Raw genomic sequence first — 461,373 nt, 5'->3', positions numbered from 1 at the left:
ACACCGAACCGGGCATTTCCCTATGATAGAACAGCCTAAGCAATTTAACCAGTTACTTAACAAAGCACTTGTAAAAATTAAAGCGCAGTATGCTGGTAAAGCTGAATAAGGTTGCCACAGCCACCTGGGTAAAATTTCAAGGGATGTTCCAGGTCAGTAACTGTGATGCTGGTAAGTTTTATTTTATCATGATTAATGCTGCTCAACAAAGTTTTTTAAAGCTGTATTTACAAGATAGTTCCAGCCCCCTTCAAAATTGGCTTTGGCAAATTGTGGCTGCTGAGGAAAGGTGTCCAAACCTTCATGTGTTATTTTAACATTGGTCTGGCTGCCTTGTTCTGTTAATTCCCAGGTTACATAAGAAATGCCGTCATAACCTTCATAACGCCAGCTGTGCTTTAGTTTTTGCTGTGGGATAACCTCTATGACCTTGCATTTGTGCAGATAACTTTCACCCTCGGTACCTTTGCCTGCAAATTCAAACTCGAAACCAATAACCGGCTCAAATTCTGCAATATCGAAATACCATTGCTTCATTTGCGTATTGTCTGTTAAAGCCTTCCAAATAATTTCAACAGGTGCATTTAACAGGCTTTCTACTACAACTGGCTGATCACTCATATAAAATTGATAATTAACTAAATATAGGAAATCAGATTTTAACTCTTCAATCTTACTTATTATCAGCACCGCTTGGATCTATCCCAAGCTCTGTCAGGTCCTCTCTGTCAAAATCATGGCTAAAGATGAAGCATAAAGAAACTAAACCCTGATCACCACCTGCCGGAATTGTAGTTTCGAGCCTCCAGCCTAAGTCAGTCATGTAATTTAATGCTTGAGCGTAATTTTCAAATTTAGGTGGAGTGAGCATTTTCTTTGTTAGAGAAGCACTTTTAAATGGCGATAGTAAAGAATCCCGGGAATTAGTTGAAATCTTTTTTTGTCCAAACATAATAGCATTCTTAGTCCAGCCCCAGTTAAGCTGCGCATAGCGTTTGATTTTTACCTGGGCATGTAAGGCACTTATCGCTATCAGTTGCATAGCGATAAAAAGGGTTAAGGTTATTTTTTTCATAGCACGGTTAAGTTACCTTAAATAACATGCTTTTACAATAACCTAAAACTTAGGAAGATGCAGATTTTGAAAGAAAAAATCTGCCAGTTAGTAAGGGAGGGTATTTAAAATAATAGAGAGATTATTTCTACTAATTAACGATGCAGAAATAGTTTGGAACTGTAGCAAGACTGACGGCTATCTTGCTACAGTTTTCATGTTTGATGCCATGGCAATATCTTCAAACCACCAGTAGTCATGGGTATTCATCACCTGCTCAGGGCGCCCGCCATAGATTTGAGCCATATCGTTATTTGATATTACGTCTAAAGACTTCTCGTCGATTTTTGCAGTGAATAAGGCCGCTAACTTTTTAAGATTTTTCATTTTGCTAAGTTTTACTTTCTTTTTTCTTATTCAAAGAAAGCTAAAGAAATCCTGCTTACTTAACTTTTTAGACGAAGTGTGGTATTTTTTCGACTAATTAAAACACGCCGCAGATGAAGTGTTTTTGAGGATATGAGGAGGTATAAAACAAAAAAAGCTCCTCGTTCAGGAGCTTTTTAATACGTTCAGTTAATATTTAAAAGTCGATGTAAAAGCGTTTTATCGTTTAATAACACACGGGCCTCACCTGTAAAGGTCACATTTAAATCTTTATTGTTATTAAGCTCTAAATAAATGTCATGCTTTGCATGATTGGCAATAGGTGAAATACTTATAATTTTTGCATTATATTTTCTGTCCCCTAATTCATTAATATTAATATAGGCGGGCTGTTTAATTTTCAAACGAGCATAAGCTTTGTTAGTAATCAACCCGTGTGCGATATAATTAGTATTAACAGGTTGCACATACAATACGATTTGCTGAGGGTCAATACTTGTTTTAACAGGCGAAATAATGTTGTTTAAAGTTACATGGCCAGCCACTTCAGCATTGCTTACCCAGTTGTTTTTCCAATTTTTAATATCTATTAATATTCTGTCGACCTGATCGAAACTGCCGCTTATTAATAAAGAATAAGCATTTTGAAATGCCCCTAATTTGCGGCTATCTAAATGGTTGAGTTCGCTTAAAAACCTGGCTTTATTAACCGGCTGGTTTAGTGTATTATGGTATTTTATTAAAACGTTCTCAAGTTTAGTTAATGAGTTATAGCTGGTGTAATATTTATCATACCATACTATTAGTGGCTGGCCCTGTTTTACAGATGCGTTGTTACGGATCAAAAAGGTATCAATACCATAGTTTACCTGCAATGGTTTTATTACAGATGCAGATGTTACAGATGAGAAATCAACCGGGATTTTTACAACATCCGGGTAATTGAAAAAATAGGAAAAGCAAAGTATGGAAGCAATAATTAAAAGTATAATGATATTACCCCATTTTAGGCCCCAACCAGGGGCCGAAACCATGATCTCAGCTACTTCTTCATGATGATAATTGTTTTCAGGCATAATCTAATTATACGTTTATAACCTTATTCTTTTTAATGGCCTGTTCAGAAAGGTAGTACTTATATAAAATAGTATATAATACTAACTCATGCTGCCTTTGCCTGGAAAGGAAAAAGCGGTTAAGATACATGTGTACATAGCTTGATAATGCTGTAAACCCTGCTGTATTAAAAAGGAGGTCATTATCAAAAGTACTTATGATGTTGCTGACGGTATCTTGAGCAGACGCACTTCTTTGTTTAAACTCTGCTGTAGCTTCTGTTATTTCATTCAGCATGTCATCATCAGGGTTTAAAAAGCTTCGTAGTTGCCTGCTATGCTTTCTGTATTTTTCATTCAGCTCTACAGTTAAAGCCTTGTCTCCGTTAAATTCTTTAAAAAAGGCGTCTGAAAGTGTTTCGAGAAAATGGCACTTATCTTTTATAGACAGGCCAAAGTCATTAAGTATTTCATCGAGCCCGCGTGCTGCCAGCAACCATCTGTAGGTTTCGCCTATGTCTCCTTCTATCATGTTAAGGATATTGGATATCGCAACACTGTCATAATGAAACCAATCTTCAGAGCTTTCTATATTATCTGCTCCGTAGCGTTCAATCTCACGCACATAGGTATCTAACTGTATTTTGTGTATGGTGCCGTTTTCAATTTCTTCTTCGATCAATTCATACAGACCCGTTATTATGCGGTTTATTTCAAGTTTATTTTTTTCATGGACTTTTAACCTCAGCCTGATGTGATGATGTGGATCTGTATAGCGGATAAAGAACCATTTATCAATGATTTTTTCGTCACTGAGATATTTGATGTAAGGGCATAGGGTTTCAATAAAAACCTTTTCGACCGACTTTGTTCCGCCGTAAATTTTAAAATAGATCCATTCGCTGCCCGGAATAAAAGTGCGTTTAACTGTAGTAAACCTGGCAGGAGCAGCAGCGGTCTGTATAACCGTAGCGCTTTTATTTGAAATTGGCAAGATAACTTCGTTAGCAAACCCATGCCTTCCGTTGTTAATAAAACAGTTTTCCTCGTCAAATAAAAATTCTGATAGCTTAACAACTCCTTTTTTTGTCAGGGTTTGATGTAGAATTTTTTTACCAATTTCATTTGACGTATCTATCAGTAACTCATTGTCGTATTCGGCTACACAAACAAACCTGGGCACCTCTATTTCTTTCAGGTAAGCATCAATTAGGGCAAGGTCTTTTTCTGTGGTTTTGCCAAAGCCATCTAAAGCCAGCTTATTAATGCGCCAGCTTGCTTTGTTAATAATGATGTTTTTATATTCTACCCTGGGTAAAAACCGCGAGTCACTTAAATTAGCCCAGTCCCAGTAAATGCTATGATATAAACCGTCTTTCTGCAAATCACATAGAAAACGGTATACAGGCAAGCCTGTCATATAATTATGTGCGGTAGATAATCGCGGAATTATAACTTTATTAAGCCTTTTACTGCGTAGAATCACTTTGCCATTTTTTACTGACACCATCAGATCCTGTACATTAATCTGATCTTCGGTACTTTTGGCTGACTTTCCTAAAAACGGGATTTCATATTTTCTGAGGTTTGGCCGCATCAGGATATTACCGGTTCTTGATTCGGGCAGGTGCACAATTTCTGCATATACATAATTGTCGTTGTCTGCTTCATCGGTAGCTATTGTTTCCAGTAGGTTTTTGTAAAGTTTTTCGTCGCCATGACAAAATCTGCCCAAAATATTAGCTCCGGATGGGCCAGAGCATGTTGTTAAATGAAATTTGTAATTATTGTTATCCAGCTCATGTGCTGATGCCGCTATTAACGAGCCAAAAGCATATAAACTTGTCGGAATAGATTTTTCAATTTCGGGTTGTACGTCCAGTTGTTTAAGGTCATCGTCTGTTAACTGCACTACTTTCGACCGGCTATCTGCTGCTTGCTTAAATAGTTTATTAACCATTAAATTATAAGCAGACCAGGTAGTGTTACGCGCCTGTTTACGCGCTTTAGGTGACACCCCCTCAAGAAGGGGCAAATGATCTGATTTTTTTCCTGCTCCATAGCCCACCCCCGACTCAGAATCAAGCGCCTGAAGCAATGGTACTTCTTTCTCTTCATAGCGTTCTATAAAACTTGTTTTAAAAGTTTCCAGATCGCTAAAAACTCCTTTGGACGAGATGCGGTATAAATTACTTATTTGTTCTGCAATGTTATTTGCAACAGTACCACTAATTTGATTGTTAGCGTGCTCATAAAACAGATCTGTTTGGATCAGATCTTTAGATTGGCATTTTACAAATTTGTTATTAATAATTTGGTGCACCTGCTCAAAGGCGCTCACACCACCTTGCTTAAGCAGGCTGCTTATTTGTTTAAGATCTGAAATGATGCTGTCTGGTGCTTTTTGGTCAAGCAGCACAATCAGCCTTTCAAAATAAATATCGCCCGTTACGGTAGGTTCAAGTTCACTTATTAAAAGCTGTGAATCAATAAGCTCATTCAAAAAGGCTTCTGCATCAGCTGGTTCTACTTCTGGTGCAGCGTTAAATAGAATGGTTAAAAGTGACTTATAACTGGTGCCATTTTCGGCAGCCTTTACAAGCAGGTCAAGATAATCGCTTTTCTTTACTGAAGTTAAATTATAATGCCGCCTTTTATTTTCTACCTTATATTCAATGTATCTGTATGTATCCGCTTTATCGTATAAACTACTGTTTACGTAAAATAAAATATTCTCTTTAACAGCAGGTATTTGTTGAAGATAGTTAACCAGCTCATTCACATAGTTCATATCCAAACGCGAATGCTTCCGGTGTTTTTCGTCAGCATAGTTAATATTTGTTTCTTCACCCACTATACCGGTAGAGCAACCTGCAAATAAACCGTACGGGGTACAGCGGGTGCTCATCCTTGATAAGTATTTGTAAAGTGTTATAACCAACTTTTGGCCTGCAATTCCATCATTTATGGCTTTACACAATTCGCCGTATAACTCTGGAGAAGCCGTGTAAATGGCTTCCATAAAAAGCGGGTCGTTTTTGTAGCGGTTTAATAAATGATGCTCAAATGCTTTAATATCAGTGTTTACCAGTTCATTAATCGAAAAAAAAGTTTCTACAGGCATTAACGGCCGTCTTAACAAATAATAATTGGCTGGTTGCAGTTTAATTTGGCTGTTCATAAATGATAAGATTGGTTGCAGGATAAAACTTTTATTAAAATAAGAATTTACTGATAAATATTAAAGCACAGATAATGAGCATCTACATAAATTAATTTTCCTCAGGATCCTGTTTAGGAACTGTCAGGCAAGATTCTGTAAGGTGAATACATGACATTACAGGGCATGAGCATTTATTTGGATCGGTTTCTTTATTTATGCCGCCATGTATGTTTCCAAGTTGATGCTCATTAAGCTTTGCAATAGTTTCTTTCTCAAAAGAAAGCGACTGTAGATGTATGCGTTTCTTTTTCATGTTGGTTATTTATTTAATTCAGTGTTTTCATGCGCGCCACCGTTAGCTTTACAGTTATCAGGGTTACAGGTAAATATATTACATGACGATGCACCGGTAGTGTTGGGCGCATCGGCTCCTCCGGCAATTTCAGCTAATTGTGCCTCGTTTAGTTTTAAAATAGTTTCCTTGTTGAGGCTGAAAAGGCGTTTAATTTTTGAATTCTGTTTTTTCATAATCTTTTAAAATTTGGAACCGTACAGCATTTGCCATACGGTTCCGGGGATAAGTTTTGATTAACCTTTGTTGCAAGAACAAGCCTGGCAAGAGTTAATATCAATTAGATCTGCTGCAAATTCTTGCGCAACAGGCTGCTGAGGTGTCTGGTTGTTACAAGTGTTTGTAGTACCACCGCCTGCTACTTCGTTTAATTGATTTTCATCAAGTTTCGAAATGGTTTCTTTGTCTAATGACAGAGATTTGCTTACTTTAATTGGTTTCTTTTTCATTTTTAAGTGTGTTAGTAGTTAATTTTAATTACAAGAACATGCATGACATGATGGAAGGGCAAGGTTTGCTTCAAATGCCTGCGCCGGAGGTGGGGTACCATTACAGGTATCTGTGTTGCCGCCGCCGGCAATCTCATTTAACTGGTCATCGTTAAGTTTCTGGATAGTCTCTTTGTCCAGCAATAATGATTTGGTGATTTTTACAGGTTTCTTTTTCATTACAATAAGGTTTGGTTTTAAGTAGTGTAAAAGATGGACCCGGAAATCATTGAAGCTGCCAGGCCATCAGGGCCATGCTTTAGCCGTTACAAGAACAAGCTTGGCATGATTTAACGTCAATCAAATTAAATTCGGCTGCAGGTTGTGCAGGCTGATTGTTACAGGTATTGGTAGTGCCACCACCTGCTACTTCATTTAATTGATTTTCATCAAGTTTTGAAATGGTTTCTTTGTCTAATGACAGCGATTTGCTTACTTTGATAGGTTTCTTTTTCATGTGATTTGGTTTTAGTGGAAATAAAACTATAGTACAATGGCCGTTGACTATCAGTTTTATTTACCGTTACAAGAACATGCCTGACATGAATTGATGTCAATAAGTGCTGCTGCTTCTTCAAATTGTTGAGCCGGTTGATTTCCGTTACAAGTGTTGGTTGTACCACCGCCTGCAACCTCATTCAGCTGATTTTCATCAAGCTTGGCAACGGTCTCTTTGTCTAATGAAAGCGATTTGGTCACCTTAATTGGTTTCTTTTTCATTTGGTTTTCGATTTTTGTTTGTTAATAATTATTTAGTTATTCATGAATACATGACCTATAATGCCAGTTGTTTACCTGGCATGCAGCAGATGTTTTGCCATGATAACGGCAAATAATAAGACGGTTATTTCTCATCAATCCACCAGTAATTTGCTGGCTGCTGATTAGGGTTGCTGCTACTAACCAGTGCTGCCATTTCAAAAGGAGAAAGCGCATTTACTAAAGCTGAATGCTGTGGCTGGATCTTTTTAAAAAGCGTTTTAAAAATTGCTTTCATAACTGTTGCGTTTATAATCTTTTACACAAAGGAGCATGAAAGCGTAAGCCAACAGAAATAATTTAGATTAATGCGATACCTAATTAGACATGCTGTTGAAACACATCGACCAAGTAAAATTTTTCCTGACAGAAACAAGCCTTTATAAATTTCAAAAGGCATTTAACCTGTTATTTCTTCATTTTGGCGAATTTTCAAAAAACGGCTTTTCATTCATCTAAAGAATCAAAGCATTCGTCGAATTAATTTCATAAGATCTGGGTACAGGGGTTATTTCGCAATAAATAACTCATGCTATGCGGAACACAATACTTAAAATATTAATTGCAGTTGTTTTGCCTTTTACATCTGCTATGGCCCAAAAAAGCGGAACTGTAACCGGGCATTTATTTGACGGCCAGCAAAAACCTGTAGAATTTGCCAGTGTGCATTTATTAGCTGCAAAAGATTCGGCCATGGTTACCGGTACGATGAGCGAGATAAATACCGGGGCATTTACTTTTAAGAATATTGCACCGGGTAATTATATTGTCAGGGTAAGTTACATCGGCTATGACAGGCAATTCAAAAACATAGCCTTGCAGCAAGGCGAAACTTTAAATATTGATATAAAACTTAATGCAAGTGTAAAAGCACTTGCAGGTGTGGTGATATCAGGTAAAAGGCCATTAATAGAAGCAAAAAGCGACCGCATTGTATTTAATATTAGTAATACCGTGTTTGGTAGTGGTTATGATGCCATACAATTGCTTGAAAAAGCGCCAGGCATATATGTTAACCCTCAAAGTGAAAGCATTTCATTAAACGGCAAGCAGGGTACTACAGTAATGGTAGACGGCAAGAAAACTTACCTTGCAGGCTCAGATCTGGCGGCCTTTCTAAAAAGCTTTCAAAGCAATACCATTGACAAAATTGAAATAATATCTAATCCCGGTGCAAAGTACGATGCCCAGGGCGGCGGCGGTATTATCAACATCATTACAAAAAAGGCCAGCCTCGATGGTACTACTGGTACCATTAATGCAGGTGTTGCAGTGGGTCAATCAAAAAGAACCAATGAGGGCTTCAGCATTAATCACAAAAGCGGCAAAGTAATTATATATGGAGGTTACAATTTCTCTTATCGCAACTCCAGGTCAAAAGAGCAGCTTGAACTTGATTATTTGAATCCTCAAAATGCTAATGAGGTTACCAATATCCATAATTCATACACCTACAGCCCATATAAAACATATGCACATAATTATCGTGTAGGGCTTGATTTTAATGCATCGCCTAAAACAGCTTTCAATATCTTATTTACCGGCTTCAATTTTAAAAAGAACCTGTATGCGTATAGTAACACAAATATTTTGCAGGCAGCTAATGTTGTCGATTCTGTGCTGAACAATAATACATTTACTAAAGACAATAAGCATCAATACAGCGGTAATTTAAGTTTTAAACACAGTATTGATTCTACTAAGATCATCACTGCTGAGGTTAACTACTCTGCTTACAACTCTTCGCAGTTTAACAATATTGAGAACACGTACACTATTCCCGGAAGTGCCGTCCCCATCGGTGGGCTTGATCTGCGTAACAACCTGCCTACAAAAATCAATATCTGGGTGGCTAAAACAGATTACGAACAATCATTAGGTAAAGGCAAACTGGAAGCCGGATTGAAATTCAGTACGGTTAATACAGACAATAATGCACAATACGAGCTTTTTAACAACAATCAATGGGTTAATGACCCTACAAGAAGTAATTATTTTAAATATAAAGAATCAATAAGTGCAGGCTATGCTGTTTACAGCAACAAGTTAGGCACTTACGAATATAAGCTTGGCCTACGTGGCGAGCTGACAAATTCTGACGGTAACCTGGTCACTACACAAAATGTTGTAAAACGCCAGTATTTTAATCTGTTCCCTTCGCTGATACTTAGCAAGGACATTAATAAAGATAACTCACTTAATTTATCGTACAGCCGCAGGATCAACCGCCCCAGCTATCAGGATCTTAACCCGTTCATATACTTCATGGATATCTATACCTACAGCCAGGGAAATCCATTTCTTAAACCAGAATACACAAATACAATAGACCTTACATACACTTTAAAGAATACTTACGTAGCCTCAGCCGGTTATTCTGTTACATCAAGCACCATCAATTATGTTACGCAAAGGGAAACAGATGATTCGCGCATAACACGTATCAGTGCCCAGAACCTTAAAAACTTATACCAGTATTATATAAATTTCACCATACCTATAGAAGTAGCTAAATGGCTTTCTATTTATAACAACATTAATATATCTCACCTCGAGTACCAGAAAAATGATGTGAGCCAGATAACCAATTCGGGTTTTTACGGTGTATATGGTATCAGTAATTATTTCAAACTTCCTGATCATTGGCAGCCGCAATTATCTGGTTATTTCCAATCGTCAATGCCAAGTGGTATCTATCATTACAGTCCGCAGTATCAGGTTACTTTAGGCCTGCAAAAAAGTTTTGACAAAGGCCCAACATTAAGGCTTACCTACAATGACGTATTTAAATCGGCACGTGCAAAATCAGTGGCAGTGCTTCCAGACCTTATAACGCGTGACGTATACCGTTGGGATTCAAATTTTTTACAGTTTTCAATCAGCTATCCCTTTGGATCTAAAAAAATTAAACCATCAAACAAAAATTCAGCAGGAGATGAGCAAAGTAGAATTAAATAGTGAAACAGCACTTCTGGTAACAGGTGCTGATATTGACAAGCTGCATGAAATTGCTTCATATCTTGAAGATCATATTACTGCACTTCCTTTATCACCCGGAGTTACTAATGGCAAATGCGGCGCAGCACTGTTCTTTTATAATTATGCTACATGGGTAAATGAAGACCCTAAATACATCAACCTATGCGAAAGTATCCTGCTTGGGGCTATAAAAGATCTGTATGCACATAAAATAAACGGCGCTTTATACTACAATGATATTGCTGAATTAGGGATGTTTATTACACATCTTCAAAATGAAGGGTTCCTGGACCATAGCTTTGATGAAGTGCTCAGGCAAATTGATTTAAAGGCAATCAATGGTGCAAATAAATTATGTGCTGAACAAAATTTCGACAGATTTACAGGTTTCCTTACACTTGCCTACTATTTCCTGCAACGCAATAGTTCAGCATATACCGAAGTAAGGGAGGCTATTCAGCACATTATCGATACCTTATTAAGCTCTGCTCAGCATACCGGCAGTGGCAGCACCTATTGGGTGTCGAAACTTTTTAATAAAAGCAATATATACCTGGGATGGAGCCACGGTGTGGCCTCCGTAATTCTGCTGCTGACAGAAATTGTTGATAGTAATTCAGATTACAGAATAACTGAAATAAAGGATTGCATAAATGCAGCCTGCCAGTATCTTATTGATCATAAAAATGAAAAAAGCGATAGCTGTTTTCCAGACATTGTTGGTGAAGAAAAAGCCAATAGCCCGCTAAACTTATGCTATGGCGACCTGGGTATTGGTTATGCGCTTTTAAAAGCAGGAAAAAGTTTAAATAATGAGCTTTTATATGAACAAGGTTTAAACAGCCTACGTCACTCGGCTTTAAGGCGGTCTTTATCAACCTGTAACATACATGATGCTTCTGTTATTTACGGGACATCGGGCCTTATTACCCTGTTTAGCAACTTGTATCAGGAATATCAGCTTGAAGATTTCGCCATTGCTGCAGATTATTGGTATTCGGTAATGCAGGTACAGCTACAGCAGCCCGGAAAACCTGCCGGTTATTCGGGTTACTACAACCAGGGTAACCCACATGTAAACTTTACGCTTTATGAAGGCCTGTCAGGGCTTGGGCTTAGCCTGATGGCATTACAGGCAGGCACAAAAGATCTGATCAAATTTATCGGCTATTAAAAACTAAACCATCATGATTGAAGAACAAATTGAAAGCAAGCTTATAGAGCAGATTAAAACAGGCGAGCATGTAATTGCGTCATTGCCGTTCAAAGGCAATTCGTTGTTTTCGGGCAAGTTGGGGCGTATTCTATACCTGGCATATAATTATAAGCTGCTTGGGAATGAAGAAAATATTGAAACTGCGGTCACCTATCTTGATGAATTGTTCGACTATTTTAAAAGCGGCTCACCCGAGGCGATACTTGAAATACCATGGGTACTCCCCTCTTTGTGCAGGGTTATAATGACCTTAAATCAGGATAATATCATAGATATAGAATTGCAGGATGATGAGTTTTTTGTTTTCGACGAGATGGTATATAAGAGCGCTAAAACTTATTTGGCAAATAATAATATTGATTTTTTATATGGTGCTGCTGGTGCCTTAAGTTATCTGGTAAACCGTATTGATTATAATGGCAAAATAAAAGATTACATAACGGATGCTTTTGAAAGCTTAATGCTTTTAAAGATGGAGGATGAACATGGGGTCAGGTTCTTCAATTCACACATCTCCAAGCAAAACCGCTCAGCAGATATTGATCTTGGAGTTGCACATGGGCAAAGCGGCCTGATACTGGTATTGCTGGATATTTACAAAGCAGGCATTTTACAACCGGAAATACGCGGACTGATAATCGGTATGCTTAAGTATATACTTGGTTTAGAACGTAAGCCCGAAAGGGCCGATGGCGTATATTCTTACTTCCCTGTAACCATTGATGAAAACTTTGCCAGAACAGCCCCCGAGAACATCAAAAAATATAATGACAGGATGGGCTGGTGCTATGGCGACTTAAATATTGCATTAGTGTTTTACCGTTGTGCAGATGTTCTTAATATGCCTGAACTGCTTATTAAAGCAGATACGTTAGGCAGGGATACCTGTACACGCCTTACAGAAGAAGAATCAGGCATAGAGAATGCCCATTTATGCCACGGATCGGCAAGTATGGTATTAATGTATAACGCACTTTACCGTGAACAGCCCTTGCCTGAATATATGGATACTAAAAACTTCTGGATGGAATATACCCATAATTACATACAGAACGAACTAAAAGATCCTGAAAGTAACGGGCGTGCCGAGCAATTATTAATGGGTATACCTGGTGTAATGCTGGTGCTGATTAATGAAGCGCTTGGAGGGAATCAGAAATGGCAAAGCATATTCTTAATGTAACTAAATAAACCTTAATTATGGAAAAGCTAAAAATAGGGTTAATTGATTTTGGTATCAGAACCGCAAAGCTTAACAGCCTTTTAAAAGTTAATGATTTGATTAATTATGCCTATCAGGCAGATGAGTTGGGCTATTCAAGGTTTTGGCTGGGCGAGCATCACATCCCCGACCCTACCCATACCTGGAATGACCCTACTATATTGATACCTATACTTGCTTCCATGACATCAAAGATACGTATAGGCACGGCTGGAATATTATTAAGTATACATCAGCCATATCACGTAGCATGTAACTTTAAAATGCTTACCAACCTGTTTCCTAACCGCATTGATCTTGGCTTGGCAAATGGCGGAGTAATGTCGTCCGTCGCTCAATTGGCTACAGGCATAGAAGGGCTGAATATGCCCGAAGCCTTCAAAAACAATCTGGATAAATTTTTCTATATCATTAATAACGAAAGTGAAGTTCTTCAAATAGGCACAGTTGTGTCACCATATAAAGGCGTTAACCCAGACGTTTGGTCGCTAAGTACAGGTATGGGTAAGAGCATCGATAGAGCTTTGGAGCATGGCACTAATCTTTCAAGGTCCATCTTTCATACCAATGCTGACATGGAGGCTCACAAGGATAAATTAGCGGAGTTTAAAGAAGCATTTTATAATAAGCACAATCGTTATCCGAAAGTAAATCTTGTAGTTTCAGGTATCTGCCACAAAACCACCGCTAAGGCAAAAAGAGCGGTAGGCCCGCTGCGCGATGGTTTCGGGTATAATATTACAGGGACACCTGCACAGTTTCATGAAGCCTTTTTAGCCTTCAGCGAAAAGTATGGTGTTGATGAAATCATTTTCATGAATGCTGCAAAAGAACCTAAAGACAGGCTTATGGGCATTGAGCTTATAGCACAGGAGTTTTCATTGCCCGATTCTGCTAAAGTGCGCAGAGTAAAACAAACAGCAGCTTAGTATACACGATCTAAAACAATAACTATCATGGCATCTTTCCCATACTATCGTCAGCTTGAATCAATGGACTGTGGGCCCACTTGTTTAAAGATGATCTCCAAGTATTATGGAAAACGCTTTAGCCTTGATACACTACGGCAAAAAACCAAACATAGCCGTAACGGTGTTTCTTTGTTGGGTATAAGCCAGGCTGCTGAACAGATCGGGTTTCGTACAGTTGGCGCAAGGGTAAATTATGAGGATCTTAAAGAAAGTATCCATTTACCGTGTATAGCCCATTGGGACCAAAATCACTTTATTGTCGTATATAAAATTAAAAAGGATAGGGTTTTTGTAGCAGACCCGGGCAAGTCGTTGCTTTCTTATCCCAAAAAAGAGTTTCTGCAAAAATGGGCATTTAATGCTGCTGAAAAAAAGCAGGATGGTATAGTATTATTGATTGAGCCTACCCCAAATTTTTATACCGAAGAAGAGGAGCAGGACACCTCTATTAAAGCGACAAAAATACTGAGGTATCTCAGAGGCTATAAAAAACTGTTTATACAATTACTGATTGGTCTTTTAGCAGCAGCCCTGCTGCAAACGATATTTCCGTTTTTAACACAGTCAATTGTTGATATAGGTATCAATAACAACAATATCAATTTCATAAATATGATATTGCTGGGGCAGTTGATGCTTTCGCTCGGGCAAACTACCATTGAGCTGATACGCGGATGGATATTACTTCACATTAGTACGCGTATCAGTATTTCCATTCTTTCAGATTTTTTAACCAAACTGCTCAGGTTACCTCTGTCATTTTTTGATACCAAAATTACCGGTGACATTATGCAGCGGATAAGTGATCAGAAAAGAGTAGAAACATTTTTAACAAGTACGTTCCTTAATACTGTTTTCTCATTTATAACGCTCATTGTATTCGGATCAGTGCTGGTATCTTATAGTCAAAGTATCTTTTTGATTTTCTTAGGGGGGAGCTTAACCTATTTTACATGGGTTTATCTCTTTCTTAAATTCCGCAAGAAATTAGATTATAAGCGGTTTGAAATATCTGCAGCCAATCAAAATAATATTATTCAGTTAATGAGTGGTATCCATGAAATTAAAATGAATGATTGCGGAACACAAAAGCTTTGGGAATGGGAGCGTATACAGGCTCAGCTGTTTAAATTTAACACCAAAAGCTTATCACTAAGCCAGTACCAGCAAGTGGGTGCAGTATTTATCAATCAAACTAAAAATATCCTTATTGTATTTTTAGCTGCCAAGCTGGTAATTTCCGGAAACCTGACACTTGGTTCCATGCTGGCCATACAATTTATTGTTGGCCAGTTAAATTCGCCGGTTGAACAGTTTATACAGTTTTTACAAAGTGCGCAGGATGCAAAAATAAGTGTCGACCGTCTGAATGATGTGCATGAAGTATCAGATGAAGAGCCAGATGACCGGCAGTTTATTAAGCGCCTCCCTCCTGACAAGTCTATCCGTTTAAGCAACATTACGTTTACTTATCCGGGGGCTGGTAACCATCCGGTATTAAAAGGTATTGATTTATATATTCCCGAAGGAAAAATAACTGCTATTGTTGGCGACAGTGGCAGCGGTAAAACAACTATTCTGAAATTATTATTAAAAATATATAACCCTGATAGTGGCACATTGCAAATGGGCGAAACAGATTATAGCACCATATCACATGCGGCCTTAAGAAAAGAATGCGGAGTGGTAATGCAAGATGGGTTTATATTTTCAGATACTATTGCTAACAATATCATGGTGAGTAACGAGATATTTAACTCGGCCAACCTGTTACACGCCATAAAAACTGCTAATATCGACCAGTTTATTAAACAATCGCCGCTGGGGTTAAATACAAAGATCGGTGCAGAAGGCAATGGGCTAAGCCAGGGCCAAAAACAGCGCATACTTATTGCAAGGGCTATATATAAGGATCCTCATTATATGTTTTTTGATGAAGCCACCAATGCTCTTGATGCAAATAATGAAACGAAAATCATGCATAATCTTAACCAGGCCTTTAAAGGGCGTACGGTGGTGGTGGTAGCGCACAGGCTAAGCACGGTTAAAAATGCCGATCAGATCATTGTTTTAAAATCCGGGCAGATTGTTGAGCAGGGAAAACATGAAGACCTGGTAAATACCCGCGGATTTTATTATGAGCTTATAAAAAACCAGCTTGAACTTGGTAACTAATAATTAATACACGTATTTGTGGTTAAAACAAATTTCACTATCTTACAAATTATAATAATAAGGCATATACAATAAGCAAACTATTGAATGTCAAAACAAACTAACCAAATCACAGCAATACTTTCTGGCACAAACAGCCGCCGTTCCACTACCGTTATAATTCATATTGCGTTTTGGTTGCTCATTTTTAAATGGTTTCTGTTTCAGGCGCAATGGGTCACGGGCGATAGCCACCCTACTGCTACATACCTCATCGGATTACAAAAGTACATCATCATATTAGCCTGCTTTTATGGCGTTTCATTTGCCTTAAAAACTAAGCAGGATGCCATTCATACAGCTTTTTATGTAAGCCTGATACTCCTATTTACACTAACTATATATGGTATAAGCGCATATTACCTATATAATTATATCAACCACACACAGGATATGCCTCCCTATTACCGGCGGTTTGTAAAAAACATATCGCAATATGGTGCCTGGACATTTGTAAAAGATTACAATGTATTATATTTTCATTTCGAGCAGCTGGGCTTAGCTTTATTTCCAGCTTTAACGATTAAAATATTCAGGGTTGCTTTTAAATCGAGGTTAGAGAAGCTTAAACTTGAAAAGGATAATCTTACGCTCGAACTCAATTTTTTGCGCTCGCAGATTAATCCGCACTTTTTGTTTAATACACTAAACAGCGTATATTCTTTAATTGAAGACAAGGACGAAACAGCTGCATCAATGGTCTTTGCGCTTTCAAGTATGATGCGTTATGCACTTTATGATTCAAATGCCTCGGAAATTGATGCCAGTAAAGAATTGTATTTCATAAAAAACTATATTGATATCCAGAACATCAGGCACAGTAACAGGCTGTCAATAGAATTAAATATAGCCGATGATCTGGATGTGGTTAAAGTACCTTCGTTATTGCTGATCAATTTTGTTGAAAATGCCTTTAAGCATGGCGTTGATAAAATGGTAAAAGATTCGTGGATTAAGATTAATGCATGGATAGATGATACAAAAGCATTTTGTTTTGAAGTAACTAATCTAAAGCCAGCAGCTAATTTAAGAAAGTCAGTAGGGGGTATTGGTGTATCTAATACCAGGAGAAGGTTGGACTTACTATACCCCAACCGCCATACGCTTGAAATATCAGAAGATGAGAAAATATATAACGTACTGTTGAAAATTTGGTAAATATGGAAAGTAGCATATCATGTGTTGTAATTGATGACGAGCCATTAGCACAGGATCTGATTGAAAAATATATAGGCAGAATTTCATCGCTTAACCTGTTGGCCAAATGTGAAAATGCAATTGATGCAATTGAAAGAGTTTCTGTTTTAAAACCTGATCTTATATTTCTGGATGTTAATATGCCCGAAATGACCGGTATCGAGTTTATTAAAACCTTCAGTTCTTATAAACCTTTAATTGTACTTACAACTGCATATCCCGAGTATGCTGTTGATGGTTACGAACTTGATGTGCTTGATTTTATTTTAAAGCCAATAACATTTGAACGTTTTGTAAAAGCTATAAATAAAGTTAAAGATAAACTGGCGCGAAGCACCGAACATTTATTGCCTGCGAATGACCCTGCCTTGACTACTGAATTAAACAAGCCAGTATCTGGCGAAGCAGAAATTAAAAACAGGCAGATCCTTTTTAAGGAGAATAAAAAGTTTGTAAATGTTTCTATAGATGAAATCCATTTTGTTGAGGGTATGAAGGATTACCTGAAGATACATACCTCATCAAAAGTGCTTATAACCCACATGACCATGACTAAAATAGAAGAGATGTTACCTCAGAGAGAATTTCTAAGGGTAAACAGATCATTCATTGTCAGAAAATCATCTGTAAAATCTATCAACGGCAATACCATAGAGCTGATAACCAATGAAGAAGTGCCCATTGGTATCAGGTACCGCGAAGCTATAAAGGGCCTTGCAGAAGGCGGAGCCTTATAAACAGCTGCTCAGTATTTAATTGGTCGAAATTTGACTTTAATTGGTCGAATTAAATTGTGACGATAATCATGTTTTTGTTCTTTTAATAAACCAAAAACAAAAGACATGAAAACCTTAAACCCTAACCCAAAATCATTACTTAAATTAAAGAAAGAAACAGTGTCAAGGTTATCTGTAAATAATGCAGATGGTATGGACTTTCCTACCGGCACATTTCCTACAACATCACAACTTTGCTTTAGCCTGGCCAGATTGGCAGAAAGAAATTAATAATTAAGTCAGGTACATTACAAAATATTTTGATGGCAAATGCAGCTGTTTATACATGCGGAATTGTTGAAGATGAAGAGCTGGCGTATGAACTGCTTAGTAAATTTATTCGGCGGGCAGATACTCTTAAAGTATTATGGAGAGAAACTTCTTCAAAAAACTTATCAGCTAAATCGCATTGTAAAGTTGATATCGTATTTCTTGACCTTTTGGATAGCCCCTTATCAAATGTTGCAGAAATTGACCAATGTATCAGTCAATACGGAAATATCATTATTACTACTGCACATACAGAGGTTTATATTAAAAGCTTAGGAATAAAATATGTAGCCGTATTAAACAAGCCGTTTTCTTATCAAATATTTGAAAATGTAGTTCATGAAGCATTAAGTAAAATATCCTACTAAATACTTATCACAACAAAACTAACAACTGACCTTGTTATACCTGCATACAGAAAGTCATAGTACTTTCTTATGCAGGTTTTTATTTAAAAACCTTTTTAACCCCTTATACATTTAACTCTTTTTAACAATTTCTTAATTAAATCGCTATTTTCTTATCATATCATAACACAACATTTGTTGCAGTTATGGTTATACAAATAGACGATATTAAACAAGGCGATCACGACTGTTTTAAGAAGGTCTATTACCTGTACCATACCAGGCTTTATAATTACATCTACAACAAAACGCAGATACCTTTCCTGGCAGAAGATATTGTGCAATCGGCCTTTGTAAAATTCTGGGAAAACCGCGCAAAAATTTCTGACGATCACAGCATTGAGGTACAGCTTTTTCAGATTGCCAAAATGTTGCTGATTGACGAATACCGCCGGGGTAACACAAAGGATAAATACATCCAATGGGTTAGCGGTTTACATACCGGCCATATTGATAATGACCCTTTTGTTGCTAAGGACACATTGCGCAATGTAATAGCCGCGATGGAAAAGCTGCCCCCGGTACGTAAAAAGGTATTTAAATTGAGCCGGATAGATAATTACACCTATAAACAAATCTCTTCCACATTAGGCTTATCCACAAAAACGGTAGAGAACCACATCTCAAAAGCTATTAAGCAATTGCGCACTGCATTAGGCTAATCCGGCTTTCTTCATCAATCCGTTATATACTTTTCTTAAACTTACCGTTAAACTTTAGTTGGCATTAGGGGTAACCCGTGTCTGGTACGTAATATGGGCATGAATATAACCGAAGACCTGATCAATCGGTACCTGCAGTTTAAATGCAGCGAAGAAGAGCGTTTATTCTTGAATAAATATTTTGAAGCGCATCCGCAGGAATTGGAAAAATACCTGGACGAATCAGCTTTTTTAAACAACCCAGATACTAAACCGCTTGACTCAGATACTACAGAAAAAATGCTTCGCGCAATTGAGCGGAAAATTAACCGGGATAAAGATTAGCTGATTTCATTCTCCTTATTTTAAACACACTCTTCGTGTTTACTTATTACTTTTTTAAAAAAAATTCACATCCTTTACCAACATCTATTGTTTAGCCGCCCGGCTTAACTAAAATTTAACACACTTTCTGAATAAAAGCACCTCTGGTTACATTAAAACGAGGCCTTACAACAGTTTGCCTTGTTTGTTTTCTTCATCTCTATTAAATAATCATTAAGGATAGGGGTAGCCCGCCGCCAAACCGTAATTGTAGTAAATGAGCATCATTAACTATCAAGAAACTTTAAATCCAACAACAATTAACACGTATTATTCATGAAAAAAATGTACTCCTTTTTTTTAAGGCCATTTTACAGCATTGCAGCTATTCCGCTTACGGCATTGGCACTAATGCAAAGCCCGGCAACTTACGCCCAGAGCCGGACGATAAAAGGTATGGTTACTGACGAAACCAACGCACCGCTTCCTGGCGTAACGGTAACTATTAAAGGCACCTCAACCGGTACTGTTACCAAGCCAGATGGTAGTTTCAGCATCCAGGCAAACGCTGGCAGCGTGCTTCGCTTTACATTTATTGGCGCAAATGCAGTTGAAAAACCGGTTGACGGCAACAGCATGATGAACGTAAAGCTGATAACAACAGCTAAAGCCTTAAAGGATGTTGTTGTTATTGGTTATGGTACAGCCAGCAAAAAAGACGTTACCGGATCAATCACCTCGCTTAAATCCGAAGACTTTAATCAGGGTGTGATCACTACGCCTGCAGAATTGCTTCAGGGTAAAGTTGCCGGTTTAAACGTAACACAAAGCGGCGACCCTAACCAGAAACCTGCGGTAATTCTGCGTGGCCCATCAACTTTCAGAACAGGTAACGGAGCCCAAGAGCCATTCTACGTAATTGATGGTGTACCAGGTGCTTCTATTGATGTGCTTGCTCCTGCTGATATTGAAAGCATCGACGTATTGAAGGATGCGGCATCTACCGCCATTTATGGTTCAAGAGCGGCTAACGGTGTAATTATCGTTACTACCAAGAGAGCCAAACTTGGCCAGGCCCGTTTAGATTACAGCGCTTACGGCAGCATCAATAAAGTTTCTAAGCAGATAGATATGCTTACTGCACCCGAGTTGCGTAAATATTTGGCAGACAATGGACAGAAACCATTGGCAAACCCGATAGATGACGATGGGTCTGACACCAAATGGCAAAACCTGATTGAGCGTACCGGTTATTCACAAAACCACAACTTATCTTACGGCGGTGCAGGCAAAAGCTCTGATTATGGCGCAAGCGTAAACTACTTTAAAAATAATGGCATCTTAAAACGTACTGATTTAGAGCGCATCATCATCCGTGGTTATATAAATCAGCGCTTCTTTAACGACAGGTTGAAACTGAGCCTGAACGTGACCGACAGCAAAAGCAACTCTGACGACATTTACCAAAGCAACGTGTTGCCGGCTATGCTGTTCTATTTACCAACGGTATCGCCTTTCAACCCTGACGGCAGCTATAAAGAGAACTATACCCGTACAGGTAGCGGCACTTTAAACCCGCTTTCGTTACTGAACAATAACACCATTCAGCAGAAGAACGAAAAAACACTGATCAACGGTATTGCCGAGGTGAATATCATCGATGGCCTGAAGTTTACCTTAAGCGGATCAACCCAACGCGACCAGAATAACTATGGCAGCTATATCAATAGCCAGTCTGGCCTTGCAGTAGGCCTGAACGGTGTGGCCAGACGTTCATCCTATCTGAACACTAACGACGTATTGGAGTCATACTTCAACTATGACCGTACTTTCGGCCAGCATAATATTAAGTTGTTAGCAGGTTACTCATACCAGCAGAACCGCGTGAACGATGGTTTTGGTGTGCAGACACAGAACTTTTCTAATGATGCCATTACTTATAACAACTTGTACCTTTCTAACCCTTCGTCGGTTTCACAGATCGCTTTTGATAACAACCCGATCTCTATTCTGCGCCTGATTTCTTACTACGGACGTGTTCAGTACCAGTTTGCAGACCGTTACCTTTTACAAGGCTCGTTACGCCGCGACGGTTCTTCTGCGTTTGGTATCAACAACCGCTGGGGCTTATTCCCTGCCATTTCAGGTGCATGGAGAATCAGCAGCGAAGAATTTATGCGCAACATTCCAACCATCAGCGATTTGAAACTGAGAGTAGGTTATGGCCAATCTGGTAATAGTACCGGTTTCTCTGCCTACTCAGCACTGGTGGTTTATGGTACCCAAAGCAGCAGCAAATTCTACTACAACGGTAACATCGTAAACGCCATTGGCCCGATACAGAATGAAAACCCTGATCTGAAATGGGAAAGCACAGCCACAACTAATATCGGTTTGGATTTCGGTTTGTTCCAGAACAGGTTAACAGGTTCGGTAGATTATTATATCAAGAAAACATCTGACCTGATCTATGATACTCCTGTTTCTTTAACGCAATATGTTTATCCGTCTTTAACTGTAAATGCTGGTAATGTTAAAAATACCGGCATTGAGGTGGTGTTGAATGCTACTGCCGTTAAAACAAAAGACTTTAGCTGGAAAACATCCTTCAACGTTTCGCACAACACAAACGTAGTAGAAAGCCTTTCAAGTAACCTGCCTATCATTTATACAGCACAATTAGGAGGAAAAGGGCAATCGGGTAATTCCAGCCAGATCATTCAGGCAGGCTTGCCTGTAGGCGCTTTTTACCTGTGGCACTACATGGGCAAAAACGCAAACGGCGTAAGTACTTATCAAAATGCAGCGGGCAATACTATTGCCACCCAGCCGCTTACTACAGACCAGTTTTATGCAGGCAGCGCCCAGCCGAAAATGATCTACGGTTGGTCAAACAGTTTCTATTACAAAAACTTCGACCTTAACTTCCTGGTAAGAGGTGTTTATGGTAACAAGATATTGAATGCTACACTGGCTTCATTAAATAACCCAGCCGATGCCAAACTTCAGAATATCCCGCGCTATACTTTAGGTGAATCATTTAAAGACATCAACGCTTACCTGATATCAGACCGTTACCTGGAAAGCGGCTCTTACCTGCGATTGGATAATGCAACCCTTGGCTATACCATCAAAACAAACATCAGCGCAATTAAAAGGCTGAGACTGTACCTGTCTGGCAATAACCTATTTGTAATTACTAAATACAAAGGCATAGACCCTGAGATTAACATGGGCGGCTTGACCCCGGGTATCGACAACAATAACTATTATCCAAAAACCCGTACTTACATTTTTGGCATAAACGCTTCATTCTAATTCAATTCGACATACACGATGAAAAAGATACTTTCTATTATAGCTGGGGTTGCTGCGGTAGCATCTTTCAGCGCCTGTACTAAACTTGATGTACCGGTAGAATCGCAATACGTAAAATCAAATTTCCCAACTACGGCATCAGATTATAATGCCCTTTTGGGTACCATGTACTCTAACTTATCTTCCAGCTATGCGGTAAATTACTGGCGTATGCAGGAACTATCTACCGATGAAGCCATCATCCCTGCGCGTGATGGTAACTTCGACGACGGCGGCCAGTACCGCCAGTTACATTATCATAGCTGGACCTTTGACCACCCAAACGTAATTGGTGTATGGCAATGGGGGTTCAGCGGTATCAACACCTGTAACCGTTTACTAAGCGTGGTAAGCACATCTCCATCTTCAGATGCTACTAAAAAATCCGCTATAGCAGAGATCCGTGCCATGCGTGCTTTATACTACTACTTTATGATGGATTTGTATGGTAACGTGCCAATCATCACCAGCTTTCCGGTAAGTACGCCACCTGCTACGCAGCAGCGTGCCAAGGTTTTCAGTTTTATTGAAAGCGAACTGAAAGATGTATTACAAACCCTGCCTTCAAAAACCAGTAATGCTTCAACCAATACGCTGCAATATGGCAGGCCAACCAAAGGCATGGTTTTCGCACTGTTGGCTAAAATGTACCTTAATTCTGAAGTTTATACCGGCGCAGCCCGTTACCAGGATGTAGTTAGCATGTGCGACAGTGTGCAGAATAATAAGAACTATTCGCTTGATGCCCGTTACCGCGATATCTTTTTACCGAACAACGGCCCGCAGATCAACGAAACTATTTTTGCTATTCCTTATGACCAGCAGATTCCAGGTAACCAGTTTACCCGTTTTGGTTTCTTCTTTTACCTGGCACAAGCTTATGGCATGAACGTGAACCTGAGTATTGCCATGAGCACTACGCCTGAGTTTTACAAGCGCTTTAATGTTCCGAATGACTTCCGTACCAAAACCTGGTTAGTTGGCCCGCAATATTACCCTGATGGTAACGGCGGCTTCACTAATCAACCCGTTTATTATCCGGGCACCACTACACAAGTAGTGATTACGCCGGATCTGGTACTGGTACCCGGCAAACCAATGGACTTAGGTAACACTATTGCCAGCCAGGCCGAAGGTGTACGTTCAATCAAATACTACCCAGACCCTACCATCATCCAGTCTACCCGTTTAAATGGTAATGATGTACCGGTATTCCGTCTTGCCGATGTTTACCTGATGAAAGCAGAGGCTGAGTTACGTGGAGCAAGCGTTTCAACTGTAAACGGCGAAGTACAAACGCCGCTTTTACTGGTGAACAAATTGCGTACCCGCGCCGGTGCAGATGCGGCTACGTCAGTTGATCTGCAAGGTTTACTGGACGAACGCGCCAGGGAGCTTTCATGGGAAGGATGGCGCCGGAATGATCTGATCCGTTTCGGCCAGTTTGAGGTAGAGTACAAATTACCGAATGACGTGCTGACCATGAACAAAGACCTTACCCGCAGGTTGTATCCAGTTCCTTCAACCGAGCTAAAAACAAATCCTAACCTGGTTCAAAATCCGGGCTATTAATAATAAATTACAGCGGCAGAGCAATCTGCCGCTTTTTAGTTTTATACGATGATATTAAAATCTCTTACGGCCACAATTTTGCTTGCAGCGGCAACGGTATCGTTACAGCAGGACATCAACGACACACCTATTAACCATCTTCAGGTGATAGGGTCGCACAATAGCTATAAGCAGGCTATTGATACAACACTGTACAAACTGATGCTTGCCAAAAACCCCGATGTTGCCGGGCTGGATTATGAGCACATTCCATTAGCCGATCAACTGGATATGGGCTTGCGCAACCTTGAAATTGATATTTACGCAGATACTAAAGGTGGGAAGTATGCACACCCCAAGGGCCTGGAAATTGTACCCGGCCAGGCGCCTTATGATGTTAATCATGAAATGGAAGCGCCCGGCTTTAAGGTTTTCCATGTAATTGATTATGATTACAGAAGCAGCTGCCCAACGCTGAAAGACGCGCTTACACAATTAAAAAAATGGTCGGACGCGCACCCGGACCACACGCCTGTTTTTATAACGCTTGAGCCCAAAGACGGTGGGTCAAAAGACCAGCGCATTAAGCCTGAGCCTTTTACAGCACAGCGCTTTGCCGAAGTTGACAGGGATATGCTAAGCTACCTTGGCAAAGAGCACCTGATCACCCCCGATGATGTAAGAGGTAATTACAAAACGCTGAATGATGCGGTAGAACATGGCAACTGGCCGCTTTTGAAAGCAGCAAGAGGCAAGTTTCTTTTTATTCTGGACGACAGAAAGCGTAAGCGGAATATTTACATGTCAGGGCATCCGTCTCTAAAAGGCCGTGTTATATTTGCAAATGCAGAGCCTGGTACAGCAGAGGCGGCATTTATGATCAGGAATGATCCGCACGATCCGGAAATTCCGCAACTGGTAAAAAGAGGCTATATCATCCGCACACGTGCCGACCATGACACTCAACAAGCAAGGAATAATGACTATAGCGATTTCGAAGCGGCAATGAAGTCTGGCGCGCAGGTTATTACGACAGACTACTACCTGAAAAGCACACATTTTAAATCAGACTACGTTGTGAGTTTCCCGGATGGTGAAAAGTATTTCCGTACCGATCCAATTTTCAACCACTTATCAAACTAACTATCATCAATGATCAGTAACCAACTGAAACATAAGGCTTCAAAAAACGGCAAACTGCTCTTCTTTGCATCGGCTTTGCTGGCTTCATTTTCTGCCCATGCACAACAAGAGCATATTAATCCCTGGACTCAGAAAGAGATCACCACCATACAACCTGTAGCCGACCTTGACAAAGGCACCTGGTTAAAAGGCGACTTGCATGTGCATTCGAGGCACAGTAAGGAATCTACTAATAACTCGGTCGGTAAGATCATTAAATTCTGCGAAACCAACGGAATAGATTACGTATGCATCACCGACCATGACAACCATGTTAACGGCGATGTAATGCACAATACCTGGGCCGACCCTGATTTTAAATCTAAATCTGTAGTATTACTTTATGGTGCAGAATGGACCACTGTACGCGGGCACGGTAATGTATTTTCGGCCAAGCCTTATGACCACCAGCGATTATTCGATGTACGTGATCAGCGTGATGTGGTGATTGGGGCAGTTAAAAAAGGACTCAATGTTCACTTGTCGGCCAATCATCCAAGTGGTAAAGATCATTTCGGTTATTCTTATGACCTGGTACAATCTATCGAAGTATGGAATTCTGCTATCTGGTCTAAAAATGCCAACGCTATCATGATCTGGGATGATATGCTGTCATCAGGCAGAAAACTAACAGGCCGTGGCGGCAGCGATGCACATCATGGCGTACCGCAGGGAGACGAAAAGCCAAGCAAAAGCACATTTGAGGCTACTGCAAATTATGTAGGCACACCTACTACCTGGGTGTTTGCCACCTCGCGCTCACCACAAGCCATTGTTGATGCACTAACCAACGGCCGTGTATCAGTAAGCGCTAATCCGTACAGCCCACGTGTGGAGTTTTATGCCGACACCAACGAAGATGGCAAACCTGACATGATGATGGGCGATAATATAAAAGCCACGGGTAAAGCCGTAAAGTTTCGCGTAGAATTGAAAGGAAAAACCTTTACCGACTCAACTTATACTGTTAAGGTGGTAAAAAATGGCGGAGATTTTAACACCTACAAAATAACAGGAAAAGATCCCAAGGTGGAATTTACAGATACGCCTGATCTTACCGGCCGTACCTATTATCGTGTAACTGTTGAAGGCAAACCAGCAGATTATCCGCAGGTACCAACATCAGTAAAGCTTACCGGTAACATGGTAGCTTTATCAAATCCTATTTATTTCAACTTCGATCCGGAGTTTTAAAGTACTATCCCCATTAAAAAAAGAAAGCAGGCTTAGGGCCTGCTTTCTTTTTTTCGCCTGATCAATCGTCATCATCAACCAGGTCTGCCTTTCCGGCAAATTTCTTTGGATATTCTTTACCCTTTTTACTGTAATGCCATAAGATTCGGTTCAGTACATCGTCATTACCCCCGTCAACGTGATTGTACTCCGGCCGTAGCGATTGTTGCGCATAATAGCGGTCCTTCCCTTTTAATGAAGACAAGGTAGGGTTCATTTCGTCCAGCTTTATTTTATTAGACACAGCCGTATATACGTATGAAGATGGTTTATTATCAAAACAACTGAACATGGGTAGTGCCGTAGCATCCATCAGGTTCATTGGTGGTATGCCTAAGATCTGCTCAATGGAGCGTACCATACATGTTTGGTTATAATTTACAGACACCGCCCTTTGCATCCTGCTGTAAGGGCTTACCACAAAACCTGTGGTACGGTAGGCGGAAACATGGTCCCAACCAGCCTGCGAATCATCTTCGGTAACAAAGATCACCGTGTTTTTCCAGAAACGGCTTTTGCTTACCGCTTCAATAATCCGCCCCACTGCTAAGTCGTTATCGGCTACCATTGCCCGTGGCGTAGGCATGCCAGGACGAGTGCCGGTAGTATGATCTGTTGATAAAGCCATTACCGATAAGTTATAGAACTGGTCGCCGGGCTTATTTTCAATTTCTTTAAGCTCTTTGATAAAGGCATCGGCGCGTATCTGATCGGTAATTTTAAGATAGTCTGAAGCCGGATAAGTTTGCGAAAGCATTGGCCTTACGCGTGCTATGGTACTAACGTTGGTGAATATCAAAGGCTTGCCTGCCTTGTAGTTGTTATAGATATCTGTCCAGGTTAATTTGGTATCAATATTTGGTAATGATGCTTCGCCGAAAATTCTTACACTTTTACCGTGGTCAGCGGCATTGTTCCAGATAAATCCCTTTTTGCTGTAAACCATAGCATCAGTTTGCACGTGCGGATAACTACGGAACCAGGCACGTACATTCTTCTCTATGTAATCAGTTACCATACCTGCATCAGTCCACTGGTGTCCTTCTGCCGAGCATTTACCCGAAGCATAATAATTGTCAAGCGTAACAAAGCTACGCGCTAACTGGTGCTGGTTAGGGGTTACGCTGTCACCAAAAACGCACAATTCTTTACGCCCGTTACCTAATGGCAGGTCGCCTAAAACCTGGTCGTAAGTACGGTTCTCTTTGATAATGTAAATCACATGCCTAAATACCGAAGGCTCGCCAATACGCTCGGGCATTGGCCTTGCCGGTTGATTAGGTCGTGGCGTAAGCCTGGCCAGTTCCGTACGGAAATTAAGCATCAGGTCTTTTACCTTGTTTGTGTAATTAGCCAGCGTTGCAGCATCCGGAAGGTTAATAATAGAAACTGTAGCTTTTTGATGGTGCGAGTTATAGGCATCATCCGGGAAATCGGTGGCTTCGCCCTTACCGCCCTTCATCTCTTTGGTATTTACTCTGGCACCCTCGCCTTCCAGGTTAGCCACAAATAAATGCCCTTCATCAATGGCCAAACCACCGGGATAAGCCTCTGTAGGGATATAACCGGATACATTGCTTTTTACGCCTTGTTTACCTAAGTTAATTACAGCGACGGCGTTGTCCATGCCATTAGCCACATATAAAGTTTCGTCATTGGGGCTAATCGCTAAAGCATTCGGCGAATCGCCGATAAAGCCTTGTTTCCCGGCGTTGATCTTAACTGATATATCTTCTGTCTTTTTCAGCGATGCAACATTAATAACCGATACGGCATCGCTGTTGCTGTTAGCTACATAAAGATTGTTGCCGCTATGGCTGGCGATAATATCATTCGGGTGCAGGCCAACAGGGATACTTTTGATCTGCTTACCATCAGCCAGGTTAAATACCGCTACAGAGCCTTCGCGTGTGGCACCGGTCACAGGGTCGGTATAAACTTTCCCGTAAGGCACACCCGCCACTTCGGCTTTTGATTTGTCGGATGGCATGTCGCCGCCCCAATTGGTTACAAAAGCTTTACCGTTAACAATGGTTAAACCGTATGGAGCAACACCGGTTGGTGCTGCCCAAACTGTTGTTTTGGTAGCGATGTCTGTTTTAACTAAAGTATTATTGCCGTTTAATACAACGTACAGGTAATATTTGCCGTTTTCCTGGTTAACTGCCACCTCGTTAGGCAAAGCAAGCGGAGCCGGGGCTTCGGGTGTAAATGTAAAAGTGTCTTTTATGCTTATTTTATTTCCGTCCCAAATGGCATCCAACACAATAGACTTGCCGATGTCGCCGCTTGCAGCACTCCAGAAAATACGCACCTGCCCGTTAATCTGAGCTACTTCAATACCCGAGTAAGTGCTCATCATACCCCGGTAGGCATTGTCATTTGGGTATGTCCAGCGGCTTACCAGTTTCTTTTGATCTTTATCGATGATGGCAATTCCGTAACGATCTTCAATTGCAATAAGATTAGTGCCGGGGATCTGTTTCAGGTCAAGGCTGTGGTTCTCTAACTCAGGGCTGCCATAGGTAATCAGTTCGCCTGCGGGTTGAATGATGCGGTTGTAAGGCATCATTACCGGCAATACTTTTCTGTTTAAGGTACTATCGTCATAAGCCGAATGATGTTTCAACTGCTCAGCAGAACCATTTTTTTTGTCTGAACCGAAAAATGAATGGCAGGATGAGAAAGAAAGGTATGCTACAGCAAGTAACGGGAGGAATTTATATTTATTAGACATGGCCGCAATTAATTTGCAAAACTACAGGTTATATCGCCATTAAAGTTAAGCTTGTATTAAATTACACAGAATAGTGCAAAGAGTGAAATCTGTAATTTCTTAATTACATTTATACTTGCCAGCTAAATCCCTGCTATGAATGAAAGAGAATGACATAAAGCGAATTTCCCGGCTGACTGCAATAGTAACCCAATTGCAAACTAAGCGGTTAATTACAGCTTCGGAACTGGCAGTAAAATTCAATGTAAGCATCAGAACCATATACCGGGATGTAAAAGCATTGGAGCAGGCAGGCATCCCCATTTTTGTTAACGAAGGCAAAGGTTACAGCCTGATGGATGGCTACCGCCTGCCACCGGTAACATTTACCGAGGGCGAGGCAAATGCCTTAATAACTGCCGAACAAATACTGTTAAAGAGTACCGATTCGTCATTAAGTAAAGAATACGCAGCGGCTGTAAGTAAGGTGAAATCAGTGATGCAATACCCGGCTAAGGAGAAAGCGGAGCTGCTATCTAACAGAATTGCGATCAGTCCGGCTATAGCCGGCAATAATGCAAGCAGCTCATTAGCGCTGATTCAAAATGCGCTTACCTCATTCAGGGTGTTGAAGATAACCTATCATGCTGAGCATAGTAACGAAGAAACATTGCGAAGCGTAGAGCCTTTTGCTTTATACTACAGTCAGCAAGAGAATTGGCTGCTGATTGCCTATTGCAGGTTAAGGCAGAATTTCAGGATGTTTCGCCTGGATAAGATTTTGAAATTATTGGTGCTCGACGAGCATTTTAAACCGCATCAACTAAACCTGGCAGATTATCTGGCTCAAAAAGAAAAAAACTTTACCACCCCTGACATACCCTTGTCATAAGCCTATTTCATCTTTGCCTCAATTTAAAAAGACAAAGATGAACATCGTATCAATCAGGATTATTACAGCTGATGTAGAAAAGCTGTTGAAGTTTTATGAACAAATAACAGGTTTAACCGCGGTAAGATACACCGAAGATTTTGCTGAATTACAAACGCCATCAGCAACGCTGGCAATTGGCAGTACCAAAACGCTTCAATTATTTGGTGGCAGCCATGTTGCCGAAGCAGGTTTAAACCGCACAGCTATCATTGAATTTCTGGTAGCAAATGTAGATAGCGAATACAAAAGATTGGAAGATGTAATAGCTGCCAGCATTGTACAACAGCCAACAACCATGCCTTGGGGTAACAGGTCATTGTTATTCCGCGACCCGGACGGAAACCTTGTAAATTTCTTTACACCTGTTACCGAAGCAGCTGTTCAGAAATTTGAAAGATTTGTTAAGTAAAGTATCCAAATTCGGCTACAACAACAATTGATTAGGCTACAGGTGGGCAATTGGTAAGCGCTACGTTTGTATGATAAAAATTACCAATATGAAAATAGTAGTAACCGGCTCATTGGGCAATATCAGCAAACCGCTAACCACCGAGCTTATCCAAAAAGGGCACCAGGTAACCGTAATCAGCAGCAGTAATGATCGTAAGGCCGCTATTGAAGCATTAGGCGCAAGGGCAGCCATCGGCACTATGGAGGACGCAGATTTCCTGGCGCAAACCTTTACAGGTGCCGACATTGTCTATGTGATGGAAACATTAAAAAGCGATGCTTTTTTTGATCATTCGCTTGATGTTATTGAGGCGACCACGCAAATCGGCAGAAACTACAAAGAAGCCATTGAGCGTTCTGGAGTGAAAAAGATCGTCCACCTGAGCAGTATCGGTGCAGACAAAGGCCCAGGCCTGTTGCGGTTCCATTACAATGTGGAGAACATATTGAGGGAATTACCTGAAGATGTTTCTATTAAATTTATGCGACCGGTTGGGTTTTATTATGTGCTGTACCAGTTCATCCCGATGATTAAGCAACAAGGCGCTATCTTCTCTAATAACAGCCTTACCCGCAAAACGCCTTGGGTATCACCTTTGGATATTGCAGCAGTGATAGCCGAAGAAATAGAGAAGCCGTTTGAGGGTAGAACCATCCGTTATATCGCCAGCGACGAAATATCCGGAGCTGATATTGCCAGGACTTTAGGCGAAGCCATCGGTAAACCTGACTTACAATGGGTAGAGATCAGCGACGAACAAATGGTGGACGGTTTACTGGCAGCAGGCATGGCCCCACAAACTGCAAAGGGTTATGTTGAAATGAATATACCCGTACGCGATGGTACTTTGTACGATGACTTCTATCAGCATAAACCAGTATTGGGTAAGGTAAAACTGACCGACTTTGCCAAAGACTTTGCCGCGGCCTATCAACAAAATCAGTAAATTGCATTATGCCTGCATCTGTGCCATTTAAAGTTAAAAGTATATCGCAATTGCACGAGCTTCGTGGTTTGCCCAGGCCGCAGCATCCGCTCATCAGTGTGATTGACCTACAGGATGTAAAACTGCCCGAAGAACCTGTGAAGCAAACGGCTGTGCTCGACTTTTACAGTATTTCTGTAAAACAGGGCACCAGGCTAAAATACAAGTACGGGCAGCAGCAATATGACTTTGATGAAGGGGTAATGTTTTTTACGGCCCCGGGTCAAGTTATTGGTATAGAATCAGACAAAGATGCAACACATACAGGATGGGTATTATTTATCCATCCTGACTTTTTGTGGAACACCGCATTGGCCAAAACTATTAAGAAATTTGAGTTTTTTGATTATGCCGTAAATGAAGCGCTTTTTCTTTCCGAAAAGGAAGAGCGAATCCTTAACGGGCTTTTAAGCCTGATTAAACAGGAGTATTCTTCTAACGTTGATAAGTTTAGCCAGGATATCATTATTTCGCAGATAGAGGTAATGCTCAATTATGCCGAACGCTTTTATCACCGTCAGTTTATTACCCGTCGGGCGGCTAATCACCAGATATTAGATAAGCTTGAACAATGGCTTGACGACTATTTTGCAAATGAAAAGCAGGTCACCGACGGTTTACCGGCAGTGCAGGATATAGCCGATGCGCTAAATATGTCGCCAACTTATCTTGGGGCCATGCTGAAAGCACTTACCGGCTTAAGCACACAGCAGCACATACACGAAAAGCTGATTGAAAAGGCAAAAGAAAAACTATCAACTACCAGCTTAACCGTAAGCGAAGTTGCGTACCAATTGGGTTTTGAGCATTCGCAATCTTTTAATAAGCTGTTTAAGGCAAAAACCAATCAATCTCCTTTAGAATTCAGGAAAGCTTTTAATTGAGGTATTGCTTACAACTATATTTTAGTCCAGGTCGTCCCTTCTTTGCTGTCCTTAAGCTGTATGCCCACTTTTTGCAGTCCGTCGCGGATTTTGTCAGACGTTGCATAATCACGGTTAGCCTTAGCCTCACTGCGCAGGTTCACAATAAAATCCACAACACGTGGCAGCTCATCATTGGCAGCTTGCTCATTTTTTAGGCCGAGAATGTCAATCACGAAATCATTCATCAAAGCTTTCAGTTCGGCAATATTCTTCTCGTCGATTACCATTTTACCATCATGCACCGAGTTGATGATGCGGGTAGCTTCAAATAATTCTGCAATCAGAACAGGGCTGTTAAAATCATCATTTAATGCTTCATAGCAACGGTTACGTATCGGCTCAATCTCAACTTCAGTTTTATTGCCGGCTTTTAAACCATCAAGCAGGTTAAAGGCATTCATTAAACGTTTGAAACCTTTTTCTGATGCCTCCATTGCCTCATTGCTAAAATCAAGCGTGCTGCGGTAATGCGCCTGCAACATAAAGAAACGAACTGTCATAGGGCTGTAAGCCTTATTCAGAATCTTATTGTTGCCGCTAAACAATTCATGAGGTAAAAAACTATTACCTAATGACTTCGACATTTTTTGGCCGTTAACGGTAAGCATATTAGTATGCACCCAGTAACGCGCAGGGTTAGTATGGCAGCAAGCTTCGTTTTGTGCTATTTCGTTGGTGTGGTGCGTAGGTATTAAATCCATACCTCCACCATGAATATCAAACTGGTCGCCAAGATATTTACGGCTCATGGCAGAGCATTCCAGGTGCCAGCCCGGGAAGCCTATGCTCCATGGAGAAGTCCATTTCATCAGGTGCTCAGGCTTGGCTTTTATCCAAAGCGCAAAGTCGAGTTTGCCGCGCTTGTCTTCCTGCCCGCCCAAAGTACGGGTGTTATTCAGCAGGTCGTCAAGGTTACGGCCGCTTAATACACCATAGTTGTGCTTCTGATTATATTTCTCAACATCAAAATAAATGGAACCATCAACCTCATAAGCATACCCCTCAGCAATTATTGATTTTACCAGTTCTATTTGCTCTATGATATGGCCTGTAGCAGTTGGCTCAATGCTTGGCGGCAGGATATTTAAAACCTGCATTACCTCGTGAAAACCTACCGTGTATTTCTGCACAATTTCCATAGGCTCCAGCTTGGCAAGCTTTGCCTTTTTAGAGATTTTGTCCTCACCCTCGTCCGCATCACTTTCCAGGTGGCCGGCATCGGTTATGTTACGCACATAGCGCACCTTATAGCCCAAGTGTGAAAGGTAACGGAAAATAAGGTCGAAAGATATATAAGTACGGGCATTGCCCATGTGTGCATCGCTGTATACAGTAGGGCCGCAAACATACATGCCCACATGCGGGGCGTTAAGCGGCTTAAACTCTTCTTTTTGGCGTGTTAAAGTATTGTAAACAAATAAACTTTGTTTCATGTTGGCAAACTTACGATTTTTCGGTGTGAGATACTGTTGCAGCCGTCGTTACTGTGTAAATTACTTCAACAGCAAATCGCTGTATACGGGGTAATGGTCTGATAGTTTTCTTTCAATCACCTGGTAATTACGCACACTAAACTGTTTGGTTGTGAAGATATAATCAATTTGATAATTTGGGAAATCGCCGTTGTAAGTTTTTCCCAAGCCACTGCCTTTTTCAAAAAAAGCATTTTTCATCCCGGTGCCGATGGTATGTACCGCGTATGATGATGGGGTATCGTTAAAATCGCCTGAAATAATATATGGATAAGGGCATTTTGCGGCATGTGCCTTTATAATAGCCACTTGCTTGCTGCGCTTGATAAAGGCCTGTTTAAGCTTACCTGCTATACGGCGGTATGAGTGCATATCTGTTTTGCCTTTAGGCACGTTGTCCATCGACTGGTAGTCTTCCTGGTCAAAACCAATAGACTTTAAATGGATGCTGTAAAAGCGGAAGGTATCGCGTTTGTTAACAAGGTCTGTAAAGAGGCATTGGTTGCCATTGCCGGGATCCGAAAGCCAGATCAGCCCCTGGTTAATAATCTTGTATTTAGTGAAGATAGCCATGCCCGCGGCATCATAAGGCGTATTGTAGTTTACGGCCTCAAAATACATGTTGGCATGCAGAAAGTATTTGATGGAATCGCGCATGGCATATTCGCCGCGGAACTTGGTATAAAACTCCTGTATACCTAAAATATCTGGTTGATACTGGCTGATAATATCTAAAATTTCATGCTTGGTTGATACATCATTTCTGGCGCCGAAACGCTTAAAATTATGCACATTATAAGTCATTACCCTTATGGCCTGCGGCGAAATTTTTTGCTTATAGGTCCGCGCCTCGTTAAAGCCAATGGTATTTTGTAAAGGTTTTAAACCTACTAAGATGGCCACAACCGATAATAGTGCATACCAACGCCTGCTTATCGCCCAAAACACGATAAAGATGAGATTTGCTAATAATAAAGGCGGATAACCCAATCCCAGGAAAGGGATGATCCATGTTTTAACAGGATTAGTAACCGGCGCCAGGTAGCTTAACAGCAGCGCCACAACCAAAAGAAAATTAATGAATAAAAGTATCTTAGTGAAAAAGCCAGGGCCTTCTTTAGGTTTCATTTAATCTTTATTGCTTGCCCTGAAAAGGATCTCTTTTTCGTTTTTATTCAAACTGTCATAACCAGACTGTGATATTTTATCCAGTATACGGTCTATCTCTTCTTGAGCAGGGTAGTTATTTGCGTTTCTGCCGGCCGAGCGTTGATAGCCTGTATTATGGCTTACCACCTTAATTTTAGGATTAGGTTTGAATAAATTTGTAAAGCCTTCACCGAGATAATTTCCGCGTTGCAGCTGCTTCACATAAATAAAGCCCATTAAAGCGCCTCCAAGGTGTGCAATTTCGCCACCGGCATTTGGGCCTGCAATGCTTAAAAAGTCGAACAGTACATAGAATAATGCTACCCACTTTAGTTTTACCGGGCCTAAAAACATCAGGAATATGGTATAGTTAGGCAGCAGGGTAGCGGTGGCAATCACTATAGCCATCACACTTGCCGATGCACCTGCAACGGTTGTCAATGGCAATAATTCTGATTGTGAAAAAGCAGGAACAAGGTTAAACGCCGTTACAAACAATAAAGCCCCTAACAAACCACCCATTATGTATAAGCCAACTGTGCGTTTGGTACCCAGGTATTCTTCAAACAATTGCCCCATCCAGTACAGCCAAAGCATATTGAACAGGATGTGAAATATACCCTGGTGCATAAACATATACGTAATTGGCGTCCAGAAACGTGTGATTAATTTGGGCAGGTATGCTGGCATGGCCAGATATTCCTGTGCATAGCTTACAATTACGCTTGGGCGGCCAAGGCCGGTTACAAACAACTGCTCAAAAATGCCTGGCACATAAACCAGCACAAATACGGCAACGTTTATGGCTATTAGCACATTAAGTTTACTGCCAGAGTACAGCAACTTGTATTTAATGTTTTGCCAGGTGGTGTTCATGATCCTTTAAAATGTCTTTATACGGTAGGTACTGTGTATATAACTTACATATCTTAAAAAAAATTGTTTGGCCTTTGCACCCGCCAAAGCTTAATTAATATAAAGCCGATAATAGCCCCTCCTAAATGTGCAAAATGTGCTACCGAATCGCCTGTAAACTGACTGATGCCCAAGCCTATTTCAATAACGATATATACGGGTATAATGTATTTCGCTTTAACCGGAACCGGGATAAAAAGTATCATCAGTTCGGCATTAGGAAATAGCATTCCAAAGGCAACCAGCAAGCCGAATATGGCACCTGAGGCACCCACCATTGGCCCGAAATAAATCTCCTGTAATTTTTTCATGCCTGCTGCATCCACAGGGATGTCTTTATGCAGGTCGAGCATAATGTGGCCTGTTAATGCATAAACCTCGTAAGCCTGCACGATCATTTGCAGGGCAATAGCGCCCAGGCCGCAGATAAAGTAAAACTGAAAGAATTTCTTAGAGCCCAGCGCATATTCTATCACCATGCCAAATGAATACAGCGCAAACATATTAAATATGATATGTGCCCAACCGCCATGGAAAAACATGTAGGTGACCAACTGCCAGGGTTTAAACAGCGGCGAGTTAAAATAAAACACGCCCAGGTTCTGGATGAAATTTTTATCATAAAAATCTTCGCTGAATACGATGTATGGTAAAAAGCAAATGACATTTAAGATCAGCAGGTTTTTAACTACCGGCGGAATGTTGGCTAATGGGTTTTGCCTGTATGCACTCATAAATTGTTAAAGCTGTTGTGGTTATTTTTCAAACCGTTCGGCTAATTCGTTTAATGTAAAAGTACTGATCACCGGTTTGCCGTTCAACGCCTGGTTGGGCATTTCGCATGCAAAAAGCTGATCTATCAGCAGGTTCATTTCATCTAATGATAAATTAGTGCCTGCTTTTGTTGCTGCATTACGCGCTAATGTACGTGCAAGGTTGTCGCGCTTGTCTAACTTTAAAATGGCTGTATTGTTTTTAAAGCCTTCCAGTAAACTTTCCAGTAATTCGCGCTCGCTGTTATGGTTAATATCAGCGGGCACACCATCCACCACTACGGTATTAGGGCCAAACTCGCGAATATCAAAGCCCAATGCACGTATATCGGGCAGTAATTCTTTCAATAACTCAAAATCGCTGCCGTTTAGTGTAACCGTCTCCGGAAATAAACTTTGCTGACTTAATCCCGAATGGTTTTGCAGTTGCTGTAAAAAACGCTCGTACAAAATGCGCTCATGTGCCGACTGCTGGTTAATGAGCATAAAGCCGGATTTGATCTGCGACAGGATGTATTTATTATGGATCTGGAACAACTGGCGTTCGCTGGTTTTGGTTACCTGCTCGTCGTCGAGTGTAATGTTAGGTTGCTCCATTTCCATGGCATGCTGCTCCAGCCGCTCCTTTTTACTGATCTGATACAGCGTTTGCCAGTTATCAGGTATGGCAGAACGTTCGCGGTAACCGCTTTCATTCATATAGCTGCGGCTGCTGCCGCCCCCGGCAGATTTACCTGCGGAGGCAGGTTCACTAAACGGGTTAAAGTTAGGATTGAATGTTACAGTTGGCGGCACGATCTGATCAAGCGGTTTAGGCGTAATCAAATGCTCAATGCTGTTTTCCTGGTCAAAATCAAGCGTTGGGGTAATATTGTATTTACCCAGAGAACGTTTAACCGCCGAACGGATGATCGCATAAATGGCTTTCTCGTCCTGGTACTTGATCTCGGTTTTTGTAGGATGCACGTTAATATCAATCTTCGAAGGATCGATCTCGATAAAAAGTACATACAGCGGGAAGCTATCTTCGGGCAATAACTGCTCATATGCTGTAAGCACAGCATGGTTAAGGTAGTTATCCTTTATAAAGCGATTATTTACGAAGAAGAACTGCTCGCCCCTTGTTTTACGGGCAAACTCGGGCTTGCCCACAAAGCCATGCAGTTTGATAATGGTGGTATCCTCTTCAACAGGCACCAGGCGTTGGTTGTAGTTATTACCCAGCAAATGCACAATGCGCTGTTTTAGCGTGGTAGATGGCAGGTGATAAACCTCTTGTCCCTCGTGATGCAGGGTGAAAAATATTTTAGGGTTTGCCAATGCCACGCGCTGAAATTCATCAAGGATGTGGCGCATCTCCACCGGGTTGCTTTTTAAAAAGTTACGACGGGCAGGCGTATTATAAAACAGGTTTTTAACCGATATTGAGGTGCCGGCAGGTGAAGCACAGGGTTCCTGCTTAACAACTTCAGATCCTTCAATATCAATACAGGTACCCAGCTCATCTTCGTGGCGGCGGGTTTTCATTTCTACCTGCGCAATAGCCGCAATGGAGGCCATAGCCTCGCCCCTGAAACCCATCGTGCGAATAGCAAACAGGTCTTCGGCCTTGCGTATTTTTGATGTAGCATGGCGTTCAAAGCACATACGTGCATCAGTTACGCTCATACCACAGCCATTATCTATGATCTGGATCAATGACTTTCCTGCGTCTTTAAGTATCAGCTGTATCTTATCGGCACCGGCATCTATCGCATTTTCAACCAGTTCTTTTACCGCCGATGCAGGTCGCTGCACCACTTCTCCGGCTGCTATCTGGTTAGCAACGGCGTCTGGTAAAAGCTGTATGATGTCAAACATTTAATATATTCCCTTCAATTTCGTTTCCGGATGCTAAATTAAATATTTGAACCCATAACTTTAGCGTTTCATAGTTGTATATAGCTTTAAACCATTTGTACTTTAGCGCCTATGTTTGCCGTACTTAAAAAAAATACTTCACTACTAATATTGGCTGCGCTACTTGCTGCCTGCCAGCAAAAAAAAGAATATAACGCCGATCTGCTTGTAAAAAACGCACTTGTATATACAGTCGACAGTAACTTTACCACTGCCAATGCCTTTGTAGTAACTAACGGAAAAATAGCAGCCGTAGGCAAACTGGATACACTTGAAAAAAAGTATCTCGCCAAAGAGGTTATTGATGCAGGCGGCAACCCTGTTTATCCCGGCTTTATAGATGCACATACGCATTTTTACGAGTACGGCATGACATTGCAGGAGGTGAATCTTACCGGCACCCAAAGCTGGAACGAGATCATCGACTCGACCATTGTATTCAGTAAACGCAATACCGAAGGCTGGATTATAGGGCACGGATGGGACCAAAACGACTGGAAAGAAAAACAATATCCTGATAAGGCAAAATTAGACTCTTTATTCCCGGTGAGGCCAGTACTGCTATCGCGCATAGACGGGCATGCCGCTATTGCCAACCAGGCCGCTTTGAACATTGCAGGTATAAAACCCGGACAAACCATCAACGGCGGCCAGATTGAGACCATTAAAGGTAAACTTACCGGTATATTAGTTGACAATGCCGTTCAGTTGGTTGAACACAAAATACCGGAACCTACCGAGGCGATGGTTGACCAGGCTTTTGTTGATGCACAGCGCAACTGCTTCGCTGTTGGCCTTACCACGGTTGACGATTGCGGCCTGCCTTATACTATGGTGAATACCATTGCGCAGCTACAACATAAAGGCTCATTGAAGATGCGCATGTATGTGATGCTTTCAGACAATCCGGCCAGTTTTGAGTATTTGTTTAAACGCGGTGCGTTTAAAACCCCACGTCTAAATGTACGTGCATTTAAAGTTTATGCCGATGGCGCATTGGGTTCACGCGGGGCATGTTTGCTGCAACCTTACAGCGACCGTAAGGACTGGAAAGGATTTTTGCGCAGCAAGCCCGAACATTTCCAGGAGATTGCCGATAAACTGGCATCAAAAGGATTTCAGATGTGTACACATGCCATTGGCGATTCTGCAAACAGGCTGATGCTGAAAATTTATGCTTCTGCGCTTAAAGGCAAAAACGACCGCCGCTGGAGAATTGAACACGCACAAATTGTAGCGCCTGAAGACGTAAAGCTTTTCGGCGAAAACAGCATCATCCCTTCTGTACAGCCAACACATGCCACATCTGACATGTACTGGGCCGGGCAGCGTTTAGGTGCAACGCGCTTGAAAACGGCTTACGCCTATAAAACATTGCTTAAACAAAACGGCTGGCTACCGTTAGGAACTGACTTTCCGGTAGAGAACATTAACCCGATATACACGTTCTATGCTGCAACCGAACGCAAGGATTTAAAAGGCTTTCCGGCTAATGGCTTCCAGAAAGAAAATGCTTTAAACCGTATAGAGGCTTTGCGCGGCATGACCATCTGGGCAGCTAAGGCCAATTTTGAGGAAAAGGAAAAAGGAAGTATTGAACCGGGCAAGTATGCAGATTTTGTGATACTTGACAAGGATATTATGAAGGTAAAAGGCAATGCTTTGCCTAATGTGAAGGTGTTAAAAACATATATTAATGGTGAAAAGGTTTATGAAAAAAAATAGGCAGCAGATTGTGCTGTTTTTGTTAGGTGCTATTCTTGGTGTACAATCGGCCTGTGCACAACAACCAGTAAGTTTAACCAGTCAGCAATTCTTAACTGAGAAAAAAGCCGCCGAAAAATCTACCGTTCTGTTAAATAATGAAATGCAGGTGATCCCGCTTAAAAAGCTTGAGGATGCAAAAGTGGCTGCCGTACATTTCAAATATTCTTACTCGGCAGCATTTGATAGCCTGCTGAATAAATACACACACGTAGAACTTATCAACGCCAATAGTTATAAAGGGGACCAGATCGCCAATCTGTCCCAGGACCTAAAGCTTTATAACACCGTTGTTTTCGAACTTACTGAAAACGACATGGGCAACACAGCCCTACTTGATTTCATCAGGTCGAGCCAGCAGCTTAAAAACGTAATCATAGCTTACTACGGCGCCGGGCGCGCACTGTCGGCATTAAATGATATTACTGCGCCGATCATCTGGTCTGAACAGGCATCGTACATGACAGCCATGTACGTTCCGCAGGTAATTTTCGGTGGTATAGCAGCTACTGAGAAACTGCCTAAAAGCTTTTCGGCAAAATACTCAAAAGGTGCAGGCTTCAATACCGAGAAGATTCGCCTTCAGTATACCATACCAGAAGAGGCCGGTATTAACTCAAATAACCTGAATAACAGCATTGACCTTATTGCGCAGGAAGCCATCAGGCAGCATGCCACGCCGGGATGCGTTGTGCTGGTTGCCAGGGATGGTAAGGTGATCTTTAATAAGGCTTACGGTTATCATACTTATGATACCACCGGTTTGCCTGATAAGATTACCGACATATTCGATATGGCATCGGTTACCAAGGTTTCGGCTACTACGCCAGAGGTAATGAAGTTGTATGATGAAGGTCGTATCAACCTCGACTCCACCATGAGCACTTACCTGCCGGCAGCACTTAATACTAATAAACGTGATATACACGTACGCGAACTGATGCTGCACCAGGCAGGCCTGATACCTTATATTCCTTTTTATGAAAAGCTGCGTCCCGAAGACCACAGCAGTGACTCATCGGCAGCTTACCCAACTAAAGTAGCCGACGGCTATTACCTGCGTAAAGATTATTACAAGGATGTAATGCTGCCGCAAATGCTTAACTCGGCCCTACGTACACGCGGGCAGTATGTATATAGTGACCTGAGCATGTATTTTATGAAAGAGATTGTGGAAGCCATCACAGCCACACCGCTTAATGTATATACACAGCAGAACTTTTACAACCCGTTGGGTATGCAAACAGCTGGCTTTTTACCACGCAACAGGTTTAAACCAGATCAGATCATCCCGACTGAGGACGATACCTATTTCAGACACAGCTTACTGATTGGTTATGTGCATGACCAGGGTGCAGGTATGGTAGGCGGCGTGTCTGGCCATGCCGGTTTCTTTGCCAGTGCAAATGATGAGGCCATATTATTCGAGATGTATAGGAATAAAGGCAGTTATGGTGGCGTGCAATACATTAAGCCTGAAACTGTGGAAATGTTCACCTCAAGGCAGTCGAACGTGAGCCGCCGTGGATTAGGTTTTGACGGCTGGGGGCCACTTGCAGATAGCCATTATCCATCGCACGAAGCTAACCCGGGCACCTTTGGGCATACCGGCTATACAGGTACCTGCGTTTGGGTTGACCCGAAAGAGAAACTGGTTTATGTTTTCCTTTCTAACAGGGTTAATCCGAAAGTATCTGATAAGCTGGGCAGCCTTAACATCCGTCCCCGCATTATGGATGCCATTTATGATGCGATTAACAAAGGGATGTAATTATTATTACACCATTAGCATAGCGCCACAAATTTTTGTGGCGTTTTTTGTTTCATTTCATTTTCATTAGTTTAGTCTTAACAATCAACTAAAACATGAAATCTCATCACTTTTTAATTTTAGCTGTGCTCGCCTTCTCAGCCTGCAAACAGCATAAATCTGCAAGGCAGCAAAAAGACGAACAATCGCCTATTGTAGGTACCTGGCAATTAGTATCAGATAAGATCATCACTAAAGGCGACACCGCTGTTGCTTATCCGGGGAAAGGCGCACCTACAGAAATGATCAAGATGTATAACGAAACGCACTTTGCTTTCTTTAACCACGACCTAAGCCACGGCAAGCAAAAAACGCCATTGTATGACTCTGGTGCCGGAACGTTTAAATTAACCGGCAATGACTATTCTGAACATCTTGAATACTGTAACGAGCGCGAATGGGAAAACCATGATTTTAAGTTTAAGCTAACAGTACACAGCGATACACTTGTGCAAAAAGGCATTGAGCGGATAGACAGCTTGAATATCAATCGCGAAATCATTGAAACCTATGTCAGGAAAAGCAACTAAATCTTTATCATAACTACGTTACGCTTCATCGCCCTTTTAAAACTTTTTGCTCTACTGCTGTGTTTTCATATTAGTTAATTTATAAGAACAATGGCAAAAAAGGGATCAAAGGTTGAAAGACGGGAAGTAAACTCGTCGCAGCCATATGAAGTTAAATACCTGGCCGAAAAGCTGGGTGTCAGTTCGCAGGCTATTACAGGTGCCAAACGTGCAACCGGCTCAAATGACAGGGCCGAAATTGAAAAATACATCAAGAATAAAAAGAAATGAGCAACAAGCCCCTTTACGGGGCTTTGCTGTTATATAGCCCATGATTGTAACAGGCTTATGCCACAAACTTTACATCTGTATAACACTTTTGCAGTAAATTGCTGTTAACATTGCAATGAATTAGTGAGGCTTAATTAACCTTGTCTTTTCACAACTTAATAAAAAGGATTTAATGAAAATCGGAATAGTTTGCTACCCAACATTTGGCGGCAGCGGTGTTGTAGCTACAGAACTTGGCAAGGCATTGGCCAATCGCGGCCACCAGGTGCATTTTGTCACTTATAATCAGCCGGCCCGCCTCGATCTGTTTTCCGAAAACCTTTTTTACCACGAAGTTGCCGTAAGTAAATACCCATTGTTTGATTTTCCGCCTTATGAACTTGCCCTTGCCAGCCGTCTGGTTGATGTAGTGCGGTTTGAAAAGCTGGATGTACTGCACGTACACTATGCTATTCCGCATGCTTCGGCGGCATTTATGGCTAAACAAATACTGGCTACCTATGGCATCAGCATCCCGGTGGTTACCACTTTACACGGTACCGATATTACTTTAGTGGGTAATGACCGCACATACAAACCGGTGGTTGAATTCTCCATTAATAAAAGTGATGGTGTAACATCTGTCTCGGAGCATTTGAAACAGGATACTTACCGCTTTTTTGATATTCAAAAAGACATAAGGGTAATTACCAACTTTATTGATCTGAGCCGTTTCAGCCTTAAACCTAAAGACCACTTTAAAAAGGCAATAGCACCAGAGGGTGAAAAGATACTTATACATACCTCCAATTTCCGGAAGGTAAAACGTGCGCAGGATGTGATCCGCATTTTTGCTAAGGTATTGGAGTCTATCCCATCAAAATTACTGATGGTGGGCGACGGACAAGACCGCCCCGAATGTGAGCAACTGGCCCGCGACCTTAACGTTACTAATAGCGTTCGTTTTTTGGGAAAACAGGATGCCGTTGAAGAGATCCTTTCCGTATCGGATCTGTTCCTGATGCCTTCTCAATCTGAAAGTTTTGGTCTGGCTGCCCTTGAAGCGATGGCTTGCAAAGTGCCTGTCATCAGCTCAAACGCCGGAGGTTTGCCCGAGTTAAATATCGAAGGCGTTACCGGTTTTCTGTGTGACGTGGCTGATGTTGATGGCATGGCAAAGCGTGCCATTTATATGCTGCAAGACGAGGAACGGTTGGCTACCTTTAAAGAGAATGCATTGGCCCATGCCCGCACCTTCGAACTGTCAAACATATTACCGCAGTATGAGCAGATGTACCACGAAGTGATCAGCAATTTAAAACCTGTAACAACGGCTCCGTAATCGGCTATAAAACTTTTTTGGCAGGATTTGTGTTTGCTTTGTTGTAAAACTCGAATCTATTATGAAAACTTCATTGAAAGTGTTATGCGCCTTAATGGTGTGTACCTTATTATTTGCCAATTGCTCAAGTACCCGTAATGCAGCTAACGGTACTGTAAACGTTTCTCGCGGAAAATTTACCGGCACATGGACAGTAACTAATGTTAACTATGAAAACCTTGTTGAAGGTTCGGTTCAGTCTGTTTTTGACCAGGCGCCACCAGCAGCTTTTATCAACAGCACATGGCAGTTAACCAACAGCGGCAATGGTATGTATACGCTTAGCAATGGTACTTCGCAAAGCATCTACTGGTCTGTTAACAACAATGACCCATCAGGACAGATGTTTCAGTTTAAAAAGATCTATCAGGGTGATAAACCTAAAAACGTAGCAGAAGGCTACCAGTTATATGTAGCCTCAAATGATGGCAATACCATGGTACTTAAAACGCCTGTTAGCTTAGGCACCGGTACCGGATATGTGGTTTATACCTTCGCTAAAAAATAAGAAAAGCCCTTTAAGGGCTTTTCTTATTTAATGTCAGTTCTATTGATTATTGAGCTGATGTAAACTTCAGGCAAACCGGGTTGCCAATATCAACTCTTGTAGCGGTTAATGTTAATTTACCGGTAGATTGATTAATCTTATAAACCACGATATTATCTGAATCCTGGTTGGCAACCAATAAGAAATTACCGGTAGGGTCAATCGCAAAATCACGTGGATTATTGCCCAATGAAGAAACCCTGTCTACGTAAGTTAGCATACCGCTTTCTTTGTTGATCGAATAAATTACAATATCATCAGCTGCGCCTCTGTTCGAAGCATAAAGAAAACGGCCATCTGGCGATATTTTAATGGCAGCAGCTCCGGTATCTCCGCTAAAGCCGTCAGGCAGCATGGTAACCGATTGTATTTGTTTAAGCTTGCCATCATCATATTTATAACTATATATCTGCGATCCCATTTCTGTAACCAGATAAACAAACTTACGGTCGTTTGAGAAAACAAAATGGCGCGGGCCATGGCCACCCATCACTGTTGCTGCATTTTGCGGCAACAATTGCAATGGTTTTTCAGCATTCGCTTTGTAGCGGGCAACATTCACCTTATCAATACCCAGATCAGTATACAAAACAAACTTTTCATCGGGAGTGAATGCACCCATGTGTACGTGTGCTTTTTCCTGACGGGACGCATTAGGGCCCTTGCCTTCATCCTGAAGGTTTTGTGATACTGCGGAAACTGATCCATCTTTATTTACAGGCAGCACGGTTAAGTTTCCGCTTGAGTAATTAGCTACCAGCAGGTTTTTCTTTGCTTTGTCAACAGCTATATAGCATGGATCTGCCCCTTGTGATGATTGCTTATTGATAAAAGTTAAGACACCTGTGTTGGCATCAAACTTAAACGCACTTACGCCGCCATCTTTACCATCTTCGTTAACGGCATAAACAAATTTATTGTCATTGCTTACTGTAACATAAGATGGATTACTTGTTGGCACCTGGCTTAAGTAAGCTAATTTGCCTGTTTCAGTATAAAAACGGTACACCTGTATACCCTGGCTTTTGCCTTTAGTATAAGTACCTATTACAAGGTCATATGTAGAGGGGGCCTTCTTCTGGGCTAACAGCATTGCCGGTGCAAGTATCATAGCAAGTACAGTAAGTTTTTTCATTATGGTATCAATTAATAAACGCAATGTAGCGAAACTTGTTAGAAATATAAATACGCAATTTGTTGGCTATTTGTCGCAAAAAACAGCATTTACATGGGCTTTTTACTGGTTGTATCTTCCGGCAGTGGCGCGGTTGAAGGCTTCGGCTGAATAATTACATTCTGTATCACCCTCCTGCCATTCTGCTGTGTTGCAGGCTGCTTTTGTGCAGGTGTAACAACGGCCGGTTTACTGCCACTTTGCGCAGCGGTAGAGTCCTTTGATGCGGATCCAGGCTTGGTATTTACTTTTACGCCTACAGAATCCTGCGCGGCCGGTACAGGCTTGGCTTTGATATTAGTACCAACCGAATCCTTGGAAGCAGGTACATTGCCCGCTGGCTTGGTCACGGGCTTGCCTTTTCCTGTATTGCCCGGCACTAATTTCGGCGCCGATATATTATGCTTATACTTATGTTCCTTGTCAAGCTCTGGTATCAGTTGCTCTTTTGACTCGGGCCTGTCATGCGGTTTCCAGATGAAGCCTTTGAGTATCTGCTCGTCTTCCTTAAACTTATTTAACGGGCCGTCGCGATGCTCCGGCTTGCCCGAAAATTTCAGGTTTTGCAGTTCGTTATTTTTAAAGTTGGCGCGTATCAGGCTGGATAACGAACGCTGCATATCTGTCACCGCACCTAAACTGTCCCGCTGAAAATAGATACTCTCAGCATTGCCCGATACAAACATCCGGCTCAGTTTATTATCAGCAAAATAGCCCTTCATCTTCTTACCGGCTATCTGGTTAAAATGCGTAGTGTCGTCTTTCTCCGTATTCACAATAAACGACGAAGGATAGATGTCCATATTATCCAGCTTTTTATTCTTCATCTGCAATAAAATGGTATCGCCCGACATTTGCGAACCCTGCGACCACAACATAGGATGATCAAAACATCGGATGGTGGAGTCACTTGAACTGTAGAATATTGAATCGGCCTTTGCCTGCAGATCTGACTTGTAGATCTTGGCGTTATAATGCCCGATCAGAATACGCACATGTGTGGTATCGCTCAGTTTGTATGTGTGCAACAAATTAACCGAATCGGTTTTAGCTATCGTTGGCTTGCGTTTCAGGGAATCGGCTGCCGTCTTTTTGCCGTTGGCGACTGCAACTTTGGTATTTTTCGGGGCCGCTTTTGGTGCAGGCTTACCAAAAAATTCGCGATGCCTGAAACTGGTATCCGATGGTATTTTAGGAGTAATTGCCGTTAAAAATTTCGATGGATTCTTCAACGCCCTCGCCGTAGCCAACGCTTTACGCGCAGCTGCAGAGGTATCATTAAGCATGCGAACCCTCTCCTGCAGCGTCTTTAGTTCTTTATAGGTCAGCGTCCGCGTTTCCAGCGTGTCGGCAACCATATAAATGGTATCGCGCTTTATTTTTGCGGTGTCTTTTACGGCTAATGGCTTATCTCCAGATTTTGCTTTGAGCGCCGGTTTCTTATTATTTGTTTTAGCCTGCTGCTTTGCAGAATCGGCTGCTGTAACCACAGGTGTTGTCGCAACTTTAGGTTTATCAGCCGGTGTTTCTTGTTTAAGTTCGGTGGTTAAAGCTTTGGTATTGGGAGCTGGCTTTAAAACAGGCTGTTGCTTGTTTTTAACTTCCTTTTTGTCTTTAGTAGCTTTTTTAACGGTATCCGTTTTAGTGGTGTCTTTCTCTTCTGTAATAATAGTTACCCAGGGATTGCGTGTTACTACCGCACGCTGGTCGGCATTTGTAAACGTGCCGATCTGGCCATGCAATGTTATTTTCTGCTCATTATCGTTAAACACTACGTTTTTAATAGCCCGGCCAAAACCTTTCAGCCTGTCGTAAAAAAGGCTGTCCCCTTTTAACGATTTTGTTTCCTGGGTATACAGGTTCTTTTTACCGAAATAAGCCTGTTCTGTTATCGTATTGTAGTTTCCGTTCTCTGTATAAAGCGTATCCTTTTTCTTGCCATAAATATGTGTCGGACCATAAAAATAGGCGATCCTGCTGCCGGTATTGTACCGAAGCGTATCTGTCTTGATCAGCGCATCAACCGTAGTTAAGGTGACATTATAACGGAAATAAGAATCGCGGCTGAAGGCAAAGTAATAGCCGTTGGTACTGGTCAAGGTATTGTCCTTATTTACCAGTTTACCACCGCCGGTATATGTACCAATACGTGTAGCGGTATTATAGGTAAGATAATTGGTGGTAAGCGTGGCATCTTTATCCACCATTTTCACATTGTCGGTCAGTATTGCAATGTGCGTATTTTCATTATAATTCAATTTATCTGAATAGATATTCAGCGTATCACCCTGGTTGATGTTAACATGGCCGTAGGCTTCAAACGTGTTTCGTTGCGGATAAATGTAGGCACTGTCTGACCGCAGGGTAGAAAACTCCTGCTTAAAAACACCGTTGTATACTTTTATAACGTCCTCGCCATTGCGTTTTATCCCCTGGCTCCGGTCTGAGCGGACCAGGTTAATTACGGATTTCTTTTTCTGCTGCTGACTAAAAGCCAGTAATCCGGTGAAAAGCAATAAACAAGTGAACAGATATTTTACCACAGTACAAAATTAGTTTTTTGGTTGCGCTTATTAAATTAATTTTGAGCATGCTACCATTAGCAAGGTTTAATGCCTTTATACAGCAACACCAGCTTTTTGACAAGCAAAGTACAATACTTGCCGCAGTAAGTGGTGGTGTCGACTCTGTTTTGATGGCTACCTTGTTGCATGCCTGCGGTTACAACTTTGCCATAGCACACTGCAATTTTATGTTACGCGGCGATGAAGCTTTGCGCGACCAGCAATTTTGCAAGAATCTGGCTGATGAGTATGGCGTGCCATTTTACACTACAAACTTCGATACAACTAAATACGCTACAGAACATAAGTTATCTATACAGATGGCGGCGCGAAACCTGCGTTACCAGTGGTTTGAACAATTAAGGCAGCAGCATAGTTATGATGTTATTACGTTAGCGCATCATCAGAACGATACAATAGAAACAATATTGCTGAACCTTACCCGTGGTACAGGTATTGCAGGTTTGCATGGCATTAAACCCCGTAACAGTAATTTGGTACGGCCGATGCTTGGCTTTACGCGCGAGGAAATAGCACAGGCTGTAGCAGATGAAAAACTCAGCTTTGTTGAAGACAGCTCTAATTCGTCGGTTAAATACGCGCGTAACAAGATCAGGCACGATGTGATTCCAAAGCTAAAAGAGCTTAACCCTAATCTTGAAAATACCTTCCAGGAGCATTTGCAGCATTTTGCCGAGCTTGAACAACTGTTTGAAGCCAAGTTGGAAGAAATACGCAAAACGGCATTTACTTATCACAAAGGTGAGGTGCATATACCGATTAATGCGCTTAAAGCATTGTCGCCCATGCATTTGCTCCTGAATGGTTTGTTAAAACCTTTTGGATTTAATGATACAACCACAAATGATGTTATTGCAAGCCTCGATAAGCATTCGGGCCGAAGGTTTGAAGCCCCGCTTTGGCTGTTAATCCTGGATAGAGAAAAGCTGATCATTTCTCCTAAAGGGAAAAATACGGCAAGCGAAGTCTTTATTAATGAAAATGATACGGATGTTGCATTTGGCATCTACAAATTCAATATATCTAAAGCAGAACTGCCTTACGAGATTAAGCGTGAACCTATGGTAGCGGCAGTTGATGCCGGGCTTTTGGTTTATCCCTTAGTGTTGCGTACATGGCAGCCCGGCAGTTATTTTTACCCTTTAGGCATGAAGGCAAGAAAAAAGCTGAGCGACTTTTTCATCAGTCTTAAAACGCCCCTACACAGTAAAAGCGAGATCCCTTTATTAGTTAATGGCAATGGCGATATTATATGGGTTGCTGGCCTGCGGATCGACAACAGGTATAAAATAACAGCCGAAACTAAAAAAATAGCTATCTTCGAATTAACTGAAAGCGCATGACAGATAAACCCGCATTTACCGAAAAGCAATACTTGGGCCGCGAATGGATACCGATAACCATACGGTTGGTATTGGCTTTGATATGCTTTGCGGTTTATTTTTTCACTGATGAACGCGAAAATAACGGCGACCTGCTTGCTGTAGTTGGGTTTGCCATCATCATCATTTCTATCATTCTTGGCTTTTTGCTGCACTTTCGTACGCGGGTAATTAACAAAAGCATTTTACTGGATGGTTTGTGGACCACCCGCCTGGTTAAGATAGACCTTAACAGCATTGTTAAAGCCGAAAAAGGCACTTACAGCCGCTACCTTTTTAACAACCCGGTTTACAACCTTCATAAAAAAGGCACTATCCGTTTTTATACCGCAGGTAATGATGCCGTACATCTTACTGATCGCGACGGACTGGTTTATATCATCGGTTCGCAACACTTAAATGAACTGATGCGTGCCATACAAGAAGAAATGAAAAAGTAGGAAACTGCACCGTGATCAATTTTAAACGTACCGACCATATCCATATTTGTGTGCCTGCCGAAAGACTGGAAGAGGCACGCTTGTTTTATACTGATGTAATCGGGCTTCGGCAAATAGAACGTGCTGTGGAACTAACAGACGAAGGTTTATGGTTTCAGGCCGGGGATATTGAGTTGCATATTGGCGTTGAAGCACACAGGTTTGATACCATGCGCCACACCGCTTTTGAAGTAACCGACCTTGATGCGGCCCGCAAGCACCTGGAAAAACACGGCGTAAAATTTAAAGAGCAGAGAAAGATTGCCAACCGCAACCGCTTTGCTTTTATTGATCCCTTCGGCAACCAGATGGAGTTACTGGAATATCACTCGTAATTAAGCTCTTTAACCGGATCCCAAAATACTTTTTTGAAATTTTGCACCTTGAGGTTCTTTACCTCTATGCCTTCTTCTTCAAGGAGCTGTTGCCTTTTATCTGCCGATGATGGATCGCCGGTTAAATGGCCGCTGCTGTTTACAACGCGGTAATAAGGCACAGGCGGATTAGCTTTGCCACATTCCCCCATAGCATGGCCCACCATGCGCGACAAATTACCCACGCCAAGTACCTTTGCAATGGCACCATAAGATGTTACCCTGCCTTTGGGTATCTGGCGGGTAACTTCCCAAACATGCTCAAAAAAGTTTTCATCTTTCATGTATCAGACAAATGAAAACTTAAGATAGTTAATATTTTTAGCGCTTTGTAAGTATTTTTTCTCGTAGTAAGTCTTGATCGACAATACTTCGTTCAGATGCTCAGAGTTGTAAACATCCTCTGTGCGTACATGCAGTTTCAAGCCTCCGGCATCAATTACCCCGGCAGTATATTCGTGCAGGCCATCGTTATCGGTTTTTAAGTTAATGTAGCCGCCTTCTTTCAAGATCAGCTTATATTTATCCAGAAAGCGTGGTGCGGTAAGCCGTTTCTTTTCACGGCTGATCTGCGGTTGCGGGTCTGGAAATGTGATCCATATTTCGTCAACCTCGTGATCACCGAAATAATCAGTAATGTTCTCGATCTGTATACGCAGAAAGCCTACGTTTTTGATACCTTCTTCAACAGCGGTTTTAGCACCGCGCCAAATCCGGTTGCCTTTATAATCTATACCGATAAAGTTTTTGTCCGGAAACATTTTGGCCAGATTCACCGTGTATTCGCCTTTTCCACAAGCCAGTTCCAGTACAACCGGGTTATCATTTTTAAAAAACTCCTTAGCCCAATTACCTTTAAAAGGTTTACCGGCTTCAAGCTCCACTACATTGTCGAAAGTTGCTATCTCAGCAAATCGCTTTAACTTATCTTTTCCCACTTAAAAAATTAAAATGCAAAAGTAAGTAAATGATTTGTAGGCTGTATAAAGAAACAGCCCGGACTTGCCGGGCTGCTGCTATTATTCGTTCGGATTGCCTTCGGGATCATGTTCCCGCTTCAGCTGATCTAAAGACAGATTGGTTGTACCTCCCATATTCTCTTCCATTTCGGCGCTGTCGCCTTGCGTAGTCAGCGGGCGTTGTGCCGTTCCTTCTGCATGCTCGTAGCCTTCACCTTTTTGCCCATTAGCTGCATCTTCACTTTCATCAGCATGGCGTGATATTAATGATTCTTCATATTGCAACTCATTAAGTTCGGCTGCATCTGCACTACCTGCTTCTGGCCTTAAATCGTCATTATCATTCAAATAACCGTCCTGGTTATCCGAAGCGTTATCGTTAGGTTCCCACATATTTGTATATATTGATCTATAAACAATGTCCAAACCGGATAAATGTTTGTTATATTTAGTTGAAAAAATTTATGATGCAGATGGCGTTTATTAAGCATATAGCACCCCTTAAGTATATAACTACAGCTATTTGTGTTGCTGCAATCAGCCTTTCTGCATGTGGTAAAAAAGATGATCAGGTAGAAGAAACCAGTAAAAAAGTTGTTCCTGATTTTAACAAAACCTACACTTTTGATACCAACCCGTCATGGGTACAGGAATTTAACAGCAATGGCAAGCCTGATGCCAGCCAATGGGGCTACGATGTTGGCGGAAGCGGCTGGGGAAACAACGAACTTGAATATTATACCAACGGCAGTAACGTAACAATGTCGGGCGGTAACCTGGTCATTACTGCGCGTAAGCAAAGCATGGGCGGTATGAAGTATACTTCGGCCAGGCTATTTTCAAAAGGGAACGGCAATTTCTTATATGGACGTTTTGTGGTAGCCGCTAAAGTGCCGGCTGGCTTAGGCACATGGCCTGCCATATGGTTTTTACCAACTGATAAACTTTACGGCGACTGGCCAAATTCCGGAGAGATTGATTTGATGGAGCACGTGGGCTATGATCCTATTAATTTTTATTTTACCGTACACACAAGTGTGTACAACCATACGCTTGGTACACAGAAAGGAAGCAATATGAGCTTCACTAACGCTACCACCGAATATCATGTTTTCCGGTTAGACTGGACACCTACATCTATTACCGGTTATATCGATGACCAGCAGATCTATACTTTTATCAATGACGGAAAGAATAACAGCCAAACCTGGCCCTTTGATCAAAAGTTTCACCTGATGCTTAACTTGGCAATCGGCGGCGATTGGGGCGGCGCGCAGGGTGTTGATGACAGCGCCTTTCCGCAGTCAATGTTTATCGACTATATCAGGTACTATCCTGTCAATAATATTTAAGTGTCATGTTAAAGTAGGCTTAATTATTTTTTAAGGTATAATTAAACTATTTGCGTTCGTTATAGTCTTAATAATAAACAGTTATTAATTCTGTTTGATAGGAACTAAATTATGAAACGCATATATCAATTATTATCCCTGACAGTTATCAGCGGGCTGTTAACTGTTACTTCTTTCGATACCGCAAATGCTCAACGCAGGGGCGGCGGAGGAGGTGGCGGCGGCGGAAGCGCCATGCGCGGTGGTGGTGGAGGCGGTGGTTTCCACGGTGGTGGTGGTTTTTCAGGTGGCCGTTCAGGCGGTAACTTTGGAGGCGCTCCACGTATGGGCGGCTTTAATGGCGGCGGAGGCCGTGTAATGTCAGCACCCCGTTCAAACTTTGGCATAAGCCCTCGTAATGGCGGCTTCAATGGCCGTGCAGGTATTGCCCCACGCAGCAACTTCGGTTATCGCGGTGGTATTGGCGGCGGCAGGCCGGGTTTTGGTACAGGTATGGCTTATCGTACCCGTCCGGGTTATTATCGCCCGGGTATGGGATTCCGTCCGGGATCACGCGGCTATTATGGCGGCAGGGCATATTTCCGTCCATGGAGAGGTGGCTACTACTATCACGGCGGTTTTTATGGCCGTTACTATGCTCCTCGTTTAGGATTTTCTATCGGTGTGCTGCCTTATGGATACATTCCATTCTGGTGGGGATCTGATCAATATTTCTATAGCGGCGGTTATTTCTATAACTATGATAACGATCAATATACCGTGGTTGAACCGCCACTGGGTGCCGAAATTGCACAACTGCCTTCAGGTGCACAATCAATAGTGATAGACGGGCAGCAATATTATGAGCTTAACGGTGTATATTATTTGCCGGTAACTAAAGATGATGGTAGCCTGGTATATCAAATTGCCGGTAAAGACGGTCAGTTAAGCACAGGTGCCGCCGACCCATATGCTACTGACGATTCTGGTTATTATCCTGATCAGGGCCAGGGCCAGCAACAAATGCAACAAGATCAAGGTAACATATTACAACCCGGAGAAGTTGTACAGGCATTGCCTCCTAATTGCAGAAAAGTAAAGATCGACGGTGAAAAATATTATGTTGACCCGGCAGGAATTTACTATCACGAAGAACGCGACCAAAATGGCCAGAAAGTATATCGTGTAACAGACGTTGGCCAGGATAACTATTAAAGGAATTTATTTTCCGTTTCAAAGGGGTAAAGGCTTAGGCTTTTGCCCTTTTTTATTTTATAGCTCACCGGCAAATAGTCTGATTCAATATAATATATTTATGATTTACGCTGAGATCATGAAGTTACCTGTTATATCCTTCCTGTTGATTCTGAACTGCATGGCCGTTCTGGGCAAAAATAAAGCAGCAATACAAACTTATCCGGCAAATGACCAGCGCATACAATACGTAGGGCGCATAGACTTTCGTAACCCAACGAAACCCCGTTTTTGGTCGCCGGGCGTATACATTATTGCAAGGTTTAAAGGGACAAGCTGTGAGGTAATGCTAAACGACCAGGAGCTATACGGAACAACGCATAATTATATTGAAATTGCTATTGATGACCAGAAGCCATTTCGGGTTCAAACCACCGGAAAAGAGAATATTATAAAAGCTGCCAGTAACTTGCCTGACGGTGAACATACCATTACCATTTGCAAAGACACTGAAGCCGGGATTGGTTATCTTGAATTTACCGGGATAAGATGCGAACAACTGCTAACACCAACCAAAGCACCGGTTCGCAAAATTGAATACCTAGGCGATTCTATTACCTGTGGCAGTGCAATGGATCTGTCCGTTCCATGTGGTACAGGGCAATGGTATGATCAAAACAACGCCTACATGAGTTATGGCGCTGCTACGGCGCGTAATCTTGGCGCACAGTATCATCTGTCATCAGTATCTGGCATTGGCCTTATCCATAGTTGCTGCGACATGAAAATCACCATGCCACAGGTATTTGATAAAACAGATATGCGTGCCGACTCATTGCAGTGGGATTTTTACCGGTACCAGCCCGATGTGGTAACCGTTTGCCTGGGTCAAAATGATGGCGTGCAGGATTCAACCGCGTTTTGCAGCGCTTACGTAAACTTCATAAAAGCACTTCGCGGCCATTACCCTAAAGCAGAAATTGTTTGTCTGAGCAGCCCCATGGCAGATGCAGCCCTGCTACCGGTTCTTAAAAAATATATAATTGCAGTAAATAGCTACATCAACAAATCGGGCGATAAAAAAGTGAGCCATTACTTTTTTAGTAAACGCTACACAAGTGGTTGCGGTACACACCCGGATATGGCTGAGCATCAATTGCTGGCAACCGAACTTACAGATTACATACGCCAGTTAAAGCATTGGTAACTATTTCACATTTCTGAAAACAGGTTGCAATTAATAAGGTAGTTTATATAAAGACTTATTATTATGGAACAACAACATAACCACCAGCAGCTTATTCAAACACTGCTCGACTGTGTTTTAGCTTGCGAAAACTGCGCTACCAGCTGTTTAGGAGAAGATGATGTAAAGTCAATGGCGCAATGTATACGCCTCGACCGCGACTGTGCTGATATCTGCAGCCAGGCGGCAAGATTATTACAGCGCAATTCGGTAATTGCACACCAGTACCTTGTTATCTGCGAGGAAATATGCAGGCTTTGCGCTGACGAATGCGGCAAACATGACATGGAACATTGCCAGCGTTGCGCAGAAGCATGCCGCAAATGTGCAGAGGCATGCCACGCGCATCATGAACCGGTAACGCAAGACTAATCACATTGTTAAACAATTATTGTAAAAGCTGGTATCATACATATCAGCTTTTTATTTTATAACACCTTATGAAAGCATTGATCTTAAACTGCACCCTTAAACCTTCGCCGCTGCAATCAAACACCGAAGCTTTAGCAACCGAAGTGATGGACGAACTGCAACGGCTTGGAGCCGATGTAAAAATGATACGCATTGTTGACCATGACGTGCATACCGGCCCCAAATCTGATATGGGCAACGGCGATGCATGGCCAGATATACTTAAAGAGATATTGGCGAGTGATATTTTAGTTATGGCCAGCCCTACGTGGATGGCCAGCATGTCGAGCATTGCCATGCGTGTATTGGAGCGTTTGAATGGCACTTATAATATGCAGGATGATAAAGGCTATCCGGTAACGTTTAACAAAGTGGCAGGCTTTGTAGTAACAGGAGATGAAGATGGTGCAAGGCACGTAGTGGTTGAAATGGCCGGTGCATTAATGGATGTTGGCTTCACTATAGCGCCACAAAGCTACACCTATTGGAACAATGGTCCTGGTCCGGGTACATCCTATTTAAAAACTGATTTCAGGAAAGAGTGGTCGGTAAAAACGGCAAAGTCAGCAGCGGCTAATCTGGTTGCAGTTGCAAAGGCATTGAGAGCAACCCCGATTAATTCCGGAAGTTAAAAATAACGAAAGCCGGCACTGCTTTCTACGCTTAAATTACCTGTAAAGGTTTTTGTTTTCAATAAATTTTAAAACAGTGTCTGGAACAAAATACTGCACGTTCTTTTTTGCAGCAATTGATTTCCGGATAAATGTTGCCGACAGCTCCATAAGGGGTGTCATGGTGATCGTAACAGATGGATGGTTGGCCAGTTCGGCGTTTTCATACCCGGGGCGCGGATAAACAAAAATGCGGTAATCGCGCAGTATCAGTTTAGAGTTTTTCCATTTATGCAATGACACAAGATTGTCTGAACCCATAATCAGTGCAAACTCATGCTGCGGGTATTTCTCTTTAAGTAAAGTGAGCGTGTCAATGGTGTAAGAAGGCTGCGGCATTTTAAGCTCCACATCACTTACCTCTATATTTTGCGCGTTATCGGTAGCCAGGCGGGCCATCTCCAGCCGGTCATAAGTATTAATCAGATCCCCGTATTTTTTAAATGGGTTTTGTGGAGATACAACCAGCCATACTTTATCCAGTTCTGTATGATTGGCCATATAGTTTGCTATAATCAAGTGGCCAATATGTATAGGATTAAAAGAACCAAATAGTAAACCGATCTTCATTTCACAAACTTATAACACAACGTTTACCCTAATTTATTGAAAAAAAATCAATAAAAACAAAAAATACTTGCGATATTTTTAAATTAAGCGCTTATAAAATTCCGTACCAGCGATTCAGCTTCTGCACAGGCAACATCCAGATCGTAATTTTTTAAGATCACATCAAACTTAGGAGCATAGTTAAGTTCCTTCTCCGCCTTTTCAAACCGCTCAGATAATTTTTGAGGACTATCTGTACCGCGCCCTGTTAATCGTTCTTTTAAAACCTCTAATGATGGCGGTTGCACAAATATCGCCAATGCCTGATCCTGGTATTTACGTTTAAGGTGTAATCCGCCTTCTACGTCAATATCAAAAATCACGGTTTTACCCGTAGCCCAAATGCGTTCAATTTCTTCGCGCAGGGTGCCGTAAAATGTACCGGTGTATACTTCCTCAAACTCTACAAACTGCTTTTTTGCAATACGGTGCAGAAACTCCTCCTTGCTGATGAAATAGTAATCCTTACCATTTACTTCATCGCCGCGTGCCTCACGTGTAGTAGCCGAGATAGAAAATTCAAGTTCGGGCATTTTGCCCAGCAAATGATGTACAATTGTTGTTTTACCGGCTCCCGACGGTGCAGAAAATATAACCAGTTTGCCTTCGGTCATTTGTTATTACTTGTTTGGGGTTATTGAGTCATTAGCTAATGTGTACTAATACTGAGTAACACAGTAACTCGATAACTATTATAACACGTTTAATAATTGCTCTTTGATCTTTTCAAGCTCTTCTTTCATACCTACTACCAATTTTTGTATAGCGGCATCATTTGCTTTTGAGCCGAGGGTGTTTATTTCTCGCCCAATTTCCTGCGATATAAATCCAAGCTTTTTACCATTAGCGTCGTCACTTTTCAGCGTTTCTAAAAAGTAATCGCAATGGCTTTTTAAGCGCACCTTTTCTTCAGTAATATCCAGCTTGTCAATATAATAGATCAACTCCTGCTCAAGCCTGTTCTGATCTACATTTTCACGCCCTACAGCCTCAGCCAAATAATTATCTAAACGCTCGCGAACAATGGCTACACGTTTAGGCTCTTCGTTAACTACCAGTTCAAGGTTATTCAGTATGATAGCAATACGGTTTTTAAGCTCCTGCTCCAATACGTTGCCCTCATCCACCCTGAATTTTTGAAATGCTGCCAATGCCTGTTTAAAGGTGCTTTCTGCCTGTTTCCATTCGTCTTCAGACAGGGTATCTTCATCAAATTTCACTACTTCGGGCAAGCCTAAAGCCAATTGCAGCAGATTATTTGCCGGCTCGTTTAAAGCCTCACTTGCTGCTTTTAACTGGTTGTAATAATGCTTTAGCAGTTCGGTATTGATACCGGCCGCTTTATTTTGCGCATCGGCATATTCAATATTGATGCTCAGATTTACCTTACCACGTTCTATCTGCTTGTTGCATTCGGTACGCAACTGAAATTCTTTATCAGACAAAGCTTTAGGCATGCGCAGCGACAGCTCGAGAAACTTGCTGTTCAGAGATTTGATCTCTACCGTATATTTGGTGCTGCCAGAGTCGGTTACAGCAATGCCGTACCCTGTCATTGACTTTAACATGTGCAAAGATAAGTTTTTTTGTGATTTATTGGACTGGCAGAATTGAGCTACGCATTAAAGTGATTTGTAAATCACTCTATTACATATGCAGGGTCTTCCACAATATTAACATCGATTATATCTTCGGCATTTTTCAGTAAGCGTCTGCAATCACCGCTCAGGTGTTTAAGGTGCAGGGTTTTGCCTGCTTTATGATACCGTTCGGTAAGTTTGTTCAAAGCTTCAATTGCCGACATATCAGCTACGCGGCTGTCTTTAAAATCAATAATTACCTGTTCCGGATCATTTGTTACATCAAATTTTTCGTTAAATGCCGTTACCGAACCGAAAAAGAGCGGGCCATATATTTCATAATGCTTTGTACCTTTTTCGTCGAGATACTTACGTGCCCTGATGCGCTTAGCACTTTCCCATGCAAACACCAATGCCGAAATAATAACACCAATAAGTACAGCAAGTGCAAGGTTATGCAGCCATACGGTAATTACAGCCACCAATATGCCTACAAAAATATCCTGCTTAGGCATTTTGTTAATGATACGAAAACTAACCCACTCAAAAGTACCTACGGCTACCATAATCATTACACCTGTTAATGCAGCCATAGGCACACGTTCAATAACAGGGGCACCTGCCAGTATAATTAACAAAATAGTTAACGCAGCTATAATACCCGACAGCCTTGCTCTTGCACCGGCAGAAAGATTGACCAGTGTTTGCGCAATCATGGGGCAGCCGCCCATGCCGAAGAAAAACCCGTTCAGCATGTTTGCGCTGCCCTGCGCTATACACTCGCGGTTACTATTGCCTTTGGTACCTGTCATCTCGTCAACCAGATTTAAAGTAAGCAGGCCTTCTGTTAAGCCTACGCATGACATAATTAGCGCATAAGGAAGCACGATCTGCAATGTATTTAAATTAAACGGCACCTGCGGTACATGGAAAGGGGGCAAACTGCCGCTTACCGCAGCAATGTCTCTTACCACTTTAGTAGGAATGCCAAACCCCAGTACCAATGCAAAAACCACAATTATTGCCACCAACGATGGCGGGATTGCCTTTGTTATTTTAGGCAGCAGCAGAATAATGGCTATTGTTAAAGCCACAAGTGCGCCCATTATAAACAATGGCTGCCCGGTAAGCCATTGCTCTTGCCCGTCAACTACGTGTTTAAATTGTTCTAACTGGGCCATAAAAATGATAACGGCAAGTCCGTTTACAAAGCCATACATTACAGGCTGCGGTACCAGTCTTATAAATTTCCCCAGTTTGAAAACCCCGATCAATATCTGGATAACACCCGCTAAAGCTACTGCTGCAAACACATATTCGATCCCGTTAGATTTCATAAGTGCTATTAAAACCACTACGGTAGCGCCCGCCCCGCCTGATACCAGGCCCGGCCTGCCGCCAAAAATTGCGGTAACTAAACCCATAATAAGGGCAGCATATAAACCCACCAGCGGCGGAAAACCGGCAAGTATGGCAAAAGATAATGATTCAGGGATCATGGTCATGGCTACGGTTAGCCCTGCCAGGATTTCGTTTTTATAATTAATTTTTTGTGAAAAGTCAAAAAGACGCAAATAAGGCTTCATCCTCAGTTAATAGAAAAATAAACAGATAAGTGAAATATGGTAAAGAAATGGCCTGCACAATCAGGCATTAGGACGTGGAGTATTCACATATCACAAAGATAAAAACTTTAACTTAAAGGCAACGACCGATATAGCTTTACGGAGTGTTTAACACTTTTTCACATTTACCAAACGTTGTTATATGTATATTTACCAAGGGTATGCTCAAAAACTTTTTTTCTAAATACGTGCTGCTGGCTATGCTGTTTATGCCTTTGCTTACAAAAGCACAGCAGGCTGAATATGTACGTGGCATCTTGTTTAAAAAAGGAATGCTGGAGAAGATTGCGGCTGCAACCATCACCAACCTAAAGACCAACGAGAGCTGCAAAAGTAATTTCTACGGAGAATTTATCATCAAAGCAAGTATTGGCGACACTATCCTTGTAGAGAAAGAGGGCTTTACACCCTATAAGCAAGGTGTCGACAGCTACAGCCCCTTATATATCACTTTATTGCCAAGTATTACCCTGGATCAGGTTACCATACAGGGGCAAACCAAAAAGCAGGAACTTAACGGGGTAATTACGGACTACCGCAAGAAGGGTATATATTTTGATGGCGATCCACCGGTATTGGCACGCATTTTTAACCCGCTTACCACCTTGCACGAGTTATTTGGCAAGGATGCCAAAAATGAAAAGCGTTTTATAAAATATGCCAAACGCGAGCAGGAAGCCACCGAGGTTGACCGCAGGTATACGCCCGAACTGGTATCGAAAACTACAGGTTTAACCGGTGATGATCTTAAACATTTTATGGAAAACTATCGGCCATCATATGATGATCTGAAGAAATGGGCTGATTATGATATTATCGCCTATATTAAAAAATCATATGAAACATTTAAGAAGGTCGGTTACCAGGCACCTGTAGATATATTCCATTCAAAGCCATGATCAATAAAGAACTTATTAAACAAGCCCGCGAGCGATTACCTGATCCGAAAGAAGTTGAAGGTAACTATATCGATATTGAATTAGCTAACGATTCTGGTCAAAAATGGGTGGTAAGTTTTACTAAAGCTATTTCAGACGGAGAAGTAGTTTGGATGGATTTGCCCGAAGCGCGATAAAAATACTTTTATATCCCTAAAGCTTCGCAGGCTTTTTCTGCGGCCAGTTTCTCGGCAAGCTTTTTACTGAATTCTTTACCGGTACCCATAATATCGCCGTCAATGTTTACACAAATCGTAAACAATTTGCTGCTTTCGCCATCCTGATTAGTGATATGCTCAAAAAGAATATCTTTGCCGTGGCGCTGGCACCATTCAATCAGCTTGCTCTTAAAATTAGTTTCGGTTTGCTCTAATGTATGGATATCAATGTGCGGCTTAATGATGTGATTGATCAGAAAGTTTTTGGTAAAATCATATCCCTTATCCAGGTATACAGCACCTACCAAAGCTTCAAAAGCATCGCCTAAAAGTGATCCCTGGCGGGTATTACTGATCATGCGGCTATCGTACTCCACCAGTTTTTCAAACCCCAGTTTACGCCCCAGCTGATTAAGGTTAACACGATTAACTATTTTTGAACGCAGCTCGGTTAAAAAGCCTTCGTCTTTGTAGGGGTACAATTTAAAAAGCACCTCGGCAACAACGCTGCCTAACACGGCATCGCCTAAAAATTCAAGCCTTTCATTACTGTTTTTAACACCCTTCTTTACACTTTGCGCAACCGACTTATGCCGAAATGCTAACCGGTATAAAGACAAATTGCCCGGCACAAAGCCGAGCAAATTTTTTAATGTTTTTACGTATTTCCTGCTTGGTGATAAGTAAAGCTTATAAAACCGTCTTACTGGCATTCAAACACACTTAATCTTGGTATTTTTTAAATATCACAGAAGCATTATGCCCACCAAAACCAAAGCCATTGCTTTGTGCAGCGCGCACAACACGTTTTTGCGCCTGGTTAAAGGTAAAGTTAATACGATTGTCAAATGCCGGATCATCAGTAAAGTGGTTGATGGTTGGCGGAATGATATCATTTTTAACAGCAAGGATGGCCGCAATAGCTTCAACCGCACCGGCAGCACCTAAAAGGTGACCGGTCATTGATTTGGTCGAGCTGATATTAATGCGGTAAACATCATCACCGTAAGCATCTGTTATAGCTTTAACTTCCTGTGGGTCGCCGATAGGCGTTGACGTACCGTGTACGTTAACGTAATCAATATCTGCAGGTGTCATATTAGCATCTTCAAGGGCAGCTTTCATTACCAGGGCAGCACCTAAGCCTTCGGGATGCGGAGCTGTCATGTGATAAGCATCGGCACTCATGCCACCGCCTACCATTTCAGCATAAATTTTTGCACCACGTGCTTTGGCATGCTCCAGCTCTTCCAGTATAATGGTACCTGCACCTTCACCGGCAACAAAACCGTCGCGGTCAAGATCAAACGGGCGCGATGCCGTTGCAGGGTCATCATTGCGGGTAGAAAGCGCATGCATGGCGTTAAAACCGCCAATACCGGCCTCATTAATAATCGCCTCTGAACCGCCTGTGATAAACATGTTCGCTTTGCCTAAACGGATGTAGTTAAAGGCGTCAATAAGCGAATTGTTTGATGATGCGCAGGCAGATACAGTGGTAAAGTTCGGTCCGCGTAAGCCGTATTTGATGGAGATATGGCCCGGGGCGATATCAGCAATCATTTTAGGGATAAAGAAAGGATTAAACCGCGGCGAACCGTCACCTTTAGCAAAATTCACTACTTCGTCCAGAAAGGTTTTTAAGCCGCCGATACCCGAACCCCAGATCACACCGATACGATTGGTATCTAAGGTGTCAAAATTCAGTTCGGCATCTTTAACAGCTTCTTCTGTTGAAAACAGTGCATAATGCACAAAAGGATCCAGCTTCCGGGCATCTTTACGGCCCAGAAACGCATCGGCATCAAAATTCTTTACCTCGCAGGCAAACTTGGTTTTGAAATGGGTTGTATCAAAACTTTTGATAAAGGCAGCCCCACTCACTCCATTGATCAACCCGCTCCAGTATTCTGCAACGGTGTTTCCAATTGGAGTAAGTGCGCCAAGCCCGGTTACTACAACTCTTTTAAACTCCATTTAAACGTAGTAAGGGAGCTTATTTAACGTTTTTTTCAAGGTAAGCGATAGCCTGGCCAACAGTACCAATAGTCTCAGCCTGATCGTCAGGAATAGCCACGTTAAATTCTTTTTCAAACTCCATGATTAATTCCACGGTGTCTAACGAGTCTGCACCAAGGTCGTTGGTGAAGCTTGCTTCTGGTGTTACTTCACTTTCGTCAACACCTAATTTTTCTACGATAATAGCTTTTACTCTTGAAGCGATATCAGACATGGTCTTTGATGTTTAATTGATTAATAAATTTTCTGTGCAAAGAAAAGTAAATTCCTTTAAATATCAAATCTAAAATCTTTACAGTAAAAAATAACAAATGTTTACGCTAAGTGTTTCAAATCAGTAGCTTTACCTTCTTATAATAATGCAACTAACTTTGAACAAGCGCGTATTAAAGTTTGAGATCGACCTTGATTTTGTACTTATAGCTGTTACATCTTCCTTAAAAGATTACCGTATTTGCTACTATATAAACAAGCAGTTGCGGTTTAATTTTGTACGCCAGCCAGACCTTGAGGTTGATATACATCATAACGATGACCCGGCACGGTTTTCGGTCTTTAATCATTACTGGGAGGCCAGCGAAACCGACTTTTACTTTATTGCCAACAAAGGATCAGATGGATTATTAATACCAGAAATGCGTGAAGTAGATTATTTTTTAATGATAAAGAACTACATTGACCCACAGGATCTGGAAGATATTATCTCTATGTTAAATAAAATACCTGATATAGTAGCCGCTGTAAAGATTGATCCTAAAAAAATAAAATCACGCGAAAATCTCTTATTTTAGCGCGGTTTTTCAAAAGCGTCAATCGGACACTATTTGCAACATACTTGATACAATTAACATTATAAATTAGAAAGTCAGACCCGATTAATATATGAAACTATCTAACAACAGAACTAAAATTGTGGCTACAATGGGCCCAGCCTCGGCCAAGAGGGATGTGTTATTAGCCATGATCCAGGCGGGCGTAAACGTGTGCCGCTTAAATTTTTCGCACGGTAAGCCCGAAGATCATCAGAAAGTGATCGATCTGATCCGCGATATTAACCAGCAATACAAGCTTAATGTTGGCATCCTGGCCGATTTACAAGGCCCTAAAATCCGCATTGGCCTGGTTAAAGATGGCGGTGTACATTTAGTAAATGGCAAACAGGTTAAAATTACAACCAATGAGTGCATCGGCGACGACGAGCAGATATATATTACTTACGAGTCGTTCCCTCAGGATGTTAAAGCTGGTGAAACCATATTGCTTGACGACGGTAAACTACAGCTTAAAGTAGTTGAAACCAACAGAAAAGATACTGTTATCTGCGAAGTACTGCATGGTGGCATCTTAACTTCACGCAAGGGTGTTAACCTTCCTAATACTAAGGTGTCTATCCCAAGCTTAACTGAAGAAGACATCGAAAACCTTGAATTTGCTTTACAAAGCGATGTAGAGTGGATAGGCTTATCATTTGTACGTAACGCACAGGATATTATTGACCTTAAACGCATCATTGCCCGCAATAATAAATCGGCACGCGTAATTGCCAAGATCGAAAAACCGGAAGCTATTGACAACATAGACGCTATTATTGCCGAAACAGACGGTGTAATGGTTGCCCGCGGTGACCTTGGTGTTGAGATGCCGCTTGAAGAAGTGCCTTTGTTGCAAAAAATGATTGCACGTAAATGCCGTGCGGCTTCAAAACCGGTAATTGTTGCTACCCAGATGCTGGAGTCAATGATCACTACGCCACGCCCGACACGTGCCGAGGTTAACGACGTTGCCAACTCTGTTTTAGACGGTGCCGACGCGGTGATGCTAAGCGGTGAAACTTCTGTAGGCGAATTCCCGCTGATTGTTATTGAAACGATGGCTAAAATCGTTCGTAACGTTGAAGAACTTGGCTATCCGTTTTATGCAAACAAAGACAGTGTTGAAAACCCTGCTTCGCCAAATTATTTAAGCGATGCGCTTTGCGGTTCTGCTGTTTATTTAGCAGAGCATACCAATGCTTCGGCTATTGTTTCCATGACAACTTCGGGCTATACGGCGTTCGAGATTTCGAGCCACCGCCCTAAAGCCAATACTTACATTTTTACATCAAACCAGCACCTGCTTAATACATTAAGCTTGCTTTGGGGTGTAAAGGCCTTTTACTATGACGGTTTAGAAAGTACTGATAAATCAATTAATGATGTAAACAGCATACTTAAAACTGAAAACCTGGTTGAAACCGGCGATGTGGTAATTAATACTGCAGCGGTGCCTATCAAAGCACAAGGCAAAACCAACATGCTAAAAGTTACTGTTGTAGAATAACAACAAACTTAATGATACAGAAAAGGGAATAATCAAATGATTATTCCCTTTTTATTTAATTCCTTTTTTGATGTCCGGCTATATAATAAATGCGGATATCGTATATCCCACCGGATTTAGTTGTACCTACCTTTAGTAGATCTTTGCTTTGCAAACTTTACCCTGAAGCTTACCCAATTTTGCAAAACGGAAATCCCAATAAATTCTTAGATAACTCATGACTTTTTGCTTTTGTTTAACGTTTATTTGATAAACATTTAATGTTATAGTTTAACTACTTTAATACATTTTACAATATACGTGCCTAAACAGACCCGCAAGTTAAGAAAAAAAACCTTAAAAACTCCAATATCAATAGTTTTCCACACCCTTAATGCCCTGTAAAAGAGCCAAATAAATTCACAACCGCATTGTAGTGGCTGTTTTGTAAAAGACCTGTTGAAAACTACGGATTGTACAAGGATTTGCGATAGATAAATTTGAGTTAAAACGCCTGAACCTTATGGTTATCTTATTTTAACAAATATTTAACAAAATGGGCAAGAGTACTTCTAAAAAACCAGGAGGCCAGAAAGGGCTTAAGTTAGACAGATATTTCACCAGGGAGGGTGTAAATGTTTATGATTTGTTTAAATATGAAAAACGATCGTCGGTGATACGTAATCCGTCGGGCGATGCCGTATTTGAAATGAATGATGTTGAAGTACCGGCCGGATGGTCGCAGGTGGCTACAGATATCCTTGCTCAAAAATATTTTCGCAAAGCCGGCGTGCCTCAACCCGATGGCAGCTTAGGTTCAGAGAAAAGCATCAAACAGGTTGCACACCGTATGGCCCACTGCTGGAAAGATTGGGGTATGCGTTACGGTTACTTTGCTTCCCCCCAGGATGCACAGGTATTTTACGATGAAATAGTTTACACGATAGTTGGACAGTTGGCCGCACCAAATTCGCCACAATGGTTCAATACCGGCTTGCATACATCTTACGGTATCACAGGTAAACCACAGGGGCATTATTACGTTGACCCGATTACTGAAAAATTGACTAAGTCGACTTCGGCTTACGAACGCCCGCAGCCGCATGCCTGTTTTATATTATCTGTTGATGACGACCTGGTGAACGAAGGCGGCATTATGGACCTTTGGGTACGCGAGGCACGTATATTCAAATACGGCTCAGGAGTAGGCACCAACTTTTCGCGCATCCGTGGCGAAAACGAAAAACTATCCGGCGGCGGTTACTCATCAGGCTTAATGTCGTTCCTGAAAATTGGCGACCGTGCAGCGGGTGCCATCAAATCAGGCGGAACAACACGCCGTGCAGCCAAAATGGTTTGCCTTGACCTGGACCATCCGGAAATTGAAGGCTTTGTAAACTGGAAGGTAGAAGAAGAGAAAAAAGTAGCAGCATTGATTGCAGCCGGTTATTCATCAGATTATGAAGGTGAAGCCTACCGTACCGTATCAGGTCAAAACTCCAACAACTCTGTCCGTATTCCTAACAGCTTTTTCAAAGCTTTAAACAGCGGATCAAACTGGGATTTGATTGGCCGTTTGAACAATAAAACAGTAAAGTCGATCTCTGCACAAAAACTTTGGGACGACATCGCTTTTGCTGCCTGGGCTTGTGCTGATCCGGGTGTGCAGTTTGACAGCACTATCAACGAGTGGCATACCTGCCCTGAAGGTGGGCGCATCAATGCATCGAACCCATGTTCAGAATACATGTTTTTGGATAACACCGCATGTAACCTGGCATCCATTAACCTGGCGCATTATTTTGATAAACATACCCGCCAGTTTGATGTGAAAGGCTTTGAACATAGCTGCCGCGTGTGGACCATCGTATTGGAAATTTCTGTACTGATGGCACAGTTCCCTTCTAAAGAGGTGGCCGAACTATCATACGACTACCGTACCCTTGGTTTAGGTTATGCCAACCTGGGTTCGGCCTTAATGGTTAACGGTATTCCATACGATAGTGATAAAGCACGTGCTATTGGCGGCGCTATTACCGCTATTATGACCGGTACTGCTTATGCTACCTCGGCCGAGATGGCGCGCGAGCTTGGCTCATTCCGCCGTTTCAAAGAAAACCGTGAACACATGATGCGTGTAATGCGTAACCACCGCTACGCGGCCTACAATTCGACAGAGAACTATGAAGGCTTAGAAATTTTGCCTCCGGGTATAGACCAGCGCAACTGCCCCGACTATTTGCTATCAGCTGCCTGCAATGCTTGGGATAAGGCTGTGGAAATGGGTGAAAAACATGGCTACCGCAATGCACAAACAACCGTTATTGCACCAACCGGCACCATTGGCCTGGTAATGGACTGCGATACAACGGGCATAGAGCCAGACTTTGCCCTGGTGAAATTTAAAAAGCTATCAGGCGGTGGTTACTTCAAGATCATCAACCAGGCCGTTCCTGAAGCTTTAAGAAACTTAGGTTACCAGGAGCATGAAATTACTGCCATAGTAAATTATGCCAAAGGTGCTGCTACTATTAAGGGCGCACCGCACATCAACCCCGAAAGCTTAAAAGCAAAAGGCTTTACAGATGATGAGATTGAGAAACTTGATAAAGCCGTAGTTTCTGCTTTTGAAATTGGCTTCGCCTTCAACGTATGGACATTAGGCGAAGATGCCTTGAAGAGATTAGGCTTCACTACCGAAACCTACAATTCCATGAGCTTTAATCTGTTGCGGGCCTTAGGTTTTAACAGCAAACAAATAGCCGAAGCCAATGAATACGTTTGCGGTACTATGACCATTGAAGGCGCGCCTTACCTTAAACAGGAGCACTATGAGATATTCGATTGCGCCAATAAATGCGGCGCCAAAGGCGAACGCTATATCCATGCACATGGCCATATTAAAATGATGGCTGCCGCACAGCCTTTCCTTTCAGGAGCCATATCTAAAACCATCAATTTACCTAATGAGGCTAAGGTTGATGAGATTAAAGATTGCTATGAATTATCATGGAAGCTTGGATTAAAAGCTAACGCACTTTATCGCGATGGCTGTAAATTATCGCAACCGTTATCTACCAAATCCGATGTAAAAGAAGAAGATGATAAACTGGAAGCTGTTGAAGAGGTTTTAGGTAAAGCTGCCGAATTAAAGCTAAGCGACCTTACACAGGAGCAGGTACTGGAAGCGGCAATGGCCATCATCGAGAAATCAAAAGATACCGGCTTTATGCGCAAACTGAGCCGTGTGGTGCAAAAGAAAACCTTACCGGCCAAACGCCGCGGTTTTACCCAAAAAGCAAGCATAGACGGGCAAACTGTTTTTGTACGCACCGGCGAATATGAAGATGGCACTTTAGGGGAAATCTTTGTGGATATGCACAAAGAGGGTGCTACCTTCCGTTCATTAATGAACTGCTTCGCCATAGCAGTATCCGTGGGCTTGCAGTACGGAGTGCCGCTGGAAGAATATGTAGACAAGTTTACCTTTACCCGCTTTGAACCTGCAGGTATGGTAATGGGACATGCTAATATCAAAAGCGCAACATCTATTATAGATTACATCTTCCGGATGCTGGGTTATGAATACCAGAACCGTACCGACCTGGTACATGTAATTACAGAACAAAATGCAGTGGTGGGTAACCCACAGTTAGAGGATAATGATTTTAACCCCGACCAAAGTAATATTTATACACCTGCGCCTATTGCAGCCACATCAGAAAGCGGCGCTAAAAAACAACTTAGTGTTGATTTAAGTATGGGTGTGCAAAGCGATGCCCCTGCATGTAATACCTGCGGACACACTACTGTGCGTAGCGGCACCTGTTATAAATGCTTAAACTGCGGTAACTCTATGGGTTGTAGTTAATCAATTAGCCCCTGCAAGCAAAGCTGCAGCTTTGCATAATATAGTTAATTTGATGTGAGTCCTGCCATTGACCCGGCAGGACTTTTTTATTTCAAACCGAGTATCTATAATTATTTCTTAATGTATAGATAAATTTTATAGTCGTATTTTTGCATCAAATTTTAGTTCATGACGATTGTACAACTCGAATATATTGTAGCCGTTGATACCTACCGCAGTTTTGTAGCCGCAGCAGAAAAATGCTTTGTTACTCAGCCTACCTTAAGTATGCAGATACAAAAGCTGGAAGATACACTTGGTGTTAAAATATTCGACCGCAGCAAACAACCGGTCATACCTACAGAAATAGGCAATGATATTATTGCACAGGCACGGGTGCTTTTAGCAGAGCATCAGAAAATTAAAGAGATCATTACCGACCGGCAAAAAGAATTATCCGGTGAACTGAAAATCGGTATTATACCTACCGTAGCGCCTTATATCTTGCCCCGTATCATTACAACCTTTATCGAAAAGTATCCGCAGGTGAAACTGATTGTGTGGGAACAGACCACAGCGCAGATCATTCAGCAACTTAAACTGGGAATGATAGATTGCGGTATATTATCTACCCCTTTGCATGAGCCCATGCTGACTGAAACGCCTTTGTTTTATGAAAACTTTGTGGCTTATGTATCTAAAAACAGCAGGCTTTCTAAAAAGAAAAGCATAGTATCAGAAGACATAGACTTAGAAGAATTATGGGTATTGAATGAGGGACATTGTATGCGCGACCAGGTGCTTAACATTTGCCAGCGCCGTAAAAGCACAAAAGGCTTCCAGCATTTTGAATACAATACAGGTAGTATAGAAACTCTTAAAAGAATGGTTGATCAAAACAGTGGCTCTACTATTTTACCCGAACTCGCCATTACTGAACTCACTGATAAACAACTGGATAAGGTACGTTATTTTAAATCGCCTGAGCCCGCCCGGGAAATCAGTATAGTCACTCAAAAGAACTTTGTGAAACGCCGTATGATCGAAGCTTTGAAAGCGGAGATCCTTGATTTTATCCCCAAGCGTTTAAAGAACAAGAAAAAGAAGGAAGTAATAGAGATTTAACAAATTATTTATAATTAGTCTAAATTATTTGGATCGTAATGACAATGCGGTTACTTTTGTCGCATTGTTTATAATTAGTCTAAATAATGACAACACAACGACTCCAACCACTTTACATCTTTTTATCAATAATCCTTTTGGGATTTAGCTTTCATACAGCCTATGCGCAAACAGGTACTATCAGAGGTACGGTAACTACCGCAGATGGCCAGCCAGCCGAAGCAGTAACCGTAGGTATCATGAACTCTTCTATTGGTACTATTACCAACGAAGCAGGCCGCTATCAGTTAAATAAGGTAAAATCCGGTACTTATACTTTGCGTGTTTCAGCCGTAGGCTTACAAACAGAAGAACAATCCGTAACGGTAACTAAAGGCATTGTTACCATCAACTTTATGCTTAAAGAGAGCGCCAACGCTTTAAAAGAAGTTTCCATCTCTGACAGAAAACGCAAATACAAAGTTGACGAACCGTCGCCAACCTTGCGCCTTAATGAGCCGTTAGTACAAATCCCTCAGAATATCCAGGTAGTAACTGCAGATCAGATTAAAGATCAGCAGATCTACAACATGCTGGAAGGTGCTTCGCGTAACGTAAGCGGTTTAACCATGCAGGAGCATTGGGGGAACTATGCACGTGTTAATGCACGAGGCGACAGGCTTGCACCTTTCAGAAACGGCGTAAACCTGGAAGCAAGCTGGGGGCCGCTCAATGAAGATATGGCTTTTGTTGATCGTATAGAATACGTAAAAGGCCCGGCAGGTTTTATGTTAGCTAACGGCAATCCATCGGGTTTTTATAATGTGGTGACTAAAAAGCCCACAGGCGTAAACCGCCAATCTTTTGACTTTAGCGCAGGTAGTTTTAACAACTACCGTGCAACCGCAGACCTGGATGGTTTGTTAACTAAAGATGGCAAATTACAATACCGCTTAAATTTAATGGGTCAGCTTGCAGAGTCATACAGGCCGTATGATTTTACAAATCACTTTGGTGTTGCCCCGGTTTTGCGTTATAAATTTGACAACAAAAACACCCTGACTGCTGAGTATACTTACCAGTTTCAGCGGATGAACGCTTTTGGTACTGCATACCTGTTCTCTACAAAAGGCTATGCATCATTACCACGTGACTTTACCAATGCGCCGGCAAACAGCCCTGCAACTAACATTTACGACCAAAGTGCCTTTTTAACTTACGAACATAAGTTTAGCGACAAATGGAAATTTACCGCGCAAGGTTCTTACTTTAACTATAAACAAGTTGGCTACAGCTATTGGATCAATAGCATACTTGACAATGGAGATGTAAACCGCAGTCTTGGATTATGGGACGCCAGCAACCGCATTAAAAACCTGCAGGCATTTTTTAACGGCGAAGTACAAACCGGCTGGTTAAAGCACCGCATTTTAGGTGGTGTTGACCTCGGTGATAAATATTACATTGCAGATTACAGCCGTTCAGTATCACTTGACCCTACAACTCCCTTCAATATTTTCAACCCGGATAATAGTGCTGTAAACTGGCCTGCATTTGACCGCAGCCAGCCACTTAGCCAACGTGGCATTGGTACTGCAACTTCGCAAAAATATCAATCGGTTTATGTGCAGGACGAATTAGGCTTTTTTGATCAAAAGCTTCGCTTAACATTAGCAGGCAGGTTTACCCATGCCACGGTAGTTGATCCTTATGCTGGAACGAGCGCAAGCAGAAAAGTAACGCCACGTATTGGTGTTAGTTATTCAATTGATCCTAATACTTCACTTTACGGTGTGTTTGATCAGGCATTTATCCCACAAACAGGTAATATTTTTGGTGGTGGCTCTGTAAAACCTATCACCGGCAATAACCTTGAAGGTGGTATTAAACGCGATTGGTTCGATGGAAAATGGAGCACTTCCGTTTCTGTGTATCGCATTCTTAAAAACAACCAGTTGGTTGCCGACCCAGACAGGCCTAACACACCATACGTAGTGCAATTAGGCCAAACTAAAACTCACGGTGTTGAATTTGATGCACGTGGTGAGATTGTTAATGGGTTAAGTTTAATGGCTAACTACGCATATACCAATTCAGAGATTTCAAAAGATACAGATCCAAATAATGTTGGTAACCCTGTACCTGGCTTTGCTAAGCATGTAACCAATACATGGTTAACGTATCGTATACAACACGGAGAGCTCAAAGGGCTTGGTTTTTCAGCAGGTTATCAGTGGCAACTACACCGCTTACCGTGGAGCTTAGGTTCTGGTACTGCTGATCTGCCAAACTACTTCCGTACAGATGCCGGTGCATCATACCAATGGAAGAAATTTAATCTTTCGGTTGTAGTGAATAACGTATTTAATAAATACCTGTACTCTGGCGGCCACGAAGATTACTTAAACCCTGAAGGCAAAACTGTTTATACCTGGCAGGCAGAAGCGCCGCGTAACATACGTGCAAGCATTGGCTACAGGTTTTAATACTTGGCATGACGAAGTTTAAAAAGACCATATTATTTATACATCGCTGGCTCGGATTTATTTCCGGGCTGGTGGTGTTTATTGTAAGTATTACTGGTTGTATATTCTGCTTTCAGGATGAGATACAGGATGCTTTGCATAGCTACCGCCACGTTGAGGTGCAAAATAAAGCGTATGTAAATCCGTCGGTTTTAAAAGAAACCGCAAAAAAAGCTTTTCCGGGTGCGGCAGTAAACTATGTTTATTATTACGGTAAAGATCGCCCTGCCGGTGCGTTAGCTAATGTCCCTAAAAAAGGCTACTATTCTGTTTTTATAGATCCTTATAATGGTAAGGTTTTGCATACAGAATTAATGCAAAGCAACTTTTTTGTAGTAGTAGAATACATTCACTTATACCTGCTATTGCCGCCTAAAATCGGCGGAATGATTGTTGGCGTTTCTGTGATTATATTCGTGGTACTGATGATTACTGGTATCATTCTATGGTGGCCTAAACGGAAGTCAGACCGTAAACGCAGCTTTAATATTAAATGGAACGGCCGCTGGCGCCGTGTTAATTATGACCTGCACAATGTGCTTGGTTTTTATGCCACTGCCATTGCCATTGTACTGGCTGTAACAGGTTTATCCATTTCTTTTGAATGGGTTAGGAAGGGCATCTATTCGGCCGGAAATTTAGGCAAGACCTATGCTAATGAAACCAATTATCCAAAATCAGACTCGTTGCAAAAAGCACACGCCGTAAACTTCCCGGTAATTGACAAAGCATTGCTTTATGCTCAGCAGCAATCGCCTAATGCCGAAATGTATCTGATCAGCGACGATGAATCAGCAGCCGGAGCAATTGGCGTAACGGCTTACAAAAAGTCTATGCGCTACGGCAATTCGGATAGTTATGAATTTGACCGTTATACAGGCAAGCTGCTAAGATCTCTGCCTAATACGAAGAAAAGCCTAGGTTTAAAACTTAATGACCTCAACTACGATATCCACGTTGGGCAGGCATTGGGACTTACCGGAAAGATCATTGCTTTTATGGCCAGCCTAATCTGCGCCAGTTTGCCGGTGACAGGTTTTATCATTTGGTTAGGCAAACGCAAAAAGCCTAAAACGCAAAAAAGTAAAGCACGTAACAACGCGTAAAGCAAGGGTTTCTGTTGCTGATTAATAAAGCTGATCACAATGACGTACTATAAAACTATTGTCTTTGCGAGGAGGCACGACGAAGCAATCCCTATCTTTACCAAACGAACTTATTAGCGATAATTGCTAATCAACCGATCAGGGCACCTTTTATCAATCCTTATATTCAATTACCACATCATCAGTAACCGGGTGACCGGTACAGGTAAGGATATAACCGTTGCTGATGTCATCCGGTGTCAGCACTTCGTTTTTAATGATTTCAACTTTACCGCTTGTGCATTTGGTAAAACATGCTGAACACATCCCACTACGGCAGCTATAAGGCAGTGATATCTTGTTTTGCAGTGCAGCTTGCAATATCGATTGGTTTTCGCCAACGATGATATCATGCCAATCTCCCTTGTATTTAATTCGGATTTCCCTCGGTGGAAAATTTGTGACCGGACTGGTAACCGGCACCGTTTCCAGCACAAAGTTTTCGCGCTTTATGCGGTCGTCATGCACACCAAGGTAATGTAAACTCATCCTTACCATACGCATGTACGCAAACGGCCCGCAGATGTAAAAGAGTGAATCGTTTGAATCTACGCTAAATTGATTGATCAGTTTTTCTACAACTGCATTGTTAAGGCGCCTACCTTCATCACTGATAAGACAATGTACTGCCAAATTTTTATTTGTAGCAGATAGATTATCTAGTTCTGTTTTAAAGATCACACCATCAGCCGATTGGTTACTATAAACTAAAAAGAATTGCTTATCAGGATACCTGTTCAAGGCATACTTAATTTGCGCATAAACAGGCACAATGCCACTACCCGCAGCAAAGAAAATCAGCTGTTTTTGTTTCAAGTCTGCTGGCAATACAAAGCGCCCGGCAGGTGGAATAGCGTTAAGCGTATCTCCGACTTTTACATGAGTGAGCAGGAATCTGGAAATTTCGCCATTTGGTATCCGCTTCACTGTAATGCTCAGTAAGTCATCATCAGGTGAAGAACTCAGCGAGTAAGAACGGGTTATTTCCTCGTTATGATGGCTAAACACCAGTGTTAAAAATTGCCCGGCCTCGTAACTGATTTTATCACCCGAAGCTTCGCGCAGAAAGAATGTAGACGTGTCAGCAGTCTCTTTCTTTATATCTTCAACAATAAGCTTTAAGGTATCCATCAGTTGGTTAACACCAGCTTGCCAAACTGCGACGAATCTTTCATCTTATCAAAAGCTTTTTGCGCATCTGCCATGGCAAATACCTCATCAACAACGGGTACGATCTGCTTGTCGCTAATCAACTTAAGCATGGCTTCAAACTCCTGCGGAGTTCCCATTGTGGTACCCAAAAGCTCCAGCTGTTTCCAAAATAGCGGACGGGCATTAAATGCCGGAATATTGCCTGCTGTTCCGCCAAAGGTTACAATACGGGCACCTGGATTACACAGATCAATGATTTTTGTAAACTCATTACCCAAAGCACTATCAATTACTACATCAAACCCGACTGCAAGGTGCTTTAACTCCTCTGCCCAGTCCTGCGCTTTATAATTTACACCTGCTGCCGCACCTAAGTGGCGGGCACGGTCAATTTTATCACCACTACCTGATGTTACAAAAACTTTGCACCCTGCAGAAACCGCCCATTGCAAGGCAAAAGTGCCTGTGCCCGATCCTACACCAACAATTAGCACTTTATCACCCGCCTTTGCCCGGCCTTTGGTAAATAAGGCACGATAGGCTGTTAAACCCGCCAAAGGAATAGCAGCTGCCTGTTCCCAATTTAAATGTGCCGGTTTGTGATGCAAATACTCTGCTTTTACCTTTACGTATTCGGCAAGGGTGCCATAATCAGGCAAGCCTAATATTTTAAAGTCCTCAGACTTTACCTCATTGCTTTCGCCCCAATTGTTGCTTGGATTAATTATCACCTCCTGATTAAGCCAGTGTTTATCGGTTTCATCGGCAACGTCAACTACAATACCTGCACCATCAGACCCTAATACCGAAGGATACCTGATCCCCGCGTACTGCCCTATAGTGATCCAGTAATCGCGACGATTTAATGCTGCAGCCTTTACCTGCACCAACACCTCACCAGCCTCTAATACAGGCTTATCAATCTCTTTATATACAACAGGCCTTTCGGCGCTTTCCAAAACAACTGCTTTCATAAAATAAACAAACTAATTACCCCTGAACTTTGATATCAGCCAAAAGATCAGGAATACGACAACAAGCACTACAATAACGCCTACATATACACCTGCCTTAAAAATATCACCTATAACACGGCAGCTCTCTAATGTGGTTAATAAAAGTAATAAGGATGGAAGAAATAGCTTTTTCATGATCTGTTTTTTTATCAGTATAAAAAGTAAAACCACACAATTGTTTAGCAAGTAAAGTAAATATTGGCAGCAAAGTCTGAAAAACTTGGCAATAAAAAAAGGCCACTACAAGTGCAGCGGCCTTTTAAAATATTCTACGCCTTCCCTAAAGGGGAGGATTTAGTTACGCGATTGCCTTTTTGTATAATTCGGCAACGTGATTCCAGTTGATCACATTCCAGATCGCAGCCAGATAATCCGGACGGCGGTTCTGATATTTTAAATAATAAGCGTGCTCCCAAACGTCGATACCGAAGATTGGTGTACCTTTTACTTCAGCGATATCCATTAAAGGGCTATCCTGATTTGGAGTAGAAGTAACCGCTAATTTTTTCTCAGGAGTAACAATTAACCAAGCCCAGCCAGAACCAAAACGGGTAGCACCAGCTTCATTCACTTTAGTTTTGAAATCAGCAAATGAACCGAAAGTACTGTTAATTGCTTGCGCTAATTCGCCTGTAGGCTCACCACCACCGTTTGGTGATAATAAAGTCCAGAATAAAGTGTGGTTATAGTGGCCACCACCGTTATTACGTACAGCGGCAGGAAATTTTGAAATATTTTTTACGATTTCTTCGATGCTGCTGTTCGCCTCTGGCTTGCCCTCTAAAGCTTTGTTAAGGTTAGTAACATAAGCCTGATGATGTTTACCATGGTGAATCTCCATAGTCATTTTATCAATGTGTGGTTCCAAAGCGTCTGTTGCGTATGGTAGCGCCGGTAATTCGAATGCCATAATACTTTATTTTAAGGTTAAAGAATGTATTACAAATATAAAGCCCACTATTAAATATTTGTTCTGCTAATGTCAATATTTATTACCAGTAACATTTAATATGAGCTCAACGCTTTTTAGCGCGTTTATTTTTGAAAAAATCGCGAACCAGTTGTGAACATTCGTTCTCACGTATGCCACCGGTTACCATAGTTTTAGGGTGGGTGATTTTCTGATTAAGCCTGCCGAAACCAAGCTTGGTATCATAAGCACCAAATACAATCTTTCCAATCTGAAACCAGTATGACGCCCCTGCACACATAACGCAGGGTTCCATAGTAACATACAAGGTACAATCGGGCAGGTATTTACCGCCCATATAATTGGCAGCAGCGGTTAAGGCCTGCATTTCGGCATGGGCAGATACATCGTTCAACCGCTCTGTAAGGTTATGCCCGCGCCCGATGATCTGGCCTTTGCAAACCACAACAGCGCCAATAGGTATCTCATCTTCGGCAAGAGCCTGCCTGGCTTCGTACAACGCCTGATCCATAAAAAACTCATCCGGCGAAAGTGTGGCCTCATCATCGAAGGTGATATACCGCATATTAATCTGCTTTTATAAAAATGTGTTTTAAATGCCGCTCGGTAAAGTAGATCACCACAAATGGAATGGTAAATGCCGAAAGCAATACCGTTACCATTTGAATAATGCCAAGCGCCTGGTCATCAATATCAGTCATGTATAAACCTGCCGATAGTAATAACCCGGTGATAAATGCTGTAAGCCCTATTTTAACAAGTAAGTTAGCGCTATACAAGTTACCCTCGTCCCAGTTTTGCTGGTTTTGCATAGAAAGCGCCGTACGGTATCCGTACAGGCTGTTAATGCTTTTAGGAGGGAATTTTTTCTGAACACAGCCGATTGCAATCATAATTAACCCAATCAGCTGCGGACCTAAAATCCACAACATATTAAATCAATTTGCTCCCGTTTGGCACTGGCTTGTCAATTGCCGATAACACGATGTCACCATTTTCATCGGCTAAACCTGTAACCAAAAATTCTGACATAAAATTTGCGATCTGTTTTTTGGGAAAGTTAACTACAGCTAAGATCTGGCGGCCTATCAGCTCCTCTTTAGTGTAATGTTTGGTGATCTGCGCGCTCGACCATTTAATGCCATGCGAGCCAAAATCTACCTTTACCTTAAACGCTGGTTTGCGTGCTTCAGGAAAATCATGCGCTTCTAAAATAGTACCGGCACACAATTCAACTTTCTCAAAATCGCTCCAGGAGATAGTTTCCATGGCGGCAAAGATAAAATTTTTTCAGTTTCCTGTTATCCGTTGTCTGTGTCGGAAATTAATCGAGTATCTGGTTATTGACAGATACTGGTAACTGATAACAGACAACTGACAACCAAATCTTATCTTTGCGTTATGATCGATGTTATCCTTAAAAAAGGAAAAGAAAAGGCAGTAATGCAACGCCATCCCTGGTTATTTTCAGGTGCGGTTGAGCGCGTAAAGGGCAAACCTGCCAATGGCGATGTGGTGCGCCTGGTTGATGCACAAGGCAAATTTTTAGCTTATGGCTTTTACAACAGCCAATCGCGGGTGGCATTAAGACTGTTAGAGTGGAACGAGGATGTGCAGATCAACGATGACTGGTTCCGTAAAAAGATTGGCGTTGCCGTTAACGGCCGTGCGAACATTTTAGCTGACGGCAATACCAACACCTGCCGTTTAATTTTTAGCGAGGCTGACTACCTGCCGGGACTGATTGTTGACAAATATGCTGATTACCTGTCGTTACAGATCCTTACTTCAGGTATTGAAAATAATAAAGCTGTGATTATTGATGAACTGCAAAAGCTGCTTAAGCCGAAAGGTATTTTTGATAAAAGTGATGCAGGTTCCCGCGAACATGAGGGACTGGAAACAACCAGCGGTGTTTTAGCAGGCAGCCCACCGCCAGAGTTGGTTGAAGTAAAAGAAAACGGCCTTACTTATGGTATTAATATAGCCGAAGGGCAAAAATCCGGTTTTTACTGCGACCAGCGCGATAACCGCCGCATCGTAGCAGAACATACTGCTGGCAAAAAGGTTCTCGACTGCTTTTCTTATACCGGTGGTTTTACTTTAAATAGCTTAAGATTCGGGGCGGCTAATGTGACCAGCGTTGATAGCTCGGCTCTGGCTATTGATACCCTGAAAAAGAATATTGAACTAAATAAACTTGATGCAGCTAAACACTCGGCGATACAGTCGGACGTAAATAAGCAACTACGCAAATTTAAAGAAGAAGGTGAAAAGTTTGATGTGATTGTACTCGACCCGCCGAAATATGCACCTTCACGCTCTGCCTTAGACCGCGCCTCGAGGGCTTATAAAGACCTTAACCGTATTGCTATGTTGTTACTGAATAGCGGTGGTTTACTGGCCACCTATTCATGTTCGGGCGCTATGGATATTGATACCTTTAAGCAGGTATTGGCCTGGGCAGCACTTGATGCAGGTAAAGAAGTTCAGTTTATTTACCAGTTCTGCCAGCCCGAAGATCACCCGGTGCGGGCTTCATTCCCGGAAGGAGAATATTTAAAAGGTTTGCTTTGCCGTGTGATATAAATAATATCACTCATTTGCATATCATATAGTATTAACACGCAAAACCCCGTCTCTCGCAGACAGGGTCAATGCATTAAACAAACTAATTAAACGCAATATTTTAATAACGGCAATACAACCATAATATTATTCAATACTGTATTATCTACACTTAAAATAAAAAGAGCCTCGGTACAGAGGCTCTTTTTATTTAGTCGAATTTTACGCTGCCAAAAGTTGATTTAACCGTAATTACCTTGTCTGCATCGCCTTTACCTAATTTCCCTTTGTAGGTTTTAATTGTGCTATAGTGCCTTTTGTCGTCATCAGATGAAGTAGTGATCACTAACGGTACATTACCATGATCGAAGTTGCCATACTTAACGGTTACATCAAAGTCGGCGTTAGGATTATTACCCAAACCAATTTTAACAGAAGAGTAGTTGGTAGTCACCGAAAGGCTCTTCACATTTTTATCTACATCGGCAACCTGCACAGTACCGCTAAATTTAGCATTGATACTACCAGACGTCCTGATCTTGCCAATTTTTGCAGAGCCATAGCTAATATCGGCGTTTAACTTATCACTCTCGCCAATCACCAGGTTGCCATAAGCTACATTTACGTCACTGCCTACAATATTATCTATACGTGCGCTGCCATACTTTACCGTAATTGTATTATCAGGATTACTTAAGCCCTTTGCTAAAAGGCTGCCGTATGAGTTATTAATAACTACCTTACCTGTCAGATCAGGAAGCTCCGTACTTCCATATTTATTGGTAATATCTATCGAAGTTTTAGCAGGCATATATATGGTGTAGTTTACTTCTATCTTGCGCACATGGCCACGGCCGCCGTTTATCCAAGTACCCCAGTTATTATTATCATCGTTATCAATGGTAGTTTTAAATGATACTACCGAATTGCTTTTTGAATCGCCAATGCTTACGCGGTCAAGCAGCTTTTGTGCGGCATCATCATCGTCAGCATCTGCTTTGATCTGTATATCAACCTTAACTTCGTTCTTGTTCCAGGTATTTACAGTAACCTTACCGAATTTATTTTCGATCTGGATCTTATCATCGCGGTCTACACTGTAGCTTTTCGAATAGTTTTTGATCTTTTCTTTCGCATCACCGCTTTGCAGTTTCTTTTTAACATAGTCGTCGCCGTAATCATTGTAAGCAAATGTCCTGCTTATACTATTTGACAGGGTAACACCTAAACCTTTGCTAAAGCCCGACACGCTGTCGGCAAATACATAAGTTTTATTAGAAAAACCCTTTAAGCTCTCACGTAGCTTTTCTGAGTTTTTACGATAGATCTCTGCATTCTTCCTATACTGCTCCGAGCGTATTTTGCTCATCTGCTTTTGCAGATCCTGCATCTGATCCTGCAGTTTGCGCAGCTTTTTCTGATAAGTAGTATCCTCTACATTTAATGTACTTGTTGTGTAAGTGAAATCATCGGCTGAGTATGACAAGTCAGGAGTGAGTGTCAATGCCTGCTGCCCAAACACATTGATGGCAGTAGCCATAAAGGTGATGTAGAGCAGCATACTTTTAAATACTTTTATTTTCATTGTCTTGATTTTTTTGCTGGTTAAACTGTTCTATAATCTGTAATTGCTGATTTAAAACCTCGCTTTGCACCTGCAAGTTCCGGATCATTGCACGTAAAACACGTTCCTGGTTAGGGCTGGTTTTTAACTCATTAGTAAGCTTTTTATAGGTAGAGTCCATTTTAGCAAGGTCGATGCTGAACTCCTGGTATAGTTGCGGGTCTGTTTTGGCAACGTTCAGCAGCTCGTGGCGTTTCTCTTTCACAAGCGAAGCATAGTGTTTTTGCTGCTGCGCATACTCGGGGTTGATAGCTGCCAGATCTACACCACCTGTACGCTTTTCATTTCTCAAATAAACCACAAAGCCAATCCCCATTACCATGATAATCATGGCCGCCAACCGAAGTACAAACCCTAATGAAAATGTCTTTACTTCGCGCTTTTTAGGCATCTCCTTAAAAGACAGTTGCTTTTCTATATTATCCCATAACGCTGCTCTTGGCGTTAAATCATCAAACTCTTCGCGGTTATCGTGTATGAAATCTTCTAATCGCTTGCTCATGCTACTTTTCCTTTCTGCTTTAAAATTTCACTCAATTTTCTTTTTGCTCTCAAAAACTGGGTTCTTGATGTATTTTCGTTAATATGTAATATGTGCGCTATCTCTTCGTGGTCGTAACCTTCCAGCAGGTATAAAGACAGTACCACCCTATAGCCTTCGGGCAACTCTTGTATGGCTTGTTTAACCTGGGCCACTTGGTATTGCATATCCTCATCATCGTATTCTGATTCGTCAGCAATATTGTCTATTTCGCCTTCGCCTATTTCTACAAGCTGCAGCTTGCGTTTGCGTAAAAGGTTGATAGACCGGTGTACCACAATTTGTTTAAGCCACAGGCCAAAGGTTGTTTCCTGCCTGAAATCTTTGAGCTTGGCAAAAGCATCTACGAATGCCTCCTGCAATACATCTTCGGCCTCCTCAACATTGCCTACAATACGGTAGGCCACATTAAGCATAGCTTTGGCGTATAAACGATACAGCTCGTAGCAGGCTTTTTTGCTTCCCTGCTTACACTCAGCCACCAGGCTATAATGTTTGTCTATATAAACTGCTTCCAACTGTGATTAGCTTTCAAACTAAAAGACACAGCGTTTTTTCAAACGTTGCACAGAAAGCTAAAAAAATTAAAGGGATTTAAGAAATTGATTTACAGCAGCAACGGCATTACTGTAACGTTCGTCGCCAGTGCCTGAAACAACGGTGTAATTTGCATCAAGGGTTTGCAATTCGTTATGCCATACCTGCATAAAATGTTCGCGCATATCGGGGAAATCGCGCAAAGGATCATCTTCCCAGGGCAGGTCGATATCCAATAATAAATAAAGATCATAAGGATGCTTAGGCAGTTCGTCCAAAACCTCCTGCGGAGATTTACCGAAAAGCTGGTCGCTCCATATTTTAATAGTAATAAAGGTAGTATCGCAAATAATTAAGCCATTCTTAGCTTTTGGCAGCATTTCCTTTTCAAGCTCAAGCTGTCCGTAAAACATATTGACCTCATCCTGCCAGGTATAATCGCCATTAAGGTTTTCGCAGTATCCACGTGCAAATTCGGGCACCCATACGGTCCCGAAATGATTGGCAAGGTACGCAGACATAGTTGACTTGCCTGTCGATTCGGGCCCTACTACCGCTATCTTAATTATGTTTTCGTTTAATGCCATTACAACACCTTGTTAGATTGCGCATAATATTCTTTACGCCAATCCAGGTAACCTTTGGCTGCAATGATAGCAAATACCGCATACATAAATGCGGTAGCATGTAAATCTTTTACAATATAAACGCCTACATATATAATATCCACAAACACCCAGATAAGCCAGTTTTGTAAAACTTTACGGGCAAGATAAATCTGTGCAATGATACTACACATGGTACAAAAGCTATCTAAATAAGGATAAGCAGCAGGTTTGTAATGAAGAATGGGGGAAAGACTGACTAAAGTAAATCCTAAGAGAGGCGTACAAACAGCTACAATAATTACAGAAATTAACCATTGCCTTGTACTCATGGAAATAACCGGGACTTTTATTTCAGCAGCGGGTCGCTTGCTCCAGTAATACCAGCCATAAATATTTACACCTAACAGGTACACCTGCAAGCCCATATCGGCATACAGCTGTGTGTTAAAATAAATATAGATGTACAGTATGACATTGATTATTGCGAAAGGCCAGTTCCAGATATTATTGATGGCGGCAAGGTAAACGCAAAGTAAACCGGCTATTACACCAATTAATTCTACCCAGCTTTGCTGATGCCACCAATCTAAAAAAACATGAAACATAGAACGGGCAAATTAGCAAAAGTGCAGATGAATTCATTTAAAAACATCTGCACTTTTAACTTGCTAATATTCAGATCTTATTTTACCAGATCTTCACACGCTTATCCGGGTCGATGTACATTTTATCACCTTTTTTAATACCAAAGGCTTCATAAAATTCGGGCACATCACCAAACGGACCGTTTACACGTAAGAAGCCTGGGGCATGCTCATTAGTAAGCACCTGATTCATTAAGGTTTCTTTACGTTCCTGGCCTAACCAGCCAAGTGCATAACCTAAAAAGAAGCGTTGCAGTGGGGTTAAACCATTAATTTTTTTGCCTTCTTTATATTGGTCGGTCTTTTTAAATGCATCTACACCAATGGCAATACCGCCTAAGTCGGCAATGTTTTCGCCCTGAGTAGCCTTACCATTTACATGCAGGCCATAAACGGTATAACCGTTAAACTGGTTAATTAATTTTTGTGCACGCTGGGTAAATTTGGCTGAGTCTTGTGCTGTCCACCAAGGCTTAAGGTTTCCTTTAGCATCAAACTGACGGCCCTGGTCATCAAAACCATGTGTCATTTCGTGACCGATGGTTGAAGCAGCAGCGTAACCGTATACAACAGCATCATCAACATCTTCATCCTTAACACCCGGAATCATGAACTGGGCAGCAGGCAATACAATCTCGTTGTTTGATGGATTGTAGTACGCATTGTAAGTCTGTGGCGTCATATCCCACTCGGTACGGTCAACCGGTTTGCCTAATTTATCAGCTTCGCGTTTATGCCAGAAGATGTTGGCATTGATAATATTTTGCACGTAAGGTCCACGCACAATTTCAAGCGATGAAAAATCTTTCCATTTATCCGGATAGCCAACTTTAGGGTTGATCTTTGAAAGTTTATCCAGCGCTTTTTTCTTGGTTTCGGCGCTCATCCAGTCAAGTTTGTCAATATGATCTTTAAAGCTCCCTTTCATGGCCTCAACCAGTTTTACATAGCGCTCCTTGGTTTTTTCAGGGAAGTATTCCTTAACAAACAGCTGTCCTAAAACTTCGCCCATTAAACTATTTTCAGCATCAAGCACCTTTTTCCAGCGCTGCAGCTGTTGCTTACGGCCTGATAATACAGTGCCATAAAAACGGAAAGCCTCGTCGTTAAACGCCTTTGAAAGGTCATTGCTGAATTCATTGATCAGGTTTTTACGCAGGTAAAGCTTCCAGTCGGCAATACTATAAGTGGTTAGTGCCTTGCTTACCGCATGGTAATATTCTGGCTGGCCAACAATAACGCTATCCACGTTTTTGTAATCCATTTTATCAAAAAGGTCTTTCCAGTTAATTTGCGGCACAAGCTTGCTTAATCCGGCAACCGGCATTTTGTGATAATTTTTGTAAGGATCGCGCAGGTCTTCCAGCTTTCTTGAACTATCGGCCAAAAACTTTTCTAAAGCATAAACTTTCTTTGCAGCATCAGTTGCGGCGGCAGCATCAAGGCCCGAAAGTTTAAAGAGTGTAGGTAAGTGATTTTGCTGATAATCGTTACGTACTTTAACGCTTTGCTCGTCGGTGTTAAAGTAGTAGTCGCGGTTTGGTAAACCAATACCAGACTGAAACAGGTTCATCATCATTTTCTCACTGTTCTTTTCATCCTGGCCAACGTAAGCGCCGATAGGCTGCGTTACACCGATCACTTCAAAATGTGCAAAGGCATTTAATAAAGACGGTATATCCTTTACCGAATCTATTTTGGCCAGCTCTGCTTTCAGCGGCGACAGGCCTTCTTTTTCAATCGTAACGGTATCCATACCGCTGTAATAAAAATCGCCGATCTTTTGCGAACTGCTGCCTTTTGGCGCATGTTGCTTCAGCGCATCCTCATTAATTTTTCTGAGGCGTTCGCGCAGTTCTTCAGTAACCAGGTTACCAATACCCCAGCTTGAGTAAGCAGCAGGGATAGGGTTCTTTTTCAACCATCCGCCATTGGCATACTTAAAAAAGTCTTCGCCGGGCTTAACAGTGGTATCCATGTTTTTGTAAATAGCATCGTGCGCAGCATAATCTACGCTTGATGAACCATTTTTGCAGGCAGTGAAAAGCACAGCTGTGCCAACAGTACATACGGCAATGGTAAGGAGTGTTCTTTTATGCATAGGGTTGTATTAAATTTCGTACAATAAAAAGACGGTGCTGTACAGAATAAAGGAATTGTTTTAAATTATGTACAGTTAATTATGAGGCAAATTAATATATTCCTTGAAAAAAACCGGATAATGAAACATCAAAATAGTAGCAGATTTTGCGTAAAGTATCCAATCGTATATCTATTTTACCCGATTCTAAGCGTGCAATATTAATGTTGGTTTCGCTAAAAAAGCGCTCCTGGGTGACTTGGTTTTGCCTCCTTAACCGCTTAATTTGAAGTGCGACTTTCTTTTTAAACGCCTCTTCTGAGTTATTAAGATACTCAAAATCAGTTAATAACATATTTTATAGATAAATGAAGATGTAAAACTTTGGTAATACTTATTAACGTAGCGCTTAATAAGTTACTATTTCTGATAAAGAAAATTTAAGGAAGGCCAGTTAGTTCACAAACATAACAAATTATGACGTATAAGTAAGTAGCTTGTTAAAATTGTGGCTTTACATTTGTAATACTCTTCACGACTCTGCATTTATCTGTGAATAACATAAAAACAACATCTACCTATAAAAAACTTTGTTTTTGAATTCTCAGACGCCCAAGCTGAGGTTTTTTGTTCTTTGTTTTGGGTTTAATCAATAGTTTAAATTAATTAGGGGAAAGGGAGCTTGCAAAAGCTCTCTTTTTTTGTTTATACATTTTTACTATGCAAGCATAGTATTATATTTGGCTAAACACAACCAATTATGAACTTTGAATTTACCGAAGAACAATTAATGATACGCCAGGCTGCACGCGACTTTGCCCAGAACGTGTTAAAGCCAGGCGTAATAGAACGCGACGAACACCAAAAATTTCCGGCAGAAGAAATAAAGCAGTTAGGCGAACTTGGCTTCTTAGGCATGATGGTATCTCTGCAGTACGGCGGCGGCGGCATGGATGCGATATCTTATGTACTGGCAATGGAAGAGCTATCGAAAGTTGATGCCTCTGCCTCTGTAGTTGTTTCGGTAAATAATTCATTAGTATGCTACGGACTTGAGCAATATGGAACGGAACAACAGAAAGAAAAATATCTTGTGCCTTTAGCCAAAGGCGAAAAGATCGGCGCATTCTGTTTATCTGAGCCAGAAGCCGGTTCTGACGCGACATCGCAACATACTACCGCCATTGACATGGGCGACCATTACCTGCTTAATGGCACCAAGAACTGGATCACAAACGGCGGTTCTGCTTCTACCTATATTGTAATTGCCCAAACAGATACTGCTAAAGAGCATAAGGGTATCAATGCTTTTATTGTTGAAAAAGGCATGCCCGGTTTTACAGTAGGCCCAAAAGAAAATAAAATGGGCATCCGCGGATCAGACACCCATTCATTAATGTTCAGCGATGTTAAAGTGCCTAAAGAGAACCGCATTGGCGAGGATGGCTTTGGCTTCAGCTTCGCGATGAAAACGCTTGAAGGTGGCCGCATAGGTATTGCTGCACAAGCTTTAGGTATTGCTGCGGGCGCCTATGAACTGGCTTTGCAATATTCGAAAGAGCGTAAAACATTTGGCAAACCGATAGCCGAACATCAGGCCATTCAATTTAAACTCGCCGATATGGCCACCGAAATTGAGGCCGCACGCCTGCTATGCCTGCGCGCCGCATGGCTTAAAGACCATCATCAGCCGTATGGAACCGCCGCTGCAATGGCGAAGGTGTTTGCATCAGAAACTGCGATGAAGGTTGCTACCGAGGCTGTACAGATACACGGCGGTTATGGTTTTGTGAAAGAATTTCATGTAGAGCGAATGATGCGCGATGCCAAGATCACACAGATATATGAAGGCACTTCGGAAATTCAACGCATTGTAATTTCGCGCGATATTCTGAAATAATACTGTTACCATAGCCTACCTTTGTTAAAAACGACTAATTTAGTAGGCTATGAAATTTAAAAGCTTAATACTACTTACCGGGTTGCTTATAACCGGCCATAGCTTTGCACAAAATAAATTGAGCAATGGCATGTGGCGTGGTGTATTGCACCAGGGAAATAACGAGTTGCCCTTTAACTTTACCGTTAAGGATACCGCAGGGCACAAGCAAATTGCCATTATAAACGGCAACGAGCACTTTAAGGTAAACGATGTAAAAGTTAAAGGCGACTCGGTGTTTATACAAATGCCGCTTTTTGATTCTGAGTTTAAGCTGGCGTTTGAAGGCAAAGGCTTAAAAGGTAGCTGGATCAAGCACCTTGGCGAACGCGATGCTGCTACTCCGTTTACTGCTGAACCGGGTGTGAGCTATCGTTTTAAAGCAACTGAAGCTCCTAAATATAATGTTGGTGGAAGATGGTCTGCCATTATAGGTATTGATCACCCCGACACTACTGTTGCAGAATTTAAACAAACGGGAGCAAAGGTTACAGGTACGTTTTTAACTACCACCGGCGATTACCGCTTTTTAGAAGGCACAGTTGATGGCGACAAACTTTACCTATCGTGCTTTGATGGTGGGCACGCCTTTTTATTTACTGCCACATTAAAGGATGACCATACTTTAACCGATGGTCTATTCGGCCGTACACCGTGGCATGCTGTAAAAGACGAGAATGCAAAACTGCCAGATGCGTATACACTTACCGCCTTAAAGCCAGGTTACGAAAAGCTGGATTTTTCATTTCCTGATCTTAACGGCAAAAAGATATCGCTAAGTGACAGCCGCTTTAAAAACAAAGTGGTGATTATTGAAATAATGGGATCATGGTGTCCTAACTGTATGGACCAAACCGCTTACCTGGTGCAGTATTATAAAAAATACCATCCAAAAGGTGTTGAGGTAGTTGATCTGGCTTATGAGCGTACCACAGATTTTAATAAATCAAAAGCATCGTTACTAAAAGAGAAAGAACACTTTAACATTCCTTATCCGATACTGGTAACGGGATATTCAAGCAAACCTGCTGAAGTTTCTAAAAGCCTGCCAGCAATCGCTAACTTTTTCTCGTTCCCTACCACATTAATTATTGACAAGAAAGGCAATGTACGCAAGATATATACCGGCTTTAGCGGCCCCGGCACAGGCGAACATTATACAGAGTTTGTAAATCAGTTTGAGAAAATAACTGATGATCTGTTAGCTGAAAAGTAATCTATTAAAACGTGATATAACAAAAGGGGCCTTGCAAATTGCAAGGCCCCTTTTGTTTATGCCTTTTGTGCTGCGGCTATCAGGTCGTCAATATCCGGCACTTTTTCGTAAGCCTTAACCAGGTGACCGCTCTTATTGTATATCGCAATAAATGGCGTTGTTTTCACATGGAAATATTGCTGCATTTCGTAAGTGTAACCTTCTGTACCTACAGTAATATTTGGATAAGCCTTTAAGCCAAAACTTTTATAAAAATCCTTTACCATTACATAAGGTGTAAAAGTGATCATTACAATCTGAACGTTGCTTATTTTATTAAGCTTCGGTTTCATTTCATACATCAGGTGTTGGCAGTGGCCGCAGTCTGGCGAAAAATAAATGATCATCACCGGCTTGTTCTTTTTCAAGTTGGATGATGTCATCTTAACGCTATCCTGGTTCACAATATGGTACATGGGCAGGTTCTCAATACCTTTATCCTGCGCACGGATACAACTGGCCAATATCACCAGTACAAATAAGCTAAGTAGTTTTTTCATTCGGTCAATCATAATATCAGGCCTCCAGCATTTCCATTTGCCAGGCAATCTGCTCTTCGGTTATTGGGAATAACGCATCATGCCTTATGGTGTTGTAGGCTGCATCAAATATATCATTATAATTACCTTTTAAAGAAGGCACATAGCTGATTTCTTTCTGATTATCCACACCCATTATTACCAGTTTACCTTCGCTGCCTGCTGCTTCAACGCCATAATTTTCATCTGTTGGCAGCATGCCGCTGTCTAACTGTTTTTCCTGCGTATCGTGCTGACCTTTGATATAACTACCTACTGTTCCGTGTACAATATATGCCGGTGATGGCTCCGCAACAAGCAGACTTGCCGTTAGAAACACATTTAATCCGTTAGGATAATTTAGCTGGTAACTAAAGTAATCATCCACCTGCGAGTTTGGCCTATGGGTAGAGGTCACCTTATTAAAGCTTAAAGGTTTGCCAAATAAGGCTATTGCCTGGTCAAGCAAATGCGGCCCTAAATCATAAGTAAGCCCATTTGCTACATAACCGCTGCTTTCTTTAAATACCTTCTGGCCAATGGGCAGTCGGTAACGGTCATACCTGAAATGTACTTCTATCAACTCACCAAGGCGGCCGCTTTCAATTATTTCGCGTACCGACCTGAACCCGCTATCATAACGGCGATTTTGATAGATCATCAGCTTTTTGCCGGTTTCCCTACTTAAATCAAATAATGCCTTTACCTGCTCGGCTGTTGGTGCAGCAGGCTTTTCCAGCAGGACATGCTTGCCGGCTTCCAGGGCTTCTTTGGTTAATTGATAATGAGTATGGTTAGGCGTATTGATAACCACCAGTTCAATCTCCGGATCATTCAGCAATTCGAAACTATGGTTATAGCTTACAATATCAGGATAGCGCTGCGCCGCCTTTTTTTCGTGGCGTTCAACAACGGCCTTCAATTTAAAATGTGGATTAGTACTAAGGAAGGGAGCATGAAATATTCTTCCGGACATGCCGTAGGCTAAAAGCCCGGCGGTTATGGTATCACTCATAGGTATCAATTTTGCAGATTTGACGCTAATCTGCTACTTTAAATAACAAATCAGCTAACCGACAAATTAACAAATTACTTCATACTATCGTGAATTTTTTGAATGTGATCCAGGTGCTTTTGCAATACCGGTAGTGTTTTAGAAGCAAAGGCTTTGATATCAGGATCTTTCGCACTTTTCATCTCATCACTAAATAATTTGATGTCCTTTTTATGATCATCGATCATGGCATCAACATAAGCCTTGTCAAAATCTTTTCCTGATTTCTGTACAAGGTCGTCTTTCACTTTTTGCTCATCTTCACCCGGAACGCTTGGTAATGATATGTTCTTCAGTTTTGCCAGTTCCATCAGCTCGTTATTTGCCGCAGTGTGATCATCCACCATCATGGTACCAAATTCTTTTACCTGTGCGTTGGTTGCTTTTGTCTGCGCCAGCTTACCTAATTCTACTTCAGCTAAACCACCGCTTGCTGCTTCAACAGCAAAGTTAGAGTCGTCGGTATTAACCGCCAGCCTTGAAGTAGTTGAGGTATCCTTAGCGTTATTTGCACTATCGGCATTAGCCGTACTATCGTTTTTTGCACCGTTGTTGCAAGCCTGCAAGGCAAACATGCCTAAAGCAATTGCACATACACTTAAATTTTTCATAAGTTAAATATTTATAGTAATTATTAAATTCAACAGCTACCGTTTTCAATAGTTTTAACTATTAAAAGAAGCAGGTAATACTTCTTTGTAAGCCCTGTGCCATAAAACAGGCTATAATTAACTACGCCGATAGCATTACTGTACTTTTGCTTAACAAAACATATGGAAACTAAAAAATTAAAACTGAGTGTACTGGATCAGTCGCCTGTGCGAAAAGGCGTAAGCGCCGAGCAGGCTGTACAGGAAACCATTGCATTAGCAAAATATACCGACGAGTTAGGCTATCACCGCTATTGGGTGGCTGAACATCATAACACCAGCAGCCTTGCAGGCTCTACACCCGAGGTGCTTTTGGGTAATCTGGCAGCGCAAACCAAGAATATACGTATAGGGTCAGGCGGCGTAATGATGCCTAATCATAGTGCATTAAAGGTTGCTGAGAATTTCAGGATGTTGGAAGCCCTGGCCCCCGGCCGTATTGACTTAGGTATGGGCCGTGCGCCTGGTACTGACCGCTTAACTGCTTCGGTTCTTAACCCAGCGAACAAGTTTAGCGAAAAAGATTTTGTGGAGCAGTTATATGATCTGCAAAACTATTTTCATGATAGTAACGAGCCGGGCACCATTAATGAAAAAGTGAAAGCTATCCCGATGGTGAAAACTGTACCGCATATGTGGCTATTAAGCAGCAGCGGCCAAAGCGGAATATTTGCTGCACACTTTGGCATGGGCTTTTCCTTTGCGCATTTTATTAATCCTTATGGCGGCCCTGAGGCTGTAAAAGTTTACAGGGAAAGGTTTAAGCCCTCAGAAGATCTTAAACAGCCACTTGTTAACATGGCTATTTTTGCGTTTTGCTCTGAAGATGAAGAAAAGATCCATCAGCATCAGGCATTGATGGACTATCGCTTTTTAAGCCTGGAAAAGGGCATGGGATTGGTCCCTGTTTCTTATGATGACATTAAGGAGGTGACCTATAATCTGGTTGAGCAAGAACGTGTGCGTTACAACAGGAAAAGAGTAATTGCAGGTAATCCTGAACAGATGAAAGCAAAAATAGAACAGCTTGCTGCGGATTATGATGTGGATGAAATAGTTTTAGTTACCATCACAGAATCTTTTGAGGATCGTTTACTGTCATACAAGTTGTTAAACGACGTTTTATTAACCTAAAAATAAATAATGTTCAGTCTGGTTAATTATTGGCATAGGTATTGTAAAATCACACATGAATTTAAATATCTATCTTATGGAAACCTTAGAAAAAACAGTAGAAACATTAAACGATTTAATAGAGATCAATAACTCACGTACTGAGGGTTTTGAAAAAGCAATTGCTGACCTTGGAGAAGGCGATGCAGATTTAAAATCACTGTTTCAGGAATATGCACAACAAAGCCGTAAAAATACGCAGGAATTAACTGCAGCTATCGCAGCTACAGGCCATGATTACGAAAAAGGCGGCACAGCAAGCGGCGCAATTCACCGTGCATGGATTGATGTAAAAGCTTTATTTACCGGCAATGATCGTGCAGCTATATTATCAGAATGTGAGCGCGGCGAGGATGCTATTAAAAAAGCATACGAAACTGCCTTAACCGAAGGTGAACTTGCAGGTGAGGCTTCAACCATCGTATCAAGCCAGGCACAGGATATCCGTGCAGCACATGACCGTATCAAATTATTACGCGATAGCGCTAAATAATTATAATTAATCGATTATGGCAAAGCCGGTTACATAAGTGACCGGCTTTGTTTTTTATTAACTGTTTAATAATATAATATTGATTGTCAAACCTTACAACTCCGTAGCAGTACAAATTTTAAAACCGTACCTTTGCGCAATTATAAATTCAAAACCACGTTTTAATTAAGTGTATATTTTAATATTCTTTCTCGCCCATTGGTTCCTGTCGTTGTTCTTTCAAACATTCTTTTTGCACCGCTACGCGTCGCATAAAATGTTTACTACCAACAAGTTTTTTGAGCGGACGTTCCACGTCATGACCTTCATTTGCCAGGGATCATCATTTCTAAACCCGCGTGCCTATGCAATTATGCACCGTGAGCACCATGCCTACAGCGATACCGAAAAAGACCCGCATTCACCACACTTCTTTAAGGATGTGATACAGATGATGTGGCATACGGTACAAAGTTTCCGCGAGCACGAGCGTCGCTTAAAAGAGCCGGAAGCACGTTTCAAAGGCAATTATCCTGAATGGCACCTGCTTGATTATTACGGATCAACATTTGCATCGCGCATTATATGGGGCTTGCTTTATATTGCCTTTTATGTAGCCTTTGCTACACAATGGTGGATGTACCTGCTATTACCTATTCATTTTATGATGGGCCCTATCCACGGTGCAATTGTAAACTGGTGCGGTCATAAATACGGCTATGCTAACTTTGACAACAACGACAAATCAAAAAATACTACTCCGTTTGACTTTCTGATGCTTGGCGAATTATTTCAGAATAATCACCACAAGCACCCTAATAAAGCTAACTTTGCTACACGTTGGTTCGAGTTTGACCCTGTATACCCTGTGATGAAAGTGATGCACTGGGCACGCATTATTAAACTGCGCAAACCAACTTTAGCTTAGTACTTTAAATAACCAATACATCATGAGCACATCACTGCTTGCCCAAACCTTAAAGGGTTCTGAGATCATCAAGATCGGCAATGAGATTAACGAGTTAAAAAGACAAGGCCAAAAAATTGCCAATCTTACCATCGGCGATTTTGATGCAAACATTTATCCAATACCTGCCGAACTAAAGCAGGGCATTATTGATGCCTATAACGATAACCAGACCAACTATCCGCCGGCTGATGGTGTTGCCACTCTGCGTCAGGAAGTGTCTGCTTTTTTAGAAAAAAGTTTTGGGCTTGATTACCCGGCAAGTGATATTCTAATTGCCAGCGGATCCCGCCCATTGATATACTCTACTTTCTTAGCACTGATTGATAAAGGCGACAAAGTAGTGTACCCTGTACCGTCATGGAACAACAACCACTATTGTCATTTGCTTGGCGCCGAAGAAGTGCAGGTAGTAACCAAAGCAGAGCATAATTTTATGCCTACAGCTGATGATCTGCGCCCGCATTTAAAAGGCGCTACCTTGCTGGCACTATGCTCGCCGCTTAACCCTACCGGCACCATGTTCGATAAAAAGGACCTGGAAGAAATTTGCGACCTGGTAATTGCAGAAAATGAATCGCGCGGTGCAGGCGAGAAGCCATTGTACATTATGTACGATCAGATCTATTCTCAGCTTACATTTAATAAAGAGCATGTTAACCCGGTTAGCCTTCACCCTGAGCTGAAAGATTACACCATTTATATCGACGGTATTTCTAAATGCCTTGCCGCAACGGGCGTACGTGTAGGCTGGGGATTTGGACCATCAAAAATTATTGGCCAAATGCGTTCTATAGTTGGCCACATGGGCGCATGGGCACCAAAAGCAGAGCAAGTTGCCACTGCAGAATACATTAAAGATGAAGCGCCGCTTAATGAATACTTAGGCAATTTTAAAAACCGCATACAAAGCAGCTTAAATACGCTTTACCAGGGCTTTCAACAATTAAAGTCAGAAGGCTTTAACGTTGATGCCATTGAACCAATGGGTGCTATTTACTTAACTGTAAAAGTTGACTATGCCGGTAAAACTACGCCTACCGGTGAGGTTTTAAATTCGTCAGCTGATATCAACTTTTACCTTATCAAAGAAGCCAAGGTAGCCTTAGTGCCGTTTTCGGCTTTCGGTACGGATGATTCGTCAGTTTGGTTCAGGGCTTCTGTTGGCACCTGCACTCTGGAAGATATACAGGAAATGATACCACGTATCAGGCAAGCATTAAGCAACCTTAAATAAACAAAATAGCCGGCTAAATTTAGCCGGCTATTTTGTTATGTATCTCTCGCATCTCAGATACCCATTATCTGATAAACCTCTTTTACAAAACGGTCGATGTCGCTGCTTCGCCTTAAGGTTGCCACTGTAAGCATTTGCTGATATCCTTTTTTATCAGGCATATCAAAATACATTTTCACCTCGGTAGAGGTATATACAAAATTAACTGAACGGCGAAGTGTTTGTATACCCGTAAAAGCACTCATTGGATATTCTCGGTTCCAATAACTAACAGGCCCTGTCCTTGACACAGTCTGTGCTACCGGGTCAAAACTTATTTTAGTAAAGGCGGCGTATATAAACACAAATCCGAGCAAAATCATAACTGCTACAATAATTATCTGCGGGATAGTGCCATCATACGTATCCAGGCGCATAAAGTAAACTCCCCCGGCAAAACACAACAAGCTAAACAACAGCGCTCCTATTTTTCTATTCTTAACGTTATAGACACCTGCTTCTTCAGTAAAAAACTTGTAAGAGGTAATCCTTTCAGCAACATAATCGGCTGGTGTTGTGTATTGGCTCAGGTAACCATGTATAATCGGGACAACTTCTTCTACAAAAGCAATGGCATTAGGGTCGTTATTTTTTGTATAACCCGAAGACACGATGATCCCTTTTCCATATCTCGCATCTTTCTTGAACAAACGGTAATTGTAACTTCCTCCAGCAATATTTACCAGGTTTATGCCTTCCAGTTTTTCAAAAGGGATTATCCTGGTTGGTAAAAATCCAAATAACATTTTGCGCATCCTTCCCTTACTGCTATCAAACTCCAGGTAGGTATTGCCAAACAGCCAAAATAACACGACCATTAGTAATATGAGGAACACTAAAGGTAAAGAATTACCAATGGTGGCGCTTCTTTGATAATGGAAATAAAGAAATAATAGCCCTGAAGATAGAATGGCGATAATAATTGTAAATACATAGAACACACCATAAGGATAAACCGTAACACGGTCACTATCAATTTTCCAGCGTGTTTTTGAGTATTTCTGCGATGACATAAGTTTCAAGTTTAGTTCGGTTAACCAACAATTTAACTTAAATGCAGTTTGAAATACTGTAAAAAAGAACAGCCCAGGCATAAATGCCCAGGCTGTAACTATTCTCTGGTGAGATTTTATTTATTGCGGATGGATTACATCATGCCGCCCATGCCACCCATTGGAGGGGCACCAGCGCCTGCAGGAGCATCTTCCGGATCGTCAGCTAATACACACTCAGTTGTTAACAACATGGCTGCAATTGAAGCTGCATTTTCTAAAGCTACGCGTGATACTTTAGTAGGGTCGATAACACCAGCACCGATTAGGTTTTCATAGTTACCTGTACGTGCGTTGTAACCAAAATCAGCAGTACCTTCTTTAACTTTTTGTACTACGATAGAACCTTCGATACCTGCGTTTTCGCAGATCTGGCGAAGTGGCTCTTCGATAGCACGACGGATGATCTGGATACCAGTGTTTTCGTCTTCGTTCTCGCCTTTGATGCTTGATAAAGCTTCAACCGCACGGATGAAAGCAACACCACCACCAGCTACGATACCTTCTTCAACAGCGGCACGTGTAGCGTGTAAAGCGTCGTCAACACGGTCTTTTTTCTCTTTCATTTCAACTTCGGTAGCAGCACCTACATAAAGTACAGCCACACCACCTGCTAACTTAGCTAAACGCTCTTGAAGTTTTTCGCGGTCGTAATCGGAAGTTGTAGTTTCGATTTGCGCTTTGATCTGGTTAACACGAGCTTTAATCTCGTCGGCAGAACCAGCACCGTTGATCACGGTGGTATTGTCTTTATCAACAATTACTTTCTCAGCAGTACCTAAGTAAGAAAGGTCAGCGTTTTCTAACTTATAACCTCTTTCTTCAGAGATCACAGTACCACCTGTAAGGATAGCGATATCCTCTAACATTGCTTTACGACGATCGCCGAAACCTGGTGCTTTAACAGCAGCAACTTTCAGTGAACCACGGATTTTGTTAACTACTAATGTAGCTAATGCTTCACCGTCTAAATCTTCAGCAATAATTAATAATGGTTTGCCTGTTTGTACTTGTTTTTCAAGGATTGGAAGCAACTCTTTCATTGAAGAGATCTTTTTGTCATAGATCAGGATGTATGGGTTATCCAGATCAGCTTCCATTTTATCAGCATTGGTTACGAAGTATGGAGAAAGGTAACCACGGTCAAACTGCATACCTTCTACAGTTTTAACTTCAGTTTCAGTACCTTTTGCTTCTTCTACGGTAATTACACCGTCTTTACCAACTTTACCCATTGCATCAGCAATTAATGAACCGATAACTTCGTCGTTATTGGCAGAAATTGATGCAACTTGTTTGATCTTGTTGTTGTCTTCGCCTACAGTTTGAGATTGCTCCTGTAAGTTTTTAACAACCACGCTAACTGCTTTGTCAATACCGCGTTTTAAATCCATTGGATTTGCACCGGCAGCAACGTTTTTAATACCAGCAGTTACAATAGCCTGTGCCAATACAGTAGCAGTAGTAGTACCGTCACCTGCAATATCAGCAGTTTTTGATGCCACTTCTTTCACCATTTGTGCACCCATGTTTTCTAAAGCATCTTTTAATTCGATTTCTTTAGCAACAGTAACACCATCTTTAGTGATGGCTGGTGAACCAAATTTTTTATCGATAATTACGTTACGTCCTTTAGGACCTAAAGTTACCTTAACCGCATTTGCTAAGATATCAACGCCACGTTTCAGTGCGTCACGTGCTTCCACGTTGTATTTAACTTGTTTTGCCATTTTCTTTGTTGAATTTTGATTGAATGAATTTTGAATTAGTGAATGATTCTAAAAGTCATTGAATTAACTTCTGCCATTCCGTCCTTCTATCATTATTATAATACCGCGTAAATATCAGATTCGCGCATAATCAGGAACTCTTTACCTTCAAAGGTAATTTCAGTACCTGCATATTTGCCATATAAAACAGTATCACCAGCTTTTACAGTGGGCTTTTTACCATCGCCATCTTCTTCTGAAACTGATACTACTGTTCCTTTCTGCGGTTTCTCTTTTGCAGTGTCAGGAATAATGATACCTGATGCAGTTTTCTCCTCGGCTGCGGCAGCTTCAACAACAACTCTGTTGGCTGTACCGGCAATAGGTTTAATGTTTATTGACATAGCTCTATTAAAAATTTAGTTTTATGATTCCGGTAACAATGCAACAGCAATTATGCCAAGCCTTAGTTTTGTCACCTTCACTGTACAATTGGCAGTCAATTAATATTAACTTAACATTAACCGGCGTACAGGCAATGTAATTAAAATGTCATCGTGTCAGCCGATTGAAAAAATTACAGCGCAGCTTGGCATACCGGTTTATAGCCAAATAAAAAAGGCTTTCCCGAATGAGAAAGCCTTTTCAAATATGTTATACCTTTTTATTTCTTGGTGCTGTCTGTAGCTTTTGGCGTAAGCTGCATAGTTGGTGCAGGTGCTGCGCCTACAGGTGCGCTTGGTTTAGAAGCTTTATCAATTTGGTTTTGGTATTCGCTTGAAGCGCCGCCACCGCCTTTAACAGTTCCGCTTTTTACAACAACGTTGATAGCCAGTGATAATACCATTAAAGCAATTGCTAATACCCAGGTACCTTTTTCAAGGATGTCACCGGTTTTTTGTACGCCCATCAATTGTGACGACGATGAAAAGTTTGAAGATAAGCCACCGCCTTTAGGGTTTTGGATCAATACGATGAATCCTAACAGGATACATACAATGATGGCTAAGATCAATAGAATAAAATACATTTTATGATTTAGTTAATTTTGTTTTCTAACAATTCAATCTGACTTGCAAAGTAACTACTTTTTTCCGGAAATCTCACTATTAACTTTTTATATGTTGCTATGGCCTTATGAAATAGCATTTGGTCAATATATATCCGGGCTAAAGTTTCGGTTACCAGCTCGTCGCGGTCTTCTGCGCTGGTGCGGGCCTTGTTTTCATTATCCAGCTTATCACTGCTGGGCGGCTTAATCTGCGGCTCTTCTTTTATAAAACGGTTAATGATTTGCTCTTCTTTCTTTTTCGGCTCGGGCTGCTGCTGCGCGGATGAGCCGGCCTTAGCGAAATGGTTTACAGGCTGCACATAGGGCTGATAGATGCCGGCGTGTTCACGACGTGTTTTATCAAGCCACCACATAAAGCTGTAGGGCATATTATCGTCGTGGTACTTGGATACAATATGCGGTTCCTCCGGCTGAACAGGCTTAGGTTCGGCTTTTGGAGCGACAGGTTCTTCCTTTAACGAATTTCTGAACGCAAAATAATCAGACGTAACTATATTGGAAGCAATAAGATCGTCAAACTCTTCAACCGGAGAACTATGTACCGGTATATCATTCACAGTCGCAGCAGTATCAGGGTCTGGTATATGCGCTGCAAAAACAGGCTCTTCCTCTGGCTCCGGTACTATATATGGAATCTCCTCTTCAATAATCGCTTCATCGTTTTGCTGTTCCGATAACTGCTCCGCAGTTACAAAATGGATTTGTTCAGCATCTTCCTTTTGCACATCTGCCGGCACACCATTGCTTTCGGCCTGTACCGGCCTATGCGCTTCTGCTACATTAGCTTCGGGCTGTTTACCTACAGGTATAAATGCCGGAATAATAGTAGCCGCCGATTTAGCTGTTGATGGCACCGGATTGATAAAGAAATCATCAATACTTGTGATCTCGTCGTAAACCTCATCTTCTATTTCAGTTTCTGAGGCAGGCTTAACCGTTTGGTAGTCTATTGTTTCTACTTTTACCGGCTCTGGTTCAACAACATTATTTTGATGAACATCTTTTTCGTTTTCCGGCTGTTGCACCGGCTGTTCATACGCCGGTTTTATTTCTTCTGACTGCAGCTGTACTGGTATGGTATGCGCTGTTTGTGTTATAGGATAATCAAAGTCCGGATGCATTTCCTCACTGATATCTTCAGTTTCCACCGATTCAGGATATTGCAGCTGTTCTACCGGATTAGTATACTCCTCAACTTTTTCTTCAGCCGGCTCAACGTGCTGAACAGGCTCGCCTGCTAAAGGATCCGCAGGTTCATCGTATGATACAACAGGAGCAATAACCGGTTCCTGATGTGGCTTTTTCTCCTGTATCTCCTGCAGACGCTGATCTACTTCGTCATATTTAAGCGTTTGCCAGGTGTTTACGGTGTCAGCTTCAGGCAATGGCACTACGGGCTCTTGTGCTCGGGGCTGTTCTGTATATATAGGTTCGGGGACTTGAAAAACTTCCGGTTCGTGTTCTGTTTCAGCAACCGTATAATCCCGGTAACGGTCGTGGTAATTAACAGAAGGCTGTTCTGATTCTGCTGAAGTATTATCCGTAACCGCAGCCGCTTCTTCATTTACTACCAGAGGAGTTAGTTCAGTCGTTGGCGTGGCTATTGTCTCGTTCAGGGTAACTTCTGCCGGACTTTCGGCAGGCGCATCATCAATTACAGGTTCGGTATAATGCGTTGTGGCTATTTCCGGCTCGTTTAAATGAGCAGGCTCCGGGCTTTGCTGGTCTTCTAAATCATCATAGATCGACCATTCCGTTTCAGAGCCAAACTTGCGCTTGTTAATTTCTGCCCGTGCAAGGTCTTCAATTGTTGGTTCATAACCCGAAAACTCCTGGGTAAGCAAAGGATCAAGCGGTGGCGCCTGTTCAGATTGCAGCGTGTCCAAGTTAATGATTTGCTCAGGCTTTACTTCAGCAAGCGGCTCGCGTCCATTCACCAGTTTGAAAAGCGAAAGGCTGTTATAATAAACTGCTGCACTTTTAATAAAGGCCTCATTGCCTGAGCGGGCAATAAGCATATGCAGCAAACCGCTTTGCGGATTATAATTTACCAGGTTTTGCAGGTCGTATAAATGCAGGCGTTTTTCGGCCGGATTGGCTAAAACGCTCCATAATGCTTCCGCCTGACGGTCTTTTTCCTGCTGCTCCATGTGGTTGAAAGTACAAATTGCTTACCAATTATTAAAGGCACGATTAAAAATATCGTCTATCAGTTTACGGTTTATAATGGCTATCAGTGCTTGTTCTTTGTTGCCGATATCGCCATTAAAATCGGTATATTCACTAAACTGCTGGTCAAAGTCAATCTTTTTATCCTCTTTGTTCGAGGTGTTGGTGCTGAACTTTACACTAACAGTGATGGTTAAACGGCTGGCGCTTGCAATAGGCGGGGCACTGTTGGTGGTAGGCGCCTGTACAGATACGGGCGCAATGCTGTAACCGATAATATTACCGGTCATCATGGCATCAGCCTCGCCCCTTACAATGCTTAACCTGGTTTGCGAGCGGACGCGGTCTTTCAGGCTTTCTGTAAACTGCTGGCTAAGGTTAGCCACCACCATTGGCGCATTATTTTCAAAAAAACCGATATTTATCGTTTTTAAACTTAAGGGTATAGAGTTGGTATCAAGCCTGTAGCTGCATGATTGTGTAATGCAGACCAGCATGGCAACCGCTGCATAAATAAAGAGCTTTCGCTTTAGCATCTTATAAATTTAATTCTTTAATCTTTCTGTATAATGTACGCTCTGATATGCCCAGCTCGTTAGCAGCAAGCTTACGTTTGCCTTTATGCTTTTTTAAAGCTTTGCGTATCAGGTCAGATTCTTTTTCAATTAACGATAACGATTCTTCCACCTCCTCATCATGCGGTGTAATATTAAAAGGATCTTTTGTGTTGTTATTTACAGTAACGGGCTGCTGTATAGTTAATTGTGTCTCCTGATGGGGTATTTCAATATCGCGGTAAAGCTGGCTGATAGCCTGTGTGTTATTATACGTTGGTGATACGCCGCCATGCTCTATAATTTCTGCTACAAGCTTTTTAAGCTCTACCATATCCCGTTTCATATCGAAAAGCACCTTGTAAAGCAGATCGCGTTCTGAAAAATCTTCTTTGGGCTGATTGTCGAGGCGCATTGGTAAGTTTGATCTGCCAGATTCGGCCGGGATATAATTCAGCAGCATTTGAGCCGTAATGGTACGGTCGCGCTCCAGTACGGCTAACTGCTCGGCCATATTTTTAAGCTGGCGTACATTGCCCGGCCACGAGTAGTTTATGAGTACCTGCTGCGCGCCTTCATCCAACTGAATTGGCGGGGTGCGGTATTTATCTGTAAAATCAGAAGCAAACTTGCGAAACAACAGATAGATATCCTCTTTACGGTCGCGCAGAGGCGGTATACGTAACGGAACGGTATTTAAACGATAATATAAATCCTCGCGAAATTTACCTGCTTTTACGGCATCATACACATCAACGTTTGTTGCTGCAATAACGCGCACATTGGTTTTCTCTACCTTTGATGACCCTACCCTGATAAACTGGCCCGACTCCAGCACCCGCAACAGCCTTGCCTGTGTACCCAGCGGCATTTCCCCAATTTCATCTAAAAATATAGTACCACCGTTAACTGTTTCAAAGTAACCTTTACGCTCGCCTACTGCACCGGTATAAGCACCTTTTTCGTGTCCGAAAAGTTCAGAGTCTATCGTGCCTTCAGGAATAGCGCCACAGTTTACAGCAATAAAGGGCCCATGTTTGCGTGGACTTAACTGATGTATAATATGTGAAAAAGCCTCTTTACCACTACCGCTCTCACCGGTTATCAGCACCGAAATATCAGTCGGCGCAACCTGGCTGGCAATAGTAATGGCACGGTTAAGCAACGGTGAACTACCGATGATACCAAAGCGTTGTTTTATTTCTTGTACGTCCATTATGCAGATGCAGAATTAAGAAGCGAGAGACCAGAACAAGAGACAAGATTAAGATATAACAGCTTTATTAATTACGTGTTCCCGAAATGCAAAAATCATTTTTTGAACTTCATCAAATAATTGTAAGCAGTTATCTAATTTGTCACTGTGCCCGTAGCCCCTTCTTCTACAAATTAAAAGTTGTGTCTCTAACTCATATGATGAACTTAAAGACGTTGACAAAAACTCAGCATTATGAGTGTTTGTGCGTTTTCCAGATCCTTCGGCAATATTCGAAGCTATTGAAACCGAACAGCGATTAATCTGATCAATCAAATTAAATCTTTCGTCGGCTGGTAAGTCCTTGCAATAGCTATATGTTAAATCTGTAAGATACATCGCCTTTTGCCATACTTTCAAGTTCTTAAAATTATGCTTTATTAAAGGTCTTGTTTCTCGGCTCTTGTTTCTTGTATCTAAAAACTATTCAACAATTCTACCCAGTAGCGTTGCTGTTGTGCAACGGTCTGCCAATACATTTACATATTGGCCTGGTTTAAAGCGTTCGTCTACCGGAAAAATCACCATTGAATTTTCGTCGCTTCGGCCGCAGTAGTCGTTGGTCGATTTTTTTGAGTAGCCTTCAATCAACACTTTCTGTACGGTGCCTACTTTTTCCAATAATCGTAAATGCGCATGCTCACGTTGTTTAGCAATTACTTCGTTCAGGCGGCGCGCTTTTACGTCTTCCGGAATATCGTCGGCATAGCGTTTTGCAGCTAATGTACCCGGGCGTTCAGAATACATAAACATGTAAGCAAAATCATACTTCACATAATCCATCATGCTCAGGGTTTCGGCATGCTCTTCTTCGGTCTCGGTACAAAATCCGGTAATTATATCGGTAGATATAGCGCAACCCGGCAAAATATGCCTGATGGCATCGATCCTGTTCATATACCACTCGCGGGTATAAGTACGGTTCATGATGTCCAGTACCCGGGTATTACCTGATTGTACCGGCAGGTGAATATATTTACAAATGTTGTCGTACCTTTTCATGGTGTACAACACTTCGTCAGTAATATCTTTCGGATGCGAAGTAGAGAAACGTACGCGCAGATCAGGATGGATCTGTGCTACCATTTCGAGCAGATTGGCGAAGTTGACGACCCCTCCTAAATCCTCCCCGAGGGGGAGGACTTTTGATTGTCCTGGTTGTTCACCAAGCTCCTTCTCCTCCGGAGAGGGCTGGGGAGAGGTAGGTTTCCACTTATATGAATCAACATTCTGGCCTAATAAAGTTACTTCGCGGTAACCTGCATTAAACAGATCTGTACATTCTTTAACGATGGAGTGTGCGTCACGGCTACGCTCGCGACCACGGGTAAATGGCACCACGCAGAATGAACACATGTTATCGCAGCCACGCATAATGGATACAAAGGCGTTGATGCCATTTGTATTTAACCGTACGGGATTAATATCTGCATAAGTTTCCTCGCGCGATAGCAATACGTTAACCGAACGTTGGCCGCCATCGGCCTGTTCAATCAGGTTAGGTAAATCACGGTAAGCATCTGGACCTACCACAATATCTACCAGTTTTTCTTCTTCTAAAAATTTCGCTTTAAGGCGCTCGGCCATGCAGCCCAGTACACCTACTACCATGCCGGGGTTGCGTTGCTTGGCAACCTTAAACTCTTTCAGCCGGTTACGAACGCGCACTTCTGCGTTCTCACGGATAGAGCAGGTATTAATAAAAATTGCATCAGCAATTGTAAAATCGTTAGTGGTTTCGAAACCCTTATCTAATAAAATAGACGCAACAATCTCGCTGTCAGAGAAATTCATGGCGCAGCCATAACTCTCAATATATAGCTTACGTCCGCTTTTATCAGCCTTGGTTTCCAGCATTAAAGCCTCGCCCTGCCTGCTCTCATCATGCGCTTTATCCGGAACAACAAAATCCATCATTGTATAAAATAAAATGTTTGCAAAAATAAATAAAATATTCTGAACAAATGACAGTTTGTCAGCTTTTAACAAAATGGTTGTTTATTATAACAACTACAGTTTGCATCATAAACTTTTACTATTTTAAGCCTGTTAATTAATATATGTATCAAAAATCAATTCAATAACCGATTTACTGATGGCAGTAAATTTTTTAAAAAGCCGCTGGCAAAAAATAATTGCTGCTGTATTGCTTGGTTTAATTGGGCTGATCTTGATAGCAGCCTTTATTGCCAACAGGTACTGGCAGCCCATTTTATCAGAAAAAATTAAAAAATCTGTTTTAAAAGGCAGCAAAGGACTATACCATATTGATTATGATGATGTGCATCTCCACATTTTGCAGGGGCGGGTGGTGTTTTATAATGTAAAATTGATCCCTGATACAAACGTTTACAAGCAGCTGCGTGCTAATCACCTGGCACCCGATAATATTTATGAAATCCATGCTAAAAAGTTACTGCTAAAGCATGTGCACCCTTTCCAGCTATATTTTAAGCACCAACTTAACATAGGCGACTTAGTGTTAAGTGCACCGGATCTGCGGATAGCACATAACATGGACCCAAAGAAAGATACCACCAATAAAAAGCACCAAACGCTTTATCAGCAAATTTCAAAGTCGCTTAAAATGCTAAGGTTTGGCAGTGTGATGTTCAATGATGTATCGCTGAGGTATGAGAACTATAAAAATGGGAAAATAGCCGTATCTAAATTTAAAGAGCTAAACCTTACTGCAACAGATCTGCTCATTGATTCGGCAACGCAATTTGATAAAAGCCGTTTTCTTTTTTGCCGGGATGTTACCGCCGAGCTTTATAATTACAGCGGCTATCCGCTTAACGGTGTATATAGCTATAAAGTTAAGGAGATAAAGTTTTCAACGTTCACCTCGAAATTAAATATAAACGGAATAACCTTAACACCAACTGCTGCACCTTTTGATTTTTTCAGGAAGGCAAAAAAAGACCGCTTTACCATCAGGCTTGATTCTGTGCAGATCAACAATTTTGATTATAACATCTACAGCAAGTCAAACACGTTCAGGGCATCCAGCATTGATTTAAGTAACGGAAACTTTATCGTATTCAGCAATCCGCTTTTCGATCCCAAAAAGCTGACTACCGACAAGCGGCAGAGTTTCCCGAATGCAGCTATTTATCTGATACCGTCAAAATTTAAGGTAGATACCATAAAGATCAAAAACATCAATGTAGAGTACCAGGAATACAACAAGAAAACCAAACGAATCGGGCATGTTGATTTTACTAATACACATGGTCGGTTTTACAATATCAGCAATGATTCGACAGCACTGCTGAAGAATAATACAGCCAGGGTAAAGCTGAACACTACCTTTATGAAAGAGGCACCGCTTGAGGTAAATTTCAGCTTTAACCTTACTGATAAAACTCGTCCGTTCAGTTTTAATGGCACCATGGGTGCGATGGATTTGTCGGATATTAACCCGGCAAGTGTTCCCCTTGCATCGGTAGCGGTAAAATCGGGTTATTTAAACCGCCTCGACTTTAGTTTTGACGGCAGCCTTAAAGGCACAAAGGGCAAGGTAAATATGCTTTATAACAAGCTTGTTGTGCAGGTGCTTAAAGCTGATACCGTAAAAGACAAAATGAAACGCAACCTTTTGGCAACTTTGTATGCCAATGCAATCATGATCAGCCATAATAACCCGGATAATCCCGGCGATGCCCCACGCATTGGCTATGTGAATTTTAAACGCCCTTTTTATTTCCCGTTCTTTAAAACAGTTTGGAACTCATTATTTAACGGGCTAAAGCCTTGTGCCGGGTTGGATGCCAAAAAACAGGAGCAAACCAAAGTAAAAATGGCCGAGCACGAACGCAATAAGGTAGAGAAACAAAAGAAAAAAACCGAACGTAAGCGTAAGCGCCTTTTGAAAAAATTATCGAAGGAGCGAAAAAAGCGGTTAGAACAGTTAAGAGCCGCCGCCTGAAACAATAAATTTAACTTGCTGTTAAATTCAGAAACTAAATAACTGAATTATGAGCAACGCATCGCAAACAACACACGATCATAAAAAGATACAGCAGTGGGCTGAATCGCACGGTGGCGTGCCTTCAAAAATTAAGGATACCGGCAAGGCCGATAATTCTGGCGTGTTAAGAATTCACTTTCCAGAGCACAGCAAAAGCGACGAGTTTGAAGAAATTAGCTGGGACGATTTCTTTGAGAATTTTGACAAGCATAAACTCGATCTGCTATATGAAGACAGCAACAAAAGCACTTTCCACAAGTTTATCGAGCGGAAGTAACTGATCAGATTATAAAAGCCGCTTATATAAAGGCGGTTTTTTTATGCAATAAGTTTTTGATGATGCAACGTTTGGCCGTAAACTACTGTCTACTCCTTAAACAATCAGAGTATGAAAAGACTTGCCTTTACATTAATTGCTGCTTTCACTTTAGCCGCAACTACAATAACATCATCAGCACAAAGCAAAGAAGAATCGCGCACGGTATCAGATTTTAATAGTGTTGCTGCTGCCGGCCCATTTAATGTCCACATTAAACTTGGCAATACCGAAAGCCTTACCATTAACGCCGACCAGCGTTTGCTGGATAAAATTGAAACGTTTGTAGAAAACGGCGGTTCACTACAGATCAAGATCAAAAAATCAGAATGGAAACTTTTTCAGGATGTTCAGAAGATCGATGTCTACATTACTGCCAAATCATTAAAGACATTAGTTAACAGCGGATCGGGCACTATGACGGTTGACGGATTAATTAATGCTGATAGCTTTACTACTGTAATGAGTGGTTCTGGCAGCATCAGCGCTTCTGCAAAAGCAAATGAATTTCATGCGGTAATCAGCGGATCAGGTAGTGTAAAGATAGATGGCAGCGCATCAAAGGTAGATGCCATGATCAGCGGATCAGGTCAATTACAAGCCAAAAATTTTAGCACCTCTACTGCAAAATTTACCATTACCGGTTCGGGAGAAGCTTACATTCATGCAGATAAAGAAATACACTCGAGCCTTATTGGTTCTGGCAGCGTGTTTTACACAGGTAATGCACAAATCAGTACCAGCAAAATAGGCTCAGGCAAGGTTACAAAAGTAGACTGATCTATTATTGACAAAATCACTTTTTGAGGCATCCTTTAGGGATGCCTTTTTTATTGTAGCAACAATTTTAAGTTAATACCAAAGTTGGTAAAAGCCGTGTTAAACGCCTGCGATGTGTATGGCTTAGTAATATTACTATCGTAGAAAAGGCTAAGGTTAAAGCGTTGGTTTATCACATAGTCAATAGATGGCCTTAGCGTAATATTTTTTGCACCTGATGATATTTCGGCCTGCTGTACATCGGCACGGTAAATAAGGGTAACATTATCCCGTACGGCTACATCCAGCTTAAAGTTCATATCGTTTTTAAGCAGGGTGTTGTTAAACAAACCAAAAGGGAACTTGAAGTTACGGGTGTGGTAACCAAAGCCAAACACCAGGATATTTTCATTTTGCTGCGCCAGCTGGCTGTTCAGCAAGCTAAGGCTTAAAGTACGGCTTCTGCGATACTCAAAGGTAGAGGTTACGCTGTTTCTGAAACGTACATCGATACCAATAAGCGGCACAAACTGCTCAAACAGCGTTACCTGCGAAAACTGGTAAAACGGCAGGAAGTCATTATTGGCATCTCGGGTAAAGGATGAGCCGTTTACATCCCTGTATTGGATCAAAGTATTATAACTGTTAACTGTATAGGTAGACCGGTAGCCGTGGCGTAAGTCGAACGAGTCAAACAAATCGGCGAAGAATGGCAACCTGCTTAAACCATTATAAGTGATCTGCCAGTTAGGGATAGGGATATTTGGGAAATTATTAAGGCTTACACTTGATGCGTTTTTACCTGAATATGCGGCAAGGAATGCCGGTATCAGTACATTTTGCTGATTAGACCCATAACCATCGGCATAGCCATCAGTTACAGAGCCGGTAGAGTTAGGGTTTTGGCGGCCTAAGCGCTGCGATATGATAGTACGGTTATTTAGAAATTGCTGAAATACACCTGATGTATTATTAATTCCTGTAGCTTTAGAAAAAGCAGTTGCCAACGAAAAATAAGAAACACTATAATCACCGGAAGTTACCGCACCTAAATTACTAAAGCCTACACCTGGCAGGTATTTAAAATTAGTTTGGTAGTTTCGGTCTTGCGTACGTAATGCCATTAACTCGATACGCAGGTCATGGAATGGCTCCAGCACTGCCCTGAAATTGAGGTTCTCGTTCAAGGTTTTATAATACAGCTGGTTTTGTAATGTATCAGTAGTGATCCAGCCATTGGCAACTGCCTTGGCGCGTATGTCTGCCTGGCTGCCCAACAAGAAACCCAGCCCCGGTGCGTTATAACTGAAATCCTGACCAAAGTAATTGGTGCGGGGCAGGTACCCCGGCAGGAAGGTACCTTCGGTACGCGTATAAGTACCACTGATATTTTTGATACTGGTGAGCAGGCTTACCCAAACCGAACCACCGCCCTGCTTATTATTGTCTTTACGGATGCTGCTGAATTTGTTGTACAGCGTCAGCATATTAAGGGTTGGATTTAACTGTATCGTCCGCGAGTTTTGAATGGTATTACCAACGTTGTAATCAGCTTGGTTAAGCGCAAACTCGGGCTGACTTTGCCAGTTAAAGTTAGTACTGTATCGCGCCACCACATTCATAAAATCAAACCCCGGAATTTTATTCAGCGGTACGTTATAGTTAAAGTTAAGCGTGTGGTTGTAATTTGTGGTACGGCCCAGCTTTAACAAGTTATCCCATAGGGTATCGCGTTTTAACCCGTTCACACGCCCGGCAGGCTCGTCAACCACGGCAAGGTTAGTTGCGTCGATATCCATTTGCAGGTTTTTGGTCAGGTTCCAGCCAATACCATAAACACGGGTGATCAGGAAATTTTTGTTGAACGTTGTCGGGATAGGGATATAGTTATTCGGGTCGTTGTTACGCAGTGTATTTTCAGAGTAAAAACGATCGAACGTAATGTTAAAGTTCAACCGGGTTGGCAGTACGCTAAAGTTAAAGTCCCTGAATAGGGTCATCCAGTTTTTCTTAAATGTTTTCTGGAAAGGGCTGTAATATTTAGGCTGATTACTGTAGTTATAAGCCAGTGCAGCGCGATAGGTTTTTTGCAGGTCGCTCTGCGTTATAAAGTCGTGGTGCTCGTATTCGCTGTAGGCATACGTTAGGTTAAAGTTTTCTATATCCCAAACATGATTAGGCGCGGCAGCGGTAGTTTTTACCTTATGTATATTAGTAAAGTTAATGCTCTTGCGCATGGTATAATCCACGCTTACATTTTTAATGGAGTCCCGGGCTTTAGCATCAGGTGCAGCAGCCAGTGTTTTCTTCAATTCAATATCCGGTTGTGCGGGGTCAAATTGCGGCATACTGGTTTGGTTAGATACATCCACAAACATGGGTATATGGATGCCCTTCTTATCCGGGAACAACTTACCCAGCTCCACATTTGCGGCTACGTCATAAGCCTGGTTATCGCTACGGCTGCGCTGGCTTACACTTTGATCAATGGCACCAAAGCCAACAGTGCTTTTGCTGCCTGCAATGGTTACATCGGCAAAGTCGGCCAGTTTTGCATTAAGGCGTGCAGTGGCTGCCCAACCGCCGCGTTGGTCAAAATCGGTAAGGCGTAATTCGTTAAACCAAACAATGGCGCTCTTATCCATACCATCATCGGTAGTACTGCCATTTTTATACGGGTTGCGCACACCTAACATAATAGCACGCAGGCGGCTAAGATCAGGCTGGCCTTTAATGGTCACCTTGTTCTTTCCGTCCATATAAACAAACGGCGTGGTAAGCGGCCATGGCTGCCCGTTAAGCCTTGCATTGTTACGCGCCAGCTTAGCATTGGTTAATACATCGAGCGCTAAATCGAGCTCGTTGGCGGCAGGCCAAATCGCATCCGGGTCGCGGGTACTTTGCGGGGTGACCTTTAGCGGGATCTCGTACTCGTAATAGTTATCCTGGTAATCTACTCCCAAACGTATAAATGCGCTGATGTCATTGTCCCTTAACAATTGCCCCTCAGCGTGGATAAACATATTGATATGCTTATATGAGCGCAGGTCATTGTAAAAAGTTCGGTAAGCGGCACGTGAATAACCATCGCGCAGGTTGTTTACCGTTACCGAAAGTGATTGCTCATTTAAGCGGGTATCGGTACGCAGGTTATTGTAATCGCGCTGGCGCGTAATACCCGGCGGAACGACATAAGGTATCGGCGTGCGGTTACCGTTCTCCTCAATATTTACAGTACTTACATCAAGGCTTGAATTATCAAGCGGCGGATTAACCAGCGCAGGATCGGCTATTACTTTAGTAGTACTGTTTTCTGTATTATAATTACGCCACTCGCCTCGTTCCAGTTGTAAACTTGCCATACGCAATACTGCAGTATCGGCAAAATTGGTCATGAACATCCGGATAAAGCGGATGGCCTTAAAGTCTTCAATATTACCAACTTTTGACTGATACGATGTAATAGGGATACGGAACTGATACCAGTTTACAGCGGCAGTGGTACCATCCTGTAGTTTCACCTGCGAAGTGATCTTATCGGTAATAAAGTTTTGGCCAACGATCAAATCCTGCGGGCGCATAGACACCTTGTACTCAAAGTACTGGTCGGCCTGGCTCATGGTATTGTCGCGGTTGATGTCCTCACCGTCTGGCAGCGAAGTAGAAGCAGACGTTTCGATACCTAATTCCGCTTTCGACTGCTCGGCGGTTTTAGAGTTACCCTCGGTATTATTATAGCGGCTGTAACGTTGTAAAATGCCTGCATTTGCCTGATCAAGCGCAGGGCCCTGGTAATACTGATAGTTATCTGATGATGGGTCGGTACTAACAGCGGCGGCAGCCTGTGCACTTAGCTGTGCTTTCATTTGCTGCACGTACTGACCAAACTTCTTTTGCTCATCAACGTCGTTCAAGCCGTCCAAACCAACGTCCTGCAAACGGCGGGCATCGGGGTTATTGTCAAAAGCGTTGATAACCGGCTGCAATTTCGGCACACGCCCCCAACTGGTTTCGTCAACCTTGCTCAGATCACCATCGGCAGGTAAGCCGTTTTCCAAACTCTTACGCCCGTCTTTCAAAATATCCTCAGAAATACTACCTAAGTTGAAATAAAGATCACCACCCGGAGAATTCGGTTTATAAATGAACGGATCCATCACCCAGAAGGAAATGAACTCTACGTTTAGCGACTCAAAGTCGTTGGTTTCCAGTTTACGGAACATCCCACCCCAGCGCGAACGCGGGTTTTGCAAAGTACCATTAGGGTTTATACCGGTTATTGAATAGTTGTAAGGGCCACGCGTATTGGGATAAAAGGCAAGGTCAAGGGTTGGCAGTATCAGTGGCTGGCCAGTTACCGATTGCTTGTAAGGGAATACCTCAGTTTGCAATACCTGCCTTACATAATGATTGGACAACTCTGCCCTAACATTTGATTTTAATACCGCGCTGGTGTTGGTATAAAATATCGGGTCGATGTTATAAAAGGCTAACCGTGCCCGGTTGTAACCATAAGCCAGGTTATCAAATAACTGCGATTCGGGGAACATTTGCGGCGTACCCGAAAGCTGCCATGCAATAGCGCTTTTTAAGTCAATAATAGATCGGCTGTTTTCAAAGTCGTCGAGATAAGCGGTCCCTTTTTTGGAACCTGCAAAATTTAAAGCACTCGGGCTACCTGGCAGTAATTGTGCAAACTCGCCGTTGAACGTTACTGTTGATGGCACTTTGGTGGTAATCAGCGGCAGCTTATCTACCAGCCTTGTTAACAACCTCGAATTGGAACTATAATTGGCATCAAAACCATAAATAGTATTGGAAATGGATTCCTCTCCTATAATTTCTTTTTGGGTAATGGGCTGCTCGGTAAGGTGCATAATGGTAGCGCCTAAGCCGAGGTTCTGGTTTACCCGGTAATCTAACCGGGAACCATAGAGCGATTTTTGCTGTACCCCGAATAGTTCATTATTCTCAATACGGACATTGATAGGTTGTCCCGATGATAGCAATGCCTGGTTAATAATCCGGATACGGCCAATATTGTAATCAATGGTATAGTCGGTACCCTCAACCATTTTAAGGCTACCCGCTGTTACCACTACCGAACCCTGCGGGATGTTAGTCGCATTTAACTGGTACTCGGACCCGCCCTGCGATGAATAAGTACCTTTAATGAGGTACCTGTTCAGCTGCGGGAAGAACTGCTGGGCAATGGTTTTGGTAGAATCATATAAAGGCTGATAGGTGTACCTGCCGATCAAATCCGTTTCGCCAGGGGCAAAGCGGCTGGCCAGATCCGAACCAAATGGCTCAACAACCGGGAACATCACCCGCCCGTTCTGTGAATCGATAGTGATGCCTTCTAAAAAGTCGAAATAACCGTCGGGTTGTTTGTCGTTTTGAGCGTTCAGATTATCCAGGTCGGTCAGCTGTAACCAGAGCTTGCTTTTTGTACGCGTACCCTCGTCCATAATTGGCTTCTCGATACCTGATTTTTCATCAAGGCGGGTAATCTGCATCCTGAAGTTTGATGGGCTGATCTGGTAAGCACCTAACGAATAGATGTTTTTCATCATCAGGTCCCAGGTTGGCAAATTGGTTTTCAGCAATTCGTTCTTCAGCAATTTTACATACAGTACCTTGGGGTTATTCGGATCAACCGGAACATCTGTAGAAAACTCACCCACCTGGTACTCTTGTCCATTGTATGTATAACGATAGGCCACCGCTAAAACTTCGTCATTATTTAACGGATAATTTAACGAGATATAACCTAACTGCGGGTGCAGGGTAAATTCTTTATCAGTCAGCTTACGGGCATAAGTAAGTTTAGCGTAGTTATCTGTTGCGCCGGTCGACTGGAAATAAACAGCGATATCATTAGAATTGGTCAGCCTTGCATTTTGCGGAAGGTTGCGCAATAAGTCGTTTGACTGCTGCGGAAAGTTAGGATTGTTAGGTACCCCTGCAGGCAAGCCTGTGCCCCCTGCGGCATGTACTAAAGCAGTATTATATGGCCTGTTTTCGGCTAAGTCCAGAAACGCTAAGATATCGCGTGAGTCTTGCGTGGTGTTACTCCGGTTAGTTGTCCAAACCTCAATTTTTGTAATGGTAAAACTTGAATTGATGATCGGGATATTTGCCAGCGCCTTGTTGTAGTTATTCCTGAAAAACTGTGAGAGGAAATAGTGCTTGTTTGCTTCGTAATCTGCCGGCGTTAACCTGAATTCGCCTTGCTGCTGCCCGTTAGTAATGGTAATGGTTTTCGACTCGGACCGCTGCTGAGAAAAAATACTGGTTACATCCAGTTTACCGAATTTCAACTTGGTTTTAACACCGAATAATGCCTGGCTACCTGTAATCAGCGAAGTGTTAAGCGGCATGCTTACCGTACCGGCTTCAATTTTTTGAATGATCTCGTCAGGGTGACCGGTATAATCCAGCTTTACCTGGTTTTCAAACTGAAACTGAGCGTCAGTATTGTAATTGGTTGCAATTTTCAACTTATCGCCAATATTACCGATGATATTCATCTGTATCTTCTGATCGAAGTTAAAGTTGAACACGCTACGCTGCTTGGTATTGTAAAGCGGGTTTTGGTTGCTGTTGACCTGACCTGCAAAAATCATTTCGGCCGAACCCTGCGGACGGATATCAATAGTAGAACTCCCGAAAATCTGTTCAAAGGTTTTGCTTCTTACACTGATCTGCGGAATAAATCCCGGTTGTTGCGATTCGTAAGCATATGCATCAGATAACTGCTGGAAGTATTGACGCTGATTTTGATGCTCGAGTAAGGTAAGGTATTGGGCAAACGTTAAATATTGCGGCGGCCTGTAATACAGGTTGCCCACCTTTTCGGTAAGGATATATAAATTGGTAGCAGGATCATACGTAATGGTACGCACCAGATTTGGCGGATCAGGTGTAAGTACACCTTCGCGCAGGCGTTGATTTCGGGAACCAGCAGGGCGAACCTGCTTTTGTGCAGCAATAGAATCCTTTTTTGCCTGGCTGTATTGGGCAAAAGCAGTACCGTATCCGCTAAAAGCAGCAAATAAAATTAACGCAAGTAATTTTAGCGTGTAAGGTTTAATCAAGCGTTTAGTAAATATTTACGATACTATAAACTTTTTAAGGCTGCTTTTATCAGCTGTTCAACATTCAAGCTCTCCGGCTGCCTTTTAATTTCATTATCCAGCACCTTTTCGGCAACGTTACGGGCAAAACCCAGCATTACCAATGCGGTTAAGGCTTCATCTTTAACTGTATGGTTAAGCGGCACTGCAATAAGTGTCTCGTAACCTTCTTTCTTTAATTTATCCTGCAACTCAAGCACCAGCCGCTGAGCCGATTTGGGCCCTATACCCTTTATGCGTTGTATAGTTGGCACATGGCCTTTAACAATTGCATCCTGTATTTCTTCAGGGGTTATGGACGACAGCATCATGCGGGCCGTATTGGGGCCAATGCCCGAAACAGATATCAGATGTAAAAAAAGACGCCGTTCGCCTTCATCAGCAAAGCCATAAAGCGTGTGGGCATCTTCTTTTACATGCAACCAGGTGTATAATTTATATTTTAAAGCATCGCCAAGTTTACTATAGGTATTCACAGAGATATTGATGTGATAACCTATCCCGCCTACATCTATTACTGCATAAGCGGGCGATTTAAACGCTAATTTGCCTTCAATATAATCAAACATCTGCCTGTACTTCTTTCTACGAAATTTTTTTAACCGGGTTACTTATTTTGCTCTCCTTTTTGTTGTGCGTCCAGAACAGCGATGGTGACCATGTTTACGATCTCGCGTACAGAACTGCCCAATTGTAGTACGTGTACAGGTTTATTAAGCCCAAGCAAAATGGGGCCAACAGCCTCAGCTCCACCTAATTCCTGCAATAGCTTATAAGCTACGTTACCCGATTCCAGATTAGGGAAAATCAATGTATTGGCCGGTTTGCCATTAAGCGTTGCAAACGGAAAATTATCGGCAAGCAGTTCAGCATTAATAGCAAAGTTAGCCTGCATTTCACCATCTACCACCATATCCGGATAGCGCTCATGCAGAATGCGTACCGCCTCGCGTGATTTCTCAGGAATTGGCCCATCATTAGAGCCAAAGTTTGAATATGATAAATGGGCAATGCGTGGCTGTATATTAAACTGGCGTACAGATTTTTCAACCAGTACGGTGATATCTACCAGCTCTTCAACAGTGGGGTTTACATTTACGGTAGTATCACCAAAGAACACAGGACCCTTTTGTGTAATCATCATATACATACCGGCAACACGGCTTACGCCAGGCTCAGTACCTATGATCTGCAATGCCGGTTTTATAGTACTTACATAGCTTTTAGTTAAACCGGAAATCAAAGCATCGGCCTCGCCAAACTGTACCATTGATGCGCCATAGTAGTTACGGTCTGTCAACAGTTTTTTAGCTTCGTATAACGTAATGCCGCGGCGCTGTCTTTTTTCATACAGGTACTGGGCATACTCATCTGCATGCGGGCAATCCTCATTTCGCGGATCGATGATACGCACATCACCAAGTTCAAGTTCTGTTTCTTCGATGATCTGCTTTATACGTTCTTTATTCCCTAACAATATCGGTGTGGCAATGCCTTCATCTTTTACAATCTGGGCAGCACGTAATATCTTGTAATTATCTGCTTCTGCAAAAACAACACGTTTAGGGCTTTGCTTGGCTTTTAAAGAAATGCTGCGCAGCAGGCGGTCGTCCTTACCGATACGGTTTTGCAATTCTTCCGCGTAAGCATTCCAGTCTGTAATTTGTTTACGGGCCACGCCAGAGTCAACGGCTGCTTTGGCCACCGCCATTGATACCTCTACAATAAGGCGCTGATCCATCGGCTTCGGAATAATATAATCGCGGCCGAATTTCAGATTTTTGGTATTATAGGCCAGGTTAACCGCTTCCGGTACGGGCTTTTTAGCAAGCTCGGCAATGGCATGCGCTGCCGCCTGCTTCATTTCTTCGTTAATGGCTGTTGCCCTCACATCAAGCGCACCACGGAAAATGTAAGGGAAACCCAGTACATTGTTTACCTGGTTCGGAAAATCTGAACGCCCGGTAGCCATAATAATGTCCTCGCGGGTATTTACTGCGGTTTCATAATCAATCTCCGGGGTAGGGTTAGCCATTGCAAATACAATAGGATTTTCGGCCATGCTTAAAAGCATTGCCGGAGTTACCACATTACCTGCTGAAAGACCGATGAAAACATCAGCGTTTTTCATGGCGTCAGAAAGCGTAACCACATCTGCACGGTCAGTGGCAAACATCATCCTGGTTTCGTCAAGATCGGTACGACTGTTATTAAGAACGCCATTGATGTCGAACATCACCAGGTTTTCCTTTTTAACCCCCAGTGAAAGGTACATTTTTGAACAGGAAACAGCAGCGGCACCGGCACCGTTAACCACCATTTTTATCTGGCTAAGATCTTTACCCTGTATTTCGCAGGCGTTGATAAGCGCTGCACCCGAAATGATAGCGGTACCATGCTGGTCGTCATGCATTACAGGGATATTCATCTCCGCTTTAAGGCGGCGTTCTATTTCAAAGCAGGTAGGTGCAGAGATATCCTCCAGGTTTACACCACCGAAGGTGGGTTCAAGCGCCTTCACGATGTTGACAAATTCATCTACATTCTGAGTGTTCAACTCCAGGTCGAACACATCGATATCGGCATATATTTTAAAAAGCAGGCCCTTACCTTCCATCACAGGCTTGCTGGCTTCGGGGCCAATGTTGCCCAGGCCAAGCACGGCAGTGCCATTACTGATTACAGCTACCAGGTTACCCTTTGCTGTATATTTATAAACATCGTCGGTATTTTCGGCAATTTTCAGACATGGTTCTGCAACGCCGGGCGAATAAGCCATGGTAAGGTCGCGTTGCGAATTGGTAGGTTTTGTTGGAACTACCTGAATTTTTCCCGGACGGCCCTTAGCATGATAGTTAAGCGCATCCAGCTTACGGTTAGTAGTATTCATTCTTCTCAAGTCAAAGGACAAAATTACAATTCTTTTTTACTCGAAAAGGAATGTTTGCCTTGTTTTCAACAAGATGGCAAATAATTGTTTGCTAACAAAATTAAGCTTTTACATACCTGCCGCAATAGCCGTGCGGGCAGCGGTTACATTTTCAGGAGCGCTTACTTTAAGTACCTGCCCCGGAGTGGCACGGTTACCTGTAATGTGGTTCCATACTTTAAGATCACTCACCTCAACTCCAAACCTGTCTGCAATACCGGCAAGGGTTTCGCCCTTTTTAACGGTATGGTATGATGGCATGCGTTGTGCCGGGCCAGCATCAGGATCAATGGTATTCACCACCGGCTGGGCAGCAACGGTAAGGGTAGTGCCATTTAATGCATCATATAAAGCACTGTATTTTTCTTTCGCTATTTGCGGGATGATCAATCTGCGCGGAACAGCTGGCGTGCCATTTACCACAAGGCGCAGATAAGATGGGTTAAGAATAGACAGCTGCGCCAGATCAACATTGATCACACGTGAAATATTATCAAGCGATACAAACTTGTTTACCATAACGGTATCAGTCTGCATAGGCAAAGTGCAGGTTTGCGGCGTGATCTTATGCTGATCAAAATAATTCATGACATAAGCTACGGCAATATAAGCAGGCACATATCCGCGGGTTTCAACCGGAAGATATGGGCGGATTGACCAATAATCTGTAGCGTTTGCTTTTTCAATAGCCCGCTCTACGCTCCCTTTACCGCAGTTATACGCAGCAATGGCCAACAGCCAGTCGCCAAACTCTTGGTAGGCATCTTTTAAATAGGCAGCGGCGGCGTAGCTTGCCTGTACAGGGTCGCGGCGTTCATCAACATAATTATTAATGTTTAAGCCATACGTGCGGCCCGTGGTAGACATAAACTGCCATAAACCTGCTGCACCAACACGTGAAGTCGCATTCGGATTTAGCGCAGATTCTACAATTGAAAGAAATTCAATTTCCTTTGGGATACCTGCATCGGCAAAAGCTTTTTCGTAAATAGGAAAATAATACTTAGCCAGGCCAATGATACGGCCCATTTCATCGCGGCGGTTAGGACTGGTATAATTGTCTATATAGCTTTGTACAAATTCGTTATAATCCAGAGGTACATCTTTTTGAATTGCCGTTAAGCGGCCTTTCATAAAAGAACCCGGATAGTTATTATTTAGCTGGGTTGGCGTTGCAATTACCGGTACCTGAATAGTATCGCTGCGAAAGCGACTGACCTGGTAAGCTTTGTTAGTGTTAGCAGAATCTGAAGAAGCGATGTGCTCGGATGCACCAAGCGCCATATTCGACATCAAAACACAAGCAGCAATAGTAAAAAATCTCAACATTTAAATAAAGGGTTTAATACTTTGTGTGCTTAGGTTAAAGCAATGACACTAAATTAAATATATTAACTTAAATCTAAAAATGTTTTAGAAAAATTTAACAAACCCTGTTCGTTACGCCTTTTGGTTGTTAATTGTAATCCAAACGGCAAATTGCCAGCATTATTTTTAACCGGAAGTGAAATTGCCGGAAGCCCTGAAAGTGATGCCTGCACTGTAAAAATATCAGCCAGGTATGATACCAATGGGTCACGTTCTTCCTGTGCTATTTTAGGTGGCAGTTCTGGACTGGTGGGAGTAAGGATAAAATCAAATCGCTCCAATATCTCACAGGTTTTTTCTCTGATCAGCCTGCGCATTTTCTGCGCTTTGGTGTAATATGCATCGTAATAACCGGCGCTTAATATAAATGTACCCAGCATAATACGGCGTTTTACTTCTTTACCAAACCCTTCAGAGCGTGAGCGTTTATAGGTAGTGGTCAGGTCGACCGCATTAGGGCTGCGGTAACCATAATGCACACCATCATAACGGGCTAAATTTGACGAAGCCTCTGCCATAGTAAGGATATAGTAAGTTGGCACTACGTAATCCAGGTATTCAAATGATACCGGCTCAACCGTATGGCCTGCCTGTTTTAATTTTTCAATGGCATTTAGCAAGCCTTCCTTTATTTCGGGGTCTAAACCCGGGCGTTCAAGCGCTTCTTTAAGGTAAGCGATCTTTTGAGGAGCTTCTACTTTCTTTAGCTCTGCGCTTAACGATGCCGGCTTGGCCTGCATAAGTGTGCTGTCGTATTCATCCGGGCCGGCCATTACTTCTGTTAGCAGGGCAGCGTCTTCTACCGAACGTGTAATGGTACCAACCTGGTCAAATGATGATGCATAAGCAATAATACCGTGACGTGATATGGTACCGTAGGTAGGTTTAAAGCCAACAGCATTACAAAAAGAAGCAGGCTGGCGGATAGAACCGCCCGTATCTGTACCTATTGAAGCATGACACATACCCGCCTGTACACTTACCGCTGAACCACCAGACGAGCCACCCGGAACGCGGGTTTCGTCGGCAAAATTTTTAACGGGGCCGTAATATGAATTTTCATTAGCTGCACCCATGGCAAACTCGTCACAGTTGCAGCTGCCGATAATAATGGCGTCTTCGGCAAGCAGGCGTTCCACTATCGTGGACGAATAAATTGCTGTATAATTATTAAGGATCTTAGAAGCGGCGGTTACCTTGTGGCCTTTGTAAAGGATATTATCCTTCATGCTGATCACCATACCGGCAAGCCGGCCTGCGTTGCCACTTTTAATCTTTGCATCAACAGCTTTAGCCTGTGCAATTGCTTCAGTCTCGAAAACTTCCACAAATGCATTAAGGTGTGCATTTGCTTTAATTTTTTGCAGATAATTATTTACCAGTTCTTCTGCAGTGGTAGCGCCTGAAAACAATGCTTCTTTAAGCCCACTGTATGAAGGATAAGTTATAGCCATGGGCTAAAAATAAAAAAACTTATCAGTTGAAAGTAAATTTCAACCGATAAGTTTACTAATTCGGTATAATAAGGAGGTTTTGTTAAACCTAACGCTTATGCGTTGGTTTTTTCGCCGGTTCTGTTTTCAGTACCTTCTCCGTTTTGTGCGTCTTTAAATTCTTTCACGCCTTTGCCTAAACCTTTCATTAGTTCAGGAATTTTCTTTCCGCCAAACAGAATTAAAATTGCGATGATGATCAGAATAATTTCTGGTGCGCCTAATCCACCCATGATGATTTGATTTATGTGTTTATGTAATTCTTTTAACTCAACTGTTGTTTATCCTCAGCCTTTGTTTCTGCATGTACGTCAGAAACCGCTGTATGGTTCTCATTATTTTCTACATGTGCTTCGTTGCTTATCAAATGAGAAACATCAGCATGGCTGGTTTCATGTTCAATAACCGGAGCTATACCTGTATAATTTGTACCGCTTAATGGTGCCGTATTAGCAACAATTGGTTCAGGCGTTTCGGCTACAACTGGTGCAACAGGCTCGTCTTTCTCTTCAAGTGTATTAATCTGATTCTGAATTTCGCGTTTAACACCTTCAGATGCATCTTTAAAATCACGGATACCCTTACCAAGACCTCTTGCCAGCTGAGGTAGTTTTTCGCCACCAAAAAGCAACAAAGCCACAAACAGGATGAGGATCATCTCTGGGGTACCAATATTCAGGAATAATAAAACCGGGTGAAACATACTATGAATGATTTACAAATATAGACAATTATTATATTACAAAGTTTAACTAAATTATTGAGGCGCAAGCCATAACTTAGGATTTACAGCCGTTTGGCCTTTATATAATTCAAAGTGAACCTGTGTTTCGCCGGTGGCTGCATCTGTAGCAACGGTACCTACCGATTGCTTAATGCCCACTTTTTCTCCTTTAGAAACACTGACAGATCTTAGGTTTGCATAGGCGGTAAAATATTCGCCGTGTCTTACTACAACGAGATAAGTACCACTAATATTGTTCACGCTTGTAACTTCTCCTGAAAATACGGTACGAACGGCTGCACCACTGCCCGTGCGGATATCAATACCGGGGTTATCTGTTTTGATACCTTCGATATACGTCATACCGAACTCCTGGGTTATAATGCCATTTGCAACCGGCCACGGCAGGCGTCCTTTGTTACCTAAAAAGTCGTTTGAAAGTTTTGCAGCTTCTGGTGTCGCGTTAAGCAATTCGCTATTGGTAGATTTTGCAGGAGCAGCTTTTGGGGCTACAGGAGCAGCATTACCTGCGGCTGCGGCTTTCGCTCTTTCAGCAGCAAGGCGAGCTGCAGCTGCGCGTGCTTCGGCCTCCGCCCTTCGGCGGGCTTCTTCCACCTCGCGGCGTATAGCCACCTGTATCTGCCGTTCAATCTGGGCTTTTTGCCTTTGCGCAGCTTTAAGTTGTTGCTTAAGTTCGCCTTGTTGCTTAGATAAGGTACTGATAACAACCACCTGGTCATTTTTTTCTTTACCCAGTTTTTCTTTTTCTTTTTCCTGATCCTTTAACAGATTGGCCTGCTCATTCTTAGTGCGGTCAAGCTGGGTGATCTTGTGATTCAGTTCGTGCTGGGTGCCTTGTATAGATGCCGCCTGGCGCTCGCGGTAGGCACCAAACTGCTGCAAATATTTCAGCCTTTTATAAGCCTGATTAAAATCCTTTGCGGCAAAAACAAACATCAATTTACTGTATGCGCTTTGATTATGATAAGCAAACACAATCATGGCGGCATACTCCTTTTTCAACTGATCCAGCTGGCCTTGTAAGGTATGCACCGTATTGGTGTTCTCGTTGATCTGATTGCCCAGTAAACGTACTTCAGAGTTTAAAGTGTTGATCTTGTCCTCTCGTACAGAAATCTGCGCTTTAAGCAGATTTAACTGTTTAAGATTGGTTTTCTTGTTTTTTAAGGTTTCCTGGTATTCGTCGTTTAGTTGCTCCAGTTCCTGGTTCAGTTTATCCCGGCGTTTTTTCAATTCCGCGCTGCTTTGCGAAAACGCATTAAGGGCTGTAAGCGCAAGGGTGCAGAAAAGTAGGTATCTTAAAACTTTCATTAATTCAAAAGTACAATTTTAATTTACCTGTGAAAAACGGGATGGTATGCTAAACGGAAAATCAAGCGGCTGATCAAACTCTGTTTTTGAGTATTTCAGGTCTGCCTGTATCGTTTTGTTTTTCACTGTTGATGAAAAAGCAATCTCTGATGGAATGACCCTGCCATCCGCCTGTACAAATGCACTGTTATCGATATGCAACGACTGGCCTGCTGACTGGTTACTTAAATCTGTACTGGTCACTTTTAAATCAGGACCAATAATCAGCTTGTACAGTAAATCCTGTAATTGGCCGTCGATAACTACATTTCCGTTTGATGGCTCCAGTTTACCATTTTCATTCAGCAACTCCGGAATAGCATTACCAACCAGCAATGATTCAACTGTTTTGTAATTTACCTGCCTGCTGGCGTAAGTATAAATATAGCTGAAAGGCTTTTTGATATATACGCTTTGCAGTTTATTGATCACCAGGATACTGTCCGGAGTAATTAAAGCACGGGCAACCTCTATACCTATAACCGCTGTAATGGAAACCCAGATCTTCTGATTTTTCTGAATGCGGATATTCATGGTAACGTCATTACTGTTGCCATTTACATTTAGCTTAGTTTTGGCCTTGCCAGAGAAAGTAGTAAAGCTGACCTGTTTGCTTTTTATCGCATTGATCTTATTCTTTACAGCCGAAGCGGCATTGTCGGTACGTACAGCCGATGAATCTGCCTGGCGTTTTACCAGTTGTTTTTTTGAATGGCAGCTTGCCAGTATAATAATACCGCTTAAAAGCAGTAAACTATTCGATATACTTTTTTTCATTTATTTTTCGTTCTAAAACAGAAGATTGGTTACCGTACGATTTTGATTTTTTCCAGTTTTGTACGGCTGCCTCTACATTACCTAAATAAAACATAATATCTCCGTAATGTTCTGTTTGCACTGCACTATGATCTTTATCATTAACCAGTGCCTTTTCCATCCACACTTTTGCCTCTGCGTATTTCTTTTGCTTAAAAAGGATCCATGCATAAGTATCCTCAAATGATGCGGTAGCAGGCTGTAACTCGTTTGACCTTTTAGACATCTGCTCGGCCTTATCCAGGTTAACACCTCTTACAGACAGGTAGTAAGCATAATTGTTCAGCGTATAGGCATTATCCGGATTGTAGCTTAAAGATTTATCGTAAGCATCATCAGATGCCTTGAAATCTTTCATATCATGGTAGCAATCGCCAATGCCAGAATAGCATTGCGATAGCAGCTCTTTGTCCTGTGTTTCTAATGACGCTGCATTTTGAAGGTAACCCAGCGCTTTGGTAAAGTTCTTTTTCTGAGCATAGGCCACACCGACAAGGTAATTCATCCATGCCTGGTTAGGGAACAGCGTTAAAGCATTTTCACCATCCTTTATGGCCCCGTCAAAATCACTTTCGCCCATATCAATCCGTACCAGTTGCTCATGCACGGCATATATTTTATCATTAAGGGCAATGGATTTTTGATACTGGGCTTTAGCTTCTTTAAACTTCTGATTTTGCAGCAGCATGTCACCATAAATGGCATAGCCTCGTGCTTCGGTTGGGTGTGTGGCAACTAATAGCCGGCTCAATTCAAGCGCGCTTGCTTTTGCATTGGGATCAGGAAACTTTGGCAGGTATCCCATTATGATACGCACTTTTTGATCAAACTGCAAATCGGGTATAGCAAATGCGATCTTAAGCTCGTTAAAGCTGGCTTCGTAGTTTTTTATGTTGCGGTAAATATCAGCCAGCATTAAATGTATGCCGCCATTTTGAGGGTCAAGCTTAGCCGCCTTGTTAAAGGCGTTCAAAGCATCTTCATTTAAGCCATTTGAATTATAAACCTCGCCCAGCATCAGGTAGTATTTGATGTTGTTAGGGTTTTCAACAATGGCCTGTTTAAGCGCCGAAGTAACTTTGTCTATTTTACCCTGCGCCAGGTATACGCGCTGCCTGCGGGCAATAAGATCATCGGTAACGCCGGTTATTCTTTCTACACTATCATAAACAGCTAAGGCCTCGTCATACTTTTTTTCAATAACAAGTCCATTAGCTTTATCAAAATAATAGTCGGGGTTATCTGGCTGTAGCCTGATGAGTTGCGAAAACACGCTATCAAGACGCGGCAGGTTATTGCTTTTTTCATAAATACCTGCAAGGGCAACCCAGTACCAAACGTTATCAGGCTGAATAGTAGTAGCCGTCTCAAGCAGTTGTTGTGCAGTGGCATTATCATTGGCTATCCTTTTAAGTCCTGCCAGCTCATACATGGCCGCTGCATTATTGGGATCTATCTGTAAAACACGGGTAAGTATTTCTGTAGCCTGCGAAAAATTCTCGATGGTTTTTTCGCGCATGGCCGAAAAGTAAAGCTGGCGTACCATCAGGCTGTCTGTTGATGACAGCGCCCTGGCTTTTGGAGCGGACATGACGTTAGCTTCCGTATTGGTTTGTGCATAAACCAGCGCGGGCAATAAGGCCATGCCTGCCAATGTCAGCTTTAATTTCATTAATTAATTCACTCCTGTATGCCCGTATCCGCCGGCACCACGTACCGTTTCATTTAAGGTTTCCGTTTCTTCCCAGGCAATCTTCTCGTGCTTTGAAATAATCATCTGGGCAATACGGTCGCCGTTGTTTATTTCAAAAGTTTCAGTTGAAAGGTTAACCAGCAGCACCTTAATTTCTCCGCGGTAATCGGCATCAATTGTTCCGGGCGAATTAAGTACCGTAATACCATGTTTAAAAGCTAATCCGCTGCGAGGGCGAATTTGCGCTTCATAGCTTTCAGGTAGTTCGATATGTAAACCTGTTGGTACAAGTTTACGCTCCATTGGCTGTAAAGTTACAGGCGCTTCCAGGTCGGCACGAAGATCCATACCGGCAGAATGGACGGTTTCGTAACCCGGCAGCTGGTTTTTAGATTTATTAATTACCCGGACGATCATTTATTTTTTAAGTAAAGCTATTAATTCTTTTCTTTCTAAGTACAAAGCGGTGCCTGCAAATGCTATTAACAACGCATTCCCAATAAAGATGTTACGATGAAAAACACTGAACGACAGGAACACAAGTACAAGCGATGCAATGATATACGCTAAATTCTTCTTTAAATTGTAAGGGATAGGGTAGTTTTTTTGCCCCCAGACGTATGATAATACCATCATGATGGTGTAGGCAGCAAATGATGCCCAAGCCGATGCCATGTAACTGTATTTGGGAATAAATAACACATTTAAAACAATAGTGGCAATAGCGCCTATACCTGATATATACAGGCCGTATTTGGTTTGATCTGACAGCTTATACCAAACTGAAAGATTCATATAAATACCAAGACTTACATAACCAAACACAAGCGGCGGCACTACAGGCAAGCCCACCCAGTAATTTTTATTAGGTATAAAATATTTGAGTATCTCAATATTAGCGACAATGCCAAGGAAAATCACACACACCGTTATTACAAAGTAATCCATAATGCGGGCGTAGGTATTACCTGCATTTTTATTCTTGGCGTGACTAAAAAAGAAAGGCTCGGCCCCTAAACGGAAGGCCTGTACAAAAATGCTGAGGAACAGTGATATTTTAGCGCAACCGCCATAAATACCCACTTCTGTTAAGCCTACTTTTTCGGGCAGTAGTTTACCCAAAAGCAGCTTATCAAGGTTCTCATTAACAATAAACGATAGGTTAGCTATTAGTACCGGCCAGCTATAACTGTACATACTGGCCAGCATAGGTATATCCAGTTTAAAGCGTACCTTAATCAGCTCAGGCAGCAATAATAAAAAGGTGAGTATACTGGCTAACAGGTTTGAAAGAAAAACGTATCCCACCCAGCCTTTTGTATACCATGTATTAATCCATTCGGTACCTGCAAGATGATGTGCAGTCCAATAAGGCAGGCCCCAGATGAAAATAAGGTTCAAAGTGATGAATAAGATGATGTTGATAAACTTGATCAGTCCATACCGACCAGGGCGGCCTTCTGCGCGGATCTTTGCAAATGGGATAACACACCAGGCATCAATCACTAAAATGGCTATAAAGTAATCAACGTAGGTTACAAAATCGCTGTAACTGGTATCGGTAACTTTTGCATGCAAATGCTGCACTTTATGGGCGCTGCTTACATTAATAAAATCAACAATATGAGGAATAAAAGGTATAGTGATCAGCAGAAAAATGATCGTGATTGCAAAAATAGAGGCAAAAGCATTATTGTAAACCTTTTGCTTGTTTTCAGGGTGCTTGTTCAGGTACCTGAAAAAGGTAGTCTCCATACCAAATGCCATTACTGCATTTAATATAGATACATAACTGAACATGGTGGTAAGGATACCATATGCACCGGGAGCATAAGCCCTGGTATACACCGGTGTCAGAAAGAAATTCAGTACCCTTGAGGCTATAGTGCTTAGGCCGTAAACGGCTGTTTGTCCGGCAAATTTTTTAGCTGTTGACAATAGCGTAATAGTTTAAACTGCAATAATTTATTGCAATGATTTTTTTAAAACCTCAAAATTACGATAGTTTTTCAGTTCGCCCTCATGGGTTAGCACCTCGCTGACACGGGCAGCATCAGGGCCTTCATTGCACCAGTCAATAAACATATCCATAAACTGTCCATCTGCTTCGGCCTCAATAAACACATCGCCATCAGGCATGTTGGTGATATAGCCTTTAACGCCTAACTGATCGGCAACGGCTTTTGTAGACGCCCTGAAAGAAACGCCCTGCACCTTTCCTTTTATTGTAATATCGAGATGTTTTATCATAGCTTACAAAGGTAGTATTTATAAGCTACGTAAAGCTGCGGTTAGGCTAATCTTACTACTTTACTTTCCGGCGTAAGTTTCAGGCCATCCAGGTTAGTGATCAGGTTAAGCCCTGGCTTTTTCCCAACCTCAAGCGAACCCTTTTCGTCATCTATTCCTAAATAACGTGCGCCATTTATGGTCCCCCATTCCAATAGTTTATCAATACCAATTGATGGGAAATGCTGTTGAAGTGTTTTCATTTCAGACAGGATACACAATTTATGATTTGATGCCAGGCTATCGGTACCTAATGTAATATCATACCCTTGTTCAATAAACAGGTCGACCTTGGGTAAGCGGCCTTCAATATACATATTGGCATTAGGGCAAAAGCACCAGTATATATCCCTGTCAAAACGTTTAATAAAGTAAATATCCTTAAGGTTAGTAAACGTATTATGTACAAATAGTATCCGTTGTTTATTACTTAACAGGGGCACTATGCTCTGCAAAGAATTACGAGCATGCGGCTTAAAGTAAGTGATATCTATACCAAATCCTTCGTAAAGGTCCAGGAAACGACCGGTTTTATACCTGTAAAATTTATTTTCATCTTCGCACTCCTGGTTGTGTATACTTAACAGATTATCTCCCCGGTCAGAATAATCACGTATCAGCCTGAACAGCTCTTTTGATACAGAATAAGGCGCATGCGGCACCACAGAACATGGCTGCGGCTTAAACTGCTTTAATAAGTTTAATGCATTTTCAAAAACATCGCCTGCTCTTTCGGGCAAAAAACTAAAAGCTTCAACAAAGCTGTGGTAATATACTTTGCTTTTAGATTTTAAATCGGCGGTAATATGGCTGTTAACAATGTCGGCCACGGCAACTATGCCGTTTTCATACATTTCGGCATCAGCTTTTAAAGCTGCATCTGCAATATCTTCAGGATCTGAGTTTCGTAAAGATTGTATATTCTGTATAAACTCAATTAATCCGCAGCCAACCGGTATCTTATCTATTAAATGAGATAGTTCAACATGGCAGTGGGTGTTTATGAAACCGGGGCATAAGATACCAGTAAGCTGCTCAACAGGGGCATCAGCATGGGGCGGTTGGTTACTTACTGCAATAATTTGTCCTGTATCATCAATAGTAACTACACCATTTTTTATCGGATCGGCATTAATAGTAAAAACGTAATCGGCTCTGTAACTTTTCATCTAAATTAACTTACAATATCATCTCAAACCCAATAAATCATTCCAATCATATACTGCAATAATTAAAACACTACAATTAACTTAGAGTTGTTGTTTTTTAATTTTTACATTCAAAAGATGCGCTTCAAATCAGGTATTTATCAAATTATGTACCTTTGTAATATATGAACCGTAATACTGGTAAAACAGACATCAGAAGTTTAAACCTTGCCGAACTGCAACAAGTGTTTGTTGCTATGGGCGAGAAAAACTTTAGAGCAACCCAGGTTTATGAATGGCTTTGGAAAAAATCATGTTTTTCTTTTCAGGACATGAGCAATATTTCAAAAGAACTTCGTAATAAACTGGAGGCAAATTTTACCATTAATCATGTAAAAATCAACAACTCCCAGTTTAGTGCTGATAAAACTATAAAAAATTCTTTTATTTTACACGATACACACTTAATTGAGGGTGTTTTAATTCCGTCTGATGACCGCATGACCGCCTGCGTATCATCACAGGTGGGTTGTAGTTTAACCTGTAAATTTTGCGCAACCGGGTATATGGAGCGTAAGCGCAACCTTAACCCTGATGAAATTTACGACCAGGTGGTATTAATAGACAAACAGGCGCGCGAAAACTACAACATACCGCTTACCAACATTGTATACATGGGTATGGGCGAACCTTTACTTAATTATGCCAATGTACTAAAATCAATAGAGCGCATTACAGCAGAGGATGGCCTTAACATGGCAGCCAAACGCATTACAGTATCTACGGCTGGCATCGCTAAAATGATTAAAAAGCTGGGCGACGAACAGGTGAAGTTTAACCTGGCACTTTCATTACACGCAGCAAATGATAAAAAGCGTAATGAAATTATGCCCATCAATGAGCAAAATTCATTGAAGGCGCTTGCCGAAGCTTTAAAATACTACTACACTAAAACAAAAAATCCGGTTACGTACGAGTACATCGTATTTAATAATTTTAATGACGAGCTGGAAGATGCCGCCGAACTGGCGCGTTTTTGCAAGCACCTGCCCTGCAAGGTAAATATTATTGAGTATAACCCTATCAGCTTTGCTGATTTTTTAAATGCCGGCGAAGATAAAATTGATGCATTTGCCGCTTATCTGCGTAAGCAGGGCATTATTACTAATGTAAGACGCAGCCGCGGTAAAGATATTGATGCGGCATGCGGCCAGCTGGCAATCAAAGAGAAAGCTGCGGCAAATATTTCATAATAAGATTTTTTTGTATCTTATGCGAAATGAATATCAGTCATACTTACCTTGGCGATTTTCTTTCGCTTATTTTTCCGCAGTTATGCAATAGCTGTAAACGCAACTTAATGCGTCAGGAAAAGCTGATCTGCACTGAATGTATTTATAATTTGCCATACACCGACTTTGATAAAAACCCGCAAAATGCAGCTGCACAGCAATTTTGGGGCAAGGTTGATGTGGAGGCCGTTTATGCTTTGCTTTATTTCAATAAAGGCACTAACGTACAACGCCTGCTGCATAATTTAAAATACCGTAACATACCGCAAATTGGCAATTTACTGGGCAGCATGGCTGGCAGCCGCTTACAAAGCAGTGAAAAGTTTAATACGGTTGACCTTATTATTCCTGTACCGTTGCATCCATCGCGTTTCAGAAGGCGCGGATATAATCAAAGCACCCGTTTTGCAGCCGGCCTGGCCGAAAAGCTGAATGCGTCTGTTTCTGAAAAATACCTGCTGCGCGCCAAGGCAACGGCAACTCAAACAAAAAAATCGAGGTTTTCGAGATTTGAAAATATGCAATCTGCTTTTACGGTAAAAAATCCGGATGCATTAATAGGAAAACATATTTTACTGGTTGATGATATCATGACTACCGGCTCAACATTAGAAGCGTGCGCCCAAACACTGCTAAGCATTGCCGGTGTTAAACTCAGTATTGCTGCAATTGCCTATGCAGAATAAGTAATTTATATATGTGATAAATATCATATAATACCTATTTGCAAAACTTTATATTGCACAGGTCGTTATTTACACCAAATAATCTGTTAATTAACATAATAGGTATGAAAATCCGTTTATTAGTACCGGTATTGCTTGTTGTTGCAATAGCCGGGCAAAGCTGCGTTAGCAGTAAAAAGTACAAAGAGTTAGATGCTAATTACACCCAATTGCAAAACAGCACCAATGATCTGAGTATGAAATACCAGAATAGCGAGCGTGCTTTGGCAGTTGCCAACAGCCAGATTAAAAGCCTTGATGACCGCCTTACACAGGAAAGGGCAAATTCTGCGGCTTTAAAAGATGCGCTTGATAAGTGTTTGAACGCCAGCAGCCAGGGTAATGTTAACATTTCTAAACTGGTTGATGAGATCAACCGGTCAAATTCGTACATTAAAGAATTGATAGCTGCTAAAAATAAAAGCGATTCGCTTAATATGGTGCTAACCAATAACCTTACCCGATCATTAAGCCAAAGCGAAATGCAGGATGTGAACGTACAGGTACTTAAAGGCGTAGTATATATTTCACTTGCTGATAACATGCTTTACAAATCGGGCAGTTATGAAGTATCTGACCGTGCAGGTGAAACTTTAAGCAAAATTGCCAAGATCATAAAAGATTACAGCACCTATGATGTACTGATTGAAGGTAATACAGATAATGTGCCTATTACGCAGAAAAACATTCGCAACAACTGGGACCTGAGTGCACTGCGTGCATCATCAGTTGTGCAGAGCTTGCAAAACAATTATGGAGTTGATCCGAAACGTTTAACCGCAGGTGGCCGTGGCGAATATAACCCGATAGCCAGCAATGATACTCCTGCCGGAAAAGCGCAGAACCGCCGTACACAAATTATTATCACACCTAAGTTAGATCAGTTTATGGAACTGATTGGCAAAGCTCCGGCCGAGCAGCCAAAACAATAATAAGTTGTGATGATATAGACAAAAGCAAAGGGGGCATTAAAAAACAATGCCCCCTTTGCTTTAAATAAGGATTTTAAAAAAATCTGAAAATATTTTCTAAAAGTTGAAACTTATTACCCAACTGCTCCCGTATAAGTACATGGAGCGTTTATTAGATAGTTAAAGCAGGGATCATCGCAATGAGGGTCTCTGCTTTCTTTTTTTACTGCTTCTGATATTTGCTCAGCTTATCAAAAAGCGCTTTAGGGTCAAAGGGTTTTAATACATAATCATTCATACCTGCCCGCCCTATTTGATCCATCTGGTTATTTAGCATTGATGCCGTTAACGCTATAATAGGCAGGTTTTGATAATAATTACCCTGATTGCTTCTTATTTTTTGCGCAGCTTCCAGCCCACCCATAACCGGCATATGAATGTCCATTAATACCACATCATAATTTTTATTGGTATCAATTTTATCAATGGCTTCCGCGCCATTTTCGGCAAAATCAGCCGTGGCGCCCCATTTTTTTAATACCTTATTAATTAATAAGCGGTTGATCTGGTTATCGTCAACCACTAATGCATGCAAATTTAATCCTGTTTCCACCTGGTAGTTATTATTAATGCCGTTCTCTTCAACTTTCGGAAATGTAATGGTAAACCAAAAAGTTGAGCCTTTGCCCGGTACGCTGTCTATATTTATGCGCGAATCATGCAGCTCAATCAGCCGCTTGGTAATAGCCAGGCCCAAACCTGTACCGCCGTACTTGCGTGTAATGTCAGCCTCGGCCTGCTTGAACGATTCAAATATAGTGCTTTGTTTGTCCTTTGCGATGCCTATGCCCGTATCTGTTATTGCAAATCTGATACGTACATCTTTTTGTGACTGTTCAATTACTTTAATATCAACCGTTACGCCACCTTCTTCAGTAAACTTTACAGCATTGCTAATAAGGTTCATCAGTATCTGCGTAAGGCGTGTTTTATCGCCAACGATCAGTTGAGGAACGTCCGCGTCAATATGCTCTTTGAGATAAATCGTTTTATTGCCGGTGCGGTATTGCATAGAAGCAATGACACTGCCAATTAAATCGCGTAAGTTGATATTAGCCTTCTCAAGCTCCACATTTCCGGTCTCTATTTTAGCAAAATCAAGCACATCGTTAATGAGCGTTAAAAGGTTTTCGGCTGAGAATTTAAGGATTTTAAGATTTTCGTCCTGCGCGTCATTTGTTTTTTCATCAATCAGCAAATGCGAAATGCCGATAACAGCATTTAAAGGCGTACGTATCTCATGGCTCATTACAGATATGAACATATCTTTAGCCCGGCTAAGCTGCAACGCTTCTTCCTTAGCAGAGATCAGTTCAATCTCGGTTTTCTTCTTGGCAGAAATATCTATGATTACTTCAATGTATTTATCAACTTTACCTTCGGCATCCAGTATTACAGAATTGATTACTGATACCCATAGTGGTTTCCCGTCTTTGCGGTAAACAAGCAGATCCACATCAAAAGACTGTTTATTACGCGACAGTTGACGCGATTTTTCGATTATACTTACATCCGTAAGCTCGCCTTTCAGTACATCGCCCAGGTGTTTACCATAAACATCATCGCAGTTATAACCGGTAATTTTTTCAAATGCCTGGTTTACCCATTCCACTTCGCCTTCACCGTTATTTATGACTACGCCGCTGGTTGTATTGCTTGCCACGAGCGATAGTGTGGTAAGTTGCTGTTCTGCCAGTTTCCGCTCGGTAATATCTACAGCTACCATAATCTGGCGTTCCAACTGCCCGGTTTCATTAAAATATGGACTGTTAGACAGGAACACCCACACCGGTGTACCATCCTTTTTATAAAGATTTACCTCAATTTCGTAAGGCCTGTTATTCTCACGGGCCTGGATAGCAGCCTGTAAAATTTTAGTGTCGGTTTGCGGCCCAACAAGTTTATCGCTAAAAGTTTCACCGCGCATTTCTTCAAGTGAATAACCGGTAATTGTCTCAAGCGCCTCATTCATCCATACAATGCGCATATCCTTATCACGAATGAGGATACCGCTCGGTGAGCGCCGTGCAGCTGATGACAGGATCTCGACATCCTGTTCGATCCGCTTACGTTCGGTTATGTCAATAACTACCCTTATCTGTTTATCTACATTACCATCAGCATCGCGTACAATGGAGTTAATAATAGATACCCATATCGGAGTACCGTCTTTACGGTGCATTTGCAATTCAACTTCGTAAGATCGCTTGTATTTAATATCTTCATCAAGCTTCTCTTCAAGTGTCTTATTAGCAACTTTCCCTTTTAAAATATCGCGCAAGCGCTGATTATAAACATCCGTAAGCGAATAGCCGGTAATATCTTTAAAGCCGCTGTTTGCCCAAACCACCTTATCATCGCTGTTGCTGATAACGATGCCATTGTTCACTTTACTTGCTGCCAATGAAAGCATTTCAAGCTCTTCGCCAATACGTTTGTTTTCGGTAATGTCGCGTCCGCTGGCATACCATTTTTCACCATGTGCCACAACACTCCAGCTAACAAAGCGCACATCGCTGTGATCGGGCAATGTAATAGGCGTTTCAATCTGGAAAGAACGGTTATACCTGCTGGCATCGCTGCGCATCAGTTTTAAGATCTCTACACGCTTTTCATCAGGGAAATACTTCCAGATGGGCTGCCCGATAGCCTGTTGCGGCTGATAACCCAGGATACCTGTAACAGCCTTGTTAATAAATAAGATGTTAAGGTCTTTATCGGTGATGCAGTGTATCTCCGGCGAACTGTTAAACAGGTTATAGAATTCTTTATGCCACTGAAGCGTAGCCTCCAGCTCCTTTTTCTGCTTGCGTATGGTAAGGTGCGATATCACCTCTTCTGCTAAAGTAGTCAGTGCATCCCGCTGACTATTGTTCAGCGTTTTAGGCTTGGTATCAAATACACACAGCGAACCTAAATGGTGGCCTTCCGGATCAATAAGCGGTGCGCTTGCATAAAACCTGATGTTAGGCTCATCGATAACAATCTGGCTTCCTGAAAATATGTTGTGTTTGGTAGTGTCTGGTACTTCAACCAATATGTCAGACATAATGGTAAAGCGGCAAAAGGAATCGGCACGGGGGATAGCATCAACATCCAATCCTTGTTTTGACTTGAACCATTGCCTGTCCCGGTCAATGAAACTGATAAAAGCCAATGGTACTTCGCATATATAGGATGCCAGGCGCACAATGGCGTCATACTGCTTTTCGGGCAGGGTGTCCAATATGTCATACGAGTTCAGGGCTTCTAATCGTTCTTTCTCATTGGCCGGTACAGGATTATGTTCAACCATATCTTACTACACTATCTTATTACTTATATAGGGGGAACTTTTCAGTCAGAGCGTGTACGCTTTTACGTATCTTTCTGATAGAATGTTCACTTTCATGATTTTTAATCACGGCATCTATCATGCCAACGATCTCTTCCATGTGCTTTTCTTTGAAACCCCTTGTAGTAATAGCAGCAGTACCCACACGTATACCCGATGTAACAAAAGGTGATTTGTCATCAAAAGGCACCATATTTTTATTAACAGTAATGTCAGCCGTAACAAGTGCATTTTCGGCAGCTTTACCTGTAATGTTTTTATTGCGAAGGTCAATCAGCATCAAATGGTTATCGGTTCCGCCGGATATGATGTTATAATTCAGGCTGGTCAATGCATCGGCCATGGCGGCAGCATTCTTTTTAACCTGCAAAATGTATTTCATATAATCTTCGCTTAAAGCTTCGCCGTATGCAACAGCTTTTGCAGCAATGATATGCTCAAGCGGGCCGCCTTGTGTGCCTGGGAAAACGGCCATATCCAGCAGGTTTGACATTAAACGGATCTCGCCTTTCGGTGTTTTATGGCCCCAGGGGTTTTCGAAATCTTTACCCAGCATAATCATACCACCACGCGGGCCGCGTAATGTTTTATGTGTAGTTGTGCTTACGATATGACAGTGCGGAAGCGGGTCATTTAGCAAGCCCCTGGCAATAAGGCCTGATGGGTGCGAAATATCGGCAAGTACCAAAGCGCCAATCTCGTCGGCCACCTGGCGGATAAAAGCGTAATCCCAATCGCGCGAATATGCCGATGCACCGCAAATGATCATTTTAGGGCGTTCTCGTAAAGCGGTTTCACGCAGGCTTTCATAATCGATAAGGCCGGTATCCTGTTTTACACCATAGAAAAATGGCTGGTACAGTTTCCCTGAAAAGTTAACTGGCGAACCATGCGTTAAGTGCCCGCCGTGTGAAAGGTCGAACCCTAAGATTTTATCTCCTGGCTGCAGGCAAGCCAGCATAACAGCAGCATTGGCCTGTGCGCCAGAGTGTGGTTGTACGTTAACCCATTCGGCGTTAAAAAGCTCTTTGGCACGCTCAATGGCAATGGTTTCAATTTCGTCAACTACTTCGCAGCCGCCATAATAACGCTTGCCAGGTAAACCTTCGGCATATTTGTTAGTGGCAACAGAACCAGCGGCTTCCATAACCTGTTTGCTCACAAAGTTTTCAGAAGCAATCAGTTCAATGCCTTTTTCCTGGCGGTCCTGCTCTTCTTCAAGCAGTTTAAAAATCAATTTGTCTCTTTTCATAAAAAGTTAAAAAAACAGTGTATTAGTTCAAGTCGGTTTGTGGTATGGCCGAAACCCAAAAATTGTTGTAGCCCGTACCGATCTGAATTTCAATTAACTGTTGTTGCAGCATCTCTAATAAAGCTAAGAAATTATACACAAAGTGTACTTTATTCTCAGACATTTTTGTGATGGCGGCAAACTCCAGCCTTTTGTTGATATTTAGCAGGTCGGCAATGGCCAGCTTTTGCTTTTCTATTGTATAAGGATACTGTACTACGGTGTGTTTTACCGGCTCGGTACGGGTTTGCCAGCGGCGCAGCATACGGTCATAAACCAGCATTAGCTTATACAGGCTGATACTGCTTAGCTCCTCGCCGGGCAGCGGCACTTCTTCAACCTGCTGCAGGTCTGCGGCAATGTTACCCCGCTTCTCCTGTTTAAGCCTTTCTTCTTCCATTGGCCGCATTTCTTCGCAAACCAGTTTAAATTTCTTGTATTCGATCAGCTTACGTACCAGATCCTCTTTGGGGTCAATCTCAGTGCCGGTTTCGGCATCATAACGCGGCAGCAGCATTTTAGCTTTAATACGCATCAGGGTAGCAGCAACAAAAATAAATTCGCTGGCCACTTCCATATTAAGGCTGCTCATGTGCTGTATATAGTTCAGAAAATCATCGGTTATGCGTGCTATCGGGATGTCCTGGATGTCAAGTTCATCGCGCTCAATAAAAAACAGCAGAAGATCAAAGGGCCCCTCAAATTGCGGTAATCTTATTTCAAACTGATCTTCGCTCATAAAGCGCTCAAAAATAAGCTATTCTGCGCAAAATCGGAACGAATAAAATTGCAAACATTTATATGTTATTATTTGTCGATATTTGTACACAAAAATAGCTTACTTTGTAAGTTATATTACTTAATAATTTGATGCAAGTTCCTGCCGGAGATTTACTACAAAAAATCAATTCGCCCTCTGATTTAAAGCAATTTAGCGAAGAAGAGCTTGAGCAGGTGTGCCAGCAGCTGCGCCAGTATATTATTGATGTTGTATCAGTAAATGGCGGCCACTTTGCTGCCAGCCTTGGTGTTGTTGAACTGACGGTAGCCCTGCATTATGTGCTTAACACGCCTTACGATCAGTTAGTATGGGATGTTGGCCACCAGGCATATGGGCATAAAATATTAACAGGCCGCCGCGATAATTTCCATACCAACCGTGTTTATGGCGGTATAAGCGGTTTCCCGAAACGCAGCGAAAGCGAGTACGATACCTTTGGTGTCGGCCACTCGTCAACTTCAATTTCTGCTGCTTTGGGTATGGCTGTTGCATCGCACTATAAAGGCGAGAACGACCGCCAGCACGTAGCCGTTATCGGCGATGGCGCCATGACAGCGGGTATGGCCTTTGAAGCGCTTAACCATGCAGGTATCGAGAACACTAATATTTTAGTGATCCTGAACGACAACTGCATGTCGATTGACCCTAACGTGGGTGCGCTTAAAGAATATTTAACAGATATTACCACCTCTAAACCATACAACCGGTTTAGGGATGATATAGCTTATGTATTAGGAAAACTATCACAGGTTGGCCCTGATGCATTTAAGATTGCCAAGAAACTGGAAAAAAGCATTAAAGGAACACTGCTTAAACAAAGCAATTTCTTTGAGGCGCTTAAGTTCCGTTATTTTGGCCCCACCGACGGCCATGATGTTAAACATTTGGTAAAAGTATTGCGCGACCTGCGCGATATCCCCGGGCCTAAAATTTTGCATTGCGTTACCGTAAAAGGCAAAGGATATGCACTGGCCGAAAAAGATCAGACCAAATGGCATGCCCCTGGATTATTTGACAAGATCACCGGCGAAATCAAGAAAGCAAAATATGACAAGCCTCAGCCGCCTAAATACCAAGATGTGTTTGGCCATACTATTATTGAGCTTGCCGAGCAGAATAAAAAAATAATGGGTATTACCCCGGCCATGCCTTCGGGCTCATCATTAAACCTGATGATGAAGGCCATGCCCGACCGTGCTTTTGACGTAGGTATTGCCGAACAGCATGCAGTTACTTTTAGCGCTGGTTTAGCTACGCAGGGTTTAGTGCCGTTCTGTAATATCTACTCCAGCTTTATGCAGCGGGCTTATGATCAGGTGGTGCATGATGTTGCCATACAAAAGCTTAACGTGGTATTTTGCCTTGACCGTGCCGGTATTGCCGGTGCAGACGGGCCAACACACCACGGCGCTTATGACCTGGCTTATATGCGTTGCATACCAAACTTGGTAGTTTCTTCGCCAATGAATGAGGAGGAACTGCGCAACCTGATGTATACTGCACAATTAGACAATGCAGGCCCTTTTATTATCCGCTACCCGCGTGGTAATGGTGTAATGGTTGACTGGAAACGTCCGTTTAAGGCAATACCCGTTGGTAAAGGCCGTAAAATATGTGATGGTGAAGATGTAGCCATTTTAACAATAGGCCACATTGGCAACGAAGCCGTTAAAGCAATAGCATCATTAAATGCAGAAGGTTTTTATCCTGCACAATATGATATGCGTTTTGTGAAACCTTTGGATGAAGCCCTGTTGCATGAAGTATTCCAGAAATACAGCAATGTAATCACCGTTGAAGATGGCTGCCTTGAAGGCGGTATGGGTAGCGCCATTTTAGAATTTATGGCCGATCATCAATACAAAGCGAACGTTATCAGGCTGGGCATACCTGATAAAATTATTGAGCACGGCGAACAAAACGAGCTTTGGGCCGAGTGTGGTTATGATGCTACAGCTATTGTAAAAACGGTACAAGGTTTAGGGTTAAACCAGAAACAACATACGATTGCTTCTTAACTGATTAAGTAAAATACTTTAAACAAGAAAGGCTCTGCAAATTGCAGAGCCTTTCCTGTTAGATCTTATTAGACTTTAGTTGATCGTAACTTTACGGATACGATTGTTGTTGTAATCTGAAACGAAAATACCGCCGGCCTTAGTTACAGCAATACCCGAAACTAAGTTAAACTGGGCTGCAACCCCGGTGCCATCGGCAAAGCCAGTTACGCCCGAAGTACCGGCAAGTGTATTAATTAAATTGTTGCTGGTATTAAATTGCAACACGCGGCCTAAGTTATCAGCTACATACAAATTATCGCTGCTGTCAAAAGCAATAGCTTCGGGACGGCCAAGGATTACTGTTTGTAGCGGATATCCAATGTAAGTTGTTACGGTTCCGTCTGATACGTTTACTTTACGTATTGATGAGTTAAATTTATCAGCGACATAGAGGTTGCCTTTAGAATCAAACGCTAAACCGCTTGGCTGATTAAAGTAAGCACTTGTTCCAACGGCATTGACATACCCATATGTACCATAACCCGCAAGCGTGCTTACTACACCGGCAGCCGTAATTTTACGGATGAGGTGATTATTGCAATCTGCCACATAAATATTCCCTGAAGCATCAATAGCTATACCTTTAGGTGAGTTGAAAGATGCATTTAACGGCGAAGATGAGTTTGAATTTCCAGGTAAGCCGTTACCTGCAAAGGTAGTAGCCACCCCTGCTGGGGTAATTTTGATGACCAGGTTATTGCCCTGATCGGTAACGAAAAGATTGCCTTGCGCATCAATAGCAATGCTGTTAGGGCTGTAAAACTCTGCTGTTGTAGCATTGCCATCTACGTGGCCTAAGGTACCATTGCCACAGAAGGTTGACACCGTACCATTAGCCGTGATTTTACGAATAACGTGGTTATATTGATCTGCTACATATAAGTTGCCCTGTGCATCTGCTGCCATCCCTTGCGGGTTCCATAATTGAGCAGAGGTACCTGTACCATCAACCAGCCCTTGCGAGCCATTGCCTGCAAAAGTACTTACTGTAATATTTGGCGGGTTATCATTAGCCGGGGTAGTAAACTTCACTACATCGCCGTAACCAGTACCATATTTGTTAGTAGCATACGCACGAACATAATAGGTTTTACCTGCCACCAGGTTTTTAAGCCTGCTGGTAACCGCTAATGATTTTACCGTATCTGATGTGGTAGCGTCTGAAATGCTTGGCGACTGTGAGCTTGAGCTATAACAAACACCTACTGCCGAAGGGATATCATCGCCCTGATCGGTTACATAACCGCCGGTGATGGCGGTGGTGGTAGTTACCTGGGCTACACCGATGTTTGTTAACACGGTTGGTGCAGTACGTGATTCTGATGAATCTTTATTACAACCGAATTGAGTGACTACAGCTGCAACAAACAAAGTTTTGAGTGCGCTTTTTAAAAGTAAATTTCTATTCACCTGATATTAACTAATTACAATACTAAATACGAAAAGAATGTGGCAAACGCTACAGCTTACCTATGCGACAAAGCTAACTTATTGTGTTGGTTTATGCATATTTAAACACGCCACTTTAACTATATTTTAACATTTTTATTGTTACTGCATCAGCATCGTTACTTTTTTGAATGCTTTTAACAAACATCTTAAACGAAACAGCTAATAAGATGTTAATAGAAGCATGAAACGATTTGCCCCTTTAAAAATAGTTTTATTACTGATAGCGTGCTTTAATATTGCTACTGCACAAAAGCACACACCACTACCACACGGAATGCTGTTTGGCAGCAGTCCATCGAATATAAACGTAATGCCCGCTTCAAAAATAGAATCGTTTATGGGGAAGCGCACACGTACCAATGCCGTAATAACGGGGAAAGTAATCAAGGTTACAAAACCTAAAGGCGGTTGGTTTATTATTGATGCCGGGCAAGGCAAAACCATTGAGGCACATTTTAAAAATTACAATATCACTTTACCTATTGATTTAAAAGGCCGGGAAGTTATTGTAGACGGCATAGCCGAAAAGATTTTTGTTGCCGATGATATGCAGCACCTGGCGGGCGAATCATCTTCGCAAATGAAAAGCCAGCACAGCGCAAAACCCAACCCTAAGCAGAAGATCACTTTTGAAGTGAAGGGTTTGATGGTAAACAAATAAGAAATTAGGCAGATTCGCGCATTAACTCCACTTCGGCAACAGGACTGAACAGATACACCCGGCGGGTGGCAATTTCAACGCATTTGAAACGCTTGCGTAATTGTTCGCCTTTTTTAAATACCCTGCCATCCTTTAGTTTAAATACAGCGTTTTGCGGCAATTTCTCCACGGTGAGAATATCTTCTTTAGGCGCATCGTACTTGCGCAACGAGCGGTATAAGTTAAGATCCGAGCAACTGGAAGCAGCCGGATTATCCAGATAATTGGATATGGCCTGTTTAACATCAGCCGGAAAAACCTGCTGATCAAAGAAAGGCTGCATCATTTTTTTAAAGTTCTGCTTCCATTCTGTACCATGTGGTTTTGCTTTGTGCTTATGCTCGTTCCAGGTATGCAGGTGAGCAAACTCGTGCACAGTAGTCACCAGAAAAGCATAGGGATTAAGATCAAAATTGACAGATATGCGGTGACCCTTACCTGCATGCGGCGGGCGGTAATCGCCAAACTTGGTGTTTCGCCCCCTCGATATCTTAAACTCACATTTAAAGTAATCAATCCAGCGGCCAATCAGCGGGGCAGCGGCTGGAGGCATATAGCGTTCTAAAACTTTTACTTTATTATCCAACGGGAACCTCTACTCAAAGATAAGTAATTGTTGAAGAGATGTACAAGTATGCAATTGTTGTTTATAAGCTTTATCCTTAATATACTTCTTTTTGCAGCGCATCTCTTCATAAATACAAAAAGCGGCTTATGGCCGCTTTCTACTTTATATTATTTTTGCTTATGCTGTAAAAGCTTGTAAAGCAATTTTGATCCGATTAATGGTCTCCTGCTTGCCAAGCAAAGCAGCTATGTCAAACACATGAGGGCCAAATTTACCGCCCACCAGCATAATGCGGAACGGTAGCATCACATCGCCAATTTTAAAACCCCGTTGTTCTGTTAGCGCCTTAAATGTAGTTTCCAATTCAGCAGGTTCCCATGTAGCAGATGCTTCAAATACACTCACCAGTTCATTAAAGAAATCGGTTTTGGCATCAGTCCATTTTGGTTTTATCGCATTCAAATCATATTCGCCCGGTACCTGGAAAAAGTAACCAGCCTGCTGATAAAAATCAGGCAGTAAAGTCACACGGTCTTTGATCAGGTCTATAACCTTTAACAAAAACTTATCTTCCGCAATGGTTAATCCTTTATCCTGTAAAACGGCTTCAACATGAGGTTTCAAACTTTCAGCACTGCTGCGTTTAATCCACTCGGCATTGTACCATTTCGCTTTTTCAAAATCAAACTTAGCGCCGGCCTTGCTGATACGTTCTATGGAGAATTTCTCGATCAGTTCATCCAGGCTAAAAATTTCCTGATCGGTACCATCATTCCAGCCCAGCATGGCCAGCAGGTTTAGAAACGCTTCAGGTAAAAATCCAAGTTCTTTAAATCCAGGTGTAAGTTCGCCCGTTTTAGGGTCTGTCCAGTTCATGGCATAAACCGGGAAACCAAGTCTTGCGCCGTCGCGCTTGCTCAATTTACCGTGCCCGTCTGGTTTTAATATCAATGGTAAGTGCGCCCACTGCGGCATCTGTTCTTTCCAACCCAGGTATTCCCAAAGTAGTAAATGCACCGGTGCAGATGGCAGCCATTCTTCACCTCGGAAAGCATGGGTAATCTTCATCAGAAAATCGTCGACCACTACGGCCAAATGATAGGTTGGCATACCGTCGGCTTTAAGCAATACCTTATCATCAACAAGGTTGGTGTCAAAGCTAACATGGCCGCGTATCATGTCATTAAAGTTCACCGTTTCTTCAACGGGCATTTTAATGCGGACCACATGCGGTTCGCCTTTATCTAAAAGCGCATCCACCTCATGCTCACTTAATGATAACGAATTGCGCATTTCATTTCGGTAAGTGTGCCCGTATTGAAAGTTAGGGATGTCCTTACGTTTTTGTTCAAGCTCGGCAGGCGTATCAAAAGCATAGTAAGCATGTCCTTGTGCTACCAGCCTTTCGGCATATTCGCGGTACAGCGCCTTGCGTTCGCTTTGGCGATAGGGTGCAAACGGGCCGCCAACAACAGGGCTTTCATCCGGGTGAAGGCCGCACCATTTGAGGCAATCTAAGATATACTCTTCGGCACCTTCTACATAACGGTTTTGGTCTGTATCCTCGATACGTAAAACAAAACTGCCTTTATGGTGCTTTGCAAAAAGATAATTAAATAATACCGTACGCACACCGCCAAGATGCAGTCCGCCGGTAGGGCTTGGTGCAAAACGCACCCTTACTTGCTGATTACTCATACGGATGCAAAGATAGGTAAATGTGCAGATGTGTTGATAAGCAGAACTATAAATGCGCAGTTACCTCATAAAATTTTGACTTTGTAAATAGTAAATTAATAAATCACACGTTTATAGCTTTCGGATCAAGAATTTGCCCACATCCGTACTATTTCCGTTATTTGACCACAGCAATGAGAGTTAGCCCTTACGAACAACCGCGCATCTGGAAATACCTGTTACTGGCATTTGCTGTAGTAATAGCCAGCGGATCATTGCTGTACACCAATTATCTGGTAAAGAACATAGCCCAGTCTGAACGTACGCGCGCCCAGGTATGGGCCATGAGTATCAAGCAGTTGCTATCGTCAGACGATAATGATTCATATACTTATCCTTCGGCTGTACGCGATAGCCTGACTGTGCCCGCCATTGTAGTTGACGAAAAAGAGGACATCAAATTTGTTAAGGGGCTTGATTCTACAAAAACGTATATACCTATGGTAGCTTCGCCGGGTATCAAGATTACTCAAAAATACGACCCTGAATATTTTAAGAAGCAGCTAACCTCGATGAAAGGCCAGCACGCACCTATTAAGATAAGCATTTTCGGTAAAAAGTACTGGTTAGTATATTATAAAGATTCGGTACTGCTTACCCAGTTACGGGTGTTCCCTTACATACAGCTTTCTGTAATTGCTATTTTCCTGCTGGTGGCCTATACGGCATTTAGTTCTTCGCGTAAATCAGAACAGAACCAGGTTTGGGTGGGCCTTGCTAAAGAGACCGCGCACCAGTTAGGTACACCAATATCATCTCTTATGGCGTGGATTGAGCTGATGAAAGAAAAGTTCAACGCAGAAAAAGATCCGCTTATTGCCGAGATGGAAAATGATGTGCGCCGTTTAGAAATCGTTGCCGACCGCTTTTCTAAGATCGGTTCACGCCCGGTACTGGAAACTCACTCTGTTTATGACGTGGTAAAAGACTTTGTAGACTATTTCAGGGTAAGGGTAAGTAATAAAATCAATTTTGAAGTAGCCGGAAGTCCTTCTTTAAAAGCCGGTTTAAACATTCCTTTGTTTGATTGGGTACTTGAAAATCTACTAAAAAACGCGGTTAACGCTATTGAAGGGCCGGGCAGCATTAAGGTAAGCGTGTTTGGCAGCAAAACCAAGAACCAGGTAATTATAGACGTTACCGATACCGGCAAAGGCATACCGAAAAGAAAGTTTGAAACCGTGTTCCGCCCCGGATATACTACCCGTAAACGCGGATGGGGCTTAGGTTTGTCGTTAACCAAACGTATGGTTGAAAACTACCATAACGGGAGCATCTTTGTAAAAGATTCTGAATTAGGAAAAGGCACTACTTTCCGTATCATTTTAAAAGCTGTCCAGCAAGAGTCGCTGGTTGAGGCAGAGGCGTAATAGGGCGGGAAACTTCAAACTTTGCGTTTTAATAACAACCATGCCCAGAAAAAAAAGCCCTATACCTGTTAATAACTTCGGTGATGTATCCGGTGAAGGCTTGAGTATTGAAAGGCTGGCTTTGGAAAGCCTTCCCCCTATGGAAGATTGGGGACAGCCGGAGCGCCATGACCGCCATTCTTTTTTCTTGCTCGAAAAAGGAAGTATCATCATGGAGATTGATTTTGAACGGTACAGGATCCAGTCACCTGCCGTAATTTATATGCACCCCGATCAGGTACACCAGATCATCAATTTTGAAAGACTGAGCGTGATTGCCTGGGCTATCACCAATGAAATGCTTGATCCTAATTATCCTGCATTGCTGGAAGACATCAGCCCCGCAGCGCCGGTTATGCTAAATGCCGAAACATTTGATTTATTGAGCCAGGCAAGCGCACTTTGTATCAAAATAGCCGAAAAGAAAAGAAATACTGTTTACGATAGCGTATTTAAAGCGCATTTAAATGCACTGGCAGGTCTGGTCATAGCAATTTACACTGCAGAAACTCCATCAACTGAAAAGTTAACCCGGCCCGAATTTGTAACCAAAGCATTCAGGAAAGAGCTGGCACAACATTTTACCAGGATCAAAAGCCCGGCAGAATATGCGGAAAAATTAAATCTGTCTGCAACGTATCTTAACGAATGCGTAAAGTCAGTAACCGGCCAACCTGTATCTTACCATATACAGCATCGCGTAATATTGGAAGCTAAACGTTTGCTCTATCATTCCGATCAGTCGCTGAAAGAGGTCGCAGCAGCATTAGGTTATGATGATTATCCTTATTTTTCCAGGCTATTTACCAAGGTTGCAGGCTTGGCACCATTAACCTTTCGACGTAAAAACCGCAATTAGTCCAAGTCTTGCGCTGTTACTGCCTATTTAGCCCAAGCAGTACACGTTTTCTTTGTCTTTAGAAAACGTATCATAAATGAAAACAACAGCTCATAAAACAGTATTAATATCCGGCGCCAGTTTTGCCGGGCTATGTACCGCCTACTGGATGAACAAATTTGGTTACCGGGTGACTATTGTTGAAATAGCCAGCGACCTTAAAAAAGGCGGCACCCCTGTAAATATTTTAGAAAACACCATCGGCATTATAGAACGCATGGGGCTGTTGGAACAAATTGTGGCGAACAGCCTTAAGATGGAATCTTTATCATTTAAGAATAAAGACGACGTAACTGAAAGGCTGGAACAACACGAAAAAACGCAGGTAGAACGCGGTAGAATAGAATATGAAGTAGAACGTGACTTTCTGCTGTACCTGCTTTACGACTTGGTTAAAGATTACACCACGTTTGTTTTTGGCGACAGTATTACCGAAATGAAAGAATCTGACGACCATGTACATGTCTGCTTTCAAAAAGGGCAACCGCAAGCTTTTGACCTGGTCTTCGGCTGCGATGGCATTCATTCCGCAGTAAGAAAGCTTTGGTTTGGCCACGAAGTTGAATTTTCTAAATTCCTTAATGCTTATTTTTCTATAAGCATCGTAGATCAACTGCTGATTCCGGAAAACACCACGCAGATGTATAGCGAGCCGGGCAAAACCATCATGCTGAATGCTTACAACAGCAAAACCGACATCTGCTTTGCTTTTTATTCAGAGCAGGAAATTCCTTATGATTATCGTAACGAACAACAGATGCGGAACATTATCATGAATCAGTTTCAAGGCACAGGCTGGCGCACATCAGAACTACTGGAAGAGGTAAAAAAGCACCCCAATTTTTACTTTGACAAGCTCTGCCAAATCAAAATGCCGTCATGGACAAAAGGCAGGGTTGCCCTTGTGGGTGATGCCGGCTATTGCGCCTCTCCTGCGGCAGGCAGGGGTGGATCACTGGCCATAGATGGAGCAGCGGCATTGGCAGATGCTTTCGAGAAATGCAATGGCGATTACAAGCTGGCATTTAAAAAATATGATAATGACTTCCGCCCTTTTGTTGAGGAGATACAGACGGAGGTGGTAAATTTTGGATTGGATGTATTTCTTCCGAAAACTGACGAAGCTATCCGAAAAAGAAACAAAGAAGGATTTGGATTTTAAAAACAGGAAAGGGTTTATAAAATAAAAAGCCGCCCAGACTTGCTCCGGGCGACTTTCAACCTAAACCTTATCACAATTAAACTGGTAAGTTTACCAGTTCATCTAAACATTTACAATTACCGTACCAAAAAATTGATGTCAACTTAAAGTTGTACTAATGCGTAATATGTATTAAATTTAGATTATCGCGTCATGACTGTGTGTCAAAGTGACATTGTGATAGTGGACTATTGTCCACAACATATAACACTTTTGTATACTGATGTCTACACTTATCAATTTTGGGCATGCCTGTTACGCCTTAAATAAGCATCGAAAAAGAACAAACCAACAATTACATCAAAAAAGATAAAGCCTTTAAGTAACGGCCCTTTTAATGATGGTGAAATTTTCGGCACTTTTAAATCAGGGACTTTGATATTCACAACATTGTCTGTAGCATGTGAGCTCCAATCTACACTGAACATGGCATATAACACCAACGCGGCAATGATAAAAACAAATATGCCTGTAATGCCCCTGATGATGTTTTTGTTAATGCCAGCCTTTAACGGAACGCTTGCCTCTTGTGTACGGATGGTTTCCATTACATTGTAAGTGAATGCCATGGAAGGCTCTTCAAGCTCCATGTTACTAAACTCCAGGTTTAAATTAACCAGCTCCTGATACTTTCTTTTATAAAGTCCATCGGTTTCAATAAGCCGTTCAATTTCCTGCTGCTCTTGTAGCGAGCAGGTACCATCAATATAATTCCAAAGTTTTTCCTCTACGCTGTTCATAACAGTTCCTTTACTTCGTTTTGTAAAAGGCGTTCAAGCTTGTCTTTCAAACGTTGCCTTGCCCTAAACAGTTTTACCTTAACCGTATTTGCTTCCATACCTAAAGTTTCGGCTATTTCTTCCAGGGATTGTTCGCCCTGGTAAAATAAGGTAATTATTGCCGCATCATCGGGCAGTAACTGGCCTATAGCCTGGTTCAGGTAAAAAGACCTTGATTTTTTTTCAGCATAATTATTTTCAAAGCTTCCATGCTGATTCTCTAACTGGATGTAAACATTCTCATCATCTATTGACGATGTGTCCACCCGTTTTTTTCTCAGAAACGTCATGGCGGTAGTATATACAATACTATATAGCCATGTACTAAACTTTGATTGCTGCTGAAAAGTACCTAATGCCCTGTAAGCCTTTATAAAACAATCCTGCGCAATTTCTTCGGCGTCTTCGCGGTTTTTGGCAAAACGCATGGCCAGCGTAAAAATATACCGCTGATGCCGCTTCACCAAATCAGCGTAAGCTGCCTGGTTACCCGAAAGGGTTTGCTCAATTAGTTCTATATCCGAAAGCTTGCTTTGCATTTATAACCACTCTGACGCCGGCATAAAACATCAGGTTACACCTTAATTCAATTATTCTTTAAAATCAACATTAAGGCGTGTACAAATAAATTTAAATAAAAAAGTGTAACAGGGTGTAACCTGTTTAAAAGCAGTGTGGTCATAGCTTACAAATACACCCCGGTGGTACATGTAACAAACAAAATTTATTAACTTTAAAATATTAGTATTATGCACGGTCCAGAAGTTTTAATCCCGATTTTAATTTGCTTAGGCTTTTTCTTAAGCGTTTTCGGCATCATTTATTTATACCGCCGCGAACGCATGGCCATGATAGAACGTGGTATGGATCCACGCCGCTACAAACAACAGCCACAACCTTATCAAAATTTAAAATGGGGTTTGCTATTAATAGGTGCGGGGCTTGGTTTATTCATCTCCTTTATTTTAGATCGCACTGTGTTTAAAGAAAGCATGGATGATAACGAAGCTATCTATTTTTCACTGATTGCTATTTTTGGCGGCTTAGGTTTATTTATCTCTTACCTTGTTGAAAAGAAAGAGTGGGATAAATCAGGAACCACTATAAGTAACGAATAATTCTCACACTTGGCTCCTCAGTCGCTCGGCTCCTGCCGAGCGACTGTAAACGACCATCATATTAGCTTGGTTAATATATAGGCAATCAGACTATCTTATTTTCAATATCTTGCCACCGCCTAATTATTTTGCTGATGGAAGATCTGTATCCAATTTTAGCCGGATACGCGCCTGGGTTACGGGATTGTATATTAAAGAAACTCGCCGAGATAAGATCATATGAAGATGATATACCTGCCGTAATTATTGTACATGACCTGCAACAGGAAAGGGTGATCTATATGTCTAAAAGAGGGTTAGATCTCCTTAAAATACCGTTAGAGGAAATATGCCTGCCACATGCAGAATATGTAGCAAAATACTTTAACCCGGAAGATGCGCCGCATTCATTCCCTAAGCTGATGAGCCTGGCAGTAAAAAATGAAAAGGATGAATTGATTTCCTATTTTCAACAGGTACGGCCTTCGGCAGAACACGAATGGAGCTGGTACTTAACAAGTGTTAAAATACTGATGAACGCCCCTTACAATAAGCCGCTTTTAGCTATTGCGCTTGCCCTGCCGTTTGATTCTGCATGCCATATCTCTACTAAAATGGAGCGCCTCATACAGGAAAATAATTTCCTGCGCAGCCATCACCACATCTTTACGGCTTTAGGGCGCCGCGAAAAAGAAATATTAAAGCTGATGGCACTTGGCCATAACTCACGCGAAATAGCAGCACAGTTATTTATTACCGAAAAAACGGTGCTTACCCACCGCCGCAACATTAAAAACAAGCTAAATGCAAAATCAAACTATGACCTTACACGCTTTGCTCAGGCCTTTGACCTGATTTAAAAAGACATATTTGGCTTTGTATTTGACCATTGTATTACCAAAAGCAATACACGGTTGTGAAAGCCCAAGTAAATAATGATGATCAAATACCGCTAACAGGCAAGCATTGCACACCACCGCTTGTATTTACCAATGTTATAACCCGGCCTTACTTTGTAATCTATCTCATCCTTATTATTGCAGTAATTCCAGCTATTCTGTTTTATGTCTTTGTTGCAAGCAGGCTATTTTGGCATGGTTCGCTGCCGCTTTCATTTGCCTTTCTTGTATTATGTATGATGTTGATCGTTAAACTTTTTCAAAAAAAGATCACTATCTACTTCGATTCCAAATCCATGTATGTAGCAGAAAATAATCAACCTTTTAGGCGCATTTTAAAAAGAGATATTGCCGGTATTTATAGTTTTGATTATGAACTAAAACCAAGGTCGCACATTTCAATTGTTATTAAATTAAAAAATGGAAAGCAATTATCCCTTACAGATGGCAACCTGTTTGAAAGGAAGGATGAAAACAAAGCTTTAATGCTTAAACAGTTTATTAAGGCGGCTCAGAAAAGGCTTAACCTCGCACCTGACGGTAAAAACAAATGGCGATCTGTGCAAGGTGTAGGTGCCTGTTGGTATGCACCCAAAGTAAGCCCTGTTACGAAATCATAACCTCATTATGGACAATACTATTGAAACTTTGCCCGCGCAGATTGTAATCAAATTTTCCAAATGGAAACTAGTGCGGTTTATTGCCATGATATTTCTTTTTTTAGGAGGTGTAATGCTACTAATAAAAGCTGATGATATTATAAAATATATCATGGCCATTTTTACAATTGCTATAAGCGCATTAACACTTTACGCCGAATATCCAATGATTTTAATCCTGCAAAAGCCGCATCTAATTATTGGCAAAACCGGCATAGAGACTTCTGACGGCGAAAATTATCCTTGGAAAGACATTGTTAATGAAAAGATAACCGCAATAGGTAATGCTAAACCCACCTATTATTTTTATTTTGAAGCAAAAGATGTAAGACGAACTGTCAAGTTACAAGATTTAAACTTATCGCCTGGCCAGATAATAGAATGGGTTAAAAAATACAGGCAGGCATTTTACAATGCCTGAATTAAAAAAGCCTGTTTTTATAATTAAAGATATCTTTCCTTTAGCAACTGCAGGTGATATAACTCGTGCCCTGCAAGCATGTAAAGCAAAGCACGAACCGTTACGGTATATCCGTTTACATAACCGGTTATTGCAATCTGCGCATCGCTTAACGCATTGATAAAATACAGATTCGACTCACGTACCGATCTGAACTCATCAGCAAGGCTATGCATTGTACGGTTGCTCAAATCTACGGCAGCTACATAATCATTTTGCTCAAAGCCGGGTAACTCTTTTTCCTCACCGCGCGAAAAGCAATAAGCGCGGTAAGCAAACACACGTTCGGTATCAATCATGTGCCCAAGCACCTGTTTAATTGTCCATTTACTTTCAGCGTAGCGGTGCTCGGCCTTATCGGCATCAAGGCTGCAAAAAAACTGGTGAGTAGAATCTTTTAGTGTATTCAGCAATGCCAGGATATCATCGTGCTGACTGGCCAGCCTTACATAGGGCGCTGAAAAAGCAGCATATTCATTAGGTTGTGGTGCAGTAATCATCATCAATCGCTTATCTCAAATATGCAGATTTTATAGCATGATTTTAACATGATGTAAATAAAAAGAGCATTACAGGCTCTGATCTTTTACAGAATATAAAATGTTGGTTCTTCTGGTCCCTCCAGTTCTTTTGCCGGCTCTACTTTATCATCTTTGGCAAGCATTTGTTTTAAATCCTGCTCTATCTTACGGCTAATGGTAGTAGTGGGAGTATCGGTAGGTTTATTCTCAAACGGATCTTGCAGGTGGATAGCCATTTTTTCTATCAGGAAAAAAGAGCATGAAATTGCCACCACCAACGGGATCTGAAAAATACCTACATGTTCAATTAAACCAAAAGGCAGAATCAACACAAAAAGCAACACCACCAGGTGGATATAAAAACTATAGGTTACCGGGAAAACCGTATTTTTAATTCTTTCGCAAGCGCCCATGGCATTGGAGAAACGCGTAAGTGTATCATCCATTGCTACCTGCTGAAACTCATTAATCCATTTGTTGCGCAGCAATGTGCGAAGATCATTTCCGTGTTGTTCCATCAAAGCCAGCGGAATGTGCATAGCATTTCCCACTACGTTACGCTCTTCTTCAGATATGTATTTGTCAAGGCACTGGCTGGCATCCTGTTTACGTAAATGGCAACTGAGGCTATAGTTCCAGATGATCTGCCGTTTAATCATCCTTTCCTTTATCAGCAGTTTTTCCTGATTACCATCAGATGTATCAATAAATGTCAGCACCTGCCTTGCAAAAGAGCGCGAATCATTGACAATGGCTCCCCACAACGACCGTGCTTCCCACCAGCGGTCATAAGCCTGGTTTGACCGGAATGCCAGCAGTAATGAAATAATAGTACCTAATATACCGGGTATGGCCAGTGGTATAGAAAAATTTGAAAAGCCGAGTTGTGTATGTTCAAAATATACGGCTATAGAGTATATGGTGAGCAGGATCAGTTCCAGCTTAATTTTACCAAACACATAACTTAGCGGAATATTCTTTTTTAATAACATACGATCGTTTTTGTTTAATTGTTGAACAACCGCTGATTTTTCACGTTTGCAAGTTGCCCCTTACAGCATATCACATGCCTCAATGATAACATCGTACCACGCATTTGTTTTTATTTTTTGATAAACGGCATTTTATAAATGATAATATTGTTTAATGAACCGGAAAAAATTTATTGCTGCAATGGCTGGTGCCGGGGCAGTATTAACTGCGCTCAACAGCCCGGCTGCTGTGATTACGGATTTAAACAAACCTAAACGCAAAATACCGCCTTATCTAAAACCAAGTGATAAAATTGGCATTACCAGCCCGGCAGGATTTATTACCCTCGAAGAGATTAAACCAGCAGTGCAATTAATGGAAAGCTGGGGCTTTAAAACGGTAATTGGGAACACTATCGGTAAAAAGGATTACACCTATGGCGGTACTGATGATGAGCGTTTAACCGATTTGCAACAGATGCTGGATGATACTGAAATTAAAGCTATAATGTGCGCAAGGGGCGGTTACGGAGTTGTAAGAATAATTGACCGCCTTAACTTTAACCAGTTTCACAGACATCCTAAGTGGATCATCGGCTTTAGTGATATTACAGCGCTGCATTGCCATATCAACCGCAATTTTGGTATAGCAACCCTTCACTCTAAAATGTGTAATAGCTTTCCGGATAATTGGCCTGAAGCAGAACCTATACAGGTGAGCACTATTGAATCAATTAAGCAAGCATTAATAGGTGAGCAATTAAAATATACCGCACCAACATCTGCATATAACCGCGTCGGTGAAACCAACGGAAGATTAATTGGGGGTAACTTAACCATGATCACAACACTTGCCGGCACAATTTCGGATATCGACACCCAGGGGAAAATCTTATTTGTGGAAGATACCGGCGAATATCTTTACAATATTGACCGCATGTTTTGGAACCTGAAGCGAACCGGAAAGCTAAACAAACTTGCGGGCCTGATCATAGGCGGCTTTAAGGTTAAACCAGACGATCCGGGCGAAGAGTTTGGCAAAACGGTTTATGAGATCGTAAATGATAAAGTAAAAGAATACAACTATCCTGTTTGCTTTGACTTCCCGGTAGGGCACCAGCGTAACAACTTTGCTTTAAAATGCGGTGTAATGCATCAACTACAGGTAAGCGCTGATGGCAGCGTATTAACAAGTATGTATTAACTGTATGCCTGTTTAAAAGCAACCATTACAGCCAGAAAAGTATCACGGTCAAGATCTATTTCACCGGGCCTGTCTGGCCGCACGGGTTTTCCTTTGCGTATTTCAACCGGAAAAAGATTAATAAAACCTTCAAGCGAAATTTCATAGTGCAGCCATTCGGTGCGTTTATAAATGTCGGCAAGTTTCATTTCAAAAAGCCTTTGCGCGTACTGATCCATCTGTTGCAAAGATAACGTTTTGCAGGGCGCAATTGTGTCGCGCTACCGTACAAAACGAAACACACAAACCGATGTTAGTTAAAAACTTATTGTATTTTAGTCGCTTTATGCCCGAACGTAATAAAATATATTTCGCATCAGATTTTCATTTAGGTATTGGTTCGCCAGAGTTACAGCGAGAACGCGAGCAACGCATTGTGCGTTGGCTGGAAAGTATAAAGCATGATGCCGCTGAATTATACCTGGTAGGCGATATATTCGATTTTTGGTTTGAATACAGTACCGTAGTCCCTAAAGGTTATATCCGTTTCCTGGGTAAACTGGCCGAGCTGACAGATTTGGGCGTTAAGCTTACCATGTTTAAAGGCAACCATGATATGTGGATGTTCGGCTATTTTCAACGTGAATTTGGCGCCACCATTATCAGCAATGAACTGGTTATTGAACGTAATGGCAAAAAGTTTTATCTGCACCATGGAGATGGCCTTGGCCCCGGCGACCGTAATTATAAGATCCTTAAAAAGTTTTTCCGTAGCAGGCTTTGCCAGTGGCTGTTTGAGCGCGTACACCCCAACTTTGGTGTTGGTGTAGCCAACCGGTGGTCGCAGCACAGTAAAGACGTAAACATTACAAAAGAACAGCGCAAAATTGACGAACAGGAATGGCTGGTCATCTTTAGCAGGGAAGTATTAAAAACACAGTATTACGACTACCTGATTTTTGGTCACAGGCACAAGGCAATGGAAATAAAGCTTGGTGACAAAAGTCGCTACATTAACCTTGGCGAGTGGATTGCAGCTTACACCTATGCCGTTTTTGACGGACATGATGTAAAGCTTTGTGCTTTTGAGCAACCGGAACAAACCTTTTAATTTTACCCTAAGTTTACCGGATGGTGCTATCCATCAGTTTAATATGTAAGCTAAAGTGCTTACCTTTGCACTTCTTTTGGCATATATTGCCACCTATAAAATATGTTAGATAAATTAGAAGCAATTAAAGACCGCTGGGAAATAGTTGAAGGTGAGTTGAGCAGCCCTACTGCCATGACCGATATGAAACGATTTGCCCAGTTGAGTAAAGAATATAAGGATCTTACCGTCATTGTTGAAGAATATAAGGTTTACAAAAACATTATGAGCAACATTGACGCTAACCGCGAGATCTTATCCACTGAGAAGGATGAGGAATTTAGAGAGATGGCTAAAGCCGAGCTTGATGAACTGTTGGCGCAGCGGGAAGAAAAGGAAGAGTATATACGCCTTATGCTGATACCTAAAGACCCTGAAGATGCTAAAAATGCCATTGTAGAGATACGTGGCGGTACAGGCGGTGATGAAGCAGCCTTGTTTGCAGGCGACCTTTACCGTATGTATATGCGCTACTGCGAGCGCAGGGGCTGGCGTACAGAGCTTGTAGATTACACAGAGGGCACATCTGGTGGTTACAAGGAGATTGTATTCAACGTACTTGCTGAAGACGCCTACGGCACTTTAAAATACGAATCGGGCGTACACCGTGTGCAGCGTGTGCCTGATACCGAAACCCAGGGCCGCGTACATACCTCAGCTGCAACAGTGGTGGTATTACCGGAAGTAGATGAGTTTGATATTGAGTTGCACAACAGCGATATCCGTAAGGATTTGTTTTGTGCTTCGGGTCCGGGCGGACAGTCGGTAAACACCACCTACTCAGCTGTGCGTTTAACCCACATTCCAACCGGTATTGTGGCCCAGTGCCAGGATCAGAAATCTCAGCTGAAGAACTACGACAAGGCATTACAGGTACTTCGGTCGCGCGTTTACGAGATGGAGTTGCAAAAACACCTCGAAGAAACCTCGAAAAAAAGAAAAACGATGGTTTCTACCGGCGACCGTTCTGCAAAGGTACGCACTTACAATTATCCGCAGGGCCGTGTTACCGAGCACCGTATTGGCCTGACTATCTACAATTTACCTGACGTAATGAATGGTAACATACAGGAAATTTTAGAGGCATTACAATTTGCTGAAAATGCAGAAAAGCTGAAAGAAGGGAGCGTAGCATAATTTTTTTCACTTTTTTTTGGGACTTATAAAATCAGTTCCTATATTTGCAGTCCCAAACGGGAGGAGTGGTAGTTCAGCTGGTTAGAATACATGCCTGTCACGCATGGGGTCGCGGGTTCGAGTCCCGTCCATTCCGCTAAATATGTTAGCAAAACTATCAAAAAGGCCTTTAATCGATGATTAAGGGCCTTTTTCGTTTTGACATCTATCAAGTACTTTACTAAAACTCGCATTAAAACACATAATTCTATTGAGTCATTCATTGAGTACTTTGAAAATAAAAAAAAGACTCAATGGAAAAGATTTAACGAGTTGTAAATGAGCATGTCCAGCGCGTGGACATCTTGTTTGGATGACACTCTAAACCGACATTTGTTTAACCTTTAAATGTTAGTTTATGTTAGAAAAAAGCTTCGGACTTCTTTTTTATCTCAAAAAGTCCAAAAATCAAAAAAAAGGCCCTGTTTACATTTACCTCAAAATTACGGTAGATGGAAAACCAGTAGAACTGTCCTCGAAAAGGAAATGGGAACCAGCTAAATGGAATTCATCTGCTGGGAGAGCTTCAGGTACAAAAGAGGATGCAAAGGAATTAAATTATTTCCTTGACACTCTGGAATTACAGATTTTTCAAGCCAAAAGATCAATTATTGAGGCTGATGGGGTAGTATCGGCCCAAGCCATTAAAGATATCCTTACCGGCAATGTTGAAAGCAGGAAAAGGATATTAGAGGTGTTCAGCGAACACAATGCACAAATGAAAGCTTTGCAGGGGATTGACTTTGCCCCAAGTACGATGCAACGCTACAATATTTCCTATAAGCACACCAGAGACTTCATCAAATGGAAGTATGGAGCCGATGACAGGGATATCCGGGATCTCGATCATGAGTTCATCTCTCAATACGCCTTCTGGCTCAAAACCGTCAGAAATTGCGATCATAATACAACGATGAAATATCTGGTTAATTTTAAAAAGATCGTGCTCATCTGTGTAAAAAACAAATGGCTTCCAGGAGACCCATTCTCAAATTTCAAGTTGACCAGGAAGCAAGTTGAGAGAACAGCGTTAACTGACGAAGAATTACAAAAAATTGCTGGGAAGGATTTTGACAATGACAGGTTGAATAATGTTAGGGATATATTCCTTTTCAGTTGCTATACCGGATTAGCTTATGTGGATGTCAAGAATTTGAAGCGGGTGGATATCCAAAAGGGAGTAGATGGAGAACAGTGGATCTTTATTAATAGACAAAAAACGAATGCCTTATCAAAAATTCCTCTTCTGAAAGAGGCTAATCAGATCATTAGAAAATATGATCGTCATCCTAAGTGTGTTGTGACAGGCGAAGTTTTACCAGTGTTAACTAATCAAAAGATGAATGCTTATTTGAAAGAAATCGCAGATTGCTGTAATATTAAATTGGAGCTTACTTACCATATCGCAAGGCATACCTTCGCAACTACCGTCACCTTAAATAATGGCGTACCAATAGAAACGGTGTCCAAAATGTTGGGCCATGCAACCATCAAGCAAACTCAGCATTACGCAAAGACACTTGATTTTAAAGTTAGTGAAGACATGAATAAGCTGAAGAAAAGATTGGTTAAAAAAGAACTGGTTTCAGTATAAATGGAAAAAGCCTAAGGTCTTAATGAGCTTAGGCTTTTTTATTCACATGGCGGCCTACCAGGGTGACGGAAGGGGCTATATTTTGTTTACAATAATTTGAATAATGGTACCTTCGTAACAGTCATACGTTGGATGATAGATGATATAGCCGAAGTCCTTTAATTGGGTGATACATTTGTGGTAGGTTGTGATACTACGGAAGTGGGCTTTTGCCATCAAAATTTTACGAGACACCCTAACTTGTGTTTTAAAATTAGTTTGCTGCCATAAAATTAGTAGAGTAGCGTACAGACTAATATGCCACACAGTTAAGCGTGAATCTCCGGTCATCTTATTGTATAGATCTGAAATTATGTCCGGCCTTGAAATCATTTGTCGATCTTTCCATTTACCATGTTTTGAATGTCGCGAAGACTATAAAAATGGATACCACCTACTTTTTGTGATTTAAGCTTTCCGGTGATCCTTAAGTTTTGAATCGTTCCTGTCGAAATCTTGAGTAATTTACGCACATCAGCACATCTGAGCCACTCGATGGTTTCGGATTTTTCGCCGTTGCTCAATAATTCCCGTATGTCATTCAACAGTGTTTGCCGAAATGCGTCGAGGTCATCTTTAGTGATTATTTCAATTGCCATATTTATTGATTCTGATGTAGAAAAGCTTGCAATGTCTTTTCATGTTTATTATTTAATTAGCTATGGAGGCATGACTAAACCAGTTAATCATAGATAGTTGTTTAATCCTTTGCTTGCTGAAAATAATTGCGCCATGTTTCGATATTGAGTTCGATACCTTCATTGAGTTGTTCAAATACTTTTAGCATAATTTCGTCATCAACCCCTATGATCCGGATTCGGTCTGAAGGCGGCCCTTCAAGTCCGAATTCGATATGCGAAATATGAAACATGGTGAGCAGTCGGCTATGCCTAATTTCCAAGCCCTTGAGCTGCCAGAGGGGACGGCTATCAACTGTTTTGAAAATAACGCCCCTGCTAATGACCAGCATATCATGAGTAAAGAAATACTGAATGGCTGTAAGGGTGAATAGCCGCCAACTCAGAAGGGCCGACAGCGCAAGTAAGGCCATGTACCATAAAAAATTCAGTCCGGAAGCCATAAAGCCGGCGAAAATGGTCAGCGCCACATAGGGTGCCAATTGCAGATAAATGTATTTGATCGAGTGCTGGAATGAAATCAGTGTCATAAGTTTTGATGTTTTAATTGTTCAAGAAATGTATTAAAGCCCCTCGGCTTGATGGTTCGGATTCCGGAACGAACGCCCAGAAGCGTTTCGAAAGCGTTTAGGCTTAATTCGGAAGCGTTAAAAGTTTGTCCGCTGATATCAAATAATTCCTCTCCACAATAAAATATAGGTGCGCCTCTGTTCCGGAGCGATGTTGACACCTTGATATCTGTTAATCTGCCGAGGATGTCCCGGCCAAATAACAGAGCGACTTTGCTTGACGAAACCTGCAAGCCGTTAAAGTAGTTACCTATAGCTATAAATTGCAGCTGTCCGAAAACGGGGTATGCATGACTGTAACAACTTAAAAAAGCGATGCATTCCATTGCGGAATGGCTGATAAAGACATGCGGGCCGTTCCCCGCGTTCCAGGGTATAACAGTCGACGGCACCTGGTGAAAGGAAAGGCTGAAATGTTCGGCTTCCTCACCAAAGGGAAACAATAGGCTGCCGTCCGGTAACAACTGATAAAAAGGTTCAAAAAAAAGCCGGACGTTCTTGGGAACGCCCAGCTTTGCAAACAGTACAGCCATCAGCGAGTTGAACGTCTTTTATGATCCCTCTCTTTCGCTTTTTCGGACAGATCTAGTTTTGGCACCAGTTCCTCTTCCTGCTGCTGCTTCATTTGTTCAACAGTGTCCTTGTATTCCTGGCTTTGTTCAGTCGATTTCTCATCTTGTTTTTGACCGATAATCGCTTTAATGCCATGGAATAGCAGGTAAGAAATGCCACCGTCAAATATGATAGATGCGATTAGGGCGATACGGTTCGAGCGGATTCCTTCCCGGGTAGTTGCCGTGTATTTTACTTTGGTACCATCCGGGATCTCTACTTCCTCGCCTCGTTTGAATTTAGCTTTCTGCTCAGGAGTAAGAGCTTGACCATTAATTTCGTCCGGGGCTTCGACTTTCTCTTCATCAGTTTCCAGAAACTGGTTGGTTTCCCTGTCAAATTCAATCAACACTCTTTTCCTCTGACCATTACTGTCTACAATGTCCTTTTCCAGACTTAATTGGTCACCCGTCTCCAATGCCCAGGATTCATCCTCAGTCAGGTAGGTCGGGGCCGCGCTGCGCAGGTAGGTCGGATGAACCAGCAATTCCGGTTTTCCATCGGCACCGGTGATCAACGATAGTTTGGCATTCAAGGAAGCGATCTTTATACCCGCGAATTCCAGATTTTCCAAGCGGATAAGCTGGGTACGGCGGCCGGATAACAGGGCATTCAGGTCGGCCTCTTCTAAAAGTGCACGGCCATCCGATACCAACCCAACTGATCCGAGGTCATGCAAAGGGAGATCCGCCTCATTGAAAATTTCAGTATTCATCGTTTTCTTCCCGTCTTTTTAGTTTCCCCTGCTTCTTCGCTCAGATCCAATGCCGGTTCATCATCCTGTTCCTGATTATAATTCAGCACGTTATCTTGCTCATTTTCCAGTTCGTCAGCATGCTCATATTCCATGCTGTTGTCCCTTTCTTCTTCCCGGTCGAAATCCTGTTCCTCCTCCGGTGATTTGTCAACGGATCGTTGTTGTTTTAGAGCTTCTATTTTGGCAGTTAACAGTGAGGCATATATGCCATCTCCCGGGCTGGCCTTAAAACGATTGCCGGTTGATTTATCCATGACCTGCAGGTCCTTTCCTCGCAGTTTGCCCATGACCTCGTATTGTTTTTCGTTGTAGTCGATCACATCGCCTACGATAAGGATACGTTCCTGCCTTGCGGCCTGACGCTGCTCGGGTGAATTAATTAGGCCATGCAGGTAATCGGTCATATACTGCGCAGCGTTTGCGGCGGCCTCCAGCTCGTCAGGTGCCGTTGACGCCGTCATGTAGACATCTTCATAGTTTATTTGCGGTGCCAGAGCGGCCTTCACACCAATCTCATTGCCAGTGAATAAGGCAGCCAGGGCCGGCCGCGCCTGTTCCGCTGCAGAGACATCCATCGGGTCATATAAGCCCTTTTCGTGTCCTGCGAACTTTACGACTTCGTACAACAGGGCAGCATGATGTTCCTGCGGGGTGCCGAAAGCGTCCTGTTCCGGCATATAGATAATGCGGTCTACCGGATCATATCCCGGTTCACCGGTGGTTGCTTCCACTTTAGCATTAGTCAGTTCCACCAGTTTGGCCAGGGCTTCGACGGGATCAGGCCTTGAGGCGTTGCGGCGTTCTTCAAATTCCCTTAATGGCGGAATGCCTTCAATCTGACTGGCGTTGAACACGTAGGCCTCTGTTTCTACCGGGTTGGCCAGTTTGATCAGTTCTGTCTTTGGATTTCTGCGGATGTTCAGCTGCGGCCGGCCATCCTCATTTAAAAGCTGTACTCGGTCGGTGGTTTTCAGGAAGCTGATTAAAGTTCCCTTTGAACCGGTTTCTACCTTCCAGCCATTTTTGTTTGAAGCCTGTTTCAGCGTCATCCAGCGTGGGTCCTGTTGGCCCTGCATGGCCAGCCAAAGGGCATTCATCCCACGATAGCTTTTGCCGGTGGTGGGATTTAATGGCATCATAATACTGGGAAGATCGAATGGGCTCTGCCTGTCGTTCATTTTTTCGATTAGGCGATCTGCGATCTGTTGATTTGATTGTTTACTCATTACGTATTTATTGATGTTTTGCATAAGACTTGTTCGGGCAAAAGTGTCCGACAATAGCTGACCAGCACAATTACTGGTCTGTCAGGTAACCGGTCTGCCGGTTCAGCTTTTTCCGTAAAAAATATGATTAAGGAATCTCCAGGGATTTAGCCAGCGATTATTATAGGTAAGGGCGAAATGTAAATGTTCCCCGGATACTACGCCGGTTGCTCCGGTAACGCCGATCGGGTCCCCTGCATTTACGGTGTCTCCCGGTAGGACAAGCCATTGCGACAAATGTCCATAAAGGCTGTTCAGGGTACTTCCATGATCGACACGTACGAATAAACCCAGCGTACGGCTGTACCTGCAGGTTTGTACCACCCCGTCAAGAATGGAAAACACCGTGTCGTGCCGTGCGGCAAGGTCAATGCCTGCATGCAGTTTGATCCGATGATAAACCGGGTGAATCCGGTAACCGAATGATGAGGTCAGGCGGACCTGCCGGAGCGGCAGGCTGCACAGCAATAACATCCCCCACAGTTTAACGGCCATAACTTTGCGTATTGCTTTGTTCTTTTTCGGCTGTAATGCCAGCATCTAGGCCGAGTTTACTTTTTACGGTTTCCATGGCAAGACTATGCACACCAGGGTTTTCTACGGCAAGCTGCATGGCTTCTTTAATGCCTTTTGACGTGCCGTTGTTCAGCAGCATACCGATCCGGTGAAGGGCTTTAAAATCCGGGATCGCAAGATTCGTCGTATTGACCAGGAGTTCCTGATAAATGTCTCCGGGCTTTTTGAAAACCAGCAAAGCATTACTGCTATAGAGCGCACGTTCGTTCTTGCCGAAGGTGACGTAGATGTCGTCCTTCTCCGGTTCGGCAAACATGATCATGCCCATTTGACCTTGTTTGTTAACCGGGTCATCCGTTAATTCGGGGTGTACCAGCACCAGGGTGCCGGTTAGATCGTCTGATTGGTTCATTTTCTGTTATTTTTAACTTGCTCTTTCATAGAAGCTTTAGGGGTGTCCACTTTGGGTGGCTGATGTTTCTGCACGATGGCGGCGATCTCCCTGTTAATCCGCTTAAAATTTTCGGTAAGTACCGCTTCTTTCGCGTCGCCGAAATCATAATAAACCGGCAGCGACTTGTATCCCGATTCCTCCTTTTTAAGCTGATCCAGGTTCAGGTTGACCTTGCAATTGATGGCCGAAGACTCATACTGGCCAGTATAGGCTTCTTTTGCATCGGTGGCGATCACGCCGACCAGTTCCCCGGCATTCAGGGTGGCGATTTTTCCGGCCGGCACGAGGGTTTCCAGCTTTTCATTAAGGGATGTGGATGTTTTATTTCGGTCAATCGAAAGACCTTCGCTGATCTGTTTATTACGGCCCAGCAACTTTTCGAGCCAGTCCAGTGTTTCCTTGCTGCGCACCGCTCCGGACAGGACATTTCCGGTCACCGAGGTGATGGTGGCGGCGGTATCTTTGCCATATTGCTGCTGAAATTGCGGCAGTTCCTGTAAACCCATGAGTACGGCAACCTTGTTGGAACGTGCCGTGGCGATAAGGTTTTCGATCTTGTGCACAAAAAGCGTCGGCAATTCGTCGATGATCAGCGCCGAGGGTTTATTGCCCTTGCTGTTGATCAATTTGGTCAACCGGTTAATGATCACCGAATAGCAGGCAGAGTTGATATTTTGCGTAGCCGGATCATTCGCCAATACGAGCATGGCCGGATGTGACTTGTCCGATATTTTCAGGTCAAAATCGTCCCCGCTAAACACCCAGTAGGTTTCTTTCGTGGCCAGCCGGGATAAAAAAATCTTCAGTGTGCCGACCTGACCCTCTAATTGGTCAAAGGCCTTGTTCTTAAACGCCGAGACAAAGGGTGATAAAAGGGAGGCGAGTTCGGTTTGTTTAAACAAGGTCTGGAATATTTCCTCATAGCTGCGGTTCAGTAATGCCAGCACATGTGGGAACGAAGAGTATTTACCATCCTCGTAACGGCTCTGGAAATAGATGCAGGCAGAAAGAAAATTGATCGCGGATTGGGTAAAGAACTGGTCGGAGCCGCCGGACTTGTCACCCTTTTTCATGGCCTCTACCAGCGCTTCGGCAGTTTCCCCAGCGTCCGCCAATGTCCGAATATATTCCTTTTTCCAGGGGTTGATGCGCCGGCTTTTTTCCACTTCGTTCAAGTTGACTACGTGAAAATCATAGCCGGCCAATTTTCCCTGCTGTTTCGCCAGCAGGTAATGATAGTAGGCGATTTGCCCGAGGTCGGGAAACTTGAAATCGTATAATGCCAGGCAAAACCCCTTGGCCGTGAGTTGTCGGATAAAGGGGTTGACGATGGAAAAACTCTTACCGGATCCCGGGGTCCCGATCAAAAGCGTTGCCCGAAATGGGTTCGTCAGGTTGATCCAGCCATTCCGTACTTTTCGTTTGTAATAAAACAGCATCGGAATATTGACCGAATAATCCGTCGTCACCAATTTTTCCGGTTGCTGGAAGCTCTCGCCCTCAACGTTCCAGACGTCTTTACCCAATCCGGAGCGGATGAGCTTAGAAATATTGTCCATGGCGATACTGGTCAGCAATGCCCCGGCGACGGATAGCAACATATAGGCCAAGTCGGTCGAACGTGTATAGGCAAAGAGTAAAGGGCTGTCGCGCCCGTAACAAAACAGGCTCCCGAAAAACAGCATCAATCCCAAAGTGAGCGGGTAAACAATATGTTTTTTAGGTTCGAGGTCGACCTCCTTTTTTGCTACCGTTCCGATACTCACCAGGCAGATCAGGCCTAAGACGACCAGCTTGCTATAGATCAGGTTTGCATAAAATGGCAGCAGGCTGATCCGGTACAATGCATGGTGGAAAATTCCCCAGAACGGCGCCCGGATGTAAACGAAAATGGCCGCTTCTATGGCGACCATCACATAGATTAAACACTGTAAGAAGCCATGCAACTTCTGTTGTTCCCGCGTTTCCTCCATAAAGCAATTCAATGGGTTGGGCAACCGGCTGATCGAAAGGCCGGTTGTGGGTTGTAGTGCCGCTGTGGGAGAGCTGTTATTTAACAAACCTTTCCACGCTGGCAATGGTGTCATGGATGGCACCGCCATGGCTGAACACGGCCACCTTTTCCACTTTGAAAAGTCTGCTTTGGCCCATGACGACCGAATGATAGCCGAAGGTGATGACCAGGCCGCCCGGTTTCAGGCAGCGGGGTATGGCATCTTTTATTCTCCTGAACGGGCTGCAGACGATGCCTTTATAAAGCTCCATGCTTTTTCGCAGTGCATAGGGCGGATCCAGCAGGATCGTTCCGAAGGGTTCGCCCTGCCAGGTTTCCAGGAAAGCTGCCCCGTCGAGGTGGAAATTTGCCGGCATTTCCGGATCGAGGTCATTGCGTACCTCTTCCAGCCCCAGCAATGTCGGTCCCGCGAACAGATTCAGTACGCGGCCTTCACACTGTGCTTCCACCCAGCGGCGGACCGGCCGCACAGAAAAGGTGTATCGGTGCAGGGGGCAACGGTAATGTTCCAGAATCATCCTTTATCTCCCGATGGCCCTCCGGGGCTCGTTCTCCTGTTCTGAATCCAATGATAGGATATTATCCTCGCCCTGAATTTCGTCGATCTCGTCGCTTTCAGATCCTTCCACGACCTTCATTTGGTTTTCCCGGATGGTTCCTGCGATTTTCTCCTGTAGCGTTGCAGCTTCCGCTTTCAGGTCCGCCATTTCCTGTTCTTTATCAAACTCCCTGCTCATGATCCCCTTCAATACGGGCACTTCTTTGTCCAGCGTGGTTACCTCTTTTTCATATTTTTCTTTTAGCGCTACCACCCGGTCTATGGCGCTGATATAGTACCGTGCCGCGAGTTTCGGGTTATCCACGTTAGGCAGGCCGCCGTTGTATAGGTATTTAATGCCCGATCGTGGGCCCTCGGCATAAAGCGAATTGGAATATTTGTACTCCATCAGGCCATTTGTTTCATAACCCTCACGCTGTTGACGGATGTACAAATCAAATCCATACAATGAACCGACCTGTTTATCCTCGGATTCCCCTTTGGCGGGTTTCCAGTTCCGGTAAAGTTCAATGATATGCTTACCGATAATTTCCGGATCGGAAGATTCCAAACCGGTCATGCGGATGGGGTTATGTTTTGTCCCTTCCTCATCATGGGTGAGCAATTTTTTATAATCGCTTTCATCCAGTGCCAGTTTTTCGAGGGTCACCAGTGTTTTACTGCGTTCCTCTTCAACAACCTCAAGACGTACCCGCGCCCGGGAAACCTCCTTGTAGTGTGATGAACGCGAACCTTCCAATGCGGCTATCTTCTTATCGACCCGCGTTTTGTCGAGCAATGAGGTATCGCCGGAAAGGATGGCGATGTATTCCGCAAAACCCATCCCGCTCTGTTCATCCAGGGCGCCTTCATCGATGGAACGGACACTGATCTGGCTGTTTTTGATTTGATCGATAAACCGTTGTTTGGTTTGCAAAAGGTTAAACTTGTAGTTGTCCAGTGATTTTTCCGTGGCGTAAACAAACCTGGGCACCTTGTTATCAAAATATTCTTTGGCCAGCCAGTTGCCCTTGCGGCTAAACCTGCCGCCGCGCTGGTTTAGGTCTGATGGCCGCCAGGGGATGTCCAGGTCGTGGAGCGCCACGCCGCGTTCCTGCACGTTGGTGCCGGTTCCCAGCTTTTCGGTACTGCCAAGCATCACGCGGATATAACCGGCGTTCATCAGGCGGAACATTTCTGGCCTTCGCTTATCCGGCCAGTCATGGATAAAGGAGATCTGACCGGCCGGAATACCAAAATCCTGTACCAGTTTATTTTTCAGCGCATCATAAATATTAAACTCGTCGCTCTTCGGCGTGCCGATATCGCAGAACACCAGTTGGGTACCCCGGTGTTCCTTGCTGAGTTCATAATATTCGGCCACTTTCCGCGCGCAGGTGTTTACTTTGTTATCCGGGTGATCACTGTACAGATCCGCATCGATCAGGCGCATATCCGTCGCCATTTTCTTGGCGTAGTTGGTGGCGATCAGCATCCTGGCCTTGTCTTCTTCCTCGGTCAGCGGTTCGCGCCCGATCAGCGTGGCATCACCTGTGGCAGCAAAATCCATCAGGCGGCGTATAAAATCCTCCTGCTCCGGTGTCGGCTTGATGTTCACCAGCTGCTCATCGAGTTCCGGTTTATCCAGGTTGATCTGTTCCGCAGTCTTATAATCGGTGATCTCGTTATAGAACAGCGCCAGTTCCGGCACTTTTACGAAATGACGGAACCGTTCCTTCTGGATAATTTCATTGGTCACCGAAAATTCAAAGTCTACCGTTTTGCGGGCATATACCGCCGCCCAGCCGTCGAAGTTTTCGATTTGCTGTCTTTGCAGTTCACGTGGCCGCAGATACTTGAAGATCAGGTACATCTCCGTCAGGCTATTGGAAATGGGTGTTCCAGATAAAAAGGTTACACAAAGATCGGCGTCGAACTTTTTCTGTAAAGAGCGTACGGCGAAAAGCATATTCAGCGCCCGTTGGCTACCCTGCGGGTTACCCAGGCCTGCCACCCGGTTATGCCGGGTGGTAAAGGTTAGGTTCTTGAATTTGTGGCTTTCATCCACGAAGAGGTGGTCTATGCCCATTTCCTGGAAGGTGATCCCACTGTCCTTCTTGTTTTCGATGTCGAAAACAATTTGTGCGAGTGATGCCCGTAAATTCGCCTGTCGCACCCGCAGTCCCTTCAGCATTTTGCGGGTGATCTGGGCACCCAGGTTTTCCAGGGTTTGCAGGTCACGCACGACATTGTCCAGTTCTTCCTGCAAGATCTCGCGCTGGATTTCGGGATCCTGCGGGATCTTGCCAAACTGTTCGTGGGTCATGATGACACAGTCCCAATTGTTATTCTTGATCTGGAGGAAGAGCTGCTGGCGTTTGCCCGGCGTAAAATCATCTTCCGTGGGTGCCAGTATGCGCGCATTAGGATAAGCACGGCGAAATGTATCAGCAATCTGGATGACATTGGCTTTCAGCGCCAGAATAGAGGGCTTAGAAACAATCCCCAACCTTTTCATCTCGACTGCCGCTACGATCATGGTCAGCGTTTTACCTAAACCCACCTCATGATCAATCAGCGCACCCCGGTTTTGAATGATGCGCCAGGCGGCATTCCGCTGGGAATCGTACAAGGCGGGAACCCCGGCACCTTTAAGGTCAAGCCCCGGAAAGGTCAGGTGGCTGCCATCGTATTGCCGTAGCGCATAACAATTAAAGATGGTGTTGTAGCGCTTTTCCAGGAACAATTTTTCTTCGGCCGGCAGTTCCTTCAGCCAGCCAACAAATCGTTCACGGATAAGCTCGATCTTTTGATGTGCTGCCTGGGTAGCCTCATTGTCCGGTATCCGGACTTCGTCACCGTCACGTTCAACTTTATAGGTAAAAAAGGGGTTCGTGTTTTCCAGCGCATGCTCCAGGAGCGTGTGTCCTTTCATTTTCTGGCCCGATTTGGGGCTCACGGCAAATTCCCCATCGGTGATGGCGTTCCCTCCTGAATAGCCCACCTTGAATGTATCGGCGGAAGCGAAATACTCTACCTCTGTATTGATCTCAAAAAGCCTGGTGGCAAAACGCTGGTAGTAATCGGCCGGTATCCAGCGTTCACCCAGGTTGAAGTCCAACTCCAGTAATTCGTATGGTATCGTTTCAGGCTGCGCTCGCTGAATGGCCGCCAGGCTGCGGGCGATCTGCAAATGGTCGGGATTCTCTTTAATAGCGATCTCCGCCTCGGCTAATTTCTGAACAACGTTGCCAGACAGGTAACGGTCGGTGGTTTCCCAATCCTGTTTCCCCGGGTTATAAATGATCTGCTTTTCCAAACCGGCAATCACGTCCTGTTCCGAAAGCCCGGTTACCCCTGAAATATAATTGAGGTCTACAAAACCCTTATCGTTCAGGCAGCGCGCCAACGCTTCGGCAGGATCGTCGGTCTTTAAGGCCTCCTGTCGTGGGAATACCGGCCCGTTCAAAATGTCTGATTTGACAAAGCGCCCTTCTTCCTTTTTTTCAAGAGAGTAAAGAACGGTGAAGCCGAAGGCAGGATCATTCAGCATCCGTGATCGGTTGAATGTCCTGTTCAGCTCCCCGTAAGTTTCCGTAAAGGCCTGGTAGTTTTGATTCAGGGTCGCCCGTAGCGCAGGCTGCTCCATCAGGGTTGTTGATTCCGTGTTGAACAACTCTATATATGCGTCGCGAACCTTAATATAGGCCCGATAAAAAGCCCGCTGGTCCTGTTCTTCAAACGGGAAAAATTCAGCTTCCGTTTCTCCGGGTGTTCCGATCAGGCCGGCCTTGTCGCCATGCATAACCAGGGTATCCTTGACATAGAATGGTTTCAGGTTCCGGAAGCCTTTTGGCCGTTCAGGTACCAGGCCAAAGGCGGGTTCCAGGCTTTTGTCCCCTTCGTAAACGTAGTCATACCCGAAACCCTTGAGTTTTGCAGAAAGCGCTTTGAGCTCATCCGTCAGGACATTTCCGGTCAGCCATTTGGCGGATACCTTTAATTCTGCAACATTGGCAAATAGTTTATACAGGTACCGCCCGGTAGATTTGGCCCGTGCGGTCAGCATTACCACGCTATCATGTTCAGGGCGTTCCGTTGTACGGATCGTGCTGATGATGCGGGCGGATGAAGTATCCACGCTCTCGTTGTCCATATCGGATAAATAAGCCTGCGCCTTCCCGGCGGGCTGCGGGGTTGCATCGAAGAGCCCTAACTGGGCAACCACTTTAGTTTCCTTGGGTAACGGAATTTCTAGGAAGGTGAGCTGCTTTGTAGTATCTGTCTTTACCGATTCGTTGCGCCTGTCCAGCTCACCTTTTTCAAAGGCCAGTTGTTGCTGCAGTGTTTCAAAACGGGCCCGGTCAAAGCGGGCGTCCAGGTCATTCGCCAATTGCTCCACCATTGCCGGGAACAGGTCCTCCATATTCCCGTTATGCCAGATCACCCGGGCCGGTTTGCCGTATTGGTTGGTGCCTTCGATGACTTCATCTGCCATGATCAGTTCATGGTGACGATGAACGTAGGCGTTGAGCGGATAGTTGCCGTTCTCCCCGGTTTGCTCGACCGTTTCTAACAGTTGTTCTTCGGCTTCCGAAAAACTATTTTTATGGTCGTTCTTCTGGACCAGCAAGAGATGGGTCGGTACTTCCACATTGGCGTTATCCTTCATCAGGTTATCCGGCAACACCAGCAGGCTGATAAAATCTGCCGAGGTGAACAGGTGCTTGCGGGCCATGTCATTACCAGGGGTGTTCAGGAAAGCATCGGTCGTTAAAAACGCCAATAAACCACCGTGTCCTATTTTGTCCAGGCTTTTTGCAAAGAAATAATTGTGAATACGGTCTGTAATGCTGTTGTTTTTAAATGCAGGGTCGAAAACTGAAATATTTCCAAAAGGTATATTGGATGCGATCAGGTCAAAGCGGCCCTTTTCCGAGGCGTCCGTTTCCTCAAAGCCTTTTACCTGTACGTCTATCGGTAGCAGCATTTCAGAGCATATCGCCGCAAGCACCTTGCCGGTCAGCAGATCCTTTTCTACAGCCGTCACGTTCTGCAGTTCCGGTAAAAGACGGGCTGCTTCTGTAACAAATATTCCTGCCCCTGCGCTTGGTTCATACAGATGCTTCGGTGACAATCCCTGATCGCCCAACGCCGTATAGATGGCACGGGGCAGCAGGTCAGGAGTATAATAGGCTGTGAGCGAGCTGTCCTGCAAATCATCCAATGCACGTTTATAAGCATAACTGCTTAACTTTTCCTTTAGCAGGGCGTGCAGCTCCATAACCTGGGGGTACAAACGGAGATCGGCTTGCGAGGCATTCATTTTAATCCATTCGTCCTGTTCTCCTGCCGGATAGAGTACGGCTTTTAAACCGCCAAAACCTGAATAGGTCTTCAAGGTCGAAACTTCCTCAGCCATCAGTTTACGCTTACCGTCCCAGTCCAGTGCTATGCGAAGCGCGGCAATATTGGCCGCCAGTTTTTCGCGTGGATTATAGGCCATCGGCGCCCCCTTCCTGGAGATAGTCGTCTATGGCGGTGATCACCGCATAGCGAAGTAAGCGGCTGTCATCAGCTTCCGGCCAGCCAAACTCCTGCAAGGTCGTCTCACAAAATGCACAGATATTGAGCAGCTCGTATCGAATGATACCGGCTTCATGAAAACGCAGCCAGTGTCTGCGAAAATCCTGTTCCAATACATCCTCCAGAAAATCGAGCGGCGAAGGCGGCAAAGCAGCGGATAGTGCTTCGATATCGTCAAAACCGTCCAGGTATTTCTCTAAGTCATTCCCATCCTGCAACCGGATATACAAGGCAGGGTCAAGCCGCACCAGCGCATTGGCCAGGCGATTAATGGTTTCTGCCATAAGTTTGAATTGATTAATTCATTCCCTTATTTTGGAAGGACATCGGCACGGAGCAGGTCCCTGTAACCGGCTTTCAGGGTTAGCGTACGCCCTGACAGCTGCTTTTCGCTCAGGCTGATAGTAAACACCTTATTGCCGGGGAATGTCAGTTTTTTAAACACGAAAATGTTCCGGTAATATTTATTGAAGGCCGGAATATCCTGCAGGACATACAATGGCGTAATGGCTACGGACTGAACGGTACTGGCCTTGGTGACTTTTTTATCCTCCATACTGAAATGCAGCTGGTCAATAGTATAGGGCAACTTCGTTTGATTACGATATCCTAAGTCCAGAAAGATATAATCGCCAAGCGTGTAAATGTGAAATAGTGCGCCCTCCAGCCCGAAGGCCTTCGCTTTTTCAATGGGATGGCCAGGCCGCATCGCCAGAAGCCGCAGGGCGTTCGCTTTGAGTTCCGGCTGTGAAAGACCGATCTCAGGATTATCCAGCGGGCGGCAATCAGCGGGTTCAATAGCGATCTCTGTTTGTACGGTGCCGTCCTGATCATCCCGGCAGGGAACTACCCGGTACTGGGCGATAAACTTTTCACCGGTTATGGTAATCACCGCGTCGTTAAAGCGGGAAACAGAATCACGGACGTGGATACGCAAAACGTTGGGTACCGGCAGGTCGCCTGAAATGTCTTTAACCGAAATATCCACGAAACGGATCGGTTCGGGGGATACGAAATGAACGGATATGTTTGTCGGAAGATACACGACCGGCAGGTCGCGTTTATTGAGTTGGGCAAAACCTTGCCCTACTGTCGCTATGATTGCGGCAAGCAATAACAAATATTTTTTCATGTTAACGGGTATTTTGAATGGTTTGCGGGTCGAGCAGGTACACATAGGTACCGTATTTGATCTTTGCTTTGTTTTTGCGGATGGCGCCCGCAATGGCTGATGAAGTAGACTGGAATACCTTGTCCATGGAACTCATCAGCAGTTGGTTCCCGGCGCTTCCGGATTCTATGCTCACACCCTGCATCGTGTTACCGCTCAGATCCTTGGTGAAATCACGAAATGCAGATGCGGGAACATACAGCCCTAAAATTCCGTCCTGGTCGTAGACCGAAAGTTTGACCGGAAGGATCTGGCCGCCGGATAGTACGGAACTGATCACGAATGTGACTCGTTGCTGTGTAAAGCCATTGACAAGCCCATAGAGCAGGGTTCCTTTGGGGATCAGGTTTTTGCCTGCCCAGATATCTTCCAGCAGGCGCAGCCTGATACGGGAACCGGCATAAGCAGTCAGTTCCTCGTCGATCATGGCCGAGATCAGCTCACTGTGCGCCTCCGGTTTAATGGTATTAAAATCAGTGCCGGTCGCCTGTGCTTTGCGAACTTCCAAAGCCGTCGGCTGGTTGGCCAGTGCTTTGGCTTTAGCCTGTTGTTGCTGCCGTTCGGCTTTTTGCGCGGGGTCATTGGCCTTTTGCATGCTGTCGACATAGGCCATTTGCTGTTTAAAAACAGTCATGGGGTCTTTATCTGCGATAACATGGTTAGTCGGACTCCCGGCGGCTGCCCGGGCTTTCCGCTGTGCGGCAAGGGCATTCAGGGCAGCGGTCACCTGCCTGTCCTGAGTAGAAGCGCCCTTGCTGGCAGGAGGCACAATCATCCCGGAACTGAAACGCGCTTTCATGGCGCGGTCTATGGAATCCATTTGCGCCCGCTGGCGGTCAGCATAGTTCCCTGATAATTTCGTGGTTGCTAATTGATCGGTAGTCACGGGCGTTACAGCGGTAAGGCCATCGCTTTCTTTATAAGTATTCCGGAAAGCATCCAGCTTATCAGAAAGGGCAGTTTTCCTGACATGGGCAGAAACGTTGCCCACATCACTTTGTATCGCTGCAATTTGTTTGACCGGCCCTTTGTCTTTGGCTTTTCCGTGATAGACATAGAAGAAAAGGCATAGAAAGGGCAGGAATATCAGCGGCAGGATATAACGCGGTTGTTTGAAGTTGATCTTCATAATTAATGTTCAATTTGATGTTGCAAATGCTGCAAGGTGTCAAGTGCATGTTCGAGCCAAATGCTGTCGGCATGATTCAGTCGGCCTTTCGCCAGTGTAGATTCTACCCGTCCTTTAAGGGCCAGTGTCTGTTTTAAAGCAGATCCCGCTTCCAGTATCCTGTTAAAGCCGTCATCCAGGGGATGTTGGCTTTTCAACTTGTTCGGCTGCTGGTCCTGCATCGCAGGACGGGCAGCCGAACTTTTACCCGGGTGTCGAAAAACGGTAAAGGATAAGGCGCAGGAAAACAGCAGGAGGCCGATCATTGCGCCAAAGATCACGCGGGGATGGTTAAGGCATATACTTCCGAACCGCTGCCCTGCTTTTTCAAAATATCCGCTGAACTCCTGATGCAGGGCTTTCCAAAGGGTATCCTCAGGGTCCCGGTTAGAATGAATTCTTTTGAACATCGGAGAGGTCTTTATTTTCCAGGGTCTTCCACCCGGTGATGAGGACACCGTGAGGGTTATTATCGCTGCGGGGTATATCCTTTAGGTAACCCTCGGTCACCAGGGAGCGCGTCAGCGTCGAGCTGCGCCTGTCGATTTTTAATTTGCCGTAATAGCGGAAATAATGTCGCGGCATGTCCAGCAGTATGGAATCCGTTTGCAGGGTGAGCACCGAACTGGAGGATAAAATGGAGGTAAAGAAACCTTTTTCCTTGAGGTCGTCATATTCCCTTGCGCCGGATTCGTCGATCAGGTACATGGCCTTTTTCAGTTGGTATTCGATATATTTATCATCCGGTGTCAGCGAAAAGAACAGGGTATGAAACAGGTCAACATGTGCGCGGTATTCGGCCGGCCGGTTAACCTGCATATCGGTTTGCTTGGCGAGGATCGGGACATTATTGTCCAGGATGTAAACGCTTTGGCGGGCGTTGGCCACCTGCCGGTAGGCAAATACGGATACAATGCCGCTGATGACGACCGAAGTAACGAGGCTGCCGATGGCGATCACCGTAGCCAGCCGGATTTTGGCTTCGATATTTTTGATGAGCATGAATAAATCCGATTTTACAGCATAGCGCCGCCGGCTTTACGTGCGGCCATGACCACCATAGAAGCATTGCGGCCAAATGCTGAAGAAGCTGAGGAAATCCCTGACGTGGAGATGATCCAGGTTGAGATCGATGGTACCGTGAACATACAAACGGCGCCGATAAAGAATACAACGATTACTTCACCAAAGGAAAGAATACCGTTGCCGGAGAATACCGCGAACTTTTCCATCAGGCCGCTGGCACCGGGCCGGAGGAGCTCCTGGTACTTGCTGATCTCGGATGAAAGCGCGTATTTTTGCATTAGGGCGCAGAGATACATCACCAGGTAAGCGATACCGGTATATAAGTTTACCGAGACAAACCGGGCGACCCAGGTAGAAAAGCTGTCCCGGAAGGCAGGAAGGATACTGACCGCAACGGCAAAGGGCCCGAGGATGATGAGTATACTCGAATAAATGATCTGTATCATGAGTAGGCTAAGCACCCGGCGCCTTGCCATATCGCTATGGTAGGTTTCCAAATACTCGCCCCCGAACCGGACTTACACCTTTCAGCGTATCCGGCTCTCCATTAAAGAGTCAGTCTATCTCACCTGCGTGTGTTTTAACATGACAATTTTTACAAAGGGCAATTGTTTTTCTACGTCTTGCTGTCATAACCTTTTCGACATGTGATTTGCCTTTAAGGTCTTTAAGTTTTCTGACGTGATGCATTTCCAAGGCTTCCTCTGAGCCACATAGTTCACATTTTTCGGCTTTAAGCCTGTCTATCAAACTGTTCTTAGAATGATAAACTGTAGAACTTGTGTCTAATTGCGCATTTGTTACAGGCTTTTTTCTTGAAAAGCTCTCGTTGTAGAATGACTGACTGCCAATTCCCTTTTTAATTGCATAGTGAATTGTGAATACACCGTCTCGCTCGTATTTGCCTGCAATCTTGGCTACGCTGCTTCGATATTTTGCCGCAAACGTTTTATACATACTATATTTCATAATATGCGCGAACGAATGCAATAGCGAGCTGTTATTAGCTATGGCATAGTAATTATGGAATCCCCTTATGGTGTAATTAAACGTTTGAAGGATTTCAAGGTCGTCGTTATGAAGACTTTTACTGTGCTCTCGTGCTTTCCACACCTCTTTTCCGTTGTTCTTTCTGATTTCCAGAACTCCAAAATCGAGTAGCTTACTTTTGATGGTGTTCATAGGAAGTTTGAGGTAGACCTTTTTATTATATGTTCTTACCAACTCCCCATCACAATTTCGCTTTGCGAGATTTGACTTGTTTACCGTTATTTCATATCCGAGAAACTTTGCGGGCTTTTCTGTGTGCGTAATAAGGGTTTTTTCGTCAGATAATTCAAGTTCCAGTTTGGTTCTCAGAAAAGTTCTGATGTCCTCCTTGATTCTATTACTATCTTCTTTACTACCGATTACACCTACGAGAAAGTCGTCTGCATATCTCACATACTTCATTCGCTTGTAACTATTATCCATTTCGTTACAAGCAGGCATAGTAAACCTCTGTTTGTCAATGGCTTTGACCTTCTTGATTAACTCAAGGCGTTCATTGCTATCTTCTACAACTTTGAGTTTTCGCATTACCACAAGCTTTCTGCTATCCAGCGTTTTTCGAAAACTGGTAGGTTTTTTAACCCGCCCTTTGTAAAAGTTTTGGGCATATTCCATCATATATCTGTCTAATTTATCCAGATAGATGTTTGCCAAAATAGGACTTACAATACCACCTTGCGGAGTGCCGCTGTAAGTACTGTGAAAAGTCCATTCTTCAACATAACCTGCTTTGAGGAATTTCCTGATTAAGCGTAGGAAACGGTCGTCTGAAATTCGTTCCTTGAGGATATTTATTATAACCTCATGGTCGATATTATCAAAGAAGCCTTTAATATCTCCTTCGATAAACCATTTCGCTCCGGTAAATGTCTGTTGAATCTTAGTTAATGCCGTGTGGCAGCTACGTTTGGGTCTGAAGCCATGAGAACAATCTAAAAACCGTCCTTCATAAATAGCCTCTAACATCATTCGTACTACCTCTTGCACCAATTTGTCGTCAAAAGATGGAATACCTAATGGGCGCATTTTTCCGTTTTTCTTCGGAATGTACACCCTTCTTGCAGGTTGGGGTTGGTAGGTTTCTGACCTTAGCAATTCAATTAACTGCTTGATACGGTCAAGGCTCATTTCGTCTATTGTTTTTCCGTCGGAACCCTCTGTCATGTTGCCCTCTTTCGCATAGATGCGTTGATAGGCAATGAAGAACATTTCTTCGTTAAACAATAACCTATAGAGCCTTTCATACCTATAGTCCACTTGCGGTCCATGCTTAGATAGACCGTTTAATACGTTCGATGAATTTCTCATAATGTCTCACACATTGTTCATTTTAATTGTATTAAACCTTTAACTGCTTCCCTTCGCCATGTACAAGGCTTTCCCTTGCTCGGACTACTACGGAAGCTCCGTTACCATATCGGATATTCAAAAGCCTGCGCTTTATAGCCGCGCCAGCGGCGTTCCGAGTTAGGTAATCCCCGTTTGCTATGTAATAACATGGCTTGATAGATTGTCGGATATGGTTTCCATCCTTTCCCATTTACTATGGTTGCGTTACGATTTATTCCTGCTTCTTCTACTCATTTTCTGTAGTGAAGTATCGTAATATGACGAGTTTAGTTATCTTACGTCAAAGCTCCTACAACTGCCACTCGGATTGCCATTCAATCAATACGGACTTTATCCTCATATCTATCTTTTCATCTCGCCATTCAGTCGCAGAATGATAACTTTCTGACTTATGACTTTTCCGACATGCTACACTCCCTGATCGATTTCTCTCAACAGATAAGTCGGATGATGACAGGCGTTTAGAATACTTGCCTGATGTCTTGCCAAAGACATATTTAATACATAACCTCGACGGGCGCACAGATGATATAGGTCGCTATTCGGAGTATCCAGATCCCAGTCAGTTCCAGGATCTGCGTCATCAACAACTGGATGCTGATCTGCAGCCTTGCTTTCAGTTCCATCAGGGGAGCGACAACAGTAGAAATTCCTTCCTTGACTGTCGATGTCACCGCATCCCAAGCCTGGCCATACCAGGTATCCGATTCTTTAGCCGCCACTTCGGTTTGTGCCTGGAAAGTATACAGGGAGTCGGCCACCTGTTTCATGAGATCGGCCCGCTGAAAACGAAGCTGATTCACATTATTTTGTTCGGAGGCGAACATCTGCTCGGTTTCGCTGGCTACCAGATCGGTCGGAAAAGCCACCATTTTAGCGAAACCGCCCCACCAGAGGATCACCATCGCGAGGCCGAAGGGCCTTAGCAGCGGCATGACTTCCAGTTTTTTATCGCCCGCCATCATCTCATAGCTCTTGATCGCAAAATAAATGATCATAAAAATGGCTGATAAGGCCTTCGCATCGTTAATGAACAGGTCGAAGTTCGACCAGATGGACTCTTTGAGGGCGCCTAAAAAGGTCATCATCCCTGATTCGTAAACGCCGTCACCCTGCAGAAATTCCAGGGACTTTTCGTAGCTGCTGTCCTGTGCGAAACAGCAAATACTGAGCACGCAGAGGATTGCGAGCAATACTATTCTCTTTTTCATCAGTACTTCCTTTCTGCTACAACCTGTTTGGCCAGTTGCACATCACTGGCCGGGGTCCAGCCCGTGGTGATCACCGGCATAGTTTTAGCCTTTGCCTGCTGGTTGACCATAGTGATATTATGCTGTGCGGTGGCCACACGCGTTGCCCAGGTTGCCGCCAGGGTGCGGTATTCTTTCAGGTAGCGGTAGTAGGCCATAATGCGGGAGCCCCTGTCCATATCCGTCGAACGGGCAGCATTGATGCGCTCTTTGAGCATGGCCAGTTCACTTTCATACCAGGGCAGTAATCCTTCGGAAACCACGGCGGTTCGCACTGGTGCGGGTAATGGCGCCAATAGGGATGCATCCGAATAATTCAGTACAGGCGCCAGCGCCTGGCTATAATAAAGCAACCACAAGGGATCGGCATCAGAAAGCAGGCCGGATTGTTCGGCGATAGCTGTCAATGCCGTATTCCGGACGGTATCAGCATTCAGTTTATAGCTGTTGTCTACCGAATTCATGGTGCCGACCAGCGCCAGCCGCTGTGTCTGAGGCCCGGTGTCCGACAGCGGACGCAGGTCTGTTTTGTGATAATTCGGTTCGAATAGCCCCCAGGTGAGCCAGTAATAAGGGTTGAGGCTCAGAAAACCTGCCTTCGGGGTGAATTTATTCTGGTCCCATTGCAGGTAGACCATGCGTTCTTCCTGGTAACGGACGCTCTGATCAGCTACCTCCCTTTGTGCACAGGCGCGCAGGGCCAAGAGCGGAAACAGGATGATTAATATTATCAATTTCATTTGTTTAAGAATTTGGCGTTTTGAATGATCTGCGCCGCAAAGACGCGATCCTTGTTGATGTAGGCGTCAAAGGGGTTCAGCGTCCGAAGGACGCCGCGCTCCCTGGCCCAAAACATCGATTTCCAGGTGCTATAGGCCATTCCGTCCAGGATTTGAAGTTGCTGGACGACCTTGCGGAGTAGCTGGTCGCGGCCGTTGAAATCAGCCAGTACGTTTCCATCGGACTTGAGGATGAAGGCCGATATATCACTGACCATGGCCGTTGCCCTCGGGCCGAATTCATTTTGAATTTTTAGCGTGACCAGCAAGAGCAAGGGGTCGTCTTTAGCCAGGGTCAGGCTCTCGTTCAGATAATAAATGATATCCGCTGTGGTCCGGCTGATCTGTCTGGCCATCAGGCCATCCTTCAAAGCCGAGTTCACATTAGCCAGCGCATTATAGATCAGCGTTTGAGCGGCCACCACGGAGGATACATTGGTATTCACGGTATTGACGTTATCGTTGATCTTTTTAAGGTAGTCCTGGTGGGTTCCTTCCGCCGCCATCCGCACTGCCTGATTTTCTTCTACGGCGACCAAATGCTGAACGTCAATCACCATTTCCTGTGAAAGAGCAGCAAACCGGAAGCATATGCAGAAAAGCAACAAACCTATCTTTTTCATCGCTTTAAATATTTCGCATTGCTTAAAATGCTGCTGATCATGTGCTGATCCTCGTAAACGAAGTCGTCAAAGGGGTTCAGGTGGTGCAGCAAGGAAGCTACTGTACCAAATTGTACGTTGCGGACGAGGCGGTTACTCATATCCTCGATGTTGCTCAGTTCCGTGATAACGTAATCAAACAGGAGCTTTCGGTCGGAAGCCTTCATCTGGTTGACATCCCCGATTGAAATGATCAGCCCGGCGAGATAGCGGATGAGCATTTCGGAATGTTCGGCGAAATCTATTTCCGTCTGGTAGGCCAAAGCGATGATCGCGGGATTTTTTTGGGCCAGCTGGTAGAGCTGTGACTGTGAGCGGGTAATGCTGTTGACCATGGGCTCCGCCTCGATACCGATATTAGCCGCGGAGATCGCTGTCCCTAATATGGAGTAGCGGTTTTGTAGGGTACGGTACATGTCTTTGATTTTACCGAGGAGAGTCTTATTGGCTGTCTCGGTCGAGGTGACGGTGGCCTGTTTGTCCCGCGCGCCTGTCTGCAGGCTATGCTCGGATTTAGAATAGGAAACTAATTGCAGAAGCTCCGGTATATCCAGCACTTTACCCTGCCCGTAGGAAAAGGCGGTTAAAAAGAGTCCAAAAAGCGTCAGGAGCAGATGTTTACTGATCATAAATTTAAGGGTTAAAATTCGGGATGGTCGCCGTACAGGCCCGGCCTGCCAGCTGAACTGGCGTTATCCGTGCTTTGGCCATGGCAAATCGGGCAGCGGAAGAGCGGCAGATTTACCTGTGAAGGTATTTGGCCTCACTGACTACTGAATTCGCTATACGTATATCTTCGTTCTGCCAGGTTGCCCAAGGATTTAGCGAAGCCCAGATGCTCCGCAACTGGGCCCAGTACATCGCCCGCTGCATTCCGTAGGCCAGTCCGCGCAGGACATGCATTTCGGTGACAATATGATTGAGCAGTTTGCTGCGCTCGGAACTGTCCATGAGGTTGTCGCTGCCGCCTTTCAAAACAAAAGCAGAAACATCCGTTGCGAGGGCGACCGCCCGTTTTTCGAAATCCTGGGCGCCTTGTTGTGCAAACAGCAGCAACACCGGGTTACCTCGGGCAGTCTGAACCGCTTTCTGCACATCGGTGACGATGTCCGAACCGGTTTCGGCGATATCCTTGACCGAATACAGGTTATTAATCACGGAGGCTACCTCGGATAAACCTGTATATATTTTGTTCTGCAAATTATTGACGATCGTGAGCTGACCGGTTACGGCAAGCTGCGCTGTCTGTATCGCCGTTAATTTATTGTTGGTCGTATTCAGCTGGCTGTTGATCACGGCGCTGTTGGCCAGCATGGCGCCCGAAGTGACCGGGTCGACGACAAGTTCCTGGGCCTGCAAGGCTGCGGACAGCAGCAGGCCGGCTATTAGAATCAGGAAGGTTTTCATTTTGATAGGATTAAAGGTTTGTTATGCCGGTTGATCTGCTGAATAAAATCACCTGCGGGGAGTCCGCTGCGTTCCATATCTGTGAGAAAAGCATCCAGCGCCAGCGGATAAGTGCCGTAGTACTGCACATAAACCTGTACAGCATTCTTTTCCGGCTTTTCAGTAGTGTATACGTAATACTGGTGGCGGCTCACCTCAACGCCGTAGACCTCGCCGGTGGAACCACGGCGGATGTAGACCTCGTTAAAGCGGGCGCGGCCGTCGCGGTTATCCAGTTGATTAATCGTAAAGATCTTGCGCTGTTCGGTCGCTGAGATAGAGAGTACTTTGGCAATCTCGCCATAGTTATCCCGGAATTTTCGCTGATCAAGGAGGATTACGGTATCCGAGTTGTTGATGATACTGTCTTTGACCACCGGATTACTGATGATATCGGAAAGCTCCTGCGTTACCTCGATCACTTCGCCCCAGAACTTGCGCACCGTTTTGTTTAGGTACAATAAAAAAGTACTCATGATCGGTGACATCAATGCGCGCCAAGCCTCTTCCAGAATCAGCGCCTTTCGCTGGTTTTTACGGTTGCGCATCTTTTGAATGAACACATCCATGATGATGAGCGTGACGATGGGCAGCAATACGAGATTATCCTGTAAGGCGTCAATTTCGTAGACGACAAACCGTTCATTCAACAGTGACTGGTCACCTGCTTCATTGAGGATGCTATCATATTCGCCCCCGACATAGAATTTTTTGAGTACGTAACGAAACTCGTCCAGATCGAAGGGAATCCGTTCCTCGGTCTTGATCGCGGGTACCTTTTTCAGCGCAAAATCATAGAAGGCATTGAACGAGAGTCCGATGTCCGAGCCTTCGGCGAAAGCAGCGGCATAATAGGCGCTTACCGTAGCTGTCAGCACGTCCCGTTCGATGGTCGAAACGGAACCACCGGCACCCTTCCAGAGTAAGGCGATCAGGGTAACGAGGTTATCCTTTTTTTCCAGGCTATACTCATCTTCGGTAATGAGGAAGGGGTTCATGGTAATAGGCCGCTCATCCGACCAGGTAATGTATTTTCCGCCGTAATAGGCACATAATCCGGAATAGGAATGCCCGACATCCACGATCACGACGTCCATGTTAAATAACAGGTATTGCTCCACTAAGGAGTTCATAAAGAACGATTTGCCGGAACCGCTTGGGCCTAAAACAAACTTGTTCCTGTTGTTGATCCGCCCGGTACGCATGGGCAGGTCAGCCGGGTCAATGGCCACGGGGATTCCCTGCCGGTCAGTCAGGCGGATGCGGAACGATGATGGTTCGTCATCCATGGGCCGCTCCTTAAAGAACAGGCAGAGCGCCGCATCGCTGGTGGTCAGGAACCAATCATAATTCTTCAATTCGAGCCCGTTTCCCGGCATGGCCGCGCGGAAGAGTTCCAGCTGGTTGTAGGCGTTCTGATTAGGAATAATGCCGAGCTGAAACAAGGCGCTTTCCACATAATTGACCGATTTTTGAATATCAGCGGCCGGGGCCGCAATGATGATGCTGTAATGCACATTGACAAGCAGCTGATTATTGCGGGCAACGTCTTTCAGCAGCAGATCGATATCTTCCACACACAGCCCGTTGGCCGGATCAGGAATCCCGGAATGGCGTTTGCGCTTGACCTCCAGTTTATTCAGGGTGGCCTGCTGTGCCGGTATCTCGATGACCTGGTTATAAACGATGGCCTCGAAAGCCGGTACCTGATACAAAAAGGATAACATGTCCACGGGAAAGCCGCGTACGGCTTCGTTCTCATTCAGTTCGGTAAAGGTTCCCAGTTCTCCGGGCATATCCACGTTATCACTGTTCACCAGGGGAATGCAGCGTACCGAGCGGCCGCCCATGCGGATCTCGGTATCATTCGGCTTGAAATTGTTCAGGGCGAACGAACCCTTTCCGAAGCGCATGGCCAGTATCCGCCGGACCAGTTCGGTGATCTGCTTTTCGGATAATATAGCGGGCGCGCATTTGGCAGCTTTCAGGACGTCGGTTACCTTATGTACGGCGGTCCGGAAGTCACGCAGCTGTTTGGGGTCGTAAACATAAAATCTGCCTTTTTTCACCTGCCGGGTGATGGTCAGGTAAGTATCGATCCGCAGGGCTGCCCGGCCCTTAAAATGGGCATTGAATTTTTGCTGCAGGTATTCCGGTGCTGGCGGAAGATCGAAGGGTGTCTTGTGCAGGATATCCTGTTTCTGAAGCAGGTGACCGTCGCCGAGTATTTTTATGATGCCGGTGAGCAGGTTCTGAAATTCGTCGTAATCCGCGGCGGCGGCCGAATACTGCACGACTGGGTTTTTCATGGCGATGACTACGGAGAATTCACCGCTAGAGCCGTATAAGATATCGAAATCGTCACCGGCGTCAACGCCGATATAGGGCGTGTCAAACTTCCGGGTGTTCATAAATAAAAGGGGTAACGATGTAGATCCCGTTATGCCGGGTTTTGTTATGGAGGCCTTTTTTTTGCCGCGAAGCGATGTAAAGCAGGCCGCCCACGATACAGCCGATCAGGACTACCATGCCCAGCCACATATTGATCACGGCCATGGTCACTGAACCCAGGACAAGGCCCGAGAGCACTGCGCCGATGCCCCAATAGATGAATTTTCCGCGAAAGCCCTTATAAATAAGGGGCCGCTGGAGCCCCTTATATACAGCGAATTTTCGCGCCGTCATAAACCGAAAAAGGCTTTGATGATCAGCGACGAGAGAACGAGAAATAAACAGGAACCACCCCAACCCATCAATTCCTTGTTGATATCCTGATCCCCTGAATTCCACTTCGAGTAGACACGAATACCGCCGACGATGCCGACGATACCACCGATAACCAATGTAATATCGGTTACCGGGTCGATATAGGTTTTCAATGTGGATGTTGCGGTAGTTAACCCGTTAACGCCGCTTTGGGCAAATACGAAAATAGGGCTGACGATAAGCGCCAGTACCCAGGCCAGCTTGCGCTGGATGTTTTTAAGCATGAAAAAAGCATAAAAGAGTTTTTTGAAGCCGGCTTAAAGCGATCGTGCGGCTGACATGGAAAAATGGCTGGTTTTAGATACCGAAAACCGCCTGGAGAAACGCGCCGAGTAAAACCATAAACAAGGCGGAAAAGAACCAGGCGGTCACTTCGGCTGTGAAGCGCTCGCGGCCCATCTGTAGGTTGTGGTAGATACGCACTGCACCAATGATGCCCAGGATGGCGGCCACGACGAGCGAAAGATCACGCGCCGAAAAGAACGATTGTGTGAGGTCCGAACGGGCCTCCTGCATTTCGGTAATACCGGGTTGGGCAAAAGCAGCTGCCGGTAAAAGCAGGACAAATGCCAGCAGTTTTTTCATTTAAAAAGTAACCGACTGGTTGTAGGCTATCAGCTCTAATCTGGCCAGCTGAAAGAGGTCTTTAACAGGTACGCCGCCGTAAGCTGAGGCTGCAACCTCTGTAGTGGATTTCTTTGGCGTTGCCGTACTTTTGTCCTCGGGTGCTGCCGGTGCGACTTGCCGTGGTGTTACGGTTTCCTCAAAATGCAGTTCCGGCCCCGTTTCTATTTCGGCGGTCTTTGTTCCGCGAAGCAGGTCCCAGGCGATATTGAGCACATAATAGCACGCATAAAGTCCGGTTAACCAGGAAATGAATTTGATCCAGGTCATAGGGTCATGTTTTGAATAAATTGTTTAATGATCGCTTTGAGTTCGGGGTTTCCCTCGAATAGCTGTTTGACGGCAAAGGCCACCAGGCGGGTGACATCGACACCTGTCGCCATCTTAAAGTGGTTCAGCGTCTGCACCGTTTTTTCATCGAACCTGACGTGGACGAGGCTCTTATGATTGGAGTTGTCATAGGCACGGATCAACTGTAACAGCTTCGCTTCTTCAGCTTTAAGTTTTTTAACCTTTGGCGTTTGGGGTTGTTCCTGTGTTTCCGGCGGCGGCTGAGCGATACGGTTGCGTATTTCATCTGCGAGTGAGGTAATCTTTGTCATGATATTACGTCTTGATGTTTACCCCTGATATTTCCGCAACGACCGCATAGACCTGGTCGAACACGGGGATAACGATCGGTATAACGGGCAAGGGGGTCATGAAAGTGGTTACCCTTTGAAAGTCGATCCTGTCCGGGATAATAGCGGCCATGGTGCCCAGTTTTGACAACTGCTTGTTCACTTCCTGCATCGTTTCGTAGCGAACGTTTGCTTTTACCCGGTTCGGGATAAAGATGATCGGTATCCCGGGGTTGATCTTGCGCAGTACGATAGCGAAGAGCACGGTGGAGTCAAAGCTGAACTCGTCATAGGAAAATGGGCAGATCAGGAGATCTGCCGAACCGAAGATCGGCAATAACCCATCGTCGTCCAGCTTGCCGGGCAGGTCGATCATCACTACTTCGTCAGGCGATTGCATGATCGCGCTCTGCAATACCGGGTAATGCGCCAGTTGTGCGGCGACGACATCATAGGGCGGCTTGTTTTCCAGGACCTTTGCCTTTTCAAACTTTTGGGCAATAGACTGCTGGTAATCCATATCAATGAGCGTTGCCTTCTGGTGTTTCACCATGGTCAGGTAGTTGGCGAGTAAAAGCGCGACGGTGCTCTTTCCGCATCCGCCTTTTTGGTTGCCGATAAGAATGTTCATGAAATTTTGGTTTTAAAATTTTCGCGGTATGTTACCTGAAAGCATAGTTAAGAAATCGCCATGCCCAGTTAACGGGTGTTGGTGCGCGCCTTCTTCTGCCTGCGCCGGCGGGGCCCGTTGATTTGCTGATCGTCCACATCGTTCGCCAGGTAGGGCCGGAAATAAATCGGTTGTGAAGGAGTCGGAGGTCTGTACCGCGGCCCTTCCACGTTTTCTTTTACTGCTGAGACCGCACCGAATGCGGGGCCAATCAGTTCGGAGAGTTTGAGTACCTCGCTGCCTTTAAACACCCGCTGCTGCGTGTGATCAATGATGGTATAACCATAAGGCGGCTTGTCGCCTGAAGCGTGAAAGATCAGATCGATACCGAATTTTCCCTTGAGAAAGTCACCAAGGTCAGAGCGGTAGGCGTTGCCCGGTGAGGTTCTGCCCCCTGAAAGATTCACGGTCGTGCGTTCGGGAACCGCGTTATAAACGGCCTGGTATTTACGAAAGATCGCTTTTAATTGTACAGCGTGTTGTTTATCGGGCCTATGGTACGCGATACTTTCGTCCATGCGCTGGCCGCTAATCGCAAATAGCCGGCGGCCGAATTTATGGAGCAAAAGCTGGTCGTCTTTTTCCCGGATACCATAACCCATTTCCTCGAGTAACAACAACACCTGCGCTTTGGTAGCGCACTGGTATTGCAAAGCTTTAGCGGCATCTAACTGTGCCTGGTGCGCTTCGTCCTTTTGGAGGAGCTGGTTAAGCCCGGCTATGGCGCGACGGTGTTCAAATGCGCTGTCTATCTTTTTGCCTTTACGGCTGACGCGCGAGCTGACCATATGAACATGCGACTGATCGGTATCCCGGTGGTGGATCAGGATGTAAGGCTGATCCCGGTATCCCATCTTGTCAAGCCATTGACCGGCGAGTTTCGCTAGTTTGTCCTTATCAAAAGTGTCGTCTGGCGCGGAAATCATGGCGTGAAATTGCGGTAGCCGGACATTTCGGTTCAGGGCCGATTGTGCTTCCAGGTAATTCCGGTAATCTTCCGGCCGCACCTCGTTCAGCTGCCGCAATGCGCCGAAACCGGATACCTTCATCAGGGTGGCCTGTCCTTTGGCGATCTTATCAAAGTTATAGGTGACGGCTTTAAAGGAGGCGCTCGCACGGAATATTTTAACGATCATAGAACAGGATAGCCGGTGATCCGGGTAACAGCAGCACAAGCGAGCCCAGTAAAAGGCTATCGGCGAAGCATGCTAACAAAGCAGCCATAGACCAGGGTAACGCTGTAACCGCTGAACAATCCAACAATTCATCAACCGAACAGGCGACCATTGTAGCTCAACATCAAAATAACAAGCGAACTATCGAACAAAAAACAGCCGAACTATTGAACAAGCTAACCCGATTTCAAAAGATCAGTAAAACACCCTAATCAGGTAACCGCAGAACCGGCGAGCCATATAACTGCCGCGCAGTTGAACGATAGCACAAGCCAACAGCATAACCGTACAGCAACAGAGCAGGCGAACACCACAACAGGTCAACAGCAGCGCACCGTATCAAGCGATCAAAGCAACCGTATAGCGGTATAACACCGCAGCCGTGTAACTGCGTATCGGGGTTGCAACCGATCATGGGCTCAGGCACCTGATCATTTTGCGGAACAGCAAAGCCAGTTCCATTTGCTCATTTTCATGCCGGCGCAGCAGCCGGGTGTATTCGTCAATAACCGGGGGCGACAAAAGCCCCCGTTTTTGGAGACGGTTAGCATAGCGCGCAAGCTGGTTAATATTATTCCCGCTCCGGGACAATTCCAGGCTGATGGCATCCAGGAGGTTCATCAGTTCCCCGGCGTTTACCGCTAATCCCTTACCCTCATGCAGCAATTTCCGCCTCACCAATTCGGTTTTCTTCAAGCCCAGTTGTTTTTCCAACTGCTCTACCTGGCGGTACTCAGCCTCGGTAAAGCGCACATCGATTTTAAAGGATCGTTTGCCTTCCACTACTGGCGGCCTGCCGCCCTTGTTCCTGGTCATCAATAAAGAAATTGAGTTGCGAAATTTCTTCCCCCGGCATCAGCCGGGCAAGATTCTTTTTGGGAGACCGGAAAAACCAGCGGGGTTTCCGTCGGACAAAAAGACATCTTGCAGGGTAAAAAACAAGAAGGCCCATGCCTTATTAAAATGGCGCCTTTTGCATAAAAAGGGTCATTAACGCTCAAAAGGAACCTCGATATTTTTGAAAAGGTCTTTGGGTTTTTGGGATTCACTTTCGGCTCGTACTTCGGTACGCCGCTTTTCATTATAGTCATGGTGACCGCTGAAAGCCGGTGTGCCATCGGTGGCATAAGGCAGTTCCGTGATGAACTGGCGCAATGACTGATGCCCTTCCGGACTGTGGTCAAAATAAACGGTCAATGCAGGGTACCGCATGGCCACCTTGATGGCAGCGGGCAGCAGGGTATACCGGTTAACCATCAATGCGCTGTCGGCACTTTCAGGATGGTCGTGCTTCCAGCTTAGGTAGTCGAAAATTCCCTTAAAAACACACAATCGACGGTTGTCTCCGTGCAGCAGGGTCAGCCCTTTGTTTCCGAGGCAACCCTTAAAATACTTGTTACGCACTTGCCAGCCGCCAGACTCATTGCAATGGCCCGCGGCACAATAGATGATGGGTTCCTCTTTCTTATCGACCCTGCGGTAGTGAACCTCCTGCAGGATTCCCTGTGCCTCTTCCCAGATGCCGCGCCTCTCCAGGAATTGCCGGATTGCGGGAGTTTGTCCAAGCGGGCAGATTGTGTCGATCCGGAAATAAGGCAGTTTCAAGCTTATCCGGCGTCTTTTGCCGACCTGTTCGACGGCAGGAACTGTAGCGGGTACGGCCTGATGCATGACTTCGCATAGCTTGCCGCAGACCTCCCGGGTAGCCAGGCCGGGCCAGAAGGCCATACCGAGATCAATCACATTGCCGCCTTTACCGGTTCCTTTGTCATACCAAACGCCGAGGGTGTCGTTTACACACAGGGAAAGTTTTTTTCCGTCCTGGCGAAGGACGCTACGATATACGGATTCCGTTCCGGATTTGTGGACGGGCTGGTGGCCAAGCTTGGCAAGTAACGCGGTGATTGATACCTGTTCGCGGATGACCGCAGGGTTGATTGTCGATTCCATCTGAATTTATATTAAAGTTGGCGCCAGATTTCCAGGCTTCTGACGATAGCCTCTATTCTATACCGTCTATACGCTAGTCAAGACTTTGATTGGCGATTACTTCGAATGCTCAGTTCAACTTTGGCCAGCAATTACTCGACGGTTTGCCGGCCATATCTCCGGCTAGCTATTTCCTTTCTTCAGGTAAGTCGACAGTTTGCCGTTGCGTGTCAGTGCGTAGACCCGAGTTCGGCGGCCTCACGGACAATCGTCCGCAGTGTATTGTGGTAAGGGAATTTTCAATAAGTGGTGAAATAAAAAGGGGGCCACCAGGGCCCCCTCAAGACAAATTCAGGACATACTTACGTCATATTCTACAATACGGGCCTTTCAGCCTGCCCGGGCGCTTTTAGCATGTTGCGACTTTACGCTCACCTTCGCCCGATTTCCGCTTTTCAGGCGGATAATGTTTCGTCCCCAAATGTCAAATAACGTCCGTTACCTTTTCTGCCACGGGCAGGTAGGTCAGCCGGTTCCTGGCACCACTGATGGCCTCCGATTGAGTGCGGCTGATTGTCTTTCCATGAGGGGTTATGAGCCCTTCGACGATCCAGCGGTCTACACAGGTGCGACCCGTATCGCCGGTAGGCTTCTGACTTGCTGAGCGTTTCAGGGAGCAGGCGTTCCATCGCCAGTATCTCATTCGCACCGGCGACCGAAACCACTGTAAACAATCCGATCAGTTCGTCTGGTTTAATAGCCTCTTGATGACAGTACAAAGGTTGCCGGACGAGTAAATTTTATTTCAAGAGGCACGACAGGGGGCACCAACTATTTTTAAAGTCATAATCATAAATTACTGGTTATCAAAGTATAAAAAATGGCATGCCGCTGACCTGACTGGCGCTAATGATTAACAACGGCCATTTAGCTTATTAATTTACAGCAACTTTATAATGGATTTGACGGGGGAATAGCCAAGTGACATTGTAGACAACTTAAAAAATCACGATATGCTACTGTAAAGAAATTCGCGATTAAAAATGGCAATTGTTGAAATATATTATTTAGAATTAGTTTAAATAAACTTATAATTGTAGCAAATTTCAATTATGAGGCCAAAACTACTTTCACTGCTTACAGCAATCAGCGTTCTGATGCTATCCAATATTACTTATAGTCAAAACGTTAAAATAAAAGGGATTACAAAAGACTCTTTATCGGCAGTTCCATACGCGACAGTTCAAATTAATCAGCTAAAAACTTCTGGAGATGCAAAAGGGAGGTTCGAAGTTTTTTTACCCGTCGGCCAGCCGCTACAGATCAAAGCATCTGCTACAGGTTATGAAACTTTATCAATAACGCTAACACCGCTAATGAAAGATACGGTTATCACACTCATACTTAAAAAATCTGAGCTGGCTTTGGGTGAGGTGGTCATTTCTGCAACCAGAAAACCTGAAAGTCCTAAGAACATTGTTTCATCAGTGAGTATAGTTTCTAAAAAGAAACTGGAAACCGAGATAGCCGTAAATCCGGACCTGACCAGCATTTTAGCTAACCAGGTACCAGGATTTGCCCCAAGTGCCCAGTCAGGTAGCAACGTTGGACAAAACCTTCGCGGAAGGCCTATGCTGGTGATGATAGACGGCGTAAGCCAGTCATCACCGCTTAGAAATGCGGAGGTTGATCTCCGCTCCATCGACCCCTCGGTTCTTCAACAAATTGAGGTTGTTAAGGGTGCTACAGCCATTTACGGGAATGGTGCAGCGGGTGGATTAGTAAATTATGTGACACTTGTGCCGGATACGGCTAAAGCATTCGCGGGTAAAACCGATATTTTTCTGAATGGATCTTTGGTCAAACTGCGGAATTCGGTAGGTGGCCGTATCAGCCAGATGTTTTACGGAAAGGTCAATAAGTTTGATTACGTAGTTAGCGGTGTGGCTGAACAAACCGGCGAATACAAAGATGCAAAAGGAGATGTGGTTGGCCCTAACTACAGCCTTGGTGAAACAGACACCTACAACGCTTTTGCAAAAATAGGTTTTGAACCGACCAAAAATCAGCGGCTGCAGTTGGTTTACAATTATTATAGCAGTTTGCAAAACAGCAACTTTACCCTGGTAAACGGAAACCTTGCAACCGGCCAAAAGGCTACAGGCGTACTGGGAAAACCGCTTGGTATCCCAACCGGAGCGAAATACAACCACAACGTGCATTTCTCTTACAAAGTGGACAACCTGTTCCTGAAAACCAGTTTAACCGCCGACGCTTACTACGAAAAGCGTGAAGACGTGTTCTATGTTTCACTCGGACGATTCGATGGTGGAGATGGCCAGTCTTTGGCGCACAACGATAAAAAGGGTATCCGGTTATTCTTGCAAACACCACTGGTGAAAAACAATACGATCAATGCTAACCTGTCTTACGGAATTGATGTTTTAAAGGACAAGACATCGCAGCCTTTGGTTGATGGGCGTGTATGGGTTCCTACAATGGACATGACCAACCTGGCACCATTTGCCCAGGCCGATCTAACACTTGTACGTGATCTGGTATTGAAGACCGGTTTCCGTTTCGAGCGTGTCAACATAGACGTAGACGATTACCGTACGCTAAGGATTACGAATGCGACAGGTGCAACGGTTACGCCATCCTTTGATGTAGCCGGTGGGGCGCTAAAATATAATACAGGCTTGTTTAACGCAGGCTTGAAATACAACCGTTATGAATTATTTAGCCCTTTTGTAAGCTTCTCACAGGGATTTTCAGTAATGGATATTGGCCTGGCCTTGCGTGATGCTAAGGTAAACAGCATTGACAAGATCAACACTGACGCAGTAAAAGTAAACAATTATGAGGCTGGTTTTGAAAGTCGCTATAAAGGACTTAATTTTTCAGCTTCCGCCTACAGAAGTACTTCAAAATTGGGTATTGAAGTAGTCTATGACCCGGCTACCGCCTTGTTTAATACAAACCGCAGTCCGGAGATGATATATGGCTTTGAGTTGGCCGCATCCTACCTGTTAAACCGGGAGTTCACTGTTGCAGGAAGTTACAGTTACACAGAAGGTAAACGCGACGTAAACGGTAATGGGAAATACAATGACCCTGAAGATGCGTATCTCAACGGTAGAAGGATTTCTGCTCCTAAAATTACCGGGAGTGTCACTTATTCACCGCTACAAGTGATGGATTTTACACTGAACTATACCGGTATCGGAAACCGAGACAGGTTTATAAAGAACAGTACCGGGGTCTATAATGGAAATGAAGGTGCGGTAAAAGCATATAATTTATTCAACCTGATTGCCGCATTACGCGTTAATAAAAGCACACAGGTTAGCCTGGGTGTAGAAAACCTATTCAACGAAGACTATTTCCCTGCGCGTGCACAATGGTTCATGCAGCCGGGTTTTTATTCAAAAGGGAGAGGAAGAGCAGTCAATTTTGGCATTTCGGTTAGATATTAAGAAAGTACGGTATGCCCATACATTGCTGCCGCTAAACGTATTCTAATGAGTGGTGCCGAAAAGCTTAACTACTTGAACTTTTTTGTCTAAATGGGTCATTAAATGAACGCATCATCATTTTCTATCCATAACCATCTTTTGTTTATTAACAATTCAGTAAAAGCTTTATTTGGCCATACCTTTTAAAATAAGTCCGTATTGATAAAGCAAATTGTAGAGGTCAAAAAATTTATCTTCCTCCGTTTCGCTGAGCGAAGTATTGGAGAAGAAGATCACCGCAACTTCTTTATTCAGATCTGACAACATAAAAGTTCGCACTCCGGGATCTGATCCGTTGTGACCTATTCGTTTACCGCCCATTTTGGTTGCCCAAAATATTCCGGAGTTAAGTTTCCCGGGATCGACATTTTCAGGCTTGTTAGTTTGATCAAACTGGAACTTTAGCATTTCCTGCGCCGACTGTTTATTCAAAATCTTCCGGTTGCCATAAGTTCCGTCATTCAGCAAACAGATAAAAAACTTCGCCAGATCGTCCACCGACGTACGTACGCCTCCATCAGGATAAGTCGTGCAGCCATATAAAGGGATATTTTCAATTATGCTGCCCTTCTTATCATAGAGTTTTGCATGGTTGGCCAAATCAGTTTCAGACAGAAACCAACTGCTGTGCTGCATGCTCAAAGGTTTAAAAATATATTTCCTGCTGTATTCGTTTAATTTCTCACCTGTTTTGAGCTCTACAATATAACCGGCAAGGGCTGCTCCGATATTGGAGTAATCCCGGTAAGTACCTGGTTTATGGTCAAGAAAATTTTCTTTAGCATAATATCTGCCACCGGGTACGAAATAATTTTTTAGAAAATCACCCAAGGGTTCCGGCGAATCTTTACCGGGAAAATAAAGGCTGTCTGTGTAAAAAGGATAACGGTCTGCCAAGCCAGACGTGTGTGTGGCTAATTGTCTAAGGGTGACCATATCATTGGGGTGATACGGATTAACCAATTTAAAAGGCAGGTACCGGTTAATATCCTCGTCAAGATTTAACTTACCCTGTTCTACGGCTTTCATCAGGCATGCGCCCGTAATTGTTTTACTGACCGATGCGATATTCATAACCGTCGATGTAGTGAATGGTCGCTTATTTTCCCTGTCTGCAAAACCGTAGGCATTTTCCCACGCCAGCTTTTTGTTAACGATGATGGCAGCACTTATACCCACCATATCGTTTTTTTTCATCATTTGGGTAATAGCGCTATCTATGTCCAGTTTATTACTAATACTCCCGGAGCTTTGGGCTTTTGCTGGTAAAACCCCAACCAGTAAAAGAAAACATATAGTGATCGTCAATCTTGCGTTCATTCGATAATATTAATTAATATATTGTGAATATCTGATTATAGAAATAAAGCAAGTGATAACGGGGTGGCAAATTGAAAGAATTTCGTCATTTTTTTGATTTTACGCATGTGACGCATTATGAGGTGAGCTGGTTACATTATCAAAACGGTTTACTGCGCAGTGAGGACGATTGCCGATGTTTTTGATTTTATCAGGGGTACCTATTGTCGAAACTTATCTTTGGTAACCACGTTTTCGACAAGTGTTGATTTTTTATCTTATCCAACCCACCTTTTTTTTCCATTCCTCAACGTCTCGTTTTCGCTTTTCCAGGTCTTTTGGCGGCAATTGGTTTTCTTCCTTAGTGCGCTTTCTGATCATTGCGATCTGGTCTTCCAGTGTATTAAGCCCGATAGCCTTTCTTCTTTGATTCACCCTGGTTAAATCATCAAAGGGATTGGGAGTTAATTCACCGTTTTCATCCCAGTCAAATTGAGTGCCATACAGTTGAGGCTGTTCCTCAAATACAGCTATCCGATCAGAGAGGTAAGCTAAGTTTATTGGGGCTGCTTTGTTTTCATCGACAGCTTTTTGCAGCAGTTCCCTGCATTTTCTCATAAAGGCAGGCTGTCCAATGGCATGTTGTATCACCAGCCAGGCAGCTTCGCTTGCTTCCTTACCTACTTTGTCCTCCGTCGGGTAACCGATCTGGTCTATAAGGTCATTCAATATTTTCGCATTGCAATTATGCAATTCTTCCATCGCGGAGTCATAGCCATCAGAAAGCTTGCCCTTCCTGATGAGCTTATTCCTAAGGTTTAAATCCGTATCTTTCAGATCCGTGATGATATGGGCAATATGCTCAGCATTCATGATGGTATGGTTTAGTGCCTGGATACATACACAATAATTTACTCATCAACATTTTTAAGTTGTGCGACTATTTCTACTTCTAATTTGGAATCAGGCTCAATACAAGCGGCTCACCTGCAACCAGGTCGCCGCCGGAAAGTCGCCTTTGTAAAAAGCCTTTCTTGCATTGTTGTATTTTTTCATGGTCTCGATGTCGGTCGTGTACAGCGTTTCTTTTACTACATCTTTTGGGGTTGCTCCGAAGGCCTGAAGGCTCGTCTCCAATGATTGATAAACTCCAGCTACACCTTTAAGACTTAAGTCGGCAGTCGGTATCCCGGAAATATAAAGGGTATTACCCGTTTTGACAACCTGGGCGTACCCTACACTTTCATTTTGCTTTTGCCCATTTTTCCAGTGCCACTTTTCTTTAGTGGTAACTTTTGTTTTATGATGCAGTCGCTCCGGTTGATCTTTTGAATGGGTACTGTTTTTACAACCAGTATTAGCGAATATCAATAAAGTAAAACTCGTTAGAAGGGTAATCAATTTAGTCATAGAAAAGCGTTATGATGATATAATTACAAAAGCTGATTGTAGTTAACAAAACGAACCCAAAATCATTGGATGTCTGTAGTATCCAATTGATTTATAGTCACCAAATTAAGGCTTTCTTATCATTGTTCTTTGCGCCTCTTCAACTGTTAGTGTTTTATCCCAATAGACCTCTGAACGATATGATTTTTTTACGGCTTGAAGGTATTCATCCATTGGTTGCAGTCCCATTGTCTTACGCCGTTCATCTAAACCGGCCGGCTCATCCACTGGCCATACCTTAATTATTGTTCCGATGGTGAGCGTCTGTGTTCCGTATAGTTGTTTTTGCCCGTTTCTAAGTAAAATTCTATCCTGCAAGGTCGCCAGGTCACTTTTGGGCACAATGCCCAATTCAGCCTGCTGTTTGACCAGTGGAAGGTATTTGTTGGCATAATCAATTTCGCCATGATCGATCACCAGGAAAATGGTATGATTATTTGCTGCGGAAAGGCCGTTCGGCCAGCCGCAACTATCCAGCAGCCCGGCAACAAACTGCTGATTTTCTTTGTCCGTCTTTTTCATCTGCAAGGCCAATGCCTTGGTTTTTTCCGGGTTATTTTCGGCGTAAATTTTAATGAATTCTTTTCGGCTGTTCTGGTCAATATCGCGGATGGCTTTTAGTTTGATGTTCAATTGGGCGGAATCGGCGCAGGAGATCGTTTGTGCAACAGCTGAGCCCGTTCCTAAGATGGTAAGTAGTAAGAGTGATAAGACTTATTCATGATAATTGTTTTTTTCAGTAAGATCGAACAGAATGCCATCCTAACATAAATCCGATTCAGATCGTTCATGGCATTCGGCGTATAAGCATGATCATTTGCAATATTTGGGTAGTTAGGTACACGGTCAATTATTGGCTCAAATACCAACCTCGCTATGTTATTTAACTTTTACGATTTTACTTTCCGTTATAATGCTTGATTTAACCATTACACTGTAGTTGATTCTGGCAAACCCTTTTTTTACCGGATCTTTTACAATTGGCTTTAGCCCGTTCTCCCATTGATTACAATGTGTACGTATAGGCGGAACCGCAAATTCCCATCGGCCATTTTTAAAAGTATACACGTTATAATAAGATCTCCGTTTACTGGGTAAATGCTCCCTATGATTTTATTGTTAATTATACTTCTTCCTGCAGGCTATGTTATTCGCTATACTCTACAGCAAAGACACCAAAAAAAAACCTGATAAGTACTTTACTTATCAGGGCATCATATTAGGAGACGTGTTAGTTTAACGGATCAGTTGCATCAACACCTTATCCAATTCTTCTCCCCGCAGGTTTACTGCGATGATTATTCCATTTTTATCCAGTAAAAAGTTCTGAGGAAGACCTGTGATGCCATAGGCTTTCGCTGCTTCGTTGCTAAAGAATTTGAGGTCGCTAACCTGCGTCCATTCCAAATGGTCTGCCTGTATAGCATTCAGCCAGTCTTTCTTGTGTCCGGGACGGTCCAATGATACACTTAATACAGTAAAATTCCGATCTTTATACTTATGATAGGCATTTAGAAGGTTCGGGTTTTCGGCCCGGCAAGGCCCGCACCAGCTTGCCCAAAAATCGAGCAGCACATATTTGCCTTTAAAATCAGATAAACTAACGGGCTTATCATTGACATCGTTCTGCGTGAAATTCGGCGCTTGTTTCCCGACTAATACGCCTTTTCGGGCATCTATCAGGCTTTTAAATTCTTTACCCTTCGGGCTTGACCTTAACCGCACGGAAAGCGAATTGAATACTGGATCATTTTTTTCTACGTCAATAACGGCTCCCGCAGCCTCTCTCAAGGCATCAAGGCTCATGTAAGAGTCAGGGTTTCCCTTGATAAAATCATACAATGCGACCTTTTTTACTTTTAAGGCAGCCTCATTACGATCCTGAAAACCTTTGATCACCGCCGGATCTTTAAGTTTATCATCCGGTGTATTATTGTATTCATAAGCAATCAATTCAAGCGGTTTCCGGCTTGGTGCCATAAAAGTAACGTATCTTTGATATTCTGCGTTAATGGCAGATCCCGGAAAATTCGCATTTTTAACAGAATCTTTTGAAATAACGTTGATCACGCCTTGATCCAGGTACATCATCTTCATGTCTGTGATATTATTGATTTTAGACAGATCAAAACCTTTGTGATCGATGATCAGCTGGGCTTCGGTGGACTCTGTAATGGTCCCACTAAACTCAAAATTACCGTTCTTAAGCGTTGTCGAGTCTGTAATCGTTTTCCCAGCATTACTGTAAATTAAGAAGGCTTTTGCAGGGGCGTTATCAAGGCCTACTTTCCCTTTCAATGTGAAAATCATTTGAGCATGCAAGGCAAGTGGCACTAAGATCAGTGCCGTTAGAACAATCTTTTTCATATCAATTATTTTGTTTAATACTGTATTAATTTTCCCCTGGCGCATGGCGCAGGAGATAAAACCGGTAGGTTCAACATTATTAAAAAACGACTTTACCGGCTACTTCGTCCTTATTGAAAATTGCTGCGGCGACTTCCACCGCCTTAATGATCTCTGCTTCATTATTATACCTGCTGAGCGAAAAGCGTATAGTCGCACAAGCTCCGCTTCTTTTTAGCGCTTTGATTACATGCGATCCGGCACCATTCCCACTGCTGCAAGCGCTACCACCTGAGACGCAGACGCCCTTTAAATCAAACAGGGTAACCAACATATCATTATCGTTACTGGGAAACACGCGCTCAAAACGGTATACAAGGATTTGTCCGGATTATTAAACGAGATGCCAGCAATTGATGCTTCTAACTGTTTCCGCAGATAAAGATTTAAATTTGTTATATAAGTCCGGTCATCTTCCAGTCTTGCTGTCGCCAGTTCAAGAGCCTTGGCAAAACCAACAATTCCGTATACGTTTTCAGTACCGGCGCGTACTTTACGTTCTTGCCCGCCGCCGAAAATTAAAGGCTGCACTGTAATTTCTTCACTGACATACAGTAGTCCTGTTCCTTTCGGGCCATGAAATTTATGTCCCGCTGCTGAGGCGAAATTTACGCCGCTTGCCAATAGATCAGTCGGATAATGGCCGATAGCCTAAACAAAATCGGAATGAAACAAGGCATTGTACTTGCGACATATACCGGCGACCAGTTCCACTTGCAGCAAACTACCTATTTCGTTATTGGCATACATCAAAGTAACCAGGCACTTTACACCTTCGGAAACCTTCTCGGTCAATTGAGCCTCCAAATCAACGTAGTCAATTTCCCCTGTCGCGGTAAGCTTAACGAAAGAATGAGTTGTTCTTTCAATTTTACTGTAATGTTCAACCGTGTGCAAAACCGAATGATGTTCAATTGCCGAAGTGATAATATGTTTGCAACCTAACTCATTTACAGATGCTGCAATAGCTGTATTATTACTTTCGGTTCCCCCGCTGGTAAAATACAGGGTGGTTGGCTTTACACCCAAAATTTTTCCGACGCTTCTGCGGGCCGCCTCAATCGCCGAGCGAGACTTCAGTCCCAACGAATAAGCAGACGATGGATTACCGTAATGCTGCTGCAGGTAGGGTAATATGGTATCCAGAACTTCGGGGTCGAGTGCTGTTGTTGCCGCATTATCCAGGTAGATTATTTGGTTCATAAAATTGATCTATTAAGAGGCATCACATCGATAATTTATTATAATGATCGCCCAGTTCATTTGATAAATATTTAGCAAACATCAACATCTTTGATAAAATGAACAAGGCTTATCCATAAGTCCGTATTTTTTATTGATTTATGTAATTAAATTGATTGAAATTACGATATCAGGTCCTTAAAGTATCAATCCCCAATAATTTTACAGATAGTATGTCAATTATGGAGATTTTAATAATTTTAACGATCAAATTTTCTAAACCGATCATTTCCCACAATTTCTACAGTTGCACAATCTTCCGGTAGTGTATGTTCTCGTGAAAGATCAGGAATTGCAAATATTCATTGCTGACTGGAATTATACCGGATTGACTTACTAAACCAATTTCATCTTCCGGCCTGCCTAATCCCATAACGGTTTTATAAATTTGAGCCGTTTGCGATAATGATTCTCTAATCAATCAAATCTCGGCTTCGTTCACTATTTTATTAGGTTTCGAGCCTTTTTCAAAGTGGGAATTTGTGAATTCATACACGGGGTACAGTTGTGGTGTATTTTGATAAAGCAAGCTTTCGCTTACCACCAGAAGATGGCCCATATTCCAGATGATGTTGTTATTAAAGCCCGGGGGTATAAAATTGTACTGATTCTCTGTAAGTTCCTTCGTCCATCCCAGCAACTGCCTTCTTCCTTCTGCCAATTTGTTGAGGTATTATATCATACAAGTTTATATTAATTATATAAGTTCTCGACAGCCGATAACTATTCCTTAATCGCCGGAAAATCAAACAGGAATTTCCAGACCTATTAATGAGGGGCATCCGTCTTATAGGGATTATTTCTATACTTCGCGGATAGACGGCGCCCCTCATTGCTGTATAATCCGGTACTGTCAATGGATCAACCTCAATGAATAATAATAAATTTAAAATGTGCTACCTAAATATTAATCACATGAATAGTGAACCTAATACCGCATCATTTACTATTTCCTCCATCTCAATTTGTGTCCTCTGTCGTATTACCGGTATTAACTATTTTAGGAAATCAGCATCCTGATAAGCCGGGTTCGGGTACTTATAAAATCCCTCTCCAGAAGATATCCCCAACTTATTTTTATCAATAAAGTTCTCTTTCATGAAATCCTGTCGTTGTTTCCAAACCTCGTCACCGGTTGATTCTGCATATGACTTAATTACATTATACGCTGTATTCATTCCCACCAGATCCGACATTGCCATCGGTCCCAATGTAGCCCCTAAAGTTTTCATCCAGGTTTTATCAATAGATGCCGCATCTGCAATTCCATTGCGGAACAAATCCAGGCCTGCCATTAACCAGGGCACTAATAGCGAATTCATCACGTAACCTGGCTGTTCTTTGTAGATTGGTATGGCTAGCATACCGATAGATTTTGCAAACTGAACTACTTGATCAAAAATTTCCTGATCTGTGCCAGCGTGACCCATAATTTCCGCAACATTGTTCTTCCATAAATAATTGGCAAAGTGCAGGGCCAAAAATTGACCCGGTCTGCCTGTTTCAACGGCGAATTGGCTTGGTAAAAGTGTAGATGAGTTCGTACAAAAAATAGTTTTTGCAGGAGCAACCGCACCTAATCTCGTATAAAACTCTTTCTTTATCTGAATATTCTCAGGGATCGCCTCTATGGTGAGGTCAGCATCCTTTACCGATTCGGCCAAATCTGTCGTGAAATATATTCTTGTTAAAGCATCATCCAAATCGGCAGGGGGCGCATTCAAATCTTGTTGATAAAATTCTTTGAACTGTGCGAACTTCAATTTTGCCTGCTCCAGCAATTCATCTTTGATATCGAATAAGGTAACTTGATAACCTCGATAGGCAGTTTGAAAAGCGATCTGTGCACCCAGTACACCAGATCCAAAAACGGTAACATTTTTAATTTTCATCATAAAGTATTAAATGGTGTTAAATAATTAAGGTCTTAAAGCATATTTCTTTATTAAGAATGCGTTTTTTCCATGAGGTACTATTTTTGGTTGCTATAAGTCATTTTCAAGCGTTGGCGGAATCAGTTTATACATTACCGGTGTTACGATCCTGGATAGGATTGTGGAACTGATTAAGCCGCCGATCAACACGATAGCCAAGGGCGCTATAAGCGGGTTGGGATTCAGCGCGATAGGAAGTAAACCACATATTGCGGTTATGGAAGTTAATACAACCGGCAGAAAGCGCGTTTCACCGGCCATATGGATCGCCTCATCTATGCTATGCCCTTCTAAACGTAGCTGGTTGGTGAAATCTACCAGCAACAACGAATTTTTGACCTGTATACCCGATAATCCGATAAAACCAATGATTGATACCAGCGACATCGGGTTGCCGGTGAAGAGCAGAAATACGACGCCGCCAAGTATCCCCAATGGGATGATCGATAACACGATAATAATTCCTTTGAACGTTTTAAACTGCAATAACAAGACCCCGATAAAAAGAAAGGTGCTCAATATAATTACTGAAAGGAAGTTACCGCCCAGCGTATCGCCTTCTGACTCGGCCTCACCGGAAAGCTTGTAATAATAGCCCTGCGGCATTTTTATTTTATTTAATTGCGGAACAACGTCTTTCAAAATGTCATTGGCCAGTACATGCTCCTTCGTAAGCGACGTGACCTTGGCAAACCGGGCTTTATTGAAATGGTTGATCGCCGTAGGCGAAGTTTCAAAGGAGATCGTAGCGATCTGGTCTACCAGCACCGGCGTGCCTTGCACATTATTGACATAAAGTTTTTTCAGCGCATTTAAATTAGAGAACTTATCCCTGGGCATGGTGATCACTACGTTGCGCGAATCGCCCCGGTCATCGATATAATCTCCCACAGTTAACCCTGCGATTGCCAAACGGATAACTTTATCCACATCGCCCGTCAGGACGCCCAGCGTCCGGGCCTTTTCTTTGTCGATCTTTATTTTGACATCCGATTTATAGATATTGAGTTCGTTATTGACGAAGAATGTGCCCGGATGTTTCCGAAGTATCTCTTCCACCTTAAATGAGAGCGACCGCAAGGTATCCTGGTTTTCTCCAAATACGCGGACAACAATATTCGCTTCAATGGGCGGCCCCTGTTCAAAATCCTTGATTTCTATCCTGGCGTAGGGAAAATCGTTGAACTTTTTTCTCAATCGTTTGATGAGGTCTGTTTTTTCCTTTGGACTTGTCTCTTCGCTCAGCTGAACAAATACCTGTGCAAAGTCTGGCTTTACGTCTTGTTGATGCACATTGTAATAGATCTGTGGGTTACCCTTACCTACGTTGGCGGTGTAATACAGTACCTCTTTGTGCTTCTTTAATTCCCCCTCTACAAGTTTGGTTGCCCGGTCACTTTCGGGAATATTCGCCTGCAAGGGCATTTTGATATTGATCAGGAACATTGGCTTTTCCGACGTTGGGAAAAGCTTAAAGCCGGTTTGCGTAAACAGGAAAAAGGCAAGCCCGCTTAGCGCTAATGATATGCCAATAGTGGTTTTGGGCCATTTTAGCGCAAGCGGCATAATGCGGCTGTAAGAACTGGTCAAAAACCTTTGCAGGTGTTTCAAAAAGAAGTTCCCTTCGCCATGTGTATGTGTTTTTAAGATCCGGCTGCCCAGGAAAGGGACAAGTGTCAGAGCAACGATCATGGATGCCAAAACACTGGTCATCACGGCTACGGGCAGGCTGCGGATAAATTCGCCGGCCACATCGGGTAAAAAGGCCAGGGGCAGGAATGCGATAACCAGCGTGGCGGTACAGCCGACAACAGCAGCACCGATCTGTTTAGTTCCTTTGAATATGGCATCTGTTCGTGAATGACCTTCCCTCAGCCAGCGTTCAATGTTCTCCACCACCACAATACTGTCATCTACCAGCAATCCCAGAGCCACTACAAGCCCTACAATACTCAGCTGATTTAACGAATAACCCAATAAGTTCATGGCAATGAGACCCAGCGCCAGAGAAAGCGGGATGGAAATCATTACAATGAGCGACGCCCTGAAACCTAACGGCAGCAAAGTAACCACCACCAGAACAATAGCCAGCCCAAAGTCAAAACCCAAATGACCCAGACGTTCGGATACCATATTGGCCTGGTCAAAGTTTTTAACCAGGTGAATATTCTCCGGCAGCGTTTTGGCATATGCTTCGATTACGGGTAAATATTCTTTCTGAACGCTCGTAATATTTACATTATCTTTCATTGCCGCTGTAACCAGCACGCAACGGTGTCCGTTTATCCGGCTGATGTGGTTCACCGTACCGTCTTTATAACTTACCGTGGCCACATCTTTCAGGTAGATGATCTTGCCATTCGCATTGTAAATAACCGTATTCGCCACGTCGTCGGTGTTTTTGAATTTGCCGCTGGTCTTCACGTTAAATACTTTGCTGTCCAGGTTAATGCTGCCGCCGGGAATATCCGCCGCCTCGCTCTGCAAACTCCCCATCACCACATTAAGCGGTATCTTCAGTTGCGCCAGCTTATCCAGTTGCATGTCGATGCGGATCTCCTGCTCAGGCATGCCAAAGTATTTCACCTCCTTCAGGTTGGTGATTTTTTCCAGTTGTGTTTTAAGGATGTCTGCCTCGTCCCGAAGTGTTTTACCGGAGGCGTTGTCAGACACCAGGGCAACCTGTAGTACCTTTACATCTGCCGAGGAAACCTTCTCTGTTTTGATCAGGTAGATATCCTTGGGAAGTTCGCTGTTCTTCAAGGCATTGATCTCGGTGGATATTTCCTGGTATTTGTTATCCACATCCACGCCGTATTTAAACTTAGGCTGAATAACCGCTACCCCGTCCTCTACAGTGGTCAGTATCTTTTCAATATTTTCCAGGCCGTAAATTTTGTTTTCTATGGGTTTTACTACCTGCTCTTCCATATCCTTGGGACTGGTGCCGGGGTAAATCACGGTAATGATATATTGCGGCGGATGCGTGGTAGGGTCTTCCGAACGGGGCATAGTAAACAGCGTCAACAGGCCTACAACGGCCACCAAAAGGAATATGATCAGCGTGAACTGGTAATTCTTAACGGCAAAGTTTGTAATTTTCATGGCCTTACTTAATAATTTTAATAATAGACTGTTCGTTGAGATAGGCGCTGTTGGAAACCACGATCTGGTCGATACCTTCCAGTTTATCCTTCAGGTACACATTTTCGTTATCAAACTTCAAGATGGTAACCGGTATTCTTTTTACCCTGTTTGTGCCGATAGTGGTAAATACGAAACCTTTATTGCCGTCTGCTTCTACCAGCGACGCGTATGGAATGACCATCACGCTTTCATCCTGATGGGTGGCTATCTCCGCTTTCCCAAACATGCCGACCGCTGGTTTTACCCCGTTTAATTGTAATTTAAGCTCGATCTGGAAGGAACCCAGTTCGCGGTCTGCCGCCTGCGACTTGCGGAACACGGTGGCATCAAAGATTTGACCGGCATAACCGTCGAGCGTTACTTTAGCAGTTTGTCCGGCTTTGATGATGGCCCATTCACGGTCCGTTACACCGACTTTTAATGAATAACTGTTCCGCTGTTCGGTAGAGTTGGTCAGCAGTACCGGCATTCCTCCGGCAATTACTTCACCTTCGTTTGCTATTTTCTTGCTTACAAACCCATCAGATGATGCGTATATTTTAGAATAGCGCTCATTAAAGGCGGTTGCTTCCCTGGCTTTTTGGGCGACATCCAAAGCGGTTTTGGTATTCTGCAATTGTTCCAGTGTGTAAACGCTGTCTTTATAAAGGTTCAGTGCGCGGTTATAGTCGCGTTGTGCTTTTTCCACACCCAAGCTGGATTGCGCAAGTCCCGCCGAAATTTCAGTAGAATTGAGTGTCGCCAGCAATTGTCCCTGTTTAAAGAACTGGCCTTCCTGTACCAGAATCCGGTTGATCACACCGCCTATTTTGAAGGCGTATTTGGCTTCATCCTCAGTACTGACCAGACCTGTGGCGGTGATCTGGTCAGGCACGCCTAAGGTAGACACCCTGGCGATTTTAACCGGTATGATATCCGGTTCTCCTATTGGATTTTCTTCCTCGTGTTTTGCTTTGCAGGAAACCATTAAGGTTAACGCTGCTATGGTAATAATGAATAATTGTAAGTTTTTCATCGTTTTAATTTATTTTTTAATGGCGATGAAGCTATCATGGGCTTATTGATGTTTTTTTTGAACGGTAGCTCATGATGGTTTCATGATGAGTTATATTTATTGAATGGTGAAACTGGCGTTAGCGCGTTCGATGGCCGTATTGGCTATCCAGGTGTCGTAAAGGGCAATATTGGCTTGCAATTGTGCATCGATCCACTGGTTCTGGGCATCCAGTAACTCAATGTAAATGGCCGTACCCTGTTTGTATAACTTGAGCATGTCACTGTAATAGGTACGGCTGGTCTTCAGTTGGGATTTCGCTGCTTCGTATTGCGCCATGGCGCTTTGCATACCGGCCTGGCGTACCTTCAATTCTGTAAGCAGCTGCTGTTGTACATAATCCGTTTGCGACGCCAGCGCCTGCTGGTCTGCAATGGTTTGTTTGATCCGGTTACTGTGCCTGCCAAAGGAAAAGAGGTTCCATTCCAGGGAAACACCCAGAAAATAATAGCGGCTTTGGCTGTTAACCTTCCAGTCGAAGGCCTGCGAACCCAAGTCCAAGGAGGTACCCACTTTAGGGATCAGGTAAGACCTGGCAAGCCCGGTGAGGTTGCTGTTGATCTCTTTCGCGATACCCAGTTTGGACAACTCCTCACGGCCGCTGATATTACTGCTTAGTAGCTGATCTTGCGCGGGCAACACAGTAATGCTGTCTAACTGTATACTGTCCGTTAAAGGACGGTTGAGCAAAAAATTAAAGTAGTAGCGGGCCGATTCGGCATTTTTTTTCGCAGTAGTAAGCGAAGCGTTGATCCTGGACACCTCGTTCTGGCTCCTCAATACCACAGTACGGTTTACCTTGTTATTGTCGTACAGTTTGGTATTGATGCGCTGCCCTTCTTCAACCAGTCGCAGCGATGACGCATAGATATTCGTTGCGCTGGTCGCTTTCAAATAGGTATAATAAGCCGTTTTGATCTCTTTAACCAATTCACGTTTGTAAAGCAGCACCTCGGTCTTTTGCAGGTCTACCTGCTGCTGTTTGATCCGCTTATTATAGATCAATTCTGCGTTCAGAATGGGGAGGGTGGTACGCAGCTTAGCATCGTAAAAATTATCCGGGTTGATCAGGATGTGCTGGTTTTGCAGCTGCGGAAAAGCATTGCTTCCCGTCAGTTTGTTCAAGGTAGCATAGGCACTGTTAAGCAGATCCCCGGCAGGGAAATCTATTGTACGCCCGCCATCGGCTTTGGTGTAAGTGGTCGAAAAAGTAACATCCGGCAGGAACATGCTTTTTGCTTCTTTTAACGCGTATACATTTTTTTCGAGAACAAAGTTTTGCTGCCTGATGCTCTCATTGGAGGCAAGGCCCTGCCGGACGTACTCATCCAGCCTGCCCTGGGCTTTCACATTGGGTGCAGCCGTTAAGGTTGCCGATATTACCAAAAGTTGATATAATATTTGATTGCTAAATTTCATTTTTAATCATTGTTTTAATTTTAAACGGTGTTCAATTCAAAAGCAAAAAAAACGCTAGCTTTTTTCGAGCAGGGCTACGAAAGACTCATACCCGTTCGCCATGAGTTCTTCATCGGTCTTGCCGACGAAGCTGGTGTTACGGTGCTTGCAAAAAAGTGCACAGATGCCATGTACTACCGAAATGATCAGGAATGTAAAATACTCTGTGTCCATATCCGCGAACCTACCTTTCTGCTGACATTCCTGTACCATTCCTTTCATATAACTGATCGCTTCTTCAGCGATCTGAAATCCTTCGGACAAAGCGTCTTTGACAGGTTCGTCAACAATGAACATCAGGTTATAGTAATCCTTGTTTTCCTGCGCGAATTGAATAAAAATGCGCCCGGAGGCCTTTAAGCGTTCAAATGGATCAGCTACCTTGTCCAATACTTTTAATTGGGTGAGCAACAGCCGGAAGCCTTCTTTATGCAATTCGTGAAAAATCTCACTCTTATCTTTGTAGTAGAAATAAAGTGAGCCCTGGCTATAACTGATCTCGGCAGCAATATTACGCATACTGGTTTTTTCATAACCCTTTTCTAAAAATATCTTACGCGCACCGTTAAGGATGCGTTTGTGCATTTCCTGTTTCTCTTTTAGTTTTCTTTCTGCTATGCCCATTTTCAGATCATTATAATGTACAAATATAAGATCGCCATTCGTGCGGCGAAACTTAGGATTGGAGTTTATAGCTAATCAGCCATTCCCGGACTGATCCCACCCATAATACTCACCGCAGCGTTTCTGTTCAACAGCTTGAAACCGAACAGCATAAACCGGTTCTTCCATCCCTGTATTACCCTTCCTTTCTGCCTTTTTTGCAACGCGCCGGTAAGTTCCCGGGCGACATCTTCTACCGAGGATACCACAAATTTAGGGAAATCACTGGTCTTTGCGCCTGCGTGTGCATGAAAATCTGAGTTAGCCGCGCCTGGATTAAAGCCCGTCACGTAAACCCCTTTGTGCTTGAACTCATACCATAATGATTCGGAGAAATTGGCGACGAAACTCTTGGTGGCTGCGTACACAGAACCGCCCGGCAGCGAAGAATGGGCCAGCAGCGAGCCGATATTGACCAGCGCATCTCCCGATGTAGCATTTTGTAGAAAGCTATAAGAGAGGGTTACCAATGCCTGCATATTCAGCTGCATAGTGGCCAGTTGGTCTTCCAGCGCGATCTCCGTGAATTTTCCGTAGGTGCCTGTACCTGCATTATTAATAAGCACGTCGTACTTTTCAGCACTTAGATGTGCCGCCAGCTTTTGCAAATCCTCTTTGTCGTTCAGATCAGCGACCAGGATGGTATGGCCGTTGCCACTTAAACTGTTTAACGCCTTTTCAAGGCGGTCCCTGTTACGGGCTACCAGTGTAACCTGGTAATTCTGTTGAGCCAGCTGCCGGGCTGTTTCGAGCCCGATGCCTCCGCTGGCGCCTGTGATCAATACTTTTTTCATGATGGCCTGGATTAATTTAAATCGCGACAAATTTATTGAACGGTGTTCAGCAAAACAAAAATCTGCAAAGCTTTTTATTAAAACTGACATTTTGAAGATAAAGTCAGATTTAGACCATACCGAAAATCATCTTAACTCAATGATGAAAAAATTTAAAAATATGACGACCGGCTCGATCAGGTTGACTGAAATAACTTCGGCTTGTGCATAAGCACATAGTAAGCTGATTGTCAGCATTGAGAGTAAAATCGTTGCGGCTCCGGCAATAAGGAATATATTAGACAGGCTCTTCAATTGTAATTTACCAAATATTTCTAATATATTAACCATATTATTATTGTTTTTTAATATTTAGTTAACGAATTATAAATTGGTCGTTACCAAATATAATGAGATGAAAGTTTTACAGTTTACAATTCCGGTCCCGCACGATAAGAGCGTGATAACAGAGCATGTTTATTTGCCATTTCATTATCCATACCTTCACCGCCATAAAGAAATACAACTCACTTGGATTAAGCGTGGAGAAGGTACGCTAATAGCCGGAACGAGTATGCACGATTATATACCTGGAGATTTGTTTCTTATTGGAGCTAATCTTCCACATGTATTTAAAAGCAATCCCGAATATTTTACATCAAATTCAGAAAAAATGGTCGAGGCGCTTACAATATTTTTTGATCCAGAAGGAACTCTATCTTCCTTATTCAACTTGCCCGAGTTAAAACCTTGTCTTATGTTTTTGCAACAACATTATCAGGGACTTAAAGTGCCAAGCTCCTTAATTAGTAAGATTTCACAGTTAATGACAAATCTTCAAAAAGCATCAAGACAAGATCAACTAGTATATTTTATTCAAATACTTAAAACTTTCAGCAATATAAAATGCAAAATGCAGCCACTTTCCACCTTTGGTAAACTACCAAACATAACGGACAATGATGGTATAAAGATTGGGAAAATATACAATTATATTATTCAAAACTATGGCGAACCCATTGCTTTGGATGAAGTAGCTGAAATAGCGCACATGACTCCTGAATCATTTTGTCGGTATTTCAAAAAACATACTGGTCAAACATTCACAGCGTTTCTAAATGACGTTCGCATTAACGAAGCCTGTAAAAAATTAATCTCACACAAATTTGAAAGCATAAACATAGTGGCCTATAAGTGTGGTTTTAAAAGTGTTACCAACTTTAATCGTGTATTTAGGAGCATAACAGGAAATTCGCCACGCACCTATCTGGACTGTTATAACAATAATATCATCAGCATCAAACTGGCAGTCAGCTAATCGAGTGTATAAATTTACTTAAATATAGCCGGTTTGTTAAATGTCTGCTATAACAGGTTAATTTGTAAATAAAATTCTTAGTGAACATCGCTAATTTTATCCTTTTTAAACTATGGCAAATTATCGGTAAGTGCCGTCAATACTTCTATTTATATTGGTAACTCATATTAGTTATTCGCAACAGAATTAACTAAAACTATATTGGCCTACTGATAAGGATATATTGAAAAACTATACAGATGCAGATGCCCTTGATTCCATTACAAGAAAGATTCCGGTAACTCTAAGCCTTAATCCACATTGGACTACAAAAGGAGATCAATTTTGGTACCAGAAAAAAACCGATCATAATAACACATCTTATTTTGGGTCGAACCCGAAAAAGGCGTCAAACAGATAATATTTGAAACAGCCAAATAAGTAATGAGTTGGCTCGGTTAACAGCAAAAATATAACCGGAGGTAATCTAGTAATTAGTGATATGTTTTTAAGTGCTGATAGCAACTTTAAAAACAACTGGCAATTGAGGGATGGAAACCCACGGTATTTTAATTATGAAAAAGTTGATCGTGGGCACAATAACTCTCATTCCAACGGGGGTTAGCATCGGCAGGTCTATGCAGATAAGATGACTTTTGACGCAGATGGAAACATTCAAAAATTAATTCCAACCATATTGGTGTTGGAGTATTGTGCAAACTATCTGTTAATGTACCAGATGAGACTTATCTTAAAAAACAACTGCATCTTCCTGTTATAATGATTTTTATAAACCATCTTTCGCAAATAATAACAATAACGGCACCCTTTGTAAACCTGCAGATGATGGCAGCAATGCTGCCTGGATCAGCATTGATCTTGGCTCGATAAAATCGGTAAAACAGGTATTAACTCAATTTGAATCCCCCACCTCGTATTATCAATATCTAATAGAATCATATATTGATGGTTTAACGTGGAAAACCTATTCCGACCGCCGTAATAATTTTCAGCATGACTCTCCTACGTTAGGTCATGGGAATGCAAAAGCGAGGTTTCTCAGGTTAACAACTACAGGTACACTGTTGATGGTTTACTAGTTTCACTTTCTTTAAATAAACTCCGCCTTTTTAAACGACCTGATTTAGGTCGCAACTTTAAAGGTGCCGTTGACAAGTTTACAGTTTTTGCACAATGTTTATCTACTGCATATGTAAGCGCTTTAGATAAGGATTGGAGAGAAAGGCTACCTGTGCCTGTAGAAGAAAGCCTGTGTTTAAATATTATCCGATTGCGATTACCGCTAGTATTATTGAAATGAGCGCGGCAGACCATGGTTCTGCACAGGTAAACGTGCAATATAATTTTATTAACGAGGAAGACAGTAGGAAAAGCAGTGGCTGGCAGGATGCTGCATATTATAATACGATTACTCTTTTAAAATAAAGATAATTATGGTAACGTAAGTTCAAAAGCACAACCGTCAAGATTAAGCACTTCCTTATATTCTTTCGAGCTTATCGAAGATGATTTTTTGCGTAAAAGAGATTTTGTAGAAGAGGGGGTACATGATACCATCAGGAGCGGCATAAATGCAGATCATGCGCAGCAGCCGTTCCGTATAAACAGCGGCGACAATATTCTGTTGCTTGAATCAAAGGGGGCTAACTCGATGTCAACCAGCCCTACGATCCATTTTTATATCGCAATATATTTGGCGATTTCGTTGCAGAGGTGGAAGTGACAGATATAGGAGATTTAAAGAGCGTAAAATAGTTGGGAACAGCAATATGGGTTTTATGTTACGTATATCGAAGCAAGCAGGTGAAGATGGGGTCGAAAATCTTATTCAAAACAGTATATTTCCTGCCTGGAAGTGCGGAAACATGATTACCAATTTATTAAATGCCAACCGCTCGCAAAACGATACTCTAGTTGAATGGCAATATAACCGCTTTCTACAGATACAGAAATCGGGTAATATATTTTACGTTCGCACCAGCAATGACGGTATCAATTTGGCTGACCTACCCGGAAGCCCGCTGACAAGGCCTGACATGAACAACCGTAATTTACAAATTGGCCTTTATCACAGCACGTACGGGCCAAATGATTCATGTGTTAAATTTTCAAATTTATAACCCGCACCAATCGCGACTGAGCCGGTCAGGTTACATTTAGGTTTTTTTTAAGTCTATCACTTTTCGCATTTAGTAATCAACGCTGATCTTATTCGTAATTCTTTTTGATCTTGGTTTAATCATAATACCGCATTGCGTTATAAGGATTAATTAATATATCAGATTGCCAAAGATAAAATAGAGCAACAACTGGTTAATTCAAGTACTCAGATGACCTTTTTACTTAGTTAATTTTATAAAACAGTTGCACTAGCATAGGAAAATCCTGCAGCAACTCGTTGAAAGTAATGCATATCTGAAAAGGCCGGCATATATGCGTTTCTTTAATATACTTTTTTTATACATTTTATCTGTATAGACCTGTATATAATTAAAATCTTAATAAAATCATATGAGAAAAATTTTACTGTTAATGTTTTTTTGCAGTCTTGCTGATTTTTTTACCTGTGTTTATGCACAGACTACGGTAAGGACAATTAAGGGAACTGTCAAAGATTCTGACGGACAAACATTGTCCGGTGCAACAATAATAGAAGTTGGCGTCAATTCAAATGGCACAACAGCAAATGCCGATGGACAATTTGTGCTCAGATTAAAAGGCACATCTGGAAAAATCACTATATCACTTATTGGATATACAATAGTAGAGCGAACTGTCCCTCCCTCAAATGAAGTTGCCATTATATTACCTGCTCAGGCACATGCATTACAAGAGGTTGTAATTGGTTATACGACGCAAAAGCGGCGTAATGTAACGGCGGCCATATCATCAATTAAAGGAGCGGACATTGCCAATCAGCCAGAATCAAGCTTTGACCAGCTGCTTCAAGGCAGATTACCCGGTGTTAGCGTACTATCATCGAGTGGGGAGTTGGGTCAAAAACCAAGCATCGTTATACGCGGTAGCTCAAACGTAGATTATGCAAACGCGAACGGAGGCAACAGTGGGCCATTATATGTAATAGACGGTATTATATATGATGTTAACGCCATTGGAACATCATATGGAAATAATGACCCTTTGAGCTTTATCAACCCTCAGGATATAGAATCTATTGACGTACTTAAAGATGCTTCAGCCGCAGCCATCTACGGCGCGAGAGGCGGTAATGGCGTAATTATAGTAAAAACTAAAAGTGCCAGTCGCGGCAAACCGCAAGTAAACTTTAATGCATTTGTGGGTTACTCTTCGCACCCTAATTTTTTAGATGTGGTTACCGGACAAGCTGAGCGAAACCTTAAACTACAAATTATACAACAGGGCCTTCCCTATTTATACAAACAACAAGGCTCTATTCCGCTGTCGTTAACAGACTCTTTAAACAGGGCTTTTAATAACAATGTAGACTGGCAGGGGCTTTTAATCAGGTCATCATCTATTACGAATAGCCAGGATCTGAGTGTGGCTGGTATAACCGGAACCACACAATACCGGTTATCTTTAAATCATTACAATGAGCAGGGTGTTATCAATGGTTACGAACTTGAAAAAATTACACCACATTTAACCTTGTCTGTCCACCCGGTTAACAAGTTGAACCTATCTGTAGATATTTTGATGGCGCAGCAAAAGCAAAGCCACGGAGCAGGCGGCCTGGGCGATAACCTGTTTGCCTCCTGGGGTTTCCCTACTTCTAATGTTCAGCTGAACGATGCCCAGGTCAATGCCTATAGCGGTAAAAAGCAGTACTATGATGATGACAAAGCACTCACCTTTGTAGGCTCGATAGCAGCCACAGATACACTTTCAAAGAGACTCACATTACATAGTACTTATGCCATGTCTACTTATAATAACGATTATAATTATTTCTCTCCTCAGGTTTTAAACGGTACGCTGAATACTGCTTATGACATTCATAATAACAACCCGTCATGGTCTTGGGAAAATTTTGTGCAGTATGATCAGCTGATCAAAAAGAATCACTTAAATTTTGTTTTAGGTGGATCTTTATATAGCAATCAGCAGTATTATAGCTATATATCTGCGGCCGGCATTAATGTATCTGGTATTTATACCGCGGCTACTGTGCCATCGGGTACTAATTTAAATGCTTACAGCAGCTATCAGCAAAAAAATACTGCCTCTTATTACGGAAGGTTCAATTACGATTACGATGGCAAGTATTTGTTTATGGCGAGCGTACGACGCGATGCCAGCTCAATTTACAGTTCACAGTACCGCTGGGGTACATTCCCATCCGTTTCAGCCGGATGGATCATATCTGATGAAAGCTTTTTTGAACCGATTAAAAGCGTAGCTAATTTCGCTAAAATCAGAGTAAGTTATGGCATTACCGGTTTAGACCCGGGCGGTTGGTATGTAAAAGACCAGGCGTTGCAGAATGATGCTAGCTATTTTGCATCAACAACTGGAAGTATTTATTCCTCTACAGGCTTGGGTGGTATACCTTCTACGTACAACGGCACCTCTGTGATAACGCCATATTTTTACAATAACTTTGTTCAGAACGGTGGTGTAAAGTCAAGTTCGGATGTAAGATGGGAACGTGACCCACAGTTAGACATTGGTGCTGACATTGAGCTTTTTAGAAGCCGTGTTAATCTAACTTTTGATTACTATAACAAGCACAACAATAATATTTTTTTCTATAATGTACCAGCCCAGGCTACCAGTGGTTACCAGTATTATTCAGGCAATTATGTTAGCCTTCGAAATGCTGGTTGGGAAGCTGCTACGAACATCAATGTATTGGGGCCTAAATCTAATTTCAAATGGATGCTCAATTTAAACGTTTCTTTTAACAGCAATGTAGTAACACAATTACCTAATAACAACAGAGATTTCTTGTTCGGGCCGGCATGGTTCTATAAAACGTTAACAGTAGGGCGACCAATTTTTTCTTATAGAGTTTACAAAACAAATGGTGTTTATCCCACCGACGCTTCGGTGCCGACAGATCCGGTTACGGGCCAGAAAGAAACCTTCAACGGTGCTACCTTGCATGGAGGCGACCCACGATATGTAGACGTTAACGGCGATTACAATATTACAAATGACGATAAAGTTAACGCCGGAGATCCTAACCCGAAATATACCGGTGGATTTGGAAGTAATTTCAGCTTTAAAGGTTTTTCATTAGGTTTTTTCTGTTCTTACGTTTTTGGTAGAACAATTATAAACGGAGCCTTATCTGATGAGCTTAATGGCAGTACTACTTTCAATAATTACACCGGTTGGAATGGCGTTGCCGGTCCTGCCGCTTATCCCAATATACTAAGTCAGTTCTGGCAAACACCGGGTCAGAATGCCAAATATGCCCGCTTGATTTATCCTACAGGAACAGGAATGGACCCTTGGAACGTTGGAACTGATTACTTTTTAAGAAGCGGAAACTTTGTGAAGTTAAGAAACGTCACCTTAGGTTACGAACTGCCTAAAACGTGGTTGAACAACACCGGAATAAAAAGACTCAATGTGTATGTAATGGGCCAAAACCTTTGGATGTGGAAGGCTGCTAAGGACATTCCTGATCCTGAACTGGTTGATCCTACTACCGGTTCATCAAATACGGTGTATCCAACAGTGGCCAAATTTACGCTGGGAGCAAGCTTAACGCTTTAAAAATCACTCAAGTTTTATCTTAAAAATTAACTATATGAGAACGAAGTGCAATGTGTTTATCATAGTTTTGATGATATTTTATTTTACTTCTTGTAAAAAATTTCTAGATCCACAACCTATCAGTACGCCAACGGATGAAGCAACCTGGCAAAGTGACGGGGATGCTAATGCAGCCGTTGCCGGTATATATGCCTTGATAAGGGCGGCCCATAGCAACGCCATATCCTACTACGCCTACGGCGATCTACCTTCTGGTGAATTTTCTAATACAACAGATGGCTCATTCTTAAATGTGCTAAACATGCAGTGGGGCACTGCCGTACCCGCCGCTAATGTTACAACACCACTACTCATTCTTAGAACCTATACGCCTTATTACACGGCAATAGCACAAAGTAACCGTTGCCTTGCACGCATTGCTGTAATGCCTGCAGATAACTTTAATGGTAATGACGTAGCCTCTAAAACAGTACAAAAGAACAGATACTTGGGCGAGGCTTATTTTACTCGTGCCTATAGCTATTTTGAGTTATGCAGGATTTATGGCGATGTACCGTTGGTACTAAACAACGATGATAAATCGGTTTCGCTGGAATATGCCCGTACAGATCAAACCACTGTTCTGAAACAGGCTATTTCCGACTTAAGAATTGCGATAAAAGATCTTGATTGGAAAAACGGCGCATCTGCAGACCGAGTAGTTAGGGCAGATAGGGGTGCAGCTTACGCTTTGCTGGCTCACATATATGCCTGGATGGGCGATTATGATGATTGTAATGCCGCTTGCGACCAGGTAATCAATTCTGGTTCTTACAGCCTGGTAGGCGCTTCAAATTATCTCGACATCTACAAGGGCCAGTCATCCGAAGGGATTTTTGAGATAGCAAGAAACTCCATTTCAGAATCCAGCCAGGCCAATAATGGCTATACCCTTGCGGGTGCAACCTTAACCTCGCCATATATCCCGTCTATAACAACGCCTAACTGGCAGGTAAATAACGGGCTGGTTGCCCAGCTTTACACAGATACGACCGATGTTAGATTTACAAAAGGATTTTCCATGTACACTAACGGACCTGTAAGCTATTATGAGTGTATCAAGTATACGAACATTCAGATGTTAAATAATAATCCTTCCTATCTGGTGTCACTAAATAACATCATCATTTTTCGTCTAGCTGATATTGAACTGTTAAAAGCAGAGGCATTATGCGCAAAGTCAACGCCGGATTATACAACAGCCCAGTCTATCATCAATAATATCCGGGCCAATCGTAACGCGGCTCCAATTACAGGCTTAACCGCTGCCAATACTTTGCAAACCGTTATTGACGAGAGAGGCAGAGAACTTTTTCTCGAAGGTCATCGTTTTTACGATCTGGTAAGGTTGGAACGGCTGAACAATGTGCAACAGTTTGATAATATTACTACAAGCGAATTTAAGGCTGGCAAATATTACTGGCCAGTTGACCCGTCGTTGTTCTTAAATAATTCTAAGTTAACCCAAACCAAGTTTTGGCAAGGAAAAGTAAGTCAATAAAAAAATCATGAAAAAAAACAAACCCTATTATATTATTGCCGCTTTACTACTTGTGCTGACAGCTGTTAGTTCCTGTAAAAAAGACGCCTATCGTACTGATGGTGGCTTGGCAAACGCTTATTCAAATCTATCAACATACGATTATTTAAAAAGCAACCAATATCATCAATTTGATACTGTTTTGCTACTGGTTGATAAGTTCAAGTTGAAAGATTCTATCAATAACGCAAAAACCTTCTTTGCTTTTACAGATTTTTCGGTACATGCATTGATGACATCGTTGGGAACAACCAGCTTAAATCAGCTAACCGATTCTGTTTCTTCCAAATTGTTTCTTCAATATATGTTCGAAAAGCCCATTACCATTGATTCGGCGACATTAATTCCTACTAGCTACAGCAACTATTTGGGAAACGCTGCACCGTGCGCTATTAAAAAAGTTCAGGCTACTTATTATGTCAATCTCAGCAATACAAATCCTGCGTTTACCTATTTCATCTTAGCTTACGTTAAGGTTAACGGGATGATTGATGGCATGGCAGGTCCGGTACAGGGAGATCAGGCAGATATTACTTTGCCTTGTCAAACAGAAGGCATCCATACATCAACCGGCACCATTCTGCATGTACTTGCAAATTCAGTAATACCAACTAAAAGATAATTTAATCGTCAAACCTAACAAGTTGCTTTGTTATGATCACAAAAAGGTTCACTCAGATAAGAATATTCACAATTTTAGCAATTGTGGCCATATATAGTTGTAAAAAAATTCCGGAAGGATATATCAGTAATTTAATTTTCTACAATCAAAATCCACTTACGGTATCTCAGGGAAACACTACTGTTTCAAATGATATTGTTACAAACGGGTCCACACTGCCGTTTTATGTTGACCTGCTGTCCATCAAAGATGCTTCAGGTAAAGACGCCAGCGACTACATGCTAAAGCCCGATACGGTTAAGGTTTTTTCTAAAGGTGGTATTACCAGCAGCGATACCACTTTAGCCTCACTAAAGCTTAAATTAAAAGATAGTTTATTAGCCCCATTCAGCATCAACCGTATCGGAGGAAGGTTGCAGTTTACACGAGCAACAACTTATGTGCCTATCGGCACCTATTCTATTGATGTGCGCGTGCAAAATGTTAAGGGAAGCCAGGTATTAAACCACGCTTGTACCATTAACGTAATACCAAATCAAGCAGATACCCTTTCATATCTGGCATATAACTATTCTGACGCAAAATTTACAAGCTTCACCGGTCAGCCTGCCTCTAACCTTAAAGTTTCTATTACACATATTGCAAACGGTCCTGATCAAATCATTTACGTCTGGAAAGATAAAAATGGAACTTATTTTAATCCTTCAAAGGGAGAAATAACCGGTCGACCCGGACGCCCTAACTGGGGCGATTGGAATCCTTACTACCCGTCGTTAAAAACAGATACATCAATAGTATATCCTTATCCCGGAGGTGTACCGCAGATGCCATTATTTTCTGTTCCAGACAAGTATCCAGGCTTTTCCGGGGGGATTTCTTATTACAGTATTGTAGGTAGCCATACTAGTACAGGTTTAAATGCAAACACTACATTTTCTACGCAATATTTTAATACCAGAGGCACATTTATTCTATCCTGCACATTATCTGATATCACACGTATACCATAAAATTTGATTGGACAAATAAAGTTTCCGTTCTATATATAAAATTCACACTTGGACTGTTTCAATTTTCAACTTATACTGTGGAATTTCTGCGTTATTGAAATATATATTGGGAAACATTTGTAAAATTTTGTGTGCTTTATAGTGCGGCTTATGGGCATCATTACAAAAAAACAATGAGAACACTTATTAATATTCTTTCTTTTCTTCACGGCATAAACCAATTTTTATGAAAAAAAATCTCCTTTTCTCTTTTGGCTCTGCTGTAGCCTTGTGTTTAATTTCGGCACCCGGTTATAGTCAAACAGGGACGCTAAGCATCAGCACTGATTCAAAAACAGTCATCAGCAAACACATTTACGGACAATTTGCCGAGCATTTGGGCCATGGTATTTATGGTGGTTTTTGGGTGGATAAAACACTGCCGGTAAAAAAGCAGGACCGCATTCGCCTGGATGTGGTGGAAGCCTTGAAAAAAATAAAGATACCAAACCTGCGGTGGCCCGGGGGCTGTTTTGCCGACGAGTATCACTGGCGCGATGGCATTGGTCCATCTGCTTTACGCCCGCGCATGGTAAATACAAATTGGGGTGGAACAACCGAAGATAACAGCTTTGGCACGCACGAGTTCCTGGAACTTTGCGAATTGCTAAAATGCGAACCCTATATAGCCGGGAACGTGGGCAGCGGTACTGTTGAAGAAATGTCGAAATGGATTGAATACCTTAACTCGAACAGTTCCAGCACTGTAGTTAAAGAGCGTATAAAAAATGGACATCCTGCACCTTATAAAGTAACCCTTTGGGGTGTTGGTAACGAAAGCTGGGGGTGCGGCGGAGTTATGACACCAGAATACTACACCGATCTTTACAAACGCTATGCAGCTTTTGCAAAAGATTACCCTGACGCACCACTACAAAAAATAGCGGCCGGAGCAAATGCTTATGATTACCGCTGGACAGAAGTGTGTATGAAGAACATCCCTATAGGGATGATGTCGGGCCTTTCACTTCACTATTACACCATCCCAACGGGGAACTGGTATAATAAAGGATCAGCAACCATGTTTGACGAAAAAGAGTATTTCGGTACTATGGTTAGCTGTTTAAAAATGGAAGATATTGTAACTAAGCACTCTGCCATTATGGATAAATACGATCCGGAGAAAAAAGTGGCATTAGTAGTCGATGAATGGGGGGTTTGGACAGATGTTGAACCCGGAACAAACCCCGGCTTTTTGTTTCAGCAAAACAGCCTGCGCGACGCTTTAATTGCCGGAACGACACTTAATATTTTCAATAACCATAGCGACCGTGTGCGTATGGCGGCCCTTGCTCAGACAATAAACGTGCTGCAATCGTTGATCCTAACCGACAAGGAAAAAATGTTACTCACTCCTACCTATCATGTGTTTGATATGTACAAAGTTCACCAGGATGCCAAATATTTGCCCATCAAGCTGGACGTACCTGATTACGAACTTGACGGTAAAAAGATAAAGGCAGTAAATGTTTCTGCATCGCAGGATGCCAAAGGTAAAGTTCATATCTCTTTCGTGAACCTTGATTTGCACAACGCCATTACTATTACTACAGAATTAAAAGATATAGAATGGAATACTTTCAGTGGCCAGATTCTAACGTCAGCTAATATTACTGATATCAACACTTTTAAAGCGCCAAATAAACTGCACCTTGCCCCTTTTTCAGGTGCTAAAAAGGATGGCGATAAGTTAGCAGTAACGCTGCCTGCGAAATCGGTGGTAACATTAGAGTTGAATTAGACATTGGGTCTAAAAAAATCTCATTATAACATATAAAGCGATCCCAAACGATACAGATTAGTCATCTGATAAGGGATCGCTTTGTTCTACCTATTATATGGGTAATTTGCTGTCATCCCGAGAAAGGAATAATTATCATACACCAAGAATTTCCTCTTTGTGAATTCGTAGATGGTTGCCTCATCTACACCAATGGCTAACTGGTTACAGGTCGGTGGCCTGTACTACTGCGCTGTTGACGGACGCGCGGCAGGCTTTACGCGTAATATTTCCAGGGGTATACCATAAACGCGCTATCTAACCTTAAGAAAAAACTACAGACGTCAGAACTTTCCGGGCTAGCGTTAATTTGGAATAGCAATTAAAAACCTATTTTAAAGCAATTCGGTCAATAAGCAACTATCAATAGATAAAATTATGGCAAGTTCGCCTTTTGCGTTTGATGTACCTTTGCTTTTAATATCAGTGTGATCGTTTATTTAACCAATTTATATGTCCTGCAATAACCTTAAAAATCAATTAGCTTCAAGTTTGGCAAAATACTACCTGGTTTTGTTGATATCGGCAGTTGGCCTTTGGCCACAGCATAGTTACGGGCAAAACCCGTGGAAAGATCTGGAAAAAAGGCCTTCAACACTGGAGCTTGGAAACGGCTTTCAATCCGTAAAAGCCGGTAATTTTGTATTAACGCTTGTCCGTTCGTCACAAACTGTCGCTGCACTGAAGCCGCTAACTGATACCGCTTTCGACTTTACGCCCGGAGACAGGCTTAAGCTACGCAGCAGCGATGGTATGTATCAACTGGGAGATATTAACCTGAGGATCAAAACAAGTGCACAAAGCAACTGGTCAAATTACTCTACGGCTGCAAAAAGGCACCCGGTTAGCGACATACCATTTAAAGACAAGAACGTATTGGCGGCAGCTGATTTAAGCAATACGCTGCCAGCAGATATTCCAGTGCATATAGAGCGTTATTGGATGATGGAGGATGGCCATCTGGTATTATTTTTCAAAATCAGGAACACAAGCTCACAACCCTTAGAAATAGGGTCATTAGGCATTCCTATGATCTTTAATAACATTATGCAGGGTAAAAGTCTGGAGGAAACACATGCCCAAAATGTATTTTACGATCCGTATATCGGAAACGACGCCGGTTATTTACAGGTTACCCGGTTAAACGGACATGGCCCCGCTTTATTAGTTGTGCCATTTCACAAAACGCCCTTTGAGGCTTACAATCCGCTGCTGAATGACCCTACGCCCCGTGGAATCGATTTTGAGGGATTCAATGAATGGATGGTTTATAGTAAAGCATACGCCGATAATGAATGGAAAAACGCCGAACCCTGGAATAAACCTACCTCACAAATTCTAAAGCCCGGCGAATCTGCGGGTTACGGGTTAAAGTTTTTAATTTCATCGTCAATCAGTGGAATAGAAAAGACATTAACTGCAAATAAAAGGCCGGTGGCTATTGGGGTGCCGGGCTATGTGCTACCGATGGATGTTGATGCCAGACTATTCTTAAAATACGGGCAAAAGGTTAGCAGTATAAATGTTGAGCCGATGGGTGCGTTAACCGTTAAGCCAGTTGCCGACAGGAGTGGAACCCATCAGCAGTATCAGGTGGCCGGCAAAATATGGGGAAGGGCAAGGCTGACGATTACCTATAGTGATGGGCTCGTTCAAACGGTTAATTATAAGGTAATTAAGTCTGAAGTTGATGTAGTTAAAAATTACGGCGCATTCTTAACGAAGGAGCAGTGGTTTTCCGACCCAAACGATCCGTTTGGCAGAGACCAGTCTGTTATTAGTTATGATTACGAAACCCGGCGCCAGGTAACCCAGGATGGCCGCGCATGGATACCCGGCCTTAGCGATGAAGGAGGGGCAGGTAGCTGGCTCGGAGCAGTAATGAAGGAGGTAATTCAACCTGACGCTGCGGAGATCTTAAAGTTACAGCGTTTTGTCGGCCATACGATGTGGGGTAACCTGCAGTACAGCGAGGGTCCCCAGATGTACGGCGTTAAAAAGAGCCTGTTTTATTACCAGCCGGACGAGATGCCCGCCGGTACTTATAGTGATAGCATCAATTACAAAACCTGGGCGGCCTGGGACCATAATACTGCTAATGATGTTGGGCGTTCTTATAATTATCCGCATGTAGCTTCCGCACATTGGGCGCTCTATCGTTTGGCAAGGTATCACTCCGGCTTAGTTACAGATCGTAAGTGGGATTGGTATTTGAAAAATGCTTACTACACGTCAATGGCAATGGTACAGCAAGCGCCGTATTATGCACAATTCGGGCAAATGGAAGGGACTATATATTACCTGATTCTTTCAGATCTGAAATGTGAAGGCTGGCAAAAGGAAGCTGATGAACTTGAAAAGGCAATGAAGGCTAGGGCCGATCATTGGCGCACGCTCCTTTATCCATTCGGAAGTGAAATGCCCTGGGATTCTACTGGGCAGGAAGAAGTTTACCTCTGGTCGGATTATTTCGGTTACACCGATAAAGCGGCAGCAACTATTAATGCGATCCTGGCTTATATGCCCACTATTCCGAATTGGGGATATAATGGTTCGGCCCGCAGGTACTGGGACTTTGGGTATGCTGGGAAACTATCCAGAATTGAACGCCAGTTGCACCATTACGGTTCGGGACTAAACGCCATCCCGGTTTTATCGGCTTACCGTAAGAGCCCCTCCGATCTTTACATGCTACGTGTAGGCTATGGCGGCTTAATGGGTTCGATATCCAATATCACTGCCGATGGTTTTGGCCCGGCAGCATTTCACTCCTTTCCATCTACGTTAAAGATAGATGGTTTGTCCGGCGATTACGGTTCAAACTTTTTCGGTTATGCCGTTAACAGCGCCGCTTATCTTACCCACGATGCTGAATTGGGCTGGCTTGCATTTGGAGGTAATATCATCCATCGCGGAAATATGATCGATGTAAATATTACTAACGGCTCCAAATCAAAAGTATTTATTGCACCCGCCGGATTATGGTTAACGCTCAAGGCCGGAACGTTCAATAGAGTAAGCTATAATGCCCAAACCAAGCAGGTAATTATATGGCTCAACAAAAAAGATGAGCATACAGCAAATGCTTGGCTACAAATAGAAGAATATGATCCCAAAAATGGAGGTTACAGAATTCAAAAAAGCTACCGTAAAGCACGTGGCAGCTACGTCATTCCGTTGGATAACAAACTAAGACAAGTCAACCTTGATATTAAGGGTTGATTATTGTCCATGCCTATGTGGCTGCAAGCTAAGCGATCCGTTGGGAGAAAGCTGTAGACAAAAAAGGCAACTTGAAGTTCACAGTGCCTAGTTTTCAGCAACATTGACCATTGGTTCTCAATGCACCGTTGACCATTATTTACTTAGTACAACTAATTAAGCAATTCAAAAACGCCCCATGTCAGAGAAAAAACTGTGTATTTATTTATTGTTGCTTATCAACATAATGAGTTCACGTCTCGCTGTTAAGGGTAAGCTTCATCGGAGTAATCAGCAAAATAAGTATAAACTTAAGCTTTCAGAGTTGACCGGCGATGCGGTAAGTAAATCAAAACAGGCAGATTCGATTACTGAACTCAATAACAAATTACTGTCGATGTATGCCAAACAGATCGCATTAGGAAACATAACTCAATCCCTGATTCTGTGATTTCGGTATACAATGGGTATCACATTAACGCAGCCATGCAATTTAGTGTAAAGGACGGATTAACCTATGAGTTGGCTATGCCTTTGAACTATGTTAATTTAAAGCCAGACAGTAAACCGACTTTTATGTACAATATCATGTTAAACGGGGTTATGTCTACCTCTCCTGGTGTAATCAGACAAACCAAGTATGGCCCAGTGAGTATTGTGGGTATTCCACGAGGTTTTTTCAACAGTACAACCTATAATGATCCGAGTTTAAAATTTCCAACCGATTTTGTGCGACTTATACCCTGGTAAAAAAGAAATAACACTCACGTGTTAATTGCTTCGGTTCTACAAAGGATCGGTACCTTATTGGTTAAAGTACTTGATCTGGGGCGAATATTCCGGCATGTTTTACCATGCTGTTCCATACTCATTAGAGCACAAATTCTGTTAAGAAATTCTAAATTTTGCAGTCTGCATTATCGGTCTTATGCGCGCAGATTGCATGGCCAAGCATTCCGGGCTTAGCAAAATAAAGCTATATCTTGTTAAAATGATGAAGTGGGCGTTGAAAAAAATTAAGTTTCTTTGAATGATATGGTGCCAATAATACTATGCAAAGTAATATATAATTATTATAAGATCTTAACCGGTCCAATTACAAAAGGTCTTTTATTAAAATTTTGTAGTCTACCAAAAGAAAGTTGCAATGATAAAAATAGTGAACCCCGGATATATTAGTAAACACCAGAATAAGTTGATAATCAAAAATAAAATGAAAGTAGATACGGCCTTTCTTAAACTTGTTTTTCCTTTGCTCCTTTTAATGACTTTCACAAAAAATGTGGACGCGCAAAACGGCGATCAAATATTGGACGGTATTGGCGAAACGGATATGGTGGCCCGATATATTTTTGACGGCAATGTGAAAGACTGGTCACGTAACCACTTACACGGTAATCTACTCGGTGATGGCAAGTTTGTTCATGACGACCGGTTCGGGAATGTATTATCGTTGAGTGGTAACAATGCATTTGTTACCCTACCCGATAATGTTGTAGCCGATTTAGAATCTATCAGCGTCTCAGGATGGGTTTATTTGCGCTCAGGCCGTCCAGGCCAATATTTATTTGATCTTGGGATGGATGAAGATCACCGCTTTTTTGCATCATCGACTGGAACAGAAACTGCTTCTCTCATGGAAACAGGTATGCTTACCTGTAAAAAAGATAGCCATCCGACTGTAGCCGTCCCCGGGCTGGTAGCAAATAAATGGCTTTATCTTACGATAGTGGCCGATGTTCCTTCACGATATATTATTGCCTATATTAACGGTAAACCTGTAGGACGCACCAATTTAGTATCCAAAGACTTGACTGGAGTTTTTGGGCGGCAATCCACAAAAAAGCAGCTTTATATTGGCAAATCATTAGCACTTAAGGATTCATATCTCAATGCTTTAATACATGATTTCCGTATATACCGCGTTCCTCTTAACAGCAGGCAGGTTGCCGGCATATACAATCATGTTTCAAGCGGAAATCAAATAACCGTAAATACAAATGCCCAAACGGAGGATGACCTTCCGCATTTTTCGCCGACAGCACCTCAACTTTATAATGCGTACCTGATAAAAGTAAGTGATGTAACAGTCGAAACCGAGGTAGGTACTTTACCCCGTCTGCCTGAATATCTGGATGGTACTTATAAAAAAGGGCTAAAGGGGCCTAAAGTACGTGTATTATGGCCAAACCCCAAAAGTAATTCAACTGTTCTTAATACCGGGCGTTATGTGGTTAAAGGCCGTATCCCGGGGTCAGCGGTACAACCAGAAGCTACCGTAATTGTTACAGAGCGTGCAAGGTCAATTGCACCGCAAGCAAAACTGGAAGCGTTCAAGCTGGGCCAGGTTTCTTTAAATACAGATGTAGAAGGTCACAAAACAAAATTTATCGAAAACAGGGATAAATTTTTAAGGACATTGGCCCAGACTGATCCGAATTCTTTTTTGTATATGTTCCGCGAAGCCTTTGGGCAAAAACAACCTGCTAACGCAAGACCACTTGGTGTTTGGGATAGCCAGGATACCAAACTTCGCGGGCATGCCACTGGCCATTATCTAACCGCACTTGCGCAGGCTTATGCTGGCTGCGGATATGATAAAGCTCTTCATGATAAATTTGCCACGAAAATTGACTATATGGTCAACACGCTATATGATTTGTCACAACTCTCAGGTAAGGCCAAAACAGCAGGAGGACCACACGTTTCTGATCCTGCCGCTATACCGATTGGCGCAGGTAAGGCAGGCTTTGATTCTGACCTAAGCGATCAGGGTTTGCGTACCGATTATTGGAACTGGGGAAATGGGTTTATCAGCGCATACCCCCCCGATCAATTTATTATGCTTGAGCACGGGGCCAAATACGGTGGCCAGTCCACTCAGGTTTGGGCTCCATACTATACACTTCACAAAATATTAGCCGGTTTGCTGGATGTTTACGAATTAAGCGGCAACAGGAAAGCACTTAAAATTGCTACGGGTATGGGCGACTGGGTGTACAGCCGATTGAGCAAACTACCGCAGGACACCCTTATTAAAATGTGGAATACTTATATCGCAGGCGAATATGGCGGTATGAATGAGGTGATGGCGCGGATGTATCGCCTCACTAACAACGAAAACTATCTGAAGACCGCGCAATTGTTTGACAACATTAGGGTGTTTTTTGGCGATAAGGAACACTCAAGTGGGCTGGTGAAAAATGTAGATAACTTTAGAGGGTTGCATGCCAACCAGCATATACCGCAGGTTATCGGCAGCATTGAGACTTACACTGCATCCAATAATCCTGAATATTATAAGGTGGCCGATAATTTTTGGCATAAGGCTGTCAGCGATTACATGTATAGCATTGGAGGCTTTGCCGGGGCTCGTAACCCTGCAAACGCCGAGTGTTTTATCCGCGAGCCCGAAACATTGTATGAAAACGGCTTTTCTTCCGGTGGCCAAAATGAAACTTGCGCTACATATAATATGTTGAAACTCTCAAGTGACCTTTTTATGTACAACCAGCAGGCCGAACTAATGGACTATTATGAAAGAGCTTTATACAACCATATTTTGGCTTCGGTAGCCGAAGATGACGCGGCTAATACTTACCATGTACCGCTGCGACCCGGGTCAGTAAAACAGTTTAGTAATGCCGACATGACCGGCTTTACCTGCTGCAACGGGACTGCTTTAGAAAGCAACACTAAACTGCAAAACTCGATTTACTTCAAAAGTAAGGATAACAATGCGCTTTACGTGAATCTTTATATCGCGTCCACACTACAGTGGACAGAGAGAAACATTGTCGTAGAACAAACCACTACTTTCCCTAAAGAAGATCATAGCAGCCTTACTATTAAAGGCAAAGGTAAATTTGATTTATATGTACGTGTACCCTCTTGGGCAACCAAGGGTTTTTATGTGAGCATCAACGGGCAGCACCAAGACCTGAAGGCAATGCCTGGCAGTTATCTTAAAATTAATCGAAATTGGAAAACCGGGGACAAAGTAGAATTGAGAATGCCATTCGGGTTCCATCTGGACCCAATAATGGATCAGCAAAACATAGCCAGCTTATTTTACGGCCCAATATTGCTTGCGGCACAAGAGTCGGAAGCAAGAACAGTGTGGCGGAAGGTAACTTTGAATGCAGCGGACATTAGTAAAAATATAAAGGGCAATCCGCAGCAACTTAACTTTACAATTGACGGAGTACTTTTTAAGCCATTCTACGATTCTTATGGACGGAATTCAGTTTATTTGAATATTATGTTAAAGTAAAAATAAGACGTTATCTTGCCGAAGATGTTATGGGTAATAAATAATCGCCATCGAACTAGCCTCCATTTAATCTACTTGCTCAAACGTGAATTGTTATTGTATTTCGAATTTCCCAGACTACCATAAAAGTATCTGAGGTTCTAAGGTTTCTTTCCAAGCATTGGAGCGAGTCGTATCATTAAACTTTATGAAACACATTGCTGTCAAATTTGCAAGTTCTTATAAAAAAGTGTCTTTTGAACTCAGGTCGGACAGGTATTTGAGCCAATTAGCCATTTGGTCAGAGGGCGTAACTACAAGGGTAACTAAAGTTGTGGAGATCAAGGTCAGGCCCTGACAGCATTGCCTTCGATATTTTATCAGATCAAAAAGCACTTCTATTCCAAGGCTATCAAAAAGGGCCATGTCTATCCCGGCCGGATAAGCACGATTACTGTGTGCCTTGCCGCTTTATTGGGAAAGAGAAGATGTTATATCTCCTTAAAAATGAGCTTTTTCAATATTGAAATCTTTTGCAATAGCGCCTAATATTCGGTGATGCGGACATCATACGAACCGAGCGCAAAGAGATCAAACGATATGATCAAAAATTACAGTGAAGAAAATATGCTGGCTTCCTGTTAATATCGTTACTCATAAATCAATAGTTTCAATAGCCGCGTGATTAAAACATAGCATGTGCATTTTGACTGACTTTAATATAAGAGGAATGGTTTCAAACGCCGAAAGTCAAGTCAAAACTATTGGTAACAGATAGACCTACCTACACATAGTTCCCTTTCAGCCCAACGCTCAAACCTTTTATGGCTAATTTAACCCCTCGAGACTATCCGTTTATTTGCAGGGAGATTCTGATGCGAAACGATACCGAAATTATTGATGCAGATCGGGACGTTTTCATATTAGCAGATGTGAAGATAAACCGTTTAGAAACAATCTTCAAATGTCATTATTTTTAGCCAGAGTTTTACTCCATAAGGGAACGCTATTTTTCAACTCCTTGTATTGCAGGGTGAGGTTAAAATCATACTTTTTAATACCATCATGACCTAATAAATTTCTTTGTATTTGTTCTACACGTTAAAACCGTATTTTCTTTAGGCTCGATAACCACTGCATTTTCCAAGATTGGAATTAACGTTCGCGATAATAGTACGGCTACAATTCAATAGATACTATGAAATCACAAAAAAGTATAATCAGTTGATAATCTCTTTTTGAATGAAATTAAAAACTACAAAATTTTGCTATTAGTTGATAAAATCGAAATGAAATTTACTTTTCAAACATCCAATATTTGTTCTTAAACATCCAAGATTAACTAATTGTTCAACCATTTCAATTATTAACTAAATTTTAATTATGATTAAGAAATTTACACTAAAGCAATTTGCTTTAACAGGACTCTTTATGTTTTTTATGCCGCTTACGCAATCCTGTCAAAAGGTAAACTCTATTGCTCTTCAGGGCCAAACCGGCTCTAAAAAATCAGCTTTATCGACTACCGCTACGACATTTGCAAATGCTACCGGAAAGCAGATTTATTTTCCAACCTACATCTGGGATGGTGTCGCGAACCAGTATATTGTTCAAAATAGAAGCGATTATGATAATGTTTCCAGCCGCTTTTGCACTAGCCGTTCAGCAGTCACTGATAACTTCATTATCTTTTGGGAGGCTGGTTACGGAACAAATCCGGAAACGGCGCCTGATGGCTATCGTGTTTCAATGACAAACATAGAATCCAGATTAGAATCAATGTATGCATTGTACCGTGACAGTCTTAAATTCGTAAACAAGGGAAGTTCACTTACCGATACTTATCGAATGGTTGTCTACTTATTCTATAATAAAGATTTCGGAACGGTGTATGGTTCTGGATCCGATGATAAGGTCGGTACGATGCTTCTTTATCCGTCACGCTTGCAAGGCGAACCTTATGGAGCACTTGCTCATGAGCTTGGTCATGCGTTTCAATATATGGTTCACTGTGACGGCAAAATTGGTTTTAGCGATGGCACTCATTGGGAAATGAGTTCGCAATATATGTTATGGCGATATTATATTAACTGGCCGATATTTGAATCGTACCACGTTAATGCTTTTCTTACCCAAACATATCTTTCGTTCACACATGAAGATAACCAATACCATTCTCCATTCGTATTGGAATACTGGGCCAACAAGCGCGGCGAAAGTTTTATTGGCACATTGTGGAACTCAGCCCAGACAGGCGATGATTTTGTAATGACATACAAACGACTAATGGGACAAACTCAAGCGGCTTTCAACGACGAAATGTTTGATGCCTGCCGTCGATTTATTACATGGGATATTGATAGGGATAGAAGCACGATGGCCAGCTTTTCCAACATGCACACCTCTACATTAAATCTGCTCAGCAACGGTTGGCTTCAAATTGCAGCTACTAATGCTCCTCAAAATTATGGATATAATGGGATACGATTAAACGTTCCTGCTGCAAATACGGTCGTCACAGTCAATTTTAAAGGATTAACATCGGCATCAGGTTACAATATTATCAACCCAAGTAAGGCAGGCTGGCGCTATGGATTTGTTGCGGAGAAAACAGATGGAACACGAGTTTACAGTGCAATAGGAAATAGCGTCAACGGAACTAAAAGTTTCACTGTACCGGCAAATACTTCTTATCTATGGCTGGTTGCAATGGGCGCACCCACCGAACATTGGAAACATAATGCGGACTTCAACAACGCCAACGATGAGCAATGGCCCTACCAGATCAAACTGTCTGGCACCACCGTAAACAGTTCATTCATTAAATAATTTATTTCGAGATATGTCTATGACCACCTATCAGATAATTCCTTAGATGCATCAAGCCTCCCGGATTCCCCGGGAGGCTTTCTTACAGTCTAAAATTTAGAAAAAGTGAATTCAAACTGTTTGACCGTTATTAGGCCAGCTTTTATACTTTATAGCATAAGTTTTACTAAGTTGCTTGTTTTATATAACTTATTTGCGGTCGTATATTAGAGCACCGGATGTAATACCAATTGACCTGGAGTTTGTCATTCCAAGTTGGTAGTTACTCTTATTCTGTTATGCTTCAGATGGGCGACCTTTTTGATCAATGTAACGATACACTTCAGCGCATCTTAATTTAGCCAATTCCAATATTTTCGCTGGTTTAAAGTATGAGAGGATTTGACAAATAAAACCGGCACCAAGGTTTTGAAAGATAGCTGAGATGGTCTCATTAGGCACAAAGGGTAGTGAAAGACTTGTGCAAAATTGTATAATGAAGTTTGAAGGGGCATTTAACTAAGTCAAATCAGTACTACCATTAATGTTGTCGTCAGCCTGATATGCTTTCGATAATCCTATTGTCGAGAATTTTCTTATCGCTCTCCATAAACCTTTATTTACCCTATTGAAAATTTCCACAGATCGAATCATCCAGTTGTCGTGATATTCAAGCGTTGACGTTATTGATTATGTTCATTCGAAAAAAGAAATACTCGCTCAATTACAGGCGTCATAAATGATGTTTTTTGCGATTGCAACAGCTTGTGTTAAACAAAAGGTTATGTATCGCCCTCGAAATTTTAGAACTTCGTCGTAAGAATCCGGTGCCAACATTTGCTTGTTAATGCAGGTTGCCTCATTAATAATTATTCTAAATCTTTTTTGCACATAAGCCTTTAGTTTAAAAAAATTAAGAGAACAAAATTCACTCCGAGATAAAATGAATAATCTTTAATGATAAAGTTTATGTGCCTATAATGTATAGTCCAGCCCAACCAAGTTAATATTTAGTTAGAACGAGTAAGTATTTGATCAAAACGGTAAATTTTTAATCAGGAATTTTATACCGATCTATTAAATTTTATGCTAAAAACAAATAACCTCAAAAATTCATTTTATTTAAAATTTAGACAGCTTTTAGCTATATCAATTATCCTGCTTTTTTCGCAGCGTTATAGTCTGGCTCAGGAGCAAGCTGCTGGCCGGCCTTTAATAGTTAGCTTTAATACGGAAATGGTTAAATCACCGCCTGTAGGCTACGGTTTTGATCCATTTTATAAAAAATATGCCGACGCCTTTGGAATCCCAATCATTTCATCGGAACGGGTATCTGATGATGCACTACTGATCGCACGGGATATTATTAACTATATGCTATTAAAGCGGCCTGACATTCGGGAAGGAATGATAAAGTTAGGTGCAAGACTGTCTATTATTGGAAAGTCGGAAATGCAAACTGATCTTCCCGAATGCCGTGATTGGAAGAAACCAACCTATGATGATGAAAGGCTAACACCCGACGAAAAAGCCAATTATTATAAACCAGGCGGCATTGCCGGCATGACGGATCATGCATATTGGGATCAACGCGCAAGGGGAATGGGAGGTATACAAACGTCTTGCGCGGAGGAAAATTTGCTTGGTTACCCAGGTACACGTTACTTCGGCGAGAATATAATGGTACATGAATTCAGCCACAATATTATGGCTGTGTTGGAAACGATAGATGCAGACGTAATCAAACAAATTAACGCATCTTATGAAAGAGCCAAGAAAAAGGGGCTTTATAAAGGGCAGTATGCCATCAATACAGTTGCAGAATACTGGGCAGAAGGCACTCAGTGGTGGTTTTGGTCTAATATTGAATTTTACGATGGGAAAATTCGTATCCAATCTCCAGAAGACCTGAAAGCCTATGATCCGACGTTATACAACCTTCTTGACAAAGTCTACGCAGGCCACCATATCCCTGGCGATGTTTATTATGGAAAAAACATCAATAATAAAACTCCTAAAAAGTAACGTTTCAGGTCATTTATTAAACATCTATAATTTATTTTTTTTTAAAATGAAACCATAAAATTAATAACCTATTACAACATAGGGTTAATATTCAATTTTCATATGTGAAATACGTGCAAAGATCGCAGGGAATTATCAGACGCTTATAGTGATGAGTCAAGTCAGAGAAGGTACCACTTCAACGGGGTACGTAGGGGAAGATAGGTTTCGTGAGAACCAATGATGCCGGCCTGTTGCTCTACGGCCTCTTTCGACAGCTTTTCAATCCAAAGCAAACGCCGGCAATTAATCTTGGATAGGGACGAGAAGCCAATGCTATTTTCATATACGTAAATTAATATTATCCGCGGATAGGATCTAATTCAATTGAATCAGAATGACTATAACTGTTTATTTATTTTCTTACTTAGATTAACATTAAATCCAATTTATACATGAACCGCAGAAAAAGTATAGGCGCATTGTTAAGTGTTATTACCTCATCGGTCTTATTAAAGGGAAGAGCGTTTGCAGCTGCACCGTCGACGCAAAATATGCCTACGGGTAACGCGTATCTGATGGCACACTTTATGGAAAACGACCAAAAGCTGTACTATGCCTACAGCACCGATGCCCGCAACTGGACAGCACTTAACAATCGCAAACCTGTTTTTGATGCCGGCGTAGATCTGCGCGACCCTTTTATTGGCCGGGCCAAAGGGACATTTCACATGGTGCACACTAAAGGCTGGGATCATCCGGTTATCCATCATTATTCGTCAACCGACCTGCTGACCTGGACGGGCGGTGAAATCAAAGTAATAAGCGACGCTAAAAAACGTGCCTGGGCCCCCGAATGGATCTACGATGATCAAGAAGATTTATTTTACCTTTTTTGGGCTTCGGAAAGTGACGGGCGAAACCGCATTTTTTATACCACCACAAAAACCTGGGATGATATTACACCGGAAAGATCGTCGATGTATTTTGATATTGGCACCGATGATATTGACCTTACCATAACAAAGGCGCAGGGTAAATACCATGCTTTTCATAAATGCGGCAGCCTTGCTGATAACCTTTCTATATTTCACATGACTTCGCTCACATTAAATCCAAAGGATAAGAATTTTGGTTTTGGCAAGCAGGGCAAAGGAACCCCGATAACAGCAGAAGTAGTGAAGCCGATAGAAGGCCCCGAGATCATCAAGCTAAATAACCAACAAAGATGGTACGTGTATGCCGATCCTTTCTATAATGATTTTTTAGCCTGGGAAACTACCGATTTTATCCGCTATAAGCGCATCCCTATAAGTGTACCGCGTGGAACTAAGCATTGCTCATGATAAGCATCACTCAAAATGAACTGGAAGTATTATTAAAGAAATATCCAGTTTAAATTACCAATTCATTTACAGTTGATGATATCATTGGGATTCGGCATCAGAGTATCCTTATACGGAAAAATGTCGGCTGCTGTGGAATGAATCACCTTATATAATCTTTACACCATGGCGTTGCACGGCCGTACCATCCGGATAGCTGATGCTGTTTCCCATAAAGTTAAAATCATAGCTACCGGGCAAAGGGAAGCATTTTTCGTTCCCATCGGCATCGGCAAATTGCTCGCCATAGTGATGCTGTTAGGGAAGGTCTGCTGCAGCTGAATGGTTTGATGTTCACTGAGACTTAGCGTTTCGCTGTGTATGATAATTATAACTTTTCCTTTAACTGGATACTCTTCGGGTTATATGGTAAGCAGCCGGTTCGGATATAGCCTGAAAGTGGCAATATCCTGTTTGTTAACCGCATACTATTGCGCATGTACTACGCCTCCCCCTCTGAGGATAGAGATACTTGCCATAGTCCTATTAATATTTAAGTGCTCGATAAAAATATTGAGCGATATCTACTTTCTTAAGGAAGCCTTTTTCGATAACGTGAGTACATAGGGTATTGTAAGCAATAGCTGTAAATCAAATAGTTGAAAAGAAATCCGTCTGTTTTCTGCCGCAGGTCTGCCTTCAACCTGCCTTATACGTCATGGAATCACTTTAATACCCCATGATGCGAACAGAAATAATGGTCTTTTGTCTACTCGCGGCGACCAGGTTACCGTGTACCGCAAATTATTTGAGGATTTCCGGATGATTGAGGGTTCTCGACAAAACATCCAATTATCATGGTCCCTCCTATTTGTTAATCATCAAACTATATGTTTATATCTTTCAGTGAGAATTCAATTGTCTTCTGCCAAATTTACAAATAATGAGTGTTCCAAACGTTGGCAACCGTTGCATAATAAACCTTAAGCATTGAATATCGGTGAGCAATAGAGCGCATGACTTAGTGATGTTAGTTTATCTTAATATTTTCTTGGAACACCACACATTATCCTGATGGTGTAAATCAAGCCTTCAAATCAATTAAACTTATAGTGATGTAAGTATACATGTAAACATTCCTGTGGCTTTGAAAAACAATGCGGTTTGGCGGGATAGTATCCATCTTTTCCTGGCACATGTTAACGATGCTTATGAAACATATTTTAACGGAACTCTAATTGGCAAAACTGGCGGATTTTCTGATGATAAAGGAGGGTATGTCAGCAAATGGCCAGCCTTAAGGAATTATTGTATAGCGTCAAATAACCAACTGATTAAATGGAATGACGACAACATTATCGCAGTAAAGGTTTGTGACGGCGGCGGATCAGGGGGTATTTTTATGGGCACTCCGTTAATGATATGCTGGAAAAGTTTGACGGGATAGCATTAACCTATCTGCCAACCAGTTTCTGACTTTTAAAAAAGTAAAAAAAATACTATCTGTCGTCAACAGGTTTAACACGGTGATTGCAGGAGAATTTCGTTATAGGGTGCTTGACGAATTAGGCGAGAAAATTATAAGCGATCAAAAGGTAAAGATCAAGCTTGATCCATTTGAAGATAGAAAAATGGTACTAGATCTTCCCCAGCGCGAGGGAGTAAAGGTAATTTATGATTTTAAAGAATCGACCTCCGGTAAAACTAAAACCTTTACGGAAATAGTGCCTTACCTGCTTACACCTTTTGAGCCGCTTAGGCCTATATTAAATATTAAATGGCCAACAAATTATGGGAGCACACCCCGGTTCGCCAATAGTTTATAAAATTCCCTAAGCGGACAAAAACCATTGACTTTTGCTATCAGCAATATTCCTTTCGGATTAAACTTTGGTAGAAAGAATGGAATATTAACAGGTGCTATTGCTAAAGCCGGGAACTATAAGTTGATTTTATCGGCAAAAAACAAGGTAGGAAGAGGCAGGAAGGAGCTCAACATAAAAGTAGGCGCGAAACTAAGGCTTACGCCTCCAATGGGTTGGAACAGTTGGAATTGCTGAGGACTAAATGTAAGCGAAGAAAAGGTAAAAAGTTCTGCTAAGGCTATGATCAGTAATGGTCTGTCAGATTATTCCTGGAATTATATCAATATAAATTATGGCTGGCAAGTGCCGGATCGTTCCCCGGCGGGACAGGTCATGCCAAATTCAAAATTTGAAGAGATGAAAGGTCTTGGCGACATGTTGCAGGCAGAAGGTTGAAGTTTGGTATATACTCGTCTCCCGGGACTAAAACCTGCGGCGGCTTTTTAGGCTCGCTAGGCCATGAAAGAATGGATGCAAGTACGTATGCTGCCTGGGGGCTGGGCTATTTAAAATATGACCTTTGCAGTTATTCCGACATTTCGCTGGCGACACCACTCTTTTCGCGCAGCAAAAACCTTACATCGTTATGCGTGAAGCACTCAGTCTGCAACCTCGGGATATTATTTACAGCATTTGCCAATACGGGATTCTTGACGTTTGGAAATGGGGCTCTGCAATGAATGGAAATTTATGGCGAACAACAGAAGATATAACCGATAGCTGGGAAAGCCTGCGCAATATTGGTTTCAGCCAAGCAGACAAATCTCCTTATGCTCAACCTGGCGGGTGGAATGACCCGGATACGCTTATTGTTGGGCAGGTAGGCTGGGGAGAAAATCTTCACCCATCAAATTTCACACCCTATGAACAATATGCTCACATCAGTTTATGGAGCTTAAGATCTGCCTCATTATTAATCAGTTGTGACATGAGTAAATTAGATTCCTTTAACTTGAATTTATTAAAAACCGGGAGGTGATAGCAATAGATCAAGATATTCTTGCAAAAAGGCTACACGAACAGTTGATATTAACGGCATACAGGTGTGGAAAAAATTACTTTCGGATGGAAATCTTGTCGTTGGCGTGTTTATCTTAATGATAGATATTACCTATATCGATTAAATGTAGCCACAAAAAAACACCCCAAAAATGTAATTCGTGATATATGGACTCAAAAGGATGTTGAGAAAAACGTGAGTTTCTTATCACTTGAAGTACCGCCTCACGGAGTGAAACTAATAAAGGTAGCCGCCAAGTGATTGCATTGGCCTTTATTGGTTAAACAATTGCTACATTAAGTTAAATTCCTGAGTTTTTGAGGCTGTCAGATAGATAATTTTACTTCTATGATAACGATTGCAAATCGGTTGATTGTTTGTACGAAACAAGTAAAACTTTGTTTGACGGTTAAATGACATTCGTTTATTAATGGAATCATTAAACGATCAATCTTCATGTAGCTAATTGGACTCAAAGATAGCAAGGACAGGAATTTGTTTATGTTGATAGCAAATAAGGTGTTTATAGTTAATTAGTTAGTTGATGGTTAGGTTAGATGGTCGTCTCATTGGATTGAGCGGCCTTTAACTTTTAAAATGGAATTCGGTCACTACTTTTATCCGATATTGACACTTACGAAACGCTATTGATTTTGTTAATGGGTAACTAATAAATTGTTATATATAATATAGTCAAAGATATTCCTTAATGATCGAACTTTTCCTTTCGATATGTTAATTATGTTTCGAGTGAAGTATAGGCGGAAGTTCAAACTTGTAAACGAACTTAATTTCATCCTCTTAAAACCGACATATTCCTGTACAGCAAGGTTCTTTAAATATTAAACTTTATGCTTCAATTTTTTTTAAAGTTAATAACCACGCTTGGTGTTACCGCAGTTTCGCTGACAGGTTTTTGCCAGAAAAATACTGTTACATCAGCAGGTAACGGAAACCCCATTATTCCCGGGTATTTTGCAGACCCCACAGTAAGAAAATTTGGTGATACGTTTTACATCTACGCAACAACTGATGGCAATGGCGGCGGCCACGGCCCATCGCAGGTGTGGACATCAAAAGATTTTGTTAACTGGCAAATGAAGGATATGAATTGGCCTACATCCAATTATTTTTGGGCCCCTGATGTTATCAGCGGAAACGACCATAAATATTACATGTACTATTGCCAGCCGGTTGATATTTATGGTGCATCAGCAACGTCACCGACTGGCCCATGGACACCGTTGCTCCCTGACGGAAAACCAATAATTCCCAACTACTTTATCCCTGGTGTTATTACGCTTGACGGACAAACATTTAAAGACGACGATGGGAAAATTTATATGTTTTGGGGCACTTGGGGCATTTTGCCTGACCATGGTTGCGGTGTTGGACTGTTGAACCCGGATATGCATACTTTTTCAAAAACAGCTAAAATTTCAAGTTCCATTGCTAAAGAATTTTTTGAAGCGCCCTTTATGTTTAAAAGAAAGGGCATTTACTACCTAACTTATTCGTCTGATTATTGCGAGAATGAATCATACCGTGTTCAATATGCAATGAGCAAAACAGGTCCAATGGGCCCCTTTATTTTTGGCAAAAACAATCCTGTCTTAAGTACGAGCGACGACGGCACTGTGCATGGTCCCGGACATGAATCGGTTATCCAGGTAGGAAGCGATTTTTATATGATTTATCACCGCCATAACAACCCGCACTCCAACGGGGGATACCACAGGCAGGTTTGCGCTGATAAGATTAATTTTGATGCCGAAGGAAATATCGAAAAACTTATTCCTACTCATAAAGGTGTTGGCTTACTTGGTAAAAGCGCTATAAAAGCTATTAATCTTGCTTATAAAAAAACTGCTACGGCATCTTCATTTTATAATGATAACTACCAGCCTTCGTTTGCCACAGATGATAATAACGGCACCCTTTGGAGGCCTTCCCATAACGATAGCAATCCGGCGTGGTTGAAGATTGATTTGGGGGAGATTAAAAAAATAAAGCAGGTGCTTACACAATTTGAGTATGCTACATGGTATTATCAGTATAAAATAGAAGTGTCGGCTAATGGCCTGAAATGGGACTTGTTTACAGACAAAACACATAACCAGCAGCATGGATCACCTATGATTGATAATGGTAATGTTAAAGCGAGGTATGTGAGATTAACAATAACAGGAACTGAGTATCCTGGCCTTTTCAAATCCATTTGGAATATAAAAATATATAGTGATGAGGTAATTCAGGATGAATCCGGTCACTTAAAAACAACTGGAGTGCCTGATTCAACCAGACAGAAAGGTCTCTTGGTAAGCTTTGATGCGGATAGTTTACAACAAGGGCAATCTGTCCCTGAATTTAGTAATAAAGGCTTATTAGGCGGAGCCTTCCTTGCCGGTGTGAATGCTCCCTATGTAGATATTATCAAAGGAAAAAAGGCATTGGTATTTAATGGCAGCCAACGTTTCGAATCTACCATGAAAGTTCCACGTACCTTATGCGGCAATAATAGTTATACGGTTGCATATACCATTTATAGTTCTGAATTGTTAAACGAAAATCCTGTTTTAAGCTGGACGGCAGACGAATCACAACACCGCGGGGCTATTTTTGGTTATGGTGTAAACAGGGATTTTGGCGTAGCCCAGCACTTTGGCGTTTCTGATTTTCCATTTGCAGCAATGCCGTCAGCAGCAACGTGGCATCAAATTGTAGTTACTTATGACGGTGTTTTTGAAAAGGTGTTTGTTGATGGCGTTTTAAATAATAAAGAAAATAAAATGCTTTTCATGCAGCCTGCAGAGAAAATCTTTTTTGGATCTAAAACCAATAAGTCATTATTCCTGAATGCCGCGGTCGCCTCATTAAAGGTTTACGATATTGCACTTCCTGATTCTCTCGTAAGTGAATTATCTAATGTCAAGAATCATAATAACATTCCGGTATTCCTTGATGCAGGTAAACTAAACTATGGCAAACTCTCTGAATGGGTAAATGATGGGAGTTTTGTCGAAAAATTTGTAGCCTCTGGCGATGCTAAGCCGATAGTTAAGGATATTGGCGGGAAGATTGCCGTGGCGTTTTCCGGTTCGGAAAATTTTGACTTTTACAAGTTAACACAAGATACAACTGGAGATCATAGCTTTATAATAAGTGTCTTTTTGCCCGATCCTGTAAAATATAGCAGGACCAAATCTTATAGAAATAAGTTGGATAGTTGGGTGCGTGATCACGAAAGCATGGCAGGAAAATGGCACTTGCTGGTCAGAACAAAAAAAGGCGGCGAATTAACCGATTTTATGGACGGCTCTAAAGTGATAGCGAATGCTCAATTCAATTACGTTTTTAAAACCCTGTTTTCTAAAAACAGCAGAGGCAATGGCTTTAAAGGTGCTTTAAGTACACTGACTTGCCTTAATCAATCGCTGACGCCGGGCGAAGCTGGGCGTATAACTGATATTTGGTTTAGAAACTTTTACCCTGTTATTTTGAAAACACCTGATTTTATTACGCCTCCACATGCGGTATCGCCTACTTGGATTGAAATGACTGCCGCCGCCCATGCAGGAGAAAATAATAATCTGCAATATTATTTCCAGGACGAGCATGCGAGTACCCAGGAGGGGACATGGAGCAGCGACCCGCATTATACAGACTTCAACGCTGTTCCAGATCATATTTATTCCTATCGCTTCAAAGTAAAGGACAATTTCGGCAATGTTTCCCGATTTTCTGCTGCCCACTCGGTCAGCACATCGGAAGCGCACATTGGCCTAACAAACTTTGATTTTTCAACGAAAGCGGATACAGCAGCTATCGCTGCTCGCAATAGAGATTGGAGTGGCTTAACAGGAGCGCACCAGGGGGGAGCATGTGGCAGCGTCTATTTTACTGATAAGTTGCTTACACTGAAATCGAAAGGGTCAAATTGGGATGGTAACTCACCGTCTGGACCATTTATTTATAAAATGATTTTCGGTGATTTTATAGCGGAGACAGAGATTGCAGATCTGAGCGGATATCAAGAACGAATTGTAAAGGGCAATAATGATGCAGGTTTAATGGTGCGCAAGCCGAAAACAAATGCAGACGAAAACATTCCGGAAGCCCTGTTGCAAAACAGCATATTACCAGCCTGGAATTGTGGCAATCTTTTTACCAATTTTCAATCAGGAGAACGTTTGCAAACCAATACCCGGAGCGGCTGGAACTTTAGCAAGTATTTACAGATCCAAAGGTCCGGTAATACCTTTTTCATCAGGCTTAGCGCGGATGGTAAAAGTTGGAAGGATATGCCGGGAAGCCCAGTCAAGCGTGACGATCTCAACGGCCTTCCCTTACAGGTTGGGCTATTTCAAAGCACCTACGGCCCCCAGGAAGGCTTCGTCACATTTAGATGTTTTAAAATTATACAGGAGAAAAAATCGAGCTCCAAATAATGTTTTCCGATTTTGTATTTAATGATTAAGGTAAATCCTTATTATTTGAAAAATATAAAATGCATCGTAGTAACAGCACTATAACCAACCGCTCTTTCAAGCCAATTAACAATACCCTGTGCAATGTATGTTTTGGCTTCAGGAATTTTTATAACCAGTAAAGTTGCAGCTTCGTTATTGAAAGATTCTTCAAAAATAAATGTCACGCCATCGATCACTTCCTTGCCTGGTACCTGTTCATGTGCCGGTTTGTTCAGTGATTTCGCAATGATACCGCCGAATTGCTTTTGCCGCTGTGTCTTTAAGAAAAACTTCCATAAATTCTCCTTCAAATATCACGAGCATGCCATCGGGCTGTTCGTTAAAGTGCCACTGACGCTGTTGGGCCGGTGGTAAGAGCAAAGCTACAGGGCCCTCAAGTTCCAGCCGGGCATCTTCCAGTAAAATGTGCCCGGTTACTTTTATAAAGAAAAACATATCATAAAAAGAGGTGGCATGGATCTCTTTCAATGCTAAACCCCGGTGTAAAATTTCAGCTATGCTAAAACAATCAATGAGTAACTCTTTGCCATATTTATTTTTATCAAAATCGAATTGGATCATCTGTGAAGCAATAAAGATTCGTTAATTTAAGAAATGAATTTAATGAACAACAAAAGCCCATAAAGGCTGATAGGAATAGATTGGTGACTATCGCTAATTTCCTATAAATAATGAATAAAATATTGCGTGGGAATATCGCGAAACACATTTCGCTCTCCGTTGCAAAATACAGGATTATGAAAGCCACTCCAGTTTCACAAAAGCCTTTAAGCAATATCACGGCGTTAAGACTTTTGAACGGCGGGCATATACCCTCAAAGACTATCAGGCTGCAAACTCGGATCTTTCTGGACACAAACTTGGATGCCCAGTAAAAGTAATGGCGGAAAACACAAGGAATTGGGCAGATGATGCATTATAGTTTGATATGCCACTTTTTGCATCCAAAGGCGTACAGCCTACAGTGCAATATTTAGTAAATTTTTGGCTGAAAATGTAAACTTTATAATTGTTTTAATCGTCACTTCGGGGTAACAAGGCAAATACTAGCACTGGATTCAAGTGGTGAATGGAAAATGTTGCAACCGAAAAGAATCCCCTACTTGCAAAAACCTGTTCAAATAAGTCACAAAAATTATTTTTGAAATGATTATCTAATACGATGGGATATTTCGGAATCGTTGATCAATTTATTCCGGAAATAACTACAAGGCGTTCCAATACCTTTGTCATGCTACCATCCTGAATACATTTTTAATTTTATACTCATCAACGTAATAGATGGCTAATGTACACGGAACAGCATGTTCAATCATGCCAAAATATCCACGCTGCCAATGCTCAGGTGGATTTCACCTTTTCAATGGTGATTCCTACCTTATTAAAATAAAAAACTATTTACGCTGAAACGCATTCAACCCGCTGTCAAGAAATTTAATAAACTCTTGCACGTCGAAATTCGCACCTTGCGGACTGACCAAAGTAGTTTCCGATTTGGGATCGAGTAATACATAGAAAGGCTGAGAATTGGCATGAAATCTTGTAATCTGCAGATCGCTCCACTTGTTTCCAATCGATTTTATTTGTCGGCCGCTTGCTGAAATTGTTTGCTCTTTCAGTCCCAAATCCGTTTTGTCATCAACATACAATTGGATAAGTACATAATCATGGTTTATCCGTTTTGAAACCTCTTCATCCGGCCATATATTGGCTTCCATTTTACGGCAGTTGACACAAGCATGGCCTGTAAAATCAATCATTACCGGCTTTTTTACTTTTTTCGCATAAGCTATGCCTTCATCATAATCAAAAAACGGATCGAAACCTTTTGGCTTATCAAAAAGTGCTGCATATTTATGGACCCCACTTGACGGGGGCTCGGCAGTATGGCTACTATAAACATTCGACAAATCGAAATCCTGCGTAGCCATTGGCGGCAAGAATGCGCTAATTGATTTTAATGGTGCTCCCCAAAGGCCCGGGACCATATACATTGTAAATGACAATACGATAACTGCCAGGAACAATCTTGGAACGGATATATATTGTACGGGGCTGTCGTGATTGAAATTTAATTTGCCTAACAAATATAGCCCCATCAAAGCAAATATAACGATCCACAAAGCTAGAAAGAGCTCCCGATCAAACCAATGCCAGTGATAAGCGAGATCGACATTCGATAAGAACTTCAGCGACAGGGCGAGTTCCAGAAATCCAAGTGTCACTTTTACGCTATTTAACCAGCCCCCGGACTTAGGCAGAGAGTTTAGCCATTGCGGAAACATGGCAAACAATGCAAAAGGAATAGCCAGTGCTAAAGAAAAGCCAAGCATCCCAATAGCGGGTCCCAGTAAAGCGCCGCTTGTAGCTGTTTGCACCAATAAGTAACCGATAATCGGGCCGGTGCAAGAGAATGAAACGAGAGCCAGGGTAGCCGCCATAAAAAACAAGCCTATCATGCCGGTAGATGATGACTTTTCGTCCATTTTATTTACCCAGGAATTAGGTAAGGTGATTTCAAATGCGCCCAGAAAAGACGCGGCAAATACCACAATCAGTAGAAAGAATGCGAAATTGAATACGCCATTTGTCGACAAACTGTTTAATGCATCCGCTCCGAAAATAATGGTCACGATCAGCCCGAGCAAAACGTAGATGACCATTATCGATAATCCGTAGAGTAATGCCCTACTGACGGCGGATAATTTGCCACCGGAACTTTTAGTAAAATAGCTAACCGTTAACGGCAACATTGGAAATATGCAGGGCATCAGCAAGGCCGCGAAGCCACCTGCCAATCCTGCCAAAAATATCGCCCATAAAGTTTGCTGGCCATCTTTTGTGTTGTTAGTTTTAAGCGAGATTTTATTCACAGCTTTACCCACGCCGTTTTGTGTTATTCCGGTGGCGGCACCGGGTGATTTAATTTCGGTAAATGTGACGCCGCTCGTATCAGCTTTCCCCTGCGCATATAAAATTTTTACGGTTAGCAGTATGCCCGTTATTAAAAGAATTATTAGCTTTTTCATACTATCTGGCTCGGAAGGATATTTTCGTTCTATGGAATGGATACTTAACTATTGAAATGTTTCAGGATTTAAGATAAATTGTTGAAGATTTTCGCCGCTCATAAATTTTTTTGCCGCTTTTTGTAAAGCATCCTGGTTGAGGTTTTGAATAGCGGGTACAATTTGATTCACTTCGGTAAGACTTTCGTTGTTACTTAACTGGCGTAAAAGGTAACTTAACCAATAGCCATCTGTTTTCAAGCGCACTTCATTGTTACGTAATGTTTCAGCCTTGAATTTTTCAAGATCTAGCGAGGAAACCCCTTTTACTTTTAACCCTTCTATTTCCTCCAACGTGGCTTTTATCAGTTTATCAGTATTCTGAGGCGCACAGGTGAAATTGATGGTAATCGTGTACCTGGATGACGGATATTTAGAGAAAATGGCTCTTGCATCTGGCGTATATACGCCACCTTCCGATTTCCTCAACCTCTCCAGCAGCCTGAACTCGAGAATAGAACCCAAAGCCTGCAACTGCAGGTTATTAGCCAGGGAATAGTCGTAATTACCGCTGAATACCAGCTTTACCTCAGATTTAGCCTCCTTTCCCTGCGTAATAATATGTGTCGATTTTCCCGGTGGTATAGTTATATGTAAGTCTCTAAAATTGTTTGTAGAAGCGGTATCCGAAGGTAGGCTGCCGAGGTACAATTCACAGTATTTGAGCAAATCTTGCCGATTGAAATTTCCGACGAAAACAAATGTTTCTCCGTTTGCATTATCAAAGTGATTCCGATAAAATTCCAGTGATTTATTCAGATCAATGCTGGATACGTCCTTTACCGTAGGAGCCATTCGTCTGATGTTATAGTTGCCCAATATTGCGTTGACTGTGTCCGAGAAAACAGCTAATGGATCATTGTGCCTGTTCGACGCTGCAATTTTAGCATTGGCGATTATATTTTTAAAAATGATGGTATCTGCTCTGGGCTTAATATGATATTGGTAAATCAGCTGCAAAGCTGTTTTCATATCTTCCGCGCCAAAGCTTCCGCTAAAACCCTCATAAAGTTCATTCATATAAGGAGATACAGATACCTTTTTACCGGCCAGTAACTTCCCTAACTGGTTTGCCGTCAGACCGGCTACACCGCCTGCTTTTACGAGCGCTGCGGCGTTCACGGCCGAATAGTAATTTCGGTCGGACGCCAACGAAGTTCCCCCGGATTTATAGGAATAAAACAGCACGCCGTCGTTTTTAAAATCTGTTGGTTTGAAGACTAACCGCACACCATTACCAAGTTTATAAATAGTTGTATTGATATCTTCAACGTTAGACTCGCCGGTTATTTTACCCGGCAGCGGATCTTCTGCCATTAAGCTTTCACTTATCGTATTTTCTTTGAAAGGACTTAGGTTGGATTGTTCAACGGCATCCCGCCAGGTTTTTAAAGTTGCAGCATCTGGTAATTCTTCCCTGGCTTTTTCAGGTCCCGTTACAATCATATCCTGATCCGGGAGCGATAAAAAGGAAGCAATACTACTGTTTACCTCAGCAAGTGATATACCGGGCAAGAAGGTATTGATGAGCTTATATTCAACATCTACACCGGGTGCGGCATCCTGTCTTAAAAAGTAATTCAGGTAGTCTTCCACATAATTTGTTGAATTGGTTTTGTTCTTCTCCTGAACAAATGCTTTTATGCCCGCCAGATATGTCGTTTTCACACGGTATAGCTCGGATGCCGTAAAGCCATAACGGCGTATGCGTTCCAACTCGGTGTAGGCGTTTTTAAAACCTTCGGCGAATTGGTTGGGTTTAAGGGCAACGCTGAAATCAAATACATCCAGACCGGCGACGTAATTACCGCTGATGATGCCGGCTTGGGTATCAGGAAGATCCGGTCGTTGGTTCAATTCGTTGAACCGCGAAGCCAGCAACTGATCAATTAAGCTGCGGACCATTTTTGCGCGGTAGTCTGACGCACTTCTTAGCTTTGGCGACCTGAATTTATAGGCGATCAATATGCGGGGATCCGGGGCTTCAGCATCGGTATACTTCAAAAATTGTTTTTTACCGGTCAAGGGTATGCTTACATGGAATCTTTGCCGCTCATTGCGTGGATTTTTAAGATCGGAAAATAATAAACGGACAGATTTTTCCATTTGAACGGCGTCTATGTCCCCAACCACGATAAGCGCTTGGAGGTCCGGACGATACCATTGATCATAAAAACTTTTGAGCTGGGATGGTTGAAATGTGGTCAGCACCTTTTCGGTGCCGATTGTAGCCCGCCTGCTGTATAGGGCATTGTTAAGTGTTATCGGAAGGCTTTTATCCAATAAACGCTGGTCAAACCCTGACCGCATCCTTTTTTCTTCCAGAATCACGCCACGTTCTTTGTCGATCTCTACTTTTTCCAGTAAAGCACCATGTGCCCAGTCACGCATGATCTGTAATCCGTTTTTTAACAGCGCAGGGTTATCGGATGGTAAGGGTAATTGATAAACGGTCTCGTCAAAATTTGTATAAGCATTCAGATCAGCACCAAAAGTAACCCCCGATTTCTCCAGGTAGCTGATCAGCTCATTTTGGGGATAATGTGTTGTCCCCTTAAAGTTCATATGCTCCATAAAATGGGCAAGACCACGTTGATCTTCATTTTCCAGAAGCGAGCCGACCTTATTGACTAAATAAAACACAACCCTTTTTTCCGGCGTGGTATTATGGCGGATGAAATAGGTGAAACCATTCGCTAATTTGCCGGTTTTTACCGTTGAGTCCAATGGTAATAAAGCTGTCAAATGTTCTGGTTTGGAGGTTTGCTGGCCATACAGGTTAGCTTTTAAGAAAAAGCTTAACAAAAACAAAGGCAGGTATGCCTTTTTCAATTTTAAATGCATGAATAAAAATAATGGCGACCTGCCTTTACAGGTCGCCGGTTAACTATTAACTGACTATAAAGAACAAAAGGCGAATTAAAATACCAGCCCCTTACGCAGTACAGCTGAGTTCCTGATCTGCTACCTAATTTACCCGCACGGTAAATGCGGCATCGTCCGGAGGTAAACACTTTTCATCGTTGCAGGTCATATAATGTATATTTCCTTTAACGGTGACAGGGCCATTTGTTTTCAGCTTTATTTTTTGCTGAAAAATTACCTCATCGGCAAAATAACTGATCTCCATATTGAACACTTTTTCAAATTTCGTGACCGGCGCTGGCTCTTCTGTTTTACCATTTAACTGGAACTTTTTTGAAGGCTCAAAGGTAATGGTCGTCTTAACCGGCCCGCCTTTTTGAAGGGTCTGCGAGTAAACATGCCAACCCTTATCCATGGTTGCCTTGATGAATATAACGGCCTCTTTATCGTTCAGCCGTTTTGCTGCATAACTCCAGTGAACCGGTGTAAGTATCTGGCCTCTGACAAAACCCGCAGCGCACACGAGCAGCATCAGGATAATTAACTTTTTCATAGTTTATTGTCGAATTTTATAATTAATTGAAGCGTTTTTTAATCCATGCGGTAATAATATTCAATGCTTCGTGAGAAAAATCACTTTTAATCTCTGCGTATTCAGCCGTCGTGCATTTCACGCAAGGCAGGAACAAATGATTTAGGCCAGGCATCGTATAGGTGGTCACATCCGTATTACCACCGGCTGTCGGGAATTTTTTCCAGTTATCCAGGTTCTCTTTGTAAGCAACCATCAGGTCTTTATCCCCATTTAAAGCGAGGATTGGCACCTTTATTTTAGACATGGTATTTTGCGCGTTATACTTCAGGAAGTAACGATACCATGGGCCAACGGCAGATTTCGACCAGCTGTAGATCGGATACCGAAAATGATCAAACTTCACGTTTAAGGTACTGAAGTATATACTGTCTTTCTTTTTCCAAACGTCGTAGGCCTCATTGAGCTTAGCTTCCATGTTGGTAGAATCTGCGTATTTATGCGCAACGGCGAACATCAGAGTGTTCACGTCGTTGTAACGCTTTTTATCATAATCAGGAATTGGTGCAGTATTTACGATATCTTCATTTTGCTTGAGCAGCGACTCATATCCGTTCATAGCAAGACCAGAAAGACTTACCAAAAATTTAATTTTACCGGACTTAGCAGCCGCAATAGCGATAGCTGCGCCCCCCTCACTATGGCCGATCAAGCCTATTTTAGCGGTATCAATTTCAGGGCGTGATCTGAGGTAATCAATAGCTGCAATGGCATCGTCCCCAAAATCCCCGGTTGTCGCGGTTTCATATACACCTGTTGTTTGTCCCGTTCCCCGGTCGTCTGTTCGTAAGACGGCGATGCCGCTTTTAGTAAGAGAATCAGCTATTGTTGCAAACTCTTTGTGTCCTGCCATTTCGCCGTCCCTGTTCTGTTTGCCGGTACCCGACACAATTACCACTGTCGGAAAATGCTTCCTACCAACAGGTAAAGTTAGGGTACCCCCGAAAGTGACAGATCGATCCGCATTCTTAAAGGTTACCTGTAGTGTTTCGTATTTAAGGTTATGAGTTTGTGCACTTGCACCAAGGGCAATGAGTGTGCAGAAAACCCCAATCCAAAGTATTTTTAACATTAGTTCTGTTTTTTTGTCAGTTCAATTAATTGTGATATTTCGTCAGATAGCTCTGTTGCACTTCCTTTAAAACCCGAAGTCATATACCTTACTACTCCCTTTTTATCAATAATCAGTTTCAAGGGTACACCGGAAATCTGAAAAGCTTTGGATACCCTTGAAAAAACTTCTCCGGTACCTTTACCTTTCAGCATTGGGTTGTCAAAAAGCACATTAAAGGTATAGCCGTTATCTTTTACATATTGCTGGATCTGTTGTTTATAATCAGCTTCGGTTTCTTCTGTATCAACGAAATAAAAGACCACGCTCGGGTCATTCTTATAACGCTGCACAGCCAGGTTCATTCCCGGGAGTGAGGCTTTGCAGGGAACGCACCAGGTGGCCCAGAAATCCATCACTACTGTTTTGCCTTTTAACGCGGCGAGGCTCACTTTTTTGCCCTTCAAATCTGTCATCGTCCAGTTTACCATCGCTTTATTTATAATGGGAAGTTCTTCCTTATTCAAATTGGATGCCGAGGCATTCTTTAAAGACTGCAGGTACTTATCGAAACCTTCGTCAGATTTATATTTTGCAATATAATTTTGCTTTATCATATCAAGCATCGGTACGGACACCTGGTTTTCGTACATACTTTTAATCAATACGTCATTGACTTCATTGGCATGTCCGGTTTTGTTCAATAAAAAAACATAATCATCATTCAGCGATTCTTTTTTGTACTGTTGAAAAGTTTCCGCTTCTTTTGCGTAGGCTAATCCTTCTTCAAATTTGCCGGCACCTCTACAGATGCTGATATGTTCCAATACCATCGGGGCATAACCTGCGATATAGGCGTTATTAAAGAAATTAAGCCATTCATCCGGGGAGAAATATTGATACTCTTCAGGAATATTGGATTTTATTGTCTGCATACGTTTAAGCATCAACGCTGAGTAAGGATACAGGTAACTATCTTCAACAGATTTCCTGTGGTGGGCGATCTGTACAGTTTTGTAATAAACATTAATTAACGTCAGATAGGACATTTGGTCAATGTATTTGTCAATTACTTTAAAATCGTTATTCCCGATCTGCAATAAGATCACGGTAAGGTAAACGCGGTTATAATCTATGCCGTTCGCCTTATCGAATTCGCGATAAGCGCGGTCATAGGGAAATTTCGCAAGAAAGTCTTCACCCAGTTGTCTTAACTTGCCTTGATCCTTCTGGGCGCTAAACATTTTATACGCCTGTAGTTTGGCGATATAACTGTCGGGATAGCCAATGGCAATTGCATTCGATAGGGAATCAGCCCGTAGGTCCTGCCCAGTATTTTTCAGGATCTGCCAGGCGCGTAGCAGGTCCATTTGCGTTGCACCCTGACGTGTCAGGTAGTTTAAAACTGCGCGGACTTTTGGTGCACTGCTTCCTCCGTAGGCCCTGTACATTGATGTCGCATAGGGTACTGCAAAAGCCGATTTGTACTCCTGCTGATGATTTTGCTCGAGCTCTTTCTGCAGATACATCGAAACCACGGTATCGCTCACGAATTTACCTTGTTTCAGGTATTCAGGTATCTCAAAACCGTACTCAGACGAGCGGAAAAGCCCCCATACAGCCAATGCTCCTTTAGCTGTCCTGGCAGTATCCTCCGGATTCCGTAAAAACTGCGCATATGGTGTCAAAAAGCTAGCTTTTATGCCGGAATTGGTATCTACCGAGTCTCCGGCCATAAATTTAAAAGCGACTAACGCCCAGTTCTTTTCCGTATTGATGGTCGCAGACCACTTGTTTTTTTCGATTGGAGACATTTTCAGGTCGGTTCCATGCCAACCAAAATCAGCATAGTAATAAGCGATTCCCTTTACATTGCTCATGCCTGACAGGGATGTGCCGGATGCATCGTAAGTAATATCAAAGCGCTGCCCGGCGATGACCGTAGCCGGAGATGTTTTCAATTGCTTATACTGGGCCAAAGCAACTGAAATACCAGCCATACTAAAAAACAGGAAAAGAAAATTTACTTTTTTAAGTAACATGATTATAGAAATTATCTGGTTTTGAACTAAATTCTTATTGAATATGAAATGTTATTAGTACATTAATTAGGCTCACGCAAATCTTTTAACCGTTTATCGGTGGACCTAAAGGAGAATCAGTTACATTTGTTGTTTCACTCGGCATAGGATGCTTTGACTGATTTTTAAAAGTTTCAAAATGGTCTGCATTCGCGGCTGAATCCGCCGTAAGAGCCCAAGCGGTAATTAATAAATTAAAGTTCTTCATAGCATAGATTAAAAAAACTGAGTTAAAGTATCTTTGGGACAACCCCAATTAATTATCCCGGCTCGTTGTCAACCGCCAGCCGGGAGTAATCAAATATTAAGGATTCTGAACGATTTCGGGATTAAGGCCAATAACGTAACCGGCAATCTGAAAAGTGTATTTATTACTGTTAGGATCAAGCGTATAAGTTACACCCGCGTAGGTGCGGGTATAAGTTTTCTGAAATTGAGTCTCGCTCTTTAAGCGGCGCATATCCCACCAGCGTAACATCCGGCAAAAAAACTCACGATGACGCTCGTCAATTACCTTTGCCAGGGCGTCGTTAGCACTCGTAGCCGTTAAATCAGCATAGTCTGTTGTTTTGAAACGTTTCTTTCTTAAAGCATTAACCCAGGTCATTGCGCTTCCGGCATCGCCTTTCCGCGCGAAATTTTCAGCTTTAATCAACATCATTTCGGGAACCGATGGGCCAATATTACGTGCTTCTCCTATAGCCATTTCCCTGTAGAAGAACCGGCCGCCTGCAGCAGTATAAGTTGAAGAGATTTTACTTGCCGGACAGGTAAACAGGTTATACCGCTGATCCTTGGTTCCCAATAAATTTAACAGATCGTCACTTAAGCGAAATACGGTGGGCGAATAATTAACGTAGCCATTAACCGGAATTTTGGATAATAAAATCTCCGGATCATTCTTTCTGAGTGGATAATTAGCGGAGCTAACTGCAGTTAAGGGCGCCAAATCATTTAGCGTAGATTTGATGGCCAGCGCGCTGTCCGCATATAATGAAGCGCTTGCATAATCGTTCATATACAAGTAAGTCCTAGCCAATTCCCCGTAGGCAGAGGCCTTTGTCGGAATAGTATTAAATGCTTGGGTGGTTAATAACGCCGGTATTGCCTTTTTAAGATCTGCAATTATTTGATTATAAATATTTTGCACCGGCGCACGTACCAAAGACTGAACAGTCGTTTCGGTAAGTAACAATGGTACGCCAGGGTCTGAAGCCGAAGTAGCAGCATTATACGGCTTGGCATAACTGTTAACTAACATCAAATAAGCGTCTGCGCGGTGTACTAAAGCTTCGGCTAACAGCTCAGCCTTCTGCGCATCTGTGCCGCCGGTACTGGTCGGCACCTCTGTGGTAACGGTGTTACAATACAAAATGGTATTGTACATGGCATTCCACTCTGCATCGTTATAATAGGTACTGGTTACCGGATAAGCAGCTTGCCAAGTATAACTTAACGGGAACCAAGCATAATAAGCACCGTAGGATACAAACTGTTGTTGCTGGGTACTACCATCGATAATATTTACATCGTCTGATGCTACATCGCCCATTCGGGTTCCAAGCTCATAGGCAGAAGTATTATTGAGCAGATAGCGGTAGTTCGTAATATCACCAGGTGTCAACTGTCCCTGTGTTTTGATATCTACATATTTCTGGCATCCGGCAAGTAACGCTGCAACCATTGCAATTAAAGTAAATTGATATAATGATTTCATGGTGTGGCTGATTATAAGTTTACGTTTAACGAAAGAATATATGACCGGGAAGCCGGTAAACTATAAATATGGTTCAGAGGGTTTACAAAATCGGGGTCATAACCCTGTTTGTTAGCCGTCCACAAAAGCCCCAGATTACGTACGGCTAAACCGATGTTCGCGCTTTTGATCATAATCCTATTCAAAAATGCTGTTGGTAATTTATAGCTTAAGGATACCTCCCGCAACCGAACATAATCCCCTTTTAAAACATTAATGTCGGAATAGTCGTAACGTATTAAACTGGTATTTACAACAGTTGCCGTTCCATTTAAGCCCGGCACGTTTGTAGTCGCTTCGTCGCCAGGTTTCATCCATCGCTTAGCAACATCAGCGTTTAAATCATATTGAAGATTGTATGGATTAGTCGCATAATTTTGCGTCGTAGGCCTTAAAAACACACTACCAAACTGATACGTTAATAAGGTATAAAACGTAAAAGCCTTATAATTCATGGAGGTATTCCAGCTACCATAAAATGGTGCTGTCCTGCGACCCGCGTATTTCAACGCGCTTAATGACGGAATACCTGCCGTAGTGGCTTTAATAATGTTGCCATTAGCATCATAAACCTGCGTCAGGCCATTGGCGTCGAGCCCCGCATTTCTAAAGACCAATATCTTATCTGTAGGCATGCCATCCAGGTAACTTATGCCGGCCGGATTGGCATAATAGCTAGTGGTAGCATAGGCCGAGCTCGTATACTGCGAAGTATAGCGGGGGTCATCAAGTTTATTGGTATTATAGGAAAAGGTAGCTCCAACAGTCCACCTTAAAGCGGTCCCGTTATATACAACTCCATTAAGCCCTAGATCAACACCTTTGCCATTCAATTTGCTGGAGTTTTCGACTAAAGCGGAAGAAATTGTACCCAGATAAGTAGGATTTACGGTAAAAGCAGCAAGTATGTCGGTTCCTCGCTTCTTATAAAAATCTGCGGTACCTGTGATGCGGTTATTCAGTATACTAAAATCGAGGCCGAGATTGGTCACATAAGTTTTTTCCCATCTTAACTGCGGGTTCGCCGGCAAGATGATGCTTGCCGATGCTTGTCCGGTATAGCTATCATTCTGGCCCAACGCAATATAAGTAAATGGATAAACGGTAGTCGAGATATTGCCGTTTACACCATAAGTTGCCCTTAACCCCAAACTATTTATCCAAGTTACCGGCTTCATAAATGCTTCATCACTGAGATTCCATTTGAGACCGCCAGACCATGCAGGTGAAGCGCGGTATTTACGATCGAGCCCAAAGTTGTTATAATCATCGTAGCGAACACTGGCTGTTACAACATATTTGCTGTCAAATGTATATCCGGCATTACTGAAATAAGATAGATACCTACGCCTTTGGTCAGCCTGATTGGTTGGTGAGTTTAAATTGTTGTTATAACCTGTAATGGTCGCATAACCAATATTGCTCCCGTTGGTGATACCTGCATTGACGCCAGTACTTAATCCTGATGAGGTATTATAACCATAAAGTGTTTGATTACCTTGTCCTGTTTGCGTTTGACGCAGCTCGGTACCGGCAAGCGCGATAAGTTGACTTTTACCAAAAGTGCCATTATAATCTAACTGGCCACGCGCTGAATAATTATTGTTATTGGTATTGATTAGGTTGAGAATACCGCCGTTGGTGATACCGATACTATTGACTGAAGAGGCGGGTGCTGTATAAAAATTGATAAAGTCGCGAAAGTAATAGCTTTGGGGACTATAATAGGTCCGGGTGTTACTAAAAGTACGTTCGTTAGAATATAACGCGCTTGCAGTTAGGCCTTTAATAATTGGAACTCTTAAATTAATGGTAGCCGTATAATCGTTATCCTTTTGCGTGTTGTCATTATTAGCCAATTCGTCCAAGTAACTGTATTGCCAGCTTGGGCGTCCTGGGGATAAAGTTTGTGTAAAAGCCGAGGGTACGGCTCTGTCATAAGCCAAATTATTGCCATTAGCATCCTTTAGCAGATTGTAGGGCATCAATGTACTTTGAGACGGTAGATAAACTGAGCCAATAGCGATGCCGTCATTAACATAATTGAAAGATGCCCCTTTCACATTAACCGAAAGGTCGGCTACCTTAAATAACTTCCAATTGTGCGTAAGGTTGATGGTTAAACGGCCTGCCGAATTCCCCCGTGCATTAGGAAGTTCTTTACTGTAAGATGTTGAATAATAGTAGTTAGAATAATCACTGCCACCGCTTACTGATAAATTATACTGTTGGCTCTGCGCTGCCTGCAAAAGGTATTTTGATATTTGTGAACGGTTATCAACAGCACTTAGTGTTGCGGCCTGGGCATCGTACTGTGCCTGCGTTATACTCCCGGCTTTTAGCTGCAAAGCAAGTAAGGTACCCTGACTCCTAACGTTATAAGATGCAGAATTATAGTATGAGCCGTTACCTAAATCGGTAACAAGACCACGGTCTACCAATTCCTTTTCATAGTTGAGCTCCTGAGCAGAGTTCATCGTTTTAAGATAACCTAAGCGAGCTTTCTCTGAGATGGTATAACTTGTTGAGAAATTAATCTTTGGAACCTGGCTATTCGTTCCTTTTTTGGTCGTAATGACAATTACGCCATTGGCAGCGCGTACACCCCAGATAGAAGCTGCCGCTGCGTCCTTTAAAAAGGTGATATTATCAATGTCATTAGGGTTGATCGCAGAAAGATCAAGATTACTTACGGCTCCATCAATGACCAGTAACGGAAAGGTTTCTCCTCTAACAGTGCTGGTACCCCGGACATTTATATTATAGTCGTTCTTTCCAATAGTTCGTGTTCCTCCGTTGATGGCTTGCTGGGTGTTATCATAATCAAAAGAACGATCACCAGCGGTTACGGAAACCTGCAAACCGGGCACCAGGCCTTCAAGCCGCTGAATGATATTTGGAACTGGTATTTTCTCAAGATCCTTAGCGGTTAAGGTTGCAAAAGCACCTGTACTACGCTCTTTAGGCAAGGTTTGGTAACCGTTAGAGACCACCGTTACCTCCTTTAGATTAGACGCCGGATCCCTTACCAGTTTAATATGGATACTTTCCTGACTTCCGGTAGCAACCTCTTGTGTTAAATAACCCACAAAGCTGACAATCAGGATATCTTTTTCATTAATGCTAAAAATATTAACAAAGCCTTCTTGATTCGTCTGCTCTGCTAAACGCGGATAGCCCTTAACTGTAACATTGGCAAAAGCGAGGAAATTTCCTTGTTCGTCAGTTACATAAACTTTAAGGGAATGCCTTGGAGGAGCTTTTGTTACAACTTTTTCATCAATAGTCGTCTCCGGCTTTTTGACCAGCATAATGCTATTATTTAACTCTTTATAACTGAAAGCGGTATTTGCCAATATCAGATCAAGCGTTTGACTGACACTACGGGAGGCCCGTTCCAGTGTCAGATTATTTAAAAGCCTGACATCTTCATTACGGTAAATAAACCTGAATTGCGTATTAGATTCTATCTTCCTCATGGCAGATTCAAAAGACTCATGATTCAATTCTATGGTAACATTTACCTTTGCAGCGTTTTGCCCTTTAACAGAAGATGCAAACATGAAGTTAAGGCTGGTTGTTAGAATTATAGCGGTACATAAACTTATACGCATAATTTGACGAATTACATACGGTGATAGTAAGAGAGCATATTTGGAAGCAGGTGTGCGCAACCAATTGCTTTCTGCTGACTTTGCAGAAAAAATCATAAATTTGAATGTTTTAAGTGATCGTTGAAATTGTTTAAAACAGCCTGTGGACGGTTGGCGCCGAAAACAGGCATAATTTTTAGACTCCCTGCTGATACAGGGAGTTTTTTGTTGCATTAAGCTGAGTACATTTCTTTCATTCAGTAGGGTTTAAAGCGTTTAAATTAAAGGGTGATTTATAGATTATAATGAAGCACAACCAGGTCCGTTAATAATTACCTGGCCTGCATCGGTTATGCTGTACGTCGCGTTATTAAAATCACATACTACCTGCAAGATGTCTTTCAGTTTTTCTCCGTGTAGAAACGTACCCGAAAAGCGGCATTTTTTTACAGCATCATGCTTAAATGTTATTTTCACGTTAAAGCGTTGTTCTAATTCTGATGCGGCTTCCAGCATGGTTATATTTTGAAAAAATATGTCCTTGCTTTGCCATTGCACAATTTGTGTAGAATTAACATGCGCCTGCATCGCACTTTCCTCCACCTTGTCAAATGATAATTGCTCATTTGGTACAATTACCCCCAGAACTTTATCCGCATTGCTCACACTCACCTTGCCGCGCGTTACAGTAACAGTAATATTTTTTCCCTTTTCATATGCATTGATATTAAAAGCTGTTCCCAGTACCGTAGTTGATAAGTTACCCGTATGCACGATAAACGGGTGACGGGTGTCATGTTTAATATCAAAATAGCCTTCACCGATAAGTGTCACCTCTCTAAGCCGGCCATTAAATGATGCGGGGTATTTTAAGAAGCTATGATTATTTAAAACCACCGTACTCCCATCCGAAAGCTTGATTAACTCATGCTCGTTCGATGACTTGGCTTGCATTAGCGTAACCTCCGGCCTTTTGTTGGCTTCAAAGTAATACAGGATGCCTGAACTTATCAGCAAAAAGGCAATCATAGCAGCAGCAAATCGATACCTCTTCAAAAAGAAGTTTTGCTTGTTTTCATCTTCATTATTTTGTGATATTGAAATGATTGATTTAAACATTCGATCGGCCTTAGCCTGCGACATATCCTGATCAAGATCGTCAGCGTCCCATAATTCATCAGCTAATTTCTCCAGTTCTTGCTCATACAAACCTCCGTCGATTGCTTTACACCATTCGAGAAATTCGGCTTCTGTATGAGCATTTTTGAGATATTTCCCGTACAAATATTTAAATCGGTCTTCCGTCATGCTTGAGGTATGATAAATAGTAATTATTTAACAGTATGTTAACCTGCTTATAATAACATGACGTCTTAAATGAAAAAAGTGGGTAGTTGAATTTGGTAAAACGAGGAGAATAAATACAACCTACTGATTAACAGATAGAAGAATTATTAAGAATATAGTTTTGTAATGCGATTGCATTAGTTTTTTAATAGCCTGATTGGCTATTTTCAAGTGGGTTCTGACGGTTTGAATGGAAATATTTAGTTGTTGGGCAACTTCAATATGTTTCATACCATCAATTTTACACAGGGTATAAATCAATTTCTGCTGAGGAGACAAAGAATCCAGTGCCTTATTTAGGCTTTCCTGTATTTCTTTAAAATGAATCAGCTTTTCAGTGTGTTGATCACCTTCCTGCCAATCGATGTTTTTTATTGAATACGCTGTTGTTTCCCGTGCAATTTTCCGGAGATCATCTAAAGCACAGTTTCTGGTGGATCTTCTTAAATAGCCCCCTAAGTTTTGTATGTGTACTAAGGTTTCTCGGTTTGACCACAGATTGAGAAACACATCTTGAACTACTTCTTCCGCTGCATTTTCCGACTTAAGAATTTTTAAAGAATAACTGTAAATTTTGCTTCGGTATTTATCAAAGACAAGACGGAAAGCATGTTGATTACCTTTTGCAATTTTAATCAACAGTTCGCGCTCATTATTTAAATCTTTGGCAATCACAAAGCTAATATATCAAATATTACCTCTTCTAATTGCAATAGATATTAAATCGCCCGTTTCGAAACAAATTATGAGAGTTATTTAAAAAGCATTAGACTTAAAGAAAAGCCCTAAAACATGGGAAAATAAATAATATTTTCAGTCAAAAGTACCAGTCCGACGTGCAACCTATCCCGGTATAATAGCGGGGCAGGTGGTAGATTCCAATTACTGGTTTACCCAGGCACCGATTAACTTTTTAGCTTCGGTTAATTTGAGGTTCTAAATCATCAAAGTAAGCAAAAAACATTTATTGGGGGTTAATAAGTTGATTCGTAGGGTAGCGTTGACCATGTGAGCTTGCTTTCATCCCAATAAAACCAAATAATCACATTCTTCTGGTGACCTATTGGCGAACTGTGCGGATTGAAAAGCCCAATAGATTACCAGAAAGATTGTAAATTGCTGGTATTAAGCATTAAGTTATTAATATCTTAATAGCTGCCATAAAAGAACTAATCTTATAACTTTTAAAGCTTTAAGCGATGAACAACACTTTTGGGTTACTCTTTTGTGTAAAGAGATGGAAATGATTGTACCGACCCAGTTTATTTGCGGATTACCATCGATGGAACGCGTATTAAAACCTCCTATACAAGTTACACCTATGGCAATAAGTATATTTACCGGCCAGGAAATGACCGTTACATCCGGTAACGCAAGATCATGGATGCTTGGGGTAAGGATAATGGATCAGGGCCCTGGGTGTATCATATATAAACCTTTAGTATCTTCGAAGAGCAAGAAAACACAATTGATGGTTTTGTAAGTTTGATATCTTTCAGTAGCGATGGAATTATATGACAAACCATTATCGATGGTAATTTTCAAACATTAAGTCTTGCCCGATTTACCCTAACATCAAAAAAGACGCAAGTTGGTGATCATTATCACAGTCTTCAGCATGTCACCTAATACCAAAAAACGGGTTCCTTTTTTCTAAAAAAGCATTAGATTTAATGAATTAGGAAACTGTTACATTTATTAACCATACATTAAAATTACTTATCATGAAAAAGTTAAATCATTTCAAAAGCTTGTTTGCTTTAACCTTGTTACTATCTGTTTTGGGATGCAAAAAAGAAACAGCTACCACTATGGATAATGTACGAAAAATCGGGCTGGGTGTTTCGCAAAACATGAGTCTGGCAGCTACGGCGTTACCCGCAGCGGGACAAAACAAAGTAGCCTATTATGTTTTTGATGTAACCCCGGTCAATCAGGGTATATTGCCGTTAACCACTTTTACAGACAAAGCAAACGTTGTGATTGTATTTGAAGGCACTTTATGGGAACTGGCGGATACAGTCCATTACAATTCCGGCGCTATGCAAAACGCTTATTACAAAAATAAAAGACAAATTCTTGCTGATATTCAAACCCTACGTGCGCGGGGGATTAAGGTTTTAATGAACGTCGACGACAATGCAAGTTGGAGTACCGCCACTCCATTCACTACTTATAACGGCACCGCTTACAATTACACCCAATTTGCCTCATTTGTGAACGATTGTGTAAATACAGTAGGTTTGGATGGAATCTCGCTTGACGTTGAGCATAATGCGACGGATAACACCAACTACCGGAACCTAATTAAAGAATTCGGGAAATATTTTGGCCCGTTATCCACTAACAGTACCTCTAAAATGTACACAGGTGCCTTTTATTCCGGCGGTGCGCCCGGCCCTATTTTCCGTGAAACTGCATTGAGTCAATATTTGAATTTTGTGATGGATCAGGGTTATTTTCAGGATAATACCACCAGATTTAATTATTGGGCTAATACTTTAGGTAATGCAAAAGTAATGCTCGGTATGGTATCCGATTATAACAGTCAAAGCAGCGCCGTTGCTGAGGGCCAACGACATCCAAATCCAGACAAAGCGGGCATCATGGTTTATGCTGGTAATAAAAATAAAGGTTATACTGATGCGATTTTAGCTTCTGTTGAGATCAACACTACACCTCCACCAACTGGTTCCGACATAACCAATTACGCTGGTTCACTAACTGCGCAATACCAAACCGGCTCGCCATCAGGTGAAGATTATACACAAATCATCGATAACAATACAGCTACTAAATATTATACAGGAAACGCATCTGCATGGGTACAATTTAAACCCAATATTGCGGCAACCGTAGTAAGCTATACAATTACTTCGGCAAATGATGTACCTGCGCGGGATCCAAAAAACTGGACACTCCAAGGCTCAAACAATGGAACATCATGGACTACACTGGACACACAGACCAATCAATCCTTTGCCTCACGTTTCCTTAAAAAAACGTATGCGATTAGTAACACCACATCCTATGCTTATTACAGGTTAAGCATATCAGCTCCGCAGTCAGGTAGTGTAATTCAGTTCTCCGAGTGGGAATTAATACGGAATTAATAGATCTTAGAGAAAGAGGATCCCATCTATAAAACCTTTCACGATAAGTATTGCCCAACTGTAAAATAGTTTTGTATTTTAAGACTATCTGAGCGCCATGAATGTAAATGATTTTTGAATGATTGACAACATCTATTATAAAACATTTCACTAATGTTCCGTAATCAGGAAGTTTGACAAAGGTATTAACTATTATATAACAACTTAATAGAAACAAAATTAGTCTAAATACAAATAAATATAACGCACAACATCGGCGTCATGCTTTTTCACCCTCCTAAACTTTGATTTCACCCGATCCATTTTAAATAAGCTAAAAGTGTTTTGAAATTGATGGAATAAATAATTCAAATTACATTTTATGAAAAATCAAAATGAATCAAAATTTGATCCTAAGCATTTTTAGGAGCAAAAGTGAGTTCTCCGCTTGAGCAGGAGAAACTTCCTGGTGGCACAACTGAAACAGTTGATCCTGAGAAAGAGAAAGAAAAAAAAGAAAAGAAGGAAAATGAAAGCGCTTACGCTCTGTAATTCAACAGATTTTTCTATCTAATAAGCCGGAGTTTTCCGGCTTATTAGATTTATCACTTTCATTCAAATCTTATTGATACGGGCATTTCTCCAAGTTTAGATACCAAGTCAACCGCCGCACAATAGAGTGAAAATTGGTGGATCGATTTTTTGAATAAATCTGATTATTTAAAAAAATTCACTCGTCATTCCTGATATTCTTAGTGAAGAAGAGGTTGCGATATTAAATAATCAAACTTTAAATATTTTACGGGAAATCTTTTTGCGGGAGAATACTTCCTATGATTTCCGTTTACACCTTGAAGGTATTTCCCGCGATAAGACATTTATGCGGGAAAATTTATTTAAGTACGTACCTACCTAAAATGAGTCGCCTGCTAAAAGGGCCGTCCACGCCCTTAAAGACCAAAAATTTGGATTGATTATTATTCGGGTGAAAAGTTTTCAACCGAAATGTCTGAAACGCTGAAAGATTACGACAATTTTAGCACGTTCACATATACCATTTGCGCCCATTTTATGCGCTGGTCATTGGCAATTACTGTCTGCGATTATGGCGCAAAGCGCCATAATCGCATTGGCTCCCACAAAGTTTCCATGTTTTGGCCTGTTTCCCGTCTTAACCTTTTCGGTACCGTAAAGAACGTTCGTTAGGGTAAAGATAAGCGTAAGTTTTTCATTTGCAAGGCGGCTTTTGTTGGTGATTTTTGAGGTCATTTATTCTACGTTCCCTTGACAGTCCTGTATTCTTCCGCTTTTGGTTGCTTAACAGGGAGGATTTTGTAACACCTTTAAATTATATTGATGGCTGTGTCTTATAAGTGGGATAATTGCTTACTCACCGAATTATGCTCCAATTTCTTGCTATAGATCGATTGCAAATCTTATGTAATAAAGATACCAAGTATTACAATGGGCAGCAAATTTGAGTGCTGTTAAAAGCTTAATTTGGGTCGCCCTTTTCCTTTTTAGGCTTACCACACTTAAAATGATAGCTACCAGGACAAAGCCGGCATTTGCCAATGCTGTATATTAGATGCCCAATGATGATGTTACAACTAACCCGCACGTGTAGGAACCCAAGGCTATGCGGATATTAAACGCCGCAATATTTAAACTGGAGGCCACATCTTCAGTTCCGGGAAGGTATCGCTCGCAAGCTTGACGACGTATAGTTGCATACCTGGTACGATCGAGAAGGCAAAGAACCCCACACAGGGCACCAAAATCATCCAGGTTTTATAAGACGCTGAAAGTATAACCCTATAACTACCGCAAATAGCAAAATGTATAATTTCAGGGGTACTTTCACTGGCTTTTTATTGCCAACTCTTCCCCGAACGTGTTATCTACGGCGACATAGACGCCGTAAATCAACAACAGGGATGGCGATGGTGTCCGGTGAAAACCGGGTTATTTCTTTCTAATAAGGGAGGATGACAAAATCAGGTGCTGTGGTAATGATAAATAAACCTCATTACATTCTTAAAGGCTTCGACATGAGGTAATATATGGTTAGCATTTGTTAGTATCATAGCATATTATAATCCTATAACATTAGATATTTAAATATCTAATGTTATAGGATTATAATATGAAAAAAACATTGATCTTAACCGCAACCATGGTTATTTTATTTTTAGCATGTTGCAAAAAGGAAAATAATTCTCAAATCAGTAATACGACTCAACAATTGGAGCAGCTGATGGCTAAATATCCAAATCTGAAATTGCTTACAAGAATTTCGACAAGCCAAAATATCAGCCCGGATGCACTTAAAAGCCTGGACGATTCTTTATCTAAATTTTCAGAGCTTCTAAAGGGTGTCTCCATCTCGAATGCGATGCTAAACACCGATGCGGAATCCCAGTCATCCCGGCTTATCTCAAACGTAATCCATAAAGACGGCAAACTTTCAACGAATGATTATGGACAACCTGTTAATCAATAATCAATGGTCGTATTATAAAACTGTAGGATCAAGTCAGTTAGGCTATTTTCAGGTTTTTTACAATACAACAATCGGCTACCAAACCAATAATTCAACCGGTAGTTACCTTAATTATATCAACTCAGTGACCAATCTTAACTCCTATTCGCCGAGTACGCAAACAACTGACGGCAGCGGAAACTATTATTCTTTTAACTATACCTCCGGAAGTAAGTCTTACACCATTTCTCAAGATAAATCGAAGGTTCAGTTGAACCTATCAGGTACGGCAAACTTTTCTCACGTCTATTACCCGCCAAATCCCGGAGGAGTTTCGACACCTGTCGTAGTGGCATCCGCATCAAATTATCTTATTTCAAATAGTGTTACCCTGAATAGCGCGTCATTCCCATTGATTTATCCCACGCTTCCATAATCCAGGCATGCCATTCAATTATTTCATATCGATGAGGTTCCTGAAAAGACATATCGCGTTGACGACGGCCATATTATTTGCCGCCTTATCGCTTATAACAACCACTGGTTTTAAGGATGACGATCCGGTCATTGCCATTATTGTGCAAAAGCTTGACCTATGGCTTGACCGCTTTGAACCTGAAAAAGTGTACCTGCAATTTGATAAACCATGTTATGTCGCCGGAGAAGATCTATGGTTCAAAGCGATAGTCACCGCCGGTGATCATCGGTTATCAGCTATCAGCGGAACCTTAAATATTGAACTGTCGGATAACAGAGACTCACTGATTAAATGGATCAAACTGCCTTTGAAAGACGGTCTTACCTGGGGGGATTTTGCTTTGCCGGATAGTTTACAAGCCGGCAACTACCGGGTGAGGGCCTATACGAACTGGATGCGTAACGCAGGAGAGGCTTATTTTTTTGAACAAGTCATTCCTATTGGTCGCGTTTCTGGTACGCATATTGACGCCATCGCCAACCTTTCCTATAAGCCATCCGGTAAAGGGCAAAAAGTATCCGCCTTGATCAGCTTCAGAACAAACGATGGTATCCCGGTTTCCGGCAAGGAGGTCAATTATCATATCCTGCTTAAACTCGGAGCAATAGTTGGCGGAAAGGCGATGACCAACGACAAAGGAGAAGTGAAAATTAATTTCGATACAGAAAGTAGGGATGTTTCAACCGGGGCCATTATGGCCAGCATCCATCTCAGTCCCAATGAATCTGTTGTCAAGACCATCCACATTCGGGAAGCGTCAGGCCCGGTCGATTTTCAGCTTTTCCCGGAAGGCGGTTACCTGGTGAGTGGCCTGCTGTCCAGGGTAGCATTTAAAGCTGTAGGACCTGACGGGCTAGGGAGAGAAATCAGCGGGAAGATCATAGACAATGAGCAGAAACAAATAGCTTCATTGACTACGAAGAGCCTAGGGATGGGCGATTTTTGGTTTATACCCGAAGCCGGTAAAACCTATAGAGCCGTACTGACTAATACAGGGGAAGCTGACCAAATTGTCAACCTGCCCGCGGTCCTAAAAAGTGGTTATGTGATGCATATAGATGATAACAGCGGCGATAGTATGCGGGTGAATGTAAGCACAAGTACTTCTTTCAGTAGCATGGGGCAGGTTTATGTGTTTGCACAGTCAAACGGTCGACCACGATATGTAGTCAAAAGTAATGTGGATGGACGCTATTTAAATTTGTCAATTCCCAAGAGCAGGTTTCCCTCCGGTATTACACAGATCACGTTGTTTTCAAGTAGCGGTGAGCCTTTGCAAGAACGAATCGTGTTTATTGTACATAAAAAAGATATTTTAAACCTGCAGGTCAAGGTTGACAGCGTAACCAGGGTCAGGCAAAAAATGAGCATTGGACTTGATGCTAAGGATAACAACGGCAATGCCATCAACGGCTATTTCGCTGCCTCGGTAATAGACGAGAGCAAGGTGCCCGTCAGTAAGGTGCCTGAAGTTAACATCTTGTCCCAATTTTTGCTGACAGCAGACCTGCGGGGGTATATCGAACAGCCTGGTCATTATTTTATGAATACAGGGAAGGAGAACAGGGCAGATCTAGACCTGCTGATGCTTACCCAAGGCTACCGGCGATTTGAATGGAAGTCTTTGCTTTCTCAACCCGATATGCCGTCGGCCTATAAGGCTGAAAAGTTCATGGAGCTGTCCGGTACTGTAATCACCATGTCCGGTAAACCGGTTCCAAAGGCGAAAGTTACGCTGTTCAGTAATTCCGGTATCCTTTTCCTGTTAGATTCCGTAGCCGATGAAAATGGACACTTTGCTTTTCGGAATTTGTTTATCAGGGATAGCGCAAAACTGGTCTTACAGGCACAAACGCCAAAAAAAACAAAAACGTCCTGATTAAAATGGATACCTCGATGAACAACCGTTCTTCTATCTACAGTAGAATGACGGATCTTGAGAACAGCATGCTGTCACCGGCATATTTAAAGGCGGCCCAACAACTTTTTAAGGCGGAAGAATCAGCCGGTTTAGGAAGGCATACGATTGTATTAAAAGAGGTTACCGTTAAAGATAGCAGGAAACGTCAAATGGTCGATGATTCCTATAACTTGAACGGTAAAGGCAATGCTGACCAAGTTATCGGTTTCGATTATTTTAGTAAAGCCTCCTGCAGCACCATAGAGCAATGCCTGGAAGGACGTCTGAACGGTGTTATTTTTAAAGATCACCGGCCTTATTTAGCCAGGAACATCGTTTTAGGAACACCAATGTTACTCGTGGTGAATGGTATCAAAGTACAGCAGGAGATGGTCAATGGATTTTTTCAAAGTACACCGGCGAGCGAAATCGGTAGTGTCGAGGTATTGAAAACGCCAGCCTACGAGTCTGCCTACGATGGATCTACCGGGGTGATTTTAATCAACCTGCGGAACGCTGCAGATGATGAATACCTCCACCAGCAGGACAAAAACAAGCCTGGGCTGGTCTTACCGGGCTTCAAAGGTTATTACCGGGTGCGAACATTCTACTCACCCCTATATGACAATCCCCAAACTAATTATCAGGTTGCCGATCTGAGGACAACTGTATTCTGGAAGCCAAATATGGTAACGGATCAGAACGGTCATGCCAGTTTTGAATTTAACAATGCAGGCTCTCCCGGTACATACCGGGTCACGATTGAGGGAATTGACGCAGATGGTAAATTGGGCAGGAAAGTAATACGCTACAAAGTGGAGTAAAGCTTTTGTATAAGGTAGGGTATGGCTCAGCTCTGCATGCTAACCAGTGCCAACACGACTCGACAATGTTACGAAAAGACGGAAAGACAATTAGGTATCTACTAAATACGGCAAAGCATACAGGGTAGGGCAAGCTATATTTCAGCACGAAGTTACCGTTAGCGACGAACTACTGATCGTAACGAATGTGTTCCAGAATGATAGGGGGCAGCGTTCAACGTGGGCCGATGCGGTTAACAAAGGGCGCCCCTGTTTGGTGTTATGATAATTCAGCTACTTGGGACTAAAATACTTTCATAAATTCGAGTAAATCATTGTTTTCGTAGATGTTTTGCACCACTCGACTGTTCGTTATTTCATTTTCGAAGTATCCTTCCGATTCTTCCTTTTGGCCTATCAGGGGATTTGTTTTATTTTCCGGCTCAGTAGCATTCGTTGGCTTGTAATTATTGCTTTTGATCTGTTTATTAAGCTCTACAGCATTTAAACCTTCTTTAGCAGTAAGCCTGGCATAATAAAATTTTTCATCAATGTCTTTAATAGGTATTAACAACAAAATGTGTTCCCATCTGATTAATCCAGCGAATTCGATCAGTTGTATGTGATCGTTAAATTGTTGCGCAAAACTTATACTTTGATTGAGTTGTACTTGATTGAAAAGTTTTCCAAATTTACTCTCTAAATGATGGGATAGATCCAAATAAAGCGCGTTTTCTTGTGCGCTTGATTCATTGAAATTTACAAATATTTCTTTAATTCTTCTACCCAAATTTACAAATAATAAATTAAATCGAATGTTCAGCCAATGATTATGCAGGATTCGGAAATCCGATATTTTTGAGGCTATAAACATTAACAATTCATCATTTACCGAAGATCCCCGGGAAGTATTTAGACTTGAAATTTGAAGTATATCCGTAGGTTCCAATAGAGGCCTGAAGGCATTCCCTTCATTTCCATTAAAATAATTTTCTATTATTGGCCTGTGCTCTCCGTTCGGCTGAACGAGGTCGAAAAATGGATAATCAGGGAACTTAAGTTTCAAGCGCATATCCTGGGTAGGGGTTTGTACCAAACGCTGTTTCGCCTGATCTGGCTGTAACTGTTCTTTAATAACCAGTCTTATATACAAAATCCATTCATCCTCACTATCAAGCTCAAGCAAGAAAGGAATGTATTTCCAACTTATATAAGGGCTGATCTTATCCAGGAAAGTCTGCGAGCATTTTTCGGCTAAAAGCCTCATAATTATTAAATTTTCTGTGCTGAATATTGAGCTATACGCTTCAATAAGTGAGACAGAAAGCTTTTCATCAATTAGGTCATTGACCTCTTTACCGTTTTTCTGATTTTTATTAAGGGCGTCTCCTATTTCCCAAAATAAGGAAAGCATCCGGGCATTAGTTGTAACTACGATTTCAAAATACAGATTCTCGATAATGTCTGTCACATTACTAATTAACAACTTCGGAACAGCGTAGCTGTTTTTTTCTTCTTTCCTCATATCCTAATATATTACCAGATTGAATCAAATTTAATAAAATTATGGAACTGGTACCGGTACTGAATAGCTGCATGAGCGTTGGCGCGTTATCGTCACTCCGGTGTTCAAATAAGTATAACGAAAATTAGCTTCTGCTGACCAGGATACATTAACCAGATGTGGAGCTGTCGTATAACTTTTGTTAAGCGTTATTGGTGTTACGACCCTGGTGACATTTTGACCGGTAGGGCTATAATAAGTCATATTATTGGGATAAGCTATAACATCATACATGATTACGTCATAGATTGTTCCCGTGGTAGTTCCGGAAATAATAGTGACGGGATATTTGTAGTGTACGGGTGTATATACGGGTGGGGTAACGTACGCAGTAGTTGCTGGGTCAGGTATAGACAAATCATCATCAGTATACTGACTTTCATCCGCAGATAAGTTATAATCGTTGGTTATGACCTGTTCAGGATAGTTTACCCCACCTGGACCAGTTTCCTTCCCGCAGTTGATAAAGTGTAGCCCGGGCGTAACTGAGATATAAACGGCATTCCTTTGGCAACTTCCCGGTATCTTCCCGGGAAATCAATCCGTTAGGAAAAGTGTATTCGATCAATGTTTCCTTCATGCAAGTGCTGAAGCCACAACCACAATCGCTCTATTACTCAACTTTTTAAAACTGATGCTTAAAATCTGACGTCCAAAATCGACTTTTCTCATTTTTGAAAAAAATTTTTTTCCCAGGATAATAAAAGTTTAAGGCGGGCAAAGTGCAAATGAAAGTTTTTTCAAAATCGCAGTCAAGTGTCCTTTTCCGGCAAAATTAAGACACCCAACAAAAAGAGTTCATTTTTTTATCAAAATTTCAATATTACACCAAATTAGCCCTCACAATTGCTAATTATTTATTTATTTTTTCAATTCTAAATTGATTAATAAAGCACAGATAACAAAAAGTTAAAAAAACATTAAAAAACAGCAAAAGTGACCGCTTCTTAATTTTTTGCGTTCTAAATTTAAGGGTAAGCTTCAAAATACTTACCCCTATTACTATGGAAATCGACTTTGAGAAGGCCAGTTTCAAGGATTTTGAAAACATTCGGGGCTACAACATGTACGCCAGGGCCGAACTATTCAGTAACTATTTAGACTTTTTAGATGATCGCGGACACCTCAATTACCGGATGGTCTGTACCTCGGGATGCGGTCCCGAAATACAAGTAATGCTTCCTGGCAGAGCGAAACCGGAACCATTGGTCGGGCTGGTATCGAACGATTACCTTGGTTTTACCCAGCACCCAAAAGTTAAACAAGCAGCTATCGATGCGGTTATAGCATATGGTACCGGTTCGGGGGCATCCCCTGCCATCGGCGGGCACTTTAGCTTTCATCAGCAACTGGAAGAGGCTGTCGCAGGTTTCTTTAATCGGGATAAAGACAGCGCCATTTTATATACGACAGGTTATACTTCAAACAGCGCTACTATTCAATGCCTGATGAAAAAAGAGGACATCGCCATCTTTGACATGGCTGTACACGCGAGTGTCCAGGAAGGAGGCCTTCTGACTAATGTTAAAACTTTCCTGCATAATGACCTGGATAAGCTGGAACACGTTCTGAAAAGCGCGCAGCACAATTACCGGACTAAAATGGTCGTCATCGATGGGGTGTATTCGCAGGATGGTGATATGGCCCCGGTGGACAAGATCCTTGCGCTTACTAAAAATTACGGTGCCTACCTGGTCATAGATGATGCACATGGTATCGGTGTAATCGGGAAAACCGGGCGCGGTGTATTGGAGCTTTATGATTTGCTGGGAGAAGTAGACCTCATTACCGGCACCTTCAGTAAGACATTTGCCAGTATCGGGGGTTACGTCGTAGGACGTCCAGAATTGATCCGACTTTTAAAATTTCAGTCTCGGCAACACCTGTTTTCAGCGGCAGGAACACCCGCCGATATTGCGGCCATACTTCAATCGATGATATTGCTGCAGGAAGAACCGCAATGGATGACTAAACTTTGGGAAAATATCCACTATTTCCGGGAGGGGTTGCTTAACCTGGGCATGGACATAGGTACAACGGAATCGGCTATTATCCCGGTTAAGGTCGGAGACCCCAAAAAAACAGGAGAGGCTGGTCGCTTACTGTTGGAACAGGGCATTTATACCAACCCGATTATTTATCCTGCTGTGTCCAGGAAAGATGCGAGGATAAGAATGAGCCTCATGGCTACCCATACTAAAGAACAACTTGACAAAGCGTTGAAGGCTTTTGCCCGGGTGGACAATGAGATTGGCATCTCAAAGCATCACAAGAGTTTGATAGAAATTTAGCTGTAAAACATACCAATGAAGACAGGATATAAAAGAGTTTCAAGCAGAACGAACAACAGGCCGCTTACAGAGCATAAACTGATCGAAGCGGTCGGTAGCGTTATTAAAAAGAAAGGCTATAAAGGTTTAACTGCAAGGATTATCGCACGGGAAGCAGATGTAACCACAAGCCTGATATTCAAATATTTCGGCACCATGGATAAGCTGATCTCCATATATATCGCTGAAAAAGATTATTGGATGAGTTCGAAAACGCAACTTTCGAAGATGCTTGAAAAGATGCACAAGAAACGCGGACTGCAAGAAATGCTCGTCTATGTATTGGAAAAACAGTTTGACTACTTCTACCGGGACGAAGAAATGCAGCAGCTCATTCTTTGGGAGATTACGGAAAAGTGCTCGATAATGGATGATATCGGCGGGATAAGGGAAAGCCTTGCCAGAGAGTTCTTTAATCATACCGACCCGATTTTTGAAGGATCCGGGGTTAGTTTCAAGGCGGTTGCCGCCCTTTTGGTGTCAGGCATCTATTACCTGGTATTGCATACGCGGACGAATCATAGCACGCTATGCGGCATCAATATTCATTCAGAAGCTGATCGGGCAGAAATCATCAGAACGATCAGGCAGGTATTACAATGGACCTTTGACGCAGCAAAAACAAAGCGATATACGGGCTAAGCATCGCATTTATACGATAAACCTATGAAAACAATAGCAGCCATGGAGCTCCTGATACAGGAGCTTCTACAAAACGCACCGGGTGGATACAGCCAGGAATGCTTAGCTAATGCCCTTGAATTGATGACCAACGAAAGGGAACGGGCCGTACAAACCATACGGGAAACGATCTATCATTTTAACGGGGACCAAGGCCGTAAATCAGCGTACATTGAATACCTGCAAACTGAGATCTGCAAAGTGTCGGACCGGTATGTCGGTCGACTGCCAAATCCGATGGATAACAACCCTGCTCATTCCCTGATCAGCCGCCTGCTTCAAGCCTTAAATGACGTTTACCTATACTTAAAAGAAAATTATGCTTCCGCATTTAATGACCAGCTCAAAGTACCGCTGGCATTAAAACAGGCATTCGCTACCGAAAACCAAAAGATGGCGGCCACGATCATCCGGGCACTTACGGCCAGCGGCGAAGATAAAGCGCTGATGAAACTCATCGGGGATTATCTTAACGTGTTGTCCAAACCGGCCTATCGCCCCGTCCAAAATAGCCGGGAGCTAAATTACCTGACGACCTTTGTGACCGCTCTTTATCAATTGGTCAATAATTACACCGGGCCTGAGCTACGCACGCGGCTTTTCCTTGACCTGATCCGGTTAAATTTCAATTATTTTCCGTTGATCTGTTATTATACCAAAGCAATGCAAACGGATTACGATCAAGTCGAATTTTATCAGGATGAACTGGTCAAGGTTGCAGGAAAGATCCGTGACCTGCGATCCGTCCCGGTCTATAAAGGTAATGGCTACGAGAATGGTACATCATCCCTGAGCGCTATCCTTGCTCAAGCGCTGGAAGAGGAGGAAATCATGCTGAAGAAGCACTTACGGATACAATCCAGGATTACATACAAAAAATGGGAAAACAGGCTCTTTAGTCCTTATTTTCTCCGGGTATCTGCAACGGTGGAGCAGGTCGTCTATTTTTTCCGTGTGTTGATTGAAATCGGCTTTTTTACAGGCATGAAAAAAGTTACTTATTTTGATTACATAGCCAAACATATCGAGACGGATCACCAGCAAATTTTTTCCACCGGTTATGTCAAGAACAGATATAATAATCCCAAAAAGCTTACCTCCGATAAAGTAAAATCGTATTTCCTAAAAGCTGTCCAGTGGATCAATGAACACCCTCCGATGGATTAGGGCCTGCCTGCAATAAATGAAGCATTTTCCGACTTTCCAATAAAGTGGTCAATTCAGTTAACCACCGGAAAGTGAAGCCCCTCTTTTCCATGAGCCTGCTCCAACCGAGATCGATGATTTCCTGCAGGTTGCCAAAGCCCATCTTTCTACACCCCATGAGTAAATGTTCAGAAACGGGGAGATCGGAAATTTTTGTGTGTAGTAAAAGCAGTTCTTCCTTTTTTAATTCAGCTCCCATGAAAGTAAAAAATAGCAGAATAAACGGGGATGATCTCTATCACTCATTCAAATATAAGTTAAACCCGCTAAAGCCTGCAAATGAATCGCCCCGTTTTTCCGAAAAAAAGCGCTGATTACGTCATACTTCAGGTTTTTTCTATTCGGTGCCTCAATTTTTGTACGAAAAGGCACTTGACACTGACAGTTTTGAATACCAACCTTTGTTATTAATTAAAAGTTAATCTTCTTAAGCTCCTGAGTTTGGACGAATGTTGGCCGTTAAGCGCCTTTATCAGGATGAGGAAGGAATAGTGGGTTAGCTTATTTCATAACTAATATTGTTTGCTATGAATGACACATCATGTAAACCGCAGGCGTGGCTTATCCGATACCCGGCAGCCGAGGAGCAATTGAGTCATAATATAACGACTGCGCACTTTGCAAGAAATCAAAAAGAATATGCCGACGAAATAGTGATGTACATTTGGTTAAAGCCATGGTCATCGGAAAAGTTGAATCGCATATGATTGACCAATTGATGGAACTGTTCCGGCTATGGGAAATGATTGACAGGCTGGATGATTTACAGGTTCAAAGGAGTGATTTATTCGCCCGTTGGGAAGAGCTTTGCTGGGGCATGCAAATCCAATTAATTTTGGCTGGTGATGAAAAAAAGTCCTGCTTGAATGCTTTAGCTGCATTAAGTGACCGGATCTATGTGAGGTATAGAAAATTTCGAAAGCACGGTTATCTGCGTGTGTTCCTGGAAAAGTTGGGGACCTTGCTGGAGGACCGGGAGGTACCGGACAGGTATAGCAGAAGTATATTAAAGATAACAATTTCCGATCAGGTGAATACGCTGATCGGAATACTGGCAAAATTCAACATCGAACCTGCGTTATTAAATCTGTTAAAATCTGTCTTTAAAGATATTTCGGCAAATATCGAACCATCCACCCATTTAGCTGATTATCTCAAAGCATTTGGCGATTCGCTCAGGCAAATAAAAGAATTAACATCTGGTGGCCTAATTGACCGACTCATATCCTCCAATTTTAATCATCCCGCTTTTTTGGAATACATGTTTAATTTATATGAATCAGTGGAGTATGATAATGATGATGTTGTAAAACTAAAGCATTTTCAGCTAACCTTAATAAAGAAACAAATGCATTTGGATTTGCTTAAACTGCGATCATCTATGGTGCTGTTTAAAGAAAATGAGTCAGTCGCTGACAAACTAAAGGATTTCCTCGCCACTGAAATGAAATGGGTAGGCTTGCGCATCAACAAACAATGGCGGGAAAATGCCGCCTTCGATACGTCTCATTCTCAAACTAAAGGTTTCACCAACAAGCCCTTCGCGAATAGTATCCTTGCCAAATGGCCTTCGGACAAGTCAGATTTGGTCGAGCTGGTTTATGCCTTATATGTTTATATGCGCACGAGGGGCAGCCAGGTTACTATTGCCGCCCTGGTAAAGTGGTGTGAAGATGCTTTTGGAGTAAGCCTGGCAAGATATTCACATCGTTTCGCTGAAATCAAAATGCGGAAATCGACGCGGCCGTCAAAATTCTTAGATATTATGGTAATCGAATTTTTGAATTATATCGAAAAGGGTAATGCGTTTGAACCTGACCTGAACAGCTGATGATCACTCTTAAACGGTACTGTTGCTCTTGCAAACGGCGTTATTTCACGTACATACCGATGGTTCAATCCAGATCGGCTACGTTCAAAATAGAGAATTTATCGTGATTCAATAAAGGAATTTACTGCCGGTTATTGAACTGCCGAAATAAAAAAATACACTGATTGGTAAAATGCAGCCTCCAAATTAGAAAAAAACAAGATATAAAGCGGTTATTCCATATAATTTACGATTTTCGATGGAATCATTGATATAATTACCAGCAATCGTCAATTTTACTGAATTAAATAGTTATAGCTCAACAGGCAACGCTATTCCGATAAAGAATCGCGCTCAGGAAGTCAAAACAGTAAAGGCACAATAAATCACTACACCGAAAAATGAATTACAAAAAAGGGAAATATCTGTTAGCATTTACATTATTTGTTGTTGCAGGTATAACGGGGTGCATGCCCAGGTAAAGCACGAATGGAAACAAGGCAGTGAAGCTGGATACACCTATCGTTATGTAACGGGCGACCCTATGCATGCAAGGTTTTACAAGCTCAAAAATGGCTTAACGGTTATCCTGAGCGTTAATAAAAAGGAACCGCGCATACAAACGCTGATCGGGGCGTGCAGGAAGTAACAATGATCCTAAAGATCATACCGGCCTTGCGCATTACCTGGAACACTTACTTTTTAAAGGAACCGATAAATACGGGTCCTTAGACTGGGCCAAGGAGAAACCCTACATTGACCAGATTGAGCAATTGTATGACAAGTATAACCATACTACTGAAGTAGCATCACGCAAAACCATTTATCATCAAATTGATAGTGTATCGGGATTAGCTTCACAGCTGCCTGGATTTCCCGTACTCTAAGACCTGTGCAAGTATTTCGATAAGAAACGACAGGAAATCACTTAATTACAATCGAATTTTTGCACAGGTCATCATTGTTACGGTGTGACTATGGCTGATTATATAAAATGCTCCTGATACTCCTGGTTGGTTCGGCAGCATCGTAGTGATTCTGTAAAACGATGATTGTTTTATCATTATCGGTGTGCCTTTCTATGTCGCTTTTATATCCTGGCCAGCCGCCGCTATGCCGCACCACCTTGCCATAGTCAGTATGTTGCTCGATCTTCCATCCGAAACCATATTTGGTGAACGACCCATCATCAAGTTTAGCAGGAGAGAACACCTGCTGCATATCCGTTTTGGAGATCAGTTTATTGGTATAAAGTGCACGGTCCCATTTAAGTAAATTCAAAACGGTTAAGTTAACGGTGCCATCCCCAACTACGCCATCCAGCCAATACACCACTTTAGCCTTTTCAATGGAATCCGGCAGGAGATATTTCCCGAGGTACTTAGAGTAAATGTAGCCAAATGCGTAATTGTCGATCTTCCTTGGATGCAATCTTCTGTTAAAAACAAAAGTGCGCTTCATACGCAGAGGATCAAAGATATTTTTCTTCAGGAAGCTGGCATAGCTTTCGCCAGAACATATTCAATCGCTTTCGGAACAGCTTCGGTGATAGGTAGCCCCTTTGCTGCATAAGCCGCAATGGCCGAGGCCAGTGTGCAGGCTACCCCGTTCATATTATTGGTAATGACATTGGTTTGGTTAAATACTTTTTCATACCCATCTTTAGTTGCGAGAATGCTGTGCAAATGGTGTCCCTGACTTACCATATTGCTAATCAATACGCAGTCCGTTATCTTAAGCATCGCAAAGGCTACCGTCCGCAGGTCTGCCTGCTGTTCAGCACATTCATGTGCGCTAAAGAGCAGAGCCTCATCTATAGTTATTGTTATCAGTTTCGCCAGTGGGAAAAGACGCTCTCTTATTGCAACCACTGCCGCCGGTGAGACGGTACTTTTTCCAAACCGATCAATGGCTTCTGGTTGGACGATAATTGTTAATCCGGGATATTTCTTAAGCGTTTCCGCTATCGCAATTACCGTATCCGGGTCGGTCAATCTTCCGATTTTAACCGTTATCGGGTGGATATCTTCCAGAACAGCTTCAATCTGACTTTTTATGAAGGCGATAGGGACAGGATGGCGTAAGACAATGTCCTGTGTATTTTGTGCATTGACTGACGTAATTACCGAACTGCCGAAGCATCCCAATGCAGAGAATGTTTTTAAATCCGCTTGTATACCGGTGATAGCGCTACTGTCTGATTCGCCGATGGTCATTACGACTGAATATTTATAGACTTGCATTGAGGCAGTTAAATTTAGCTTTTACTGAACTGTGAGACTGAACGGTAAAGTTGTTTGCTTCTGTAAATCTTAAATACTATAACTTCGTACTCAAAAAAATTCTGATGACATTTCCAACATTAACCAGGCTTTCAACCTGCCAGCCTAAACTGTTCATATAGTCCAGGCCATCGCTAATTGTCTTATAGTTTTCAACTTTTTTTATTTTACGTATTGTTATTGTATCCTGGGTTGCAGGTTGATTGTCAATGCCATAGCTTAATTTTATTTCCACAGGAAATGGTGACTGATTTGCATTGGTATTTGTATAGTGTACAAAAAGCTCACAATACCGCTTGGTTTGATTTTGTGCACTGGCGTGATTGACAAACAGAATCGCTAATAAGACCGGGAATAAGATTTTCATTTTCATAGTTGTTTTAATTATTTAAGTGTTTAATAGCAGCATCCAGCTACGCGTCGTAACCATTGTTTAAGGCATTGGGTTGAAAGGCACCATCAGATCCGGAGGAAACCCTTCACCTTCATATCTTTTGTTATCTATGTATTTAAAAGCCGCAAAAGAGGTTTGTACCTTCATGACTGCCCCTACAGCAAACGGCCATCGTTAATATCGAATGTTCTGCAATCGGGCCCCGCAGCACCCCAGGTCGTTTTACCAATAAAATAGCCGTTTGGCATGGAATGAATACCCATCGTCAAAGCTTCCGCTAAGGAAATGGAATTCCGGTCATGGTAAATGATATGATAGCGATTATAGTTCTCAATTAGAATTGGAGATTTATAAAAGTATCAGCTATCATCAGCAGCTTTAACCCTGCAAAGGAAATTCCATTTAAAAATCCCCATGTAATGGACCACGTTAAGAGTTGTTCGCAAATGAAGCATTTCTTAGATGATGAAAGCTTCAAGGGTGTCCCTTAGAAAAGAAATATAACTATATCAGTTATCACTTTTCCCTTCGCCAGCATTACCTGGATCAGGTTCAAAGGGTATAATCTCAGTCCAATTAAGGACACCCCTAAAGTCTTTTTATTAAAATATATTTAAAGTTAAAAAGATTTTAATTTTAAAAAATATAAATTTCATAAATTTAATCTCCCTTTAGTAACAGCATCACTTGCCAGTTAATAATGTCCTGTTATCATACTCATTGAATCAGCTTCGACTTTCATAAAGAATTCTGAGTTGATTGACCACCGTCATTCAATAACAGTTATCAACTAGCTTTAATCCGTCGCTTTTTCGGCTATTGCAGGCTTGTTAAAAAATTTCGAGGTTTTCCCCCGTCAACCCGTGAATTAACGATAATGTATTTTCCCAGTTCGTCCAGCTGATTAAAGCTCTTAATAACTTCAGTTTCCGAGCTTAGGTTGATGCGGTGAAAATCAAGTTGATAAAAGACGATGAATTCTTTGAGCTGGTGTTATATAATTATAAGGGAATCGGTCACTCAATTGGCATAGTTGCTTCTCCCAAGATTTTACTGGTAAGGCATTAATTGAAACGGGTGTTTGGAAGTAATCTCAAAAAGGTCAATTTTAAATACTTAATCAATATATGCCCGATATCAGATAATATCATAAAAAGCGATATTGATTTTGTAGTTAAATTTGTTTAACAAACTTTAACACATGAAAAAAAATCCATTATTGATTATTGCCATTGTTGCCTTTATTTTTTCTGCTTGTAAAAAAGACAATGACACTAGATTGAAAGCCACGGCAGACTTGCAATTAGAACAGTTGATTGCAAAATATCCCAATTTAAAAATCATATCTAAAAGCGGTGCTAACAATGATGTGCTTACGGAAAATGAATTGAAAGCGCTGGATGATTCCCTGGCTATGTTCTCGTCTTTAGCAAAAGGGATTCATGTTGTGCCAAACACGCTTTCAACCACAATTAAAAAGGTCTCTACCGAGTCATTAAAAACCAACTCGACGTTGAAGACCAATGATGATGATGCGACCACAGGCTATGGTTCTTACATATGGACGACTAAACAACAAGTGGGTTCCAGCGAGCTGGGGTATTACAATGTAAGTTATGTTGCGACATTTCAGTATTACAGCAAAATAAGCCGGGTAAACGTCATTTCAGCAATTGGAGATCAAAGGTCAATACCCACCAATGGTACGTATTCCGAACCTGGTGGTCCCTTTTATTATTATACTTATAATTTCAGCTATACGCCTTTAAATACGGCAAGTGCGCTTACCAATAACGCACAAACAGCAAGTTTGAGCTATTCAGGTCAGGTATCATTAACAAAGACAAAGATATCGGTCGGAAATCAATCCATAGTCGTTTCATCCACGTCCAATGTGTTGACATTAAATACGCAGGTATGGAGTTCAACATTCCCCTGGATTTATCCTAATTAAACTTTTATACAAAGCGATTTGAATATTATCAGATGAAGTACGTCGGCTTACTTTTAATTTTTGTTTTAGGGATAAGCTCTTGCATGTCTGTTAAAGGGAAAATAGCTTATTATAGGAAACATCTACAAAAACTGGCAGTCAGATACCATGAAAAAGTAACATTTACCCAAGACGTTGATCCGGACTCCCTTAAGGTGGCTAATGGGGATTGGGCTAAGAAGAGTAAAAAGCAAATAAAGCAAATGCTTGACGAAACCGAACGGGAAATGGTATTGATGACGGATACATTTATAGTTGTTAAAACTTCAGTCAACAATAATCAAAATGGAGTTATCGCAACGCAGTCTATAGATATCAAAAATATTTATATTAAGAATAAAAACAAAATCAGTTACATTAAGAAACACCATATTATTGATTCTACCATTCATATTATCGAAAAATGATGTTTTTTTGTCAATTTCTAAAAGAAAGGTTTTGCATAGCTATTTCCGTTGTAAGATTCCGCCATGCTCATGATCATGGCCAGCTTCACCGCCCTCATGTTCATGACCGTGTTTTTCCTCTTTATCTTTAGCGGTCGAAATGTCGATCTGTGGCTTTTTTTTATCTGCCTTATGTTGTACTTGCTTTTTCATGTTGGTTTTGTTATTCTTCTTCAGCGCCACCAGCAGCCTTAGATTGTAAATAAAATGCCCCTTTCAATGCCACAATCGTTGATGCTGGCAGTATATTAAGAGGTTTGATCTGTATATATCCTAATTCCGTTACCCCTGTAGATACTTCGGCTTTTTTGAATTTTACCGTATTGTTTTTATTTTCTCCGGGGATAACTATAAAAATGAACTGGTTGCCTTCCGACCTGACCACAGCATCTACAGGAACGGCAGATGTTAACCTGCTGCCCGTGCTGATCAGCGCTGTTACATACATACCGGGAATAAGGTTCTTTTGTTCTTTGTTATTGATCACCGCGTGAACGGTAACTCCTTTGCTTTCATTTTCAAATGATTTATTGATACCGTTGATCGTGCCGGTGATCACCTGGTTTTCCTGGTTTGTTAACTGGAAGTTTACCTTTTGACCTACTTTAACATGCATCAGGTCTTTTTCAAAAACGGTGAGATCACAATGTATCTTAGAGTTATCCACCACTTCCATAATAGAAGTGCCGGGCTGAACGAACGCGCCGGTATTGGCAGTGACCTGTCCAACCGTACCGCCGATCGGTGAAAGCACCGGAAATTGCGAAACAATTTTACCGTTCGCAATTCTGGCTGGTGATATACCTAACTGACTTAACTGGCTTTCATAAGCGGTAATACGGGAGCGCTCGGCATTATAAGTAGCTTCTGCCGATTGGAATGATCTGCCTGTTCCGGCACCGGCTTCCTGCAATTGCTTCTGCCTGGTATATTCAGCCTGCACATAAGTAAAATTGTTTTTTGCGGTTAAATAATCCTGCTGTATTTTGATCAGATCCTGGTTTCTTATGGTCGCCAATAACTGCCCGCGTTTTACCTGCTGCCCTTCTATAACGCTGATATGGTCAATTATACCACCTGAAAGTATACTGACATCTGCCTTGTTTTGTGGCGGTACAGCTAATTGCCCGTTGGCTTTGATTACCGAATCCAGGTTCTTTTGCGCAATAGGTCCGGTAACAATACCGACGGTTCGCATTTGTTCCTGTGAAAGTTCCAAACCTTCAACCTTCTCTTTTTTTGCTTCTTCTGTACCTGCCTTTTCTTTGCTACCATTTTCCTTTTTGCCGGAATTTTCCGAACAGGAGGCTAGCGCCACTGCTAAGCATAAGATGACACTGATGATCTTATATTTTTTAATATTCATGATTATTCTCCTTTAATAAATTGTATCTGTATCGCTGATTGATTTAAACGGCTCACCGCTTCGATGTAAGCTAATTTTACCTGAACCGTTGCTGACATATTTTGGATGTATTCGATGTAGCCTATCTCGCCGAGATTGAATGATACCTGCGCGATCCGTAATTGCTCATCGGCCTGTTTCAATCCATCGCTTAAATAATAATCTACCGACTGCCTGAATTTGAGATATTGCTGCATCTCCTGCTCAAATTGCAGGCGTACCTGTGACTGGGTTTGCTGGTAATTGGTTTGAGCTACTTGTGCCGACAACAGTTCAGATTTTACCCTTGCACGGTTAGCTCCATTAAATAGTGGCAAAGCCACCCCTACCTGTATCCCGGCTATGCGCGTACCTGGTGAATAACCACGGTCAATATTAGCGGGGTTAAAACCGGAGATCACCAACTGTTGGTTATAACCCAAAGTAAGATCGGGTAAGCCTTTTGATTTTTCCAAAGCTATCCGTGCATTGGCCACCTCAATATTTTGCAGGTCAACATTTACTTGCGGATTATGAATGACATTGATCGAATCTGTGGGGTTGAACAATAAAATCGGTAGCTTACTTTTAGGAATTGATATGGGTTCAGATGTATTTAAAAGCTGCTTTAGCACCAGTTCATTGCTCCGCAAGTCCGCCTCCGCACCAATTTTCAGGGTAACGATTTCCTGGTATTTATTCTTTGCACTGATTAGTTCCAGATTGGAAGTTTCGCCAGTCTTAAACCTGATCTCTGCCTTTTTAACAAAGCCTTTATAAATGCTGTCCTGATATTCAAGTATGCGTATGATTTCCCTGTTCAGTAAATAGGCATAATATGCGCTCCGTACCTGCCGGGTGATTTCAGCCTTCGTTAGATTTCCTGTACGTTCTGCCAATAAGATTTGCTGATTGAGCAATTTACGCTGATTTTTATAAACACCGGGCCAGGCAATGGTTTGGGTAATTCCGATAGCATTATCCATATTGCCACCGCTGGTCGGGTCTTGAGTAACCATTAATTCAGTTTTAGGAATATCTGTGCCGGATTTTTGTAATGCCCTGGCTTGTTCAATCGTTAATCCCGCCGAGCGTATTTGCAGGTTATTTCTGATAGCTTGACTGATCGCACTGTCCAAAGTAAGCGGCATTTTGTTCTGTGCCTGCGCTGTGGTTTGATGGCACATACCTAAACCGAAAACCACGAGTACAGCAACGAGTACTTTAGATACCTTGACCTGTTCCGCTTCCTTGCGGTTGAATAACAAGTAGAGGCACGGAAGTACAAAAAGAGTTAAGAAGGTCGCGGTAATCAAACCGCCGATCACCACTGTAGCTAAAGGCCGTTGTACTTCAGCACCAGCACTTGAAGATAACGCCATTGGCAGGAAACCTAAAGAAGCAACCGAAGCAGTCATCAGTACCGGGCGTAACCTTGTTTTTGTGCCTTCGAGTACCCGATCATAAATATTGCTTATGCCTTCTTCCTTTAACTGGTTGAAATAACCGATCAATACGATACCATTCAAAACAGCTACGCCGAACAACGCGATAAAACCAACACCCGCAGAAATACTGAAAGGCATTCCGCGCAGCAATAACGCAGCTACGCCACCCATAGAAGCCAGGGGAACCGCTGTAAAGATCAATAAGCTTTCCTTAATAGACCGGAAAGTCACATATAGTAATACCAATATAAATAGTAAGGCCGCAGGTACAGCGATCAGCAACCTTGCTTTAGCAGCTTGCAGATTCTGAAACTGGCCCCCGTAGGTCAGGTAATAACCCGATGGCAGTTTTAAAGCAGTATTGAGTTTACCTTGAATTTCCTTAACGGTTGTTTCCACATCGCGACCCTGTACATTGAAGCCTACGTAAATACGTCTTTTACCATCTTCTCGTGAAACTTGTGCAGGCGCATCCTTAAAAGAAATATCTGCCACTTGGCTTAACGGAACTTTGTTCCCCGAGGGTAACGGCACTAATAAGTTTTCGACGCCTGAAATATTTTCACGCAGGTCACGGTTTAGCCGTACTACCATATCAAAGCGTTTCTCACCCTCGAAAACTACACCGGCCACGCTTCCGGCAAATGCTGTTTTCAGTATCATGTTTACATCGCTAATATTTAAACCGTATTGTGCCATTTTATCGCGATTGTAAGCCACCTGTATCTGCGGTAGACCGCTCACTTTTTCAATGTATGGTTCGCTTACACCCTTTAAAGGTGTTATGAGCTTCGCCAGTTTTTCGGCCTGCACAGCCAGGATATCGAGATCGTCCCCATAAATTTTAATGGCTACATCTTGACGAATACCCGTCATCAATTCGTTAAAACGCATCTGCATGGGTTGGGATATTTCGACATTAATACCGGGAATAGCAGCTAAAGCGCCCTCCATTTTCTCGATCATTTCTTCCTTATTAGATGCCGTTTTCCATTCGCCTTTTGGTTTCATGGCCAGCATCATATCGCCTTTTTCCATCGGCATCGGATCTGTTGGGATTTCGGAACTCCCGATACGGGTAACCGCCTGTTTGATCTCGGGGAATTGCTCCTTCAAAAGCTTCTCCGCTTTACTGAAAGTTTTGACCACTTCGCTTAGGGAAGTTCCCTGCATCATGGAAATTTCTACGGTAAGATCACCTTCATCCAAAGTCGGAATAAACTCCCCGCCCATGCGGCTAAAGGCCCAAATGGCAATGCCAAATACAATGAAGACTACCATTACGGTGATGACCTTTATTTTTAACACCGCAATTAAGGAACGTTGGTAAACGCGTTGCAAAAACTCAGTAATGCGGTCTGATATATTACGTTTGTAAGTTGTCTTCTTGCTGAGAAATAAAGCACTTGCCATTGGCACATAAGTAAGGGAAAGGATAAATGCACCTAATATGGCGAAGGCGACTGTTTCAGCCATTGGTCGGAACATCTTGCCCTCAATACCAACTAAAGACAACAAGGGTAAATAAACGATCAAAATAATGATCTGACCAAATGCGGCAGACTTCATCAATTTGCTGGCGCTGTCCCGTACCTCTACATCCATTTGTTCGGAGGTTAATTTTTCAAGACCTTTTTGTCGGTACCTGCCTGTGGTAATATGGTGTACTACGCTTTCTACGATTATTACAGCACCGTCCACGATCAATCCGAAATCAATAGCACCTAAACTCATGAGGTTACCTGATACACCGAATAATTTCATCATGGAAAATGCGAAGAGCATCGCTAATGGAATAACTGAAGCAACAACTAATCCTGCCCGTAAGTTCCCTAAAAGCAACACCAGTACAAAGATCACTATCAAAGCCCCTTCCAATAGATTGCGTTGAACCGTGCCTATAGCACGGCCAACCAGTTCTGTCCGGTCAATAAACGGCTCGATCACTACGCCTTCAGGCAGGGACTTTTGCACTTGTACCATACGGTCTTTTACGTTTTGGATGACCTCGCTGAAATTCTCACCTTTGAGCATGAGGGCTACGCCCGCTACTACCTCGCCTTCACCGTTACGGGTTACTGCTCCGTAACGGGTTGCGCTGCCAAACTGTACGGTGGCGATATCCCTTACCAGTATAGGAGTGCCTTTGGAACTGGTCACTACGATGCGGCGGATGTCGTCAAGGTTCTGCACCTGGCCTAAGCCCCGGATAAAATAGGCATTACGCTGCTGTTCAATATAAGAGCCGCCCGTGTTTTCGTTGTTTTTTTGTAGGGCTTCATAAACCTGCGGTATGGTGATGCCCAGCGAATTGAGTTTATCATTATCTAAAGCAATTTCATATTGCTTAACATAACCGCCCCAACCGCTTACTTCTGCCAGTCCAACAGTTCCGGATAGTTGCGTTCTTACGATCCAGTCTTGAATGGTACGTAAATCGGTTGGAGTGTACTTGTTTTCGTAACCCTTTTTAGCATGGATCACATATTGATAAATTTCGCCCAGGCCAGTCGTGATCGGTGCCAAGCCCGGCTCACCTAATCCGGCAGGAATACTATTTTCAGCTTCCTTTAATTGAGCGTTAACCTGTTGTCTTGCCCAATAAATGTCTACGTTATCTTTAAAAACGATGGTAATAACGGATATCCCTGAACGGGATATGGAACGTTTTTCAATGATCCCGGCAATATTGGCCATGGATAATTCAATGAGAGCAGTAATGAACTGCTCGACCTCTTGCGCGCCAAGGCTTGGCGCTTGTGTAATGATCTGTACCTGGTTATTGGTAATATCAGGTTGCGCGTCAACCGGAAGATTGTACGCTGAATAGATGCCCACCAGCAATAATACCAGTGTCATTATCCCGATAGTTACCTTGTTCCGAATAGAGAACGCGATAATCTTGTCAAACATAATTTGTAATAAATGAATACGATACGGAAAAGCCGTGCACAGTTGATTGCAGGCGAAAAAATTTAAGGAAACGTATTAAGCTATTTGAGGAGGCTGCCAGATCTTGATTGGCTGTTTTTGAATGGCAGGAATGCCATATTCAGGGTAATCACGAACAATGGATTTTGTAAACACAACGACAGTGGCGGTTGTGGTTAAGTGCCTTGCTGTAGAACAGCAGGAACAAGTACAAAAAGGCGGGCAAGTTTCCTGCCCTCGTTCATCATTAGCGGAATGACTTTTTTTAATAGTGACATGAGTTACACTCGCAATCATATCTTCCCTGTCTTGGCATGGTAATAATGCCAAAAAGGTAAAATAAATACTGAATATAACTGCTAAATATTTCATTCGATACGAAGGTAGTAAATTAATGCAAGCAATCTATCTTTAGGTTAAGGAGTTACAAAAACGTCGTCCTAAAGGTAAGCGAACAATACGTTAATATTTAGCCTTTATTAATTCGGAAACATTCATTATATTTGTATAACGAGTTCATTGACTATCTGTTACAAGTGTTTTAAAGATGAAAATGCGATCAAATGACGTCTAACAAAATGAGACCCATTCGGTTACCATTTGCTAAGTTCCGCTTGATAACTTTAACATAATCAACCCTTTAAGGAGTGGGATAATCATCCTGCCATCATGCTTGGTTATTTTTGCAGCAGGGCGTGGTGGCAGCCCGGTTCGGCACCTTCCGCTATTGAGGGCTGTAGCTCAGCAGGGATGCACCATAATTGCCCCACATTTCGAAATACTGACCTCTTTAACGCCCGCAAAAGAGGAACTGGATGCACGCATTGAGAGGCTTGAAATTGTTTTGAGGCTGTATGCACATGTGCATCAAACAATCGCAGGTATAGGCACTCTATCGGGGGTACATTATTGCTCACGCTTGCAGCAGGAAAAGCGTTAACGCATTTGGGGCACCACATCGGTCCCAATTCAATCTGGAAATTTGAACGGCTTGCCCTTTTGGCACCACCGGTTGATTTTTTCTTGCACCCAGGCGCATTACAGTCAGTCGATACGCAAATCTATCTGCGTAACGGTGTTAAAGATAAAGTTACGCCGCCTTCCAAAGCGCTACTGTTGAAGCAAATATTTGAAAAGCAAGGCCAAATAAATCTGCTTTTGGATGAGGAAGCCGGACATTTTAGTTATATGGATGAACTGCCTCCTCAAATTGAGGATGCGCAACCCAACCGAAAGGTCTTCTTAGCAAATTTAGCCAGAGACATTGCTCAATTTGTTACCGCTTGATTTAAGGCACTTAATACCTAAGATAAGCGTAAGTTGTATCATTGATTTTATGCTTTCAAAAAAACGTTTAAGGCTTTGCAGCCGTTTTAACTGTACAGGACTGATAGGACTGTTGCTCAGGTTTTCAGCTATCTCCGCAAGGCAAAGGGGTTCCTGTGCCGCCTGCAATTGACCGCTGGAGGCAAAGGCGTATAATGCCGTCCACTGGCCGCCATGCCAGTCAGCGGCAATGGCATGAGCAGTTTTTGTGGTTATCGTTCTCATAATTTTTGATGTTTATGTGGTTAGTAGCTGTAATTCGAGCGCACCACTTCGTTATGCTTTTCCTGTAGGGCCTGGTGCGTCATGCCCGGTTGGTTTGCGAACGCCACGAACGCTTTAACCACGCCCTCACGTATCTGCCAGGGGAAACTGTAGACGAGGGCCTCCTGCTGTAAATTAACCAGTAAGGGAACAGGTAAGCGCAGGCTGTGCGCATGCTGTAGTATGGCGATACGGTTACAGGTATCGTTATAGGCTTTATCATCCAGTTGCTCATATTTTAAACGCTGCGCCAGTTTTTCCAGCTGGCATCGCCGCAGGTCGGTGACCGGTTTATGCTTTTTATGCTTGGGGCTTGCCTTCACCATGTGCAGGTCTGCGGCAAGCATGTCCGCTGCATAATCAGGATATTTGGCCTGTATTTCTTCCAGTGCGAACAGCTTGTTTTTTTGAAATACGCGCCGGACGAAGTTGCGACGTGTGCGCTGTTGCTGTAAATCTACTTTGCGCCGGATGCCCTGCTCGGTCAGGACGGTTTGTTTGTCATCGGCCTTCCCGAAATTCTGGTAAAGCTGGCGCAGGGCGATCAGTACGGCCGGACGTTTATGCGTTTGCAGTTCATCATCCAATCGCTTTGCTACCCCTGCTGCGTTAAGGGTATGACCCGTAGCAATCAATTCCCGTAAATAAACCGTTTCCTCATCCGCAGGTACTTCGGGCGGGACGGGCGGGAGTTTCCTCAAACCGCTTTTTAGCGGGAATTTTTCACGAAAGGACTTCAACTGATTTAAGAAGTCAGTTCCTGCGCCTTCGGTTTCCAAATCCAAATCCCCGGCCTCTTTTTCTTCGGCATAGAGAAGCCTTTCCCAATCCTCGTACTGGTGATAACATAGCCGCCAGTCAAAGTGGTGATATTCTATTTCGCCTTTAGTCATGGGCCTGCTCAGAAACGGGAACGCCGTATGCAGCCCCATCGGCCTGCGGTTTCGGTCACGCCACAAGTCGGCATCCATAAACACATATATGCGTGGCGGGTACTTGGTTTGCGGTTTGAAATAATAGTCTACCCGCGCCGCTGTTTTCCGCGGCAAAGCATCCTGCCTTTCAAACTCCGCACGTTCCCTTTCGGACATCACATATCCCTCCTTAATCTTTACCATAACGATATTTGGTTTGTCGTCCTACCTGCGGTTGGATGTCCGGTCTTGGTCACGGAACCTGTCCCGCCTTTCGGCGGCTTTCCTGCTCCTGTGATTCCAGCCCCATAGAAACCAAGCCCATACGGCGAATGCGATTACAATGCCGTAAATCAGATGGTGGCTGTTTAAGGTTGCGAAGTACACACCTGTTGAAATGAAACAGGTGCAGATGAAATAAATGAATGTTTTCATAGCTCTTCCATTTTAAGATGAAGTAGTTTTTGGTAAATATCTTCCCAATAGGCGTATCGGTTCAGGTCGTTCTCGGTAGGCTTGTTTACACGGTAATGCCTGTAATCATCGGCCTGTAACAAAGCGAGGTTAATATTTTCTACCTCAATGACCTTGCCATTTAAATCTATGATTTTCATATCAGGCTGCTTTACGGGTTTTGGTTCCTGAGTGATTTCGTTTCGGCATTTTGATGGTGTTATCAACGGTCGGTGTTACTTTGATCGGTGTCGCCCTGAAATCTTTAAGGTTCAGGAAAAATCCCCTGTTAAACAGCATACCCTCTCTGAATAACTGCCATAACAGGGATGCGCCCAAATTCGCTAATGCGGAATTGATAAATAAATCCTGATGGGTCAGGGCTTCCGCCAATGAACAGCTTGGCGTATTGTCGCTTTTTTCGGCGTTCTCCAGCAATTCCTTAAATTCATGGGTTACTAATGGCAGGTGGCTTACCACCTCAAATTTTTTGGAGGCGGATTGCTGTATCTCGGCAATGGTGGAAAGAACGACCTGTCCTGTGTCCCTGCTGTTGCCGAAGTCCATCCAATAGAGGGGATGGTGATAGGCATGCCTCCTGCTTTCGTAAATATTGGATAACAGGTCTGCAATTTCAAACCTTGCGGGCACCGTGTCCACGCAGGATATGGTTAGTTCGGCCATGCCTAATTCGGGTTCGTCCTTCAACGTTTTCGTGTTGTATCTTTCAGGTATGGCTTTCCAGTTCGTGCCGAAAAACAGGTTGATGCGGTTTACCAAGGCCACGGCCTTGTGCAGGCCGAGTTCTGCGGTTGAAAAAAGCTGCCTGCCTAAGTTAGCTTCCTGTACGGTATCATCGTCAAACACCCGTACCATCAGGCCGGGATGGTTCAGGGCAATCAGCGCATGGTTGATCCTTGCGAGTGCGGTCAGGAACTGGCTTCCTGTCCCGCCCGCCCCAATCAGGTTGACGATTAGCGGGTTATAAGGGGTCAGCAATGATTTTTCTACAATATGTACAGCGGATTTGACCACTTTCAGTTTTTGGGTTTTCATAGGAACAAATTTTTAAGCGTGTAACGGGTGGGTTTTAAAAGCTGGCAGGGAAATACACGGTCAGTGGCGACCTGTTGCTGCCACAGCTGCACGATATTCTCCGTTACGGGGTTAAACTCACCCATGAGGTGGCTGAAGTAACTGTTCCAGAAATAGTTCTCCCACAGTGCCGTAAATTCTTCCAGCCGGGTTTCCTGCCCGATGTTGATGCGGACGGTTCCCATGCAGACCTTACCATCAGTGGCTACATTGAAAAAGGGTGCATAAAAGAGGGCGGTATTACCAACAGGTTTGCGATGTCCTTTCAGGGCATACACGCTGAGTTCTTCCCGGCTTGCTTTCCATACCATTGCAGGAACTTTGCCCCTTCCCGATTTGATGCCTAATGTATTTGCAAAAAACAGGGGTACTTCCTGTGGCGGGGTATACCACACGGCGTAACCTGCTTTTTCAGGATTGACATATAAAACCTTGTTCGGCATCACTCCCCTGCAACGCAGGAAGCCTGTCTTAAATTCCTGTGCAGACTGGAAGATTGCGCTCAGACTCAACATTTCCTTAACAGTCAACGGATGGGCATTGATCGGGTTACCCATTTTACTGATGTCGTAACTTTCGACATATACACTCGTCGTATCTTCTTCGGTATGCTTGGTGTAGATCAGCAGTGTTTTTACAGGCTGATACAGGTTGCTGAAATTATCGGTTAGGTTCTTCATGGTCCAATTCGTTAAGTATGCCTGTTAGTTCGTCCAACAGGAAAAAAAGTCTGTTTTCAAAATCAAAATCATGGCGTGGTACATCCTGCGGGGAGTCAAACCACTGCACGGCAATCGGTTCTTCCTGATAGCCTGCTTCCTGAAACTCGTTGTTCACCATGTCGTAAAGCATACTTTCAAGGGCGTCCCTGCCACTCCAGTAAAAGGAGATATAGTTTTCCCAATAGATTTGGTAATTTTCCTCCCCTTCGTATAATTCGTAGTGCATGCTTTCCTTAATGGCACGGGAGGGATAATCTTTAACCAGTTTCAAAAACTCGTAGGCGACCTCCCGCAGGTCTTTGCCGTGCTTATCTGTCGCTGCAAATGTTTGGAGTTGGTTTTCCCATAAAGCCAAATCAAGGGGCTTTTTGATGTCGGGCAACAACAAGTCGCCTGCCTGTTTCAGTAGTTCAAACTCGGCAAACTGGCGTTTTCTGAAAATTTCTTCTTCCTCATCCTCGTTGCCGTTATCGTCAACCTCGCTGATCCAGTTTTCCAAACTGTCATACGTGTTATCCAGATAGCCCGGTTCACGGAAATACGGGACACCTGCGATTTGATAGAGGTATGCAAATAGTGTCCGCGTTAATTCAAAACAAGCCTGTTTGGATGGCTCATTTTTCATTTGCCAAAAAGGGCGTACCGGAATATAATACAGGCAGTGACCTGTATTATAGGTTTTGACGGTCGCCAGTCGGGCGGGGTAACCTAGATCCTGCAACAGCATAACCGATGCGCCGTCAAAGCGTTGTGCAGACAACTTTTCCAATATGGCCGAAACGTTCTGCGGGAACGGCAAGCCCGAAACATCGGGGGCTTGCCATTGGTGCAATGCGCAAAGGTTCTCGAGTGACTGGAAAAACTGCCGTTCACCCTGCCCGTGATGGGCGAAGGGCAGGCTTAGAAAAGGCTTGAACGAATGGGTCAGAAAACCATTACGGTGCGTTCCTTTGGCGCGCTTCTTAGCGGGTTTTGCTGTACTTGCCTTGCATCGGGCAAGCGGTCTAAGTTTTGAATAAATTCTCCGAATAGCTGGTGCAGTTTCCATTGTTTGCTCTCCTCTATAACTGTTACTTTTCTTTTAATTTTGTTCGTTTCCATGATGGTGCGGATTAACCTTTGGTGCCCATTGTGCTTTCAAAGCGGTATTGTATCTCATCGTTCTTGATCTCCGGCCCGACGATCCGGGCATTGGTCAGGATGGGATAAGTGGCCGTGTAAAAGTTTAGCACCATATCTGGGTTCATGCGGTCGTTAGGGTCTGTCAGACGGACTTCCTGCCCGTTATCCTTATGGATAAAAATTCTTTCGAGTTGCGTTGTCTGTAACATAATGTGTTATTTTTAAGCCTCGTTAAATAATGATAATGCCTGTGCGTATTGTGCTTTTTTGCGTTCAAGGTCAGTGCGTCTTTTCTCCAGTTCTTCTTTTTTCTCGGGATAGTCGGCTACCGATGGCAGAATATTCAGGGCATCCTCATATTTGCAGGCATCGTTCAATTCCACCACTTTTCTGATCGCATCGGTATAGGCTCTTTTCTTATCCTCGGCAGATGCTTTGGGTTCTCCCACTTCAATCTCGTCCGTTTCAGCGCCTGCGGGTTGGGGTTTAAGGGGTTGGGGCTTGCTTCCCTGTCCTAATTTTTTCTTCGCCGTATCTACACTTGCGGTTACGGCTTTAATATTACTGTATAACCCCTGCAAGGCTTCAACCTGCGTTACGGTGGCTTTAAAAAAGCCCTCGTCCATATCCGATGCCTTGCCCCTGTGAATGAGGGGTACGATCATTTTGGTGGCGGGGTCGTTTGATTTAAAAGGAGCGTATAAGGCAGATACGGTAAAGTTGCCGTTTTCATCGTTTTGGATGCCGATTGTCCAAATACCGGGGGCGTTCAGGTTGCCTATGTTCTCAAAAAAGTTCGTTTTCATCTTATTGCTTTTTATGCGGTTAATGCTAATTTTTCTAAATGGGTGGCTATTTTGCCGTCTGCGGTAAACCAATAGTCATTGGCGGTCAATACATCCGCAATGGCTTCGTCGCTTGTGAGATAGTCATACTCAAGGTCAAGGATGTGCAAGTACTGACGGCAAAGGGCTTTGAGGTACTGGTTTTCCACTTCGTCGAGGGAGTTGTCGAGGCCGTCCGTCTGCTCAAATTCACCATTTTCGTCTTTCGGCCATGTGTTGACGATTTGGTCACGCCTTAGCTGGAACTCGGCAGTGGTTAAAAATGTCCCTGTTTTTCCACCGTGGTTAAGGCTGATTTGCCTTGCGGTGTAAAGAGCGTCATGAATATATTCGGCATTGCAGTACCATGCCCTGTCAAGGTCAAACCCCGTAATTTTGAGGCCGACTGTTTTTGCGTCCTCGTAAACGTTGTCCCACCAGTTGTGGCTGACGTTGAAGTCCTGATGGTCTGCCAATGCTTTTTTCTGCGCTTCCTCGCTGAGTTCGCTAAAATGGTATAGGTTTAATTGTATCGTTTTCATGGCGGTATGGCTTATTTGTTGCTGTTCATTTGGTTGTTCAGTATGAAGCTTTTTTGGGAGTAGCTTGAGTTGGTATATCTGAAAACCACACCTGATCCATTCGGAACGGTTCGTTTGTCCCCCGTTGGTAATAGTCAGTCGACACACCGATGTCATTGTGTTTATAGACCACTTTAAGGTTTTGGGAGTACAGGACTACGGTATCATCCTGTTTGGTTGATGCCGACAATAAGCTTTTTATTTTAGTGAGAATTTTCATGGCGTATCCATTTTTAAGATTTAATGTTGATTTGGGTGGGGTCATTGAAAATGGACTGGAAGATGTCGGTAACCTGATTTTGGCTTAGTTTGCTGACATAGGGTTGCCTGCGGTATAATTCCACGAAGTCAATGCTGCGGTCTGAACGGAACGCCGAAGCGACAGCTACACCGCCTACGCCTGTATCTACCCACAGGCTCAGCCAAACGTTGTCTTTGTAAACGGCACCGATGATGAGCGTGTCGTTACCTGTTAACCCGCCGTCCTCCCGGCATTGGTTGATGCGTTCATCCGCAAGCCATAACCGTGCAAGGCGGTTGTACTTAAAGCCGACTTGTGAAGCCATTTCTTTGGCAAATAAGACAGGCGACATTGGCCCCGAAATGTTCCCCTCTTTTTCTTCCAAAAGGGGTTGAATGCTGTACGTGAATTGTTGCTTTTCCATTTTTGTGCTTTTTTTGTTTTGCTTTTTTTTCTTTTACTTTTTTTCAAAGGCGTCTTTGGCAGTCCTTAGCTTTTGGCCTCTGATAGAGGCAAATCACTTGCGCGGGGGGAGAGCGGGTCAAGGCTGCCGCCATACAAAAAATACTACCCCACCCGGGGGTGGAGATTTTTTGACGGCATTCACATGGCCTTGCCCGCTGAAGAGGGGTAAATTTGCCTCAAGCAGAGGTCAAAAGCGGAAAACCCTGAAGGGTTCCTAAACATCAATGGAACCAGTAACAGAAAAAAGAATGGAACCGGGGCAGGGAGCGGCGGCGGGGCATGCCCTGCCGGTGGTTGCTCCGGCCGAAGGCTGCCCCGCCGTCGCCTGCCTAAACCATCATCAGCGAAGTAGCCCGTTAGTGATCGGAAGCGTTATCCTGCCGTCCCCGGCAGATAGAGCGGAGAGCGCGGCCGCAGTCCCCTGCGGAACGGCAGTAGTTTTTTAGACGATGTATAAATGGAGAATCTAACTTGGATTAATACGATGTCATTCGATGAGTGTGTACCTGGCCTGTCGTTAATAGCTATGATAATGACTTCGGTGATTGAGGATTTATTGACGCTACCAATACGAGCTGACTAATACTAACGAAGAGAATGTCCGTGGATTTGGTAGCCTGCTCGACTGAGTTTATCGCCCGCTTTGCTGGTCAGGAGCACTTAAAAAACTATGATATCTTTGAATGGCTGACAGATCAGCTCTATCACTTATTTTCTTAACAAAAAATCTTCCAGCACTAAGATGTCCATACCTGTTTGCATAAAACAGTCAAGGGCTTCCTGGGGGTATTTACAATCGGTTCGTCCATACGGTTAAAGGAGGTATTCACCAGGCATGGGCAACCTGTTAGCTTGTAAAAAGCCTGAAGCAGGTTGTAAAAGCCAGGTTTTTCCTGTGAATTAACAGTTTGCACACGGGAAGTGTAGTCGATATGGGTGACAGCGGGGATAACTGTCGCCGGATTTTTAGTTTATCAAAACCTTTTAAGGTAGGTTTAATTTCGTCCCCTAAGATCCGTAGCTCGGGTTTTACGCTGGTTACCAGCAACATGTACGGACTTGGCGCCGACAACTCAAAATAGTCAGTAGCATATTCCGCTATCACAGCCGACGCAAAGGGCCGGAAAGATTCCCTGAATTTGATCTTTTGGTTTAAAGTACTTTACATATCTGCATTCCGCGGATCGGCGAGGATACTGCGGGCTCCGAGGGCCCTTGGACCAAACTCCATGCGGCCCCTAAAGTAACCTACTACTTTTCCATCAGCCAAACAGGCGGCTACTGTTTCGTTAAGCTTTTCTGTTGACAGCTGTTCATAACTGATCCCGTTTGCTAGCAGACATTGCCTGATTTCATCATTAGCAAACGACGGGCCTAACAGGGCATTCTGCATTTTATCGCCCCGTGCATCTTCCGAATACTCATAATAGGCCGCGTAGGCCGCTCCCAATGCCCCGCCGGCATCCCCTGCGACCGGTTGGATCCAGATCCGCTTAAAACCCTATTGTTCCTATATTTTCCCATTGGCTAGGCAGTTTAGCGCTACGCCGCCGGCCATTCACAAATCATCAAGCTGATATTCCCGGTGCAATGCCGATGTCAGGCTAAGCATGATCTTTTCGGCAGCAGCTTGTATGGAACAGGTGATATCCATGTGGAACTGGCTGATTTCCGCCCCGGCTTTCCTTGGCGGCTGGCCAAACAAGAGGTCAAACCTGGAAGATGTCATGGTAAGGCCGGTACAATAGTTAAAGTATGGCATGCGGAGGCGAAAAGAACCGTCGTCCTTTAAATCTACCAGGTGTTTAAAGATCTGATCTGTATATAGAGGCTCCCCGTAGGGTGCCAGGCCCATTACTTTGTATTCGTCACAATTGACGTTAAAGCTCATGGACTATTATTCATCACGCTCGACTACAACCGTTCAGTACCGGCTGTTTTAAAAAATGCCATTGAGGTGGGTTCGGCACCGCACTGTAAAAATGTGTTTGACGGTAAGTCCGCAGCTATCGTTGGTTTATTGCCCGGCATGATGGGGCCTTTGTGTCAATCAACATCTGCGTCAGTCGTTGGTCCTTGTAAACATGCCTGCTATGCAACAGCCCGAAGCCTACATCGGTGATAGCGAAACGCTTTTTAAAGCAAATGGCGATCTTATCAAAGAAAGCACCCAGATTTATTTACAGAAATTCATGCAGGCTTTTTCGGACTGGTTCGCAAGCTAAACATCCAACACCCGAGCGATGAATGAATCTACTTGAAAAAAGCTAATTTGTGGTTTTTCAGCCGAATAGTTAGACAGGCGACTAATCCGTCGTCTGGCAGAAGTTATTCAAGGCGTTTCCATCTTCTGAAAATGGTAGTTTAGCACAAGCTCGCATTTAATCTTTTATATCTTTGTGATATGGGAAAGGATTTCACGGGTTTGCTGCAAAAGAATCACTTGCACGTTACGGCTCCTCGCCTGAGCGTACTGGAACTGATCGACTCGCGCGAAAGCGCTACATCTCAACCCTATCTGGAAAAAAATATCAACCAGGATATTGACCGGGTCACCCTTTACCGCATTTTAAAAACATTCGAAGAAAAAGGTATTTTACATAAAGTTATTGATCCCAACGGCACAGCTAATTATGCGATGTGCAGTGCGGATTGCAGCGAAGGCCATCATCATGATGAACATGTGCATTTCAACTGCACAACTTGCCAGCAATTGTATTGCTTAAGGGATTTTCAATTGCCGCCATTAAAATTGCCGCCCGGATACACTGCCGAAAGCATTAATACGCTGATTTCAGGGGTGTGTGAACATTGTAAAGGATCATTTTAAATAAAAAGCAACATTGTTGCGAATTTTTATTTGGTTGATTACCTTTGAGAAAAGTAAATCAATGAATAATAATCCGGTTCCTGCGAATGTTCCTCACGGTCTAATTTATCAGGATCATTGCCCCATTTATGACCGCCTGCGTTCCTGCATGGATCACGAAGGTAATTTGCTCAGGCAATTCGTAAAAATTACAGATCCTTCAGATCAGGTTATCGTGGAATTAGCGGCCGGCACAGGCCGGCTAACCGGTTTGCTCGCACCATCGGCCAAAGCCATTCACGCCTTCGATCTGGCTCCGGAGATGGTTGATTATGCCAGGGAAAAGTTTGGCACGTATTCGAACATAACATTTAATGTAGCCAGTAACAGCGCTATTCCGTTACCGGATGGTTTCGCAGATATCGTTGTTGAAGGATGGAGTTTAGGGTATATTGCTTTTGCCGGAGGCAGCGACTGGAAATTAGCTATAGATGAGGTAGTTACGGAGATGGAAAGGCTGTTGAAACCAGGCGGATCGGTCCTGCTTTTCGGGACGCTCGGTACCGGCGTGCACCGCCCCGCTGCTCCAAACAAGGTACTGGAGCAGTTGTACGCCTATCTTGTCACGGAAAAATGTTTTGTACAAAGCGCATGGTTCCCGACAGACTACCATTTTAATGACCTTGAAGAAGCAGTCGCGCTTACCTCGTTCTTTTGGAGCGATAAATTCGGCAACTATGTTCGTGAACATGAATTGGTTATTCTACCGGAATGTACCGCCATCTGGCATAAGACTTTGCCTTTATCATGACAAGCCCTTCCTTCCGAAACCATCACGCTGCTGTATCGGGTAACGTACTGCCTCCCTCGCAAACATTGCTGGAGGGTTTGAAGCATGTTACCGCACCTGCCACCGCCGTTGACCTCGGCTGTGGCGCGGGTACAGATGCACGACACCTGGCATCACAAGGCTGGAAGGTACTGGCGATCGATGCCGACCAGGGTGCGCTTGACGGGATCAAGACCGATAATACATTGAAGACCAGTTGCCAGCGTTTTGAATCACTGGTACTACCATCGGTACAACTGGTGAATGCAAGCTTTGCCCTCCCTTTTTGTAACCCGGTATACTTCGGTGACTGCTGGTTAAATATAACCAGAGCTTTAGAATCAAACGGCGTGTTTTGTGGTCATTTTTTCGGCATCCGGGATAGCTGGGCTACCCGCATAGATATGACCAGCCATACCGCTGAACAACTGAAAGAATTGTTTGCAGGTTTTGAGCTGCTCTGGCAATCAGAAACAGAAAAAGATGGCAAAACGTTGGGCAGCGCGGCAAAGCACTGGCACGTTTATCATATCGTTGCCCGTAAATGCTGAGCAGCCACCGCCTGCATGCGGTTGCGTGTACACCAGTAAACGATATTGATATAGATGATATTTTCGGCCAGTAAGGCGATGTAGATCCCCGGATAGTGCCATAGGTATACCGAAAATAAAACCACCGGCAAAAAGATCAGTAATTCCCGCCGCAGGGTAAATTTGGAAGCCAGGGCTGATTGCCCTGTGGATTGCAGAAAAACGATACTGCCCGATGCGAAAGGCATCATTAACAAGACCAAGATAACCAATCGAAAATAACCCGCACCAGCTGCAGCCAGTTCAGGTCTCGCTAACAATAACGACAGTACCGTTTGCGGAAAAATAAAACAAGTAAGTGCGATGGGCAGTAGCAGAATAATGGCGCAACTGCGAAAGATAGCTACGGCACGTCTGCTCCGGTCAAATTCACCGGCACCATAGTTAATGCCCACCACCGGCCCCAGGGCCTGTAACATGCCGAACATGGGGATAGCCGCGAAGGAGAATAAACGGTAAATACCCGAAAATACGGCCACATCATTAGGCGACCTGGCACTAAAGGCCGCGAGCTTGAAGAGGATCAACTGGCGAAAGAAGCCGTTAGCCTGCATGTAAAAAGTCGGCAGCCCCGTTTTCAGCAGGATATGCAAAAATTGAAGATCTATTATACCCCATTTCAATTGCAGGGGACTGTTTTTTCCTGACAAATGAACCAGGGTAAGGGCACTATAAAAGACCATCGCCAGTATACTGGCCATCGCCGAACCTTTTACGCCTAACCCTGCATACCGGATCAGCAAGGGATTGATCAGCGCGTTAAGCAGCATGGCCAATGCAGTGATACGCATGGCTTTACCGATATGCCCTTCAGAACGGATGAGTGCCGAAGTACACAGGCCGAAAACCGGAAAAAAGGCACCGGCCAGAGTTACATGGTAGAAATCCTGCGCGAAAGGCAGTTGACGTGCAGGAATATCCAGCCAGGCTAACAGCCATGGGGAGGCAGCAAAACCCAGGATCATGAGCAAAACAGTGATCACCAGTACAGCGGCCAGCAGGTGCCGGAATAACATGGCTAAGATAGACTGGTCATTACTGCCGATAGCCCGGCTGTAAACCGATCCTGCACCGGCTGATAAAAGCGCGATTACCGCCGCGTTAACAGTTAACAGGGGCATCGTGTAAGACACACCTGCAAAAGCATCCGCTCCGACTAAATGAGATACAAAAAAGGCATCAACCAAACCATTGACCGAGATCACCAGCATGCCCAGGATCCCGGGCAGGGATAACCTAATCATTAATCTCCATAAGTTACCCTGCAATATTTCTTCGCGTTTATTCATAAAGGGATCATATTGACGGGCTGTTTTTCAATTTGATCCAGCCCGCCAACCAGAACACCAGAACGCCAATAGTTAACACCAGCAGATCACTAAACCAATGCTTTAACTCAAAAGATGCTGGTGGCGTTTGGAATTTAGGCTCGGCGAGATAATCCAGCGGATTCATCAACCTGCCTTCGAATAGCGGACGGTTACTAAACCAAAATACATTCCGGTGAAAAGAACGAGCGGCTGACTTAAATGCCCATTCGTCTGCTAAAGTGGTACCCGCCAGCATGCTTAACATTTCAGACGTATTGTAAGCCGGATCGATCATATTCAATCGCGACATTTTTCGCTGATGTTGCGCCAATACTTCATTGCGCATATCCGCCAGGCTGTCTGCCGCGCGGTCGCCATTAAATAAAAATGCCGAGTATCCCTGGAAATAATAGAACCGGCCAGGTTGCGTGTCTTTGGGCTGATACCGCGGATTGATCACGTAAAATTTTTGCAGGGCCGTATTCATCGCGCTATCTGTTTCCGGCATATTCCGGCTGCGCATCAGCGCTGCTAATTTTGTTTCCTGGGTACGCGGAATCTGTCCCAGTGCCAGATCGGCAGCGGACGGGATAATGATGATGACGCTCACCCAGACAGTCAGTACCGCAATCGCATTGAACGTTCCGTCTTTTTTAAAGCTATTGACCCAAAAATTGATCCCCGTCCAGAACAGGGCGTAGATGACGGTTACAAGGATCCAGCCCAGGCCTTGAAGCAGCTTGATTTGGCCGGTGACTGCAAAACCGGCCAGGCATAATAATAAGGTAGCAGCCATGACCAGCCCCGAACGGAACAGCAAGCGGTATAACAGCAGCAGGCGAAGGTTACCAGAAGCAATGATGAGCAAACGGTCGGTACCTGAACGCAACTCGGTTGACAACACATCAAAGCATAGCGCGCAGAGCAGCAAGGGCATCAGGTAAACGATGACAAAAGCCAGGTCAAAATTACCTGCTTTCAATTTAAATGGATTGTAAATATCTCCTTTAAGTGTCTGCACATAATAGCTTTGGGCGGTCAATGGGTAATACAGCGGGAAGAGATCGCGTTGTCCGATGCACAGGGACGAAAGTGCGCCTGGCCGGTTCATGGCCAGGAAAGGATAATTAAACCTGACCAGTGAAGGTACAGCTGCTTTTTCGTAATTGTAACGGCCTGCCGTGGTCGTTGTATCTGCCATAAAACTTTTTACATAAGCTGCCTGAGCACGTCCGGTCGAATCGACGGCTTCAGCGATCTTTTCCTGTTGGTTATGAATGATCTGCCGCCCATAATAAATGCTGTACGCCCCCAGCAATAAATAACAAATAAAGCCTGCCAATAAAGCCGGACTTCTTTTAAGCTGTAAGTATTCGGTATGAAAAATCGTACGGATCATTTTAAGCGTGATTTAAGTAAACCGGATAACGCTGAACGAACCACCCGATCAGCATTGACCAGATCAGCAAGGAAATCATTCCCGGCAATTGGTGGCTAACCGAGGTCATCAGGCCGGGCGGATGGTAATGAAATGGAGGGACGGCAGCGAAAACCCGCCGGTCAGACCGGTAATCCCAATCTCCCATTTTGGAATGCACCTCCATTTCATGGTTCATCTGCTGAACAAAATGGCGGCGATACTGCTCGGCCTGCCGCTGAAACGCCAGATGACTGTAATAATCTGTCCCGGCTAAAGCCATGGATAATCCGTTTACGGCGATAAAAGGATCGATCAGTCCGCACCATTGCGTAAGCTGGTTCTGCCGGATGAGCGTCTGCTGCAGTTGCGCAAAGTGGCGGTCATACACCCGGCTGCTATATTCCTCCCCGGCTTCCATGATATAGCCATCAAAATTGAAAGGCAGTTTAGCTACCGTATCCACGTTATATTTCCGCAGCAATTCGTTTTTAAGCTTTTGCGCACGGGCACCGGAAGGATCATGCCCGTTGATGCCATTAAGCAGGTCATGATGAATGGCTGCATCGAACGTGTTTTTAGTGGGCAAACGGAAAAGCCCGTCACCGGTGCTGGCGGCCCATTTAGGCAGCACAATGGTAATCATGACCCAGAGCCCTGTCAGCAACAATAAGGTCAACCTGCCATTCCGCAAATAGGCAGAACAAAGCAGGCTTAGCGCCAGTATCACTGCAAAGTATGAACCATACATTCCACCCAATAGCAATATCCGTGACCATTGCGCGATATCGGTGCCTGCAAGAATAGCTAAAATGAGCAATACCAGTATTAGCAGTAAAAACAACAAAAGGCCTAAACCATAAAACTTACCCAGATATAACTGCCTGAAGGAAATACCCTGGCTGTACAGTAACTGAATGGTTTGCTGTTCAAACTCACGGCTAAAGCCGTCAAAACTTATAAAAATGATCATGAGCGGAAAGATCACCTGTAGCATCATAGAAGCGGTGAGCACGCCAAAGCGGCTTACCGCACCGGCGGATTCAGCAGGCTTAAATGCGAACTCATTTTGCCGGTGCGGTTCCAGATAGGCCACGGTACCTGTGAAATCATCCAGCCCGTGATCAAAAAAGCTTAATGGTGTCTGCGGCATGAACGCAAAGTTTCCGAAATGAGCGGCGATATGCGGATGCTTCGGGTCCTGGTTAAGCCAGCGGCTGCGCTGTTCGCTGACAGCCGCCGCTCTTTCCTGGCTGCGCTGCCGGTAGTTACGATAACCGCTGATCAGGATCAGCAGCGTCAGCAATAGGAAAAGACCGCCGGCCAGGTACCAGGCGGGTGACCGCAAGCCGCTGCGGAATTCTTTACCTGCAATGATTTTGATTTTCTTCATGTTATAATCGATCCTGTTCTTCGGTTCGGTGTGTTTTTCCGGGTGTCAATTTACCACCCAGATGATAAACCAGGCTGAAACTCAGCCTACGGCTATCAGGTGTATTTTTATAACTGTAGGGTAAGGTATCGCTCAACGAATAGCCCCAGTACCAGCCGGTATGAAACAGGTCGGCAAAGGCCAGGCGGGCATCCAGTTTTTTGTTCAGGAAGCTCTTTTTGAACCCGCCATCCATGGTAAAATAATATCGGGACATATAGGCGCCGTTCAGATCGGGCGAAGTATAACGGGTCTGCAATTCAAAAGTAATTTTAGCGGGCAGGCGGAAGGTTTGGTTAACAAACAGATCCACCGCATCTTTTGTCACGGTCAACGGGCCGGCCAGTTGTGCTACGGGGTAGGCCGTATGGCTGAAAGTGGTTGTGGTTTGCACCTCCCAGAAAGCAGCCAGTGTGACCGGAATGATCAATTGCAGCTCCAACCGGTCGCGATGCGGAAAATTTCCCGTACTTAAGGTAAGCAACTGGGTTACCGGGTCGACGGTGGCAGTCCTGCCGATGAAATTTTCCGAATGGTTGTAACTCAAACTGGCGATATAACGGTCTTTCCACGTATAAGAAAGCTGGGATAACCAGGAGGTTTCGGCAACCAGTCCGGGATTACCCTGATAAAGTGCATACTTATCGATGTAGTAGCGCACGGGGTTCAGATCAGTATAGTTGGGCCGGTTAATACGGCGGCTGACTGACAGATCAAGCTGCTGCTCCTTGCCTAAACTTTGCGTGATGCCCAGTGAGGGAAACCAGCTTAAATAGTTCGCGGTGTTGCGTCGGCCTGCTGCAATGGCGTTAGCATCCAGGTTAGTTTGTTCGGCGCGCAGGCCGGCCTCCAAATCAGTACCCACCCATTTACAGGAAACTGAACCATACGCGGCCGCTATACGTTCGTGGTATTGAAAATGATCGCTGAGCGATGGTGCATAAGTGCTCACCCCGTTGGCCAGCGAGTCATACCGGAAATTGTTATCCGTTTCTACTGCAGCGTATTTCACCCCGGCTTTATACTTCCAGGTTTTGAAAGGCAGGGTCAGGTCGGCTTTAAAGGAGCGGATATGGATGATACTGGGCTGGTGAAAGTTCAATTGTTGGAAGCCTCCGACCAGGTTGCCCTGTGGATCGTAGGTATTACTGTTCAGGTAACCGTCCGAAAAATTCCGGTAGCCAATATAATCCGCATCGGCGCTCAGTACTTTTCCTAAAGTATCAAGCTTAAGCAGGTAATTAAGGTTAAAAATATTGTTATAAAAGGGTTCCTTCGCATAGTCATGGCTCAGTACCCTTGAAGTTATCTGATTGGCATTATTTATTATCGTTAATGTCCCTGCGGCATCTTTGCTCCAGTCATCAGTGGTACCCGTATAACTAAAGCCCAGTTGCTGCCGGGATGATAAGTTGATATCAACGCCACCCTTGTAGCTGTAAAAACGGCTTTGGTTCGGATTGATCCCATCCCGTAAGAGCGTCGAACCGCCCGATAACTGCGTACTGGTTTCTTCTAAAAAACGCCGCCTGTAATTATAGCCAAAGCTGCCGAAGAAGTTGACTTTACCTGTCCTTACATTTCCGTTCAGGCTTTCCGAATGCAACAAGTAGCGGCTGATGGTCATCCCGCTGCTGATATTGAGTGCATAGCCCGCTTTGTTGGTACGGCGGCTCATGATGTTGATGATCCCGGCATTACCGGCCGCATCGAACTGTGCAGATGGTGTGGTGATGACTTCGATCTTGCTCACCGTTCCTGAATTCATGCCTTCGAGCAGGCGGCTCAACTGCTGACCGGAAAGATAGGTCATACGGCCATCCAGCATCACGTTCACTGCTGCCGATCCCTTCAGCAGGATATTACCATCCTGATCTACATTTACCCCGGGAGTACGGCGCAATAATTCCAGCACGTTGCTACCGGTAGCCGTAGCACTTTGCTCTACGTTGTAGGTGAGTTTACCCTGTTTAACGCTCACCGCATTGGGCGGACTACTAATATTTACTTCTGCCAGTTTCGTTACCAGCGGCTGCAGGTTGATTTTAATAACCGTTGATAAACTGTTTACCTCGTAAGTGTACGGCTGATAACCAACGGCAGTAAATCTGATCTGATAACGAAACGGCTCCTGAATATTAAAACTAAACGCGCCTTGCTGATCACTGGTGACTTGCTGCGCCAAAATGGTGTCGGGTAACCGGTAAAGCCGGATCGTGGCACCGGACAGTGGAGTACCCTGCCCGCTAACCAGCCCTTTTAATAATCGGTTTTGCCCGTTAACCTGTAGCGTACATATTAAAAACAGGACTACCGTTAAGCCAGCCGCTACTTTGAATGTATTCCGGTCCCTTTTGCCGCCGTTGGCAGAAGTGTCAGTGTTTCGAAAATAGGCCATAAAAATAGCAGTGTTGAGTTTCATATCGTTTCCAGGTAAAGTTTTTGCAGGTCGGCGGCAGATATGCCGGCGGTATCCAGCGTATGTATGATCTCGCCCAGGCGCATGATGCCCAACCGGGAGCCAATGGCTACGGCATTGAAAAGGTCATGTGTAGCCATGAGCACGGCACCTCCAAGATCAGCGAAAGCTTTCACCTGGATACTAAAGTCCTCGACAGCGCGGGGGTCAAGCCCGCTGGTCGGTTCGTCCATCACCAGCAGTTTGGCGTTCTTGGCCAGTGCAATAGCGATACCTACTTTTTGGCGCATGCCTTTCGAATAACTACCAATCAGTTGCGTATGCGCCTGTTCCTGCAGGCCACAACGGCTTAACAAATCCCGAAGCTGGTCTTTACTATAATTAAACCCTGCAAGCTTACTGAAGAAGTCCAGGTTTTCCAGTCCGGAAAGCAGCGGATAGAGCTGTACGACTTCCGGGAGATAGGCTACCAAAGCCGACACTTTGCGCGGGTCTGCTAAAAGATCAATACCGTCCAATGTCGCCCGCCCGCCATCCGGCCGGGTAAAGCCCAGCAGGATGTTGATCGCCGTAGACTTCCCGGCACCGTTGGCCCCCAATAAGCCATATATCTCGCCGGAGGCGATTTTCAGGTCAATACCTTTTAAGGCCTGGTGGCTGCCGTAGGATTTACGTAATTGTTGAAGAGTCAGCATTTTTAATTGAGTTTATCCAAACCTGTACAGGTTCCGCTGGTCAGGCTCGTCTTTTTAGCAATTGCGCCCGAACTTATGTTGTAGTTATAGATCGAATTTTCTGATTTTCCCGACACGACAAATGTGATGTTCTGGTTGTCAAAGGCGCGCATGATCGAGGTTCTGGAGCCGAATATATTGGGCAGGCTGCTGCTCAGGTCGCCTAATGACTTTTGATTAGCCAGGTCAATTTTATAATACCTGAAATTCGGCCCGTTGAATTCATAAGCATCGGTAGGGTCCTGGATCTGGGTGGTAAAGGCCAGGCCATTCAGGATGTATAAACCCGAACAATCTTTGCCTGTTGCCGCTTTCAGGTTAAGAAAATAAGAAGTATCGAAGTCCGTACTGCCCTTTTTGATACGCAGGATACCGCTTGGGGCATTACCGGAACCCTGTCCTTCAATGTAAAGATCGCCAGCAGCATCAATGGCGAAACCGCTTACGGATGAACCGGCCAGGAAGATATTGCTGGTGCGGCTGTCGTTGATCAGCTTATCTACTTTAGCGGTCGCCAGGTCGATCACGATCACATGCGCGATGTCATCCAACGGATTAAAACTTTTATCGAAATATTGCACGCCCAGGAATAATTTGCCATCGCGGGCTTTCATCCCCAGGTAATAGGTAGATGCCGCCGCCGGTTTCAGTACACTGCTCAGGTCAATTTCGCCGGTAGTTTGCAAAGCGGAAGGGTTGAATTTGATCACCCTTGCCAAACCTCCTCCCACCGACGCATAAGCTTCGGTACTGCTCACAAATTCTACCGAAGAGAAGGTATTTGCTCCAGGAACAATCAGTTTAGCGGCTACTACCGCTTTACCATTGGCATCGAATGTATACTTGGTTAGGGTAGCTGGCGCCCCAAACGCGCTTAAATATACCGCACCGCCGTAAGCCCACTGCGAGGCAAAACTGCTCAATTCGGTGGCTTTACTGTTATCAAGCGTGGCAACATTGAGATCAGCCAAACCTTGCACATAGGTAGTTTGGCTGGGATATGCACCACCCACATTAGAGATGGCATATTTAACGGCCACGCTTGCTGACGGTGACGGATCATCTTTATGGGACGAGCAGGCCGTCATAAATAAAGCGGAAAAGTACACCAGGCCGCGTACTGTTTTTTTTAAAGATGGAAAGTTGAGTAATTTCATGGTTATTAGATTATTTAAGTAAATAGTGGAGCTTTAAATGCAGTGACCACCCGGGCAATTGCACACTGTAATTATCATATACCTTACGGTTAGTTAAGTTCTGTACCTCCATGCTGAGTGCGTAACGGTCATGCTGCAAAGCATAACTGATTCCTGCCGTCTGTGTGAACTGTGTTGGGATAATCGCCTTTGTTGACGCATCGCCGTCGTTGGCCCAATAGAGGTAATACCAGTGTACATAACTGCCTTGCAGCCATACGGAAAGACGGTCGGCCGGCTGAAACGTATGCTCATGGTTCCACAGCAGCTGCCCGTTGGCAAAAAGAAAGGGAATATTGGGCAAACGCAGCCCATAGTGCCGGTTATCAGCGTCACCAGAGTTTCCTGACAGTGACCGGTTAACAATGTTCTGATAAGTAGCGTTGAGGTCCAGCCGCCATCCGGGCAACGGCTTCAGCCAGTATTCAGTTTCCACGCCGGTAAACTGCGCCTTCAATAGGTTTTGATATAATAAAAAGAAAGTAGAAGGCGGCGCATAGATCAGGTGATCAGCCAGCCGGTAAAAGCCATTGATACTGAACCCCGTGAGCGGAAAGGCAGCAGTAACACCTGTATTGACATTGTGACTGGTTTCCGGTACCAGCGACGGGTTTGGCCGGGTACGCTGGATATAGGTTCCGAACAATTCCGTTTGATCCGGCAGCCGCGCGGCATACTCGTAAGAAGCCTTTGCTGACCACACGGGGTTAAACACATACCGCAGGGCTTCGTTCCATCCCCATTGCTGTTTAGCCGCAGAGGCTCCACTAATATCTCCGCCCGAACTGAACTGATATCCCCGGCTCCCGAAATCAAAATATTTAACCGAGACAATTGTGCTTAAGCGCTGATCCAGAAAGCTGCGGTTGACCGCGAACCCAAAGATCTTTTGATCGAGATTCACCGGAAAATCGACTGTCGCCGGGTTATTTTCTGTTTGCAAAAAATGCAGCAACTGGCCGGAGAACTCGAAGCTGGTCTGCTGATTTAAAAGGTAGGTCGCGTTTCCGCGCAGCAGATCGCTGACCTGACTGTTGTGCAGATCGGTCAGCGGGCCAAAACTTTCCCCGCCGCTGCTACGCCGTGCTACAACCCTGCCGTACCAATCATAAGTATTGAGTGAAGTATCCACATAATGGCCTCGCACTGTAGTTTGTCCGCCGGCCAGATTAACCAACCATTTATCCCAGCGTTTGCGATAGTGGAGTACGTAACTTTGTGCGTTGTTGGAATAGGTGACCTGTCCGTACGGCTGGGTCATTACCGGATTATTCTGCACTTGCTGGGATATGCCTGACCAGGAAGCATTTAAACTTAACTCATCGGCCCAGCTTAAATCTTTTACACCCGCTTTGGCTGATGCGAACAGGTTATGAAATCCGTCATGGAAACGATTGACGGTAACCGGTACCGGGTTTCCTGTGCTGTTGATAACATTCACATCAACAGGATAATTGTTGCGGGTAGTATTATAAAATGCGTTAATATCCGTAAAAAAATGCGTGTTGATATTCCGGTGCAGGCTTAACGTAGCCCGGTGGGTATTAAAAGAACTCAGCGCATAAGAAGCATCCAGGTAATTACCGGTATTATGCCTGGTCATCACATTAATGGCGCCACCTAAAGCATCAGCTCCCAGCCGTACCGGCACAACACCTTTATAGACATCGATGCGTTCTATCACATTAGCAGGCAGCAGGTTGATATTCAGGCCGGGGCCGAGGAAATCCAGCGGCAGATCATCGATAAAAAAACGTACCTGTTTGCCCGAAAGCCCGTTCAGGTAATAGTCTGCCTGACTTCCCAGGCCGCCTTGCTGGCGTACTTTAACGCCTGCCGCCTGGTTGAGGAGCGCCAAAGCACCTTCCGGCCGGTCGTAATATGGTTTCAGATCGATCACAGTCAGATGCTGGGGCTGTTCACGCGCTTCGGAAACAGCCGTCTTGCCTTTGACTGTTACTTCTGAAAGGGCGACCTCTTGCGGGATCAGCCGGATATCCCGGTAATTGTTCTTTTGATGGAGATGAATTAGCAGTATTACAGAATGATAACCGGTTAATGATGCCTGCAGCGTTGCCTGTCCTGCCTGCAAACCATCTAGTCGGTAATTACCTGCGCTATCCGCCACAGTACTGACAGTACCAACGCGAATAGTGGTGCCGGGAAGGTCTTCACCATGCGTACCCGTGGCACGACCGGACAGGGATACCTGGGCGAATAAAAAATTGGTCCAGACCAGGCTTGCCAGTAACAAACCCGACCTGGTTAAGAAACCAGTCAAAGGAATTGAGTTAAAATGAATTGATATCAGGCAGCAATGCTGCTTTAAACAGTGCAGGAAATAGTAAAACGCGCAGGTGGCCCTTTATTGGGTAGAATAGCATGAAGGCCTGAAATAAGCAGGAATACCCCGTTGGTTAATTTAAGTACCGGAACGGGTGTATTTATAAAAGTATAGCAAAAGGATCCGGGCTGAACCGGTGCGTAGTGGTGTGCAAAGTAATGGCAGATTGCACAATCCGTACGCAGCTGAAATTGAGCTTTCTCCAAAGTTTGCCGGTGCCGGATCTCTGCTCCAGGATGTTGATGGTGGTGAAATGCTTCGGTGATTTGCACCAGTAAAATCATCATCACCAATAAGACGGCGATGCCCTTTAAGGCTGGATGATTTTTATACAAGCGTTTCATTAAATGCAATAATGTTGCAATATAGCTAATTTATTTGTTCGTTGATGATATTTTTAGCCAGTAATTCATCATAAGCATCCGGATCTAAAGCATTTAGCTCTTCGGCAAGGCGCACACCATCAGCCGCCAGCCAGATCAATTGCTGTACTGGTGTCAACTCGTAAGCCAATTCATCCGAACGGTGAAACAAATAAATTTTGCCAGGCTTATCCAAACGCAGCCAGGCCGCGTTTTTAAACGTCATGACATGATTACCTTGTCGTAACGGAAGCATTTCCCGCTCTTCATTGTACGTAATATAACTGTATCGGCTATTGAAATTTAGTCGCCGCTTTTCTCCGGCAGCCAATTCAAAAACCTGAATGTTATCCGGGGTCAGCCTTTTTCCGGGCACATAGTCGATCACTTTTACAGGCAGCTTTTCCGGGGAAGGGTTATAGGCGATAGTGACACCTTCCTCTTCAGTTATTTCTAATTCTTCCACAAAGAAATGATCATCGGCAGCCGTCTTCGACAGGCGAATTTGTCCTTCGCTGATCACTTCAGAAAGCAAGGTATACTTACCTAATGGCGCATCTGCCGGCAATTGGTAATGCCAGTAATAATGCCTGCCCGATTGAATATTTTGTAAGATCTCTACCAGTCGTTCCTTGGTTTGTTTGCCGCTCAAATAATCGGCCATCACCATTAAAGGCAGGTTTTTATTTAAATGCAGAGCTTGTCCAGGTTTACTGTTTTCTTCATCACAAACCGACGGCAACGTCAGGACATGATCTTCCATCAGCATGCTCGTATTGCCTAGCGGATCGGTGACGCCTATACGTACCAAAGGATAGACCGGTTGATCAAAGAGATGAGCAGTATTGAAGTTCCAATGGATTGTAACGGTTTTACCCCGGCGCGTGCGTTTAGGAAAAATACTCATAGGCTACTTGCGGAGTTCGTTTAATTTAATTTTACTGTAGTTAATGGGATATTCCCTGAACCATCTGTGCGTTACTTCAGCCCCAAGGTGATCGTAAGCGCAACTCACCACATAACTTAACTTTTTGGAAAACTCCAGCCGGGCTGCTTCGGGATCAGCCTCATTGGCTAAACGTTGTTTTTCTTTTTCAGCTTTAGATGCAGGTAAATGGTGAAAATAGCGTCCGAAATGGGTCTGGCAATACTGCTGGTATTCTTTAGTGAACAAAATGAAATTATGCCACATTTCGTCAATGATCAGCAGATGATCAGGAATGAAGATTCCCGGTAATTGACAGAGGTACATAAAACGCAGCGTGTCGGCAAATATGAGTTCGGCGCTTGTTTCATCAATGGCAAATTGATCTGTAAACCGGGAAATAATATCCTCGTTCCGGTAATCCAGCATGGATTGTAATTGGTTTGGTTTCATAAATCAAGAAGTAAACAGCGGAAAAGCCATCATAAGCTTTTCCGCCGGGATTTTCTTACAGCGAGCTGGTACAGTGGCCGCAGTTGCTGCAATGTGAAGAAGAAACCAGGCTTTCAGCCACGATTTGAGCGATCAAAGCTTCTTTTGATACTTGTGTCATTGTTTTCAAATTAAATTGTTTCCGCCTACTCTGGATGAGGTTTTCGGCATACCCTCAACTTTGCAATGTTGTTGCAATTATAGACAACAGATTCTAAATAAGCAACAATGTTGCATTTTTTATTTTATTTGTTAGTTTTGCCACAGTTTAATGCGAATCAAGTGATGAATAAATTGCCCGTGACTGTACTTAGCGGCTTCTTAGGAGCCGGGAAAACAACCTTGCTAAATCACATTCTACATAATAAGGCAAATCTCAAGGTAGCGGTTATCGTGAATGATATGAGCGAGGTTAATATCGATGCCCGGTTAGTTTCCGCTGAAAAAACATTGTCTCGCACGGAAGAAAAGCTGGTGGAAATGAACAACGGCTGCATTTGCTGTACACTCCGGGAGGACCTGATGATCGAAGTGGAAAAATTAGCGAAAGAAAACAGGTTCGATTACCTGCTGATCGAAAGCACCGGCATTTCAGAACCGATCCCTGTAGCACAGACATTCACCTTTATTGACAACAACGCGGGTATTGATCTCAGCCGGTTTTCCAGGCTGGATACGATGGTCACCGTGGTGGATTGCTTTAACTTTTACAAAGATTTCGGCAGTGCGGAGCGGCTGATTGACCGGGCGCTGGTGGGTGATGACGCCGATCAGCGGACCATTGTGAACCTGCTGACAGAACAGATCGAATTCGCTAACGTGATCATTTTGAACAAGACAGATCTCATTGGTCCGGGGGATCTCCAGTTACTGGAAGCATTGATCAAACGCTTAAACCCGGAAGCGAAGGTAATTCATTCCTGTTTCGGCAAAGTGGCACCGCAAGAAATTCTCGACACGGGGTTGTTTGACTTTGATAAAGCATCACAGGCAGCCGGATGGATCAAAGAACTGCAAAATGAGCATACACCGGAAACGGAGGAATACGGCATAAGCTCCATGGTGTTCAGGAGCAGGAAACCTTTTCATCCTGTGCGTTTCTGGCAATGGTTACATCAGGATTTCCCTACAAACATTATCCGTTCAAAAGGCATGTTCTGGATTGCATCAAGACCCGATTATGCCATAAATTTTTCCCAGGCAGGTGGCTCAAGCCGGTTAGAAACGGCCGGGGTATGGTGGGCCAGCATGAGTTATGCCGAGCGCATCCGCTACAGCGATTACCTGGAAAACAAAGATTACATTGAGGGAAAGTGGGTTAAAGATTGGGACGACCGGATGAACGAATTAGTATTCATCGGACAGGATATGGAAAAGGCAAAATTGATGGAAGAGTTAGCGTCTTGCCTGATCAGCGAAGTAGAAGTAACCGATTACCTGGAGGGAAAGAAATTTGAAGACCCGTTCCAGATTGCTTGTTAATGTCCGGCAGCCACAGCGCAATGCGACATTCATTGGTCTAAGTGGTTATTTCTGTGGTGTGTTGACTACACAAGGTAATAAGAGTACTCTATAGATAAGAGAAAAAGGAATACACGCAAGTATAAAGTTTTTGATTGTGTTTTTTAAATTACAATAAATTGGCAGGATATGGAAGTTCCACACAGATATTTCTTAAATTCTGAGAACGAACAGGTTTTTGAATAATAATGGTGCCCCTATCTATATCAATTCATTTTGGGATAGTTTAAATGCAGGTCCGGTTAACGACAAGGCGGTTGATCTTGGAACTATCAGGGATAGTTGGGTGGAGATTATGATGAATGAGACCACACCATTTCGGCGTAAGATAGTTGGGGATGGATTATTGCTCATGGAGCCACAATTATACAAACCGACAGACCCCGGGAATTATTGCAGTACCGTCGGAACAAAAAAACTTCATAATTGATCTGCTCAATTATGGATCGGCAAGACCGTTATTTTATCATAATCTTCAAAGCAAGTTACATCATGAATTTATTTGATAATAAATAGTTATCTATTATTGAAAGACGAACCAATTTGGTGCAATTCTAACAGGACGCCGCCAAATGGTTAGTAGCAAACCGTTTCAATATTGAAAGTATATTATACAGCTATTTTTTTCTGGCTAATTTCCTCGTCTTCAAAATCATAGGTAAGTGTTAGATTTTTGAAAATGTCTTTTTTGATGAGCTTGTCAAATTGTATTTTTAACTCTTTGTAGCTGACATCTTTTTTGGTATATAGTTCAGCATCTTCACGTTTGATAGAATAATGACTAAGCAATAAACGGCTTTCTTCGCTCAGCACTTGCGGAATGTTGGTGAAATCATTGGCTTGAATGATCACCTTGACCAGGTCTCGTTCCGTTGCGTTGATATTGTTATATAATTCCCGCCATTCCTGAGTCAATCCAATCTCTTCAAATACTTTACGATAAATAATATACGCTTCAGGCATATGTAGCAACTCCTCAAACGCCACCAAGTCTTTCCCAAATGCCCTTTCAAAAAAACTACGCCCTGGGGCCACAATGCCTTTAGTTACATTTAAAATCGATTGTATGGCTCGTATGAATTTTTTATTCCATTTACTGCCTATAAAATCTCTGGTTTTCGCTTCCTCACCAAATAGTGGAATATACTTCATAGGAAATGAATAAATTGGCATTTGCAATTCTTCACTCAGGGAAACGTTTATTTCGAGCCTTTTATAAAGTTCTACAGGAGTGTCTTTGAAATTGTATAAGATGTAGTTGGATAGTTCACCAATTTTGTATTTACCGGCCAATCTTACTGCTTTTTCATACTTATCTTTCATACCCCAATAGTCGAAAGCAATACGCAAAGGCTTAATAGGAATCTCACTCATCAGCCTCATTAGCGCGTCGGTCACATATCGCGCATCAGTTCCCTGATTAAAGTCCACATAACGGAGCTTTTTAGACTTAGGCCGGTACTTTTCGTAAATTCCGGAAATTGCTTCATAAGAATCCAATAACGCTTGCTTGGTGGTACTTTCCAGATCTCCCAGTTTGAAGTCTTCCAGGACAGTAGTAAATTTTTCCCTATTGGCGCCTTTTATTCTAGGTTTAATTTGCTGCAACAGCTTATGGGTCCGTCTGATATATGCGCGGTCATTAATGCCTCCAGAAAGATTAGCTATAGCAATCTCGTATTGATTGGGTTCCACAAACGTAGCGCCTTTGTAAAAGCCCATATCTTTTATTTCCTGGATAATTTCTGGGAAATTTGGTGAAGCCAGAACATTATTATCCATCAATAACAAATTCTGTTGCTCGCCATACATACGCTTGATATCAAAAAACTTGTCCTTTGTTTCTATTTTCGGCTTATAAGTAGGTTCCAGGATTGGTACTGAGCAAAAGGCACATTTACGTGTACAACCCTTAGTCATAAAAGTGAAATAAGCGCTGCCTGTAGGGTACTCATACTCGATTTCATCTAAAATGGAATAGTCCAGCGGGAGATTATCTATGACCAAGTCCTTGGCCAAAGGGTTTTCTGGATCTAACATGCCGGGTTTATCCAACAAACCGGGGTGAGACTTAATACCGGTTTCGGCTTCTAATTCTTTTTCCAGTAAGGAAGCCAATACCCCACCCACAAATAATTGCCTTTGGTCAATAATCAAGTTTTTTGCATAATGAATAGCTTCAACAGTTACCTTCCAGTAAAAAGTAAAAAGTGTAGTCACATAGATCCGATCCCATTTAGGAAATAAGTGATGTTTTTTTTGCCGGTAAATGGACGCGTAATTATCCAGCAAGTTGATGATTTGTACAGACTGGCCTTCAGTATCACCCAAAGGCATCCTGGCAATAAACTCTATCCTTTTAGTTTTAATGTAATTTCTTGTATCGGCGTGCAATATTTTTTTACCACTATCCGCGTAAATCTGGCTGAGTTGGTCCAAGCATTGGTCGGTTAATTTATCCAAGACCAAGTCCGAAAGATCGCCTTTAAAAAATTCGACCGAATCACCTAACATCCGGTGATACGTCGCGATTTTCATCAAACCTATCGGCGGGTATTTATTTTTGTACTTGGGCTCTATTAATAATATATTAGCCATAATTAATTGTACTTTTCAAGAATTAACCTTTTTAATTTTTTGGCATCTTCGGGTTTTAAGTTTTCCTCTATTATGGTAAAAATATCACGCACGACATCTTGTTCGTTCTTTTTCAATTTTCTAAAAATCGGTGGATCATAGGTATTAAGAACAATGTCATCTCCGTCAGGTATAGCTAAGTTCTCCTGGCCGACGATGCTGTCATACAGTTTTGCAACAGTTTTATCCTTTTCTGTATTCTGTTGGATTTTATTGATGGCCTTGATGGCTTTTTGCGCTTTCTGTTGCGATTGACGCATACTATCAACATAAACTTTTTCTTCTGCCGCATCTTCAAAAGCACCTTTTTCTTTCATTGCTTCATACTGTTGAGAAGCAGCTTGATAACGCTTAATGTCTTGTACGCGGTTATGTAACTGTGAAGCTGTTTGTGCTAAGCGATTCTCCCAATTTTCAGACAAAAATATTTCCGTAAGTTTTTTTTCAAAAGTTTGCAGAGTGGTGTTTTCATTAAAATAGTCGCGCCTTGCATTGGGAATAAAGCCATTGCTGATTATATGTAATTCACCAATAAACCTCAAATTGGTCCGCTCGATTTTAAAAAAACGATTCAGGGTCGTTTCATCACCTAGGGCTATGTTACTTTTACGTAAACGCAGCCCTCTTTCTTTGACAGTTGTCGGTAGGACATTATTGCTCAAGTTCCTAAAACCACACCAGCCCAAAGCCAGTAATTCAGAATCATCATCGCGGACCTGGAAAAACTCAATCCCAATAAGTTCTGAAGTTACCTTTTCTTCCTGGAATGTATTTTTGTAGGGTTTAAAAATCTGTTTACCATTAATCTCGACATGATATTCATCGAGAATGAAATTATTCTTTTTAAAAAAGGCATTGATCTCTTCGGCGCTGGTAAATTCCTTATTAAAAGGCAATGGGGCGACCATAGATAAATAGTCAGTGACACTTCCGATATCTAATATTTTTTCCGTTGAAACACGTTCTAACGTAATCTTGAAAAAATGACTTTCCTTACGCTCGGATTCGCGCTTAATGGAAGTAATGACGCTGATAACAGAAGAAGCATCCAGATCATTGCTATTATCTTCAATGATGCTGCGCAGCATTTTAGCGTCCAGCGACATGATGCTTTTGAAATCCTCATTTTTAAATGAAGTTTCAAAGATAAGTTTATCACAATAACCCAAGCCGCCCAATCGGCCGATACCACGAAATCCTTTTCGTTTTTCGCGGTCTTTTTGCGAATTGGCGACATCTCCCAAAAATTTCGTAACATCTTTTCCGCTGATGCCGGTAGCATTATCATAAACGTTGATCTTTTGTCCGGGCACATCTATGGTAATAGATATCTTACCATCTGCCTTTTTTGCCAATACACCGGTTTCTACGGCAACATCAATCTGATCCGCTGCATTCTGCACATATTCGCGAAACACGAAACGCGAATCATCGTACATACCTGATGTCAACGTTTCTATGACTCTTTTTCCTATATGTGGCTTTAAATCATCAGCCATTCTTTGCTTTTTTTAATTCCATCCGGACTTTGGCCGGCACTTTGTTTACATTAATTTCGTCATGCCCATGATAAATATTTCCTTCCGTATGATGGAAAACGATGAATACATCATTGTCTTCGTCATAGGCGTAAAACCTTTTTCCTGCCCTTATAGCACTGTCCAAATACTGTTGCGGCACTACATCATTTTGGTCGCGGCAGCTTAAAGGAGATTCATAATCACCTTGCTTTTTACCATCGTGATGCTTTGGGCTATGACTGAAAACTTTTTTGAACTGGTTAAAGAACTGTGTGACCTGTTCGCTGTCGCCGGCAATGATCGTATCATGTTTTTTTGCCGGTCCAGTTAACTCCTTGGTATGTAGCACGGCATGTTCAGGCCAAAGATACTTAAAAGTAAAGTAAACATTATTTCTATTATTGTTGGTATGTATTTCATTAATTAAATACTTTACCTCCTGAGTTAAATTAGGCTTGTAGTGACTTTTTAATAATTCCGGGTCACTGGTGACCTCTGTCTCGCTGGTGGGTTTGTACTGAACGATCTCGGAAGCCACTTTGCCTAAGAAACTGTAAACAATATTTTTGAATACAGAAAAGGAACTAGGCATTTGCTCAAATGGGAAACCAGCCATCATTTCCGACAACAATTCCGTTCTAAGTAAAAGCCTTGGTCGTTCGTCTTCAATTTTTTCAATCAATTGAATAAGTTCGCTTTTCAATGTGAAATAACTCGTCTTATTTTGTTCAAAATGTGCCGGATCCCATACAACAGCAGAGACATCTAACACAATGGCATAATTCGGATTAGTTGCCACGCATGCGTTTGTTCATTTGGGCCTGAACGATGGCTTTTAGTTCTAAATTGGATTGTTCAATAAAATCTTCCGGGAAATAATCAATAGTGCCCATATCATCGAGTTCGATAATCTCGAAATAAACTTCGCCATCTTGAGCCTCTATAAAAGTAAGATTTAGAGCATTCAGCAAATCTTCGTTTTGACTTTCGGCAATACGCCGCCGCATCCTAGTGATAAAATGGTCACTGTGTGTTTCAATGATTACATTTTTTCCCTGCAGAACCAGACTATATAGAAAATCGAAAAGGAGGCTTTGTACTTTCGGGTGTAAATGTATTTCCGGCTGTTCTAGTATTAAAGTACCGTCTATCTCCATTAACAAGCCTTCAACAATTATTGGCAATACTTGGCTAATCCCGAAACCGACATGCTTAATCGTTGTCTCTATACCTGCGTCATTTGTGAGCACGATGCTGTACGATTCCCCCTGTTTTTTGGAAAAGATGTCTTTCCCAATTTTGAAAATGTCGCACATCCATATCTTTACACCTGTTAATAATGGTACTTCGATTGCTTCGTAACTGATTCCACTGGGCGCAAGTGCCGGATTTAAAAAGTTAATAGTTTCCCCGGCGAAATTTTCGAGAACCTGCGCAGTAAATTCGCCCAGATTACCTACATGCCTTTTACGGCTGCTCATCGGATATAGATCTTTGGGTTGTTCTCGAAGCGGGCCGATATAAGAAACACTGGCAAACTTCCGGTCAAGCAGAGATTTGATACCTGCGATCTTCGGGAAATATTTGGTCGTGTTTTGCTGGTGGATATTTTCTTCAGAGCGTTTTGTGCCTTCTGCGACTTCCAGCTCGGTAATTTCGTAATAATTAGGAAAAATAGACGAAAACTGTAGATCGGTCACATTAGCATCCGTACCCCATAATTCATCGCCAAATAGAAGGTTACTGGCCTCAATTTTGTATTTAGTATTTTCTCCAACTATGGTTTGAAACCGCACATATTGTTCGCGTTTGTCACCTGTTGGGAGTTGATATAAAATAAAGAAGTCACTGATGCCAATCTGTTCATCGTGCTGCTCAAAAGTTACTTCTACTTTGATCGTAAAAGTTTCATAGGCATCGAATAGGGTGATCCGTTTGCCGGTATTTAGTGCAATGTCTTCCTCTTTGGAAAATTCAAAGCCCACTTTTAAAGACTTGCTAAGATCTTTGTTAGTTAAGATATCTTTAAAAGAGCCAACCTGATAAAAGTCCCCGTTTAGAAGCAACGGGTTCTTAGTCGAATCCAGTTGCAGCGTTTGCTTCAGTAATAGCAATAATTGTATAAGCGAGGACTTACCCGAACTGTTCACGCCCGACAATACTGTCAGCGGTTTAAGCTCATAATCAGCAAGGCTCCTGATCGCTTTAAAATTTTCAATAGAAATTTTCATGTGTAAATGTACAAAGTAATCCGATTTTGTTGATTACTCCTCGGGAAGCCATTCTTTTTGTAACGAATGAGCGAGCCGTATTTCGCGGAACGCTGCCAGTAAAGATCGGTCCAAATCGTCGATTTCAGCATCAGCGTAAGACTTGTACTTTTTTTCAGCGATGATTTTATCTATGATTACTTTATAGGTATCATAAATTGGTTTTCTCTCCGGGTAAGGCATAATCGTAATTCTGATAGGTTTATAAACAAATCTAAGTAATTATTAAATCTGTATTAGGGAAATATAAATAAATATATTTGATTACTAAATAACCTTTCACCTTTATGACCAAGTGGCCTATTGTTTACCGGGACGTCGCGCTCCAACTGTATAAGTTTTGGCAGAAAAATAAAAAGAATGCAGATACGGCCTTGTTCGGCCTCCTGTCCAAAGATCCTGATTTTATCCGCGCGAATAACTGGTTAACCAAGTTATCCGCTAAATTTGAAACTGACCGGGTTGACCCGATCCAACTTTATTGCAGCTTCAGCGCCAATTCCCAAAAAATGAAGTCCCGGACAGCTAATATTAACCATATATTACGCCTGCTCGGTTCGCAAAAGGTCTATGACGATATCGATTTTGATGGCTGTCCGGCGCCCTTCACGATCAGGATGAGTTCTGCGCGGGTGGTTGCTGAGCAAAAGGAAATATGGACAGTATTTCAAACGATAGTAAAGGAAGGACGGCAAGGCCTTCAGCAAAAATATTTTGACCAGGCCCGTACCTGGTACGGCATCGAGATCAGTGCTTTTACCATATTTTTGTTTTGGATCGACCCGGACGCATTTATCCCGCTGGATAAACATACGCTCGGCTATCTATTTGCTACAAATATCATCAGCGCCCAACCGGACACTTTATTTCAGTACAATAATTTATTGGATTCAATCCCCCAATCCAACATTCAAAATATTGTAGCCATAGCCTATCAGCAACGACGGGATAAAATTAAATATGTGCCGGTAACAAAATCTACTGTTGAATCGCTGGCAACAACCAGTGAACCGAAATCCCGTACTTTTATAGCCGATTTCAAATTATTAGGGTTATATGTGCAAAATGAGATTGACCCCAAACTTCGGAAAGTATTGTTGCCGGGTTGGTATCTTTGTTATGAGTGCTATGAGTTTTTAAGCGCGCAATACATTGCTTACCATTCCAGTCTTGATATCAACCTTTATAGTAACGAAAAATTTGATATTAATATCTCCGCTGTAGTAGGCCCAAATGGTTCAGGAAAAAGCACGTTTACCGAATTACTTTATGCTGCGGTAAACAACCTGGCCTGCGCGCACCCCAAATTTGAGGAAGTATTGACGCCGGTAGCTGGTCTTTATCTTGATCTTTATTTTAAAACTGATTTTTTATACCGTCTGAGCTTCAACGATGAGATGATCCAGCTTTTTGAATACACTTTTGAAGACCAAGTCTACCAGTACCCCCGGGAAATCAATTTCAAAAATTTTGATTTCGGACATTTTTTCTATTCTGTTGCGGTAAATTACGCCCATTATTCGCTTAATTCCATACATATCGGGAAATGGATCGACCAATTATTCCATAAAAACGATGGTTATCAAACACCTATCGTGATCAATCCCTATCGGAAGAAAGGTAATATTGATATCAATAAAGAACATATCTTACTGAAAAATAGGCTACTGGCCAACCTGCTGGAACCAGTGCCACAAGTGGAGGAAGGTGACGAACCGCGGGCTAACATGCGCCAGATTACAGAAAGACAGGGCGCAGAAGCACTTACATTTACGATTAACGCTAGGAAATTCGGTACCTTTTACAAGGATGATGACGGGGAGATCAATTTGTATGCTGCCGAAAAGGGTTGGGAAGCGGTTATCCCCGAAATAAACGAAGCATTTGGGATCTCCGTTGACCAAGCTATTCATATACCTGGCAAAGCCAGAAATTGGTTAAACTTTATACACTCTTATCTATTGCGTAAGGTGGTTAATATTGCCAGTAGATACAAACCTTATCAAGCCTATTTTGATATGGATAAACGGGAGCTTATTGACATACCGGGCCTGATAGCCTTGATAAAAAAGGACCCAAGCCATATCACTTTTAAGTTCAAACAGGCTGTTAATTTTATTAAATACAATGATCTGATCATGCCATTAATAGATTTTTCAGGTGAAAAACCGACCATCAGCTTGGAAGATCTGAGTATAGCCATCGAGCGCATCAAAATCGACCATCCTAATGAAAAACATCGTACTCTGGAACTGCTCCCCCCTTCATTCATTGATACCGATATTGTTTTAAACGATGGGGAGTTTTTCCATGACCTGAGTTCGGGTGAAAAGCAGCGAATTTATACCGTCAGTTCGGTCGTTTATCACCTCATCAATTTGAACTCTGTCACCGATCTTCATCAATTAGTTCGTTATCGTTTTGTGAATGTGATCTTTGATGAGGTGGAGCTTTACTTTCATCCGGAGATGCAGCGCGCCTTCATTGACTACCTCTTGAATTATCTGAGCTATATTGATCTGAATATTGCTGCACTGAATTTTATGTTTATTACGCATTCCCCGTTCATTCTTTCCGATATACCCAGAAGTAATATTTTGTTCCTCAACCCAGCTGAACGGAAATTAGAGTTTTCGGAAACATTAGGTGCCAATATCCATGACCTGCTGGCCCACAGCTTTTTCCTCGAACAAGGTTTTATGGGCGAGTATATCAAAAAACAAGTTAAAGCATTGACGGAATTTTTGACCAGTTCAGCGGCTGATACGCCGGAATGGAACGAAGGAAAAGCTAGAGACCTGATCAACGCCATCGGCGAACCGTTGATCAAAGACCGGTTAGATATCTTATACCAAATGAAATATCCAAATGATCTCGACTTGCAAATCGAAGCATTGGAGCAAAAACTTAGCAACCTGAAAGATGCGAAAAATAAAAGATAGTGCGGTTCTTCAGCAAACCGTCACAGATTTTTACGATCATTTATTTGTTGGCCGAGATCCTGATTTTGACCTTCCATTGGACAGACTTGCCCGATTACGGTTAGCGACTAAACGCTACCCGCGCATAACGACCGCCCAAAGGAGAAATTATATCTCGGCTATAGAGCAGAACTACCTGCCGATATTAAAAGCAAACTGGAAGGACATACCAGCTTGGAAAGCGGTCTTTGAAGCGATCATACCTGCAAAGGATGTTAAAGGAGCCTTCGCGGATGCCGTGGTCAAAGCCATGGGGTATTCAGACATGCGTAAAAAGGAATTTCCGGCCATTTTTCAACAACTGGAGATTAAAACCTGTATTTATTGCCATAGTCAACTAACCTTGATCGTCACAAAAGAGCTGTACAGCCGAAAATATGGTATATACAATAAGGGGGATATTAAGAAGCGGAGCGCGAAACTTGAACTAGATCACTTTCACGCGAAATCTGATTATCCTTTTTTGAGTACGACTTTTTATAATCTGTATCCAGTTTGTGCAAATTGCAATAAATCAAAAAATGATAAAGCTTGTTCGTTTGAACTTTATACCGATAATGACTTATTGGATTCTTACCGGTTTAAAGTAACACCAGCCAGCATTATCGATTATTGGCGGACCGGCAACAAAGAGGATATTCAAATCGAGTTTCATCATTTGCAAGGCAGCGAAGCAGAGCGGGTCATTTTTGATAATATGTTCGATATTCTGGAAATTTATAAAACACAGAAGGATGTAGTAGAGGAATTATTACATAAGAAGAAAGTTTATAATAAAGCCTACCGCGATAACCTTACACGGGATTTCGCTAAGCTCTTCCCCGACCCGGCATTAATCAAGAGGCTGATCATTGGCAATTATGATGAGCCGAAAGATATTCATAAACGTCCTATGGCGAAATTCACACAGGACATCGCAATGAACATCCGTTTAATCAAGAAAATCAAGTAAAGCGAATGGAAAACTTAGGACGGGTCGATAGCGAAGCAGCTTTGGTGAAGCTCGTCACTGACCTTGAAAAAGGCTGCCGCCAACCAGCAAACTCTTGTTCCGTGGACAGAGCGAATTATATCCTGCTATGCGTTCAGGCAAGGCGCGACCTGGTATAAAGATCGTACCAGAAGTTGAAAACGGTTGGCGTACGCTTATCGAACGATTACTGACCAAGCGTAACCGGACCAATGAATTCACCCAAGCAGTTTTGCAACATTATGGCATGGCCACGCATTTTTTGGACTTGACCAATGACGCCACGATAGCCGGCTGGTTCGCAACCCAGCAATATCAACAAAATCCATCTTTTTGGATTGGTGATACAATGCGCATACAAGACGAAGTGACGTATCAACCGATAACTGACGGCACAGGTTATGTTTTGATTCTGGTTATACCCAATTTTCAGGAGCTGATCGATGGTAATATCTTATTTGACATTTCCGGTGAAGACTATTTTATCCGGGCAAAAAGACAGGATGCCTGGCTGATGCTCGACCACCAGCCGATACAACCTGATCCCAATATTTTTCTACAATATATCATGGAAATTGATAGAAGTAAATTTATCACCAGTAAAAGCCAATCTCATTTATTCCCCTCACCCAAGGAAGATCAGGGCTATATGCATCTGTTGGATGTCCCGTATGTTCAAATACCGGCAGCGTTATTTCGCGACCTTGACGGCAAGGCTAAACCGCCGCTTTCCGTTTTGGATGAAGAGCCTGGTGCCAATGCGGAGGAAATTGATAAATACATGGTCTTTGGGAAACGAGCGCTAAATATTCCTTTCTACCAAACTGGAAAAAAAGACTTGTTCGATTATAATCCCAAGTGGAAAGATACGGTGGTCTATGAACCAATGCCGTTCCGGCTCTGGACAAGAATGGCGCTGGATTTAAGTACCCTGCACCGCGGCTTGTTAGGCAAATTGGAAGACGCTGTCAAAATATCTATTGCGCCATCCGCGCTAACGCTAATGAATAAGCATGCCAATAAAGTAGAGCTGGTTTGGCCGGAGATACAATCAGACAATATTTTATTTGTCCGCGCTGAGACGGGGCACGATAAAGTTATCCTTCATAGTCCTCCTTATTTAGGGATCTGGTTAAACAGGAATGATGACCTCATCGTTGATCATCAACTTTTAGCAGACGAAGAAAGGTTCAGGTATGTGGATGGTCATGGCTACCGTTTCATTCAAGGTGTATTATCTCCGGTAAAGATCGACAATGAATGTACCTGCGGCAAACCAGAAGAACACGCGGCGGTCGTTAAAACTTTACTCACGATGCACGAATTGGTCAGGACGGGGAAGCTTGCATTGCTACAGCACCCAATGATGATCAAAGATTGGTACATATTGATATAATTAAGCCCAATTGCAGCGCATTTATTAGTCGGTCGCTCGAATTGCAACATTCAGGAATGAATGGGCTACATTCTTTGGTTAACAAAGGATAACTGAACATTATCTTATAGATGTGGCCGCATTAATTTTTCTATATCCGGCCACATCGTCATTGATTATCAGCATAACTTTACCATTAAATCCGCCAGCGACAACAAGGTTTATTTCGGCATATATTCGAAAGAAAATATTCCTTTCCGCGTTTTGTTTCGGCATTTAGTGTCCCAACCTAAATAGTTTCCGGCAATCCATGCCAGTCCGCATAAACCAAAATTCTTTTTGCTATAAGATTATTTTTTAGGGGCTCGTTTTTTAGTTAGTAAACCAGCATCCTGCAGCTTTCTGCCTAACTCGTCATCTAAAGCCACTTTCAGGAAATCTTTTTCCAGTCCCATAACAAATAACACTTGGAAATAAGCTCCCATGGCCACAGTTGGCGTGCCCTTTTCGATTTGCCATAAGTAGCCCGGCTAATGCCGGCCCGTTCTAAAATTTGGGCAGTGCTCAGCTTTCTCCGTAAACGGGCAAGCTTAATGTTCTCACCAAGATCATTAAGTACCTTTTGCGCTTTAGGTAGAAGTGCTGATTGTTGTTTCATAATGTTTTATATAATAAACAAAATTAGTTAAGCTGTTTATTATATAAAACATTATAGTGATTCTATTTAGGTTTAAATATTCTTATTTTCAGAGGCAACTTTGAAAAGTAACGCTATCGAAATGCCTAGTTTACTATGTTAATTGTGTTAATGAACCAAAACGTTTAAAACCATTATAATAGTTCCCTTTATATTTCTTTTGATCTTTTTGTTTCAGATTTGCTCCTCAAATTATAATTACATGTCCAATTAATGAGAAAAAATGAACATGTGTGCTGTTTGTGTTCATTTTTCCCATGAATTAATTATCTGTTCATGTAGTAACAAAAGACAAATATTAGTTAGCCACAATATATTAATTTACAACTCCAAAATTTGAAATGTATAATTTTTAATAGATAATCGAATATTTTTCGACTATCTATTGATTATTTTGCATACTGCAAAATATATTGTAATTTTGCAATCAGATAAACGAATATATTAGTTTATCTGATTATTTTCTTACATGATGATATGGATGTTAACCAAAATATCAGAGAATATTCTTCGCAGCCACTGACGCATCAGTTAATGATGTCCTTCTTAAAGGATTACAAGCGTCCAAATGATAAAATCAAGTCACTTCGAGCTGAAGGAGTTCTCGAATCCATAAAAAAGGGATTGTATATCGCCGGGCCTAATATTAAGGGGCGAAAGCCGGAAAGCGGATTACTGGCTAATCATATATATGGCCCAAGTTACGTTTCGCTGGAAACCGCCTTATCTTACTATGGCCTCATTCCTGAGCGGGTATATGAAACCGCTTCTATGACAACAAAATCATCCAAAGAATTTAATACTCCTGCTGGAATATTTACTTATACACACCTGCCTTTACCCTATTATGCTTTTGGATTAAGTATGATTAAGTTGTCAAAGGATCAACATGCCATATTTGCATCCCCTGAGAAGGCATTATGTGATAAAGTTGTAAGTACATCAGGCATCTTGCTAAGAAGTATTACGCAGGTTACAGCATATTTGTTGGAAGATTTAAGGATCGAAGAATCATCTTTGAAAAATTTTGATATCAAGAAAATGGAGAGCTGGGTATCGGATGCCCCCAAAAGTGATAGCTTAAATATGCTTATTAAAATGATTAAAAATTTATGATCAAGGAGTGGATAGAAGAATATAAGCCAACCAATCAGCAGGATGCCAACGATGCTTTGAGGGAAGTCATGCAGGAAATTGCGCTGGCTGGACTATCACGTGCCGGTTTTTTTGAAAAGGCAGCGTTTTATGGTGGTACCGCTTTAAGAATATTTTATGGCCTCGACAGGTTTTCCGAGGACCTTGATTTTTCACTGCTAGCTGCTGATCCTCAGTTTTCATTAGGTAAATACCAAGACGCTATTATCAGTGAATTCAGTTCGCTTGGAATGCAGGTAGCGATAAGGGAAAAGCAAAAAACAAATTTGACCAATATAGATTCCGCTTTTTTAAAGTCTGAAACGATTTGGAAAGAACTTGTGCTGGAGAATATTATTCCACAAAGCGGTCTTAATCAAGTAGCTAACATCACAATAAAGATTGAAGTAGACCGTGAACCGCCTTTGGGGTTTGATACTGAAGAAAAATTATTGTTGCGACCTGCATCATTTTATGTAAAGTGCTTAACACTTCCTAACCTTTTCGCAGGAAAGATGCACGCTTTGCTATTCCGTAAGTGGGGTAAAAATGTTAAAGGCAGAGATTGGTATGATATGGAATGGTATATCCGGAAAGGCATACCGCTTAATTTAAGTCATTTTGTGATCCGGGCAAAGGACAGCGGAGATTGGGATAAAGACGAAATCACAGAGGCGGAATTTAGAGAATTGCTTAAACAAAAAATTGATGCTGTAAAAATGGATTATGTAATAAATGATATCAGGCGTTTTATAAAAGACCCGAAAGTGCTCGACATTTGGTCTCCCCAGTATTTCCATGACCTGGTGAGTAAGCTGAAGGTACTATCATAATTTTTCAGGCATTCTGAACATCTACCTTGGTGTTTAATTAATGAATCAATAAAGGGCATAAATGACTTATTGAAGGCTAATGAAATGATTAATTTGATTAAACAGGAGATTTATCCAAAAATGCCAAAAATTCCTATTGCGTCATTCGTAAAGTCTTCGATAAAAGCAATAAGGATAGGCCTGTAAACCAGCGCGTTAAAGGCAGGGTTCATGGTTTTTAGGGACAGTTGCTTTCATCTATTTAGTCATTAAAAACCATATTATCTATTTGATTTACAGTGCCTTAATGGATGTATAAATTAAATGTGCCAATATCTTGCTAACAGACTTTTTTCGTTGCAAATTGTTAGTTTCCGAAAGAAATTGTACATTTACGTAACGATTTAGAGTCATTCCAGCAGTAATTGCGTGATTCGTAAAGTACTTGATAAATACATTTGTAACATATTGATAATGAGATTGTTGTGAATAAAGTTCATGACCCGTCCATTCCGCAAAAAAAGACCAGTCCGGTCCGAAAAAAGCCTCATTTGTTGAGGCTTTTTTCGTTTAATAAGCTACTCAAGTGGATTTTTGAAAAATCATTAATTAAGTTTTACTGATCATAGGTTTTACTGGATCAAGCAGAATAATTTACTTGATCCCAATTCAGGCTTCGCGCCCTTCAGCGTGCCACTGCACAGTTGCAGCAACTCCTCGCTTAATTGAAAGAAAATCGTTTGTGTTTTGACCGGGGATAAGGTGAGTTGCAGAAAAACGCCTGGCCATTCTTCAAAGCATGGATGAGTTGGAGATCTGCCTGCAGTGATCGTTTTTATCGCTCTTGTTTGCTTTAAATTTCCGTACGAGTACTTCCGGTCGTGACAGACGTCATCATTCGGAGCGAGATTAAAAAAATAGCGATTTCTTTTTGCTGGCTCGTGCCAGCAGTTTACGGTAAAACCAATATTTGAGCAATTCGGCAAAAAACATATAAGCAACCACAAGCAGGGTTACCCAGCCATACAGCCTCACCGGTAGAGGCGTAAAGCCAAACCACCTGGCCAGCGGAGAAAAAGGAATCAGGCACACGACTAAAACGATCACGCTACTGGCAGCCAGCAGGGCATTGCCGGGCAGGCTCCGGAAGAAGGTTTTGCGGGTACGTACCACCAGCACGATCAGTACTGCTGAAATAACCGACTCAGTAAACCAGCCGGTTTGAAATACTGCTTCATTGGCATTAAAGAACAGCAGCAGACAGCCAAAGGTAAGGTAATCGAATACAGAACTTAGTAACCCAAAGGTGAGCATAAACCGGCGGATAAAAGCCATATCCCAGTGTTGTGGCGAAGCAAGTTGGGCGCTGTCTACCCGGTCGCTTGCAATAGCCATTTCCGGGAAATCCGTCAGCAGGTTGGTCAGCAGCACCTGTTTCGGCAGCAAAGGCAGGAACGGCAGGAAAAGCGAGGCCCCGGCCATGCTAAACATATTCCCGAAGTTGGCACTGGTGGTCATGAAGACGTATTTCATCGTATTAGCAAAAGTTTTACGCCCTTCTTCAATTCCATCCAGTAAAACCTGCAAGCCGCGCTCCAGAAGTACAATGTCTGCCGCCTCCTTGGCTACGTCGACCGCGGTATTTACCGAAATGCCTACATCTGCGGCATGCAGGGCGGGGGCGTCATTAATGCCGTCGCCCATAAAGCCAACCACGTACCCGGCTTTCTTTAGCAGGAGAATGATACGTTCCTTTTGATTAGGCTCTACTTCAGCGAAAATATCCGTACGCGGAGCGGCGTGCAGCAGGGCCGCCTGGCTCATTTGGCGCATGTCAGCCCCGGTCAATATCCGTGGATCGGGGATCTGCAGCAGTTGTGCAATATGTCGGGCGATCAGGGCATTATCACCGGTGATGATCTTCAGATGTACGCCGGTTTGTTGCAACTGGGAAAGCGTGGCGGCGCTGTCGGGTTTCAACGGATCGAACAGGGTGATAAAGCCCAGGAAAGTCATCGCTGACTCATCCTCCCGGGTGATCTTGTGATGGTCCGGGATCGGCGTAGAGGCCAGTCCTAACGTTCGGTAGCCACTTTGGCTTAGTTCCTTATAACGTTGTAACAAGCCGTGTTTGGTCTCTTGTGTCAGTGGTAGGGTTCCGCCGTTACTTTCCCAGCTGGAACAGCTGTCCAGAATGGCATTAAAAGCACCTTTGGTAATCATTCGAGATTGACCAGCTTCCTCCACCTGTATACTTAACTTTTTGCGGTAAAAGTCGTATGGTATCTCTGCCGTAGCCGGCGGATGTGTGGCGTCACCTGAATAGGCCTGGCAAATAGCTTTGTCGATGGGGTTGTGAAAGCCTTGTTGCAATGCGGCATTCAGCCAGGCGTCTCGTAAAACACGTGAGCTGGGCTGACCATCGCAGTCCAGTGCATCGTTCAGCACCACATTACCTGCAGTAATCGTCCCCGTTTTATCCGTACATAGTACATTCATACTGCCGAAGTTCTCAATGGCTGAAAGCCTTTTAACCACCACCTGTTTTCTGGCCATCTTTCTGGCACCCGTTGCCAGGTTAACACTGATAATGGCTGGTAACAATTGCGGCGTAAGCCCTACTGCCAGTGCCAGTGAAAACAGAAAAGAGTCCAGCACCGGCTTATGTAGCCAAACGTTTAAGGCAAAAATGATGATGACCAATAATAATGTAATTTCCATCAGCAGATAGCCGAACTTTCGGATACCCCTTTCAAAATCAGTTTCAGGTATAGCACTTTCCAGACTTGCAGACAATTTGCCGAACTCGGTTGCTGTACCGGTAGTAATTACCAGCGCACGCGCAGTTCCGCTTACCACATGGCTGCCCATGAACAAAGCGTTTGTTCTTTTAGACAAAGGGATATCAGCGGGTACCACGCCGCAGGATTTTTCAACAGGAAAAGTTTCCCCGGTAAAGGCCGCCTCATCAACAAAAAGCGCCGATGCCAATAACAACAGACTATCTCCCGGGATCAGGTCGCCAGCAGATAATTGCACAACATCTCCAGGAACAACAGCCGTTACCGGGATGCTTACCGGTTGGCCATCCCGGACTACAATACAATTCAACTGCACTATCCGGAGCAGGCTCCTGATCGCCTGAGCAGCACCTTTTTCCTGCCAGAAACCCAGGAAGCCGCTGAGTAGAACGATGCCAAGGATGATGATTGCATCTGCCGTATCGCCCAGGCCCGCCGCCAGCAGGGCCGCTATGATTAGCAGGATAGTAACCGGGCTTTTAAATTGTGACAGTAACAGCAAGATCAACTGTCGGGAAGTTTTTGATTTTATAGTGTTCGGCCCAAAAGTCCGGAGCCGCCCGGCTGCTTCCCGGCTCGATAAACCACCTGCATGGGCGCCCAGCCGGTTCAGTGCCGCCTGGATATCCACGTTCCAAAATGGAAATGATGCATCAGCTTTCGTTTGCATGACATGTCGTTATAGAGGAAATAACAGTATGGGTATACTGATACCTGCCGGTAACTGACTGGTCAGGCGCTCGCCGATGATTTCTTTAAAGTGAACCCTGTGATTGATCAGAACAAGCAGGTCATTATGGAGGCCGTTGATCAGCACATCCAGCGCCCGGTGGATGTCGGGCTCCTGAATATTATTAAAGGTTAGCGCACTGCCAGGTAACTGGCGCCTAATGTCTGCAAATAGCCGTAATCCGTAACTTTCAACTATTGGAACCAGTCCTTTTTTGCTGAAATGAGCAAGGGAAAGCCCCGCCTGCGTAGCGATCGCCCATTCGGACAGATAGCGCATAATGTTCTGACGGCAATACCGGAGATCTGCCATATAGGTGATACGGCGAACCCAATCACCAGACCAGTTTTCCGGCACCATTAACAGCGGGCAACGCAGCCGGTTAAGCAGGCTTTGAAAATCAAGTGGGGAATAGCCGGGCGGCATCTTGCCGCAACCCCTGATAATCATCCAGCAATCGGTACGCAAGGCCATGTCAGCCATGGTACTTGCATCAGTTACCGGGAACTCCTCAAGGGAAATAACCGGCTGGAAACCATCATTCAGCTGCTGCAATAACCGGGAAAGCCGGTCAGTTTCAGGTTGCAAACCTTCCTCGACCAAACCGCTGGCGCCGGCCAGTACCCTGGCGGGGTGTGCCTTGGCCTGGCCATAAGTTTGAACTATCAGGATCTCCGCCTGCATGGCTTTCACCACCTGCAGCGCCAGTTTTGCAGCCAAACCTACGGCTGTTGAACCATCATTGATGAGGAGGATCTTTTTCATACTTGCTTGCATTGTTTAAGTTCAAATTGGCAATCTGTGCCGGCAAAACATGCCCTCGTCATCCTGTCCCATGCGGCTGCTCACCGTAAAGTTCCTGGTAATACTGCCTGGCCAAACGATCACTTTCAAAAGCCGGATTGATATGGTCGAAAGCAGTGCGGGCCATCTGAAACCAATCTTCCGGGCGGTCATAATACAGGGGCAGCACCCGTTGCACCAGCACTTCGGACAAGGCCCTATTCTCCCATTGGTCCTTTTCCGTTTCCGTCAGTTCCGGCGGGGCGGTGGGGATGCAAAAACAATTGACCTGGTCACGGGCAAACTCCGGAACCCAACCATCCGGGATGGTCAGGTTGATCGTTCCGTTCATAGCTGCGGTCATGCCGCTGGTTCCCGAAGCCTCATGATATAAGCGCGGTGTATTCAGCCACACGTCGGCACCGCGCTTCAAAACGCCTGATAGCTGCAGTTCATAGCCTGTCAGCACCGCACAGTTCACAAAAGCGCCTGTGCGGTCGATAAGCCGGTTAAACTGTGCTATGCCGCCTTCGTCGCCAGGATAAGGCTTTCCCGCCCAGATCACCTGGACCGGGTACCTTATCTGGGAAACCAACTGAACGAAACGGTCCCAGTCCAACATCAGCAATTCGGGCCGTTTATAGCCTGCGAAACGACGCGCCCAAACAATGGTCAGCACATCTTCCTGAAATAATTTGCCGCATTGATCCGCTACGATCTGGAATAATTCGCGCTTGAGTTCTTTTTTGCGCTTACTGAATTCCCTGACGTCATTGCGCTGAATAGCTCCGCCTAAGGCAGCATCCGCCCAATAGTCCTGGTTTTGCGCATTCGTGATCGCGATGATGGGGCAGATGCCGGTGTTACCATCCCACATACGGCTAGCCACCTGCGTATGCATTTGAGATACACCATTGGCTTTACGCGCGAATTTCAGGGCGGAGAGTGTGTAGTTGAATTGATCTCCGCTGATCTGAAGCAGGCCGCGCACCTGCGCCTGGTTCAACCGGTAGAAAAAAGACATCGTATCCAGCAATGCAAAACTGTGTGCTTCATTTCCGGCCATCTCTGGCGTATGCGTTGTAAAAACAACCCTCTTTTTTACATCTGCGAGGTTCCTGAACTTATCGTACAAGTAAAAGTTCAGCGCGACGGCATGGCCTTCATTCATGTGATAGACATCCGGGGTCAGCCCCAGGATATCCAGCAACATAGCTCCACCGATACCTAAAACAATATTTTGTGCAATACGCGTCTCCTCATTGGCATCGTACAGTTTATAAGTGATCGATCTGGACAGCTCGTCGTTTTCAGGGATGTCCGTACTCAGCAAAAACAATGGCGCACTTTTGAAAGTCTCCGCCGGGAGCAGGTAAGCCTTAACATGCACGGGCGCCTGGTGAACGGTAACGGTAAACATAATACCGGTGTCCTTCAGAAAAGAATAATGTTTTTCTATAAAAACGCCCGTCATGTGGTTGGTCGTATCGCGAACCTGATCATAGTAGCCATATTTCCAAAGCAGCCCGACAGCGATGAAATCTTGTTGCAGATGATAGGCACTGCGCAGGTGCGAACCCGCCAAAAAGCCCAGGCCGCCGGCATAGGTCTTAAGCGACTGGTCGATAGCATACTCCATGGCAAAATAAGCAACCGCTGTACGGTAAGGTGCTGCGGGTGTATAGCCGAGTAATTCCGTTTTGTCCATATCAGTCGTCTTTTTTAGGCTGCCTGGTAATCATAGCTTTTAATTTTTCCGGTATCGGCCTGCAGCCACAATTTTGCTGATGCGCCACATGCCAGATGATCCGCTGGTCCTGGGTTGCATTTTTCGGCATGACGTTCGCCGCATGCCAGCCTTTATTGATCTTCATGATCTGATATATTAAGATGCAGGTGTCCATTTCCAGTCCTTCACCTCGGGCATGTCGTCCAAATGCTGCCAGATATATTGATGGTGTCGCTGCAGCATGGATTGGCAATAGGTCAGGAAGTTGTCGGCCCGGGTCTGAACGATCCCTATACGCTTTACCGCTTCCATTGCCAGGTGATAGCGGCTCATTTCGTTAAGCACCACCATATCGAAAGGTGTGGTGGTTGTCCCCTCTTCCATGTAACCACGTACGTGAAAACGCGCAGGGTCGGGTCGCCCGTGTACCAGGTCGTGAATAATGCGGACATAGCCATGAAAAGCGAAGATCACATGCGCGGTATCGGTGAACAGGCTGGTAAATAATTCATTGCTCATACCATGAGGGTGATACGCCTGCGGTGACAGCGACATGAGATCGATGACATTGACAACACGCACTTTCAGTTCGGGCAAATGGTGCCTCAGCAGCCAGGCTGCCGCCACCGTTTCCAGCGTCGGTACATCACCGGCGCATGCCAGTACGATATCCGGCGCATCATCCGCCGAGTTTCCTGCCCATTCCCAGGCCGAAGCGCCCTGGGCAACATGCTTTACCGCATCATCGATATTCAGCCATTGCAGTTCCGGCTGTTTGCCGGCTACGATCACATTAATATAATCACGGCTGCGCAGGCAGTGATCCATTACGCAAAGCAGCGTATTGGCATCCGGCGGCAGGTAGATACGTGCTACCGCACTTTTTTTATTCACCACGGCATCAATGAAACCTGGCCCCTGGTGGCTGTAGCCGTTATTATCCTGACGCCAGACGTGGGAGGTCAATAAGTAATTCAACGAAGCCACCGGTTTGCGCCAAGGTAATTCAGCTGCTGTTTTCAGCCATTTGGCATGCTGGCTCATCATCGAATCTACAATGGTCACAAAGGCCTCGTAACATGGGAATAAGCCATGCCTGCCCGTCAACAAATAGCCCTCCAGCCAGCCTTCACACAAGTGTTCGCTTAAAACTTCCATCACGCGTCCGTTAGCATTCAGGCTGACATCGGTAGGTAATGTTTTTTCCATGAAGCAGCGTTCCGTCACTTCAAAAACGGCTTCCAAACGGTTGGAACTGGTTTCATCCGGACAGAAAAGCCTGAAGTTCTGCGTGTCCGCATTTAGCGAGAAAACATCCCGGATATATTTACCAAGGTTACGGGTACTTTCCGCTTCCGCCACGCCGGGTGCAGATACCTTAAGCGCGTAACTTTCCGGTTGAGGTAATTGCAGTTCTTTCAGCAATAGACCGGCATTAGCAAAGGGCTGCGCACTCATACGCTTCTGACCAGTGGGCGCTATTTCAGCCAGTTCCGGCAACAACCTGCCACTTTCGTCGAAAAGCCGTTCTGGCTGGTAACTTCTCATCCAGTTTTCTATGTACGCCAGCTTGTCCGCATCCTCCCTTACCCCTGTTAAGGGTACCTGGTGCGACCGGAACGTGCCTTCAATGGGCAGGCCGTCCCATTCCTTTGGCCCTGTCCAGCCCTTGGGCGTGCGTAAAATGATCATCGGCCATTGCACGTGATCCGCAGCGTCTTTAACGCGGGCACGGTCTTGAATTGACCGTATCCTGCGATAGGCTTCATCGAGCGTGCCCGCTAATTGATGGTGAACAGCTATCGGATCATCTCCGGTTACGAATAAAACATCGTAGCCATAGCCGCAAAATAGCTGGGTTAGTTCCTCATCACTAAACCTGGCCAGCACTGTCGGGCCGGATATCTTGTAGCCGTTTAAGTGAAGGATAGGCAATACTGCTCCGTCACGCACCGGGTTTAAAAAGTTGATTGATTTCCAGCTTCCCTCCAGCGGGCAGGTTTCGGCCTCGCCATCACCAACTACACAGGCAGCGATCAGGCCGGGATTGTCAAATACCGCCCCAAAGGCATGTGCCAGTGAATAACCGAGCTCGCCACCTTCGTGGATGGAGCCGGGTGTGTGCGCACCGACATGGCTTGGGATACCTCCCGGTGTGGAGAACTGTCGGAAAAAATGGTTCATCCCTTTTTCATCCGGCGTTACTTCGGGATATAACTCGGAGTAAGTGCCTTCCAGGTAAGTGTGCGCGATAATAGCCGGCGCACCATGCCCCGGGCCACAGATGTAAATAATATCGGCATCGGTATTTTTGATGAGCCGGTTTAGGTGCACGTAGATCATATTTAAACCCGGAGACGTTCCCCAATGGCCTAAAAGGCGTGGCTTAATATCTTCTGCTTTAAGCGGTTCCTTTAGAAGAGGATTGGCCTGCAGATAGATCTGGCCCGCAGACAGGTAATTAGCGGCCTGCCAATAAGCATGTATCTTTTGAACCTCTCTTTCATTTAACGTATTCATGCTGCTAATGATTATTAATTAAATGCTAAGCGTGCCTGGAACCGCAGTTAATCGCCAGTATGAAGGCATCGTCAGTTAATGTTATACATCGAAATTATCGGGTTATTGGCGATAAAAATATGACGGCGCTCACCGGCAGAAGTGATCTGTTAGCGTTTGACAGGGGAAGCTGAGGTTTTAATAACGCGCTTCCTCCATTTGATCAGCTCAAACCATACTGCGGCAATAAATCCGGTGATTGCACTAAGCCCCAGTCTGTCGGCTGACAATGGCGCGAAACTAAAAAAACTGGCTAAAGGGTTAATGTAGATCAGTGCCACAGCAAGTATAATGGTTGCCCCGATGATGTACAACACGAGGTTGTTTTTATAGCTGATGGTGGTGAACAACGAATAATAAAATGATCGGTTCACCAAGGTAAGCCAGATATTTGCGGTAATCAGGCAGATAAATACCATGGTGCGGGTAACCGCTTCGTTGAAGCCGTTACTAACGGCGTACCGGTAGATGAGCAGCGTTGCTGCTGTGATCACCAGCCCCTGTACTACACTTGTCGCTAATTCTTTCCAGTTAAAAAAGGTGCTGCTGAACGGCCGGGGCTTTTGCAGCATGGTATTTTTTTCCATCGGCTCGTTCTCATAGATGATGGAGCAGGTAGGCCCCATGATCAGCTCCAGGAAAATAATATGTACCGGCGAAAATATATTAGGATATATCCAGCCAAGTGCCAACGGTATGAAAACGGTCAATATGATAGGGATGTGAATGGAAATAATGTATTGTATCGCCTTTTTCAGGTTGGCATAAATACGCCTGCCCATGGCAATGGCCTCAACCATCTTAGACAGGTCATCTTCCAATAAAATCAGTGAGGCTGCATCTTTAGCGATCTCCGTGCCCTTTTTACCCATCGCAATACCAATGTGTGCCGCTTTTAAGGCAGGCCCGTCGTTAACACCATCGCCGGTCATGGCCACAATCTCATTCCTGTCTTTCAGCGCGTTGATGATCCTTAGCTTGGCATCCGGAAACATCCGGGTAAAAATAGTCACCGCTTCCACATCGTCCTGAAGTTCCTGATCAGACAGCTGCATCAGCACCTCCCCGCTAAGTGATCGGCTATCCCCCTGAAACGCGATCTGACGGGCGATAGCGCCGGTAGTTGCCGCATTATCGCCTGTGATGATCTTCACTTTGATCCCGGCAAGGTAGAAACCTTGCAGTACCGACTGGATGTTTTTTTTAGGCGGATCATAAAAGCCTACCAAGCCCTGGAACGCAAAACGAAAGTCCTGCTGCCTGGCCGGGAAATTACTACCGCCGAACGTTGCCTCGCCAACGGCCAGTACCCGGTAGCCTTTATCCGCCAGGGCGGTGATTGCCACCCCGATTTGTGCTTTTTGGGCTTCTGTTAAATCGCAGACCGCCAGCAACGCTTCTGGTGCGCCCTTAGCCGCGATGATGCGTTCGCCGTTTTTATTCTCAAATAAATGTGTCATCATGGGTGGCTGGCCGCCCAGGGGATATTCATGGACCATCTGGTAATCTGGTCGCTCATCCCGGAGACACGAACCCGCATAAGCTTCATGCAATGCGATTTCCATCGGGTCGAATGGTATCGGTTCGCTTGCCCACATGGCCAGCCTGACCAGGTTCAGTTCCGGTCCGCCAGGCAACTTTTCACTGGCATCGGTCAAACGATCTGCTTGCAGTGTATACACTTTAGCCAGGCTCATTTTGTTTTCCGTGAGCGTGCCAGTCTTATCCGTACAGATGACGGATGCACTGCCCAGAGTCTCTACTGTTTTCATTTGTTTAACCACGATGCCCATTTTCATCATCCGCCAGGCACCCAGCGCCATAAAGGTGGTAAATGCTACCGGGATCTCTTCGGGCAGGATGCTCATCGCGAGTGTCAGCGCTTTGATCAGGCTATCCAACAAGTTTGGCGAACGGAAATAGTTGATGCTCCAGACGCCCGCAAATACGATCAGTCCAGCGATCACCATTTTTTTCACAAAATTGCTAATCTGCAGTTCCAGTGGTGTTTTTTCGTCTGGTATGTCTTCCAGGCTTTTACCAATTTTGCCCAAACGCGTTTGGTTGCCGATAGCGGTTATGGTAGCGATAGCCAGGCCGCTGGCGACGGTTGTGCCGTGAAAAATAAAATGGTCTGCCGCTGCGCTATCTTTATATACCGCAAGGGATTCGCCGGTAAGCACGCTTTCATTGACGGAGAAATCATTGGCATGTGCGATCACGCCATCCGCCATGATTAAATTGCCCTCTTCAACCATCAGACTGTCGCCAACGACCAATTCTTCACTTTTTACCGTTGTGACGGCGCCGTTGCGGATCACTTTGCATTGAGGTTGTGAGAAATCTTTTAATTTTTCAAGCGCATTGCGGCTTCTGGAGTCCTGGAACAAAGAAATGCCGGCAACCAGTATAATTGCCGAGGCCAGGAAAGCACCGTCACCTGTTTTACCGCTGATAAAATAAACACAAGCCGTAACCAGTAACAGCAACACCATGGGCTCTTTGGCAATTCCACTCAGGGCACCGATAAAACCATTCGTTTTTTTAAAAGAAATATCGTTCTTTCCATAAGCCGATCTTGATCTAATCACTTCGGGGTCACTTAAGCCCTGTATACCAAAATTATTCGCTGCCATAAATTTATCTTAAACGGTGTTTCCCGCTGATTCGCCGTCAGTATTGATCATGTCAGACGGAATAACGAGCAGCGGCATAGTTGGATGATCCAAGGCGGCTTCAGTAACAGACCTATTGAACAGGCCGGAAAGCAGCCCGGCAGAGCGGTGGGTGATGGCCAGCATCGCTGGACCGTCATCTTTGCATCGGCGTTGTAGACGTCCGATCACGCCCTTGCCCTTCACATCAAAAAACGTAACCCTCGTTGTTTCAACGGCATGAACATAATTGAGGATGGCTGCCTCTTTTACCGGGTCGTCCCTTTCGTCAGGTTCGGATACATGAACAATCTCTAACAGAAGCCCTGTTTTTTTACAGAAACCGATCAGGTAATTGATTGCATTGATGTCGGCCAGTTCAAAACCGGTAGCGTAGGTCATCTTTTTAAGTGTACCTATATCAGCGCCTGGCGGAATGATCAGTACAGGGCAGCCAACCTGCCCAATGACCGACTTCGTATTGCTGCCGAAGATCAGCTGATTTATGGAGGTACTACTACCGCTGCCGATCACCACGAGGCCGACGTGGTTTTCCTGAATGATTGCCACAATATTTTTCCCTAACGAACCCGCACCGCATTGATAAAGAATTTTGGGCTCAAACCCAATATTAGGGATTCCGTTTAGGATATATTTTAATTGAATTGCTAAATGGTCGAGCCTTGCGGTAGCTTCCTGCTCACGCAAATTAAAATCTTCCACCACCCAGGGACCGCCTGCAAAACTGGTAACTATAGGGTGATTATAATAGGTATGATAGAGCAAAATGTCTGCTTTTAATTTAGGAACGATCACAGAGGCGGCTTTAGCAGCATGGTTCGCATTTTCTGAAAAATCAGTAAGCATCAGTACTGTTCGCATGGTGTATTTTTTAGACCTAATATTGGCCGTTTTCCTCTGAAAATAAATGACAAAGATCATCGATATTCCTGAGCTCAATTACTTGAGCTACTCCCTGTTCCTTTATATAGCCGCCTGGATAAACGTTATATTAATGAAGAAGCTTTTCATTGAGGTTTCGGGCAGTTATTAGCACGTTCTAATTCTGGAAACCCTGGATTGCAAACAAGGATCTGCAAAAATTCTATTGCCGATTACAAAAGTGACCAGCATCACTTTAGCGCCGTAGCCAGATCATATCGGTTTAGTCGACGTCGGTGTAATTTAGATTGGCGAATGACATTACCCTCATCAGTAAGCTAATGTTCCTTCGCTTTCAGCAATAAAATTATGTTAGGAAAACTCAATGATGCACAAATCGAGCGGCTGCTGAAGGAGCAGGTGGTTGGCCGCATTGCCTGTCAAAGCAAAGACGAGCTCTACCTGGTTCCCATTAACTATGTGTACCGTAACGGCTGCATTTATGCGCATTCCGGTGAAGGGAAGAAGATCCGCATGATGCGTGAAAACCCGAAAGTCTGCTTTGCCGTGGATGACATTAAAAGTGTTTTCAACTGGAAAAGCGTCATCGCACAGGGAACATTTGAGGAGATCATCGATATGGAAGAAAAGCAGCAGGCTATGCAGGGCATCATTCACCGGATCATGCCACTGGTCACCAAGCCGGAAGGGCATCCTTCACATGGTATCACTGAAAACGAAAGCGATGTAGGCACTAATATAGAACTGGTCATTTACAGAATCCGGCTGGGAGAAACCAGCGGACGGTTTGAGAGTGATGAGTAGCTTCGGCTGACCTGGCCTGCAAGCCCACAATCAACACCTTCTTAGATGATGATAATCAGGCAATTATATGTCTTCGATCATTTTAATCAGGCAGAGATAGTCGTAACTTCACTACAAATCCATTACCATGGTACTTTTACGATTCAATTTTGATCACCCTTTTCAGGGGAAAGTCTTACTGAGAAGCATTGATTGCGGAAACTGCTGGAGCGACATGATGCAATTTGACAGCCAGGGAAAGCATGATTTCGATATTCCACTGGATTTGCCCGGAGACGGCTGCTATCATATCCTTATCGATTGGGAACATGAAGGCCGCATGTTCTTTCATGAGACCACTGTGAAGGTTAAAGATGGCATACAAGTCGCTGAAAGTACCTACTAATCAATAACTAATAATTAAACAATACGATATGACCCGGTTATTTATAGACACTGAACTGGAAGCGGAGCTTCAGGAGGTGTATATGCAGGCCACTCATTGGCTACAGGACATTTCATTTCTGGAAACAGAAACACAATTTTTCCAGACACTTGTAGCACGCTACAAGCCTGCCGTAGCCAGCGGCCAATCGCAACCATTTGAGGAGCTGATCAAGACGCAGCAGGATAGACTAAAAACTTTAAAAGCAAGAATCCCTCAATTTTTAGCCTTTGTTGAACCCTGTCTGGATGACCTCAAAAAACCTTTGCATATTGACTTTTTGGAACGTTATAACGCGCTTCAAAAAGAACTGACCGGTTTGTTTGCTGCTGCAAAAGCCACCAAGAAGCAACTTTTCGACTATACCGGCCGCCTGCTCCCGGCGGGGCAATAAAAATAAAAAGGGTAGATAGTGTAAAGTTATTACATACCTGCACAGCAGGTCTCATAACAGATGCAAATACATAGTGGTAATCTGATATCTTTTAAGCAGCCAAAGGAATTTAAACAGCATTTCATTATTGTCCGTTGATCAAAAGGGCTTCGACCTTTTTATTAAGTTCATGGCCATGATTACTGTTCGTCATGGAAACGAAACCAGTACCGGTTTTGCGGTCGATCATAAAATTCGACTGAAAATCCTCGTTCGTGCCACCATGCGCAAATACCTCGCCGTAAGGCGTAGGTTTCACCGCAAAACCCATCGCCCAATCCGTCCAGCCAAAGTATTGGGTAATGATATGGCCGGGAGGCAACTTGATCTGCTTAGTCAGCATACGGTCGGTACTGGATTTTGACAATAATTTATAGCCCAATACAGCAGACAGAAACCGGGCATAATCCGTACACGTTGTCAGCAGGCTCGAAGCTGCGTTAACCACCTTTGGCTTCCATATCTCACGCGGCGTTTTTCCATCTTCATAACCAGTAGCCAGGCGGGTCTCCAGTCCGTCCTGCCAAACCAGATAACTCGCCTGCATCCCCAACGGAACAAACAGGTCACGCCTGATCCTTGCCCCTAAAGTGACTGCATTGGAGTGTGTGATGACGGCTACAACTTTGGCCAGGTAATCATATCCCTCTCCTGAATAAGAGAATTGCGTACCCGGTTCAAACTTAATATCCAGTTCCTGTCCACGGTTATCAGCCCGCCAGTTCGGTAGTCCGCTGGTATGTGATAAAACCATTCGTGCGGTAATCTTTTTGTAGCGCGAGTCATAGTCAAGGTCAGGGAGCGGCAGGTACTGGTATAAAGGCTTGTTCAGGTCGATCAGCCCTTTTTGGGCCAGCCAGTTTACATAATAAGCAAACAAGGGCTTGGTCATTGAAGCGGCTTCGAACAAGGTAGTGCTGGTAACCGGGCGCTTTTGTTCCAGGTTGGCATAGCCAAAATCATGCTGGTAAACCACCTGGTTATGGTTCAGGATACAAACCGCAGTCCCGGTAATCTTTAGCGAATCCATCTGCATTTGGATGTACCTGCTCAGAAAGACAGTGTCCAGTAATTTTCCGGATAATGTCATGACCTGGGCCGTTGAAGTGGCAGAATAAAATGTTATGACGAGCAGTAATAATTTACTTGTCTTTTTTAACAGGTAATTCATTGAGTAAAATTTATCAAAAGCTTCAAATTCCTAAGAGAAGCATTCATGCAGTCCTTCTTCAAATTAAGCAATAGTTAAGACATCCTCTAACTTTTACTTCCAAATTTTTCTTAAAAATAATCTATGGGTCATATAAATGTTACCAAACTTTCACATATTTGCACATCTATTTTTAATTAGTCTAAATAAATATCATGATTAAATCATCAACTTACCGAACACTGATCCTATCAGTATTTGCGTTTTTACTCCACTTTTACTCGCTTCATGCACAACCCCAGCCTGATATTTCAGCTATTGAAGGCCACGCGGTAACCACCGACGGAAAGGCAGCCCAAGGTATAAGTGTACAAATACAAAGTTTAAACAGAGGCACCGCTACTGACGAGAAAGGTTATTATATACTCCACAAACTAAAACCAGGCACTTATGAACTAACGATATCTGCAACGGGTATCGAAAAGCAGCAACAAAAAGTCACGCTGAAACCAGGCGAAACCCTGCGCTTTGACATTACGATTAACGAAAGCAGCCAGCAACTGAACGAGGTTGTAGTACGCAGCCTCAGCACAAATAAGTTTGTTCATACAGAAAGTGAGCAGGTTGCCAAAATACCTTTGGCCAACCTGGAAAACCCGCAGGTATATTCTGTTATTTCAAAAGCACTGGTGCAAGACCAGGTGCTGCTGAATAACCGTGATGTAATTAACAATGCTGCCGGTGTTTTGGCCTACAATACACCAACCGGTACGGTAAGTGCATTCATAAGAGGTTTTGATACCCGTAACGCGGTACGCAACGGAATGGTAACACAATACCGTGCCGAATCTGACCCTATTAATATCGAACGGATAGAAGTAATAAAGGGGCCTTCAGGTACGCTTTATGGCTCAAACGCCATCTCCTTTGGCGGGCTGATCAACAAGGTAACCAAAACCCCTGGCGAAGTCTCTCATACAGAGGTTTCACTAACAGGCGGCAGCTTTGGTTTAACACGCCTCACGGCAGATATTAACACCCCGCTTAACGCCGATAAAACTGCACTCTTCAGGCTTAATGCGGCGTATCATAACGAAGACAGCTTTCAGGATATTGGCCGTTACCGTAACTGGACAGCCGCGCCAAGCTTTATTTATCATGCCAGCGACAGGCTAACCTTTTGGGTAGATGCTGAACTGGCCGGTGTTACCCGCACCATGCAGCCTTACCCTTCGTTTGCATCGCAAACAACATTTAAAAGCTTTAAAGACCTGACCATTCCTTATACCAAATACATTGGCGGCGAAGATGTAGATTCTAAAACAACAGTAGCCAATCTGTTCACCAAAGCGATTTACAAACTGTCAGACCAGTGGATATCTTCAACCAACCTTAACTCCAGCAACGGCTATGTAAACTACAGCAACCAGTTGTATCCCCGCTGGCTGACGGACTCGACCATGACGCGCAACATCGGCCTTTACAGTGCGCGTACCTTAGCTTTTGTACAGTTGCAGCAAAATTTCAATGGCGACTTTAAGATCGGGAAGCTAAGAAACCGGATGGTTATTGGTGCAGACATCACCCAGACCAAAACAAAACTCGATTATACCTATACCCCTTACGATACAATTAATGTAAAGCATGACTTTGCACCACTATATGCACAAAAGGTAAATGCGCTGCTGGCCAGCCGCACCCCGGGTTTTTACAGCAATACCCAAACCAGCTACAGCGCATATACATCTGACGTGGTAAATATTACGGATCAACTGCTGGCAATGGCAAGTGTACGGGTTGACCACTTTGTTAATAAATCAGGCATCGAAAATAATCAGGCAGTAAGTGATGCTTATAATCAAACAGCAGTATCGCCAAAATTTGGGCTTATTTACCAGGTGCTGCCAAAGCAAATCAGCCTGTTTGGCAACTACATGAACGGGTTTCTGAACCAGGGCCCTGCTGATCAGCCTAACGGCACATTGCTGTCTCTTAAACCCAAGCAGGCCAACCAATGGGAAACCGGCTTTAAGGTAGATGCTTTTCAGCAAAGGCTTAACTTAACGGTAAGCGTTTACACAATTAAGGTAAATAACGCTACCTATACCGACGAAAACAACTTTACCATTCAGCAAGGGACTCAGCGCAGCCGCGGGTTTGAACTGGAACTTAACGCAGAAGTGATAAATCATTTCCACATCATAGCGGGTTATGGTAAAAACGAGAACCGCTTTTTATCCGGCGACCCGAGCCTGATAGGACGCAGGGCACAAGGCGCGCCGGCAGATCTGGCTAATCTTTGGCTTACCTATCGTATATCACAGGGCTTGTTTAAAAATTTCGGCCTTGGAGCAGGCGGTAATTATTCAAGCAAATCATACTGGGATGCGGCTAACACCATCACGCTGCCAAAATATACGGTGCTAAATGCGGTGATCAATTACAATCAGCCTAAATGGATGGCTGCCATTAAGGTAAATAACCTTACAGACCAAAAATACTGGAACCCAGACAGCCAGCCGCAGTCGCTGCGCCAATGGCTGGCCTCAGTCACCTTCAAATTTTAATTAACACCTAAGCCCCACTCACAAAACATTCACATCAACCTGAATAATTATGCGTTACCAAAACATACACAGCATTTTAATCGAAGAGAAATGCAAAGAAAAAGGTATTGACTGCCGTTTACTTACTCCTAATGATGAAGAGATATTCGTTCTGCAAAAAGATGGCCAGACCCTTTATATCAACCGTGCCATATCGCCCAGGCTTCATCATATGACGGCTGTTATCTCTGAGAACAAGATCGCAACCAATACACTCTTGTCAGCAGCGGGGCTGCCTATTCCTCCGTTTATGTTCAGTCATTCAGTTACACCTGATGTCATCAGCTTTTTTTCACAGCATCATCCCATCGTGATTAAGCCTTTTGATACCAATAAAGGTGTAGGCATCCATTTGGATATTGACACCATTGAAGAACTGGAAACAGCTTTTAATGAGGTCAGAAAGTTAAGCGAGCTGGTTATCCTACAAAAGCAGGCTAAAGGGAAAGATTACCGGGTATTGGTTATTGACCAAAAGGTAGCAGGGGTGCTTTACAATGAGTGGGCTTATGTTGTTGGCAACGGGCAGCAGAATTTAAATGAGCTTATAGCAGCAGAAAACCAGCAGCGCGATACCGTGCGTACTCCCATTTACCACCGCGCCTTTAAAATGCTTTGCCCGGTTGATTTAGCAGATGCGGAAAAAGCATTACAGCAGCAAAGCCTAACCATGAGCGACGTGCCTGCACAGGGTGAGAAAGTCTACATCAGCTCATGTGGTAATGGCTGGGCAGGTGCACTTGCCATAGATCAAACCGACCGTATCCATCCCGATAACGTTGAACTGGCCCTGCAAATAGCCCGGGTATCGCAAATTGACGTTCTGGGCATAGACTTACGTTGTGCGGATATAGCTATATCCCACAAAGAAAGTGATTTTGCCATTATTGAAACCAACATACGCCCAAGCCTGGTAGACCATGTTTACCCTACGCATGGCCAGTCAAGAGACGTGGTATCTGTTTTTCTGGATTACTTATTTAAAGAAATGTAAGCCATGAAAACAATCACTTTACCTACCGCCTTACCGCAACCAACGGCAAGAAACTTACAGGAGGCACAGCAGGAAATATTAAAACGCCTGATCCGCGCCTTTGTACGTGAAACACCGGGGATTAAAACGATACCGGCTAATGCAGTGCCAAATTACACCGATAGTTACAAGATAATTATTGATCAGCCCGCTGAAATCATATTAACCGTTAACAAAATTTTACAACCATCGGGCCGGGCCTGGATTAATGTTATACAGCACAAAGAAAACGAAAGGCATAACCTCAATATTCTGGATTTGTTGTCACTGGTCTTGAGCATTTGGCAAGCCTCAGCATCACAGATAAAGCAAATTACTGCCGAGTTGCAGAATTGCTATAACTGCATGGCATTAGCTTTCGCCTGGGAAATACAAAACATGCCACTTATTCATACCTGGATAACGTTGGTCTGCAATACCCAAAAAGACCTTAAAAAAAGACGGGATGCATTATTGTATTCTGAAGCCATCCCTTTTACCGGGCACCCGATACATGTATGTAGTAAAACCAAAATCGGCTTTACAAATGAGGATAACCTGGCTTATAACCCTGAATTTGCGCCTAAGGTAGGGCTTAAGATACTGGCGGTACATCGCAGGCATATCATAGCCAGAGGCAACTTCAATTTATGGCAACAGTATATTTCACAGGTTTTGCCAATTAGTACATTGAATGATTACGTTTATTTCCCTGTACATCCGTGGCAATACCAGCACCTGTTGCAATCTGAGCTATATGCAGACCTGCTTAACAAAAAGGAATTAATCCTTTTAAACGATATTCAACTCCATGTCCAACCCACCTTATCATTACGTACAGCAGCACTGCCGGAAGCGCCAACATTACCGCTGATGCACATTAAGGTACCTGTTGATATCCAGGCAACCAGTGTAAAAAGAACCTTGTCGCTTCGAGATCTGTACAACGGACTTATTTTCAGTGACTTTTTGAAGCAAGCCGAGACCCTGGTTCCGGCGATTATCAATGGAAGCGGGCGCATAGTAAAGGATCATTGCGCCGCTCACATTAAGGCCGATGGGCATAACAGGCCGCAACTGTCATTTATGCTTAGAGAAGACCCTTTGTGCTATGCCCGTAATGAAGAAACAATGGTAGTTGCGGCGGCGCTTTTCCATACCACAACAGCTAATCCTATACCTTTATTGGCGCGTTTCATTCATCTGTCTGGCATGCCCGCAGAGCAATACTTCATGCAGTTGTTTACGCATTTGCTCGAGTTGCCCATGCAACTCTTTCTGCAATTCGGCATTGCGCTTGATATGCACAGCCAAAATTCATTATTAGCTTTTGATCTTAATTACAACCCGGTGGCATTGGTTTACCGCGATTTGGGAAGCATACAGGTTGTTAAGGGAGTTTTTCCCTTTAATGATGAACTGATGCATTTCGAAGATATGGAAGCAACGATTATGAATAATGAGGACGCTTTTGCCGAATTGAGTCATACGCTTTTTGATCACCTTGTACAAGAGTTTGTTTTACTGGCAGACGGGTACTTTCATCTTGACCCTGACGCGCTATGGCAGCAGGTTGGTCAGCTTTGTATCCAGATCATTGACGACTGCCCTGCAAAGCCATCTGTAAAAATGCTGTTAAAGCACAAATTACAGACACAAACCTGGGCTATTAAGCCACTGCTCAAAATGCGCATTGAAGAGCGGACATTATATACACAGATCACTAACCCGATGTTTAATGCTAATATATAGCACTCAACCTGTAGAAGCTGACAAGGCACAGGGAGTCCGCTTCTACAGGCGCTTCCTTGCCTGCTCATTTTTAGGTGCGCTGGGCGATTACGTTACCCTGGCCGCTTTGGGCTGGTACGTTGTAGATACTATAGACTCTGCTAAAATATTAGGATGGATTTTCTTTGCCAGAACTGTTCCGCGCTTTTTCATGAGTTTTGTAGGCGGGTACCTGGCAGACCGTTTTGACCGCCGCCTGCTGCTGCTATTGGTATACGGCGGCCTTCTGCTGGCAACCGGGCTGCAACTGGCCGTCATCTGGCAGATCAATCACCTGCACTGGTTATTTCTGGTTGGCGTAGTGTTTTTGAGAAATGCATTCGACAGTGCAGAGCCCAGCATCCGTAATGCGATTTTACCAGATATTGTACCTAAATCTGAAATTGCAAAAGCAGTAGGGCTGTATGCTTCCAGCTTAAACCTGGCCGCTATAGTGGCCCCACTTATTGTAGGCTACACCATGGAAAGCTTAGGGTTTCGCAGGCTTTTGTTCATAGATATGCTATTGCAGTTGCCTGCATTTTTCATCTTGTTCGGTATACCGCGTATTGCAAGAGATAATACAGAAGTAAGTAACCCTAAACCGGCCGGTTATATCAATGCGCTGAGATATATCAATCGTGTTCCGCTGCTAAAATTCAGTTTGCTGCTCAGCATTGCACTCATGCTGGTACTTTTTCCGTTCTCTGCCATGATGCCGCTTTATATTAAAAATCATTTGCATTGGGATACCCGCCAGTATGGCTGGCTTAGCGGAGCAGAAAGTGCAGGAGCGGTGCTTAGCGGTATGCTGATTGCTAAAATCGGCTCTTCAAAACTTGAAAAGGCGTGGCAATGGATCGGGCTGGCCGCTTGCTGTTTGTTAGTCATCCTGAGCTTTATTTCAAATAACATTTCCGTGTTTGTCATCATCTTTCTGTTAGGCCTGTTCAGCCAGCTTTTCAGAAGTATCAGCCGTATCCGATTTCAATTGCATACCCCTACTGCAATCAGGGGAAAGGTTATGGCCGTCATTATCTCAGACAGTGGCTTTGTTTCGCTCGGGTTATTGATCTTCACCCAAATCAGCAGCCTTCACTCCATCACAATGGCGTTTAAAATAATGGGGATAGCAGGTTTAACCGCGATTTTAGTTATTTATATCATTGCTCAGAGCCGCAAGCCATCAACAGGTAATCGTATTTAACCTTAAGGGTAAATACGTCTGTGCTTATAAATAAGCTGTGGTTTGAACTCACCGGTAGTCTATATAATAGAAAGTATTGGGTAAAGGCTGATCTCACGATCGCACTCGAAACGCAGAAAGAATGCCTGAAGCTACAAAACTATCTTTTAAGGTATGGGAATCGTTGTATGCGAGCCATAACTATAAGTTGATGTCATGTTTAATCGAATTTTCTTAGATTTTGGATTTTTTTCAGCATAAGCCATTATTTGGTAGGTTTTATCTCTGATCAAATCAAGCCTAAATGATTCCCCTATATTTAATGATACAAGGAATTGGTTATCATGATCCCAGTTACCAGAATAAGGCCACGTATAGACCATATCATACACATGTATTATTGAATTATCATTATTCACGAGGGTAACAGAGCTTCCGGTATCAGGCATAAAACTTTTTATTGAAGATATGAATTATTTTGCTTGCTTCCGAATTAAATTCACTGAGGCTTCATTATCCCACCAATAAGACTTACTTACACAACCTATTGGTAGCACTTAGCTAATCTCAAAGCAAAGCCCCCTGAAAGTGTATACCTTCAGGAGGCTGCTTAGTTTATAAATACGTGCAGTATTCTGCGTGCTACTTAAACATTTGAGGATATAATTTACCATCGGTACCCTGCAAATCGACACCGGCAAGTTTACTTATCAATGGAGCGATATCAACCATATTCATTACAGGTATCACTACTCCCTTTTTAAGTCCGGGGCCAAATGCTACAAAGCCTGTTTGTATTTGCCTATGGTCCGGGTAAAAACCATGCGTTCCATGTATGCCTTTTAATTTTTCCAGTAACAAATCGGCCCTGTTGCCAATAGTTGTTCCGTTTATACCGCTAATGGCTAAAGAAACATTAGGATCGGCGCCAACCTTTGTTAATTCTGCTTTGCTGATGACCTGGTAATAAGACTTAACCGAATCAGGTTGTTGGGCAAGTATACTTTCTACTTTTTTAAGCGTAGCCTTATCCTTACTATCTTTTAACTGTAAAAACGATGACCCGCCCGATGAGTGAAACTGTGCTTTCCAGTTTCCTGTTTTTATATCAGTGATCAGGCCTGCCTGTTTTAGCAGATAATTTGGATTAAAGCCTCTGTAAATATTTTCAAAGCCATGATCGCCTAGTACGATGATCAACGTACTATCTGCAATGTTGGCTCTGTTCACACTTTCCAACAGGGTTTTAATTGCACGGTCGGCACCGGCAACCGATGCTTTCACCATGTAATGATCGCGGCCATATTCATGCTCGTAATGATCGGTACAAGCCAGGTGAATTGCCGTAAAGTTTGGCTTATACTGCCTGATGATATATCCTGCAATACGAGCGGCATTCTCATCCTGTATCAATTCATTTTTATTGGCATTAAAGTCATCTGCGGTAAGCAGTCCTGTTGCCTTCTCCTGCACTTCAGCCCATAAAGATGCGGGCTGTGTATTAGCAGCTGTGTATGCCCTGGCATCGCTCATGTCCTTATAATTCCAATATTCCGGGATGCGGTAATCTATCGGGGCATTAACCGTTACTGGCCAGCGTACACATGCCGTTTTTTTGCCGGCCTTGTGCATAGCATCCCATAGGGTGGGAGATTTGATTAACTTATAATCCCAGTACCATATACCCGTTACACCTTCCGGCTCGAAAGGGGTATTGTAATAAATACCATGTTTGGCGGGTGTTACACCGGTTACCATGGTGGTATGATCGGGATAAGTAACTGAAGGAAAAACGGGATTTAAGCCTTCGGCAGCCACACCATTTTTCATCAGCTCTCTTACAGTAGGCATAGCATAAGTACTATCCAGGTAAAATTCGGGCCTGAAACCGTCAATCGTTACCAGGATCACATACTTAGCCGGTGCAGACTGCGCACCAGCTTTAACGCTTACGCCTGTCAAAATCGCCAATAGTGCGATTGCATATCTAAGTATTTTCATACAGCGCTTTTGTTTAAAAACCATATCTAGCACCTATCTGGAACTGGTATGGGTTACCTCCTAAACTTGATACGCCTGCGTTGGTATTAACCGCATACACGTATTGCTTATTGGCAGCATCAAAACTCTTAATAGTGTAAATGGAGGTTGTACCCAGGTTATGGTTAATGCCCCAGTTTTTGTTGATCAGGTTGCTAACGTTGAACAAGTCGCCGGTAATTTCCAAATAGTGTTTTTTGTATACGGTGATCTTTTTAATCAGGCGCAGATCAAACACACCATAAAATGGATTAACACCGCCATTACGTTCAGCAATTTTACCATAGCTGTTCATTATGTACTTCTTCATGCTTTTTTCAACCTTGGGATTGTTCAGGATGGCATTAATACCGTCTTTTAAATATTGCGGTGTAGATGCAGCATTAGGGTCATAGATATAGGCCAGGTCATTACTTGCCACAAAGTCGCCGTTCACGTTACCATTAACTGTTAATGAATATCTGGTACCACCTATGCCCGAAAAACGCAAACCTGCACTGAAACCATGAAATGTTGGCGAACTACCATAAAGCACAATCTTGTTTCTGAATTGATTATCAGAATAGCTTACCGCACTCAGGTTACGCGGATCATCTTTTACATATTGTACCAGCGTTGCAGTATTTGCAACGTTACCGTTGTAAGAGGTATTATCTTTAGTTTGGTTCCAGGTATAAGAGAAAGACACTTCGCCTTGTTTATAATAACGGTAATCCGCATCAACAACAAAAGCCATCTGATTAACCTTGCCTAAGCTTTCTAATTCTAACACACGGCCAACTTCGGTAGTTTTACGGCCTTGGGTCCAGTCGGCAGAACCATTAGATGCATTGATGGTGCTTGCCGGTACATAAACGCCGCGGTTATCTTCAGCTGCAATACGGAAGTAAGGCTGGTCTACCATGTTTTTGTCTACATAGGTGTAGTTGTTACGGCCTAAGCTAAGGTAACCGGCAACGGTAACACGGAAGTTTTGCGCAAAAAAGTGAGAGTAAGATAAATTGGCTTTATATACGGTGGGCACTTTTGCATCCTTTCCGTTCATATTAATGGTAGCCAGTTTAGGTATCGATGGGTTATTTAACAAGTCTATACCCGGTGCGGTATTAGGATCTTTGCGATAAGCAGGGAAATTTGGCGTAGGCACCTGCGCTCCTGTTAAATCAACGCTTAAAATATGCGAGCCATCAAAAAGCATATTGTTGATCATCGAATACGGGTTCAATGCCGAACCAAGTATGCCGCCGCCAAGCCTTATAATGTCTTTACCGTTTTGGTCTACATCCCAGGTAGCCTGCACACGTGGCTGTACCTGTAAAGTAGCCAGTTTGTTAGAGGTATTCAGCCCAAGCGTACGGTACACAACAGGGTTAAAGTTTGCACGATCAAGGTAATCGGTGTAATCAACACGTATACCTGCAGTAACATCAAGCCCGGGCGCAACGGTTGATTGTACCTGCGCATAAATGTTAGGCGTAAGGATATTGAACTTTATATTTCTGTCTGAAGAAGTGTAAATATCTCGCGCAAAACGGTATGGGGTAAGGTTATTAAAATTGGTTAAACCTGTAAAATAAAAACGGCCGTTAGTTTCACTACCATAAATTGAATTTTGATTAGTGAATGATAAGCCGCCACCTAAAGTGAAGTTGTATTTACCAACAGTCCAGTAAACATTGTCAACTAACTGTGCAACGTTGTTGTTAAAGTAGTCGTTACCATAACGCTGCCCGCCAAGTTGTATGGCTGTAGTATAAGTAGAGCCGTCTGCCGCAACTGAGCTAATATTTTGTACAATAGCACGGGGAATATTATCAGCAGGTAATTGGCTGTTGGCAAATAGCTTGTTGTACTCCCAGTAGTGCTGTACTTTTAATTCGTTGGTTAGCGTAGGGCTTAAAGTACTTCTTAAAGATGCCATTACGCTGTTGTTCATACTTTTACGGGTACTGTATACCTCGTAAAGGTTAATGGCGGTATTGTCACCGTCTGATTGGTTGTCCAGATCATAGATAAAATTATCCCTGATCGTGAACAGGTTTTTTGAATTGATTTGCCAGTCGATACGGGCAAACGCTGCATGGGTATTCTTAAATTTATCAAACTGGCCAAACTGCGGCGTATTAGCTACCCCGTATTTAGCCCTGGCTATGGTTAAGAAATTATCAAGGGTTGACTGTGTTACGTTGTTACGCTTCTCGTCATCTGCAGATTGAATATTAGCAATATACAAGGGCCTTGAATCGGCCTGATGATCCCAGGCGACAAAAAACTGTGCCTTATCTTTAACAATAGGGCCTCCTAAAGAGAAACCGTACTGATAGGTAGAGAATGACTGGTTACGCTTTAATCCGTTTAAACCATACGGGCTCGAAAGCCAGTTGGTACGTGCATAGGCAAATGCGCTTCCTGATAATACGTTAGTACCCGATTTGGTTACTGTACTGATGGTACCGCCACCTGCATTACCTAAGGTTACATCATATTGGTTGGTAACTACCTGAAACTCACGCACGGCTTCAAGCGATATAGAATAAGCACCGGTTGGCAGACCACCTGCTATCGTACTGCGGGCCGACATACCATCAATTGTATAATTGGTTGCAGAAGCAAGCTGACCATTAAGGCTGCCTCCCGAGCTAAGCGGAGATAAATCTGCAAGTGTGGTAAAATTACGACCATTAACAGGTAATTTGGCAATATCCCTTGCCGTTACAGCGGTTGAAGATCCGATATTTTCCACACGGTTACGTGTAGTAGCAGCAGTTACCTCTACAACGTTTAATTCCTGAACTTTTTCTTTCATGTTGAAAGAGACCTGAAGCAAATCGCCTTGGTTTAACGCAAAACCGGTTTGTTTCTGAGTAGCCATTCCTACGGTTGCTACCGTAATGCTATACGGAGAACCAAGTGGAATCTCTTTTAATAAAAATGCACCTTTGGAGTTTGATGCAGTTTTAATTGTAAAACCTGTCGACTCGTTTTTTACTGTAATGGTGGCATTAGGTAAAACTGCCCCATCAGGGCCTGTTACCTTACCAGATATTGTGGCCAGGTTAGTTTGGGCAAAACCCGCCGTGACAAACACAAAGCAGAACAGGCACATAAGGCATATTCTGGAAAAGAAAGTTTTAGTACTTAACATGTGTAACAATTTGGTTGCGCCAAAATTGCAAGTACTATGTTAAGTGGTTTTTCGTTGCAGGTTATTGTTAGGTTGTGAATAGATGATCATTATATTAACCACCCCATCTCCCTTAATAAATTGATAACGTTTAACTGTATTTTAAAAAACATAGGCAACAAACTTTTAATTTCTTTGAAATATTATCAATCAAAGCCTAAGAGTAACACTTTCAACACGTTAGCGCTGTTATATACTTAGTTAAGTATTTCTTAACGGAGCCGCTATAGCTGGCTTAAAAACAGCAGAAGCCGGACCTTATATGAATATGGTTAATGGCGTAACGTCTTATACATAAAGCTTATTGACCCACAGCAACCTCTTGATTTCCCTGGATCAATAAACTTTACAGTGACCTAACCCTACGACATACAGCACGCTTTAAAATCGACCGTTAATTAATGGTTTATCATTACATCAGGATTTTAAATTTAAGAAAGCATCCTTGTGCTCATTTGCAAAATCACTAAATGAACGCGGCTGACAATTAGTTAGTCTATAAACTTCTTCACTAAGATCATGATCATGGTTTTTTGCAACCACTTCTGCATATTGTACAACAAGTCCGTTAGCTAACCATCGGGATGCTCCGAATGTCCTCAATAAAATGCGAAATGCTAATGAAGGCAGATGTATATACCGTACTTTTTTACTTATAGCTTCTGATATTTTTAAAGCGATCTCTTTCATATCTAAAGCTTCAGGACCGTTAAGATAATAAGTAGCCCTTTTGTGATGGTCTTGTGTTAAAACATGATAAGCAACAATACCTATATCCTGCGCATCAATGTAGCCCACAAGCCCTTTACCACCAACCTGCGGCAAAAAGCCTTTGGAGATTGGCTTGGTCATGGTTAAAAAGTTTTGCATAAACGCAGTTGGCTTGAGTATCGTCCACGCTATACCAGATGCACGAAGGTGATGGTCTATATAAGCGTGAGCTTTTGCCCAGGGCACTAATGTCCTCAAATTTGCGTCAGAGGCAGAAACTCTCACAATGTAAGCAATCTGTTCTTCTTTTGCCACGTCAATAGCCTTCGTTTCACATTCAAGCTGATTCTCATTAGGCGCGCTCACCAAAAATAAACTACTACAGCCTTTCATGGCCGTTCTCAAGCTTTCGGGATTCTCAAAATCACCCAAAACAGCGTCGATGCCCTGCTTGCGGAATTTTTCTAATTGCTCTTCTTTGCGGCACATCGCACGAAATGCTTTGTTATTTTCAGCCAGTAATTGACATAGCTTTTGCCCAATAACACTTGTAGCTCCGGTTACTAAAATCATAATTTCGTCGTTTTATTTTCTGTTTTTTTAATTGAATGCTTAGATATCACAGGAGGTCATGCTTTACCATGATCAAAAAATGACCATCAGTCACTTTTGGGTTAAAAAAATTTATGCTTTAAGTCCGCTTACTATAATTTCTGAGTACATTATAAGCAGATCTTCTCTGCGTAGTTTCACAATCTCTTCAATAAAGACTTTCTTAGCTTCTATAAAATTCAGCAAACCCATACTGCTTCCCCAAATCATATAAGTACAGTATGAAGGGTCTAAGTCTTTTTTAATCAAGCCCGCCGACTGGCATTTTACCAGGTAACTGGTAAAATGATTTTTCAGTTGCAAGCTGATATTCACATAGTTTTGCACATTACTACTAAAATCTGGCCTTTCCATATAAATAAAAAGCTCAAACTGTTTCGGATACTTCAGGTAGAATTTATAGAGTGCCAGTATTAGTGCTTTTAAAGCTTCCAACATATCGTTTTCTTCCTCCACAGCTGCTTTAAAATAGTCAAGTAATATATTCAGTGCTTTAACGCTCACCTCTGCAAGCAAGTCATCCTTACTGTTATAATATTTGTAGATAGTTCCCTTGGCTACACCCAAATGAGCCACTACTTTATCAATTGTAAAATCCCGTGCGCCAACATTGGTCAATACATAATCTGCTGCATTGATAATTTGTTGTTCCCTGTCTGGCTTGGGAAGATGTTTATTTTTAACACGCATAAAGTGACCGTTAGTCATTTTATGACAACGGTTGATTTAATTTGTTTTATTTGATTAAAATTTGTTGATGACTTTACGAACAACAGTGTTATTAAATGCTTCCTGAGTATGGAAATTCGTATCTTAATGCCCTGTAAACTTCATCATCCCGATAACTATTCCGATCAGAAATGAAAGTAATGGAAAAGAGACCGACACCATGATGGACCTGATCAGCAAGGCCTTTTTAGAATATCCTGATTTAGAGAAAAACTGGTAGTAGAACCATATCCCGTAGAAGAAAGTGAAGCCGGCAATGCCTATGTAATAAATGCCTATAAGTACCTGTATATTGGTATAAAAGATGGTGATCACTGTAAACAGCAAGGCTACAATTAACTCTGCTGAAGTTTTGTAGGAGTTTAGCACCAAATGCTCTGCATAATTGAACTTTGCTTTTCTAAACCATACCAAACTAAAAAAAGAAGTGATAGGTATGGTGATTAACAATATTACCTTAGGATATTTTACAGAAAATTCTTCGAACGCGTTTATGGCATGTTTACTGGCCTCCGGTACTAGGTCAATCATCCTAATATGAGTGTAATGCGCAACCACACTTGATACTCCCAAAATGAGCAGCATAAGAGTTATGAAGTTAAAGTAATTAACCCTTTTACCCAGTATGTATGCCCTTGTACTGTTCCCTGGATTAGTAAATAACTGTTTAATCGTAAACAAAACACCCTTATCAACATGCCACACACCATGTATAAAATCGTGCGCAACCACATGCTTTAATGAGTAACGGTGTGTACTGGAAACCTGCCCGCAATTGCCGCAGTATTTTTCTGTCACCAGGTTTCCGCAGTTTAAACAGTTAGCCGCCAAATGTTCCATCATCATCTTTACTATTTTCGTTATTGTAGTTCTTTATTTATTGCATTAATGCTGCTGCCAATGGTAATAGCAACAACCTAAAATTGAGCATTAAATTATTTTGAGGTACTACACCAGCGTGTAGATTTGTAAATTGCCTTCAACATTACTTTATGACTCATAAAGACTTTACAAGCCTCCTTACCAAGAATAAGATTAAGCCGGGAGCTGATAATCAAAGGCCCCAGCCAAAAGATTACCTTCCTGCAATCAGCGCCTTTTCGCGTCTGACGTACGAAAGCATTTATATTATTGATTATGAAAAAATGGGATTCGAATACGTTTCTGAAAACCCATTATTCTTATGCGGATATACACCCGGGGAAGTGCTGGCAATGGGGTACGAGTTTTACTTCAGGAACGTACCCGAAAGCGACCTTGAACTGCTTACTAATATTAATAATGCAGGGTTCGATTTCTATGACAAGATCGTCCCGGAGGAGCGGAGCCTGTATACGATCACTTACGACTTTCATCTGAATACTAAAGACGGCGATCAGTTGCTGATCAACCATAAACTTACACCGCTGTTCATCAATGCCGACAATAAGATACAGTTAGCCATGTGTATCGTATCCATCTCTTATCAAAAAGATGCCGGTAACATTTACATTTATAAGCAGGGTACTACAGAAAGATGGGAATTAGATACAGCACAAGGCGTTTGGCGCAAATCGGTTACTCCGCAGCTAAACAAAAGGGAACTGGAAGTATTGCGGCTTCATGCCCGGGGGTTTGCTATCAATGCCATTGCAGAGAAACTGTTTGTAGTTCCGGATACCATTAAATATTACAGGCGCCGCATATTTGAAAAGTTGCAGGTTGGTAACATGACAGAAGCGCTGCAACGCGCTATTGACAGTAAAATAATTTAGATGGGAAGTCAATTTTCAGAATTAGCGTTCATTCGGGCTAATGACCAAAACTAAAGGTGGCTGAAATTGTGAATATCAGACTTGGTGAGACTGTTATTATTTCCGTTCAGTTAATTTTTTCCACTTCCAATCCTATAAGAGCCATTCAATTCTCAGTACAATTTCATTTTTTAACATAGTTTGACTCCTTACTGTTGGATGTTTTACTTTTTATTGATTTTTGGCTCACGGATTTTTGCTTTACTCATTACAGTTTGGTGCCAGGGCGTAGCTTTTTACAATTTTTTTTAAATAGGATCTATGGCAATTTCATTGATGTTGATAGCGGCAGCCGTTGCAATTAATACCCCTTTATGAAAATCACAACTGAAACTGTTGCCCAAAAACATACGCTGATACTCATTATCAGCACTTTTATTATCCGCGTTTTAATTGCCAAATACACCGGTTTGGGCATAGGCGAATCCTATTACTTTCGCGGGGCATTGCAGCTTGACCTTAGTTATTTTGATCAGCCACCTTTATTTTTCTGGTTAGGCTGGCTAAGCATTAAAACATTAGGGTTAAACACTTTGGGGCTGAGGTTCCCATCGGTATTACTATTTGCAGGTACATCATGGCTGCTCTTCTTAATTACCCGGATGATCTTTAACGCCCGTTCCGGTTTTTGGGCGGTAGTGATATTAAATCTTAGCGCAGTGTTTACAGTCCCTGTAGCCTGCTGGTTTCAACCCGATGCACCGCTGATGTTCTTTTGGCTGCTAAGCACTTATTTTATAGTCCAGCTATTGTTTAATAAAAACAGCGACGGTACAACGGCTAAGCGCAGCAACACACACATCTATTTTTTGTGGATCCTGATCGGCATCAGCATGGGATTGGCCACACTAAGCAAATATCATGTATTGTTCCTGTTTGTGGGAGTGTTTCTCTTCATCATCAATAATACAGATCAAAGGCATTGGCTTAAACACCCGGGGCCATACCTGGCTATATTAATTTCGCTGGCATTTGCATTTCCCATATTCTGGTGGAACTACCATAACCACTGGGTTTCATTTGTATTCCAGGGTTCACGGGCGGGCGCTCAGCATGGGCACTTTAAGCTTCACTTCGATTGGTTTTTCCGCAGCATTGCCGGACAAGCCGTATGGTTGCTGCCATGGATATGGGTACCTATAATGGGCCAGCTTGTTAAAAGTTATAAGGATCGTAAAATATCCGAAACTTACAGCTTCTTTATGTGGACATCTGTATTACCCATTGTGTTTTTTACACTGGTTACTTTATGGAGCGACCTGCAATATCACTTCCACTGGCAGGCACCTGGGTATTTAATGTTATTTATGCCTTTGGGTTATGCTATTGATCAAAGTCTAAGCAGTAACGAGCCACTTGCATCAAGGCGCACCCGCAGATGGCTACGGTTTACTACTATCTTCACGGTAGTTATTGTTACAATTCTTAACCTGCACCAAGTTACCGGTTTCTGGCAAGCCTATGGCCCCAGATGGGTGGTTAGCCTGGGCAACAGCAACAGCGACCCTACCATGCAAGGGGTTGATTATGATGACATTCTTACACGCTTTAAAAAAGAAGGCTGGCTTAATAACAATAAAGTATTTGCAGGCGGCACCCGCTGGTGGCTTACCGGTAAGGTAGACTGGGCTTTAAAAGGGCAGAAACCCGTTGTGGTTTTTGACCGCGACCCGCGCAACCTGGCTTTTCTGGTCAATCCGCTTACTCTGGTTGGTAAAGATGCGGTGGTGATCAGCCAGGACCATGCAGGTACTATACAGGAAGACGCTATGCCATTTTTTGACAGTGTAACCCAATTGCCTGATATTATTGTAAAACGTAACGGCCGTGCAGAACTTAACCTGCAGGTATATTATTGCAAAAACTTTCACGAAAGTAAAGTGCCCGTAGGCTTTTTGCCACTTTACCATCAGCTAAAAGGCGAGCCGCCTTTTTAAAAAATACACATGACTATGCCTGATACGGCCCGTATTTTAATGCGGATACCTCATTGATATTTATAATATTTGTGAACACTGATTAACTAAAGGATGGTTGACAAAAAAAATATTGGCCTTGAGCTGGGGAAAGCGATGCAGGAAATTCGCACCCTGATCAGGCAATATATACAGGCAATGCTGAAAGAAAACGACATCAACCTCACCTTTGAAATGCTGGAAGTGCTGTATGTCCTTTGGCAAAATGACGGTATCAACCAGCAGGAAATAGCAGACCTTACTTTGAGGGATAAATCCAGTGTCACTTACCTCATCGATAATATTGTTAAAAGGCACATGGTGACCCGCGTTGAGGACAAGCAAGACAGGCGCAACAAAAAAATATTCCTTACACCAGAAGGTGCCAGGCTAAAAGATCTTTTGGAGCCAAGTGTTGCACGGGCATATGGAAAAGCCCTTGGAGATGTACCAGCTAAAGATGCACAGGCATTGCTCATGCTACTTCAAAAAATGGTAGATAATCTTAAAACCTGCTAACCTTCGCTCTATTATTTACTACTTGACCATTAGTAACACATTGTGACATAAACGCTACAATTATAGTTGAATATTTAACAATTTGATATTTAACTTTGATCGTCTTATTACCTCATGGTTATGAAAAGCCTGTTAATTCCCTACGATAATTCTCCTGCCTGCGCTAACGCACTTACTTATGCTGCAGACATTTGCAAACATTATCATATCACCCGCATATATCTGCTTAAAAGCTATTATGTTTCGGCATTAGCGCAAATTTTACCTTCCGCTGATCTGGTACAGATAAGTACCGAAGAAGTACAGGAGTTTTATAATGAAAGCCTTAAAGAATTAGATAATGTAGAAAAAAAGCTATCGGCGCTTTGCGAAAACAAAGTCGTTATTGAGTCGATACTTACGGAGCAAACCATAGTAAGAGGGCTTTTGGAAACCGTTGCTGATGTATCACCGGATTATATTGTGATCGGTAGTGGCGGCAATAAGCCTGAGTTTGAAGGTTCGGTTAGCGAGCATGTTGTTGAAATTGCCCGTGTAAGCCCGATACCTGTACTGGTGGTACCGCCAATGGCAAAATTTAAGCCTGTTAAAAAGCTACTTATTCCATGCGATTTTGAAAATCTCAACCGCTTTTCATCATTAAAAACTTTGTGGGCTGCTGAACTTAGTTTGCAAACAGAGGTTATTGTGTACAATGTAGATCCGGAAAAAAAGTACTTAGGAAAAGAACAGGAACAGGAGCAGCTACTAAAAGCATTTATGGATAAGTACCACTTTACGGTAGCTTATTCCGGCGATAAGGATATTGTCGCCTCGGTCATATCATTCGCCCGTGAAAGCGGTGTTGATGCTATTGTAGCTTTACCCGGCAGCCATAGTTTCTTTTACAGGCTTACACACCAGAGCATTTCAGAAGGCCTGGCACAAAACACCAACTACCCGGTTTTTATTATGAAGTAGGACTTACATTTAACATCGGCTATTTGCTTTTTGCTATTTTAGCTGATCATAAATAAGCCTGCATGTTAACTTTAGAAGAGCTGGGAGAACGAATTTGCATCATTGGCCCCAGCTCCAGTGGTAAATCTACCCTTGCAAAAACTTTAGGGCAAAAATTAGGCTATGCAGTTTGCCATCTTGATCAGTTAGCACATGTGCCAAATACTAATTGGGAAGTGCGGGATAAAGCCTTGTTAAAAAAAGACCATCACCAATTTCTCATTGAAAACAATCAATGGATCATTGAAGGGAATTACAGCTTCCTGATGAAAGACAGGTTTGCGAAGGCTACCTATGTGATATGGCTTGACTTTGGGGTGGGTGGTTCTATAACACGATATATAAAACGAAGCATCAAAAACGCCGACAAAAGGCCGGGCAATCTGCCGGGTGCTAAAAGCCAATTCAGCTGGGCACTGATCCGTTATATTATTTTCTCTGCGCCTAAAAACCGCCCGAAATACCGTAATTTAATTAATGAAAGCAAGGTTAATCTTTTATACTTAGCTTCATATAAACAACTTAAAAACTATTACCGCTTTTGGGGTTTAAAGGCATAAGTATAATGGCTTGTGCCAAACATCAATTTCAATGCTCTTAAAACTAATTTACAAATACAGGCAATTGCTCATCTACGGTTTAAGCCTTGGTGTTTTGTTTATTATACTGAGATGGCTCGAGTGGCAGTTTATTTTTCAGCAGCAAGCGTTTAAAATTTATGGTGGCATTATAGCCATATTATTCACTGCTTTAGGCATCTGGATAGCGACTAAATTAATCTCACCAAAGGTTCAAACTATCATTTTAGAAAAAGAAGCCAGCTTCGATAGCCCTTTTGAAGTCAATCAAGCTGAAATTGACCGTCTGCGTTTAAGTAAACGTGAAATGGAGGTATTGCAATTAATGGCCGATGGATTAACCAACCCGCAAATTGCCGAAAAGCTGTTCGTTTCGCTAAATACCATTAAAACCCATAGCTCAAACCTGTTCTTGAAACTTGAAGTAACCCGGCGTACCGAGGCCATTAAAAATGCACGAAAGCTGCGATTGATTCCTTAATTTCACCCATAAACCATACAAAATTTTCAAAATCACCCGAAAGGGTGAACGCCAAAAGTGATTGATCGTCCATATTTGAGGCATATTTAAAACCTAATCAATGAAAAGGATCATTTTTATATGTGGTATTACCGCCGGGCTGATCAGTAGTTTATGGAGCATTTACGGCGATCATTTTCTTGGCAAAGATGTCTCGCTTAACGCACGTGTATGGTTTGGGTATGCCTCCATGGTGGTCGCATTTTCGCTGATATTTATTGGGGTAAAAAACTATCGCGACCAGTTTGGCAACGGAAGCATCAGCTTTGGGAAAGCCCTGCAAATCGCATTGCTGATCACCATTATTGCCTCAACGGTATACACTGTGGGTTGGATGATTAATTTCTATTATTTCCTTCCTGACTTTGGCGAAAAGTACATGGCTGCCATGCGTGCGCAACTGATAGCCAAAGGTGTTAGCGCGGCAGAGCTAAACAAGCAAATGGCCGACATGCAGGCTTATATGCAGCAATATAAAAATCCCCTTTACAACGCTATGGCAACCTATGCCGAGATACTTCCGGTAGGTATAACCATGTCGCTGCTTTGCGCACTGCTGCTCAAAAGAAACGCACAGGTTTCAACATCAAACAATTAAACTTAAACACGATAAATCATATGAAAAAAGTAACAGGAATTGGCGGTGTATTTTTTAAATGCGCAAACCCAAAGGCCATGAACGATTGGTATGCTAAAAACCTCGGCTTACCAACCAGCGATTACGGTGCAACTTTTGAATGGGTAGATGCTGAAGACAGCTCAAAAAAAGGCTCCACAACATGGTCTACCTTTTCGCACGATTCAAATCATTTCGCCCCGTCTGAAAAACCTTTCATGATCAATTACCGTGTGGAAAATATTGAAGCATTGGTAGAAGATCTGAAGAAAGAAAACGTAACCGTAGTAGATGAAATAGCTGCTTATGATTATGGAAAGTTTGTCCACATAATGGATCCGGAAGGCAATATCATTGAATTGTGGGAGCCAGCCGACGAATAGCTTTTACCCCGTAAACATTAAATTTTATTAATACAACCTGATTAAGTGTGTAGCAAGCTATATTGCGCTGTATTTACCGCGACAACGAAATGCTATCTAAAAAAGCGCTTGCTATAACATTGCTTCTATTTGCCACTTTCAAATTAGTGATGGCACAGGACGAGTTTAAAATTTTAAAGTCAGAGCTTGTTTTTAACAACCCACCTTTTAATAATTGCCATGCTTCAACTATTATTGAAACACAATCGGGCAGGTTATTAATGGCTTGCTTTGGCGGTTCGCAAGAAGGCAAAAAAGATGTTTCCATCTGGCTTACTGATCTTGGTATTAAAAACCCCGAACCGCATATTGTTGCCGATGGTATGGTGAGCGACACCTTACGCTACCCTGCCTGGAACCCTGTACTTTTTAAAGACCCTAAAGGCAAACTGTTTTTGTTTTATAAAGTAGGCCCCAACCCGCGCGAGTGGTGGGGGATGTACAAAACATCAAATGATAATGGCGTTACATGGTCGGCAGCTGTTAAACTATCCAAAGGCATTTTAGGCCCTATCAAAAATAAGCCTGTGCAAATAAGTAAAAATCTTATCCTTTCACCATCAAGTGTGGAAGAAGCTAACGGCAGGTGGAAAGCCCATTTGGAGAAATCAACCGACGATGGCAGAACATGGTCGATAATCCCCTTAGATACCGCCAAAGCGTTCGATGTGATACAGCCAAGCATTTTAAAATACCCTGACCATAAATTGCAGTTGCTGATGCGCAGCAAACAAGGCGCGGTGGCGCAATGCTGGTCGGATGATGATGGCAAAACCTGGAGCAAAATTTCTGCGACGAGCCTCTTAAACCCAAACTCAGGCACCGATGCTGTAACCTTAAAAAGCGGCAAGCAATTGATTGTTTACAACCCGGACGTACCTGGTAAAGATTGGTATAATGGCAGGGGCAAATTAAGAGTGGCTTGCTCAACCGACGGCGAAACCTGGAAAGACATTGCCGTACTTGAAAACGGCGACAAAGAGGAATACAGTTACCCGGCAATTATTCAAACCAAAGACGGGCTGATACACATCACTTATACCTACAACAGAAAAAATATAAAGCATGTAGTGATGCAGGAAATAAAATAGCGTTTACTTGTTTATTTTACTTCCGAACAATATTTCAAACACAATGCCTACCAGCAATGCGGTAAAAGCCATAAATGTTAACAGTAGTTTCTTCATACCCTTATTTGTTTACACTTTAAAGGAACAAACAATAGCCGGGCCATAAAAACGCAATAGACTAAGCCCAACAGAAAATATACAAAACCGTAAATCTTAGCGACAAGGTAAATTAAAGACCGGCGCGTAAAATGTGTATGTTTATAGCAACAATGAGAAAGCTTCTTTTAATACTGATGCTTGGCATCATGGCAAGTGCTAACAGCTATAGCCAGGTTAAAAACACTTTTACAATAGACAATGGCAGTTTCGTTTTAAACGGAAAGCCTGTACAGATACACTCGGGCGAAATGCACTTTGCCCGTATACCGCAGCCCTACTGGCGTCACCGCTTAAAAATGCTTAAAGCAATGGGCTTAAATGCTGTTGCTACTTACGTTTTCTGGAACCATCATGAAATTGCACCAGGCGTTTGGGATTTCAAAACAGGCAACCGCAACATCCGAGAGTTTATTAAAACCGCACAGCAGGAAGGCCTGATGGTAATTCTACGTCCCGGTCCTTATGCCTGTGCCGAATGGGAGTTTGGCGGCTACCCTTGGTGGCTGCAAAAAGATCATAACCTGGTGATCAGAAGTAAGAACAAAAACTTTTTAGATTCCTGCCGTACGTACATCAATCATCTTTTAGGGCAGGTTAAAGATCTGCAGATCACCCACGGCGGCCCTATTATTATGATACAGGCCGAAAACGAATTCGGCTCTTATGTAGATCAGCGTAAGGATATTCCGCTCGAAGATCATAAAGCTTACAGCACTGCTATAAAGGATATGCTTTTGAAAGCAGGTGTGGATGTTCCGCTGTTTACTTCAGATGGCGACTGGCTGTTTGCCGGTGGTACCATAGCAGGGGCATTACCTACCGCCAACGGGGAAACCAATACTGCTAATCTTAAAAAACTGGTTAAGCAATTTAACGGCGGCAAGGGTCCTTATATGGTAGCCGAATATTATCCCGGCTGGTTAGATCATTGGGGCGAAAAGTTTGAGAAAGTACCAACGGAAAATGTCATTAAAGACCTTGAAAGTTTTTTAAAAGATACGGTATCGTTTAATATCTACATGGCACATGGTGGTACCAACTTTGGTTTTACCAGTGGCGCAAACTACAACAAAGAGCACAATATACAGCCTGATATTACCAGCTACGATTACGACGCCCCTGTTAGCGAAGCAGGATGGGCTACGCCAAAATATATTGCTATACGCAATCTGATCAAAAACCATGTTGATTATCCTGTTCCGGCCATCCCTGCGGCCCCACCGGTAATCGAAATAAAAAACATTAAGCTTACTACTTCGGCTAATTTGCTGGATTGGGCTAAGAAACAGAAGCCAGTTGTAAGCGATACCCCTCGCACTTTTGAAGACCTTAACCAGGGGCATGGCTATGTGCTTTACAGCCGCAAATTTAACAAAGCCATCAGCGGCGAGCTGCAAATACCGGGCATAAGGGATTATGCAACAGTTTATATCAATGGCAAACGGGTGGGCGAATTAAACAGGCAAAGCAATGTGTATACCTGCAAAATTGATATACCAGCCAATAGCACACTCGACCTATTAGTTGAAAACATGGGCCGCATTAATTATGGCGCCGAGATTGTGCATAACCTGAAAGGTATCACCGGCGATGTAAAAATTGACGGGCAAAAAATAACCGGCAACTGGCAAATGTATAAATTGCCAATGAGTACAGTACCTGCATTGAATACAGCATCACATGCTGTAAAAAGCGCACCTGCACTTTATAAAGGATCATTTACTTTAAGCAAAACAGGTGACACCTTTATAGATACGAAAGATTGGGGTAAGGGAATCATCTTTGTGAATGGCATCAATTTAGGCAGGTACTGGAATGCTGGGCCGCAGCAAACGCTGTATCTTCCGGGTTGCTGGCTTAAAAAAGGCGTTAACAGTATTTTGATCATGGATCAGCTGAATGACACCATACAAAAAAGTATCAGCACGGTGAACAAGCCTGTTATTGATGCCCCTGTAAAGTAGATTAGGATAATACGCCCAACTCTTGCTTCGGGAAAATCTGTTGTTTACATTTGATAATGGCGTTTCCGGAGTTTGAGAACTATTTAAAATCCTTAACAGATCTGTCTGATGCCGAAGTTGCGCGTATCAGCGCTTTGGCTAAGGAAAGGAAACTTCGTAAAAATGAATTTTTACTGCGCGAAGGCGAAATATGCCGACATAAAACATTTGTTTTAAAAGGGATGCTCCGCAATTTCGGAACAGCGCCCGATGGTAGCGAACACATCCTGCAATTCTCGCCGGAGCTAACCTGGACACTGGATGCAGAAAGTTACGATAACCTATCGCCTGCGCGTTACAGTATTTGCGCGGTAGAACCAACTGAGGTTTTACAGTGGACAAAAAATGATTTTAATACTCTGCTCATCGAAAGCCCTAAGCTAAAATCACTGTCGGAAAAGATCATATCCCGAAACATCTATAACAGCCGCCAGCGGTTGCTTACTGCGCTTAGTGCCACGCCCGAAGAAAAATATGAGGACTTTATAAAGCAGCATCCCGGCATGCTTTCCAGGTTGCCTTTAAAAATGATAGCCGCCTACCTGGGTATCTCCTTAAAAACACTTACCCGTATCCGCCATGCACAGCTGCTTGCCACAAAATAGAATTATGGTCATTTGACCATGTTTAGTAAATGGCGCTGCTGCAATTTTGTGTTACAATAAATAAATGAACCTATGCGTGTATTTGTAACAGGAGCCTCGGGATTTGTAGGCTCGGCCATTGTAGATGATTTAATTAAAGCAGGGCACCAGGTGTTAGGCCTTGCACGGTCTGAAAGTTCTGTTGAAAAAGTAAAAGCCGCCGGAGCAGATGTTCACCATGGCGATATTTACGACCTTGAGAGCATTAAACAGGGGGCAATGCAGTGTGATGCCGTAATTCACACCGCTTTTAACCACGATTTTTCGAAATTTAAAGACAACTGCGAAACCGACCGTAAGGTAATCGCGACACTGGGTGAAGCGCTAAGGGGTACTGAAAAACCTTTAGTAGTAACGTCAGGAGTTGGCTTGCTAAGATCAGACCATATCGTTACTGAAGATGAACTACCCCAAAGTTCTGAAGTGATGCCACGTGCAGCATCAGAAGAGGCGGCCCGTGCCGCAGCAGCGCAAGGCGTTGATGCTTACATTGTGCGCTTACCACCAACTACACACGATAAAGGCGACCACGGGTTTATTCCAATGGTAATTAACATGGACAAGGAAAAAGGTATGGCGGCATATGTTGGCGATGGCAGTAACCGCTGGCCTGCTGTCCACCGTTCAGATGCAGCAACTTTATACCGGCTAATTATCGAAAAACGCCCTGAATTAAAAGTGTTCCATCCTGTGGCAGAAGAGGGAATACCATTCCGCGAAATTGCAGAAGCCATAGGCAAAGGCCTGCAATTACCTGTTGAAAGTAAGAGCGGCGAAGAGGCTGCAGCACATTTCGGCTGGTTTTTACACTATGCAAGTTTTAACTGCCCCTCATCAAGCGAAAAAACGCGGGCTGCTTTAAACTGGGAACCTAAAGGGCCCTCACTAATGGCCGATCTGGAAGCAGGGCACTATTTTAAAAAATAGAAAATAACGGTATTTAATTGTGCGGCGCTGCTGATAATACTGGCAGCGCCGCTTGTTTTTTAAAAAAATTGAAAAGAAGTCGCCGGTAAACCAAACAAAACTGTTTTTAAATCTTTAACAAAATATATTGTTTACAACTTAAGTGAATGCATAAAGTATTTACTCAAAGTTGTTTATTTGCGTTTAATTAACTTACCTATTATATCGACTATTTTTACGGTGCCTAATTTATATCCCTTTTTGGAAGGTGGCGGACAGTTGGGGGAGCTGATCCGTAACACAGATTGGTCAAAAACCAGCTTTGGCACACCGGATACATGGCCGGATAGCCTTACTTCTGCTGTGAGCATTATTCTTAACTCGGGATTTCCGATTGCAGTTTACTGGGGCAAAGATTTCAGTTTGATATACAATGATTCCTGGAGCAGTATACCTGGCGACAAGCATCCCTGGGGATTAGGCAAACCCGGTGCTGTGGTATGGCCGGAGATATGGGAGGGAATTAAGGACGAATTTGAATCAGTGCTTTCAGAAGGTAAATCGTATCGTCGCCCGGATGCGCCATTATACATGTACAGGTATGGTTATACAGAAGAATGCTTCTTTGACTATACATTATCACCTGTAAAAGCTAAGGATGGTTCAACCGGCGGTATATTTAACGCCGTTATAGAAACTACGTTCAAGGTAATCCATGAGCGACGCACAAAGGTCATTAACCAGTTAATGGCTAATAAGTATGTTTCACATGATCAATCACAAGCCACTGCGGTAATCAAAGGTATACTTGAAAACGCAAAGGTTGATATTCCTTTTTTTGCGCTTTACATTTCGCCACAAGAGTATAAATATGTTTTATCGGCCTCATCAGGGCTATCAGCTAAAAACTTCTTAGCCGCCCATGACCTGAACATCAGTGCCCTTATCAATCTGCACGATGGTTACATTAATGATATACAATCTATTTTCCAGGAGCCGACACACCAATACTGGCCCGAGCCTGTAAAAGAAGCTTTAATTGTACCTATTGCAACCGGCGAGGCCAGGCTTAAGGGTTATTTATTATTTGGCATTTCGGCACGCAAAAGGCTGGACAATGAATACAGTAACTTTTTGCAAGCCGTTGGTATGCATGTAGGCACCATACTAAACAATGCGTTGGCCTATCAAACAAGCGAAGCTTATCAGAACGAGCTGGCCATTAATGAGGAACTTGCAGCTGCAAATGAAGAATTGGCAGCAGTAAACGAAGAGTTGCAGCTTACACAGGAGCATCTGCATAAATTAAACACCGAGTTGGAAGACCGTGTGCAGGAACGCACATTTCAACTTGCAGAAGAACGCGATAAACTGAAACGCTTTTTTATGCAGGCGCCCGCAGGTATTTGTATTTTAACCGGCCCAGACCTGGTGTTTGAACTGGTAAACAAGCCATACCAGGAGCTGCTGCCAGACAGGCAATTGCTTGGACGACCGATATTTGAAGCCATGCCCGAGATTAAAGACCAGCCTGTTGGTGAGATCCTACGACATGTTTACCATACCGGCCAGGCTTATGAAGGCAAGGAAATACATGCTCCTATTGCCACGGCAGAAGGCACAGCAGTTGTAGACCGCTACTTTAATTTTTATTATCAACCCCGGTTTGCTGCTGATGGCAGTACCGAGGGTATAATGGCTTTTGTTTACGAAGTAACACAACTGGTAGAATCCCGCAAGCAATCAGAAGCAAGCGAGCGTAACCTGCGCGAACTGGTAATGGCTTCTCATTATCCCTTAATGATTTTAAGGGGCAATGAATATGTGGTAGAGGTTGCTAATGAACAATTAGCAGCGCTGTGGAACAAAAACCTTGATAGCATTCTTGGCCATAAACTGTTAGCTATTTTACCAGAGCTCGTTGACCAACCTTTCCCGGCACTGTTAAAACAGGTTTATGATACCGGCGTACCTTACGGACAGGAGGAGGAAGTATTTTATCTTGATACGGAAGAAGGCCGCCTTACCCGGTACATTAGCTTTTATTACGATCCGCTGAAGGACGAAAAAGGCAACGTAAGCGGCATTATTGTAGCCGCAGCCGATATTACAGACATGGTTCGTTCGCGGCAGCTTTTGCAGGAAAGCTACGACATGCAGCAGTCGCTGAATGAAGAAATCAGTGCAACAAATGAAGAACTTGCTTCTGCTAACGAAGAGCTGCAAACCACCAACGAAGAATTATACCTTGCACAAAACCGGCTCGAAAACTATGTAAGCGAATTAGCCGCAAGCGAATCGCGTTTCCGTTCGCTGATACAGGATGCCCCTGTTGCTATAGGTGTATTACGTACGCGCGAACTGATTATCGAAGCAGCCAATACTTCTATTTTAAAACTTTGGGGTAAATCTGCTGACATTATAGGTAAAAACCTGGCCGATGCCCTGCCCGAACTCAGGGGGCAGGCCTACCTTAAACTGCTTGATGATGTTTATACATCCGGCGTGGCTTACAGGGGAGACGAGTCAAAAGCTTTATTAGAGCATGCCGGAACCCTGGAAGAGTACTTCTTTAACTTTGTTTATCAGCCGTTATTTGATAGCCGGGGTAATACCGATGCAATAATGGTTGTAGCAATTGATGTTACACCGCAAGTAAAGTCGCGCAAGGCATTAGAGCAGGCGCAGGACTCTTTAAAACTTGCGTTTAATGCCGCTGAACTGGGTAGCTTTGATATGGACCTTGAAAAAGGAACATTATTTTGGGATAAACGTTGCCGTACCCTGTTTGGCGTAAGCCATAATGATGAAGTAACCTATGAAAAGGATTTCATCAACGGACTGCATCCCGAAGACCGCGAGCGCATATTAAAGGTTATAGATAATGTATATAACAAAGCCCTCAGCAATGGCGATTACGATGTGGAATACCGTACCGTTGGCATGGATGATGGAAAGCTACGCTGGTTAAGGGCAAAAGGCAAGGCTTATTTTGACGATAACGATAAACCGGTACGCTTTGTAGGTAGCGTACTTGATATTACCGAACAAAAGCTTGACGAGATCAGGAAAAACGATTTTATTGGCATGGTAAGCCATGAGCTTAAAACGCCATTAACATCCTTAACTGCTTATTTGCAAGTATTACTGTCTAAAGCCAGAAAGCAACAAGACGGTTTTACTACAGATGCACTGAGCAAAGCTAATCAGCAGGCAAAAAGGATGAGCACCATGATCAATGGTTTCCTTAACGTTTCAAGGCTTGAATCCGGAAAGATACAATTAGAAAAACAGGATTTCTTTTTAAATGATCTGATCACAAGCGTTATCGAAGAAGCAAATCTGATGTCAGGATCACATAATATTCAGTTTACGCCTTGTGAAAACATTCCTGTTCATGCCGATATGGATAAAATTGGCTCTGTAATTACTAACCTGGTCAGTAACGCTATTAAATATTCGCAAAAGGGGCAGCTAATACACCTCAGTTGCAGCGTTACAGACCATGAGGCCAAAGTATCAGTAAAAGATGAAGGGATGGGGATAAAGTCCGAAGACCAGCAAAAATTATTTGAACGCTATTACAGGGTAGAAAACCAGCATGCAAAACATATATCAGGATTTGGCATTGGCTTGTATCTTTCGGCAGAAATTATCCACCGCCACGAAGGTAAAATTGGCGTGGAGAGCGAATTAGGCAAGGGAAGTAATTTTTGGTTTACGCTGCCTTTGAAATAAGCAGGGTTGCAATGCTTTAAAGCTTATCCAGCTTAAAATAACCGAGTATGATTTCGTCGTCTGGCAAATCTGGCTGCAACGTAAGCTGGATATGCCAGGCGGCTTTCTGTTCGGGAGAAAGGACATCTTCAATGCGGTAGATGTCATCGACGTCAACCCCATACTTTTCGTCGACATGTGCAGTAGCCCCTTTTAACTTTGCTATGGTGCTTTGCTTAAAAAAGGATGTATGTTTTGATACAGACATGGCTTTTTTGCGATCGTCTTGTACGGTAAGCAAATTATAATGCTGCTCTTCAAGCTTTCCAGACTGATATCCGCCAAGGTTAATAAAAAACAATCTTTGCCCTGTTGCTCCCACTCCCCCTGATTTGGGCACCACTTTTACAGCATAGCCCTCAACGCTTGTTACTTCGCGCCAGCCATCTATATGCAAACTATTGCCAGCCTCGGGCCAAAAAGCTTTCATGGCAGGCACAAGTTCTTTTATCGATGTGGCAATACCAAAAAAATAGTCGTGCTGCTCCACATTACGGGCAGGTGCCTTTGAACCCAGCAAAACCATGAATAGTTTATAATCCTCCATTATTCAGGCAAATTTAATAGCCTTTTCACAATTGCCAGTGATGAAGCTTCACCAAAGTCAAGCCCCGAGTAATCTGGATTAAAGCCACCGATAAATGGTACGGCCATGAAATAAAGGCGCTCGTTATAAGCATTATAATCATCAACCGCCTGGAAGTAGTCGTTTATTGCAACACCGGGCACGGTAAGATAATAATTACCCTTGCTATCTTTGGTAACCGGTTGTCCATCTTTTTCAAGCAATTCTTTACCTGCCTCAGCACTTTTAAAGCGCAGCCTTGCCCTGCTAACAGTACCTTCATTAATCAAGCTTTTGAAAGGAATATCCTCGTATGCCAGGTGCCGCTGGCCAATGCAGTCAACAAAAGTTTCATAGTGATTTACATGCGACCCGCCATGCTCATCTGTATAACTGTATATCACGCCGCCCTTATCATCAGGCTTTACTTCGCTGTCATCACCAACAGCTATCATGGTTAGTTTACCAGCATTGTGCATAGCCATTAATGTTTCGGCCGAGCTTTGGGGCACAAAGGCAATCACAACAGAAATTAAAGGCATCAGCGTGTTTTGTAGGCGCAGCATGTCTTCTGCCGAGAAATACTTTGCCGGATAGTTCATGGCAAAACTTAAAATAGCCAGCATCTCTTTCCAGTATACAGACTGGTGCCGTTTGATGGAGCGTTCGGCCTCGTCGTATTCTGCTTTTAACAGTTCAAAGGGATCGGCTTTTTCCCGTTCATTCATTACATGGCTCACGAAAGCCTCCATGTTCATGTCCTTTATTTTTTCGTAAAATGCAGGATCATGCTGTTGAATTCCTTTTTTAAAATTTTGCTCAAACACATAATCCAATGACAGAAAACCTTCGTTCTTAGTTCTGTTTTCTTCTACCTCTTCGTGGCTTAAAACCGTATCCTTACCTAAATGGGTATCTTCAAGATGGAAACGTACTGCCGGCAGCAAGCCATTTCTTGAGTGCATAACAATTCGAAAATCAGGGCTGTCATCATTCACTTTAAAAGTTAGCACGCCATCACTGTTCTTTTCAAAAACACCGTTATGGCGGCCAAGTGTGCGTATGGCATCAATTGCTGTTAATGATGAACCCCGCACGGCAACAGCATGATTGGCCTTAATAGCGATTTTTTGAGGTGGATAAGGTGAATCAAACCAACCAGTTACCTGCTCTTCATATCTTTTAGGCCACAAGTGCCCGGTACAAATAATCACACGGTCGTATGCTGCCTTTTCACCCTGTGCAGGTATTACCCATATTTCTTCCTTTTCACGGTCATCTTTAATGTCAGCAACCGCGCTGTTGTAAAACACCTCCGTGTTGATACCCTTTGCCTTTCCCAGTTCAAGCAGCAGCTTAAACTGGGCATTCAGGTATTGTCCAAACAACAAGCGGGGTAGTACCTTATAATCATTAAACTTTGCCGGATCGATATTGTATTTATCAAGCGTGTCTTTGGGTACAGTATTAATCCACTCTGAAACCGAGGTGACCATATCGGGTATTTCATTACCGGAGACGTTGGTGATATGTTCATCCGCTGCACCGGCATGGCTGTAAGGCATGCCGCTACCGAGGCTGCCGCTTTTTTCGTAGATATCTATTACTAAATGATGATCGCCGTTTTCTATCAGGCGCTTGTACATGAACATGCCGCTTGGGCCACCGCCGATTATGGCAACACGTAAATGTTGGTTGTTTTTGGGGTTGTAAAGTTTCAAAGCAAGTAAATTTGAAGTATCAGCAAAGCAGCATAAATAACCAGCCACTAAAGTCTTTGTTTTAAACCAGCATTTATCAATGAATTAATATGTTATAATCTTAATTGAGCAATTATTGTATTTTAGAAAAAAACTTTGCGGTGCTAACTAAAATATATTCTTCGCTTTTGCTGCTTGCGGCAATTTATTCAAATGCTGCGGCCAAACCTGTGGCACTTCAATGCGAGCACTTAAATAATCCGCTTGGTATTGATGCCTTGCACCCTAGGTTATCATGGCGGATGGACGATCCCAGGCAGGGCGCCAGACAAACTGCTTATCAGCTTATTGTAGGTACAGATTCGGCACAGGTTGCGAAAGGCACAGGGACCGATTGGCAAACTGCCGAAATTAAATCGCAGCAAACATTGGTCAATTACCAGGGCAAGCCCTTGCATGAATTTACCAAGTACTACTGGTGTGTACGCCAGTGGGATAAAGATCATAAAGCTTCGCTATCATCAGTTGCCTCGTTTGAAACAGCCATGCTTAACATGGACCAATGGAAAGGCTACTGGATAAGCGATCATAAAAGCATCGATGAAAAGGCTGCACCGTATTTCAGGCATGAGTTTTCAGTTAAAAAGAAGATCGTATCAGCGAGGGCTTATATCGTAGCGGCTGGCTTGTACGAGTTATATATTAATGGCCAGCGCATTGGTGACCACCGCCTCGACCCGATGTATACGCGTTTCGACCGACGTAACCTGTATGTAACTTATGATATAACTGCTGAACTACAGAAAGGCAAAAATGCGCTTGGCATTTTACTGGGTAATGGCTGGTATAATCATCAGTCGACCGCGGTATGGTATTTTGACAAAGCCTGGTGGCGTGCCCGCCCGGCGTTTTGCATGGATCTGCGCATTACCTATTCTGACGGCACAGTTGAAACCGTTGTTTCTGATGCTTCGTGGAAAACGGCTTTAAGCCCTGTGGTTTTCAACAGCATTTACACAGGTGAGCATTATGATGCCCGCCTGGAGCAACCCGGATGGAACAAACCCGGCTTTAACGATACTACCTGGAAAGATGTGCTGATCAGGCCTGCCCCGTCTGAAAAAATCAAATCGCAAACTATGGTGCCTATCCGCAATGTATTGCGCATACCTGTAAAAGCCATGCATAAGATAAATGATACCGCTTATGTATTTGATATGGGGCGTAACTTTTCGGGCGTTAGCCAGCTTACGGTTAAAGGCGAAGCAGGAACGGTGATCAGGTTACAACATGCAGAACGTTTATATAAAAATGGCCGCGCCGATCAATCGAACATTATTATGCATTATCGTCCGCATGATGATCTCGACCCGTTCCAAACCGACATATTTACCTTAAGTGGCAAGGGCGAAGAAACCTTTATGCCGCGCTTTAATTACAAAGGATTTCAGTATGTTGAAATTACCAGCAGCAAACCGATTCATTTAACCGAGCAAAGCCTTGTGGGCTGGTTTATGCACAGCGATGTAAATAGCGTTGGGCATGTCTCCTCGTCAAACCCTATTATAGATAAGATCTGGCAGGCTACCAATAACTCTTACCTGTCGAACCTGTTTGGCTATCCAACCGATTGCCCTCAGCGTGAGAAAAACGGATGGACGGGTGATGCGCATATCGCTATAGAAACAGGCTTGTATAACTTCGATGGTATATCAGTTTACGAAAAATGGATGAATGACCACCGCGACGAGCAGCAGCCAAATGGCGTATTTCCGGCTACTATACCATCAGCGGGTTGGGGTTACGAATGGGCAAACGGCCCCGACTGGACAAGTACCATCGCTATTATCCCATGGAAAATCTACGAATTTTACGGCGATAAAAAAGTACTTGTTGCTTGCTACGATAACATCAGAAAATATGTGGATCACATCAATTACCTGTATCCATCAGGCTTAACCACCTGGGGTTTGGGTGATTGGGTGCCGGTAAAATCGCAATCCCCGGTTGAACTAACTTCTTCTATTTATTACTATACCGATGTCAATATTTTGGCAAAGGCGGCTAAACTAATTGGTAAAACAGATGATTACAACAAGTACTCGCTGCTTGCCGAAAAGATTAAGGATGCTATCAATAAAAAATATCTCAATACCAAAACAGGTGTTTACGGGTCAGGCTATCAGACCGAGCAAAGCGCTCCGCTGTATTGGGGTATAGTTCCTGAGCAACTTAAACCAAAAGTAGCTGCTAACCTTGCCAAAGCTGTGGCCGATGCAAACTACCATCTCGATGTTGGCATACTTGGCGCTAAGGCTATATTAACCGCATTAAGCGACAATGGCTATGCCGACGTGGCCTACAAAATAGCCGCACAGACAACTTATCCATCATGGGGATGGTGGATGGTAAACGGCGCTACTACGCTTTACGAAAACTGGAACATTGATTCGAAGAGTGACATCTCCCTGAACCACATTATGTTTGGCGAAATAGGTGCGTGGCTTTATAAAGGCATTGGTGGTATAAGGCCCGACGCTGAACATCCCGGCTTTAGTAACATCATTATTGAGCCGCATTTTGTATCAGGACTTACACATTTTGAAGCCGAACACGATGCGCCGCAAGGAAAAATCATTTCAGCATGGAAAAGAAACGGCAGTGATGTTGACTATCATTTAATTATCCCTGCCAATGCTACAGCAAGTTTGCGCCTGCCAAAAGGTAGGATAACGCTTAACGGCAAACCGTTTCAAAACACAGGAAAGCTGGTATCCGGAACGTATGACTTTAAGGTGCTATTACAATAATAGTTGGTTACCTATTGAAAATTTTCTTTAAAATTGAAGATCTGGTTTTTTATGGCATATAGCACAATACCAACCCTCGATTTAAGATTAAGCTTTAAGAATAACGATTCCCTGTAATTGTCTACGGTACGGTGGTTCACAAACATTTTATCGGCAATCTCTTTATAGGTAAGTTCAGAACAACATAGTTTCATAAACTGAAGTTCGCGCTTGGTAAGCAGCAGCTTGCTGCTTTCTTCTTTTACATTTTTCAGCAGTTTGCGCGATACCAGTTCGTTCATGTAACTGCCTCTTTCATGTAAATGAGTAATGGCATTAAGCAGCTCGCGTGGGCGTGATTCTTTTAACACGTATCCGCATGCGCCGGCCTTGATCATTTTAATTACCGAAACATCATCTTCAAACATACTTAATGCTAAAACCTTTACCTCCGGATAATTTTTATAGAGCCAGGCAGTAGCATCATAACCATCCATTAGCGGCATATTAATGTCCATTAATATTACATCAGGCGCATTTTCTTTCTGAAGCATCTGCTGCATTTGGATACCATGCCCCGCCTGAAACAGGATATTGATCTCGCTAAACTCACATAACAATGCCGCCATTCCTTCTCTGAATAAAGTATGGTCATCCACAATAGCAATATTAATTGGTGATGTTTCCATTACGGATAAGGTATAAATAGTGTAATACTGGTGCCCTTTCCCGGCATAGAATAAATTTCTGCACTTCCGCCAATCATGGCCGCCCTGCGATTAATGTTTTGCAAACCCATTCCATTTTTATCTTCCTGTTGTGTCCCCGGGTCAAACCCAACACCATTATCTTCAACAATCAGATTCAATACCCCCTGTTTAAGCTCAAGCTTTATGCTGATGCGGGTGCAAAAGGCATGTTTGATAATGTTATTAATAATTTCCTGTATGATACGAAAAATGAAAAGATCTTTATCTGCATTGCCGCTTTCGGGCCAGTGTTTTTCTATCTGGTAACTTATTTCAAATCTCCCCGACTTTTCCAGCCACTGCAACTCTTGTAAAACAGCATTAGCCAGGCCCTGCCCAATCAGGTTTTCCCCTTGCAGTAACCGGCCAAGCATCCGCATTTCCTTTATCGAATTATTGGTAAGCGTTATGGCAGTATCTATCTTCTGCTTAATTTTTCCGTCTTGTTCAATTTCAATTGAGCCCAGCGTAAGTGATGTTAAACTTAATAACTGACCGATGTTATCATGCAGTTCGGCGCCTATGGTTTGCAACGTTTGTTCCTGAACCTCATATTGTGTTTTAATAAGTTCGGCGCCAAAAGCATTTTGCATTGCTGCTTTTTCTTCAATATGCTTTTGTTTACGGCGGTTATAAATTAGTACAAGCAAAATAAGGCCACAGGCAATCAACAGAAAGATTACCGAGGTAGTTATAACTGCGATATATATTTCTCTTTGATTTTCAGACATATAACAGCCTTAATCCAAAAACAATACAATATAATGTTTAATACATTCATAATAATATACCGTAACGATACTGTATGCTTGATTTTAACCCGCACCAGCTGGCTAAAAAAAGTATCTACCCCTATACTTGTTGCATAAAAAATAAAGCAGCCCGATATAAACCAAAAAGCAGGCTCTTTTAAAAGATTAACATAATGCTCGGTTTGAAACAGACTGTAAAAATAAACCATGCAAAATAATATCGCCACAACCGACCCGTATATACATGTTTTTTCAAAAAATGTGGTAATCCCTACCTGGTGCCATTCTATGAAATAAACTATCACAAAAGATATGAATGCTGTATATATCAACCCACGAAAGTTACTAAACAGCCACAACCTTGATATAAACCATATATCAAAACTAAATTCAACAACCATAAAAAGGTTGTAAATCCACTGGTTATTGCTTTTAAGCATCCAGCCCAGGTAATAAGCAATGCTTTCTGTAGCCACGACTATACCGAGGTAGTATTTTATAACATTCCAGTACCTGGGAACTGGTTTCTTTATTAGCAGAATGGCTACTACAAAGCATAACCATTCTGCTAAAAGATAGTAAGGGAACCTTAGCATCCGATTTTTTAAAAATTACTTCCAATATCATCATGATAAAAGCCATCACCATCGCCTCCGTCGCAATCCGGTGGGCAAATAGAGCCCCGGTCTAAGCCGCTTCCTACGGTAATACTGCCCAATACATCCGTACCTGCGCCTGCAAGCGAGACAAAATCATTTCCCTTTAGCATATCATGCCAAATTTGGATCGCTGATCCTCCTGATAGCTTTTCTTCTTTTATAGTGGTGTTACACAAAATAACCGTATCAAAAGGTTTATAACCTGGCCGGTTTGCAGGGCAGGTATCCATACTTACATTATGGCTGCCTTTGTAAATTTTTAATCCATAATCAGAGGTTGCTGCTATTTCTGCATCAGTTAATCTGAGTATACCATTACTAACCAAAAGTTTAAGTAATTCGGGCACAGAGAAATGGGCAAATTTTAAGGAGAACCTATCTTTAAGCCTGTTTGCGCGGTAAGCTTTTACCATGGCTTTAATAGCTTCGGCATCTATGGGGCCGCCTAAGAAATCACTTTTAGTGCTGTTTAATTGAATTGGCATGTGTTAAAGGTTTAATTGTGAATAATTAATTAAGTAGTCTCCCCAAATCTCACACTTAACTACCAGATTTACAACGTTTTTATATCCTATTAAACACCGTAAAAACACCTTTTTAATAAGGGCGATGCTACATTACCTTAAGCCGAACGCTTACATGAAATTTGAATAATACACACTTAAATCTTTACAGCTATGTTATTATTCGACGAAAACTACAATCAACTTGATGCCAAAGAACTGGTAAAAGAGTTCGGTAATCTTGACGACGTTACCACGCCTACCGAAAGCGAACTTGAACAGGAGTTAGGCAAGTACTATGAAAAGGCTTTGCAGGCAGAAGCAAAGTCAAACAATTTTGCCATTAGCTTTACAAGCAATTTTGCTGCAGCAATAAATGTAGGTGGTATCTTAAAAAAAATAAAGGATTTTATTTGCAGGGTGCTTACAGGCTCTTCAACTGTTGAAGATATTATTGAGGCCGTGCTTGATGCATTATCAAGTATTATACCCGGCGGCATCATACTTAAACCCATTGTGAAAAAGATTGTGAAATATATCCTTACAAAAGGTATTGACACCTTTTGCGCTGTTAGCGGCAACTAAAAACAAAGCCCCGGAGATATTCCGGGGCTTTGTTTTTATCTACTGTTTTTGATACCAGGTTTCGCCACCTATACAGTCTGCATTTGGCGGGCAGTGTATAGTAAGCGACAACGAATCTACTGTAGCATTGTATGCTACAGTATAACTAAGCGATTGAAATACCGGCGGATGTGATACCAGTTTATCAATTGCTACATAACCCTGGCTAGCATCATCTTTTGTGTAAGTGGTAGATATGTTAAGTGTTAGCTGGTCTTTTGAAACGGTATAGGTACCTACCGTTCGGTAAGTGTAACCAAGCACCTGGTTGCTGGAATTTGCTATGGCGCTTCTTAACTCAAAAGTACCATCGCTTTTAAACTTATATTCTTCTACCTGCACATCGCCTGAGCTGGCAACGATTTTCTTCTGCCATGTGCCCAAAAGCGGATCGGATTTGCCATTGTCTTTTTTGCAGCCTGCAATCATAAACACCGCTGCTGTAATAATGAATAAGGTTTTTAAAGTTTTCATGTTTCGGTTATTGTTATACAGCCATTACGAAAATGCAATGAACTGTATAACAATGAAGAGCAACTTTATTCTCAAGATCAGGAAGCATCCTATCTTCCACCCGGAGGGCAATGTTCACGAAGATATTGTGTATAAAGTGTACGCAAATGTTCGGTAGTGCCTTCGCCTTCTGATATGGCGTGTGTGCGGTTTGGGTATGACATCAGTTGAAACTGCTTGTTGTACTTAACCAGCTGATTGATCAGCTGCTCGGCATTAGCGTAATGTACGTTATCGTCTCCGGTACCATGAATGTACAACAGGTTTCCCTTTAAGTTTTTGGCATAAGTAACCGGCGACCCTTTAATAAAAACCGCACGCCCGGCTTCATCAGTAGGTACGCCCATATAGCGTTCCTGGTAAATATTATCATACGTAAGCTGGTTGCCCACGGCTGCAATAGCAATACCTGTTTTGTATACTTCAGGGTATTGGAACATCAGGTTAAGGGTTGACGAACCACCGCCGCTCCAGCCCCAAACCGCAACACGGCTGCTATCAACATAAGGCCACTTTAAAATCTCTTTGGCGGCCATTGCCTGGTCGTGTACGTTTAAAATGCCGATATTTTTATAGATCGCTTTACGGAACTCGCGTCCGCGTGGCGCAGGTGCACCGCGGTTTTCGATAGATATGTAGATATACCCATCATCAGCCATGCTGCCTTTGTACAACCCGTTACGCGATGCGCCAAACCTGTCTATCACGGTTTGCGAAGCCGGTTCACCATACACATAAAATACAACGGGATATTTTTTCGATGGATCAAAGTTAGTTGGTTTTACCATCCAGCCGTCCAGCTCAATGCCATCAGCGGTTTTCACTTTAAAAAACTCGGTTTTGTTTTTAACGGCATCGGCATTTAACCTAATTTCTGTACCACCGATGTGCTGGTGCTGCGGGATGTTAACCACTTCTGACAGCGGACGGGTAAAGCTGTTTGAAAAATTATGTAATGCCAGCTTACCATTCGGCGATAGCTCATAGCTGTGAGTGCCCGGCTGGTCCATTGGCGTAATACGGTCGGGCGTGGTGCTGCCATTTAAAGAAACACGGTATAAATAACGTTGTGTTGCATTCTCCGGCGATGCAATAAAATACACAAAACCGTCAGCTTCATCAATCAGGCTAACCTCCACCACATCATAGTTGCCTTTGGTAAGCAATTGCTCCTGGCCTTCACGATTGATTTTATAAATATGCCTCCAGCCGTCTTTATCACTTAGCCATATAAAAGCCTTACCGCTGCTTAACCAATCCCAGCCAATAGGTTCAGGCTTTACGTCAACCCAGGCCTTATCAGTTTCACTTGATATTATCCTCGCCGTTGCATTTGAAATATTGCACATGATAATGCGGCTTTCATTTTGTGCCCGGTTCAGCTGCTGCAATATCAGTTCATTGCTGCTGGCAGCCCATTCCATACGCGGGATGTAATGCTGCACAGCATCACCCGGAACTTTCATCCAGTTAGTTTTTGCCGTTGAAACGTTTACAACCCCTACTTTGCATGAACTTGGGTCGGTGCCGGCAACCGGATATTCAACAGGCACATTAAATGAGTAGGCAGAGTCTGTAGTGTTGAGCATCAGGTAGTTTCTGATCTTACGGGCATCAATTTGCCAGTAAGCGATAGACCGGCTATCAGGCGACCATCTGAACCCATCGCGGCAATCAAACTCTTCTTCATAAGCCCAGTCAAACGTACCGTTGATCAAACGCTTGGTGCCGTCAGTAGTTAAAGGCTTGATAGTACCTGTGGCTAAATCCTCCACATAAATATTATGTTCGCTTACATAAGCGGCCTTTGTACCATCTGGCGATAGCTTGGCAAACATCAATGACGATGCCGGCCTTCCTTTACCTAACTGTTTTAGTTTATTGGTGTGCAGGTCATAAAGCCAGTAGTCGCCCCGGGTATCATAGCGCCAAACCTTTTTGGTATTGGTGCTGATCAATACCTTATCTCCGTTTTGTGATACCGAAAACCTGCGTACCTTTATCGTGTCTCCTTTGGCAATGCCTAACTGGTTGCGGTTAAGCAGCACCGTTTGCTTTGATGGTTCGCGCGCATCTACGCTCACAATATTTCCATTGTCAAGCTCGTAATAGTGAAAACCATCTTTGGTCCATTGGGTGCCCGGAAACTGTGCAGCAGCCTGGTAAAAGCAGGCCAAACCAAACACAATGGTTAATGCCAGCCTGGCAAAAGGGGAAAATTTGAATTTCATTAGATCAAAAAATATAAATCGGCGTTTATAGTATTAGCCAACTGTAAATATCTAAATTCTGATAGCTGAATGAAAATAAGATACTCCATTTTTTTAAGCTTTTTTATATTAACCGCTGTTACTGCCAATGCACAGCAAATCAACCGCAGCAAATTTATTACCGATAGCCTTGATGCTTACATTAACAAGGCGCTCACCAATTGGCGTATTCCGGGTGCTGCTGTTTGTATTGTGAAAGACAACCGCATTGTATTAATGCGGGGCTACGGGATCAAAGAATTAGGGGTGCCGACCAAGGTAGATCAGAATACCCTTTTTATGATTGGCAGTAACACCAAAGCGTTTACAGCTACAGCCCTTGCCATGCTGCAAGAACAGCGCAAACTTTCGCTTGATGACAAGGTGACCAAATATATTCCGGAGTTTAAGCTGGAGAACAGCCAGGCTACACAAATGGTGACTATACGCGACCTGCTTTGCCACCGCATTGGTTTTGGCACCTTTCAGGGTGATTTTACCTACTGGACAAGCAACCTCACCCGTAACGAGGTGATTGAAAAAATGGCGCACATAAAGCCGCAATACCCCTTCCGTACCACATGGGGCTATACTAATGCCGCCTTTTTAACCGCGGGTGAAATTATTCCGCGTGTTACCGGTAAGCCCTGGGAAGTATATATCAAAGAGAATATTTTTGCTCCGCTGGGTATGACAAATACTTTGGCACTTAGCCAGGATTTCCCAAAGACAATTAATAAAGCATCTGCACATACCATAACCGATGGCAGGCTGATTGCTATTCCGTTCCCTTCTATAGACAACCTTGCTCCGGCAGGTTCTATCAGCTCCTCAGCCAGCGATATGGGCAAATGGATGATGACCTTACTCGACGGCGGAAAGGTTGGCAACAGACAGGTAATACCTGCGGCTGCTATTGATGCCACGCGCCAGGCACAGGATATTGTATCGGCAGCACAAGGGCCAAACGGCGAAGCTTATTTTGAGCTTTACGGCCTTGGCTGGTTCTTGCAGACTTATGATAATAAAATGCTGATAATGCATGATGGTGGCGTAAACGGGTATGTATCATCTGTAACGCTTGTCCCTTCAGAACATTTAGGTATTGTGATACTTACCAACAGCGACCAGAACCAGCTTTATGATGCCCTGCGCTGGGAAATTTTAGCTGCGTACTTTAAAAAGCCTTTTGAAGATTACAGCACTAAGGCCTTAAACCGTTACAAAGTGCGTTATGATGCTGCACTACAACAAAACATGCGCATGCGCGACTCTTTAGCACTTAACCCAAAACCTGCGCTATCACTAAATGATTATACTGGTAAATATATGAACGATCTGTATGGCAGCCTCACTATTGCCCGTGGTGATAATAACGACCTTGAAGTGCGCTTTGAGCATCACCCGCGCATGTTTGCCCGCCTGCAGCCTTTAGGAGGCAACCGCTTTTATGCCACATTTTCGGACCCGGAGTTTGGCAAAGCCATTTTCCCCTTCACTGTACAAAACGGCCGTGTAACCAACCTGCGTGTTAAGGTTTCAGATTTTATTGAATACGGCGCTTATGATTTTAAGAAGCAGTAGGGATAAAAGATGACTGAGGTAAGAGGTAATATGAGGTAGAGATGCAAGATCTTGCATCTCTACTAATTTTTAGAAGTCTATATCTTCAACTTAATACCAATCTTATTTAACAAGCCTGTAAGCCATATCATCAGGAAAGAAAAGATTAAGCACTTAATCAACCCGCCTGTTCCCTGGCTCAGGTATTCGGGATAGCCCAGGTTGGTCATTTCATAAATGGGATAAAATATGAACGGCACCAGGTAGCAGGTAAAGGTTTGCTTGCCTGCCGGTTCAATAATGCTGGCCCATTTATATTTATGCTTAAAATCAACCAGGAAGGCAAAAAAGGCATAGGCAATCAGGCTGAAACCGGTACAGATAAACACCCACGATGGAGTATCATGCGCTTTAGAAATACCGCCGCTGAAATACCTTACAATAATGCCCAGATTAAACAGGATAAATGCCAACAGGATCATGCCGATCCAAAGCAGCTGAATATCCTTGTTTTCTTTCAATCGCATGTACATTACAGACACTACAATACCTGCCATGGTAAAGGCCTGCATAGCGCCGTTGCCGGCAATCCATGCGTATTTTTGAACGGGCGCAAGGAAATCTAAAAGCCCGAAGTGGAAATCAAGATTAAAGAACAGGAAGAAGATCCAGGCAGCTGCCTGCACCCATAATACTCCGCCAGAGTAGTAGTAAATAAGCGCGCATAACAGGTATGCCCATCCGATAAGTCCCAAAATACCCCACCAGGTAAGGTGCAGCCAGGTTTGGCCGGGATCGGTTGTTTTGTATAAAACAGACATAGCTACCAGCAATGCAATACCAAAGCCTTGCAGCAAATAGCGTTTAACCTTACTAAAGTGGCTGTAATCAAGAAATATAAAGAAGAAACTGAAGGTAAGTAGGCTCTCCCATACGGGCTTGGGTAATATGGCTATAGCTTCGTTATAGGTTTCCATGTTGGCATGGTAAAAGCCTATAAAGATCAAAGCAAAGGACCGGGTAATAATTCTTGCAGGTATGCGATGATCGCCGCGTTTGATGCGGTTTTCAAAAGCAAATGGAATGGATAATCCTACAATGAAAAGGAAAGCAGGAAAAATAGTATCGGCAAATCCAAGTGCGTCGGCATTTTCAGCGGCATGTTTAAGCCAAGAGGGCGTTTTAGGTACTCCGTCAAGATCATTCACAAAGATCATCAGGAACATTGTAACAGCCCGAAAGGCGTCAATGGAACGCACCCGGTCATATACGTTATTCATTAATAAGGTAGATAGAGTGTTTACGGATGTTTGCTAATTTAACGCATCTGTGTTTAAAAGATTATAACTGTAAGTTAATTGTGACATTTTTAGTTAATCTCTGTCGCGGCTTAGCTTAGTAAATTTCAACGGATCCTCGTTTAGCTCTTCATTTTCGCGGCGGTGCCTAACAATGTGCAAAGCGGTAAATAATGCTTCACGGAAGGAAACCTCAGAAGCTTTATTTTGCCCGGCAATGTCATAAGCTGTCCCATGATCCGGCGAGGTGCGAACAAAATTTAAACCTGCTGTAAAGTTAACGCCCGACTCAAACGCAATCTGTTTAAACGGAATCAAGCCCTGATCGTGGTACATGGCCAAAACAGCATCAAACTGCAGGTAAGTACCATTGGCAAAAAAGCCATCAGCAGGGTATGGGCCAAATGCAAGTATATCGTTCGCCCTTGCTTCTTCAATAGCAGGGTTAATAATTGCTTGTTCTTCAATACCAATCAGGCCATTGTCGCCCGCATGAGGATTTAAACCTAAAACCGCAATTTTAGGTTTTCGTACCCAGAAGTCCTGCTTAAGCGATTCGTTCATCAGCTTCAACTTAGCCAATATTTTCCCGATAGTAATACTTTCGGCAACCTTACTTACCGGAATGTGCCCGGTTACAACACCTACACGCAGCGTATCGCTCACCAAAAACATTAAAGATTCGGCAGCGCCGTCACGATCCTGCAAGTATTCGGTATGACCCGGAAAACTGAACTGCTCGTTCTGGATATTATCTTTATTAATAGGTGCCGTTACCAGCGCATCAATATCTCCACTTACCAGGTCATCGGTAGCGCGTTGTAAAGACAGGAATGCATACTTGCCTCCGGTTTCATTAATAACACCTACATCAATCTTTACATCCTCTTCCCAGCAGTTAATCAGGTTTGCCTTTTTATGCTGCGCCTGCGAAGGATGGTTAATCACCGTAAAATTAAGGTCATGAACGTTGGCCAGCCGGCGGTGGAACGATGCCACCTTGGTATGCCCGTAAACAATTGGGGTGCAATAATCGAAAATTCGGGTATCGGCTAAGGTTTTAATGATGATCTCAAGACCAATTCCATTAACGTCGCCTATACTAATACCAATTTTTAGTTTTTCACTCATATTTAAATGGTTACACGATAGAAATATGATTACACTGATATGGAGTGAAACCAGTTTAACAACTGCAAAGAAAAGATTTTAAGCGCAATATTCCTGACAAAAGCATAAATATGAGTTAATTTGCTTTAAATACACGTTATATGTCATTAGTCAGAGCCAAAAAACATCTGGGTCAGCATTTTCTGACTGATAAAAATATAGCAGCCCGCATTGTCAACGGCCTGCGCCCCGAACAGCGTTTCAATCAGGTTCTTGAGGTAGGCCCGGGCATGGGTGTGCTCTCTGATATTTTATTCCAGCATGCCGAATATGAAACCTATCTGATCGATATCGACACAGAATCATACGAATACCTGCTGAAGCAATACCCCCAGGCTGCCAGCCGTATCATCAATGCCGATTTTTTGGAGATGGATTTTAGCAGCATATTTAAGCAGCCCTTTGCCATTATCGGTAACTTCCCTTATAATATATCTTCACAGATCTTATTTAAAGTGCTCGACAACCGCCAGCAGGTGGTTGAGGTAGTAGGCATGTTCCAGAAAGAAGTGGCAGAACGCTGCACCGCTAAGCCGGGGAGCAAAGAATACGGAATATTAAGTGTGTTTTTGCAGGCCTGGTATACTTGCGAGTATTTGTTCACGGTAAAAGCAGGATCATTCAACCCGCCACCAAAGGTACTTTCGGGTGTCATCAGGCTTACCCGGAATAATATCGCCACGCTCGACTGTGAGGAGAAGCTTTTTTGGCAGGTGGTAAAGGCAGGCTTTAACCAGCGCAGAAAAACTTTGCGTAATGCACTTTCGGCATTGATCAACAAAGAGAAAATGGCCGAAGAGCCCTTGCTCGATCTTCGGGCTGAACGGCTTTCAGTTAATGATTTTGTGGAACTGACTAACAAGATAACCGCAAACAGGTAGCGCAATTGCTTTAAGGCATCTTCTTATCGTAACATCATAAAATCAGTTTAGGTAAACATAATACTTGTTAAGATCAATAATACAGGTTCAAACGTATTCGCTTTGCATGACCAAAAAGTATTTTGAAAGGGTCTATATATAAATTTACAAATTATAGCGTTTGCATTATATTAACCACAATACACGTCCTTCTTTATCATGAAAAAGATTTTGCTGATCCTCTTTTTATTGTCTGCACACATTTTTGCCAATGCTCAAAAAGTTTATGAGCCTGACACCCATAAGCACCCCGAATGGTCAAAACCCTTTCCGCCGTTCCGTATTGCCGGCAATCTTTATTATGTAGGCACCACTGACCTGGCATGCTATCTTATTGTAACCCCTAAAGGCAATATACTGATCAATACCGGGCTGGCATCATCTCAACCACTGATCAAGAAAAGCATCGAAACGCTCGGCTTTAAACTTACTGATACCAAAATACTATTGACTACCCAGGCACACTTTGACCATCTTGGCGCTATGGCGGCCATAAAGCAACTAACGGGCGCTAAAATGATGGTAAATGAAGGCGATGCTGCGGTAGTAGCAGACGGCGGCCGCTCTGACTATGAACTTACAGGTAATGTTTGTGTATTTAAACCGATAAAGATTGACCGCGTTTTGCACAATGGTGATAGCATTGTGTTAGGCGGCACAAAACTGACGATACTGAACCATCCCGGGCATACTAAAGGCTCTTGCAGCTATATATTCAATGTAAAAGATAACAAGCGAAGCTATAGAGTACTTATTGCCAACATGCCTACAATAGTAACCGACAAAAAATTTAAGGATGTTACTACTTATCCTAACATTGCTAAAGATTATGCCTATACCCTTAATGCCATGAAGCATTTAAAATTTGATATCTGGATGGCTTCGCATGGTGTGCAGTTTGACCTTGTTGAAAAGCATAAACCCGGCAGCCCATACAATCCCTTAGCTTTTGCAGACAAGAAAACTTACTACGATGAACTTAATGAACTGCAAGCTGATTACGACAAGAAGCTGGCAGAGCAATAAACAGAACTATTTTGTTTCCACGTTGATGCCAGCAGCTTTAAAAGGATTGTAGGGCTTGTCAGAATAATAGCTCGCAGCTACAATGTCTTTGCCTACACCTTCGTATAGCAAAAGTAGAACTGAATTTCTGTTTTTGGGATCCTGATATATTGCATAGTAAAATGGCCAGGGCTGATTGAGATCGATATATATACCTTTTAAATTTAATCCTAATCTTTTTTGAGGTACTTTTTTAAGCTCTTCTGGTTTAACATCTGGTGCTAAAAAATAGGTTTCTAAGGTATCTTTCCGGTTAAATCTTATTTAATATTATGATCTTTTAACCAATAAATCTGAAATGCTCCGGTTGGCTTCTTTTTTATTTCCTGCCAATAAAATGTCCCCTTGGTTTGGTCACTTGGTAAATTCAATGCACAATATATAGCTGATACATTGCCTTGTGCCAACAATGTACCAGCTGTTAAAAGAAACAAAACTGTCAGGTAGGTGAATTTTCTCATTTCACAAACATTTGTTTTCATTCATGAATATATTAATTCGATTAATAGTGTCTACTCAGCTTTACCTTTCGCAAGTGTAAGTCCGTAGTTGTACAGGATATTATAGATCTCAAAGAACTTATCTTCATCCTTCTCTTCTAATGAAGTATTAACGAATAATATTACGGCGATATGCCTGTCCAGGTCAGACAGCATAAAGGTGCGCACACCAGGGTCAGAACCATTATGCCCGATACGCTTTCCGCCCATTTTAGTTGCCCAAAACAATCCCGAATTAAGCTTAGCCGGGTCTACATTTTCGGGCTTATCTTTTTCTGTGAACTGGAATTGCAGCATTTCCTTAACCAAACTTTCTTTTAAAACCTGTTTTCCGTTGTAGTTCCCATTGTTCAACAAGCAGATAAAAAAGCTGGTTAAATCATCCACCGTTGTGCGCACACCGCCATCGGGGTAAGTGGTGCAGCCATATAATGGTATTTGAGCAACAATGTCATTCTTTTTATCATAGAGCGCGGCGTGCTTAGCCAGATTTGTTTCTTTTAAAAACCAACTGGTATTATGCATGCCAAGTGGTTCGAAAAGATTTTGCTTGCTGTAAGTGTTTAATTTTTTCCCTGTTCGTAGTTCAACAATGTATCCTGCCAATGCAGCCCCAATGTTCGAATAATCGCGGTAGGTGCCGGGCTTATGGGCTAAAAAGTTTTCTTTGCTGTAATGTTTACCGCCTTTAACAAAGTAGTTTTTCAAAAAATCTCCCAATGCTTCAGGTGAATCTTTTCCATTATAATAAGTACTGTCTGTGTAAAACGGATAACGGTCTGTAAGCCCGGAGGTATGGGTAGCCAGCTGGCGCAAGGTGATGATTTCTTGCGGAAAGTTCGGATTAATAATCTTAAAAGGCAGGTAGCTGTTGATATTTTCATCCAAACTCACTTTACCCTGCTCAACGGCTTTCATCAGGCAGGCACCGGTAACGGTTTTGCTGACCGAGGCAATGTTCATTATCGTTGATGTGGTAAAAGGAGTTCCCTGTTCCTTGTTGGCAAAGCCATAACCATTCTTCCAGGCCAGTTTTTTATCTATGATAATAGCAGCACCAAGCCCCACCATGCCGCTTTGCTGCATTTTAGCAATAATCGTACTGTCTATTGATGGCTGGCTACTTTTACTCGATTGACTATGCGCTGCTATGAATAATATTCCAGTTAACGCAATGAAAGTACTGGTAAATAATTTTCTCATGAAACCTTTGCTGAACAGACAGCTTCTGTTTGGATGGTTCTAAGGACCAGTTGTTACGCCAGTAACTATAAAAGCTGCTGCTGCGTGGCGACCATAATCAGCTCGGCTACGTTTTTAACTTCAAACTTCTGTATCAGGTTACGGCGATGGGTGTCCACGGTAAGCGGGCTTAAAAAAAGCTCTTCGCCAATAACAAGGCTGGTTTTTCCTTGAGCCAGTAGCGCCAGTATTTGTTTTTCGCGGCGGGTAAGCTGAGGCGCCCCTTGCAACTCATTCTTCGATGGCTTGCTCATGATCTCCATCACATCCCTGCTATAACAAATGTTACCTGTAACCGCCTCACTGATGCAATGCCTCAACTCATCTAACGAGCTATTTTTAAGCAGGTAGCCATTCGCTCCATTCTGTATGGCCCGCATAATGATACTTCGTTGGGTGTGGTTACTCAATATTAAGATCATGGTCTCGGGCGACTCTTGTTTAACCTCCTGGCACAGATCGATGCCGTTTACATCAGGCAAAGTAATATCAAGTAAAATCAGGTCAACGGTATTGGCTTTTAAATATTCCAAAGTCTCGGCACCATTGTTAAACCCGCCAGCCAGTTCAAGATTATCCTCGTGCTGCAGCAGTGTTTTTAGTCCTTCAATTACTATGGGGTGATCATCTACAATAATGGTACGTAACTTATTCATCTGCTATGGTGTTAAGCTCAATGTTAATAATAGTTCCCTCACCGGGTGCTGATATGATCTCGAACTTCCCTTTCAGAAAAGCAATTCTGTTTCTCAGGTTATCAATTCCCATACCTTTTTTATTGGCAAGTATGGCGGTGTCAAACCCTACTCCGTCATCTTCAAATGTTATAAAAACGGTGTTTGCATTCTGGCTGCATTGTAATATAATGTTGCTGGCCTGTGCATGTTTTATAGCATTGGAGATCAGTTCCTGCACAATGCGGTAAATATTTAACTGAACATTTAAGGCAATGGTTTTGCCCAGGTCGAACGACTCGAAAGTAATGTGCAGCCTGTCGCTCATATGAAACTCGCACAGATCTTTCAATGCCACTTCAAGCCCGAATTTTAAAAGGCTTTCTGGTACCATGTTGCGGGCAATACGCCTTAGCTCTGCTACCGAAGTATCCAGCTGACCAATGATACGGTGCAGATCCTTATCCTGCGATACGCTTTCCTGGTTATTGCTCCAGCCTGAAAGGCCGATCTTAACCCCGGCAAGCATTCCGCCCAGGCCGTCATGCAAATCCCTGGCCACACGTTCGCGCTCGTGTTCTTCACCGTCAAGCATGGCCTTAATCACCTTTAACTGCTCACGTTGCTCCATTTCATGCAGTTGTTGGCGGTGGTTTATTTCCTTTTGCTCTGCCAGTTTCCGGATGTTACGGGCGTTAAGTATCACTACAAACAGAATAATTACCAAGAGCAGACATACAGATCCCAGCAGCCATTTGTACAAGCGTTCGTTTTTAATGATCAGTGCCGTTTGCTTATTCTGCGATTGTAATAAAGTGATCTTTTTCTGGTTTTCAGCGCTTCTATATTTCGTCTCCAGTTCGTTTATCTTTAGCTCGGTTTGGCTTTTACTGATGCTGTCAGATATGGTGCGGCTTTTATTTAGCCAGGTGTAGGCCTCTTTATAATCTTTTAAATTTTCATTGGCTTTCGCTAACTCCAGAAATACCGCTGCCCTGTCATTACTATTGGCGATGAGCGTACCTTCTTTAACTATATCCAGCAGTATCTGACGGGCTTTGGCATATTGTTTTTGCTGAGTAAGGATCTCATACTTACGAAAAAGAAATTGCTGATAAAGCTGCGTTTGGTTATACTTTTTTGCCAATACAATGCCTTTGTCCACACTTATTAAAGCGCTGTTATAATCTTTAATGGTTTCATTATATAAAGCTTCGTTGTTATAATATAAAGTATAGTTTAATGACCCGGGGAAGGGTTTTAGTAAATCCTGTGCCTTCTTTAACAAAACTTTTGCCTGTCCGGGCTGGCTATCGTAACAATTAATACTCACTCCGCTCAGGTAGGCAAATAACAGGTTGGTTGTATTAGGCTTGCCTTTTTCCAAAAGCTCTATGGCTTTCTGGTTATAAGATCGTGCCTTTGCAAACTGATAATTATTCATCAGTATGGTAGACAGTTGGGTATAATAGAAAGCAAGTGTTGCCGGGTTGCCTGTCTTTTCTGCAATAGGGATAACCTTATCTAAAGTAATACGGGTAATAAAGTCGTATCCTTTAGCATCCTTGTTCATGATGGCATAGTTGTACAAAGCGGCCGCGCGTTTAGCATAAGCTGCCGGGGTTTGAAATTTAGCAAGCGCCTCTTCGGCTTTTTTAAAAGCTACCGATGCTTTCGGGTGGTTCCAGTTAAAGTAGTACTGCCCTTCAAAGAAATAGGCTAACGCTTTATAATAAGGTGTATGGAGCGAGAACTTCTTTCCTTCTTCCAGGTAGGATTTACTTTTTACAGTGTCCTTAAACTTCCAGTATTCTACCAGCGCAAAACTTGCATTAGCTTTTGAACTATCTGCCCGCGTGCTTTTTAAGATAGCTTGCAGGCTATCGGTATATCTTTTTTCATCAAGCGGAACCTGTTGTTGTGCAAACGATTTAAATGCAACTGCAAATAATAACAGTATAGGGACTATCTTTTTCATCAACCGGTAAATGGATGTGTTACGGAAATAATACTTACCATGGTAAGTATAGTGTAAATATCTCGCTCACCACAAAACACCATGCTAATAATTTAAACCATTTAAAAAATACCTGAAAATAAGTAGAAAAGAACCCTTAAAAACTGGTATTTAATAGCAATAATGCTTGTAATAGCTTTGCTATTACATCTTAATAAACGTTACAGACTATGAAATACCTATTTACGCTGATCATTAGCTTATCAGCAGTTTCCTCATTATTTGCCCAATACCAGGAACCCGAAAGAAAGGAGAAAACGGAGACCTTTTACCCACAGGTAGCCTTTGATTCGTTACAAGCAAAAAAAATGCTGGCAAAAGGTACTGCAACTATTAAAGGGGTTGCTTTTACCAAGCAAAAAAACAGCATGGGCTTTAAGCCATTATTAGGGCAACGTATTTACGCCAACAAAATGAAGGTAGTACTATTACCTGTCACGCCCTATTTTGAAGAATGGTATAAGTTAAGAGACGAGAAAGAAAACCTGAGAAAGAAACGGTTTGTGTACATGTCTGATGCTGCATATAGATACCGCCTGGAAGCGATTACCAACAGCAACGGTGAATTTACCTTCCCGGATATGCTGCCCGGAAAATACTTTTTACAGGGATTGTTAGATTTTACAGTTTCAGGCACTTATAACGAATACACCGGTTCGGGCTATGGGAGTTACGGTGGCCGGACAGATTATTATCAGCAAAAGCACTATTCTGTTGACCACCAAGACCGTATTGAGGAGTTTGTAGAGGTGAAGGAAAACGGCGAAATCGTAAGAGTAAAACTACATTAAGCGCAAGGGTTAACATTTAACGAAACATCAACTTTATGAAAAAGATAACAGGCATTTTAATGGCCATAACATTAATGGCTACTATTGAAGCTAAAGCCCAATCGGCATGGTTGCAAAAGGTTAAAAATAAGGCTAACGAAGCCATTGACAACAAGCTGAATAAAAAAGACGGTGAAACCAAAAAATCAAAGGGATTTGAAAGCCCGGTACAAACAAGCAGCGACTTTGTACGCGGTAGCCGATTGATATTTGAAGAAAACTTTTCGGCTTACCCTGCTGGCACATCTGCCAAAACATTTAAAACTAACGGCGCGGCAGCTGTTGCAACTGTTAAAGACCAAAGCGGTAAATGGCTGGTTTTGCAAAATCAGTCGACTTACAAGCTTGCAAAGCAAATCATATACCCTAAACATTTTACGGTTGAATTTGATGTGCTTGCAACAGCAGACCAGGTAAAAGATATTTCGCCAATGTATTTCGGGTTTTCAACTGATAACAGTGCAAGAGAATATACCAGCGGTGAAGGGGCCTATGTAGAACTGCAATATTATGATGGCGATGCTATAGTTATAGGCAGCAATAATCCCCAGAAATACACCAACACTACATTTGATCTTGCTTCAGCTATTAACCAGCCGATGCACGTAAGCATAAGCGTTAACGGCGAAATGATGACTGTATATATTAACAATACAAAACTGGCCGATACCCAAATGTTCACGCCAACGGCAGCTAAAAACTTTTACATTACTGCTCCCTTTGAGTACCATAACGGGTCAAAGGTTTTAGTGAGCAATATTAAAATATATGGTTTCGGCGCTTAATAAGCACCAAATCATTCAGGTATTTGCCTAAACCCTAAATAGTAATTGTTGGTGCTGTTGTAACCTGAAACTTGCAGGAAGCGTCACAGCACCAAACAATTATTACGATGCTCAAAATAAAACCCGCCCGAATCTTATCACTTTTATTTGCTCTTTTATTTTATTTTTCAAATCCAATTCTTGCCCAATCTCTTGAAAACAGGGTAGATAGCCTCATTAAGAAAAACATCAGTGATACCAGTGGCCCAGGGGCGGTATTTTTGATAGCACAACATGGCAAGCCTGTTTATCAAAAAGCTTTTGGCAAAGCTAATCTTGAATTGGGCGTTAACCTGCAACCTGATTACATTTTTGAATTGGGCTCCATGACCAAGCAGTTTACAGCAATAGCCATACTTATATTGGAGGAACAAGGCAAGCTTGCTATAACAGATCCGGTTTCCAAATATGTTCCGGATTATCCCAACGGCAAAAACATCACCATCCACCACTTGCTTACACATACATCGGGGATTAAGGATTTTACCAAAATGAGTGCCTTAGCAGGCATCGCCCAAAAGGACATGAGCCCGAAAATGATGGTTGACTTTTTCAAAAATGAGCCTGTTGATTTTGCGCCCGGAGAAAAATTCGATTATAACAATTCTGGCTATGTTTTACTGGGTTATATAATCGAAGTGGCTTCAGGAGATACTTACGAGAATTTTATCAGGAAAAATATTTTCGACAAAGCAGGCATGACCGAATCGGATTATGCGAGTGACCGTAAGATTATCAAAAAACGTGCTTACGGTTATCAGAAAAAAAGCGCTGGTTATGTCAATAAATCAAGTATCAGCTTTACCGTACCTTTTGCATCCGGAGCATTAATGTCTACTTTGTCAGATATGCTTAAATGGCAAAATGCCCTGAACCGTCACTTATTGCTTAGCGCAAAAGAAACAGACAAGGCATTTACCAATTATAGATTAAACAACGGGCAAAATATTGGTTATGGCTATGGCTGGCATATCACAGCACTAAACGGCTTAAAGTCCCGCGAGCATGGTGGCAGCATCTTCGGATTTAAAACCATGGGGGTTTACATTCCTGAACAAGACCTTTATGTTTTAGCTTTAAGCAACTGCGATTGTAATTCGCCAACGCAATTAGCCAGGGATATAGCCTCAATGGCTTTGAACAGCGTCAGTCACCAATAATTATTTTATAGGTTCTGATATGGTTTTAAAAGTAATATCGTCCGTATCAAAAACACTGTAAGTAACCAATACATTGCCGGGCTTTTCGGGGTCTTTAGTAATTACCTTTAAGCCAGGGGTTTCAAATTCGTTGCAATGTGTTTGAATAGGCGGTACTGCCAGTTCCCATTTTTTATGCTTGTAGGTATAAACCCTGTACAAATGCCAGCAGCCACCAAACCATTGTGGTAAAATACCGATCTCGTCTAAGCCGTCGCCATTAAGGTCGCCGAGATTAGTAATATCAGCGCCTATGCAATCTTTTACTGTAATGGACGCTGTATTAGAATTGGTGAAGCCAATTTTAGTTGTACATCCGCCGGGGCAACTCACTTCATCACTGTCCACTTTCGGCGTGGTTATAATCACCGACTCCTCGTGATTTTTGGTGGTAAAATATCCTTTTATATTGGTGTCTTCCTGCTTAGGTTTAAAACTCAGGAATAATGTTCCGGCAAAAACAATTGCCGGAACAAGTACGAGGGGTATTAAATGGCTCCTTTTCATAACCTACTTATTTACAGCTTATATAACATCATATTAAACGAAATAACAGCATCCGAGTTACAGCTTACTTTGTGGTTTTATCCTCTTTACGATATGCCCAACCAAATATCAGCGGGAACACCCATAAGCTAAAGATCATGGCGCAAAGGATACCACCAATTACTACCCTTGCCAAAGGCCTTGAGCTTTCTGAACCGATACCATGTGATATAGCTGCCGGGAATAAACCAATAGCTGCCATCAATGCGGTCATCATCACCGGCCTGATCCGTGAATTTACACCCAGTTTAATAGCGTTGTACAAGGTTTGCTCGCCTACCTGCAGGTTTGCCAGGTTTTGCTTAAATACGGTGATCAGCAATACACCATCCTGAATACAGATACCAAACAGTGCAATAAACCCGATACCTGCTGAGATACTGAAATTAGTACCCGTAATAAACAAGGCGAGTATACCCCCGACTATAGCGAACGGCACGTTAAGGAACACCAATGCTGCATCTTTTATAGTACCGAACATGATAAACAGCAGGAAGAAAATCAGGATCAAACTGATAGGCACCACCTGCGCTAACCGCTTGGTTGCACGCTGCTGGTTTTCAAAATCTCCCTGCCAGGCTAGGCGGTAGCCTCGCTTAATCTGCACCTGTGCAGCAACCTTTTGTTGCGCTTCGGCTATGGTGCTACCCATATCCCGCCCGCGAACAGAGAATTTAACCGTAGCATAACGCTCGTTACCGTCTCTGAATATCAGGCAAGGCCCCGTTTTTTGGGTAATGGTGGCAATCTCACTCAGCGCTACCTTGCTGCCGTTCATGGTAGGTACAAGCAGGTCGCCAATGTCGTCAGGCGTTTTCCTAAACCCTTCCGGGAAACGGATACGTATATCAAATGTACGTACACCCTCATATAAGGTAGATGCGGCCTGTCCGCCTATCGCCATTGAAATTACAGAGTTGGCATCGGCAGTGCTTACCCCATACTGCGCCATTTTTTGCTGGTTCAGGTTAATGTTCAATTCAGGTAAACCGATGCTTTTCAGTACCCCAAGATCTTCGATACCACGTACGGTTTTTAATACGCGGTATACCGAATTGACACGATTTTCCATGTAATTAAGCGAATCGCCATATACCTTCACTACAATGGAACCCTTCACACCTGATACCGCTTCTTCCACGTTATCACTGATGGGTTGCGAAAAGTTAAGGTCGGCACCCGGTATTACAGATAGCTTTTGATTCATCTGCTTAATCAGTTCCTCCTTTGAGATCTTGGGCTTCCAATCCTCTTCCGGGTACATGATCACGTCAAACTCGTTGTTGTAAAATCCGGCCACATCTGTTCCGTTATCGGGCCTTCCGGTTTGCGATACCGCATATTTTACCTGCGGAAAGGTCATGAGTATTTTACGCACTTGTTTTGCTGTAACTACAGACTGATCAAGCGATACACTGTAGGGCAACTGCACACGCAGCCATATGGAGCCTTCATTTAGTTCGGGCAAAAATTCGCTACCCAAAAACTTAAAGGAAAACAAGCCTAACACCATAGCAATCAATGATAGCACCACCACAATTTCTTTATGTTTAAAAGAACGGATAAAGCCGCCCAGCATAAAGCCTGTAAGGGCGTGTACTACCGGGTTATGCTTTTCATGCACGTTTTTCTTAAGCAACAGGCTTATCAATACAGGTACCAGCGTAAGCGTGGTGATTAATGCGCCGAGCAGTGCAAAACCCAGTGTATAAGCTAAAGGCGAAAACAACTTGCCTTCTACTTTTTGGAAAGCAAAGATGGGCAGCAAGCCTGTAATAATGATCAGCTTGGCAAAGAAGATCGCCTTACCTAATACTGCGCCATTATTTTTGATCATGCCCGATTTGATCTTTTTGTTAAACCGGTCCATGCCCAGCGTAACAGCCTGATGATCGAGAAAGACGAACATACCTTCCACCATCACCACCGCACCGTCTATGATAATCCCAAAGTCGACAGCGCCTAATGAAAGCAGGTTGGCCGACATGCCCTTCAAATGCAGACAGATAAAGGCAAATAACAGCGCCAGCGGAATAATGATAGATACAATCAGCGTGGTGCGCCAGTTAAACATAAAAATGGACACCAGGAATGTTACCAGCAAGATACCTTCTATCAGGTTATGCAATACGGTATGGGTTGCATAGTCAATTAAATTAGTACGGTCATAATAGGGGATGATCTTGGTATCAGCAGGTAAAACATCATTATTCAGCTTATCAATTTCAGCTTTTAATGCTTTTACTACCACGGTTGGGTTTTCGCCTTTACGCATTACCACAATCGCCTCAACAGCATCAGGGTCGTCTATCACTTTACGCTTACCGTTTTCACTGTCAATTGCATCACTACGGCCAACCCAACCTAATCGCGGCAGGTTTGAGATCTGTACCTCGGCTACGTCCTTAACCAGTACCGGCACACCGTTATTATTGGTAACGATGATGTTCCTGATCTCATTAATATCATTCAGCAAACCGATACCACGTACCGCAAATGCCTGGTTGTTACGCACAATCATGTCGCCGCCAACGTTAATGTTGGTTTTTTGCACGGCGGTGAAAACATCAAGCGGTGTAATGTTTAAGGTAGCCAGCTTTTCGGGGTTAACGGTGATCTCGTAAGTCTTGGTTTTACCACCAAAGGCATTGATGTCGCCGATACCAGGTATGGCACGTAAGCGGCGGTCGATCACCCAGTCCTGGATGGTTTTCAGTTCCCTCACATCCCTTACCGAGCTTTTAAGCGTGTAGCGGTAAATCTCGCCTGTGGGGCCAACCGGCGGCTGCACCGATGGCTGTATACCATTTGGCAACGTTGCATTTTGCAACAGGTTCATTACCTGCTGGCGCGCTTCGGGGTCTTTTACATCATCATCAAATATTACTTTGATGTAGCTAAGTCCGAATATGGTTGACGAGCGCAAGCTTACCTTTTGTTGCACCGGGTTTAAGGCGATTTCAATAGGTATGGTTACCAGTTTCTCTACCTCTTCGGCGCTTTGCCCTGGCCATTGGGTAATAATGTCAATCTCGGTATTGGTTACATCCGGGAAGGCCTCAATAGGCATCTGGCTAAAGACTATTACACCTGTAACTACCAGTGTGGCAGCCAGCGCAATAATCAGGTATTTATTTCTTAAAGAGAATCCGATGATCCCTCTGAGTATCTTGTCCATGTTTTAAGCAGGAAAAAGTGAATAAATGATTAGCTGTTTAATGATCCATAAATCAGTAGCGCATCAGAGCTGATCAGCCTTTCGCCCGGTTTTACACCATTGCGTATATAGGCTGTTTTACCATTAATGCTGATCACGTCAACCGGACGAAGCTGCAGGTTCTTTTTACCGCTTACCACAATTACATAATATTGGCTATGATCGAAAATAAGTGCGCTGCTGGCTATGGAAGTAGCCTCCTCGCTTTCGGTATTGTTAACCGCTACCGTAGCAAACATTTGCGGTTTAAGCTGATAGCCGGGGTTGTTAAGCACCACGCGCATTTTCATTACTTTGGTTGATGGATCAAGCACGTTCATCACCTTGTTGATCTTTCCTTTGAAAACTTTATCCGGATAAGCAATGGTCGTAACTTCAGCTTCCTGCCCCTCATGTACTTTACTGATATTAGCCTCATAAACATTAGCCTCAACCCAAACATTCTTAAGGTCAGAGATCACAAATAAAGGGGCGCTGTTGTCGGTACGGATAGCCATGTCATCAGTCACGTTTTTCTGTACCACAAAACCTTCTATCGGTGTTTTTATGGTGTACTGGCCATTAGTGCTATTGCCATTTATGCTAAGTACCCTTTTAGCGGCAGTAAGTGCAGCAACAGCCTGCTCATAATTTACCTGGGCGCTGGTAACATCAACTTGTGATGCAAGGCCGCTCTTGAATAGCTCCTTCTGTTGGTCCAGCTGGCGTTTGGTAAGCTGCACATTGGTTTGTGCATCAATAAGCGAGGTAGAATAGTTGGCCATTTCGCTACTTTTTACGTAACCTAATACCTGTCCGGCTTTTACATAATCACCGGGCATCACGCTAACACCTTGTACGGCGCCGCTCACCATTGGATAAAGATTTACTACTTTATCTGTATTGAAATTAACTACACCGTTAAACTTAAGTGCATCGGTGATATGCGATGTGGTCACCGTATCAATGCTCAGCGTGCGCATCAGCGAATCGGGGATTACATAAGGTTCGCGTGCATCTTCGGTTTCAGTATTTGAGTGGCAGGCAGCCATGCTCAGCATTAGCATTCCGGCTGAAAAAATCAATCCGCTTTTATTAAGTATCTTATTCATAAAAGGATAGGAGTAAAAACTTAGTACTTTTTGTTAAATAGTGTTGTGCCCGTAACATAGTTCAGCTGCTCTAACGATTGCATTAAATTCTGTTGCAGGTTATTGAGCTGTAGGGTGTTGTTCTTGTAAGAGTCATAGAAATCGAGGAACTCCAGTAAACTGATATTCCGTTTCTTGTAGTTATCCAATACGCCGTTAATTAAGCGGGTAAAATCTTTGCTCAGATTAGGGTCCATAGCCCGGTATAACTTCTGCAAACGCAGTGCGCCTTTATAGCTCATGGCCACATCAGCCTCCACTTGTTTTTGTGTGCTTTGCAGTTGCACCTTACTTTGGTCAATAGCAATATGCGCTTGTTTTATGCCACCCTGGTTGCGATTAAAAAATGGCAGGTTAAATTCTATACCGCCGCCTAAAAAGTTATTACCATAACTGCCCAGTTTATCGTAATTAAGCGAAAGGCTTACATCTGGTATGGCAAGCGCCTTTTGCAGTTGCAGATTGGTATTGCTGTAGTCAACCGCGCTTTGAGCCAGTTTAAGATCATACCTGTCGACGTAAGCTGAATCCAGCAATTGGTTGTAAGGGACTGTGTTTAAATCGTCAATGGCCTTAGCTTCATCAGCCGCTACAATGGGAGAAATGGTTGTATTTGGAGAAGCATTGATCAATAACCTGAACTCGCGTTGGGTGGAATCAATACCCACCAACAGATTATTGTACTCTACCTGTAATGATGACAGCTGCGATGCAATGCGCAATACTTCTTTCTCTGCAATATTGCCTTTGCTGTACTGCGTTCTGAAGGCGGATAGGATATCCTGCAAAGAGCTGATCTCTTTATCATATACCTTAGCCGATTGCTGTTGGTAGTATATGGTGTAGAAATCGTTGTGCAACGAATATTTAAGCGTACGCAGCAGATCGAAGAACTGATATTTAGCTTGTTGAATACCAATCTTAGCTAATTCTATGTTCTTATTCCTTTTACCTGCAGTTTGTATTAATTGCGACAAGCCGGCAGTTTGCTCGCGCGCAGGATTACTAACCTGGGTACCGGCTATACCATTGCTAAATGTAAAATCGGGGTTTGGAAATAATTTAGCAGTAATGAGCTGTGCGCTGGCATTGTCAACGTTGTAACGCTGGCTGATCAGTTGCAGGTTGTTTTTCAGGAACTGCTGCTCGGCAGTTTTCAGGTCGATACGTAAAGTATCGCCTGCTACGTTTTGTGCTTTAAGGCTGCTGAAACTGAAGCAAAGCCCGACACACAATAGTAATAAAACGCGTTTTTGATATGTGGATTTCATGTATTTATTTATGTAAAACGGTAAATGCAATTGCACTTACTATTGATAACTCAAAGGTATTTTAGTGTTATTAGAGGACACTTAATGCGTTATAAGAGCCGGATTAAATGTTTATTAAAATTTTCTAATGTTCTTAAACTGTACTTTTATTTCATTAAAATATTCGCCCCAAAACAGATCATAACGGGAACGTAATTTGAAATTCCGTACCCTGTTTTAGTTGCGATTTTACTTTCATTGTTCCATTGTGCAGCTTGATTATATTTTGTGTTAGTGCAAGGCCAATTCCCGATCCGGGATAAGTCATGGCATTTTGCGACCTGAAAAACGGCTGGAATATTTTATCCATATCCTTTTCAGATATGCCTATTCCCTGGTCTTTTATTTTAATATGTAAACCCTTACGGTCGCTGTATACATGGCATTGAACCGGCTGCTGATCAGAAAACTTGATGGCATTTTTGATAATATTACTAATGGCGATCAGCAGCAATTGCCTGTTGCCTAAAATGGTATTCTTGGGTAACTCCTCCGACAGGTTGAAATCTATATTTACACAGCTTTCAGGATTCCGGAATTCCAATTCGTCTTTAATATCCCAGAACAACTCGCTCATGCTGATGCTTTCCATGCTGCGGTTCTCTACATTGGTCTGTATCAGATCCAGTAAACTATTAATGATATAGCTTAGCCTTTCAGCCTCTTTAATGATATTGCTTAATGCCGCCTCATATTCTTTCGGCGAACGCTCGCTCATCATCGTAATCTCGGCCTCGCCAAGTATGGTAGTTATCGGTGTACGCAACTCATGAGATGCATTGGATATAAATGCGCTTTGGTTATCGAACGACTGCTGAAGGTGCTCCAATACCTGGTTAATGGTCAGCGAAAGGTTATCGATCTCGTCCGGCTTTTTGTTGACAACAGGTAACCTTAAATCGAGGCTTGATGCCCTGATACGCTCCAAATCACCAGTGATGTGTTTAATAGGCTGCAATGCCAGTCGCGAGAACAGCAGACCTGCAAAAAAGGTAATCAGCAGCGAGAACAGGAAGAACACCACCATGATAATGCGGAGGCTATGCAAATAGTGGCGGCCTAATTCGTCTGATGCGGAAACGACTATGATGTAGTTACCCGAATTATCTACATAATCTATACCTACTACCTGGCGCTCGTTAACCCTGAAATCCAGCTTTTTCTTTTCGGTGATCTGCTGTAAAATCTTTTCATTCCAGTTTACGCCCGATTCCGGTACAAACCTTGGCCTGAACTGGTCATCATAAATTCTGATGTTTTCCTTTGGAAGGCTTTGCGGAAACTTTTCACTTATTTTAGAGAACTTCTCTTTTGAAACATTGTCTTCTGCCAGGTAGAACTGCGCCACAGTAACTGCCCGTTCTGCCAGTCGGTCGTAAAAGGTATTGGTGCGGTTATGCTGTACATACAGGTAAATACCTGCCAGCACGCCGGTAAGCAGCACCGCGAATAAAAAGGTAAACTGTAAAGAAAGTTTGTTACGTACTTTCAAGTTGATAATATTTTATAGTTAGCCCGTGCTTAGTCACGGATCATGTAACCCATGCCCACTATAGTATGGATCAATTGCTTAGGATAGCCTTTGTCGATCTTGGTACGCAGATAATTGATGTATACATCTATCAGGTTGGTACCCCTGTTAAAGTTGATACCCCAAACAGCTTCGGCAATGTAAGCCCTTGACAGCACCCTATTTTTATTGAACATTAAGGTTTCCAGCAGCGTAAACTCCTTTACCGTAAGCATAATTAAATTACCGGCGCGGGTAACAGTTTTGCGATAGCAATCCATACGCAGATCTTCAATCTCAAAGTAAGTACCAGGCAATACTTTGTTTCTGCGGCGGTCTAAAGCATTGATACGGGCAAGCAGTTCTTCAAAATGGAAAGGCTTGGTTAGATAATCGTCAGCGCCATTTTCAAGTCCTGTCACTTTATCTGTAACAGTGCCTAAAGCACTTAACATCAGGATAGGGAGTTCCATTTTAAACTGCCGTATCTGTTTACAAACCTCAAAGCCGCTTGTATACGGGAGTACTACATCTAAAATAACAAGGTCAAAATCATTCTCTAAAGCCAGCTTAACTCCCATTAAGCCATCATAAGCTAAAGTGACGTTATGAAGCTGCTCTTCTAAACCTTTTTTAATGAAGGCCGCTACTTTTGACTCATCTTCTATCAAAAGAATATTCATATGAAAAAATTTCCATACAAAAATAAGTAGGCTCAAAATCAGTACATCGTACATTAGAGGATTCTAATCCAACATTAGAGAATTCTAATTTCAGATCAGCTAGTTAGCGTTTAATCTTGAGCTTATTCAGTACACTAAGTAAATCGATTTAACGAATTACAGAAGCCTATATTCAAATATTAAATAGCCTGATTAAGTGTATTATCAACACAGCAATATGTATAAATTATCTATAGAAATAATTATTTCATATAATAATATTAATTAATTTTAGCGCAAGCTGGGCTTAACTTCCAGGCAACCCGCCAACCAATTATTAACTAACAAAAACATTTTTCCTTACCCCAATGAAAACACTTAGACCTTTTCATGCTATCAGCCGTGGCTATTATTGGCTGGTTGCATCAGTACTCACCCTGTCCTTTTTAGCATCTTGTAAAAAGTCGGACATGATCTCGCCAAGCGCAGCAAAACTTAAAGATGTTCAGGTAAATCAGCAACTGACATCTACTACGCCTATACCAGCATCTGGTAATAACAAAGTGGCCTATTACACATTTGATGCCACACCAACCGGCACACCTAAAGTTAAACTAAGCATGCTTGATTTTGCTAAGGATGCCAACATTGTGATTGTATTTGAAGGCTCTGCCTGGGAGCTTGCAGACACGGCACATTATGGCAGCAGCAGTTCCATTATGCTGAGCGGTTATTATAAAAACTACCGTTCTATACTTTCTGATATTAAAACGCTGCAATCAAGAGGTGTGAAAGTGTTAATGAACGTTGACGACGCCAACTCATGGAATACTACCACACCTTTTACCACATACAACGGCACCAAACAAACTTATACCCAGTTTGCCGCATTTCTTAACACCTGCGTAACTACGCAATTAGGTATGGACGGCATCTCGCTTGATGTAGAACACATGGGCAGTACCGCTGCAAATACCAATTACACCAATCTCTTAAAAGAATTTGGTAAATACTGGGGGCCAATGTCATCAGCAACCACCACAACTGTTTACACCGCGGCTATTTATGATGGCGCACAGGCAGGCTACGCCATTGGCCAATCTACCACTGTAGCGCAGTACCTTAACTTTGTGATGGACATGGGCTATTTTGAAGATAATACCCAGCGCTTTAACAGGTGGGCTAACTACATAGGCGCTTCAAAAACCATGATCGCGCTTTCAAAAGATTATAACAGCTTAAGCAGCGGCATAGCTGCGGCGCAATATCAACCTGCTAACGGCACAAAAGCAGGTATATCTGTTTACGCTGCCAATGTTGATTCTGCTTATTGCAACCCGGTTTTCCGGGCGCTTAAAACCGGATCAACTACAACATCTGGTGCCGTGTTTTACCAGGACACTCAATATGGCGGCACGGCCACCACAGCCATACCTAAAGGTAACTATACATCCAGCCAGTTAAAAACGTATGGCTTTACCAGTAAATGGGCTTCGTCTGTAACATTACCGTCAGGCTGGAAAGTAATTATGTACTCAGGCGATAATTTCACCGGCACATCATGGACATTAACAGCAAGCAATGCCGATTTTACAAAGCTTTCGCCAAGCGCTAATGATCTTGTAACCTCTATTAAAATTCAATAGTCAATAAACAGCTATCCGGAAGTTGGGTGCTGAAGATTATTGATGATAACATTACCAAACGGGGCGACTGTAATCAGTCACCCCGTTTTTTTATATCACTCAGGCTTATCAATCTATTTAAATTCGCTGCATTTGATAGTTTTGTGGAATATATTAAAACAGTCATGACTGAACAAGTAAGCACCCTCATCAATAATTTAAAGAACCACAGCATCAACTTTGCAGATGTGCTCAAACACATTGAAGCGGAATACAACCATCAACCTACCGCATTTAAAAATGGCGATGTTTACAACGAAGCCTCACAAAACCAGGGCAGTGCAAAGGTTTTGTCTTATGCAAAGCTTAACAACTTAAGTAAAGAAGATACCCTGCTACTGTTTGCCGAACACTATCAATCTGTACTTGACGATCCGGATGGCGAAGCACACCAGAATATCCGTCAGTTTATGGCACACGGCTGGGAAGGTGTTGTTTTTGAAGGCGATGCTTTAACCAAAAAGTAGCCCTATAACTACACAATTAAGTGCCTATTAGCATTTAAGCTTCCAAATAGTAAAATAAATTATACTTTTGCCGTTGATTAATTTCTCAAGGGGTGCCTAGATTTGGTTACGGACAAACTGCAGGTTATTCGCCAAACTGAAATACAGGCTGAGATCATACCCATTGTTTGAGTTATAGCTTAAAAGTTGAAAGTTATAAGTGAGCTACACTTTACACTACAAACTTTACACTTTAAACTCAAACATACACCTGATCCGGATAATGCCGGCGTAGGGATAGGTAAAAGTTAAGTGTACTGCGCGTTTACACCCGGCGTGCAGATGGTTTAACTAAGTTTATTTTAAAAATTTGAAAAGTTTATTTGCGGCGGCAATCGCCCTGCTGTTGCCATTTCTGGCAGCGGCCCAACTACGTGTCTCGGGCACTGTAACCGACGACCGTACCAACCAGCCATTACCTGGCGCCACGGTTTCATTACAAAACTTACAAACTGCACCCGGCGCACAAACAGATGCAAACGGCAGCTTTAGTATCGACAATGTAAAGCCAGGCAGCTATGTGTTAAAGATCACTTACATAGGCTACCAAACCTGGCAAAAGCCGATGAATGTTAACAGTAATACCACTATTGCTGTAAAAATGACATCAAGCAGTACCAACATTACAGAAGATATTAATGTAATAGCCACGCGTGCAGGCAGCAAATCACCAACAACATTCACTAATCTTAATCATAAAGAGATCCAGAAAAACAATTTAGGACAGGATCTGCCTTACCTGCTTAGCCAAACACCATCGGCAGTGGTCACATCTGATGCAGGTGCAGGCGTTGGTTATACAGGTATCCGGATCCGCGGATCAGACGGTACACGTATCAATGTTACCGTAAACGGCATCCCGTACAACGATTCTGAGAGCCAGGGCAGTTATTTTGTTGACCTTCCCGACTTTGCTTCATCTGTTGATAACATTCAGATACAGCGCGGGGTAGGTACATCTACCAACGGTGCAGGCGCATTTGGAGCGAGTATCAACATACAAACTAATACTCGCCGGGATACGGCTTATGCGGAATTGAACAACTCTGCAGGCTCATACGGAACGGTTAAAAATACGGTGAACCTGGGTACAGGTTTACTTGGCGGACATTTCAGTGTCGACGGCCGTTTATCACGCATCAGCTCTGACGGCTATATCGACAGGGCATCATCCAACCTGAAATCATACTTTTTAAGCGGCGCTTACTATGGCAAATCCAGCATTGTAAGGGTAAACGTATTCTCGGGCCATGAGAAAACATACCAGGCCTGGAACGGCGTACCGGCCGATAGTGTAGCTGCAGGTAACCGTACTTACAACGAATTAGGTTATATCAATTCAAGAGGCTATTATTACAACAACCAAACCGACAACTATACGCAAAATCACTACCAACTACTTTACGACCAGAAATTAGGCAGTAAACTGTCTTTTAATGGTGCTTTACACTATACCAAAGGTTATGGTTATTACGAAGAATATAAAAATGCCGACTCGCTAAAAAAATATGGCATTACTCCAGTTGTTGTAGGCGGCACCACCATTGCTGCTACAGATCTGGTACGCCGCCTGTGGTTAAACAATGATTTTTACGGCTTCACCTATAACTTTAAATACCGCCCTAATAACGACCTGAATGTTTTGTTAGGCGGCGCTTATAATCAGTACAAAGGTGCGCACTATAATAATATAGAATGGACACAGGAGAGCACTTCTATTCCACCAGACTATGAGTACTCGCGCGATAACGCCAAGAAGAATGACTTTAATACTTACCTGCGTGGCGAATACCAATTAGGCAAAGTGCTGCTTTACGGCGATCTGCAATACCGCCATGTATATTATTCTTTCCTGGGTTACGACCGCAACCTGAACAATGTTCAGCAGGCAGTTGACCTTAACTTCTTTAATCCTAAAGCGGGCATTACGTTCGACCTGACTGACAATAGCAATATTTATGCCTCATGGGCAGTTGGCCACCGCGAACCAAACCGCGATGATTATACCAACTCGACACCTGCAAGCCGCCCAAAAGCAGAAACCCTGCACGACTTTGAACTAGGCTATCGTACAACGGGGCATATCTTCAGCGGTGGCATTAACGGCTTTTACATGCTGTACAAAAACCAGCTGGTGCTAACCGGATCGCTTAACGATGTGGGTGCAGCTATTCGTACCAATATTAACGACAGCTACCGCGCCGGTGTGGAGCTTGACGGCCGCTTACGTATTACACCCATGTTAAGCTGGGCTGCCAATGTAGCCATCAGCACCAATAAGGTGAAAGACTTCCACCAGTTTTTGTATAACTACGATACAGAAAGCAATGTGGAAACCGTTTACAAAAAATCGGATATTGCCTTCTCGCCAAGTTTTGTCGGCAACAGCGAGATCAGTTTCCGCCCGGTTAAAGGCGGAGAGATTGCCTTTATCAGCAAATATGTAAGCAAGCAATATCTCGATAATACATCAAACGTTAACCCGCAGGGTGTACCATCAGCCGGGAACAACGAGTATGCGGTTAATCGTTACCTGAAATCATACTTTGTAAACAACCTGCGTTTAAGCTATAATTTCCAGGCATGGTCGCTTAAGAATATCGGCGTATCCTTCTTGATCAATAATATTTTCAGCGCGAAATATAGTGCAAATGGTGCTACCTATCCTGATATTGAGGGCGGGCAAGTAGTTAATTACAACTATTATTACCCGCAGGCACCGCGCAATTTCCTGGCATCACTTAGCTTAAAATTCTGATGCATCAGTGGATACAGTTACTTATTGAGCAAATACGGCAAACCACTTTATTAGAGTGGCTTGCCGTATTGCTTGGTGTTGCTGAGGTATTGCTGGCAAAAAGAAATAACATTCTGCTTTATCCGGCAGGCATTGGCGGCTCGGCATTATCTATTTTTTTACTGCTGGAATCGGGGCTTTATGCCGAGGCAGGGCTAAGCGTGTATTATGTAGTAATGAGTATTTATGGCTGGATAATATGGGTTCGGCGCAAAAATGAGCCGCCATTACCGGTAACTTATGCCAGCAAAAACGAGTGGCTGATTGTCTTGCTGATTACCTTTGGCGGCTGGCTGGGTATTTACCTGTTACTGCACCATTTTACCAAATCAACCGTTCCGGTATGGGATGCCCTGGTATCATCAACCGCATGGGCAGGCACATGGCTGCTGGCTAGGCGCAAAATTGAGAACTGGGTTGTGCTTAATATCTCCAACCTGTTTGCCGTACCGCTTTTGTTTTATAAGCATTTGCCTCTGTTTGCTTTACTTACTGTATTTCTGTTTGTGGTTGCCGTGTTCGGGTTTTTCGACTGGCAGCGTATCTATCGTAAAGAGAAACAAGTTAATTAAACAGATCATCTATGAAAAAGATACAACACCCTTCTGCATTAGTACAGGCAGATTGGGTTGATATGATACGTAAAGAAGCTTTTGCTGCCGAGCAGGAAGGGCAATTACAACCCGGGCAGTTAGCATTGATTTATGACCAGCAATGGTTTAAGCTGCTGGTACCAAAAGCTTATGGAGGTTTGGAAACGCCTTTACCAGATCTGGTAAGGCTGGAAGAAGCCTTAGCATGGGCTGATGGCAGCCTGGGGTGGGTTGTAACTTTGTGCACCGGTGCAGGTTGGTTTGGGGGCTTTATTGAGCCAGAAGTAGCTTTAAAGATATTTGCTGATCCGCAAGTGTGCCTGGCAGGTAGCGGTGCGGCAAGCGGCACAGCAGTAAAAACTGAAGATGGATACCTGATAAACGGTAGCTGGAAATATGCCAGCGGTGTTAAGCATGCCACACATTTTACCTGTAATTGCAATATCGAGGACGAGAACGGCCCGGTTTTAAATGAACAGGGGCAACCGCTTGTATTACCTTTTGTGATTGACAGCAAACAAGCTACTTTGATACCCGCCTGGAAATACATAGGCATGATGGGCACGGGTAGCCATGCTTTTGAAATAAAAGATGCCGTAGTAACTGCTGACCGCCGCTTTAAGATAGATGCCACTGCTACACAGGTCGACGGCTTGCTATACCGATATCCGTTTATGCAACTGGCTGAAGCAACGCTGGCGGCCAACATTGCCGGCATAGCCACTCATTTTATTGATCTGTGCCCTGCTGTATTTGAGAACAAACCACGCTTAACGCCTGAAAAAGCAGCAACGCTTAGTACGGAACTGGAGACCGCCAGGTGGAATATGGAGCAGGCCAGAAGCGAATTTTACCGTGCAGTAGATCAATCGTGGGAATTGCTGTTTAATAATGCAGATGCTTCTGAGAGCTTGCAAGCGGTAAGCCGCACCAGCAGGCAACTGGCCACCATAGCACGCGAGTCGGTTGATACGCTTTATCCTTACTGCGGGCTTCTGGCCGCATCGCCGGATACAGAAATTAACCAGGTATGGCGGGATCTGCATACAGCCAGCCAGCATTCGTTACTGACGTTTAATTAATATACAGAGGCGCAAAATTTGCGCCTCTGTCATTTTGAAACAATCTTCAAATATTAGTTAACAAAATTGTCACATAAACTTCTTATAGTATTTTGGATATTTGGCACTTTAACTTCCTATAATGAAGATCAGACAATTACTTTTCGGCATATTAGCCGTAGCCGGAACTTCCGTATCAGCACAAACTCACAAAAAAGCAGCAACAGCAGCACCGTCAACAGATGTGTCACGGCCTAAATTGGTGGTAGGCATCGTGATTGACCAAATGCGTTGGGATTACTTGTACCGTTATTACGACCGCTACCAAGCTGGTGGTTTTAAGCGCATGCTTAACGAGGGTTTTACTTGTGAAAACACCCAGATTGATTACCTGCCAACTGAAACCGCACCAGGGCATACCTGTGTTTATACCGGCTCTGTGCCTGCTATACATGGCATCGTTGCCAACGAATTCACGATACAGGCAACTGGTAAAGAGATATACAGCGCAGGCGATTCAACCGTTGCAGGTGTAGGTACCACCTCAGATGCCGGTAAAATGTCGCCTCGAAACCTACTGGTTACCACAGTGACCGACCAATTACGACTGGCAACTAATTTCCGCTCAAAAGTAATTGGCGTTGCGTTAAAAGACCGTGCTTCCATACTTCCGGCAGGCCACGCTGCCAATGCTGCCTATTGGTTTGATGATGCTACCGGCCACTGGATCACCAGTACCTACTACATGAATGATTTGCCGCAATGGGTAAAATCATATAACGACAATGGTAAGCTTAAAGATTATTTGAGTAAGAAATGGGAGACGCTTTATCCGATTAACACTTACGCTCAAAGTACTGCCGATAATTCGCCTTATGAAGGTAAATATCGCAACGAAACATCGGCTACCTTTCCGCATGACCTTGCTGTAATCAGCGGTCAAGGCACTAACACCGGCGCTATCCGCAGCTCCCCTTTCGGTGTAAGCTTCACGCTGGATTTCGCCAAAACGACGATAGAAAACGAACAAATGGGCAAGCATCCGCAAACCGATTTTTTAGCGGTAAGCTTATCATCAACCGATTATGTTGGCCACCAGTTTGGGCCTAATGCAATAGAGATTGAAGATATTTACCTGCGTTTGGATAAAGACCTTGCTGATTTCTTCAACTACCTGGATGCTAAAGTAGGAAAGGGAAACTATACTGCCTTTTTAACCGCCGACCATGGTGCGGCTAATAACCCTCATTTCCTGACAGATCATAACATCCCAGCAGGTTACTTTAACAGCGGCCTTGCCGTTCGCGACCTGAATACTTTGTTAGAGAAAAAATATGATGTTAAAAACATTGTGTTAAATGCCGGCAGCTATGAGATTAACCTTAATAATAAGGTTATTGCAGATAAAAAACTGAATGAGAATGCGATTAAATATGACTGCATCGAGTTTTTGAAAAAGCAACCGGGCGTAATGTTTGCTATCGATCTTGCAAATGCGCAAAATGCAAGCATTCCTGAGTGGATCAGGACCAGAGCGCTTAACTCTTATAACCCCGAAAGAAGCGGTGTGATTTTAATTGCCCTTAAACCCGGATGGTACTCAGGTTCGCAAAATGCTACTGGCACTTCCCACGGTACATGGTCGCCTTATGATACGCATATCCCATTGGTATTTATGGGGTGGGGCGTACAGCATGGCAGCCTTAACCGCGAAACCCATATGACGGATATTTCGGCAACCGTTGCCGCATTATTGCACATTCAGGTGCCAAATGGCTGTATCGGTCAGCCGATAAGCGAGTTGATGAAGAAATAACAAAGAAGGGCGATGTTGATCGCCCTTCTTTGTTATTTGTCATTTCGAACGAATGTGAGAAATCTGTTCAAATCAAATAAGATCTCTCACTGCGTTCGAGATGACAATGTTATTTTACTTCCCTTTAATCCAGTTTTTAATCTTTTTAAAGATGTCGTCTTTGCGTGGTTTAGGTTTACCGTCGTGAGTTAGTTGCTGGTCGTAGTGCTGCTGTAATTGCTTAGCATATAATTGTTCTTGCGTACTTCCATTATTCAATAAATCAATAAAAGGTAATACCCTGTAATTTAAAGTGCTATTCTGCGAAACTGTAAAGTAACGGCTTGGTGTAGCGTTATCTGCATTGTTATTAATTGGCGGGTGGCCGTTCTCTGAGAAGTAATCAACGTGAAATATTTCAGGATTCAGCTTTTTTAAGCGCTTAGTCCCCTTACGCTCGTTGCGCCACGGATGCTCGCCTTTAGGTAATTGAGCCAACAAAAAATCTTTGTCCCAAATGGTTACCTGGTGCGACATCAAATAGCCGGATGCTTGATTATCCAACTGCGCTATGGTAAAGCCATTGATTACATGTGCGGTAGGTTGGGTAACATATACATCAGAACTGGTGAGTTTCACCTGCTGCCAGTTATTTTTAATTATATACTGAAACAGGCTCTCAAAAAAAGAAGCATCTACAGCTTTATCAAGCCACATATCTTCCTGGAAGTAAATGATATGCTTTTCAGGAATTTGCTTCAATAGCTTAACCAACCTGTCGCTCCATTCGCCTTTGCCCGATTTAATATTGGTGAAGCCATTAATGTCCGCATCAATTTCTTCCGTTGCAAAGTAATAGGTGCATGGCACGTTGAAATCCCAGAAGCGTTCAAAAAAGTAAGAAAAACCTTCGTATAGAAATGAATAACGGTCGCATGCGTGTACCAGCAGCGCAAAATCAGTTGAAGGTTTTGTATTCATATTACAATAAACAAAAATACAATTAGCTTAGCAGAATATAAGGATTCGAACCTATGTCATCTCACCATATTGTCCGCGAAAAACAGGAGCCGGCTTTGCTGGTACTCGATCTTGACGACTTTTCTTTTGAATTGTTGGGGCAACTATTGGAATGGAGTCCTACGGTTATCGCTACAAAAGAGACCGCCAAGCAGTTGATCAACAATCACATTAAGGTGGACAGGATTATCAGTTCCATTGTTTCTGATGAGCAATCTGATGTACAACATATCCTTACAAATCACAGCTATATAGAAGCTGCTTTTGATTTCCTGCTTGAAGAAAAATATCCGGCAGTCAATGTCATTACAAATGATTGGGAACCATTAAAGGCTTATGCAAATCTGATTAACCTGGTGGTTTATACAGAGGCTGAAAAGATATTTGGTGTACAATCTGGCTTTAACAAATGGAAACCGCAAGGAGAACACATCAGGATAATAGATAAGCCTTTAGATCTTACTACACGAGGATTGAAGCAAATCGGCGAAGATATCTACGAAACTACAGCGGATGGTTTTTACAACCTGCAATTCAGCAAACCGGAATTGTTGTTTATAGCCGAACCGATTGACTAAAGCACTGCCGATTTTACATGATGTTCATCGGCTTCGTCGTCGCTTTTTTTGCTTTTGCCTAATTTAACTTTGCTTAAAAGCCCTTTCGCCTTATCCCAAATACTGTGTACAGCATCGTCATTAATAAAGGCTGAAGCTTTTTGCGAAACCAGACCTACCAACGTTTTTACCAATACGTTTGATCCTTTAAACAGTGTTTTATTTAAAGTGATTGGCAAAACAAACCTCGAAACCAAACCTATAATATCTGGAGTAAAAAATTTACTGGCCGCTTTTGGGTCGCCTGATTTATTAAAAAGGCTAAACGCTGCAGAAAAAACAGATGATGGACTGTTGTACCTTTTTTTAAGATCCATTTCCTGCTGCTGTTTAAGCTTTTCCAGCCTGATAATCTCGCTGCGCAGGTCGTTTATATTATTAACAGGTATATCCATCACTCGTTATCGCTAAATATCTTTTTGATCAGTGTGTTAATGATTGGTTTTTTAAAGCCGTCTTTAGCCATCATTACCACTACGGCAATGATAAGGTATATAAGGGCTACGGCGCCAAAACCTTTCCAATAGGAGTGAAATACGTCTGCCAGGAAAAGCGCCAGTGTAAAGCTGGCAAACAAAAAGGTAAGTGCCAGGCAAACTACAATAATAACATCGGTAACTATACCTGCAATAACCGATGTGCTTTTCTCAATCACCTTGTATTTGGAAAGCTTAATACGTGTTTCCACGTAGTCGCGCAGCTGATCTAAAGCAGGTGGTTGTTGTGGCTCTTTAACTTCTTGTTCTCTTTCTTCCATCATCAGAAAATATCTCCCGGGACATAAGCCCGGGATCATTTATAATTTTTATGCGTGCTCCAGATCGTCCTGATACTCTTCTTCAGCACCGTTGATCTTGGTCTTTATACTATCAACTACTTTGTCTTTAAAACCAAGCAAGCTGTCAATTTCTTTACCGGCGGTTTCTTTAATGCTATCGCTTAAGCTTTTTAAAGAATCGGCCAGTTTATCGCGTGTTTCATCACCTTTTTCAGGTGCAAACAATATACCTAAGGCTGCCCCCGCTGCTATCCCTGCAAGTAAGGCCACAATTACTTTTGTGTTATTGTTCATAGTACTATAATTTTTAAGTTGGATGTTTTGTTTGTGTTCGTTCTAAATTTATTTAATGGTTTATATTTATTACCCTTTAAACGGGCACGAAGCAAGGGTAGTACAATTTATAAATCGTTCTCCATTTTAATTCTGTCAAGCCGCTCAGCAGCAAGCCGGTTAGTTTCATAAATTTCTACAAGTAACAGAAAATAGGATAACAATACCGGCCCAAATACGAGGCCTAAAATACCAAAAAGCGGCAAACCTATAAAAACCCCTATAATGGAAATAATAGGATGTGTATTAGCAATACGCTTATTAATGATCATGCGCAGCACGTTATCAATGTTGCCGATAAACAGCAGGCCATAAACAATAATGCCGATTCCACGCCAAGTTTCACCAATCATCATTAAATAAATACCCGCAGGTATAGAAAGCGTTGGCGCACCTACTACCGGCAAAAACGAAATGAACGTGCCTATAATTCCCCAGAATAAAGCATCGGGTATGCCTACTATCCAAAACCCGTTAGCCAGCAGTAATCCCTGTACTATTGAAATAATACCCTGCCCCAGTACGTTTGAGTAGGTTGCATTTTTTAACGCGGTAGCAAACTTCAATGCATGCTGCTCGCGGAATGGCGCATAGCGCAGCAGGCCAGCTTCAAACTCGCGCAGTTGCACAAACATAAAATACAATAGAAAGTACAACACCAGCAGGGTGAGCAAGATATTAGCTGCACCGCCTAAAATGGACGGAAACAAATCTGTGGCATATGTGCTTATTTTATCGGTAAAGCTATCAATCATGTGAGGCTGATTGAAGGTTGAGCCGGTAAAGGCATTTGCCTTTTTAATCAACTGGTCAATAAACACCGGGTTATCCTTGATCTCTGCAATCTTGTTGATCACCATAAAGCTTAATGAAAGAAAGGGGATAACAATTACAATAAGCGTAACAAGTATAAACATCAGCGCTGTAACAGAACGCCCCCAGTTCTTTTTTTCCGTGAGATAGATATACCCGGGACGGCAGATCACATACAGCACAATGGCGCCCAGTATAGAGCTAAAGAGTGAGCTTAGGGCATACAACAGAAAACAGCCAAGCACAATGATGCTGATCAGGATTATATTATTGCGTTGCCTGTAATTAAAAATCGACATAAGTATTGCTTTAGCTCAACAGCCATCACCCGCACTGCTCTGTCCAGTAAAATTAGTGTGAAAGATTGTTAAACAGCTATAAGCTGTAAATGTTTAAATCTGTACTACAAAAATAGCCTTTATTCAAGGCCATTTAACAATTCGTTTATCTTTCCGCATCCGGCAGCAATGGTCTCCAGATAAAAAGCAGTCTCGTCATCCACAGGTCTTATCTCATACTTTAGCTGTTCTAACGCCAGGTTGATGTTAGAAAGCTGATTGCGTATATCATGCCTTATCAAGCTTAAATCCGGTTGTTCTTTATCTTCTGCCATTATTTACCCAAATTGATCGCCTTCATTTTATTATATAAAGTTTTGCGGTCTATCTTCAGTATTTCTGCAGCCTTGGTTTTATTAAAATTTACCTCGCGTAATACGCGCAAAATGGTGTCGTACTCTGCTTCAAGCGCCGCATTTTTAAGGTCTTTGCGGTTGTGCTCTCTTACAGGTGCAGGCTCGGCACTATAGTTATTGCTATTAGCAGCAAAATCATGCGGAGCCGCTATACGGCTATAATTTGAGATTTCGAGCGGAAGGGACTTAATTTGTACGGTATCGCCCTCTGTTAAAAGTGTAGCCCGGCGAATTACATTTTTAAGCTCGCGGATATTACCCGTCCACTTGTAGTTGATAAAGCACTCTTCAACCTCGGGCGAAAAATATTGTACGCTGCGACCCAGTTCATGGTTGGCTATTTTCAGAAAATGTTCGGCCATCAGCATAATATCGCTGCCCCGGTCGCGCAGTGGCGGCATGTATATGGTAAACTCATTAAAGCGATGGTACAAATCTTCGCGGAAACGGCCTTTCTGAATGCCATCCATCAGGTTTTCGTTAGTAGCCACAATAATGCGTACATCGAGGTCAATTTCCTTGGTACTGCCAATCCGTTTTACTTTACGTTCCTGCACGGTACGCAGCAACGCCGCCTGAATATCGTATGACAGGTTGCCTACCTCATCAAGAAACAGCGTGCCGCCGTTCGCCATTTCAAAGTGACCGATTTTAGTGTATAATGCACCGGTGAATGATCCTTTCTCGTGACCGAAAAATTCGCTCTGGGCAAGCTCTTTGGTCAATGAACCGCAGTCCATGGCAATAAACGGCTGATCGCGGCGAGGGCTGTTTAAGTGGATGCTTTTAGCTACCGACTCTTTACCTGTACCGCTTTCGCCCAAAATAATCACACTGTAATTGGTTGGCGCAACCAGCTCTATCTGCCTTAACAGTTCTTTAGATGCCCGGCTTTTGCCTACAACAAACTCGTTTGAAGGCATTTGTTGCTTTTTATCTTCTTTCGCTTTGGGGCTAACAGCGGCCAATTCTTCCTGCGGCTCGGTTACCAGCGCGTGATGGGTTTCTATAGCTTTGTTAATGGTATTCAGAATCTCATCGGGATATAAAGGCTTGGTGATATAATCATAAGCGCCCATTTTGATCAGCTCAACAGCCATTTTTATATCCGAATAGCCTGTGATAATAATAACACCGGTTTTAGGGTACTGAGATTTTATGCTCTTCAGCATTTCGCGGCCATCGGTGTCCTCCAGCCTGAAATCGCACAATACAAGATCATAAGCATCGTTTTTAAGATATTCCATACCGCTGCCACCATTTGAAGCGGTGGAAACTTCAAATCCATTTCTGGTTAAAAATTTAGAAAGTAATAACGCGGTATTTACTTCATCATCAACGATGAGGATCTTTTTCATAACAGAATATCTTCAAACAAACGTAAAAGTACTTAACCACCTGGGTTAATTACAAATTAATTATTTATTGAGGGGATACGAAATATACGTATAAAAAGTTATACCAACTATAAACCTTTAAATTCTGGTGACCGTTTTTCAAGAAACGCAGCTACTCCTTCTTTAAAATCAGCTGAACTAAAGCAGTTTCCAAACAAATCGATCTCTGCCTTAAAACCTTCGGATACGGCAGCCGCGCTTACCGCTTTTATAGCGGCAGCAACAGCCAAAGGCGCACGCTTCAGTATTTTATGCATTAATTCTTCGGCTTTAACCATAGCATTATCTGCTTCGGTAACATGATTCACCAAGCCAAGTTGCAATGCTTCTTCGGCACCTATCATATCAGCCGTCATGATAAGTTCGAGCGCTTTGCCGCGACCAACTAATTGCGTAAGCCGCTGTGTACCTCCATAGCCCGGAATCAATCCCAAAGTAACTTCTGGCAAGCCCATCTTAGCCGTGTTGGCAGCTATACGTATATGGCAGGCCATAGCCAGCTCTAACCCGCCGCCAAGTGCGTAACCATTTATTACAGCAATAATCGGCTTTGCACCGTTTGCAATAAGATCGAACACACTGTGCTGAGCCTCGCGCGCCATCTGGCTGCCTTCGTTTACACCCTTGCCCTGAAACTCGCTAATGTCGGCCCCGGCAACAAATGCTTTTGAACCGGCACCGGTTATAATTACACCACCAATAGCCTGATCTTCAAACGTGCTTGCGAATACTGCATGAAGCTCTGTAAGGGTATCCTTGTTCAAAGCATTCAATTTACTTTCGCGGTTAATGGTGATGTACCTGATACGACCTTTATCTTCGATTAATAAGTTTTGATATGACATAAGCAGTGCTTTAGAAGTTACGGTGCTGATGCACCCAGTTAGTGATATAATCTACAATGCTGCTGGTGGAAGTACCCGGCGGGAAAAGTTCGCCTACGCCCATTTCCTTTAGTTTAGCTGCATCGCTATCGGGGATTATACCTCCGCCGGTGAGCAGCACATCGTTCACCTGTTTTTCTTTGAGCAGATTAATGATTTTAGGAAACACCGTCATGTGCGCACCCGAAAGTATGGAAACCCCAATGGCATCAACATCCTCCTGCAGGGCAGCATTCACTACCATTTCGGGCGTTTGCCTTAAGCCTGTATAAATTACCTCCATACCGGCATCGCGAAGCGTTGTAGCTATAATACGCGCACCACGGTCGTGACCGTCAAGGCCGACTTTAGCAATTAAGACTCTGATGGGGCGGTTAAACTGGTTTTCACTCATGCAAGCGAATAATTGGTATGCGGTAAATGTACAAACAATATTAAAATAGTTTGGGTTTTGCCCGCTTACTTAAATAAGCGATAAAATAACAAAGCCTTCCGGCTTGTGACTGGAAGGCTTTGTTGTAGATTACATTTCGAATACCTTTACTTCACCGGGTCTTCAATGATAATGTAAATACTGTCATCTATATAAGTTAGATCCTTTTCTGACCTATGCTTAGCACGATACTCATTTAAAACAACCTTACCGGATCTTTTGGGGACCTGTTTAAGAATTTTGCAACCTGATATCCTTTGATTATCTATATCCAGGCAGAATATCACGTTTTTGTGCTTGTATTTTTGAGCTGTAAAATGATATCCTTGAAGAAAAGCGAGGCTGTTTTGTAAATCTGCATCTTCCTTATTCAATAGAGCATAAGTAACTATATCCCCATTTGCGTCTGTTTTACAATCCACTAAGATATTTTGCCACATGCAGTTAGCTTATACAGATTCAGGGGCATGGAAGTGATTTAAAACATATTTGCTGAATGCGATATTTTTAGGCTGAGCCTGTAAATCCATTGAAAATAGACTAAAAATAAACATGAAAACAATAATGCTCCTGTTCATAAAATCAATGTAATATCTCAATTGATGCGGCTTCTATAACGTTTTCTTCTAGGTAATTAGCCAAGTAGGTATTTGCATTGGTTGAATACAAAGACTCATGTGAAAAGCCGAAATCTTCAGCAGAACCTTTCATTATTCTATTCGGGCTATTATCTGTGTTCGACCAAGCGTTAATAGCAGAAGGCATAAAAAAGTCGTATGACGCGCCAACAATTCCTATTCCGGATTTAAATATAAACCTGTCCATACCTCGCCAGTAATCTACACCGTCATTACTCCAATTATCTAACAGCCAGAAATGATACGCCGTGCCGTATTTATTGGTAGACTTATAGGATAAATGTAATTGCGGATTGTTTTTCAGGCTAGCGTCGAAGCGTATTTCTGAGTTTTTAAAATTACTTGAATAAGCATAAAAGTGTTTTCGCTTAAAAGCAGTTTCATGCTCCATTATGCTTAACATTTTAGCAGTTGTATCTATTTCAAAAACTTTGGATGATTCGGTACGGCTACTCACTAATTTAAAGAACTCTGAAATGCAATCACTGCTATTGACATAATACCCATCATTACGCCTAACAATGATATGTATGTTGTTATACTTTAACCGGTCTAAAAATCCGTGTTCTTTTTGAGGGTAGTCATTAAACTTTTTTAACATCAAGGATGATAGTTGTTTTAGATTTAAACACCCTCCTTTAATAGTATCCGGATTGATCTTTTTCCAAACAGGTGACTTGCTTGACAGCGAAGGCATAACAGAAAATACAGCTAAGCTCTGATTGTATAATATGTTATAAACTTCAATTGTGGTGCTGTCTTGTACTTTGTTTATCAATAACCGCTGCCTCAAAGTAACCTTGTTCATTATATAACTATCAAGCTTACTGTCCTGACTTAATAAAACGTACTGACTTGAGTTATTAACGGAAATTGCACTTGTTTTATCTGATAATTTTGAATTCGAAGATTGAGCTTTTACAATTGAAATGCTGGATACAATCAAACATATTATTATTGAAATTTTCATAACCTATGGATTACATTTAGTTCCTTTTGAATTACCTGTGCTTGTATCTCTTTCGTCTTGGTTTGCCCCCAGAATACTAGGCTCATCAAAGATTCCATATCTTGCTAAAGCATTAGCACTATCTGTTGGGAAAGCAGAATTATATGATAAAATGGCCGAACTGATAAGATTAGTAAAATATTCTGCCATCGTAACATGTTTTGGGTCAACCTTTGTGTAGTATGCTCCATCATCCAAATAATAATTATAGGGATCTTTAGCATTAGCCGAATAACTTGGTCTTGAAACTACTTTGATTTGAGGATATTTCGAAGCAAAACCGCTACTGCCAAGTCGCTGCATTTCTAAATTTAGAAATGCGTGTACTCCTTCGTGAAACATTGTAGCTAAAATATATTCGTTTGAAGAATTGGTCAAAATAGTTGGATTTAAGTAAATGTCGAACCCTTCTGTAATACCATCTTCAGTTGGATCGCTTGCAAATTGAGTTGCAGTACCATTATGAAAAACAATATTACTACCTGTACCAGCACCAAAAGCATCCTTCAATAATTTAGAAAGCTGTGAATTAAAATTAGGCAATTTAACTAATAGCTGTTTTGCACATGGATATTTATTGCTAATGCTATCTAATATATCTGGTATTTCATATTCCCCATCTACCGGGCATCCATTATTGGTAGGTTGTGGAAACCCTGTACCGGGATCTGTTGGGTCATTCGGCTCACCAACTATACCTGTGCCTGGATCTGTTGGTGCTTTATTAATTGTCACCTTTTTAACTGAGTTTGTCGTTGGACAGTCAGACGGTGGAGAAGTTGAGGGGCCACCACCACTAGAGGTGCCTGTTGATCCTGAATCATCAGTGCCACCACCTTCGCAATCTGTAAAGAGGTATTCTCTACCGTCTTCATTTCCGTTTTGATCGTAGGACACTAGCCAGTAATCCCAACATTCAGCTGGCGCATAATTAGGTTTTATTATACCATTAGTTCCTTTTGATGCTGAGTTGCTGCCAGGTTTTATCAGTTTGCCATTAATATAACTGTAGCCACCTACAAAGCTTCCTTTAGGAGTAAAATACATAACCATGCCGCTAAAATCTGACTCTCGTTTGCTATAAGTATTGTTTGCAAGCTTAGCATAATTTCCTTTAAGATATACAGAATCAGCCATCACAATCATGATATAAGCTTTGTAGCCTGAACTATCTTTTAACAATAAAAATGAAGCTTTAGTGCTCTTTTTAGTGTAAGGCACTTGTTTGGTAGCATTGTTCAATAGTGCCGCTGCAAATTTGTTTGAAGGATCTAATGGTAACTCGATAACATCCTGATTAAACCTCTTATAATTTGAAGGGTGTGCCCAATCAGGTTTAATGCGTTGGCTAAAATCATGATTATTGGATAATGAGTTAGTGCCTTTGCTGTTATTTGCTATAACAGGATAAGCACCGTTGTACCAACTTTTGGCGGCTAGCACTACAGGATCGCCGAGTGAAGCATTGTTATTAATGCCACTGTCTTTCTTACAACTGTGGATGATGAAAATAACGGCCACCAGAATTAGGGCCGCTGTAAAGCGGATAAAGTTTTTTAAAGGGGTATTCATTATGTAATAAATGTTTAGTCTGCTTTGTTACGGCTTTCTGAAATCAAAAGTTATAGCATTTTATAAAAACCGACTTATAAGTATTATTATAAGTCCCTATAAAATAACAAAGCCTTCCGGCTTATCACTGGAAGGCTTTGTTATTCATTATTAATATTTCTTATCTCGGGGCACGTACCTGTCCGCCGGTTGCCGGGCGGGCGCCTTGTCCCTGTTGCGAGCCGCCACCGTTGCCCGGCTGTGCATCATCAGGTATACTTTCCTGATCTTGCTGCTGATCCTGGCGGCGCTGCTGGCGCTGGCGGCCTGCCGGGGTGTTTGATCCGAAACGATATGCCAGCGTAAACAACACAATACGCGTTGCCCAACGGCGGTCTGACGATTGTACGGTACTGCTTTCCGCATCGCCATACGTTCTTACCGACCTGAATTTCCTGGTGTTAAAAATATCCCGTGCGTTTGCACTAAAGTTCAACGTCTTGGTGATATCATACCTTAAACCGCCATCAAGCCCGTACATTGATTTCATACGGCCCTGCGCAATCACCTGCGGCCCCTGATAGTCGCCGCGTAACTGGATCCCCAATTTTGATACGGGCTTAAAATTTGCCGTTAAGTTAGCATTCCATGCATAACCAGAAGTTGATGCCACCCTTAATGTCGGGTCGCCCTCGATGTTACGGTAATAAACGTTAACGTTACCTGTAAGGTCTATCTTTGATGATGGGCTTAATTTTGCAATCAGTTCGTAACCTGCGTTAGACGCATTTTTAAGATTTTCGAATTTGGTTAAGCTGATGATACCCGACGGATCATAATTGCTTTGGATCTGCTGAATGTTATCATAGGTAAGGCGATAATACAGCGATGATGTTAAGGTCAGCGCTTTCCAGTAATTGATATAACTTAACTCAAACGAGTGGGTGTCTTCCGGCTTAAGGAAAGGGTTACCCTGCTGATAATTCTGACGGTCGCTGCGGTCAAGAAAAGGAGAGATCTGCCTGTCGCGCGGACGGCTTACACGGCGGCTGTAGCTCAATTGCAAGGTCTGGTTATCCGTAAGCTTTTCGGTTAAGAACAAGCTTGGGTAAACACGGAAATAGTCCTGTTTGTGCTTTTCGTCCTGGCCAAGCGTGGTGGTTGTGGTATTGATCAGCGCTTCTTCTAAACGCACCCCACCCTGTATGCTAAACTTGCCAAAGCTTTGCTGATAGTTAGTATAAGCGGCATGAACCTGCTCATTATAAACAAAGTGGTTGCTCAGTGTATCGGCAGGGACAAAAATATTGGTGGCATTATTCAGCGTATCAACAAGGTAGTTATTATCATTCTTGTTAAAGGTACTGCGATAGCCCATTTCAAGGCGGTTGTTATGGTTTAATGGCAATACAAAATCTGCCTGAAGATTGACGTTATGCTGCCGGCCTATGGTATAGTTATTTTGCAGTAACGAATAATCTGTAAAACTACCGGTGCTGTAATCATATGCCGTATTCAGGTTATCTGTATTGTTGTTTTTACTGGTTGAGTAACCAACGTTAGCTGTTAACTCTTCCTGCGGCTTTTTGTATTTGTGGCTGAAATCAAGGTTAAAGTCGAGGTTATTACCGTTGCCTGTACTGGTGTTGTTACGGTTAATAGTTTGATTATACAGCGGACTGCTAACGGTAGTTCCACCCGTTTGAAAACGGTCGTAACTACGGATGTTGATGTTATTTGAAAAACTTAGAGTAGTTTTTGGGTCAAGCGAAAAATCAATGCCGCTACGGATATTATTTGAGTTGATCCTGAATTCCTGATCGTTTACCTGGTATTGGTTAAACGCACGCTTTAAGCTATCAATGGTATTAGTTTGGCTGGTGCCGTTACCAATACGGCGGCCTTTACGGTAGCTGTAGTTGGCGTAAACGTTAATCAATTTGTTTTGATAGTTAAGGTTTACCGAGCCATTGTAGGTATGCTGTGTGCCCGCAGTTGCCGATACCGAGCCATTGAAGCCCGTTTGTGCATTACGTTTTAAAACGATATTGATAATGCCCGATTGCCCTTCGGCGTCATATTTTGACGACGGATTAGTAATTACTTCGATATTTTCGATTGAGCTTGCCGGGATGGACTGTAAGATATCGGTAAGGTTTGCACCTGTTAAGGCTGATGGTTTTCCGTTGATCAGGATACGCACATTGCTTGAGCCACGCAGGTTAATGTTACCATCAACGTCGACCTGTACCGATGGCACATTGCTGAGCAGGTCTGTAGCTGAACCGCCCTGGCTTACCAGGCTCTGTTCAACGCTAAATACTTTTTTATCGGTACTTAACTGTATCTGGCTGCGTTGTGCTGTTACAGTTACTTCTTTTAATACACCTTTTGAAGGGCGCATTTTTATAGCACCAAGATTTACGGTGTTGCCACCTTTTATGTTTAGCGTATCTTTTGTGAATGAAATATAGCCTACAAAGGTGGCGCGGAAAAGGTATACACCATCAGGAATGCCGGTAAGCTTAAAGTTGCCCTGCAAATCTGTTTGCATACTTTTAGCAGGCTGATTATCTGTTTTACGGATTAACGCTACTGTAGCAAAATCAAGTATCTGCCCGGTAGAGGCATCAACAAGCTTACCTGCAACGGTGCCACCTGTTTGTGCCTTTACTGCAAAAACTGTAGTGAGTAGAAAAATAAATGTTAAGAACTTTAATAGGGTACGGGTATTCATGCCGCAAAAATCAACCTTTTTATCAGGCTTGCATTATCCGGCTTGTAACTTTGTTGTAAGGAATGTATTAAATTTAGTAAAATTTCTATTACGAGGCTTCTGCTTATAATATTTTATACAAAATAATATTTGTCATGTAATGACACATAGGGCTGTATGATATTTATCTTTATCATCCATCAAGTTCAAAGATACTTATCATGGTACTTTTCAGAAATGCTACAGCTGCTGATTTTGATCTGACCCTTCAAATCAAAAAAACATCAATCAAGCCATATATAGAGCAAATATGGGGTTGGGATGATTCAGTTCAGCTGGAATTTCATACCAAAGACTTCGATCCTGAAAAAGTTAAAATCCTCCTTAATGACCGCAATGATGCTATCGGGCTTCTTGTTACTAAAGAAGACGATACGCGTATTTACCTTCAAAGCCTTCTTATATGTGACCACACTCAGGGTAAGGGTATTGGTACAGCGGTATTGTATGAATTAATTCAGCAAGCGAAATTAAGATCAAAACAAATCGAATTACAGGTTTTTAAGGTAAATAAGCGAGCTAAAGCCTTGTATGAACGATTGGGATTCTGTACAACCGGAGAGACCGCGTTTCATTATAAAATGTCGTTCGACAATGTTAATAGTTTATAAAAGTTTTAAGGCGCTCCTAAGCTCATGTCACCTATTTCAGCTGGCTCATCAGTAACTTGTCAAAAACACGGTCGGGCAGCAGGCTGCGTAAAAACAAAATAGGCTTCGCCATATAGCCACCGCTATATCTTGTTTTAGGTTTTTTTGATGCTATGGCATGTTTAATAAGCCGGGTAATTACCTTCGGATCCGACATACGGTGCCCTTGTTGTTTCCCCAGTTGTGCAAATCTGTTAGCCATATTCTGGTATGCCCCATTGCCCGAAACTTTGATAGCGTTATCCATCGCTATGTCTGCCCATTCAGATTTAACGCCGCCCGGTTCTATAATGATTACATCAATTCCAAATTGCTTCACTTCATTACGCACGCTATCGCTCAGTGCTTCAAGCGCGTGTTTGCTGGCGTGGTACCAGCCGCCAAGTGGCGTAGAGAATTTGCCTGCGATGGAAGATATATTGATGATACGGCCGAAATGTTGTTTGCGCATGTGCGGTAATACCAATTGCATCAGCCGCGCAGCACCAATTACATTTACTTCGAGCTGATACCGGGCATCGTCCATTGATACTTCTTCAATTGCACCGTATGAGCCAAAGCCGGCATTATTGATCAGCACATCAATGCGGCCTTCATTGGCAATAATAGTATTGATGCCGTTTACCATAGACTCGTCATTGGTTACATCCATAGCCATTACCTTAACACCCAACGCTTGCAGATCAGCCATTTTATCTACCCTGCGGGCCGCTCCATAAACGGTATGGCCATCTTTAAGAAGTTCTATTGCGAAATCTTTACCCATGCCAGATGAGGCTCCGGTAATCAGGATTACTTTTTTCATTGTCTAATTGCTACGATGCAAAGTTAGACAATGAAAGTATCGTATGTTTTGTTTTAAAGCTTGAGTTTGTCTTGCTGTTAAGAAAATTTTCTCAGGCGCTTTGCTGCTGTATTTCACCTTCGCGGTGCAACAGGTCTTCGATCTTGGTAATAAGGTCGTCCATGTCGAAGGGTTTTGCAATAAAGCCATCGGCTCCCGAATCTATGGCCGATGCGGCGATATCCTTACTTGCAGAAATCATGAGGACAGGAATACCACTTGTGGCAGGATTGTTCTTTAGCTTATGGCATACATCGCGCCCATCAACGCCCGACATCCAGATGTCCAGTAATATCAGATCAGGATTTAATTCAGGCACAAGATCAGTTACCTCATTTCCATCATAAGTAGAGCTTACCTGATAGTCGTAAAAGCTCAGCATCATTTCAACCGCATCTACAATCCCCGGATCGTCGTCAGCAATGAGTATTCTTTTCAGCATGTTAATTAGCAGGTAAAAACAAACATAAAAATGTTAAGTTAAAGAAGAAAAATTTATGGAATTTAATCAAGCACTCGATGAAAGTATATGATTCTATAACACAGTGATTTAAATTCTGTTTTGAGATAGTGAAAAACAAAAAGTTGAGCCTTTGCCATAAACAGAATTTACCCAAATACGGCCGCCTTCGCGTTTAATAATTTCCGACGAAATGTAAAGTCCAAGTCCCAAGCCCGGAAAAGTGTGCTGCTTATCGCCGCTTACCCGGTAAAACTGCTCGAATACATAAGGTTGCTTATCTTCATCTATACCAATTCCAAAATCCTGAACACATACCTCAACTTCTTTATTGTTAAGTTCTGCTTTAACAATAATATCTTCACTATCAGGCGAGTATTTTATGGCATTGGTAATCAGGTTAACTATTACCTGGCTTATCCGGTCGCGGTCAGCGTATACTTCTCCAACCGGATGTATCTCCGCTTTAATTTTATGGCGCTGAGTAGTACGCTGTAAATCTTCAATTAACTCGGTAATCATCTCATCGAAATTGAAGTAGCTGTGATTGAATTGCAACCTGCCCGATTGTATCTTGGTAACATCTAACAAATCGCTGATCAGGTTGGTAAGGCGGTCAATCTGGGTGTTCATCTTAAGCACCATGTTTGCCTTTTGCTCGTCGCCGTTTCTGCGGAACATCGCCTCCAGTACCTGGCTATACGCCTTAATGCTGGTAACCGGGGTTTTTAATTCATGACTGGCTATGCCAATAAACTCGTCCTTTTGCTGTTGTAGTTGCTTTTGATCAGTTATATCTACACAAGCGCCAATATAGCCTGTAAAGCGCCCATCCGAATTATATTGCGGATTGCCTGTACAAACCACCCAGCGTTCTGTGCCGTTAGGGTTTTTTATTCTGAAATGGCTCTCATGAAACTTACGTCCATTAAAGTCGCTCAGGAATTTGGCTGACGCTTTTTCAACGTCTTCGGCCATCACATAATTTAGCCAACCTTCGCCCAGGTGCCCTTCCAGCGGTACGCCTGTCCAGTCGATCCAGATCTTGTTCACATAAATGATCTGTGCATTATCGTCAGACATCCATAATGCCGCAGGGGAGGCAGTAGTAATACCCCTGAATAATTGCTCACTTTCGGCAAGTGCTTTTTGTGAAGCCATTTCAGATCTCAAATCCCTGAAAATAGTTGCCCTGCCAAGCAACCTGTCCGAGTAACGGTCCTTCAATAAAAAGGTTGTTCCGTAGCCAGGTATTGGTTCTTTACTTACAAAGTGCCGAAAATTTATATGGCCAGACCACTGCCCTTCTGATAGTAGCGATGGATTAATTTGCTCCTGAAGTTTTGGCAACTCATCAGGCATAATGTAATCCATGTTAGGCCTTTTCGCTTCATCAATATTTTCAAAGCCTAAAAGCTCAAGCCCGGCTTTGTTTACATAAGTTACAAAACCCTCGGGAGACGACAGGCTGATAAAGTCATTCGTGTTTTCAATCAGCAGCAGCAAGCGTTCCTGTTCTTCGCGCTGTTCAATTTCTGTGGTAATATCCATAGATACCCCCATCAACACTACAGGGTTACCATCCGGGTCAAAAATGAACGACCCTAATGTTTTTACCCAGTGTATTGATCCATCCTTCCAGATAAAACGCGCCTCGTAACTCAGTTTGCCTGTTTTAAATCCCTCCTCGTAGGCTTTTGCCCGTTTATCTGTATCATCCGGATGCAAAAAGTTTACAAATTGTTCCCGGCTGATATTTTCCTGCTCCAGTCCGCCTAACACCCTGCCAAGGGATGGCGAGTATATCATTTCGTTGTTAAGCATATCAATGAAGAACGTACCTGCACCTGCTGCTTCAATAGCTAATTGCGTAAGCTGTTCTGCGGAACGGATTTTTTCTTCAGAAGCTACAGCTTCAGTAATATCCTGTGCAATACCCGAAAAGCGGTAAGGTTTGCCTTCTGCATCAAAGTATGCCTTGCCCTGGCAGTGCAACCATTTCACTTTATCATTTTCCACCCCAGATGTACGGAACTTCACATTATAATTACCGCCTTTTGCCGGGTTTAATGCATCGTTAACAGCTGCATCAACCATAAAACGGTCGGCATGGTGGATAAACTTAAATACTTCTTCATAAGGTATAATATCGGTATTTGTCAATCCAAAAAGCTCCCGGCAGCGGTCGTCCCACCAAACTAATCTATTGACAACATCCAGGTCCCAGCTGCCTATACCTACCGAATCAAGTACAAAGCGCGTACGCGCTTCAGCTTCTGACAATCGCTGGCGTGCCAGTACAAGCTCGGTAAGATCTTTAGCAGTATTTAAAACCGCCCAAACAGTTCCGTCAGCTTTTTTTAATGGGGTATAAGCAAAGTCAAAGTAAAAGAGCTTAGGGACACCGTCAATGGTCAGGACAACTTCCTGCTGCTTTGCTTCATATAACTCGCCGGTTGTATAAACCTGGTCTAACAATTTGTAAAACCCTTGCTCATCAAGTTCGGGGAGTACCTCCCGAAAGGTTTTGCCTACCACATCCCACTTTCCCCAGGTTTGTTTTATGGCTTTGTTTGCTAACTGTATGCGCATTTCACGGCCTACATATAAACCAACAGGGTCGGGCGTTTCCTCAATGAGGCTACGCAAAGCTTCTATTTCTTCCTGCTGGTTGTTAGCGATGGGCATAAGTTGAAAAATGTTTTTGCATAAAGAGCCTTTAGGGCAATTTGTTTGCAATCTTAAACACTTAAGAAAATTTTATTAATTATAATCAAATTCAGGCTAATATCTGCAAGGTATTTCCTAAAGATAATTCGCCCTCTCCTTTATGAAGTAAGTTTTGTCCGAAGAGGATCTTATTATTTTTGAAGCGGTATTTAGCTAAGGTTTTTAACGGTTCTGTACCTTTTGCCGCCGTCTGCTGGTTAATGGTAACCATTACACACCTTGCGCATAATTTAACCCCATAAAAATGAATCCCGTTAATGGCAAAATGCTTCATTTCATCTTCCTGAAAAGGCTCACCGCCGGTAAAAACAATATTTGGCCTGAAACGGTCGATGCTGATTTTTTCTTCTAACCGGCTGTTCAATTCATCGAGTGACGATTGCCCAATCAGTAAAAACGGGTAAGCATCAGCAAAAGAAGTTACTTCTCCATCAAGGGCATATCTTGGGTCCACATTACGATGCGATACGTCCGGCATGTAAACCATGCGGCATGGCATATTTAGTATAGCCGTAAACCACTGATCTACCGCATCACTTACGCGGATACCCACACAGGTATCATCCCAAACGGTAACCTGTATTTGCTCATCGGTTTCAGGCTGGAACGGTACAATGATATTACTGCCATCAGGCTGGTAAGTAATCAATAAACCTTCGTCTTTGATAGCTACATTAAACAAAGCCATGTTTGCATGCTCCCGCTGTGACAAAAAACGGTTATTGTTATCAATCAGCATCCACCTGCGGTCGTGCATCAGGCCGCGGTCCGTTACCTGCGCTTTAGTAACAGCAATGCCTCCCAAAGATTTTACCGGATAAATAAACAATTGGCTTACCTGCAACATTGCGCTAAATTAAAGCTATTTTGTTTAATGAACATCAATGCTTTATTACCATTATAGCCAATGGATAATTCACCTAATTTTAGGTACCTTAAAATTGTTAGTTACCACATCCTGTTTTTATTTTTAAACATTTTAGCACTAGAAGGTGTACTAATAGCACGATAAACTTGCATGACTGATAAAAATACTACTAAAGAAGATCTAAGCTATGTACAAAAAGTATGGAGCACGGTAGGCATTGTTGCCTTTCTGGTTATCCTGATACTTATTGCACGTGTTGCTTTTAATGTACTGTTAATGATGCTTGCAGGGTCTCTTATAGCCGTTTACTTTCATGGCTTGGGAGATATTATCCAACGAAAAACCAAGATGAAACGCGGCCCTGCTATGGGCATATCCGTGGTAGGTTCATTTCTGATACTTGCCGCATTGCTTTGGTTTATGGGCACCAAAATACAGGCACAGATCGCCGAGCTTAGCGATAGCCTACCCCATACTATCAGTAATGCCCGCGCTAAACTTGCTGAAACATCTTTAGGGCAAAAAGTACTGGATTATTTATCAGACGATGGTAACTCGCAAAAAATGTTTACTACCGCGCAGCATTTTTTCAGTACCAGTTTTGGTGTAATGGGAAATATCTATGTGATCTTTCTACTCAGCATATTTTTCACCGTTAACCCATCAATGTATAAAAACGGCATTATTATGATGTTCAGGCCTAAGCACAAAGAGCTGGCCACCTGTGTGATGGATAGGTTAAGCCTTTCTTTAAAAGCCTGGCTTAAAACTACCATGCTATCTATTGTGCTTATATCTATATTCCTGTTCACCGGCTTATCTATCATGGGCATCCCTGCCGCACTGGTACTGGCCTTATTTGCCGGTATGCTAAAAATAGTACCCAACTTTGGGTCGTTAGTGGCCATGATACCGGGCGTTTTGCTGGCGCTTACCATCAGCACGGATACGGCAATTATAGTAACGCTGCTTTATGTGGTTTCACAAACCATTGTAAGTAGTGTAATTACACCTATTGTGCAAAATCGCATGATCAATCTGCCGCCTGCACTAACCATAGTTAGCCAGATCATCATGGGGACACTGTCCGGTGCTTTGGGCGTGATACTGGCAGTACCGCTGTTAGCTATTGTTTTTATTTTGGTTGATGAGCTCTATGTAAAAAAGATCAACCGCGAGGCTGCCTAAGCATTAAGCGGCAGAGATATACTTTACTAAACTTCTTTTAGCTACGGGCAGCAAAGTTTGCTCTAACGGGAACATCATATCGCTTTGCACATAATATACCGCCGGGTTAGCAAGGTGATTACGGCTGGTGATCAACTTAATCTTAATGGCTTCGGGCGTGGTAGCAATGCTTTCTTCAAAGGTATCTACAAACTGCACGTTAATGCCCCGGTATTTATCGTCCTTACTTTCAAAAATGGTGATCTGGTACTCGTAAACCCAATTGGTTTTTGTGTCACCATTGCGAAGCGAGAAATAACCATAATAAGGTGTTAAGGGTACCACCCCGACGGGATCGATATTGATACGGCTTTCTACAAAGTCATAAAGTTCTTTGCCAACCTGTATGGAGCTGTCCATTTTATTAATGGCATAACCAATAATATGCTCAATTTCGTGCATGGAATTATCGTCCTGAATGATCTTTTGGTAAGTAAGTTTTACAGCCTCGATATCTGCCTTGCTTAACCGCTGTGGAAAGGCCTGCTGTAAAACCGACTTATTGTGCTTGAAATCTATCAGATTATTATAATGAAATATCAGATCAGTAAGATTTGGATACAGCTTACTTTTATCAAAATGGCGGTTTATTTCCTGCAAATAATCAAGCAGGATGTACTTTTTATGCTCAAAATCTATGTGGCCTTCAATAAACCAGTTAACTCCTAATGATTTCATATCAGACAAACTCCTTTCGTTATGCTTAAATTAAATTAAAAAGAGCAATTTTGCAACATGACTGCCGGAACACTTTATTTAATACCGGTTCCGCTTGCAGACGACGCAGCGGCCAAATCTTTTACACCGTTTCTGGTTGATACTATTAACAGCATTACGGAGTATATTGTTGAGAATGAAAAGACCGCCCGCCGGTTTTTAAAAGAAGCCGGATTAAAAACCCCGCAAAGCCAGCTCATCATTCATGATTATGGCAAACACAACCGCAGTGGCGATATAGCCGCTTTTTTTACAGGTTTGATTGCCGGGCGCGATGCAGGTTTAATGAGCGAAGCAGGTTGCCCTGGCATTGCCGACCCGGGTGCCGACATTGTTGCCGAAGCACATAAACGAGGTATAAAAGTAGTGCCGCTTGTTGGCCCAAGCTCCATATTGTTGGCACTGATGGCATCAGGCTTTAATGGGCAAAGCTTTACCTTTCACGGTTATCTACCAATTGATAAAGTGCAGCGCAGTAAGCGCATTAAAGAACTGGAAGGATTGGCCGAACGGTTTAAGCAAACGCAGTTGTTTATAGAAACTCCCTTCCGAAACAATCAGCTATTAGAGGAAATACTTAAAAGTTGCAAACCCGCCACCCGCTTGTGTATTGCCTGTAACCTTACGGCAGCCGATGAAATGGTGGTTACCAAAACAGTTTCGCAATGGAAGCAAAGCGTGCCCGAACTGCATAAAAAACCAACCATCTTCCTGATCTTTTCATAGCTGATAACATATGAAGCTCACCAGCCAGCATACCCAGGTATTAATTATAGGCGCAGGGCCATCCGGTTTAATGATGGCAGCGCAGCTGATCAGGTATGGCATTGCTCCGCTTATTATTGATAGCAAGCAAGGGCCTACCGAACATACCAAAGCTTTAGCTGTACAGGCACGCAGCCTGGAAATATACAGGCAAATGGGTATTGCCGATGCTGTGATCTCGGGCGGTAAGCCCGCCAAAGGCTTCAGGTTTACTTATAATGGCAGGGCAAACGGATACCTCCCAATTGAGGAAATTGGCAAAGGTCAAACGTTATATCCTTATGTGTTTATCTATCCGCAAAGTAAAAATGAGCGTGTATTATTAAATACGTTAACCCAAAACACGGTACCCGTTTACTGGAACACTAAGCTGATCGAATTAAAACCCGATGATAGGTTGATCACTGCAATTTTAGAAGATGGAAACGAGCAAATAAACATTACGGCTGATTGGGTTATCGGTGCAGATGGCGCTCATAGCACCATGCGCCAAAAGTTACACATTCCTTTTAATGGGGATACCTATCCGCAATTGTTTTACCTGGCAGATATTGTTGCCAATCATACCGGCGATGATATGGAAATGTACGTTACCTCAAACGGCTTTGCCGGATTTTTCCCGGCAGAAGAGAAGAACGGATTTCGCATTATCGGCGATTTACCTAAAAGGCTTATTGACAAACAGGATTTAACTTTTGATGACGTGCTGCCTGATTTAGAGCGGGTAAAAGGCTCAAAAGTAATTGTTAATCAATGCAAATGGTTTACTACCTATAAGCTTCATCACCGTAAGGCAGATAGTTTCAGATCGGGCCGTTGCTTTTTGATAGGTGATGCCGCACATATCCATTCGCCCGTTGGCGGTCAGGGCATGAATACCGGCTTGCAGGATGCTTATAACCTTGCATGGAAACTGGCTGGCGTAATTAACGGTAAAATACAGGAACGGATATTAGACAGCTATGCGGCCGAGCGCATGCCGGTTGCAAAAGATCTGCTCAAATCTACCGACAGGGCGTTCAGCACTATTATGTCTAACAGTTTAACTGCGCGTTTATTTAAAAGGTGGATGATGCCTGCTATTTTAAACAGTGCATGGAAAAGTAAAAAAATTAAGCAATACCTGTTTAAGTGCATTTCTCAAATTGAAATTAACTACCGGCATAGTGAAATCAACCTGCATTTAAGTCAGGCACATCAGGTAAAGGCGGGCGACCGACTGCCTTACCTCAAACTATATGATGAAAAGAAACAGGTAGAAACAGACCTGCATGCCTGGTGCAGCAAACCGGGATTTACACTGATATTATTTGGCCATTTGCAGGAACAGCAATTGCTAACCTTTGCCCGGTGGATTACGCATTATTACGGACAGGGGCTCAACTTTTTCTACCTGCCGCCATCAAAACGCAACCAGCATATATTTGATGCTTTTGAGATTAAGCCAGGTTTTCTGAAATCGATTGTTGTTAGGCCGGATACTCATATAGGCTTTATGTGCGATAGCGCCGACATGGATGTAATTAATAATTATTTAGAGCAGACAACCGGGTTGAAAAGGAACAGCTAAATGGTTTAATAACCATGCGCTTGCAATGGCATAGTGATTGTTAAATATCATTTACCATGAAAAAGCGAATACTGGTTGTTGATGATGACAGGAGCGTTGCAGAAGTATTAAGTGATATACTTGCATTTAGTAATTACGATGTGAAAGCGATAACACGCGGCGAAATTGTTTTTAAAGAAATAGATAGCTATCAGCCTGACCTGATTCTGCTTGATGTGATGTTATCTGGTATGGATGGGCGTATGATATGCAAAAGTATCAAAACCAGCGATAAGCTGAAAGATATACCCGTTATCTTATTATCTGCATATATGAGCAGTTATCCATGCGTTTTTGAGCAAAACGGACCGGATGACTTTGTACTTAAGCCTTTTGATATCAGTTTTTTATTGAGGAAAGTAGACGAGCAACTTGCGGCCTAACCGTGTATCGTTTCTTTTTTGCCGTAATTTTGAATTACAATAGCTTCATAGGCTAAAAAATTATTCCAGCGTGTATTAACGTCTATCCCGTCGGCATACTTACGCGCCAGGCGAATAAAAGTAGTATAGTGTGTAGCTTCGCTTACCATCAGCTCGTAATAAAAATCTGACAGCTGCTTATCGTTAATATTTTCAGAAAGCACTTTAAAACGCTCGCAGCTGCGCGCTTCAATCATTGCAGCAAAAAGCAGTCGGTCAACCAATTGTTCGCGGCGTGCGCCACCTTTTTTCAAAAACTTAAGCAACTCGTTTACATAATCATCCTTGCGTTCACGCCCTAATGTGTAACCCCTTTCCAGAATAATATCATGTACCCGTTTAAAGTGATCCATTTCTTCCTGCACCAAAGCAGCCATTTCCTGTACCAGGTCAGACAGTTCGGGATTTTGTACAATTAAGGTAATTGCATTACTGGCCGCTTTTTGTTCACAAAAGGCATGGTCAGTTAAAATTTCTTCGATGTTGCTTTCTACAATATTTTTTACCCAACGTGGGTCGGTTGGCAATTGCAGCTTTAAAATGGTTTTCTCGCTCACAGTACAAAGATAGTTGATAGTTTTCAGAGACAAGAATTAGTAAGCAACCACTATTTGGCTCTTTGGATCTATAAACAGGATTGTGGATACTGTACATAAGAGGTCGCGCATTAATCATTTTAGTGATGGAATGGCTGTTTTTATTGCTTACTAAGCAAATTTTGTAGTTTATAATATACACCCAACTGGTTATAACAAGCATAAAAGCCCGTTTTAGATAAATTGTGTGTGGGTTAAAAAGTTGGCATTATTATCGTTTATACTTTAATACATCTAATAAATTAAAAAACTGAGACTATGAAAACTATTAACAACACTGACCTTTTACTTAAAGCGTTTGATATCGAACTAAAGAAAATGTTGCAGCAGGACATTAAAAATTTTCGTACTGCTCAGGTAAAGAATGGCAACAACCAGGGCGCTAAAAAAGCAGCCTGACACTATATATTCTCATCTATCTATAAAAACAAAAATGAGCGTCCTAACCGGATGCTCATTTTTTGTTTGGTGTAATTTCAACTGGCTATTATAACAAAAAACGCCTCCCTCAAAGGGGAGACGTTCGACACATTAAGACAGTTAATTTATTGCGATCACTTATTTATAAATGCTTCCTGTATTTCTATAACCTGCAGCTGTATTGCTATACCAGTCGGTATAAGTTGTACCGCCAGATGCGGCCCAATCTGCAAAGTGTGGATAAGCAGTATTGATAGGCACCGTTTCAAAAGGATAATCAAATGTTGTATTGAAGCTGATAGCCCATGGCCAGTTTTCTTTTGATACATAAGTACGGCCTGCTGCTACTGATGTATTATCATCATCTGTACCAAATAAAGTAGTAGTTGCTTTATCGGTTGGTGCCATATTTGGCAAGTGAACCTCATAACCACGACGCAGGTTGCTGATCAGGAACGGATTGAATGCTGATGGTGTCAAAGTAGACGCTGCAACCGGCGTAGTAAACTTAACATTCACAGTGGCTGTACTGCTGGTCACTTTTGCTTTTGATGATAATGTATTGATCAGGTATGAACCGTCAGGGTTTTTAATCAAAGCCTCGTGGTTATCAAACGGAATAATTACCGCTTTGCTTTGGCCTGCTTCCACACCGTTTGATGCAAAAGTGATATAATTACTGATGGCTTGCTGCCCGGTTACCGAAGCTACTGCCGAAGCTGAAACCGGTAATTGTACGCCAAATCCATTATGGAATGATGCGCCTGCTGCACCAATAGTGTAAGTACCTGTCATTTCAACCACCTGGTTTGATGCATTGCTGATGAACTGGTAACGGTAGTTAACCAAAAGGTCATTCAAATCATAGTCGCCTTTTTTAGGAAAGTTATCTTCGAAAGCCACAGTTGAGTATGAGCTTGCAGATGGATAATAGCTGATGAATGCTCTTGTAGGGTCATTCGGGAAAGCATCCTGAGTATCCAATACGCCGTCACCATCGGTATCGCCACCGCGATCAATGTTTGCAACGCCATTATTTGATATTGCTGTGATCGGATTTGCAGAAGCGTATACAACAAGGTCATTAAAGTCGTTGTCAGAGCCGCCTGTTTGCCTGTTGGTATCTTCAAAGCCTAACAAATAAAGTTTGTGAACATCGTCATACAGCATAACAGAGTGCTTACGCAAAGCGGCGGTATTCTCAGGGTTAAACTCGTCCTGGCTGTAGAATTTTGCAGCGCCGGTATTAACACCGCTGCCGGTCCATGCATTCTGTATCAGTACAAAACCGATTGAAGTGCCTGCATCAAAGGTGCCTAATTTTACTTTATCGCCGGCAACTAAACCACCGCCAGAACCTGCTGCCGAAGCGTTAGGGAATATGTAAGTAATTTTATCGATACCGCCTAATAAAGTGCCGCCACCTGATGATGTTGGTGCACTGCCGGTTTTATAGGTATAGTAGGCTAATGTATTTTGATAACCTGCGCCTTCTGCAACAAACGTAATCCAAACATCTGATTTGGCGGTAACGTTGATTGTTTTAACAGCACTGCTGGTTAAATATTCAGGATGAGAAGTAGTTACAGGCGTTCCTTCTGGTAATGATGAATTTACGTAAGAAAGTAAAGAAGCATCAATTACATCGCCGGTTGATTCAAGATAAGCAGGGCGACCAAGGTTGGTTGGGCTCAAAAATGCATTTGACGAGCTGTAACCTGTTGGGTAGCCAATTTCAGTGGTCAACAAACCGTTGATAGTGATTTTGCCGGTTGAAGAGTTAGCATTGGGATTGTTATTGATCGCATCTGGGATAATATCGCCGCTGTAACCTGTTTTACCGCCGATAACTGCGGTTACAGATCCATTGTTGATACTTGCAGTTGCGTTATGCAGCAAACCGATGTAAGCGGGGTCAATAATCAATTTATCATAAGAAGCCGGTAGCGTTACTGTTGCAGTGATATTGCCGTTTTTATCGGTAACACCTTTAAAAATTGACCCATCTGTGCTGGTATTGTCCGGTTTGTAAACACTTACAATTACGCCGGCTATTGGCCCGTTGTTGTTGTCTTTTAGCGTAACATTAAGTTTAACGTTTTTAGTTGTTGCGAAGTTAAAGCCATCCGGAGCGATTTTGTTCGCAGGTGTAATTGGTGTATTGCCGTTGTTGTTGTCTTTTTTACAACTGGTAAAAGTAGCAATCCCGGCAAGTAAGAAAAGGGTAAAGTAGTTTCTCATAATTAACTAATACGTAACAAATTATTGAATATTTGATTCTTTTTTACGTATTAAGTTCAATTAATGTTCCAAAGGTGAAATTGTGCTATATTTTACTGTTTTGGCAATTGTTGATTAATTTTCAGGAAATATATTTCCCATTAACAAAATACCGTGGGGAATGTATTTCCGCATAGCCCACACTTGTTCTCCACAATTAACAAGATTAATTAATAATATTATCTACTTATGCACACTTAACTTCTTGTGAAATCTGGCGCCTTTTGAACCGCATACTAAAATAAAAAAGCCGTACTGATCATCAGCACGGCTTGGGCGTTTTGTTTATTTGAATTTTATTTGGTGTATAGCTTACTGTTATCGCGATAACCTGCAGCTGTATTGCTGTACCAGTCGGTAAAATTAATACCAGCCGAACTTGCCCAGTCAGTAAAGTGAGGGTAAGCGCTTGTAATAGGCACAGTTTCTAACGGGTAGGTAAATGTCCCGGTGAAGCTGATTGCCCAAGGCCAGTTTTCTTTTGATACATAAGTACGGCCTGCTGCCACAGATGTGTTATCGTCACCGGTACCAAATAAAGTAGTAGTTGCTTTATCGGTTGGTGCCATGTTAGGCAAGTGAACCTCGTAACCACGGCGCAGGTTGCTGATCAGGAACGGATTGAAGGCTGATGGCGTTAACGTTGAAGCTGCAACAGGAGTAGCGAATTTAACCACTACAGTGGCTGTACCGCTGCTCACTTTATCTTTTGATAATAATGTATTGATCAGGTATGATCCGTCAGGATTTTTAATCAATGCCTCATGGTTATCAAACGGAATGATTACCGCTTTACTTTGGCCAGCTTCCACACCGTTTGATGCAAAAGTAATATAGTTGCTGATGGCTTGCTGCCCCGTTACCGAAGCTACTGCCGAAGCTGCAACCGGCAATTGTACGCCAAACCCGTTGTGGAATGATGCGCCTGCTGCACTGATATTGTAAGTGCCTGTCATTTCAACTACCTGGTTTGATGCATTACTTACAAACTGGTAGCGGAAATTAACCAGCAAGTCATTCATGTCATAATCGCCTTTGTTAGGGAAGTTATCTTCGAAAGCAAGGCTCGAATAGGTACTTGCTGATGGATAGTAGCTAATGTAGGCTTTGGTCGGATCATTAGGGAAAGCATCTAAGTTATCTAAAACGCCATCGCCATCGGTATCGCCACCTTTGTCTACAGTTGATACTCCAGATGTTGAAATACCTGTTACAGGATTTGATGTTGCATACATCACTAAATCGTTAAAGTCGTTATCAGAACCATTTTCGCGGTTGATATCTTCAAACCCTATTATAAATAGTTTGTGTACATCGTCCCAAAGCAGAACAGTGTGTTTTTTAAGCGATGTATTGTTTTCAGGGTTAAGTTTATAGTCTGTATAAAACTTGGTGTTATTAATGTTTACACCACTGCCATTCCATGCGTTTTGAATTAATACGAACCCAATTGAGATACCGGCATCAAAAGTTCCTAATTTTACTTTATCGCCCGCTTTTAAACCACCGCCAGAGCCATAAGAAGAGGCATTAGGGAAAATCATTGTAGCCTTATCAATATCATTAACTGTTTTAGGCGGCGTATTGGTAGGGTAAGTATAGTAAGCCAAACTGTTGGTATAGCCTGCACCTTCTGAAACAAAGGTAACCCATACGTCTGATTTTGCAGTAATGTTGATATTTGGGGTTGCGGTGAGGCTTAAAAAGTTGGCATGTGTATTTGGCAGCGCTACACTTTCTGGCAACGAGGCATTAATGTATGACAATAAAGAAGCATCAATAACATCGGGCGTAGCCTCCAGATATTGCGGGCGGCCTAAGTTAGAAGGGTAAGTAGAATTGTTCACTACCGCGCTTGCTGTATTAGTGTAACCGGTTGGGTATACATAGTTAGTGCCATCATTAGCATAAGTTAATACACCTTTGTCTGATGGATTTGCTACTGTAGGACCAGCTTCTGCAACAATGTCACCAGAAAAACCATCTTTGCCACCGATAACTGCTGTAACTGTATTGTTGTTGATTTTTGCAGTAGCGTTACGCAATAAACCTACATAAGCCGGGTCGATTATCAACTGGCTGTACGACGAAGGTACGCTTACTTTAGCAGAAAGATTACCGTTCTTATCTGTGACTCCCTTAAATATAGAAGCATTTACGTTGATGTTATCCGGCAGATAAATACTTACAACCGCACCTGCAATAGCGCCGTTGTTATTGTCTTTAAGTGATATATTAACATTAACCGTTTTTGTAGTTGAAAAATCAAAACCGTCTGGTGCAATTTTGTTAGCGCTGGTAACAGGGCTTGTGCTGGTGCTGCCATTGTCTTTCTTACAAGAAGTAAGACCTGCTGCAACTGAAGCACATAAAAATAGGGTAAATAACTTGTTCATAAATTAACTGTGTCTAATAAAGAGTGATTCGCGTCTATCCATCTATGCAAAGCAAGTTCCACAACTGTAAACTACTTGTTACAAGATGTTTAAAGCGCCCCACTTCAAATAGTTGTATACGTTGTTGTTGCTTCTTGTGGAAATAGTTCTACACACTTACGGCAGTTTCCACATATTGGATCTTATTTTAATGAAAGCATTTAAACTAATAAGAAAACAAGCGATTGGTATTCAGGTTAAAGATTTAAAGACATTACTATGAAAAATTTAATCATCCTTATTGCTTTTGCCATGATAACATGCGCAACAACGGCAAACGCACAATCGGCTAAACCTGATACCATGACCACTAACTTTATTACCAAGGCCAGCATCGGTAACTTACAGGAAGTTGCCGCAGGAAAGCTTGCAGCACAAAAAGCACAGAACACACAGGTTAAATCATTCGGTACCCGTATGGTTACAGACCATACTACCGCTCAGAATAAGTTATTACAGATTATAAAGTCAAGTGGATTAAAATTGCCCCCGGCAGCAACCGGTAACACCGTACCCGATGATATGTTGGTTAAAGCAACCGGCAGCACCTTTGATAAAATGTATGTGCATATGATGGTGCCCGATCACCGGAAAACGGTATTGCTGTTCCAAACTTATGCCATTAACGGTAAAGATCCGCAGCTAAAGGCGTTTGCCCAGCAAACGTTACCAATACTAAAACAACATTTAGCCAGCATAACGGCTATAGAAGAGCAAATGAAAAAACAAGCCGCTAAATAAAGCGGCTTTATTATTTAGCAGGAAATTTTATTTACACGGGTGGCGTGGCGGCCACCTTCAAATTCAGTAGTAAGAAAGGTTTGTACAATTGCTTTGGCATCTTCCACAGTGATAAAGCGTGCAGGTAAGCAAAGTACATTAGCATTATTATGCAGGCGCACAAGCGATGCTACTTCAGTATTCCAGCAAAGGCCAGCACGTATGCCCTGGTGTTTGTTAGCAGTAATGGCTACACCATTCGCGCTTCCGCAAATAAGGATGCCCAAATCAAACTCGCCGCTTTCAACAGCATTGGCAACAGGATGTGCAAAATCCGGATAATCAACAGAATCGGCGCTGTAAGTACCAAAGTCTTTTACTTCTTTGTCCTGCAAAAAATCAATAACAGCTTGTTTGTATTCGAAACCGGCATGATCGGCGCCGATGGCAACTTTTAAATTTTTCATGCTAAGCCTTCTTCCTGCGCTCTTTTAAGTTTTCTTTTTTCAACTATTCCTGCTACTACAATACCAACCTCATACAATACAAATAGTGGAATACTTACAACCGTCATGGTTAGCATATCTGGTGTTGGGGTAATTACAGCCGCTATGATCAGGATAATTACAATTGCATAACGACGGCCCGAGCGCATAAATTTAACGGTAAGCACACCAAGGTTTGACAGGATGTAGATCAGTATTGGCAACTCAAATACGATACCTGTTGCCAGCGTTAGTGTAGCTACAGACGAAAGATAAGAATCAACTGTAAACGTATTTTCTATCTCTTTACTTACGCTAAGGTTAGCCAGGAAACTGATTGACTCCGGAACGATAACGAAATAACCAAACATTATCCCGATAAGGAATAGTAAGGTTGCATAGAATACGAAGCCACTTGCAGCTTTACGTTCTTTCTCATGTAATGCCGGTTTAATAAAACGCCACAACTCCCACAGTAAATAAGGAAAACCAAGCGTAATACCAATTATCAATGCTGAATTGATTTCCAGTGTAAACTGGCCTGCCATTTCGGTATTGATAATTTTACCGGGTATTTTATCAATACAAAAACCTGGCCTGTGAAGCGCTTCGCCAAGTTTGCAGAGCATCCGATAAGTCCAAAAAGTAGGCTTTTTAGGCCCCATAATAATGGTATCGAAAATAAAATCATAATAGATAAAGGCTACTACCATGAATACCAGGATAGCAATAGAGGCCCGGATCAGGTGCCAGCGCAGTGCTTCCAGGTGATCAAAAAATGACATCTCGGCCTCGAGGTTCTTACTCTTCTCTTTTATGGCCTTTACTATTTTATTCTCGCTCATGTATCAGAAACAAAAATACCATTCTGTTTGAAGTTAGAATGGTATTGGGGTATTTTTATGTATATACGTAAAAAGCTGAATTAGAATTCGAAACTTTCCATAAATTTTGTGGTAAAGTTACCTGCTCGGAAATTTGGGTCCTGCATTAATTTTAAATGGAAAGGAATAGTGGTTTTAATACCTTCGATAACAAATTCTGATAATGCACGCTCCATCGTATTTAAAGCTTCTTCTCGTGTTTGCGCCACACAAATAAGCTTGGCAATCATCGAATCATAATTCGGCGGTATCACATAGCCACTGTAAACGTGGGTATCCACCCTTACACCGTGGCCACCCGGAGAGTGGAAGTTGGTAATTTTACCCGGCGACGGGCGGAAACCGTTGGCAGGATCTTCAGCATTGATACGACACTCGATGGCATGCATGGTTGGCTCGTAGTTTTTGCCTGAAATAGGGATACCTGCCGCAACTTTGATCTGTTCTTTGATCAGGTCAAAGTTTATTACTTCTTCAGTTACCGGGTGTTCTACCTGGATACGGGTATTCATCTCCATAAAGTAGAAATTGCGGTGCTTGTCAACCAAAAACTCAATAGTGCCTGCACCTTCGTATTTAACAGCTTTCGCTCCTTTAATAGCAGCTTCACCCATTTTTTTACGCAGTTTTTCGGTCATGAAGGGTGAAGGAGATTCTTCAACCAGTTTCTGGTGACGGCGCTGTATAGAGCAATCGCGTTCAGAAAGATGGCAAACTTTGCCATATTGATCGCCAACCACCTGGATCTCGATGTGGCGAGGGTCCTCTACAAACTTTTCTAAATAAATACCGTCGTTTCCGAAAGCGGCACCGGCCTCGGTACGTGCCGAATCCCATGCCGGTTCAAACTCAAGGTCGTTCCAAACAATACGCATACCACGGCCACCACCACCGGCAGTAGCTTTAAGTATCACAGGGTAGCCTATTTTATTGGCAACAGTAATGCCTTCTTTAACATCATGCAACAAGCCTTCAGAACCCGGAATAGTAGGCACACCCGCTTTTTTCATGGTTGCTTTTGCAGAAGCCTTGTCACCCATGGCATTAATCTGATCGGCAGTAGCACCGATAAATTTTATACCGTATTCAGCGCAGATCGCAGAAAACTTAGCGTTCTCAGATAAGAAACCATATCCTGGATGGATAGCATCGGCATTGGTAACTTCGGCAGCTGAAATGATGTTCGGAATATTTAAGTAAGAGTCGCGGCTTGCAGGCGGACCGATACAAACAGCCTCGTCTGCAAAACGTACGTGCAGGCTGTCGCGGTCGGCAGTTGAATATACAGCTACGGTTTTAATGCCCATCTCTTTACAAGTACGTATCACACGCAGGGCAATTTCACCACGGTTAGCTATGAGTATTTTTTTAAACATGTTTTTTAATTTTAGATTTCACTGATTTAAAAAAAGATCTCACTGATTGGTTATCGGTGAAATCAAATAAGAATCGGTGCAATCATCAATTACATAGGTTCTACTAAAAACAAAGGCTGATCGTATTCTACAGGTGATGCATTTTCAACAAGTACTTTTACGATACGGCCAGAAACTTCAGATTCAATTTCGTTAAACAGTTTCATCGCTTCAACAATGCAAAGTACAGAACCTGGTTTAATCTCGTCACCAACGTTTACAAACGATGGTTTTTCAGGTGTTGATGAACGGTAGAAAGTACCGATCATTGGCGACTTAATAGTTAAATACTTAGACACATCAGCTGCAGCTGGCGCTTCAGCCGGTGCAGGGGTATGTGCTACCGGAACCATCGGAGCAGGCGCTGCCGGTACACCAGCAGGAACTGCAGACGGAATAGTTGCATTAACTATTGTTGGAGCCTGAGCCGCTTTAATGGTGATTTTAAATTCGTTTTGCTCGATAGAAACTTCGCTAACGCCAGCTTTTGAAACGAAGCGGATCAAATCCTGAATTTGTTTGATATCCATACTTTACTAAGAAATTGATTTTGGATAAAAGATTAAATATCTAAGTTATAACAATTTATATGAAAAAAGTTGAAGCGAAATTAATAAGCCCATTTGATATACATGGCTCCCCATGTAAAACCGCCGCCAAAAGCAGCTAAAATAAGGTTATCGCCCTTCTTAAATTTATTTTCCCACTCCCACAGGCACAATGGTATAGTGCCGTTGGTGGTATTGCCATAACGGTCTATGTTAATTATCACCTTATCGGCGCTTAGGCCGGTGCGGTTTGCAGTAGCATCAATAATGCGTTTATTAGCCTGGTGCGGCACCAGCCATGATACATCGTCTGAGCTAAGATTGTTGCGTTCCATTACTTCGGCAGCAACTTCGGCCATATTGGTTACCGCAAACTTAAATACGGTTTGGCCTTCCTGGTAAGCAAAATGTTCTTTGGCGTCAATAGTTTCGTGGCTTGCCGGTTTTAATGAACCGCCTGCCTTCATGTTTAAGAAGCTGCGGCCAGCGCCATCGCTTTTTAAAACTGAATCAAGTATACCAAAACCTTCGTTGTTAGGCTCTAAAAGAGCACAACCACAACCGTCACCAAAAATGATGCAGGTAGCGCGGTCTTCGTAATTGATGATAGATGACATTTTATCGCCGCCTACTACCAGTACTTTTTGATGCCTGCCGCTTTCAATAAAGCTTGCACCTGTAGATAGCCCAAACAAAAAGCCAGAACATGCTGCCTGTAAATCATACCCCCATGCATTTTTCGCGCCTATTTTATCAGCTAAAATATTTGCAGTTGCCGGGAAAGGCATATCAGGTGTAGTGGTACAGAAAATAATCAGGTCCAGATCATTTGCAGTGATGCCGCGTTTTTTAAGCAGGCCTTCAACAGCCGGAACTGCCATATCTGAGGTTGCAAGGCCCTCGCCTTTGAGAATACGACGCTCTTTGATACCGGTACGGCTGATGATCCATTCGTCGTTCGTGTCCACCATTGTTTCCAGCTCCTGATTGGTTAATACGTACTCTGGTACATAACCATTCACAGCTGTAATAGCAGCATAGGTTTTTTGCATTGTATTAATATCTTATTTATTGGAAAGCTTGTTTAATTTTTTCGATCAAACCGCTTTCAAACATATCTTTTGATAAAAGTACCATATTTTTTATGGCCTCCGGATTGGAGATGCCGTGCCCAACTACTACAGGGGCATTTACACCCAAAATAGGGCTTCCGCCATATTGCTCGTAGTTGAAGCGATCGAAAAACTCGTCCTTGATTTGCTTTTTAAGTGAAATCACATAAAAAGACTCGGCCATTTTCAGGATCACGTTACCAGTAAAGCCATCAGTAACAATAACATCGGCATCTTCGCTGAAAACGTCACGCCCTTCAATGTTGCCAACAAAATTAAATAATTTAGTCTCCTTCATTAAAGGATACGTTGCCTGGGTAAGCAGATTGCCCTTTTCTTCCTCTTCGCCAATATTCATTAAGGCAACGCGCGGAGTAGCAATTTTGTAGATAGATTCGGCATATAAACTGCCTAAAACGCCAAATTGCAGCAGGGTGTCCGGCTTGCAATCGGCATTGGCGCCAACGTCCAACAAAATACCCAAACCGCCTTTCAGTTTGGGTACAATGGTTGCCATGGCAGGGCGTAATACGCCCGAAATACTTTTTACGCTGAAAACCGAGCCCACTAACATAGCGCCCGTGTTCCCGGCCGACGAAAAAGCCTGTATCTTTCCCTCCTTCAGCATATTAAAGCCAACGGCTATGCTGGAGTCCGGTTTCTGAACAATGGCCTTGGTAGGGTGCTCGCCCATGCCAATAACCTGGGTTGTATGTACAAACTCAAAGTTATCGGGGCTGAAGTTGTTTTCTTCGAGCAGGCTCAAAGCCGTTGGCTTATCACCTATCAATACCAACTGATGATCTGCTGATAGTACTTTATAAGCTGCAATTGCCCCTAAAACGGTTGCTTTGGGAGCGTAATCACCGCCCATAATATCTAAGCCAATCTTCATTCAGGCAGAAAATTAACTTAAGCTACAGAAGTTTTTTCAACAAGTAATTTACCGTTGTAGTAAAGGTTACCATCAACAGTGTAAGCTCTGTGAGGTAAGTGTACAGCGCCGGTAGTTTTGCAAGTTGTTAAACCCGGAGCTTCTGCTTTGTAGTGGGTTCTGCGTTTATCTCTTCTTGATTTCGAAAATTTACGTTTCGGATTTGGCATAACTTTTTACTTTATAGTTATTTTAATTTTTTCAGCGCATCCCAACGCGGGTCTTGCTGTTCTGTTGTTTCACTCTCGCCTGATAGGTTGTTTAAACGATCAAGCATTTCTTTATCACAATATGGGGTATTTCCCTCATCATCACAGCGCGTTATAAACGGCACTGCAATGGTTACATATTCATATATCAGCCCCGCAACATCTATTTCGTAATCATTTTTGCGCAGGGTAATTATCTCTTCGTCCTCGTCAATGTCTTCTTCGGCAAATTTAGCAATCTGCTGCTCTTTTATATCCACATTCTGAGGATATTGAGATAAGCATTTATCGCAGGTAAGCCCGATGGTGCCGGTGATATGAAAATCCAGGATGATCATTGTCTCCTGTTTGTCCATCTCCACTTTGCAAACCAAGTCAGCCTTTTTTACCAGCGAATACTCGTATTCTTCGAAAAAAGCATCTGTAATCACATACTCAAAGTGATGCTTCCCCAGCTTTAAGCCGGTAAACGGTATCGAATATGTTTTTAACGATTTCAATGAGCGATAATTAGCCCGCAAATGTAGGGATTTTTTAAATAACTGGAAAGTGTTTTTTTGGAATAGTTTTTAGCTGCCTTTACCGATGTAATATAATAAGCAATCAACTGATTATGTAACGCACCCATCACCTTAAAATTACTCTATAGATTAAATAAAAAAAGAGGCCATTAGCCTCTTTTTGTTTTGTACTAAAATGCAATTTATTTGAACCCTAAAAGGTCAATGGTAAAAATCAGTACTGAGTTGGCAGGTATGCTGCCTTGTGCCTGGTTTTTATAACCTAATGTTGATGGTATATATAGTATGATACGTCCACCGGTGTTAATATGCGGGATACCATATTGCCAGCCAGCTATCAAGCCACTTAAAGACTGGTTGGTTAATGAGCCGCTGTCAAACACGGTACCGTTAAGCAGCGTGCCTTTGTAATTAACATTGACAGTTGAAGTAGAGGTTGGATACGCACCGGTACCGGCAGTTACTACCTGGTAATAAACACCGCTTGGGTCTTTAGTAGCAGTAAGGTTGTTTGTTTTTAAGTAAGCCTGAATTTTAGCATCATCAGCTGCGGCTTGAGCCGTGGCATCATAGTTATCGCTGCTGCTGTCTTTTTTACAGGCGCTAAATCCGGTTACGGCTAATAGAAGTACGAATAAAAGTTTTTTCATTATGTATTTACAACTGTTAAGGGTTGATCAAATAGTTAGTTAACCCCTATACGGATAATTGCTGCTAATATTACAGCACGAGTGAAATATCTTAAACGGTTGTTTTAATTTTAAGCTCATCCATTTGTGCAGGTGCAATGGTTGATGGCGAATCAATCATTACGTCGCGGCCCGAATTATTTTTAGGGAACGCAATTACATCGCGGATAGAATCCAGCCCTGCAAAAATAGATGCCAGCCTGTCGAAGCCGAATGCGATACCACCATGCGGAGGTGCGCCATATTCAAAAGCATCCATCAGGAAGCCAAATTGCTTCTGTGCTTCTTCAGGGCTAAAGCCTAAATGCTTAAACATTAAAGCCTGCAGTTCTTTATTATGAATACGGATAGAACCACCGCCAATTTCAGTACCGTTAATAACCAAATCATAGGCATTGGCACGTACATCATCAGGGTTTGTATCTAACAAGGCGATATCTTCTGGCTTTGGCGAAGTGAAAGGGTGGTGCATAGCGTGGTGGCGCTGCGACTCTTCGTCCCACTCTAAAAGTGGAAAATCGATCACCCAAAGCGGTGCAAACTTATTTTTATCGCGTAAGTCTAAACGGCTGCCCATCTCCAGGCGAAGCTCATTCAATTGTTTACGCACTTTATTAGCAGAGCCGGCAAGGATCAGGATCAAATCATTAGCTTCTGCATTAAATGCTTCTGCCCATTTCTTCAATTCATCTTCGCTGTAAAATTTATCTACAGATGATTTTAAGCTACCATCTGTATTGTAACGCATATAGATCATGCCGGTAGCACCAATCTGCGGGCGTTTTAACCACTCGGTCAGCTCGTCCATTTGCTTGCGGGTATAACCTGCACAACCTTTTGCGTTGATACCAACAACAAGCTCGGCATTATCAAAAATACTGAAGCCTTTGCCTTTAACAATATCGTTCAATTCAACAAACTCCATCCCGAAACGCAGGTCGGGTTTGTCTGATCCATACAAACGCATGGCATCAGCATACAGCATACGCGGAAATTCCTGTAGTTCTATGTTTTTCACCTTACGGAAAAGGTGACGGGTTAAGCCTTCAAAAATATTAAGGATGTCTTCCTGTGTAACGAAAGACAACTCACAGTCAATTTGTGTAAACTCCGGCTGACGGTCGGCACGCAGGTCCTCGTCGCGGAAACACTTCACAATCTGGAAATAACGGTCGAACCCACTTACCATCAACAATTGCTTAAAGGTTTGCGGCGATTGCGGCAATGCGTAAAACTCGCCCGGGTTCATGCGGCTTGGCACCACAAAATCACGCGCACCTTCCGGGGTCGACTTAATTAACACAGGCGTTTCCACCTCGATAAAATCCAGGTCACTCAGGTAACGGCGAACTTCCTGTGCCATTTGATGGCGCAATACGAGATTATTGCGGATAGGATTACGTCGAAGATCGAGGTAACGGTATTTAGCGCGTAATTCTTCGCCACCATCAGTTTCATCCTCAATTAAAAATGGAGGAATTTTAGCTTCATTCAATATTTCAAGCTGCTCAACGGCAATTTCAATATCGCCGGTGGCCATGCGCGGGTTTTTGCTGGTACGCTCCAGTACTTTGCCTGTAACGCTGATCACAAATTCGCGGCCAAGGGCACGGGCTTTGTCACGCAACTGGGCATCCGTATCGGCATTAAGTACTAACTGAGTTAAACCATAACGGTCGCGAACGTCGATAAAAGTAGTACCGCCCAAATCCCGAGATTTTTGTACCCAACCGGTTAAGGTAACCGTTTGGCCCAGGTTGCTGATATTTAATTGGCCGCAAGTGTGTGTTCTAAGCATAGCTCTGTAAAATATGAATTCCGCAAAAGTATATTTTGATTTTGGATTTCGGAAGTTGAATTTCAGTTTGGGCAGCTCCACCTAAATCCTCCCAAGTCCAAAGGACTCCTGTGGAATAGGAAGGACTTAATATAATCCATAATTATTCAAAACCCCTTTCTTACGGAGAGGGCTGGGGTGAGGCTTCTTGATTCTATTCCGCTTTCTCTTCCCAAATCTGCACCAGTTGCAAAATGGTTTCAACTGCTTTTTGCATATCCTGAATAGATACCCATTCCTGCTTACCGTGGAACGCATGTTCGCCGGCAAATATATTTGGACAAGGCAAACCCATGAATGATAAGCGCGAACCATCGGTACCGCCACGGATACTTTGCAAATGCGGTGTCATACCGGCACGCTTAATGGCTTCAATACCATATTCAACTATCTGCGGGTGCTGGTCCAAAACCTTTTTCATATTACGGTATTGCTCTTTTATCTGCAGTTCGAAACTTGCACCCGGAAAGCCTTTAACCACACCGGCGGCAATACGGCGAATTATATTGGCATAATCTGCCAAACGCTCATCCTGAAAATCGCGGATAATGAAATCTATAACGGCCTGTTCTGCATGGCCGCTTACTGATACCGGGTGTACAAAACCTTCTTTATCTTCCGTACCCTCTGGAGAAAGCTCAAAAGGTAAGGCAGCAATAATTTTACCGGCAATTTTTATGGCGCTTTGCATATTGCCTTTGGCAAAACCCGGATGCGCACTTATCCCATTAATAATCAGCTTTGCGCCATCGGCAGAAAAGGTTTCGTTTTCAATATGTCCCCTGCTTTCGCCATCCATAGTATAACCAAAATCGGCACCTAATTTTTGCAGGTCTGCTTTTTCTACGCCACGGCCTATTTCTTCATCCGGTGTAAATAATATCCTGATCTTGCCATGCTTAATTTCAGGATGATTAACCAGTTGATAAGCCGCATCCATAATTTCGGCAAGTCCTGCTTTGTTATCTGCACCTAAAAGCGTAGTGCCACTTGCGGTGATAATGTCATTGCCTTTCTGGTTTTTCAGGTCTGGGTGTTCCCTGTACTTCAGCACAACCGAGTTGTCATCGGGTAATACAATATCCTGTCCCTGGTAATCATGATGGATGATAGGTTTTACGCCTTCGCCGCTGCAGTCAGGTGATGTGTCCATGTGCGAGCAAAAGCAAATTACCGGCACATCTTTATCCGTGTTTGAAGGGATGGTAGCATACACATAACCATGCTCGTCAAGCTCGGCATCGGTAATGCCTATTTCCTGTAATTCCTGCACCAGCAAACGGCCAAGATTCTTCTGTTTTTCTGTTGACGGACAGGTTGGCGATTCAGGGTCCGACTGGGTATCAATGGTCACATAACGTAAGAAACGCTCAGCAACGGTAAAATTCGATTCTGTATTCATACGCAAAATTAATTGTGCAAATTAGAACTTTATTTACCGGTTGAACAACAATTAAGCCATGAACATTGAAGATTTGCGCGACTATTGCCTGCAAAAACCTGCGGTAACCGAAGGTTTTCCTTTTGGTGAAGAAACACTGGTGTTTAAAGTTGCTGATAAATTATTTCTATTGATCGGACTTGACGAAGCCAACCGTTTCAACGTGAAATGCGACCCTGAACTGGCCGTTGAGTTACGCGACAGGCACCCGGAAGTACAACCCGGCTGGCACATGAATAAAAAGATGTGGAATACCGTTTACATGGATGGCAACCTTACCGTTAAGCAACTGCACGAAATGATAGACCACTCTTACGAACAGGTGGTAAAAGGCCTTACTAAAAAGGCACGCCTGGAACACGGCTTGTAATATTTAGTTAGCCGTCAGCGCGGTGACCGCATTTAAAAACCATGCAGCGTGCGGCAACCACTGCTCTGTCCAACGCCACTCGTTCCCGTTGGCTTCTTTTTTAAAGTCGATACCGCTGCCGTCGGGGTTGCCGTCTTTACCTGTTATGCCATTTGAGATACCACCCCGTTCAGAACCATGACCAAAATTGCTGTGCATGTAGGGCACATTGTTGCGCCCAAATCCATACATAAAGCACATGGCGTAAGGGTTGCAGCCCAATATCCAGCTTAATTGTTGCGAAGCATAGGCTTTAAGTGAATCCCGGCGGGCAGTGTTATGATCTGTAGTGTATAATAGCTTACCACCCTCAAGCGCGGCAGTTGCAAGTGAAGCTAAGCGTGCATTTTCACCCTGCCACCACCAGCCGGTTTCATTTTCATGCGGAATAAAAAATCCATCTTTCACCTGAACATTTATCCGAAACGTTTGCCTGGCGTAACCAAAAGGATTGGATACGTTATTGGTTACACGTAGGTTATAATCCAGTGCCTTGCTAATTACGTTTATAGCTGTTTTACGATTAGGAGCATTTGTTTCTTTAGCCAGATAACGGCATAAAGCAACAACAGGCAAGCCTGCATCAGCAGCATGCCAGAAAGGACGATTGCCATCATCGGCAATAAAGTAGCCTTCAGGGGTAAGACGCTTTTCTAAGTTATGCGCCCGTTTCCGTGCTTCGTTCTGGTAAAGTTGCTGGCCTGTGCTTATCCAAAGCTCGGCAGCTGCCATTAATGCGCAATAATCGTCTATGATATTTTCCTTGCCGTCATCATCGTACTTTGTATTATAAAGCGACAAATGGTCAAATGCCAGCTTGGCTGCGTTAAGATATTGTGCCGAAGTATATTCGCCATGTTGTTTCCAGCGTGAAACTCGTGCCAATGCTGCAATAGCCATTCCACCACCTTCGCGAAAAGCGCATTGATAATCTGCCGTCGTTACGCTATTTGCCAGCAGGCCAACCACACGGCGTGCATTAGGGTCTTTATTAAAATAGCTGAATACAATCATGCGGAAATAGCCATCTTTTGATAACGCGCGCATCATATAATCAGCACCGAATAATGCTTCGCGGCGAAGGCTATCCTTTACTCTTTGCCCGGTTATTGAAATTGGTAGGCGCTCGGCAGCATTTGCAAGCGACCAGGTAACTAAAGGTATTTGCTGTGGTGATACAAAATTGGCGTAGGCCAGGTGCGAAAAATATTTACTTACATCGCCGCTTGCATCACACCAGCCGCCATGCATATCAACGCGGGTATCGCTGCCAAAAAGCTTAATGGCTTTGTCTGATTTAAGCTCGGCAGGTGTAGTAGCACGTTGCTTATTGTAGTAATGAACAATAGACGGTACGGTGAGTTTTGCCAGTGCATTGTCCGTAATTATAAATGCATCAGATGTTGTTTGTGTATTATTAATAGTGATCTGTAATTTGTATTTGCCTGTAGTAACTACCTGCGAGAAATCTGCCTGGTAGTAAAATTTGCCTGTTTGCCAGTCGGGCACTTCATAGGGGCCGCTTAATACACCGGTGGTAACAGTTTTGCCCGACGCGTCAATCATGCGAAAAATTGTTTTGAGGTTCAATTTTCCATCAACACTAACCACTGCAATTTTAGGCAGGCTGCTGTCAAAGGCTACCTGATTAATGAAAATTTCTGTCGTTGCTTTGCTGATAAAGCTTAGGCAGGCAAAGATCAGGGTAAATAATATTTTGTAGTATTTCATGTTACCGATGTGAAGCCCAGAAGATAGCATTACGAAAAAGCGTAGTGTAAGCCGTGTTATTGAACAAGCCGGGATCGTGCCCCATGAAGATATAAATGTTACGCGCCTTGTATTTAAGGTTAGTCCATATTACAGGATGGTCGCCCATTTTAATATCGCTATCAGGGTTATAAGTTGATTCGTCCACACTGGCAATTACATGTACATTTTGCCTTGGGCTTTTATCGTAGGTGTACCATTCTTCTTTATCAATTGTAAAACCAGCAGGAACGCCTTTCATTACCGGGTGCTTTTTATCTTCAACATTAACTTTGGCACTGGCAAAGGTGGCTATATAATTTTTAAAGCGGATCTGTCCCATAAAGTCCCAGAACCAGGTCCACATGGGGTAACCATCAAATTCACCTAATAAGCTGGAGTGATGAAACCCAATCCAGCCGCCACGGCCTTCAGCGATGTATTTTTCGAAGGCGGCAACTGCCTGCGGTTTCCAGGCATACGGAGGAAAATCGAGTTGGATAAATAGCTGATAATTTTTCAGGAAATCGTCGTTGATCTTGTCCGTGTTCTGGATATAATCAACAGTGAAATTGCTGTCTGCTGCCAGCTTATTTAGCCATACTTTAGCTGCCTTTGAATACGCTACATGGTGGCCGCCATTTTCATATATCGCCAACACTTTAAACCGTGGTTGTGCTTTAGCCATACTCGACAGGCACAGCAACAAAAGCATGATATGTATTTTCTTCATAGGTATATCTGCCTGCTCAAGTTAGCTATATTTTATATGCAGGGCGAGTTAATCTTCAAAAACGTTTGAGTAACAGTCGGTATATCGCCAAAATATTTTTTATATGAATAAATATTTCTACATTGTGTCTGTATAACACAAAGATTTAAACCAACTATAACCGATTTATGAAGTCACTTAAATTAATAGGCATGGCCTTGCTGCTGCCATCGCTCATTTATGCACAAAAAAAAGCAGCACCCAAAGTTCCCCAATTGGGGAAAAGCCCTGTAAAAGATGTTGTTGCCGCCATGACTTTAGAGGAGAAAGTCAAAATGGTAGTGGGCATGGGTTTCAATGTAGAAGGCATTCCGCCGGGCATGTTGCCGCCAATGGACCCCGCAGATAAAATCCCTGAAAAAGTAGAAGGTGCCGCTGGCCGTTTACATGGCATCCCACGTTTGGGTATTCCTATTTTAACCGTTTCTGATGGCCCTGCCGGTGTTCGTATCAACGCCATCAGGCATAAAGACAGTACTAAAACATATTATGCTACGGCATTCCCGGTTGGTACCTTGCTGGCATCAACCTGGGATACCGCAACCGTTCGCCGCGTGGGTGTTGCCTTCGGCAGTGAGGTGCGCGAGTATGGTATAGATGTACTCTTAGGCCCTGGTATGAATATCCAGCGCAACCCTCTTGGCGGCCGTAACTTCGAATATTATTCAGAAGATCCTTTGATTACAGGCAGCATAGCTGCAAGCATTGTAAAAGGTATTCAAAGTAATGGTGTGGGTACATCTATCAAACACTTTGCCGCCAACAATGCCGAGTTTAACCGCATGAACCTGCAGACCAACATTAGCGAGCGTGCATTGCGTGAAATCTACCTGAAAGGTTTTGAGATTGCTGTTAAAAGGGCGCAACCCTGGACAGTCATGTCATCCTATAACTATATTAACGGCACGTACACTTCACAAAGCCGCGAATTGCTAACCACCATTTTACGAAACGAGTGGGGCTTTAAAGGTTTTGTAATGACAGATTGGTTTGGCGGCCGCGATGCTGTTGCGCAAATGAACGCCGGTAACGACCTGCTGATGCCAGGCACCAGTCCGCAAACTAAAGCTATTATTGATGGTGTAAAATCAGGCAAGATTACAATGACTCAATTGGATGCCAACGTAACCCATATCCTGAATATCGTTTTAAAATCGCCAACATTTAAAGGTTACAAATATTCTGATAAGCCAGATCTGAAGGCTGATGCAATGGTAAGCCGTCAGGCTGCTACAGAAGGTATGGTGCTGTTAAAGAATGACGACCGTACCTTACCAATGGTTTCTGCAAAAAATATAGCCTTGTATGGTATTACCTCTTATGATCTTTTTGCAGGTGGTACAGGTAGCGGCGATGTAAACAAAGCTTACGTGGTATCGCTTGACCAGGGCTTAACCAATGCAGGTTATAAACTTGATCCGGGTATGGTGGCCAACTACAAAAAATATATTGTCGATCAGAAAGCCGTTCGCCCAAAACCTAAGGTAATGTTCTTTGCGCCACCGGCATTACCAGAAATGCCTTTGGATGCCAATACACTTAAAGAGCGTGCCGATGTAGCCGATGCTGCTATTATTACCATTGGCCGTAATGCAGGCGAAGGCATGGACCGCCAGCCGGAAGATTTTAATCTAACTGAAACAGAAAAAATATTGATTTCCCAGGTAGCAGACGCTTACCATGCAAAAGGTAAAAAAGTAGTGGTGGTATTAAACGTAGGCGGTGTAACAGAGGTAGCCAGCTGGCGCGATAAAGTTGATGCTGTATTATTGGCATGGCAGCCCGGCCTGGAAGCAGGCAACGCCATAGCTGATATCATAAGCGGAAAGGTAAATCCCTCAGGAAAATTAGCAGTTACCTTCCCTGTTGCGTACAGCGATGTGCCGTCTGCTAAAACTTTCCCTGGTAAAGAGCTTCCGCAACAAGGCGATCAGCCTTCCAACCCTTTAATGGGTAAACCTGCCGAAGTAACTTATGACGATGGCATATACGTTGGCTACCGCTATTACAATACCTTTAAGGTTAAAGCAGCTTATGACTTCGGCTATGGTTTATCTTATACCGACTTTGATTACAGCAAGTTTAAGTTAAGCAGCAATACTTTTAATGGTAAGATCACAGCATCGGTACTGGTAACTAACAAAGGCAAGCTGGCAGGTAAAGAAGTGGTAGAGCTGTATTTAAGCGCTCCCGCGAAAATGCTCGATAAACCTGAAAGCGAGTTAAAAGCATTTGCTAAAACAAGGCTATTGCAACCTGGCGAGGCACAACTGATCACCTTTACGCTTACCCCTGCTGATCTGGCATCATTCAACACTGCAACCACCACTTGGGTAGCCGAAAAAGGCGACTATAAAGTGAAGATAGGTTCATCGTCAACGGATATTAAAAAAGACGGTAAGTTTTATCTCGCAAAATCACTTGATGTAGAAAAGGTGCATAAAGTACTGGTCCCGAAGGAGCCGATTACCGAACTAAAGAATAAATAATCAAGGAACCCTCTAAACAGAGGGTTTTTTTATTGCAACACAAATGTTACTTCTTAAATTATTTTAAAAAGTAACACAGGCTTATTAAAACTTGTTAATTAAAATTAACATTGCTATTTTGCATCAGATCAATTACAAACACTCATCATCATGAAAAAATTGTTGGCCCTGGCTTGCCTGTGTTGCAGCGTAATATCGCTCAATGCGCAAACTACCCGTAAAATCGCAATCATACCCGAACCTGTAACCATTACAGAAACTGCAGGCACTTTCGTTTTACCCAAAACGGTTGTAATTGCAGGTAGTGGTACCGGTGTTGCTAATGTTACCAGTTACTTTAAAAAGAAGCTTACCACCGCTGCAAGAGTAAATGTTACAGAGAATGCAGGTGCTGCTGCATATACCATCAAGTTTGCTTTAAACAAATCGCCGGAAGGTGTAATTGGTGATGAAGGTTACCATCTGACAGTTTCTCCAAAAAGCATCCTGATTATAGCTAACAAACCTGCAGGTTTATTTTATGGTGTACAAACCTTATTGCAGTTGTTCCCTAAAGAAATTGAAAGCAATACAGTAGTTGACCGTAAATGGACAGTGCCTTGCGTAAAAGTGACTGACTATCCGCGTTTTGGCTGGAGAGGTTTGATGTTCGATGTGTCACGCCATTTCTTTACCAAGCAGGATGTTAAACAGTATATTGATCAGATGGTGCGCTATAAATTTAATTTGCTGCACCTGCACTTAACCGATGATGAAGGCTGGAGAATTGAAATTAAAAGTTTACCAAAACTAACAGAGGTTGGCGCATGGCGCGTGAAAAGAGTTGGTTATTTCAATACCCTGTCGCCTCCCACACCCGGCGAACCTAAAACAGAAGGCGGTTTTTACACCCAGGATGATATCCGCGAGCTGGTTAAATATGCGCAGGATAATTATGTGAATATTTTGCCTGAGATTGATGTTCCGGGCCATAGCCTTGCTGCTGTAGTGGCTTACCCTGAATTATCATGCACACCTGGCGCAGAAAACTATCACGTACGTAACGGAGATGAAATTGCTGACTGGGGCAAACCAGGGGGACCTGTGGCATTGGTTGATAACACCCTTTGCCCGGCTAATGAAAAGGTATACGAGTTTTTGGATAAAGTAATAGGCGAAATAGCACCTTTGTTTCCGTTCCCTTATATCCACATGGGGGGCGATGAGTGTATGAAAAACTTTTGGGCACAAAGCGATGCTGTTAAACAACTGATGCAGCGCGAAAACCTGAAAGATTACGAACAGGTACAAAGCTATTTTGAGAAACGGGTTGAAAAGATTGTTGAATCAAAAGGCAAGCGCTTTATGGGCTGGGATGAGATATTAGAAGGCGGGCTTGCGCCTAATGCGGCTGTAATGAGCTGGCGCGGCATGAGCGGTGGTATTGCTGCTGCAAAAGCCAAGCATGATGTGATCATGAGCCCTACCACCTTTGCTTACCTTGATTATATGAATGGAGATGTGGCTATTGAACCTAAAGTTTATGCAACCCTGCGTTTATCAAAAGCTTACTCTTTTGAGCCGGTGCCTGATAGCATTGATGCATCGTACATTAAAGGTGGGCAGGCTAACCTTTGGACCGAGCAAGTTTACAACATGCGCCATGCAGAATACATGACCTGGCCACGCGGCTTTGCCATAGCAGAAACCATGTGGTCGCCGAAGGCAAAGAAAAACTGGAACGACTTTTTTGGCCGTGTAGAAACCCAGTTTGACCGTTATAAGGTTGCCGATATTAAGTATGCACCAAGTGTTTACGACCCGATATTTACAACCAGTTTATCAAAAGACAATGAAGTATCTATTTACATGAGTACCGAGGTTAACGGGCTTGATATTTACTATAGCTGGGATAACAGTTTCCCGGATAACCATTACGACAAGTACACGCAACCTTTAATGATCCCTAAAGATGCGGCGCAACTAAGGGTAATCACTTACCGCGGTAACCAACCAATTGGCCGCATGATTACCATACAGGTAAGCGACCTTAACCAACGAGCCGGTAAAAAAGCAACGAAATAATTAATGCCCCGAAAGGGGCATTTTTGTTTTTAGATAATGTCTGTTAAAACTATGGCATAGATACCGCTAATAAAAACCAGGCGGTGTGCGGTAACCATTGCTCGGCCCAGCGCCAGTCGGCATCTTTATGGGTCTGGCTGTAAGGCAGGTTAAAGTCAATGTCGTTTTCGTTCTCAAAGCCAGACGTAATGCCGTTTACTATGCCGCCTGGAGCATTGGTATATTCAAACGTACCGAAGAAGCCATAAGCCGGGTTATTATGCCCGGTTCCCTGCAACATACAGGCATTATAAGGGTTTAGTCCAAGGGTCCAGTTCAACTGATCTGCGGCAAAGCTTTGTAGTTTATTGCTGAATGCGGTATCATCCTTAAACGTAATAGCAGCCAGCTTTGCTGCGGATGCCATAGAACTCAGCCTTGCATTTTCTCCCTGCCACCAGGGCGAAGCCTCGCTGCCATGCGGAAAAAAGAAGGCACTGCGGCGATTGCCTAAAGTATCCTGCACCAATTGACGGCTGTAACCGAAAGGGTTGTTAACCTCATGAGTAATGCTCAGCTCATATTCCATCGAAGATTTTACAGCCGATTTAATACTTTTCTGTAAATCAGCCGAAGCATAACGATAATAGTATAGCAAGCTCACTACAGGCAGCCCGGCATCTGAAGGATGAAAGAATGGGCGGTCTTTATCGTCTGCACGCCAGTAATTTTTATAGCTTTTCCATGAACTCAACCTTTTAAGCAAGTTCATTGTGCGCTTATCGGCAGCTGTTTTATAAACAGCTTTATGCGTTACTTTATATAACTCGGTAGCGGCCGTAAGTGCGCAATAATCATCCAAAATATTTTCCTTTCCGTCGTAATCAATTGCAGGATTTTGCTTTTCTAAAAACGCGAAAGCATTCTCAGCGGCTTTCAGATAATCTGCATTGGAATAATCACCTGATACAGGATATGTAGAAGCCATTGCCAAAGCAGCTATAGCCAATCCGCCACCCGACCGGTAACTGGCAAGGTAACTTTTTAAGGGGTTGGCTTCCGTATTTTTTGTGAATGACTGATCCTTATTTTGCTTAATGCGATAGCTGCCCTCGTCGGGTTGTATACTTCTATCCTTTGGCAACTTACCCGGCCCCGGCGCACCAACCGAACGGTAAAACGATCCGTTCTTAACTTGCATGCGGGTAAGGTAATCGGCGCCGTACATGGCTTCGTCTAAAATGCGGCGCATATACTGGCGATAATCTGTGCCGGGTTTTGCGGCCAGGTATTCATAAGTTTTAAACAGGCTCCACGCAGTAAGGCTGATTTGCTGCGGATTAAAGTATATGGAAAATGACAAGTGCGACAAGTGCTTGCCATAATCGCCTGTAGCATCGTACCAGCCGCCATGTGCATCAACGGTACTGTCTGTTTTTCCACCGCTAAAATGCAGCTGATGGTCTGCTTTATCTAACAAACCCGAACTTCTTTGGCCTTTAAAATAATAGACCACATCAGATATGGTGTTTCGTTCCAATACATTCCTGCCGATTGTAAAGGGATAAGAGCTTACCGTCTTCCCGGGCGTAACCACTTCAATTTTATAGTTGCCTTCTTTGGTGAAGTTGCTAAAATCAATCGTCCAGAATTGCCAATTTTTCCATTTATCAACTGGCCCGCTATAAATTGCTTTTCCGGATGAAACCGTACTGCCATTATCTGCATCCACCAACTTGTAATCAACGCTGGCTAATTTGCTGTCGGCCACAATCACCGCATGTTTGGGCTTATTAAAATCGTAACCGATATGGTTGGTCACTACCTTTAACATTTGTGCCCTTAACACTATTGGTAAAAGGATTAAGCAAATGCAGAAAAGCTTTTTGATTGACAAACGTAAAGTTGGGGAATTGATCATTGGAGAATGTTTAATGAATTGGAATTGAAGATAATCAAATTAGCCGACCATCACTAAAAGTGTTTAACCAAACATGATTTGGTAAAGCTTTTTGGAATTATTATAAATTACCTTTTTCGCATACTAAATCCAGATATTCCTGTTAACTTATAATTGTTATCAATTAACAGACCTATGGAAGAAAATCAATCAGGCTCGTCGCAGGGTGCCGAGTCAATGGAAGATAATCCGAGAAGAAACTTTTTAAAACAGTCGACTTTATTAACAGCCATTGCGCTTACCCCGGCAGCAGCAGTTAAAGCTGCTGAAAACCACCTGGATGAGAAAGTTGCGGCGGTGTTTGAGAAAATGCCGGTAACCATTGAGATAAATGGCAAAGTGCATCATCTTTCTGTTGAGCCACGTACCACTTTACTTGATCTGTTGCGCGAGCAACTGGATTTAACAGGCACTAAAAAAGGCTGCGATTACGGCCAGTGCGGCGCTTGTACCGTACATGTGGACGGACACAGGGTAAACGCTTGCCTTACCCTTGCGGTGATGACTGATGGTAAAAAGGT

At 42.9% G+C, this 461,373-nt stretch carries 403 protein-coding genes, 1 tRNA gene, 4 pseudogenes and 1 riboswitch (2 of these 409 cut by a window edge); of the genes and pseudogenes, 165 read left to right on the top strand and 243 right to left on the bottom strand.

The genetic code is table 11. The annotated features are described in order from the left end of the window. Positions 1-109, top strand: the 3' end of a protein-coding gene (locus PQ461_RS03105) for an alpha/beta fold hydrolase (protein WP_274208172.1). It extends 809 nt beyond the left edge of the window; 109 of the gene's 918 nt are visible here — the last part of the coding sequence; its start codon lies beyond the left edge, outside the window; its stop codon occupies positions 107-109. Positions 110-192: 83 nt separating this feature from the next. Here PQ461_RS03105 and PQ461_RS03100 read toward each other — a convergent pair whose 3' ends face one another. The 12 genes from PQ461_RS03100 to PQ461_RS03045 form a co-directional block, all read right to left on the bottom strand. Further along, on the bottom strand, positions 193-621 hold the full coding sequence (locus PQ461_RS03100; RefSeq protein ID WP_274208171.1) for an SRPBCC family protein: 429 nt from the start codon (positions 619-621) through the stop codon (positions 193-195). Positions 622-673: 52 nt separating this feature from the next. Beyond that, positions 674-1,075, bottom strand: a complete 402-nt coding sequence (locus PQ461_RS03095) for a hypothetical protein (protein ID WP_274208170.1) — start codon at positions 1,073-1,075, stop codon at positions 674-676. 177 nt (positions 1,076-1,252) lie between these two features. Then, entirely contained in the window at positions 1,253-1,441 is a 189-nt protein-coding gene (locus PQ461_RS03090; protein ID WP_274208169.1) for a bacteriocin, read from the bottom strand. A 185-nt stretch (positions 1,442-1,626) separates the two neighbouring features. After that, positions 1,627-2,517 carry an HlyD family secretion protein gene (locus PQ461_RS03085; RefSeq protein WP_274208168.1) on the bottom strand — a complete coding sequence of 297 codons (891 nt, stop codon included), beginning with the start codon at positions 2,515-2,517 and terminating at the stop codon, positions 1,627-1,629. Between the two features lie 7 nt (positions 2,518-2,524). After that, a complete protein-coding gene (locus tag PQ461_RS03080) occupies positions 2,525-5,677 on the bottom strand; it encodes a lantibiotic dehydratase (RefSeq protein WP_274208167.1) in 3,153 nt (1,050 codons plus the stop codon). Between the two features lie 91 nt (positions 5,678-5,768). Continuing rightward, positions 5,769-5,972: a class I lanthipeptide gene (locus tag PQ461_RS03075; protein WP_274208165.1), complete on the bottom strand. Its 204-nt coding sequence runs from the start codon at positions 5,970-5,972 to the stop codon at positions 5,769-5,771. Between the two features lie 5 nt (positions 5,973-5,977). After that, the gene (locus tag PQ461_RS03070; protein WP_274208164.1) at positions 5,978-6,187 is read right to left on the bottom strand and encodes a class I lanthipeptide; all 210 of its coding nucleotides are present in this window, start codon (positions 6,185-6,187) and stop codon (positions 5,978-5,980) included. Between the two features lie 60 nt (positions 6,188-6,247). Then, entirely contained in the window at positions 6,248-6,460 is a 213-nt protein-coding gene (locus PQ461_RS03065; protein WP_274208163.1) for a class I lanthipeptide, read from the bottom strand. A 24-nt stretch (positions 6,461-6,484) separates the two neighbouring features. Next, positions 6,485-6,679 carry a class I lanthipeptide gene (locus PQ461_RS03060; RefSeq protein ID WP_274208162.1) on the bottom strand — a complete coding sequence of 65 codons (195 nt, stop codon included), beginning with the start codon at positions 6,677-6,679 and terminating at the stop codon, positions 6,485-6,487. A gap of 79 nt (positions 6,680-6,758) precedes the next feature. Then, positions 6,759-6,956 carry a class I lanthipeptide gene (locus tag PQ461_RS03055; RefSeq protein WP_274208161.1) on the bottom strand — a complete coding sequence of 66 codons (198 nt, stop codon included), beginning with the start codon at positions 6,954-6,956 and terminating at the stop codon, positions 6,759-6,761. 56 nt (positions 6,957-7,012) lie between these two features. Further along, positions 7,013-7,219: a class I lanthipeptide gene (locus PQ461_RS03050; protein ID WP_274208160.1), complete on the bottom strand. Its 207-nt coding sequence runs from the start codon at positions 7,217-7,219 to the stop codon at positions 7,013-7,015. A gap of 124 nt (positions 7,220-7,343) precedes the next feature. Beyond that, on the bottom strand, positions 7,344-7,496 hold the full coding sequence (locus tag PQ461_RS03045; protein WP_274208159.1) for a hypothetical protein: 153 nt from the start codon (positions 7,494-7,496) through the stop codon (positions 7,344-7,346). 296 nt (positions 7,497-7,792) lie between these two features. Here PQ461_RS03045 and PQ461_RS03040 point away from each other — a divergent pair, with 296 nt between their 5' ends. The 15 genes from PQ461_RS03040 (at position 7,793) to PQ461_RS02970 (ending at position 26,759) form a co-directional block, all read left to right on the top strand. Further along, on the top strand, positions 7,793-10,216 hold the full coding sequence (locus PQ461_RS03040) for a TonB-dependent receptor domain-containing protein (protein ID WP_274208158.1): 2,424 nt from the start codon (positions 7,793-7,795) through the stop codon (positions 10,214-10,216). Next, entirely contained in the window at positions 10,194-11,411 is a 1,218-nt protein-coding gene (locus PQ461_RS03035; RefSeq protein ID WP_274208157.1) for a lanthionine synthetase LanC family protein, read from the top strand. The genes PQ461_RS03040 and PQ461_RS03035 overlap by 23 nt, the downstream gene beginning before the upstream one ends. Before the next feature lie 13 nt (positions 11,412-11,424). Then, the gene (locus PQ461_RS03030; RefSeq protein ID WP_274208156.1) at positions 11,425-12,636 is read left to right on the top strand and encodes a lanthionine synthetase LanC family protein; all 1,212 of its coding nucleotides are present in this window, start codon (positions 11,425-11,427) and stop codon (positions 12,634-12,636) included. A gap of 17 nt (positions 12,637-12,653) precedes the next feature. Then, complete coding sequence (locus PQ461_RS03025) at positions 12,654-13,604, top strand: LLM class flavin-dependent oxidoreductase (RefSeq protein ID WP_274208155.1); 951 nt, start codon at positions 12,654-12,656, stop codon at positions 13,602-13,604. Positions 13,605-13,631: 27 nt separating this feature from the next. After that, the gene (locus PQ461_RS03020) at positions 13,632-15,821 is read left to right on the top strand and encodes a peptidase domain-containing ABC transporter (protein ID WP_274208154.1); all 2,190 of its coding nucleotides are present in this window, start codon (positions 13,632-13,634) and stop codon (positions 15,819-15,821) included. 87 nt (positions 15,822-15,908) lie between these two features. Next, a complete protein-coding gene (locus PQ461_RS03015; protein ID WP_274208153.1) occupies positions 15,909-17,018 on the top strand; it encodes a sensor histidine kinase in 1,110 nt (369 codons plus the stop codon). A 2-nt stretch (positions 17,019-17,020) separates the two neighbouring features. Continuing rightward, a complete protein-coding gene (locus PQ461_RS03010; RefSeq protein ID WP_274208152.1) occupies positions 17,021-17,794 on the top strand; it encodes a LytR/AlgR family response regulator transcription factor in 774 nt (257 codons plus the stop codon). A gap of 105 nt (positions 17,795-17,899) precedes the next feature. Next, the gene (locus tag PQ461_RS03005; RefSeq protein WP_274208151.1) at positions 17,900-18,064 is read left to right on the top strand and encodes a hypothetical protein; all 165 of its coding nucleotides are present in this window, start codon (positions 17,900-17,902) and stop codon (positions 18,062-18,064) included. Positions 18,065-18,096: 32 nt separating this feature from the next. Continuing rightward, positions 18,097-18,471, top strand: coding sequence for a hypothetical protein (locus PQ461_RS03000; protein WP_274208150.1), 375 nt, complete (start codon positions 18,097-18,099; stop codon positions 18,469-18,471). Positions 18,472-18,656: 185 nt separating this feature from the next. Continuing rightward, positions 18,657-19,172, top strand: a complete 516-nt coding sequence (locus PQ461_RS02995) for an RNA polymerase sigma factor (RefSeq protein ID WP_274208149.1) — start codon at positions 18,657-18,659, stop codon at positions 19,170-19,172. Positions 19,173-19,271: 99 nt separating this feature from the next. Further along, a complete protein-coding gene (locus tag PQ461_RS02990) occupies positions 19,272-19,496 on the top strand; it encodes a hypothetical protein (protein WP_274208148.1) in 225 nt (74 codons plus the stop codon). Between the two features lie 315 nt (positions 19,497-19,811). Then, positions 19,812-22,793, top strand: a complete 2,982-nt coding sequence (locus tag PQ461_RS02985; protein ID WP_274208147.1) for a SusC/RagA family TonB-linked outer membrane protein — start codon at positions 19,812-19,814, stop codon at positions 22,791-22,793. 18 nt (positions 22,794-22,811) lie between these two features. Beyond that, entirely contained in the window at positions 22,812-24,404 is a 1,593-nt protein-coding gene (locus tag PQ461_RS02980) for a RagB/SusD family nutrient uptake outer membrane protein (protein ID WP_274208146.1), read from the top strand. A 48-nt stretch (positions 24,405-24,452) separates the two neighbouring features. Beyond that, positions 24,453-25,526 carry a phosphatidylinositol-specific phospholipase C1-like protein gene (locus PQ461_RS02975; RefSeq protein WP_274208145.1) on the top strand — a complete coding sequence of 358 codons (1,074 nt, stop codon included), beginning with the start codon at positions 24,453-24,455 and terminating at the stop codon, positions 25,524-25,526. Between the two features lie 9 nt (positions 25,527-25,535). Beyond that, positions 25,536-26,759: a CehA/McbA family metallohydrolase gene (locus PQ461_RS02970; protein ID WP_274208144.1), complete on the top strand. Its 1,224-nt coding sequence runs from the start codon at positions 25,536-25,538 to the stop codon at positions 26,757-26,759. A 61-nt stretch (positions 26,760-26,820) separates the two neighbouring features. Here PQ461_RS02970 and PQ461_RS02965 read toward each other — a convergent pair whose 3' ends face one another. Then, positions 26,821-29,535: a bifunctional YncE family protein/alkaline phosphatase family protein gene (locus PQ461_RS02965; RefSeq protein ID WP_274208143.1), complete on the bottom strand. Its 2,715-nt coding sequence runs from the start codon at positions 29,533-29,535 to the stop codon at positions 26,821-26,823. A gap of 139 nt (positions 29,536-29,674) precedes the next feature. Here PQ461_RS02965 and PQ461_RS02960 point away from each other — a divergent pair, with 139 nt between their 5' ends. The 4 genes from PQ461_RS02960 (at position 29,675) to PQ461_RS02945 (ending at position 32,768) form a co-directional block, all read left to right on the top strand. After that, the gene (locus tag PQ461_RS02960) at positions 29,675-30,406 is read left to right on the top strand and encodes a helix-turn-helix transcriptional regulator (protein WP_274208142.1); all 732 of its coding nucleotides are present in this window, start codon (positions 29,675-29,677) and stop codon (positions 30,404-30,406) included. 37 nt (positions 30,407-30,443) lie between these two features. Next, positions 30,444-30,857 (top strand): VOC family protein, encoded by a 414-nt coding sequence (locus PQ461_RS02955; RefSeq protein WP_274208141.1) that lies wholly within the window; start codon positions 30,444-30,446, stop codon positions 30,855-30,857. Between the two features lie 88 nt (positions 30,858-30,945). Next, positions 30,946-31,845: an NmrA family NAD(P)-binding protein gene (locus PQ461_RS02950; protein ID WP_274208140.1), complete on the top strand. Its 900-nt coding sequence runs from the start codon at positions 30,946-30,948 to the stop codon at positions 31,843-31,845. Positions 31,846-31,853: 8 nt separating this feature from the next. Then, on the top strand, positions 31,854-32,768 hold the full coding sequence (locus tag PQ461_RS02945) for a helix-turn-helix domain-containing protein (protein ID WP_274208139.1): 915 nt from the start codon (positions 31,854-31,856) through the stop codon (positions 32,766-32,768). Between the two features lie 14 nt (positions 32,769-32,782). On the opposite strand, the gene cysS is transcribed toward PQ461_RS02945, so the two are convergent. The 5 genes from cysS to mutL are packed head-to-tail and all read right to left on the bottom strand — an operon-like array spanning position 32,783 to position 38,979. Further along, positions 32,783-34,243 carry a cysteine--tRNA ligase gene (gene cysS / locus PQ461_RS02940; protein WP_274208138.1) on the bottom strand — a complete coding sequence of 487 codons (1,461 nt, stop codon included), beginning with the start codon at positions 34,241-34,243 and terminating at the stop codon, positions 32,783-32,785. A gap of 60 nt (positions 34,244-34,303) precedes the next feature. After that, entirely contained in the window at positions 34,304-35,410 is a 1,107-nt protein-coding gene (locus PQ461_RS02935; RefSeq protein WP_274208137.1) for an endonuclease/exonuclease/phosphatase family protein, read from the bottom strand. Next, positions 35,411-36,307: a rhomboid family protein gene (locus tag PQ461_RS02930; protein WP_274208136.1), complete on the bottom strand. Its 897-nt coding sequence runs from the start codon at positions 36,305-36,307 to the stop codon at positions 35,411-35,413. A gap of 53 nt (positions 36,308-36,360) precedes the next feature. After that, positions 36,361-37,080, bottom strand: a complete 720-nt coding sequence (locus PQ461_RS02925) for a rhomboid family intramembrane serine protease (RefSeq protein ID WP_274208135.1) — start codon at positions 37,078-37,080, stop codon at positions 36,361-36,363. Between the two features lie 21 nt (positions 37,081-37,101). Continuing rightward, entirely contained in the window at positions 37,102-38,979 is a 1,878-nt protein-coding gene (gene mutL / locus PQ461_RS02920; RefSeq protein WP_274208134.1) for a DNA mismatch repair endonuclease MutL, read from the bottom strand. A 111-nt stretch (positions 38,980-39,090) separates the two neighbouring features. On the opposite strand from mutL, the gene PQ461_RS02915 reads away from it, so the two are divergent. The 6 genes from PQ461_RS02915 to PQ461_RS02890 all read left to right on the top strand — a co-directional run bounded on the left by PQ461_RS02915 (position 39,091) and on the right by PQ461_RS02890 (position 45,260). Then, positions 39,091-40,743: an amidohydrolase gene (locus PQ461_RS02915; RefSeq protein ID WP_274208133.1), complete on the top strand. Its 1,653-nt coding sequence runs from the start codon at positions 39,091-39,093 to the stop codon at positions 40,741-40,743. Next, a complete protein-coding gene (locus PQ461_RS02910) occupies positions 40,730-42,553 on the top strand; it encodes a serine hydrolase domain-containing protein (RefSeq protein WP_274208132.1) in 1,824 nt (607 codons plus the stop codon). Before PQ461_RS02915 ends, PQ461_RS02910 begins: the two co-directional genes overlap by 14 nt. Positions 42,554-42,648: 95 nt before the next feature. After that, a complete protein-coding gene (locus PQ461_RS02905; protein WP_274208131.1) occupies positions 42,649-43,122 on the top strand; it encodes a hypothetical protein in 474 nt (157 codons plus the stop codon). A 90-nt stretch (positions 43,123-43,212) separates the two neighbouring features. After that, a complete protein-coding gene (locus PQ461_RS02900; RefSeq protein ID WP_274208130.1) occupies positions 43,213-43,392 on the top strand; it encodes a DUF3606 domain-containing protein in 180 nt (59 codons plus the stop codon). Between the two features lie 172 nt (positions 43,393-43,564). Then, positions 43,565-44,713 (top strand): N-acetyl-alpha-D-glucosaminyl L-malate synthase BshA, encoded by a 1,149-nt coding sequence (gene bshA, locus PQ461_RS02895; RefSeq protein WP_274208129.1) that lies wholly within the window; start codon positions 43,565-43,567, stop codon positions 44,711-44,713. Positions 44,714-44,774: 61 nt separating this feature from the next. Continuing rightward, a complete protein-coding gene (locus PQ461_RS02890) occupies positions 44,775-45,260 on the top strand; it encodes a hypothetical protein (protein ID WP_274208128.1) in 486 nt (161 codons plus the stop codon). Positions 45,261-45,306: 46 nt separating this feature from the next. Here PQ461_RS02890 and PQ461_RS02885 read toward each other — a convergent pair whose 3' ends face one another. Both PQ461_RS02885 and PQ461_RS02880 read right to left on the bottom strand, forming a co-directional pair. Further along, positions 45,307-46,434, bottom strand: coding sequence for a lactonase family protein (locus PQ461_RS02885; protein WP_274208127.1), 1,128 nt, complete (start codon positions 46,432-46,434; stop codon positions 45,307-45,309). A gap of 89 nt (positions 46,435-46,523) precedes the next feature. After that, positions 46,524-49,016, bottom strand: a complete 2,493-nt coding sequence (locus PQ461_RS02880; RefSeq protein ID WP_274208126.1) for an OstA-like protein — start codon at positions 49,014-49,016, stop codon at positions 46,524-46,526. Positions 49,017-49,063: 47 nt separating this feature from the next. On the opposite strand from PQ461_RS02880, the gene tilS reads away from it, so the two are divergent. From tilS to PQ461_RS02865, 3 genes are read left to right on the top strand one after another with little or no spacing between them, the layout of a single operon-like run. Further along, complete coding sequence (gene tilS / locus PQ461_RS02875; protein ID WP_274208125.1) at positions 49,064-50,401, top strand: tRNA lysidine(34) synthetase TilS; 1,338 nt, start codon at positions 49,064-49,066, stop codon at positions 50,399-50,401. Continuing rightward, positions 50,398-50,880 (top strand): hypothetical protein, encoded by a 483-nt coding sequence (locus PQ461_RS02870; RefSeq protein ID WP_274208124.1) that lies wholly within the window; start codon positions 50,398-50,400, stop codon positions 50,878-50,880. Before tilS ends, PQ461_RS02870 begins: the two co-directional genes overlap by 4 nt. A gap of 11 nt (positions 50,881-50,891) precedes the next feature. Beyond that, complete coding sequence (locus PQ461_RS02865; protein ID WP_274208123.1) at positions 50,892-51,254, top strand: VOC family protein; 363 nt, start codon at positions 50,892-50,894, stop codon at positions 51,252-51,254. On the opposite strand, the gene PQ461_RS02860 is transcribed toward PQ461_RS02865, so the two are convergent. From PQ461_RS02860 to PQ461_RS02850, 3 genes are all read right to left on the bottom strand, one after another. After that, entirely contained in the window at positions 51,245-51,577 is a 333-nt protein-coding gene (locus PQ461_RS02860; protein WP_274208122.1) for an MGMT family protein, read from the bottom strand. The two genes, PQ461_RS02865 and PQ461_RS02860, sit on opposite strands and share 10 nt — an antisense overlap. A gap of 3 nt (positions 51,578-51,580) precedes the next feature. Further along, a complete protein-coding gene (gene trmB, locus PQ461_RS02855) occupies positions 51,581-52,231 on the bottom strand; it encodes a tRNA (guanosine(46)-N7)-methyltransferase TrmB (protein WP_274208121.1) in 651 nt (216 codons plus the stop codon). Between the two features lie 81 nt (positions 52,232-52,312). Further along, positions 52,313-52,645, bottom strand: a complete 333-nt coding sequence (locus PQ461_RS02850) for a hypothetical protein (RefSeq protein ID WP_274208120.1) — start codon at positions 52,643-52,645, stop codon at positions 52,313-52,315. A 71-nt stretch (positions 52,646-52,716) separates the two neighbouring features. Between PQ461_RS02850 and PQ461_RS02845 the strand changes: the two genes are divergently transcribed. The 5 genes from PQ461_RS02845 to PQ461_RS02825 all read left to right on the top strand — a co-directional run bounded on the left by PQ461_RS02845 (position 52,717) and on the right by PQ461_RS02825 (position 57,066). Further along, on the top strand, positions 52,717-53,604 hold the full coding sequence (locus PQ461_RS02845) for a glycoside hydrolase family 16 protein (RefSeq protein WP_274208119.1): 888 nt from the start codon (positions 52,717-52,719) through the stop codon (positions 53,602-53,604). Positions 53,605-53,715: 111 nt separating this feature from the next. Then, positions 53,716-54,798, top strand: coding sequence for a DUF6515 family protein (locus PQ461_RS02840; RefSeq protein WP_274208118.1), 1,083 nt, complete (start codon positions 53,716-53,718; stop codon positions 54,796-54,798). A 118-nt stretch (positions 54,799-54,916) separates the two neighbouring features. Beyond that, positions 54,917-55,984: an SGNH/GDSL hydrolase family protein gene (locus PQ461_RS02835; protein WP_274208117.1), complete on the top strand. Its 1,068-nt coding sequence runs from the start codon at positions 54,917-54,919 to the stop codon at positions 55,982-55,984. 63 nt (positions 55,985-56,047) lie between these two features. Then, positions 56,048-56,395, top strand: coding sequence for a four-helix bundle copper-binding protein (locus PQ461_RS02830; RefSeq protein WP_274208116.1), 348 nt, complete (start codon positions 56,048-56,050; stop codon positions 56,393-56,395). Between the two features lie 68 nt (positions 56,396-56,463). After that, positions 56,464-57,066: a flavodoxin family protein gene (locus PQ461_RS02825; RefSeq protein ID WP_274208115.1), complete on the top strand. Its 603-nt coding sequence runs from the start codon at positions 56,464-56,466 to the stop codon at positions 57,064-57,066. A gap of 36 nt (positions 57,067-57,102) precedes the next feature. Here the strand turns inward: PQ461_RS02825 and nadD are convergent, their stop codons facing one another. The 4 genes from nadD to PQ461_RS02805 form a co-directional block, all read right to left on the bottom strand. Then, positions 57,103-57,675, bottom strand: coding sequence for a nicotinate (nicotinamide) nucleotide adenylyltransferase (gene nadD, locus PQ461_RS02820; protein ID WP_274208114.1), 573 nt, complete (start codon positions 57,673-57,675; stop codon positions 57,103-57,105). A gap of 83 nt (positions 57,676-57,758) precedes the next feature. After that, positions 57,759-58,328, bottom strand: coding sequence for a guanylate kinase (gmk, locus tag PQ461_RS02815; RefSeq protein WP_274208113.1), 570 nt, complete (start codon positions 58,326-58,328; stop codon positions 57,759-57,761). Between the two features lie 78 nt (positions 58,329-58,406). Next, a complete protein-coding gene (locus PQ461_RS02810; protein WP_274208112.1) occupies positions 58,407-59,282 on the bottom strand; it encodes a YicC/YloC family endoribonuclease in 876 nt (291 codons plus the stop codon). Between the two features lie 71 nt (positions 59,283-59,353). Next, the gene (locus PQ461_RS02805) at positions 59,354-60,880 is read right to left on the bottom strand and encodes a SulP family inorganic anion transporter (protein ID WP_274208111.1); all 1,527 of its coding nucleotides are present in this window, start codon (positions 60,878-60,880) and stop codon (positions 59,354-59,356) included. A gap of 200 nt (positions 60,881-61,080) precedes the next feature. Between PQ461_RS02805 and PQ461_RS02800 the strand changes: the two genes are divergently transcribed. Both PQ461_RS02800 and PQ461_RS02795 read left to right on the top strand, forming a co-directional pair. Then, complete coding sequence (locus tag PQ461_RS02800; RefSeq protein ID WP_274208110.1) at positions 61,081-61,818, top strand: hypothetical protein; 738 nt, start codon at positions 61,081-61,083, stop codon at positions 61,816-61,818. After that, on the top strand, positions 61,815-61,994 hold the full coding sequence (locus PQ461_RS02795) for a hypothetical protein (protein WP_274208109.1): 180 nt from the start codon (positions 61,815-61,817) through the stop codon (positions 61,992-61,994). Before PQ461_RS02800 ends, PQ461_RS02795 begins: the two co-directional genes overlap by 4 nt. Positions 61,995-62,002: 8 nt before the next feature. Here PQ461_RS02795 and rnc read toward each other — a convergent pair whose 3' ends face one another. The 3 genes from rnc to PQ461_RS02780 are packed head-to-tail and all read right to left on the bottom strand — an operon-like array spanning position 62,003 to position 64,248. Then, complete coding sequence (gene rnc, locus PQ461_RS02790) at positions 62,003-62,728, bottom strand: ribonuclease III (RefSeq protein ID WP_274208108.1); 726 nt, start codon at positions 62,726-62,728, stop codon at positions 62,003-62,005. A gap of 10 nt (positions 62,729-62,738) precedes the next feature. Continuing rightward, entirely contained in the window at positions 62,739-63,992 is a 1,254-nt protein-coding gene (fabF, locus tag PQ461_RS02785; RefSeq protein WP_274208107.1) for a beta-ketoacyl-ACP synthase II, read from the bottom strand. A gap of 19 nt (positions 63,993-64,011) precedes the next feature. Then, a complete protein-coding gene (locus tag PQ461_RS02780) occupies positions 64,012-64,248 on the bottom strand; it encodes an acyl carrier protein (RefSeq protein WP_008508386.1) in 237 nt (78 codons plus the stop codon). Between the two features lie 145 nt (positions 64,249-64,393). Between PQ461_RS02780 and PQ461_RS02775 the strand changes: the two genes are divergently transcribed. The 6 genes from PQ461_RS02775 (at position 64,394) to PQ461_RS02750 (ending at position 74,917) form a co-directional block, all read left to right on the top strand. Then, positions 64,394-64,825: an IPExxxVDY family protein gene (locus tag PQ461_RS02775; RefSeq protein WP_274208106.1), complete on the top strand. Its 432-nt coding sequence runs from the start codon at positions 64,394-64,396 to the stop codon at positions 64,823-64,825. A gap of 91 nt (positions 64,826-64,916) precedes the next feature. Further along, positions 64,917-66,353 carry a pyruvate kinase gene (gene pyk / locus PQ461_RS02770; RefSeq protein WP_274208105.1) on the top strand — a complete coding sequence of 479 codons (1,437 nt, stop codon included), beginning with the start codon at positions 64,917-64,919 and terminating at the stop codon, positions 66,351-66,353. Positions 66,354-66,888: 535 nt separating this feature from the next. Further along, a complete protein-coding gene (locus PQ461_RS02765) occupies positions 66,889-70,203 on the top strand; it encodes a vitamin B12-dependent ribonucleotide reductase (protein WP_274208104.1) in 3,315 nt (1,104 codons plus the stop codon). 168 nt (positions 70,204-70,371) lie between these two features. Beyond that, positions 70,372-71,307 carry a hydrogen peroxide-inducible genes activator gene (locus PQ461_RS02760; RefSeq protein WP_274208103.1) on the top strand — a complete coding sequence of 312 codons (936 nt, stop codon included), beginning with the start codon at positions 70,372-70,374 and terminating at the stop codon, positions 71,305-71,307. Between the two features lie 86 nt (positions 71,308-71,393). Continuing rightward, a complete protein-coding gene (locus PQ461_RS02755) occupies positions 71,394-73,772 on the top strand; it encodes a TonB-dependent receptor (protein WP_274208102.1) in 2,379 nt (792 codons plus the stop codon). A gap of 8 nt (positions 73,773-73,780) precedes the next feature. Then, positions 73,781-74,917 (top strand): PepSY-associated TM helix domain-containing protein, encoded by a 1,137-nt coding sequence (locus tag PQ461_RS02750; protein WP_274208101.1) that lies wholly within the window; start codon positions 73,781-73,783, stop codon positions 74,915-74,917. A 153-nt stretch (positions 74,918-75,070) separates the two neighbouring features. Here PQ461_RS02750 and PQ461_RS02745 read toward each other — a convergent pair whose 3' ends face one another. The 7 genes from PQ461_RS02745 to PQ461_RS02715 form a co-directional block, all read right to left on the bottom strand. Further along, positions 75,071-76,087, bottom strand: coding sequence for a ferredoxin--NADP reductase (locus PQ461_RS02745; protein ID WP_274208100.1), 1,017 nt, complete (start codon positions 76,085-76,087; stop codon positions 75,071-75,073). After that, the gene (locus tag PQ461_RS02740; protein ID WP_274208099.1) at positions 76,087-77,082 is read right to left on the bottom strand and encodes a quinone oxidoreductase family protein; all 996 of its coding nucleotides are present in this window, start codon (positions 77,080-77,082) and stop codon (positions 76,087-76,089) included. Before PQ461_RS02740 ends, PQ461_RS02745 begins: the two co-directional genes overlap by 1 nt. A gap of 12 nt (positions 77,083-77,094) precedes the next feature. Then, on the bottom strand, positions 77,095-77,259 hold the full coding sequence (locus PQ461_RS02735) for a hypothetical protein (protein ID WP_274208098.1): 165 nt from the start codon (positions 77,257-77,259) through the stop codon (positions 77,095-77,097). A gap of 163 nt (positions 77,260-77,422) precedes the next feature. Next, a complete protein-coding gene (locus tag PQ461_RS02730) occupies positions 77,423-78,034 on the bottom strand; it encodes a superoxide dismutase (RefSeq protein WP_274208097.1) in 612 nt (203 codons plus the stop codon). Between the two features lie 106 nt (positions 78,035-78,140). Beyond that, positions 78,141-78,620 (bottom strand): nucleoside deaminase, encoded by a 480-nt coding sequence (locus PQ461_RS02725; RefSeq protein ID WP_274208096.1) that lies wholly within the window; start codon positions 78,618-78,620, stop codon positions 78,141-78,143. A gap of 1 nt (position 78,621) precedes the next feature. Then, positions 78,622-78,987, bottom strand: a complete 366-nt coding sequence (locus PQ461_RS02720; protein WP_274208095.1) for an SdpI family protein — start codon at positions 78,985-78,987, stop codon at positions 78,622-78,624. A 1-nt stretch (position 78,988) separates the two neighbouring features. Continuing rightward, positions 78,989-79,324 carry a tRNA-binding protein gene (locus PQ461_RS02715; protein ID WP_274208094.1) on the bottom strand — a complete coding sequence of 112 codons (336 nt, stop codon included), beginning with the start codon at positions 79,322-79,324 and terminating at the stop codon, positions 78,989-78,991. A 132-nt stretch (positions 79,325-79,456) separates the two neighbouring features. Between PQ461_RS02715 and PQ461_RS02710 the strand changes: the two genes are divergently transcribed. Next, positions 79,457-80,644: a class I SAM-dependent rRNA methyltransferase gene (locus PQ461_RS02710; RefSeq protein WP_274208093.1), complete on the top strand. Its 1,188-nt coding sequence runs from the start codon at positions 79,457-79,459 to the stop codon at positions 80,642-80,644. 190 nt (positions 80,645-80,834) lie between these two features. On the opposite strand, the gene PQ461_RS02705 is transcribed toward PQ461_RS02710, so the two are convergent. The 7 genes from PQ461_RS02705 to PQ461_RS02675 form a co-directional block, all read right to left on the bottom strand. Then, positions 80,835-82,208, bottom strand: a complete 1,374-nt coding sequence (locus PQ461_RS02705; protein WP_274208092.1) for a DUF4097 family beta strand repeat-containing protein — start codon at positions 82,206-82,208, stop codon at positions 80,835-80,837. After that, the gene (locus PQ461_RS02700) at positions 82,189-82,749 is read right to left on the bottom strand and encodes a hypothetical protein (RefSeq protein WP_274208091.1); all 561 of its coding nucleotides are present in this window, start codon (positions 82,747-82,749) and stop codon (positions 82,189-82,191) included. The genes PQ461_RS02705 and PQ461_RS02700 overlap by 20 nt, the downstream gene beginning before the upstream one ends. Beyond that, entirely contained in the window at positions 82,746-83,306 is a 561-nt protein-coding gene (locus PQ461_RS02695; protein ID WP_274208090.1) for an RNA polymerase sigma factor, read from the bottom strand. The genes PQ461_RS02700 and PQ461_RS02695 overlap by 4 nt, the downstream gene beginning before the upstream one ends. Before the next feature lie 66 nt (positions 83,307-83,372). Continuing rightward, positions 83,373-83,912: an ATP-binding protein gene (locus PQ461_RS02690; RefSeq protein WP_274208089.1), complete on the bottom strand. Its 540-nt coding sequence runs from the start codon at positions 83,910-83,912 to the stop codon at positions 83,373-83,375. Beyond that, entirely contained in the window at positions 83,912-84,538 is a 627-nt protein-coding gene (pnuC, locus tag PQ461_RS02685; protein WP_274208088.1) for a nicotinamide riboside transporter PnuC, read from the bottom strand. The genes PQ461_RS02690 and pnuC (PQ461_RS02685) overlap by 1 nt, the downstream gene beginning before the upstream one ends. An 82-nt stretch (positions 84,539-84,620) precedes the next feature. Then, complete coding sequence (locus PQ461_RS02680) at positions 84,621-86,678, bottom strand: M13 family metallopeptidase (RefSeq protein ID WP_274208087.1); 2,058 nt, start codon at positions 86,676-86,678, stop codon at positions 84,621-84,623. A 91-nt stretch (positions 86,679-86,769) separates the two neighbouring features. After that, complete coding sequence (locus PQ461_RS02675) at positions 86,770-87,012, bottom strand: helix-turn-helix domain-containing protein (protein ID WP_274208086.1); 243 nt, start codon at positions 87,010-87,012, stop codon at positions 86,770-86,772. A gap of 405 nt (positions 87,013-87,417) precedes the next feature. Between PQ461_RS02675 and PQ461_RS02670 the strand changes: the two genes are divergently transcribed. Together PQ461_RS02670 and PQ461_RS02665 are read left to right on the top strand one after the other, a co-directional pair. Then, on the top strand, positions 87,418-88,557 hold the full coding sequence (locus PQ461_RS02670; protein WP_274208085.1) for an acyl-CoA dehydrogenase: 1,140 nt from the start codon (positions 87,418-87,420) through the stop codon (positions 88,555-88,557). Positions 88,558-88,606: 49 nt separating this feature from the next. Next, positions 88,607-89,812, top strand: a complete 1,206-nt coding sequence (locus tag PQ461_RS02665; RefSeq protein ID WP_274208084.1) for a peroxiredoxin family protein — start codon at positions 88,607-88,609, stop codon at positions 89,810-89,812. 56 nt (positions 89,813-89,868) lie between these two features. On the opposite strand, the gene PQ461_RS02660 is transcribed toward PQ461_RS02665, so the two are convergent. The 3 genes from PQ461_RS02660 to PQ461_RS02650 all read right to left on the bottom strand — a co-directional run bounded on the left by PQ461_RS02660 (position 89,869) and on the right by PQ461_RS02650 (position 92,034). Beyond that, positions 89,869-90,351, bottom strand: a complete 483-nt coding sequence (locus tag PQ461_RS02660; protein WP_274208083.1) for a TlpA family protein disulfide reductase — start codon at positions 90,349-90,351, stop codon at positions 89,869-89,871. Positions 90,352-90,367: 16 nt separating this feature from the next. Further along, positions 90,368-91,384 carry a Gfo/Idh/MocA family protein gene (locus PQ461_RS02655; protein ID WP_274208082.1) on the bottom strand — a complete coding sequence of 339 codons (1,017 nt, stop codon included), beginning with the start codon at positions 91,382-91,384 and terminating at the stop codon, positions 90,368-90,370. Between the two features lie 74 nt (positions 91,385-91,458). After that, positions 91,459-92,034 (bottom strand): DUF4142 domain-containing protein, encoded by a 576-nt coding sequence (locus PQ461_RS02650; RefSeq protein WP_274208081.1) that lies wholly within the window; start codon positions 92,032-92,034, stop codon positions 91,459-91,461. 162 nt (positions 92,035-92,196) lie between these two features. Here PQ461_RS02650 and PQ461_RS02645 point away from each other — a divergent pair, with 162 nt between their 5' ends. The 4 genes from PQ461_RS02645 (at position 92,197) to PQ461_RS02630 (ending at position 95,922) form a co-directional block, all read left to right on the top strand. Beyond that, positions 92,197-93,207, top strand: coding sequence for an LLM class flavin-dependent oxidoreductase (locus tag PQ461_RS02645; protein WP_274208080.1), 1,011 nt, complete (start codon positions 92,197-92,199; stop codon positions 93,205-93,207). Positions 93,208-93,283: 76 nt separating this feature from the next. Continuing rightward, on the top strand, positions 93,284-93,739 hold the full coding sequence (locus PQ461_RS02640) for a ferritin-like domain-containing protein (RefSeq protein WP_274208079.1): 456 nt from the start codon (positions 93,284-93,286) through the stop codon (positions 93,737-93,739). Positions 93,740-93,908: 169 nt separating this feature from the next. Beyond that, on the top strand, positions 93,909-94,646 hold the full coding sequence (locus PQ461_RS02635) for an acyl-CoA desaturase (RefSeq protein ID WP_274208078.1): 738 nt from the start codon (positions 93,909-93,911) through the stop codon (positions 94,644-94,646). A 22-nt stretch (positions 94,647-94,668) separates the two neighbouring features. Beyond that, positions 94,669-95,922, top strand: a complete 1,254-nt coding sequence (locus PQ461_RS02630) for a pyridoxal phosphate-dependent aminotransferase (protein WP_274208077.1) — start codon at positions 94,669-94,671, stop codon at positions 95,920-95,922. A gap of 53 nt (positions 95,923-95,975) precedes the next feature. On the opposite strand, the gene PQ461_RS02625 is transcribed toward PQ461_RS02630, so the two are convergent. From PQ461_RS02625 to PQ461_RS02585, 9 genes are all read right to left on the bottom strand, one after another. After that, positions 95,976-96,974 carry a hypothetical protein gene (locus tag PQ461_RS02625; RefSeq protein WP_274208076.1) on the bottom strand — a complete coding sequence of 333 codons (999 nt, stop codon included), beginning with the start codon at positions 96,972-96,974 and terminating at the stop codon, positions 95,976-95,978. A 134-nt stretch (positions 96,975-97,108) separates the two neighbouring features. Then, complete coding sequence (gene groL, locus PQ461_RS02620; protein ID WP_274208075.1) at positions 97,109-98,743, bottom strand: chaperonin GroEL; 1,635 nt, start codon at positions 98,741-98,743, stop codon at positions 97,109-97,111. Between the two features lie 95 nt (positions 98,744-98,838). Beyond that, positions 98,839-99,126, bottom strand: a complete 288-nt coding sequence (locus PQ461_RS02615; protein ID WP_337993490.1) for a co-chaperone GroES — start codon at positions 99,124-99,126, stop codon at positions 98,839-98,841. A 260-nt stretch (positions 99,127-99,386) separates the two neighbouring features. Next, on the bottom strand, positions 99,387-99,752 hold the full coding sequence (secG, locus tag PQ461_RS02610) for a preprotein translocase subunit SecG (protein WP_274208074.1): 366 nt from the start codon (positions 99,750-99,752) through the stop codon (positions 99,387-99,389). 8 nt (positions 99,753-99,760) lie between these two features. Continuing rightward, on the bottom strand, positions 99,761-101,944 hold the full coding sequence (locus PQ461_RS02605; RefSeq protein ID WP_274208073.1) for a ribonuclease E domain-containing protein: 2,184 nt from the start codon (positions 101,942-101,944) through the stop codon (positions 99,761-99,763). A 21-nt stretch (positions 101,945-101,965) separates the two neighbouring features. Next, on the bottom strand, positions 101,966-102,499 hold the full coding sequence (locus PQ461_RS02600; protein ID WP_274208072.1) for an LptE family protein: 534 nt from the start codon (positions 102,497-102,499) through the stop codon (positions 101,966-101,968). 1 nt (position 102,500) lies between these two features. Continuing rightward, the gene (locus tag PQ461_RS02595) at positions 102,501-103,733 is read right to left on the bottom strand and encodes a sigma-54 interaction domain-containing protein (RefSeq protein WP_274208071.1); all 1,233 of its coding nucleotides are present in this window, start codon (positions 103,731-103,733) and stop codon (positions 102,501-102,503) included. Between the two features lie 48 nt (positions 103,734-103,781). Beyond that, positions 103,782-104,132, bottom strand: coding sequence for a four helix bundle protein (locus PQ461_RS02590; RefSeq protein WP_274208070.1), 351 nt, complete (start codon positions 104,130-104,132; stop codon positions 103,782-103,784). Positions 104,133-104,195: 63 nt separating this feature from the next. After that, positions 104,196-105,689, bottom strand: coding sequence for a MiaB/RimO family radical SAM methylthiotransferase (locus PQ461_RS02585; RefSeq protein ID WP_274208069.1), 1,494 nt, complete (start codon positions 105,687-105,689; stop codon positions 104,196-104,198). A gap of 178 nt (positions 105,690-105,867) precedes the next feature. On the opposite strand from PQ461_RS02585, the gene PQ461_RS02580 reads away from it, so the two are divergent. The 3 genes from PQ461_RS02580 to PQ461_RS02570 all read left to right on the top strand — a co-directional run bounded on the left by PQ461_RS02580 (position 105,868) and on the right by PQ461_RS02570 (position 108,841). Then, positions 105,868-107,703 carry a DUF748 domain-containing protein gene (locus tag PQ461_RS02580; protein WP_274208068.1) on the top strand — a complete coding sequence of 612 codons (1,836 nt, stop codon included), beginning with the start codon at positions 105,868-105,870 and terminating at the stop codon, positions 107,701-107,703. Positions 107,704-107,752: 49 nt separating this feature from the next. Continuing rightward, positions 107,753-108,022 carry a hypothetical protein gene (locus tag PQ461_RS02575; protein WP_274208067.1) on the top strand — a complete coding sequence of 90 codons (270 nt, stop codon included), beginning with the start codon at positions 107,753-107,755 and terminating at the stop codon, positions 108,020-108,022. Between the two features lie 111 nt (positions 108,023-108,133). Continuing rightward, positions 108,134-108,841: a head GIN domain-containing protein gene (locus PQ461_RS02570; RefSeq protein ID WP_274208066.1), complete on the top strand. Its 708-nt coding sequence runs from the start codon at positions 108,134-108,136 to the stop codon at positions 108,839-108,841. Positions 108,842-108,891: 50 nt separating this feature from the next. Here PQ461_RS02570 and sov read toward each other — a convergent pair whose 3' ends face one another. From sov to PQ461_RS02500, 14 genes are all read right to left on the bottom strand, one after another. Beyond that, the gene (gene sov, locus PQ461_RS02565) at positions 108,892-115,920 is read right to left on the bottom strand and encodes a T9SS outer membrane translocon Sov/SprA (protein ID WP_274208065.1); all 7,029 of its coding nucleotides are present in this window, start codon (positions 115,918-115,920) and stop codon (positions 108,892-108,894) included. A 23-nt stretch (positions 115,921-115,943) separates the two neighbouring features. Next, on the bottom strand, positions 115,944-116,528 hold the full coding sequence (ruvA, locus tag PQ461_RS02560; protein ID WP_274208064.1) for a Holliday junction branch migration protein RuvA: 585 nt from the start codon (positions 116,526-116,528) through the stop codon (positions 115,944-115,946). Between the two features lie 38 nt (positions 116,529-116,566). Next, complete coding sequence (locus tag PQ461_RS02555; protein WP_274208063.1) at positions 116,567-118,849, bottom strand: NADP-dependent malic enzyme; 2,283 nt, start codon at positions 118,847-118,849, stop codon at positions 116,567-116,569. A 108-nt stretch (positions 118,850-118,957) separates the two neighbouring features. Beyond that, positions 118,958-120,217, bottom strand: a complete 1,260-nt coding sequence (locus PQ461_RS02550; protein ID WP_274208062.1) for a lytic transglycosylase domain-containing protein — start codon at positions 120,215-120,217, stop codon at positions 118,958-118,960. Positions 120,218-120,279: 62 nt separating this feature from the next. Next, a complete protein-coding gene (gene gatA / locus PQ461_RS02545; RefSeq protein ID WP_274208061.1) occupies positions 120,280-121,710 on the bottom strand; it encodes an Asp-tRNA(Asn)/Glu-tRNA(Gln) amidotransferase subunit GatA in 1,431 nt (476 codons plus the stop codon). A gap of 95 nt (positions 121,711-121,805) precedes the next feature. Beyond that, positions 121,806-121,982, bottom strand: a complete 177-nt coding sequence (tatA, locus tag PQ461_RS02540; RefSeq protein WP_274208060.1) for a twin-arginine translocase TatA/TatE family subunit — start codon at positions 121,980-121,982, stop codon at positions 121,806-121,808. Positions 121,983-122,014: 32 nt separating this feature from the next. Continuing rightward, a complete protein-coding gene (locus PQ461_RS02535) occupies positions 122,015-122,452 on the bottom strand; it encodes a Sec-independent protein translocase subunit TatA/TatB (RefSeq protein ID WP_274208059.1) in 438 nt (145 codons plus the stop codon). 54 nt (positions 122,453-122,506) lie between these two features. Further along, a complete protein-coding gene (locus PQ461_RS02530; RefSeq protein WP_274208058.1) occupies positions 122,507-123,805 on the bottom strand; it encodes a murein hydrolase activator EnvC family protein in 1,299 nt (432 codons plus the stop codon). Between the two features lie 18 nt (positions 123,806-123,823). Next, a complete protein-coding gene (gene lolB1 / locus PQ461_RS02525; RefSeq protein WP_274208057.1) occupies positions 123,824-124,621 on the bottom strand; it encodes a lipoprotein insertase outer membrane protein LolB1 in 798 nt (265 codons plus the stop codon). Continuing rightward, positions 124,599-126,332: a tetratricopeptide repeat protein gene (locus PQ461_RS02520; protein WP_274208056.1), complete on the bottom strand. Its 1,734-nt coding sequence runs from the start codon at positions 126,330-126,332 to the stop codon at positions 124,599-124,601. The genes lolB1 and PQ461_RS02520 overlap by 23 nt, the downstream gene beginning before the upstream one ends. A 3-nt stretch (positions 126,333-126,335) precedes the next feature. Then, the gene (gene dut, locus PQ461_RS02515; protein WP_274208055.1) at positions 126,336-126,770 is read right to left on the bottom strand and encodes a dUTP diphosphatase; all 435 of its coding nucleotides are present in this window, start codon (positions 126,768-126,770) and stop codon (positions 126,336-126,338) included. Next, complete coding sequence (locus tag PQ461_RS02510) at positions 126,771-128,291, bottom strand: oligosaccharide flippase family protein (protein ID WP_274208054.1); 1,521 nt, start codon at positions 128,289-128,291, stop codon at positions 126,771-126,773. It abuts the gene before it with no gap. Positions 128,292-128,318: 27 nt separating this feature from the next. After that, the gene (locus tag PQ461_RS02505; protein WP_337993489.1) at positions 128,319-128,603 is read right to left on the bottom strand and encodes an acylphosphatase; all 285 of its coding nucleotides are present in this window, start codon (positions 128,601-128,603) and stop codon (positions 128,319-128,321) included. A 41-nt stretch (positions 128,604-128,644) separates the two neighbouring features. Beyond that, positions 128,645-129,811, bottom strand: coding sequence for an amidohydrolase family protein (locus tag PQ461_RS02500; RefSeq protein WP_274208053.1), 1,167 nt, complete (start codon positions 129,809-129,811; stop codon positions 128,645-128,647). A 164-nt stretch (positions 129,812-129,975) separates the two neighbouring features. On the opposite strand from PQ461_RS02500, the gene rlmN reads away from it, so the two are divergent. The 3 genes from rlmN to PQ461_RS02485 all read left to right on the top strand — a co-directional run bounded on the left by rlmN (position 129,976) and on the right by PQ461_RS02485 (position 132,739). Next, positions 129,976-131,043 carry a dual-specificity RNA methyltransferase RlmN gene (rlmN, locus tag PQ461_RS02495; protein WP_274208052.1) on the top strand — a complete coding sequence of 356 codons (1,068 nt, stop codon included), beginning with the start codon at positions 129,976-129,978 and terminating at the stop codon, positions 131,041-131,043. Positions 131,044-131,069: 26 nt separating this feature from the next. Next, a complete protein-coding gene (locus PQ461_RS02490; RefSeq protein ID WP_274208051.1) occupies positions 131,070-131,768 on the top strand; it encodes a ComF family protein in 699 nt (232 codons plus the stop codon). A gap of 104 nt (positions 131,769-131,872) precedes the next feature. Next, positions 131,873-132,739 (top strand): OmpA/MotB family protein, encoded by an 867-nt coding sequence (locus PQ461_RS02485; protein WP_274208050.1) that lies wholly within the window; start codon positions 131,873-131,875, stop codon positions 132,737-132,739. 202 nt (positions 132,740-132,941) lie between these two features. Here PQ461_RS02485 and PQ461_RS02480 read toward each other — a convergent pair whose 3' ends face one another. From PQ461_RS02480 to PQ461_RS02470, 3 genes are read right to left on the bottom strand one after another with little or no spacing between them, the layout of a single operon-like run. Continuing rightward, on the bottom strand, positions 132,942-136,073 hold the full coding sequence (locus PQ461_RS02480) for a PAS domain S-box protein (RefSeq protein ID WP_274208049.1): 3,132 nt from the start codon (positions 136,071-136,073) through the stop codon (positions 132,942-132,944). 19 nt (positions 136,074-136,092) lie between these two features. Further along, complete coding sequence (gene glyA / locus PQ461_RS02475; protein WP_274208048.1) at positions 136,093-137,364, bottom strand: serine hydroxymethyltransferase; 1,272 nt, start codon at positions 137,362-137,364, stop codon at positions 136,093-136,095. Positions 137,365-137,386: 22 nt separating this feature from the next. After that, positions 137,387-138,142 (bottom strand): segregation and condensation protein A, encoded by a 756-nt coding sequence (locus PQ461_RS02470; protein ID WP_274208047.1) that lies wholly within the window; start codon positions 138,140-138,142, stop codon positions 137,387-137,389. Between the two features lie 131 nt (positions 138,143-138,273). On the opposite strand from PQ461_RS02470, the gene dxs reads away from it, so the two are divergent. Then, positions 138,274-140,202: a 1-deoxy-D-xylulose-5-phosphate synthase gene (gene dxs / locus PQ461_RS02465; RefSeq protein WP_274208046.1), complete on the top strand. Its 1,929-nt coding sequence runs from the start codon at positions 138,274-138,276 to the stop codon at positions 140,200-140,202. Positions 140,203-140,277: 75 nt separating this feature from the next. Here the strand turns inward: dxs and PQ461_RS02460 are convergent, their stop codons facing one another. Next, positions 140,278-141,654, bottom strand: coding sequence for an NHL repeat-containing protein (locus PQ461_RS02460; protein ID WP_274208045.1), 1,377 nt, complete (start codon positions 141,652-141,654; stop codon positions 140,278-140,280). Positions 141,655-141,877: 223 nt separating this feature from the next. Between PQ461_RS02460 and PQ461_RS02455 the strand changes: the two genes are divergently transcribed. Further along, positions 141,878-142,357, top strand: a complete 480-nt coding sequence (locus PQ461_RS02455; protein WP_274208044.1) for a DUF4920 domain-containing protein — start codon at positions 141,878-141,880, stop codon at positions 142,355-142,357. 4 nt (positions 142,358-142,361) lie between these two features. Here the strand turns inward: PQ461_RS02455 and PQ461_RS02450 are convergent, their stop codons facing one another. Then, the gene (locus PQ461_RS02450; protein ID WP_274208043.1) at positions 142,362-142,949 is read right to left on the bottom strand and encodes a SprT-like domain-containing protein; all 588 of its coding nucleotides are present in this window, start codon (positions 142,947-142,949) and stop codon (positions 142,362-142,364) included. Positions 142,950-143,141: 192 nt separating this feature from the next. Beyond that, the gene (gltX, locus tag PQ461_RS02445) at positions 143,142-144,662 is read right to left on the bottom strand and encodes a glutamate--tRNA ligase (protein WP_274208042.1); all 1,521 of its coding nucleotides are present in this window, start codon (positions 144,660-144,662) and stop codon (positions 143,142-143,144) included. A 173-nt stretch (positions 144,663-144,835) separates the two neighbouring features. Here gltX and PQ461_RS02440 point away from each other — a divergent pair, with 173 nt between their 5' ends. The 3 genes from PQ461_RS02440 (at position 144,836) to PQ461_RS02430 (ending at position 148,170) form a co-directional block, all read left to right on the top strand. Beyond that, positions 144,836-146,071 (top strand): sensor histidine kinase, encoded by a 1,236-nt coding sequence (locus PQ461_RS02440; protein WP_274208041.1) that lies wholly within the window; start codon positions 144,836-144,838, stop codon positions 146,069-146,071. A gap of 40 nt (positions 146,072-146,111) precedes the next feature. Beyond that, positions 146,112-146,969, top strand: coding sequence for an AraC family transcriptional regulator (locus PQ461_RS02435; protein WP_274208040.1), 858 nt, complete (start codon positions 146,112-146,114; stop codon positions 146,967-146,969). A gap of 76 nt (positions 146,970-147,045) precedes the next feature. Then, on the top strand, positions 147,046-148,170 hold the full coding sequence (locus PQ461_RS02430; RefSeq protein ID WP_274208039.1) for an FAD-dependent monooxygenase: 1,125 nt from the start codon (positions 147,046-147,048) through the stop codon (positions 148,168-148,170). A gap of 275 nt (positions 148,171-148,445) precedes the next feature. Here the strand turns inward: PQ461_RS02430 and PQ461_RS02425 are convergent, their stop codons facing one another. Both PQ461_RS02425 and PQ461_RS02420 read right to left on the bottom strand, forming a co-directional pair. Continuing rightward, a complete protein-coding gene (locus tag PQ461_RS02425; RefSeq protein ID WP_274208038.1) occupies positions 148,446-148,949 on the bottom strand; it encodes a hypothetical protein in 504 nt (167 codons plus the stop codon). Then, complete coding sequence (locus PQ461_RS02420; protein ID WP_274208037.1) at positions 148,946-149,527, bottom strand: RNA polymerase sigma factor; 582 nt, start codon at positions 149,525-149,527, stop codon at positions 148,946-148,948. Before PQ461_RS02420 ends, PQ461_RS02425 begins: the two co-directional genes overlap by 4 nt. Positions 149,528-149,737: 210 nt before the next feature. Between PQ461_RS02420 and PQ461_RS02415 the strand changes: the two genes are divergently transcribed. From PQ461_RS02415 to PQ461_RS02400, 4 genes are all read left to right on the top strand, one after another. Continuing rightward, a complete protein-coding gene (locus PQ461_RS02415) occupies positions 149,738-150,106 on the top strand; it encodes a DUF6249 domain-containing protein (RefSeq protein WP_274208036.1) in 369 nt (122 codons plus the stop codon). A gap of 134 nt (positions 150,107-150,240) precedes the next feature. Next, positions 150,241-150,945: a response regulator transcription factor gene (locus PQ461_RS02410; protein WP_274208035.1), complete on the top strand. Its 705-nt coding sequence runs from the start codon at positions 150,241-150,243 to the stop codon at positions 150,943-150,945. A 56-nt stretch (positions 150,946-151,001) separates the two neighbouring features. After that, positions 151,002-151,604: a hypothetical protein gene (locus PQ461_RS02405; RefSeq protein WP_274208034.1), complete on the top strand. Its 603-nt coding sequence runs from the start codon at positions 151,002-151,004 to the stop codon at positions 151,602-151,604. A 7-nt stretch (positions 151,605-151,611) separates the two neighbouring features. Then, positions 151,612-152,064 carry a hypothetical protein gene (locus tag PQ461_RS02400; protein ID WP_274208033.1) on the top strand — a complete coding sequence of 151 codons (453 nt, stop codon included), beginning with the start codon at positions 151,612-151,614 and terminating at the stop codon, positions 152,062-152,064. A 23-nt stretch (positions 152,065-152,087) separates the two neighbouring features. Here the strand turns inward: PQ461_RS02400 and PQ461_RS02395 are convergent, their stop codons facing one another. Together PQ461_RS02395 and PQ461_RS02390 are read right to left on the bottom strand one after the other, a co-directional pair. Continuing rightward, entirely contained in the window at positions 152,088-152,606 is a 519-nt protein-coding gene (locus PQ461_RS02395) for a DinB family protein (protein WP_274208032.1), read from the bottom strand. A gap of 83 nt (positions 152,607-152,689) precedes the next feature. Beyond that, positions 152,690-153,616, bottom strand: a complete 927-nt coding sequence (locus PQ461_RS02390) for a bestrophin family protein (RefSeq protein ID WP_274208031.1) — start codon at positions 153,614-153,616, stop codon at positions 152,690-152,692. Between the two features lie 154 nt (positions 153,617-153,770). Here PQ461_RS02390 and PQ461_RS02385 point away from each other — a divergent pair, with 154 nt between their 5' ends. Then, positions 153,771-154,799 carry a S66 peptidase family protein gene (locus PQ461_RS02385; protein WP_274208030.1) on the top strand — a complete coding sequence of 343 codons (1,029 nt, stop codon included), beginning with the start codon at positions 153,771-153,773 and terminating at the stop codon, positions 154,797-154,799. Here PQ461_RS02385 and PQ461_RS02380 read toward each other — a convergent pair. Beyond that, a complete protein-coding gene (locus tag PQ461_RS02380; RefSeq protein WP_274208029.1) occupies positions 154,796-155,017 on the bottom strand; it encodes a hypothetical protein in 222 nt (73 codons plus the stop codon). The genes PQ461_RS02385 and PQ461_RS02380 overlap by 4 nt on opposite strands. A gap of 107 nt (positions 155,018-155,124) precedes the next feature. Here PQ461_RS02380 and PQ461_RS02375 point away from each other — a divergent pair, with 107 nt between their 5' ends. From PQ461_RS02375 to PQ461_RS02360, 4 genes are all read left to right on the top strand, one after another. Next, positions 155,125-155,889, top strand: coding sequence for a UDP-2,3-diacylglucosamine diphosphatase (locus tag PQ461_RS02375; protein WP_274303968.1), 765 nt, complete (start codon positions 155,125-155,127; stop codon positions 155,887-155,889). Positions 155,890-155,991: 102 nt separating this feature from the next. Then, positions 155,992-157,065: a peptide chain release factor 1 gene (gene prfA / locus PQ461_RS02370; RefSeq protein WP_274208028.1), complete on the top strand. Its 1,074-nt coding sequence runs from the start codon at positions 155,992-155,994 to the stop codon at positions 157,063-157,065. A gap of 62 nt (positions 157,066-157,127) precedes the next feature. Then, a tRNA-Asp gene (locus tag PQ461_RS02365) sits at positions 157,128-157,201 on the top strand. A gap of 261 nt (positions 157,202-157,462) precedes the next feature. Then, positions 157,463-158,698 carry a site-specific integrase gene (locus PQ461_RS02360; RefSeq protein ID WP_274208027.1) on the top strand — a complete coding sequence of 412 codons (1,236 nt, stop codon included), beginning with the start codon at positions 157,463-157,465 and terminating at the stop codon, positions 158,696-158,698. Between the two features lie 368 nt (positions 158,699-159,066). On the opposite strand, the gene PQ461_RS02355 is transcribed toward PQ461_RS02360, so the two are convergent. The 32 genes from PQ461_RS02355 to PQ461_RS02200 all read right to left on the bottom strand — a co-directional run bounded on the left by PQ461_RS02355 (position 159,067) and on the right by PQ461_RS02200 (position 189,393). After that, the gene (locus PQ461_RS02355; protein ID WP_274208026.1) at positions 159,067-159,336 is read right to left on the bottom strand and encodes a helix-turn-helix domain-containing protein; all 270 of its coding nucleotides are present in this window, start codon (positions 159,334-159,336) and stop codon (positions 159,067-159,069) included. 101 nt (positions 159,337-159,437) lie between these two features. Next, the gene (locus tag PQ461_RS02350; RefSeq protein WP_274208025.1) at positions 159,438-159,905 is read right to left on the bottom strand and encodes a PH domain-containing protein; all 468 of its coding nucleotides are present in this window, start codon (positions 159,903-159,905) and stop codon (positions 159,438-159,440) included. Then, positions 159,902-160,477 carry a hypothetical protein gene (locus PQ461_RS02345; protein ID WP_274208024.1) on the bottom strand — a complete coding sequence of 192 codons (576 nt, stop codon included), beginning with the start codon at positions 160,475-160,477 and terminating at the stop codon, positions 159,902-159,904. Before PQ461_RS02345 ends, PQ461_RS02350 begins: the two co-directional genes overlap by 4 nt. After that, positions 160,477-161,271: a DUF4099 domain-containing protein gene (locus PQ461_RS02340; RefSeq protein WP_274208023.1), complete on the bottom strand. Its 795-nt coding sequence runs from the start codon at positions 161,269-161,271 to the stop codon at positions 160,477-160,479. The genes PQ461_RS02345 and PQ461_RS02340 overlap by 1 nt, the downstream gene beginning before the upstream one ends. Next, positions 161,268-162,539, bottom strand: a complete 1,272-nt coding sequence (locus PQ461_RS02335) for an ArdC-like ssDNA-binding domain-containing protein (RefSeq protein WP_274208022.1) — start codon at positions 162,537-162,539, stop codon at positions 161,268-161,270. The genes PQ461_RS02340 and PQ461_RS02335 overlap by 4 nt, the downstream gene beginning before the upstream one ends. Before the next feature lie 102 nt (positions 162,540-162,641). Beyond that, entirely contained in the window at positions 162,642-163,073 is a 432-nt protein-coding gene (locus PQ461_RS02330) for a M23 family metallopeptidase (protein ID WP_274208021.1), read from the bottom strand. Next, positions 163,063-163,506 carry a hypothetical protein gene (locus PQ461_RS02325; RefSeq protein WP_274208020.1) on the bottom strand — a complete coding sequence of 148 codons (444 nt, stop codon included), beginning with the start codon at positions 163,504-163,506 and terminating at the stop codon, positions 163,063-163,065. Before PQ461_RS02325 ends, PQ461_RS02330 begins: the two co-directional genes overlap by 11 nt. After that, entirely contained in the window at positions 163,503-165,521 is a 2,019-nt protein-coding gene (locus PQ461_RS02320) for a type IV secretion system DNA-binding domain-containing protein (RefSeq protein WP_274208019.1), read from the bottom strand. Before PQ461_RS02320 ends, PQ461_RS02325 begins: the two co-directional genes overlap by 4 nt. A 76-nt stretch (positions 165,522-165,597) precedes the next feature. Then, positions 165,598-166,080 carry an RsmD family RNA methyltransferase gene (locus tag PQ461_RS02315; RefSeq protein ID WP_274208018.1) on the bottom strand — a complete coding sequence of 161 codons (483 nt, stop codon included), beginning with the start codon at positions 166,078-166,080 and terminating at the stop codon, positions 165,598-165,600. A 3-nt stretch (positions 166,081-166,083) separates the two neighbouring features. Beyond that, a complete protein-coding gene (locus PQ461_RS02310; RefSeq protein ID WP_274208017.1) occupies positions 166,084-171,606 on the bottom strand; it encodes a DNA methylase in 5,523 nt (1,840 codons plus the stop codon). Next, positions 171,596-171,970, bottom strand: a complete 375-nt coding sequence (locus PQ461_RS02305; RefSeq protein ID WP_274208016.1) for a hypothetical protein — start codon at positions 171,968-171,970, stop codon at positions 171,596-171,598. Before PQ461_RS02305 ends, PQ461_RS02310 begins: the two co-directional genes overlap by 11 nt. 26 nt (positions 171,971-171,996) lie before the next feature. Then, positions 171,997-172,818: a DUF4138 domain-containing protein gene (locus PQ461_RS02300; protein WP_274208015.1), complete on the bottom strand. Its 822-nt coding sequence runs from the start codon at positions 172,816-172,818 to the stop codon at positions 171,997-171,999. Position 172,819: 1 nt separating this feature from the next. Next, the gene (locus PQ461_RS02295) at positions 172,820-173,986 is read right to left on the bottom strand and encodes a conjugative transposon protein TraM (RefSeq protein ID WP_274208014.1); all 1,167 of its coding nucleotides are present in this window, start codon (positions 173,984-173,986) and stop codon (positions 172,820-172,822) included. A 2-nt stretch (positions 173,987-173,988) separates the two neighbouring features. Then, on the bottom strand, positions 173,989-174,435 hold the full coding sequence (locus PQ461_RS02290; RefSeq protein ID WP_274208013.1) for a hypothetical protein: 447 nt from the start codon (positions 174,433-174,435) through the stop codon (positions 173,989-173,991). Continuing rightward, positions 174,413-175,027: a conjugative transposon protein TraK gene (gene traK / locus PQ461_RS02285; protein WP_274208012.1), complete on the bottom strand. Its 615-nt coding sequence runs from the start codon at positions 175,025-175,027 to the stop codon at positions 174,413-174,415. The genes PQ461_RS02290 and traK overlap by 23 nt, the downstream gene beginning before the upstream one ends. Positions 175,028-175,041: 14 nt before the next feature. Continuing rightward, positions 175,042-175,497 carry a TraJ family protein gene (locus PQ461_RS02280; RefSeq protein ID WP_337993488.1) on the bottom strand — a complete coding sequence of 152 codons (456 nt, stop codon included), beginning with the start codon at positions 175,495-175,497 and terminating at the stop codon, positions 175,042-175,044. A 109-nt stretch (positions 175,498-175,606) separates the two neighbouring features. Next, positions 175,607-177,409, bottom strand: a complete 1,803-nt coding sequence (gene ltrA, locus PQ461_RS02275; protein WP_274208011.1) for a group II intron reverse transcriptase/maturase — start codon at positions 177,407-177,409, stop codon at positions 175,607-175,609. A gap of 539 nt (positions 177,410-177,948) precedes the next feature. Continuing rightward, entirely contained in the window at positions 177,949-178,662 is a 714-nt protein-coding gene (locus PQ461_RS02270) for a TraJ family protein (RefSeq protein ID WP_274208010.1), read from the bottom strand. Next, a complete protein-coding gene (locus tag PQ461_RS02265; RefSeq protein ID WP_274208009.1) occupies positions 178,662-179,441 on the bottom strand; it encodes a hypothetical protein in 780 nt (259 codons plus the stop codon). Before PQ461_RS02265 ends, PQ461_RS02270 begins: the two co-directional genes overlap by 1 nt. Continuing rightward, complete coding sequence (locus tag PQ461_RS02260; protein WP_274208008.1) at positions 179,438-180,103, bottom strand: hypothetical protein; 666 nt, start codon at positions 180,101-180,103, stop codon at positions 179,438-179,440. Before PQ461_RS02260 ends, PQ461_RS02265 begins: the two co-directional genes overlap by 4 nt. Continuing rightward, complete coding sequence (locus PQ461_RS02255) at positions 180,100-180,771, bottom strand: hypothetical protein (protein ID WP_274208007.1); 672 nt, start codon at positions 180,769-180,771, stop codon at positions 180,100-180,102. The genes PQ461_RS02260 and PQ461_RS02255 overlap by 4 nt, the downstream gene beginning before the upstream one ends. Before the next feature lie 112 nt (positions 180,772-180,883). Further along, complete coding sequence (locus PQ461_RS02250) at positions 180,884-181,549, bottom strand: hypothetical protein (RefSeq protein WP_274208006.1); 666 nt, start codon at positions 181,547-181,549, stop codon at positions 180,884-180,886. Next, on the bottom strand, positions 181,546-183,999 hold the full coding sequence (locus PQ461_RS02245; protein WP_274208005.1) for a TraG family conjugative transposon ATPase: 2,454 nt from the start codon (positions 183,997-183,999) through the stop codon (positions 181,546-181,548). The genes PQ461_RS02250 and PQ461_RS02245 overlap by 4 nt, the downstream gene beginning before the upstream one ends. Then, entirely contained in the window at positions 183,980-184,273 is a 294-nt protein-coding gene (locus tag PQ461_RS02240; protein ID WP_274208004.1) for a plasmid transfer protein, read from the bottom strand. Before PQ461_RS02240 ends, PQ461_RS02245 begins: the two co-directional genes overlap by 20 nt. Further along, positions 184,270-184,578 (bottom strand): DUF4134 domain-containing protein, encoded by a 309-nt coding sequence (locus PQ461_RS02235; protein ID WP_008512974.1) that lies wholly within the window; start codon positions 184,576-184,578, stop codon positions 184,270-184,272. The genes PQ461_RS02240 and PQ461_RS02235 overlap by 4 nt, the downstream gene beginning before the upstream one ends. A 73-nt stretch (positions 184,579-184,651) precedes the next feature. Continuing rightward, on the bottom strand, positions 184,652-184,939 hold the full coding sequence (locus tag PQ461_RS02230; protein ID WP_274208003.1) for a DUF4134 domain-containing protein: 288 nt from the start codon (positions 184,937-184,939) through the stop codon (positions 184,652-184,654). After that, positions 184,940-185,248, bottom strand: a complete 309-nt coding sequence (locus PQ461_RS02225) for a hypothetical protein (protein WP_274208002.1) — start codon at positions 185,246-185,248, stop codon at positions 184,940-184,942. It abuts the gene before it with no gap. Beyond that, positions 185,245-185,580, bottom strand: coding sequence for a hypothetical protein (locus PQ461_RS02220; RefSeq protein ID WP_274208001.1), 336 nt, complete (start codon positions 185,578-185,580; stop codon positions 185,245-185,247). Before PQ461_RS02220 ends, PQ461_RS02225 begins: the two co-directional genes overlap by 4 nt. A 4-nt stretch (positions 185,581-185,584) precedes the next feature. Next, a complete protein-coding gene (locus PQ461_RS02215) occupies positions 185,585-186,229 on the bottom strand; it encodes a ParA family protein (protein ID WP_274208000.1) in 645 nt (214 codons plus the stop codon). A 68-nt stretch (positions 186,230-186,297) separates the two neighbouring features. Next, complete coding sequence (locus PQ461_RS02210) at positions 186,298-187,404, bottom strand: relaxase/mobilization nuclease domain-containing protein (protein WP_274207999.1); 1,107 nt, start codon at positions 187,402-187,404, stop codon at positions 186,298-186,300. A gap of 450 nt (positions 187,405-187,854) precedes the next feature. Continuing rightward, the gene (gene mobC, locus PQ461_RS02205; RefSeq protein ID WP_274207998.1) at positions 187,855-188,259 is read right to left on the bottom strand and encodes a plasmid mobilization relaxosome protein MobC; all 405 of its coding nucleotides are present in this window, start codon (positions 188,257-188,259) and stop codon (positions 187,855-187,857) included. A gap of 174 nt (positions 188,260-188,433) precedes the next feature. Continuing rightward, positions 188,434-189,393, bottom strand: a complete 960-nt coding sequence (locus PQ461_RS02200; RefSeq protein ID WP_274207997.1) for a DUF8464 domain-containing protein — start codon at positions 189,391-189,393, stop codon at positions 188,434-188,436. Between the two features lie 1,091 nt (positions 189,394-190,484). On the opposite strand from PQ461_RS02200, the gene PQ461_RS02195 reads away from it, so the two are divergent. Further along, positions 190,485-192,848 (top strand): TonB-dependent receptor, encoded by a 2,364-nt coding sequence (locus PQ461_RS02195; protein WP_274207996.1) that lies wholly within the window; start codon positions 190,485-190,487, stop codon positions 192,846-192,848. A 165-nt stretch (positions 192,849-193,013) separates the two neighbouring features. On the opposite strand, the gene PQ461_RS02190 is transcribed toward PQ461_RS02195, so the two are convergent. The 13 genes and pseudogenes from PQ461_RS02190 to PQ461_RS02130 form a co-directional block, all read right to left on the bottom strand. Further along, positions 193,014-194,087, bottom strand: a complete 1,074-nt coding sequence (locus PQ461_RS02190; protein ID WP_274207995.1) for a serine hydrolase domain-containing protein — start codon at positions 194,085-194,087, stop codon at positions 193,014-193,016. 372 nt (positions 194,088-194,459) lie between these two features. Continuing rightward, entirely contained in the window at positions 194,460-195,059 is a 600-nt protein-coding gene (locus PQ461_RS02185) for a DUF6624 domain-containing protein (RefSeq protein ID WP_274207994.1), read from the bottom strand. Between the two features lie 96 nt (positions 195,060-195,155). Next, positions 195,156-195,596 carry a RidA family protein gene (locus tag PQ461_RS02180; protein WP_274207993.1) on the bottom strand — a complete coding sequence of 147 codons (441 nt, stop codon included), beginning with the start codon at positions 195,594-195,596 and terminating at the stop codon, positions 195,156-195,158. 105 nt (positions 195,597-195,701) lie between these two features. Then, positions 195,702-196,268 carry a DUF6624 domain-containing protein gene (locus PQ461_RS02175; protein ID WP_274207992.1) on the bottom strand — a complete coding sequence of 189 codons (567 nt, stop codon included), beginning with the start codon at positions 196,266-196,268 and terminating at the stop codon, positions 195,702-195,704. Between the two features lie 603 nt (positions 196,269-196,871). Beyond that, complete coding sequence (locus tag PQ461_RS02170; RefSeq protein WP_274207991.1) at positions 196,872-198,002, bottom strand: TlpA disulfide reductase family protein; 1,131 nt, start codon at positions 198,000-198,002, stop codon at positions 196,872-196,874. Between the two features lie 288 nt (positions 198,003-198,290). Next, a pseudogene (locus PQ461_RS02165) lies at positions 198,291-199,244 on the bottom strand (cysteine desulfurase family protein). 460 nt (positions 199,245-199,704) lie between these two features. Further along, a complete protein-coding gene (locus PQ461_RS02160) occupies positions 199,705-199,944 on the bottom strand; it encodes a DinB family protein (RefSeq protein WP_274207990.1) in 240 nt (79 codons plus the stop codon). A 334-nt stretch (positions 199,945-200,278) separates the two neighbouring features. Continuing rightward, a complete protein-coding gene (locus tag PQ461_RS02155; RefSeq protein WP_274207989.1) occupies positions 200,279-201,178 on the bottom strand; it encodes a 3-hydroxyacyl-CoA dehydrogenase in 900 nt (299 codons plus the stop codon). A 90-nt stretch (positions 201,179-201,268) separates the two neighbouring features. Further along, the gene (locus PQ461_RS02150) at positions 201,269-204,322 is read right to left on the bottom strand and encodes an efflux RND transporter permease subunit (protein WP_274207988.1); all 3,054 of its coding nucleotides are present in this window, start codon (positions 204,320-204,322) and stop codon (positions 201,269-201,271) included. Positions 204,323-204,326: 4 nt separating this feature from the next. Then, a complete protein-coding gene (locus PQ461_RS02145) occupies positions 204,327-205,379 on the bottom strand; it encodes an efflux RND transporter periplasmic adaptor subunit (RefSeq protein ID WP_274207987.1) in 1,053 nt (350 codons plus the stop codon). A 96-nt stretch (positions 205,380-205,475) separates the two neighbouring features. Next, entirely contained in the window at positions 205,476-206,837 is a 1,362-nt protein-coding gene (locus PQ461_RS02140; protein ID WP_274207986.1) for a TolC family protein, read from the bottom strand. 54 nt (positions 206,838-206,891) lie between these two features. Next, positions 206,892-207,500: a TetR/AcrR family transcriptional regulator gene (locus PQ461_RS02135; protein ID WP_274207985.1), complete on the bottom strand. Its 609-nt coding sequence runs from the start codon at positions 207,498-207,500 to the stop codon at positions 206,892-206,894. 71 nt (positions 207,501-207,571) lie between these two features. After that, positions 207,572-208,423, bottom strand: a complete 852-nt coding sequence (locus tag PQ461_RS02130) for an SDR family NAD(P)-dependent oxidoreductase (RefSeq protein WP_274207984.1) — start codon at positions 208,421-208,423, stop codon at positions 207,572-207,574. Between the two features lie 304 nt (positions 208,424-208,727). On the opposite strand from PQ461_RS02130, the gene PQ461_RS02125 reads away from it, so the two are divergent. From PQ461_RS02125 to PQ461_RS02035, 22 genes and pseudogenes are all read left to right on the top strand, one after another. Then, entirely contained in the window at positions 208,728-209,630 is a 903-nt protein-coding gene (locus PQ461_RS02125) for an AraC family transcriptional regulator (RefSeq protein WP_274207983.1), read from the top strand. A gap of 797 nt (positions 209,631-210,427) precedes the next feature. Beyond that, positions 210,428-210,709: pseudogene (locus PQ461_RS21200) on the top strand (discoidin domain-containing protein); the annotation flags it as partial. Between the two features lie 217 nt (positions 210,710-210,926). Beyond that, the gene (locus PQ461_RS02120) at positions 210,927-211,055 is read left to right on the top strand and encodes a hypothetical protein (protein WP_274207982.1); all 129 of its coding nucleotides are present in this window, start codon (positions 210,927-210,929) and stop codon (positions 211,053-211,055) included. A gap of 353 nt (positions 211,056-211,408) precedes the next feature. Then, the gene (locus tag PQ461_RS02115; RefSeq protein WP_274207981.1) at positions 211,409-211,750 is read left to right on the top strand and encodes a hypothetical protein; all 342 of its coding nucleotides are present in this window, start codon (positions 211,409-211,411) and stop codon (positions 211,748-211,750) included. Between the two features lie 391 nt (positions 211,751-212,141). After that, entirely contained in the window at positions 212,142-215,336 is a 3,195-nt protein-coding gene (locus PQ461_RS02110) for a SusC/RagA family TonB-linked outer membrane protein (protein WP_274207980.1), read from the top strand. Between the two features lie 34 nt (positions 215,337-215,370). Continuing rightward, positions 215,371-216,876 carry a RagB/SusD family nutrient uptake outer membrane protein gene (locus tag PQ461_RS02105; RefSeq protein ID WP_274207979.1) on the top strand — a complete coding sequence of 502 codons (1,506 nt, stop codon included), beginning with the start codon at positions 215,371-215,373 and terminating at the stop codon, positions 216,874-216,876. 7 nt (positions 216,877-216,883) lie between these two features. Then, complete coding sequence (locus PQ461_RS02100; RefSeq protein WP_274207978.1) at positions 216,884-217,537, top strand: hypothetical protein; 654 nt, start codon at positions 216,884-216,886, stop codon at positions 217,535-217,537. 32 nt (positions 217,538-217,569) lie between these two features. Then, on the top strand, positions 217,570-218,547 hold the full coding sequence (locus tag PQ461_RS02095) for a hypothetical protein (RefSeq protein ID WP_274207977.1): 978 nt from the start codon (positions 217,570-217,572) through the stop codon (positions 218,545-218,547). Positions 218,548-218,773: 226 nt separating this feature from the next. Next, positions 218,774-220,327 carry an alpha-N-arabinofuranosidase gene (locus tag PQ461_RS02090; RefSeq protein ID WP_274207976.1) on the top strand — a complete coding sequence of 518 codons (1,554 nt, stop codon included), beginning with the start codon at positions 218,774-218,776 and terminating at the stop codon, positions 220,325-220,327. A 492-nt stretch (positions 220,328-220,819) separates the two neighbouring features. After that, positions 220,820-223,588 (top strand): DUF5695 domain-containing protein, encoded by a 2,769-nt coding sequence (locus PQ461_RS02085; protein ID WP_274207975.1) that lies wholly within the window; start codon positions 220,820-220,822, stop codon positions 223,586-223,588. Between the two features lie 226 nt (positions 223,589-223,814). Beyond that, positions 223,815-224,018, top strand: coding sequence for a hypothetical protein (locus tag PQ461_RS02080; RefSeq protein WP_274207974.1), 204 nt, complete (start codon positions 223,815-223,817; stop codon positions 224,016-224,018). An 813-nt stretch (positions 224,019-224,831) separates the two neighbouring features. Continuing rightward, positions 224,832-227,840 carry a beta-L-arabinofuranosidase domain-containing protein gene (locus PQ461_RS02075; protein WP_274207973.1) on the top strand — a complete coding sequence of 1,003 codons (3,009 nt, stop codon included), beginning with the start codon at positions 224,832-224,834 and terminating at the stop codon, positions 227,838-227,840. Between the two features lie 1,362 nt (positions 227,841-229,202). Beyond that, entirely contained in the window at positions 229,203-230,648 is a 1,446-nt protein-coding gene (locus PQ461_RS02070) for a DUF6055 domain-containing protein (protein WP_274207972.1), read from the top strand. A gap of 1,065 nt (positions 230,649-231,713) precedes the next feature. Further along, a complete protein-coding gene (locus tag PQ461_RS02065) occupies positions 231,714-232,652 on the top strand; it encodes a glycoside hydrolase (RefSeq protein WP_274207971.1) in 939 nt (312 codons plus the stop codon). Between the two features lie 434 nt (positions 232,653-233,086). Beyond that, a complete protein-coding gene (locus PQ461_RS02060; protein WP_274207970.1) occupies positions 233,087-233,977 on the top strand; it encodes a family 43 glycosylhydrolase in 891 nt (296 codons plus the stop codon). Between the two features lie 1,120 nt (positions 233,978-235,097). Next, positions 235,098-235,403 (top strand): hypothetical protein, encoded by a 306-nt coding sequence (locus tag PQ461_RS02055; RefSeq protein ID WP_274207969.1) that lies wholly within the window; start codon positions 235,098-235,100, stop codon positions 235,401-235,403. A gap of 79 nt (positions 235,404-235,482) precedes the next feature. Then, positions 235,483-235,782, top strand: coding sequence for a hypothetical protein (locus PQ461_RS02050; protein ID WP_274207968.1), 300 nt, complete (start codon positions 235,483-235,485; stop codon positions 235,780-235,782). A gap of 279 nt (positions 235,783-236,061) precedes the next feature. Continuing rightward, complete coding sequence (locus PQ461_RS02045; protein WP_274207967.1) at positions 236,062-236,217, top strand: hypothetical protein; 156 nt, start codon at positions 236,062-236,064, stop codon at positions 236,215-236,217. Next, a complete protein-coding gene (locus PQ461_RS21195) occupies positions 236,214-236,501 on the top strand; it encodes a hypothetical protein (protein WP_443192778.1) in 288 nt (95 codons plus the stop codon). The genes PQ461_RS02045 and PQ461_RS21195 overlap by 4 nt, the downstream gene beginning before the upstream one ends. Then, a complete protein-coding gene (locus PQ461_RS02040; RefSeq protein ID WP_274207966.1) occupies positions 236,408-236,800 on the top strand; it encodes an alpha-amylase family protein in 393 nt (130 codons plus the stop codon). The genes PQ461_RS21195 and PQ461_RS02040 overlap by 94 nt, the downstream gene beginning before the upstream one ends. Positions 236,801-236,866: 66 nt before the next feature. Continuing rightward, positions 236,867-237,082, top strand: coding sequence for a hypothetical protein (locus PQ461_RS21190; RefSeq protein ID WP_443192777.1), 216 nt, complete (start codon positions 236,867-236,869; stop codon positions 237,080-237,082). 590 nt (positions 237,083-237,672) lie between these two features. Then, the gene (locus tag PQ461_RS02035) at positions 237,673-241,269 is read left to right on the top strand and encodes a family 43 glycosylhydrolase (protein ID WP_274207965.1); all 3,597 of its coding nucleotides are present in this window, start codon (positions 237,673-237,675) and stop codon (positions 241,267-241,269) included. A 237-nt stretch (positions 241,270-241,506) separates the two neighbouring features. Here PQ461_RS02035 and PQ461_RS02030 read toward each other — a convergent pair whose 3' ends face one another. From PQ461_RS02030 to PQ461_RS01980, 11 genes are all read right to left on the bottom strand, one after another. Further along, positions 241,507-241,872, bottom strand: a complete 366-nt coding sequence (locus PQ461_RS02030) for a hypothetical protein (RefSeq protein WP_274207964.1) — start codon at positions 241,870-241,872, stop codon at positions 241,507-241,509. Positions 241,873-242,705: 833 nt separating this feature from the next. Further along, on the bottom strand, positions 242,706-244,340 hold the full coding sequence (locus tag PQ461_RS02025) for a protein-disulfide reductase DsbD family protein (protein ID WP_274207963.1): 1,635 nt from the start codon (positions 244,338-244,340) through the stop codon (positions 242,706-242,708). A 48-nt stretch (positions 244,341-244,388) separates the two neighbouring features. Then, a complete protein-coding gene (locus tag PQ461_RS02020) occupies positions 244,389-247,223 on the bottom strand; it encodes a M16 family metallopeptidase (protein ID WP_274207962.1) in 2,835 nt (944 codons plus the stop codon). A gap of 124 nt (positions 247,224-247,347) precedes the next feature. After that, a complete protein-coding gene (locus tag PQ461_RS02015; protein WP_274207961.1) occupies positions 247,348-247,797 on the bottom strand; it encodes a protein-disulfide reductase DsbD domain-containing protein in 450 nt (149 codons plus the stop codon). 22 nt (positions 247,798-247,819) lie between these two features. Beyond that, on the bottom strand, positions 247,820-248,734 hold the full coding sequence (locus PQ461_RS02010) for an alpha/beta hydrolase family protein (protein WP_274207960.1): 915 nt from the start codon (positions 248,732-248,734) through the stop codon (positions 247,820-247,822). A 173-nt stretch (positions 248,735-248,907) separates the two neighbouring features. Beyond that, positions 248,908-250,929 (bottom strand): TlpA family protein disulfide reductase, encoded by a 2,022-nt coding sequence (locus tag PQ461_RS02005; protein ID WP_274207959.1) that lies wholly within the window; start codon positions 250,927-250,929, stop codon positions 248,908-248,910. A gap of 85 nt (positions 250,930-251,014) precedes the next feature. Next, positions 251,015-251,176, bottom strand: coding sequence for a hypothetical protein (locus PQ461_RS02000; RefSeq protein WP_274207958.1), 162 nt, complete (start codon positions 251,174-251,176; stop codon positions 251,015-251,017). A 96-nt stretch (positions 251,177-251,272) separates the two neighbouring features. Beyond that, complete coding sequence (locus tag PQ461_RS01995; protein WP_274207957.1) at positions 251,273-252,685, bottom strand: RagB/SusD family nutrient uptake outer membrane protein; 1,413 nt, start codon at positions 252,683-252,685, stop codon at positions 251,273-251,275. 11 nt (positions 252,686-252,696) lie between these two features. Next, on the bottom strand, positions 252,697-256,287 hold the full coding sequence (locus PQ461_RS01990) for a SusC/RagA family TonB-linked outer membrane protein (protein WP_274207956.1): 3,591 nt from the start codon (positions 256,285-256,287) through the stop codon (positions 252,697-252,699). Between the two features lie 330 nt (positions 256,288-256,617). Then, positions 256,618-257,625, bottom strand: coding sequence for a FecR family protein (locus PQ461_RS01985; protein ID WP_274207955.1), 1,008 nt, complete (start codon positions 257,623-257,625; stop codon positions 256,618-256,620). Positions 257,626-257,745: 120 nt separating this feature from the next. Then, positions 257,746-258,339, bottom strand: coding sequence for an RNA polymerase sigma factor (locus PQ461_RS01980; protein WP_274207954.1), 594 nt, complete (start codon positions 258,337-258,339; stop codon positions 257,746-257,748). 1,049 nt (positions 258,340-259,388) lie between these two features. Between PQ461_RS01980 and PQ461_RS01975 the strand changes: the two genes are divergently transcribed. From PQ461_RS01975 to PQ461_RS01955, 5 genes are all read left to right on the top strand, one after another. Continuing rightward, positions 259,389-260,777: an EndoS/ChiA family endoglycosidase gene (locus PQ461_RS01975; RefSeq protein ID WP_274207953.1), complete on the top strand. Its 1,389-nt coding sequence runs from the start codon at positions 259,389-259,391 to the stop codon at positions 260,775-260,777. 2,125 nt (positions 260,778-262,902) lie between these two features. Then, the gene (locus PQ461_RS01970; RefSeq protein ID WP_274207952.1) at positions 262,903-263,259 is read left to right on the top strand and encodes a hypothetical protein; all 357 of its coding nucleotides are present in this window, start codon (positions 262,903-262,905) and stop codon (positions 263,257-263,259) included. Further along, entirely contained in the window at positions 263,237-263,674 is a 438-nt protein-coding gene (locus PQ461_RS01965) for a hypothetical protein (protein ID WP_274207951.1), read from the top strand. The genes PQ461_RS01970 and PQ461_RS01965 overlap by 23 nt, the downstream gene beginning before the upstream one ends. A gap of 7 nt (positions 263,675-263,681) precedes the next feature. Then, on the top strand, positions 263,682-265,595 hold the full coding sequence (locus PQ461_RS01960) for a hypothetical protein (protein ID WP_274207950.1): 1,914 nt from the start codon (positions 263,682-263,684) through the stop codon (positions 265,593-265,595). 47 nt (positions 265,596-265,642) lie between these two features. Next, positions 265,643-266,440, top strand: a complete 798-nt coding sequence (locus tag PQ461_RS01955) for a TonB-dependent receptor (protein WP_274207949.1) — start codon at positions 265,643-265,645, stop codon at positions 266,438-266,440. Positions 266,441-266,723: 283 nt separating this feature from the next. On the opposite strand, the gene PQ461_RS01950 is transcribed toward PQ461_RS01955, so the two are convergent. Then, a complete protein-coding gene (locus tag PQ461_RS01950; protein ID WP_274207948.1) occupies positions 266,724-267,944 on the bottom strand; it encodes a DUF1016 N-terminal domain-containing protein in 1,221 nt (406 codons plus the stop codon). A 1,103-nt stretch (positions 267,945-269,047) separates the two neighbouring features. Between PQ461_RS01950 and PQ461_RS01945 the strand changes: the two genes are divergently transcribed. The 3 genes from PQ461_RS01945 to PQ461_RS01935 are packed head-to-tail and all read left to right on the top strand — an operon-like array spanning position 269,048 to position 272,161. Further along, positions 269,048-270,274, top strand: coding sequence for an aminotransferase class I/II-fold pyridoxal phosphate-dependent enzyme (locus tag PQ461_RS01945; RefSeq protein WP_274207947.1), 1,227 nt, complete (start codon positions 269,048-269,050; stop codon positions 270,272-270,274). A gap of 15 nt (positions 270,275-270,289) precedes the next feature. Continuing rightward, the gene (locus tag PQ461_RS01940) at positions 270,290-270,955 is read left to right on the top strand and encodes a TetR/AcrR family transcriptional regulator (protein WP_274207946.1); all 666 of its coding nucleotides are present in this window, start codon (positions 270,290-270,292) and stop codon (positions 270,953-270,955) included. Positions 270,956-270,979: 24 nt separating this feature from the next. Then, positions 270,980-272,161: a hypothetical protein gene (locus PQ461_RS01935; protein WP_274207945.1), complete on the top strand. Its 1,182-nt coding sequence runs from the start codon at positions 270,980-270,982 to the stop codon at positions 272,159-272,161. On the opposite strand, the gene PQ461_RS01930 is transcribed toward PQ461_RS01935, so the two are convergent. Further along, complete coding sequence (locus PQ461_RS01930; RefSeq protein WP_274207944.1) at positions 272,136-272,399, bottom strand: hypothetical protein; 264 nt, start codon at positions 272,397-272,399, stop codon at positions 272,136-272,138. The two genes, PQ461_RS01935 and PQ461_RS01930, sit on opposite strands and share 26 nt — an antisense overlap. A gap of 477 nt (positions 272,400-272,876) precedes the next feature. On the opposite strand from PQ461_RS01930, the gene PQ461_RS01925 reads away from it, so the two are divergent. The 3 genes and pseudogenes from PQ461_RS01925 to PQ461_RS21145 all read left to right on the top strand — a co-directional run. Beyond that, on the top strand, positions 272,877-274,031 hold the full coding sequence (locus PQ461_RS01925; protein ID WP_274207943.1) for an RteC domain-containing protein: 1,155 nt from the start codon (positions 272,877-272,879) through the stop codon (positions 274,029-274,031). Positions 274,032-274,476: 445 nt separating this feature from the next. Next, positions 274,477-274,659 carry a hypothetical protein gene (locus tag PQ461_RS01920; RefSeq protein WP_274207942.1) on the top strand — a complete coding sequence of 61 codons (183 nt, stop codon included), beginning with the start codon at positions 274,477-274,479 and terminating at the stop codon, positions 274,657-274,659. 34 nt (positions 274,660-274,693) lie between these two features. Further along, positions 274,694-274,897: pseudogene (locus PQ461_RS21145) on the top strand (hypothetical protein); the annotation flags it as partial. Positions 274,898-274,985: 88 nt separating this feature from the next. Here the strand turns inward: PQ461_RS21145 and PQ461_RS01915 are convergent. The 3 genes from PQ461_RS01915 to PQ461_RS01905 all read right to left on the bottom strand — a co-directional run bounded on the left by PQ461_RS01915 (position 274,986) and on the right by PQ461_RS01905 (position 276,665). Further along, positions 274,986-275,471, bottom strand: a complete 486-nt coding sequence (locus PQ461_RS01915; protein WP_274207941.1) for a serine hydrolase domain-containing protein — start codon at positions 275,469-275,471, stop codon at positions 274,986-274,988. A 26-nt stretch (positions 275,472-275,497) separates the two neighbouring features. Beyond that, entirely contained in the window at positions 275,498-276,226 is a 729-nt protein-coding gene (thiD, locus tag PQ461_RS01910) for a bifunctional hydroxymethylpyrimidine kinase/phosphomethylpyrimidine kinase (protein ID WP_274207940.1), read from the bottom strand. 103 nt (positions 276,227-276,329) lie between these two features. Further along, the gene (locus PQ461_RS01905) at positions 276,330-276,665 is read right to left on the bottom strand and encodes a hypothetical protein (RefSeq protein ID WP_274207939.1); all 336 of its coding nucleotides are present in this window, start codon (positions 276,663-276,665) and stop codon (positions 276,330-276,332) included. A 527-nt stretch (positions 276,666-277,192) separates the two neighbouring features. After that, positions 277,193-277,286, bottom strand: a riboswitch (TPP riboswitch). A gap of 601 nt (positions 277,287-277,887) precedes the next feature. On the opposite strand from PQ461_RS01905, the gene PQ461_RS01900 reads away from it, so the two are divergent. Next, positions 277,888-278,640 carry a hypothetical protein gene (locus PQ461_RS01900; protein WP_274207938.1) on the top strand — a complete coding sequence of 251 codons (753 nt, stop codon included), beginning with the start codon at positions 277,888-277,890 and terminating at the stop codon, positions 278,638-278,640. Positions 278,641-278,672: 32 nt separating this feature from the next. Beyond that, on the top strand, positions 278,673-279,086 hold the full coding sequence (locus PQ461_RS01895) for a hypothetical protein (RefSeq protein ID WP_274207937.1): 414 nt from the start codon (positions 278,673-278,675) through the stop codon (positions 279,084-279,086). 39 nt (positions 279,087-279,125) lie between these two features. Here PQ461_RS01895 and PQ461_RS01890 read toward each other — a convergent pair whose 3' ends face one another. The 4 genes from PQ461_RS01890 to PQ461_RS01875 form a co-directional block, all read right to left on the bottom strand. Continuing rightward, entirely contained in the window at positions 279,126-279,278 is a 153-nt protein-coding gene (locus tag PQ461_RS01890; protein WP_274207936.1) for a hypothetical protein, read from the bottom strand. Positions 279,279-279,288: 10 nt separating this feature from the next. Further along, positions 279,289-280,491, bottom strand: a complete 1,203-nt coding sequence (locus tag PQ461_RS01885; protein ID WP_274207935.1) for an efflux RND transporter periplasmic adaptor subunit — start codon at positions 280,489-280,491, stop codon at positions 279,289-279,291. Between the two features lie 2 nt (positions 280,492-280,493). Beyond that, positions 280,494-284,870 carry a CusA/CzcA family heavy metal efflux RND transporter gene (locus PQ461_RS01880; RefSeq protein ID WP_274207934.1) on the bottom strand — a complete coding sequence of 1,459 codons (4,377 nt, stop codon included), beginning with the start codon at positions 284,868-284,870 and terminating at the stop codon, positions 280,494-280,496. 75 nt (positions 284,871-284,945) lie between these two features. After that, positions 284,946-285,260 carry a DUF6660 family protein gene (locus tag PQ461_RS01875; RefSeq protein WP_274207933.1) on the bottom strand — a complete coding sequence of 105 codons (315 nt, stop codon included), beginning with the start codon at positions 285,258-285,260 and terminating at the stop codon, positions 284,946-284,948. Positions 285,261-285,561: 301 nt separating this feature from the next. Between PQ461_RS01875 and PQ461_RS01870 the strand changes: the two genes are divergently transcribed. Together PQ461_RS01870 and PQ461_RS01865 are read left to right on the top strand one after the other, a co-directional pair. Continuing rightward, a complete protein-coding gene (locus PQ461_RS01870) occupies positions 285,562-285,828 on the top strand; it encodes a hypothetical protein (protein WP_274207932.1) in 267 nt (88 codons plus the stop codon). Further along, entirely contained in the window at positions 285,798-286,175 is a 378-nt protein-coding gene (locus PQ461_RS01865; protein ID WP_274207931.1) for a hypothetical protein, read from the top strand. The genes PQ461_RS01870 and PQ461_RS01865 overlap by 31 nt, the downstream gene beginning before the upstream one ends. Here PQ461_RS01865 and PQ461_RS01860 read toward each other — a convergent pair. From PQ461_RS01860 to PQ461_RS01790, 15 genes and pseudogenes are all read right to left on the bottom strand, one after another. Then, on the bottom strand, positions 286,140-286,439 hold the full coding sequence (locus PQ461_RS01860) for a hypothetical protein (RefSeq protein WP_274207930.1): 300 nt from the start codon (positions 286,437-286,439) through the stop codon (positions 286,140-286,142). The genes PQ461_RS01865 and PQ461_RS01860 overlap by 36 nt on opposite strands. Positions 286,440-286,459: 20 nt before the next feature. After that, on the bottom strand, positions 286,460-287,596 hold the full coding sequence (locus PQ461_RS01855; protein ID WP_274207929.1) for a hypothetical protein: 1,137 nt from the start codon (positions 287,594-287,596) through the stop codon (positions 286,460-286,462). Positions 287,597-287,823: 227 nt separating this feature from the next. Then, complete coding sequence (locus PQ461_RS01850; RefSeq protein WP_274207928.1) at positions 287,824-288,006, bottom strand: 3-isopropylmalate dehydratase; 183 nt, start codon at positions 288,004-288,006, stop codon at positions 287,824-287,826. Between the two features lies 1 nt (position 288,007). Continuing rightward, positions 288,008-288,901, bottom strand: a complete 894-nt coding sequence (locus tag PQ461_RS01845; protein WP_274207927.1) for a PRTRC system ThiF family protein — start codon at positions 288,899-288,901, stop codon at positions 288,008-288,010. Then, a complete protein-coding gene (locus PQ461_RS01840) occupies positions 288,898-289,620 on the bottom strand; it encodes a PRTRC system protein B (RefSeq protein WP_274207926.1) in 723 nt (240 codons plus the stop codon). The genes PQ461_RS01845 and PQ461_RS01840 overlap by 4 nt, the downstream gene beginning before the upstream one ends. After that, a complete protein-coding gene (locus PQ461_RS01835; RefSeq protein ID WP_274207925.1) occupies positions 289,601-290,494 on the bottom strand; it encodes a hypothetical protein in 894 nt (297 codons plus the stop codon). The genes PQ461_RS01840 and PQ461_RS01835 overlap by 20 nt, the downstream gene beginning before the upstream one ends. A gap of 92 nt (positions 290,495-290,586) precedes the next feature. Beyond that, a complete protein-coding gene (locus PQ461_RS01830) occupies positions 290,587-290,763 on the bottom strand; it encodes a hypothetical protein (protein ID WP_274207924.1) in 177 nt (58 codons plus the stop codon). A gap of 11 nt (positions 290,764-290,774) precedes the next feature. Continuing rightward, on the bottom strand, positions 290,775-290,993 hold the full coding sequence (locus PQ461_RS01825) for a PRTRC system protein C (RefSeq protein WP_274207923.1): 219 nt from the start codon (positions 290,991-290,993) through the stop codon (positions 290,775-290,777). Positions 290,994-291,005: 12 nt separating this feature from the next. Further along, positions 291,006-291,590 carry a hypothetical protein gene (locus tag PQ461_RS01820; RefSeq protein WP_274207922.1) on the bottom strand — a complete coding sequence of 195 codons (585 nt, stop codon included), beginning with the start codon at positions 291,588-291,590 and terminating at the stop codon, positions 291,006-291,008. An 11-nt stretch (positions 291,591-291,601) separates the two neighbouring features. Then, entirely contained in the window at positions 291,602-292,150 is a 549-nt protein-coding gene (locus tag PQ461_RS01815) for a hypothetical protein (protein WP_274207921.1), read from the bottom strand. 37 nt (positions 292,151-292,187) lie between these two features. After that, positions 292,188-292,409: a hypothetical protein gene (locus PQ461_RS01810; protein ID WP_274207920.1), complete on the bottom strand. Its 222-nt coding sequence runs from the start codon at positions 292,407-292,409 to the stop codon at positions 292,188-292,190. 13 nt (positions 292,410-292,422) lie between these two features. Further along, positions 292,423-292,854 (bottom strand): hypothetical protein, encoded by a 432-nt coding sequence (locus PQ461_RS01805; protein WP_274207919.1) that lies wholly within the window; start codon positions 292,852-292,854, stop codon positions 292,423-292,425. 778 nt (positions 292,855-293,632) lie between these two features. Then, positions 293,633-293,809, bottom strand: coding sequence for a carbamoyltransferase C-terminal domain-containing protein (locus PQ461_RS01800; RefSeq protein ID WP_274207918.1), 177 nt, complete (start codon positions 293,807-293,809; stop codon positions 293,633-293,635). Next, positions 293,743-294,288, bottom strand: a pseudogene (locus PQ461_RS01795) (carbamoyltransferase C-terminal domain-containing protein). The gene PQ461_RS01800 and the pseudogene PQ461_RS01795 overlap by 67 nt, the downstream one beginning before the upstream one ends. 165 nt (positions 294,289-294,453) lie before the next feature. Then, on the bottom strand, positions 294,454-294,786 hold the full coding sequence (locus tag PQ461_RS01790; RefSeq protein WP_274207917.1) for a carbamoyltransferase N-terminal domain-containing protein: 333 nt from the start codon (positions 294,784-294,786) through the stop codon (positions 294,454-294,456). Here PQ461_RS01790 and PQ461_RS21185 point away from each other — a divergent pair. From PQ461_RS21185 to PQ461_RS01770, 5 genes are all read left to right on the top strand, one after another. Continuing rightward, the gene (locus PQ461_RS21185) at positions 294,769-295,017 is read left to right on the top strand and encodes an NAD(P)H-dependent oxidoreductase (RefSeq protein ID WP_443192788.1); all 249 of its coding nucleotides are present in this window, start codon (positions 294,769-294,771) and stop codon (positions 295,015-295,017) included. The two genes, PQ461_RS01790 and PQ461_RS21185, sit on opposite strands and share 18 nt — an antisense overlap. Beyond that, positions 294,980-295,120 carry a hypothetical protein gene (locus tag PQ461_RS01785; RefSeq protein WP_274207916.1) on the top strand — a complete coding sequence of 47 codons (141 nt, stop codon included), beginning with the start codon at positions 294,980-294,982 and terminating at the stop codon, positions 295,118-295,120. The genes PQ461_RS21185 and PQ461_RS01785 overlap by 38 nt, the downstream gene beginning before the upstream one ends. Positions 295,121-295,299: 179 nt before the next feature. After that, complete coding sequence (locus tag PQ461_RS01780) at positions 295,300-295,725, top strand: Fur family transcriptional regulator (RefSeq protein WP_274207915.1); 426 nt, start codon at positions 295,300-295,302, stop codon at positions 295,723-295,725. Between the two features lie 214 nt (positions 295,726-295,939). Continuing rightward, positions 295,940-296,515, top strand: a complete 576-nt coding sequence (locus tag PQ461_RS01775; RefSeq protein WP_274207914.1) for a class I SAM-dependent methyltransferase — start codon at positions 295,940-295,942, stop codon at positions 296,513-296,515. After that, on the top strand, positions 296,512-297,084 hold the full coding sequence (locus PQ461_RS01770; protein WP_274207913.1) for a class I SAM-dependent methyltransferase: 573 nt from the start codon (positions 296,512-296,514) through the stop codon (positions 297,082-297,084). The genes PQ461_RS01775 and PQ461_RS01770 overlap by 4 nt, the downstream gene beginning before the upstream one ends. Here the strand turns inward: PQ461_RS01770 and PQ461_RS01765 are convergent. The 10 genes from PQ461_RS01765 to PQ461_RS01720 form a co-directional block, all read right to left on the bottom strand. Beyond that, entirely contained in the window at positions 297,060-298,412 is a 1,353-nt protein-coding gene (locus PQ461_RS01765; RefSeq protein ID WP_274207912.1) for an MATE family efflux transporter, read from the bottom strand. The two genes, PQ461_RS01770 and PQ461_RS01765, sit on opposite strands and share 25 nt — an antisense overlap. Before the next feature lie 7 nt (positions 298,413-298,419). Further along, on the bottom strand, positions 298,420-299,832 hold the full coding sequence (locus PQ461_RS01760; RefSeq protein ID WP_274207911.1) for a DUF3526 domain-containing protein: 1,413 nt from the start codon (positions 299,830-299,832) through the stop codon (positions 298,420-298,422). Between the two features lies 1 nt (position 299,833). Beyond that, on the bottom strand, positions 299,834-301,243 hold the full coding sequence (locus PQ461_RS01755) for an ABC transporter permease (RefSeq protein ID WP_274207910.1): 1,410 nt from the start codon (positions 301,241-301,243) through the stop codon (positions 299,834-299,836). 1 nt (position 301,244) lies between these two features. Next, on the bottom strand, positions 301,245-303,704 hold the full coding sequence (locus tag PQ461_RS01750; protein ID WP_274207909.1) for a TonB-dependent receptor: 2,460 nt from the start codon (positions 303,702-303,704) through the stop codon (positions 301,245-301,247). After that, positions 303,701-304,396: an ABC transporter ATP-binding protein gene (locus tag PQ461_RS01745; RefSeq protein ID WP_274207908.1), complete on the bottom strand. Its 696-nt coding sequence runs from the start codon at positions 304,394-304,396 to the stop codon at positions 303,701-303,703. Before PQ461_RS01745 ends, PQ461_RS01750 begins: the two co-directional genes overlap by 4 nt. A 2-nt stretch (positions 304,397-304,398) precedes the next feature. Continuing rightward, positions 304,399-305,592, bottom strand: a complete 1,194-nt coding sequence (locus tag PQ461_RS01740) for a DUF4374 domain-containing protein (RefSeq protein ID WP_274207907.1) — start codon at positions 305,590-305,592, stop codon at positions 304,399-304,401. A gap of 10 nt (positions 305,593-305,602) precedes the next feature. Further along, on the bottom strand, positions 305,603-307,885 hold the full coding sequence (locus PQ461_RS01735) for a TonB-dependent receptor (protein WP_274207906.1): 2,283 nt from the start codon (positions 307,883-307,885) through the stop codon (positions 305,603-305,605). Positions 307,886-307,956: 71 nt separating this feature from the next. Further along, positions 307,957-308,319, bottom strand: a complete 363-nt coding sequence (locus PQ461_RS01730) for a hypothetical protein (RefSeq protein ID WP_274207905.1) — start codon at positions 308,317-308,319, stop codon at positions 307,957-307,959. Between the two features lie 25 nt (positions 308,320-308,344). Further along, on the bottom strand, positions 308,345-309,244 hold the full coding sequence (locus PQ461_RS01725) for a hypothetical protein (protein ID WP_274207904.1): 900 nt from the start codon (positions 309,242-309,244) through the stop codon (positions 308,345-308,347). Between the two features lie 3 nt (positions 309,245-309,247). Then, on the bottom strand, positions 309,248-309,715 hold the full coding sequence (locus PQ461_RS01720) for a UCP032817 domain-containing protein (RefSeq protein ID WP_274207902.1): 468 nt from the start codon (positions 309,713-309,715) through the stop codon (positions 309,248-309,250). A gap of 324 nt (positions 309,716-310,039) precedes the next feature. Between PQ461_RS01720 and PQ461_RS01715 the strand changes: the two genes are divergently transcribed. Both PQ461_RS01715 and PQ461_RS21180 read left to right on the top strand, forming a co-directional pair. Continuing rightward, entirely contained in the window at positions 310,040-311,236 is a 1,197-nt protein-coding gene (locus PQ461_RS01715) for a GTP-binding protein (RefSeq protein WP_274207901.1), read from the top strand. A 381-nt stretch (positions 311,237-311,617) separates the two neighbouring features. Next, complete coding sequence (locus PQ461_RS21180) at positions 311,618-311,701, top strand: hypothetical protein (protein WP_443192787.1); 84 nt, start codon at positions 311,618-311,620, stop codon at positions 311,699-311,701. 183 nt (positions 311,702-311,884) lie between these two features. Here the strand turns inward: PQ461_RS21180 and PQ461_RS01710 are convergent, their stop codons facing one another. Genes PQ461_RS01710 through PQ461_RS01690 form a run of 5 tightly spaced genes read right to left on the bottom strand, consistent with a single transcriptional unit; the run spans position 311,885 to position 317,885 of the window. Further along, positions 311,885-313,873 (bottom strand): radical SAM protein, encoded by a 1,989-nt coding sequence (locus tag PQ461_RS01710; protein WP_274207900.1) that lies wholly within the window; start codon positions 313,871-313,873, stop codon positions 311,885-311,887. Between the two features lie 2 nt (positions 313,874-313,875). Then, positions 313,876-315,411, bottom strand: a complete 1,536-nt coding sequence (locus PQ461_RS01705; protein ID WP_274207898.1) for an ATP-binding protein — start codon at positions 315,409-315,411, stop codon at positions 313,876-313,878. Next, entirely contained in the window at positions 315,404-316,231 is an 828-nt protein-coding gene (locus PQ461_RS01700) for a hypothetical protein (RefSeq protein WP_274207897.1), read from the bottom strand. The genes PQ461_RS01705 and PQ461_RS01700 overlap by 8 nt, the downstream gene beginning before the upstream one ends. Next, entirely contained in the window at positions 316,221-317,663 is a 1,443-nt protein-coding gene (locus PQ461_RS01695; RefSeq protein ID WP_274207896.1) for an AAA family ATPase, read from the bottom strand. Before PQ461_RS01695 ends, PQ461_RS01700 begins: the two co-directional genes overlap by 11 nt. 33 nt (positions 317,664-317,696) lie before the next feature. Beyond that, complete coding sequence (locus PQ461_RS01690) at positions 317,697-317,885, bottom strand: hypothetical protein (protein WP_274207895.1); 189 nt, start codon at positions 317,883-317,885, stop codon at positions 317,697-317,699. A gap of 104 nt (positions 317,886-317,989) precedes the next feature. Here PQ461_RS01690 and PQ461_RS01685 point away from each other — a divergent pair, with 104 nt between their 5' ends. The 3 genes from PQ461_RS01685 (at position 317,990) to PQ461_RS01675 (ending at position 323,049) form a co-directional block, all read left to right on the top strand. Continuing rightward, entirely contained in the window at positions 317,990-320,644 is a 2,655-nt protein-coding gene (locus PQ461_RS01685; protein WP_274207894.1) for a hypothetical protein, read from the top strand. Further along, on the top strand, positions 320,625-321,635 hold the full coding sequence (locus PQ461_RS01680) for a hypothetical protein (RefSeq protein WP_274207893.1): 1,011 nt from the start codon (positions 320,625-320,627) through the stop codon (positions 321,633-321,635). The genes PQ461_RS01685 and PQ461_RS01680 overlap by 20 nt, the downstream gene beginning before the upstream one ends. A 127-nt stretch (positions 321,636-321,762) precedes the next feature. After that, positions 321,763-323,049 (top strand): FRG domain-containing protein, encoded by a 1,287-nt coding sequence (locus PQ461_RS01675; protein ID WP_274207892.1) that lies wholly within the window; start codon positions 321,763-321,765, stop codon positions 323,047-323,049. Between the two features lie 409 nt (positions 323,050-323,458). Here the strand turns inward: PQ461_RS01675 and PQ461_RS01670 are convergent, their stop codons facing one another. Beyond that, positions 323,459-323,686 (bottom strand): hypothetical protein, encoded by a 228-nt coding sequence (locus PQ461_RS01670; protein WP_274207891.1) that lies wholly within the window; start codon positions 323,684-323,686, stop codon positions 323,459-323,461. A gap of 516 nt (positions 323,687-324,202) precedes the next feature. On the opposite strand from PQ461_RS01670, the gene PQ461_RS01665 reads away from it, so the two are divergent. Further along, positions 324,203-324,841, top strand: a complete 639-nt coding sequence (locus PQ461_RS01665) for a type IV toxin-antitoxin system AbiEi family antitoxin domain-containing protein (RefSeq protein ID WP_274207890.1) — start codon at positions 324,203-324,205, stop codon at positions 324,839-324,841. Continuing rightward, on the top strand, positions 324,838-325,692 hold the full coding sequence (locus PQ461_RS01660) for a nucleotidyl transferase AbiEii/AbiGii toxin family protein (RefSeq protein WP_274207889.1): 855 nt from the start codon (positions 324,838-324,840) through the stop codon (positions 325,690-325,692). The genes PQ461_RS01665 and PQ461_RS01660 overlap by 4 nt, the downstream gene beginning before the upstream one ends. An 888-nt stretch (positions 325,693-326,580) precedes the next feature. Here PQ461_RS01660 and mgtA read toward each other — a convergent pair. The 7 genes from mgtA to PQ461_RS01625 all read right to left on the bottom strand — a co-directional run bounded on the left by mgtA (position 326,581) and on the right by PQ461_RS01625 (position 337,809). Beyond that, positions 326,581-329,142 carry a magnesium-translocating P-type ATPase gene (mgtA, locus tag PQ461_RS01655; protein ID WP_274207888.1) on the bottom strand — a complete coding sequence of 854 codons (2,562 nt, stop codon included), beginning with the start codon at positions 329,140-329,142 and terminating at the stop codon, positions 326,581-326,583. 9 nt (positions 329,143-329,151) lie between these two features. After that, a complete protein-coding gene (locus PQ461_RS01650; protein ID WP_274207887.1) occupies positions 329,152-329,967 on the bottom strand; it encodes a universal stress protein in 816 nt (271 codons plus the stop codon). A 58-nt stretch (positions 329,968-330,025) separates the two neighbouring features. After that, on the bottom strand, positions 330,026-331,693 hold the full coding sequence (gene glgP, locus PQ461_RS01645) for an alpha-glucan family phosphorylase (RefSeq protein WP_274207886.1): 1,668 nt from the start codon (positions 331,691-331,693) through the stop codon (positions 330,026-330,028). A 1-nt stretch (position 331,694) separates the two neighbouring features. After that, positions 331,695-331,859: a hypothetical protein gene (locus PQ461_RS01640; protein ID WP_274207885.1), complete on the bottom strand. Its 165-nt coding sequence runs from the start codon at positions 331,857-331,859 to the stop codon at positions 331,695-331,697. An 11-nt stretch (positions 331,860-331,870) separates the two neighbouring features. Next, the gene (locus tag PQ461_RS01635) at positions 331,871-334,234 is read right to left on the bottom strand and encodes a phosphoketolase family protein (RefSeq protein WP_274207884.1); all 2,364 of its coding nucleotides are present in this window, start codon (positions 334,232-334,234) and stop codon (positions 331,871-331,873) included. 149 nt (positions 334,235-334,383) lie between these two features. After that, positions 334,384-336,909, bottom strand: a complete 2,526-nt coding sequence (locus PQ461_RS01630) for a cation-translocating P-type ATPase (RefSeq protein WP_274207883.1) — start codon at positions 336,907-336,909, stop codon at positions 334,384-334,386. A 9-nt stretch (positions 336,910-336,918) separates the two neighbouring features. Continuing rightward, positions 336,919-337,809, bottom strand: a complete 891-nt coding sequence (locus PQ461_RS01625) for a universal stress protein (RefSeq protein WP_274207882.1) — start codon at positions 337,807-337,809, stop codon at positions 336,919-336,921. Positions 337,810-338,178: 369 nt separating this feature from the next. Between PQ461_RS01625 and PQ461_RS01620 the strand changes: the two genes are divergently transcribed. The 3 genes from PQ461_RS01620 to PQ461_RS01610 all read left to right on the top strand — a co-directional run bounded on the left by PQ461_RS01620 (position 338,179) and on the right by PQ461_RS01610 (position 339,452). Beyond that, positions 338,179-338,634 (top strand): pyridoxamine 5'-phosphate oxidase family protein, encoded by a 456-nt coding sequence (locus PQ461_RS01620; RefSeq protein WP_274207881.1) that lies wholly within the window; start codon positions 338,179-338,181, stop codon positions 338,632-338,634. A 127-nt stretch (positions 338,635-338,761) separates the two neighbouring features. Beyond that, a complete protein-coding gene (locus PQ461_RS01615) occupies positions 338,762-339,019 on the top strand; it encodes a hypothetical protein (RefSeq protein WP_274207880.1) in 258 nt (85 codons plus the stop codon). A 28-nt stretch (positions 339,020-339,047) separates the two neighbouring features. Beyond that, positions 339,048-339,452: a hypothetical protein gene (locus PQ461_RS01610; protein WP_274207879.1), complete on the top strand. Its 405-nt coding sequence runs from the start codon at positions 339,048-339,050 to the stop codon at positions 339,450-339,452. Between the two features lie 124 nt (positions 339,453-339,576). On the opposite strand, the gene PQ461_RS01605 is transcribed toward PQ461_RS01610, so the two are convergent. Then, positions 339,577-340,662 carry a serine hydrolase domain-containing protein gene (locus tag PQ461_RS01605; RefSeq protein WP_274207878.1) on the bottom strand — a complete coding sequence of 362 codons (1,086 nt, stop codon included), beginning with the start codon at positions 340,660-340,662 and terminating at the stop codon, positions 339,577-339,579. 194 nt (positions 340,663-340,856) lie between these two features. On the opposite strand from PQ461_RS01605, the gene PQ461_RS01600 reads away from it, so the two are divergent. From PQ461_RS01600 to PQ461_RS01585, 4 genes are read left to right on the top strand one after another with little or no spacing between them, the layout of a single operon-like run. Further along, on the top strand, positions 340,857-343,208 hold the full coding sequence (locus PQ461_RS01600) for a TonB-dependent receptor (RefSeq protein ID WP_274207877.1): 2,352 nt from the start codon (positions 340,857-340,859) through the stop codon (positions 343,206-343,208). Positions 343,209-343,257: 49 nt separating this feature from the next. Further along, positions 343,258-344,241, top strand: coding sequence for a hypothetical protein (locus PQ461_RS01595; RefSeq protein WP_274207876.1), 984 nt, complete (start codon positions 343,258-343,260; stop codon positions 344,239-344,241). A gap of 3 nt (positions 344,242-344,244) precedes the next feature. After that, positions 344,245-346,011, top strand: coding sequence for an IucA/IucC family protein (locus PQ461_RS01590; RefSeq protein ID WP_274207875.1), 1,767 nt, complete (start codon positions 344,245-344,247; stop codon positions 346,009-346,011). Further along, positions 345,998-347,236 carry an MFS transporter gene (locus PQ461_RS01585; protein WP_274207874.1) on the top strand — a complete coding sequence of 413 codons (1,239 nt, stop codon included), beginning with the start codon at positions 345,998-346,000 and terminating at the stop codon, positions 347,234-347,236. The genes PQ461_RS01590 and PQ461_RS01585 overlap by 14 nt, the downstream gene beginning before the upstream one ends. Positions 347,237-347,857: 621 nt before the next feature. Here PQ461_RS01585 and PQ461_RS01580 read toward each other — a convergent pair. The 5 genes from PQ461_RS01580 to PQ461_RS01560 all read right to left on the bottom strand — a co-directional run bounded on the left by PQ461_RS01580 (position 347,858) and on the right by PQ461_RS01560 (position 355,337). Next, entirely contained in the window at positions 347,858-349,216 is a 1,359-nt protein-coding gene (locus PQ461_RS01580) for an alkaline phosphatase family protein (RefSeq protein WP_274207873.1), read from the bottom strand. A gap of 13 nt (positions 349,217-349,229) precedes the next feature. After that, positions 349,230-352,343: a TonB-dependent receptor gene (locus PQ461_RS01575; protein ID WP_274207872.1), complete on the bottom strand. Its 3,114-nt coding sequence runs from the start codon at positions 352,341-352,343 to the stop codon at positions 349,230-349,232. 513 nt (positions 352,344-352,856) lie between these two features. Beyond that, entirely contained in the window at positions 352,857-353,723 is an 867-nt protein-coding gene (locus PQ461_RS01570; protein WP_274207871.1) for an SDR family oxidoreductase, read from the bottom strand. Between the two features lie 111 nt (positions 353,724-353,834). Further along, positions 353,835-354,470 carry a TetR/AcrR family transcriptional regulator gene (locus PQ461_RS01565; protein WP_274207870.1) on the bottom strand — a complete coding sequence of 212 codons (636 nt, stop codon included), beginning with the start codon at positions 354,468-354,470 and terminating at the stop codon, positions 353,835-353,837. A gap of 105 nt (positions 354,471-354,575) precedes the next feature. Further along, on the bottom strand, positions 354,576-355,337 hold the full coding sequence (locus tag PQ461_RS01560; protein WP_274207869.1) for a DUF3667 domain-containing protein: 762 nt from the start codon (positions 355,335-355,337) through the stop codon (positions 354,576-354,578). 146 nt (positions 355,338-355,483) lie between these two features. Between PQ461_RS01560 and PQ461_RS01555 the strand changes: the two genes are divergently transcribed. From PQ461_RS01555 to PQ461_RS01495, 13 genes are all read left to right on the top strand, one after another. Further along, entirely contained in the window at positions 355,484-356,245 is a 762-nt protein-coding gene (locus PQ461_RS01555; protein ID WP_274207868.1) for a response regulator transcription factor, read from the top strand. 353 nt (positions 356,246-356,598) lie between these two features. After that, positions 356,599-358,221, top strand: coding sequence for an ArnT family glycosyltransferase (locus tag PQ461_RS01550; RefSeq protein ID WP_274207867.1), 1,623 nt, complete (start codon positions 356,599-356,601; stop codon positions 358,219-358,221). A gap of 93 nt (positions 358,222-358,314) precedes the next feature. Then, positions 358,315-358,758: a MarR family winged helix-turn-helix transcriptional regulator gene (locus PQ461_RS01545; protein WP_274207866.1), complete on the top strand. Its 444-nt coding sequence runs from the start codon at positions 358,315-358,317 to the stop codon at positions 358,756-358,758. A 120-nt stretch (positions 358,759-358,878) separates the two neighbouring features. Continuing rightward, positions 358,879-359,718: a universal stress protein gene (locus tag PQ461_RS01540; protein WP_274207865.1), complete on the top strand. Its 840-nt coding sequence runs from the start codon at positions 358,879-358,881 to the stop codon at positions 359,716-359,718. Positions 359,719-359,780: 62 nt separating this feature from the next. Beyond that, entirely contained in the window at positions 359,781-360,317 is a 537-nt protein-coding gene (locus tag PQ461_RS01535) for a P-loop NTPase family protein (protein WP_274207864.1), read from the top strand. A 31-nt stretch (positions 360,318-360,348) separates the two neighbouring features. Beyond that, entirely contained in the window at positions 360,349-360,816 is a 468-nt protein-coding gene (locus tag PQ461_RS01530) for a response regulator transcription factor (protein ID WP_274207863.1), read from the top strand. 100 nt (positions 360,817-360,916) lie between these two features. Then, a complete protein-coding gene (locus tag PQ461_RS01525; protein WP_274207862.1) occupies positions 360,917-361,453 on the top strand; it encodes a DUF4199 domain-containing protein in 537 nt (178 codons plus the stop codon). A 20-nt stretch (positions 361,454-361,473) separates the two neighbouring features. Continuing rightward, positions 361,474-361,854 (top strand): VOC family protein, encoded by a 381-nt coding sequence (locus PQ461_RS01520; RefSeq protein ID WP_274207861.1) that lies wholly within the window; start codon positions 361,474-361,476, stop codon positions 361,852-361,854. A gap of 89 nt (positions 361,855-361,943) precedes the next feature. Further along, a complete protein-coding gene (locus PQ461_RS01515) occupies positions 361,944-362,984 on the top strand; it encodes a sialidase family protein (protein WP_274207860.1) in 1,041 nt (346 codons plus the stop codon). A gap of 248 nt (positions 362,985-363,232) precedes the next feature. Continuing rightward, the gene (locus PQ461_RS01510; protein ID WP_274207859.1) at positions 363,233-365,086 is read left to right on the top strand and encodes a glycoside hydrolase family 35 protein; all 1,854 of its coding nucleotides are present in this window, start codon (positions 363,233-363,235) and stop codon (positions 365,084-365,086) included. A 56-nt stretch (positions 365,087-365,142) separates the two neighbouring features. Further along, entirely contained in the window at positions 365,143-365,730 is a 588-nt protein-coding gene (locus PQ461_RS01505; protein ID WP_274207858.1) for a Crp/Fnr family transcriptional regulator, read from the top strand. 72 nt (positions 365,731-365,802) lie between these two features. Next, the gene (locus PQ461_RS01500; RefSeq protein ID WP_274207857.1) at positions 365,803-366,696 is read left to right on the top strand and encodes an SDR family oxidoreductase; all 894 of its coding nucleotides are present in this window, start codon (positions 365,803-365,805) and stop codon (positions 366,694-366,696) included. Between the two features lie 219 nt (positions 366,697-366,915). After that, positions 366,916-370,413 (top strand): PAS domain-containing protein, encoded by a 3,498-nt coding sequence (locus PQ461_RS01495; protein ID WP_274207856.1) that lies wholly within the window; start codon positions 366,916-366,918, stop codon positions 370,411-370,413. A 16-nt stretch (positions 370,414-370,429) separates the two neighbouring features. Here PQ461_RS01495 and PQ461_RS01490 read toward each other — a convergent pair whose 3' ends face one another. Together PQ461_RS01490 and PQ461_RS01485 are read right to left on the bottom strand one after the other, a co-directional pair. After that, positions 370,430-370,999, bottom strand: a complete 570-nt coding sequence (locus tag PQ461_RS01490; protein ID WP_274207855.1) for a DUF1543 domain-containing protein — start codon at positions 370,997-370,999, stop codon at positions 370,430-370,432. Next, entirely contained in the window at positions 370,999-372,738 is a 1,740-nt protein-coding gene (locus tag PQ461_RS01485) for an FAD/NAD(P)-binding protein (RefSeq protein ID WP_274207854.1), read from the bottom strand. The genes PQ461_RS01490 and PQ461_RS01485 overlap by 1 nt, the downstream gene beginning before the upstream one ends. 140 nt (positions 372,739-372,878) lie before the next feature. Here PQ461_RS01485 and PQ461_RS01480 point away from each other — a divergent pair, with 140 nt between their 5' ends. Further along, the gene (locus PQ461_RS01480) at positions 372,879-375,527 is read left to right on the top strand and encodes an alpha-L-rhamnosidase (RefSeq protein WP_274207853.1); all 2,649 of its coding nucleotides are present in this window, start codon (positions 372,879-372,881) and stop codon (positions 375,525-375,527) included. Positions 375,528-375,538: 11 nt separating this feature from the next. Here the strand turns inward: PQ461_RS01480 and PQ461_RS01475 are convergent, their stop codons facing one another. The 3 genes from PQ461_RS01475 to PQ461_RS01465 form a co-directional block, all read right to left on the bottom strand. After that, positions 375,539-376,195: a response regulator transcription factor gene (locus PQ461_RS01475; protein WP_274207852.1), complete on the bottom strand. Its 657-nt coding sequence runs from the start codon at positions 376,193-376,195 to the stop codon at positions 375,539-375,541. Further along, the gene (locus PQ461_RS01470) at positions 376,195-376,986 is read right to left on the bottom strand and encodes a sensor histidine kinase (protein WP_274207851.1); all 792 of its coding nucleotides are present in this window, start codon (positions 376,984-376,986) and stop codon (positions 376,195-376,197) included. The genes PQ461_RS01475 and PQ461_RS01470 overlap by 1 nt, the downstream gene beginning before the upstream one ends. A 625-nt stretch (positions 376,987-377,611) precedes the next feature. Then, a complete protein-coding gene (locus tag PQ461_RS01465; RefSeq protein ID WP_274207850.1) occupies positions 377,612-378,151 on the bottom strand; it encodes a hypothetical protein in 540 nt (179 codons plus the stop codon). 192 nt (positions 378,152-378,343) lie between these two features. Here PQ461_RS01465 and PQ461_RS01460 point away from each other — a divergent pair, with 192 nt between their 5' ends. Continuing rightward, on the top strand, positions 378,344-378,754 hold the full coding sequence (locus PQ461_RS01460; protein ID WP_274207849.1) for a hypothetical protein: 411 nt from the start codon (positions 378,344-378,346) through the stop codon (positions 378,752-378,754). A 39-nt stretch (positions 378,755-378,793) separates the two neighbouring features. On the opposite strand, the gene PQ461_RS01455 is transcribed toward PQ461_RS01460, so the two are convergent. Further along, positions 378,794-379,267: a hypothetical protein gene (locus PQ461_RS01455; RefSeq protein ID WP_274207848.1), complete on the bottom strand. Its 474-nt coding sequence runs from the start codon at positions 379,265-379,267 to the stop codon at positions 378,794-378,796. An 89-nt stretch (positions 379,268-379,356) separates the two neighbouring features. Then, positions 379,357-381,537 (bottom strand): S9 family peptidase, encoded by a 2,181-nt coding sequence (locus PQ461_RS01450; protein ID WP_274207847.1) that lies wholly within the window; start codon positions 381,535-381,537, stop codon positions 379,357-379,359. A gap of 69 nt (positions 381,538-381,606) precedes the next feature. Between PQ461_RS01450 and PQ461_RS01445 the strand changes: the two genes are divergently transcribed. After that, complete coding sequence (locus tag PQ461_RS01445) at positions 381,607-383,139, top strand: serine hydrolase (protein WP_274207846.1); 1,533 nt, start codon at positions 381,607-381,609, stop codon at positions 383,137-383,139. Positions 383,140-383,216: 77 nt separating this feature from the next. Here PQ461_RS01445 and PQ461_RS01440 read toward each other — a convergent pair whose 3' ends face one another. Then, a complete protein-coding gene (locus PQ461_RS01440; RefSeq protein WP_274207845.1) occupies positions 383,217-384,398 on the bottom strand; it encodes a DUF5009 domain-containing protein in 1,182 nt (393 codons plus the stop codon). Between the two features lie 93 nt (positions 384,399-384,491). Continuing rightward, positions 384,492-385,547: a 4-hydroxythreonine-4-phosphate dehydrogenase PdxA gene (pdxA, locus tag PQ461_RS01435; RefSeq protein WP_274207844.1), complete on the bottom strand. Its 1,056-nt coding sequence runs from the start codon at positions 385,545-385,547 to the stop codon at positions 384,492-384,494. Positions 385,548-385,687: 140 nt separating this feature from the next. Here pdxA and rsmA point away from each other — a divergent pair, with 140 nt between their 5' ends. Both rsmA and bla read left to right on the top strand, forming a co-directional pair. Then, positions 385,688-386,467 carry a 16S rRNA (adenine(1518)-N(6)/adenine(1519)-N(6))-dimethyltransferase RsmA gene (gene rsmA / locus PQ461_RS01430; protein WP_274207843.1) on the top strand — a complete coding sequence of 260 codons (780 nt, stop codon included), beginning with the start codon at positions 385,688-385,690 and terminating at the stop codon, positions 386,465-386,467. Between the two features lie 198 nt (positions 386,468-386,665). Next, complete coding sequence (bla, locus tag PQ461_RS01425) at positions 386,666-387,532, top strand: subclass B3 metallo-beta-lactamase (protein ID WP_274207842.1); 867 nt, start codon at positions 386,666-386,668, stop codon at positions 387,530-387,532. Positions 387,533-387,831: 299 nt separating this feature from the next. Here the strand turns inward: bla and PQ461_RS01420 are convergent, their stop codons facing one another. The 4 genes from PQ461_RS01420 to PQ461_RS01405 form a co-directional block, all read right to left on the bottom strand. Continuing rightward, positions 387,832-388,032, bottom strand: a complete 201-nt coding sequence (locus PQ461_RS01420; RefSeq protein WP_274207841.1) for a hypothetical protein — start codon at positions 388,030-388,032, stop codon at positions 387,832-387,834. 51 nt (positions 388,033-388,083) lie between these two features. Continuing rightward, entirely contained in the window at positions 388,084-389,274 is a 1,191-nt protein-coding gene (locus tag PQ461_RS01415) for a serine hydrolase domain-containing protein (RefSeq protein ID WP_274207840.1), read from the bottom strand. A gap of 65 nt (positions 389,275-389,339) precedes the next feature. After that, positions 389,340-389,969 (bottom strand): response regulator, encoded by a 630-nt coding sequence (locus tag PQ461_RS01410; protein ID WP_274207839.1) that lies wholly within the window; start codon positions 389,967-389,969, stop codon positions 389,340-389,342. Then, positions 389,962-391,965 (bottom strand): sensor histidine kinase, encoded by a 2,004-nt coding sequence (locus tag PQ461_RS01405; protein ID WP_274207838.1) that lies wholly within the window; start codon positions 391,963-391,965, stop codon positions 389,962-389,964. Before PQ461_RS01405 ends, PQ461_RS01410 begins: the two co-directional genes overlap by 8 nt. A 209-nt stretch (positions 391,966-392,174) precedes the next feature. Between PQ461_RS01405 and PQ461_RS01400 the strand changes: the two genes are divergently transcribed. The 3 genes from PQ461_RS01400 to PQ461_RS01390 all read left to right on the top strand — a co-directional run bounded on the left by PQ461_RS01400 (position 392,175) and on the right by PQ461_RS01390 (position 394,818). Beyond that, positions 392,175-392,795 (top strand): hypothetical protein, encoded by a 621-nt coding sequence (locus tag PQ461_RS01400; RefSeq protein ID WP_274207837.1) that lies wholly within the window; start codon positions 392,175-392,177, stop codon positions 392,793-392,795. Between the two features lie 35 nt (positions 392,796-392,830). Next, a complete protein-coding gene (locus PQ461_RS01395; protein WP_274207836.1) occupies positions 392,831-393,619 on the top strand; it encodes a hypothetical protein in 789 nt (262 codons plus the stop codon). A gap of 107 nt (positions 393,620-393,726) precedes the next feature. Then, complete coding sequence (locus PQ461_RS01390; RefSeq protein WP_274207835.1) at positions 393,727-394,818, top strand: serine hydrolase domain-containing protein; 1,092 nt, start codon at positions 393,727-393,729, stop codon at positions 394,816-394,818. On the opposite strand, the gene PQ461_RS01385 is transcribed toward PQ461_RS01390, so the two are convergent. The 6 genes from PQ461_RS01385 to PQ461_RS01360 form a co-directional block, all read right to left on the bottom strand. Continuing rightward, positions 394,819-395,364 carry a hypothetical protein gene (locus PQ461_RS01385; protein ID WP_274207834.1) on the bottom strand — a complete coding sequence of 182 codons (546 nt, stop codon included), beginning with the start codon at positions 395,362-395,364 and terminating at the stop codon, positions 394,819-394,821. It lies immediately after the preceding gene. Between the two features lie 64 nt (positions 395,365-395,428). Then, complete coding sequence (locus PQ461_RS01380; protein WP_274207833.1) at positions 395,429-398,581, bottom strand: efflux RND transporter permease subunit; 3,153 nt, start codon at positions 398,579-398,581, stop codon at positions 395,429-395,431. A 29-nt stretch (positions 398,582-398,610) separates the two neighbouring features. Beyond that, complete coding sequence (locus PQ461_RS01375) at positions 398,611-399,711, bottom strand: efflux RND transporter periplasmic adaptor subunit (RefSeq protein ID WP_274207832.1); 1,101 nt, start codon at positions 399,709-399,711, stop codon at positions 398,611-398,613. Between the two features lie 20 nt (positions 399,712-399,731). After that, entirely contained in the window at positions 399,732-401,021 is a 1,290-nt protein-coding gene (locus tag PQ461_RS01370) for a TolC family protein (protein WP_274207831.1), read from the bottom strand. A gap of 178 nt (positions 401,022-401,199) precedes the next feature. Continuing rightward, positions 401,200-402,552 (bottom strand): sensor histidine kinase, encoded by a 1,353-nt coding sequence (locus PQ461_RS01365; RefSeq protein ID WP_274207830.1) that lies wholly within the window; start codon positions 402,550-402,552, stop codon positions 401,200-401,202. A gap of 29 nt (positions 402,553-402,581) precedes the next feature. After that, positions 402,582-403,253, bottom strand: coding sequence for a response regulator (locus PQ461_RS01360; protein ID WP_274207829.1), 672 nt, complete (start codon positions 403,251-403,253; stop codon positions 402,582-402,584). 347 nt (positions 403,254-403,600) lie between these two features. Between PQ461_RS01360 and PQ461_RS01355 the strand changes: the two genes are divergently transcribed. From PQ461_RS01355 to pafA, 6 genes are all read left to right on the top strand, one after another. After that, positions 403,601-404,878: an EndoS/ChiA family endoglycosidase gene (locus tag PQ461_RS01355; RefSeq protein WP_274207828.1), complete on the top strand. Its 1,278-nt coding sequence runs from the start codon at positions 403,601-403,603 to the stop codon at positions 404,876-404,878. A gap of 164 nt (positions 404,879-405,042) precedes the next feature. Further along, positions 405,043-405,384 (top strand): HopJ type III effector protein, encoded by a 342-nt coding sequence (locus PQ461_RS01350; protein ID WP_274207827.1) that lies wholly within the window; start codon positions 405,043-405,045, stop codon positions 405,382-405,384. 349 nt (positions 405,385-405,733) lie between these two features. Further along, the gene (locus PQ461_RS01345) at positions 405,734-408,181 is read left to right on the top strand and encodes a TonB-dependent receptor (RefSeq protein ID WP_274207826.1); all 2,448 of its coding nucleotides are present in this window, start codon (positions 405,734-405,736) and stop codon (positions 408,179-408,181) included. Further along, positions 408,181-408,792: a nicotinamide riboside transporter PnuC gene (gene pnuC / locus PQ461_RS01340; protein ID WP_274207825.1), complete on the top strand. Its 612-nt coding sequence runs from the start codon at positions 408,181-408,183 to the stop codon at positions 408,790-408,792. Before PQ461_RS01345 ends, pnuC (PQ461_RS01340) begins: the two co-directional genes overlap by 1 nt. An 11-nt stretch (positions 408,793-408,803) precedes the next feature. Then, positions 408,804-409,895 carry an acyl-CoA dehydrogenase family protein gene (locus PQ461_RS01335; RefSeq protein WP_274207824.1) on the top strand — a complete coding sequence of 364 codons (1,092 nt, stop codon included), beginning with the start codon at positions 408,804-408,806 and terminating at the stop codon, positions 409,893-409,895. Positions 409,896-410,016: 121 nt separating this feature from the next. Beyond that, positions 410,017-411,690 carry an alkaline phosphatase PafA gene (gene pafA, locus PQ461_RS01330; protein ID WP_274207823.1) on the top strand — a complete coding sequence of 558 codons (1,674 nt, stop codon included), beginning with the start codon at positions 410,017-410,019 and terminating at the stop codon, positions 411,688-411,690. 114 nt (positions 411,691-411,804) lie between these two features. Here the strand turns inward: pafA and PQ461_RS01325 are convergent, their stop codons facing one another. Beyond that, entirely contained in the window at positions 411,805-412,650 is an 846-nt protein-coding gene (locus PQ461_RS01325; protein ID WP_274207822.1) for a hypothetical protein, read from the bottom strand. A 53-nt stretch (positions 412,651-412,703) separates the two neighbouring features. Between PQ461_RS01325 and PQ461_RS01320 the strand changes: the two genes are divergently transcribed. Beyond that, on the top strand, positions 412,704-413,267 hold the full coding sequence (locus PQ461_RS01320; RefSeq protein WP_274207821.1) for a thiamine diphosphokinase: 564 nt from the start codon (positions 412,704-412,706) through the stop codon (positions 413,265-413,267). Here the strand turns inward: PQ461_RS01320 and PQ461_RS01315 are convergent. From PQ461_RS01315 to PQ461_RS01265, 11 genes are all read right to left on the bottom strand, one after another. Next, positions 413,264-413,701 carry a hypothetical protein gene (locus tag PQ461_RS01315; RefSeq protein WP_274207820.1) on the bottom strand — a complete coding sequence of 146 codons (438 nt, stop codon included), beginning with the start codon at positions 413,699-413,701 and terminating at the stop codon, positions 413,264-413,266. The two genes, PQ461_RS01320 and PQ461_RS01315, sit on opposite strands and share 4 nt — an antisense overlap. Next, positions 413,701-414,066, bottom strand: coding sequence for a phage holin family protein (locus PQ461_RS01310; protein ID WP_274207819.1), 366 nt, complete (start codon positions 414,064-414,066; stop codon positions 413,701-413,703). The genes PQ461_RS01315 and PQ461_RS01310 overlap by 1 nt, the downstream gene beginning before the upstream one ends. A gap of 45 nt (positions 414,067-414,111) precedes the next feature. After that, positions 414,112-414,378: a YtxH domain-containing protein gene (locus PQ461_RS01305; protein ID WP_274207818.1), complete on the bottom strand. Its 267-nt coding sequence runs from the start codon at positions 414,376-414,378 to the stop codon at positions 414,112-414,114. 107 nt (positions 414,379-414,485) lie between these two features. Further along, positions 414,486-415,529 carry an AI-2E family transporter gene (locus PQ461_RS01300; protein ID WP_274207817.1) on the bottom strand — a complete coding sequence of 348 codons (1,044 nt, stop codon included), beginning with the start codon at positions 415,527-415,529 and terminating at the stop codon, positions 414,486-414,488. Positions 415,530-415,648: 119 nt separating this feature from the next. After that, complete coding sequence (locus PQ461_RS01295) at positions 415,649-415,843, bottom strand: histidine kinase (RefSeq protein WP_274207816.1); 195 nt, start codon at positions 415,841-415,843, stop codon at positions 415,649-415,651. Next, the gene (locus PQ461_RS01290) at positions 415,843-417,282 is read right to left on the bottom strand and encodes a sigma-54-dependent transcriptional regulator (RefSeq protein ID WP_274207815.1); all 1,440 of its coding nucleotides are present in this window, start codon (positions 417,280-417,282) and stop codon (positions 415,843-415,845) included. Before PQ461_RS01290 ends, PQ461_RS01295 begins: the two co-directional genes overlap by 1 nt. Before the next feature lie 107 nt (positions 417,283-417,389). Further along, a complete protein-coding gene (locus tag PQ461_RS01285; RefSeq protein WP_274207814.1) occupies positions 417,390-418,166 on the bottom strand; it encodes an enoyl-CoA hydratase/isomerase family protein in 777 nt (258 codons plus the stop codon). A 10-nt stretch (positions 418,167-418,176) separates the two neighbouring features. Continuing rightward, complete coding sequence (locus tag PQ461_RS01280; RefSeq protein ID WP_274207813.1) at positions 418,177-418,599, bottom strand: cobalamin B12-binding domain-containing protein; 423 nt, start codon at positions 418,597-418,599, stop codon at positions 418,177-418,179. 621 nt (positions 418,600-419,220) lie between these two features. Beyond that, positions 419,221-420,246, bottom strand: a complete 1,026-nt coding sequence (locus PQ461_RS01275; protein ID WP_274207812.1) for a hypothetical protein — start codon at positions 420,244-420,246, stop codon at positions 419,221-419,223. 3 nt (positions 420,247-420,249) lie between these two features. Further along, complete coding sequence (locus tag PQ461_RS01270; protein WP_274207811.1) at positions 420,250-421,857, bottom strand: hypothetical protein; 1,608 nt, start codon at positions 421,855-421,857, stop codon at positions 420,250-420,252. A 160-nt stretch (positions 421,858-422,017) separates the two neighbouring features. Then, positions 422,018-424,573 (bottom strand): TonB-dependent receptor, encoded by a 2,556-nt coding sequence (locus tag PQ461_RS01265; RefSeq protein WP_274207810.1) that lies wholly within the window; start codon positions 424,571-424,573, stop codon positions 422,018-422,020. Positions 424,574-424,773: 200 nt separating this feature from the next. On the opposite strand from PQ461_RS01265, the gene PQ461_RS01260 reads away from it, so the two are divergent. Further along, on the top strand, positions 424,774-425,223 hold the full coding sequence (locus PQ461_RS01260) for a GNAT family N-acetyltransferase (RefSeq protein WP_274207809.1): 450 nt from the start codon (positions 424,774-424,776) through the stop codon (positions 425,221-425,223). 31 nt (positions 425,224-425,254) lie between these two features. On the opposite strand, the gene PQ461_RS01255 is transcribed toward PQ461_RS01260, so the two are convergent. The 4 genes from PQ461_RS01255 to PQ461_RS01240 form a co-directional block, all read right to left on the bottom strand. After that, positions 425,255-426,067: an oxidoreductase gene (locus tag PQ461_RS01255; RefSeq protein WP_274207808.1), complete on the bottom strand. Its 813-nt coding sequence runs from the start codon at positions 426,065-426,067 to the stop codon at positions 425,255-425,257. 91 nt (positions 426,068-426,158) lie between these two features. Then, positions 426,159-426,548: a response regulator transcription factor gene (locus PQ461_RS01250; protein ID WP_274207807.1), complete on the bottom strand. Its 390-nt coding sequence runs from the start codon at positions 426,546-426,548 to the stop codon at positions 426,159-426,161. Between the two features lie 108 nt (positions 426,549-426,656). Beyond that, positions 426,657-429,254, bottom strand: a complete 2,598-nt coding sequence (locus PQ461_RS01245) for a PAS domain S-box protein (protein ID WP_274207806.1) — start codon at positions 429,252-429,254, stop codon at positions 426,657-426,659. Between the two features lie 91 nt (positions 429,255-429,345). Then, entirely contained in the window at positions 429,346-430,143 is a 798-nt protein-coding gene (locus PQ461_RS01240) for an MOSC domain-containing protein (RefSeq protein WP_274207805.1), read from the bottom strand. A 171-nt stretch (positions 430,144-430,314) separates the two neighbouring features. Here PQ461_RS01240 and PQ461_RS01235 point away from each other — a divergent pair, with 171 nt between their 5' ends. Next, positions 430,315-431,352, top strand: a complete 1,038-nt coding sequence (locus PQ461_RS01235; protein ID WP_274207804.1) for an AI-2E family transporter — start codon at positions 430,315-430,317, stop codon at positions 431,350-431,352. Positions 431,353-431,355: 3 nt separating this feature from the next. Here the strand turns inward: PQ461_RS01235 and PQ461_RS01230 are convergent, their stop codons facing one another. Beyond that, a complete protein-coding gene (locus PQ461_RS01230; RefSeq protein WP_274207803.1) occupies positions 431,356-432,069 on the bottom strand; it encodes a hypothetical protein in 714 nt (237 codons plus the stop codon). 57 nt (positions 432,070-432,126) lie between these two features. Between PQ461_RS01230 and PQ461_RS01225 the strand changes: the two genes are divergently transcribed. From PQ461_RS01225 to PQ461_RS01215, 3 genes are read left to right on the top strand one after another with little or no spacing between them, the layout of a single operon-like run. After that, positions 432,127-432,834: an SAM-dependent methyltransferase gene (locus tag PQ461_RS01225; protein ID WP_274207802.1), complete on the top strand. Its 708-nt coding sequence runs from the start codon at positions 432,127-432,129 to the stop codon at positions 432,832-432,834. 10 nt (positions 432,835-432,844) lie between these two features. Further along, on the top strand, positions 432,845-434,443 hold the full coding sequence (locus PQ461_RS01220; RefSeq protein ID WP_274207801.1) for an FAD-dependent oxidoreductase: 1,599 nt from the start codon (positions 432,845-432,847) through the stop codon (positions 434,441-434,443). A 56-nt stretch (positions 434,444-434,499) separates the two neighbouring features. Further along, positions 434,500-434,865 (top strand): response regulator, encoded by a 366-nt coding sequence (locus tag PQ461_RS01215; protein WP_274207800.1) that lies wholly within the window; start codon positions 434,500-434,502, stop codon positions 434,863-434,865. Here the strand turns inward: PQ461_RS01215 and PQ461_RS01210 are convergent. Further along, the gene (locus PQ461_RS01210) at positions 434,862-435,461 is read right to left on the bottom strand and encodes a MiaE family protein (RefSeq protein WP_274207799.1); all 600 of its coding nucleotides are present in this window, start codon (positions 435,459-435,461) and stop codon (positions 434,862-434,864) included. The genes PQ461_RS01215 and PQ461_RS01210 overlap by 4 nt on opposite strands. Before the next feature lie 297 nt (positions 435,462-435,758). On the opposite strand from PQ461_RS01210, the gene PQ461_RS01205 reads away from it, so the two are divergent. Further along, a complete protein-coding gene (locus PQ461_RS01205; RefSeq protein ID WP_274207798.1) occupies positions 435,759-435,899 on the top strand; it encodes a hypothetical protein in 141 nt (46 codons plus the stop codon). Between the two features lie 159 nt (positions 435,900-436,058). On the opposite strand, the gene PQ461_RS01200 is transcribed toward PQ461_RS01205, so the two are convergent. Next, positions 436,059-438,161, bottom strand: a complete 2,103-nt coding sequence (locus tag PQ461_RS01200; RefSeq protein ID WP_274207797.1) for an LruC domain-containing protein — start codon at positions 438,159-438,161, stop codon at positions 436,059-436,061. A gap of 335 nt (positions 438,162-438,496) precedes the next feature. Continuing rightward, positions 438,497-440,596, bottom strand: coding sequence for an LruC domain-containing protein (locus PQ461_RS01195; protein WP_274207796.1), 2,100 nt, complete (start codon positions 440,594-440,596; stop codon positions 438,497-438,499). 258 nt (positions 440,597-440,854) lie between these two features. Here PQ461_RS01195 and PQ461_RS01190 point away from each other — a divergent pair, with 258 nt between their 5' ends. Then, the gene (locus tag PQ461_RS01190; protein ID WP_274207795.1) at positions 440,855-441,376 is read left to right on the top strand and encodes a DUF4142 domain-containing protein; all 522 of its coding nucleotides are present in this window, start codon (positions 440,855-440,857) and stop codon (positions 441,374-441,376) included. A 14-nt stretch (positions 441,377-441,390) separates the two neighbouring features. Here PQ461_RS01190 and rpiB read toward each other — a convergent pair whose 3' ends face one another. The 11 genes from rpiB to pepT form a co-directional block, all read right to left on the bottom strand. Beyond that, positions 441,391-441,822, bottom strand: a complete 432-nt coding sequence (rpiB, locus tag PQ461_RS01185; RefSeq protein ID WP_274207794.1) for a ribose 5-phosphate isomerase B — start codon at positions 441,820-441,822, stop codon at positions 441,391-441,393. After that, positions 441,819-442,685, bottom strand: a complete 867-nt coding sequence (gene tatC, locus PQ461_RS01180; RefSeq protein ID WP_274207793.1) for a twin-arginine translocase subunit TatC — start codon at positions 442,683-442,685, stop codon at positions 441,819-441,821. The genes rpiB and tatC overlap by 4 nt, the downstream gene beginning before the upstream one ends. A gap of 80 nt (positions 442,686-442,765) precedes the next feature. After that, entirely contained in the window at positions 442,766-444,100 is a 1,335-nt protein-coding gene (gene accC, locus PQ461_RS01175) for an acetyl-CoA carboxylase biotin carboxylase subunit (protein ID WP_274207792.1), read from the bottom strand. A gap of 89 nt (positions 444,101-444,189) precedes the next feature. Continuing rightward, entirely contained in the window at positions 444,190-444,669 is a 480-nt protein-coding gene (accB, locus tag PQ461_RS01170) for an acetyl-CoA carboxylase biotin carboxyl carrier protein (RefSeq protein ID WP_274207790.1), read from the bottom strand. Positions 444,670-444,749: 80 nt separating this feature from the next. Beyond that, a complete protein-coding gene (locus PQ461_RS01165) occupies positions 444,750-445,739 on the bottom strand; it encodes a beta-ketoacyl-ACP synthase III (protein ID WP_274207789.1) in 990 nt (329 codons plus the stop codon). 16 nt (positions 445,740-445,755) lie between these two features. Then, positions 445,756-446,694, bottom strand: a complete 939-nt coding sequence (plsX, locus tag PQ461_RS01160; RefSeq protein ID WP_274207788.1) for a phosphate acyltransferase PlsX — start codon at positions 446,692-446,694, stop codon at positions 445,756-445,758. Positions 446,695-446,711: 17 nt separating this feature from the next. Beyond that, positions 446,712-446,903 (bottom strand): 50S ribosomal protein L32, encoded by a 192-nt coding sequence (gene rpmF, locus PQ461_RS01155; protein ID WP_274207787.1) that lies wholly within the window; start codon positions 446,901-446,903, stop codon positions 446,712-446,714. Positions 446,904-446,920: 17 nt separating this feature from the next. Further along, entirely contained in the window at positions 446,921-447,442 is a 522-nt protein-coding gene (locus PQ461_RS01150; protein ID WP_274207785.1) for a YceD family protein, read from the bottom strand. 203 nt (positions 447,443-447,645) lie between these two features. Continuing rightward, the gene (locus PQ461_RS01145; protein WP_274207784.1) at positions 447,646-448,113 is read right to left on the bottom strand and encodes an FKBP-type peptidyl-prolyl cis-trans isomerase; all 468 of its coding nucleotides are present in this window, start codon (positions 448,111-448,113) and stop codon (positions 447,646-447,648) included. A gap of 91 nt (positions 448,114-448,204) precedes the next feature. Next, a complete protein-coding gene (gene aspS / locus PQ461_RS01140) occupies positions 448,205-449,950 on the bottom strand; it encodes an aspartate--tRNA ligase (RefSeq protein WP_274207783.1) in 1,746 nt (581 codons plus the stop codon). A gap of 193 nt (positions 449,951-450,143) precedes the next feature. Then, positions 450,144-451,391 (bottom strand): peptidase T, encoded by a 1,248-nt coding sequence (gene pepT, locus PQ461_RS01135; RefSeq protein WP_274207782.1) that lies wholly within the window; start codon positions 451,389-451,391, stop codon positions 450,144-450,146. A 58-nt stretch (positions 451,392-451,449) separates the two neighbouring features. On the opposite strand from pepT, the gene PQ461_RS01130 reads away from it, so the two are divergent. Next, complete coding sequence (locus PQ461_RS01130) at positions 451,450-451,800, top strand: MmcQ/YjbR family DNA-binding protein (protein ID WP_274207781.1); 351 nt, start codon at positions 451,450-451,452, stop codon at positions 451,798-451,800. 3 nt (positions 451,801-451,803) lie between these two features. On the opposite strand, the gene PQ461_RS01125 is transcribed toward PQ461_RS01130, so the two are convergent. Together PQ461_RS01125 and PQ461_RS01120 are read right to left on the bottom strand one after the other, a co-directional pair. Further along, positions 451,804-453,570: a glycoside hydrolase family 9 protein gene (locus PQ461_RS01125; protein ID WP_274207779.1), complete on the bottom strand. Its 1,767-nt coding sequence runs from the start codon at positions 453,568-453,570 to the stop codon at positions 451,804-451,806. Position 453,571: 1 nt separating this feature from the next. After that, a complete protein-coding gene (locus PQ461_RS01120) occupies positions 453,572-454,321 on the bottom strand; it encodes a ThuA domain-containing protein (protein WP_274207778.1) in 750 nt (249 codons plus the stop codon). A 167-nt stretch (positions 454,322-454,488) separates the two neighbouring features. Between PQ461_RS01120 and PQ461_RS01115 the strand changes: the two genes are divergently transcribed. Both PQ461_RS01115 and PQ461_RS01110 read left to right on the top strand, forming a co-directional pair. Beyond that, entirely contained in the window at positions 454,489-456,849 is a 2,361-nt protein-coding gene (locus tag PQ461_RS01115; RefSeq protein WP_274207777.1) for a glycoside hydrolase family 3 C-terminal domain-containing protein, read from the top strand. Positions 456,850-456,999: 150 nt separating this feature from the next. Beyond that, on the top strand, positions 457,000-458,913 hold the full coding sequence (locus tag PQ461_RS01110; protein ID WP_274207776.1) for a beta-N-acetylhexosaminidase: 1,914 nt from the start codon (positions 457,000-457,002) through the stop codon (positions 458,911-458,913). 49 nt (positions 458,914-458,962) lie between these two features. Here the strand turns inward: PQ461_RS01110 and PQ461_RS01105 are convergent, their stop codons facing one another. After that, complete coding sequence (locus PQ461_RS01105) at positions 458,963-460,726, bottom strand: glycoside hydrolase family 9 protein (RefSeq protein WP_274207775.1); 1,764 nt, start codon at positions 460,724-460,726, stop codon at positions 458,963-458,965. A gap of 261 nt (positions 460,727-460,987) precedes the next feature. Here PQ461_RS01105 and PQ461_RS01100 point away from each other — a divergent pair, with 261 nt between their 5' ends. Next, positions 460,988-461,373, top strand: partial view of a (2Fe-2S)-binding protein gene (locus PQ461_RS01100; protein ID WP_274207774.1) — the 5' portion only. It continues 256 nt past the right edge of the window; 386 of the gene's 642 nt are visible here — the first part of the coding sequence; it begins with the start codon at positions 460,988-460,990; its stop codon lies off the right edge, out of view.

This window comes from Mucilaginibacter sp. KACC 22063 (assembly GCF_028736115.1).
Taxonomy (GTDB): domain Bacteria; phylum Bacteroidota; class Bacteroidia; order Sphingobacteriales; family Sphingobacteriaceae; genus Mucilaginibacter.
This window is presented reverse-complemented; position numbering and strand designations above follow the sequence as displayed.

Coding starts and splice junctions, on each gene's coding strand:
- PQ461_RS03100 (WP_274208171.1), bottom strand. CDS start 621: ATGAGTGATCAGCCAGTTGTAGTAGAAAGCCTGTTAAATGCACCTGTT.
- PQ461_RS03095 (WP_274208170.1), bottom strand. CDS start 1,075: ATGAAAAAAATAACCTTAACCCTTTTTATCGCTATGCAACTGATAGCG.
- PQ461_RS03090 (WP_274208169.1), bottom strand. CDS start 1,441: ATGAAAAATCTTAAAAAGTTAGCGGCCTTATTCACTGCAAAAATCGAC.
- PQ461_RS03085 (WP_274208168.1), bottom strand. CDS start 2,517: ATGCCTGAAAACAATTATCATCATGAAGAAGTAGCTGAGATCATGGTT.
- PQ461_RS03080 (WP_274208167.1), bottom strand. CDS start 5,677: ATGAACAGCCAAATTAAACTGCAACCAGCCAATTATTATTTGTTAAGA.
- PQ461_RS03075 (WP_274208165.1), bottom strand. CDS start 5,972: ATGAAAAAGAAACGCATACATCTACAGTCGCTTTCTTTTGAGAAAGAA.
- PQ461_RS03070 (WP_274208164.1), bottom strand. CDS start 6,187: ATGAAAAAACAGAATTCAAAAATTAAACGCCTTTTCAGCCTCAACAAG.
- PQ461_RS03065 (WP_274208163.1), bottom strand. CDS start 6,460: ATGAAAAAGAAACCAATTAAAGTAAGCAAATCTCTGTCATTAGACAAA.
- PQ461_RS03060 (WP_274208162.1), bottom strand. CDS start 6,679: ATGAAAAAGAAACCTGTAAAAATCACCAAATCATTATTGCTGGACAAA.
- PQ461_RS03055 (WP_274208161.1), bottom strand. CDS start 6,956: ATGAAAAAGAAACCTATCAAAGTAAGCAAATCGCTGTCATTAGACAAA.
- PQ461_RS03050 (WP_274208160.1), bottom strand. CDS start 7,219: ATGAAAAAGAAACCAATTAAGGTGACCAAATCGCTTTCATTAGACAAA.
- PQ461_RS03045 (WP_274208159.1), bottom strand. CDS start 7,496: ATGAAAGCAATTTTTAAAACGCTTTTTAAAAAGATCCAGCCACAGCAT.
- PQ461_RS03040 (WP_274208158.1), top strand. CDS start 7,793: ATGCGGAACACAATACTTAAAATATTAATTGCAGTTGTTTTGCCTTTT.
- PQ461_RS03035 (WP_274208157.1), top strand. CDS start 10,194: ATGAGCAAAGTAGAATTAAATAGTGAAACAGCACTTCTGGTAACAGGT.
- PQ461_RS03030 (WP_274208156.1), top strand. CDS start 11,425: ATGATTGAAGAACAAATTGAAAGCAAGCTTATAGAGCAGATTAAAACA.
- PQ461_RS03025 (WP_274208155.1), top strand. CDS start 12,654: ATGGAAAAGCTAAAAATAGGGTTAATTGATTTTGGTATCAGAACCGCA.
- PQ461_RS03020 (WP_274208154.1), top strand. CDS start 13,632: ATGGCATCTTTCCCATACTATCGTCAGCTTGAATCAATGGACTGTGGG.
- PQ461_RS03015 (WP_274208153.1), top strand. CDS start 15,909: ATGTCAAAACAAACTAACCAAATCACAGCAATACTTTCTGGCACAAAC.
- PQ461_RS03010 (WP_274208152.1), top strand. CDS start 17,021: ATGGAAAGTAGCATATCATGTGTTGTAATTGATGACGAGCCATTAGCA.
- PQ461_RS03005 (WP_274208151.1), top strand. CDS start 17,900: ATGAAAACCTTAAACCCTAACCCAAAATCATTACTTAAATTAAAGAAA.
- PQ461_RS03000 (WP_274208150.1), top strand. CDS start 18,097: ATGGCAAATGCAGCTGTTTATACATGCGGAATTGTTGAAGATGAAGAG.
- PQ461_RS02995 (WP_274208149.1), top strand. CDS start 18,657: ATGGTTATACAAATAGACGATATTAAACAAGGCGATCACGACTGTTTT.
- PQ461_RS02990 (WP_274208148.1), top strand. CDS start 19,272: ATGAATATAACCGAAGACCTGATCAATCGGTACCTGCAGTTTAAATGC.
- PQ461_RS02985 (WP_274208147.1), top strand. CDS start 19,812: ATGAAAAAAATGTACTCCTTTTTTTTAAGGCCATTTTACAGCATTGCA.
- PQ461_RS02980 (WP_274208146.1), top strand. CDS start 22,812: ATGAAAAAGATACTTTCTATTATAGCTGGGGTTGCTGCGGTAGCATCT.
- PQ461_RS02975 (WP_274208145.1), top strand. CDS start 24,453: ATGATATTAAAATCTCTTACGGCCACAATTTTGCTTGCAGCGGCAACG.
- PQ461_RS02970 (WP_274208144.1), top strand. CDS start 25,536: ATGATCAGTAACCAACTGAAACATAAGGCTTCAAAAAACGGCAAACTG.
- PQ461_RS02965 (WP_274208143.1), bottom strand. CDS start 29,535: ATGTCTAATAAATATAAATTCCTCCCGTTACTTGCTGTAGCATACCTT.
- PQ461_RS02960 (WP_274208142.1), top strand. CDS start 29,675: ATGAAAGAGAATGACATAAAGCGAATTTCCCGGCTGACTGCAATAGTA.
- PQ461_RS02955 (WP_274208141.1), top strand. CDS start 30,444: ATGAACATCGTATCAATCAGGATTATTACAGCTGATGTAGAAAAGCTG.
- PQ461_RS02950 (WP_274208140.1), top strand. CDS start 30,946: ATGAAAATAGTAGTAACCGGCTCATTGGGCAATATCAGCAAACCGCTA.
- PQ461_RS02945 (WP_274208139.1), top strand. CDS start 31,854: ATGCCTGCATCTGTGCCATTTAAAGTTAAAAGTATATCGCAATTGCAC.
- cysS (WP_274208138.1), bottom strand. CDS start 34,243: ATGAAACAAAGTTTATTTGTTTACAATACTTTAACACGCCAAAAAGAA.
- PQ461_RS02935 (WP_274208137.1), bottom strand. CDS start 35,410: ATGAAACCTAAAGAAGGCCCTGGCTTTTTCACTAAGATACTTTTATTC.
- PQ461_RS02930 (WP_274208136.1), bottom strand. CDS start 36,307: ATGAACACCACCTGGCAAAACATTAAATACAAGTTGCTGTACTCTGGC.
- PQ461_RS02925 (WP_274208135.1), bottom strand. CDS start 37,080: ATGAGTGCATACAGGCAAAACCCATTAGCCAACATTCCGCCGGTAGTT.
- mutL (WP_274208134.1), bottom strand. CDS start 38,979: ATGTTTGACATCATACAGCTTTTACCAGACGCCGTTGCTAACCAGATA.
- PQ461_RS02915 (WP_274208133.1), top strand. CDS start 39,091: ATGTTTGCCGTACTTAAAAAAAATACTTCACTACTAATATTGGCTGCG.
- PQ461_RS02910 (WP_274208132.1), top strand. CDS start 40,730: ATGAAAAAAAATAGGCAGCAGATTGTGCTGTTTTTGTTAGGTGCTATT.
- PQ461_RS02905 (WP_274208131.1), top strand. CDS start 42,649: ATGAAATCTCATCACTTTTTAATTTTAGCTGTGCTCGCCTTCTCAGCC.
- PQ461_RS02900 (WP_274208130.1), top strand. CDS start 43,213: ATGGCAAAAAAGGGATCAAAGGTTGAAAGACGGGAAGTAAACTCGTCG.
- bshA (WP_274208129.1), top strand. CDS start 43,565: ATGAAAATCGGAATAGTTTGCTACCCAACATTTGGCGGCAGCGGTGTT.
- PQ461_RS02890 (WP_274208128.1), top strand. CDS start 44,775: ATGAAAACTTCATTGAAAGTGTTATGCGCCTTAATGGTGTGTACCTTA.
- PQ461_RS02885 (WP_274208127.1), bottom strand. CDS start 46,434: ATGAAAAAACTTACTGTACTTGCTATGATACTTGCACCGGCAATGCTG.
- tilS (WP_274208125.1), top strand. CDS start 49,064: ATGCTACCATTAGCAAGGTTTAATGCCTTTATACAGCAACACCAGCTT.
- PQ461_RS02870 (WP_274208124.1), top strand. CDS start 50,398: ATGACAGATAAACCCGCATTTACCGAAAAGCAATACTTGGGCCGCGAA.
- PQ461_RS02860 (WP_274208122.1), bottom strand. CDS start 51,577: ATGAAAGATGAAAACTTTTTTGAGCATGTTTGGGAAGTTACCCGCCAG.
- PQ461_RS02850 (WP_274208120.1), bottom strand. CDS start 52,645: ATGTGGGAACCTAACGATAACGCTTCGGATAACCAGGACGGTTATTTG.
- PQ461_RS02845 (WP_274208119.1), top strand. CDS start 52,717: ATGATGCAGATGGCGTTTATTAAGCATATAGCACCCCTTAAGTATATA.
- PQ461_RS02840 (WP_274208118.1), top strand. CDS start 53,716: ATGAAACGCATATATCAATTATTATCCCTGACAGTTATCAGCGGGCTG.
- PQ461_RS02835 (WP_274208117.1), top strand. CDS start 54,917: ATGAAGTTACCTGTTATATCCTTCCTGTTGATTCTGAACTGCATGGCC.
- PQ461_RS02830 (WP_274208116.1), top strand. CDS start 56,048: ATGGAACAACAACATAACCACCAGCAGCTTATTCAAACACTGCTCGAC.
- PQ461_RS02825 (WP_274208115.1), top strand. CDS start 56,464: ATGAAAGCATTGATCTTAAACTGCACCCTTAAACCTTCGCCGCTGCAA.
- nadD (WP_274208114.1), bottom strand. CDS start 57,675: ATGAAGATCGGTTTACTATTTGGTTCTTTTAATCCTATACATATTGGC.
- gmk (WP_274208113.1), bottom strand. CDS start 58,328: ATGACCGAAGGCAAACTGGTTATATTTTCTGCACCGTCGGGAGCCGGT.
- PQ461_RS02810 (WP_274208112.1), bottom strand. CDS start 59,282: ATGTTAAAGTCAATGACAGGGTACGGCATTGCTGTAACCGACTCTGGC.
- PQ461_RS02805 (WP_274208111.1), bottom strand. CDS start 60,880: ATGAAGCCTTATTTGCGTCTTTTTGACTTTTCACAAAAAATTAATTAT.
- PQ461_RS02800 (WP_274208110.1), top strand. CDS start 61,081: ATGCTCAAAAACTTTTTTTCTAAATACGTGCTGCTGGCTATGCTGTTT.
- PQ461_RS02795 (WP_274208109.1), top strand. CDS start 61,815: ATGATCAATAAAGAACTTATTAAACAAGCCCGCGAGCGATTACCTGAT.
- rnc (WP_274208108.1), bottom strand. CDS start 62,728: ATGCCAGTAAGACGGTTTTATAAGCTTTACTTATCACCAAGCAGGAAA.
- fabF (WP_274208107.1), bottom strand. CDS start 63,992: ATGGAGTTTAAAAGAGTTGTAGTAACCGGGCTTGGCGCACTTACTCCA.
- PQ461_RS02780 (WP_008508386.1), bottom strand. CDS start 64,248: ATGTCTGATATCGCTTCAAGAGTAAAAGCTATTATCGTAGAAAAATTA.
- PQ461_RS02775 (WP_274208106.1), top strand. CDS start 64,394: ATGCAACTAACTTTGAACAAGCGCGTATTAAAGTTTGAGATCGACCTT.
- pyk (WP_274208105.1), top strand. CDS start 64,917: ATGAAACTATCTAACAACAGAACTAAAATTGTGGCTACAATGGGCCCA.
- PQ461_RS02765 (WP_274208104.1), top strand. CDS start 66,889: ATGGGCAAGAGTACTTCTAAAAAACCAGGAGGCCAGAAAGGGCTTAAG.
- PQ461_RS02760 (WP_274208103.1), top strand. CDS start 70,372: ATGACGATTGTACAACTCGAATATATTGTAGCCGTTGATACCTACCGC.
- PQ461_RS02755 (WP_274208102.1), top strand. CDS start 71,394: ATGACAACACAACGACTCCAACCACTTTACATCTTTTTATCAATAATC.
- PQ461_RS02750 (WP_274208101.1), top strand. CDS start 73,781: ATGACGAAGTTTAAAAAGACCATATTATTTATACATCGCTGGCTCGGA.
- PQ461_RS02745 (WP_274208100.1), bottom strand. CDS start 76,087: ATGGATACCTTAAAGCTTATTGTTGAAGATATAAAGAAAGAGACTGCT.
- PQ461_RS02740 (WP_274208099.1), bottom strand. CDS start 77,082: ATGAAAGCAGTTGTTTTGGAAAGCGCCGAAAGGCCTGTTGTATATAAA.
- PQ461_RS02735 (WP_274208098.1), bottom strand. CDS start 77,259: ATGAAAAAGCTATTTCTTCCATCCTTATTACTTTTATTAACCACATTA.
- PQ461_RS02730 (WP_274208097.1), bottom strand. CDS start 78,034: ATGGCATTCGAATTACCGGCGCTACCATACGCAACAGACGCTTTGGAA.
- PQ461_RS02725 (WP_274208096.1), bottom strand. CDS start 78,620: ATGCGGTATATCACCTTCGATGATGAGGCCACACTTTCGCCGGATGAG.
- PQ461_RS02720 (WP_274208095.1), bottom strand. CDS start 78,987: ATGTTGTGGATTTTAGGTCCGCAGCTGATTGGGTTAATTATGATTGCA.
- PQ461_RS02715 (WP_274208094.1), bottom strand. CDS start 79,324: ATGGAAACTATCTCCTGGAGCGATTTTGAGAAAGTTGAATTGTGTGCC.
- PQ461_RS02710 (WP_274208093.1), top strand. CDS start 79,457: ATGATCGATGTTATCCTTAAAAAAGGAAAAGAAAAGGCAGTAATGCAA.
- PQ461_RS02705 (WP_274208092.1), bottom strand. CDS start 82,208: ATGAAAATAAAAGTATTTAAAAGTATGCTGCTCTACATCACCTTTATG.
- PQ461_RS02700 (WP_274208091.1), bottom strand. CDS start 82,749: ATGAGCAAGCGATTAGAAGATTTCATACACGATAACCGCGAAGAGTTT.
- PQ461_RS02690 (WP_274208089.1), bottom strand. CDS start 83,912: ATGGCATTAAACGAAAACATAATTAAGATAGCGGTAGTAGGGCCCGAA.
- pnuC (WP_274208088.1), bottom strand. CDS start 84,538: ATGTTTCATGTTTTTTTAGATTGGTGGCATCAGCAAAGCTGGGTAGAA.
- PQ461_RS02680 (WP_274208087.1), bottom strand. CDS start 86,678: ATGCATAAAAGAACACTCCTTACCATTGCCGTATGTACTGTTGGCACA.
- PQ461_RS02675 (WP_274208086.1), bottom strand. CDS start 87,012: ATGTTATTAACTGATTTTGAGTATCTTAATAACTCAGAAGAGGCGTTT.
- PQ461_RS02670 (WP_274208085.1), top strand. CDS start 87,418: ATGAACTTTGAATTTACCGAAGAACAATTAATGATACGCCAGGCTGCA.
- PQ461_RS02665 (WP_274208084.1), top strand. CDS start 88,607: ATGAAATTTAAAAGCTTAATACTACTTACCGGGTTGCTTATAACCGGC.
- PQ461_RS02660 (WP_274208083.1), bottom strand. CDS start 90,351: ATGAAAAAACTACTTAGCTTATTTGTACTGGTGATATTGGCCAGTTGT.
- PQ461_RS02655 (WP_274208082.1), bottom strand. CDS start 91,384: ATGAGTGATACCATAACCGCCGGGCTTTTAGCCTACGGCATGTCCGGA.
- PQ461_RS02650 (WP_274208081.1), bottom strand. CDS start 92,034: ATGAAAAATTTAAGTGTATGTGCAATTGCTTTAGGCATGTTTGCCTTG.
- PQ461_RS02645 (WP_274208080.1), top strand. CDS start 92,197: ATGGAAACTAAAAAATTAAAACTGAGTGTACTGGATCAGTCGCCTGTG.
- PQ461_RS02640 (WP_274208079.1), top strand. CDS start 93,284: ATGGAAACCTTAGAAAAAACAGTAGAAACATTAAACGATTTAATAGAG.
- PQ461_RS02630 (WP_274208077.1), top strand. CDS start 94,669: ATGAGCACATCACTGCTTGCCCAAACCTTAAAGGGTTCTGAGATCATC.
- PQ461_RS02625 (WP_274208076.1), bottom strand. CDS start 96,974: ATGTCATCGCAGAAATACTCAAAAACACGCTGGAAAATTGATAGTGAC.
- groL (WP_274208075.1), bottom strand. CDS start 98,743: ATGGCAAAACAAGTTAAATACAACGTGGAAGCACGTGACGCACTGAAA.
- PQ461_RS02615 (WP_337993490.1), bottom strand. CDS start 99,126: ATGTCAATAAACATTAAACCTATTGCCGGTACAGCCAACAGAGTTGTT.
- secG (WP_274208074.1), bottom strand. CDS start 99,752: ATGTATTTTATTCTATTGATCTTAGCCATCATTGTATGTATCCTGTTA.
- PQ461_RS02605 (WP_274208073.1), bottom strand. CDS start 101,944: ATGGAGCAGCAGGAAAAAGACCGTCAGGCGGAAGCATTATGGAGCGTT.
- PQ461_RS02600 (WP_274208072.1), bottom strand. CDS start 102,499: ATGCTAAAGCGAAAGCTCTTTATTTATGCAGCGGTTGCCATGCTGGTC.
- PQ461_RS02595 (WP_274208071.1), bottom strand. CDS start 103,733: ATGGACGTACAAGAAATAAAACAACGCTTTGGTATCATCGGTAGTTCA.
- PQ461_RS02585 (WP_274208069.1), bottom strand. CDS start 105,689: ATGATGGATTTTGTTGTTCCGGATAAAGCGCATGATGAGAGCAGGCAG.
- PQ461_RS02580 (WP_274208068.1), top strand. CDS start 105,868: ATGGCAGTAAATTTTTTAAAAAGCCGCTGGCAAAAAATAATTGCTGCT.
- PQ461_RS02575 (WP_274208067.1), top strand. CDS start 107,753: ATGAGCAACGCATCGCAAACAACACACGATCATAAAAAGATACAGCAG.
- PQ461_RS02570 (WP_274208066.1), top strand. CDS start 108,134: ATGAAAAGACTTGCCTTTACATTAATTGCTGCTTTCACTTTAGCCGCA.
- ruvA (WP_274208064.1), bottom strand. CDS start 116,528: ATGTTTGATTATATTGAAGGCAAATTAGCGTTTAAATCGCCCGCTTAT.
- PQ461_RS02555 (WP_274208063.1), bottom strand. CDS start 118,849: ATGAATACTACTAACCGTAAGCTGGATGCGCTTAACTATCATGCTAAG.
- PQ461_RS02550 (WP_274208062.1), bottom strand. CDS start 120,217: ATGTTGAGATTTTTTACTATTGCTGCTTGTGTTTTGATGTCGAATATG.
- gatA (WP_274208061.1), bottom strand. CDS start 121,710: ATGGCTATAACTTATCCTTCATACAGTGGGCTTAAAGAAGCATTGTTT.
- tatA (WP_274208060.1), bottom strand. CDS start 121,982: ATGGGTGGATTAGGCGCACCAGAAATTATTCTGATCATCATCGCAATT.
- PQ461_RS02535 (WP_274208059.1), bottom strand. CDS start 122,452: ATGTTTCACCCGGTTTTATTATTCCTGAATATTGGTACCCCAGAGATG.
- PQ461_RS02530 (WP_274208058.1), bottom strand. CDS start 123,805: ATGAAAGTTTTAAGATACCTACTTTTCTGCACCCTTGCGCTTACAGCC.
- lolB1 (WP_274208057.1), bottom strand. CDS start 124,621: ATGAAAAAAAGTATATCGAATAGTTTACTGCTTTTAAGCGGTATTATT.
- PQ461_RS02520 (WP_274208056.1), bottom strand. CDS start 126,332: ATGAAATTAAAGCTGACATTGGCAGGCATGGCCTTATTGCCCGCGCTG.
- dut (WP_274208055.1), bottom strand. CDS start 126,770: ATGATCGTCCGGGTAATTAATAAATCTAAAAACCAGCTGCCGGGTTAC.
- PQ461_RS02505 (WP_337993489.1), bottom strand. CDS start 128,603: ATGATAAAACATCTCGATATTACAATAAAAGGAAAGGTGCAGGGCGTT.
- PQ461_RS02500 (WP_274208053.1), bottom strand. CDS start 129,811: ATGAAAAGTTACAGAGCCGATTACGTTTTTACTATTAATGCCGATCCG.
- rlmN (WP_274208052.1), top strand. CDS start 129,976: ATGAACCGTAATACTGGTAAAACAGACATCAGAAGTTTAAACCTTGCC.
- PQ461_RS02490 (WP_274208051.1), top strand. CDS start 131,070: ATGAATATCAGTCATACTTACCTTGGCGATTTTCTTTCGCTTATTTTT.
- PQ461_RS02485 (WP_274208050.1), top strand. CDS start 131,873: ATGAAAATCCGTTTATTAGTACCGGTATTGCTTGTTGTTGCAATAGCC.
- PQ461_RS02480 (WP_274208049.1), bottom strand. CDS start 136,073: ATGGTTGAACATAATCCTGTACCGGCCAATGAGAAAGAACGATTAGAA.
- glyA (WP_274208048.1), bottom strand. CDS start 137,364: ATGAAAAGAGACAAATTGATTTTTAAACTGCTTGAAGAAGAGCAGGAC.
- PQ461_RS02470 (WP_274208047.1), bottom strand. CDS start 138,142: ATGAGCGAAGATCAGTTTGAAATAAGATTACCGCAATTTGAGGGGCCC.
- dxs (WP_274208046.1), top strand. CDS start 138,274: ATGCAAGTTCCTGCCGGAGATTTACTACAAAAAATCAATTCGCCCTCT.
- PQ461_RS02455 (WP_274208044.1), top strand. CDS start 141,878: ATGAAACGATTTGCCCCTTTAAAAATAGTTTTATTACTGATAGCGTGC.
- PQ461_RS02450 (WP_274208043.1), bottom strand. CDS start 142,949: ATGCCTCCAGCCGCTGCCCCGCTGATTGGCCGCTGGATTGATTACTTT.
- gltX (WP_274208042.1), bottom strand. CDS start 144,662: ATGAGTAATCAGCAAGTAAGGGTGCGTTTTGCACCAAGCCCTACCGGC.
- PQ461_RS02440 (WP_274208041.1), top strand. CDS start 144,836: ATGAGAGTTAGCCCTTACGAACAACCGCGCATCTGGAAATACCTGTTA.
- PQ461_RS02435 (WP_274208040.1), top strand. CDS start 146,112: ATGCCCAGAAAAAAAAGCCCTATACCTGTTAATAACTTCGGTGATGTA.
- PQ461_RS02430 (WP_274208039.1), top strand. CDS start 147,046: ATGAAAACAACAGCTCATAAAACAGTATTAATATCCGGCGCCAGTTTT.
- PQ461_RS02425 (WP_274208038.1), bottom strand. CDS start 148,949: ATGAACAGCGTAGAGGAAAAACTTTGGAATTATATTGATGGTACCTGC.
- PQ461_RS02420 (WP_274208037.1), bottom strand. CDS start 149,527: ATGCAAAGCAAGCTTTCGGATATAGAACTAATTGAGCAAACCCTTTCG.
- PQ461_RS02415 (WP_274208036.1), top strand. CDS start 149,738: ATGCACGGTCCAGAAGTTTTAATCCCGATTTTAATTTGCTTAGGCTTT.
- PQ461_RS02410 (WP_274208035.1), top strand. CDS start 150,241: ATGGAAGATCTGTATCCAATTTTAGCCGGATACGCGCCTGGGTTACGG.
- PQ461_RS02400 (WP_274208033.1), top strand. CDS start 151,612: ATGGACAATACTATTGAAACTTTGCCCGCGCAGATTGTAATCAAATTT.
- PQ461_RS02395 (WP_274208032.1), bottom strand. CDS start 152,606: ATGATGATTACTGCACCACAACCTAATGAATATGCTGCTTTTTCAGCG.
- PQ461_RS02390 (WP_274208031.1), bottom strand. CDS start 153,616: ATGTTATTAAAAAAGAATATTCCGCTAAGTTATGTGTTTGGTAAAATT.
- PQ461_RS02385 (WP_274208030.1), top strand. CDS start 153,771: ATGAACCGGAAAAAATTTATTGCTGCAATGGCTGGTGCCGGGGCAGTA.
- PQ461_RS02380 (WP_274208029.1), bottom strand. CDS start 155,017: ATGGATCAGTACGCGCAAAGGCTTTTTGAAATGAAACTTGCCGACATT.
- PQ461_RS02375 (WP_274303968.1), top strand. CDS start 155,125: ATGCCCGAACGTAATAAAATATATTTCGCATCAGATTTTCATTTAGGT.
- prfA (WP_274208028.1), top strand. CDS start 155,992: ATGTTAGATAAATTAGAAGCAATTAAAGACCGCTGGGAAATAGTTGAA.
- PQ461_RS02360 (WP_274208027.1), top strand. CDS start 157,463: ATGTTAGAAAAAAGCTTCGGACTTCTTTTTTATCTCAAAAAGTCCAAA.
- PQ461_RS02355 (WP_274208026.1), bottom strand. CDS start 159,336: ATGGCAATTGAAATAATCACTAAAGATGACCTCGACGCATTTCGGCAA.
- PQ461_RS02350 (WP_274208025.1), bottom strand. CDS start 159,905: ATGACACTGATTTCATTCCAGCACTCGATCAAATACATTTATCTGCAA.
- PQ461_RS02345 (WP_274208024.1), bottom strand. CDS start 160,477: ATGGCTGTACTGTTTGCAAAGCTGGGCGTTCCCAAGAACGTCCGGCTT.
- PQ461_RS02340 (WP_274208023.1), bottom strand. CDS start 161,271: ATGAATACTGAAATTTTCAATGAGGCGGATCTCCCTTTGCATGACCTC.
- PQ461_RS02335 (WP_274208022.1), bottom strand. CDS start 162,539: ATGAGTAAACAATCAAATCAACAGATCGCAGATCGCCTAATCGAAAAA.
- PQ461_RS02330 (WP_274208021.1), bottom strand. CDS start 163,073: ATGGCCGTTAAACTGTGGGGGATGTTATTGCTGTGCAGCCTGCCGCTC.
- PQ461_RS02325 (WP_274208020.1), bottom strand. CDS start 163,506: ATGAACCAATCAGACGATCTAACCGGCACCCTGGTGCTGGTACACCCC.
- PQ461_RS02320 (WP_274208019.1), bottom strand. CDS start 165,521: ATGGAGGAAACGCGGGAACAACAGAAGTTGCATGGCTTCTTACAGTGT.
- PQ461_RS02315 (WP_274208018.1), bottom strand. CDS start 166,080: ATGATTCTGGAACATTACCGTTGCCCCCTGCACCGATACACCTTTTCT.
- PQ461_RS02310 (WP_274208017.1), bottom strand. CDS start 171,606: ATGGCCTATAATCCACGCGAAAAACTGGCGGCCAATATTGCCGCGCTT.
- PQ461_RS02305 (WP_274208016.1), bottom strand. CDS start 171,970: ATGGCAGAAACCATTAATCGCCTGGCCAATGCGCTGGTGCGGCTTGAC.
- PQ461_RS02300 (WP_274208015.1), bottom strand. CDS start 172,818: ATGAAAAAATATTTGTTATTGCTTGCCGCAATCATAGCGACAGTAGGG.
- PQ461_RS02295 (WP_274208014.1), bottom strand. CDS start 173,986: ATGAAGATCAACTTCAAACAACCGCGTTATATCCTGCCGCTGATATTC.
- PQ461_RS02290 (WP_274208013.1), bottom strand. CDS start 174,435: ATGTTCAAAAGAATTCATTCTAACCGGGACCCTGAGGATACCCTTTGG.
- traK (WP_274208012.1), bottom strand. CDS start 175,027: ATGCTCATCAAAAATATCGAAGCCAAAATCCGGCTGGCTACGGTGATC.
- PQ461_RS02280 (WP_337993488.1), bottom strand. CDS start 175,497: ATGATACAGATCATTTATTCGAGTATACTCATCATCCTCGGGCCCTTT.
- ltrA (WP_274208011.1), bottom strand. CDS start 177,409: ATGAGAAATTCATCGAACGTATTAAACGGTCTATCTAAGCATGGACCG.
- PQ461_RS02270 (WP_274208010.1), bottom strand. CDS start 178,662: ATGAAAAAGAGAATAGTATTGCTCGCAATCCTCTGCGTGCTCAGTATT.
- PQ461_RS02265 (WP_274208009.1), bottom strand. CDS start 179,441: ATGAAATTGATAATATTAATCATCCTGTTTCCGCTCTTGGCCCTGCGC.
- PQ461_RS02260 (WP_274208008.1), bottom strand. CDS start 180,103: ATGAAAAAGATAGGTTTGTTGCTTTTCTGCATATGCTTCCGGTTTGCT.
- PQ461_RS02255 (WP_274208007.1), bottom strand. CDS start 180,771: ATGATCAGTAAACATCTGCTCCTGACGCTTTTTGGACTCTTTTTAACC.
- PQ461_RS02250 (WP_274208006.1), bottom strand. CDS start 181,549: ATGAAAACCTTCCTGATTCTAATAGCCGGCCTGCTGCTGTCCGCAGCC.
- PQ461_RS02245 (WP_274208005.1), bottom strand. CDS start 183,999: ATGAACACCCGGAAGTTTGACACGCCCTATATCGGCGTTGACGCCGGT.
- PQ461_RS02240 (WP_274208004.1), bottom strand. CDS start 184,273: ATGACGGCGCGAAAATTCGCTGTATATAAGGGGCTCCAGCGGCCCCTT.
- PQ461_RS02235 (WP_008512974.1), bottom strand. CDS start 184,578: ATGCTTAAAAACATCCAGCGCAAGCTGGCCTGGGTACTGGCGCTTATC.
- PQ461_RS02230 (WP_274208003.1), bottom strand. CDS start 184,939: ATGAAAAAACTGCTGGCATTTGTCCTGCTTTTACCGGCAGCTGCTTTT.
- PQ461_RS02225 (WP_274208002.1), bottom strand. CDS start 185,248: ATGACCTGGATCAAATTCATTTCCTGGTTAACCGGACTTTATGCGTGC.
- PQ461_RS02220 (WP_274208001.1), bottom strand. CDS start 185,580: ATGACAAAGATTACCTCACTCGCAGATGAAATACGCAACCGTATCGCT.
- PQ461_RS02215 (WP_274208000.1), bottom strand. CDS start 186,229: ATGAACATTCTTATCGGCAACCAAAAAGGCGGATGCGGAAAGAGCACC.
- PQ461_RS02210 (WP_274207999.1), bottom strand. CDS start 187,404: ATGATCGTTAAAATATTCCGTGCGAGCGCCTCCTTTAAAGCCGTCACC.
- mobC (WP_274207998.1), bottom strand. CDS start 188,259: ATGACCAGGAACAAGGGCGGCAGGCCGCCAGTAGTGGAAGGCAAACGA.
- PQ461_RS02200 (WP_274207997.1), bottom strand. CDS start 189,393: ATGGAATCGACAATCAACCCTGCGGTCATCCGCGAACAGGTATCAATC.
- PQ461_RS02195 (WP_274207996.1), top strand. CDS start 190,485: ATGAGGCCAAAACTACTTTCACTGCTTACAGCAATCAGCGTTCTGATG.
- PQ461_RS02190 (WP_274207995.1), bottom strand. CDS start 194,087: ATGATGAAAAAAAACGATATGGTGGGTATAAGTGCTGCCATCATCGTT.
- PQ461_RS02185 (WP_274207994.1), bottom strand. CDS start 195,059: ATGAATGCTGAGCATATTGCCCATATCATCACGGATCTGAAAGATACG.
- PQ461_RS02180 (WP_274207993.1), bottom strand. CDS start 195,596: ATGACTAAATTGATTACCCTTCTAACGAGTTTTACTTTATTGATATTC.
- PQ461_RS02170 (WP_274207991.1), bottom strand. CDS start 198,002: ATGAAAAAGATTGTTCTAACGGCACTGATCTTAGTGCCACTTGCCTTG.
- PQ461_RS02155 (WP_274207989.1), bottom strand. CDS start 201,178: ATGATGAAAATTAAAAATGTTACCGTTTTTGGATCTGGTGTACTGGGT.
- PQ461_RS02150 (WP_274207988.1), bottom strand. CDS start 204,322: ATGAAAATTACAAACTTTGCCGTTAAGAATTACCAGTTCACGCTGATC.
- PQ461_RS02145 (WP_274207987.1), bottom strand. CDS start 205,379: ATGAAAAACTTACAATTATTCATTATTACCATAGCAGCGTTAACCTTA.
- PQ461_RS02140 (WP_274207986.1), bottom strand. CDS start 206,837: ATGAAATTTAGCAATCAAATATTATATCAACTTTTGGTAATATCGGCA.
- PQ461_RS02135 (WP_274207985.1), bottom strand. CDS start 207,500: ATGGGCATAGCAGAAAGAAAACTAAAAGAGAAACAGGAAATGCACAAA.
- PQ461_RS02130 (WP_274207984.1), bottom strand. CDS start 208,423: ATGTCAGTTTTAATAAAAAGCTTTGCAGATTTTTGTTTTGCTGAACAC.
- PQ461_RS02125 (WP_274207983.1), top strand. CDS start 208,728: ATGAAAGTTTTACAGTTTACAATTCCGGTCCCGCACGATAAGAGCGTG.
- PQ461_RS02120 (WP_274207982.1), top strand. CDS start 210,927: ATGAGCGCGGCAGACCATGGTTCTGCACAGGTAAACGTGCAATATAAT.
- PQ461_RS02115 (WP_274207981.1), top strand. CDS start 211,409: ATGTTACGTATATCGAAGCAAGCAGGTGAAGATGGGGTCGAAAATCTT.
- PQ461_RS02110 (WP_274207980.1), top strand. CDS start 212,142: ATGAGAAAAATTTTACTGTTAATGTTTTTTTGCAGTCTTGCTGATTTT.
- PQ461_RS02105 (WP_274207979.1), top strand. CDS start 215,371: ATGAGAACGAAGTGCAATGTGTTTATCATAGTTTTGATGATATTTTAT.
- PQ461_RS02100 (WP_274207978.1), top strand. CDS start 216,884: ATGAAAAAAAACAAACCCTATTATATTATTGCCGCTTTACTACTTGTG.
- PQ461_RS02095 (WP_274207977.1), top strand. CDS start 217,570: ATGATCACAAAAAGGTTCACTCAGATAAGAATATTCACAATTTTAGCA.
- PQ461_RS02090 (WP_274207976.1), top strand. CDS start 218,774: ATGAAAAAAAATCTCCTTTTCTCTTTTGGCTCTGCTGTAGCCTTGTGT.
- PQ461_RS02085 (WP_274207975.1), top strand. CDS start 220,820: ATGTCCTGCAATAACCTTAAAAATCAATTAGCTTCAAGTTTGGCAAAA.
- PQ461_RS02080 (WP_274207974.1), top strand. CDS start 223,815: ATGAGTTCACGTCTCGCTGTTAAGGGTAAGCTTCATCGGAGTAATCAG.
- PQ461_RS02075 (WP_274207973.1), top strand. CDS start 224,832: ATGACTTTCACAAAAAATGTGGACGCGCAAAACGGCGATCAAATATTG.
- PQ461_RS02070 (WP_274207972.1), top strand. CDS start 229,203: ATGATTAAGAAATTTACACTAAAGCAATTTGCTTTAACAGGACTCTTT.
- PQ461_RS02065 (WP_274207971.1), top strand. CDS start 231,714: ATGCTAAAAACAAATAACCTCAAAAATTCATTTTATTTAAAATTTAGA.
- PQ461_RS02060 (WP_274207970.1), top strand. CDS start 233,087: ATGAACCGCAGAAAAAGTATAGGCGCATTGTTAAGTGTTATTACCTCA.
- PQ461_RS02045 (WP_274207967.1), top strand. CDS start 236,062: ATGATCAGTAATGGTCTGTCAGATTATTCCTGGAATTATATCAATATA.
- PQ461_RS02040 (WP_274207966.1), top strand. CDS start 236,408: ATGCGTGAAGCACTCAGTCTGCAACCTCGGGATATTATTTACAGCATT.
- PQ461_RS02035 (WP_274207965.1), top strand. CDS start 237,673: ATGCTTCAATTTTTTTTAAAGTTAATAACCACGCTTGGTGTTACCGCA.
- PQ461_RS02030 (WP_274207964.1), bottom strand. CDS start 241,872: ATGATCCAATTCGATTTTGATAAAAATAAATATGGCAAAGAGTTACTC.
- PQ461_RS02025 (WP_274207963.1), bottom strand. CDS start 244,340: ATGAAAAAGCTAATAATTCTTTTAATAACGGGCATACTGCTAACCGTA.
- PQ461_RS02020 (WP_274207962.1), bottom strand. CDS start 247,223: ATGCATTTAAAATTGAAAAAGGCATACCTGCCTTTGTTTTTGTTAAGC.
- PQ461_RS02015 (WP_274207961.1), bottom strand. CDS start 247,797: ATGAAAAAGTTAATTATCCTGATGCTGCTCGTGTGCGCTGCGGGTTTT.
- PQ461_RS02005 (WP_274207959.1), bottom strand. CDS start 250,929: ATGTTACTTAAAAAAGTAAATTTTCTTTTCCTGTTTTTTAGTATGGCT.
- PQ461_RS02000 (WP_274207958.1), bottom strand. CDS start 251,176: ATGAAGAACTTTAATTTATTAATTACCGCTTGGGCTCTTACGGCGGAT.
- PQ461_RS01995 (WP_274207957.1), bottom strand. CDS start 252,685: ATGAAATCATTATATCAATTTACTTTAATTGCAATGGTTGCAGCGTTA.
- PQ461_RS01990 (WP_274207956.1), bottom strand. CDS start 256,287: ATGTTTGCATCTTCTGTTAAAGGGCAAAACGCTGCAAAGGTAAATGTT.
- PQ461_RS01985 (WP_274207955.1), bottom strand. CDS start 257,625: ATGACGGAAGACCGATTTAAATATTTGTACGGGAAATATCTCAAAAAT.
- PQ461_RS01975 (WP_274207953.1), top strand. CDS start 259,389: ATGAAAAAGTTAAATCATTTCAAAAGCTTGTTTGCTTTAACCTTGTTA.
- PQ461_RS01970 (WP_274207952.1), top strand. CDS start 262,903: ATGAAAAAAACATTGATCTTAACCGCAACCATGGTTATTTTATTTTTA.
- PQ461_RS01965 (WP_274207951.1), top strand. CDS start 263,237: ATGGACAACCTGTTAATCAATAATCAATGGTCGTATTATAAAACTGTA.
- PQ461_RS01960 (WP_274207950.1), top strand. CDS start 263,682: ATGCCATTCAATTATTTCATATCGATGAGGTTCCTGAAAAGACATATC.
- PQ461_RS01955 (WP_274207949.1), top strand. CDS start 265,643: ATGACGGATCTTGAGAACAGCATGCTGTCACCGGCATATTTAAAGGCG.
- PQ461_RS01950 (WP_274207948.1), bottom strand. CDS start 267,944: ATGAGGAAAGAAGAAAAAAACAGCTACGCTGTTCCGAAGTTGTTAATT.
- PQ461_RS01945 (WP_274207947.1), top strand. CDS start 269,048: ATGTACGCCAGGGCCGAACTATTCAGTAACTATTTAGACTTTTTAGAT.
- PQ461_RS01940 (WP_274207946.1), top strand. CDS start 270,290: ATGAAGACAGGATATAAAAGAGTTTCAAGCAGAACGAACAACAGGCCG.
- PQ461_RS01935 (WP_274207945.1), top strand. CDS start 270,980: ATGAAAACAATAGCAGCCATGGAGCTCCTGATACAGGAGCTTCTACAA.
- PQ461_RS01930 (WP_274207944.1), bottom strand. CDS start 272,399: ATGGGAGCTGAATTAAAAAAGGAAGAACTGCTTTTACTACACACAAAA.
- PQ461_RS01925 (WP_274207943.1), top strand. CDS start 272,877: ATGGTCATCGGAAAAGTTGAATCGCATATGATTGACCAATTGATGGAA.
- PQ461_RS01915 (WP_274207941.1), bottom strand. CDS start 275,471: ATGAAGCGCACTTTTGTTTTTAACAGAAGATTGCATCCAAGGAAGATC.
- thiD (WP_274207940.1), bottom strand. CDS start 276,226: ATGACCATCGGCGAATCAGACAGTAGCGCTATCACCGGTATACAAGCG.
- PQ461_RS01905 (WP_274207939.1), bottom strand. CDS start 276,665: ATGAAAATGAAAATCTTATTCCCGGTCTTATTAGCGATTCTGTTTGTC.
- PQ461_RS01900 (WP_274207938.1), top strand. CDS start 277,888: ATGAAAAAAAATCCATTATTGATTATTGCCATTGTTGCCTTTATTTTT.
- PQ461_RS01895 (WP_274207937.1), top strand. CDS start 278,673: ATGAAGTACGTCGGCTTACTTTTAATTTTTGTTTTAGGGATAAGCTCT.
- PQ461_RS01890 (WP_274207936.1), bottom strand. CDS start 279,278: ATGAAAAAGCAAGTACAACATAAGGCAGATAAAAAAAAGCCACAGATC.
- PQ461_RS01885 (WP_274207935.1), bottom strand. CDS start 280,491: ATGAATATTAAAAAATATAAGATCATCAGTGTCATCTTATGCTTAGCA.
- PQ461_RS01880 (WP_274207934.1), bottom strand. CDS start 284,870: ATGTTTGACAAGATTATCGCGTTCTCTATTCGGAACAAGGTAACTATC.
- PQ461_RS01875 (WP_274207933.1), bottom strand. CDS start 285,260: ATGAAATATTTAGCAGTTATATTCAGTATTTATTTTACCTTTTTGGCA.
- PQ461_RS01860 (WP_274207930.1), bottom strand. CDS start 286,439: ATGAGAACGATAACCACAAAAACTGCTCATGCCATTGCCGCTGACTGG.
- PQ461_RS01855 (WP_274207929.1), bottom strand. CDS start 287,596: ATGGTAAAGATTAAGGAGGGATATGTGATGTCCGAAAGGGAACGTGCG.
- PQ461_RS01850 (WP_274207928.1), bottom strand. CDS start 288,006: ATGAAAATCATAGATTTAAATGGCAAGGTCATTGAGGTAGAAAATATT.
- PQ461_RS01845 (WP_274207927.1), bottom strand. CDS start 288,901: ATGAAAACCCAAAAACTGAAAGTGGTCAAATCCGCTGTACATATTGTA.
- PQ461_RS01840 (WP_274207926.1), bottom strand. CDS start 289,620: ATGAAGAACCTAACCGATAATTTCAGCAACCTGTATCAGCCTGTAAAA.
- PQ461_RS01830 (WP_274207924.1), bottom strand. CDS start 290,763: ATGGAAACGAACAAAATTAAAAGAAAAGTAACAGTTATAGAGGAGAGC.
- PQ461_RS01825 (WP_274207923.1), bottom strand. CDS start 290,993: ATGTTACAGACAACGCAACTCGAAAGAATTTTTATCCATAAGGATAAC.
- PQ461_RS01820 (WP_274207922.1), bottom strand. CDS start 291,590: ATGAAAACGAACTTTTTTGAGAACATAGGCAACCTGAACGCCCCCGGT.
- PQ461_RS01815 (WP_274207921.1), bottom strand. CDS start 292,150: ATGAAAACGATACAATTAAACCTATACCATTTTAGCGAACTCAGCGAG.
- PQ461_RS01810 (WP_274207920.1), bottom strand. CDS start 292,409: ATGAAAATTCTCACTAAAATAAAAAGCTTATTGTCGGCATCAACCAAA.
- PQ461_RS01805 (WP_274207919.1), bottom strand. CDS start 292,854: ATGGAAAAGCAACAATTCACGTACAGCATTCAACCCCTTTTGGAAGAA.
- PQ461_RS01790 (WP_274207917.1), bottom strand. CDS start 294,786: ATGAGCTTTAACGTCAATTGTGACGAATACAAAGTAATGGGCCTGGCA.
- PQ461_RS01785 (WP_274207916.1), top strand. CDS start 294,980: ATGCCTGCTATGCAACAGCCCGAAGCCTACATCGGTGATAGCGAAACG.
- PQ461_RS01780 (WP_274207915.1), top strand. CDS start 295,300: ATGGGAAAGGATTTCACGGGTTTGCTGCAAAAGAATCACTTGCACGTT.
- PQ461_RS01770 (WP_274207913.1), top strand. CDS start 296,512: ATGACAAGCCCTTCCTTCCGAAACCATCACGCTGCTGTATCGGGTAAC.
- PQ461_RS01765 (WP_274207912.1), bottom strand. CDS start 298,412: ATGAATAAACGCGAAGAAATATTGCAGGGTAACTTATGGAGATTAATG.
- PQ461_RS01760 (WP_274207911.1), bottom strand. CDS start 299,832: ATGATCCGTACGATTTTTCATACCGAATACTTACAGCTTAAAAGAAGT.
- PQ461_RS01755 (WP_274207910.1), bottom strand. CDS start 301,243: ATGAAGAAAATCAAAATCATTGCAGGTAAAGAATTCCGCAGCGGCTTG.
- PQ461_RS01750 (WP_274207909.1), bottom strand. CDS start 303,704: ATGAAACTCAACACTGCTATTTTTATGGCCTATTTTCGAAACACTGAC.
- PQ461_RS01745 (WP_274207908.1), bottom strand. CDS start 304,396: ATGCTGACTCTTCAACAATTACGTAAATCCTACGGCAGCCACCAGGCC.
- PQ461_RS01740 (WP_274207907.1), bottom strand. CDS start 305,592: ATGAAATTACTCAACTTTCCATCTTTAAAAAAAACAGTACGCGGCCTG.
- PQ461_RS01730 (WP_274207905.1), bottom strand. CDS start 308,319: ATGAAACGCTTGTATAAAAATCATCCAGCCTTAAAGGGCATCGCCGTC.
- PQ461_RS01725 (WP_274207904.1), bottom strand. CDS start 309,244: ATGAGTATTTTTCCTAAACGCACGCGCCGGGGTAAAACCGTTACAATC.
- PQ461_RS01720 (WP_274207902.1), bottom strand. CDS start 309,715: ATGAAACCAAACCAATTACAATCCATGCTGGATTACCGGAACGAGGAT.
- PQ461_RS01715 (WP_274207901.1), top strand. CDS start 310,040: ATGAATAAATTGCCCGTGACTGTACTTAGCGGCTTCTTAGGAGCCGGG.
- PQ461_RS01710 (WP_274207900.1), bottom strand. CDS start 313,873: ATGGCTAATATATTATTAATAGAGCCCAAGTACAAAAATAAATACCCG.
- PQ461_RS01705 (WP_274207898.1), bottom strand. CDS start 315,411: ATGGCTGATGATTTAAAGCCACATATAGGAAAAAGAGTCATAGAAACG.
- PQ461_RS01695 (WP_274207896.1), bottom strand. CDS start 317,663: ATGAAAATTTCTATTGAAAATTTTAAAGCGATCAGGAGCCTTGCTGAT.
- PQ461_RS01690 (WP_274207895.1), bottom strand. CDS start 317,885: ATGCCTTACCCGGAGAGAAAACCAATTTATGATACCTATAAAGTAATC.
- PQ461_RS01685 (WP_274207894.1), top strand. CDS start 317,990: ATGACCAAGTGGCCTATTGTTTACCGGGACGTCGCGCTCCAACTGTAT.
- PQ461_RS01680 (WP_274207893.1), top strand. CDS start 320,625: ATGCGAAAAATAAAAGATAGTGCGGTTCTTCAGCAAACCGTCACAGAT.
- PQ461_RS01675 (WP_274207892.1), top strand. CDS start 321,763: ATGCGTTCAGGCAAGGCGCGACCTGGTATAAAGATCGTACCAGAAGTT.
- PQ461_RS01670 (WP_274207891.1), bottom strand. CDS start 323,686: ATGAAACAACAATCAGCACTTCTACCTAAAGCGCAAAAGGTACTTAAT.
- PQ461_RS01665 (WP_274207890.1), top strand. CDS start 324,203: ATGGATGTTAACCAAAATATCAGAGAATATTCTTCGCAGCCACTGACG.
- PQ461_RS01660 (WP_274207889.1), top strand. CDS start 324,838: ATGATCAAGGAGTGGATAGAAGAATATAAGCCAACCAATCAGCAGGAT.
- mgtA (WP_274207888.1), bottom strand. CDS start 329,142: ATGCAAACGAAAGCTGATGCATCATTTCCATTTTGGAACGTGGATATC.
- PQ461_RS01650 (WP_274207887.1), bottom strand. CDS start 329,967: ATGAAAAAGATCCTCCTCATCAATGATGGTTCAACAGCCGTAGGTTTG.
- glgP (WP_274207886.1), bottom strand. CDS start 331,693: ATGGACAAAACGGAATTACTCGGCTATACACCCGCAGCACCTTACCGT.
- PQ461_RS01640 (WP_274207885.1), bottom strand. CDS start 331,859: ATGAAGATCAATAAAGGCTGGCATGCGGCGAACGTCATGCCGAAAAAT.
- PQ461_RS01635 (WP_274207884.1), bottom strand. CDS start 334,234: ATGAATACGTTAAATGAAAGAGAGGTTCAAAAGATACATGCTTATTGG.
- PQ461_RS01630 (WP_274207883.1), bottom strand. CDS start 336,909: ATGGCAGCGAATAATTTTGGTATACAGGGCTTAAGTGACCCCGAAGTG.
- PQ461_RS01625 (WP_274207882.1), bottom strand. CDS start 337,809: ATGCGAACAGTACTGATGCTTACTGATTTTTCAGAAAATGCGAACCAT.
- PQ461_RS01620 (WP_274207881.1), top strand. CDS start 338,179: ATGTTAGGAAAACTCAATGATGCACAAATCGAGCGGCTGCTGAAGGAG.
- PQ461_RS01615 (WP_274207880.1), top strand. CDS start 338,762: ATGGTACTTTTACGATTCAATTTTGATCACCCTTTTCAGGGGAAAGTC.
- PQ461_RS01610 (WP_274207879.1), top strand. CDS start 339,048: ATGACCCGGTTATTTATAGACACTGAACTGGAAGCGGAGCTTCAGGAG.
- PQ461_RS01605 (WP_274207878.1), bottom strand. CDS start 340,662: ATGAATTACCTGTTAAAAAAGACAAGTAAATTATTACTGCTCGTCATA.
- PQ461_RS01600 (WP_274207877.1), top strand. CDS start 340,857: ATGATTAAATCATCAACTTACCGAACACTGATCCTATCAGTATTTGCG.
- PQ461_RS01595 (WP_274207876.1), top strand. CDS start 343,258: ATGCGTTACCAAAACATACACAGCATTTTAATCGAAGAGAAATGCAAA.
- PQ461_RS01590 (WP_274207875.1), top strand. CDS start 344,245: ATGAAAACAATCACTTTACCTACCGCCTTACCGCAACCAACGGCAAGA.
- PQ461_RS01585 (WP_274207874.1), top strand. CDS start 345,998: ATGCTAATATATAGCACTCAACCTGTAGAAGCTGACAAGGCACAGGGA.
- PQ461_RS01580 (WP_274207873.1), bottom strand. CDS start 349,216: ATGAAAATACTTAGATATGCAATCGCACTATTGGCGATTTTGACAGGC.
- PQ461_RS01570 (WP_274207871.1), bottom strand. CDS start 353,723: ATGATTTTAGTAACCGGAGCTACAAGTGTTATTGGGCAAAAGCTATGT.
- PQ461_RS01565 (WP_274207870.1), bottom strand. CDS start 354,470: ATGACTAACGGTCACTTTATGCGTGTTAAAAATAAACATCTTCCCAAG.
- PQ461_RS01560 (WP_274207869.1), bottom strand. CDS start 355,337: ATGATGATGGAACATTTGGCGGCTAACTGTTTAAACTGCGGAAACCTG.
- PQ461_RS01555 (WP_274207868.1), top strand. CDS start 355,484: ATGACTCATAAAGACTTTACAAGCCTCCTTACCAAGAATAAGATTAAG.
- PQ461_RS01550 (WP_274207867.1), top strand. CDS start 356,599: ATGAAAATCACAACTGAAACTGTTGCCCAAAAACATACGCTGATACTC.
- PQ461_RS01545 (WP_274207866.1), top strand. CDS start 358,315: ATGGTTGACAAAAAAAATATTGGCCTTGAGCTGGGGAAAGCGATGCAG.
- PQ461_RS01540 (WP_274207865.1), top strand. CDS start 358,879: ATGAAAAGCCTGTTAATTCCCTACGATAATTCTCCTGCCTGCGCTAAC.
- PQ461_RS01535 (WP_274207864.1), top strand. CDS start 359,781: ATGTTAACTTTAGAAGAGCTGGGAGAACGAATTTGCATCATTGGCCCC.
- PQ461_RS01530 (WP_274207863.1), top strand. CDS start 360,349: ATGCTCTTAAAACTAATTTACAAATACAGGCAATTGCTCATCTACGGT.
- PQ461_RS01525 (WP_274207862.1), top strand. CDS start 360,917: ATGAAAAGGATCATTTTTATATGTGGTATTACCGCCGGGCTGATCAGT.
- PQ461_RS01520 (WP_274207861.1), top strand. CDS start 361,474: ATGAAAAAAGTAACAGGAATTGGCGGTGTATTTTTTAAATGCGCAAAC.
- PQ461_RS01515 (WP_274207860.1), top strand. CDS start 361,944: ATGCTATCTAAAAAAGCGCTTGCTATAACATTGCTTCTATTTGCCACT.
- PQ461_RS01510 (WP_274207859.1), top strand. CDS start 363,233: ATGAGAAAGCTTCTTTTAATACTGATGCTTGGCATCATGGCAAGTGCT.
- PQ461_RS01505 (WP_274207858.1), top strand. CDS start 365,143: ATGGCGTTTCCGGAGTTTGAGAACTATTTAAAATCCTTAACAGATCTG.
- PQ461_RS01500 (WP_274207857.1), top strand. CDS start 365,803: ATGCGTGTATTTGTAACAGGAGCCTCGGGATTTGTAGGCTCGGCCATT.
- PQ461_RS01490 (WP_274207855.1), bottom strand. CDS start 370,999: ATGGAGGATTATAAACTATTCATGGTTTTGCTGGGTTCAAAGGCACCT.
- PQ461_RS01475 (WP_274207852.1), bottom strand. CDS start 376,195: ATGGAAACATCACCAATTAATATTGCTATTGTGGATGACCATACTTTA.
- PQ461_RS01470 (WP_274207851.1), bottom strand. CDS start 376,986: ATGTCTGAAAATCAAAGAGAAATATATATCGCAGTTATAACTACCTCG.
- PQ461_RS01465 (WP_274207850.1), bottom strand. CDS start 378,151: ATGCCAATTCAATTAAACAGCACTAAAAGTGATTTCTTAGGCGGCCCC.
- PQ461_RS01460 (WP_274207849.1), top strand. CDS start 378,344: ATGTTATTATTCGACGAAAACTACAATCAACTTGATGCCAAAGAACTG.
- PQ461_RS01455 (WP_274207848.1), bottom strand. CDS start 379,267: ATGAAAACTTTAAAAACCTTATTCATTATTACAGCAGCGGTGTTTATG.
- PQ461_RS01450 (WP_274207847.1), bottom strand. CDS start 381,537: ATGAAATTCAAATTTTCCCCTTTTGCCAGGCTGGCATTAACCATTGTG.
- PQ461_RS01445 (WP_274207846.1), top strand. CDS start 381,607: ATGAAAATAAGATACTCCATTTTTTTAAGCTTTTTTATATTAACCGCT.
- PQ461_RS01440 (WP_274207845.1), bottom strand. CDS start 384,398: ATGAATAACGTATATGACCGGGTGCGTTCCATTGACGCCTTTCGGGCT.
- pdxA (WP_274207844.1), bottom strand. CDS start 385,547: ATGAGTGAAAAACTAAAAATTGGTATTAGTATAGGCGACGTTAATGGA.
- rsmA (WP_274207843.1), top strand. CDS start 385,688: ATGTCATTAGTCAGAGCCAAAAAACATCTGGGTCAGCATTTTCTGACT.
- bla (WP_274207842.1), top strand. CDS start 386,666: ATGAAAAAGATTTTGCTGATCCTCTTTTTATTGTCTGCACACATTTTT.
- PQ461_RS01420 (WP_274207841.1), bottom strand. CDS start 388,032: ATGAGAAAATTCACCTACCTGACAGTTTTGTTTCTTTTAACAGCTGGT.
- PQ461_RS01415 (WP_274207840.1), bottom strand. CDS start 389,274: ATGAGAAAATTATTTACCAGTACTTTCATTGCGTTAACTGGAATATTA.
- PQ461_RS01410 (WP_274207839.1), bottom strand. CDS start 389,969: ATGAATAAGTTACGTACCATTATTGTAGATGATCACCCCATAGTAATT.
- PQ461_RS01405 (WP_274207838.1), bottom strand. CDS start 391,965: ATGAAAAAGATAGTCCCTATACTGTTATTATTTGCAGTTGCATTTAAA.
- PQ461_RS01400 (WP_274207837.1), top strand. CDS start 392,175: ATGAAATACCTATTTACGCTGATCATTAGCTTATCAGCAGTTTCCTCA.
- PQ461_RS01395 (WP_274207836.1), top strand. CDS start 392,831: ATGAAAAAGATAACAGGCATTTTAATGGCCATAACATTAATGGCTACT.
- PQ461_RS01390 (WP_274207835.1), top strand. CDS start 393,727: ATGCTCAAAATAAAACCCGCCCGAATCTTATCACTTTTATTTGCTCTT.
- PQ461_RS01385 (WP_274207834.1), bottom strand. CDS start 395,364: ATGAAAAGGAGCCATTTAATACCCCTCGTACTTGTTCCGGCAATTGTT.
- PQ461_RS01380 (WP_274207833.1), bottom strand. CDS start 398,581: ATGGACAAGATACTCAGAGGGATCATCGGATTCTCTTTAAGAAATAAA.
- PQ461_RS01375 (WP_274207832.1), bottom strand. CDS start 399,711: ATGAATAAGATACTTAATAAAAGCGGATTGATTTTTTCAGCCGGAATG.
- PQ461_RS01370 (WP_274207831.1), bottom strand. CDS start 401,021: ATGAAATCCACATATCAAAAACGCGTTTTATTACTATTGTGTGTCGGG.
- PQ461_RS01360 (WP_274207829.1), bottom strand. CDS start 403,253: ATGAATATTCTTTTGATAGAAGATGAGTCAAAAGTAGCGGCCTTCATT.
- PQ461_RS01355 (WP_274207828.1), top strand. CDS start 403,601: ATGAAAACACTTAGACCTTTTCATGCTATCAGCCGTGGCTATTATTGG.
- PQ461_RS01350 (WP_274207827.1), top strand. CDS start 405,043: ATGACTGAACAAGTAAGCACCCTCATCAATAATTTAAAGAACCACAGC.
- pnuC (WP_274207825.1), top strand. CDS start 408,181: ATGCATCAGTGGATACAGTTACTTATTGAGCAAATACGGCAAACCACT.
- PQ461_RS01335 (WP_274207824.1), top strand. CDS start 408,804: ATGAAAAAGATACAACACCCTTCTGCATTAGTACAGGCAGATTGGGTT.
- pafA (WP_274207823.1), top strand. CDS start 410,017: ATGAAGATCAGACAATTACTTTTCGGCATATTAGCCGTAGCCGGAACT.
- PQ461_RS01325 (WP_274207822.1), bottom strand. CDS start 412,650: ATGAATACAAAACCTTCAACTGATTTTGCGCTGCTGGTACACGCATGC.
- PQ461_RS01320 (WP_274207821.1), top strand. CDS start 412,704: ATGTCATCTCACCATATTGTCCGCGAAAAACAGGAGCCGGCTTTGCTG.
- PQ461_RS01315 (WP_274207820.1), bottom strand. CDS start 413,701: ATGGATATACCTGTTAATAATATAAACGACCTGCGCAGCGAGATTATC.
- PQ461_RS01310 (WP_274207819.1), bottom strand. CDS start 414,066: ATGATGGAAGAAAGAGAACAAGAAGTTAAAGAGCCACAACAACCACCT.
- PQ461_RS01305 (WP_274207818.1), bottom strand. CDS start 414,378: ATGAACAATAACACAAAAGTAATTGTGGCCTTACTTGCAGGGATAGCA.
- PQ461_RS01300 (WP_274207817.1), bottom strand. CDS start 415,529: ATGTCGATTTTTAATTACAGGCAACGCAATAATATAATCCTGATCAGC.
- PQ461_RS01295 (WP_274207816.1), bottom strand. CDS start 415,843: ATGGCAGAAGATAAAGAACAACCGGATTTAAGCTTGATAAGGCATGAT.
- PQ461_RS01290 (WP_274207815.1), bottom strand. CDS start 417,282: ATGAAAAAGATCCTCATCGTTGATGATGAAGTAAATACCGCGTTATTA.
- PQ461_RS01285 (WP_274207814.1), bottom strand. CDS start 418,166: ATGTCATATCAAAACTTATTAATCGAAGATAAAGGTCGTATCAGGTAC.
- PQ461_RS01280 (WP_274207813.1), bottom strand. CDS start 418,599: ATGAGTGAAAACCAGTTTAACCGCCCCATCAGAGTCTTAATTGCTAAA.
- PQ461_RS01275 (WP_274207812.1), bottom strand. CDS start 420,246: ATGAAAATTTCAATAATAATATGTTTGATTGTATCCAGCATTTCAATT.
- PQ461_RS01270 (WP_274207811.1), bottom strand. CDS start 421,857: ATGAATACCCCTTTAAAAAACTTTATCCGCTTTACAGCGGCCCTAATT.
- PQ461_RS01265 (WP_274207810.1), bottom strand. CDS start 424,573: ATGAATACCCGTACCCTATTAAAGTTCTTAACATTTATTTTTCTACTC.
- PQ461_RS01260 (WP_274207809.1), top strand. CDS start 424,774: ATGGTACTTTTCAGAAATGCTACAGCTGCTGATTTTGATCTGACCCTT.
- PQ461_RS01255 (WP_274207808.1), bottom strand. CDS start 426,067: ATGAAAAAAGTAATCCTGATTACCGGAGCCTCATCTGGCATGGGTAAA.
- PQ461_RS01250 (WP_274207807.1), bottom strand. CDS start 426,548: ATGCTGAAAAGAATACTCATTGCTGACGACGATCCGGGGATTGTAGAT.
- PQ461_RS01245 (WP_274207806.1), bottom strand. CDS start 429,254: ATGCCCATCGCTAACAACCAGCAGGAAGAAATAGAAGCTTTGCGTAGC.
- PQ461_RS01240 (WP_274207805.1), bottom strand. CDS start 430,143: ATGTTGCAGGTAAGCCAATTGTTTATTTATCCGGTAAAATCTTTGGGA.
- PQ461_RS01235 (WP_274207804.1), top strand. CDS start 430,315: ATGACTGATAAAAATACTACTAAAGAAGATCTAAGCTATGTACAAAAA.
- PQ461_RS01230 (WP_274207803.1), bottom strand. CDS start 432,069: ATGAAATCATTAGGAGTTAACTGGTTTATTGAAGGCCACATAGATTTT.
- PQ461_RS01225 (WP_274207802.1), top strand. CDS start 432,127: ATGACTGCCGGAACACTTTATTTAATACCGGTTCCGCTTGCAGACGAC.
- PQ461_RS01220 (WP_274207801.1), top strand. CDS start 432,845: ATGAAGCTCACCAGCCAGCATACCCAGGTATTAATTATAGGCGCAGGG.
- PQ461_RS01215 (WP_274207800.1), top strand. CDS start 434,500: ATGAAAAAGCGAATACTGGTTGTTGATGATGACAGGAGCGTTGCAGAA.
- PQ461_RS01205 (WP_274207798.1), top strand. CDS start 435,759: ATGAAAACTATTAACAACACTGACCTTTTACTTAAAGCGTTTGATATC.
- PQ461_RS01200 (WP_274207797.1), bottom strand. CDS start 438,161: ATGAGAAACTACTTTACCCTTTTCTTACTTGCCGGGATTGCTACTTTT.
- PQ461_RS01195 (WP_274207796.1), bottom strand. CDS start 440,596: ATGAACAAGTTATTTACCCTATTTTTATGTGCTTCAGTTGCAGCAGGT.
- PQ461_RS01190 (WP_274207795.1), top strand. CDS start 440,855: ATGAAAAATTTAATCATCCTTATTGCTTTTGCCATGATAACATGCGCA.
- rpiB (WP_274207794.1), bottom strand. CDS start 441,822: ATGAAAAATTTAAAAGTTGCCATCGGCGCCGATCATGCCGGTTTCGAA.
- tatC (WP_274207793.1), bottom strand. CDS start 442,685: ATGAGCGAGAATAAAATAGTAAAGGCCATAAAAGAGAAGAGTAAGAAC.
- accC (WP_274207792.1), bottom strand. CDS start 444,100: ATGTTTAAAAAAATACTCATAGCTAACCGTGGTGAAATTGCCCTGCGT.
- accB (WP_274207790.1), bottom strand. CDS start 444,669: ATGGATATCAAACAAATTCAGGATTTGATCCGCTTCGTTTCAAAAGCT.
- PQ461_RS01165 (WP_274207789.1), bottom strand. CDS start 445,739: ATGCAAAAAACCTATGCTGCTATTACAGCTGTGAATGGTTATGTACCA.
- plsX (WP_274207788.1), bottom strand. CDS start 446,694: ATGAAGATTGGCTTAGATATTATGGGCGGTGATTACGCTCCCAAAGCA.
- rpmF (WP_274207787.1), bottom strand. CDS start 446,903: ATGCCAAATCCGAAACGTAAATTTTCGAAATCAAGAAGAGATAAACGC.
- PQ461_RS01145 (WP_274207784.1), bottom strand. CDS start 448,113: ATGAAAAAACTTTTATTCGTACTTCTATTAGCCGTAACCGGATTTAGC.
- aspS (WP_274207783.1), bottom strand. CDS start 449,950: ATGCTTAGAACACACACTTGCGGCCAATTAAATATCAGCAACCTGGGC.
- pepT (WP_274207782.1), bottom strand. CDS start 451,391: ATGAATACAGAATCGAATTTTACCGTTGCTGAGCGTTTCTTACGTTAT.
- PQ461_RS01130 (WP_274207781.1), top strand. CDS start 451,450: ATGAACATTGAAGATTTGCGCGACTATTGCCTGCAAAAACCTGCGGTA.
- PQ461_RS01125 (WP_274207779.1), bottom strand. CDS start 453,570: ATGAAATACTACAAAATATTATTTACCCTGATCTTTGCCTGCCTAAGC.
- PQ461_RS01120 (WP_274207778.1), bottom strand. CDS start 454,321: ATGAAGAAAATACATATCATGCTTTTGTTGCTGTGCCTGTCGAGTATG.
- PQ461_RS01115 (WP_274207777.1), top strand. CDS start 454,489: ATGAAGTCACTTAAATTAATAGGCATGGCCTTGCTGCTGCCATCGCTC.
- PQ461_RS01110 (WP_274207776.1), top strand. CDS start 457,000: ATGAAAAAATTGTTGGCCCTGGCTTGCCTGTGTTGCAGCGTAATATCG.
- PQ461_RS01105 (WP_274207775.1), bottom strand. CDS start 460,726: ATGTTAAAGGTAGTGACCAACCATATCGGTTACGATTTTAATAAGCCC.